The organism is Allomuricauda sp. MMSF_3307 (assembly GCF_030733585.1).
Taxonomy (GTDB): domain Bacteria; phylum Bacteroidota; class Bacteroidia; order Flavobacteriales; family Flavobacteriaceae; genus Flagellimonas.
Genome location: NZ_JASHIQ010000001.1, coordinates 230,687 through 692,059, shown reverse-complemented (window position 1 = coordinate 692,059; position 461,373 = coordinate 230,687). Strand labels below are relative to the sequence as shown.

Below are 461,373 nucleotides of genomic sequence, written 5' to 3'. Positions count from 1 at the left end.
CCAAGCTTTCACAAAGGCAAAATCCGCCTTGAAGGCAGGTTCAAGTACATACATTTTTCCATCGAACTCCCTTGTCTCTTTGCCCTCGGCCACTTCGGTACCGTAGCCTGCAGGAGTGTAAAAAGCAGGGAAACCCGCTTGGGCGGCCCTACATTTTTCGGCCAAGGTCCCCTGTGGAGTCAGTTCCACTTCCAGTTCACCGCTCAACATTTGTCGTTCAAACTCATCATTCTCGCCCACATAGGATGATATCATTTTTTTGATCTGACGCTTTTGCAACAAGAGTCCAAGGCCAAAATCATCCACTCCTGCGTTGTTGGAGATGCAGGTGATATCCTTGATGCCCAAACGGACCAATTCGTCAATGGCATTTTCCGGTATTCCACATAGGCCAAATCCCCCCAGCATGAAGGTCATTCCATCTTCTACCCCCTTCAAAGCCTCAGAAACGTTGGCAACTGTTTTATTGATCATAGAATTCGTATTTATTTGCCCTGAAATTACGATTTAAATAAAAAAGCCCCAAGCAAATTAAGATATGCTTGGGGCTTTGTTAAGAAATATGTTCTTGTTTAAAAATCTAAGTCGTCCAAATCGTCCTCTGTATCGATTAAATCTTCTTCTTCGTCCTGTTGTTTTGTGCAATCAATGTTGATGGACAGCTCTTCGGGTGCTTCAAACTCCTCCTTGGATACATTCAGTTCTTCGTTGGCGTAGTTCTTCTTCATATAGAGTGCCCAGATAGGCAATGCCATAGATGCCCCTTGTCCGTACAAAAGACGGTTAAAGTGTATAGATCTGTCTTCTCCGCCGACCCAAACACCGGTGACCAGATTCGGCACCATGCCCATAAACCAGCCATCACTCTGGTTTTGTGTGGTTCCGGTTTTACCTGCAATCGGATTGGTGAGTTCGTACGGATATCCAGTGATAATCTCTTTGTACACAGTTTGATTTTTTCCGTAGGTGTGCCGTAATCTTCCGCCCGAACCATATTCTGTAACTCCTTCCAATAGGTTCACCATGGCGTAAGCGACATCTTTGCTCAATACATCCTTCGTCTCTGGTGTGTACTCAAAAAGTACCGTTCCGTTTTTGTCCTCAATACGGGTCACCATGACAGGCTTCACGTAAACTCCTTGATTGGCATAGGTTCCGAATGCGCCGACCATTTCATAGACGCTCACATCGGGCGTACCCAATGCGATGGATGGCACTTCGGGAATTTCTTTGGTAACCCCCATACTTTTTGCAATGGACGCCACCGAGCCAGGTCCAACCCGATCAATAAGCTGGGCTGTAATGGTATTGACGGAATTGGCCAATGCACTTTTAAGGGTCATATCCTCACCGGAGTACTTTCCGTCCGAATTTTTCGGGCACCATGCAGCCATATTACCATGTTTCCCAGGCTCAATGCAATATTGGTTATCGGGCAAAGTATAGCAGGGTGAGTAGCGTAATTGGTCTATGGCCGCAGCGTAGACAAAAGGCTTAAATAATGAACCCGCTTGTCTGGAACCTTGAATTACATTGTCGTACTGAAAGTGCTTGTAATCGATTCCTCCTACCCATGCCTTTACGTGACCTGTTTGTGGTTCCATGGACATCATGGCGGTACGTAGAAAAGTTTTATAGTATCGGATGGAATCCATTGGGGTCATGATGGTGTCCTTTTCAAAAGAATCGCTGTTCCAATCAAAAACGGTCATTTCCGTTTTTTCACGGAAGGTGGCTTCGATATCTTTTTCGGACAGTCCTTCGCGTTTAAGGTGGCGCCATCTCGCAGAACGTCTCATGGCGCTGCGCATGATCGTATCAATGGCTCCTCTACTCACATCCAAGAAGGGTGCGGTGGGATTTCGGTCGGGGGTGTTTTGGTGGAAAAACTCGGCCTGAAGGTTTTTCATGTGCTCCTGAACTGCTTCTTCCGCATTGCGTTGCATTCTGGAATCTATGGTAGTGTAGACCTTTAACCCATCGAGGTAAATATTGTATTTCTCACCATCCGGTTTGGGGTTTTCTTCCACCCATTGGTTTAGGAAACGTTGCATGTACATCCTAAAATAGGTGGCAAGACCTTCCCTGTGGGATTCAGGGTTAAAATTGATTTTCATCTCCAAACTTTGAAGGGAATCCTTTTCTTTTTCGGAGATATAACCGTATTTGGCCATTTGCCCCAATACCGTATTCCTGCGGTTCAATACAAGTTCTTCTCTACGGATGGGATTGTAAAGGGACGAGTTTTTGAGCATACCCACCAAAACCGCAGATTCTTCGGTTCTTAGGTCTGCGGGTTCCTTTCCAAAATAAATTCTAGCGGCGGAACGGATACCATCTGCATTGTAATTGAAATCATAAATGTTCAAGTACATCGCTATGATTTCTTCTTTGGTATAATTGCGTTCCAAGCGGGTGGCTATGACCCATTCCTTGATTTTTTGAGTAACGGCCTCAAATAAGTTTCGTGATCTGACCCCAACGAAAAGCTGTCTGGCCAGCTGCTGGGAAATGGTACTGGCGCCTCCTTTGGTTCCCAAATACACCAAAGCTCTTGCAAATCCTCTGGCATCGATTCCGGAATGGTCATAATAACGGGCATCTTCGGTAGCTACTAGAGCATCTACAATATTTTGGGGCAGGGTCTCATAATCTACCCATGTACGGTTGTCGTCCAAATAGAGTTTTCCCAAGGTTTCGCCATCGGAAGAAATAAACTCGGTGGCGAGATTGGTCTCTGGGTTTTCCAACCGCTCAAAGGTTGGCATTTCGCCAAAAACGCCCCATGAGGCCAATAAAAAGATAAGGACCACGGCCAATACTCCCGATCCGAACAAAATCCAAAACCATTTAATAAAGGGAAGAAAGTTTTGCTGCTGTTTTTTTTGACGCTTTTTTGCCATTATAATTTGGGTGCTTTTTCTATTTCCAAACCAACATCTGTTACGCCTTCCAAAATGTGAAGGCCTTCCACATCGCCGTTTTTGCGCATGGCGTGGGAAATGCTCACCTTATATACGCCAGAATCCGGAAAATCGATCTTTTCCTTGTACCAAAGTTTGTTTTCCTTGATACTTCCCATTCCTTTTCCCAACCATTCGCCACTCGGCTCGGCCATGCGGTACTCCAATGTATCCTTAACGGTGTTTCCGCTGGGATATTCCAGTTCGGTAATCAAAAATAGGTTGCTAAAGGCAAAAGTATCATCATTTCTAATATTGATGAACACATTATAGGTTTGGGTGGAGTCCAGTTCAGAGAATTGAAAATCGACTCCTTGATTCATCTGCCATTTACCGTCGGTGATGGGTTGATAATCCGAATAGACCAAAAGTTCGTTGCAGGAGGATAGGGCAAGAACCAACACCAGTAGTAACAGCAATTTATTTTGCATTTGGAGATGCTTTAGATTTTGGTTTTCTGCGCTTCTTTTTTCTACGCTTTTTTCTGTTTGGCCGATCAAATCGGGTAAGGCTGTCTTGCCCGACCACATTTTCGAATGTGGTTTTATCCTCGGAAACATTGTCCGCGGCATATTCTTCGAGACTGGCCACTTTTTGGTTCTTTTTGTTGAGTTCCAAAATTTCCAGTACCTGATCTTTGGAAAGCGTATGCCAAGTAGCAGGTTCATCTTTGTAAGAGAACCAAAGTGTTTCTTTAAAAATATCGGCTTTTTGGCAAAATGCGATGCCCTTCTGTGTTTTTAACTTACAATCGGACGGCGGGAAGTTTTTGAGCGCTTCCAGATACATGTCGAGCTCGTAATTGAGGCAGCACTTTAATTTACCGCATTGGCCCGCTAATTTCTGTGGGTTGAGGGCCAATTGTTGGTATCGGGCAGATGCCGTGCTCACCGACCTAAAATCGGTCAACCAAGTGGAACAGCAAAGCTCCCGACCGCAGGACCCGATGCCTCCCAAACGTTGGGCTTCTTGCCTATATCCAATCTGGCGCATTTCAATCCGGATACCGAAGGCTTTCGCCATATCCTTGATCAATTGTCGAAAATCCACACGGTCCTCAGCAGTATAGTAAAAGGTGGCCTTGGAACCATCTCCTTGGAATTCCACATCGCTCAGTTTCATTTCAAGTTTTAGGGAAATGGCAATCTCCCGCGAACGCTTTTTGATTTCCTCTTCGCGGTCCCTACATTTTTGCCAAATATCAATGTCCCGTTGACTGGCCTTTCTGTAAACTTTTGGAAGGTTCTTATCGTCCGGAGAAACTTTTTTTCGTTTCATCTGGATTCGAACCAGCTCTCCAGTAAGGGTTACTACCCCTACGTCGTGGCCGGATTTGGCCTGGGTGGCCACCACATCACCAATGGACAAGGTGAGATTCTCCGTATTCCTGAAAAATTCCTTTCTGCTGTTTTTAAAACGTACCTCAACGCAATCAAAAGGTTTTTGACCGTTGGGCAACGACATATTGGAAAGCCAGTCAAAGACTGTGAGCTTGTTACAACCATCAGTGCCGCAAGTACCATTGTTCTTGCACCCACGCGGTTGTCCATCCTTGCCGGTTGAACAACTGCTACACGCCATATTTAATATCTTGATTGGGGAGCCAAAAAAAGCAAACTGTCTGTTCTAGCGCGGACCGGAAGTCTATCTTACATAGGGAAATCCAAACCATACATCCACCGCGCCGATGAAAGAACCTGCTTTGCTACACTGTTTGAGCAGCCCCAATAGGGTTCATAAAAAATTACTTGATGTAAATATAGTACAATTTGTGGCAGTAGTGAAATGCTACTTCTTGTATTTCAACACGGGAGAGCGTCCTTTTTTGAATATTTTGTTGCTGGCTCCCTTGCCCTTACGCAAACGTTTTTGTTCCTCGTAGGGCAATGCATGCACTTCCATACAATCCACCGAACAACAATTGTTCATTTCCTTGGCACAATCATCACATTGGATAAACAACAAATGGCATGCTTCGTTGGCGCAATTGACATGGGTATCACAAGGCTTTCCGCATTGATGGCAATGTGCGATCACATCTTCGGAGATGCGCTCACCGCGCCTATGGTCAAAAACAAAGTTTTTACCCAAGAATTTGTTTTCCAGTTGCTTTTCGCGCACTTGTCGGGTATATTCGATAATCCCGCCTTCCAATTGAAAAACGTTTTTGAAGCCTTTGTGCTTGTAGTAGGCACTGGCCTTCTCGCAACGGATGCCTCCGGTGCAGTACATCACGAGGTTCTTGTCCTCTTTGTGGGCGGCCAAATCCTTTTCGATGATGTCCAACGAATCGCGGAAGGTATCCACATCCGGGGTAATGGCATTTTTAAAGTGCCCTATCTCGCTTTCGTAGTGGTTGCGCATATCCACCAGAACAGTATTTTCATCTTCGATAAGCTGGTTAAATTGTTCGGCGCCTACGTGTATGCCCTTATTGGTGACATCAAAGGTATCATCGTTCAATCCATCGGCCACGATTTTATCGCGTACCTTAACCTTTAATTTCAAAAAGGACTTGTTGTCCTGCTCAATGGCGATGTTCAACCTTACATTTTCCAAAAAGGTGATGCTGTCCAAATGCTCCTTGAAGCTATTGAAATTATCTGCTGGCACCGAAAGTTGTGCATTGATTCCTTCGTGGGCCACATAAATGCGCCCGAGAACTTCCATTTGGTCCCAAGCCAAAAAAAGATGGTTTCGTAAAATCTGTGGATTGCCTATGTGTGCATATTTGTAGAAAGAGATGGTAAGCCGATCTTTCCCGGCTTCCTCAATAAGCGCTTCCCTTTCCTTTGCACTTAATGTATTGTACAGTTGCATGCTATACCGGATTAAGTTTTAAGAATGGTTCTTTTAAATGTGCGGCAAAGATAGAAAATTAAGGGAGAGCAAACTAAAAGGGCCGCGAAGGCCCCTTTAATCCATTACTACTTTCTCATAGCAGCGTTCTCTTTCTCATAGCAATTGCGAGCCAAAAGGCTCTATGGAGATGAGTTAGTACCCTAAAGATGTAATGTTATTAAAAAGGTTGCGTGCCCTTTTTTTCATGTGGAAAGAAATGGTATTTTAGCCTTCCTAATATTTTTTACCATGAGCAACGAGAAAGAAGCAAAATTAAAAGCCCTTAAACTAACCCTGGACAAGTTGGACAAAACCTACGGCAAAGGTGCTGTCATGAAAATGGGGGACAGTGTTGTGGAAGATGTTGAAGTGATTCCTTCCGGCTCATTGGGACTGGATATTGCCCTAGGTGTGGGCGGTTACCCCAAAGGAAGAGTGGTGGAAATCTACGGTCCTGAATCCTCGGGTAAAACTACGCTGACTTTACACGCCATTGCCGAAGCACAAAAAGCAGGAGGTATTGCCGCTTTTATTGATGCTGAACACGCTTTCGACCGTTTTTATGCCAAAAAATTAGGGGTGGATATCGACAACTTGATCATATCCCAACCCGATCACGGGGAGCAAGCTTTGGAAATTGCCGACAACCTGATCCGTTCCGGGGCAATCGACATTGTTATTGTGGATTCCGTAGCTGCCTTGACCCCAAAAAGTGAAATCGAAGGGGAAATGGGGGATTCCAAAATGGGATTGCATGCGAGGCTCATGTCTCAAGCTTTGAGAAAGCTTACCTCCACTATCAGCAAAACAAAATGTACCGTAATTTTCATCAACCAGTTGCGGGAAAAAATCGGGGTCATGTTCGGTAATCCTGAAACGACCACGGGTGGTAACGCCCTAAAGTTTTATGCTTCGGTGCGATTGGATATTAGAAGGTCTACCCAGATTAAGGATACGCACGGTGAGGTCCAAGGAAACAAGACTAGGGTTAAGGTGGTGAAAAACAAAGTGGCACCTCCCTTCAAAACGGCTGAATTCGACATCATGTACGGAGAAGGAATTTCCAAGATCGGGGAAATACTCGATTTGGGGGTAGCTTACGAAATTGTGAAGAAAAGCGGTTCTTGGTTCAGTTATGGCGATACAAAACTTGGACAAGGACGGGATGCCGTAAAATCGCTCCTGCTGGACAATCCAGAGCTTGCAGAAGAATTGGAGGCCAAGATCAAAGAAGCCATTGCCGCAGTAAACCAGTAATCTTTTTGTCGATTTTTCCGGTAGATTGACATTGGCCTTTTCAAATCCTACGCAACCCTTGTGTATACCATACATCTTAGGGGAAAAGGATTAATTATGAAAAAAGTGCTGATGCCCTTCTTATTGATTGTGGCATGCTCATGGTTCATCTCCTGTGAGGTGGACGATGATTCCCCCAATTTTTACTTTACCTCGCTGACCACGGTCGAGGCCCAAATGCCCGAATCGTTCGAGTTTGGTGAAACCTACGATATTGAAGTAACCTACCTAAGGCCAAATGGCTGTACCTTTTTTGAAGGCTTTAATGTGTCACAAACCGCAGAAACCGGTCGCGACGTGGTCGTGGTAGGCTCTGTGCTCACCGATGAGGACACTGTATGCACGCAAGCTGTAGAAGAAGTTGTAGCCACCTTAAAATTTAATGTAATTTACACCAAAGACTATGTCTTCCGATTTTATGCGGGCGATGATGAAGACGGTAACCCGACCTTTTTGGAGTACACTGTCCCGATTGCAGAAACGGAGAATACAAATCAATAACAACAAAAATCCAACATTGACCAACATTTGGATCTTGAAGAACTGATATATCATTGTCAAAAGGGAAACCGACAGGCACAAGCTGAACTATACCGGAGATATTCCGGTATTCTTTTCGGGATGTGCCTCAAGTATTCTCGGAACAAAACGGAGGCAGAAGACAATCTGCACGATAGTTTTATGACCATTTTTGACAAGATCGATCAATACGGTTTCAAAGGATCTTTTGAAGGCTGGATCAAACGGATTACGGTAAACACCGTCCTTCAAAAATATAGAAAGGACCAGCACCTAAATGTAGTTTCCGAGAATACCGAAGATGAGGAAGATGTGGACACCGATGGTACCGACATCAGTCTCTCCACTTTACTGGGATACATTCAGGAACTGCCGCACAAATATCGGCTCACCTTTAACCTTTATGTGCTGGACGGTTATAGCCACAAGGAAATAAGTGAGATGTTGGGGACATCCACCGGAACTTCCAAATCAAATTTGGCACGGGCAAAGGCGATTTTGAGGGAAAAAATAGAAAAAACCAAAATAAACATTGCTTAAACGAAATGACAATGGGGAAAAAGAATTTAGAGCAATTGTTCAAGGAACGCTTTAGCGATTTCCAAGAGGCGCCCGACCCAAAGGTCTGGGCCTCCATCGAAGCTTCCTTGGACCAGAAAAAAAGAAAGAAACGCGCCTTTCCCATTTGGTGGAGCCTTGGCGGCGTTGCTGCTGCATTAGTTTTGTTGCTACTGTTAGCAAACCCTTTTGCGGAAGACACCATAGAACCACAGGTGATTACTGAAAAGGAAAACGTTGCATCGCCCAAAACCATGGACAAGTCGGAATCCGATATTACCAAAGATGGGACAAACACGAAAGCAACTCCTGAAAATCAAAAGGGCTTGGTGAACAACACTGATGATGGAACCACTATCAACAAAGAAAAGACGCTGCCCAACAGCAATTTGAATAAAAACCAGGCCTCCTTGGCCCAGAACGCCGAGCAGAACACGCTTGAAAACCGTTCAAAGGCCAACAATAAAACCAATCGGTATGCCTTGGACGAAAATGATGGGCAGACCACCACGGGAACTGCTATGGACGGTAATGAAGGTATTGTGTCTTCTGAAAGTCCTAAAAATCAGTCCAACAATGAAACAGCTTCAACTGCAGCCGAAATGGCAGCGATTGAGGAGGAACAGCAGGAGACTGAAAAGCAGTCCATTTATGATGCGATAGCTGAGCAGAACGAAATTGAGGAGGAGGCCGTCGCCCAAAACAAGTCAGGCAAATGGTCCGTTGGGCCCTCGGTGGCACCCGTATACTTTGACGCCTCTGGCGATGGCTCGCCAATAGACCCCAGTTTTGCATCCAACTCCAAATCCGGAAACGTTAATTTGAGCTATGGTGTTAACGTGGCCTACGAGGTGGGAAAAAAGCTAAAAATACGGTCAGGGGTGCATCGGGTCAACTTTGGATACAACACCAATGATGTTGTGTTTTCCTCTACCTTGAGATCCGCCTCCAACGACAGAATCGAAAACATCAACTACGATCCAAACGCCCTATCCATCGTTGTAGAGAGTAAAAACAATGCAAAAGATGCGCTCGCTGTCAATTCCAAGGAGATTGCCTTGAACGAAGCAGCCGCCTTTGATGGTTCCATGGTACAACAATTGGGCTATATTGAAGTTCCCTTGGAGTTGAATTACGCAGTTGTGGATAAAAGATTTGGAGTTGATCTTATCGGTGGGGTAAGCTCCCTGTTTTTGGTGGACAATGCCGTATTGCTGGAATCCAATGAACTCATCACCGAAGTGGGCGAAGCCAATAACATCAATTCGACGAATTTTAGTGCCAATTTTGGTATGGGGCTCAATTACAAGTTTTCGCCCAAAATACAGATCAATGTAGAACCTGTGTTCAAATACCAATTGAACACCTTTTCCAATGTTTCCGGCAACTTTCGTCCATATTCCATTGGTGTGTACAGCGGATTTAGCTTCAGGTTCTAGCACCTAAGAAGTTGGTTAGGAAGATTGCTCCTTTAAGCAATCATTCGAGCGCTCTATCCTTAGAGCGCTTTTTTTTATAAAACATTCGCATATTTTTCTTACTTTTTCCACATCAACACTAACCAAAGGATTGATACTGTGACCGCTGAGAATTTTGAGGACATCCTTGTGTACTTTTCCAAATCGTTGATGGGAAAGGAAAACGAAGAGGATATTCTTTGGGATGTCGCCAAGAATTGTATCGCCAAACTGGGCTTTGTGGACTGCGTGGTCTACTTGGTCAATCACAACAATGTCCTTATTCAAAAGGCAGCCTACGGTCCCAAGAACCCAAAAGACCGTACCCTGCACAACCCGGTGGAAATCCCCGTTGGGCACGGAATCACTGGGGCGGTCGCCAAAACACGTCAAGCGGAATTGATTGTGGACACTTCCCAAGATCCTCGCTATATCGAGGATGATGACAACCGGCTTTCTGAAATTTGTGTTCCCATTACCTATGAGGACCAACTCTACGGCGTTATCGATTGCGAGCACCCCGAAAAAGGATTTTTTACGGAGCGCCACCTCAAGATGTTATCCGCTATTGCCTCCATTTGTGCCATAAAAATTAAGAGTGTGCGCGCCAATCTGGAGCTTTTGGAAAAGCAGGACAAGCTTTTTCAGATACGTGAGGAAATGATGGAGCTAAAGTTGAAAGCCCTGAATTCCCAGTTGAACCCCCATTTTATTTTCAACTCGCTCAATGCCATCCAATATTTTATAACGGCACAAAAAACCAAGCTGGCCTTGGATTACTTTTCCACCTTTAGCCGTTTGGTCCGATATTACCTTAAACAATTGGGAGAGGACACCACGCCATTGTATCACGAAATCGATATGCTGCACTGGTACCTAAAGCTTCAAAAGTTGAGGTATGATGACTCCTTTGCTTACACCATTTCCATAGAAAAGGACAATCATAATATCGAGGAGGCCATTATTCCATCTTTCATCGTCTTGATGCTCTTTGAGAACATTGTGGAACAATCATCCATCAACCAAGAAATTGACCAACATTTCCATATCGATATTAAATCAACCTCAACATCCGTGATCCTGAAGGTGGAGTATCATTGTAAAAATTTAGATCCCCATGTTACAAAGAACCTGGATTACCGGGAAGATATCCTAAAGTGGAAAGACCAAGTGCGACTTCTGAATACGGTCAAAGGCTACAGCATCGCCCACCAAACATCCAGTGTGAGGGCCAAGGGAATGTACAAGAAAAGCATCTTGTTGCAACTCCCGAATTTGGTTTAGGTCAAATCCTTTAAAATTACGGTTCTTACCTCTTCGCGCAACGTGGAAGTGTCTTCCGCACTCAAAATGCCCGTTTCGAAGAATGGATGCACCTTTGCCCTTATCCTTCCAGGTCCACCGCTTAAAAAGGTAAAGGAGAACCGCTTTTTATTGTCCAAAAAGATGATGGGTACCACTGGGATTTTATGGGCAATCGCCATTTTAAAAGCGCCATCCTTAAACTGGTCCAGAACAACTTCTTCTTCCGGGACACCGCCTTCAGGAAAAATACAGATACTCAAGCCTTGGTTCAGCCGTTTTTGGGCCCTTCGATACACGCCCGTTCTACTCTTTACACTGTCCCTATCCACCAAAATACATACCCTTTTATAGAAAAATCCGAAAATGGGAATACTTACCAGTTCTTTTTTGCCCACGAACACAAAGGGATTACGGCTAACGATGAGCATCAGCATAATATCGAGCATACTGGTGTGGTTGGCCACCAACATATAACTTTTGCCCTTTTCCATACGCTGTTGCCGTTCAATTTTGGGAAAACAGCCCATCCCGTACAAAATAGGCACGGCCCAAAAGTTACGTGCCAGCCAAAAAAATTGATGATAGGTCTTTTCGGAAATCGTAAAGAGCAGCAATAATGGAAAAAACAACAGTATAGGTACGGTAACCAAGATATAGAACCATACCCGGTACAAAACATGCCCCACATTTCTCACCACACCTAACATGGGGCCAAATGTAAAGTATTTCGGAATTTTCATTCGGCACATAGCCTATCTTTTAGACAAACTACTACTTTTTTAATACGCAGGGGATGCTTACTTTTACGCGCAAAAAAGGAAGCATGGCGCGAATTCTGACCGGGATACAAAGTACAGGAACACCACATTTGGGGAATATTTTAGGGGCCATTATGCCTGCTATTGACATGGCCCAAGACCCCAAGAACGATTCCTTTCTCTTTATTGCCGATATGCATTCCCTAACCCAGATCAAGGACGGGGAACTGTTGCGCAACAACACCTACGCAATTGCAGCCGCTTGGCTCGCTTTTGGCCTGGACATTGAGAAAACCGTTTTTTATAGGCAGAGCGACATTCCACAGACCGCAGAACTGGCCTGGTACCTGAGCTGTTTTTTTCCGTACCAACGGTTGACGCTGGCCCATTCCTTTAAGGACAAAGCCGACCGGCTGGAAGATGTAAATGCAGGCCTATTTACCTATCCCATGTTGATGGCGGCGGATATCTTATTGTATGATGCCGACATTGTTCCCGTAGGGAAAGATCAGTTGCAACATTTGGAAATGACCCGCGATGTGGCTGCCCGTTTCCACAACCAAATGGGCGAAACCTTTGTGATGCCCGAAGCCAAGGTGCACGAACAGACCATGTACGTTCCCGGGACCGACGGCGAAAAAATGAGCAAAAGCCGCGGTAATCTCATCAATCTGTTCCAACCCGACAAAAAATTGCGCAAACAGATCATGGGCATCGTTACCGATAGTACGCCCATGGAAGACCCCAAGGACCCCAGCACGGACAATGTTTTTGCCCTCTACAAGCTTTTGGCAGCTCCCGAGCAAATCGAAGAAATGAGTGCCAACTATTTGGCCGGAAACTACGGTTATGGGCATGCCAAGCAAGCCTTGTACGAACTGATCTTGGAAAAATTTGAAGAACCTCGCGAAAAGTTCGAATATTACATGACCCACACCAACGAAGTGGACGAAGCCCTGGCCTTTGGCGCCGAAAAAGCGCGTAAAGTGGCCGATGGGGTACTGGCAAGAGTACGTGAAAAGTTGGGGTACTAACAGTTCATCCGAAATTGGAGCGACGGACTGGGAACCAGCAACCCTATAAATACTCGTAAAAACCTTGATTTTTCTTCCTAGACCGATTAAACCTCGATTTACCGTGATATAGTTTCGATGAACAACAACCAAAATCAGGGCGACTGTTCTGTTTGTGCGTTTATAGATGAACTGGCCTCGAAATAGTCCAAAACTGCGCTGTTTCTTGTCATTTCGACATGAGGAACGAAGTGACGATGGAGAAATCCAATAAAAAACTCAAGGTCAAACTCAAAGGTCAAGTGCAAGTTTCAAGTTCAAAGTTTAAGGTTTAAGGTCAAAAAATTCATTTCAAATGACAAAGAACCCTATTCGTGAAATTAGTGTCAACGCCCAATTGACTTCTAACTTCTTATTGTCGCTTCGACTCATTTCGACTACGCTCAATGACCGTCGCTCAGCGACCACTGCCGAATGACTTCCGACTCACAAAAGATTTCTCACTTCGTTTCGAAATGACACCCTAACTCGCAACACGAAACACGCAACTCTAAGCTCACAACTCCCGACTTCCGACTTCGGACTTCCAACTGCCCATCAAACCAAGTCTATTTTCTATGGTCTTTTCTCGCTAGAGTCTTGTTTCTTGGTTCTTGGCTCCTCACTGAACTAGGTTCTCGATACATGTTTTGCCTCGTTCTTTTGCAAAAACCGCCAAAAAACACTCGAACTGACCCCCTATCTCACAAAATCAACAACTGCCCACTGCTGACTGACTTCTGACAGATTTCTCACATTCGTTCGAAATGACACCCTAACTCGCAACACGAAACTCAAAACTCCCGACTTCGGTCTTCGGACTTCGGACTCACACAAAGATTTCTAACATTCGTTCGAAATGACAAAGAACCCTATTCGTGCCAATTCGTGAAATTAGTGTCAAATGTATACTGCCAACTTACCACCCAGCACTGCCCACTACTTCCCTATTTCAGTCCTCCTTACTGTCGCTTCGACTACGCTCAGCGACCACTGCCCACTGCTGACTGCTGACTGACTTCCGACTTCGGACTTCCAACTGCCCATCAAACCAAGTCTATTTTCTTTCGTCTTTTCTCGCCAGAGTCTTGTTTCTTGGTTCTTGGCTCCTCACTGAACTAGGTTCTCGATACATTTTTTGTCTCTTTTTTTCAAAACCCGCCAAAAAACAATCGAACTGACAAACAAATATTTGCTTCGGACTTTCGACTTCCGGCCACTTCTACCTCAACTGTCAACTAAACCTAAACCGCCTCAAACAGTTTACCGGGCAATGGTCGGATCACGCCTTTCATTTCCATTTGTACCAAAGTGGACGAAACCTTAAAAATGGGCAATTTGCACTCCAAAGCCACGGTGTCCAGCAGCTGTTTTCCGTTCAACTGTAGGTAGGAATAGATTGACTGTTCTGTTTCGTCCAACTCGACGAACAGCTGCTTCTGCACTGTTTTTTCCGGCTTTTCTTCCTCGATTTGCCACCCCAAAAGGTAAATCAGCTCTGCAGCAGAGGTCAATAAATGGGCCTTTTGGTATTTGATGAGGTCGTTGCAGCCCTTGCTCCATTTGTCGGTGGCCCGGCCCGGAACGGCAAACACCTCGCGATGGTAGCCATGGGCCAAATCAGCGGTCACCAAACTACCTCCCTTTTCGGCAGACTCTATGACAATGGTAGCTTCGCTGATTCCTGCAATGATTCGGTTTCGCTTCAGGAAATTCTCCCGGTTGGGTTGACTAGTGCTCCAGAATTCGCTCAAAAAACCACCATTGGCCTCGATTTTGGATTGATATTTGGCGTGTGCTTTGGGATAAATTTGATTCAGGCCATGCGCCATACAGGCAATCGTCTGTAATCCGTGGCCCATCGCCGCCTTTTGCACTTTTATGTCCACACCATAGGCCAATCCACTCACGATAATGGGGTTCAACGGGGCCAATTCGGCTATAAACTGTTGGGCAAAGGAACTCCCGTAACTGGTCACGTTTCGTGTCCCCACCACGCTGATGATTTTTTGCTGCTTCAAATCGATATTGCCCCTTTGAAATAAAAGAATGGGGCCATCCAAGCAATGCTTAAGGCGTTCAGGATAGGTGTCATCCATAAAATAGGACACCTCAACGTTCTCCTTGGACAAAAAGTCGAACTCCTGTTGGGCTTCTTCCAAATATTGGGTATCATGAAGTCCTTTTAAGGTCACTTTTCCAATGCCGTCAATTTTGAGGAGGTGGTGCGGCTTGTCCTCAAAAATGGCCGATGGACTTCCGCAGTGCGCAATTAATTTTTTTGCGGTCACATCCCCGATATTGGGAATGTTTTGCAGCCGCAAAGCCGCAATAATTTCAGGTTCAGTCATTTGATTTGGGCGTCAAAGTTGTCCACAAAATACAGCTTTTCAAATGTTAATAAAAAGTTATCCGGCTTATTTTGTACTCCCCCATTTTTTACAATATTTGTGGCTATGCGGATAGATGCACACATAGAAAAATTGTTGTTTGACTATAATTGTGTCGTGGTACCCGGTTTTGGGGCTTTTTTGGCACATGGTACATCCGCAGCAATCGATAGGACCACCAACACTTTGGTACCGCCCAGCAAAATCATCTCCTTTAATGCCCAACTTTCCAAAAACGACGGTCTTTTGGTATCCCATATTGCCAAAGAAAAGCAATTAGGATATGAAGAACTGTTGAAAGAAGTGGAAAACGTGGCCCAAGATTGGAAAGAAAGATTGGCCCAAGGCGAGCGCATTGAGCTTTTTGGCATTGGGACCTTGTGGCATAATTCCGAGCAACGTATCCAATTTCAACCGGAAGAAAAAGTCAATTTTTTGACGGCTTCCTTCGGACTTTCTGCTTTTACCGCCACTCCCATTCAGCGTGAGGTGATCAAAGAGGAAGTTGAGGAGTTGGAAGAACGGATTCCATTCATCATCACTCCGGAAAAACGGGAGCAGAGCTCGTTCCGACCTTGGCTCAAGTACGCCGCCGTGATTCTGTTCGCCGTTTCTTTGGGAGCTACATCATACAAAACCTATGGTGACCTTCAGGAAAAGGAGGTGGCCGCCCAGCAAGATGCCCAGCAAGAGGTTTCCCGTCTTATCCAAGAGGCTACTTTTTTTGAAAGTGCACCCTTGGAACTGCCTGCCATCAATATCAAGGTTACCAAAAAGCAATTGGGTAAACATCACGTAATCGCCGGTGCCTTTCGGGAAGAGGCAAATGCGGAAAAACGTGTTGACCAACTTAAGGCAAAAGGGTACAATGCCTTTTATTTGGGCAGCAATGCCTATGGGCTTCATCAAGTGGCTTACGACAGCTTTGAGGACCCGAAGGAGGCCCTTGTTTTTTTGAGAAAGGTAAAAGCCGAGGATTCACGAGATGCTTGGTTGCTTTCTGAGAAATAATCCCACTTTCCTTTAAAAAGCATTTCTTACTTCAATATCTTTGCGCAAAATGTAAAGAGGTATGCGCGCTAAAAAACCCAGTGAATCTCGCACGGTAATGACCGATTTGGTATTGCCCAGTGAAACCAACCCGTTGAACAACCTGTTTGGAGGCGAGCTCTTGGCCCGAATGGATAGAGCGGCCAGTATTTCGGCACGGAGGCACAGCCGCCGTATTACGGTGACCGCTTCGGTCAACCATGTGGCATTTAACAGTGCAGTTCCCTTAGGGAGTGTGGTTACCGTGGAAGCTTCGGTTTCGAGGGCATTCAACACTTCCATGGAGATTTTCTTGGACGTGTGGATCGAGGACCGCTTTACTGGAGAGCGCACGAAGGCCAATGAGGCCATTTATACCTTTGTTGCCGTGGATGATACGGGAAAACCAACCGAAGTACCGCCTTTGGAGCCTGAAACGGAGCTGGAAAAGGAGCGCTACGCTGCTGCCCTTCGAAGAAAACAGTTGAGCTTGGTCCTGGCCGGTAAAATGAAGCCTGCCGATGCCACCGAGCTTAAGGCGCTTTTTACTTCTTAACGTAAGACTATCCTTTCGACACTGGTCTGGATCTATATTTCCCCGTTGTCATCTGAAGTCTTTCGACTTCGCTCAATATAAACTAAAGTCGAGAGGTATTTGTATTTTTGCTTAGAACAAGGTCTCGACTGCGCTCGACCTGACAATTCAAAGACAACTCATGATTATTGCACGTCTTTAAAAATCAAAATTATTGGGGTCGGGTCCAAAACGTTTGCCCTTTTCCAAACTATCCAATAATTGCACGTCTTCATCTGACAATTCAAAATCAAAAAGGTCGGCATTGGCCTTGATGCGTTCTGGTTTGGATGATTTTGGAATGGTAATCACCCCTTTTTGCAAATCCCATCGCAGTACTACCTGTGCAATGGTCTTGTTGTATTTCGACGCCAAATCCTTCATCACATCCAAATCAAAAATATGCCCTTGCATTAAAGGAGACCATGCCTCGTACTGGATATTTTTGGACATACAGAAATCAATCAAATCCTGCTGCACCAAATAGGGGTGGAACTCCATTTGGTTGACCATGGGCACAATTTCCACCGAAGGCAACAAATCCTCTAAATGATGTTGTAAAAAGTTGCTGACCCCAATGGCGCGAACCCTTTCTTCCTTGTACAGTTGTTCCAAGGCTTTCCAGGTCTCCTTGGAGAGTTCGCCTTTGGGCCAATGAATCAAATACAAATCCAAGTAATCTGTTCCCAAGCGCTCCAAACTGGCCTCAAACGCCTTGAGCGTGCTATCATAGCCTTGATCGGTATTCCACACCTTGCTGGTCAAAAAAACATCTTCGCGCTTTACGTTACTTTCACGGATTCCGGTACCTACGCCTTCTTCATTGCGATAAATGGCAGCGGTATCGATATGACGATAGCCATGGTTCAAAGCTGCCTTTACCGCATTTATGACTTCGCTTCCATCATCGGATTGATAAACCCCCAATCCAAAATAGGGCATCTGGACCCTATTGTGTAGTTCAAAAGAGCCTTGTAAATCAGTTATTTTCTTCATAGTGTTAAAGTTGATAGATCCAATCCTCGGGGTTCAAGCGGTCGGAATCCTTGTACAGGTAAAATTTCAACTTAGTGGTGCCGTCCAACCGATTGGTATTTATTTCGCCCAGCACTTCTTTGGCGGCGACTTTATCCCCTTTTTTTACATATAGATTAGAAAGGTTATAATAGGTGCTGATGTAATTTCCATGTTTGATCTGGACGCCTTTGTTCCCTCCGGGAACGGATAGAATGGCTATGACCTCGCCCTCAAAAATGGCTCTAGCCTTGCTCCCTTTGTCCGTGGTGATGGTTACGCCATTGTTCCGGTGCTTGATGCCGGGGTACAACTTGTCCGCATAAACTCCGTAACCCTGGCTTTTAATTCCCTTTTCCACCGGCCAAATCAATCTACCCTTGTTGGAAGAGAAATTGTCTGCCAACAACTTGGCTTCGGGAGTAAGGGCAAACGTGGCACTGCTTGTGGATTTGCCAGAGCTTTTGTTGGAGTTGGCAATCGCACTTTTGATCATCCGTTCAATTTCATTATCGATTCTACGGGCCTCTTTCTGCTTTTCCGCAATGGCGGCGGTATATTTTGCCTCGTTGTGCTTAATGCTTGTTAAAAGGTTTCGTTGCGCTTCAATTTCTTTGTTGAGTTCCTCCTTGGCCTTTTGATTTTCTGCGACCAATTGGTCTTTTTCCTTTCGCTGGCGGACCAAGTCTTGGTTCAAGGCTTTGAGTTCCTCAGTTTTTTGCACAATGCCTTCGCCTTGTTTTTTACGGTGTTTGGCATATTGTTGCATGTACTGAAGCCTTTTGAAGGCTTGAAAAAAGTTTTCTGCGGACAACAGGAACATCAATCGATTGTTCTGCGACTTGTTCTGATAGGTTTTTTGAATCAGTTCGGCATAATCTTCCTTTAGGACTTCCAAATCCTCCCGAAGCTTGCTGATACTTCTAATATTGACATTGATTTGCCTACTTAGCAAATTCGATTGTTGATTGGTTACCCGAATCAGCTCTTGTCGCACATTGATTTTGTTGTCCAAGGCCTCCATTTGGTCCAACACCGTACCCTTTTCTTTGCGCTCAGCGAATAGCAGACGGTTGATTTCCTTGATTTCCTCTTGCAAGCGTTCCCGTTTGGCCTCCAGCACCTTCTGTTCCCCGGTTTGAGCAAATGAAGTTACCGAAGTAAGAACTGTAAGTATCAAACAATAAATAAGATATGAAATATTACCTTTCATATTACTTTAATGTAATTTTATCATACCCTTTGGGCACTTTGTACGGAAAACTCATGGGTTTGTTAAGCTCCAAGTTACGAAAACTCAAGTCAATCGTAGTCAGTTCACCGTTTTCTTCGGCCACGATTTGTATATCCTCCGGAAGCACATTTCCAGAAATATCTTGATAGGTATATTTTGCCAATAAATGTCTTGCGTTAATCGGTTGTGATATTTCCTGACTGGCTATTTTAAAGTTTTTGGGTTCCAATTGAAACAGAATCTTAAAAAGTTCTTGGGCTTTTTTAGGTTTTAATTGGTAGTTCCCATTGTATACTTCCGAATTGAGCTTTTCTTTTCTGAGGTCGAGCACTGCGTTTCCCAAAAGCAGGTTCTGTACTTTTTCAAAATCCAGTTCTGTACCCAACAACTCGCTCAAATAGCTAAAGTCTCCATCGAAATACTCATTTTGGAGCTTGTTGTAAAAGGATACTTTTTTGGGCGTAATGTGCGCCTTTACAACACCGAGCGGCGCACTCATCCAAATCACTTTGTCCTTTTCCATGCGCAAGCTTACGTTCACACCTTGCGAATCGTCCCCGTTGGTGTAGTCGATCTTAACTCGTCCCCTCAGGGTTCGGAATTTGGGTTGGTTGGAGTAATGGGCATTCACGATATTTTTTGCCGAAAGTCGCGAATTGGCCTCCCCGCCAGTAATCGATTTGGTGCTTTTACACGATGCCAAAGCTGCCAGCATAATTATGGCAATTCCAGCTTTATATATGTTTTTATGTAGGTTCATTAGAGTCCTGAATTGATCTTGTTTGAATATTCATTGGCTTTTTGTGCATTCCCAATCTTGGAATACCCTTCGGATAATTGCTTGTACATCTTATTTTGAAGTGCAGTGTCATCCAATAGGTAGTCCAGTCCGCTTAGCAACACTTCCACGCCCTTGTTTGCATTACCTGTATTATTCAACGCCGTTCCATAAGCGTAATAGAAATATGGCTGCAAAGGATAGGTGTCCAACGCCTCCTTGGATTCCGTTAATAAGGCTGTATAATCAGACGCTGCAATGTATTGGTCCAATATTCTTTTTAGTTGGGCTAATGGGTCATTTACAGGCTCTTTTTGCTGCACTATGGGTGTAACTTCTTCTATATTTTCTCTTTTTTGGAGGGAATCCTTAATCTTTCGGCTTAGCTCCGATTTCAAGGAGGAACTTGGTAAACCTTCCAACACCTTGGTGGCTTCCTTGTACTGCTTCATTTTGAAGAAGAAGAGCGCCATGTTCTGCCTAAGCTTGGTATTACCATAAGGAATTCGTTCTTTGATAGTCTCCACGGGGCTTCCTTGTTTGTCCAAAATGGTGAGCAAATTGTCCAAATACCAATAGTCCTCTGGTTCCGATAGTAGAGCCTCAATCGCATAATCTTGCGCCTGCACGTACTTTTTATCGAGCATATAGGCTTTGCCCAGTTCGTAATCCACTACGCTGTTGTTGGGCTCCAGTTGCTTGCATTTCAAGAAGAGGTCGACCGCCCTATCGTAGTTTTGGATGCCTTTCTGTTTGAGGGCTTCAAAGAAATTTTCTTGAAACTCATCGGTATATTCTTCTAAGTAGACCTCGGCGCTTTCCTGTTCTTCTTGGGCATAGGTATGATTAGGCATCAGTACTGATGCTCCCACAATCAACCAAACCAGCAGTTTCCTTTTCATAGTAACGTCCTAAGTCCCCATCCCACCAAAAATGTGTTCTAAAGTTATTCCAAAACAGAATAATCTCCAATGCTAATGGTCTCAAAATTACCATTATAAATTACATGGTTCCCGATCATGGCATTATCCAAATTGGCATTGATAATCCTGCTATGGTTCTGGATGAGGCTGTTTTTTATGGTCGAATTCTCCACAACGGTATTCGCGCCAACCGAAACATATGGCCCTATCGTGGTATTTTTGAGCACTACGTTCTCTCCAATAAAACAGGGTTCCACTATATTGGCATTTTCTTGTGTCACGGAATCAGCAATCATGTTTTCGCCCTCCTTTTCCAAGAAGGCCAACATGCGCTGATTGGTTTCCACGGTCACGCTTTTGTTGCCGCAATCCATCCATTCATCCACCTTACCGGGAACAAATTTCATGCCCTTTTCCATCATCCGTTTGATACCGTCATTAATTTGGTATTCCCCACCATGGGTGATATCATGATCCAAAACATGCTGCAGCTCATTTTTGAGCACTCCAACATCCTTGAAATAATAAATACCGATTACAGCGAGGTCAGATACATATTCTTGCGGTTTTTCAACCAATTCCACGATTTGATGGTCATCGTTCAACTGGACCACTCCGTACGCTTCGGGGCGCTCCACTTGCTTCACCCAAATCACGCTATCGGCCGATTTATCCAAATCAAAATCGGCTCGTATTAAGGTATCGGCGTATGCGATTACCGCTGGACCGCTCAGGGATTCCTTGGCGCTCATGATAGCGTGCCCAGTTCCAAGCGGTTGATCTTGTCGATAAATGGACCCTTTGGCGCCCAATTCGTCCGCCAACGCCATTAAGCTTTCCACCACATCATCCCCAAAAAAGGCAGGGTCACCCAAAATAAAGGCGACTTCCTCGATTGGCTCGCCCAATACTTTAGCAATATCAGTGACCAAACGGTGCACTATGGGTTTTCCTGCAACGGGAATCAACGGTTTTGGAACGGTAAGTGTGTGTGGTCTTAGGCGGGATCCCCTCCCTGCCATGGGTACGATTATTTTCATGCTAATGCCCGCGAAAGCGGGTATCTTTTATAGGTTATACTTATTCAGTTGGTCTCGACTGCGCCTGTCTGCCGACAAAGGCAGGCTCGACCTGACATTATTCATCATTTAGTGCCAGTACTTCCAAAACCGCCTTCGCCCCTGTCCGTTTCAGAAAGGGCTTCAACTTCTACCCATTCGGCACGTTCGTGCTTTGCGATGACCATCTGGGCAATACGTTCACCATTTTCCACGGTAAAATCTTCATTGGAAAGATTTACCAATATTACCCCAACGTTTCCACGATAATCGGCGTCAATCGTTCCAGGGGCGTTTAACACGGTGATTCCTTTTTTGGCAGCCAACCCGCTACGTGGCCGTACTTGGGCCTCATAGCCCACAGGAAGCTCCATGTAAAGTCCAGTAGGGACAATAGCCCTTTCCAGAGGTTTTAAGGTGATGGGGGATTCCAAATCCGCCCTTAAATCCATCCCTGCGGAGGCAAGGGTTTCGTAATGTGGCAGCTTATGGCCTGATTTGTTGATGATCTTAATCTTCACGTCTTAAAAATATGCTTCTTAACTTATCTCCTTCCAACTTGTACACTAAGCCCAAAAATAACAAAAACAGTAGGCTGCCGGCTATTAAATTTCTATTAAAAACATAGAACGAAAGTATAGAAAATACCAGCGATACGGATAAGTAAAACACAATCTTTCGCATGTTGTAGGGTACAGGATAGTATTTTTTTCCAAAGTGATAGGAGAGGAGCATCATACTACCATAGGCGGCCAAAGTGGCCAAGGCCGAAGCCATGTATCCTATTTTTGGGATTAAGCTTATATTAATGACCAAAGTGATGATGGCCCCAACGGAAGAAATATAAGCGCCAAATTTGGTTCTGTCCGTTACTTTATACCAAACAGAGAGGTTGTGGTAAATTCCCAGACAGAAGCTTGCCAATAGGATAATAGGAACCACATCCAAAGCTTCCCAATACACAGGGTTGTGCAATAGCAGTCTGCCCAGTACATCGATAAAAGCGATAACTCCCAATAAGATAATGCTCCCAAGAATTACAAAGTAATTGGTAATCTGTGCATACGTTTTCTGGGGTTTTTCGCTCTTGGCATGACTAAAGAAAAAGGGTTCCACGCCCATTCTGAAAGCGGTCCCGAACAGGGTCATAAACAAGGCCAGTTTGTAGCAGGCACCGTATTTGCCCACTTCACTTTCGGCAATGTCGGATGGAAGGAGTTCGGTAAGCAAAATTTTATCCAATACCTCGTTGATGGTAAAAGCGATTCCAGCTACAAGAATGGGTCCTGCATACTTCATCATTTGTTTCCAAACGCCAAAATCGAACGTGTAGGATGCCTTTAGGTAGGTGGGCAACAAAATCAATAAGGTTACTCCGCTGGCGAGTACATTAGATATCAAAACGTAATGGATTTCCCAATTGGGTTTGTACAGGGATACGAAAAAGCCAGTGTCCGCCTCCTGTGCCATTTTTGGGAGTACCAACAGAAAAAATACGTTAAAAGCTAAGTTTATGGCCACATTAATGGTCTTTAGGACCGCATAGCGCATTGGTTTCTCATTCGCTCTTAGCAGCGCAAACGGAATAATGACCACGGCATCAAGAACCAAAATATAGGTGGTGAACTTAAGGTAATCTGCGTTGATATTGGTTACGCTGGATAACCATTCCCTAAGCGACAGGGCAAGAATCAGAAACAGAAAGGAAGAACTCAGTAAGGATATCAGTGAAGTAGATATCACTTTGGCCTTATCCCCGCTTTTATGGTAAAACCGAAAAAAGGCCGTTTCCATACCATAGGCCAAAAACACATTAAAAATAGCTATCCAGGCATATATGTTCGTGTACTGTCCGTAACCTGAAGCATTCTCAAATACGGCGGTATACAGCGGTAACAAAAAGAAAGAGATGACCCTTGGCATTACGGTGGCCAGGCCATAAATGAACGTTTGTTTAAAAAGCCGCTTAAGTGGATTCAATAGGAGTTGCTTCTTTAAAGACCTAAGTTAGGTGGCTACAAGTTACGCAAAAGCCCGAATTAGCTAAACCATATTGCCCTAAGAAAAACAAAAAGACCACCGAATGGGTGGCCTTTTAATATTATATAAATACGGAATCTTAATTGTTCAAAGCCTCGGCTCCACCAACAATCTCGAGGATTTCGTTGGTAATCGCTGCTTGACGGGCTTTGTTGTAAGTCAATTTTAACTCGTTTCTCAATTCGGCAGCATTATCCGTCGCTTTGTGCATTGCGGTCATACGCGCTCCGTGCTCACTGGCAAAGGAATCCCGAATGGCCTTGAACAACTGTGTCTTCAAGGATTTTGGAATCAGCTCCTTTACAATTTCCACTTTGGAAGGTTCAAAAATGTAGTCAGCAGCAATAGCTTTGTCCCCTTCAGTTCCTACTATGGGCAAAAACTGCTCGGTCATCACAATCTGGGTAGCGGCATTTTTGAACTTGTTGTATACCAATTCGATTTTATCGTAATCGCCCTTGGTAAACAAACGCATCAACAATTCAGCGATTTCTGCAACATTGTCAAAGGTCAAATCATCGTATACCTTGCTTTGGTCGCCCAAAATGGTATGCCTTTTTCTAAGGATGTCGTGTCCCTTTTTACCGATGGTATAGAAATCCACTTGCTTGCCCGGATACATATTGGAGACCAAATGGTTGCTCTGCTTGATGATGTTGGAGTTGAAACCACCACAAAGTCCCCTGTTGGACGTAATGGCAACCACCAAAACCTTGTTTACGGGCCTTTTGTCGGCGTACTCGCTTCCACCATCTCCTTCCAAACTGGCGCTAAGCCCTTGCAGGAGCTCGGTCAATTTATCGGAATAGGGACGCATTGCCGTAATAGCATCCTGAGCTTTCTTCAACTTTGCGGCAGATACCATTTTCATGGCACTGGTAATCTGCATCGTTGATGAGATGGATGATATTCTGTTACGTATTTCCTTTAGATTCGCCATATTCTACTTTGTCATTCCGCACTTGATGCGAAATCTTTTTGGTTATGGATTCCTACAGTGCCCTGAGCGTAGTCGAAGGGCACCTTGGAAATGACAATTGTTATGCTTTGTACTTGCTTGAAAGATCTTTACAAACAGCAGTCAAGGTCTCGGTAACCTCATCGGTCAATTTACCCGCTTTAAGGGTGTCCAAAACATCTCTATGCTTGGCGTTCAAGAACTCCAAGTAATCTTTTTCGAATTCTTTTACTTTGTCTACAGGCACATTTCTCAACAAGTTCTTGGAACCTGCAAAGATGATGGCCACCTGATCTTCAACAGTAAATGGATCGTTCTGACCTTGCTTCAAGATTTCTACGTTTCTACGTCCTTTCTCGATAACGTTCAAGGTAGCGGCATCCAAATCGGAACCGAACTTGGCAAAAGCTTCCAGTTCACGGAACTGGGCTTGGTCCAATTTCAAGGTACCGGCTACTTTTTTCATGGATTTGATCTGAGCGGAACCACCCACACGCGATACGGAGATACCTACGTTGATCGCAGGACGCACCCCTTGGTTGAACAAGTCTTGCTCCAAGAATATCTGACCATCGGTAATGGAAATTACGTTGGTTGGGATATAAGCAGAAACGTCACCTGCCTGTGTTTCAATAATAGGAAGTGCAGTCAACGATCCTCCTCCTTTTACCATCGGCTTCAAGGACTCTGGAAGGTCGTTCATGTTCTTTGCAATCTCGTCATCGGCAATCACTTTGGCCGCACGCTCCAACAATCTGGAGTGCAAGAAGAAAACGTCACCAGGATATGCTTCACGTCCTGGAGGTCTTCTCAACAACAAGGACACCTCACGGTAGGCTACAGCTTGCTTGGACAAGTCATCATAGATAATCAAGGCCGGACGCCCTGTATCCCTAAAGTACTCACCAATCGCGGCACCAGCGAAAGGTGCATATACCTGCATCGGTGCAGGATCGGAAGCGTTGGCGGCAACAATGGTTGTATAGGCCAATGCACCTCTTTCTTCCAATGTCTTGGCGATAGCGGCCACCGTTGATGCTTTCTGACCTACGGCAACGTAGATACAATAAACTGGTTCACCGGCATCGTAAAATTCTTTCTGGTTCAGGATGGTATCAATACAAACGGTTGTTTTACCGGTCTGCTTGTCACCAATCACCAACTCCCTTTGTCCACGTCCTACGGGAATCATGGCGTCGATAGCCTTGATACCAGTTTGCAATGGCTCATTTACAGGTTGTCTAAAAATTACACCAGGAGCTTTACGTTCCAAAGGCATCTCATAGGTTTCGCCCGAAATAGGACCTTTACCGTCGATAGGCTTGCCCAAGGTGTCGATAACCCGACCAACAATTCCTTCACCAACGTTGATGGAAGCGATGCGCTCGGTCCTTTTCACGGTTGCACCTTCTACAACCTCTTTGGATGGGCCCAACAATACAACACCTACGTTGTCTTCTTCCAGGTTAAGAACGATTCCTTGCATACCGCCGTCGAACTCCACCAACTCCCCGTACTGGGCATTGGAAAGTCCATACACACGGGCAATACCATCACCCACTTGCAATACGGTACCTACTTCATCCAAGGAAGCGGATGCTTCGAAACCTGATAACTGTTTTTTCAAAATTGCTGATACCTCAGCGGCTTTTACTCCTGCCATTTTTATAGACTATTTGTAAATTCTCTTTTTAATCCGTTCAATTTGTTTGCGATGCTTGCATCGTATTGGGTATCTCCTACCCGTAGTACAAATCCTCCGATGATGCTCTCATCGATTTTATTCTCAAGGGTAACCTTGTTACCGGTTGCCTTGGTGACCGTTTCCAATATTTTCTTCTCCAAATCGGAAGTCAATGGAACGGCGGTTGTCACGTAGGCTACCTCTTCTCCCTTCAATTTTTCGTGAAGGATGATGTATTTGAAGGCCACTTCCTGCAACATCGCAATTCTTTTATTGCTGATCAAGGTTTGAAGAAGACCTTTGGTGATTTCGTTGGCATTCTTGAAGATTTCCAACAAACTGCTTTTTTTTACCTCCGATTTGATGATAGGGCTCTCCAACATACGTTGAAGCTCCACGTTTTCGGAAATGGTAGCAGCTATCCCCCGCATGTCTTTTTCCACGGCATCGGCCGCTTTCTTTTCGACTGCGAAATCCAAGGTTGCTTTTGCGTAGCGTATGGCTGCCCTATTTTGGTTCATGGTCCGTTTAGTTCAGTTTAATATCTCCCAACATGTCCTCGACCAACTTCTGTTGTTTGCCTTTGTCGGACAGTTCTTCCTTGATTACCTTTTCCGCAATTTCCACGGAAAGGTTGGCTACTTGTGCCTTGATGTCTGCCACAGCAGCTTTCTTTTCACTTTCAATCGTAGCTTGGGCCTGCTTGATCATCTTGTCGCCTTCAGCCTGAGCCTGTTCTTTGGCTTCGGAGATAATGTTAGCTTTAATGTCGCGGGCTTCTTTTAACAGCGCATCCCGTTCTGCCCTGGCCTCTTGCAACAATCGTTCGCTATCGGCAGTTACGTTCTGCATTTCTTTTTTTGCGGCCTCAGCAGCTTCAAGGGCACCTTTAATCCCTTCTTCGCGCTTTTCTACCGCTCCAAGAATGGGTTTCCAGGCATATTTTCTCAACAACAACAATAGGCCCACGAAAAGCAACAACTGCCAGAAAAACAAGCCAAAGGAAAATTCCTCTATTAACTTTTCCATTTATCTTAAAATATTAATGCTTTTAAACTATATCACTTTAAAATCAATGAAGGGCCATAGCCAACCGCTATGGCCTTCATCAATACTGTTACGGTTATTAAGCTGCAAAAAGAGCGGCGAAACCGATACCTTCAATAAGGGCTGCTGCAATCAACATTGCTGTTTGGATCTTACCAGAAGCTTCAGGTTGACGAGCAATGGCTTCCATTGCCTGACCACCGATTCTACCGATACCCAATCCTGCTCCGATTACGATCAAACCAGCACCTACGATGTTTGGAATTGTCATGATATATGAATTTAAATATTAAACGTTCTACTCTTAATTAATGATGATCTTCTTCTACCGCCATACCAAAATACAGGGCGGACAACATGGTGAAAATATATGCCTGCAATGCGGCCACCAACAATTCCAATAAAGAAAGTGCAAATGCCAACAAGAAGGACAATGGGCTTCCAATCCAGTTTTTAAATATGAACATCAACCCGATAATACTCATCAATACCACGTGACCTGCGGTAATGTTGGCATACAAACGAATCATCAATGAAAATGGCTTGATGAACGTTCCCAACAATTCGATGGGCGCCAATATAATTTTCATAGGGACAGGTACGCCCGGCATCCAAAAGATGTGCTTCCAGTAGTTCTTGTTCCCAGTAAATGTTGTAATAAGATAGGTGATCATGGCCAAGGCAAAAGTCACTGCAATGTTGTTGGTGACATTCACTCCTAGCGGTGTCAACCCCAAAAGGTTGATGACCCATACAAAGAAGAATACCGTAAGCAGATAGCTCATGTACCTTTTGTATTTATGCTCACCAATGTTTGGTATGGCAATTTCGTCACGCACAAAAAGTACCAATGGCTCCAAAAATCTTCCCAAACCTCGTGGCATGGTGCTTTTTTGGTACCTCTTGGCCATGGAACGGAACACCAAGAACATTAAAAGGGCTACGGCCATAATAAAGACCACATTCTTTGTTATGGAAAAGTCCAAGGGCTTTTCGTTGGTGGGATGTGCATCATCTACCACCAAATTCTCCCCAAAAGCATCTTCGGTATGGGTTTCTTCGCCATGATGTCCATCAAAATTGATGGTTCCTTCGGCATCCGTCTTGTATATTTTATTGTGATAAAGTGCGTAGTAATTACCGTCTACCTCTGCAACGGACTCTCCATGCTCCAACTCGGAAGAAAGAAACACCTTCAATCCATTATCCCATAGAATCACAGGAAGTGGAAACCCAACATATTTGTGCTCGCCTTCTTCAGTGGTGTAGGAATATAGGTTGAAATCATGCGAATCCAAAAGGTGGTGGTCGATGTATTCCTTAATCTGTGTCTTTAAATCGTGGGCACCGGTTTCAACTTCTTCTCCCTCTTGGTTTTGGGCCGATACAAATCCCGCAATCAAAAAAATTACGGCAACTAGTTTTTTACTGAAAAAAGAATATCGCATATGATCCAACTATGGGTCCTCAAAAATTGGTGCAAAAATACATTCCTCCTTCAAAAGAAAAAAGCTTTTTCCAGTATTATTTTTTTATTGAATTTTTCAGGTCTGTTTTGGGGCTTTGTCACACAGTATTAAGCAGTTTCACCAAAAAGAAGGTTTCCAATATCAGTGCAAATCCATATGGGACAAAAAAGACAAGGAACTCCAATTGCTCCAAGATACCATCTTGATGGGATACAGGATATAGAAAAATGAAGAAAAGCGCAAACTTTACAAGGCTTCCTCCTAGAAAAAAGAATCCCAACAAGTCGCGATATTTATTGCGAAAAATATAAATCGCATAAAAAACAATGAGCGCCATAACCGCATTGAGCACATAGCTTTTTGTGAGCTGCAGGGACGAAAGCTCGTATCCCCGGTCTTCCAAAACCCATGATTGAAGAAAGAACAGTGCCCATAGGCCCAAAAGGAGGATGGAGGTAAAAAGAATTGGATAAGCCCTTTGCTTCAATCGTTGATTTTTTTGATTTGTTGGAGGACCAAATATATAGAAATCGCCACGGCCAAAATGGTACAAATGGGCAAGAATACTTTTTCAGTCCCAAAATGGCCATCCAACCATTTGCCTCCCCAAACGCCCAAATAAATAACAACGCCCATTTGAATGGCAGAACCAGACAAACGGGCGGCTGTATTGAGTGTTTTGTTGTAGTCTTTCTTAGGAGGCTTTTGCTGGCTCATTTTTGCTGGTTGACTGCATTTTGGGCGAAGCCGAAGCTCCTTTGCCCATGGTGCACGCCGCATTAAAGGTGGCACCGGGTTCTACCGCCAATTTGGCTACCGTTACCGTACCCTCGATCGTGGCGGAGGATTTCAACGACAACAGGTCCTTTACCATAAGTTCTCCGTTGAACCTTCCTTCGATATCTGCGTTCACGCACTCTACCTTACCGTTGATGTAGCCATCCTTTCCAATGACCACTTTACCGGAGGTGGTCACATTGCCTTCCAACTTACCGTCTATCCTGAAGTCGGCCTCGGAGGTGATGTCACCCTTAATTTTAGTGTTCTTCTCGATTCTGTTGGGCTGTCCGCCAAATTCATTCATAGGCCGGGGTTTTTTGTTGTCAGAAAACATTGTGTTCTAGGGTTTTGGGGTTAAAATTGTGCTTTGTATGATTCTAAGTTCTTGTGGACCTGTATGATTTTATAATTATCCGATAAAACTACAAAATTCTCATCTTTAATCAGATAGTCCCTATTGTTTTTTATGAGCTCCGCGAAGCCCAAGGCAAAGTCTTGCGAAGGGAAACCGTGTACCACTACAAATTCATCTTCCAAATTATAGATGTCCTTGGAAACAATGTTTTTATAGTTCAGCTCCTTGATGGCTTTTTCCAATCGGTTTTTGAGCTTGGTGGCATTTTCATCGTTTCTGATCTTGAACGGGAAAACTACTTTCCAGTTGCCCGCGCCAGTGGAACCGGTTTCTGGGGAAAACTCCTTGTTCTCCAGTTTAGGCAGCTGCTCCTCCACCATTTGCTCGGCCTTTTTGCCTTCGGGGTTGTTGGGGTAGGTCAGTGCCACATAGTTCAAGGCTTCCTTAAACGGCTCAAAACCTTGCAAACGTCCAATGGCGTTCGCTTTCAGCATTTCAAACTTGGGTACAATGGGATCGCCGGTAAATTTATTGATGTATTCCTCCGACTGGGTGATCACGTTCAAAAATTCCTGTTCTTGGTACTTTTTGAACAGGGCTGCATATCGGGCATCGGGGCTATCCGTATCCCCGTCCAGTACCGCCTGTGGGTTCAACAAAATTTCCGCGTAGCGCGTATCGGGATGATTGGCAATGATGTTCTGCTTCATGTTCACTGCCAGCGGACTACCCGTTTCCTCATAAATCTTGTACAAATTGTATTTGGAGGGCAAAATCAACCGCTCTTCGGGATTTGACGACAGCACCCGCTCCAATTTGGCGGCGGCCAACATGTTGTCCTTGAACTTTTCCTTATAAATCAAACCCAATTGATAGTTGGCAAAGTTGCGCTCGCCTTTTAAACTATCTATTACAGCAACATCCGTAGGAACTTGCTCCAAGTAAAAGTCAACAGAATATTTTTGGTCTTCGGTAAGTACCTCATCATTACCGGCAACCACCTCCCCGGTAGCCTCCGAAATGGATATTTTGGTTTTATTGCTCCATCGCCAGTCGTCTTCTAAAGTCCGGGTACCCCATCGTGTCCTAAAATCGTTTCTGCCATTGCCCAAACTGGTAATATTGTAAAAGTAGAACTTGCCTTGGTTCTCCTTGCCACCTTTGCTGTTGGCAAAAGTAGCGAAGCCGGCGGTGGTGCGCTCCCTCTCTTTTTCGGCAGCCGCTTCTTCCTTCCGCTTCATTTCGGCTATGTAGTCCTCAAAATAGGCCGTACGGTCCGCGATTGGCATTTGATATAAGGTAATCACACTATCGGCATGCTGCACAATGTCCTCATATTTGATCACATCCTCAAGGTTGTCCAACTTCTTTTTGATGTTTCGGTGCTTGCGGGTGTTCTCGTTCAAGTTGGTCAAAGTGCTGTCGTAGTAGGAGCCCGCCATTCGGTATTCATCCTTGTCAAAATAATAATCGGCCAGACTTTGATAGTTGAGGGCATTCAACTTGCGTTCGCCTTGGGTTGCCTGAATGGATTTGTTGTAGTATGCCAATCCAAGACTATCCTCTTCGTAAGCCATATGAAATTCGGCCACTTGGCGATAAATCTTGTCCAAAAAGGGGCGATTCTCCCGATTCTCTTCGAGTTCGGTGAGGTATTCCAACATTTCCTCCCTGTTGCCTTCGGTAAGTTCTATGTTCTGTATTTTTTTGAGATGCGCATTGATTATGTACACCCTGGGGGATTTGCGGTTGAGTTCAATGACTTTATTGTAGGCGTAGTTGGCACTGTCCTTATGCCCCAACTGGTCGTATAACTGACCTATGATGAACAAATACCTTCCTTTTTCCGGATTCTTTTTGGTGTAGGCCTGGGATATTTTCAATTTTTGAATAGCGGTGTCGGGAGCATTCAGGTTGATATAGCATTGGGCCATAACTGCGTTGGCGTCGGCATACTCCTGATCCTTGAGTTTTTCGTACTTAAAAAGTCGCTTTAGATTTTTGATGGCCACCTCGGGATTATCCAAACGCATATTGGTTTTCTCTCGCCAGATCGTCGCTTCGTTCAGCTTGTCGCTTTTGCTATATTTTCTCAGGATATAGTTGAAGGATTCCAAAGCAGGAATATAACGCTGGTCAAAGTAGCGGGATTTTCCCAAAAGCAAAAAGGCCTCATCAATTTGCGGGTTTCGCTCTTCGTCCTTAATGTCCATACTGTGCTTTTGGATAGCCTTGGTAGCCTTTTCCTCCGCAATAAGAAAGTTGGGGTTGTTGTCCTCGGAGTCCAGTTTTACCTCATCGGTCACTTTTAGGCGCTCTACGGGCAGTATTTCCCAATAATCATCCCGATAGGTCGAATTGATTTCATCCAGCCCTTTTTGAAAGGCCAAATTTCCGTTGTACAAAGTGTTGTACTCGGTGTTGAGGGCGTGCCAATTTCGGTTGATGAACTTGTCCTTTTGAGTGGAACAGGCATTAAATGCAAGTCCTCCCAAAACCAATAGGCCCAAAAATGTGTGATGAAGCTTCAAAATTATCGATAATCTTGTGTAACCTTAAACTCAAAAATGAGCGGATTATTATAAGGCTTATCGATAAAATGCAAGAATTTGGCGGAACCTATTTAAAACCTCAACCTGCAAAGAAAGCTTCCAATTCCTTCATGGTTTCCGCAGAGGTGTGAAGATCTTTCACAATCTCACCTTTATGGAGCACCACAATACGCTGGCAAACTTCGGTAACGTGGATCAAATCATGACTGGAAACCAGTACGGTAACGCCCTCTTTTGCTGCCAAATCTTTTATGATTCCCTTTAAACGAATTTGGGTTGTCGGGTCCAAGTTGGCAAAGGGTTCGTCCAAAATCACCACCTCGGGGTTACCTATAAAGCTGGCCACAATGCCCACCTTTTTTTGGTTTCCTTTGGAAAGGTCCCTAAGGTATTTTTTCTGGTTGAGGATTTCTCCGTGGAAAAAGTCATCAAAATTGGCCAATAAGGCATCCACATCCGCTTTGTTCCTTCCGCGCAGTTCGCCGATAAAGTAAAAGTACTCTTCGGGAGTAAGGTACCCGATCAAAAAGGTCTCATCAACAAAGGCAGAGGTAAAGGGCTTCCATGCTTCGCTCTCGTCCACCCGTATGTCTTTATTGATGATATGACCGGTAGATGGCTGTATCAAATCCAACAAAATACTGAACAGGGTTGTTTTCCCCGCCCCGTTGTTGCCAACAAGGCCAAAGCTCTGTCCTTTGGGAATTTCTAAATGGTCAATGTTCAAAACGGTTTTGTCTCCGTAGGTCTTGGTCAAATTATGAACTGTGATCATGTATTTTTCTGTTAATGGTTTTTTATTTCTGTTTGTATGCTTGTAGTGTCTTGTACTTTTCCTTTTTGTAAATGCCCTCGATCATGGTAAATACCTTGTTTTTGAAAGCAAATCCGAGTATGCCGAACACGGCTACAAAGATGTACCCTGCCGTAGGGTTGATCAAAAAGTGGCCAATGGCATAAATAGCTATGGGCAGCACCAATTTGGGCAAGGTGAGCAACAGCGTCTTGGCATTAAAGGCCTGCTTGTCGCCAAAGGCTTTCTTGTTCGAGGTAAGCTCAATGGGCGTTTTTACATAAGCCCCTCCCCAAAGCACCAGGTAACTGTTTATCCCAATGTTATAGATGCCTCCCACCAGTACTGCGGCGTAGGCTTCCCATCCAAAGTAGAGGTAAAACGTGGCAAGAAAAGTAGAGATAATAGTCGCAATAATCACCAAATACCATTTGGAGGAAAGGTATTCCCGATACTTGATGTTTTGGCTCATCATCAGCGGATAGTAGCTACTGTCCCAACTGGGCACGTACTGCCCAAAACTGAACAGGAACCCTCCCGTTACAAAAATACCTGCGAAGATTTTCCAGAAAGGCCCGTCGTAGACTTCGATGGCATTGGTAAAAAAGAGCAGTCCGTAAAAAATAAAGAAGAATCCTGCTATTACCGCCGAGCGTGAGCGTTTGTTCCGCTTGATCAGTTTGATGTCATTCTTGAGGAAGGTGCCCAAATTCCCGAAGCGGTCCAACCATTCCAGGTTTTCGGTCTTGGCTTCGGTATGTTTTTTGGCCAGTCCGCCATCCAAATACATGTGCTTTTTGAAATAGGCAAAGGCACCATAGTACAAGACTGCCAAAACCATCCAAGGGATAATCGTCGTCCAGGGCAGATCGTAGAAAAAGTCGAAAATGGGTTGGGTGTAAAAGGTAATATCGAACCATTGATAGTATTGCGATGCACCAGCCAGGATGAAGAGGGCCGCGAACACATAAAAAACAGCATTTTGGTTGTTCACCATCACATTGATAAAGTTGTTGCAATAGAGCAACGCCATCATCGCCAAGTGCCACCCAATAACCTGAATGGCAGGGTATCCTTGGGCGATCAAAACAATACTGAACGGTACAAAGAAAAAGGCGTGGGCCACATTGAAGAAAGAAATGGCCGTTTTTCCGAGGGAAAAATGGACCACTTTACTTTTGCTGATGGGCAAGTACAACAAGGGTTTGATGTTCGTAACCGGCATTTTTTGCAGCATGTACCGGAATACGAGGTCGAATGCCAAATAATAGATCATAAAACGGTTGATGACCCTTAATGGATCGCCGATTCCCATTTTCTCGATGATAAAAAAGGCCCCAACACCCATTCCCAAGAACAGGGCGATGAAGTACAATGCCCCCAAAGCCATCAAGATCTTGAACCATATTTCGGTCTTGAAGGTTGCCAATCTAAAAAATGACTTCCACTGGAGCCCAATAAAATGTTTGATCATGGTCGGTGTATTTTTTTTGTTGGTATCTAATTTATCGGATTTGTTACACAGTGGAAATGCTTTTTGTAAAAATAGCTGTTCAAAAGGAGTGTAATGCTTAATTTTGCAGCAAAAATTTATACATGAGCCAATTTCATGCCTTACAAATAACTGCGGTAGACCAATTGACCCCCAATGCCGTAGCCCTCACTTTTGACATTCCGGAGCACCTTAAAGAAGCGTTTACTTTTAAAGCCGGACAATATATTACCCTAAAACACGAAGTCAACGGAAAGGAACTTCGTAGGGCCTACTCCATTTCTTCCGCGCCCTCATCGGGAAAATTAACGGTCGGCATCAAAAAAATGGAAGGCGGAACGTTTTCTGTTTATGCCAACGAACAACTGAAGGCTGGGGACACCTTGGAAGTCATGGTGCCAGAGGGACGTTTTGTGTTCGACTCCCAAGACCCACAAACCATAGCTGCCTTTGCTGCCGGTAGCGGAATCACTCCTATTATGAGCATTACGCAAACCGTTTTGGAGAGCCATCCAGATAATCGCTTTGTTTTGGTGTTCGGAAACCAGACGCCTGAGGAGACCATGTACTTCAAAACCATCCAATCCCTAAAGGAGCGTTATGGTGACCGTCTTTTTGTGCAATATGTGTTCAGTAGGTCGAGCGAGGAAGGCGCCCTATTTGGACGTATTGAAAAATCAACGGTAAACTTTGTTTTAAAGAACAAATTCAAAGAAACTGCATTCGATGCCTTTTACTTGTGTGGACCCGAGGAGATGATCAATCAGGTGTCTAACACCTTAAATGAGAATGGCATTTCCGAGAACAAAATCCATTTTGAACTGTTCACCAGTTCGGATACGGAAGATGAGTTGGCCGAAGAACTGGAAGGCAAAACACAGGTAGAAGTACTTGTGGACGACGAGACCTTTACCTTTGTTATGGACAAAAAGGAACTGGTACTCGATGCGGTGCTAAAACAAGATATCGATGCGCCTTATTCATGTCAAGGTGGTGTTTGTAGCAGCTGCATTGCTCGCCTTACCGAAGGAAAAGTGGAGATGGTAAAAAACCAGATCTTAACGGACAGCGAGATTGAAGAAGGGTTTGTGCTTACCTGTCAATCGCACCCCATAAGTGCCAAGATCAAAATCGATTACGACGACGTATAAAACTGGATTATTACACTAAGAAGTTTGGGGCATCATTTTTTCCAATGCCCTGCTGCCTTGGTCATACCCAATTTTAAAGGCGTTCTCAATACCCTTTTTATCGAGCACCCCAATGGCATCTAATTCTTTGGGTTCTATAAACAGGTCGCATTGCCTTAATTTTTCGTGGTTGGAGGCGTGAATCATCAAACTGGTGACCCTGGCCGTAAGCTGAAATGAATTTCTGAGGTCCTTTTTCTGCAAGGGAGCGGTTATGGAAACATTACTTCCAATGATAAAATCCGTAAGGTTGTCCACATATTCCTTTGGGAAATTGTTCATGATGCCACCATCCGCATAGAGCACATCATCAATGGTAACCGGACTGAATACAGGCGGTAATGCTGCCGACGCCAATAATGGTTTGATGAGCTCTCCGTCGTAGAATACCTTTTCGTTGCCTTTTAACAGGTCCGTGGCCACCACAAAAAGTGGGCGTTTCAAACTTTTAAAGCTATCATCGGGAAAAAAATCCTTGAAAATACTGAAATATCGTTCGGTATCGATAAAGCCTGGTTTGTTGATGGCAAAAAAACTGTACTGAAATAGCGGCGTCTCCTTAAAGAACTTGAGCATATCCTCCACGGAGTTGTCATTGGCATACAGCGCCCCAACCAAGGCCCCAATACTGGTTCCGGCCACTACGTTGGCTTCAATTTGGTGTTCCCGCAGGGCCTTGATAAGCCCAATATGTGCCATTCCACGAACGCCACCGCCAGAAAGTACCAAGCCTATGGATTTATCCTTGAGCATCTGTTTATTACATCAATTGGTTGTAGGTGTAAAGGTACTATTTTGATGGAATGCCAAGGTTGCCATATCGTTGTATTTCGATTAAAAACAACATCCACATCAAAAAAAACCAAACCACCCCTGCCAAAACTCCGTAAGTGTGTGTATAAACTAAAAATTACATCACATGAAATCTTTTAAAACAATTACCTTATTATTTTCTTGTATTGGCTTGATGGCCGTAACCCATGTATCCGCACAGACCAAAATGGTTGGTGGTGCGCCCATGTACCCGAGCAAGGACATTGTTTCCAATGCCGTGAACTCCAAAGACCATACTACTTTGGTCGCTGCCGTTAAAGCGGCCGGATTGGTGGAGACCCTTCAAGGCGATGGGCCTTTTACCGTATTTGCCCCTACCAACAGCGCTTTTGATAAACTGCCCGAAGGAACCGTGGCCACCCTGTTGAAGCCAGAAAACAAATCCAAATTGCAAGCAGTCCTTACCTATCACGTAGTAGCTGGTAAATACAGTGCAAAGGATTTAATGAAATGGATCAAAAAAGGAAAAGGCATGGCCGAACTTACTACGGTAAACGGAACCAAGCTCACTGCCATGATGGAAAACGACATGATCATGATCAAGGACGGTTCTGGAAACGTTTCCACCGTCACCATTGCAGATGTCAACCAATCGAATGGTGTGATTCATGTTGTGGACACTGTTGTGCTTCCGTAACTAAAGATCTTTGTTAATTTTTGAGTTAGGAAAAGAGCGGCATTTGCCGCTCTTTTTGCTTCTGATCACTTATAATCAACTACAAAACAATTGTTTATGGACTCAGAGACAATTTTATGCCGATAAGTGTAATCATTCGCAAATCCTTTCGACCTAATTCAATAGTGATATTTGTTGTATGTTTAATCAAAAACATCAAATCCAGAAAAACATGGCGAACTCCTATTATGACCCAGCGGACCTGAGAAAATTTGGAAACATTACAGAGTGGAGCGAGGAACTTGGCAAGAAGTTTTTTGATTACTACGGAAAGGTTTTTGAAGAAGGCGCCTTGAGTGCCCGCGAAAAATCACTTATTGCCCTAGCAGTAGCGCATGTGGTGAAATGTCCGTATTGCATTGATGCATACACCAAAGACGGGCTGCAGCGAGGCATTACCAAAGAAGAAATGATGGAAGCCGTTCATGCGGGGGCTGCCATTGAGAGCGGAGCGACACTCGTTCATGGAGTACAAATGATGAACAAGTACGAAAAGCTTTCGATGTAGTTTCGGCTTACTTCGCTTATCATGGAAAGTCCCCTAGTATTGAACATCAATGTATCGGAAGGAAAATGAACTTTTCCTAAAATGATTAGATAACCTATAGCATGACGCAAAGCATACTCACAGATATAAAAAAAGCAGCCAAAAAGTCCCTTAAAGCCAGGGAAGATGAGCTCGCGAACACCCAAAAGCAATTGGAAGTGCTGAATGGGGAGTTGTTTTCGAGTGGTGAACTGCCCTATTTTAAGGATAAGATTGCCGAATCGGGCCAATTTCCCCTAAAACCCAAAACGTTGGAAGTACTCCAGATCAATGTGGGGTATATGTGCAATCAGGTTTGTGCCCACTGCCATGTGGATGCCGGGCCCGACCGAAAGGAAATCATGACCCGGGAAACCATGGAACAGTGCCTTGAGGTGATTCGAAATACTGGGGCACACACCTTGGATTTGACCGGAGGAGCCCCCGAAATGAACCCCGATTTTAGGTGGTTCGTGGAGGAAGCGTCCAAAGCGGGCATCCAAGACTTTATCGTTCGGTCCAATCTCACCATTATTCTGGCGAACAAAAAATACCATGATTTGCCGGAGTTCTTCAAAAAACACAACGTACATGTGGTTTCTTCCATGCCGCACTATACCCGAGGAAAAACGGACAAGCAACGGGGGGATGGGGTTTTCGACAAATCCATAAAAGCACTCCAAATGCTCAACGAAGTGGGCTATGGCAAACCTGATTGCGATTTGCGTTTGGACCTGGTGTACAATCCTTCCGGGGCATTTTTGCCGTCCGACCAAGCGGCGATGGAACGGGATTTTAAAAAGGCTTTAAAAGAAGATTTTGATATCGACTTCCACAACCTGTTCGCCATTACCAACTTGCCCATTTCGCGCTTTTTGGACTACCTTATCGCATCGGACAATTACGAAGATTACATGTACTCATTAGTGGAAGCCTACAATCCTGCCGCCGTGGAAAATGTGATGTGTACCAACACCATTTCCGTTAGTTGGGACGGCTGGTTGTATGATTGTGATTTCAATCAGATGCTGGACCTTAAAGTGGCGAGCAAGGTCAAACATATCAAAGATTACAACGATGACCTGTTGAACAATCGTGAGATTGTGATTTCACAGCATTGCTATGGATGTACGGCCGGAGCTGGGAGCAGTTGTCAGGGTACGGTTGCGTAGCTGCTTTGGGCGTTACCCTCAAAATCGATGTTGATAGTCCCAATCAAGGCCATCATCATCCAATGATGCTTTGGTGATTCCAGTATATCGCTCTTTCCAAGGAGAAGGATCAATTAATTGCATGGATTCGCTCAGCTGTGTTGCTATGTCCATCAAATCGACTACCAAAGGCTGGTCTAAATTTCCACTGGATTTCAGTTCAAAAGTTTGCCCACCATTATTAAAGTATAAAGAGTAGTGCAAAAACTCCTTATCAGCCTTTACATTCAGCAGGGGAGCATCTCGCTCGGTAGATATACGGAAAGGAATGTAGCCAGGGCGTGTAATAATCAAATGTTGAAGTTTGATAAAAGTTTCGTTTAACCCTTTAAATTTTTCAGTTTTGATGGTTCCTAAAGCCACATCGATACTTGGAAAGTTTAAATCTTCAGATTTTCTAAGGTGTTCCATGTCCTTTTGTCTGTCCCAGATCACCGTTCGTATCATTGGAGATAAAAAATCAGCTTCCTTGTTCCAGGTATCATCGCTCCAAATCGAATAGGATTTCAATGTACCAGATTTTGGCTGGTGCAGTATCAATTGGAAATCTTTTTTGAGCCAGTCGCCACTCGCTTTGTGGATGATGGACAATGGTCCTTCCAAGAGCATATTCCCAATTTTAGTTATTCGTTGACGGTTGTTAGGATTCATAAACTAAGTTTTTGACTTTGCGTTTTGGTTTATAGTGATGAAACTATTTATAATAGTATAGACCTATTGTTTTTTTGAAGTCTTTGAATCCATTGTAAAGTATGGCCTCGCACCAATATTTAAAACTGAGCCTTTTGGAGTAGGTAAGGCGTTCTCGCAGTTCGCTCTTCTTTGCGCCCCTAATGCCGAAATCCATTAAAGTATTGTCAAAATCGGGAGTACCAAAGCCATGATATTCGTTCACTTTGTTGTCATGATGGATTACCGACATCCACAACCTTTCCCCTTTGATACGTTTAAGTCGCTTTTCCTTTTTCCAGTCACTGTGCGTCCGGTCCCAAACCGATTTGGCATTCATATTCACCTCGATCAGCGTAATGAACGGATTGTACAAATGTCTTCGGTACCCTAGTCGTACTTCGGGCTGCACTTGCAAGGTAAACCCGTCAATAATATCCAAAGCCAAGTATGTTTGATGGGCAAACTGTTGCTGCACCACTTGAACATAATCTTTGTGCAAGCAATCATCGTTGTCCAATCTGCTGGTCATAATGTATGGTGCTTTACACAACGCCAACCTTTCTTGAACTTCGGGCAAAAAAGCATCCATCCCATCCACAAATACCGCTGTGAAGCGGTGGAATCTCCGTTCGAATTCGCTTATGCGCTCCCTAAAACGCATTGGTGTTTCGGTATCAAAAAACACCCACCATTGAAAATTGGTGTTGGTTTGGTTCCTGACCGATAGAAAACAAAAGTTCTCAAATAAATCAAAACGATCCTCTAGCCAAGACTCCGTTAAAATGGGTGTGTTGTTTTTGGTGCGATTGGTCCATTGATGGTTCCTTAAATTGAACCGCGTGATGATGATGTGTTGAAATTCTTCCATATGAAAACCCTCCTTTTGTTTCTGAATTTTGGAGAAGTTGGTACAAATAGGAAGAATAATTTGGTACGATCTGACGGATGCCCTTTCTGATCTGACGGATGGCCCTTCCGATCTGACGGATTTTTTTAGGGGGTTGGATTTTGGGGGTTGGGAATGGGATTTTGGAGTCGGAAGTCCTAAGTTTAGAGTTAGGGGTTTCGGGTTTCTTATTAAGATGTCAGTTCGAGTGTTTTTTGATGAGTTTTTGAAAAAAGGAGTCAAAAAATGTATCGAGAACCTAGTTCAGTGAGGAGCCAAGAACCAAGAATCAAGACTCAGGAGAGAAAAGACAATAGAAAATAGACTTGATTTGGTGGGCGGTTGGAAGTCGGAAGTCGGAAGACAGGATTTAGGGTGTCATTTCGAGCTGTCACCCTGAGCGCAGTCGAAGGGGCAGTCGAGAAATCTACGAGCAGTCTGAAGTCAGCGGACAGTTGACACTAATTTCACGAATGAGCACGAATAGGGTTCTTTGTCATTTCGAGCTGTCACCCCGAGCGATGGTCATTGAGCGGAGTCGAAATGAGTCGAAGGGGTAGTCGAGAAATCTTTGTGGGAGTCAGAAGTCGGAAGTCCGAATTCAGGATTTAAGATGTCATTTCGAACGAATGTGAGAAATCTATCGGGAGTCAGTCGGCAGTTGGCAGTTGACACTAATTTCACGAATTGGCACGAATAGGGTTCTTTGTCAGTTCGAGTGTTTTTTGGCGGTTTTTGAAAAAAAACGAGGCAAAAATGTATCGAGAACTTAGTTCAGTGAGGAGCCAGGAACCAAGAGCCAAGACTCAGAAGCGAAAAGACCATAGAAAATAGACTTGGTTTGATGGGCAGTTGGAAGTCCGAAGACCGAAGTCGGAAGACAGGATTTAGGGTGTCATTTCGAAACAAAGTGAGAAATCTTTTGTGAGTCGGAAGTCAGGCAGCAGTTGGCAGTGGGCAGTCGACACGAATTTCACGAATTGGCGCCAATGGGGTTCTTTGTCATTTCGAACTGTCACCCCGAGCGCAGTCGAGGGGGAAGTTGAGAAATCTATCGGGAGTCGGAAGTCAGTCAGCAGTGGGCAGTGGGCAGTGGTGGATTTGCAGTCGAGCCATCCAAAAGACCAATCGCTACGAATTCCGAAAAAATTACCTTTAACCCATAACCCATAACCCAAAACCTTGAACTTGAGCTTTGAAAACAGATTTCTCATCGTCACTTCGTGCCTCATGTCGAAATGACCTTTTATCGTCACGCTGAACTTGTTTCAGCGTCTCACTCAGATGGGATTCCGTGTCAGGCACGGAATGACGGCCCGGCAACCGTTCGTAATGAGAGTTTGGGTCGCTGAGCGGCGGTCATTGAGCGGTGGCCATTGAGCGAAGTCGAAATGAGTCGAAATGAGCCGAAGCGACCTACTCACCACAAAAAAAGATTCCGCATCATGCTTCGACTGCGCTCAGCAATCTTGCGGAATAATACTGAAACAAGTTCAGCACAAAGAAAACCACCGGAAACCCGAAGGCCGCCGGTGGCTCTACTTGCCCTGTATGGGAGTAGGACAAAATGGTGTTTAGGTGGGTGTTATGGGCAATTTACTCCGTTTTCATCGAGAATTGTCCAACTGTTATTGCCTATTAAGGCAACATTTCTAAAGTAGACGGCATCGTCATTATTGCTGCAAAAAGATAGACCATTTGCCCCAAGCGTAATATTATTAGGGATAAAAATATTTCCTTGACTTCCCCAGCCTATCAAAGTTTCACTATAATTCTCTGGGCTCATCCCACAATTATCGAGCATATAGCCCATATCTTGAGCGCTACCAATATCCCATGAGCCCAAACTTTGGTCAAAGTTGGTAGCCCCGTCGAACATATAGCTCATATCTGTTACGTTGCTTGTGTTCCACCCACCACCGGTTTGGACCAAAGGTTGGTTGAAGGCGGCAGATAATCCTTCATCCACGGAGAACATGGAGCCCATATCTGTTACACTGCTGGTATCCCAATTACTTATGTTTTGATTAAAGGCAAGTGCGTTACGGAACATAGCACTCATATCTGTTACGTTACTCGTATCCCAATTGCTGATATCTTGATTGAAAGCACTTGTCCTACTAAATACAGCATACATTTTGGTTACCTTGCTTGTATTCCAATTCAAGGGCTGATTAAAAACAGTGGCTTCACTAAACATTAAACTTATATCGGTAACGTTACTGATATCCCAGTTTACAGGCTGATTAAAAGAATAAGCCCTTCCAAAGGTATAAACCATGGTGGTCACATTACTGGTGTCCCAATTGTCCACATTGCCATTGAAATTAGTGGCACCGTAAAACGTGTGGCTCATACTGGTAACTTCGGACAAATCTGGCTTGTCCGTTGCACTGAATGCTTCCAAGTTCTCGCAATAATAAAATGCATCTGCCATACTTTGCCATTTTTGTGTACCCCATTGAGTCACATCAACCAAAGCATCTTGGCTATTACCATCTGCCGATTTCATACTCAGTGCAGGAAAAGTACCTTTTATGGCTACAAGGTAGGTTCCTCCGCTTCCATAGAAATGTGAGGGACTGGCATTGGTTGTGCGGTTTTCAGGTTCACTGTTATCGCCCCAATCAATTATGTAGTTATATTCATAGTTGGGGTTGGCTCCTATTGTCAATTCTTGGCCAGAGGCCACATCAAACTTCATAATAAAGGAGGCCGGGTCTTCAAATAGGCTTTCGATTACATTGGTCACGGTAACGGTCACGGTAAACTCCACGGGCACGTTGGTGCCGTCGCTCACGCTTACGGTCAGGGTGTGCTCGGTGGCAGTCTCATAGTCGAGCTTCTTGCCATCGGCCAAAGTGATCTCGCCATTTTCGGCCACTTGGAAGAGCTCGCTCTCGTCGGTCACCAGGGCAAAGGTCAATTCGTCCCCTTCAGGGTCGCTGGCCTCTAAGGTTCCCTCCACGTTCTGGTCCTCGGCCACTTCAAAGTTTTGGTCCTCAGCTGTCGGGGCTTCGTTGGTCGGGTCTACCCCACCTGTAGTGGTCACGGTAAAGTCCTTGGTGCTTGTTGCGGTCTTTCCGTCCACGGTCACGGTCACCTTGGCCGTTGTGGCGCCTGTGGGCACGGTGGCCTTAAGTTGGGTGGCGGTGGCAGTGGTAACGGTAGCTGTAGCGGTTCCAATTTTCACGGTGTTGCTCGCCACGGTAGTGCTAAAGTTGGTACCGGTAATGGTAATCTCAGTGCCCACTGGCCCAGAATCGGGCGTAAAGTTGGCAATGGTGGGCGCTCCAGCAGGTGTTGGAGTGCTAGGTCCGTCGTCCTTGCTACAGGACCACAATACGGTAATGGCCAGGAGCGACCATAACAATTTTCTTAATGTCATACTAATTAGATTTTAGATAAATAAGGAGCAAGATGCGGTATTTTGGGTTTACAAAAGGGTACGATCTGACGGATGCCCCTTCCGATCTGACGGATGGTGCTTCTGATCTGACGGATTTTTTTTAGGGGGTTGGATTTTGGGGGTTGGGAATGGGATTTTGGAGTCGGGAGTGGTAAATTACGAGTTATGGGTTTCGGGTTGCGAGTTGTGAGTTAGGATGTCATTTCGAGTGTTTTTTGGCGGTTTTTGAAAAAATGAGGCAAAAAATGTATCGAGAACTTAGTTTAGTGGGGAGCCAAGAACCAAGAATCAAGACTCAGGAGAGGAAAGACCATAGAAAATAGATTTGGTTATTGGCTGCGGGCAGTAAACCTTAAATGCTGGATAAGATGTCATTTCGAAACGAAGTGAGAAATCTATCGGGAGTCGGAAGTTTCGTGTTGCGTGTTTCGTGTTGAGAGTCGGCAATTGACACTAATTACACGAATTAACACCAATAGGATAGAAATGACCTTTTGAAGTTAAACCTTAAACTTTGAACTTGAAACTTGAACTTGACCATTGAGTTTTTCACTGGATTTCTCGATCAATGCTTTGCATCTCATTTCTAATCAACCTTTGTCAACAGTTGAAACAGCTTGTTCAGCACATCGGTGGGTTCAATGGTTTGCATGGCTTTTTCATAGCCTTGGGGCACCTTGTTTCCGTATACAGAAGTTGGAATCAAGGGATAGGTTTCCCGGTCGGCCGTCAAAGCATTGTCCATCGGCTGCCCAAAGGGATAAAACCCTGCATACGGGTGGGTCACGCCCCAAAGCGTCACCACAGGAATACCATAATTCGCAGCCATATGCGCATTACCACTGTCCATGGACAACATCAAATCCAAATTGGAAATGAGCTGAAGCTCTTCGGACAATAGGAGTTTGCCTGCCATACAAAGTGCATTAACGTAGGAGTTGGCCATATCTTCCAATGCTGTGACTTCCTTCTCGCCTCCTCCAAAGAGCAATATTTTATACTTATTGGTATTATTTAATTCTTGAATTACCGTTTCCATTGATTCTAAAGGATACATCTTCCCTTCATGTGCCGCAAATGGGGCAATTCCCACCCATTTCTTGGTATCCTGCTGTACCAAATCCAGTACCTTGGGGGAAAGCGGAAGCCTTTCAAGTGGTGGTGAGGAGCTTAAATCTACTGGATAACCTAGTTTTGAAAACACCTCGGCATAGCGTTCATGAGTGGTTTTAAGTTGTTCAAAAACCTTGTTTTTAGCCCTTGTAAGTGCTTTTTTCTCCTTCCTGCCTTTGTCAATTTGAACAAAAGGGATGCGTTCCAGGGCAAAATACTTTTTGAGTATTCTACTGCGCAGCACATTGTGCAAATCTGCAACGGCATCAATTTCCAAAGGTTTCAGTTCCTTGTACAATCGCCATAGGCCCGTTAATCCTTTGTGTCTGTTTTTCACATCAGCGGCATATACTTGCACGTTATCCAGACCATCAAAAATAGGAGCAAATGCTCTTTTGGTAAGCAAGGTGAGCTTAAGATGGGGATATTGTTGCAAGAGGGCTTTGATTACCGGTATCGTCATGGCCACATCACCCATGGCCGACAAGCGGATGATCAATATATGGGTGTATTTACCCTTTTTGTCCACGGAGTACTGGGTTTAGCTCTTCGTCGTTGTACATTTTCATCTGTTTGTAGACTTTCATGTACTTATTTCCAGCCTCGATATCGGCCAACAATTGATCTATGGCCGTAGAAAGATCTTTTCGTTGTTCCAGAAGTACCGCTAGCTTTTCACTGCACTTTTGGGTGTGCTCTGCCGAGGCATCAGTACGGTTCACCTCCTCTTGCATGTGATAGATCTTCAATGCCAAAATGGACAATCGGTCTATGGCCCAAGCGGGACTTTCTGTGTTGATGGTGGCATTGTCCTTTACTTGTACTGATTGGTATTTATTTAAAAAATAGCTATCAATATACTCTACCAAGTCCGTCCTATCCTGATTGCTCGCATCAATTTTCCGCTTCAGCTCCAGAGCGGCTTTTGGTTCAATCTCAGGATCTCGGATAATGTCTTCATAATGCCATTGTACAGTATCTATCCAGTTTTTCCGGTAAAGCAAATGTTCTATTTGATCTTTTGGGTACGGATTGGTGAATGTCTGGCTCACATCGTCCTTAATGTGATAAGTCTCTATACTTTCTTGAAAGATATTGAAGGCAAAATCGCTGAACATAATCTAAAATTTGTTCAAAGATATTGCTTTATGGTGTATTTAGTTCAGGTGGAAGACAAAAAGAGCGCAAGCCAAGACAATGCTGCCCATAAGTGCCATCTCTTGAAACTTCTCTTTTTTGATACCTTCAAAATAGTTGGTGAAGAACACGGCAGCGGGAAAAAAGGTGATCAGAACAGGGGATGCATCGGCCGGTGTAAACAGCATGATCCCAGTGGACAATATAAAAATGAGAAATACAATCCGAAGTAGGAGCAGCTTTCCCCCACTTACGTTTCGAAGCCTTACGAAAACCAACATGGAAACCAAGATGGTCAAAATCAAATAAATCAATGTTTTTACATTGAGTACCTGAAAAAAGGATTTGGTCGTAAACAGCCCTAAGGAAAATTGGTAGTGCTCCGCAAAAAACTCCAAAGACCCCTGGACTTTGAGCACCGTGAACGTCAACATAAATATAGTGGCAATCCCCAAAAAAGGCACCAACCAGTTTTTAACCGTTTTACGATCATAGACTCCGATCACAAAAAAAACGAGCAGCATAAAGGCAAGCGCCCAATCGTAGAACAAACTGGCCAATGAAATCAACAATGAGGCATCGAATATTTTGTGCTTTACGTTCCTAGTTGATTTTACGGACAATATTCTCCAAAAAGCCAGAAGTAGAAAAAAGTTGGCAAAAATGACTTGGTCAAGAACGAGCTCGTCGGAAAAACTTATAATCAGCAATAGGAAAAACAACATGGCATACGAGTTGGACTCCGTTGCTTTCTCGGTACGTACGATTTGATTGACGATAAAAACAGCCAGTAAAAGTCCGGTAAACAATACCAGTTCGCGTCCGATGATTTGGCTTATCTTTTGTTCGCCAAGCCCGAAAAATAGGTGGGTAAAATAGAAAAGGAACAGGACGATGGCGAGAACAATGTAGTTTATGGGTTTAGTTTTTCCGAAAAAGCTTGAAATCATCCTATCTTTTGCTACTTTTGTAAAGTAAATATAGCCAAGATGAGCAAGTTTTTTTACGGTATAGAGGACTTATTTGTAAACTATCTTTTTGCACCACTGGATTCGTTGCGTTTTATGCACAGCTGGTGGGGCTCCAATACCATTAACTGGATCTTTATGATCATTGGCTTTGTGGCCATGGTCTATTGGATGGGCCAGTTGAAAATTTTCAACGAAAGCGGTGAGGAAGATAAGAGCATCAGCTCACACTCTTATCTATAAATCGAAGCCTAGATCTTTTCGGTAATACATGCCATCAAAATGGAGTTTTTCCATGTTTTGATAGGATGTTCTTAGTGCTTCCCTAAAACCTTTTCCAAAGGAAGTAATAGCTATGACTCGGCCGCCATTGGCGACTGCTTTACCGTTGGACACTTTACTTGGCTTTTTCGCGTTCGAACAAAGTTTTTCGTTTTTACTTAAACTATATAGTCCAAGCTAAAAAATCGTCACAGGATTAAATAGATTTTTAATCAAGGGCTATACCAAAATATACAAACTCCAGATTATTCTCCCCGTTGTTGATCAGCTTATGTTCCGATTTTGCAGGTATTCTAAGAAAAGTTCCTGGTTTCAATGCTATCTCCTGATCATCAATGAAATAAACCCCTGTTCCGTTGATAAAATAAAAGAGTTCGTCCATTGTTGGGTGAGCATGCAGCTCACAAACTTCACCGGGCAAGAATTTACCATGAGCAAATTGGGTGAGTTTGGAATTGGTTTCACTATTGTTTAGAAAAACCCTTTTTAGCCCAGAAAGGTGAGCTGTTGGCTCACCTTTGATATCTTCTAGGTATTCAAATATTTTTATTTTACTAGACAAGGCTTCTTTTTTTTACCTGTTCTGAAATCCATTTGTACGTAATCTCCGTGCTTTCTCGGAGGCTCATTGACGGTACCCAACCAAGCTTTTCCCTAATCAGCGCGTTATCCGAATTCCTTCCTGCGACGCCAGTTGGTCCATCAATATTTTTTATGGTGATGTTCTTGCCTGATATATCTATAATCATCTTGGCGTAGTCGTTAATGGAAATCATTTCTTCTGAACCGATATTAACGGGACCAATGAAGTCAGATTCCATAAGTCTTCTTACCCCTTCCACGCACTCATCCACCAATAAGAAAGAACGTGTCTGCTTGCCATCTCCCCAGACTTCGATATGTCCGTTGTCCTTAGTCTCAGCTACTTTTCTACAAAGTGCTGCGGGCGCTTTTTCCCTTCCTCCGTCCCAAGTGCCCTGAGGACCAAAAATGTTATGAAAACGAGCAATTCTTACTTCAATCCCGTGGTTTCTGTGGTAAGTAAGGTACAGTCGTTCACTAAATAGCTTCTCCCAGCCATACTCGCTATCTGGGGCAGCTGGATATGCAGAATCCTCTGAGCATTTAGGGTTATCCGGGTCCATTTGGTTGTATTCTGGGTACATGCACGCCGATGAAGAATAAAAGATTTTCTTTATTTCTTTATTCTTAACCTCTTCCAAAACATTAAGGTTGCACAAAGCGGAATTATGCATTATGTCCGAATCATTATCCCCTGTAAAAACAAATCCTGCACCACCCATATCCGCCGCAAGCTGGTATACTTCGTCTAGGTCTTCTGTTACGACTTTTTTGACAACATTGATATCCCTGAGGTCCCCAATGATGAATTCGTCTGCATTGTTGTTACCATATTCATTATCTTTGAGGTCAACACCACGCACCCAATATCCTTCTTGTTTTAAACGGTTTACCAGGTGTCCTCCAATAAAGCCTCCTGACCCGCATACTAAAGCTTTTTTCATTTCTTTTTTTTAAAATTTCCTTTAATTATCTCGACAAAGTTATAATAAATAAAAAGAGGCACAATCTCAAAGTACCTTTTCCATAATCTTTTAGGCTCCATCATTAACCGAAAGAACCATTCCATACCTATTTTTTGTATCCATCCTGGGGCTTGTTTCACGTTACCAATGTGAAAGTCGAAGGCGGCACCGACACAGCATATATAATTAACTTTTGTAAATTTGGCAAGGTTGTGAGCAAAAACTTCTTGCTTGGGGGTGCTGAGGCCTATCCATACAATATTGGCTCCTGAAATATTAATTTTTTCGGCGATAGCAGAATAATCATAATCGGATACCTCAAGGAAAGGTGGGCAGTATGTCCCTGAAATGGTTGCCCCAAATTGAGTTTCGCAAACTTCTTTTAATTGGTCGGACACTCCTTCCCTTCCTCCACACAAAAAATGCGTGATTCCAGATCCGGCCGAAGTCAACATGGTCTCTTTAAAAAAATCAGGGCCATAACAGCGCTGCATTTCACTTGCTCCTTTAAGTCTTCCTATCCAAGCCGAGGGCATCCCATCAGGAAGATTTAGAAAAAAGGATTCAAGAATTTTTTTAAATCCGTTATTTCTTTTGGAATGTACCAAGCCGTGTGCTCCAGTGGCGCTTACACATCTTGATTCTGAAGTGTCCTTATCTGTGGACAAAAGCATCTCCACGGCATTTTCAATGTTACCTGCGAATATTCTTACTCCTAAAATTTCTACTTCTTTATGCACTGCAACCTTTTTTATTAAAAATCTATTTGCTTCCATCAGCCAATCACACTCTTACCAAAGGTATATTTTGGATTGACCTGTGTGACCCTTTGTATTTTCATGTTGAATTCAAAACTCTCATCAATGTATAATGGAGATCTGAAAACAATTTTATTGTCATTTTTGAATTGAAACAATGGATGGCCTGCGTAAATCGTACCGAATTCCACGTTGATTTCATCTATCCATACCTTTTTAAAATATCTCATAGAACCGTAAGGAAAAGCCACAGTTGTAAATTTTTGACCGAAATGTTTCTGGAAAAAAAACTGGTTCAATGCCAAATCGGTCTTTACGTGAGATAGGCGCAGCTCGCTGTAAGGTAAATGGGAAAGTCCGTGGTTCCCAAAGTCAAATCCGTCATCGATAAGTTGAGATATTTGCTCAAGGCTTATTGGTTTCCCATTTGGGAGGCCCAATGAGTTGTAGTATGCATCCATGATGCCTTCGCCCATTAAGTTAGGTGCAAAATTGATGAAAAAAGTACAATAAGCATCTTCTTGCTTTAACATTTGGGCCATTTTATGCCATGTTTCGTAATTATCATCAAAACTTAAATAAATTACCTTTTCACCAGGCTTTTGCTCATAATTGTACCCTCTGATTAGATAGCCTTTTTTCTGGGCAAATCTTATAAATTCTTTAAGATAATTGTTATCATCCTTAAAATAATGGTGAAACAAGTGTATCCTTGGTGGATAAAGTCCCCCTTTAAGCACATTATCCAGAAAAGTTCTATTCAAATTAAAAATCAAGTGCTTCATAATGTGGTTTAAAGAATAAGGTGTTTACTTGTTCTAGTTTCTTTATTTTATCGGAGTAATCTAAAGTAGCCTTTCTTCTTTCAAGTATTTCTTCGCTTTTTTGTGCTATATAGCTTGCTATGCCATCCGCGTCGGGCAATACCGTTAAATGGTCAAAAACGGGTATCAGCTCTTTAACCGCCCCCACAGATATGCTGATGGTGGGTATGCCGTTTACACAAGACTCGAGAATTACGGTGGGTACCCCTTCAACTTTACTGGTTAGGACAAAGAGGTCTATTTGTGAGAATAATTCGGCTGGGGACATGTCGGAAACAAAGTGAATTTCATTCAAATGTAATTCAATGGCTTTGTCTATGACATTGTTTTGGTAATAATTTTCTTGACCCTTGGAGTCTCGTCCCTGTATTACCCAATTAAAATCAATGTTGTTGCTTTTTAAATATTGTGCAATATCGATACATCTTTCATGGGCTTTCTGCCAATTTCTGTTTCCTAGGGTTCCAATTGTAAGGGGGCCTTTTCTTAAGTCTTGTTTAGCAATGATTTCCTTTCGTACCGGAGGAAAAAATACTTTATTGAATTCGTTTATTTCAAGACCATATGCATTGGCAACCGTTTCACCTGTAAAAAGCATCCTATCGGAAAGAACTCTATGTACATTACCCACTATTTTTCTGAAAGGTTTAGGTGTAAACAGCCCGGGAATCTCCGAAATGCTTTTAAGACCCTTTACCTTGGCAAACACAAGTCCCGTAAAATATAGGGAACCGTAGTTTATTACCGCCGTATCTTTATTTATATGGGTTTTTAGCTTCAGTGACAGCCTTATCGTATCGAAGATCAAAAGGAGCGGAGCTATCACAACCGTTGGGATATTCCTTTTGGTCGGCCTCCACAAGTTCAAGGGGCAATAAAAAATATCTTTGTTATTATGTATGTTTTCAAATATGGAAATACCTTTTGGTGCGACAATGATATGTAGCCTATTATCCTTTTTTGAAGCCAATTGAACAACTTGGTTGTGTGGGCCACCAAAAGTCCTGGTATATAATATATGGATGCAGTTCATCTATTCTTGAATAAAGAATGCCTAAAAAAGATTTGTTTACATGTTTTCATACTAGGTTTTCAATTCTTCCTGTGGCATTATTGAAGGTTAAAATGGTCTCATTTTACATTTTCCTGGGAAAAAATGGCATTCATCTCACGCAAGGTAAGACACTTGTTTTTCAATGGTGATATTTTTGGAAGGTACTTTTCATCATTGGCCAGCATTTCCGTTAGTTTGTGTGTAAAGGTTTCCGGTTTTTGCAAATCCACTACAGCATGCATGTCAAGATCTATCATTTGCACAATATCAATCAGTTTCTGATGATACGGTATTATTAACAGTCTACACCCTAACAAATAGGATATTACTGCAGAATGATACCGTGTGGCAATAAAATAATTACATTCGGACAAGGGAGTTATAAACTTTTCCGTGTTGTCAGTGTATTCAATTAATTCAACCCTGCTCGGGTCAATTTCAAGTAAATGTTCTTGTAATTTTTTGCTTAATGGGATATCCGATTCTCTAGACCCTCCCCTGAACACGAATATCCGAACGGATATTTGGGTTCTTTTGTAAGCAGATCCAATTTGGGGGATTATATGATTACCCCACATCATATCATTGTTGGCGTTGGATGAAAAACCAAAAGAAGTAAGGGAAATCCCTAAAATTCCATCTGCTTTTGTGTTCTCGCGGCCTACTTCTTTATGAAGTGATGCAAGATCAAATGTGAGGCTCAAACCTAAAGTCTGGGACCGCGGTTTCAAACGTTGCAGATTCTGTAACGAAACCTTGTCTCTCACGGTTATACGATGGGCAAGTAACAGGGATAGTTTTGCAAAATTGTTGATTTTGGTGGACTTTAAGGGAGCATACCCCACACCTAAATAATATACTTTTTTAAAAGTTAATCTGTATAAAAAAGAAATGAGGAGGATTTTCGTTAAATAGAGATAGTGCTTTCTCAATCGTTTTTCATGGTAGTCGTCGTGGAAATGTGTTCCTCCGCCCAAAATTAGCATCTTGGTTTGTAAAAGAACTTTTAAAACACTTAAAAACCCTGGTGAAACATAAGTTGCCCTACTATTTTGACAGTCACTTTTTTTATTTACAATGAATATCTTCCCTACATTTTCAACCTGATTAAGATATTCGAGTAGTGCTTCAAGCATAAATTCATCGCCAAAATTATCTCCTCCATAGTGCCCAATGATGAATGTGTTTTTTTTTCTCATTACAACTTCCAGCTTTTTTTTGCTCTTTTTATTGCCTTATTCTCGTTGGACCCATTTTTGTCCAGCCAATCGTAAAGTCTTTCGAAATGTCCTTTGTAAATCTCTAAAATTTCTTCGGTCAATTTTGGATTTAACTCAGGGCTCTTTGTTTTAGATGATATTTTAATCAACTCACTGATACCATTCAACAACTTGGTGGTCAATTTATTCACAGGCATTTTTCTCTCCAAATAAACAAGTGTTGAAGAATAACTATTGCCCTTGGGCTTTCTTTTTAAAGAGGACGGAACATAATTTGGTGCAACATCTAAAAATGAATAAATCTCATTGAGGGTATCTTTTGGCTTTTTCTGAATATCATCGAACAAAATCAGTCTGATGTTGTCCTTTTCAAAATTCTCATGAAGCTTTATTATCGCGTCGGTGTACAAACTTCGTCGAATCAATTCTGAATACACCGTATCAGCACCCGATTTGTAATCATCAATGGCTTTTCTAATGCCCTCTTCAAGGGAGCCCTCCTCAATGATGTTCTTCCTCATTAACCAAAAAAATGCCGAAATCGTGCGCTCCATAGGATTTCGGAGTACTGCAATTATTTTTATATCCGGGTATTTTTCGTGGGCAAGTTCTACAGAATCGATATCCCAAATATAGTCTACAGAGGCACTACCTAGTTTTTGATGTGGATAAGCCTCTACAAAAAGACTTTCAAACCAATCAATTCCTTTTTGATTGAACACGTCTCCCCCAAAATAATAGGTTTCGTTTTTACCTCCTCCCACATATAATTCGGGGTGTTCATTTAGGCAGTGGTACATCCACGTTGTGGCACATTTTTGGGCTCCAATTAATAGAAAATCTAGTTTCATATGTTTAATTGTTCACGTGTTCTTTTAAATTCAATTGTAAGGTTGTCATGGTCCTATATTTTTTGGTGTTCGATATTTGAATTTGCTTTATTCCTAATCATGGACCGGCAAAAATGAAAGGTTAAGAAGAAAAAAACCAACGAAATTGTTTCTTTTACGATTGATGGGCCAATTAAGCTTTTAACAGATATAATCATAATAAAAGAGATAAAAAGCATTGAATCGTATCTTCTCTTCAATGAGATGCTGAACATTTTAAACAGAACCATAATAAACAGAAGCAAGGCAATTATCCCAGAATTGAACAAAACCTCGAGATAGGTATTGTCCAGATTACTTTTGTAGGCAAAGTGAGGGTCAACTGTCGGCAAATAAAATCTTGAACCAAAGTAAAACCCATGGCCTATGAGCAAAGACTTCAAATCAATATTCTCTATTGCAAATGCCCAATATTTTACGCGACCAGTTAACTCCAACAGCTTAGAAGAATCTCCATCTCGCAAAATATAAACCTCAATAAAATCAGTTTGTAGTACGGCATAAAGAATAGCTAAAAAACCTGCAAAAAAGATAATGGCAAACCGTTTTATATTGGTAAGCAGGTACAAAAACACTATTAAAGCAACAATTAAATAGGCAAATCGAGATTTGGTACCAAAGATTAGTAGAATACCAACAACAATATTGATAGTATCTACAAAAGTTTGCTTTTTCTTGTAGTACAGAAATATAGAGAATGCCAAGGAAAACAGCATAAGCTCGGCCATTTCATTTGGCGGTATATACATTAGTACGTTTCCAGCTATTCTGTTTTGATCGATAAAAGACCCTACTTGTGAGGCTGGGAACAAAAGGCAGGTAATACTAAAAACCAAGACGATGTTCCTATAGGGCGCCATAAAACTCTCAATATTTCCAGAGTGGTTAAAAACAGTTCTGGCAGCGTAAATAAGAACAAGTAGTTGAAAGAACTTTGATATGCTGATTATTGGGTTAATTGAAATAATTGCGCTCAAAAACATAACCACATAAAGGACGTTCATGAGCCAGTTATCTCGGTTAAATTTAAAGGCAAAACCCCTGACCTTACCAGTTATAAGAAAAATAGATAGTAAACAGCCCAAAGAAAATATGTTTCCGATCTTTACTATCCCCGACCTTGCTTGATCCACATCATGAACATGTATGCTGTCCTGAAAAAGGCCTTTTCCGTATACTGCCAATAACAGCAATATCACCAGAATATAATTAGTTGCCCTGATGTTCATTTTTTCTAAGATATGAAAATAAAAAATGAATGGCCCAAATGATGGGAACGGTCATTAAGTAATACAGTTCCTCGGCATTAATAAACTGGACAAGACTCAAAGCCAAAACAACACTTAATTGAAGTACGACCATTAGAAAAAGTTTCCTTGTTTTCTTGTTTATTATCAATATTGGTCCCAATGGCCCCGCTGAAAGAAAGAGTACACCGCCTACAAGGTATATTAGTCCAAACTCAGAAACAAAATCATATTGTTGTCCGTACAAAAGTGCAAACAAACTTTTAGCAAAAAGAAAATACATTAAACAATAGAACATAGAAATAGCAAAAGAAATGTTCCTTAACTTTTTAAACTCACTAAACCCATGCTTTTTTATTGAAGGTAGTGCAACAAAATTAATTGCTCCTTTGGTTAGGCTGAACACTAAAAACACCAGGCCATGGACACCTATACTCGCCACCACTTCCTTTTCAAAAAACAACGCTGCGTTTAGTTTGTCAAACTGAAAAAGATAAACCGTTCCAACTCCCTGAAATGCATATGCAATGTTAGACTGCCATATTTGTTTTAACAAAACAGGAACACTTTCTTTTTGTACCCCAATTAAGATTTTTCCATCAAAAGTTGTCCAAGCGAATAACATAGGTATCGCTGAACTGAACAAAATAGCAATTGGAATCCCTTCGGCGTAATACATGCTACAAAACAATGAGAAAACCAAAAGCAGTACGGATTTTAAAACATCCTCTATTAAAATCGGTTTTTTAAATGACATGTCGTAAGTCATTGAACTGCAAAGTACGCGTGTTATGGATGTAAACATGGCCGCATAAACCAATGCTATAATATTGGTCAGTGGAATATTCAATGGAATAAACGAAATGGCAATACCCAGAACCAACAATACATGGCCAAAAATAAGTATGAAACGAATCTCTTGCGATACATCTTTTGGATTGCTTTTTGCAAAAACTCCATTGTCCAAACCAAAAGACGCCAATACGCTAAGCACTCTGACAATTCCCCAATAAACAAGAAAACTCCCAAAAAACTCCTTGGAGGTAAACAAGCTGATTGCAAAAACCACCAAGGCACCACCTACTTTGGATGATAGTCGAAGTAGTATGGAAGAGACATTTTTAAAGTTCATTTTTAAGCGTTGAGGATATAATTTGCAACTGATAGGTGTTTATGTAATGAAACCAAGTTCCAACTAAGGAAAAAACCATAGGTTGTTGGCTTTTTGTTTATAGCACCCAAATAGAAAAATCCGTTCTTTCAATTTGGGGTACATTCTTCCCCACATTCCTTAGTTTAAAAATGCGACCTGCAAAGATAACCATATTGGACTTACATCCATTGATGCCTTACTTTTTTCTTGATTTAAAGGACACATAACTCCAATACATCTGATAATTTAATAACTAATCTATATAACTGTTGAGCCAATCAAGAATTGATAATCACTTTTACATTAAAAAGTACAGTGGTTTTTGGGTTGTTTTCAACTAATTTTTAGGATGTTGGTCACACTATGTGATTAGGTTGGCCAGTAGGGGTTGCCTTACAAATCAAACCCTAAGTCTCGTCGATAGTACATACCATCAAAATGGAGTTTTTCCATGTTTTGATAGGATGTTTTTAGCGCTTCCCTAAAATCTTTTCCAAAGGAAGTAATAGCTATGACACGGCCGCCATTGGTCACAACCTTTCCCTCTGATATTTTGGTTCCTGCGTGAAAGACCAGGGAATCTTTAATATTTTCCGTTCCCGTGATTTCCTTTCCTTTTTCATAAGATTCGGGATACCCGCCAGAAACCGCCATTACGGTGGTTGCAGCTCTTTCATCAATGAGGAGGTCCACCTTGTCTAACGTTCCATTGGACATCGCTAGCAATACTTCGACCAAATCACTCTGGAGCCTTGGGATAACCACCTCGGTTTCCGGATCGCCCATGCGCACGTTGTACTCGATTACCTTGGGTTCGTCTCCCACTTTGATCAGACCGATAAAGATAAAGCCCACATAAGGCAAATCATCCGTTTTTAGGCCTTCTACGGTCGGTTTCACTATTTGACGCTCTATTTTGTCCATAAAGACAGTATCGGCAAAAGGAACCGGGGAAATGGCCCCCATTCCGCCCGTGTTAAGCCCCGTATCGCCCTCACCTATTCTTTTATAGTCTTTGGCAGTTGGTAGGATTTTATAGTTGGTTCCGTCGGTCAGTACAAAACAGCTCAATTCTATCCCGTCCAAAAACTCCTCGATCACAACGGTGGCACTGGCGTCTCCGAATTTGGAGTCGAGCAACATGGATTTGAGCTCGTCTTTGGCTTCTTGTACATCTTTCAAAATCAAAACACCCTTGCCTGCCGCCAAACCATCTGCCTTGAGAACGAAGGGAGGCTTTAGTGTTTCCAAAAAGGCTTGGCCTTCCTGTAGGGTCTCGCTTGTAAAACTTTGATAGGCTGCCGTTGGAATGTTGTGGCGCATCATGAACTCCTTGGCGAACTCTTTGCTGCCTTCCAATTCGGCGGCTGCTTTTTGCGGTCCGATTACTGGAACGGATTTCAACTCGGCATCATTTAGAAAAAAATCATGCACCCCATTCACCAAAGGATCTTCCGGTCCCACTACCACCAATTCGATGTTTTCCTGCAACACCAATGCTTTGATGGCCTTAAAATCGTTGACACCCACCTCCACATTTGTAGCAATCTGGGCAGTACCTGCATTGCCTGGCGCCACAAAAAGTTTGGATGTTTTGGGACTTTGGGAAATTTTAAGGGATATGGCGTGCTCGCGACCACCGGACCCCAGGACAAGAATGTTCATGGTTCGTCGTTTTGGCAAAAATAATGTAATTCAAATTTAATTGAAGTCTTATTTATGGGCGATTTAGGCTTACTTCTGAATACAGTTCCCACAAATAGCTGCGAAGTCACTACGGTGAGGTAGTATCCCATATATCATACACAAAACATAAAAGGCCCGATAAACATCGGGCCTTTTATGTTTTTGATAATGAAATTACTTTTTGTTGTGATGGGTAAAGTCCCTATGCTCCGTTTTTTCCAGATCTTCTTTAGATAGTCCTTTAAAGAATTCAAAGGTCTTTCGCATACCCTCTTCCCGACCAACTTTAGGTTCCCATCCCAAAATCTCTTTGGCTTTGGTAATGTCGGGCTGACGCTGCATGGGGTCGTCCTTTGGCAAAGGTTTGCACACAATTTTTTGGTCGGTTCCCGTTAGTTTGATGATTTCCTCGGCAAAATCCTTAATGGTAATCTCATTGGGGTTCCCAATGTTCACGGGCAGGGTATAATCGCTCATGAGCAAACGGTAAATTCCCTCTATTTCATCATCCACGTAACAGAAAGAACGAGTCTGTGAACCGTCCCCAAAAACAGTCAGGTCTTCACCACGAAGGGCCTGTCCCATAAAGGCTGGGATTACACGGCCATCGTTCAGTCTCATTCTGGGTCCATAGGTGTTGAATATACGGACGATACGTGTATCCAATCCGTGAAAACGGTGGTAAGCCATGGTAATTGACTCTTGGAAGCGTTTGGCTTCATCGTACACTCCCCTTGGACCAATGGTGTTCACATTACCATAGTATTCCTCCGTTTGCGGATGAACCAATGGGTCACCATAGATTTCTGATGTGGAAGCAATCATAAAGCGCGCCTGTTTTTCCTTTGCAAGGCCCAAAAGGTTGTGCGTTCCCAATGCGCCAACTTTTAGGGTCTGAATAGGTATCTTGAGGTAGTCGATTGGACTAGCTGGCGATGCAAAGTGAAGTATGTAATCCAATTTTCCCGGTACATGCACAAAGTTGGTCACATCGTGGTTATAGAAAGTAAACCGCTCCAACGGAAACAGATGTTCTATATTTTTGAGGTCTCCGGTAATGAGGTTGTCCATGGCTATAACATCATAGCCCTCCGCAATAAATCGGTCACAAAGATGTGAGCCTAGAAAACCTGCCGCACCGGTAATAAGGATTCTTTTCATTTATTTTTTGTCTATCTTTTGGAAACTTCAGCTTTTACAAACATAGCGTATAAGAAAACAGCATAAAAACTTTTCTTACTTAAGTACACCATTTTAAGGTTAATATGCTTTTTCCTCTCCCTTGACTACATTTATCGCTGTTTGTAGTATTATTTTAATATCGAGCAACAGCGACCAGTTTTCAACATAAAAAAAATCATACCGCGTTCTATTGACGATATCCTCGTTCTTTACAATCTCCCCTCTATAGCCTTTGGCTTGGGCCAAACCTGTTATTCCAGGTTTTACATAATGCCGTAGCATGTATTTTTGTATGGTAGTATTGTATTCTTGATTTTGTCTCCATAGGTGAGGCCGTGGCCCCACCACCGACATTTGCCCAAATAATACATTTATGAATTGGGGTAACTCGTCTATGCTTGTCCTTCTCAGGAAAGCTCCTATTTTCGTAACTCTTGGGTCGTTTCTTGTAGCCGATTTTTCAGTTTCATCATTTATGGCCATTGTTCTAAACTTATAACAGCCAAATCCTTCCTCTTTAAAACCGGGTCTATTTTGTTTAAAATAAATAGGGCCTTTCGAATCAAGCTTGATCAACAATCCAATAATGGGCATGAGCCAAGACAAAAGGAATACAATAATTACGGAAGAGAAAACCAAGTCAAAAACTCGCTTTGCAAACCTATTAAATGGATCATCTAAAGGGATATCCCGAAGAGAAAGTATGGGTAGATACTCGTAATAATCCAGCTTTAAGTCCTTGGTGAAGATTTCCTTGTTATCTGGAATAAATTTTAGTTTTATCAAATTATTGTCAGCATAATTTATCAGCTGTACAATTTCTCTGTTCTGCAGTTCTTTTACAGAGCTATATATCTCGTCGATATTTTGTTCTTGAACGTATTTGAAAAAGTCCTCAAATTCAAAAGCATCATCTTTGGGAGAAAATTGTTTAACTACCCGGTAACCATATTCGCCGTGCTTCTCGAACATGTTTATTAGTTGATTTGTTTTATTGTTGTTCCCTAACACCACAACATATCTAAGGTTCCCTTTTATTTTGGCCCGATACGTCATTAAAAAATAATAATTGAGAAGCTTGAATACAGTAACCAGAACAAAAACCGACAAGAAGAAGAGGCCTAAATTCAACCTACTGATGTTAGGTTGCTTAAATAGCCCAATAAAAGCATACAGAATCAAAAAGAAAAAGAAAAACTGAGTTGCCAGTTTTCTCATAATAACAGGCACCTTTGTAAACCTGTACATTTCGTAAAATCCACTTTTGATGGAGAGGATCACCCATGCCAAAGTCACATATGAGTGAAAAAGCAAACGTTCATAAAGATACATAGGCCATAAATACGCAAACACGTTGATTATGATCAAATCTACAATATAGGCAAAAGGCGTAATCAGATTTGAGTATGGTCTTCTTTTGAATGGCATTTTAATGATTTGTGTTAGGGTTTCAATTACCTCAATTGTGAAAACCTAATAGATTATATATAAAATTCTGTGCCAGGTTGCGAACTAGGTGCGACCCAGTAAATTTATTTGTAAAATTCTGCAAAATAACGGCTTTTGCCTTCTGTTTTAAAAATCAAGTGTGAGAATTTTTGTTTGCAAATGTAGCCAATGTGTAATTAAAACCGCTATAAACCTCAATAGTTTTGACTTACCATGGATGCTAGGAAAAATTGCTCTTTGCAAAGAATGATAGGCAGTTATAGAAAGAAAAGAATACCACGGTCAAGTTTCTCTCGAAATAGGATTCGGTTAGGCCCGCAAATATGAAAACTCCAATAAAGATGAGATAATACATGTTTTTAGAACAAATAGCTTTTTTGGTCATGTAGAAAAAAGACAAAAGAAATAAAGCTAACCCTATAAGTCCCGTTCCCAATAAAACCTGTAAAAAAATGTTATGTGCATTAAAATTGTCACCCTCTACCAAAAGCCGATTGTGCATGTAGATGCTGTAACAAAGTTCAAGTTGGTCTTTCTGATCCCCGATACCAACCCCAATAATCGGGTCGCCTTCAACAACCTTTATTGCACAGTCCCAAATAGATTTTCTCATCCCCCCCCAATACCTGTCCGTGTTCATTTCTTGGTCATAATTGACCACTTCTTTCATTTTTTCCTCAAAAAACGGGTTGGCGTAATAGTTTGCGCCTATTATACCAATAAGTAATAAAAACATCTTGATAAAGAAGGATGGCTTTTTTCTTAAAATTGATTTCGAGAGGAATATTAAGCCCACAGCAAAAGCTGTAAGGAAGATAAGATTCCTGCTATTGAGCAACAATAGAGTGACCGCTAAAATGAGAACAACAATTATTTCCAGCGTATTTGAGCCGAACAACCTGATACGCGTCTTAAATTGCTTGATATAGGTGTAAGTAATCAAACTGAAAGATAGTAACAGGGAAAAACCCAAAAAGTAGTTGTCTATAACCGAGGTAGACAAGCTGTTCTGCATCAAAGCAGTCAATCCCTGATTATCTGCCAAAATACTATATAGCTGTTTACTAATGGACAGAACACAAACAGTAGTCAAAGAGAGCAAAAAACCTTTAAAAATTTTTAAATATGCTTTTTGCCCGAGTTCCTGCCTGAAGCATAAAAAGAACAATGGGAAAAACAGCATGTACGATTGAGAATAGACTTTATCGAGTCCATATTCAATATTCTCGGTGTAAATCAAACTTATACTCGAATACAAATAGTAGGCGCACACTGCAACCAAAAAAACAAGCTCTTTTTTGCTAAAGCTCACCCCTCCTTTGAAAACCTTGTAAAGCCAATAAGCTGCGATTAGAATAAAAACGGAGTTAAACAGTCCTCGGCCCAATGGAAGGGCAACGGCAAATAGGGTTATTAAATTCTCCCAATTTATGAGGTTTTTAGCTTTGGAGGCAAACATTCTGGGCACACGTTATTTGGCTTTCTTTTTGAAAATATCCTCTTGTACAAGTAATAACTATATACAAAATTGTTAATACAAAATTAAGGAACTTAAGCTATTTCGATTGATGGTGGAACGAAGTTATTCTCTTCTTTGAAATTCTTGTAAATCTACATTTTTAAGGGTAAGCACAAATTTTCTTTCTTTCGTTATTTTATCCTCGACCCCAAAATTCACTTTTTCAAACAAACTATCCTTTTTCAATCTTAATGATTTGCTAAAAACCAATGAATCCCCATAAATTTTTGGGTCGTTCAAAACAATGTTAACTGATTTATTGCTATCAGAAAGGCTTTTAAACGCATGTACGAATGCCCTATGATCATAATGAAACTTTGAAACATCCCCGGTAAGGCATAGGTTAAGAACATATTCGCTGGTACTCGAATCTTTTTGGACAAAAAATGCTTTTATTTGGAAGTTCTCTTCTTCAAAAACAAACGGGTGTTCAATTAAACTTATCCCAAAATTACCTCGCTTGTCAATTTTATAAACTTTTTTTTCTCCCCTACATCCAGAAATTGTAAGAACTATGCCTATAATAAAGGAACAAATCAAATGACCAATTCCAAAATACTTGATTTTATTAAGGGATGACATATGCCCAAGTTACACCACCATTCCCGCTGCAACGGTCTCATTGGTGGCATCATCAATCAAAATGATACTCCCTGTGGTCCTGTTCTCACGATAAGGATCTACCATTAATGGTTTGGTGGTCCTTATTTTTACCTTACAAATGTCGTTCATAGACATCTCTGTATCATCGGAGCTGCGATTTAAGGTATTAATATCAATTTTATACAATACCTCTTTAACCATAGCCTTTTGCTCGTTGGAAGTGTGCTTGATGGTATATTTTGCTCTTGGTTTGGCCGGGGAGTTGTTCAACCAACACAACATCACTTCCAAGTCTTGTTGAGCCTCTGGTTTGTTGTTGGAACGTACGATCATATCACCTCGACTAATGTCAATGTCGTCCTCAAGGGTGATGGATACGGACATCGGAGCAAAAGCTTCTTCCACCTCGCCCGAAAAAGTGTCAATAGACTTTATTTTTGATGTGAATCCTGAGGGCATTACAGTAACCTCATCCCCCTTTCTCAACACCCCACTTGCCATACGGCCCGCATAACCACGATAGTCCCTAAATTCTTCGCTTTGTGGCCTTAAAACGGTTTGCACAGGAAATCTTGCATCCACTTTGTTGATATCACTGCTTATATGCATAGTTTCCAATGTGTGCAACAGTGGCGCTCCTTGGTACCATTCCATCTTTTTAGATCGGTTTACCACATTATCGCCCAACAATGCGCTGATGGGAATAAAACGAACGTCCTTTACCAATAGTTTGGACGAAAATTCCTCGAATTGGGAAATTACTTTGTTATAGGCCTCTTCTGAAAAGTCGACCAAATCCATTTTGTTGATGCATACGATTACGTGAGGGATTTGAAGAAGCGATGCAATAAATGCATGTCTTTTGGTCTGCTCAATCACCCCGTGCCTGGCATCTACCAGTATTATGGCCGCATTGGCGGTTGAAGCACCTGTAACCATGTTTCGGGTGTATTGAATATGTCCAGGGGTATCGGCGATAATAAACTTTCTTTTTGGTGTGGTGAAGTAACGATACGCTACATCGATAGTGATACCTTGTTCTCTTTCATCGCGAAGGCCATCGGTAAAAAGTGCAAGGTCGACACCATCGTGCCCCTTCTTTTTGCTTGTAGTTTCAATGGCTTCCAATTGGTCTTCAAAAATAGATTTTGAATCGTATAATAGGCGGCCGATTAGTGTACTTTTTCCATCATCCACACTTCCTGCCGTGGTAAATCGTAAAAGTTGATTGTTGTCCAACATATCTTTGTCTAAAAATATCCTTGTTTTTTTCTGTCTTCCATTGCTGTTTCCGAACGCTTGTCATCACTTCGGTTGCCTCGTTCCGTTTGTCTCATTGCCGATACCTCTTGAGCTATTTTCTCCACAGTATCCGCATCTGATTCAATTCCCCCTGTAATGGTAATATCCCCAAGTGTCCTAAAACGGATTCTCTTGGTGACCACTTCCTCACCTTCATCCAACTTTAAGAATTCAGAGTTGGGAATCCATGAGTTACTTCTCCAAACTACTTCTCTTTCGTGAGCAAAGTAAAGGGATGGAATCTGTATGTTCTCTCGTTTGATATAGTTCCAAACATCCATCTCGGTCCAATTACTTATTGGGAATACACGAAAGTGCTCTCCTTCAAACTGTTTTCCATTGAACAAGTTCCATAGCTCTGGGCGTTGGTTTTTGGGGTCCCATTGCCCAAAATCATCCCTGTGCGAAAAGAAACGTTCCTTGGCTCTCGCTTTTTCCTCATCTCTTCTGCCGCCGCCAATTGCACAGTCCACCTTATTGGATTCAATAGCATCCAGCAATGTTGTTATTTGGAGGGCATTTCTAGTAGCATTCTTTCCTTTTTCCTCGGCAACCCTGCCTTGGTCAATGGATTCCTGTACAGATCCCACTATGAGCCGTACTCCTAAACTTTCGATAAGGTCATCCCTGAATTTGATGGTTTCCGGGAAATTATGCCCCGTATCCACATGCATCAAAGCAAATGGAATTTTGCTGGGATAGAATGCTTTTCTGGCCAAGTGGGTCACCACAATGGAGTCCTTTCCTCCAGAAAACAAGATTACCGGGTTTTGGAACTGGGCCCAAACCTCCCTTAGCACAAAAATGGCTTCGGACTCTAACTCATCTAAATAGTTTAAATAATATTTACTCATTACAATTGTAATTTGGGTCGGATCAATTCGTATATTCTATTAATTGACTCTTCAACAGACTCTTTTTCCGTTAAAATGATATCTGGGCGCAAAGGTACTTCATACGGACTGGAAATGCCCGTCATATCTTTAATTTCTCCTTTTCTTGCCTTTTTATAGAGACCCTTTACGTCTCTTTTTTCACATTCTTCCAAACTAGTGTTCACAAAGACTTCCACGTAATTATGTTCCCCAACAGTTTCTTTAATAAAGTTGCGGTCTTTTTCAAACGGAGCTACAAAAGCGGCAAGGACCACTATTCCCGCATCTACAAATAGATTGGCCACTTCTCCAATCCTTCTATTGTTCTCTGAGCGATCTTCAGCTGAAAAACTTAAATCCTTGTTAATTCCTTTCCTGACATTATCGCCGTCGAGCGTGTAGGTTCTTATGTTCTCCTTGACCAGCTTTTGTTCGAGGCCATTGGCTATTGTGGATTTTCCTGAACCCGAAAGACCTGTAAAAAATATTAGGAAAGAATTATGGCCGTTGGCCCTTCTTCTTTCATTCACCCCAATTTTATAGTCGTGCTTTATGACGTTCTCCTCCATTTTTTAGCTCGTTTTCTTTTATCCAGACCAAAGTTGATCCTATACCAGGACCTTTCGTGAAAATAATATAGTATCATCTTGGTGACAACCTCTGCAAAACCAATTTTAAGTCCCGTGAAAGGGTCACCGGAAATTATCCAGGACAAAATTATGGTATCCAAAGTACCCAGAACCCTCCAGGTTATCGTTTTTATCAAGTGCCTTCTGCGACTGTCCCCAATACCTACCTTTAGCCATAATCTCTCATGTAAATAATATAGTCCCATTTTGGTGACCACTTCCGCCAAACCAATCTTAAGTCCAGTAAATGGGTTTCCGGTAATAATCCACGAGAGAAGAATAGTATCCAAGGTGCCTACCACCCTCCATGTGATGGTCTTGGCCAAGTGTCTTTTATAGGATACTTTTTGCATCATTTACTTAACTATGAAAAATGGGTTCAGTAGGTTTTCTTTATTGTAAACCAAATCCTCACCTGTCCCCCAATTTGTAACCTTCAACCCCATGGCGGCACAAATCGCATGACCCGCCGCTGTGTCCCACTCCATGGTAGGTGCAACTCTGGGGTAAACATCCGCCTCACCCTCGGCAACGATACAAAACTTTAAAGAGCTTCCTTTGGAAACAATCTCCACTTCTTTTCCTTCTTTTTTGAGCTCTTCAATAAAATGTTCAGTCTGCTCGTTCATATGGGAGCGGCTACCCACCACTTTCGTTGAAGCATCCTTTTTCTCCTTTAATTTTATTAAATTTTCTCTGCCAAGCAGATGATCTGGCAACGCATTCGTACCTCCTTCCAAAGTAACTTTATAAGAACCTCCCTTTTCAACATTGGCGTAATAGAGCTCTTGGGTGACAGGCACATAGATAACCCCAAGAATCGGAGTGCCATGTTTAATAAGTGCTATGTTAACCGTAAACTCCCCATTTCGTTTTATAAATTCCTTCGTTCCATCCAATGGGTCCACCATCCAACATATATCCCAATCTTTTCTTTCGCTGTATTCAAGATTTTTATTCTCTTCGCTAATAATCGGAATATTTGTTTGTGTCAAGTACGACATAATCACTCTATTTGATTCCAAATCTGCTCTTGTCAGTGGTGAATCGTCCTTTTTAAACTCGGTGCCAAAATCTGCCGAGTCGTATATATTCATAATTGCTCGCCCGGCATCAATGGATGCTTTAATGGCGAGTAGAAGTTGCTGTTCTAAATTATTGGGATTCAATTCTAAAATGTCTTTTGAGGTTAATAATCCAAATATATCGGCAAGTTCTTGTCTTTTTCAGAGAGCAGCAGATTATTCGGGCAAATCCACCAATCTATATTCAGTTCCGGGCTGTTAAAGTGAATACCTCCTTCGGCCCCTGGATTATAATAATTATTACACTTATACAAAACCGAAGCCGTATCACTCAACGTCAAAAAACCATGTGCAAATCCTGTTGGTATGAACAGTTGTTTTTTGTAGTTGCTGTCCAGTTCCATTGAAAAATGCTGGGCAAAGGTAGAAGAATCTTTACGCAAATCCACCACTACATCCTGAATTCTTCCTGAGAGTACTGTAACCAACTTGGCTTGGGCGTGCCCCCCTTTTTGAAAATGAAGCCCTCTTAAAACCCCTTTTTTTGAAAAAGATCGGTTATCCTGTACAAAATGTACCTCTTGACCAATTGCCTTGCAAAACTCTTGATGATTGTAGCTTTCAAAAAAATAGCCGCGCTCATCTTCAAAAACCTGTGGTTCTATCACAAAACATCCTTTTAGCTTTGTTTCTGTTGCCTTAATCATATTTTCCTGTTCAAAACTCCCAACAACCTTTCTCCATATCCACTTTTCATCAGAGGTTCCCCCAACTTTTTAAATTGGGTCTTGTCAATATATCCCATCTCAAAAGCTGCCACTTCAATGGAACCCACAACGAGCCCTTGGCGCTCCTCGATTACTTCAATAAATTGAGAGGCCTGCATGAGGGCTTGGAAGGTTCCTGTATCCAACCAAGCGGTGCCCCTATCCAAAATACTGACGCGGAGTTTGCCCTTTTCCAAATACGCTCGGTTTACATCGGTTATTTCCAACTCGCCCCTGGCACTAGGTTGTATACTTTTGGCAATAGAAACCACATCATTATCGTAAAAATAGATTCCGGGCACCACATAGTTGGATTTGGGCTGTTTAGGTTTTTCCTCGATACTAATCGCTTTGCCCGCTTCATCAAAAGTAACCACTCCGTACCGTTCTGGGTCGTTAACGCGGTACGCATAGATAACCCCTCCTTCGGGGTCATTATTTTTTTGTAGTAAATCAGATAATCCTGATCCATAAAAAATGTTATCTCCCAGAATAAGGGCCACCTTATCTTTTCCTATAAAGTTTTCTCCGATGATAAAGGCCTCTGCCAAACCTTTAGGGGCCTGTTGAACCTCATAAGAAAATGAGCACCCATACTGAGTGCCATCACCCAATAAATCTTTGAATAAAGGCAGGTCTTTGGGCGTGGAAATAATCAGTATATCCCTAATACCAGCATACATTAAAGTGGACAGTGGGTAATATATCATTGGCTTGTCGTAAATGGGCATTAACTGCTTGCTTACCGATAAAGTAAGCGGGTGCAATCTGCTTCCCGTACCCCCTGCCAATATGATTCCTTTCATGAATGGTCTCCTTGATATTGTTTTTGGTAATATTCCCGATAATCTCCTGATGTCACATGGTCCAGCCATTGTTGGTTATCAAAATACCAATCTATCGTCTCTTTTAACCCTTCCTCAAAGGTAACGGAGGGCTCCCAACCTAAGTTTCTATTGATTTTAGAGGCGTCTATGGCGTACCTTACATCGTGACCTGGTCGGTCCTTTACAAAGGTTATCAATTTAACCGATGTTCCTTCCTTCCTGTCCAATTTTTTGTCCATCAATATGCACAACAATTTGGTCAAATCTATATTTTTCCATTCGTTAAAGCCCCCAACATTATAGGTCTCCCCTTTTGCTCCTTCATGGAAAATTAGGTCGATGGCCCTTGCATGATCTTTAACAAATAGCCAATCTCGCGTGTAGTTCCCATCCCCATACACGGGCAACGCCTTATTTTGTATGATATTGTGGATGAACAAGGGAATCAATTTTTCTGGAAACTGATTGGGTCCGTAATTGTTGGAGCAATTGGAAACCACATAAGGCAGTCCGTAAGTTTCTCCGTAGGCCCTAACAAAATGATCAGAACTTGCTTTGGAGGCAGAATAGGGCGAATTGGGGTCATAGGCGGTTTCTTCCGTAAAAAAGCCATGTTCTCCCAAACTCCCGAAAACCTCATCAGTGCTAATATGATAAAACAGGAAATTCTTGTTGTTACGTGCCAACGACAGGGAAGTATTCAATAAATTGACGGTTCCCAAAACGTTTGTGCGTACAAAGGCCATGGGGTCGGAAATGGACCGATCCACATGGGATTCGGCAGCCAAGTGAATCACCCCGTCAAACTCATATTTGGAAAAAAGTTCATTAATGAAAGTGGAATCTGTGATGTCTCCCTTGATAAATTTGTAGTTGGGGGCATCCTCCACATCTTTTAGGTTTTCTAAATTTCCGGCATAGGTGAGTGCATCCAGATTATAAACCTTGTAGTAGTCATAGCGTGTAACGAATCTTCTCACCACATGGGAACCAATAAATCCGGCTCCTCCTGTGATTAAAATTTTTCTGGGAATCTGCTTTTCCATACCAGTAGTCCCTTATGTTTTTGTTAATGGTTAGGTTAACGGAGAACACTGTTTTTGGGTCTCTTTGCTAAAGTACGATAATTAGTGTCCAAAACAAGTTTGGCGGTTTCAATCAAACCATTTTGTTTAAGTATCTGCTCCGCAAATGCATACCAAGTCATCGGGTCACCATCTGCGAAGTGATAGGTTCCAAAGGGCTTATTGCCCAATACCATTTCGTTCAAAATAAAATGGGCCAATGCCTCCGAGTTCGTGGGGCGTCCTTTTTGGGCATTGGTAACCCGAAGCTCTTCTCCCGCGAGTGCTTTTTTAAGGATGGTTTTATAAAAGTTGTGTCCATGTCTTTTGCTATACAACCAAGACGTGCGGACAATGTAATGTTCGGAGTGCCATTCCTGAATCAATTTTTCTCCCGCCAGTTTGGATTTCCCATACTCATTTATAGGATTGGGGTTGTCTTCCACCGTGTAAGCATTCTTCTTTTCCCCGTCAAAAACATAGTCGGTTGATACATGGATCAAAACCACGCCATGCTGCTTACAAATCTGAGCCAAATCTTTCACAGCTTCCGCGTTGACCTTAAAAGCTTCTTCAGCGTTACTTTCCGCGGCCTCCACGTTGGTAAAGGCAGCACAGTTGATGCAAAAGTCATACTTCCCTCTCCCAAACACTTCGGCGATTTGCTCTCTTTGCGTTATATCTAGGACATCCGCAGGTTTAAAATCAAAAGAGAGTTGTGGAAAATCCAAGGTTAGGTCTTGAAAAGTGAGTCCGAGTTGCCCATTGGAACCTGTTACTAAAACGCTAACCATTGTTTAACTTTTGTAGTAAAAGCCTAACGCCGCCCTACTTTTGATTATACGTTTTAAGGTATCTGTTTAGTTCAAGCAAAGCTAAAACCCCAAGGACCAGAATGAGAAGAAAAATAGGGAGTTTAAACTTGTAACTGTTCCAGATTCCCTTTTGCTCCACACCCCTTGTTGGAAAATCACTTATCACATTAATGATTGTGGATTTATTGGCTCTTTCTTGATTCAGTCGCACTAATTTCTCCTTTAACACGTCCTTTTCCTGTACTAAGGCTAGTTCACGCCCTCTCGACTCTCCTGATTCTGCCAAATTAATGCTTGTGCCCTGCATGGGCTTGTCCGCTTCCTTGACCAAAACGGTGCGGTAAAGACTTTGTAGGGAGTCTATCTCAACCAATTGTCTCTTATAAATCTCCTCCTGAAGATTCAGGTTTTCATCATTGATTCTCTTCTGTAATTTAAAATACTGGTTTACAGCAATCGAATTGATAATGGCCGGTTGTGCTTTTTTAGCCACTCTATTGTCCGTGCTAATCAAGGATATCTGGTGGAACCTAGCATCCATGGAATTGAAATTCTCCAAATAATTAGCGTAGTCAATAGCTTTTACCGTAGTCGTGTCCAGCTCTCTAATAAACTCATCAAAAAGTTTTATCTTCTGGTTCTCATCCGAATAGGAATCCGCAAAAATCTCTTTAATGCTGGCAGCCTCGTGTTCAGTGATGTTCAAAGCGGTAGCTAATGCCACCGAATCTTGGGCCTCTGCCAAATCATTATAAAAAGCAATATTGTTGTACAATTGCTGGACACTGTTGAAGTTGGGTTCCACTACCATTCGGGATATATACTTTTCCGGGATAATACTGTCCAAAATAAAGCCTCCAACACCACCTATAATTAGTGCTGCTCCAATAAAAATAATGTTCTTTTGCACAAAAAGCAGGAATAACATAATCAAGTGGAAAATGCCCTTGAATATGCTTGCGATGAAATTGAAGAACTTTTGAAAGCCCCTTCCTATCATTTGGAACAATTGTCCCAAATCTATTTCATCCGAATTGTTCTGTTGTACCGGTTGGTCTGCCATACCTTATGAATTGAATATTTGTTGTAAAATTTTGTCCGTAATCAAATACGTGGGTTTCACCCCTGTTGTTCCCAAACCTCCTGAAGCCAATGTGCTCCCGGTCTCCAATGGATTGTCCGAGGCGTAGTACGCATATCTCACCTTCACCTCCTTTTTAATGCTCTTTCGAATCTGGGAGGCCGATTGTATTGCCTTTTGGTAATGCACGCCTTCCATCTCCAAGCCGATAACGTTCCATGTAGACTCGTGAAAAAACTGGAGAATATCCCTGTTTTGAAGGGATGTCCCCAAAACGGTCACCATGGTTCCTTCCGTTACCTTTAATCCATGTCCTTCAAAATCGGAACCTTTCAGTTCGTTCTCGAAAGGATAATTGTCGGCGGTTCCCTCAAAAATATGCGCTGAAGGAATCATAATATCTCCTTTACCTCCTTCCAAAATACCTGCCTTTCCCATAATAGAAACCGAATCCACATTTAAAAATGTTTTTTGTTGACCTTCTTCCATCGGCTTCAAAAGTTCGTCTATGGTCTCATAAGCTTGCTCACCAAAGGCATAGTCCATTACAAAGATAACGGGTTTTTCATCCTTCGCGATATCATTTGGGAGTGTGTAACAACAGCTGCCGTTTCCGAACTTGGCCGTGTCAAAAATCTGTACATCGATATTCGCTCCGGATTCATCCTCCAACATAATCATACCATTGCTCATCGCATGGTTTTTAACCTTTTTATTGAGGGACTTGTTTTTATCCGAGCTTAGTGCCTTATAAATTTCCAAGGAGTCGTTATCGGGGAATTCATCTGCCAATGCTTTTTTGGCGAACAAGGAATTCATTACACTGTGCATATTTGCGCTGATGATATGAAGTGGCCTGTGCAACAGATCATGGTTTTTCAGCGTAGCCTTGATTCTATCTGCCCATTTTTCACCATGGATATGGTGCCCCAATCGCTCCCGCAACAAGGGGCTGAAGGTAATGGTCCTTTTATTGCCGGTAGTTTCTTCCTCGATGGCCAATTTGCCCAACCAATGGATAACGTTCAAAAAGCGGTCGGGGTCTTCCGGGGTCTTAAGCTTGTTTTGGATTTCCACCACCTCATCAAAGGTCCTGCTCAAGATGTTGGCGCAGTGAATCAATGCCACCTCACGTTGTTCGGAGGTCTTTTCTTCCGATAGCACAAATTCCGTAAGCTTATCCCAGTCCCTTATGGTCGAGGTCCCATCGTCTACCAATACCCTTCTGCATATTTTTCCGGATTCGATGAACAAGAAGGTCAAGTGGGTCAAAATATCATAAATATCACTTCTCCCACGGGTAATCTCCACGTTCATCTGCTCGTCATCAATACGATAACAATTCCTTCTCCTTTTGGGAGGAACAATTGGTTTTAGATGTGATTTGGCAAAACCTTCGTCGGAGGTAAGGTTGATAAAGCGACATTCCTCGATGCCTTCGGGAAGTCGTTCCAACACGTAAATCAAACCGTTCAACTCGGCCTTATCTTCGGCAATGGTGCCATAAATTTCCGGCCTAAGCAATAATAAAGCGGTCCGCAAAGCATTACCGGAAACACCGGAGGGTTTGTAGAATCCCCTGTTCAGCAAATGGCGCATGGTGATGTACAACCGTTCGATTGCGTTGGTGGACTCCTGCGCCCTAGTGGTCTGTTTTACTTCTGTTGCCATCATAACTTCTGGCAAAAATAAGTGAATTCCTATGAAAGATAAGCCCTTATAACTCAACTAATTTTAAATGGCTGAAGTCCATCGGCCACTTTTCGGTCGTTCGCAAGGCGCTGTACCTTATTCTGACCTCCAAGCTTTCCAATGGATTTCATATAATCTTGAAAGCCGTTGGTGCTGATGCTTCTTATTTTCAAGGGTTGAAGAATATGGCCATCAATCAAATCAAAATAATAACTGTTCTGCTGTTTCATGCTTTCTTCGATAATGGAAGCAAACTTTTCTTGGTCAGATGGCTCCCGCTCAAATTCGATAAACCATTCGTGATAGGGCAGCTCTCCTTCCTCGGGGTCGGTTTGTGGGGCAACGGTAAATTCATTCACAAGGGCATCGGTCTGCTCCACGGCCAATCGTAAGGCTTCTTCCACTTCCTTGGCGATTACGTGCTCCCCGAAGGCGGAGATAAAGTGTTTGATACGTCCAGAAACCACAATTTTATAGGGGTCTTTTGAAATAAACCGAACGGTATCACCAAGGTTGTAGGCCCATAGCCCTGCATTGGTAGAAATCACCATGGCATAATCCACATCCAATTTCACATCCGCAATGGTCAGTCTCTTGGGCTGTTCATCAAAAAATTCGTCGGCTCTTACAAACTCATAAAAAATACCAGCATCGAGCAACAAGAGCATCCCTTTTTCCTTTTGTGAATTTTGATAGGCAAAAAATCCTTCGCTTGCGGGAAAGAGTTCGATACTGTCTACTTTTCTTCCAATCAAGTTTTCAAACTTGGCCCGGTAAGGCTCGTAATTCACCCCGCCATAAATAAAAAGTTGGAATTCCTTAAAAAGCTCCCCTACTTTTTTTCCCGTCTTGGAGTTCAGCTTTTCAAAATACATCTGTACCCAAGAGGGAATGCCTGCGATTACGGTCATATTCTCGTTTTGAGTCTCCTCAACAATTTTTTCCACTTTGGTCTCCCAATCTTCGATACAATTGGTTTCCCAGCTGGGCAATCGGTTTTTTTGAAGGTAGTTGGGTACATAATGGGCCGAGATGCCCGAAAGGCGCCCCAATTTGATGCCGTTCTTTTCCCCCAACTCCGGACTTCCCTGTAAAAAAATCATCCTCCCATCCACAAAATCGGCATTCCCTGTTTCATGGATATAATTCAAGATCGCATTCCTTGAGGCTTCCACTTGATTCTTAATGGACGGTTTGGTGATGGGAATGTATTTGGCTCCGGAGGTGGTGCCAGATGTTTTGGCAAAATAAATGGGTTTGCCCGGCCAAAGCACATCTGTCTTGCCATCTATGATCTGTTGAACATACCCTTTCAGGTCTTCGTAATCCCTAATCGGGACGCGTTCCACAAAGTCCTGATGTGAATTGATGGTCTCAAAGTGATGGTCCTTGCCAAAAAGGGTTTGTTTTCCCTTTGCTACCAATTCGTTAAAGACTTTCTGCTGGGTGTGCACCGGGCGGTTTACCCACTTGTTCGTCTTTTTCGCTATCCGGTTGGCAAATATTTTGGCTGCAAATGCTTTTAGGGACATCAGTTAAAATCAATATAGTTCTGTGGGTCTACCGGTTTCCCTTTTCTCCAGAGTTCAAAGTGAAGATGTGGGCCTGTGGTGAGTTCCCCCGTATTTCCGATGGATGCGATCACTTCCCCAGCTCTTACCAAATCTCCTTGGGACTTGCTCAAAGAGCCATTGTGTTTGTAAACCGAGGTGATTCCTTCTTGGTGCTCAATAATAATGACATATCCTGTTTCGGTGGTCCACTCTGCAAACAATACAGTACCATCGGCAATTGCCTTGACAGGGGTGTCCCTGGGCGCCACCAAATCTACCGCATAATGCTTTGTCTTTTGATCAAACCCTTGGGACAGGGTGCCGTTGACCGGCGAAAAGAAAAGAGTACCCAAGTTCTCGATGTCACGCTCAAAAAGATTGTATTTGTCTTCCAGCTCCACCTCTTCCCGTAAGAGCAGATCTTCCCGTATTGGGGTGAGATCTACCGATGCAGGATCTAACTTATATTGTTCAAAAAGGGAGTCTCGGTTAGTCTGATTGTTTTCGATATCCCCTCGTAATACTTTCCGAACATTGTCCAAATACCTGTTGGTATAATTGAGCACGGTGACCAAAGAGTCCGTTTTATAGGTAAGTTCCGTGGCCTGTCGCTTCAATTTGGTGGATGAGTAACCTGGAATGTATTCCCGTAATGGCGTAAAGGCAATGATCAATGTGGTGACTCCAATCAGTACAATAATGAAAAGGGTGCCGGTCACAAAAACGTTCAACCGGTTCAGCTTAAAGGATATCTTTTCCTCAAAGGTGCTTTCATTCAAGATCACCAAGCGGTACTTGTGCAGCAGCTTACGCCTGATCTCTTTTCTTTTCTTTTTGTCCTTTGCCATAATCAACAAAGATAGTCTTACAATTTAATATGGATGTTAAGCTTTTTAAAAAGCTAGGTTGCTTAAGTTCCTAAAAATCATTCCCAAATGCTAATTTTAGTTAATCGATCACACTCTTCCGCATCTTTTTAGTACTTTTACATTTCTAAATTAAAGCTTTTGTAGATATGATTGCTCAAACAATATTTCTTGGTATGTTAGGCCCTTGGCAGATTGTATTGATCGTTGCCGTGGTGGTTTTGCTTTTTGGAGGCAGAAAGATTCCAGAGTTGATGAGAGGCTTGGGAAGTGGAATTAAAGAATTCAAGGACGCTACCAAGGAAGACGATAAGTTGGAAGGCGAAAGCAAAGAATCCAAGTCCTAAAACAGTTTAGTATTTAAGCCTTGAACCCTATTGTTTTTTAATGGTTCATCGACCAACAACAACATTTTTTAGGCATTCAACGACGCAAATTCAACCTTTCACAACAAAAACTTAATACCCCACTTACCATATCCTATTTTAGCGGTTCAACTAAACTGTTAAGCCCTCACAATGCTTAACCTCCAAATGGACCTAACCGTTCATTTGTGCAGATGGAGTGGTAATGAAAAAACTGACCTTGCTATTTTTCTTTCTCGGTTGTTTGGGAATATATGCCCAAGACCTTGCTGTGTCTTCAAATGATGCAGCTATTCCTTTGTATACAAACAGCATTAGTGAATCTAACGCCAATAATGCAGATGTTGTAAAACACGTTGATGGCTTAAGCGACAAAAAGCTGGCCAAATACCTTCGCAAGGGTGGTGTTGCGGATAAACTTATCGAAAAGGCCAACGAGTACTACGACAAAATGTGGTATGCCGAGTCGGCGCGCATTTATGATATGGTACTTGAAAAAACGGACGCAAAACACACCTCATCCCTACTATCAAAAGCCGGTGACTCCCATTATTTTACCGGGAACCTTGAGAAGGCCTACAAATGGTACAATGAACTTTATCAATTGTTTTCCGATGATGTGTCCGACGAAACTGTTTTCAAATACACCCAAACCTTAAAGGGAACTGGCAAATACCGAAGAGCGGCGGCAATCACCAAGATTTTACGCCAAAAGAGGGAAGAGCCCTTAAAGGAACTCCAAAAACAAAACGACTCCAATTGGGAGGATGCCTACACGGTCAAAATCAAGAATTTGGGAATCAACTCTCCCTATTCGGATTTTTCTCCCATGTTCCACGGCAACGGTATTGTTTACTCCTCTGCCAAAGATTCATCCATTTTTATCACACGACGGTACAAATGGACCAACCAACCTTTTTTGGATATTTACGAGGCCAAGCGAAAAAATGATGAAGGAGACCTGACACAACCCAAGAAGTTCTCCAAAAGCATCAACAGTAAATACCATGAGGCTTCAATGGCCTTTTCTCCCGATAACGAAACCATTTATTTCACACGAAACAACTACGGAAAAAGATTGAAGCGAGGGAAAAATGGTATCAATCACTTAAAGATTTATCGCTCCCGATTGGTGAACGGGGAGTGGTCCAAGGCCGAAGAGCTACCGTTTAACAGCGAAGACTATTCCACCGGTCACCCCACCGTCAGTCCGGATGGCACTAAAATGTATTTCGTTTCCGATAGACCTGGCGGTTTTGGCGAAACGGATATTTATGTGGTGGACATCTATCCCGATGGCGGCTTTTCAGAGCCCAAAAACTTGGGTAGGACCATCAATACTGCGGCAAAGGAAATGTTCCCGTACATCACCGAAAACACCCTTTATTTTTCCTCCAATAGGCCCATGGGCTTTGGAGGGCTGGACATATATAAGTCCGAGGGAGTGGACGATATGTTTAGCATTGGGGTCAATATGGGCAAACCCATTAACAGTAGTAGGGATGATTTCTCCTATATTATTGATGCTGCGGGCGAGAAAGGATATTTTGCTTCCAACAGAAAAGGAGGGAAGGGCGACGACGACATTTATTCCTTTGTTCTTGAAGCCAACCTCAATGCCATCACGGGCTTTGTTGCAGAAGCGGAGACCGAGGAGGCTCTTGAGCGGGCACATATTGCATTAATTAGTGCTACTGGCGCCCTGCTTTTTGAAACCATGGCCGATACCACGGGCGGTTATAGTTTTAAAAACTTAAGTTCCAATACAGATTATACCGTGGTGGCCCAAAAAGAGGGCTATATCAACGATAGTTTACAAGTGCGCACCAAGGAAAACGAAGGTGTTTCCGTTTCGCAATACTTGCGCCAATTGAAACGAACAGAGCCCAGTACCGTTGTGGAGATGTTTGAGCCAAGCGATGTTTATTTTGAATTTGACAGTTCGGAAATTACTACGCGTTCAGCGGAAGAGCTGGATAAACTGGTTGCAGTGCTCAAAGAAAACGAAGGTCTCTCCCTAAAGATAGCTTCCCATACCGACGCAAGAGGCCCTGCGGCCTACAACAGGCTTTTGTCTGACCGAAGGGCAAAATCTACCAAACAATACATCGTATCCCAAGGCGTGGACCCGTCCAGAATTATAAGTGCCGTTGGATATGGTGAAGAAAGGTTGCTCAACCCCTGTTCCGATGGTGTTCCCTGCTCTCCCACACAACACCGTTTAAATAGGAGGTCGGAATTTATATTGATTTCCGAATAATCGCTCCTGAGATTCCTTTTACGTCTATTTCCCAGTTGACTTTCACACCCTAGGTGTCGTTTATCGGTCATCCATGCCTTCCGTCGATCGGTAGCAATATGTAGTTTGTCGATCAAACCCATTCCTTTAAGGATTAGCGACTTAAGAGTATGGTTTTCGTCGTTCAAAAACGACTTTTTGCCCTTTAGTTTTTTCATCCACCCTTTAAAAACAAAACTTTGTCTCAGCTTAAATCTTAAAAAACATACTTATGAAAAAATTACTACTCGTTAAGGAAATATATATTGAAGGCTTCCGAAACTTGGGCCACTTTTTGGTGGAGAAATATTTCAAGATATTCGCCTGGTTTAGTTTCGTGATGTTCTTTGTGGTACTTTATGCCTTCGTATATCGAATTGCCACTGGCTTTGCATTTGACTAAATCATATCCATCATACAAAAAAGCCCCGAACCAATGGTTCGGGGCTTTTTGTTTTTTCCTATTTCTGGTTATCTAATCGGACGTGTCTTTTGATGGTAAAAACTCAATGGTCTTTAAAATGGCCTCCAGTTCGAACATGTAGTCCCTTTTGGCTTCGGATGGTGCAAAGGTAAACCCTTCGATGACCATTTTTCTGTCATTTTCCTTGTCATTGATGATATAGGTCAAAAACGGTCCCGCCATCGGATAACCGCTTATTTCCCAAACCCCTTTCACCTCGGCCGCTTTTTTGCCGCCAATCTCCGCAGGAAACACATAAGGCGAAAAGGCCTTTTCGGTAATCATAAAAGTGTTTTCATAAGGGCCTGGAATATATTTTTCTCCAATGGAATCCCTCATCCGAACGATATCGTCCACAAACGTGGAATCGTTGCTGAAGTAATCCCAAGGCATTTCATAAGCAATTACATTCATGGTTCCCTTAGGAATCTGAATGTCCATCCACACAAAATTATCTTCTCTTTTGCCCACCTTATACAACGATGGCACGTTTAGTTTTATGCCAAACTCCTCTTCCAAAGCTTCATCTTTGCTCAAGGAACGCTCAAACCTTCGCTGGGCCTCGGCAATTTCGTTGGATTTGAACTCCTTTATCGCCCTGTCGGCCAGGGAATCCAAATTCCTAATCATGACCTCTTCGGTAGGGCCGGTGACCACCGCTACCTTTTGGGGCTTTGCATAGGCGTCGTCCTTAATATGGGCCAAAGAGGTGGAATCCCGCTCCACATAGAGAATGGATCTCGCATGTGTGGTAGTTCCCTTAAAAACCTTTGGAGGCACTTGGGTGAGCGTAAACAATGGCTCTATTTGGGGCAACCCGATAATCTGTGCCGCAAATTCGTCCCGTATCTTTTCCCCGACCGGCCCTCTCCAGAGCTCGGTGTCCATGATGACCATCAGCGAGTTGATTCCCCCGGTAGAGGGTGGTAAAAATTTTTCTTTGGAGCCTGAGTTCTTACAGGCTGATAACGCCACCAATGAGATGGCAAGCAGTAGTGTTCCTAATTTTTTCATCTTGTGTTAAATTTACGAAGAACAATCACACAATTTAAGTTTTGTGCCCGGTTTTAGGTTATTACCGCTAATACCGTTCCATTCTCGTAAATTTTCTATGGTAACTCCTGGATATTTTTTGGAAATTGTCCAAAGTGAATCTCCAGACTGCACCGTATGGACCTTTGCCCCGTTGGCAACGGTGTTTGAAGACTTGGACGCACTGCTCTTGGAGCTTGTTTCGGCCACATAAGGTTTTCTCGGGAAGATGGTCAAGCGTTGCCCTACTCTCAAATTGTTGCTTCTAAGACCGTTCCACCGTTTGATCTGGCTGACTCCAACCCCGTAGCGTTCTGCAATTTTGCCCAAATAATCACCACTTTTTACGCGATATCTGATCTGGTCCTGTGCCGTAATCATGCTCGGTAACGGCTTCTCCAAAGAGTCCAGTTCCTTTTTAACGAAGGCATAAATTTCCTCCTCGTTGGCCACAAACTTTCCAATTTTGGAGGTGGGGAGTCGCAAGGCGTAATTCTTCCCTTCCACTTTTGGTATGATGTTGAGCTTGTAGGCCGGATTCAACATTTCCAATTCCTCTGTGCTGATATCGACCAATTTGGAGATTTGGTCAAAAGTGATCAAATTTTTGACATGGATGGTATCCGTTTCAAAATAGGGACGCTCTGCCCTTTTATATTGGAGTCCGTGCTCTTCGGCATACTCAAAAATGTACATGGTCGCCAAAAACGCTGGAAGATATCCTGCTGTTTCACGTGGAAGAAATGGTCTAATGTTCCAATAATTCTCGTAACCGCCCGAACGTCGGATGGCTTTGTTCACGTTCCCGGGTCCGGAATTATAGGCTGCCAAAGCCAAATCCCAATCGCCGAAAATATCATACAATCGGCTTAGGTATTTGCTGGCCGCTTTGGTGGCCATAATCGGGTCGTGCCTCTCATCCACATAACTGCTTACATCCAGACCGTACATTTTTCCGGTGCTGTACATAAACTGCCACAATCCCTTTGCTCCCACTCTGGACATGGCTTTTGGATTAAGGGCAGATTCAACAATTGCCAAATATTTAATCTCCAATGGGATGTTTTGATTGTCCAGTTCCTGCTCGAACAAGGGAAAGTAAAATTGGCTGGCCGTCATCATCCGTTGCATCAAATCCCTTCTGCGGGTCAAAAACGATTTGATAACGCTTTCCAAAGAAGAATTATACGTGATATTGAACGGTGTTTTCTCGTTCATTCTGGCCAATCTGGCCTTAAGGGTATCGGTTGGTAGGTCCACCACAAAAATGGAATCTTGCCCCGGCCCGTTTTGAACCTCCAAAAGCATATCGCTGAACAGCTCGGCATTGCTATGGAGTTCATTCAGCCAAAGGCTGTCGTATCGCCAAGCCTCTTCCAGATCCCGTAGCTTAAACTTACCATCTTCGTGGGTTTCCAAGGCCATGAGCTGCCCATCAATCTTAATGTTGGATACAGCAATAACCCCTTCTTCCTCTTCTTGGAGCATTATGGAATCCTTCTCCTCCTCTTGCGTACCATCCTGTTGCGCACTCAAATAAGGCGCTACGGACAACATGGCCGCAAATACAGCTGTTTTCAATCTTTGGTTCATTTGGAAACGGTTTGATTTTTTGGGGCTAACTAAATTGGCTTTTTTTTCTGACATACTAAAGCGCACAACCAAAATTTGCCGTCTTTTAACGTTTTCCCCTAATAACTCACAACGTGGAACTTAGCTCAATATTGCAGCGATGCCCGGAAGGGTTTTTCCTTCCAAACTCTCCAACATGGCTCCTCCTCCTGTAGATACATAGCTTACTTTATCCTCGAAACCAAACTGCTTCACGGCAGCAACGGAATCCCCTCCGCCAACAAGGGAAAATGCTCCGCCCTGTGTGGCTTCATCAATATAGTTGCCCAAGGCAATGGTTCCTTTGGCAAAGTTTTCCATTTCAAAAACGCCTACGGGTCCATTCCATAATATGGTCTTGGAGGCCAGAATCACTTGTTTAAAGATTTCCAAGGTTTTTGGTCCTGCATCCAGTCCTTGCCAGCCATCGGGAATTTTATCCACGTCAACAAACTGGGTCTCGGCATTGTTGTCAAAATCGTTGGCGGCGAGCACGTCAACCGGCAAGTACACGCTAACGTTTTTTGCTTCGGCCTGTTTCAGGATATCCAATGCCAGTTCCATTTTATCGTCCTCGCAGATGGAATCACCCACTTTTCCCCCTTTGGCTTTTACAAAGGTGTAGGTCATCCCCCCTCCGATGATCAAGTTATCAACCTTATCCAATATATTCTCGATGATGGTGATCTTGGAAGACACCTTTGCCCCGCCCAAAATAGCAGTCACAGGTTTCTCGCCCGTTTCCATGACCTTGTCAATGGCCTTGATTTCCTTGGCCAATAAGTATCCAAAGCATTTGTTTTCTTGGAAAAACTGGGCAACGATGGTCGTAGAGGCGTGCGCCCTGTGCGCTGTTCCAAAGGCATCGTTCACATAAATGTCCCCGTGTTTGGACAGCGCTTCTGCAAAGGACTCATCGCCTGCTTCCTCTTCAGAATGAAAACGAAGATTTTCCAACAATAGCACCTCTCCGTTCTTTAAACCGGCCACGGCATCATCTGCTTTTGCACCAACGGAATCTTCGGCAAATTTCACCTGCACCCCGATAATGTCCGATACTGTATCGACGATATGGGAAAGGGACATATCTGGATTGGCCTTGCCCTTTGGCCTGCCTAAATGGCTCATCAGTACGGCAGAACCGCCATCTTCCAAAACCTTTAGGATGGTTGGCTTGGCTGCTTCGATTCGGCTGGTGTCGGTTACCTTGAAGTCACCATCCAACGGTACATTAAAATCAACCCTGATCAGTGCTTTTTTGCCTTCGAAATTAAAATCGTCTATCGTTTTCATCTTTGTGTTCTTTTTTGAGAATTTCAAATGTAAAGATTTCCTGCTTTTTCCGCAGTCGCAGCGACCCGATATTTAAAAGTTAAGGTGATTTTAACCTTTTTGTTGCCATATGTTACATCCAGAAGTGCCCCAATGGAGCACATGGGAAACTTCAGCGGTTAAAAAATGTATCTTTGAGACATGCTTTTTAAACACATTTTAGGGCTCGAACACATCAAAAGTCATTTGGTGACCACGGCGGAAACCGGAAGGGTGGCCCATGCCCAGTTATTTGTGGGCCCGGAAGGCTCTGGGGTGTTGCCCATGGCCATTGCCTATGCGCAGTACCTTCTCTGTGGAAACACTGGAGGGGAAAACGAAGGCGAAAACACGGTGTGCAATACCAAATGCAACTCACTGACGCATCCTGACCTTCATTTTGCTTTTCCCGTTTCCAATTCGGACAAAGTTAAGTCGCATGCGGTAAGTGACCATTATTTGGAAGAGTGGCGGATGTTTGTTTCGGAGCAACCGTATGGCAATTTGTTCGATTGGTACCGCCTTATCGGTATTGAAAAAAAGCAGGGCCAGATTGGGGTGGACGAAGCACAGGATATGGTCAAAAAATTATCCTTGAAGTCCTACGAAGGCGGTTATAAGGTGCTCATTGTTTGGATGGCCGAAAAGATGAACGTTTCGGCCGCCAACAAGCTCTTGAAATTGATCGAAGAACCTCCCAATAAAACGGTGTTGCTGCTGTTGGCCGAAGATGAGGAACAGATCATCAACACCATCCGTTCCCGTTGTCAGATATTGAACTTTCCTCCTTTGGCGGAACAGGTGATTACCGACGAACTTTTGGCCAGGGGCGTTGCGCAAACGGAGGCGCTTACCATTGCCTTGGAAGCCAATGGCAATTTTAACAAGGCGTTGGACCTGCTCAACAAGGATTCGGAGGACCTGGTCTTTGAACGATGGTTTGTACAATGGGTGCGGAGCGCCTTTAAAGCCAAAGGAAATAAAGGTGCCATTCAGGAGCTGATTTTATGGAGCGATGAGGTCTCCAAGACCGGGCGTGAAGTGCAGAAAAAGTTTCTGAACTATTGCCTCACCATGATGCGGCAGGCACTGCTTCTCAACTACAAGGCCAAGGAATTGGTCTACACCAAAGTGCATATGGAAGGTTTTGATTTGAACAAGTTTGCTCCCTTTGTACATGAAAACAATATTTTGGATATTGTGAAAGAGTTGGAGGAAGCCATTTTCCACGTGGAACGCAATGGTAATTCCAAATTGATTTTCACAGACTTGTCCATTAAACTGACACGGCTATTGCACGCCAAGGCCGCTTAAACCAAACAGCGTATGAACCATATAGTTTCAAACATCACGGAAATTCTATTGCTGATTTTTTTGACCATTGTTTTTTTGCAGAGCGGGATTGATAAGCTGCTCCATTGGAAAGGTAACCTAAGCTGGCTTACAGGGCATTTTTCCAAATCCCTTTTTAAGGGCTCGGTTCCTCTGCTACTCGCCATAATCTTGGTGATGGAGATGTTATCCGGGATTCTTTGCGGGGTCGGGATTTTTCAATTTGCCATTGATGGCGAAAGTGCCTTGGGCTTTTACGGTGCCATATCCTCCGCAGTTACGTTGTTGATGTTGTTGTTGGGGCAGCGAGTTGCTATGGATTATGAGGGAGCCAAAACCATAGTGGTTTACCTTATCCCCACCGTTTTCTTGGTGTATTTGATGCAATGACAAAAGCTTTTCAATCATGATTGCTGCACCTAAACAAAGAACACAGCTTCCCGAAAAAACACAAAGATATTACGGCCAATTCCAGCATCTCATCTTGGAGATACGGAAAAGGAAATTGCCAAGTGATTTGCTAACGGTCATCAATAATCGCATTGAGACATTGAACCAAGTCTCGGATACCGACAAGGCATTAAAGTCTGAAATCCAAAAGACTCAGTCGAAGATTGTTGGTCTTTTAGCGGAAAAACTGAAAATAGTGCCCATTAATTATTACCGAAAAACATGGTTTGTTTTGGGCATGACCGTTTTTGGGCTCCCAATGGGAACGGCGCTCGGTCTTAGCTTGGGCAATATGGGATTATTAGGTCTCGGACTGCCGGTGGGCATGTTCATCGGGCTGGCAATGGGTGCCCGAATGGACAAAAAAGCGGAAGAGGAAGGTAGACAATTGAATATCGAAATTAAATCATAGCTACTTCCAGAAATTGATTTTCAATAACATGAAATAAGGCCTGTCTTATCCTGACAACTCCTTAAACAAAAAAGAGGCCCTCTAAAAAGCAATTTGTACATCATTTCGAGCGCCTGCCTGCGGCAGACAGGCAGTCCAGAACTTAAGACACGTTGGACGTCAATGGGTTTCGACTGCGCTCAACCTGACAACGTTCCAATAATAAAGCTTTTTAGAGGGCCTCTTTTATTTGAATGGATACAGTACTAGTTTTCGTACTTATCGTTCAATATCTTCAATATATCGTTCGTCACATCATTGGCATCGTCACCATAGATTACAGAACCTCCTTCACCTCCACCAAGGATGTAGGTATATCCGTTTGCTTTTCCATAAGCGCGGATTTCTTTTTTCACCTTTTTCACCAAACTATCCATTTGAGTCTGGCTATTCTGCTGTAATTGTTGCTCTTCTTGTTGAAGACGCTGACCAATTTGTTGGCCACGTTGTTGTAATTGGGCATATTCTTCCTGTGCACTTTGCTGTGACATGCTCTGAGCTTTGCTCTGGAACTGCTGCAGTTCCATTTGAAAGGCTTGGGAAATACTGTCCCTTTTTCTGCCCATGGCATCGGCTTTGGTCTTAAACCTCGCTTCTACATCTATTTTCTCTTGATAGTCGTCCATGATCTTTACACTGTCCACATAGCCGATTTTGTTTTGCTGACATGCCATGGCCGTCACGGCAATCGCTAGCACTACTAATTTTTTCATTATTTACTTTTTATCGATGCGCAAAAATAGGAAAGCTTTCGGAAAGGCGATCATTAACTTTATGTGATGTTAATTGACCTCAAAAAATATAAATAAACAAAATCTATCCTTAAAAGTTAAAATAATTGATTCTGATTATTTTTAAGACGGCATAAAATCCGCTTTTCTCGCGGCATCTTTTTGTGCCAATACGATTGCCTTTAAAAGGTGTAGTTCGCAGCGCAGAGGGCCTTAAAACAACTTATTTCCCCTTTTTGAGAATATAAATCAAGGACGAGGGCTCCTTGGTAAAAACAGCTTTAAGGTTGGACCATAATCCGATGAAAAAAGCTGTGATGAAGTAGCATCTGTTTCCTTTGTATTTTTCGGAAAGCAGAGAGACATAAAATGCATCGAACCACATCGGTTTGGTCTGGACTACTTGCAGACCATGGGGGGCAAAAAGTTTAGAAATCGCTGTTTTTGAAAAGTGCCAAAGGTGTCTGGGAACATCATACGCAGCCCAGAAGGATTTATAGTGCTGGGCATCCCAAGATTTAAAATTGGGAACGGCAATCACCAAAACTCCATCATCTTCTAAAAGTTCAACCAAGTTGGAAACCTGCTCCTGTAAATTCGGCAAGTGCTCCAAAACGTGCCATAAGGTAATGGCCTGAAACTTCTGGACAGCAAGTTTATCCAAAGTAGGCCATAGTTCCATGCCCTTTTCCTTTGCCAAGCCTCTTGCTTTTTCGTTGGGCTCAACTCCAGTGACCTTGAAGCCAGCATTTTGAGCGGTTATGAGAAAATCTCCTGTTCCAGCACCTACATCCAACAAAGTTATAGGTTTATCTGTCTGATTTTCAACTACTTGAATCTTGTTTTTAAGGTTGACAGCTTTAATCCAGTGATATAACCGTTCTGTGAACGATGTTTTGGCATCTGTATGAGAAATATAATCCTCACTATCGTAGTACTTTGATAGTTTTTCTGGTTGGGGCTGGGTTATGAGCATATCCAAACTTTCATCCCGGTGCAATTCAAACTGCTCTCCAGAAACAGCATAATCCTTAGTTCTTAAAAACAAGTTCATTGTAGTTATCGGTAGCCAAATATTCTTTTTTCAGGTTCCGAAGATAGGACAAAACCTTTTGCTGCGAAACCGACTCTTCAGACAAACAGTCCTTTTCTGTATCAGTAAAGACTTCTATTGCAATATACCAATTACCTGTTCTAGAGGTATGGATATCATCAAAAACGGGTTCCATGTCGGCAGCCTTGTTCAGGGCAACATCCAAAGCCAAAGGAATAAGGTTGATAGTCTTTGTTGGAATCTCTACTTCGTAAAAGGAAAAATAATAGGTTGTATCCTCAATCAAAAAAGGAACCTGAACGTCTACGTAGTAATCATTCAATTGAAATTTTGTGTTTACGTAGTGGTAAAACTCGTCAGCCTCCTTTGGGTCTTCAAAAACGAAAACATTCTTTTTGGGAAGGCCCTTTTTGAAGCGTTTCCCTTTTGCAATTTTATAATCTTTAATGTTTGGAGCAATGCGCAAAGGGATACAAGACTGGCACAACAACGCACACATAAGGATTAAGAGTATTCGTTTCATCTGGCTTAGTGTTTGATATAGCGAATCAAAAATCGAGCCGTTCTAGATGAATCAGAACCCAAAATTTTATGTTCCACGTGGAACAGTTCAGGCATCTACCTGCCCAAATACACCAACAACACACTAATATCTGCAGGAGAAACACCGCTTATCCTCGAGGCTTGTGAGATGGTAACGGGCTGAATGGACTGCAGCTTCTCCCTTGCTTCATAGGATAGCGATTTCAACTTAGAGTAATCAAAATTGTCCGGGATACGGACATTCTCCAACCGCTGTAACTTATCGGCATTTGTTTTTTCCTTCTCGATATACCCTGAATATTTCACTTGTATTTCGGCTTGCTCCAATACCTCTGCATCCAATTGGTGCTCCTTCACAAATTCTGAAACCGACTCCAATTCTAGCATATGTTTCATAGTAACCTTTGGTCTAGAAAACACTTTGAACAACTTATCAGATTGCTTTACTTGTGCCGAATTTAAGGACTCCAAAATGGGGTTTATTTCCTCCGTGGTGAAGCTTGTCTTTTTAAAGAAGTCAATAAAATTGTCCGACTTGCTCATCTTCTCCTCCATCCTTCGCAAACGTTCCTCTTTGGCCAAACCAATTTCATAACCTCTTGGGGTAAGTCTCAAATCGGCATTATCCTGTCGAAGTAAGGTCCGATACTCTGCCCTTGATGTAAACATACGATATGGCTCTTCCGTGCCCTTGGTAATCAAATCATCAACCAACACACCGATATAAGCTTCATCTCGTTTAAGGATGAACGGCTCCTTTTCGTTGATTTTCAAATGGGCGTTTATTCCGGCCATCAAACCTTGGGAAGCTGCTTCCTCATATCCAGTGGTCCCATTAATCTGTCCTGCAAAATATAGGTTCTGGACCAATTTTGTTTCCAGCGTATGCTTTAACTGTGTAGGAGGAAAATAATCGTATTCAATAGCGTATCCGGGCCTAAAAAACTTAACCTGCTCAAATCCCTTCACCGACTTCAAAGCTCGATATTGAACATCTTCAGGAAGGGATGTGGAGAATCCGTTGACGTAAACTTCCACCGTATTCCAACCCTCTGGTTCGACAAATATTTGATGGGAATCCTTATCTGCAAAACGGTTAATCTTGTCCTCAATGGACGGACAATATCGCGGCCCTATACTCTTAATTCTGCCATTGAACATAGGTGATCTTTCGAAACCGTCCCTGAGCAAATCGTGAACCAATTTACTGGTATGCGTCATATGGCAATCGCGCTGCGTTTGCAAAATGGGGGTATCCAAATAAGAAAATTTCTCAGGTTGGTCATCGCCTGGTTGGGGAATCATCTTGGAATAATCCAAAGACCTTCCATCCACCCTTGGTGGTGTTCCAGTTTTCATTCGCCCACTATCAAAACCCAGCTCAACTAACTGTTCTGTAATCCCTGTGGCGGCTTTTTCACCGGCCCTTCCACCGCCCAGCTGCTTTTCTCCAATATGGATCAGGCCATTCAAGAATGTCCCGTTAGTAAGCACGACGGCTTTGGCTCTAATTTCCAAGCCAAGGCTTGTTCTAACTCCTACGACCTTATCCCCCTCTATCAACAATCCATTCACCATCTCCTGATAAAAATCGGCATTTGGGGTATTCTCCAAAGCCATGCGCCACTCCTCGGCAAAACGCATTCTATCGTTCTGCGCTCGCGGGCTCCACATCGCAGGACCTTTAGATTTATTCAGCATTTTAAATTGGATTGCAGACTTGTCGGTAATAATGCCGCTATAACCGCCAAGAGCATCTATCTCCCGGACAATTTGCCCCTTAGCAATCCCTCCCATAGCAGGGTTGCACGACATCTGCCCAATGGTTTGCAGGTTCATGGTGACCAATAAGGTACGAGAGCCCATGTTTGCGGCAGCTGCTGTTGCCTCTGCTCCTGCATGACCTCCACCTACAACAATAACATCATATTCCTTTTCAAACATATCTATGGTTCCACGTGGAACATTTTAATCTTTTCTTCTTCTTTGTTTCGCATGACTTCCTTTTCGGCGTCGTTCTTGTCGCCGTATCCAGCAAGGTGTAAAATCCCGTGGCTCATCACGCGTTTAAGTTCCGTTTCGAAATCAACCCCGAATACCTCAGCATTTTCTTTGACCCGCTCTGTAGAAATAAAGATGTCAGCGGCTATCCGGTTGCCATCCGTATAATCGAAGGTGATAATATCGGTAAGCGTATCGTGATTTAAATATTGCACGTTGAGTCCCAATAAGTATTCATCCGTGCAGAAAATATAATCCACATGGCCCAAAATATAACCCTCGGAATCCACTACCCTATTTACCCAATCGGAGTAATCGGATATATTGTTTATCAAAAAATCACTTTTGAAATGGAACTCTATCATTGTCGAAATACACCTTTACTTTACGCTCGTAATTTTTGCGCAAAGGTAAGGCTTGTCTATTTAATATTTCAACATCGTTCTGATACCTTTCCAGCAACTCCGGCTTCGTGGTAATCGGATTGGAGTATTGTTTTAGATTACTCTTACTCTCCCTTTCCTTTTTTTGACCTTGTTCCATTGACGCGTTTTCCAATTTCATCAACTGGTGCTGAATATTGTCTGCCTTATTACGCGTCCTATTTGTAATCCCATTTTCCAGAAGGTCATTTTCAAAGTCTTCCATCTGTTGCATCAATTTCTTGGCCAAATTCCGGTCAGATTCGTTAATCATGTTCTCCAGCTGACTTTCCAAATTCTGTCTCAAAAACTGTTGCTCTTTGTAGATTTCATATACTTCATTTAAGTCCATTTCTCCTAAACCATTCCCGTTTGATTGAGATGTCCCTTTTTGTTTTCCCGCCTTTCCATTTTGTCCTTTTTGGCCATTCTCACCTTCACCTGTATTTCCCTCTTCGCCCTGCTTGTTGCCTCCTTCATTCTTTCCGTCTTGCTCCCCCTCACCTTCCGATTGCTGACCCTGCTTTCCTGGTCCATTCATCTTCTCTTGTATCCCTTGTTGACCTTTGATGATATCCGGTAACTGAAAATCCTGCCCTTCTCCGCTGCCTTGGCCAGGACTCATGTTCTGCTGCATATTATCCAAAACATTTGCCAAGAAATCTGCCAAAGCGTTTGTAGCATTGATCACATATTGTTGATATGAGGCACCTTGATAAATTTGATTATCGGCAATACTTTCCAAGGACTTATCTATGTTATAATACACCTCGGTGATTTGCTCATTCACAAACTCAGACAATTCGGCCCTACGGAGTGAAAGTGCAAATAAACTATCATCTACATGCTCAAACAATCTACGAAGATCCTGCTGGCCCTTGACGGTTTTTGAGAACTGGGAAATATCTACATCCGCACTTTGGATATTATCAAAAAGGTTTTCCTGCTTAAAAGAAAATGTGACCAAATTGTCCAGTATTTGCCGGAGCATTTCAGCATCTTCGGCATCGGACTGACCTCCTCCTGAAGCACCTGACTTTAATGATTCGCTCATTTCACGCATCTTCTGCGCTGCAGACTTTTGCTTTTTGGTGGCATTATTGCCAGCATCCTCCTTTTCCTTGGCTTGTGAAGACTCTTCCATTCCCTGATGCTTATTTATTTCCTCAAGGGCATCTTGCTGGTCTTGCTTTATGGCTCCGGTCATCGTTTCATCCGTATCAAGTTCGATGGGTTTCTTTAACTCTTGGTTATCTTTCTCCAAATCCCGTATCTCTTTTTCCAAACTTTCAAATTCCTCATTAAGCTTCTTTTGCTCTTTGTCACTAAAATCCTCTCCCAACTTTAACTCTGATAAGGTCTCTTGCTTCCGCGCCAATTCTTCCAGCTCCTTCGCTATTTGTGATGCCTTTTCAGTAACGTAGTAACGCTTCGTCAACTCTAAAATCTGCTCTAGGTTGCGTCTATTTTTACCTTGATTCTTACCCAACTCCTCAAGGCGTTGTTGTAGCTCCTCCTTATCAATTTTCTCCGCAATCTTTTCCAACTCTTCCAACAGTTTGGCATTTTTGCGAGCCTCTGCTTCTTGTCGCTCCAACCGCTCTTGTATCATCCGCTTCATTTCGGAATCTTCCTCATTCTTGTTAATGCTCTTATTTAAATCCTGGCTAAACTTTTCCATTAACTGCTCTTGCATTTGCTGTTGTTGCAGGAAATTTTTAATCTGACTTTTCTCCTCAAAATTCAAGGCCTTCTCTTCCTTCTGCAGCTGATTGATTTCGGAAAGCTTCTCTTCCTGTTCTTGCATGTTCTTCAAGGATTCCCCTAGTTTGTTCAATGTCGTATTCTGAAACTCCAACTCCTTGTTATTCAGTTGATTATCATCATAAAGAACAGCGTCATATACCTCGCTTTGGGTTACCTTTCCGCCCCTAATACCATCATTATCAACCACTTCAAAGTAAATCTTATAGCTTTTACCCGCTTCAATCGCTAAACCGGACGGGAACGTATAATAAAACTGAGTGACATTGCCTTTTGGCGAATCCAAAACAAGACGTTGCACACTTTGTTTATCGTCAGATGGATAAACCACGGCCCTAATCTCCCTTAAACCATAATCGTCGGCTGCTTGTCCGGCAAAATAAGCCTCATTCGGATTGAGTGAGTCCGTTATTTGGTTCACCTGCACAGTCGCCTTTTGATCACTAATCACACCCAGGCGATACGCAAGCCTTTCAAAGTCACGTACCTTTTTATTGGATGTGGTTAACTCATACTCTACTTCATCAAATAGTCGCATTTGATAACTAAACACAGAACCCTCCCGTTGAAAGGATTGTAAGGTGTCCTTGGTAATCATATCAATCTCCTCAACATTGCTCCCGGAAATTTTCCATGTAATCCGCGTACCCTCCGGTACCTCGGCATTACCTGTCCCAGATAGTACCTCAGAACTTCTTTTCAAATAAGAAGGATAATCCAATTGCAAGGAAAAATCAACCAAAGTAGGTGTTTCAAATGTGCTTACTTGATACCTTCTGGAATCCCATCCATTGGCCGTTAAATAAAAACTAAAGTTGCCAACAGGTGGTTGAAACGTATACACATAAACCCCATTGCGCTCTTGCATCACTAAACGTTCGTTGCCTACAACCATCTGAACATCGTTCGGGCGAACCTCTCCAATAGTTCTCACTTCAATGGTCAAAGCTTCGTTGTCGAATACCTCCAAATCGCTGTTAACCACCTCGAACACAAAAGGAGCAGGACGTTCATAAGCCACATCGTAATTTAGAACCCTTTTATGGGAATTGAAGAACGAGACCACATCCCCGGTCACCCAAATAACAGCTAAAATACCCACTGGAATCAGAATGTACCTCGCATATTTCAGACTCTCCCGAACATTCACAGCATCCACAAAGGACACGTTTTTTAAATCCGTTGCCCTCTGCTCTATACTAGCCATAAGCAAATCAGACTTTCTTGGATTTTCCGAAAGCTCCAACAAATTAAGTAGTCTATCATCTACGTTGGGGAAATGTTTCCCAATCATTCGGGAGGCAAACTTGTGGTCAATCCCCTTCCAAACCTTGAAAAGAAAAAGCAACGGAATAAGGATATACCTGTACAGCAGAAACAATTCTACAACCACAAACAGGATAAACATCGTCAATCGCCACGACTCGTTCATCCAAAGTACATATTCAAAATAGGTAATGACTATCCAGAAAATAGTACCTAAAGTCAAAAACAGGAAAGCTCCCTTTACCAATTGCTTTACATAAAAGCGGTTGATAAAGCGTTCCAGCTTCTCCAAAATGGTGTCGTACGTGCTCAAAATCAATTGTAATTATTACCAAATTACCCGATCCTTACTAATTGAAAAGAAAAAATTTGTTAAACCTTAGTTTAAACCCATGCACGCACCCCTTTTCTGTTCAACCGCATCCATGTATCTTTGCAGCCTAATCAAGGTCGATTATGAGTCAAAAAGTACGAGTCCGATTTGCGCCCAGCCCTACCGGTCCATTGCACATTGGCGGATTGCGCACGGCGCTTTTCAACTATTTGTTTGCCAAAAAACATGATGGTGACTTCGTTTTGCGAATAGAGGATACCGATCAAAACCGATTTGTGGAAGGAGCCGAAGCTTATATCATTGAGGCCCTTAACTGGAGCGGGATTCCTTTTGACGAAGGACCGGGAAAAGAAGGAGACTTTGGACCATACCGTCAGAGTGAGCGTAAACAATTGTACCAAGCTTATGCACAAGAATTGGTAGAAAAAGGAAAGGCTTACTATGCCTTTGATACGGCAGAGGCCCTCGACCAGCACCGAAAAGACCATGAGACCAAGGGTAAGACATTTATCTACAATTGGCACAACCGATTAAAACTGACCAATTCCCTCTCTCTTTCCAATGAAGAGGTGCGGGCCAAAATAAACGCCGGAGAAGACTATGTCATCCGCTTTAAGTCCCCTGAAAATGAAAATCTTGTTCTAAAAGACATCATCCGTGGAGAAATTCACATCGATACCAATGTGTTGGATGATAAGGTATTGTTCAAAAGCGATGGTATGCCCACCTATCACTTGGCCAACATTGTGGATGACCATCTGATGCAAATTACCCATGTGATTCGTGGTGAAGAGTGGCTGCCTTCCTTGGCCTTGCATCAACTTCTATATGACGCATTTGGTTGGGATGCACCACAATTTGCACACCTTCCATTGATCATGAAGCCCGTTGGGAAAGGAAAATTGAGCAAAAGAGATGGTGAAAAAGGGGGGTTCCCCATATTTCCGCTCACGTGGAACCAATCCGAAGGCTACCGCGAAGCCGGCTTTTTTCCGGAGGCGGTTGTTAATTTCTTGGCGTTATTGGGTTGGAACCCCGGCACAGAACAAGAAATTTTTACTTTGGATGAGCTAGTAGACAGCTTTACCCTGGAGCGTGTCAATAAATCCGGAGCCCGTTTTGACCCCGAAAAAAACAATTGGTATAATCAACAATGGCTCCAGAAAAAAAGTGATGCCGAGTTGGCAGAACTATACACAAAGGAACTTGCCCAAAAAGGTATTACTGCAGAAATGGATTATGTTGTGGAGGTGGTATCATCCATTAAGGAGAGAGCTTCCTTCGTCACCGATTTCTGGGAACTTTCCGATTATTTCTTTCAAGCTCCTGGCTCCTACAACGAAAAAGCGGTAAAAAAACAATGGAAGGAAGATACCCCTGAAATCATGCAACAGCTAGCTTCCCTATTGGAAAAATTGGATGATTTTTCATCAACAAATATCGAACAACAGGTGAAAGCATGGATTTCCGAACAGGAACTTTCCTTCGGAAAAGTGATGCCTCCCTTGCGTTTGGTAATCGTTGGTGACATGAAAGGACCGCATTTGTTCGATATCATGGCGCTTATTGGCAAAGCACAAAGCATCTCCCGCATACAGACCGCCATCGCCCAGTTATAGGATTATTGGAAATGTAACATTATTTGAAAATTGACTACTAATAATGTAGTCAAGTTTCGTAATTTCCATTTCTAACATAAATCCTAAACACTATGGGCAACTATTATCTAATACCGATTGCGTTTATAGCGCTGATTATCCTTTTTAAGTTCTTTTTTATTGTGAAGCAACAAACTGCTGTGGCTGTAGAGCGCTTTGGAAAATTCCATAGCATCAGAAACTCCGGGCTTCAAATGAAAATCCCGATTGTGGACCGTATTGCAGGCCGATTGAGCCTGAAAATTCAACAATTGGATGTTATCGTAGAGACCAAAACCAAAGACGATGTGTTCGTAAAGCTAAAAGTTTCTGTGCAGTACGTTGTCATAAAAGACAAGGTCTATGATGCCTTTTACAAACTCGAATATCCACACGATCAAATCACTTCGTACGTATTTGATGTGGTCCGTGCCGAGGTTCCTAAAATGAAACTGGACGATGTCTTCGTTAAAAAAGATGACATCGCCATCGCAGTAAAGGCAGAGCTGCAAGATGCGATGCTGGACTATGGCTTTGACATCATCAAGACTCTAGTGACGGATATCGACCCGGACGCGCAGGTAAAAGCCGCCATGAACCGCATCAACGCCTCAGAACGTGAAAAGATCGCGGCCCAATTTGAAGGTGACGCGCAGCGCATCCTGATTGTGGAAAAAGCAAAGGCCGAGGCGGAAAGCAAGCGTTTGCAAGGTCAAGGTATTGCAGACCAGCGAAGGGAAATTGCCCGCGGTCTCGAAGAATCCGTAGAAGTGTTAAACAAGGTGGGCATCAATTCCCAAGAAGCCTCTGCTCTCATTGTGGTTACCCAGCATTACGACACCTTGCAAGCTATTGGTGAAGAAACCGATACTAACTTGATTTTGTTGCCAAACTCTCCGCAGGCCGGAAGCGACATGCTAAACAATATGGTGGCCTCCTTTACGGCCAGTAACCAAATTGGAGAAGCTATGAAGCGCAAGAAAAACGAAAAAGGTACGGACAACAATTAGTAAACCTATTCCCAATACAAAAAGGCTCCGAAGACGGAGCCTTTTTCTTTTAATCAATGCCTTGCGACCTTAATCCAATTTCTTCAATATCTTTTTGGCGACCAAAGAGATAGCAACTTTTTGAAGCAAAGGGGCCAATCCTCCCAAAATATTGGTTGGATAGAGTTCGTTCTTCGTGTTCTGAACGGCAAGCTTCACTTTCTCCTCCTCAATTTGTCGCTGTAATTTGAGAATTTTCAAATCCCGATCGATTTCTTCGAATGATGTATATGTTCCTTGTATCATATCTCGTCAAAATAAAATTTAGAAAAACTCTTCAATAATGGCTTTTCAAACCTTTTGCGAACAGACCATAATATTAGACCAATCAGTACATAAATACCGCCGACCAATAAAAATCCTTGGGCCGTGTTGTTTAACAACATCGCAAACCAGAAGGCCAAACTTATGGAAAGGAACAAAAGAGCCATGGAAACCACACCGCCAATAACCAAGACTTTGGTGGCCATGGTGATTCCCTTCATCATGGACTTAAAGCTTTGGAGGCGGTAAAAGTCCAAACTATTCTTCACATAGGACTTTACCCCATCCTCCACATCGCCAATCTGTTCTTTAATTTCTTCAAATGCCATGGATTACTTCTGCAATTGGGCGTTCTTACTTCTCAAATCTTCGAGCTTCTTTTCCAAGGCAACCAAAATATCATCTGCCTTATAGCTCATAGTAGATAATGTATCCTCCAGCTTTTCTTCGAATTCTACTTTTTTGGCATCCGCCGTTCTGGTGAATTCTTCTTTGGCATTATTTAGACTTTGGGTGATATCATCTTTGGCCTTTACGGCACTCTTTTTGATTTTCTTTCTGGTTTTCTTTCCTTTATCCGGAGCATACAAAATTCCAATTCCAGCTCCAACAACTGCTCCAGTTAATAATGCGGTTAATACGTTTCCTGTGTTATTTGACATAATTTTTTTGATATTTGATTAAACTTCAGTGATACCGAATTGTAACCTATTAAAATGATTACCGAATCGGATTTACTCAAAAGTAATGGTGCATGAGAGTACGGATCAATTCAAACGGTGGAAACGTTAACGCTTTAGCTAAATTTTGATGAAATATTGCAAATAAGACGCTACAATCCATCTTTTGCCCACTTTCCAGGCCTTTGGCCGGCCTTTAAAAATTAGTCAAAAGAAACCCGCCAAAAAAGGCCGTTTTCAATAAGGTAATTCAATGGCGGGGCAAAGTTTAATAAGAAAATATTATGTTACTCCTTTTGCTCCAATTTGGCCCAGGTGTCGCGTAAGGTCGTAGTTCTATTGAACACCAATTGATCGGACGTAGTATCTTTGTCCACATTAAAATAACCTAAGCGCTGGAACTGCATTTGATCGCCAATCTTGGCATCCTTTAAACTAGGTTCCAAATAACCTGTTACCTTTTGCAACGAATCCGGATTTATGAAATCCAAAAAATCTTTGTCTTTATGACTATCAGGTGTGGCATCCGTGAACAATCTATCGTACAATCGTACTTCGGCAGTAATGGCATGCGCAATGGAAACCCAATGTAAAGTTCCTTTCACCTTTCGTAAACTTTCCTCGGTACCTGAACCACTTTTGCTTTTGGGGTCATACGTACACTGTACTTCGGTAATGTTTCCTTCTGAATCTTTGGTGCAGCTTTCAGCCTTTATAATGTATCCATTCTTTAAACGGACCTCTCCTCCAAGTTTCAGTCTAAAGAATTTACGATTGGCCTCTTCCCTGAAATCTTCTTGTTCAATGTACAACTCCCTAGAAAAAGGAACCTTGCGGCTGCCCGCGGAATCATCCTCTGGATTGTTCTCGGCCTCCAACCACTCTTCCTTACCTTCCTCATAATTGGTGATCACCAATTTTAATGGATTGAGAACTGCCATTACCCGTGGTGCAATTTTGTTCAAATGCTCTCTTACATGAAAATCGAGCAAGGATACATCTACCACATTGTCGCGCTTGGCAATCCCGATAGTGTCGGCAAAGTTTCGGATGGATTCCGGAGTGAACCCCCTTCTTCGCAATCCTGAAATGGTCGGCATGCGGGGATCATCCCACCCAGTCACAATTCCATTTTGAACTAACTGCAGCAGCTTTCGCTTGCTCACCACGGTATGGCTAAGGTTTCTTCGAGCGAATTCACGCTGTTTTGGGCGTAATTTTTCCGAAGATACCACTTGGTCCAAAAACCAATCATATAGTTCGCGATGGGGTAAAAACTCCAGTGTACACAATGAATGCGACACTTGTTCGATATAATCGCTTTCGCCATGTGTCCAATCGTACATCGGATAAATACACCAATCGGTATTTGTGCGGTGGTGCGCTTTATGCAGGATGCGGTACATTACCGGATCACGCATGAGCATATTTGAAGATGCCATATTGATTTTTGCCCTGAGTACATGTTCTCCATCCTTAAACTCACCGTTTTTCATACCCTCAAAAAGGCGTAAGTTTTCCTCTACGGAACGATTACGGTAGGGACTTTCTTTCCCTGGTTCTGTTGGAGTCCCTTTTTGACTCGCTATTTCTTCGGAAGATTGGCTGTCCACATAGGCTTTTCCATTTTTGATGAGCTCAACCGCCCAATCGTACAATTGTTGGAAATAATCCGATGCATAGCATTCCGAAGCCCACTCAAAGCCGAGCCAGCGTACATCTTCCTTGATGGCCTCCACATACTCCTTTTCCTCTTTGGCCGGATTGGTATCGTCGAAACGAAGGTTCACCGGGGCATTATACCGCAGTCCAAGCCCAAAATTGAGACAAATGGAGCTAGCGTGACCAATGTGCAAATAGCCGTTTGGCTCCGGTGGAAAACGAAACCTAAGGTCATTTTTGGAATAATCCTTCTTTAGGTCTTCCTCAATAATGTGTTCTATAAAGTTGAGCGATCTAGCTTCTTCTGACATACCAGTAATTTGATGCGCAAATGTAGTAAAATCCCATGTTGATAGCTATTTTTCCTGCTTCCGTGTATACAAAGTAGGCCATTTCACAACAGTTTTCCATACACCTACAACAATATCTTTCCGTTCGTCGAAAATAGCGACATATTTGTTATTGGAATACTATATGAAAGAGAGGCGCCCGAACACCGTCTCTCCGAAGGAATTACGATTATTACAATTAAGGGGCACAAACTAACAGGGCTATATGGCCCATAACCTCTTAAATACTAACGGTGATGAGAAAAAGTAATTCAACCTATAGCGTTCTTGTTCTGGCCTTGGCTTTTGTGCTACTTGGTACCCTTACTTCGCAAGCCCAGATTCTACACAAGCCCGTGCCGGCCGACAACCCCAACCTTGCTGGAAATTCCGCTTGGACCGCTGTCTGTGCTTCCGCAGGCTTTAACGAATATTTCGTGAACTTTACTTGGGATCCGCCCTTGGTGAACAGCAACAACGAATTTGTTCTGGAGCTATCGGATGCCAACGGCTTTTTCTCCGATCCAACAGAACTGGCCCGCGTCAGTGACAAAAACACAACTTTTGACTTTGAGTTTCAATTCGCACTTCCTTCGGAAATGCGTGGTAGCAGCTATAAAATGAGGGTTCGAAGCACGAGTCCGGCCAAGACCAGTCCCGCTTCTGATGCCTTTTCCATGTATTTTATCGATTACAATGCGCCCTTGCTGATCAGTGAAAACGGAAGCGGATCCATTCCTTCTGGGGGGTTGATTCAAATTTGTGGTGGTGGAGCGGTCACACTAAAGCCGCACAACATTCCAAATGCCTCTACCTATATCTATAACTGGTACCGCAGTGGTACATTACTGCCCACAAAATCAGAAAGCATTACCGTTTCTGAACCGGGCATGTACTACGTGGAACTCGATTACGGGGATTGTTCCGGGTCCGCAAACACCCTATCCAACACCATTGAAATATCAACTGGCACCAGTGCAGGCTTGGCCATCAACGGCCCAAGCAGCATTGCCATTTGCCCAGGAGAATCCCAGGTATTGGAGGCCAGTATTTCCGGAATGGGACTAAAATATACTTGGTACAAAGATGGGGTCGTCGTAAACGGGCCTACTGTTGATGCCAGCACATTTAACGTAAACTCCAGCATAACAGGCTTTGAGGGTTCCTATGAGGTTGAAATTTCTGGAACAGGAGTCTGTACCGAAAGATCGGCCCCTGTCACTATCTCCAGAACCGGTTCGTTCGACATTACATTGAACAACAACGAAAATATAGTCTTGCTTCCTGCACAGACGAAAAACTTATCCGTCTCAACCTCGGCTACAAGTGCAAGTTATCAATGGTATAGAAATGGTGCTGCCATTGCAGACGCCACCAGTAATAGCCTTGTAATAAGCGAAGTGGGCGATTATTACGTAACAGTCACGGAAAATGGGGGTCCTTGTACGCCCGAGCCCATTGCCTCTGCAACCACCACGGTAGTATCTCCAGACTCTTTTGAGTTTGTGGTCGATTATGTGGGCAATTACACTTCTTGTGAAAGTGTTGACGCTACGCTGACCTTGACCGCTATCAATGCAGTAAGCGATAGTGGTGCCAAAACGGATGTGACCGCAGACCTACAAAGTTCATTTGATTATCAGTGGAAACTGAATGGAGCCAACATTTCAGGGGAAACATCAAAGACCATTACCCTATCCAATCAGGAAGACAACGGCGAATATACCCTATTGGGTTCCGTTGATGCCTTTGAGGCCCTGTCCAACAGCTTGGCCGTGACATTGGCTTCCAATGAAACCTTACAGATTACAGCCAACGGTAATGTGCTTTGTGAAGGAGGAGAGGCCATCGTTCTGGAAACTTCCAAAGATTTGACCGATGTAACATTCCAATGGAAAAAGGACGGAGCTGTTGTTGATTCCTCATCCGACACTTTCACGGTGAACGAAACAGGTGTTTATCAACTTGTTATCACTTCCAACGCGTGTCCATTAGTATCCAACGAAATCACCATTAGCGCCTTTGATGATTCGCTTTTGGTACTTGATAAGCCCAAAGACCTCATCATTATTGAGGGAGAAACCCAAACCCTTACCGCTAGCGGTGCAGATTCCTATGAATGGTACGATGCAGGGAACAACCTTATTTCCTCAGGAAGTTTTTACGACTTTACCGAGGAAGGGGAATACCTACTCGTGGCCTATTTCGGAACCTGTACAGTGAGCAAAGTCATTACTGTTACCTACAGGGATATGTTCAATATACCAAATGTTATTACCACCAATGGCGACGGTATTAACGATTTATGGGTATTGCCCAACACCTATTCCAGAGATCCGAACGTACTTGTGACCATCTTCAACGAAAGAGGGGAGCAAGTGTTTAGCCAAGCTGGCTACGAAAACAATTGGCCGCAGTCCACCACAACTTTCAACAAACAAAACATGATTTTCTATTACAAGATTACCCGTGGTGGCAAAAGCCTGAAACAAGGAACCATCACTGTTATTAAATAAGCAGCAATGCAGACCAAAAAACCTCTACTCTTACTTGCCTTCTTGCTACTTGCCCTTTCCGGAATCCGCGGACAGGAGGAAGAAGCCTATGTACCCTATAACGTGCCATCACAGAACCTTTTGAAGTTCAATAGGTTCTTGCTCAACCCTACCTTTTCCACGGTAAGGGAAGACAAATCGTACATTAACCTATTTCACAGAAACCAGTCGGTATCTTTTGATGATAATAACCAAGTGTACTTCTTGAGCTATAGTGGTAGGGTGAGCGATAGAAGTGGTGTTGGTCTTAGTTTGTTCACTAACCGCGAAGGTCTCTTCAATAACTTCGGTGTTCACGCCAACTACGCCTATGGCGTTCGCTTGAGCCCAAAAAGCACCTTCACCTTTGGTGCCAACGTAAGTTATTACCAAAGTGCCTTTAATCAAGATAGGGTAAATTCTGTTGAGGTTGACCCGCTATTGAATACCTTGGAAAGCAGTTCTTTAGTGAGCTTTCAGCCTGGGTTCAACTTCTCCATTGGTAAGTTTGATATTGGAGGTTTTGCAGAAAACTTGTTCGACTACAACCTAAAAACCAGTGAGTCTGTCACTGATTTCAATGAAAAGACCTATTCTGGTCACTTGCAATATACCCATCAGTTTGAAAATGGAACTGGGATCATGGAAAAGGCCCGTTTGATGCCCTTGGCAAGGGTCCGTAAAGTTGGCGAAGAAAACCTTACCCTAGGTGGAAACCTCATCCTAGACCTACCCAAATTGGGGTGGGTACAGGCTGGTTACGATGACTTTTATGGTGCTTCCGCCGGACTTGGTTTTAACCTAACAAAAAATATTTCCTTGGGATATACCGTGGAAAAAGGCTTGTCCAACCAATTTGAAAACTTTGGGGTAACCCATGAGATCTCCTTAGCATACTCCTTTACGCCTAACCTCACCGAGGATAGGGTTATGTTGGAAAAAGAAGGCGAAGAACTGGTTTCCAATGAGGAAGATGTACCACAAGATAGCTTGAGCATTACCGATAAAGATTTGGAAATCGCCCGCCTGCAGGACAAATTGGCTGAAAACGATGCCATTTTGGACGAATTGCTAATGCGGCAGGATTCCATTGAAACTACTAGAAAAAAAGACCTTGAACGACGCTTCGAAACCGTAATGAAAATGGTTCAGCGGGAAACACGTGGTCAGAATCCAGCGTTGGAACAAAGGGCTAAAGAGGTCTACTTTGCCGATATGGACAGTGCGGACATTGTTACCCGCAAAACACAGCCTTTGGCCAACCATGGGCTATCCAACAGCACGGCTACCAAAAAGGTGATCAAAATCAACGAAACCAAAGCAAATACCGGAGTGGCCTATGCTTCCAATACCTCCTCAAAAAAGGACAACACCTACAGGTCGGTAAAAAGTAACAAGGCAACAAGGTTCAAATCCCATGCTGTTCCCAATGTGGAAAGCGGTCACTATTTGATTGCCAATGTGTTCAGGGATACCAACAACCTCAACGCATTTATTGAAAAACTTCGTGCCCAAGGTATTGAAGCCGACTACTTCCAAAACCCGAAGAATGGTCTCAACTACGTATACATCGGGGACTTTAACAACAAGACTGAAGCTCTGGAAGCCTATCGTACCAAGATGAACGGCACCTACCAAGGCGACGCTTGGGTGATGAACGTGAACAATGGCGGTTCGCCCATTGCGGGCTACGACGGAACTTTGGCCGCAAAGTCCAAGTACAACAACAATGTGCTTTCCAAAAACGTAGCAAACAATACCCTGGCAAAAGGCAACAAGCATGTAGTGCTACAAACACAATCCGGCGACGGATTGCCAGAGGGCTATTACATTATTGCCAATGTTTTTGACAATTCGGCCAGTGCCAAAGCCTTTGTTAAAGAATTAAATTCCAAAGGTTTGCACGCGAGCTACTTCGTTAGCCCCGCAGACAAAAATAGGTACGTGTACTTAAAAAAGCATGAAACTTGGAACAATGCTTTGACCTCTTATTACACCAAACTAAACGCTTCGTATGATGACGATATGTGGATCATGCGCATAAAACCAAACACTAATAGCTAACCATGACCAAAGTCTTATTCAAATCTATTGTTTGCCTACTGGGCATAGGGCTTCTTAGCTCTGCACTTCATGCTCAGGTGGAGGTGCCTTTTACCCCAAGGCTGGACAATTCCTATATAAACATCAAGGGAGATTATACCTTTTTGGCCAACTCTATTCTTAACCGAGTGGATGGAAGCAATACGGCCAACGACCCCTATAATGGCAATAACAACAACAACAATTTCCACAGAGATTATATCGATATTGATGGAGATCCGTCCACCTTTAGTTCTAGTAGCTCTACCCTAACCTTGCCCGATTGTTCCAGAATCTACTGGGCCGGACTCTACTGGTCGGCCAATTACCAACAAGAGGTAATGAACAACACTCAAATCTCTGGACTTCCGAACAATGATTCCAGACGTTTGGACTTTAGGCAAATTAAATTTAAGGTCCCCGGCGGAAGTTATATCGATATTGTCGCCGATAACAACCCTGACCCCGTAGGAGAGGAAGATGCCGTAATCCATGATGATGTCAACTTCAAGGACTCCCCTTATACCTGTTTTGCCAACGTTACGAATCAGCTTCAAGCTTTGGCAAATCCAGCAGGAGAGTATACCGTTGCTAACGTTAGGGCCACACGAGGAGTAAGCGTCGGTGGTGCCGGTGGTTGGACATTGGTTGTCATCTACGAGAACCCAACGCTTTCTGGAAAATATATCTCTGTTTTTGATGGATACGCTGGTGTTTCCGGTACTTCAAGTGCAGATATCAATGTGTCTGGATTCAATACCATTCCATCCGGACCGGTAAGGGCCCGTTTGGGGGCAAGTGTCGTAGAGGGAGATAGAAGCATCACAGGAGATGCGTTCCGAATCCAAACTCCAATGAACCCTGGTTTTACCAACCTATCCAATGGTTCCAACCCTGCGAATAACTTCTTTAATTCAAACATTACCATTGATGGTGCAGATGTTACCAACAGGAACATATATGCGACAAACACCCTTGGCTACGATGCGGATATTTTTGAAATCAACAACCCCTCCAACAGTATTATAGACAATGGCGAAACCGATGCCACCTTGCGTCTTTACACACAAGGGGATGGCTATGGCGCATTTTTGGTGACCTTTGGTATCGAAGTAATTGAACCCAACATTGTACTTGAAAAAACGGTAGAGGACATTGGAGGAAACGATATTACCGGAGCCGGGGTAAATCTTGGTCAAACCTTGGATTATGTGCTTTCTTTCCAAAATACAGGGAACGACGATGCCACCAATTATACCATTAGGGACATATTACCGATTAATGTTACTTTGGACGAATCTTCCATCACAATGCCAGCAGGTGTTACCTATACCTACGACGCTGCCACTAGGGAAGTGATGTTCAGTATTCCTGACAACCTTATTGAGATTGGCGACCCTATTTCACAAATAAGAATGCGGGTACAGGTGGCCCAGAACTGTTTCGACTTTATTGATGCCTGTACCGATGTCATCCAAAACTTGGCATATTCCACCTATCAGGGAATTATAAATCCGAACCAAATCACGGACGACCCCAGCGTTTATGACTTTGATGATTGTGGTTTTGGTACGCCCGGAGCCACCAACTTTCTATTGGACGATCTAAGTGCCTGTAATTTTACCAGAACCGTACAATTATGTGGTGAAGACGTACTTCTTGATGCCGGGGACAACTTTGACAACTACATTTGGTACCGCGATGAAAATGGGAACAATACTATTGATGTTGGTACCGACACTGTAATCACTGATGGGGATGCGGACAACGACCCGAGTACCCTTTTAGTAAGTGAAACCGGAACATATCTTGTGGACAAACAAGTGGCCGATCCGTGTAAGGATTTCCAAGAAATCATTGTTGTGGAACTATTTGGATCTGTACAGTCCAACCCCATAACTGCTTTGATCAACGACACCTCAAACACCATTGATGGTGATATTGAAATATGCCCCAACGATGGTAGCGAGCTTCCCGAGATTTTCCTTTGTGGATTGAATGACACGGAGCTTATCCAAATCAATATTCCCGATGCCACGAGCATTGTTTGGGAGCAATTGGACGAAACCAGCTGTGGTGCTTCTGTAGATGGTTGTGCCAACACCAATACGGGATGTACCTGGAACACCGTGGACACCGGAAACGACTTTTTGGCCGAAAACACAGGCCAATATCGACTGGTCATCAACTATCAAAATGGCTGTTTTAGTCGATTCTATTTCAATATTTATAAAAACCCGTTAGACCCTCAGTATACTTCCAGCGACATTATTTGTGACACCCCCGGTAACATTACCGTGACCAATATGCCGTTGACTTATGAGTTCCAACTTGTAGATCAGTCCACAGGAACAATTGTTGAGCCTTACCAATCGAGCCCAAGTTTTGACATTGACACCAATGGTGCTTATATGGTGGAAATGAGACAGGCCGGTGTAACCGATGGTTGTGTGTTTGTTTTGGACAATATTGGTATACTGGACAGGGATTTCCAAGTGGATGTGGTTCCTCAGGACACAGACTGTAACGGTCTGGGCGAGATAGCCATCTCTGTGCTCAATGTAGAAGCGCAGTATTACTATGAAATATCCCAAGGAGGAACCGTAGTCGATACCCATGGCCCAACCAACGATAACAATTACACCTTCGAAAACCTTAACGATGGTATCTATGACGTAACCGTTACCACGGATGACGGGTGCGACTATACGGAACAAGTAACCATACAAGATCTTACAGACCTAGAACTTACCGCCAGGATTTCCCAGCATATTACGTGTAGGGAAGGTAATATTTTGATGGAGTCCACGGGAGGAAGAACGCCGCACACCTACGCTATTTGGTCCTTTGTGGATGAAAACGGGGTTACCCAAATTTCTTATCCAACTGTAAACGACGTTCCGGCTTCTGCCTATCAAACCAGTCAAATATTTGACATTTACGATCCCGGACAATATACTTTCGTGGTGGTGGACAGAAACAACTGCTACGATATTTCGAATACAGTTACTATCGAATTTCGACCTGCCGCTGATTTTGATCCAACCACGGTGACCGATGTGGTTTGCTATGGTGATGCTACTGGTGGGATTACTTTTAATTTGGTCAGTTCCAACGGATATCAACTTACCTACTATTTGTTTGATGCAACTGGTTTTGACGAGGACAATTACGATTTAAATAATGCCTTGGCCACAAACACTTCTGGGAATTTCCCAGGATTGACCGATGGGGATTATGTGGTGGTCATTAACCAGCGTAAAGGTAGTGCCTCATGTGATTATTTTGAGTATTCTACTATCTCAGCTCCATCCTTTGCTTTGGATGCCGATGCTGTGTTGACCCAAGATTATACCTGTTTACAAGAGGGTATCATTGAGGTTCAAAATGTAACAGGAGGGACCGCTCCTTATGAATATAGTATTGATGGCGTTACTTTTGGAAGTGCTTCAACGTTCAACAACCTTACGGATGGAACCTACACAGTAACCGTTCGTGATGCCGTTGGATGTGTCTTCACAGCCACTCCCATCACAATCGATCCGCTAGACCCACCAACGGATATCGATTTTGCGGCTACCAATCCACTTTGTCCAACCTTTACTTCCGATGTAACCCTAACCGTGACCGGAGGCGAGCCAAATTTGGTATATGAAATCATCTCTCCTGCAGGAAGTGCCGTTAACAATGGGAACAACAACACCTTCACTGGTTTGGCGCCCGGAACTTACCTTTTCCGTGTTACCGACAACGCAGGATGTACCTATGATGAAAGCTACACCATAGCCCCAGTAACGGAAATCTCCGTTACTGGTCAGCTGATTAGCAACATTACCTGTTTGGGGGATACCGATGGTGAAATCCAATACACGGTTAACAACTTTAACACAGACTACGATTATACCGTTACAGGGCCCGCCAGCTTCTCTGGAACAGGGGAGACCAGCGGAACCGTTTCATTAAATGGATTGGCTGAAGGAACCTATACCATTACCGTAACCGATAACTTTACCAACTGTACCGACACGGCAAGCGTTACCGTAGCTGCTCCCACAGCAGCTATTACAGCGCCAGTTACCATTACTCAGCCCACCTGTTTGGCCAATGGCTCCGTTTCCATTGCCGCTGCTGGAGGATGGGGAAGCTATACGTATGAAATCACTTCAGGTCCAGCAGGCTATACCCTTCCTGCACCACAGACCAATGGTTTGTTTGCTGGTTTGAACATTGGCGGCACCTACACCTTTACCGTTACCGACGCCAACGGATGCGTATATACCGATGACTTTGTCATTAACGAAGCGGTAGCGCCCGCATTGGACATTGTTCCAAATGATATTTGCTATGATGATGCTACAGGTCTTACCCTAACGGCCAATGTAATCTCTGGAGGGGATGGAAATTATGAATACAGCCTTAACGGAGGTCCATTTGTAACCAGCAATGTGTTTACTGGCTTGGGCCCTGGAACCCATACCATAGATGTGAGGGACGGAAATGACTGTACCGACTCGGAAACCATTACCATAGACCCCGAGCTGAGCGTAGTGGCTTCCGCTCCAAACATTACTGCATGTGCTACAGATACAGATATAACCATCACCGCTGCCGGTGGTGACGGCAACTACGTGTATGCCGTGGTGGCCAATGGGGCCACTCCAACAACTGGAGATTTTTCAACTACAAATCCTGTTACCGTTACTAGTGCTGGAGACTACGATGTATATGTACGCGACAATGGTGGAGCTTCAGGCTATTGCGAGGCAAATTATGATATCACCATTGCCCAAGATCCCCCATTGACCATTAATGTGACCAATACAGATATTCTTTGTAGTGGGGAAGCACAAGCTCAAATTACTATTGCGGCGTCTGGTGGAGAGGGACCGTATACGTACAGTATCAACAATGGGTCTACCTATCAAACCTCGAACACCTTTGTAAACCTTCCCGCGGGAAGCTACAATATCCGTGTAAGGGATGCCAACAACTGTGAAGTAACCGAAATCTATACGATAAACGAGCCTCTAACGCTATCTGCATCCGCCGCAGTTACAGCTTTGGCCGAATGTTACCCCGGTATGGGTGCAGAGGTAAGGATTACCAACGCAATTGGGGGCACAGCTCCCTACGAATATAGCTTTGATGGCGGTTCCAATTATGGCGCAAGTGCTATCGGCTACCTATTGCCAGGAACCCATACCCTTTACATTAGGGATGCCAATTTGTGTACCTATCCAATGACGGTTACCATTGACCTGGAACCAACACCCCCTACGGCAACACCGGCCATAGATTATGAGTGTGATGGAGAAGGAACGATTACCGTAACAACAAGCAGTACGAATTTTGATTATACCTATGAAATCAACGGAACCCCAAATACACCGAACACTTCCAACGTGTTCAGCAATGTGCCCGTTGGAAACCACACCATAACGGTTAACTATACCAGCAATATAGCTCCTTCCCCAAGTATTCTACTTACCGAAAACTTTGGAACCGGACCCAACACCAGTATTCCCGAAGTGGACCCGGCATACTGCTACGAGCCTCAAAACGGAACCGTAAATTCTTGTGGATGGGCGATTAATAACAGAATCCAAGACGGGGAATACTCTGTGACGCAAAACATCGTGAACCCTTACGGTTCGTGGTTGAGTCCAAATGACCACTCAGGTTTGCCCAATGGGCGCTTCTTGGCCATGAACGTTGGTGGTGCAGTAGGGCCCAATGGTATTATCTATGCCAAAAGAGGCATTGAGGTGGTTCCCAATAGGGATATTACCATTTCTCTTTGGGCATTTAACCTATTGAGAAATGGAACTGGTGGAGCCGACCCAGATATTGACATTCAGTTGGTAGATGGCGGCGGAACCGTAATTGCCAGTACAACCACAGGAAACGTTCCCAAAAACAATGGGGCCAACGATTGGCAGAATTACTCCGTGACCCTTAACCCGGGAGGAAACACCAATTTGGATATCGTAATTCGTACCAATTCGGCAGTAACCGGAGGAAATGATATTGCAATAGATGACATTGAAGCCTTCCAAACCCCAGAAGTGTGTACGGAATCGTTGACCATTAATGTGAATGTGGAGGACGGACGTGCCTTTGACGGTGCGATTACGGCATTTACCGACCTGACTTGTAACGGAGCTGCCGATGGCACCATCACTTTTGAGGCTGAAAACTTTGATCCAGCCATCGGATTTACCTATCAAGTGGATGGAGGTGCTGTTTCAGCGGCGCAATTTGCCAGTCCGATAACCGTAAACGGTTTATCCGCAGGGGCACATACCATCGAAATTGTTGACTTGAGAGACCCTGCTTGTTCAGTGGTGCTTAATCAAACCTTATCACAACCAGATGTGGTTGACGTTACTGCTTCGGTTACCACCCAACTCACTTGTACCAATGGCGGTGCAACCATAACGGCAACGGCGATCGGTGGAACACCAGTGTATCAATATCAATTGGAAGATAACTTAGGCGCCATACTTACTCCTTACCAATCATCCAATGTATTTACCGGCTTAACCGATGGTGACTATGTAATTAGAGTAAGAGACACCAATGCTTGTGAGGATACAACACCTATTACGGTAGATCCTTTTGAAATTCTTGCTTTTGATGCAACCCCAACAGCATGTTATAGCGGAAATAACGACGGTAGTATTCAGGTGGATGTTACCGCTGGAAATGGCAATTATCAGTTTAGCTTGAACGGCGGAGCGTGGATCACACCTTCCCCTTCAACAGCCACTTCCTATACGTTCAATAATCTGGTGGCCGGAACCTATACCGTAGATGTACGCGACCAATACGGTTGCTCGTTGCAGGACACAGTTACCATCAATCCAGCGTTGACGGCGTCTGCTTTCCTTAATAATGATTTGACTTGTTTGGCTGATGCTACTGTCACCGTCAATGCAAATGGAGGTTCAGGTTCATATACGTATGAATGGTCCAATGATGGAGGAACCAACTACAATTCTACTGGATTTACTGGCAATGTATTCAACACCAATGTGGATGGCTCCTATATGTTCAGAGTAACTGATACTTCCACCCCAGCTTGTAGTGCTGTAACCAATAGTATTGTAATTACTCCAGCAGTGCCGCCTGTTATCAGCAGTGTTACTCCTACCGACATTTTGTGTAACGGAGAGAGCACAGGTAGTTTGGATATTACCATAGAAACTTCTGTTGGAGTGCCGCCATACACCATTAATGTAGTGGAGACCATCAGTGGCACTGTTTATGGAACCCAAACAACAGGATTGCCAGCTGGTTCGTACGAAGTTACGATCACTGACGACAAAGGTTGTGTTTCAGCACCATTTCCCGCTGTAATCTCTGAACCTAGTCCGATCACATACACCACATCTGATGTTCCGATTACTTGTGATTCAAGTTCGGGAGTCACCAATCCAGGTTCCATTACTGTTTCCGGTGTTTCTGGCGGAACAGCAGAATATACATACATCCTTACGGCCAATAATGGTATTGCGCCACAAACCTATACCACCACTTCTGGCGCAAGGGACCATACCTTCACCGTACTGGAATTTGGAATCTATCAAATTGACGTAGTGGATGCCAATGGATGCGCATCTTTCACCACAGAGATTATTGCATCGCCGCCTAATGATTTGGATATTGATGTGAGCACCGCAACCGCAGATTGTGTCTCCGGAGGTACCGCTATAGTTACTGTAGGTTCCGCTGTAGGAAGTGGTAATTACGAGTTTGCCATTTTGGAAAACTATACTGCTCCTTATTCAAGCACCTATCAAGCACCTGACACGGTTGGTGGAGATACCGCTACCTTTACCGGGCTTACTCCTGGTATAACCTACACCTTCGTGGTATACGACCTTACTACCAACTGCTATTATTTTGAAGAAGCGGCAGCACCCATTAATACGCCATCTGCGATGACGGCTACCTTGGATGCTGTGAACAACGTCAGCTGTACAGGATCTGCAGATGGAAATATCTCATTTACCTTCACTGGCTTTGATAGTGGGGCAACCGCTGTAGATTACGAAATATTCAATAGACAATCCAATGTCTCAACAGGGCATAGTGGAACAGCCACAGTAAACACACCTACCACGGTGACCGTTAACAATTTTGCGACCCTGCCTCCTGGAGAATACTACTTATTACTCACCGAAGTAGGTGGGGCAATCAATGGATGTTCCGTGAACGGAGGTGAATTTACGATTCGTGAATCCGTCAATCCATTGGATTTGGATGTGGCTAGCCCACAAAACGACAATTGTAACCCCAATGCTGGAGTAATTACGGCAACAGGTAGGTTCGGTACCGCGCCTTATACCTATCAATACTTGTTGGATACTGATCCCGCACCTACTGCGGCAAGTGCAGGGTGGACAAACAATACTTCTGCCAACGTGGAAGCAGGTGACTACATTGTCTACGTCATGGATGCTTACGGATGTATTTTCCAAAGACCTATTACCGTTCATGAGGACCCAAGACCGGAAATCACACTATCTATTGTGGATGAATGTGTAGAAGAAGGTATGTTCGAAGTCTTGATTACCTTGGATAATCCCGGGGTGGCCATGTCCCCGTTCCAAATCAGTGTGAATGGCTCGGCATACCAAAACTTTAGCTTTAATGGAAGCAATCAATACACCGTTTCTGGATTAAGCTCTGGTAGCGGTCAGACCATTGCTGTAAGAGATTTGAACGGTTGTGCCGATACAGATACCTTCAATATTTCTCCACCACTCGAATTCACGGTAACGCAAACCGTTGCTTTGGACTGTGAACCGGGAGCTGCGGCCAATGCGGAATTACTAATAGAAGTTATATCAGGCTCAGGTAACTATGAATACATGATTGATGGTCCGGGTTCCAATGATGTGGCCAGAGGTGTGCTAACCTTGGATGCTTCCAATCAGTTTACGTGGACTGGTGCTGCCGCAGCTGGAAGTTATGATGTTATTGTATTCGATATGGGAACAGCACCACCAAACTGTCCGCAGACCATTACAATAAATGTGCCTGATGCCCCAATTCCTGATTTTACAGAGACCCATGTTGATGTGTCCTGTTTTGGAGGAAATGATGGAAGCATTACCTTGACAGCCGTTGATAACGGTATACTACCATTGAACTATACCCTTATACCAATGCCTGCCGGCGCTGTCCTGAATGGAAATACCTTTGAAAACCTACCTGCAGGAACCTATGATGTGCGAGCAGTGGGAACGAATAGCTGTCCTTTTGAGATTAATGGTATAGTAATCAACGAACCTGCTCCTATCTCTGTTCCTGCTCCTACAGTAGTTGAATTTGCATGTACTGCAGGAAACAATAGGAACAACGCTACTATCACTGTGGATACATCATCCATAACCGGTGGAAGTGGAAACTATGTGCGCTATGAATTTATCAACAACGCAGGTTCCGTAGTAGTGCAATCCGGAAGCAACCCTGTGTATACCTCAACCGACATCAACGGAGGAAACTATACCATCAATGTATACGATTCCAATGGTTGTTTGGGGACCACAACAGCTGTAATCGCTCCATTCGATCGTTTGGACTCAGCAACAGTAACCGTAGATGCAGTGGCCACTTGTGTCACCGGAGAGGATATCACCATTACAGCAATTGGTTCCATCACAGATTCCAATACACATCCTGCAAACTACGAGTTTAGGGAATTGCCTTCTGGTGCTTTCCAGGCTTCGGGAAGTTTCACTGGATTGAGTGTTGGCACTCACAATTTTGAAGTTAGAAATACGGTAACAGGATGTATCATTACCGTATCCCACGAAGTGGCCGATCCAGAAGTGTTGGATTTAAACATCGTAAACACCACGGATATCACCTGTTTTGGTGATACCAATGGTACCGTTGAATTGAATTTGGTAGACAGCTCCTCTGTTACCTATGCCAGTGCAACTAGCTATACACTTTATTACGATACCAATAACACGCCTACAGATACTTCTGATGATACTGTGACAACAGGTTCCGATGCCGATGGCAACTTTACCATAACAGGATTGGCAGCTGGTACGTATTACATTGAAGTAACCGACACCAATCCTCCAGGATCAGCATGTTTGTATAGTGAATCGTTCACGATTGCAGGCCCCGCTGCCGCCATTACCGGAGCTACTGTGGTAACCGATATCACCTGTTTAGGTAATGATGGTGCCATTCAAATTACCAACGTTGCCGGTGGATGGGGTGGATACTCCTACTTTGTAGGAATTACTTCACCAGCTGGCCCGGGAGATTATGTGGCCAGCCCAAATTTCACTGGATTGAGTGCAGGTACCTACGAAGCTTGGGTCATCGATTCCAGTGGCTGCGAGCAATTGGTGGACACCGCTGTGCTGACAGATCCAACTCCAATTACAGCAACTTTACAGGTCAATGTGGAAAACTGTACCAACCTGCAAGGAGAAATCCAAGTGGTTGGAACCGCTGGTGGCCAAGGAAGCAACTACACCTATCAATTGATCAGAAACGGCGCTACTGTAGGTTCTCCGCAAACAAGTACTGTTTTCTCAGGTCTTGGTGCTGGTTCTTACGAAGTACTTGTAGCCGATCAGTGGTCTTGTACCACAACAGTTGGGCCCGTAGTACTTACAGATGCCATGACAGCAACCACCACTGTGGATAAACCCATCGACTGTTCCTTGAACCCAGGAGGTGAAATCACAGTAAATGTATCGGGAGGTTCTTCCAACTTAACCTTTGATGTGGTTTATCCTGATTTAACAACAACTGATTCCAATACAACAGGAGTATTTACAGGACTTACACAACCGGGTGTTTACACCTTCACGGTAACCGACAACAATACAGCAACACCTTGTACGTACGTCGTTACACAAGAGCTTGATGATAAAGTTGACCCTGTCATTGACAATGTTTTGGTAGATGATGTCAACTGTTTTGGAGGTTCCGATGGAAGTTTGACCGTAGTACTAGATCCAGCAACTGTTGTAGATCCTGTGTACACTTACGAGCTTTACGAAATGTCCGATTTGGTAAATCCATACCGATTTGCACAATCAAGTCCAGTTTTTGATAACCTTCCAGCCGGTGATTACCGAGTAAGGGTAATATCATCTAGGGAATGTGATGACACTTTCGACGCTACTGTAGATGAACCAACTGTTCTAAACGCAAACGCAACGGCAACACCATTTGTTTGTTCACCAAGCAACTCGGTTAATGAATCGACCATCACCGTTGTGGCAGCAGGTGGAACCGCTCCGTACGTATATAGTTTCAATGGAAACAGCTTTACGTCTAATGATACGTTTGACATTGTGGATAATGGAACTGCCCAAACCATCAACTATGTGGTGCGAGATGCCAATGGTTGTGAATATCCTGATAGTATTATCGTTCAGCCATTGAATACATTTACCTTGGGTATCAATCAAGATGTGGCTATCACTTGTGCAAATCCAGAAACGGTAACATTGACCGTTACGGAAAGTATTGGTGGAGACACCTATACATTTGAACTGTTGCCTGTTGGAAATCCTTTTGGATCAATGACAGCTTCAACAACTACAACAGCTACCTTTGATTTGACCCAACCCGGTAGTTATACCTTTAGGGCCACCAACGACACTACTGGATGCTATGTAGAAACTACGCATACAATTGCACCTTACGATACCATTGATGTAGTGGCTACGGCAACATCACCTGCTATCTGTTTTGGTGATGCAGGAACTATTGAAATCAACGTTTCAGGCTACGTTGGAGCTTACGACTATGAAGTATTCCAAGCAAATGGAACAACAACAGGGGTTACCGGAAGTGGCAATACAAGTACCAATCCGTTCCAAATTCCAGATCCGACCGCTGCTTTGGTGGGTGGAAACTATTATGTGGAAATCGTGGGAACCAATGCACCTTTCTGTCCGGCAGTATCAGGCACAATAACCATTGTTTCCCCAAGTTCTGCACTAGATTACACCCCACAAGAAGTGGCCAATGTAACCTGTACCAATGATCAAGGTGAAATTTTAATAGCCCCAACAGGAGGTTACGCACCTTATGATATTGTTTTGACCAATACTACCACATCCCAAGTATATACCATGAACAATGTAGCCAGCTATGTGTTCACAGGTTTATCCGCAGGAGATTATACGGTAAGCGTTACCGATAATGGAGGTTGTACAGAGGATAGGACGATTACATTAATAGAACCAACTCCTATTACTGCGGACATTGATGCTGCTCCAATAGATTTATTGTGCTACGGTGCAGAAAGTGCATCCGTATGGGCAGATAATGTTGCCGGTGGAAGCGGTTCTTACGTATATCAGTTAAACTATTACGATGCAACAGGCGCCAATATCGTTTTCACCACGGGTGAACAGAGTAGCAATACCTTTAACGGATTGGGTGCAGGTATCTACAGTATCACTGTATCCGATGGATGGAATTGCGGTATAGAAACTCCTCAAGTTACCATTACGGAACCTACCGAGGTAATGGCCAGCCTTATTGAAGTGAGTGCCATGACTTGTAACAATAATGCAGAGATCATGTTGAGTGCCGTAGGAGGAACTGCTCCTTATTTCTACAGTACTGATGGTATCAACTTTACAGCAATGAGCGGTGGTGATACCCATACGTTCAATGTAGGGCCAGGAGCTTATCAATATTACGTAAGGGATGCCAATGGTTGTGATGCTTTGATTTCCAACCAAGTTACTGTTGATGCGGTTCCACCACTTACGTTGAACATTGACGATTCTGCTGCGATGATCAATTGTATGGGAGAGGCATCTGCGACCATCACGGCCCAAGCTACAGGTGGACTCGGTAACTACAGCTACGAATTGTTCGGAGATGCAGCTTTGACCAACTTGATCAATGGTCCACAACCCAGCGGAACCTTTGGTGGTTTGATGGCAGGTGATTACTATGTAAGGGTTACCAGTGACGATTGTGTTGAGGTTTCTCCGGTGATTACCATTGTAGACCCCGAACCATTGGTAGTGGAGAGAGAAGAATTTACAAATATTACTTGCTCAGGTGAGAACGACGGTACCATTACTGTTGAAGTGTCGGGGGGAACAGGTGAAATCCTATACGCTATTTCACCTAATCTAGATCAGTTTGATACGATGAACACCTTTACTGATCTAGAACCCGGCATCTATGATGTTATCGCACAGGATGTGAACGGATGTTTCATCACGTTCCAGTTTGAAATTACACAACCTGATCCTGTGGTGGCCGAAGCTATCAACATTATGGATGAGGTTTGTTTTGAAAGTGGTGATGGCTCCTTCGAACTACAGGTTTCTGGAGGTACAGCACCCTACGAAACAAGTTTAAATTCCACTGCGGATTCCAACTTTGTACAAGATCAGTTCTTGTTCCAAAACATGCCAGCCGGAACACATGTAGTGTTTGTAAGGGATGCCCAAGGTTGTGAAACAAACGTAATTGTGGAAATAAACCCAGGAGTAAACCTTGCCGCTACAGTTACGCCAATGTATGAATGTACCGGTAATATCCCAGATAATTATTTGGACATTGTAATGGAAGATGAATCCATTGCCAACGATTTGATGTACGCCTTGGATTCCACCGATCCTGCAGATATGCAGTTGGAGGCCGACTTTACCAACATGGCACCTGGAGACCATTACATTACCATTGCACATGCGAATGGATGTATGACAACCTACGACTTTACCATCGATTCCTTTGAACCTTTGACATTGACGTTGGAAAACAACACCATCAACCAGATTACGGCCGTGGCCGAAGGTGGTGTGGAAGATTATACCTTCTATTTCAATGGAGTGGACAATGGAACTGACAACACCTATTTTATCAATAGGACAGATACCTACACGGTAACCGTTGTCGATGAAAATGGTTGTGAGGCCACGGCAGAAATCTTTATGGAGTTCATAGATGTTGAATTCCCGAATTTCTTCACCCCAGATGGTGACGGTCGCAACGATTTATGGCTGCCAGACAACATTGAGGGCTTCCCCGACGTACTAATCAAGATTTACGATCGTTATGGTAGAGTAGTGGAAGTAATGGCCCGAAATGTTAAGGGCTGGGATGGAAATTATGATGGCAAACCATTGCCAACTGGTGACTACTGGTACGTTGTTCAATTACAAGGTGAACAGGATAACAGAGAATTTGTAGGGCATTTTACCCTATACCGATAATAACGCTTAACCTACTTTAACCCCATGTTCAAAAAAGTATACGCAACCATCTTATTTGTTCTGTTGGCATGCTTTGCCAAAGCACAAGAGTTGACTGTACCCCAACTATCCCAGTATATTGCGGACAATCCCTTTTTGATGTCCCCAACCTATGCGGGAATAGGTGACCATATCAAGGTAAGGCTCAATGGCCTTACCCAATGGGTGGGTATCGAAGATGCACCGGATACCCAAACCTTGGCCGCAGATGCACGGATTGGAAACAGGTCGGGAGTAGGCATGTTATTGTACAATGATAGTAATGGTTTCACCCGGCAACGGGGAGCCAGAGTGTCTTTTGCCCACCATTTGACCTTGGATAGGTATGACGATATCTTCCTTTCATTTGGAATCTCTTATAACTTCAACCAATTTCGAATCGACGTTGAGCAGTTTGAGGAGCGTAATGGACAGCTTCCCGCTGATGATAAAGCCACTACCAACCATAATTTTGATTTGGGTGTACTCTATCGTTACGATAAATTCTTTTTTAGTCTAAATGCAGGCAACGTTTTAAATAAAGACCTGACCAATTTTAATACGGATGTCATTACCATTGAGCCCAATAAACTTAGAAACTATTATGTTTACTCGGGTTATAGCTTTTCCAAAAGCAAGAACAGCAAACTGGAAATAGAGCCTTCCGTGTTCTTTCAATGGTTTGAAAGTGATGGGCGTTCCGTAACCGATTTGAACACCAAATTCCGGTTCCGTGATTTTGAGGACTATTATTATTTAGGGGTAACCTATCGTTTTTTGAACGATCAGTTAGGTAAGCCACTTTACATTGCACCCATTGCAGGATTTAAAAAGAGTAACTTCTATTTTGGCTATTCCTATCAGGTCATCACCAACGAAATTTTGGGCTACAGCACGGGAACGCATGTATTGACCGTTGGTATGGATCTGTTCCAAGGAATAAGTAACTGTAGATGTATGTACTAAATTCTACTCATTTCCCGTACTTTTGCCCTTTCTTAATTAAAGGCTTTGGGAAAAATTAGGTTAAAAAACGTTCGAATACATTCCAATCACGGATGCTTGAAGGAAGAAATGCTCATTGGGAGCGATTATAGGGTAGATTTGGAAATTTCTGCCGATCTATCCCAACCAGCCAATTCCGACCAGCTCAGTGAAACCGTGGATTATGTACACTTGAACAACATCATAAAAGAAGAGATGACGGTGCGTTCCAACCTTTTGGAACATGTGGCCAAACGCATCATTGATCGCATATTTAAAGAAATCAAGGAAGTAACAGAGGTCGAGGTCGAGGTAGCCAAGATCAATCCACCCATTGGTGGCGATGTGGAAAGTGTATCCGTAAAACTAAGTTCCAGCCGATAAGTTTATTTAAAGGAATACTGGACAAAAATTCGCAAAATATTTTTAGCTTTGCGATCCAATTGGCATCGTGGCCGAGTGGCTAGGCAGAGCTCTGCAAAAGCTTGTACAGCGGTTCGAATCCGCTCGATGCCTCAAAACCCAGTACAATGTGCTGGGTTTTTTGTTTATAGATTCTCTATTTTTTCGATTTCTTCCTGTATATCAAACCTGTCTTTGGGCAAAAATCCTTTGGTAATCAATACGATTCCGCAAATGATGAGCACTATGCCCAATCCCTTTTTTATCAGTACGATACGTTCTTGGGTCAAATAACGTTTCAACTGTTTGGCCAACAATATTTTAAGTACATCAATTCCGAAATAGACCATTAATACCGTTCCAAAAAAGACCACCATTCTGTTGGGGTTGTTTTCCAAACTGGGCCCCACCACTATAATCAGTCCTAACCAAAAGGCCAATACCCCTATATTGATAAAGTTCAACAGAAAACCTTTTACGAAGAGTCCCAAATAAGTTCCTTTGGTGGCTTTGACATTCGTCTTTTTTTTTGCCTTCTTCACAAACAGAAAAATTCCGTAGACCAACAAAATCATCCCACCGAACACAAACAGCCCGGGCTCGTTGCTCAAATTCTCCAACAATTGAAAACTACTGAAATAGGCTATCAATAAAAAAACAATGTCCGCCAAGATTACCCCTAGATCCAAACTTACCCCTGCCCTAAAGCCCTTTGTGGCACTGGTTTCCAATAAAACAAAGAAAACAGGACCGATCATAAAGCTCAACAGAAGCCCTAAAGGGATTGCAGCTTGGATGTCGTCAATCATTTTTTAATCTACTCTTTTTATTTTTCCGCCAAACAGGGTTCGCTCATCCATGGTCTTTGGATCTCCATACACCAGCACTTCGCCACCAGCTTTTACATTAGCCTTTACATAATCGGTTGCATGGATTTCAGCATGTCCCCCTGCGTTCACACTTATCGTGGTAAATTTGGTTTTAAAGGTTCGACCGTTGTATGTACCTCCCGTATTGATGATCACATCTTGGTTGTTGGAAAATCCTGCAGCGAATATTTTACCTCCAGATATGGACTTGATCAATAATTGGTCCACCTCACAGTTGATTTCCAATTCGCCACCTTCTTGTGCCTTCAGTTCCAAAACATCTTGCACATAGGTGTGATCGGACGATATCCTGGCATCTTCATTCACATCGATCACGACCAGTTCTTCCGAATGGTACAGATCAACATAGGTTCTATATCCACTGAATATTTTAACGATTTCCATTCGAATTTTCAACACACCTTCATTGTTGACTATGGCCACATTACTGGTGTTGGCTCCGGTAATCACCGCTTTGTTTTCGTTGGACTTGATTAAATTAATGGAAATTCCATCAAATCCCTTGACTTCGGTAAACTTTTGTAGGTTTTGGGTAATGGTAGCATCCTGGGCTTCACTGTATTGAAGTGAAAGGAACAACATAACAATCGTACATATTCTCATGTTATAAAAATTTGGTTCTCAATAGGATAACAAACTTTGTTCCAAAATAGTATTATTTCTTTTTACCAATCAAGGAAAAGTCCAAATGTCTTTTGATCAAATCGGTACTCTTCACCATCACGTACACTTCATCTCCCAATTGGTACATTCGTTTGGTCCGTTCCCCGATAATGGCATATTGGCGTTCGTCAAAAACATAATAATCATCTTTGATATCCCTAATCCGTACCATGCCCTCACATTTGTTCTCCACAATTTCCACATAGATGCCCCACTCGGTGACCCCGGAAATCACCCCTAAGAACTCTTGGTCCTTATGGTCTTCCATAAACTTGATCTGCATGTACTTGATGGAATCCCTTTCCGCATTCGCGGCCAATAGCTCCATATCGGAAGAATGCTTGCATTTTTCCTCGTAAAACGTAGCTTTTGGTGTCTTTTCCTTATCTAGATAATGCTGTAGCAATCGGTGCACCATCACATCCGGATATCGTCGAATGGGAGACGTAAAATGGGTGTAGTACTCAAACCCAAGACCATAATGGCCAATATTTTCAGTGGTATAAATAGCCTTGCTCATACTTCGTATGGCCAAGGTATCCACCAAATTCTGTTCTTTTTTGCCCTTAACGTCCTCCAACAACTTATTTAGGGACTGATTGATGGTCTTTCGGTCCTTTAGGTTGATACTATGTCCAAACCTGGAAATAACACCATTCAGGGCCATTAATTTATCATCATCGGGCTTGTCATGTACTCGGTACACAAAGGTTTTCTTCTGCTTCCCGATAAACTCTGCCACTTTTTTGTTGGCCAAGAGCATAAACTCCTCGATCAATTTGTTGGCATCTTTAGACTCCTTGAAAAACACACCTACGGGTTCATTGTCTTCCGAAAGGTTGAACTTCACCTCAATCTTATCAAAAGAAATGGCACCAGCATCCATACGTGCCTTTCGCATGATCTTTGCCAACCGATCAAAAGTGAGAACGGCTTCAACTATGTCATCCGAAACAGAATATGCCTTTCCTCGAATGGAAATTTCTTTAGGAATTTGATGCTGTTTCGTCTCAATAATGTGCTGCGCTTCCTCATAAGCAAAGCGCTCGTTGGAATTGATGGCCGTTCTACCAAACCATTGTTTGACCAACTGAGCCTTATCGTTCATCTCAAAAACGGCCGAAAAGGTGTATTTTTCCTCGTTGGGACGCAACGAACAGGCTTGGTTGGACAGCACTTCCGGGAGCATGGGAACCACACGGTCCACCAAATATACCGATGTAGCCCTATCGTAAGCCTCTTCTTCCAAAATGGTATCGGGCTGCACATAATGGGAAACATCCGCGATATGGATGCCTATTTCATAATTGCCGTTTTCCAATTTTTGAAAAGAAAGTGCATCATCAAAATCCTTGGCATCCTTGGGATCAATGGTAAAGGTCAATACATCGCGCATATCCCTTCGCTTCGCGATCTCGGATTCTTTTATACTGGTATCCAATGTTTTGGCGTACTGTTCCACCTCATAAGGAAATTCATGGGGAAGTCCATATTCCGCTAAAATGGAATGGATTTCGGTATTATGTTCGCCAGGTCTCCCCAACACCTCCACAATTTCACCATACGGGGAATCGGCATCATCCGGCCAATCGCCCAAATTGACCAAAACCTTGTCTCCATCGTTGGCCTTTTTCAGCTTTTCCGGCGGTATAAAAATATCAGTATACATTCTGGAATCGGTGGGGCGAACAAAAGCAAAACGTTTTTGCTTGTCCACAATACCCACGTAAGAGGTTTTCTTTCTTTCCAGTACCCTGGAGATTTCACCCTCCATTTTCTTGCTCTTGCGCTGCGGTTTTATGAATACTTCTACCGTATCGCCATGGAAAGCTCTGTTCAAATTATTGTTGGAGACAAAAATATCGTCCTCCAGCTCATCGACCACAATATAGGCATTGCCACTACTGGTAAGATCTACCCTTCCGGTAAAGTAGGTATGGAGCGATGGTTTCTTTTGATACTTGCCTCTTTCGGGTTCCACAATACGGTCACTGGCCTTTAACTGTCCCAACCGTTTGATCAATAGGTTTCTATCCTGCGTATCTGTAATCCCTAATTTAGAAGCTATCTGCTTGTAATTGAAGGTCTTGGAAGGTTCTTTTTCCAATACGGTGAAAATGCCCTTGGTTATCTCGTTCTTTCGCTGACTGCTTGCCCTCTTCTTTTTCTTTGACATTAACGTCCTTATTTTTTTGAAAAATACGAATTATAATTCTTGAGCAACAAAGAAAGGAAGAGTAATCCAAAACAAAGTGAACTTTATCAACAATAATCAATACTATCTCTTTTCTCCTTTTTTTAAATTTATAAAAATGATGATGATGATAGATCGTTGAAATGTGGAATAAAATTTTTGTCAAAAAGTTGCTTTGAACCGATTAAAAATTTTGTTCACAATTTGTCAGAACAGAATAAATTTAAAAATCAATGGATTAGATTTTTTGTACACCGATTTTAATAACCGTTATCAACATCAATTTATTGAAAAGTTAATGTATTTTTAATGTTAATTACCTTCCAAAAAGCGTTGATTTAGGTTGATTAATTTTTAATGGAATATTACCCCAACATTAAATCTTATTTCCTAATGGTTTATTTTTTCGTCATTACAAAATTTCATTACCATTAGTTTTCTGTAATTAATTAACAAAACCTTGTTTTTGGTAAGCAGTTGTTTTCTAGTGAAATGCAGAAATCTGGATGATTTTATAAACAGCCCAACAGGAAAAGAAATCGTACCTTTGTGACATACCCATTTTAAATGAACACCATGAAAATAGCCATTGGAAATGACCATGCTGGTACCGATTATAAACTAGCGATTATAGGTCTTCTCAAATCTAAAGGAATTGAAGTTGTTAACTACGGCACTGACGGTACCGATAGTGTGGATTATCCTGATTTTGTACACCCCGTTGCACAAGATGTGGAAGAAGGCAATGTCGATTTTGGCATTGTTATTTGTGGTAGTGGTAATGGTGCTACCATGACTATTAATAAGCACCAAGGCGTTCGAGGAGCACTCTGTTGGAATAAGGAAATTACGGAGTTGGCCAGGGAACATAACGACGCCAATATTTTAAGCTTGCCAGCACGGTTTATTGCTTTACCGCAAGCCCTTGATATGGTACAGACCTTTTTGAACACTGAGTTCCAAGGAGGCAGACATGAGCGTAGAATCGAAAAAATACCTTGTAGATAAACCCTATGGGTCACCATCACCACCATGGACATTCACACTCCCACGCACATCCCGATTTAAAGGGAAGGAATCTGCTTATTTCCATCTTTTTGAACATAGGTATCACCCTGGCTCAAATTGTGGGTGGATTGCTGTCGGGAAGTTTGGCACTGCTGTCCGATGCACTGCATAATTTTAGCGATGTACTTAGCTTGGTCATTAGTTATGGTGCCCGTAGATTGGGACAGCGTCAAGCATCCAGCCTTAAAACTTTCGGGTACAAGCGAGCAGAAATTTTGGCGGCTTTCATTAATGCGGCGACTTTGGTGGTCGTTGCCATTATTTTAATGAAAGAGGCTGTGGAACGATTGATGCAACCACAAGAAATTGAATCCAACTTGGTTATTTGGTTGGCACTGATAGCCATAGTTGGAAACGGATTCAGTGTATTGCTCCTTAAAAAGGATTCGAACCACAATATGAACATGAAATCCGCCTATTTACATTTGCTTACCGATATGATGGCCTCCGTGGCTGTGTTGATAGGTGGTATTCTGATGAAATATTTCCAGGTGTATTGGGTAGATGCCATTCTCACCATGATTATTGGAGTCTATTTGATTTATATGGGTTATGATTTGTTGAAGGAATCCACCAAAGTATTGATGTTATTTACACCGAAATCAGTAGTTATCCAAGATATCGTGGAATCCATTTGTACCATTGAACCTGTGAAAAATGTCCACCATGTTCATATTTGGCAGCTCAATGAGGAAGAAGTGCACATGGAAGCCCATATTGATTTTAAGGAAGACATACGACTGTCGGAATTTGATGCCATTCTCGAAAAAATAGAAGAACATGTGTATCACAAGCACGGTATCAACCATGTAAACATACAGCCAGAGTTTGATAAATGTGATTCCAAAAGCGTAATAGTCCAAGATTGATGCAAGTATCCATAAAAACATTTGATGAACTGACCATTCATGAGCTCTATCAAATTCTACGCCTCCGCAGTGAGGTCTTTGTAGTGGAGCAGGACTGCGTGTACCAAGATGTGGACAATAAGGACCAAAAAGCACTCCATGTCATAGGTTTGAAAGAAGATGAAGTGGTTGCTTACACCCGGGTTTTTAAACCGGGCGATTATTTTGATAATGTAAGTATAGGCAGGGTGGTGGTACGTCAAGACCAACGAAAATATGGCTTGGGCAAACAGATTATGTTGGCAACCATTGCAGCTATTGATCAACGGTTTCCCAACAAGCCCATCGAAATTTCCGCACAATCCTATTTATTAAAGTTTTATACAGATCTTGGTTTTTCTGCCTTTGGCGAAGAATATTTGGAAGATGGCATTCCGCATCAAAGAATGTTGAAGGAGTGAATCACACTAACCTCTTCGCCACTCCAATTCTATTCAAAAAATCCAGTCTTAGAATAAGATTCACGGGCTTTTCCACTTTGTTTGTACTGGAAAAATATAGATAGCCCTCTTTCTTGGGATCAAGACGCTCCAGCACCAACTTTCCATTCACCTCTTTTTGATTAAGGGCCAATTCCTCTAAGAGAGATTGATTTAGACCCAGTTCATGTAGGCGCAAAAGCAGTTTTTCCCGGTTTACAAAAGTGATGTTACAACTGGTGAACACATCCGCTTCATCCGAATAAATACTGGTGACCAATGCATAAAAATGGGTCTTTTTGGAAACATCGAACAGCCATCCCTGCTTTTGCACCCCGTTTTTCGTGTAAAAGAGCTCAAAGGCAAAAGTGGGCAAACTTTCGTTGATATAGTCCAATTGGGCTTTTTCGTCCACAAAGAAGAAATCCCCCGACTGTTTGTCCTTTAAAATCAAATCGATTCCCTGTAACTGTTTTTTGAGTTCCGAAACACGCTCAAAATCATATTTTTTGAGGTGTTTTTGGTAATAGGTGTCCAGTAAGGAGCTTAATCGTAGTTCTTTGGATAGGTCAGCTTTGAAGTTGCTTTTCAAGGTGGTTAATTTTCCGGAACAGGGAAGCACCAATCTTTTCCACAATGCCCACCACCAAAGCGTTGCCCATAAAAAAGGCGCGTTTGGCATCCGAAATGCCCTCCAATTGGGTATGATGGTCCGGAAACATGTTCAACCGTTCCAATTCAACAGGTAAGAGTCTTCGAAGTCCCTTGGAGGTTTGGACCACGTGCTTAAACCGCGAAGGGGATTTACCGCCCTCACCGGTTATAATAGTTCTGGAAGGTTGATCAAGAGCATCAGGGAAGACCATGCTTCCCTCGCTATAATGGTATTCAAAACCAGCTTTGGTCTTGCGTATTTCTTTTTTGGAGCCTTTTAAATAATCCCATTTGGGCAAATCGGCCTCATCAATATAATATTCGGAAGGAATGGCACCCTGCTCCAAAACATCCGATAACATCGTTCTATTTCCATCGTAGGAGGCGGAGGTGGTTAAGGTAGTTACCTTGCCATCTACACAGATTCCGGTATTTAGGAAAGGAGATAGTCCTTTTTCACTGTTGAAATTGGAGGATAGTTCCACTAAATCTTCTTCCAAATCAAATACAGTCGGTTTTTGAGGGGTTGGAGCAACGGGAAAGGCCTCGGAGAAAATACCATCGTGAAGCATCCAATCTTCTGGATGCGAATTTTTCATTTTTTGATGGATTTTGGACCCCTTAAAATATGCCAGAAAAAAAACGCGCCTTCGGCGCTGAGGCATTCCATACTCGGCCGCATTGATTACGCGCCATTCCACGGCATAGCCCAAATCCGACAAACTGCGCAACATCACTGCAAAATCCCGCCCACGTTGTGTGGAAGGCGATTTTAAAAGCCGATCCACATTTTCCAAAAACAGATAATTCGGTTTGTTTTTCTTTTCGGAAAGTATACGGTGAATGGACCACCAAAGAACCCCCTTTTTACCAATAAGCCCCTTGGAGTTCTTCAAGGAGGTGGCCACCGAGTAATCCTGACAAGGAAAGCCTCCGACCAACATATCATGGTCTGGGATTTCTTCGGTTTTCACGGTCTCGATATTCGCATTGCAATGGTTCTCCTTGCCAAACCGAGCTTCGTAGACCAAGGAAGCGTGCTGCATTTTGGTGGAAGGTTCCCATTGGTTGCTCCAGACCACTTTGAAACGGTTGGTGCGTTCCAGACCAAGGCGAAAACCACCTACCCCCGCAAAAAGTTCACACACTTTAAGTTGTTGCATACCCAAAAATAGAATTTATTCCCTCTTTTTTAGCCATTAATGGATGAATCAAAGACGGTTTGGTAAAAAGATAGCAGGAATACGATGGAAAAAATAAAGACCACGATCATAAATATGATATTCAAGAATCGCGAAAAATCCTGATTTTCCAAATTTTCGGTGATTCTGGAAGCATCGGGATTTCCGGGGAGGTACATTACCTCTACATGATCCATTTCTTCAGCAGACTGGGCATTTTCCGCTATTTTTTTATCAGTTCCTTTGATTTTCTCCCCATTTTGGGACCTAAATAAATAGGAAAAATCAAAAACTGGTTCTGCCTTGACCAAGGTTCCCGTATTTTTCCGGGCTGATACTGTTGCCGTCGCCCCAACACCATAAAACAAGAGATTCCAGTTGTATTCCAAGGATTTTTTATCCACCAATACCCCAATCTTTTGCAATAACAGATAGAGTAAGATGCTCACGACAATGAGCGTCAGTCCAATTTGCCAAGTATACGACGTTTTAAAGAGTTGCTCGTAGGTATTCGGTGCAGCGAAAATCCGTTCCATAGCCTCGCCCATCAAGATATAGCCCCCAATCACATAAACAATGATTTTTAGGCTGCAGATGATGACAAATACAAATGAAAACCGACAGGGTTTTTGGGAAAGGAAGATGGGGTTTTTGGGTTTTCGGGCAATATTGAGGCCAATTTCGATGGTTTTATCGGTTTCAAACCGTCGCAAATGGGGTTTGGTGTCCCATACCCGAATTTTTCGGTGTATATGATGACCGGAAAAATTCTCGAACAGCAACAACAGCTCCAGTAATGGTTTTTTTCCGCCTTTAATGGTAGTTACGGTTATGATGGAGGCTTCTTTGGTAACGGAGCCGCTTCTCCGATTACGCACAATGCAGAACGCCCTTGAGAAACAATTGCTCATCAAATTGTACAACCAATAAAAAAGAACAAGGCCGATCAGGGACAAGGTGAGCACAGTGTAGGTCATATGCAAAATTTTCAGTTAAGATATGACGCGCAACGAAAAGTTTTGCCCACCAATTGACGGTTGATGGTTTTGAATTGACGGATGGTGGTTTTGAATTGACGGATGAAGAATTCAGGCTATCAAAAACCTCACAAAAACTACCTCAAAATGCTGGCATATTTTTGGGAGTCGGCCAAGAGCTCTTTGGCCGTCAAGATGGCATCGTCGTGGTCCAAATAATACTTGTATAGGCCTTCGCGATAAAAATATCGGGTGATGATCTCGTCCTCCAGCTTTTTGGTGATTTCCATTTGATAGCTGTCCAAGGCCGAAATTTTACCACGGTTAACCGCTAAGAGTAGATCTTTGTACTTTTCCTGTACTTCGGAGCCCAATAACATATCGTCCGTATTGATGGATTCTTCCAAAATCTTTTCTGTTTCGGTCTGAAAGGTGAAGTTTTCCGATTTCACAAAGCTTTTGAATTCGGAATAATCGCTATCGGAGAAACGGAAATTGTCCACGGAATTGAAATCGTGGGCATAGAAATAATCCGTAGCAAAATCAAAAACAAGCTGATTATCTTCAAGAGCATCAATCAGGGAATTGGTTTTAAGGGATTCGATGGTCACATCGGGCATTATGCCTCCGCCATCCCAGACCTTTCGGCCATTTCTGGTAGTAAACTCATTGAACTCGGTATTTCGAACCGCATTGCCCTCTTTATCTCGATTCCAATAATCCAAGGATTGTATGCACCTTCCTGATGGCGTGTAATATCTGGAGATGGTCACTTTCAATTGTGTTCCGTAGGTCAATTTTAACGGACGTTGCACCAGTCCTTTTCCAAAACTCTGTGCACCGACGATTACAGCGCGGTCCAAATCCTGTAATCCACCGGAAACAATTTCACTGGCCGAGGCACTTTTGCCATCCACCAATACCACCAACGGAATTTCCTCATCTTCTGGCTGGTTTTTGGTTCGGTATTCCTGATTAAATTTTTTGACTTTGGATTTTGTGGTCACGATCAATTCGCCTTTGGGCACAAAAAGATTGGTCACATTAATAGCTTCTGAAAGCAAGCCACCAGGATTTCCCCTAAGGTCCAAAATCAAACGTTCTGCACCTTTGCCCTTGAGGTCTTGCATGGCGGATTGGGTTTGTTTGGACGCCTTCCGATTAAAACGGGAAAGCACAATGTACCCTGTTTTTTCGTCGATCATGTCATAAAACGGCACGGCATCGACTTCCACACCTTCACGGGTGATCGTGGCCGTTTGGGTTTTTCCCTGTCTTAGAAATGTAACATCGACCGTGGAGTTGTTAGCGCCCTTGAGCAGTTCCCCGGCGTTGTCGTCAAAATCGGCAACGTTGGTCTCCCCAATTTTAATGATTTCATCCCCAGCTTTTAGCCCGGCCTTGTCCGCCGCATAGCCTTGATAGGTTTCAACGACAACCAATTTTCTGTCACTGGTCCGCACCAAGGCCCCAATACCGGAGTATTCACCAGCATTATTGATACGGTAGGATTCCACATCCTGTTCGTTCAAAAATTGGGTATAGGGATCTAGTTCTTCCAACATGTTCTTTATGGCAGAATCCATCAGCGCAGCTGGATTGGTCTCATCCACATAGTTCATGTTCAGCTCCTTAAAGAGCGTTGTAAAAATTTCTATTTGCTTGGCAATCTCAAAAAAGTCACTCTTAAAACTGCTGGCCCCCACCAAAACGACTACGGCCAACACGGGAATCATCAACTGCTTCTTAATCAATCTTTTCATGGAATTCTTTGTTTACAAATGCCTTTAACAGCGTTTTCATAGCAATTTCGACCTGCCTAAAATCGGGGTCTTTCTTGCCAAGGTATAAAAATATGAACGCATAATTTCCCTCAATGTTGTTAAAAATGAGGGGCTTGTTGAGCCTGTACGCCTCACGTAACAGGCGTTTGATACGGTTGCGTTCCACGGCTTTTTTGAATTTTTTCTTTGGCGCCACCACGGCCACCTTCACCGGGACAGCATCAGGAAAAGAGGTGTTGAGGTATATTAGTTTGATGGGAAACTCCTTTAGTGTTTTTCCTTCGGAAAAAAGCTTTTCAAAAACGGTTTTATGGGTGAGCTTCTCCTTTTTTGGAAAGGAATTGTCCCCTTGAGGGGACTTTAGGGGTGTTTTTTCTGCATTCAAATTAGGGTCTTTGTATTGCATTTGAGCTATCGTTTCTTTTATGCTCATCAAAACACTGAACATATTGCTTTTAACTTCCTGATCCTGCAACCTGAGCAAATGTACGCCGACTTTTTCTAGTTGATGTTCTCTTTGTTGATCCTTGTCATATTTGAAATCATGCGATACCCCGTCAATTTCTATGGCAAGCTGTAATTCGTGGCAATAAAAATCAACAATATACTCAAGTAAAGGAACCTGTCGATGAAATTGAACCCCCATTGAACGTTGCTTTAGTTTTTCCCAAAGAAGGACCTCGGAGAGTGTACTGTTTTTACGAAGTTGCCTTGCAAATTCTTTTAACTTGGGATTATATGGAATAACCTTGTTTTTCATACGATCTAACCCAAATATATCAAGAATAATTGTTCAAGTAACACCCCTAAGGTCCCCTCAAGGGGACAGTTGTTCATGATAGATAAAAAAAGGGCGGCACAATGGCCGCCCTTCAAGATTCTTCCATGCGTGTGGACTATTCCTCTGCCTGGTAAACGTTGTTTTCTCCATTAACATCGGCCATCAACTGGGATGGGTCTATCATAATGGCCTGCACGTTCTCCAGCGGCATGTCCAAGGTAAACTCATAAGTGGGATACGCCCAAGGCCAATCCTCCAAAACAGTGCGCTTTAAATTAGGATATGGGTTGTCTTTTTCCCCGAACATCATGCGCAAGGGAACGTAATAGGTTTGTTGGGTGCCGTCCTTGCCCACTACCAAAATATCCAACGGCATGGGCATTTCGCCAATGCGCTCCATGGTCACTTTGGTGCTTTCTCCATCAGCTTCTACACTTTTGATTCCATAATCGATGGTATTGGTGGTCTGCGTCCAATCTTTAAGGTACCAGTTAAGCTCCATTCCGGATACTTTTTCTGCGGTCCTTTTGATGTCGTTGGGCACAGGGTGCTTGAACTTGAAATCCTCAAAATATTTTTGAATGGTTTCCATAAGTTTGTCCTGCCCAATAACATAGCCCAATTGCGAAAGGAAAATGGATCCTTTGCTGTAGGCCGAAACACCGTAGGCGAAGTTGGTGGTATACCTGTCCGCATGGGTCGCTTGTGGCATTTCGAGACCAGAGTTTACCAAAGCGTAGTACCCTCTGTAGGAGCCTTCAAACGGATTTTCCTTGTTCTGCTCCATAATCTGGTTCATACACAAACTGCTGATAAAAGAGGTGAAACCCTCATCCATCCATTCGTGCTCAGATTCATTGGTGGCCAGTACATGCTGGAACCAAGAGTGCGCCATTTCGTGCACCATTACCCCAACCAAGCTGCCAAATTCGCGTTCACCGGTGATCAAAGTGCTCATGGCATATTCCATACCGCCATCGCCTCCTTGAACCACAGAATATTGTTCGTAGGGGTACTTCCCGACATTATCGCTAAAAAATTTCATGGCCGCAGCTGTTTTGGGCTGAAGTTTTTTCCAGTTTTCGTTGAATTCTGGATTGTCCTTGTAAAAGAAATGTAGAGTTGGGCCATCTTCCATTTCGTACGTATCGTGAATGTACTCTGGGTCGGCCGCCCACATAAAGTCGTGGACGTTGGGCGCTTTAAAGTGCCAGGTCAATGTTTTTCCTTTGGTCTTCACCTTGGTGCCGGGCGCTTCGTACCCGTGACCGATTTCTTGTGGATTCTGAAGGTATCCGGAACCTCCAACCGTGTAGTCCTTGTCCAAAGTAATTTTGACATCAAAATCGCCCCAAACCCCATGGAACTCGCGGGCTATGTACGGGTTGGGATGCCACCCCTCAAAATCATATTCGGAAAGCTTGGGATACCATTGGCTCATGGATAGCGCTACGTTTTCCCTGCTGTTTCTTCCAGAACGTCTGATTTGCAACGGAACCTGACCTTCAAAAGTCATATCAAAAGTAGTTTTTCCTCCGGGAGGAATGGGTTGTGCCAAATTCACTACCAAAATCGTCCCTTCTTCCGTAAAAGTAACAGGCTGGCCATCTTGGGTGAGGGATGTAGCGTGCAAGTAGCCCATTTCACTTTCGGAAAGCGAAGCAATTCTACTTTTGCCACCTTCCATCATCCTTTTATCGGGATCTTTGATGTTTTGCAGCCTAATGTCCATTTCACTACCAGGCTGAAAGGCATTGTAGTACAAATGATAGAAAACACGGTCCAATTGATCAGGGGAGTTATTGGTGTAGACCAATTTTTGGGTCCCGGTGTATTGATAGGTTTCCACATCCATGTTCACATCCATGGTGTAATCTACATGTTGTTGCCAGTAGCCCGTATTTTGGGCACTCAAAAAAAGACTGCTCCCTAATAGGGCTGAAAAAAGAAATAATTGTAAACGTTTCATAAATTATTTTGAATTACTGTCCAAGGTCATTTTGCCGTTTGAGACGTTGTTTGCTAAAATTAAGGCATTGTAGGCATTCACCATTTTGCCCGATTTGGAAATTTTATCAAAAGTGGTGGCTTTGGTTTCGTCACCGGCCACAATTACGGAGGTTTTGGTCCTTAGACCGGATTCCATGATAATGTTTTTTACTTGTGATGCCGACAGGTCGGGATAGTACGAGCGAATCAACGCCGCTACACCGGCCACGGCAGGTGCTGCCATGGAAGTTCCCCCTTGAAATTCGTATGCACTGTTGGGCATGGTAGAGTAAATCTCTGCGCCCGGGGCAAAAACGTCCACCCGTTGACTGCCATAATTGGAAAAAGAGGCGACCATTTCGGAACCATAGTTACTGGAAAGGGCTCCAACGGTAATCAAGTTATCCACAAACTCCGTTTCGGTGTCCATGTCATCATTGGGATAATTTCTGTTTTCCGGAAGCTCCAGGTCCTCTCCATCGTTACCAGCTGCATGAACAATCAATACGTCCTTGGAAGCTGCATATTTGATGGCCTCATAGACCCATTCTGCTTTTGGGGAGAAGGATTTTCCAAAACTACAGTTAATGATGGAAGCACCATTGTCCACCGCGTATCGGATACCCAAAGCGATATCCTTATCGTATTCGTCCCCGTTTGGCACCGCACGAATACTCATGAGTTCCACATTTTTGGCGACGCCATTTACACCGATTCCGTTGTTTCGCTGTGCGGCAATAATACCCGCTACGTGCGTACCATGGCTTTCGCTCTCTACTTGGTTGTCCGGGTTTCCGTTGCCATAGGGCACATCGGTAATGTCGTAAGGGTCATCGCCCACAGGAGCCCTACCGTTAAAGTCCTTGTTCAGATTATAGTTGACTTGCTCGGTAAAATAGGTAATTCCTTCTTCAAGTTCTTCCAACACTTCGGAAATACTATCCCCATAGGTGAACATCTGTGTCAACACGGCAACACTTTGCTCCATTTGGGCGGTCTTGGGTTCAATGGAAAGTAAATCTTCCTTGGTATAGGTTTCTTTACCAAGTTCGTCTTGAACGAGTTGGTCGGCCCCTTTGACCACTTGAAAAATTTGTTCGTACTGCTGCTTGTTTTGAAGGGCTTCAGGGTATTTCTTATCCAAAAGAAGCCTCGCTTCGGCTCTTTGTGAGGCATCACCAATGTTCAAGCGGAGCATACGCACATATTCCAATTGCTCATTATAGGAATCCCCAAGAAAATTATAGCCGTGAATATCGTCCACATAACCATTGCCGTCGTCGTCCTTCCCGTTGTTGGGAATTTCATCGGAATTGGTCCAAAGCACACCCTTTAGATCTTCGTGGTCCAAATCCATGCCGGAGTCCAAAACGGCGACCACTACGGTTTTTCCTTTTTTGTTTTTGATGATTTCATTGTAGGCCCTGTCCACGCTCATTCCGGGAATGGTGTCTTGGATAAGGTCTAGGTGTCCCCAATGCTTTTTTTCTGCTTCGGTAAGTTCTGAAACCTTTAAAGGAACGGCATCGATGTTCTCCACAGGTGTGGAAACCAATGAGGTTGATCCACAACCCATCAAAACAAGGGCCGCAGAAAGCGAAAGGAACGATAGTTTGTTATATGTGCAATTCATAAATTGTTTTGGAATAAAAAAGAGTTATGGTGTATTGAATAATTCTTGATACGTAAAGACCTGATCGAGGCGCGCCCCCTTTTCTGTTTGCTGTAAGGAGCAGATTTGATTGTGGGCATCGTGCTCAAAAAGCAACAACCAATCATTTTCAACAGCTTGATTCAAAAAGCGGCTTTTTTCCTCCAGTGTCAATAATGGCCGGGTATCGTAGCCCATGACGTAGGGTAGGGGAATGTGACCGACGGTTGGAATCAAATCGGCGACAAACACAAGGGTTTTACCTTGGTATTGGAGGTGGGGCAACATTTGCTTATCGGTATGCCCATCCACAAAGTGGATGCCAAAACCGAGTTCGGATTTTTCTAGGAATGAACCATTATTTCGGTCCACAAAATGGAGCTGGCCGCTCTCTTGCATGGGCAAAAGGTTTTCCTTTAAAAAAGAAGCTTTTTCGCGGGCGTTGGGTTTGGTAGCCCATTCCCAGTGGTCCTTGTTGGTCCAAAACTTGGCGTTTTTAAAAGCAGGTTCGTAGCCCGTTCGGTCTTTGTTCCATTGGATACTGCCCCCACAGTGATCAAAGTGCAGGTGGGTCAAAAAAACATCGGTGACATCATCACGGTGGAAGCCCACTTTTTCCAAAGATCTGTCCAATGTATGATTTCCCCAGAGATAGTAATAGCTAAAAAACTTCTCTGACTGTTTGTTCCCAAGACCGTTGTCGATCAAAATAAGTCGATCCCCATCCTCAATCAAAAGGCAGCGGGCGGCCAAATCGATCATGTTGTTTTGGTCGGCAGGATTGGTCCTGTTCCAAATGGATTTGGGCACCACACCGAACATGGCTCCGCCATCCAACTTAAAATTACCGGTCTCAATGGGATAAATTGTCATTCTGAAAGTAAAATGGGCTGCAAAATAAGAAAAGCACGCCCCAAATGCCGAAAAAATAAAGATATATTGGCCGTAATTTAACAAAAAAGCGACCAGTTAAGGCCAAAAATGAATGTCGTTCCCAAAACGATCGAGCGATTGGTGAAGGGAAACAGTAGAGCGTTGGGTAAAGTGGCCATATCTAAAAGAAAAACAGTAAATTTCCACAAAACTTAGACCATGCTCGAACTTGCAGGAATCATAATTCTTGGAATTATTGCACAATGGGTGGCCTGGCGATTTAAATTGCCCGCAATTTTACCCTTGATATTGATTGGTTTGTTGGTAGGGCCTATTGCCACCCTATATACCGAAGACGGATCAAAATTGATAGAACCTATCTGGAACGGCGAAAAGGGCCTGTTCCCTGGGGAAGGGCTCTATTCCTTTGTTTCATTGGCCATTAGCGTCATCCTTTTTGAAGGTGGCCTAACGCTCAAGAGAGCTGAAATATCCAATGTGGGGCCCGTGATCACCAAGCTGATAACCGTAGGCACCATTGTAACCTTTTTTGGCGCCGGTGTCGCGGCCCATTATATTTTTGGCCTCTCATGGCAGATTTCCTTTTTGTTCTCTGGACTGATCATTGTAACCGGCCCGACGGTAATTACCCCGATTTTAAGGAACATTCCCTTAAAAAAGGATGTTTCTGCCGTTTTAAAGTGGGAAGGTATCCTAATCGACCCTATCGGAGCGTTGGTTGCTGTATTGGTTTTTGAGTTTATCAGTGTGGGAGAGGGGCAGGCCTTTACCCAGACCGCTTTGGTGGAGTTTGGAAAGATCATCCTTTTTGGGACCACCTTCGGATTCACCTTTGCGCATGCGTTGGCCTTTGCCATCAAAAGGGATTTTATTCCGCATTATTTGCTGAACGTGGTTTCCCTTTCAACAGTGCTATTGGTGTATGTGGAATCGGACCTATTTGCCCACGAATCGGGACTATTGGCCGTTGTGGTCATGGGCATGGTGATGGGGAATATGAACCTGCCGAACCTAAAGGAACTACTCTATTTTAAGGAATCATTGAGCGTACTTTTGATTTCCATTCTCTTTATCCTGCTGGCGGCCAATATCAACATCAGTGATATGGAGTTGATCTACAATTGGAACACAGTCATCCTTTTTGCGGTCATTGTTTTTCTCATTAGGCCCATAGGGGTGTTCCTGAGTTCGCAAGGGTCCAATTTAAAGTTCAACGAAAAACTATTTATCGGTTGGGTTGGGCCTCGAGGAATCGTTGCGGCCGGTATTGCTTCCCTTTTTGGTTCAAAACTGATGCAACGGGGGGAACCCGGAGCCGAATATATTACCCCTTTGGTATTCATGATCGTGTTGGGAACGGTACTTTTGAATGCCACCACCGCCCGTGTATTCGCAAAATTAGTGGGAGTGTTTCTAAAGAAGTCCGAAGGTATTTTGATTATCGGTGCTTCCAGACTCTCTAGATTGATAGGGAACTACCTTAGAAAGAACAATAGGCACGTGGTGTTGATAGACAACAACCAAAACAATGTGGACAAGGCCAAAAAACTGGGCTTGGAAGCTATAACGGCCAATATTTTTTCCGATACGCTAACGGATAACATCGAGCTCAACGATATGGGTTATTTGATGGCATTGACCGGCAATTCGGACATCAACAAATTTGCCATCAAAAAATTCCAAAGGCAATTTGGTGAAAATGGAGCTTTCCGCTTGGTGAATACTGAGGAGGTAAACGATCCTGATAACAATCCGAAGGAGGGGCTATTTTCACACACGGACGATTTTATCCAGTTAATGGACACGGTTCGCAAGCATCCTACCATCCACGAAATTGAACTGGAGGACAAAGAACATTACGACAAGCTTATCGACATTACCTACGAAGACCGCGATATTGTACCCTTATTTACCAAATCCCCTGATGGCAGTATTGAGATCATCCCTGCAAACAGCAAGGACTTTACACCCAAAGGGGAAGGCTACAAGCTGGTGTACCTTGGCAAAATATTGGAAAATGACGAAGAAGAGTCAGAAGAGCCTACAGAGGAGGATTAATCGTTCAATTTAAGAACGGCCATAAAGGCTTGCTGTGGTATTTCCACATTACCTACTTGGCGCATCCTCTTTTTACCCTTTTTCTGCTTCTCCAACAGCTTGCGTTTACGCGATATATCTCCACCGTAACACTTGGCGGTCACGTCCTTTCTCAAGGCTTTGATGGTTTCCCTTGAAATGATCTTGGAACCGATGGCGGCCTGGATCGGAATATCGAACTGTTGCCTTGGGATGAGTTCCTTTAGTTTTTCGCACATCTTTTTACCAATGTGATAGGCATTGTCAAAGTGAACCAATGCAGAAAGCGCGTCGACGGGTTGCGCATTCAGCAGGATGTCCACCCGCACCAATTTGGATGTGCGCATGCCAATAGGCGAATAATCAAAAGAGGCATATCCTTTGGAAACCGTCTTTAAACGGTCATAAAAATCAAAAACGATTTCAGCCAAGGGCATATCAAAGATCAACTCGACCCGCTCGGTGGTCAAATAGGTCTGGTTAACGATTTGTCCACGTTTTTCAATACAGAGCGACATCACATTGCCCACAAAGTCGGCCTTGGTGATAATGGTCGCCTTGATATAGGGCTCCTCTACCCGGTCAATGGTAGATGGGTCCGGTAGATCGGAGGGATTGTTAACGATAATGGGTTTTTCATCACCTTTGGTGGTGTAGGCGTGGTAGCTTACGTTAGGCACCGTAGTGATCACGGTCATATCGAACTCGCGTTCCAAACGCTCTTGGATGATTTCCATATGCAACATACCCAAGAATCCACAACGAAAACCGAAGCCCAGAGCAGCACTACTTTCTGGGGTAAAGACCAGCGAAGCATCATTCAATTGCAATTTTTCCATGGAAGACCGCAAATCCTCAAAATCTTCAGTGTCTACGGGATAGATTCCAGCAAAAACCATGGGCTTTACATCCTCAAAACCACTGATGGGGTTTTTGGTAGGGTTGGCCGAATCGGTGATGGTATCACCCACTTTTACCTCGCGTGCATCTTTTATACCGGTGATCAAATAGCCCACATCCCCTGTCGAAATCTTGTTTTTGGGATGCTGGGTCAGTTTTAGGGTACCAATTTCGTCTGCTTCGTAGGATCTTCCCGTAGCGACGAATTTAATTTTTTGGCCTTTGGTGATTTCTCCGTTTACTACCCTAAAATAGGTTTCCACTCCTCTAAAAGGATTATACACGGAATCAAAAACAAGTGCTTGCAACGGTTCGTCGCGGTTTCCTTTTGGTGGGGGAATACGGTCGATGATCGCCGTTAATATTTCTTCAATACCCAAACCTGTTTTGGCACTGGCTGGAATCACCTCTTCCGGCTTGCAGCCCAATAGGTCCACAATATCATCGGTCACTTCTTCGGGATTGGCACTGGGAAGGTCCACTTTATTGAGCACGGGGATAATCTCCAAGTCGTTTTCCAACGCCAAATAAAGGTTGGAAATGGTCTGCGCCTGAATACTCTGGGCGGCATCTACCACCAAAAGCGCTCCTTCGCAGGCCGCAATGGAACGTGACACTTCGTATGAGAAATCGACGTGTCCGGGAGTGTCGATCAGGTTGAGGACATACTTTTCACCGTTGTGCTCGTAATCCATTTGAATGGCGTGGCTCTTAATGGTTATTCCACGTTCGCGCTCCAGGTCCATGCTGTCGAGCAATTGGTCCTGTTTCTCGCGTTCGGTCACCGAGCCGGTAAAATCCAACAAACGGTCGGCCAAGGTACTTTTACCGTGGTCAATATGTGCAATGATGCAAAAATTCCTGATCTTCTCCATAACAATAATAAGATACCCTAAAAAAGGGATTTTATCAACTGCAAATATAATTGTTTTACATACCCATAAAGGGTTTTTTATCAATAAGAAAATAAGGGGCTATTTAGCTCAAAAATAATTTCTTAGATTTGAGGTTCAACCCAAACCTCTAATGAAGAACCTCACCACCGTACTTATATGGGTGCTCCTATCCTTAGGTGGCGCTTATGGCCAAACCTTTAAGATTACCGGAAAGGTGGTGGACGAGCAGAACCAGGTAATACCTTACGCCAATATTTTGTTGTTAAAGGCTACGGATTCCACCTTTGTTCAAGGAAGTTCGGCCAATGAGCAAGGCTTTTTTGAGCTTTTGCAAGTCGAGCCCAACCTGTATCTGCTGCAAGCGAGTTATGTGGGCAGGGGCTCCGAACCCAGAGCATTGGATATTAAAAAGGACGTATCCCTCGGCGCTTTGATCATTCCCATGGAGAGCAATGAATTGGATGAGGTCGTGGTCACGGCTCAGCGCCCCAAACTCCAACGATTGCCTGACAGACTGGTCTTTACGGTGGAAAACACAGTGGTTTCGCAGGGAACCTCATGGGACATCCTTAAAAATACGCCCGGCGTTATCGTCAATCAGGATAATTTGATGATACGCGGCCAAAATGCCACGGTCTACCTCAACGATAGAAAGGTACAGCTTTCAGGGCAGGAGGTTCAGGATCTGCTGCAAGGGCTTTCGGGAACCAACATCAAGTCGGTGGAAGTGATAGCCAATCCACCCGCCCGCTATGATGCCGAGGGTGGACCGATTTTGAACATTGTCACCAGCAAAAACATTGTTCCCGGCTATAAGGGCAGTGTAAATGGAACCTTCACCCAGGCGGTATTCCCAAAGTACAGTATCGGGACGAGTCATTATTACAAAACGGATAAACTCAATCTGTTTGCCAATTACACCATCAACCCCCAAAAAGAGGTCAATAAAACCAAAAAGGGCATCAATTTTATCGATGATACCAATTCGATTTTCTCCGTTTGGGACACAGATTACAATCAAACGGACCGCTCGCAGTCGCAAAATGCCAGTTTTATCCTCGATTATGATTTTGATGACCGCAATAGTCTCAATCTGACCTCCAACCTGTTGTTCAATCTGGACCAAGAGCAACAGACCCTGCTCAGGAACGAAATCAGCAATGCGCAGGCTGAGTTGGATTCGACCTTCACCACCCAGAACAATGCCAACATGGACAATACCAACTTGGCCTTTGACCTTACTTACGTGCACAAACTCAAAAAACCCGGTGCGCAAATTCGGGCCAACGGTCATTACACCTATTTTAACGGGGAGACGTTCCAACGATTGGCCTCCGATTATTTTGATGCGGACGGCACCTTTTTAAGAGATTTTGGTTTTGATTCGGAAACCGACCAAAACATTCAAATTTTTACAGGACAAATCGACTACGCTACGCCCATCGGAAATGCCTCTTTTGAATCGGGATTGAAATATTCATCGATATATTCCGAAAACAAGCTCGATTTTTTCAATTTCAACGGTTCGAGCAATACGGTGGATGCCTCCCTATCGGACGAGTACACCTATGACGAGAAAGTCTACGCCGCATATTTGAGCTTTGTGAAGAATTGGGAAAAATGGTCCATGAAATTGGGTGTGCGCGGTGAGTTGACACAGGCAGAAGGCATTTCGGAGACCTTAGATCAGGTAAATACGCAGGACTTTTTTGAGCCCTTCCCTTCTCTGTACCTGCTTTACTCGCCATCGGACAAGCATAGCTTTTCCTTTGATTATGGAAGAAATATTAACCGACCCAAGTACAACGACCTGAATCCTTTCCGATTTTTTTACAACGAAAACGACTTTGAGGAAGGAAATCCGGGGTTGAGGCCAAGTTTTAGCAATAACTTCAACTTCAACTACACGCTCAACAGTGAGTACTTCTTTGATGTCTACTATCGCGATAACGGCCGGAACATAGCCTATTTGGTATTTCAGGATAATGAGAACCAAACCTTGGTAGAGTTGAAACAGAACGTACTGGAAAGCAAATCCTACGGATTGGATTTTACCTTGAGCAAGTCCATTTTGAATCCGTGGTTCCTGTACGCCTATACTTCGTTGTTTCATGAAGAGGAAACATTTTTGGCCGAGGAAAGCGGCAATGTACCCTTCACCAACGAGGTGAATGGGGTCTACGCTTATTTGGGCAATTACTTGACCCTTTCCAAAGATGGAACCTTTACCGGGGAAGTCGCCGCCACCTATGTATCGCAATTTCTCTTTGGCTCTTACGTGTCCGATGAGCAGTTTAATTTGACGCTTGGCCTTCGCAAGACCTTGTTTGACAATAAGATAGTGCTTTCACTTGCCGCAGAGGATATCTTGGAGCAGTATGTGCCCACCTATCGTTCGCAATACCTGAATCAGGACAATTTTTATCGTAGACGCCCCGAAACACAGTTCATCCGTTTTGGATTCACCTATAATTTTGGGAACTTTAGGTTGGAGGATAACCAAAGAGGTATCGACAAAAACGAACGCGACCGACTGCAATCGCAGAACTAAGTTTGGATTTGCCGCCTATTTTGTACTTTTGCAGTCCAAAAAACAAAGGATTTGCCAAAAATTGGAAACATAGAACTACCTGATTTTCCGCTTCTTCTAGCTCCTATGGAGGATGTGAGCGACCCTCCCTTCCGAAAATTGTGCAAGGAGCAGGGTGCCGATGTGGTGTATACGGAGTTTATCTCTTCGGAAGGATTGATCAGGGACGCCGCCAAAAGTGTCATTAAACTCGACATTTACGAAAAAGAGCGGCCCGTAGGCATCCAAATTTTTGGCGCCGAATTGGATTCCATGCTCCAAGCCGTCGATATTGTGGAAAAATCAAACCCCGACATTATCGACATCAATTTTGGCTGTCCCGTAAAAAAGGTGGTCTGTAAAAATGCAGGGGCCGGTATTTTGCGCGACATTCCTTTGATGGTCAAACTCACCGAAGAAATTGTAAAGCGAACCAAATTGCCCGTTACTGTAAAAACACGATTGGGATGGGACAATAATTCCATTAAAATTGTTGAGGTAGCAGAGCGCTTACAGGACGTTGGGATACAGGCCATTTCCATTCACGGACGTACCCGGGTACAGATGTACAAGGGCGAAGCCGACTGGAAACCCATTGCCGAGGTGAAGAATAACCAACGTATGCACATTCCGGTATTTGGCAACGGGGATGTGGATACGCCAGAAGCCGCAGTGAAAATGCGCGACGTATTTGGACTGGACGGAGCCATGATCGGCAGGGCAAGCATCGGTTATCCATGGTTCTTTAATGAGGTGAAACACTACTTTAAAACAGGGGAGCATTTAGCACCCCCCTCCATGCCGGAACGGGTGGATGCTGCCCGTAGGCACTTACAGATGGCCATTGACTGGAAAGGGGAAAAACTGGGCGTTTTTGAAACCCGTAGGCACTACACCAATTATTTTAAGGGCATACCTCACTTTAAGGAATACCGCATGAAAATGGTGACCAGTGACGATGCCGCCGATGTTTTTGCCGCTTTTGATGAGGTAGAGGAGAAGTTCGGCGATTTCCAGTTTGCTTAAGCGGAAATCAATTTTTCGTTGATTCGGCTGCTCGCGATTTTTGAGGAGATAAAGCCCAATACCACAATCGTTCCGATAACAATCAATACATTAATGACATTGAACTCTACGGGATAAGCCAGGGTAGGTGTAATCTTCAACCAACCGAATGCCAATTGTGATCCAATCAGAAGTGTACCGATCAACACACCGATCAATCCACCAAAGGAAGTGACCAAGATGCCTTGGATAAAATAAATACGCCTCAGTTCTTTAATGGTGGTTCCCAAGCTGTACAGTGTTTTGGAATTTTGTTGTTTGTCCAAAATCATCATTATAATGGCACCGACCACATTGAAAAGGGCAATGATCAATACCAAAGTAAAAATCAAATAGGTGGCCAAATTTTCGGTGTTCAGCATCCGATATAGTGAGGTATTTTGCTCCCTACGCGTTAAAACGGACACCTTATCGCCCAAGACTTCCATTATGGCGTTACGGACATCATCCGCAGAGGCCTTTTTCATCAATTTAAAATTGATGCCGGAAACCTCGGTAGAGTCCTTTTGCAGCAGCTCTTGCACAATGGGGAGTTGGGCAAACACATACTTTTTATCCAAGCTTTCTTCCACGGCATACACCCCGCTTACCACTAGGGCCAAATCATCATACGGTTTGGCATTGAGGCCTTGTTGGGAAAAGGACCCTTCGCCCGGTTTGGGCACCAGGACCTCCATTGCCGTGCGGTTGTTCATCGGAACGCCCAGCAAATTATAGATACCGATACCGATGACGCCATTATAGACATCCGAACCCCAATTCCCAAAAATCAGGGTACTGTCGACCCCAGTAACGGCTCGGTAATGCTCATCCACTCCTTTAATGTAGGCGATGGTACTTTTCTCTTTATAGGTAAGGTAGGCCCGCTCTTCCAATTCTTTGGAATAATTGGCCAGTCCCTCGATGTTGGCAAGGGCCGATTCTTCATCCGCGGAAACGGAAAAATGCTTCCCGATGGTGGGCGAAGCCTTTAAATCGGGATCAAAGGTGTTGGAAAAGGAAAGGCTGAAGGTCCGTAGCCCTGCAAAAGCGGAAAGGACGATAAAAAGTGCAGCGGAACCGATCACAATCACCAAAAAAGTGATAAAATTGATGATGTTCACCGCATTCTGGCTGCTTTTGGAACGCAAGTAGCGCTTTGCGATATACAGGGGAAAGTTCAAAATTAGGATTTCTTGCGTTTGTCGAGCAGATCCCTATTCTCGATAGGGTTTTCCTCTCGCTTCAGCGATTTCTCGATTCCTTCGATGTACTCCAACGAATCGTCCAGATAAAAGTTGAGCTCCGGCACACGACGTAGTTGGTGCTTGGTGCGCTGGGCCAGTTCGTATCGGATGGCTACTTGGTTTTCTTTGATGCCTTCCAACAATTCCTTGGCGCCTTTGTTCGGAAAAATGCTGACATATACCTTGGCCAAGGACAGGTCTACGGTCACGGAAACCTTGGACACCGAGATCAAAGTTCCCTTAAGACCACCGTCAGTCGCGGCACGTTGTAGGATATCGGCCAAATCCTTTTGAATGATTCCCGCTATTTTTTTCTGTCTTTGTGTTTCCTCCATACTGCAAAAATAAGCGAATTAATGACTAACGTCACAGGATTAACCATTTACAGTGCGTAATTTTGAAAAAAGCTGCGTATTTTAAAGCTATGGATACTTCTATGGACAAAATTGAACACATCGGCATTGCCGTAAAGGATTTAGAGGCTTCCAACGCCCTGTTTGCCAAACTTTTTGGGGTGCCTCATTATAAAGTAGAGGAAGTGGCCTCGGAAGGGGTAAAGACCTCCTTCTTTAAATCGGGACCCAATAAAATTGAACTGTTGGAGGCCACAAAACCGGATAGCCCCATTGCCAAGTTTGTAGAGAAAAAAGGGGAAGGCATTCACCATATCGCATTTGCAGTGGAGGACATTGTTTCGGAACTGGAGCGATTGAAAGGTGAGGGCTTTGTGGTGTTGAACGAAACCCCCAAAAAAGGGGCGGACAACAAGTTGGTGGCTTTTTTGCACCCAAAGGGCACAAATGGCGTTTTGGTGGAGCTATGCCAAGAAATAAAAGAGGGCTAGCGGGAAAACCTTGCGCTGTAGAAAAATAAACACTAATATTGCATCCGCAAAATGCGGTCCTATAGCTCAGTTGGTTAGAGCACCTGACTCATAATCAGGTGGTCCCTGGTTCGAGCCCAGGTGGGACCACAAAAAGCCCCCTCGGTTAGGGGGCTTTTTTTATGTTGAGACTGAGCTTTTGCCACTCCGACTTGAAAGAAATTTCTGAAGGCATCTGTTCGGAATACTTAAATAATGTGCTATCTTTAGGGATAGTGATTCGCGCTAGAAACATTATCGTATTCCCCTTTCTTTTGATTCTGTCCGTTGTCGCCCTTGGACAAGATGCGGCAAAAGCAGATTCGGAAGCCCCTCCATTGCTTGAAAATATCCATCTACATTTGAACAAAACGGCTTTTTTCAAAGGAGAACATCTTTGGTTTAAAGCGTACGTGAAAGACCAACGCCAACATTTGCCCTCTTCAACTACAACGAACTTACATGTTGGCATTTTTTCTAAGGAAGGAAAGGCTTTACAAAAGAAAATGCTCCTTGTAAACAATGGTATTTCCTATGGTGATTTTTCCATTGATTCCACCTTTGTTGAAGATTCCTATACGTTGATGGCATGGACCAACTATATGAAAAACTTTGAGTCGGCCACTCCGTTTCTTCAACAGATCAAGATTGTTGGGAAGACCAAGCAAATGAGCCAGGGCAAGGGTGATTTGACAATTCTAGTTCACCCTGAAGGACAACAGATCATTGCAGATGCATACAACAGTGTTGGTTTTACGGTTGTTGATGGGCATAGGCGTCCTATACAAACTAACGACATTTATCTGTTGACCGAAAGCGGCAAACAAATTCAGTCGGATATTCAAACAAACGAGTTGGGCCAAGGCAGGTTTGGCTTTTTTGCCGACCCCAACGAATCCTATTTTTTAAAAATTAAAGGAATAAAAGGGCTTTGGACAACACATCAATTGGAAATTGAACCACATCAGGGAATTGGAATAAGCGTGGACAATACGGCAAAAGATGTGGTGGTGATACGTCCCAAAAGGTCTAAACCAAGCTTATATGTAAAAGATGGGACAAGATTTTCGATGGCAATTTTTAATCATACGGACGGCACCTACATGCATCGTTATGAAATCGACCCCAACAACACGCCCATTTCCATTGGCCGCAATCAAATCCCAAGCGGAATCAATACGGCGGTCATTTTGGACGAAGATATGAGCCCCGTATCACAACGAATGTTTTTCAACAAACAAAGTTTGGATAAAAAGCCACATTCGGTAAATATCAGTTATTGCTTGACCCAAAACCAAGACTCTCTTCAGATAGACCTGATGCTGCCAGAAGGAAATGAACAAGCCAATCTAAGCATATCGGTACTTCCGGTGGAATCAAGAGCATATTACCCTAACAATTCGATAAGTTCATCCTTTTGGGTACAACCTTACCTTAAGCAGCAGTTTGTTGATGGCAGGTATTTTTTTGAAGGCGCAGACCGTTCCAGGGACTATCAAATGGATACGAGGTTGCTCATGGAAGGCAGCCAAAAATTCGGCGAACTTATGGGCAAAGACCTTAACGAAAACATCACCTACGAATTTGAAGAAAGCATAGCCTTCAGCGGTAAAATTTTGGATGCCGACCTCAAAAGTGAAAAACAGGTTTCGATAATGTCCCAAACGTTCGGCACGGTCAATTTCTTTGATCTTTCATCAAACAAGAACTTTGGGGGGAGACTTCCCTTATTCGAGAACGACTCGGTCTTGGTCAGTGTTTTGGACGAAAAGGGAAAACTCAGAAAGCCAAAAGCAGAACTAAATTTCGATCATCATCGTTTGGATACTTTTAATTATTCCAAATGGTTGGCCAAAGAAAACCAAATTGAACAAGAACCCGCGCTTTTAAAAATAGGGGAAGACCTAGACCTGACCGATAGAACGATATCGCTTGATGAGGTAGTAGTTTCGGAAAAGATAAAGGAGAATACCAAATTCCAGATAACCACCGAAATAGAAGCTAGAATCATTGATAAAAAAGCCTTAAGCCAGCACAACTCTTTTATAAGTTATATTCAAAAATTGGGCTTTCAGATTCGGCCGAATGTTCAAGAGGGAGGTATTAGCGTTTACGTTTTTAACGCTCCGGGCATCGCGCGGGTGCCCGTTTCGATTGGGGGAGTTCCCGCCAATCCGGGAGAACTTGTTTCAATGCCACTTTCATCCATAGCATCAATCGTTTATAATAAGTACGTTATGCCTCATCAAGGGCCTTTTATTGCGTTGTCTTTACGATACGACTATGATGAATTGTATGGCAGGGAGGCGCGTTTCACAAGTTTTGCGATTCCTAAAGGGTTCAATCGTCCTCAAGCTTATTTTACCCCCAATTACCCGGATTATAGTTCATTTTTGTACAAAAGATATGGCGCTATTTGGTGGGAAAGTCAAGTTAAGGTCAGCTCGGAGGTACCACATTCAATCACGGTTCCCCTCAACGAACAACAGGAGGTCAAAGTAATTATCGAGGGGATGTCGACCCAAGGGCTGTTGTACCACACCGAACAGACCTGCAGTCCGTTTGTGAACGTTGAATCTTCCAACGAGTAGGATTAAATACCTTCAGAGACTTTAGACCATGCAACCCCCAAATCCTAAGAATTCACTAATTTGCTACAAAGGACCAACGCATGTTCACCACCGAGCAAAAACTCAAGGAACGCATCAAGGAACTGACTTGTCTGTACGAGGTGACCTCGCTTATCGTCAATTGCGATTATGATGACATGGAAACGGCGCTACTGGGCATTGTGCAGTGTTTGGAACGGGCCTGGCAGTTCGACACCGATACCTATGTGCAGCTATCCACCCCCGAATACCACATTAAAACGAGGGAAAAAGGAGATGCCTACGTGTTTTTGGAGTCGGCCATAACGGTGTTCAATAAACCCAAGGGCGTTATCAAGGTCGGGTATCCCTCCCCCCAATATAAGCTCAAGGATTTTTTGGAGGAGGAGCAGCAGCTGTTGGACAATGTTTGCCTAAAGGTGGGCAACTTGTTGGAGCGGAAGGAAATCAAGGAAAAAGAAGAGCAGATCCGCCGACAGGTAGAACAATCGGACAGACTTAGGATCTTGGGTGAGATTACGGCCGGAATCGCGCATGAGCTGAACACACCCCTGGCCAATATTTTGGGCTTTACCGAGTTGTTGCAGGAACGTATCGGCGATGATGCACAGGCGCTCAAAGATTTGGACAAGATCATGACCAATGCCATATTTTCGCGCGAAGTGGTGAAAAAATTGATGTTTTTCGCCTGCGAAATGCCCGAAACCCGCGAAGTCATCAATGTGGTGGAGGTGGTCGAGGAGGCGATTACCATGTTGCGTACCACGCTTCGCCAAAGCCAAGTGGCCTGTACCTTTGAGCATTCCAAGGATACTGTTGAACTGCGTATCGATAAAATTCAGCTCACCCAAGTGGTGTTTAATCTGGTTATGAATGCTATTTACTTTTCACCGCCACAGAGTACCATTTCCGTTCTCTTATCAACCAAAAACGATAAGGTGGTGCTGACCCTTTCGGACGAGGGTCCAGGCATCCCAAAGGAGTCCATACCCCATATTTTTGACCCGTTTTTTACCACCAAGCCCGTTGGGGAAGGTTCGGGATTGGGGCTAAGCGTGGTGCACGGCATTGTGCAAAGCCACCAAGGCAGCATCGAGGTGGCCCAAAATACGCCAACAGGCACTATCTTTACCTTGCAATTCCCTAAAAAATAACCACTTTGCTAAAAAAGGAAAACATCTTGCTGGTCGATGACGATATCGACATCCTCGAATTGTTGCAGCGTCATTTAAAATCGTTGGACTATCATACCTACAAGGCCGTTTCGGTAAAGGAGGCTCTCTATATCCTAAAGGATACCGAAATTGATTTGTTGGTAACCGATATCAATATGCCAGAAATTGATGGGCTGGAATTGGTCAAATATGTGACCGAGCATTATCCCGACATGCCCAAATTGGTGGTAACGGGCTTTCCATCCGCAGAAGATGCATCCAAAGTCATAAAACATGGGGCAACAGATTATTTGACCAAGCCCTTTACCAAGGTGGAGTTGGAAACCGCCGTAAAAAGGGCGTTTGCCAATAAACAAAGCCGTAAACTGGATACCTCACGGCCCCAACCTGCCAATTTCAAGGGCTACGGCGACATGATCGGTGCCTCACCAAGCTTCCAAAAAGTGACCCAAATCATTGATCGGGTCAAGGACAACAGGGCCACGGTATTGGTTAGTGGCGAGAGCGGAACCGGAAAGGAACTAGTGGCAAGGGCCATTCACTATTCGGGCAAATTTGCGCGAGCGCCCTTTATTGCCGTGAACTGTGGCGCCATTCCAGAAAACCTGCTCGAAGCCGAGCTTTTTGGCTACACCAAAGGCGCCTTTACGGGAGCCAACGAAAACAGGGACGGCTTTTTCCAAGCGGCACAGAACGGAACCATTTTTTTGGATGAAATTGGAAACGCCCCTTTGGGCGCGCAAAACCGATTGCTGCGGGTACTACAGGAAAAAGAGGTGACCAAAGTGGGTTCACAAAAGGCAGAGAAATTGGAAGTCCGGGTAATCGCCGCCACTAATAGCGACTTGGAGGAACTCATCCGCAAGAAAACCTTTCGGGAAGATCTTTTTTATCGATTATCGGTTGTGACCGTTGAGGTGCCGCCGCTGAGGGAGCGACCTTCGGATATTCCGCTGCTGGTGGAGCAATTTCTCCAAAAGTACGGGCTAGAGTACAAAGACCGATTTGTTCGGATTTCGAATGAAGCCTTAGAGGTCTTGAAACGCTATTCGTGGCCGGGCAATATTCGGGAACTGGAAAATGTGGTGCAGCGGGCCGTGATTATGTGCGATGGCGAAATCACATTGCAGCATCTGCCCGATGTGCTCAAGTACAAAATCGATTTCCCTAAAAAGGGATTCAAAACACTCCAACAAAAAGAAAAGGAATACATTGAGGAAGTACTGCTCTTCACCCAAGGCAATAAGACCAAGGCAGCTGAAATTTTGGGTATCAACCGGAAAACTCTACGGGAAAAGCTCAAATAGCACCGATACAAATATACCCGACCGGTACAATTTTATCCAGCACCACTGGCACGGTTTTTTATTCAAGACCATACAAAATACTTGAAAATCAGATAGTTGTTAGTTTGTTTTCAAACCAAGGACCTTACATGGCACAGCATTTGCCTTACTTCTACAAAATGATGGGACCTTGTGCCGACGTCCCTTCCGTTAATTGCTGAAAATGAAATACGGAAGCCTTATCATGGAGAAAAAAGATTACGTAACGCTAAAACGAATACTGAACTTTCACAAGTATTACGATGATTATGCGCATCAAGATGCCCTGGAGCAGTTGGCGGAGCGTATTGAAAAGGCTTTGGTGGAAGATGCAGTGGATATTCCGGATGATGTGGTGCGACTGAACTCGAAAGTTACCGTGGAGTTTATCGATGGTGCTCGGCAAACCTTTCAATTGCTTCCTTCGACAAAAGGCAACACCAAGGAAGGCACTGTTTCCGTAGTGAGTGCTTTAGGGGCCAATCTGGTAGGGCTGGCCGTGGACGATCAAGTGAAAATGGGGAATCCATCCGATATAAAATCCTTTAGGATTGTGAAGGTGACACCATCACACCAGTTGACCTCTGGCATAGATTTATGAAATGATAGTATAAAAATGAATGGGAACCCCACAGGATGAACACTCAGTTTAAGGGTCTTAGGCGCACAAAGGTTAATGTGGCCCCAAGACATCGAACAAGAAGAATTAAGTTTTTTATAGTTGATTTGATGATGAATTCCGCCCAGTCAAAAGCATTGAGGTTTGCTCCTTAATGAATGAATGGTTAGCTTACAACTGGGCGGATGCATCAAACTGAGCATATGGCCATAAAAACCTAACATCATGTCAAATATTACCACCATTAGACAACGTATCCATGCCGGCTTTGTACTTGCAGTAGCATTTTTGCTGGTTTTGGCCTCCAATCGTTTGAACAACCGGAATTTTTCTGCCGTAGAACATGGGGTGGATTCTGTTTTTGAAGACCGATTGGTGGTGCAGGAATACATTTACCGTTTGAGCAATCTGTTCCACAAAAAGGAGCTCTTTTTGGCAAATGGCAAGTTGGGGAACCAAGAAATCCCCGAAACACCTACCATCGAAAGTATTTTGGTCGATTTTGGGAATACAGAGTTAACGCGGGAAGAATCCCGGTATTTGGAAAGTTTAAAAAAGAACTATACGACCCTGCAAGGTTTGGAAGCCAATCATGCTGAATATGACGAGCCCAAAAAGGAAATGATTGCCGTGTTGCACCGCATCGGCGAAAACTTGGATGCACTCTCCGAAGTACAGCTCGATGAGGGCAAACTGCTCACCGAACAATCCAAAAGGTCACTGGGCATGAACCAGCTGCTTTCAACAATCGAAATTGTATTTTTGATCATTATCGGAATCCTATTTCTGATTATTGTTTTTAAGAAGGATAGGCCAGAAATGGAGGTTGTGGGAGATGACTCTCAGGATTTCAGATAATATCCAAAATGGAATGGGAGATTCCATTAAAAACAAAATCATCACCCTTTTTTTTGCCCCATAAAGCTTGCGCAATCGGTGCATTGGCCGAAATGCAATACACCTTTTCCTCCCCAGAAGTAAAAAGCCCTGCCGAGATGGCAACAAAATAGTTGGCCATACTGGTCCTTATCAAAGACCCCAAACGAATGTAGTCTGTTTGTTTGTCGATATCAATTTTGCGGAGTACCGCGCGTATGGCATCCACTTCCTGTAGTTGTTGGCCCAATTTTTCCTGTTCCAATTGCACCATGGCCCGGCCCGTTTCGTGCTTGTCCTCAGCCGTGTTCTTGGTTTCGGAATCCAAGGATTCATGGAGCTCATCGCTCTGTCTTTTAAGGCGGGCGGCCCTATCGTCCACCTGTTTCCAACAAAATTGCAAAAGGTCTTTTTTCATCACGTTGCTATTAAGCAAAGGTAAGTCGGAAAACGGTTTCTTTAGCAGGAGTTGAACGTACTTGAATGTTTCCGCCGTGGAGCTGCATAACCCTTTTGGATAGACTTAATCCAATGCCCGTTCCCTCACTTTTGGTGGTGAAGAAGGGCACAAAAATTTCGTCCATTACCTCGGGCGGGATGCCAGGGCCATTATCTATCACATCAATAAATTTAGAGCCGTTTTCATCGGTTCCGGCCACTATCAGCACCTTACCGTTTTCGGTGTTTTCCACAGATTGCAATGCGTTTTTCGCCAAATTGATCAATACTTGGGAAATCTGTTTTTCATCAATATAAAATTCAAGGTTTTCTGGATTGCAGAGCGTTTTAAATGCACTGTTGCCATCGGTGAGCCGAGCGGACATAAGCACATCTATCTTATCCAGAAGTGCTTTCCCTTTTACAAGGATTTTGTTGGGGTCCGGTACATGCAGCAGACTTCTATAGGATTGCACAAAATCCATCAAATCGCCACCTTGTTCCTTGATCACCTCCAAGCCTTTGAGCGTATTTTTTATCTGGCTCTCTTCCAATTCCTCCAAGGGCGTGATCTTGCTTCCCTTGCGATAATATTTGATGATGGAGTCGGATATTGAGGTAATCGGGGTAATAGTGTTCATAATTTCATGCGTGAGCACCCGGATAAGACGCACCCAAGACTCGGTTTCCTTTTCGTCCAGTTCCTTGTGAATATCCTGTGCCACCACCAATAGCAGCTCCTGCCCGTCCAGTTTTAAGGGCGACGACTTCAAGGCCAATTGGGTCTGTTCCCTTTCGTTGGACAGTTGAAACAGCTTTCGCTGAAAGGGTTTAAAATCCCTGAAGATCTCGTAGAGTTTTTCATCTACCTGTTTTAGCTGTTTGATGTGGTTGAGGGGCGTGTAGTCCAATAACTGCTCCAAGGTGGGGTTGGCAAAGAGGATGTGTCCTTTTGCGTTAAAGGTCATAATCCCGATACTGGCCTGCTTCAAAATTTCCTGATAGTATTGTTCCCGTATCTGCAACTGCAAATGGACCTCATGGATTAAGCCGTTCACCCGGTTCAGGCTACGGTTGAGTTCCTTAAAGGACTCTATGGTAACGCTCTCAGGAAAGCGTAAGGTAAAATCTTCGTTCTTGATGGCATCAAAAAAGTAGGCAATCTTTCTATTGGTCCTATTGATAAAGGTGATTAGGGAAAACACCTGTATTACCAAGGCAAGCGCACAAACCCCCATGGAAAAGTACCAAAGGTAAGCCAATGAAAAGGCCATGGCTATGGCGGTAAGTGTGAGAAACACGACGCGGACAATGAGCTGGATGTAAAAATTTCTGCTCGCCATCAGTCGTTCTTTTTCTTCAACTTGTTGTAGAGTGTTTGCCTCGAAATGCCCAATTGTTCGGCCGCGGCACTGTAATTGCCCTCGTTTTGTTCCAATGCCCTAAGAATCATCTGTTGCTCCATTTCATTTAGGGTCATGGGCTCACTGTCCATGGATTGCAGGGGCTTGGCATGCAATAAAAAATCGGAGGGTTTTAGCACACTGCCGTCAGAGAGGATTACGGCACGTTCCATGGTATGCTGCAATTCCCGTATGTTTCCGGGCCAAGGGTACTCCATCAGCTTTTCTTGGGCCAATTGGTTCATCCGCAAACCGCTTTTATCGTATTTATGGGCAAACTTTTTCAGGAAAAAATCAGCAAGCACCAAAATATCATCATCACGTTCTCGCAAAGGCGGCACTTCTATGTGGATGGTGTTGATGCGGTACAGCAAATCCTCCCGGAACAGTCCATCGGCAACCATTTGCTCCAGATTGCAATTGGTGGCACAAATCAAACGAATATCCACATTGATAGGTTTGTTGGACCCCACCCGAACCACCGATTTATTTTGGATGGACGACAAGAGTTTGGCCTGCATTTGTAATGAAAGGTTCCCAATTTCATCCAAAAAAAGACTGCCCTGGTGGGCGGCCTCAAATTTGCCCGCCCTATCTTCCTTGGCATCGGTGAAAGAGCCTTTGGTATGCCCAAAAAGTTCACTCTCGAACAGATTTTCGGCAATGGACCCCATATCTACCCCAATAAAAACCTCGTCCTTCCGGGTAGATAAACGGTGCAGTTCCCGGGCAATCAATTCCTTTCCCGTACCGTTTTCCCCTGTAATCAAAACATTTACATCTGTCTTGGCTACCTTGGCCACTAAGTTGAGCACGGTGGTCAATGCTTTGGATTTACCAATGATGTAATTCCGCCCCTCGTTGATGACCTGCTTTAAATTGTTCTCCTTTTTCTTCAGGTTGTGGATTTCCTGTTTGGATTTTCTCAGTTCGTAGGCAGATTTTACCGTGGTCATCAAACGCTCGTTGTTCCAAGGCTTGAGCACAAAATCGGAAGCGCCTTGTTTGAGCGCCCTCACAGCAAGGTCCACCGCTCCGTAGGCAGTCATCATAATCACGGAAGTATGGGGAGACCTCTTTTTGATTTCATTGAGCCAATACAACCCTTCGTTTCCCGTATTCACCCCGGCGGAAAAGTTCATGTCCAACAACACAATGTCGATAACCTCGAGATTTGGGAAAGAGGAAATCTGGTTCGGGTTAAAAATGGTCTGTACACTTTTGTATTCAAACTGAAGGAGAATCTCCAAAGCACTCAATACGCTTTTGTTATCATCGACCACTAAAATATGGGCATCGACCATGGGTGTTTTGTTCTTGGTGATGGTTAAAACTACAAATTGCAGGGATACGCTCCGCACCACTGTAAAATATTTGGACATTTTTTGTACAAAATTTTTACACCCGCAAGAACTATTTTATAAGGAATTGCATATAAACACCTGATTATCAGGCAAAAAATATTTTGGCATAAGAATGGAAAGTAGTTTGGCACAGGAAATCACTATGAATTTAAAAACATACATAACAACATTACTTTTATTTGCATCTGCGGTGGTGTCGGCTCAGCAAGTTTGGACATTGGATGAGTGTGTGGCCTACGCCATAAAAAACAACCTCCAAATCAATGATTTTGAGCTGAACACTGACTCCAACAAGGAGTCTTATCGCCAATCTATCCGCAATCTGTTGCCCATAATCAACGGGTTTGCCGATTACAGCATAAATTTTGGTCGATCGATCAACCCAGAGAACAACAGTTTTGTGAATACTGAATTCTTCTCCAACAATTATTCCCTACAATCGTCCTTCGACCTTTTTCAGGGGTTCCAAAAAATAAACAATATCAAGGCTTCTAAGTTTTTGTACAAGGCGACCCAGGAAGAAAGCCTTCAGCAGAAGTATTTATTGGCTTTTAGGGTCATGTCTGCCTATTACGACATCCAATTTATCCAAGGGCTTATCGACATCGCGAAGGAGCAGGTACAAATATCCCAGACCAATTACGATTTGGTCAAAAAACAGGTGGAACTCGGCGTGATGGCAGGGGCCGATTTATATGAGGCAGAATCCTTGTTGTATGCGGACAGCTTAGCGTTGACCCAAAATGAGAACAGGTTGAAAGCAGCAAAGCTTACCTTGTTGCAAGCCATGAACATTGAGGGCCAAAACGATATCACATTGCAGCCTGAACTTATCGCGGCAGGTTCTTTTGAAAAGACTGAAGCCATGGTTTCGGACTCCATTTTTGTTGCCGCCAAAGATTTTATGCCGTCGATAAAAGCACAAGAATTTCGCGTAAAAGCCGCAACAAAACAATTATCGGCAACGCGAGGCGGTCTTTACCCTTCCATTAGCTTGCAGGGCGGTATCGGCACCGGATACTTTGAAACCATCAGGGACTCCTTGGGCACTACCATTCCTTTTAGGGACCAAATACGTGACAATACCTTCAAATTTATTGGGGCATCACTGAACGTTCCGATATTTAGTGGATGGGCCAGCCGTTCCCGGGTGAAGCAACAGAAAATAGCTTTGGAAAGAGCAAAGAACAATGCCAAAATTACCGAGCAGGAGCTATATCAAATTATTCAACAATTGGTGCAAGAGCACGAAGCTTTGATGGCGGAGACGGTACAAACGCAAAAGGGAATGCAGTCTCAGGCCCTTGCCTTTGCCATTGCTCAAAAACGCTACGAAAAAGGAATGATCAACGCTATCGAACTTAGGCAGTCCAAAAACTTGTTCGCAACCGCACAAAATCAAAATTTACAGGCCCAGCTTCGATTGCGGGTCAATAATAGCACACTGGATTTTTATAGAGGTCTGCCCATTTTTAATATCAACTAACAACGACCATGGATATACAATTAGAAAAGAAAAAAGGACTACAACCCAAGCATTATGGATATATCGCACTAGGGATATTATTGTTGTTTGTGGGCTATAAATTGATTTTTGCCAGCTCGGTGTCCACTTTCAGAACGGAAAAGGAACGTTTGTCGATTTCCACAGTGACCGATGGAAAGTTTGATGACTATATCACCATTAATGGCAATGTGGCCCCGATCGCAACTATTTATATGGATGCCTACGAGGGCGGAAGGGTCTCCGAAAAATTGATAGAGGAGGGCTCGATGGTCAAAAAAGGGGACATTATCCTGAAGTTGGAGAACATGGCCCTTTATGAGCAAATTTTGGCAAGTGAGAGCAATTTGGCACTCAAGCAAAACGATTTACGCTCCACTAAACTTACTTTCGATTCCCGCCAAGTGGAGGGAAGACGGTCTTTGGCCACTGCGGAATATGATTTGCAACGGTTGAAGCGGAACTACGAACAGAACGAGGAGCTGTACCAAGACGAATTGATTTCCAAAGAGGCGTATTTACTGTCCAAGGAAAACTATGAACTGGCCAAAAAGCAATATGAAATCGTGAAACTGCAGACCGAGCAGGACGATGAGCTGCGGGAAACCTCACTCAAAGGCTTGGATGCCGACTTGGATAGGATGCAAAAAACCTTGTCCATGGTGTACGAGCGTTTGGATCACTTGAACGTTCGGGCCCCTGCAGACGGACAGTTGGGCTTTTTGGACGCAGAAATTGGTCAAAATATTTTACAGGGCCAACGTATTGGACAGATCAACGTACTGACCGATTTTAAGATCGAGGCCGATATCGACGAACATTATATCGATAGGGTAAAAAGAGACCTGTCTGCAGTCTTGGAACGCAACGGCAACGAATACAAACTGCGATTGCGCAAAGTATACCCCGAGGTAAGAAACGGAAGGTTCCGTGTGGACTTGGTATTTGTGGACGACAGGCCCGAAACCATCCGTGCAGGTCAGAGTTACAATATTCGACTGCAGCTAGGCGAATCCAACGATGCTTTATTGTTGCCCAAGGGCGGTTTCTTCCAGAGTACCGGGGGCCAATGGGTATTTGTGGTCAACCCCAACGGGGACGAGGCCATCAAACGAAATGTACGTTTGGGCAAGCAAAACTCAAGATATTATGAGGTCTTGGAGGGCCTTCAACCCGGGGAACAGGTGATTACTAGCAACTACGACAGTTTTGGTGATGCGGAACGGATCGTACTCCAATGACCCGTACAATTGTAACAATCCTTAAAACAGAATAGTCTTTATAAAACAACCATCAAAAAATGATACAGATTACAAACCTTAAAAAAAGCTTCCGCACCGAGGAGGTAGAGACCTTGGCCCTCAACGGGGTGAACCTCAAAGTGGAAGAAGGCGAATTCGTGGCCATTATGGGACCGTCCGGTTGCGGAAAATCAACCTTGTTGAACATTATCGGTATGCTGGACAACCCCACTGAAGGGAGCTATAACTTTGCGGGCCACGAAGTGGGCGGACTCAAAGAAAGCCAACGCACCCAACTCCGAAAAGGAAATTTGGGCTTTGTGTTCCAGAGTTTTAACCTAATCGATGAGCTCACAGTATTCGAAAATGTGGAACTGCCCTTAATCTACCTTAAAATGAACAAGGCAGAGCGTAGGGAAAAAGTACAAAAGGTTCTCGAGCGCATGAAAATCGCCCATAGGGAAAAGCACTTTCCACAACAGCTGTCTGGAGGTCAACAACAGAGAGTGGCCATTGCCAGAGCCGTTGTGACGAACCCAAAATTGATCTTGGCGGATGAGCCTACGGGTAACCTGGATTCCAAAAACGGAATCGAAGTGATGAACCTGTTGACGGAACTTAACCAAGAGGGAACTACCATCGTAATGGTGACCCACTCCGATCATGATTCACATTACGCCCACAGGGTCATCAACCTGTTCGACGGGCAAATTGTAACGGAAAGTCAGAACAAACCATTGAAAGGCATGGTATAGGAGTTTATTCACCAGCCCTGAGCGAGTGCTGCCGAGCGCGTAGTCGAAGCAAAGGGTCAATCAAAAAACAATCAAATCAATCACATGTTCAAAAACCACCTAAATATTGCCTGGAGGACCATTAAAAAGGACAAGCTCTTCACGTTTATCAAGATTGGAGGCTTTGCCGTAGGTATTGCCGCCTGCCTTTTGATCGCTCTTTTTATCCGAAACGAAATCAGTTATGATGAGCACTATACAAAAAAGGACCAGATCTACCGGGTGGTTTTTCAAGGAGAGGTCCAAGGCGAAGTGATGAAGAGCACGCATTTTCAATTGCCCTTTGCCGATGCGCTCCAATCCAATTTTCCAGAAATCACCAAGGCGGGGAAAGTCAATACCATTGAGATTTTTGGTGCTGGCAAAAGAGGAATGCGGGTAAGTGGACAAAACGAGAACACTTTTGAAGAGAACTTTATTCTGGCCGACCAAGAGGCTTTTGATATCTTGGAAATCCAGCTGGATGAGGGCAACCCCCAAACGGCACTTTCACGACCCAGCAGTATTGTGATGTCTCGCTCCAAGGCGGATAAATACTTTCCAAACGGAGATGCCCTGCAGCAGACCATTTTTTTGGACAATGATACCTCCAAGCCTTACACGGTTACGGGAATTATGGAAGATGTGCCGGAGAACTCGCACTTAGATTTTGACTTTTTGTTGCCCATTGAGGACACCAATCAGAATTGGACCAACCAGAATTACTTTACCTACGTACTGGTAAACCCGAATACGGACATCCCGGCGTTGGAGCAGAAAATGTCCTTGATTGTCGAAAAATATATCATTCCTGCCCAAATAAAAAGAGGGCGTTCGGCCGACTTTATCGATGTGCTGAGAACAGCAGAATACAAGCTTCAACCGGTTACCGATATTTATTTGAAATCCGACCTGAAAATGCAGGATGGCCTAAAGCACGGCGACATTAAGTTTGTTTGGCTGTTTGCGGCCATTGCCATTTTTGTGCTGTTGTTGGCCATCATCAATTTCATCAACCTTTCCACCGCCAAATCAGCGAATCGGGCCAAGGAGGTGGGGTTGCGAAAAACCATCGGAGCCTTTCGCAACAATTTGGTGGGGCAGTTTCTCACGGAATCGATGATTTTCAGTATTATTTCGTTCATTTTGGGCGTTGGATTAGCTTGGGTACTTCTCCCTACCTTCAACCAAATAGCCGCCAAAAACATGGAATTGGCTTTGTCCGCATGGTGGTTTCTTCCCATCCTGCTTGTAGCCGCTCTTTTGGTGGGGGTTTTGGCAGGACTCTACCCCGCTTTCTATTTGTCGGCCTTTAGGCCCGTAAATGTATTAAAGGGAACCCTGAGCGTGGGCAGGAAAAGCGGAAGGTTGCGCAGCGGATTGGTCATATTTCAATTTACCACTTCGGTCATTTTGATTATCGGCACCTTGATCATTTATCGCCAGATGGATTTTATCGTCAGCAAAGAACTTGGCTATGATAAGGAGCGTGTGGTCGTGTTGGAAGGAACCAACATCTTAGGGAACAAAATGGAAGCTTTTAAGGAGCAATTGGAGGGGCTATCGCAAGTAAAGAGCGTAACAGCCACCAATTATTTGCCCATTGATGGCGGAAGCAGAAACGGCAATACTTTTATGGTGGACGGTCAGGATGATGGTGGAAGGGGTGTGCCTGCACAAAAATGGCGGGTCGATTATGATTATATCGAAACCCTGGGAATTCAGCTGGAAAAAGGGAGGAACTTCTCCAAAGAATATGCCTATGATTCCATCAACTCTATCGTAATCAATAGCAAAATGGCCTCCGAACTGGGATTGAAAGACCCCATCGGCAAGAAATTGGACAATAACAGCCAAGTATTTACCATTATCGGGGTAATCGAGGACTTTCACTTTAAGTCCTTAAAAGAGGATATTTCGTCATTGTCGTTGGTCATTGGGAAAGATGTAGGGGCCGTTTCCATAAAATTGGAAAAGGGAAATCCTGCAGAAGCACTGGCCTCTGTGGAGCAGGTGTGGAACCGTACGATTCCCAACCAAGCGATGAATTATACCTTTTTGGAGGAAGAGTTCGCCCAAATGCATGCCGATGTGCAACGTATGGGAAGCATCTTTAACAGTTTTGCCCTTTTTGCCATTCTTGTGGCCTGTTTAGGGCTTTTTGCGCTCTCGGCATTTATGGTGGAACAGCGTAGAAAGGAGATCAGTATCCGCCGGGTCTTGGGAGCACCGTTCAAGAACATATACCAATTGCTCACCCTCGACTTTTTAAAGCTCATCCTTATTTCCATCGGAATTGCGATTCCTATTGGTTGGTATTTGATGAACCGGTGGTTGGAAGGATTTGCATACCACATCAACATAGGCTGGGAAATATTTTCCCTGGCGGCACTTATAGCGCTCGGCGTAGCGATTGTAACCATTAGCTATCAATCCATTGGGGCGGCGCTCTTGAAGCCCACCAAAGGTTTGCGGACGGAATAAATCAATCAAAAAAAACGAAAACCATGTTCAAGAATTATCTAAAAATAGCTTGGAGGAACCTTTCAAAGAATAAGGGTTACACCATCATCAACGTGGGCGGATTGGCCATTGGGATGGCCGTTACCCTGATTATTGGTTTGTGGATCAACGACGAGCTGAGCCATAACGATTACTTTACCCATAAGAACCAGATAGCGCAAGTGTTCCAATCGCAGACATTCAATGGTGAAACGGGAACAGGGCCCGCTATTCCACGTCCTTTGGAGAAAGCCTTGCGAGAAAGCTATATGGACAATTTCCAGCATTTGGTCATGTCCTCTTGGAACACTTCGCAATACCTAAAGTATAAAGAAACCAGCATTTCCAGAACAGGGAACTTTATGCAGCGTGAGGCTCCAGACATGTTGGACCTTAACATATTAAAAGGCGAAAAGGACGGTGTTCGCGAAATCAACTCCATCATGCTATGTGAGTCTACCGCTAAGGCTCTTTTCGGGGATGAAGACCCCATCGGGAAAACTGTAAAAGTGAACAGCCAATACGATATGATGGTGACCGCGGTGTACGAGGATATCCCTTTCAACAATTCTTTCAATGATACTGAATTTATCATGCCTTGGGACAAATATGTTTCCGTGAACGAATGGATTAAGAATGCTGAAGATCAGTGGGGCAACAATTCGTTCCAAATGTTTGTCCAAATCGCGGACAATACCAGTTTTGAGTCCGTTACCGCTAAAATTTTGAAGGTAAAGCAGGAACTGAACGAAAATTCCAAGGAATTTAATGCAGAGTTGTTTCTCTTTCCCATGAAGGATTGGCATTTAAGGGGGCGCTTTGAAAATGGAAAGCAAGTCGGTGGAAGAATCAAATATGTGTGGCTATTTGGAATCATTGGAGCGTTTGTCCTCTTATTGGCCTGTATCAACTTTATGAATCTGAGCACAGCCCGTTCCGAAAAAAGGGCGAAAGAAGTCGGTATTAGAAAATCCATCGGTTCGCAGCGAAGCCAATTGATCAATCAGTTTTTGGGAGAATCGTTTGTTGTGGTCCTGTTGGCATTTTTGATTGCGGTGGTTATTGTGGTACTATCCCTCAATGGATTCAATGAGTTGGCTAGAAAGGATATCGATTTCCCGTGGTCTTCCGTTGGTTTTTGGGCCGCATCTTTAGGGTTCGTACTGTTTACGGCGCTACTGGCAGGTAGCTATCCGGCGCTCTACTTGTCTTCATTTAGACCGGTTGAAGTATTAAAGGGAACTTTTAAAGCAGGAAAACACTCGGGACTGCCCCGTAAAATATTGGTGGTACTACAATTTACCGTTTCCGTAGCCTTTATTATCGGCACGGTAATCGTAATGCAGCAAATCAATTACGCAAAAAACAGACCCATTGGCTATGATAAGGAAGGATTGGTGCAGATACCTACGATGAGCCAAGATTTTCAGGGAAAATTTGAATTGATGCGGGACGAATTCATCGCATCGGGAGCCGTGGTGGAAATGTCCACCTCTAGTGCCCCAACCACAAATATTTGGTCCAACCGCAGTGGATTCGTCTGGGAAGGCAAGCCGGAAGGTTTCCAAGAAGATTTGGCTTGGACCGAGGTGTCACCCGAATACGCCAAAAGTCTGAACTTGAAAATCGTGCAGGGCAGGGATTTCTCGAGGGAATTTCCATCGGACTCCAATGCCGTATTGCTCAACGAAACCGCGGTAAAATACATGGGACTGGAGAACCCCATCGGTAAATTTATCAAGGATGATGATGAGGAAGACCCTTCCCCACCTTTGAAGATTATTGGCGTAGTGCAAGATATGATTGCACAGTCGCCCTACGAGCCAGTAAAACAAGGCATGTACGTTTTTGATAAACACGAAAATGGTTCCTACTACAACATGAGATTGAACCCATCACAAAGTGCCAGCCAGAATTTGGCGGTAATAGAAAGGGTTTTCAAGGAACATTTTCCCGATATCCCATTTCAATACGACTTTGTGGACCAAGAGTACGGGGAAAAGTTCGCGGCAGAAGAACGGATAGGAAGATTATCGGGGATTTTTACCGCCTTGGCCATTCTGATCAGTTGTTTGGGACTGTTTGGTCTGACCTCCTTCGTTGCGGAGCAGCGCACCAAGGAAATCGGAGTTCGAAAAGTGCTCGGAGCTTCGGTGTTCAATGTGTGGAATATGCTGTCCAAAGACTTCTTAAAATTGGTGATCATCTCCTGCTTTATTGCAGTTCCCATCGCCTATTATGTGATGAACGGCTGGCTGCAGGAATATCCCTATCGGGTAATTCTCAAGTGGTGGATTTTTGCCTTGGCCATGCTGGGAGCCTTAGCCGTAACCATCCTTACAGTGAGCTTTCAGGCCATTAGGGCAGCAAAATCAAACCCTGCCCGTAGCCTAAGAACGGAGTAGTCAACATCAAAAAACGAAGATCATGTTCAAGAACAACATCAAAATAGCATGGAGAAGCCTTAAAAAGCAGCCATTCTTCACATTTCTCAACATATTTGGATTAGCGATTGGAATGGCTGGTGGGCTTTTGCTCGGACTGTACATTTATGACGATTTGAGCCACGACAAAATGTTCGTGGATGCCGACCGCATCTATCGGATTAATTCCGATATGAAATTTGGCGGAGCGGAAGAAGAAACGGCCGAAGTATCGGCACCCATGGCCGAAGCATTGGTAAATGATATTCCAGAGGTTGAAATGGCCACACGTTTCAGGAACATAGGGAGTATTTCCATTCGTTTGCAAGATGCTACGGACAATGTACGCGAGCATCAGATAGCATATGCCGACTCCACTTTTTTCAAGATGTTCGGGATACAATTGTTGCATGGGGATGAACGCACGGCGTTGGTGGAGCCGAACACCATGATCATGACGCGAACCGCTGCCGAAAAACATTTCCCTGTTGACCAAGCTATTGGAAAAACCTTGATGATCAACGATCAAGAGGTGTATACCGTAACGGGGGTGATGGAAGATTTGCCCAAAAACTCCATTTTCAGGGACAAACCTATTTTCTTGGCAATGTCAGGGTATGAAGATGCCCAACTTGCCGAGTGGGGAAACCATAATTACTACACCTTTGTAAAGCTTGTTCCGGGTGCTTCGGGTTCGGATATTCAAGATGAAATGCAGGCCATGGTCGGGAAATATTTGATTCCTTATGCACAGCGGTTTTTCCCGGGAATTACAGAACAGCAATTTCTGGATTCCGGTAATTATGTGAACTACTCCTCCATTGCATTAACGGATATTCATTTGCATTCCGGACGAAGCCCTGAGTTCAGCACGGTGAGCGACATCAAAAATGTATACATTCTTGGGGCTATCGCCATTATCTTGTTGGTCTTGGCCAGTGTAAACTTTATGAACCTGTCCACGGCACATTCCCTAAAACGATCAAAGGAAGTTGGTATTCGAAAAACCTTAGGCTCGCAACGAAGCGGTTTGATAGGGCAGTTTTTAACGGAATCCGGGCTCATTGCCGTTGGTTCCTTACTGTTTGCCATCGTTATTGCATCTGTCGCCATGCCCTTTTATAACGATTTAGCAGGGAAAGAGCTATCCATACCCTATTCCAATCCATTTTTCTGGTTGATTTTACTCGTCGCAGCCTTGGTTTTGGGGTTGTTTTCGGGCAGTTATCCCGCGTTTTTCATGTCCCGTTTTGTGGCAGCCAAAGTGCTCAAGGGCCAAGGGGACAATTCCATTGGAGGAGGCAGGGTGAGAAACGCTTTGGTAATTTTTCAATTTAGTATTTCCGTGTTTCTCATCATGGGTACGTTGACCGTATTTCAACAGTTGCGCTTTATTCAGGGCAAGGACCTCGGATATGGAAAAAATCAAGTGCTGGTGATAGGAGGAGTTAACAGCTTGGAAGGTAAAAAGCAGGCCTTCAAAGATGCTGTACTTCGAATAAGCCAAGTAAACCATGCTACCTTGAGCAGTAACTTGCCAACACCCTCCGCAAGAAGCAGTGGGACCTATTTGTTGGCGGAAGACCGTAGTCAAGAGAAATCCATCAATATGCAACAATGGGAGGTGGATGAAGATTACCTATCCACAATGAACCTTTCTTTGATTTCAGGGAGAACTTTTGACCTGGATAGGTTTGCCACCGACTCTTCGGCGGTCATCTTGAATGAAAAGGCAGTAGCTGTTTTGGGAAAGACCCCAGAAAGCGTCATAGGCACCCAATTCGTCGGTGGTCTGGAAGGTGGAGGAAATTTGTCCACAGTGATAGGGGTGGTGAAAAACTTTCATTACGAAACCCTTAGGGATGAGGTGGGCTCATTGGCGCTCTTCCACGGCGGGGAATTTGCCAGTAATTTGGCCATAAAGCTAAATGGCGGAGACGTGGCTCAAACCATTGCCGAAATAGAGAATATTTGGAGACAGATGGCCCCGACACAGCCATTTGACCATTATTTTATGGATGACTCCTTCAACGCAAGCTACGAGGCTGAACAGCGGTTAGGAGAGATTTTTATGATTTTCACATTGTTGTCCATCATCATAGCGTGTTTGGGCTTGTTGGGCCTTGCCACCTTCAACGCGCAAAAGCGGGTAAAGGAAATCGGCGTTCGAAAGGTGCTGGGAGCTGGCGTAGGCCAAATTGTTTATCGCTTGTCCGTTGATTTTCTAAAGTTAGTGGGATTGGCCGTGGTCATTGCACTGCCCTTGGGTTGGTACGCCATGGATAGATGGCTTCAGGATTTCTCGTACCGTATCGATATTCCGTGGTGGATTTTTGCGCTATCCGCACTTATGGCGGTAGGCGTTGCGTTACTAACGGTGAGCTATCAAAGCATAAAAGCTGCCGTTGTAAATCCAGTAAAAAGTTTAAGAAACGAATAAAGCGTCATGTTTTTCAACAACTTAAAAATAGCTTGGAGAAGCCTCGTAAAAAACAAATTGTTTTCTGTAATCAATGTGTTGGGGCTATCGATTGGTATTTGTGCGGCGATGGTCATAGGTGCTATCGTGTATTACGATTTTACGTTTGATACCTTCCATAAGGACAAGGACCGGATTTATCGGGTAACCACAGAGTTTAAGTCCTCAGGGCACACTTTTACCAATAGAGGGGTGGCATTGCCCTTGATGCAGACCTTTCAAGAAGGCATGCCAGGGGTAGAACTGGCGGCGCCTTTCAGTAGTATCAGTTTCTCCAAAGTGGAAAACAAGGCCCAAGACCTTAGGTTTAAAAATGAAGGGAACTCCATTTTGGCGAATGATGCCTACTTTCAGTTGTTCAATTATAATTGGTTGGCAGGAGACAAGGAGTCTGCCCTTTCGGAAGCGGCACAAGTAGTGCTTTCCCAGAAAAAAGCAGAAAGCTATTTTCCGCACACCAAAATAGGGGACATGATAGGCAAAACGCTCGTATATAACGACTCTGTTGCTGTGAAAGTTACCGGTATAGTGGCCGATTTCAAACAAAATAGCGACCTAAGGTTTACCGAATTTATGTCTATGGACTCAGCTTCGATGTTTGGTTTGGACGAGCTAAAGACAAGCGATACTTGGAACAATACCAGCTCAGGTGATCAACTATTCTTCAAAATCAAAGACAAAGCTAGTCTAGCAGGAATACAATCTCGGTTAGAGGAATTGGCCAAGGAACACAAGAATAAAGAGCCTTGGGCCGAGAATGAAACCCGTTTGTTTGTGTTGCAGCCACTTAGCGACGTTCATTTTGGAGGGAAATACGGAGAATATCCGTTCAATAACTCAAGGCACGTAGCGAGCATCAAGGTGTTGAAGAGTCTGGGATTTGTTGCTTTGTTCCTATTACTGTTGGGCTGTGCTAATTTCATCAACCTAAACTCCGCTCAAGCGCTCACACGAGCCAAAGAAATTGGGATTAGAAAAACCTTGGGCAGTTCCAAAAAGCAGGTCATACGTCAATTTTTGATGGAGACCCTTATTTTGACATCATTGGCGGCCCTGTTATCCATAGTCTTGGCTCCTGTGTTGCTGCGCCAGTTTGCCGATTTTTATCCGGACGATATTTCACTCTCTGTGCTATACTCCCCTGTAGGAATCGTTGGGATTTTTTCCCTTATTGTGTTGGTGAGCCTTTTGTCTGGATTTTACCCAGCGTTTGTGCTTTCTGGTTTCCGGCCCGTTTCTGTGCTTAAGGGACAATTATCCAAAGGGGACAAAGGAGTACGCTTGCGCAAAACATTGACTGTTTTCCAATTTGTGGTCGCTCAGGTCTTTATTATAGCCACACTTTTGGTGGGCAAACAACTGCATTATGTCCTAAACAAGGACATGGGCATAAAAACGGATGCCATAGCCTATGTTTCTGTTCCGTGGAACGACAAATCTGAGGTAAAGAAAGAGCGACTTTTTAATGAAATAAAAAACCTTGGGCAACTATCCAATGTCAGTTTTGGTGGCGAACCTCCAGCTTCCAATAGTTATTCGACTACAATACTTACCTATTTTAGAAATGGTACGGAAATTCACGAGCAAACCCAACTATTGTGGGGAGACGTAACCTATTTGGACACCTACAAGATTCCGATTTTATCTGGAAGAGAGCGATTGAACGACAGCATTAAAGAATATGTAGTGAACGAAGCGTTTGCTAGGGCTATCGGGTTTGAAAAACCACAGGAAGTGGTAGGTGAGTTTGTGAAATTGGACACCATGAACATTCAAATTGTCGGTCTCATGCGAGATTTTAACCAGCACTCTTTGAAAAGCGGCATTGACCCAATGGCAATTACAGGGGACTGGTCGGGTCGATATTCTAACTTTCAAAACATTCATTTTGATTTGGGAAACAATTCGGAGCAATGGACGGAATCCATTGATCAAATCAAGAAGGCATGGGAAGGGGTTTATCCAGATGAAGAAATAAACCTTCGATTTATGAGTGAGATCGTTCAAAACTTCTACAGGACCGAGAAAAGTACAGTTCAGCTTTTGAAGTGGGCCACAGGGCTTGCCATATTGATTAGTTGTATGGGGCTTTTGGGCTTAGTGGTCTATACCACTGAACGCAGGGTCAAGGAAATTGGGGTTCGAAAAGTTTTAGGCGCCAATCTGGCACAACTCAACCTATTGCTTTGCAAGGAATTTTTGGTTTTGGTGGCGATTGCGTTCATCATCTCTGTTCCGATTGCTTGGTATATGGTCCAAGAGTGGATACAGGGCTTTGCTTATAAAACATCGCTCAGTTGGTGGGTATTTGTAGCGGGTGGTTTAGGTATGGTACTGGTTTCTTTGGCCGTAATCGGGGCAAGGACTTATCGCACGGCAAATATTAATCCGGTTGAAAGTCTCAGAAACGAATAAAAATCACAACTATGCTTCTACAACTCAACAATATATTCAAATGGGTCAACTCTGGGGGCCAGCGTATTTTTTTGCTTAAAGACATCAATTTACAAGTGGAACAAGGAGAGTTTATCTCTGTAATGGGCCCTTCAGGTTCAGGAAAATCTACCTTGCTCAATGTCATCGGGATGTTGGACACCTTTGATGAAGGGGAGTACAACTTTTTGGACGAATCGGTTCATTCCCTCAAAGAAAAACACCGTTCCAATCTATACAAGCAATACATCGGCTTTGTGTTCCAATCCTATCATCTGTTGGACGATCTTACCGTACAGGAAAATTTGGAAATGCCTCTGATCTATAAAAAAGTCAAAGGTTCGGAACGGAAGGCCATGGTAGCCGATATGCTGGACCGTTTTAACATTGTGGGCAAAAAGGACCTTTTTCCAGCCCAGCTGAGCGGAGGACAACAACAATTGGTGGGGGTGGCCCGAGCTTTGATCGCCAACCCAAAGTTGATTCTGGCCGATGAACCTACGGGCAACTTGAACTCCAAACAGGGCGAGGAAATCATGGAACTGTTCAAGCAATTGAACGAGGAAGGGGTAACCATTATTCAAGTCACGCACTCGGAAAAGAACGCGGAGTACGGTTCCAGAATCATCAATTTGCTGGACGGGAGAATGGTTTAATCTGCCAGCTCTGCCAACCCTTGGCCAACTAGGCTGCCGAGCGCAACTCCCATTCCGCCCAAGCGTACGCCGCAGGCAATGGAATTGGAGATTTGCTTGACGATGGGCGACTTTTGCGCACCCACGCCCATAATACCGCTCCAACGCCGCTCAATTTGAAAGGATTGATTTGGCAAGATCATTTCACGGAGGAGGGACTCCAATTTTTGTTGGATGATTTTGGTTTGTCCAAACATCATGGTCTCCTCAGTCTTAAAATCAAGATTGCGCCCACCGCCAAACAGAATACGATCATTTATATTTCTGAAATAATAATAACCCTCATCAAAATGGAAGGTTCCCTTTATGGGTAAGTTTTTGATGGGCTCAGTTATCAATACTTGGGCGCGTGCCGGTTGCACTGTTTCCGATTTTAAAAGTTTCGATGCAAACCCATTGGTGGCGACAAACACCTTTTTGGATACAAACTCAAAATCCATTGTTCGAATCAAGGCGCTCTGGTTGAGTTGCTCGATATTCTGAACCGTAATCCCATTTAAAATGGGAATCTCCATGGCGGTACATTTATGGATGAGGGAACGCATCATTTCACCCGTATCCAATTGGCCTTCCAGTTGATGCGTGAGGTATTTCTGCTGAATGTTTCCAAAATGAAAACTATTCTCGGTGGCCTTAAATGGCTTTTGCCCAAAAACGGGTTCCAATAGGTTGTTGAGGTAAGGGAGAGACTGTAAACACTTTTCGTAAAAGTCTGGTTTGTCCAACGGGAAAAGCTCGTGTCCGCCCAGCAATTGGAAATCGATGGCCTTATCCCCCAGTAAATTCCGTAGCCTTTGGATACCGTTCCAACGCTTTTGGACCAGTTGCACCACTTCTTCTTCCGTATGATGGTCTAGATCGGACAAGATTTCGGAAACACTTCCAAAACAGGCAAAACCTGCATTTTTGGTGCTTGCCCCTTGCGGCAGACTGCCTTTTTCCAGGATTAGGATATTGGATTTGGGATATTTTTCCTTTAGGCTGATGGCACAATTGAGTCCAACGATGCCGCTTCCAACGATGGTGAAATCCACATCGGAAAACCAACTTTTATGTTCCCAATAACTCAATTCCATAACTAAAAAACCCCGATAAATCGGGGTTCAAATTAATGTTCTTCTTTATACTTTGGGTCCATTTTAAAGTCCTCCATGAATTTGGTGGTATAATTTCCAGCCAAATAATCAGGATGGTCCATCAATTGACGATGGAACGGAATGGTGGTCTTGATTCCCTCGATTACAAACTCGTCCAAAGCTCTTCTCATTTTATTGATGGCCTCTTCCCTAGTTTGGGCAGTGGTAATTAGCTTGGCGATCATCGAATCGTAGTTCGGCGGAATCATATAACCGCTGTACACATGGGTATCCAAACGCACGCCATGTCCACCTGGAGTATGCAAGGTGGTAATCTTCCCTGGAGATGGCCTAAAGTCGTTGTAAGGGTCCTCCGCGTTGATACGGCACTCTATGGAGTGTAACTTTGGATAGTAGTTTTTTCCTGAAATAGGTACTCCACCGGCTACCAAAATCTGTTCCCGAATCAAATCGTAGTCCACCACCTGCTCGGTAATTGGGTGTTCCACTTGGATACGGGTGTTCATCTCCATAAAGTAGAAGTTACGGTGTTTATCCACCAAAAACTCAATGGTTCCGGCACCTTCGTACTTAATATATTCGGCTGCTTTTACCGCGGCCTTGCCCATATCCTCACGAAGCTTATCCGTCATAAAAGGAGAAGGTGTCTCCTCGGTCAACTTTTGGTGCCTACGTTGCACGGAGCAATCCCTTTCCGACAAGTGGCATGCTTTTCCGTATTGATCTCCCACAACTTGGATTTCAATATGTCGGGGCTCTTCAATCAGTTTTTCCATGTACATTCCGCCGTTTCCAAAAGCAGCTGTTGCTTCGGTAACGGCACTGTTGAAGTTTTTCTCCATTTGATCTTCCGACCAAATAGCACGCATCCCTTTACCTCCACCACCGGCTGTGGCTTTGATCATTACGGGATACCCCATCTTTTTTGCCTCTTTTTTGGCGTGGGCAACATCTTTCAATAGACCTTCCGAACCGGGAACGGTAGGTACACCAGCTTTCCGCATGGTTTCCTTGGCCGTGGCCTTATCTCCCATTTTATCAATTTGTTCGCCGGAGGCACCAATAAATTTGATATCATGCTCGGCACAGATCTTGGAGAATTTGGAGTTTTCGGACAGGAACCCATAGCCAGGGTGAATGGCATCGGCATTGGTGATTTCGGCAGCAGCGATGATGTTTGGAATCTTCAAATACGATTCACTACTGGGCGCAGGGCCTATACATACTGCTTCGTCGGCAAATCGGACATGAAGACTTTCCTCGTCGGCCTTGGAGTAAACGGCTACCGTTTTTATGCCCATTTCCTTGCAGGTCCTGATGATCCGCAAGGCAATTTCGCCCCTATTTGCTATCAATATTTTTTTAAACATAGAACACAATCTTTAGTTAGGAATTCTAAATCTTAAATGATTTTGGAAACCAACGGCCCCAAAAACGATCATTTAAAATTCGCTACGATGGGTCCACCAAGAATAATGGTTGGTCAAACTCCACTGGTGAGGAATCATCAACCAAAATCTTTACAATCTTTCCGGAAACTTCGGATTCGATATCGTTGAAGAGTTTCATCGCCTCTATCACACAAAGTACATCACCTTTACTGATGGAAGTTCCTACCTCAACAAACGGCGGCTTGTCCGGGGAAGGTTTTCTGTAGAATGTTCCAATAATGGGCGACTTGATGGTGATGTATTTGGAATCATCATCTGCTTTTTTGGAATCGGCCGGTGCCGGAGCAGTGGCTTCTTGTGCTGCTGGAGCCTGTGGTGCCGGAGCGGCAGCTGTTGTAGCCTGGGGCACTGGGATTTGTTGAACAATGGTGGTTTCGGGTGAGCCAGAGCTTGTGCTTCCCGTTCGAATGGTGATTTTAATGTCCTCCATTTCCAACTTCACCTCGCTGGCGCCCGACTTGGCGACAAACTTGATTAAACTTTGAATTTCCTTAATGTCCATGGAATATAATTTAGTTAGTTGTGTGATTAAGAATTATAGGCCCATTTTAAATAAATGGAACCCCATGTAAAACCACCACCAAAGGCGGCGAAAATAATATTGTCTCCTTTTTTCAATTGTTTTTCGTAATCGTGCAACAACAAGGGGAGTGTTGCCGATGTGGTATTACCATAACGGTCAATGTTGATCATTACCTTATCCGCCTCCACACCCATGCGGTTTGCGGTGGCATCGATAATGCGTTTATTGGCCTGATGGGGCGCCAACCAATGCACATCGTCCTTGGTCAAGTTGTTCCGCTCCATGATCAATGCCGAAACATCGGCCATGTTTGAAACGGCAAATTTAAAGACGGATTTCCCATCTTGGTAAACGAAGTGTTGTTTGTTTTTGACGGTTTCCTCTGATGCGGGCAATATGGAGCCTCCGGCATCAATTTTTAAGAACTGCCGCCCGATACCATCGGAACGGAGGTACTCATCCTGAAGCCCAAGTCCTTCTTCATTAGGTTCGAACAGCACAGCTCCGGCACCATCACCAAAAATGATACAGGTGGTCCTATCGGTATAATCAATGATGGAGGACATTTTGTCGGCCCCAATGACCAATACCTTTTTATATCTGCCGGATTCGATGTAGCTGGCCGCGGTAGACATCCCATACAAAAAACTGGAACAGGCCGCCTGAAGATCGTACGCAAAGGCGTTTACAGCTCCAATTTCCGAAGCGACATAGGCAGCTGTTGCTGCAACGGGCATATCGGGGGTGGCGGTGGCCACCAAAACAAAATCTATTTCTGAGGCTTCAATTCCCCTCTTTTGAAGAAGATCTTCTGCGGCTTTGATCGCCATAAAAGATGTTCCTGCATTTTCTTCTTTTAAGAGTCTGCGTTCCTTGATCCCGGTTCGGGTGGTGATCCACTCGTCGTTGGTATCGACCATGGTTTCCAACACTTTATTGGAAAGTACAAAATCGGGAACGTATCCTCCTACAGCTGTTATTGCTGCCGTTGTTTTCTTCATTTTAGCCTCTCTTTATTGTCAAAAGGATTGAAATTTGACCCAAAAGCGGTGAAAATTAGTCATTTTATATGACTTTATCGGTAAAATTAACCGTTTTTGGGTGTTAAGAAGGGTCCATAAAAAAACTCCCGTTAAAAATTCAACGGGAGTTGCTTTATTACAAGGGATTTGCGCTTAAGCCGCAGTTTCCTCTTCTGTTTTGTCAATCAAAACCTGACCTCTGTAGTACAATTTGCCTTCATGCCAGTGAGCTCTGTGGAACAAGTGCATTTCACCTGTTGTGGAGTCCTTGGCAATTGTTGGCGCAACTGCTTTGTAGTGGGTTCTTCTTTTGTCCCTTCTGGTTTTTGATGTTTTTCTTTTAGGATGTGCCATTATAAACCTATTTATCCGTTAGTAACTTTTTTAAATCGTCCCACCTTGGGTCTGTTTTTTCCGATGGTTCTTTTTGCTCTTTTGGCTGCAACTCTTCCAGTTTGTCCAAGATGTCCGATTGCAAGGTTCCGTCCTCAACTCCGGGATGCACTCTTTTCTGCGGAACGGCCAGCACCAACATTTCATAAATGTATTGGGCTATATTGAACTGGTGCTCTCCATGCGGAATGATCAAAATTTCATCGTCTTCGTCGTTGTACTCTTCGCCAAACTTGACGACAAGTTTCAAATCGGAATCGATGGGCTGGTCATAGGACTCACCTGTTAGATCGCAATCTACATTTATGGTGCCGGTTGCTTTCATTTCGAGTTCCATCATGGTGCTCATCTTTTCCAGAACAGCACTTATGTTGACGGAGGCCCCGTTAAATTCTTGGTAGTCAAAAGATTCAAAGAACGCATCATCAATCTCGCACACAAATTTATGTTTTCCCAACTTCAGACCTGAAAAAGGGATAAAAAACTCTTTCAGCTTCATCATTTCTACACTTAAGGATTGTGTACCAGCCTTTAAAGGCGGGTGCAAAGATACTACTAATTTACAAAACTGCAATTCTAGCTACAACAAATATCCAAAATGCAGTCAACTTTTTAGCCCCCACGCTTAATTTTCTGCTTTTGCAGGGGGTTTCTGGTCAATTCCAAGTATTCTGTTCTATTTCTGAACACTTGTATGGCGGTAAACACCGCTTCCTTAAAAGAACTCTCGTCAGCCTTGCCTTTTCCAGCGATTTCGTAGGCCGTGCCATGATCTGGGGAGGTCCTCACCTTGTCCAGTCCGGCGGTATAATTGACTCCTTTTCCAAAGGAAAGTGTTTTGAACGGAATGAGGCCCTGATCATGATAGGCAGCTAAAATGGCATCGAAACTCTCGTGGTTTTTGGACCCAAAGAAGCTGTCGGCGGAGTATGGGCCGTAAACCAAAACCCCTTTGTTGAACAATTCTTTTATGGTGGGCTTTAAAATCTTGTCATCTTCTTCGCCAATGGTTCCGTTGTCGCCGCTATGCGGATTGATGCCCAAAAGGGCAATTTTGGGGCGACGAATGCCAAAATCCATTTTTAGCGATTTTTCCATGGTCATCACCTTATCACGAATCAATTTTGGGGTAATGGCCTCGGCCACATCCTTTACCGCAATATGATCGGTAAGCAATCCCACACGAAGGGAGTTGGTGACCATAAACATGAGGCTTTCTCCCTTCAATTCTTTGGCGAGAAAGTCGGTATGGCCCGGAAAATTGAAGTCCTCCGACTGAATATTGTTCTTGTTGATGGGCGCAGTGACCAAGACATCTATCTTGTCTTCTTTGAGTGCGTCAACAGCGGCCCGTAACGATTTAATGGCATACTCACCGCCTTCCTTGGTAGCCTCTCCGTAGGTTATGGCAGGCACCTCTTTCCAGACATTCACAATATTGATCTTGCCCTCAATGGCCTGTTCGGCATCACGAACGCCATTGAACTTGATGTCGATTCCCAAATCCTTGATCTGTTGGGAGACAGTTTTGTTGGATGCAAAGATGACCGGAGTGCAAAAGTCCAACATTCTTGCATCTTCAAATGTTTTGAGCGCTACCTCGCACCCAATGCCGTTAATATCCCCAACGGAGATCCCTAACCTTATTTTTTGACTTTCCTTCATAAAATGAATGCCGTTATGGCTACTTTTGCATTACAAAACTAGTCAATTAATAAGACACATGTTCACAGGGATCATAGAGACTTTGGGGAAAGTAGAAAAGTTGGAAAAGGAGGGGGGAAATCTTCACTTGACCGTTAGCTCGGGAATCACCTCCGAATTGAAAATTGACCAGAGTGTTTCGCACAACGGGGTATGCCTTACCGTGGTGTCCATTAACGGGGATAATTACACCGTCACTGCGATTGAAGAGACCTTGAACAAGACCAATCTTGGAGACCTTAAAGTTGGCGATACGGTCAACCTTGAACGCGCCATGGTATTGGGAGCACGTTTGGACGGGCACATTGTACAGGGACATGTGGACCAAACGGCGGTTTGCCAATCGGTTGCGGAGCAGGATGGGAGTTGGGTCTATACATTTATCTATGATTCCAAGCTCAACAACGTTACCATCGAAAAAGGGTCCATTACCGTTGATGGGGTAAGCCTCACGGTGGTCGACTCCCAAAAGGACAAGTTTAGCGTGGCCATTATTCCGTACACTTATGAGCACACCCGATTCCATACCTACAAAGTAGGTACAAGAGTGAACTTGGAGTTTGATGTGGTCGGGAAATATGTTGCCCGATTGTTGGAACTTAGAGGCTAAAATCCATCAAAATACATTGCGCATGCCGCGCCAAATTCTGATGAGCACGAATGTCGCGACCAACACCATCACCGTTAGTCCTAGGGCCAATGGATAGTTTCCATAGATCCAATTTCCTGTGGCAAAAAGACATCCATACACCAGAATACAGCCCACAATCATAGCCAAAACACCCGATGGCACACTCCACTTGGCATTTTCATCTTCCAAGGTAACTCCGTCGGCCTTGGCCGCTTCATGAACCTTGTTCCATCCAGGACCTCCCGGCTTCGTGATTTTATAGAATCGGTAAAGTACTTTATTATCCTCCGGTTTGGTCAAAAATGTGGTGGCCAACCAGAGTATGGTGGTAATCAGCACTACTAAAGGAAATTTACTCCATGCTGGAAAGGGAGCACCTTCTGCCAAAAACAAGGGGTCTTCCAATTGCCAAAAAATAATGGAGATGATTCCTGAGGAGAACATCGCCACGATTTCGCTCCATGCGTTGATACGCCACCAGAACCATCGCAACAAAAAGATAAGTCCCGTTCCGGCTCCGAACATAATGATGATATCGAACAGCTGAGTGGCATTGTTCAGTTCCAAAGCAAATAGGCTACTCAGCACCATCAAAACAACCGTAGAGATTCGTCCTACGTTCACCAATTCCTTTTCCGAAGCATCTTTGTTGACCTGTTGCTTGTAAAAGTCGTTCACAATATAGGAGGAGCCCCAGTTGAGGTGGGTTGATATGGTGGACATGTAGGCCGCACCCAATGAAGCCATGACCAGACCCAACAAGCCCGTGGGCAACATGGTGAGCATAGCGGAATAGGCCAAATCATTTTTGAGGATATTCTCTGGCACATTCGGAAACGCCTGTTGGATGCTCTCCAAATCAGGGAAGACCACAATGGAGGCCAAAGCCACCAAAATCCAAGGCCAAGGTCGTAGTGCGTAGTGCAATATGTTAAAGAAAAAAGTGGCTCCAATAGCATGGTTCTCGTTTTTGGCGGCTAGCATCCGCTGTGCAATATAACCTCCACCGCCCGGCTCTCCGCCAGGGTACCAAGCACTCCACCATTGTACTGCCAAGGGGATGATCAATAGCCCTATCAAGGCTTCCGTATCGGAAAAGTCGGGTAAAATGGACATTTTTTCCTGTACTTGGGCATTGGCCAAAATGTTGTCCAATCCGCCCACTTCGGGCATGTTCACCAAATAGACCGCGGCTCCAATGGCCCCGCCCATGGCAACGAAAAACAATAGAAAATCGGTATAAACTACACCCCTAAAACCACCAACGGCACTAAAAATCACGGTTATGGTTCCCCCAAGGAGTACGGTTTCAATAGGTTCCAACCCAAGCATTACCTGCCCTATTTTGATAGCGGCCAAGGTTACCGCCGACATCGCCATCACATTAAAAACCACCCCCAAATACAACGACCTGAACCCCCTGAGGAAATGGGCCGGTTTTCCTCCGTATCGCAAATCGTAAAACTCCATATCCGTGGCCACATTGGATTTTCTCCAAAGTTTCGCATAAACGAATACGGTTAACAAACCCGTGAGCAAAAAAGCCCACCAGCCCCAGTTTCCGGAAACCCCATCGGTACGGACAAAATCCGTTACCAAGTTGGGTGTGTCCGTGGAGAAAGTGGTGGCTACCATGGAAAAGCCTAACAGCCACCAGGGCATGCTTCGGCCGGATAAAAAGTATTCTGCGGTGTTTTTTCCTGATTTTTTGGAAACATAGATTCCTATAAAAAGCACGATGGCGAAGAATCCAAAGATGATGATGTAATCTAAAAGTTCTAGTTTCATTTGTTTAGTTTGGCTGGACCTAAAGATAGGTTTTTTGGGTTACTTTTGTGAACCTGTAAAAAGTCTTCATGTTTCTTTCCGCTTTCTCAGATATTTCCGTAGCTGCATGGACCATGGCCGCCACCGCTGTTTTTTTGATGGGGGTTTCCAAGGCAGGACTCAAGGGAATGTCCATTTTTAATGTGACCTTGATGGCTTTGGCGTTTGGTTCCAAGGCTTCTACGGGGCTTTTTATTCCTTTGTTGATTGTAGGAGATACGTTTGCCGTGATCTATTACAACCGACACACTCAATGGAAATATATTCTGCGGTTTTTGCCTTGGATGATTTTAGGTATCCTTATCGGGGTCTTAATCGGAAAAGACCTTCCCGAGCGCGAATTTAAATGGGCCATGGTGGTGGTGATTTTCATTAGCTTGGGCATGCTGGTGTTTTGGGACCGCCGAAAATCAAAAAAGGTGCCCACCCATTGGCTGTTTTCGGGTTCCATGGGGATTTTATCGGGAGTATGCACCATGATCGGAAACTTGGCAGGAGCGTTCACCAATATTTTCTTTTTGGCAATGCGTTTGCCCAAAAACGAGTTTGTGGGCACTGCCGCTTGGCTGTTTTTTATCACTAACCTTTTTAAGATGCCCTTTCACGTTTTTGTTTGGAAAACGATTACTGTAGAAAGTCTGCTGATCAACTTGCGATTGCTCCCGGCCATTTTTGTGGGGCTGTTATTGGGCGTTTTTCTGGTGAAGAGAATCAACGAGAAGAATTACAAACGCTTTATTTTGATTGTCACCGCCATTGGTGCTGTGGCGATTTTGTTTAGATAGATAACTGTTAATATCGATCAAACATCAATTTGTTCATATTTGTAATAAAATGAGTTTAAGGATAAAAACACTTTTCTCTATCTTTATAAATAGAAAAGGGAGGAAAACTTTCCTCCCTCTTTAAGTAGCTCCGACAGGATTCCAACCTGTAACCTATGCCTTCGTACAGCATTGCTCTATGCAATTGAGCTACGGAGCTTTTAAGGACTGTGCGCGCAGTCCTTATTTATTTGATAAAGTAAAATTATAGTATTCAGTCGGTTGAATGACCAAAAGCGGTATGGGCGTTTTCCACAGATACTTAACAATTTGATTGTTGACAATTCTGGAATCCAGTTAATAACTCCAAAGGAATTGGTAAAATTCACTAAAGTTTAGCGAAAATCATTAGATAAATCTACTTTTTGACAAATGATATGAATAATTGAATGATTGATAACTTTTTGAAATGATTTAAATATCCCATAAGAAAAGCCGCATCAATTTGATGCGGCTTTCCATTATACATTAAGATGTTCTGCTACTCTGAAGCCCCTTCATAAATTGCATTAAAGATCAATTTAAAGGTACCGCGTGGTTGCGCCCTAAATTGCGGACGGAACGCAAACAGAATCGCAGCGCCTTTTCCGTATTTGGCTTTTACCATGGCAGGCTTTTTGGCAATATACCTGTCTTCGCCCATGGCCCAACCGCTCATCAAGAGGTCTTTGGCCGCATAGGTGGCAATTACCTCTACATCGGGTTCGGGAGCATCGGCAATTTCTTCGGTACCGCCTTCACCTGTTTTTCGCTGTTTGTCGATGGAGAAAGCCCTACTTCGGTTAAAAGAAACGGCAACCGTATCCTTCATGCCAAAAGCAAGCGGATGTGTGGTGTCCACGCCAGCCTTGATCAAGGAACCGGGAATAAAAAAATCGTTGCTGTCGGCATTGGCCACTGCATTGCGCAAGGGAAGGCCAAACTGTTCAATCACAAAGTCGCTGGCCTCATCGAAGGCAATCAAAGTGCCTCCTTCTTCCACATAATCGCTCAACGCTACGGAACCTTTTAATCCGATACCTCCGGTAAATTTTTCCGGCATGCTCAAATTACTGTGTCCATGCAAAATGGAACTTGGCCGTTGTGAAGGGATGATAATGGCATCATATTGAGACAAGTCTCTGGTTTTGATATCAGCATCGTGCAAGGTATCCATATCAAACTCGTATTCATCCATGATATAACGGGTCCATCCTTCGTCCATATTGGCCACCCAAGATTTGTAGAGCCCTACTTTGGGCAAATGGATTTTTTTTAGTTGCACTTCGGGTTTGGCGGCAAGTCCGGTAAACTCAAGTCCGTATTCTTGGGCCAAGGATTCCATGAGTGCTTTGTCTCCAGAAACGATGTAAGAACCGGCTGGCATGGTTGTTTTTCCCGCTTTGAATTCCGTCATGCTTTTATAAGCTGTTCCGCCTGCCTTTAACACTTTGTTGGTGGCGATCACGGCGGCATTGGTGTTGGCACTCAATGCATAGCCAAAGGAGCCGTTTCTATTTACATCACCTTCGTAATGGGATACAAGCCCTGTAACTTTCTCGGTTTGTACGTCGAATGATTCGGCAACCCTATCCACATCGATTCCCATTTGCATGGGCAATGTCCATCCGGCCAGATCGTAGGGGGTGTCCGGTGGCCCGCCCGGATATTGAAAACGGGTAGGGTAGTCCTGTTTTTCCATGAGGTCCAACAAATAGGGCCTAAAGGCCTGTGCGGTGTAGATAACGTAAGATCCTTCTTCATAATCTTTGCCGTTTACGGTAAAGTTCTTGGTAGCCCTTTCCACCTCAATACCGCCTTGGAGCAGCACGTTTACCAAGTTCACCGCTTCAAAGGAATCCCATTGCTCTTTGCCAATAACGTAGGCGAACAAATCTCCGTTTTTTCCTTTTTCTACGGCCGATTTGCCCATTTTATAGATATTGTACAGGTAATTACTCTTCCGGTCTGCGGCAAGGTCCAACGTGGCCCAAGTCGCAGTCAACATATAGTCCACAGCGTCCCGAAAATGGGATTCACCACCTTTCCATGGGTCAGGGTACATAATGTCGGTACCATCAGTCGGAGTGCCTCCTGCAACGGTTTTCGGAAGTTTTTCCGGATCATAGAATCTTGGGGTCGGTGTGGTATGTCCAGTTTCGGTCAAGATACCGATCATGTTGTGATAGTAAGGTACAGTACGTCCACCGCCGTTCCAGAACATGGTGTAAAAGTTGTCAGCGATGGCACCGGGCATGTTTTCCAAGGAAAAACGCTTGGTCATGGCAGAGCCCACTTCGCTAACGCCAGCGGTAATGGCCGGATGAATTCTGGGATTCACCGGGTCGGCGTAGGGGGGCAACGAAATCTTGGTCCAAGATGGGGACGACTGGTGGTGATTGTACACAATTTGGGGATACCATTCGTTGTACAATATCTTCGTCACGTTATAGGTCTCGGGCATAATGTTCATAAACCAGTCTCGGTTGTTATCATGACCCATGTAGTAGTGATACAAAATTGGGGGACGGGAGGTTTCGTAGGGTGTGCCCAGATTTTTTCGGTACCAGTCTACCACGATATCCAAACCGTCGGGATTCATTACGGGCATCAATAGCGTAATCACATTTTCCCTGATTTTTTTCATTTCTTCGGTTTCGGAGGTGGCCAGCGTGTATGCCAGTTCCGAGGTCATCTGCCCATGGGCCAATTCGGTGGAGTGCATCCCCCCGTCGACCCAAACAATGGCCTTACCTTCTTGGGAAAGGCGAACGGCTTCGTCGTCGTTGACCTGTACACGGGCCAATTTGGTACTGATGTCTTTCCATTTATCCAATTGAGCCAAGTTTTCTTCTGTCGAAATGAACAAGAGGTACATTTTACGGCCCAATACCGTTTCTCCAATTTCGATTTTTTTCACTCGGTTGGACGCTGCATCCAGTTTTGACAAGTAGTCTTCAATTTGGGAGTAATCGGCCAGTTTGTAATCGGCGCCTACCCTGAATCCGTAAACATCTTCGGGGGAGGGAACATTCTGTGCCACGGAAAACGCGGCGCAAGACAAACACATCGCTGCGGAGAGCAGCCATGTTTTGAGGTTTGCTGTTTTAGAAATCATTTTTTTGAATTAGTTATAATTTGACTGAAAATTAAGCAATTGAGCCGAGTATATTAAATCCCTTGCTTTTGAATTGTGTTTAAATAACATTTTTAATTCGGTATCCGATTGGTAGAGAGGTGGTTGAGCAAAAGCTATCGGTCCAAGTCGGGATTCTTGCGGGATGCTTTTTTCTCGGCGGTTCGCTTTTTGGTCTTTAGCCGTTTTTCTTGGGAAGATTTTGTGGGGCGCGTAGGTTTCCGTTTTTTGGGAACCACCAGAGCATTTTTCAGGACGTCAAAAAATCGCTTTACAACCAAATCCTTGTTCCTGTGCTGGCTGCGGGCTTCGTCGCATTGCAGCATCAAAGCCCCATCATTGGTTAAACGGGATTGTAGTTTAAGGAGCAAGCGTTCTTTTTCCCTGTCAGATAGCCCTTCCGACTCGGGAATGTTGAACGTGAGCTCTACCTTGGACGAAACCTTGTTCACATGTTGGCCTCCGGCCCCGCTGCTTCGCATGGCCTTAAATTGAAGTTCCCTATGTATCTGTTTTTTGTCCAACGTGAAGGCGTTTATTGATGGTATTCAAAGATACATTAAGAAAAAGGGTTGACCCGGTGCTTTGTTCTTTGTCAGAATTGAAGAAAAGAAGGGTGCCATCTTCAGCTTTACTTTCGTTGAGGTAATGACTCCCTTTAAAAAAGGAATGGATAACCTCCACTCGTAAGCCCGAGGAATCGGAAAATTTGAATTCATGTGGGTACACGAGTACATCCCTATCAATTTCGGAATAGGACTTTAGGAGCTTCATGGGTACCTTGTTCACTTGTCCAAATAAAGAGGCGGTGTAATAGTTGGGCGGGTTTAGATAGAGGTCTCGCGTGTTCTCGTTGGCAATGATTCGTCCCTGTTCCATAATTAAGGTACGTTCGGCAAAGGGCAGCACATCGTTGGGGTCATGGCTTGCAGTGAGCACGGTAATGCCCTGTTTTTTGAGATATAAAAAGAGATTCCTTCGGAGGGAGAGCCGCTTAAAATTATCGATATGCCCGAACGGTTCGTCCAAAAGGAGGATTTCCGGTTCTTGTGCCAATACCCGCGCCAAGGCAACCCGCTGCTGTTGGCCACCACTCAAAAACTTGACCTTTGTTTTTGCAAAGGGTTTCATTTCGATGAGGCCGAGGAGTTCATCAATACGTTCTTGATGGGTTTCGCGTTCAAAAACCGAAAGAAACTGACCGATGTTTTCTTCTACGGAAATGAAGGGCATCAAATCAAAATCCTGTGCCAAGTATTTCATGTAAGGTTCCCCGGGAACCAAATTGAAATTGGGGCCAAGCGCTTCTGTATCGCCCCAAAAAACAGAACCTTCTTCCAGATGAAGGAGACCGTAGATAATTTTGAGCAGGGTGCTTTTTCCTGAGCCACTTTCGCCCATCAGGGCCACATGCTCCCCCGGGGCCACTTCAAAAGCGATATCCTGTAAAATGGGTTGGTCTTGATACCCGAAAGAATGTACTTGGACTTTTAGCATAAAAATAAATGGATCACCTGTCAAAAAAAATGTCAGGTTGAGCGCAGTCGAAACCTAAATTTGTTTGCACGTGTTTTGTTCTCGACTGCGCTGGAACTGACAATATGTTGATGAATCAATCCTTAAACTCTTTGAGCACGGCTTGGTTGGGAAGCTCGTCGTACCCCATATTGAAAAAGGTAAACCCAAAAATATCGGCATATTGCTCGATGGTTTTGCTCACAGGGGTTCCCGCTCCGTGACCGGCATTGGTCTCTATTCGGATAAGGGTAGGCTGGTCCCCGGCCTGTTTTTCCTGTAGTTCTGCAGCGAACTTGAAGCTGTGTGCTGGAACCACACGGTCATCGTGATCTCCAGTGGTGACCAAAGTAGCTGGGTACGCGGTACCTTCCTTCACATTGTGTACAGGGGAATACCCTTTGATGTAGTTGAACATTTCCTCGCTGTCCTCAGAAGTTCCGTAATCGTAGGCCCATCCTGCACCTGCGGTAAAGGTGTGGTAGCGGAGCATGTCCATAACACCTACGGCAGGCAAGGCCACCTGCATCAAATCGGGTCGCTGGGTCATGGTGGCGCCGACTAGCAAACCTCCGTTGGACCCACCACGGATGGCAAGATACTCTTTGGAAGTGTAGTTGTTCTCGATCAAGTATTCTGCCGCAGCGATAAAGTCATCAAATACATTCTGTTTTTGAAGCTTGGTGCCGGCAATGTGCCATTTTTTTCCGTATTCACCGCCGCCTCTAAGGTTGGGAACGGCGTAGATACCGCCCTGCTCCATCCAAACGGCATTGACAATGCTAAAGGAGGGTGTCAAACTAATATTGAAACCGCCATAACCGTAAAGAATGGTCGGGTTTTGGCCGTTCAGTTCGGTTCCTTTTTTGTAGGTGATGATCATGGGCACTTTGGTGCCATCCTTGGAGCTGTAGAATACTTGTTTGGACTCATAATCATCTGGATTAAAGTCAATTTGAGGTTTCCAGTATTGCTCATATTCCCCGGTTTCTACTTTGTATTTGTACAAAGAACCCGGTGTGTTGTAATTGGTGAAAGAGAAGTAAAATTCCTTGTCCTCTTTCTTGCCGCCAAAGCCTCCTGCGCTTCCTACACCTGGGAGTTCCACCTCGCGGACCAAGTTGCCCTCGTAATCATATTGAAGTACTTTGGAAATGGCATCCACCATATATTCGGTAAAGAAATAGCCGCCCCCTGTACCTGCGGTAAGCACATTTTCGGTTTCAGGAATCAGGTCTTTCCAATGATCAGGAGTAGGATTGGCCGCATCCACGACCACTACTTTTTTATTGGGCGCTTCACGGTTGGTGACCATGTAAAGGGTAGAACCTTCGTTGTCGATAACATAGGTATCGGAATCGGTGTCGTCCAGAATGGTGACCAATTCAGGATTCTCTTGGGAGAGGTCCATCATAAACAATTTGTTGCCCGATGTGGACACCGAAGCGGAAATGAACAAATACTTCTGGTCTTCGGAAACGGAACCGCCTACGTAACGGTGCTTTTGTTCTGGTGTGCCACCAAAAATGATTTTATCCTCGGACTGGGGCGTTCCCAATTTGTGATAATATAGTTTGTGCTGATCTGTTTTTGCGGAAAGTTCGCTTCCTTCGGGCTTATCGTAGCTGGAATAAAAGAAACCGTCGTTTCCTTTCCACGAAATACCACTGAATTTGATGTCCACCAAAGTGTCCTCCACAATTTCCTTGGATTCGGCATCGATGACAATGCCCTTGCGCCAATCGCTTCCCCCTTCGGAGATGAGATAGGCCGCTTTGGAGCCGTCCTTGGTAAAACTAAGTCCCATGAGCGATGTGGTGCCGTCCTCGGAAAAGGTGTTGGGGTCCAAAAAGACTTCTTCTTCGACGCCATCCTTTTTACGGTAAACCACATATTGGTTTTGTAAGCCGTTGTTTTTGTAGTAATAGGTGTAGTCGCCTTCTTTGAACGGAGACCCTACTTTTTCGTAGTTCCAGAGTTTTTCCAACCGATTTTTAAGGTCTTCGCGGAAAGGGATTTTTTCCAAATACCCGAAGGTGACGGAATTTTGCTCTTTTACCCAAGCTTCGGTCTCCTCGCTGCGGTCGTCTTCCAACCAGCGGTAGGGGTCGGGAACCTCGGTTCCAAAATAATTATCAACGGTGTCAACTTTTTTGGTGGTAGGATAGTTCACAGTGATGGGTTCTCTTTTTTTAGGTTGTTCCTGGCAGGCTGCAAACAAAACCAAAGCAGCCAACAGACTTATGTTTTTCATGTTTTCAAGGATTGATTCCGATAAAAATACAATGAATATTGTGTTTGCGGAAGAGTGATGCATCGCCTTAACGTTTTTTAACCTTCAAGTAGGTAAAAAATAAGTTTGTGAGGATGTCAAAAAATAGCATCCGTCAGATCAGAAGGGCCATCCGTCAGATCGGAAGGGGCATTCGTCAATTGGCATGCTCTGCATTTGTTTGTTTGATTTATTATTGTGTTAACCAAAAAAATCTTACTTAATATGAAAAAACTTATTCTAGCTTTAGTTGTAATTTGTAATATGAATTTCGCAAGTGCTGAAAATGAAGCGTATTTTACCGTGTGCAGTAACTATGCCCATAAAATAGCTACATTCAATCAACTAGCAAATGGAACAGACTATTACGCTGTTTATTTCGCTGCTTATGGAGATTGTATAGAAAAGTATTACTAAAATCTTGCCTAAATGCAAAGCATAAAATTGATACGTACTCTTTTATTGGGTGCATTGTTTTTTCCTCCAATGTTATGGGCCCAAGCGAATATGGGAATTGCCAAATATAAATTGGTCGTGAATAAAAACACTAATGACGAAACAAAGGAAATTTATAATGCCTATAAAAGAAGTATTGATGAAACTGTAAAACAGGCGCAAAATTTACAATTTGAACTTATTTTTAATCAAAACACATCCATTTTTTCCTTGGTTAAAAATTTACCTCTGGATAAAAATGCCTCTGCAGTGAAAATGGCCATTATAATTTTTGATGGTGATAAATTGTATTATACCAATTTGAAAGAAGAATATTTGATGGAAAAAAAGTCCTTCTTGGGTAAGGATTTTCAGGTTAAGACCTATTTCAAAGACATGAATTGGGAATTGGTAGAGGAAAAAAAGCAAATATCTGGATATGACTGCTACAAGGCCATAGGGAAGCGGTATGCAATGTCCAAAGACTATGAAACTTTGGAGACGGAAGTAGTTGCATGGTATTGCCCCGAAATACCTGTTAGGACAGGGCCTTTTGAGGCCGTTGGACTCCCTGGGTTGGTATTTCAGTTGGATTTAAAGGGAAGAACCGTGGTATTGGAAGATTTAGATCTCGGAAAGGAAGTTCAGGTAGAAAATCCGATAAAAGGGGAATCCATTACACAAATGGAGTTTGACAGTATTTACAAGAAAAGAGTTAAAGAAAATATACCTCGTTAGTCTTAAAGGACGATTTTTAACCCTTTCCCCTATTGCTGAAAGTCTAGGAGATAGCCTCAGAAGTATTGGAAACCAAACGATGCTCCACCAAATACTCCGCAATCTGCACCGCATTGGTTGCCGCCCCTTTGCGTAAGTTGTCCGCTACAATCCACATATTTAAAGTGTTGGGTTGGGTTTCGTCCCGTCGGATACGGCCCACAAAGACCTCGTCCCTTCCGTTGGCAAAAGCGGGCATGGGATAGGTGTTGGTTGCTGGGTTGTCCTGTACCACAATACCCGGTGTTTCGCTGAGTAACTGGCGGACTTCGGCCAAGTCGAAGTCGTTGTGGAACTCTACGTTTACAGATTCGGAATGTCCACCAGCAGTTGGGATGCGCACTGCCGTAGCGGTAACCGAAAAAGTGCGGTCATCCAATATTTTTTGTGGCTCACGGGCCAATTTCATCTCTTCCTTGGTGTAGCCGTTTTCCAAGAACACATCGCAATGCGGCAGGGCGTTCCGGTTGATGGGGTGTGGATAGGCCATTTCCCCTTCGATACCTGCGGCTTCGTTTTCCATTTGTTGCACGGCTTTGACTCCTGTTCCCGAAACGGATTGATAGGTGGAGACCACCACGCGCTTCATTTGATATTTTTTGTGCAATGGGTCTAAGGCCAATACCATCTGAATAGTGGAACAGTTGGGATTGGCGATGATCTTGTCATCAGCGGTGAGAGTATTGGCATTGATTTCGGGTACCACCAATTTTTTGGTGGGGTCCATACGCCAAGCAGAGGAGTTGTCGATTACCGTAGTACCAACTTCGGCAAATTTGGGCGCCCATTCGAGCGAAGTGTCGCCCCCTGCCGAGAAAATGGCAATATCTGGACGGGCAGCTACAGCATCTGCCAACCCGATGATGCTGTATTCTTTATTTTTATAGGTAAGTTTTTTGCCCACGGAGCGCTCCGAGGCAACCAACAACAATTCTGAAATAGGGAAGTTGCGTTCTTCCAATACTTTCAACATGACTTCGCCTACCATTCCGGTGGCACCAACAACTGCTACTTTCATTTGAAAAAATTTCTTGCCGCAAAGGTACTTCAGTCAATGGGTTAAACAAGTATTTTTCGCATCAATCATTAAAAAATAACAAATTGTTATAAATAAAACAACCATCAACATGTTAGCGAAACACATTGATGGTTTTAAAGGTTGCTGTGATGTAGCGGCGGTGCCTAAAGTGCACCAACGATTTTTATGCTTTCAGATGCAAAATATCCAATGATTAAGGCAACTTATTGTCAGGTCGAGCGCAGTCGAGGCCTGATGATTGGTTTTTTGGCCCAAGTACTTCTCGACTTCGCTCGAAGTGACATTGCATCATCATTGAATATGAATCTTGAATTACTTTTTGAGTAAATCCCGGATTTCTGCCAGCAACTCCTCTTGGGTTGGACCCTTTGGTGCTTCCGGAGCAGGCTCCTCTTTTTTCTTCATCTTATTAACGCCTTTCACAATAAGGAACATCACAAAGGCCACGATGATAAAGTCGATGACATTGGTAAGGAATGCACCGTATAGCACGGCAATTTCCCCAACAATTTCTCCTGCATCATTAGCAGTCCCCTCGGTGATAACGTATTTTAAATCGTTGAAATCTGCGTTGAACAATAATCCGATCAGTGGAGATACAATACCTCCAGTGAAGGAAGACACCACTTCCTTGAAAGCGGCACCCATGACGAAACCTACGGCGATATCCACCAGGTTTCCTTTCATGGCAAATTCTTTAAATTCTTTTAAAAATCCCATTTTTATAGTTGAGTATTGGTTATTGCCCAACAAAGTAAACAAAAAAGTGGTCTGCAGGGACGATGGTGCCGAAAAAAAGTCAATTTTTCACCACTCTTTTTACACGCTGGGATATCGCGGTTAGGATTTCGTAGGAGATGGTATTGGCTCCTGCTGCAAACGTTTCTGCAGATTTTTCCGGACCGAACACGATGACCTCGTCCCCTTCTTTGCAATCAATTCCGGTAACGTCTACCATAATCATGTCCATGCATACATTTCCCAAAATCGGTGCTCTTTTCCCTTTGATGCTCACCGAACCTTTTCCTTTACTGTACTGTCGACCAATACCATCGGCATGGCCCAAGGGCAAAGTGGCACTCCTTGTTTTTTGGTCGGCTTTAAAAGCGCGGTTGTAGCCTACGGAATGGTTGGGCTCTATTTCATGGATTTGCGAAATAACCGTTTTCAGCGTGGCTACGGGCATGAGGGCTGCATCCACTTCGGCCTGATTACCGTAGCCGTACAATCCGATGCCGCTGCGGACCATCTCGAACTGGGCCTCCGGATAATTGATGATTCCGGAAGTGTTCAACATATGCCGCATGGGCGTGTAGCCCAATTTTTCGGCCAATGCCTTGCTCGATGTGGTAAAGGAATGAATCTGTGCTAAACTGAACTCCCTTTCGTTACCATCCTCAGAGGCCGCTAAATGCGAAAAGGTGGAAACGATTTTAACGGATGTACTTTTTGTGATGGCTTCCTCAATAAAATCAACATCGGTTTGGCCAAAACCCAGACGGTTAAGCCCTGTGTTGAACTTAATGTGAACGGGATACTGCTTTTGTTTCTGTGCCTCTGCAGCTTTCAGAAATTGTTTTAGGATGTTTTTCGAATAAAGACTCGGTTCCAAGCAATAGGCAATCAAATCATCAAAATTTGATGCTAAGGGATGTAGGACCAATATCGGTAGTTTTATGCCGGCCTGTCGCAACAAAACCCCTTCACTTGCGTAGGCTACGGCGAGGTAATCGGTGCCCAATTGTTCCAATTTTTGCCCAATGGTCACCACATCGCTCCCATAGGCAAAGGCCTTTACTACTCCTAAAAATTTGGTGCTGGGCTCAATTTTGGAACGAAGGTAGTTGTAATTGTGCTCCAAGGCTGATAGGTCCAAGACCAAGGTAGTTTCCCCGACCTTACTCATTGGATTTTTCTTTTTTGGAATTTACTTCTTCGGACTTCACATCCATATCCTTGATTTTTTCCCGGAGCATGGCCTTGTAGAAAGCCCCACGGCTCAAAGGCTCATATTCTTCGGTTTCTCCTAAGAGCACCAAGTTATCGTTAAGGGATTTCCTAAAACTGTAATTGGCCAGATTGCCTGTACGGGTACAAACGGCATGCACCTTGGTCACATATTCTGCGGTTGCCATCAACGCGGGCATGGGTCCAAAAGGATTGCCTTTAAAATCCATATCCAGCCCGGCAACCACCACCCGGATGCCACGGTTGGCCAAATCGTTGCACACGGTTACGATTTCATCGTCAAAAAATTGTGCTTCGTCAATACCGATTACGTCACAGTCATCCGCCAACAGGCGAATATTTGCCGCAGCGGGAACGGGAGTGGACCGGATTTCGTTCGCATCGTGGGAGACCACCATTTCTTCATGATAGCGGGTATCCACAATGGGTTTAAAAATCTCCACCTTTTGTTTGGCAAATTGGGCCCGCCTTAGTCTGCGGATAAGCTCTTCGGTCTTTCCGGAAAACATGGAGCCGCAAATCACCTCAATCCATCCAAACTGTTCCTTAGGGTTGACTGTGTTTTCGAGAAACATACCGTATTTTTGAAAGAAATTGTTTGTTTTCCCGTTATATGGGAACCAGCACAAAGCTACTAAAAAATTGCACCCCTGTTTTCAATAAGATTTTAACCTTTTGTTGATAGGGTATTCGCAAAATCGTTATATTTTTATACGAAAGAGGAAAAGCTATGATACGGAAATTGAGGGAAGAGCTGATCAAATTGTCCACCGAGATTATTACGGCGCGGGAGGATACCGATCTTGCGGCACTATATGAAAAGTCCAGAAAGATATATGAGAAACTGGCCGTTCTCAAATTTATTGATGAGAAGTTGAACGATGTGGAGGTGGATGTCTCCCAAAACGTGATTGCCTCACGGTTCGAGAAAATGGCCAATGCTGTGTTGAGCGGTAACAAATCCGTTCCGGAAAGTAATCCGCACCAAGAGGATATCATTACGACTCCTTCGATGGACACGATCAGGGATATTGTGTCCGAAATGCCGTCCGATGAAGATCTGGAAAAGGTTTTTACTGAATTTGTGGCAAAGCCCAACTTAATGAAAAATGACATGGAAGAGGTAACTCCCAAACAGGCAGGCAACACTTCCACCGCACAGTCCATTCAGCCCAAATCGTTGAACGAAAGGCTTGCCAAAGATTTTCAGGTTGGCCTGAACGACAAACTGGCCTTTGTAAAGCACTTGTTCAACAACAATATGGAAGATTATACGCGGGTGCTTTCCCAACTCAACACCATCGATACCCAAGAACGCTCCATTGCCTTCATCAACAATATGGTGAAGCCGGAGTACAATAATTGGGAAGGGAAAGAAGAATACGAGGTCCGTTTCCTGTCACTCATTGAGAAAAGGTTCGCATAAATTCCATTTTACCATTTTAATTTAGAGGTAAGACCGTAACTTTGGTCCATGGGAAAGCTATATCTGGTGCCAACACCGATTGGAAATTTGGAGGACATGACACTTCGTGCCATCAAGGTGCTCAAAGAAGTAGATGTGGTTTTGGCGGAAGATACTAGGACCAGTGGTAAGCTGCTCAAGCATTTTGAGATTGACACTCCTTTGCAGAGCCATCACATGCACAACGAGCATAAACAGGTGGATGGTTTGGTGAAAAAAATGAAAGAGGGTGCCATTTTCGCCCTGATTTCTGATGCCGGTACCCCTGCCATTTCAGACCCTGGCTTTTTATTGACCCGCGCTTGTGTTGAAAACGATATTGAGGTAGAGTGTTTGCCCGGTGCCACAGCCTTTGTTCCAGCGTTGGTAAATAGCGGATTGCCCAACGACCGATTTGTGTTTGAAGGCTTTTTGCCCATAAAGAAGGGACGCCAGACCCGACTATTGGAACTTGCCGAAGAAACCCGCACCATGGTTTTCTACGAATCCCCCCACAAACTGTTAAAGACCTTGACCCAATTTGCCGAATACTTTGGGGAAGACAGACCCGTTTCCGTATCTCGGGAGTTGACGAAGTTATATGAGGAAACCGTTCGAGGAACTGTGGCCGAGCTAGTGGCCTATTTTACCACCAAGGCACCTAAAGGGGAATTTGTGATTGTGGTCGGTGGAAAAAAGTAGGTGTTAGGGGCAATCGATTTTTTCGACCCAATAAACAGGATGGACGAGCTACTGGCCAACATACGGAACTGTTCCCATTGCAAAAAACATTTGCCATTAGGGCCCAGACCCATTGTTGCCACCCATCCAGCATCCAAAATAGCCATTATTGGACAGGCGCCCGGAACCAAAGTGCACCAAACTGGAATTCCTTGGGATGACCCTAGCGGGAAACAACTCAGAAATTGGCTTGGCGTAACAGATGAACAGTTTTATGATGAACGCTTATTTGCTTTGATTCCTATGGGGTTCTGCTATCCCGGTAAAGGAAAATCGGGCGATTTGCCGCCACGTCCTGAATGCGCGCCTTTATGGCATGGGTCGTTGATAAATCAAATGCCGCAGTTAAAACTGACTATTTTGATTGGCCAATATACCCAAGCCTATTATTTGGAAAAAGCCCGTGAAAGGAATCTGACCGAAACAGTAAAAAACTATAAAAGCTATTTACCCAACTATTTTGTGCTGCCCCACCCATCGCCCAGAAACCGGTTTTGGTTGAGCAAAAATCCATGGTTTGACCGAGAGGTGGTTCCAGAGTTAAGAGCAAGGACGTTAAGCGTTCTGGAGATATAAAGCTTCCTTAGTATTTGGAACCATCATGCTTGCCCTTTTCCCAACCTACTTCGCCCAAATATTTTTCCGCACTTTCTACGGCCCCATCTTCAATGTTGGTTCCCATGGAATCGTTCCAGCGGTTGAGGTACCCAAAAAGGGATATGACCCCCATCATTTCCACAATTTCGCCATCGTTCCAATGCTGGTGCAGTCGTTTTTTAATATCAGCATTCACCGTATTGGGGACTTGGGAAGCCGCAAGCGCAAAATCCAAAGCAGCCCTCTCTGCTTCCGAAAACGCGCTATGGGTTCGGTATTCCCAAATGTTTTCCAGCTGATCCTGTTCGGCGCCATAGCGTTCTGCGGCCCTAATGGCATGTGCTTGGCAATACCGGCAACCCGTGGCGTTGCTGCTTACCCAAGCGATCATTCGTTTTAAGGCGGAGGTCACACGGCCTTCATTGGCCATTACCGCTTTGTTCAAATTGATAAAAGCCTTGGAAATGGAAGGCCTGTGCTGCATGGTCAGCACCGAATTGGGGCAAAAACCAAGGGTTTCGTTAAAGAACTCGGCCAGTTGTCTGGTTTCGGGATCGTGGTCGGGGGAAAGGGGGTCTACTAAGGCCATCGTTGAGATTATAAATTGTATTTTTGAAGTCTACAAGAAACAAAAATTAATCATCATGACAAATCACATCACCACCAAATGGTTAGGCGAAATGGCCTTTGAGAGCAACAATCCTTCTGGGCATACAGTGCGTATGGATGCTGGCGCAGAAAGTGGCGGTTCGGGTGCCGGTTTGCGCCCCAAAGCATTGATGTTGTCCTCTTTGGCAGGCTGCTCTGGTCTGGATGTTGCTTCGCTTATCAAAAAAATGAAGCTGGAGGTAGATGATTTTAAAATAGAGACCATTGCGAACCTCACCGATGAACATCCGAAATACTACGACTCCGTAACCATAGAATACCACTTTACTGGAGCCAACTTAAATGAGGAAAAACTCAAAAAAGCGGTAGACCTTTCGGTAGAAAAATATTGTGGAGTAATGGAGATGTTCAGAAAATTTGCTGAGTTGGATATTAAGATTCTCTATCACCATAAGTAGACTTTTGATAAAGCGTTAAGTTCAAATACAATACTCAAATTCAAATTCAGGTAAATCATTTATATTTATAGGGTCAACCTCAGAATCAAATAAAGAATTATGACTCAGAAAAAATTTGATTTAGAGGAAAGGTTTGTGGATTTCGCAGCGTGCATTGCTACTTTTTGCCATGATTTACCCAACGATTTTACCGGTCAATATTACGGAAACCAATTGCTTCGGTCCGCTGGAAGCGCTGCGTTGAACTTTGGGGAAGCTCAAGGTACGACCACCGATAAAGACTTTGTGTACAGAGCTACTATCACATTTAGGGAATTGAAGGAGTCACGCGTAAACCTAAAAATTTTGAATAAAATAGATTATGGAAACAAATCCATAAACTTAGGTTTGTTGGACGAAGTCGAGCAATTGATTAAAATCACCGCTACAGTAATCAAAAAGAAGAGATAACCGAAATTTGGGTTTGAGTTTAGATTTTGAACTTGAATTTGTATAGCTATGCGCTGGACCATTAAACCAAAACCCGAACAAGAAGCCATTGACCAACTTTCCGAAGCTTTGGGTGTGGAGAATTTGGTGGCCCAACTGTTGATTCAGCGGGGAATTACCAATTTCGAGGAGGCAAAAGCATTTTTCCGACCAGAGTTGACCCATTTGCATGACCCTTTTTTGATGAAGGACATGGATAAGGCCGTCCAGCGAATTGAGCAAGCCATTGCAAAGGGTGAAAATATGTTGGTGTATGGCGATTACGATGTGGACGGCACGACTTCCGTAGCATTAATGAGCTCCTTTTTGATGGAAACCTATCCCAATGTAGCAACCTATATTCCTGATCGCTACTTGGAAGGATATGGTATTTCCTTTCAGGGAATTGATTTTGCAGCAGATAATGATGTTAGCCTAATGATTGCCCTGGATTGCGGCATTAAGGCCATCGACCAAATAAAATACGCCAAGGAAAAAGGAATTGACGTCATCGTTTGCGATCACCACCGACCAGGGCAGCAGCTGCCCGAAGCCGTTGCGGTTTTAGACCCGAAGCAGGAGGATTGTGAATACCCATACAAGGAACTTTGCGGTTGTGGGGTAGGCTTTAAATTGATTCAGGCCCTTGCTTCCAAACAGGGCAAAACTATCAACGATTTAATGCCATATCTTGATTTAGTGGCCACTGCCATTGCGGCCGATATTGTTCCCATCACAGGCGAAAATCGTGTATTGGCCCATTATGGGTTACAGGTCATCAACAAATATCCAAGAACAGGAATCAAAGCGTTGATCGACCAAACCAAAAAACGGGAACTTACCATTACGGATGTGGTGTTCATCATTGCACCCCGCATCAACGCCGCAGGACGGATGAAACACGGTCAACATGCCGTTACCTTGCTTAGCGAGACCAATTTTGCACAAGCGCAACAATACGCTGTCGAAATCGAATTGTTTAATACCGAACGAAGAAGTTTGGACCAAGAAATTACCCAAGAAGCCTTGGTACAGATTCAGGAAAACCAAGAAGAAGATAAGTTTACCTCGGTGGTCTACAACGAAAATTGGCACAAGGGAGTCATAGGTATTGTGGCCTCACGATTAACGGAAACCTATTACAGACCTACTTTGGTTTTCACTAAAAGTGGGGACAAATTGGCTGCTTCGGCCCGTTCGGTCAAAGGATTTGATATTTACAACGCGCTTGAAGGCTGTTCCGATTGCTTGGAGCAGTTCGGCGGACATATGTATGCTGCAGGACTTACGCTATTGGAAGAACAGTACGAGGCCTTCAAAAATCAGTTTGAAAAAGTGGTTTCGGAAACCATCGACCCTAAACTGTTGCAGCCCGAGATTGCTGTGGATGCCAAAATCGCTATGCATCAGATTACACCCAAATTGATGCGCATCTTGAAACAATTTGCCCCTTTTGGCCCAGGGAACATGACCCCGATTTTTATGGCCGAAGGTTTAAAGGACACCGGGTATGCACGAGGCGTAGGAGAAGACGAAAAGCACTTAAAGTGTAGCGTATATCAGCCCGGTTCCAATCCTATTGGTGCCATTGGGTTTAATTTGGGCGATAAATTGAATGTGGTAAAGCGAATAAAACCGTTTGATGCCGTATTTTCGTTGGATGAAAACGAATGGAACGGAACGGTGAGCCTTCAACTAAAACTAAGAGATATTCGCTAGCTACTTATGGACCCCTACGCAGCGCTCCGCTATAAGGAATTCAACATATTTTTGATTGTACGCTTTGCCATGGTATTTGCATGGTCCATGCAGTTTATTGTGATTGAGTGGCAAGTGTATTCGTTGACCAAGGACCCGCTTTCATTGGGGATTATTGGATTGATGGAGGTCATTCCCGCAGTGAGCATGGCACTTTTCGCGGGCCATATCGTGGACCAGAAAGAGAAACGGAATTTGCTGGTGACCTGTATTGCAGGATTTTCCGTAATCAGTCTGGGGCTGTTTTTGTTGAGTTGGCCCGGACTTGAAGCATCTTGGGAATCCAAAACCATTCTCTATTCCATTTATGCCTTGGTTTTTTTGGGCGGATTTGTGCGCTCGTTTTTAGGACCGACCATTTTTTCGTTGATTGCGTTGATCGTTCCCAAAAAAATATATCCGAACGCAGCTACGTGGAGCAGCTCCACATGGCAATTGGCATCCGTTTTAGGCCCTGCCTTGGCCGGATTCTCCATAAGTTGGATAGGAGTGCACTGGAGCATGTGCGTTATTTTTGGCTTTTCGCTAGTGGCTTTGATGTTCTTGTTCCAAATCCCCAAAAAACCCATTATGAACCCAAAATTGGGAGAGCCAGTTTTCCAAAGTCTACGCGATGGACTCAAGTTTGTTTTTGGGAACAAGGCCATTTTTGGAGCGCTTACTTTGGATATGATCGCCGTGCTTTTTGGAGGGGCCGTAGCACTTTTGCCCGTTTATGCACAGGATATTTTGCATGTGGGTTCTGAAGGATTCGGAATTTTGAGGGCGGCTCCAGCGGTGGGAGCTTCCATCACCATGTTGGGCTCCACCCGATTTCCGTTGCATAAAAATGCTGGGAAAAAATTGCTGTGGGCCGTGTTCGCCTTCGGCGTCTGTATTATTGTCTTCGGATTGTCGGAGTTATTTTGGTTATCGGTGATTGCCTTGTTCCTTAGTGGTGCGGTAGATGGTGTTTCGATGATCATACGCCAAACCATTTTGCAATTAAAGACTCCGGACAATATGCGGGGCAGGGTGGCTTCGGTAAATTCCATGTTCGTCGGGTCTTCCAATGAGCTGGGTGCCTTTGAAAGTGGATTGGCGGCCAAATTGATGGGCACCGTCACAGCGGTGGTTTTTGGAGGATGTATGACGCTTTTGACCGCTGGAACCACGGCCTTGGTATCACCTACCTTTAGGCGATTGGACCTTCAAAAGGACATTGATGAGCACGAGAAGGAGGACTAACCTTCCAATTTCTCCAAAGTCAACTTTTCGCCATCAAAAACAGCATAGGTAAAATAGGAAATCCAATCCCCGAGGTTGGTATATTTCGATTTTTCGTTGAGTTGGATTTCCATGGGCAGATGGCGATGTCCAAAAATAAAATGGTCGTAGTGTTGCTGTTCCAACTTTCGTTTCGCGTATAAAATCAACCATTCCTTATCCTCACCTAAGAATTTGGCATCCGCTTCACCGGATATTATTTTGTTGTTTACGGATAGATGCTGACCCAGGCGAACACCCAAATCGGGATGCAACCATTTAAAAAACCATTTGGCCACGGGATTGGTAAACACTTTCTTCATTCGTTTGAAGCCTTTGTCGTGAGGCCCTAATCCATCCCCATGTCCGATAAAAAAGGAAGTGTCGTTGATGAGGAATTGCTTCGGTTTATGGTAAACGGGAATATTGAGTTCTTCTTCGAAGTAGCCGTTCATCCAAAGGTCGTGGTTGCCCACAAAATAGGTGATAGGAATGCCCATGTCCGATAGCTCTGCCAGTTTTCCCAAGGTGCGGGTAAAGCCTTTGGGAACCACGGTTTTGTATTCAAACCAAAAGTCGAACAGGTCGCCCATCAAAAAAATGGCACCTGCATCGTCCTTAATGGAGTCGAGCCAAGCCACGAATTTTTTTTCACGGGGCAAACTATCCGTTCGGGTTGGGGCTCCGAGGTGGTTGTCGCTCGCGAAATAGACTTTTTTGCCTTTAGGCAGGGCAATGTTCTTCATTTATTTTTTGTAACGTCGGTTGCTTCGTATTCTGTTCACCACATAGACCACGATTACGAAAAGGGCCAATATGGGGAAAACTAAATCATTCATAACTTTTTTTATTTTTTAAACTTTTCCAATGCTTTTTTAGTATTCGGAGACAGTGCCAATCTTCCTGAAGCTTCGGCCCGTTCCAGTAATAGGTCGTCCCAGTGCTCCGTTCCTTCCCAAAGTACTTTTTTCATTTCGGAAAGAGCTTCGGGATTATAGGTTGCCAATTTCTGCAAATGAATGTCCACCTCCTTGTCCATATCTACGATGGAATCATATACCTTGGCGTAAAGTCCTTGTTCTTTGGCCCAATAGGCATTTTTCCATTCAGTGGGATACAACGTGAGCTCTGCCAAAGCAGCTTTTCCCATTTTTCGTTCCACGGCTGGGGCGATAACAAAGGGACCGATTCCAATGGAAATTTCCGATAGTTTGATGGCAGCCTCCACAGTAGCATGCACATAATCGCAGGCCGATGCCAATCCGACGCCACCACCAACGGTCTTGCCTTGAACCCGGCCAATAATGGGTTTGGGACATTTACGCATGGCATTGATAACATGGGCGAAGCCGCTAAAAAACTGCTTGCCTTCCTGCAAGTTGGAAACAGCCACCAATTCGTCAAAAGAGGCACCGGCGCAAAAGGCCCGTTCGCCTTCAGATTTTAAAAGGATGACCGAAACTTCTTTGTTTTCGGTAAGTTTTTCAAATTCCCGGGTAAGTCGAGCCAAAAGCTCGGACACAAAGGAGTTGCTGGCAGGGTGGCCAAATTCCACGGTTGCGATTCCGTTTTCTATTTTGGTGTATAGACTTCCGTTGGTTCTATCTGTTGTCATTTTCGTCGATTATCAAATGGCAAAGCACTAAATTAAGGGTTTTGCACCAAGGGCCGGAACTTTCGCCTAAATTTCCAGACCAGTGAGAATCCACGAATCATCATCCAGACCACAAAGGCAATCCAGATGGCATAAAAACCAAGACCCAGATACATGCCCAAATAAAGACAAGGGATAAACCCTAAGAATGTTGCTGCCAAGAGCACATTCCGCAGGTATTTCATTTCGCCCATACCTTTAAAAATCCCATCAAAAATGAAAGCCAAAGTGTTCATGGGCAACCCTAAAATCACGATATAAAAAATACTGTAAAAAGTATTGAGGACGATTTCCTCATTGGAAAAAAGGTGCCCGATGGGACGGTAAAAAATGAATCCAAAGCACATGAGAACAAGACTTACGATCATCCCATATTTAAAGATGGTCTTGGCCAACTTCCATAGCCCGTCGTAATCGGCAGCGCCCAAAAGCTTTCCGCCCATACTGTTTCCGGCAGCGGCATAGCCATCAATAAAAAAGGCGGCAAACAACCAAAGGTTGACAGCGATGGTATGTGCTCCGATAAATCGGTCCCCCAAGGTGGTAGCTTCGCGCACGGCAAGCATCAGGGCCGCATTCAATGCTAAGGTGCGTACAAAGAGATTGAGGCTCATAAAAATTAACCGTTTGATTTCCTTGTTCAGCGGAAAGGTCAATTTCATGCTGATATCTGTCTTTTTTACCAATAAAATGAGTGCGAGTATGGCCATAATGGCCTGCGCGATCAAGCTTGCCCATGCAGCTCCTTCCAAATACAGAGCTGGAACAAACCCTTCGATACCGTAGACAAGGACAAAGTCCAAAACAATGTTGAGCCCAGCCCCCAACATGGCGATGACCATAGGGTAGAAAGTGTTCTGCAATCCACGGAAAATACCAAAGATGGCAAAGGTGAACAGGGTAAGCGGGAATCCCCAAACCCGAATGGAATAGTAGGATACACAATACTCCAATATTTTTCCCGACGCATTAAAGAGCGCAAAAATCTCTTCGATCACAAAAATGGTGGTCAGCAGCACTACGATGCTCAAACAGATGTTGAGAAAAATGGCCTGTGCGGGCATATTTTTTACCTCGTCCAACCTACCTGCACCCAAATATTGGGAAATGATGGCCGAAATGGAACTACGGGTTTGGCCCAAAACCCAAATCAGCATGGACAAAAAGGAGCCTACGATGCCTGCTGCGGCAAGCGATTCCAACCCGTCTACGGGAATGTTGCCCACTATGGCCGTGTCCGTAATGGAGAGGATTGGTTCCGCAATCCCAGAAATGGTTGCAGGGATTGCCAATTGGTTGATGCTCTTGAAGTTTACCTGCGTGCTCAAATCGGGCGCAAGTTACAGCACTAATTCATAACAATGAAAAGGATGCACGCTTTGTTTGGGAAAGAATATGTCCCCGAGTTTTTGATATCCTCTTTGTTCATAAAAACGCTGGTTTCTTTTGTTCTGGGAAAAAGTGTCCAATCGGACCGAGACAAACCTGTGTTCACTGGCATGGTTTTCTGCAAAATCCATCATTTGTTGGGCAAGTCCTTTCCCCTGAAGGTTTGGGTGCACGGAAAGCCGATGGATGTAAACACTGTTTCCGTTGGGGGTAAGCCATTGAATGGGTTTGTATTCTTCATCCATTACCGTGGAAATAACGATAGTGCCTTGAACAGTGTTTTTTTCTTCAATCACAAAAAGTTCACCGCGGTCAATATCTTTTTGAAAAGCCTCTTTGGAGGGATAGTGCTCGTTCCATTGAAAAATACCGTTCTCTTGCATATTTTTGGCACAAGCTTGGGTTATGGTCAAGATATCGGGGATTTCAGATATCTTTGCGCGTCTTATCATTGATTCGTTTCAATTAAATTGTAAATTTAAGGTTTAATCGTAATCACCAAACCATGAACAATATTCTTGTACCCATTGGAACTTCTCCAGATTCACATCAAACCCTGCAATATGCGGTCGACTTTGCATCCGAATTCGGAGCCAAAGTCTATGTGATGGATGTGTTCACCGTGACTACGGCGGTGGGCAGCTTGGCCAATGTGGAAGAAAAAGTGGCAAAAAGCAGTAAGGAACATTTAAAGGAGGTCATCGACCAAGTTGATACCAAGGGAATCGACATTAAAATGGCCACGTACAATGGCGATATTATTGACGGTTTGAAGAGCATTCACAAGGAACTGGGCATCGATTTGATTATTATCGCCCCAAAAAGCAACGATATCCAAGAGGAGCTTTATTTGGGCAATACCTCAGGTCGAATCATTAAACAGACCGAGATTCCGACATTGATCGTTCCTAAAGGAACCACTTTTAAGCCTGCAAAAAAGATATTGACCGCGTTTGGATCGGGAATATTGAAACGCAGCAGTATTTTGAATCCATTGATCATCATTAAAAACAAGTTCAGGTCGGAAGTCAGTCTACTGTTGGTGAAAAGACCAGGATACACCGAGGACGATTTAAAAGTGAATACCGCTTTGATGGATTTAAGCTCCCAGTTGACCATTACCGAAAATGGAACTACGTACTTGGGCGTAACGGAATACTTCCAAAAAGAGCAGCCCGATATATTATGTGTTTTTAGAAGAAAGCGAGGGTTCTTTAAAAAGCTTTGGGAAAAGAACACGATTCCCAAGTCGGAGTTCTTTGTGAAGATACCTGTATTGGTCCTAAGCGTTAAAAAAGATTAAGGAAGTAGCGCAAATTTTGATACTTTCAGAAAAAAGTAGTTATTTTGCGCTCTCTTTGGGGGATTAGCTCAGTTGGCTAGAGCGCTTGCCTGGCAGGCAAGAGGCCACCGGTTCGAATCCGGTATTCTCCACCAAAAGTTGTAAAAGCACCTCATTTGTGAGGTGCTTTTTTTATGGAATATTTTGTCTACATCATTTATAGTAAATCGTTGGACCGATATTATGTGGGGCACAGTCAGGATTTGGATGACAGGATGAACCGCCATAATAGCGGCAGGTCAAAATACACTAAAACTGCAAAGGACTGGGAGGTAAAGTATACAGAAAGGTATTTCACCCGGAGCGAAGCAATGACTCGGGAAAAGGATATTAAAAGGAAGAAAAGCAGGAAATATATTGAGTTTCTGGTCGGGAAAGGTGTTGGCTAGAGCGTTCCGAAGGCGTTCGGAAAGGCACCGGTTCTCCCGATAGCCATCGGGACGGTATTCTCCACAAAAACGTAAAAGCACGCCATTTACAGGGTGTTTTTTATTTATGATTTTTTTGAACTGTACCGAAAGTGTTAAAAGGCACTTGGAAAAGGAGTTTTATCTGCGGGTAGGTTCAAGTTGGCCAAAACCTTGTTCAATTCGTCCAACGAAGACTCATCTATGAGGCGTAGGTCGATATGCATATCCTTCTTGTCGGATTTTAAGATATAATCACCTGCGAATTTTTTTATCCAGGTAATATCTTTTAATGCTATTTTTCTGTTCGTCCCATAAAAAACATTCCTTTGGAGAGTGTTATCGTCGATAATTAAGTATTGAAAGGTTGAATCATACCAGTATTGCCCCAGATATAAAAAGCCGATAATGGGATACACATAAATCATCCAATGGTTTTCTTTTTCGGTAAATAAAATGATTACTGCAAAAACAAGCCAAATGACACCTATAATCAAATTGGCGTAAAGTCTTTTTTTCTTGAACTGTATTTTCAACGCTTTCATTTAGCAGATAAAAGAGTTAAGAATCCTAAATATATTGATTTTAACCTTAATGAAGTGTTGTTTGGCAGCAATGGGAATGGTCTGCATATTAAAATCGCCAAAGAACCTTCTGCCCGAAAGTTTATCCTCCTTTGCCATCGAATATCTTCCCAAATTTCTCTGGAAGCTCATCCATAACATATATGACTCTTTTAGTGGACGGATGCTCAAATTCCAGGGAAAAGGCGTGTAAGTATAAACCTTTGCCTTTTAGAATCAACTTGTCTAAGCCATAATCCTTATCGCCAAGAATCGGATGACCTATACTGAACAGGTGTTTGCGCAACTGATGCCTTCTGCCCGTTTTGGGATGCAATTTCACTAAATTCAGAAAGCCGAAACGGTCGGAGGGGACAGATTTCATAACTTCGTAATCAGATTGTGCTGGTTTACCGTCAATTTCTGTTTCAATCCTGCCATTTGGTTTCATGGTGCCAATGGTAATTGCATAATAGGTTTTGACAATCTTTTTTTCTTCAAACAATTTATTCAAAGCACGAATGCTACTGGCGGTTTTGCCCACCAAAACAATTCCCGTAGTAGCATAATCCAATCGGTGGACGGGTTGAGGTATGGTGGCATCCGAAAGTGAACTCGGTTCAAGGTTTCTAGGCAAGGCGTTGGCAAGGGTCTTGAACTTGTTTCCGCTCACTTCAATTCCAGCGGGTTTGTGGATGATGGCCAAATAGTCATCTTCGAACAATACGTTCAAGGGCAATGCAAAGGATCTCTTGGTAGTGGTTTCTAGGGGAATGTCCAAGGAAATTTGCTCGCCACCAAAGATGAGTGTAGCTGTGCTGGCGATCCTGCCATCTACTTTGATGTATCCTTTCTTTAACGCTTTTTTCAGTGCCGATTTTGTGGGGTATGCTTCAAAAATGCCCACACCATATTCCTGCAGCCGTTGGTGCTTTGGGATTTCTGGTACGGTATGGGTTTCGATTTTTAAGATGAAATAAAAGTATCAATTTTCAGTAAAGTCAGACCACATTCAAACATTAACCATCCTTTAGGATGGATTTTTTGTATTTGGCCCCTGCTTTTTTGAACTTTACTTGAAAACAAAATCAACATGAAACTAGAAGGAAAAGTAGCATATATTACAGGAGGTACCAAAGGTATCGGATACGGAATTGCCGAAAGTTTATTGGAGCAAGGCATGAAAGTGGCCATTAGTGGCCGTAGTCAAGAAAGTGCCGATGCTGCCGTAAAAGGGTTAGACCACCCCGACCATGTTTTGGGATTGGTATCCGATGTTTCCCAATTGGAAGATGAACAAAAGGCAGTCGCCGCCATATTGGATAAATGGGGACAATTGGATGTAGTGATGGCCAATGCAGGGGTTGGACATTTTGCACCCGTCGATGAGTTGGGTGATGACAAATGGCACCAAATGATCGATACCAACTTGAATGGAGTGTATCATACCTTAAAAGCTTCAGTTGATGCGCTGAAAAAATCTGAAGGGTATTATATGACCTTGGCCAGTTTGGCAGGCACTAACTTTTTTGCACAGGGAGCAGGCTATAACGCCACTAAGTTTGGAGTGGTCGGATTTACCCAAGCTGCTATGCTCGATTTACGGCCATACAACATCAAGGTCACCACCATTATGCCCGGTTCGGTAGCATCACATTTCAACAACAATGAACCATCCGACAAGGATGCATGGAAAATTCAACCGGAGGACATTGGAAAGTTGGTCATTGATTTATTGACGATGCATCCACGTACCTTGCCCAGTAAAATCGAGGTGCGTCCCACACGTCCGGATCTAAAATAATCAGTCGATTTTCTCTGTTAGGGGAATTGTGGCATCACAAATCTCCCCAATTAATCGAAATAGGTAAGTTTCAAATTGGGCAAGGGTATCCGAGTGTATTCGGGTATCCTTGACCTCTGAAAAAGGTAATAGCCCTTGGCTCAGTTTTTTAAAGGAGATGATTCCTGCTTCGACATCCGTTTTGCCGTGCTTTTTGGCATACAGGTAGGCATAGCATAACAATTGAAAGGCTTTGCTCTTGTCGTAATCTGTAATCAAGTCTTCCCAATCCGTGATTTTCACGTTTTTGGACTCTACTTTGCCCGTTTTGTAGTCGATGATACGGATGGTACCGTCAAATTCATCCACACGGTCCAAAGTTCCTTTTAGCTTGATGGGAAAGTCTAGTTCTGGAACGTTTATCAATGCTTCATAACGTTCTTCTAAAGCCAGTATTTTGATGTGATGACGCTTTAGTTGGTGCATTTCGTTGTCAAAGAAGTTGTACAGATATTTCAGGATAACATTGTACACCAACAGAAACCTTCCTATGGAAACATCGACCCCAGATAGATTTTTGCCAAAATGATGTTGCACCACCTGGGGCACTTCTTTTTTTAAGTTTTTGATATGTTCCTCGGTCAACCTGTTACCAATGAGAGGAGTGTAGAGCTGCTCCAAACTATCGTGGATAATGGTGCCAAATGTGTTGGCCGCTATATTTTCCTCCACTTCATCCAAATCATTGATTTTAAGGATATTTCTTGTGTAAAAATCGATAGGATTCTTAATATAATTGGTCAGCGAGGTGGGCGAAAACCCTTTTTGGGCAAACGCTTTTAAATCCTCCATGAACTTTTTATCCTTTTGGATTTGGATAGGCTGTTTGGCCTCAATGGTAATTTTTGGTGTGGCAATGGAGTGCTTTACATTGGCTTTTAATCGTTCATCGGTGAGCAATTGGGTTATCAGTCTGCTTTTCTCGCCACCTTCCAGGACATCAGGTTCGGTATTATAGGTAATGTAAATGTTCTTCGCGCGCTGAATCAGGCGGTAAAAGTGATAGACGTAGATGGCATCTTTTTCCTTGTAAGTGGGAAGGCCGTAATCCCGTTTCACATCAAAAGGAATAAAGGAATTGTTCGATTTTCCCGAGGGCAGTATGCCTTCGTTCACTGAGGTGATGATAACCGTTTCAAAATCCAAGTTTCGACTTTCCAACATCCCCATAATCTGAAAACCGGTCAGCGGCTGACCGATAAAATCCAATGACTCCATATTGGCCAATTGTTTGAACAAGTTTTTGATGGATTTCAGTTCACCCATAAAATCCACTTTGTCCAAATACTGCCCTAATTGATTAAAAAGCGCATAAAATCGATACAAATATTCCAGTTCGAGCGCATTTTTTTCTTTTTGGTAGATGGTCTTAAGGCGCTCAATGAGTGTTAAACTGTGTTGTATCCATTCCATGGGGCTTGGGACCGTATCGGGAAAGATAACCGACAACAACGTTTGGGCTTTTGGATATTTCGTTATGGCCGCCTTATTGAGATGTATAAGGTTGTGTTCTTTGATGTCCTTGGACATTTTTTGGGCAAAATTCCCCTGATCTTCAGTGGAGAGCGTTAAGGCATACGGATTGGAAATGAATTCCAGTACGCGCTTGTAGAACCATCCATTCTCCGAAGCGTTAAGTTGAAGCTCCAGATAACTGATAAAAAAGGAGTAGAGTACCGTTTTGTTCAAGGGCATTCCCATGGTGATGTTCACTTCTGGAATATTCTCTGGTACCGCATGCAACATCGGGTTGAGCAAAGTCTCATCGGCAAGGACCAAGGCAGTCTTTTTGATGTCTATCTCGCTGTTTGTATCGAGCTCCCCCAATAATTGACCCACATACTTTGTCTGTGAGATGTTTTTGGATACTCCTGTAATAACGATATTCTTTTTGGAGAGAAAGTTGTTCTGTGGGGTTATTTTGTGCCCATGTTTGTAATAGGGCCAATTAAACTGATAGTTCCGAATAAAAAGGCCTGCATCATGGATAGGGTCGTTCAAAAAATAGGAATCGATATCCCAGTAGATGTGGGAATTTCCTGTTTCCAGATAGTGCTGGATAATGTTTGACTCTGCATTGTTCAATGCATTAAAGCCCACAAATATGATGGGGTTTGATTCATTTCCCTTGGGACTTTCTTGTTGAAGTACTTTTACCGCTTCTCGTTGAATCAATCCTTGGTAGCCGAGTTTTTGTGCTATCAAGCTGGCGTAAAAGTGTTCGTAAATACTTTCTAGGTTCTTCCACAGCTGCAGGTAATTTTCCACAAGTTCGGATTTGTCCTTGCTGGTGGACCAGTGGTTGATTTCCTTGATGGCGGAAAGGTAATTTAAGATGTCTTTCGCCGGAATAAGGTAGCCGTCGATTTCATTAAAATCCTGCAATAGGGTTTGTCCCCAATTCATAAAGGAGGCAAAGTCATCCGGGTCTTCTTTTTGCGAAGCTTTGTATATTTCATAGAGCGCCAACAACAAATCAATGTTGGAAGCTTGCTTGATATCCGTAAGATTTCCGATGAATTCTTGAATGGATAGTATTTCTGGACTGAATATGTTTTTTACAAGGCGTTCGGTGATATACTTTTTCAAGAATGTTCCTGAACGTTTACTAGGAAGCACAAAGGTACATTGGGTAATGTCCAGTTGCTTATTTGCCAGGTCGTCCAGCACATATTCGAGAAAAGTCTGCTGCATGGATTAAAAATAAAAAAGGCCCCGCATTTGCGGAGCCTTTTTTAAGAAAACTTTGTTTCTTTTTTACTTCACCAAGTTGATTTCAACTCGTCTGTTCTGTGCTCTACCAGCTCTTGTGTTGTTGGTAGCGATTGGCTTCTCTTCACCGTAACCGATGGCAGTCAATCTACCAGCATCGATTCCTTTGTCGATCAAGAAGTTTCTAACAGAGTTAGCTCTTTCCTCAGAAAGTTTTTGGTTCAATTGGTCGCTACCTACGCTGTCAGTGTGACCTTCTACAGTAAACTTAGCGGTAGGATACTCGTTCAAGATTTGGATGATGTCAACCATTACAGAAGTAGATTCTGCTTTGATAGAAGACTTACCAGTATCGAACAAGATAGTTCTAGCGTAGTCGTTCAATTGCTTCTGAACTTCCTCAGTTACTTCTGGGCATCCGTTGTTAGCAACAGTACCGGCAACCTCTGGACACTGATCATCTTTGTCAAGTACACCGTCACCGTCAGAATCTGGCCAAGGGCATCCGTTGTTAGCGGCAGGTCCAGCTTCGTTAGGACACTCATCATCTTTATCGGCAACACCGTCACCGTCAGCATCAGGACAACCAGCTAGTGCAGGAAGACCAGCAGTGTTTGGACATGCATCATCTTTATCGGCAACACCGTCACCGTCAGAATCAGGACATCCGTTCATTTCTTTGGAACCAGCTTCATTAGGACAAGCATCTTTAGCATCTTCGATACCGTCACCGTCAGAATCAGGACATCCGTTGAAAGCCGCTAGACCAGCTACTTCTGGACAAGCATCGTCTTTGTCGTAGATACCATCACCATCAGTGTCAGTACCACCAAATTTGATACTAAGACCAGCCATGTGCTGGAAGTGCTTTACCAAGTAATCCTCGAAAGCGTGCTTATATTGTGTTTGAAGTGTGAAACCAAGGTTGTCAGAAAACCAGAAGTTAACACCAATACCACCGTTAACGGTACCAGCACCGATTTCATCAACCCAAGTATAACCACCACCGATCTCTACGAAAGGATCAACTACGGTGTTTTTAAGGATGTTATACTTAATGGTACCATCTATAGCGTAGTGAGAAAGATCATCGGCATCGAAGTCTCCCAATTTTTCGATTCTGTTCAAAGAACCTCTAGCTCCTACAGAGAAACCATCACCGATGTACTTGGAAACGCCAATGTATGATACAGATGGCAAAATGTTCCAGTGATCGGTTACGTTGAAGTACTCATCGAACAATGTAGTACTGGAGAACGGGTTGTTCTCATCATTTGTAGGATAGACGTCTATTGCATTCACCCCTATGCTTACCTGCCAGGGATTATTTTCGTCTTGCGCTTGTATGCTGTTGATCCCTACAAATACAAGAGCAACAACCAATAATTTGCTAAGATGTTTCATGCTCAAAATTTTAAGTTTAAGTGTTTATCAGCAGCAAATGTAAGTTGTTAAGACTTATTAACAAAATCTAAATTTCTTTTTTTTTGACTCATTTGCCAGAAGATTTATTGCATTTCGTCGATTTTAGATGACATTTAACGACTTTCCTACTTTAATAAAGGCATTAATTGCTTGGTCCAAATGCTCCTTTTCGTGGGCCGCAGAGAGCTGCACACGTATTCTTGCCTTGTCCTTGGGAACCACGGGATAGAAGAAACCTATCACATAAATGCCCTCTTTTAGCAGCATATCTGCCATATCTTGGGATAGCTTGGCATCATAAAGCATTACGGGGACTATGGCGGAATCACCGTCGATAATATCAAAGCCAGCTTCTTTCATGCCTTTTTTAAAGTATTCTGTGTTATGTTGTAGCTTATCTCGCAAGGAAGTGTCCTTATCCAACATGTCGAATACCTTAATAGAAGCTCCTACAATGGCGGGGGCCAAGGAATTGGAGAACAAATAAGGTCTGGAGCGCTGGCGGAGCATTTCTATGATTTCCTTTTTGCCAGTAGTGTAACCTCCCATTGCACCGCCCAGGGCCTTGCCCAAAGTACCGGTAATAATGTCGATGCGGTCCATTACACCCTTTTCTTCCAAGGTACCACGGCCTGTTTCGCCAATAAATCCGGCAGCATGGCACTCATCTATCATGACCAAGGCATCGTATTTATCTGCTAAATCACATATTTTGTCCAATGGAGCCAATAAACCATCCATGGAGAACACTCCATCTGTCACAATAATCTTGAATCGGGCCCCATCCGCATTGCTTTGTTGGAGTTGTTTCTCCAAATCGGCCATATCGTTGTTCGCATAGCGGTAACGTTTTGCCTTGCACAAACGCACCCCATCGATAATGGAAGCGTGGTTCAGCGAATCGGAGATAATAGCGTCTTCCGCGGTGAGCAAGGGCTCAAAAACCCCACCATTGGCATCGAAGGCCGCTGCATATAATATGGTATCTTCTGTTCCATAGAAATGGGCGATTTTTTGCTCCAGTTCTTTATGGATGTCCTGCGTTCCACAGATAAAGCGAACTGACGACATACCGAAGCCGTGCGTGTCCATGGAATCCTTGGCGGCCTGGATCACTTCGGGATGGGAGGATAGTCCTAAGTAGTTGTTCGCACAAAAATTAATGACCTCTTCTCCCGTGGAGATTTTTATCACAGCACCTTGGGGCGAGGTAATGATACGTTCTTTCTTGAATAGGCCAGCTTCTTCGATTTCCTTCAACTCTTTGGCCAAATGCTCTTTAATTTTTCCGTACATATCTTTTAAATAGGTTTATACAAAAATAGGGTCTATTTGTTGGTCAATATAAACAATAATGGATTGTTTTACCTCAAAATCCATTTCGCTCAAAACAGCTGCGTAGTTGGCAATCTGTTCTTTGTGACTTGGGGAGGCTTTCCCCGTTTTGTAGTCGATGATGATGGCCCGTTTTCCATCCAGAACAATTCGGTCGGGACGCAGCGATTTTCCATCTGTAGTCAGGATCTCTTGCTCGTTTAGAATGGTACGATGTTCCGAGAAAAGGTCAGCCAATTTCGGATGGTTCACAACGTCCAATACTTTTTGTTTGATGTCCGCAGAAGCCTCGTTTGGAAAATGTCCTTCGATTTCCAAACGTTCCAAAATGGGGTCTACATCTTTTGCTGTTTTGATTTGGCTCAAGGCAAAATGGATAACATTCCCCATTTCGATGGCTTCCAAGCGTTCGTCGTCCCACAGGCGACCCGATGTGGTGGAAATGGTGAAACCACTATCAGTTTCGGTTCGAGAGATATAGGGAATATAGTTCTCTGCAGGTTCAGCAGCTTTCCTACCGCTTTCCGAAGGAAAAACACCAATGGTATACACGCCGCGTTCAGTTTCCTTTACATGTTGTTGCTGAACGTACCACTGGAAAAGGTCTTGGTAGGATGAAGCAGTTTCGATGTTTGCGATCTCCTTTTTGCTCTTTTCCGTAATAATGAACAGGCCTTTTTCGGGACGGGTGAGGGCCACATACAGCACGTTCATAGCATCTAATAAAGACTTTTGTTCCACTTCCACATATTTGGCCTGTGTTATCGGGTTATATTCCAGCATATCGCTCTTGGTGTTCAAAAGGAACTCATCCAGCCCTATTTCGTCTTCTTGGGATGTGGCGGCAACCCACGACTTTTTGTCCCTTTTGATCAATGTTGAATCGGCAAACGGAAATATCACAAACGGAAACTCAAGCCCCTTGGCCTTATGGATGGTCATGATCTTTACCGCATCCACTCCGTCCGGTGCGGCAATGGAAAGCGATTCTTTTTTGGTTTCCCAATAATTTAAAAAGGCATAAACGCTTGGGCCATCCCTCTTTTCAAGGTCGAGTACCTCGTCCATCAAAAAGGAAATATGCGCTATGGAACCTTGGTTGAGTTTAAATTGAACTATGGCGGTTTCCAAAATGGTGAGCACGGGCTTACCTTTTAATTGGTTCAAATCAAAACCATGCTCGTTGGCCATAAAGGGTACGATATCATCCAAATGTTGGGAAATGAACCCGTGTTCACCCTCTCCATCTGCACTAATATACCTTAATATATGATAAGCCGCCTCACGGTCTGCGGGATTTTCGAAAATCCGGAGGATGGAAATCAAAAAAATCACCTTTTCATTCTTGGAGAGCAATAACGCATCCGAAGAAATGATGGGAATTTGGTGCTGGGCCAAGAAATCGGCCAACAACATTCCTTTTTTGTTATCACGGACCAGAACGCAGATATCCGCATAAGAATGGTTTTCAGAAATGATAAACTGAATCGACTTTAAAGTTTCTTCGCAATATGCTTGGTCCTTATCCTCCAAATCGGCATCCAAAAAGGATAGCTGAATGTAACCACCGGGCTTGTTGTTTGTTTTTTGATGCGAACCGTTCAAAAAAAGATTGCGATAATCCTCTTGGGCCAAGACGGGTGCCGAAACGGTGAAAAAACTATTGTTGAAGTTTACAATTTCGTCTTGGCTTCGCCAGTTGGTATCCAAGGAGTGAACGCTCGGTTCCACTACAAAAGGATGCGAATTTCCGTTAATCAAATGGAGAAATTGCTCGGCCCTGCCACCCCGCCAGCGATAAATGGCTTGCTTTACATCGCCCACCAAAAACAAAGATCCGCGTTCGTGCTTTTCATCCTCACTCTCCAAGGCATTGCCAATAAGGGGCAATAGGTTCTCCCATTGCATTTTGGAGGTATCCTGAAACTCATCGATAAAGTAATGACGGTATTTTTCGCCCATTCGCTCGTAAATAAAAGGAACCGGTTGGTTTTTGATTTCTTTGGACAGAATGGCGTTCAGGGACGAGATGGGCACAATGTCCCTGTCCAATTCAATATGTTTGATTTCCTTGGCGATTTCGTTCAAGACGGTCATTGGAACGATGTTGCCGTAGATGTTTTGAAGGTAACTGTACCGATAAATAGTTTCTTTAAGGTTCAGGTAATTTTGAAGGATAAAAGCAGCTAAACTCGTCACATCCCTTTTGTCTGTGGCCTTCAATAATTTCCCCTCAATCAGATTGGGTTCCAATGTTTTTGCGGCATACAATTTTTTTGGGTCGAGTTCTCCATCCACCATTTTTTTGAAATGGTTAGGCAGTGTTTGCCGCGGAAAATCAGCAAACTCAAAACCTTGTCGCTCAATCTCCAAAAGCGTATCCTGCGCAAGCTGTTTCACTTTTTCCTGAATAGCCTTGCTTTTTGAGACAATCAGCTTTTGAATTTGGGTAAAATCTGAAATGGATTTTTCACGGAGTGGTTCAATATGCTCGGCGTGGTTTTCCTGGAACAGTAGCTTCCCGATTTCCATCAAATCGTAAGTAATGTCCCAGCTTTTATCATCATCAATTTTTTCGAGGGAAAAGGCAATCAGTACTTCGGTGAGCTCTTCATCGTTTCCTGCACGTTCCAACAAGCGCCCTACGGCCTCTTCCAACAATAAATCCTGATTGAGCTCTACCTCAAAATTTTGGGACAGATGGAGATCGCGGGCAAAGGTCTTTATAATTTTGTGGTTGAACTTATCTATGGTAGAAATTTCAAAAAAGGAATAGTTATGAAGAATCCGTTTTAGGATGAGTTGGGAACGTTGTCGCAATTGTTCCTCCGTTAAGGAAAGTTCTTCACACAGGGTAACGAACAGACTTTTCTGTTTTTCGGGCACAGTTTCTTGTCCAAAAGCGAACAAGTTGTCCAGGATACGGGTCTTCATTTCCTCCACCGCCTTATTGGTAAAGGTAATGGCCAGTATTTGACGAAACTTTAACAGGGAATCGTTGGAGAGCAGCAAGGTGAGGTAGGCCTTGGCCAGGGCGTAGGTTTTGCCCGAACCGGCTGATGCGCTGTATATTTTGAAATTAGACCCCTCCAAAAACGTTTTTCCTGCAAAATAAGGATTCCTTACCTCATGTTAACATGGTTTTAGCGGAATATAAATGTTAAAATCCGTATTTTTACGGGAATAGATTAATAACCTAAAAAAACAAGATAATTATGGCTTTTGAATTACCTAAATTACCGTATGCATACGATGCGTTGGAACCTCATATAGACGCTAGAACCATGGAAATCCACCATACCAAGCACCACAATGGATATACCACCAAACTGAACGGTGCCATTGAAGGAACTGACTTGGAAGGTAAGGGAATCGTGGATATTCTTTCCAATTTGGACATGTCTAACGGAGCCGTGAGGAACAATGGAGGCGGATTTTTTAACCACAGCCTGTTCTGGGAAGTAATGTCCCCAAACGGAGGCGGAAAACCATCCGGTGAATTGGCTTCCGCGATTGATGAGGCTTTTGGATCCTTCGATGCCTTCAAAGAAAAGTTCTCCAATGCTGCAGCTGCGCAGTTTGGCTCTGGATGGGCTTGGTTGTGCGTGCACAAAGGCGGTAAATTGGAAGTGTGTTCCACTCCAAACCAAGATAACCCCATTATGCCCGGAGTAGCTTGTGAGGGATACCCAATTTTGGGCTTGGATGTTTGGGAGCATGCGTACTATTTGCACTACCAAAACCTAAGACCGGATTACATTGCAGCATTCTTTAATGTGATCAATTGGGACAAGGTTTCCGAAAATTATGCAGCTAGTAAATAGTAACTAGTTCATTCATAAATAAAAAGCCGTGCACCAAGTGCACGGCTTTTTTTGTTTGGAATTTTTTCAAAATAGAAAAGGGCGAGGAAGTCCTCACCCTTTTCGTCCCAAATCTTACCATAAACTTAACCTACTTATGCTATGGCGAGACTAAAATACTGGTATTGTGAGAAATAACAAAGGGTTTTAAAAAATATTTTACTTTTTTGAAGAAAAAGAAAACGTGCAGTTCATCGATAAAATGGATAAAACCTTGGTAGTCAAATATAAAGAAGGCGGAGCATGCTCCGCCTTCTTTCCCCAAATCTTACCATGAACTTAACCTACTTATGCTATGGTCCTCCAAAAGTAAGGCGGAGGATTATTTCTTGCGTAAGCTTTTAGACGAAACTCCTGTAAATGGGTTGAAGTGTATGTTGAACCCCAATAATTGATAAATATCAAGAAAAGTGGCTTAAATGCTAGGGCTTTGTGAAGTATGCAAAATAAAAAAGGTGGAATAGCTTCCACCTTTTTTGCCCCAAATCTTACCATGAACTTAACCTACTTATGCTATGGCAGTTACTAAAGTAGGATTGCTCGTTGCTGGTCGTATAAAAAGACGCTGTTCTACGGGATTCATCGATAAAGTGTACATTTTCAGGCTTTTTTAAGCCATTTTGCGTTAGTAGGCACGCTCGTTCTTGCCCTCAAAAAAGTTGATAAAAGCCTTATTGACCACCCTATTTCCTCCCGGAGTTGGGTAGTTTCCGGTAAAGTACCAGTCACCCAAGTTTTTAGGACAGGCGCTGTGCAGCCCTTCAATGGTTTGATAGATAATCTCAACCTCTGCATTGATGCCTTCGGGGCACAGGATTTCTCCAATCTTTTTGGAAATCTGTTTGGCCGAGAAAGGTGCATAGAACTCCTTGACATGATTGATGGCCTCTTTGTTCGGTGCCTTGGTCTGGGCCACACACTTATGATAGATTTCTTCGATCAAATGGGTGGTGCCGTGATCCTCGTGAAGTGCCTTTGCCGCCTTAAAGGCTACAAAATCTTCCAGTTTGGCCATATCGATACCGTAACAATCCGGATAGCGGATTTGTGGAGCCGAGGACACTACTATGATTTTCTTTGGTGATAATCGGTCCAAAATTTTGAGGATACTACGCTTCAGTGTGGTACCTCTAACAATACTGTCGTCGATAATCACAAGATTGTCCGTGCTTTTTACGGAACCATAGGAAATGTCGTAAACATGGGTTACCAAATCATCACGACTACTGTCTTGTGTAATAAAAGTTCGAAGTTTGGCATCCTTAATGGCCACTTTTTCAATACGCGGGCGGATGGCGAGGATTCGGTGAAGCTCTTCCCTATCGATATTGCCTTCCATGGCCAGAATCTGCTCTTCCTTTTTCTTGTTGAGGTAATTCTGTGCTTCTTTCACCATTCCAAAGAACGACGTTTCCGCGGTGTTGGGTATGTAGGAGAAAACAGTATTCTCCAAATCGTTGTCGATGGACTTCAGGATTTCTGGAAAAACCAATTTCCCCAGTTTTTTTCGTTCCTGATAGATTTCCTTATCGCTACCACGCGAGAAATAGATACGTTCGAAAGAACATGCTTTACGCTCCGTAGGTTCCAAAATCTGTTTCAAGGCCATGGAACCACTTTTTTTGATGATTACGGCATGACCGGGGTTCAACTCGTGCACATCTTCAAAATTCACATTGAAAACGGTTTGGATCACAGGCCGTTCCGATGCTACGACCACAACTTCATCATCTTGATAGTAATAGGCCGGACGGATACCCGCAGGGTCCCGCATCACAAAGGCATCCCCATGCCCAATAAGTCCGCTCATGGCATAACCGCCATCCCAGTTTTTGGAAGCTTTCCTTAAGATTTTGGCTACGTTCAATCGTTCGGCGATAAGTGCTGAGGCCTCTCTTTTGGTATAACCTTCTTTTTTGATCTGTTTGTAAAGCTTGGCAACGGCATCATCCAAAAAATGGCCAATTTTTTCCATCACCGTTACAGTATCGGCCTTTTCCTTGGGGTGCTGTCCCAATTCCACCAGATTTCCGAAGAGCTCATCAACATTGGTCATGTTAAAGTTTCCGGCAACAATAAGGTTACGGTGCATCCAGTTGTTCTGCCTCAAAAAAGGGTGTACACTTTCTATACTGTTTTTTCCAAAAGTTCCGTAGCGAACATGTCCCATCAAAAGTTCTCCGATGTATGGGATGTTCTTTTTCTGCCAGGCCACGTCATCTTCTCGATCGGGATTTTGCTTTAAAGCAGTATTGATGCGATTGTTGATCTGGGCGAAGATATCTTGAATGGGCTGTTGCTCGGCCGATCGTACACGGCTCATGTACCGTTCCCCGGGTTCCATATCCATTTTAATACTCGCAAAACCGGCACCGTCCTGTCCGCGGTTGTGCTGCTTCTCCATCATTAGATACATCTTGTTTACGCCGTAAAAAGCTGTACCGTACTTTTCTTTGTAGTACTCCAAGGGTTTAAGCAAACGGATCAATGATATTCCGCATTCGTGCTTAATGGGATCACTCATAATAAACCTAATAAAAAATGCCCCGAAATTCTCAGGGCAAACATTTATGTTAATTCAATATTGAACTGTGTCAACTCCTTAAACTGAGCCAGGCGACCATCCACCTCGCTCTTTTTTAGATCCACCATCCGTTCGGTACCAAAGCGTTCCACACAGAACGATGCCAAATTGGAGCCGTGGATGATGGCATTTTTCATACTCTCAAAAGAGATATTCCCTGCTTCGGTCAAATAGCCTGCAAAGCCACCGGCAAAGGTATCACCTGCTCCAGTGGGATCGAAAACCTCTTCCAAAGGAAGCGCCGGGGCAAAGAAAATTTGCTCCTTATGAAACAAAAGTGCTCCGTGCTCCCCTTTTTTGATCACTACGTATTTGGGGCCCATCTCTTGAATTTTGGCCGCAGCCTTCACTAAGGAATACTCGTTGGTCAATTGTCTTGCCTCTTCGTCATTAATGGTAATCACATCTATCTTGGAAATCACCTTCATCAAATCGTCCCAAGTATTGTCCATCCAAAAGTTCATGGTGTCCAAAACTATAAGTTTTGGTCGTTTTTCCATCTGATTAATTACACTCAACTGAATATTGGGATGTAGGTTACCCAACATCACAATATCGGCATCGGTATAATGGTCGGGAACAATAGGGTTAAAATCGGCCAAGGTATTGAGCTCGGTGGCCAAAGTGTCCCGTGAGTTGAGGTCGTTATGATATTTTCCTTCCCAGAAAAATGTTTTGCCCCCTTTCACAACTTCCACGCCGCTAAGGTCAATGTCCTTGTTCTTTAAAATATCCATGTAGGATTGTGGAAAGTCATCACCCACAACGGATACGATGGCGGAGTCAATATCAAACTGTGAAGCGGCCAAACCTATAAAGGTTCCTGCGCCTCCCAGTATTCTGCCAGTTTTCCCGAACGGTGTTTCAATGGCATCGAAAGCCATGGTTCCCACAATCAGTAATTTACCCATTCCCTAAATTTTGGTGCAAATATACGGTTTACCCTTTCCAATTTGTATAAAGGGCGTTCCAATTATGAAAAAATGGAAATATCAGCACGAAGACAGGTTACTTTCTGCCAAAGTCGGCAGGGATTTCTCCCCAAGCCTTGGTTTCCCACTTCACAATTGGGGTATTGAACCTATTTTTTTTGAGCCAAAGTTCCGCCCGTTCGATCAGTTCAAAAAGCTGGGCATTTTTAACGGTTTTCTCCAGTTTGGTGCCACACTTTTTCTTGCGCACCCAACCAATGGCGATTCGGGAATCGGAGTAAAGAATGCGGTCACTCTTTTTTTGTTGTAGAAAGGCAAGTCCGTGCACCAATGCCAAAAACTCCCCTACATTGCTGGTTCCCTGTTCAAACGGACCTTGATGAAAAAGAACCCGTTTGGTCTTGGTGTCCACACCGCGGTATTCCATCTTTCCGGGGTTTCCGCTCGAAGCGGCATCTACGGCAATGGAATTGTAATTGGGTTCGCCGATTTTTAAAAGTTCCTCGGGACTTAGTTCGCTTTTGCCCTTGGATTTGCCTTTGTATTCCAAATAATTGCCGTTAAAGGCCTTTTTGGCCTCCTCAAAAGTGGCGAACGATTTGTATTGCGCACCTTTTACGCCGTCAATTTGGGCCTTGCAATCTGCCCATGACTCAAAAATGCCCGGGTGCTTTCCCTTCCAAACCACATAAAATTTCTTTTTCTTGGCCATTAGGACAATACTTTTTCTATCACTTTTGGGAAATGCTCATATTCCAATTGATGGACTTTCTGGGCAATGGTTTCTGGAGTGTCTGAAGGGTCAACTTTGGTTTTCGCCTGAAAGATGATGGCACCTTCATCGTAATTTTCATTAACGTAATGAATGGTAATGCCCGTTTCGGTTTCTTGATTTTCCTTTACAGCTTGATGCACTCTATCTCCATACATGCCCTTTCCGCCATATTTGGGCAACAAAGCAGGGTGGATGTTGATGATTTTGTTGGGAAATGCTTCGATAAGATGGGTTGGAACCTTCCAAAGAAAGCCGGCCAAAACAACCAGATCTGCCTCCAAACCTTTCAAAAGGCGAAGAACAGCATCGGATTCCCTAAAAGCGGGTTTGTTAAAATAAAATCCAGGTACTCCCATACGGTCACAACGTTCGAGCACCTTGGCGGCACTCTTATTGGTGAGCACTGCCACCACCTCTGCTTGGGGTTTTTCGCTAAAAAAGGAAATAATGTTTTCGGCATTGGAACCGCTGCCCGATGCAAAGATTACAATTCGTTTCATTCGTTAGGAATTGACGGGATTTTAAATTAAATTACGATGGCTAAAGTAAGGTACAGTATTTTAAGAACTTTAATTTACGTCACATTTTATCGTCAAATAGTGTATTTAATCCAAAGTTTTATATTTTTGCCAACGATTTAAATTTTTAAAACCACAATAATTATGTCAGACATTGCATCAAGAGTAAAGGCTATCATCGTTGATAAACTAGGTGTGGATGAAAACGAAGTTGTAGCGGAAGCCAGCTTTACCAACGACTTAGGAGCGGATTCCTTGGACACTGTTGAACTTATCATGGAGTTTGAGAAAGAATTTGATATTCAGATACCAGATGACCAAGCAGAAAACATCGCCACTGTGGGTCAGGCCATTAGCTATATAGAAGAAGCTAAGTAATTATATGATATATTGCTAAAGATTAAAAATTATCCATGTGGTTGTTATCGCATGGATAATTTTTTTTATAATTAACGTCTAAAGGGTAAAAAAATAGTTCAATGCAGTTAAAGCGAGTTGTAGTTACCGGTATGGGAGCGTTAACCCCCATAGGTAACAATTTGGAAGCTTATTGGGAAGGACTACGGACCGGTAAGAGCGGTTCTGCCCCCATTACATATTTCGATACCGAAAAATTCAAGACCAAGTTCGCATGCGAGCTCAAAGGGTACGACCCAATGGATTTCTTCGATAGGAAAGAGGCAAGAAAACTAGATAGATTTGCCCAATACGCCCTAGTATCTTCGGATGAGGCCATTGCGGACTCTGGAATTGACCTGGACGTTGTGGACAAGTTTAGGGTAGGAGTTGTTTGGGGCGCTGGAATAGGCGGATTGGAAACCTTCCAAAACGAGGTAATCGGTTACGCCGAAGGTGACGGTACACCGCGCTTCAATCCTTTCTTTATCCCAAAAATGATTGCAGACATCGCACCGGGAAACATTTCCATCAAACACGGATTTATGGGTCCTAACTATACCACTGTTTCTGCTTGTGCCTCATCAGCAAATGCTATGATCGATGCACTCAACTATATCCGATTGGGACATTGCGATGTTATCGTTACCGGAGGTAGCGAGGCAGCGGTAACCATAGCAGGTATGGGCGGATTCAATGCCATGCATGCCCTTTCCACCAGAAACGATAGCCCTGAAACGGCTTCAAGACCTTTCGATGCCACAAGGGATGGCTTTGTATTGGGCGAAGGTGGCGGAGCGCTTATACTCGAGGAGTACGAACATGCCAAGGCACGCGGAGCCAAGATTTATGCCGAAGTGCTCGGTGGAGGTCTTTCGAGCGATGCTTATCACATGACCGCCCCTCACCCAGAAGGTATTGGTGTGGTCAAAGTAATGGAAAACTGTTTGCAGAACGCTGGATTGAACCCAGAGGATGTAGATGCCATCAACACACATGGTACTTCAACACCATTGGGAGATGTGGCCGAACTTAAGGCCATATCCAAAGTGTTTGGGGACCATGCACCAAAAATCAACATTAACTCTACCAAGTCCATGACCGGACACTTGCTGGGAGCGGCCGGGGCCATTGAGGCGATTGCCTCCATTTTGGCCATGGAGCACAATACGGTGCCCCCGACCATTAACCACAGCACGGTAGACGATCAAATAGATCCATCCCTCAACTTGACCTTGAACAAGGCCCAAGAACGGGAGGTAAAGGTGGCCATGAGCAACACTTTTGGCTTTGGAGGACACAACGCCTGTCTTTTATTCAAAAAATTAGGGTAGTTTTGTAACATGAAACTCACCTCCAAAATATTCAATTCCCATCCCAACTCGGATGGGGATTTTTTTTTGGGTATGAAAAGAATCCTTGGCTTTAAACCCAAGAATCTGACCATTTACAAAACGGCATTTCTGCATCGTTCCATGAACAAAAAGGACGATGATGGAAACCCTATCAACTACGAAAGGTTGGAATTTCTTGGAGATTCCATGTTGGGCACCATCATTTCCAAATATCTGTACAATGAAGTGCCCGAAGGGGATGAGGGATATCTGACCAAAATGCGGTCCAAGGTAGTCAGCCGAAAGCACCTGAACGAACTGGGCAAAGATTTGGGACTTTTAAAATATGTGGAAAGCCGTATCCCTAAAGAACATTTTGGGGAAAATATCCACGGGAATGTGTTCGAGGCGTTGATTGGCGCCATTTATTTGGACAGGGGCTATACTTATTGCGAAAAGTTCATCGACGAACGCGTGATAGAGCCCTATGTGGACATCGACCAGTTGGAAGGCAAGGTCATCAGTTACAAGAGTTTGGTGATAGAATGGTGCCAAAAAGAGAAAAAGTCCTTTAATTACCATGTGTACGAGGATACAGGGAATGATGAACTGAAACATTTTGCCGTAAAACTTACCATTGGCGACCGGATGTTGGCCAAAGCAAGGGCCACTTCCAAGAAAAAGGCAGAGGAAAAGGCATCCAAACGCGCATACTTTGCCTTACAGAGCAAGATAGAAAAACAGTGACTTTAAATAATGGTAAACTCAAACGTTTTCGCTTATTTTATAAGTGTATTGTTTTGTATTGACTAGGCAATCATTCGTAATAAGCCTATATTTACAGTTCGTGTTATGGGCATGTTAACTACGCACAAGATATCGGCAGACCTTTATGATGATAGTTTTCACCTCATTGCCATCCACAGTGATTTGGAAGATTATGCCATGGCCTATGCTATAAATTCCCATTGTGGACTTTATCTAAAACGGATGAAGAAAGACCTTTGTTTTGATGAAAATATGGCCTTTTCCGTTTTTGACTGGGAAGATGAGATAAACGATATGTACTGGACACTGATTGCCAACAAGTGCGAAACCGAAGAAGAGATGGCTTCCATAGGCTTATTTGAGAGCAATGTATCCAAAAGGATAGGCCATTTGGTGAAGGAAAAAAAGGAAGTGGATTATTTTTTGAAAGTGGATGCAGCAGATGAAACCATATATGCTGAAAAGCTCAGGGCCATCAAACAAATAGGAAAGGTAATCACCGCATACCCATTGGACACACAAAACTTAAAATCAAAAAGAAATTTAATCTTTTAACAATGCCAACTAGAAAGAAGACTAAAATTGTAGCAACCCTCGGTCCGGCCACCAGTAAAAAGGAAACCCTTAGGGAAATGATCCTTGCCGGAGTGGATGTTTTTAGGATAAACTTTTCCCACGCTTCCTATGAGGATGTTGCTGAGCGAATTAAAATGATCAGGGAACTTAATGAGGAGTTGGAAATCAACACCGCCATACTTGCAGACCTGCAAGGGCCCAAACTCAGGGTCGGTGTCATGGGAGGCGAAGCCATCGTTGCCCCTGGTGATGAAGTTACCTTTGTGACCGGCGAACCTTTTGAAGGAACAGCCGAGAGAGTGTACATGAACTACAAGAATTTTCCCAAGGACGTGAAAGCAGGAGAGCGTATTCTCTTGGATGATGGGAAATTGATATTTGAGGTAAAATCAACCAACGGGGAGACCGAAGTGGTCGCCAAAGTGATTCAAGGGGGACCTTTGAAATCAAAGAAAGGGGTGAACTTGCCCAACACCAATATTTCGTTGCCGGCCCTTACCAAAAAAGACATCAAGGATGCCATTTTTGCTATCCAGCAGGATGTGGATTGGATTGCGTTGTCCTTTGTGCGTCACGCGCAAGACTTGCACGACCTCCACAACCTGATCAAGGAGCATACAGAGCACAAAATCCCGGTAATCTCCAAAATTGAAAAGCCAGAGGCTCTGGAAAATATCGATGAAATTGTAAAGGCCTCCGACGGACTTATGGTGGCCCGTGGCGATTTGGGTGTGGAAATCCCCGCCCAAGAAGTTCCTCTAGTGCAGAAACAATTGGTTTTGAGCGCCAAAAAAGGAAGGATACCGGTAATTATCGCCACACAGATGATGGAAACCATGATCACCAGCCTTACACCGACACGTGCGGAGGTGAACGATGTCGCCAACTCGGTTATGGATGGGGCGGACGCCGTAATGCTTTCAGGAGAAACCTCGGTAGGTAACTATCCTGTGCAGGTAATTGAAAAAATGGCGAGCATCGTGACCAGTGTAGAGGCATCTAGCTTGATCAAAGTACCGCAGAACCCACCGCACATCCGAACCAAGCGATACATTACAAAATCGGTATGCTACCATGCAGCGTTGATGGCCAATGAAATTTCGGCAAAGGCTATTTCCACATTGACCAACAGTGGGTACACTGCATTTCAGATTTCGGCCTGGAGACCTTCGGCCCATATTTTGGTGTTTACCTCGAACAAGAGGATACTTACCCAGCTCAATTTGCTTTGGGGCGTAAAGGCTTTTTACTACGATAAGTTTGTCTCTACTGACCAAACCATTGAGGATGTAAACCAGATAGCCTGCAAAAAAGGTTTCTTGGAGGTGGGCGATATGCTCGTAAGTTTGGCAGCCATGCCCATTAAGGAAAAGGGGATGGTAAATACACTTCGTGTAACCGAAATCGAGAGCTGCAATTTTTAGCCTTCTCGGATGAAAATTTTAAAAAAGGCGTGCACTGAAGTGTACGCCTTTTTTTGTTTGGAATCTTTGGATGTTCTGTAAGCAAAAACCACTAAATGTGACTAAAAGTCAATAACGCGACCTAATAAGCTATGCGACACGAATACAGAGATACCAAACTAGGAGCTATTTTAGGATTTACCGATAACATCAAAAAAGACCAAGAACGTTTTTCCGACAGCTCCAAAACCATCAAGTTTTTGTGGAACAGAAATAATGCACCCATTACAATTCAAATAGATGGGATGCAATTGGAGTTGATGCCTTACCAAATCATTACGGTCACCTATCTACAGCATGTTTCCTATGCTGAAACAGAGTTGCCACTTTCCGCTATACTCTTTAACCGGGAGTTCTACTGTATCTCCGATCATGATAGCGAGGTTTCCTGCAATGGTATTTTGTTTTTTGGAACCCAGGATATTCCCATCATTTCCATTCCCAAGGACCAATTGGGCAAGTTCAACCTTTTGCATGATATGTTCGTAGAGGAGTTTTCAACTCCAGACAATATCCAGGGTGATATGCTACAAATGCTGCTCAAAAGATTGATTATCATGAGTACTCGGTTGGCAAAGGAACAGTTGATGGTAAAAACGTTGGGGAATGACCAAATCGATACCATCAGAAGGTTTAATTTTTTGGTGGATATGCACTATAAAACAAAGCGGAAAGTGAGCGATTATGCCGATTTGCTCCATAAATCGCCCAAAACACTTTCCAATCTATTTTCTATTTACAATCAAAAATCACCCCAACAGGTCATTTTGCAACGGATAGCATTGGAAGCCAAACGGCTCATTAATTTCACTGATAAACAAAACCAAGAAATTGCTTTTGAACTGGGTTTTAACGACCCAGCCCATTTTAGCCGATTCTTCAAAAAAATGACCCAAATGACTCCCTCGGAATATCGCGAAAACCTCCTTTTGGTGGCCTAAGGGAAAATTGGTCAAGCCATCGGGAAATCCTTCCTAACACCTACCCTTCTTTTCGGAGCATCTTTGCCCTGTAATTAAAAAACAGCAAAAAGATGACAACTATGGAAAAATCCATTTTCAATCTCATTGAAATTTTTAGAACCTCACAGAAACCTGTGGCACAAACGGTAACAGCTTCGGACCACTGTGAGCAGAAGCACCATCACGACTTTTATTGTAACGCAGAAAAACCTTTTGTAAAAACGTATTAATTCAACAATAAATCATTTCAAAATTACAATTATGAGCACAATCAACGTACCAAAAAGAGAAGAAGTAAGTGCAGCCAATCAGGCGATTTTTGACAATCTGGAAAAGGCGGTAGGCTTTGTACCAAACCTATTTGCCACCTACGCCCATTCAGAAAATGCCTTGGGTAATTATTTGACCCTGTCCAACGGCAAAACCTCCTTGAAAGCCAAGGAGAAAGAAGTGGTCAACTTGGCGGTAAGCCAGGTAAACAATTGTATTTATTGTTTGTCCGCACATACTGCCATTGGAAAAATGAACGGATTCACAGATGACCAAATACTCGAACTGAGAGCGGGGAAAGCTTCATTTGACGAAAAGTTGGATGCACTCGCAAATTTGGCCAAAAACATCACTGAAAATAGAGGCGCAACGGACGAAGAAACATTGGACCGTTTCTTTGCCGCTGGATGGACCAAGGAGAACTTGATCGACACCATTGTATTGGTGGGTGATAAAACCATCTCCAACTATTTGCATAGTACTACTCAGGTTCCCGTTGATTTTCCAGTGGCACAGCCCTTGGAAACTGTGGAAGCCTAATCGGTACAACCCATTTCATTCACTAAAATGCCATATCGAGCGAGTCGAGATATGGCATTTTTTGTTTTAAAAACGTTTTTTAGGATAGCTCAACCTCTTTAAATAGGGAAGGGGCAATGCTCCTTGCCATAAAAATGGGCCAGTCGTTTTTAAACAGATGACTTTCCGTAACGGCACTTTCGTACAATAGGTAGAGTCCGCCCGATATTTTTTCTGTCTCCGCTTTGGAAAGGTTGGAAATGTTGTCCCCGACCACTTCGCCCAAGTATAGCAGCAATTCCTTTTTTTGAAGTTGGATCACCTCCAATATTTTCGTCTGGTCTGGTGCCAATTCTCCCAGTGTTTTAAGGGCCCAGCACCCTTGAAAATCTTCTTGTAGGTACATATCCCGCAACAAGTCGAATATGGCCAATAACTGTGGCCTTCCCTTGCTTCTTTGACCAACATAATCCTTTAGGCTCTCCAAAAAGGTATGGTGGCGCTGCTTCAGGTAAGCAACACAAATATCCTCTTTTGATTTAAAATGACTGTAGAGCGTCGCTTTGGCGATATCGCACTTTGAAATGATCTCATTGACCCCTGTTGAATTATACCCTTGGGAATAGAAAAGCGCTCCCGCAGAGGATATGATGTGCTCGTGCAATTTGTTTCGTTGCATAAATAAGAATATAGTTAATGGTGGTCAATGGCATCACAAATTAATGAAGAATTATTGGGTAGAACAATGAAACCACCAATGAAATCATTGAAGTTGCACCTAATTTCTACTGCCTAACTGTTTAGTATGGTGTCGATTGTAAACATTTTCCTATCTTGTGTATGGTATTTTATCAATCAAATAACTTAAAAACACTAGAAATGAAAAGATTACTTTTGACCGCTTTCTTCGGCCTGTTCTTTACTGTCAGCCATTATGGACAGGAATTTCAGTTCAAGGCTGATGACATCGACATCGACTACAAAAAGTACACCTTAAAAAATGGATTGACCCTTTTGGTATACGAAGACCACAAGGCGCCTATTGCCGCTGTGAACGTTTGGTACCATGTGGGTTCCAAAAACGAAAAGCCGGGTAAAAGCGGATTTGCACACCTCTTTGAACATTTAATGTTCAACGGAAGCGAAAACTACAACACCGACTATTTCCAAGCCTTGGAAAGTATTGGAGGAACTGACCTGAACGGTACCACCAATACCGACCGAACCAATTATTTCCAAAATGTGCCCGTATCTGCTCTTGACCAAGTACTTTTCTTGGAGTCGGATAGAATGGGGCACTTATTGGGCGCTATCGACCAAGCCAAACTGGACGAGCAACGAGGCGTAGTGCAAAATGAAAAAAGACAAGGGGAAAATCAGCCCTACGGTATGCAATGGGACTATTTGACCAAGGCCATGTATCCAAAGGGACATCCCTATTCTTGGACGGTAATCGGGGAAATGGAAGATTTGAATGCCGCCTCTTTGGAAGATGTGCAGGAATGGTTCAAATCGTACTACGGCGCGGCCAATGCAGTAGTGGCTGTGGCTGGTGACGTGGATGCCGAAGAGATCCATCAAAAAGTGATCAAGTATTTTGGGGATATCCCGTCGGGCCCTACCGTGGAAAGGCAAGAAGTGAACATTCCCAACAAAGAATACGATTCCCGTCAAGTTTACGAGGATCGCGTGCCCGAAACCCGGGTGCTGTTTGCGTGGAACACCCCTCCCTACGGTTCTAGGGAAGACCTTCATTTTGATTTGATTTCCGCTATTTTGACCAGTGGCAAGAATTCAAGACTGTATCAAAAATTCATCTACCAAGACCAATCGGCAAGCGCAGCCGTTTCCTTCCAGTCTTCCAGTGAGATTGCGAGTAATTTCATCACTTGGCTTAATGTGAAGCAAGGAGAAGACCCAGAAAAACTGGAAAAGGAACTAGAAGCCGAAATCAACAAGTTCATCAAAGAAGGACCCACTGAGGACGAACTCAAAAGGGTAAAGGCCAGTTATTTTGCCAATTTTATCAAAGGACTGGAGCGTATTGGCGGCTTTGGGGGAGTATCGGATATTTTAGCTTCCAACCAAACCTACCATGGCGACCCTTCCTACTACAAAACCACCTTAAAGTATGTGGAGGATGCCACCGCGGAGGATTTGAAGAAGACAGCGGCCAAATGGCTTACCAAAGGAAAACATATCTTGGTCTGCAAGCCTTTCCCGGAATATGACATTGTGGAATCTCCGGTAGACCGAAGTACATTGCCCGCACTCACGGAGCAGAAAAGCTCCAAGTTCCCCGATTTGCAGCGGACGCAGTTATCCAATGGATTAAATGTGGTGTTGGCACAGCGAAAAGGGGTTCCCACAATCGTAATCAACCTGGTGGCCGATGCAGGATATAAAACCGACCATCTATCCGCTCCGGGAACGGCAAAATTGGCTATGAACTTGATGGACGAAGGAACCAAGGATATGGATGCCCTCGAGATCAATGAACAGCTTCAATTATTGGGGGCTTCGTTAAGCACTTTCTCCAGCCAAGATGAATCCAATGTATATATGAGCACCTTAAAACCCAGTTTTGATGCCAGTTTGGATCTCTTTTTGGATGTGGTGCTCAACCCGGTTTTTCCGGAAAAGGAATTTGAGCGTTTGCAAAAGGAACAGCTCAACGACATCAAACAGGAAAAATCCCAACCCATTTCCATGGCACTTCGGGTAATGAACAAATACCTGTATGGTGACGACCATCCGTACAGCAGCCCTTACACAGGAACCGGATACGAGGAAACCGTTTCTAAATTGACACGCCAGGATGTGGTGAACTTTTACAATACATGGTTCAAGCCGAACAACGCCACTTTAATTGTTACAGGTGATGTGGAAATGGCAGAACTAAAGTCCAAATTGGAAAAAACCTTGGGCAAGTGGAAAAAGGGAGACGTTCCGAAGATTGTCTTCAATGAGCCCAAGACCAATTCCAAAAACACCCTTTATCTCATGAACAGGCCCGAATCCCAACAATCGGTGATACTAGCGGGACACCTCACAGAAAAGTATGGTGATGTTTCAGAAATAGCTTTGGAGCAAATGGTCAATATTCTTGGAGGTGATTTCACTTCTCGAATCAATATGAATTTGAGAGAGGACAAACATTGGTCCTACGGAGCAGGGGGCTTTGTGATAGGTTCCAAAGAAGAGCGTCCGTTTATTGTGTACGCTCCGGTGCAGACCGACAAAACAGCAGAGTCCGTAACCGAAATCAGAAAAGAGATTGCTGAATTTACCTCTACCAGACCTGCGACAAAAGAGGAACTGGACAAAGTAAAGACCAATCAAGTATTGAAGCTCCCTGGCCAATGGGAAACCAATAGTTCCGTTAACAGTTCGGTGAGAAACTTGGTGCGCTACAATTTACCGGATGATTACTACCAAAAATATGACCAGAATGTAAGAAGCCTTTCGGTGGAAGACATCCGAAAAGTGAGTAACCAAGTGGTACAGCCGGACAAAGTAAACTGGTTTATGGTGGGCGACAGAGCTGAAATCATCGAAAAGTTGGATGAACTTGGTTTTGATAACATCATTGAGATTGATGCGGACGGTAACCCCAAAAAACCTGCGGTAAAGCCTGTGGAATCGGATATTAAAAATTAATGGAATACGGAGGCTTTCTAATAGTACTTTTATCTGATTCGTCATTCCGAACTAGTTTCGGAATCTCACCAGATAATGCTTAATGTGTCATGAGAACCTGAAACAAGTTCAGGTTGACGTTAAAAACGACTTCTTAGAAAGCCTCCTATTTTAAAAATCAAATTTCAGCTGCACCAGCACGGACTCCTTTTTAGGCTCGTCCTTTTCTTTTTCCGTGTTGAGGTTGGCCAAGGAAATGCCCAACAACCGAACGGAGTTCTCCAAAGAGGATTGGTACAGCAACTCCTTTGCGGTTTCCAAAATTAAATCCTTGCTAGCGATAAAATAGGGCAAGGTCTTGCTCCGGGTCTGGAGCGTAAAATCGCTGTACTTGATTTTTAGGGTCACCGTTTTGCCCGCAATTTTCGATTTCTGTAGCCTGCGTTCCAACTCGCGGGCAATATTTTCCAATTTTTCCAGCATAAATATCTCACTGCTCAGATTCTCTGAAAAGGTACGTTCCGCCCCTACCGACTTTGGAGTCCTGTGCGGTTTTACTTCGCTGTTGTGGATGCCACGCACCACATGATAATAGTGCCCGCCGCTCTTTCCAAAATGTTTGTCCAAGAACTCCAGTGACTTTTCTTTGAGGTCTTTCCCCGTGAAAATGCCAAGGCGATACATTTTTTCGGCGGTGACTTTCCCTACCCCATAAAACTTTCGAATGTCAAGATGCTCCAAAAAATCAATGACTTCTTCAGGATTGACCGTTTTTTGTCCATTGGGTTTGTTGTAATCGCTGGCCACCTTTGCGATAAACTTGTTTATAGAGATTCCCGCCGAGGCCGTCAGCCCCGTTTTGTCAAAGATTTTCTGGCGAATTTCCTTGGCAATCAAGGTAGCGGAGGGATTCCCTTTTTTGTTTTCCGTTACATCCAAATAGGCCTCATCCAACGAAAGTGGTTCCACCAAGTCGGTGTATTCATAAAAAATTTCCCGGATTTGAAGGGATACCTCCTTGTAGCGGTCAAATCGGGGTTTTACAAAAATAAGATGTGGACAGTTCCGCAAGGCAATGGAGCCGGCCATGGCACTCCTAACCCCGTATTTTCTGGCTTCGTAGCTTGCTGCTGAGACCACCCCGCGTTTGGACCCGCCTCCAACGGCAAGGGGCTTTCCCTTAAGCTCGGGGTTGTCGTGCTGTTCCACCGACGCGTAAAAGGCATCCATATCCACATGAATGATTTTTCGTAAGGGAAAATCGAAATCCATACCCAAATTTAGGGTATATTTAGTTTGATGGAACATTTGGAAATAGAACGCAAGTTTTTGGTCACAAGCGATGGATTCAAGCAACAATCGACATCGCAAACACGTATTGTGCAGGGATTTTTGAACACAGACCCAGAACGAACCGTCAGGGTTCGCATTAAGGGAGACAAGGGATTTTTGACCGTAAAGGGACCCAGTAACGATTCTGGAACCACACGTTTTGAATGGGAAACGGAAATTACGGCAGCGGAGGCGACAAACCTTATTGATTTATGTGAATCGGGTATTTTGGAAAAGGTCCGCTTTGAAGTCCCATGGGGTGATCACCTGTTTGAAGTGGATGAGTTTTTGGGTGAAAACAAAGGTTTGGTGCTTGCCGAAGTGGAACTCAAGCATGAAGATGAACGTTTTGAAAAACCGAATTGGCTGGGAGAGGAAGTCACAGGCCAGGTACCATATTATAATTCACAATTGAGCATAAAACCCTTTAAGGAATGGCAACGATAGCATCCAAATTAGTCAAAACAATCAATGTTTTAATAGCGGTTAGTGCTGTTTTAGCCATTACGACCGAGGCTTTGGGCCATACCTCGGCTTATATGCTCTTAAAACCATTGACCACGATTTTGGTGACATCTTTGGTTGTGCATGCGGCCCAAACACGGCAATCCAAATTCAAAACCTTGATGGTCCTTGCTTTTCTGTTTTGTTTGTTAGGAGATATTCTATTGTTGTTTCCCGCATACTTCGTGTATGGACTGGCAGCCTTTTTGGTGGCACATCTGTTGTTTGCCACATCTTTTGTGCAGCTAAAGGGTTTTCAGACTCATTGGATCTCCTTTTTGGCACTTTATGGCATCGGCATCTCTCTTTTTCTGTGGTTAAAACCGAGTCTCGGCGATTTTATGGTACCTGTTGGAGTTTACGTTTTGGTCATCTGTTTTATGGCGTGGCAAGGGATTGGACTTTTCCTTAAGGAAAAGAGCAAGCCGTTTGTATGGATTGCGGTGGCCGTGCTCCTATTTATGTTCTCTGATACCATGATTGCCATTGCCAAGTTTAAAGCGGATTTCGCTTATTCTAGTGTTGTGATATTAAGCACCTATTGGCTCAGTATTGGTTTGATAGCCAATGCGGCCAGGAGAATTATCGTATCTCCCCAGAGCTGAGATCAATCCAACTGCTTATCCAAAGACAAAATAGTATGGAGCAGAACGTTGGCACCATTAGCCATATCTTCTGCTGACGTAAATTCTTTGGGCGAGTGACTGATGCCTCCCTTGCTAGGAACAAAAATCATCCCTACTGGTGCAAAACGGGAAATATCCTGTGCATCATGGCCGGCACCACTGGGCATATATTGGTAGCTTAACCCCAATGCCTTGGCAGAGCTTTCAATTTCTTTTTGAATCTTAGTATCGGTCAGGGCAGGTTCTGCAGTGGTATCCAACGGCAAAAACTCAACGGATACGTTGGAGGCTTCCGCAATCTCCTCAGTTTTCTCTTTAATGGCGTTGTACACTTTCTGGATGACCTCTGAGGAGAGGTCACGTATTTCCAAGCTGGCCACTACCTTACCAGGAATTACGTTCGGAGCGCCAGGTTCTGCCTTTATTCGCCCTACGGTACCTACTTGGGTGCCTTCAAAACTATTGGTAATCTCATTTACGGCAACAATATATTTGGCTGCGGCCAACAAGGCATCTTGTCGCGCATTCATGGGAGTGGTGCCGGCATGGTTGGCAAAACCGGTGAATACGACATCCCACCAATTCAGTCCTACGATTCCTTCTACCACGCCTATGTCCAATTGCTCCTTTTCCAGCTTGCCTCCTTGTTCAATATGAAGCTCCAAAAAAGCGGCTAAGCTACCTTTTTCACGTTTTGCGCTTTCAATTTTTGTGGTATCTCCCCTTATTCTCATGATACCTTCGCCCATGGAATATCCTGTAGCATTGACAATGGGAAAGGCTGATTTACCCAGATTCCCGGCCATGGCCCTACTGCCCATCACACCACCTTCTTCGTTCGGAAAAATGATGACTTCCAAAGGATGTTCGGTTGTTATGTTGTTTTCATTTAGTGTCTCGATAATTTCCAAAGCCGCCATGGAACCCAAACAGCCATCATAGTTGCCCCCATTGGGAACCCTATCAATATGGGAACCAAAGGCAATGGGTTTTTTAGTGGCGTCGGTACCTTTTCGTGTCCCGATAATATTTCCCGCAGCATCCACCTGAACCACCATCTCCAAACCCTTTAGGGTTTGTATCACCCAGTTGCGTGCTTCAATATCGGCATCGCTAAAGGCAACACGTTCTGTTTCGCCATTTTCTTGCAATCCGAATTCGGCCAGCTTGAAAATCCTGTCCTCAAGTCGGTCTTGGTCAACCTTTATCGTGGATTGTTGCGCAGTGGTGATACCAATGCATAAAATGGCCAATAATGGGAAGAATACTGACTTCATAATGGTTTGGTTTTCCTGAAAGGTAACAATTTAGCGGACTATGTCTGCTATTTAAGCGGCTTTTTCCGCCGTTGCAGCTTGTATTTCACGATCCATGAGCTTTTGGGCAGACCACTTTTTTTTGTGCACTCCGCTGAGCCAAGGAATGGAGAACCCAACGGCTAATAGGACACCTGAAACCATAAAAATCATCAATGGTTTTGCAAAAAGGGTTCCGCTGTTCAATGTAGCCAAGATCAAGATGGTGGACAAGGGGAATGATAAGGCCAGTATGGCCACCCCAAAATCACTGTTAAAGGTTCTTTTGTGGGGTTTTTGGTCCATTTCCAAACTATCTACGGCCGCGATATGGGCATAAGGCCAGAAACTGCAGGCGCTTAGTCCAAACGCCATGGTCAAGAGGATTTCCTTTGGTGCTTCAATGCCTGCAAGAGTGACAAAGGTCCCAGATATAAGAAGGACCAAACCTGCTCGGGTACACAGCAGTGAAAAAATCTGAATGAACTGCTTTCTTTTGATTTTTACCGCAAGTCCGATAAAAAGCAGCACAAGCGGTGTCATAATTAAGCTCAGTTTCTCCAAGGTCTCGCTCAAAAAGAACGGTAGGGAGTCCATGCTTACCCCAAAAGCCAACAAAACCAAGGCTGCTCCAATAAATACGTTCACCGGCTCCGAGACCATGGCCTTTATTAAGGGCTTTAGTTTGGTTCCCCCGTTTCTTTTTTCACTGGATTGAAGCCCATAATGCCAATTCATGGCCACCAAATACAAAAAGAAGAGCACGAACACTTTATTGCCAAGGTCGGACATAGCGGCTTTGGCCAAGTATTCATCACCCAAGAATTCCAAAATAAAAGGAAACGATGAAAGTCCCGGCGCTAGTGATGGCACCAACAATTTTGCGGTCCTATAATCCGACGTGCCTTTTCCAATGCCCATAAGGGGCAGAATAAACGGCATGGCAAAGAACAAGATCAAGTTGAGCCCAAGGGCCAATAAGGGCAATAGCAGCAAATGCAGTTCTACCTTGACCCCCAACAACGCAATGAAGATGGTCGCTGGCAGGGCCAAGTTCAGAATGATTTTTTTTATGCCCGTAATCTCCTCTTTGGACTTGAACTTCACCTTAAGTACAATCCCAATGAAGATAAAGAACAGAAAAACGATGGTTTTTTGAATCCCTACGTCCACTATGCCAACACTTTATCGAGTGCAGCGGTAAAGGTTTTCATTTCGTCCATGGTTCCCATACTTACACGGCACCAGTTTTGATCCATAAACTGGAAAGCACGAACGCCCACCTTTAACTCGGTCATTTGCTCCAAAAACGCCCTACCTTCCATTTCAATCGGAAAAATGATAAAGCTTGTGGATGACGGAACATAGGAAGTAATGCCCATCTTTTCCAAACTTTGGTACACATACTCCCTGCACTCGGCATTTAGATTTCTTGATTTTTCTAGGAAGGCTGCATCGTCCATGGCCGCCATGGCAGCGTATACGGAGGGCAAGGAAATTCCCATGCCTCCCCTTGTTATTTTTTGAAGTCTGTTCAAAGTCTCTTCCAAAGCAACGATGTATCCGACACGCAAGCCGGCCATTCCATGAATTTTGGAAAAAGTTCTTGCTATGATAACATCCTTGCCCTCGTTCACCAAGGAGACCATACTCTTTTTGGCCCCTTCATCCAAGAACCAGAGATAGGCTTCATCCACAAAAACAGGAACCCTTTCGGATACGCGTGAACAGAAATCCACTAATTCCTTATGGTCCGTCATAGAACCGGTTGGGTTGTTGGGGTTACAGATATAGACCAGTTTGGTATCATCGTCAATCGCTTCCTCCATCGCCTTAAGGTCGTGCGACCAATCTTCCTTGAGTGGGACTGGCTTCCAGCTTGCACCAACAGATTCCGCTACTTGGATGAGTGACATATAAGCTGGATCGGCAGAAACAACGTTGCCACCGTTCATAAAGAAAACCATGGCCGTTTTCTCCAACAAATCTGAAGAACCGGGTCCCATCATAATATTTTTGCTTTCTACACCTTCAAAATCAGCGATTTTGTCCACTAGTTGGAACAGTTCCCTCCATGCATATCTATTTCCTCCCGAAGCGGAACTTTTGAAAGCTTCCAAAGCCATAGGTGATGGACCATATGGATTTTCGTTGGCATTTAGTTTGGCTTCCAGTTCTGGAAACAAAGCATCTGGCTTAGGCAGATATTCCTTAAAAAACGGACTGTAAACCGCATTTCCCTCTCTGTCAAGGGTTAAGGGGGCCTTTGGTCTCTCGGCCAATCCTATGTAAGGTAATGCCATTGCGCCTCCAGCGGTAAGCATGCTTTTTCTGATCCAATCGCGTCTGTTGATGTTGGTTGATGTAGTTCCCATTGGTTTTTAGTTTTAAGAAGAACTTAAAATTACGCGATCATTCCGCTTAAAACAACGCTAAAAACATAAAAATCAGGCCCTTAAAGAAGAATTTATTAAAATATTCGCAGGTTATTTATAAAATTGATAGTATCTGTATCTCAAAAATGGGCTTTTTTGATGATGTTGTGGGCGTACGCCAGCCAGATAAACGAATAATTAGGACGGGATAAAAGTTGTTGGATGATGTGTTCGCCTATTTGGATGTCTTTTGGCATTCTGTCATCAGCAAACCATTAATCTTCCGAAAGAATACCTTCCTTGTCTATAATGGGAATTGTACGAAGTTGATTCTCTTTAATGGAATGCTTAGGGAACAGGCATCTTTTTTCAAAGAGCTTGTTTTCAGCAAAAAAGGTCACAAAGAATTCATTGTTGAGCGCCAATACCTCTTCCTGTAGCAATTCAATTTTTTTAAAGGATTTTGGTCCCAAAACGCCTATGCCATGGCGCATGGTGGATGTTTTTTTGTCGCCGTCAAACCCTTTGGAGACTACAATGGTCATCTCAATGGTATCCGAACGGTTATTGATGAGGTAGGCATTCCAGTCTTTGGACAAAAATTCTTCGTTCCACTCACGAATCACAGCAACATGTACATCCTTGGCTACGGGAATTTCAATATCCTTTTTCATGGAACAGGTTAAAAGGCGCTTTTGAACTGCTCCAAAAAGCGCACATCATTTTCACTGAGCAAACGGATATCGGAAATTTGGTGCAGCAAGAGTGCAATACGGTCAATTCCCATTCCAAAGGCAAACCCAGAATATATTTCGGGGTCTATGCCACAATTTTTAAGCACGTTGGGGTCTACCATTCCACAGCCCATGATTTCGAGCCATCCGGTGCCTTTGGTCATCCGGTAATCGGTCTCGGTCTCCAATCCCCAGTACACGTCCACTTCAGCGCTGGGTTCGGTAAACGGGAAGTAAGAGGGACGCAGGCGTATTTTTGATTTCCCGAACATTTCGGAGGTAAAATATTGCAAGGTCTGCTTTAAATCGGCAAAGGATACGTTTTTGTCCACGTAAAGCCCTTCTACCTGATGAAAAAAGCAATGCGATCGCGCTGAGATGGCCTCGTTTCGGTACACTCTTCCCGGGGAAATGGTACGAATGGGCGGCTTATTGGCCTCCATGTACCGCACCTGAACGGATGAAGTATGGGTGCGCAATAAAATATCTGGATCGGTTTGAATGAAAAAGGTGTCCTGCATATCTCTCGCTGGGTGGTATTCGGGAAGATTCAATGCAGTAAAATTGTGCCAATCGTCCTCCACCTCTGGTCCCTCGGACACATTGAAGCCAATCCGTGAAAAGATATCGATAATCTGGTTTTTTACAATTGAAATGGGGTGACGGGCACCAATCTCAACAGGTTCGCCGGGACGTGTGAGGTCGCCATATTTTCCACTGGCCTCGGTCTGATTTTCTAGAGCTTCTTTTAAGGCGTTGACCTTTTCAGCAGCAACGGTTTTCAATTGATTGACAACCATGCCGAACTCTTTTTTCTGCTCGTTGGGCACATTTTTAAATTCAGCGAAAAAACTGTTCAAAAGTCCTTTTTTACCCAAATACTTGATTCGGAAGGCTTCGATTTCGTCTATGGAGCTGGAAGTAAATTTTTCAACTTCGGCGATATGTTCCTTAATGGTATCAATCATGATGGCTTGCGCTATTGGCGGACAAATTTAGCAAATTGTCCTTGAATAAATAGGCAATTAGGAAATGTACTGCAATTCCACCGAACAAATGCCACAACCAATGGGTGCCCATGGGAAATAATGTTTGATGGAGATCGATGCTTCTAAAAAAAATCGCAACTCCAAAAATGATAAAAGCGGTCAACACCAATCCTATATGTTTCCCTTTGGTTTTTGCCAAATACCATGTCATGGGAATAAGGATTGTAGCAGCAGTGATTAGGTATCCAAGGGAAATCCTCCAACCCTGAGGCATGGGAAGAATCCGTAGTAAAATGGAGGCGCTCAGCAATAGTGCGAAAAACACCAAGCGCTGCCACCACTGATGAACGAGTTTACATATAAAATAAATCACCAAAGAAGCGCAAAGCAGCATAATGGGCATCCAATCCAACCGAAGCCAAAACTCGTGGCTACGGGTAGCGTGATACACCGTGCCCCCTATGTAGCTAACTCCGATAACGGGAAGTACCCAAGCCAAGAATCGATGCTGTCCAGGATTTCGGTACACCCGCAAGCTCCAGTAGATGATCAATAGCAAAAAGATAGTATTGCTAAATGTATTGAACGGCTCCACGGGAAACCCGCCTTGGGTGGTTTCCAAATAAATGGGTCCGGAATCATTTGGAAATTTCATATTGGGTATAAAGGTATGATGGTTTCAGGCCAAAATACATATTGCCGAGCAGATACCAACGCCTCTCAGGCTAAATTTTAAACCAAAAACAGGCTGTCTAAAAAGCGGTTTGCCTGTCAGTTCGAGCGCAGTCGAGAACTTAAGACACATTGGTAATCAATGGGTTTCGACTGCGCTCAACTTGACAAAGTTCAAATAGTACCGCTTTTTAGACAGCCTCTTTTCTTTTAAAAAATGTTGCCGGGAATTACAGAAATGTTACGCTTCCATCCGAAATATCGTACATGGCGCCTACAATGGCAATATCACCATCTTCCTCCATTTCTTTTAGGATAACACTTTGGTTTCTAATGTTTTCCAATGCCATTTCAACATTTTTAACGGACACGGCATCCACAAACTCCAAATTTTGGGAGTTCCTCAAAGATTCGTCCTTAGGTTCCTTTACCGCGTACACCGCAGGCTCAATCTTATTGATCAAACTGGTCAAGTTACCGAGACGGGCATGGTCGCAGGCACCTTTTACGGCACCGCAACTGGTGTGTCCCAGTACCACAATGGCCTTGGTTCCGGCAAGTTTGCAAGCAAACTCCATGCTGCCCAGAATATCTTGGTTAACAAAATTCCCTGCTATTCGTATGCTAAAAATATCTCCTAGACCTTGATCAAAAACCAGCTCTGCAGAAACTCTGGAATCGATACAACTTAGAATGGTCGCAAATGGAAATTGACCATCCTTGGTATCGTTTACTTGCTCCAATAGGTTTCGATGTGCTTTTAAATTTTGTTGAAAACGCTCGTTTCCCTCCTTTAAAAACTGAATGGCCTTTGCAGGAGTCATTGTGGCTTGCGTTTCTTTGGTATGTGCCTTCATATGTTTAGGTTATGCTGTTTTTTTGGGTCTTAGATTAAAAAATTCGATATAACTATCAGGATTTTCAACCTCTCCTTTTTCGGAAATAATTTTGATGTCGATGTTTCTGTTCTTGGCCTTGCTCGAAAAATCCTGGAGAATCTCTACGATATCGTTATCCAGATACCTTGTTTTTCTTACGTCCAAAGTGAGATAGGTATTTTCGGCAATACTGTCCAATTCTTTTAGGATAGCTCCTTTGTTGAAAAAGGTAACCTCTTCGGCTAGGGTCATTTTTATTTGATGTCTGCCGCCATCGCTTTCCTCAATGTGCAAAAAGTGGGAGTTTTGGTAACTTTTGATCAAAACCACCACGATGCCAACACCAAGGCCAAGGCTTATTCCTACCAAAAGATCGGTAAAAACGATACCTACCACGGTCACCACAAAGGGGACAAACTGTTTCCAGCCGGCTCGGTACATCGTTTTAAACAGACTTGGTTTGGCAAGCTTGTAGCCTACCACAAATAAAATGGCCGCCAATACGGACAGCGGAATCATATTGAGCAGTGTCGGAATCAAAATAACCGAACCCAACAGAAAGAATCCATGGATTATAGCCGATAACTTGGTTTTACCACCAGATTGAATATTGGCTGAACTCCTCACAATAACCTGTGTTATTGGAAGCCCCCCGATCAAACCCGAAAGTGTATTCCCAACCCCCTGGGCGATCAGCTCACGATTGGTAGGGGTGGTCCGTTTTTCAGGATCTAGTTTATCGGTTGCTTCTACACAAAGTAGGGTTTCCAAACTGGCCACCAGCGCTATGGTGAAGGCGGTGACCCACACTTCTGTATTGCCAATGGCAGAGAAGTTGGGGAAACTAAAGAAACCCAAAAAGGATTGAAAGCTATCGGGAACGGGGACCGTTACCAAGTGTTCCGCTGAAATTCCCCAAGTGGCATCCCCCTTTGTAACACTAAAGTAGATGATACCAATGACCACGGCCACCAAAGGACCCTGAATCAACTCAAATATTTTTGATTTTTTGGTCAATACCTGACTCCACAAGATCAAAATGGCCAATCCAATAGCGGCGATGAGCGTGGCACCAGGACTAATGTAGTTGATGCTGTTAATGATTTCGCTAAAGGTGTTCTCACCATCCACTTGAAAAAAGGCCCAATCCCCTTCGGGATCGGAATCATAGCCAAAAAAGTGTGGGATTTGCTTGAGAATGATAATGATACCGATTCCAGTAAGCATCCCTTTGATTACGGATGATGGGAAATAGTAGGCAATCACCCCAGCTTTTAAAAAGCCGAAGATCAATTGGATGATACCGCCCAAAACTACGGCCACCAAAAAGTTTTGATAGCCTCCTAAGGTTCCGATGGCGGTCAAAACGATGGCTGCCAAACCAGCAGCCGGTCCGCTGACCCCAATTTGTGAACCGCTGAGCGCCCCCACAACGATTCCACCGATAATACCCGCAATGAGCCCGGAAAATAGGGGAGCCCCACTGGCCAAAGCAATACCCAAACACAAGGGTAGTGCCACGAAAAATACTACGATACTCGCAGGTAAGTCATTTTTTAAATGCTTGAACATGTTATAATGTACGTTTGTTCTTCTATACTGGTTAGGTTATGGATAGAAGATGTTTAAAAATTGAATTAAAAAAGTACGAAGAATTATGTCAATTTTCTGGGAGGGGGATCTAATATTTCCACTATATAGTCAGAAATAGGAAGTAAATAGCCTATATCATCTTGGTTCTGTTGCTGGAAAACAGGGTTGTTCGCCAGTTCCAAATAGTATTTGATGTAGGCGTCGATTTCGTCAAATTTCTTGTTCGTTTCCCCGTTGTTGCTATTGTTTTCCTCTTCCGCAGCACCAATCACCATGGTCTTTCCCAATTCTTTGTCCAGAAATGGGATGAGCGGTGATACCGTTAATGCGGATATCAGCACTAGGGAAATAATGGCATGGAGTACATTTTTTAGCACAAACGAATTTTTGCCAAAAATACAGAATATTAAACAAGGCAGGGGTGTTTTGGCCTAAAAGTCCTTGATTTTCCTGACATTCTCGGCCTCCAACCAACCAGTTTGGCCATCAGCAATGCGAATTCTTTTCCAATCATCGAGTTCCTCCAGTACGTTAACCTTGGTGCCTTCATGGAGGGTGAAAACGGGAGCACTATTATTGTTGGGCTCTGCATTCACGTTGACTTCCTTGCTGAACACAATGGCTGGATCATTGTTTTTAAAGGATTGAAAGTTGAGATAGGCCATCAATATACTCAGCACCCCCAATACTAGTGCAAATATACCGGAAATAAATGCGGCTCTTTTCTGATTTGCCGTTCCAAGAAAGTAGTAGGCCATGTATGCCATGACGAACAAAAACACCAACGCCACTGCTAAATAGGCCCATTGATCGTAAGTAAACATGCCTATAACCGCTGAATATAGCTTGGAAAGCTCCGTTTTTGGCATTTCCTCAATGGCGTCCAGCCTCATATTCTCCGCAAACCTCAGATTGTTTTTGATCTCTTCATTGTTCGGGGAAAGCAATAGGGCTTTTTCGTAATAATAGATGCTGGGCCCTATGGCATTTTGTTTGTAATAACTGTTGCCCAAATTAAAGTAGAGGGAGGCGGAATGCTGCCCATTTTCCAAAATCTGTTTGTAGTTTTCTATGGCTTTGGAATATTCCCCATTATTGTACAGTTCGGTTGCCTCATCAAAAAGGGTCTCGTTTTGGGCAAACCCAAAATTCAGGGAGAAGAGGCAAAGTAAAAAGACCATCTTTTTCATGCTCATAACTGTTTGTCCAAATTAGAGATTACCTCACTTGCTTTTTCATAATCCTGCTGCATCTGCACGTTGGAAAAAGGACTGTACCGCGCCATTTCACAGCTGGTAAGCAAACTTATGAAGCCGTCAATATCCGCTTTTTCCACTTTTTTGTCGGATAGAATACCCGTGATTTTATCTTTACTGAATTCTGAGGTTTCAATATGCAATTTAGCTTTCAGGTAGTTGTGGAGACCCTTTTCCAAGGCCACGTAGAAAGCTTCTTTATTGCCCAATTCCTTTTTGGCAGTAGATAGATATTTTCTGGCTAGCTTGTTGGCTCGCTTTATTTTGTTTCCTTCCACATCACTGGCAATGGCCTCCCTCTTTTTGAACGCAAATATGGCGATGGGAATCAACAATAATGGGGCAAACAATAGGATAAAGAACAACTTTGACCCGAAAAACCGATTCACTTGAATTGGCGATAAGTTCGGGTTGATATGGATAAAATGAAATTGCTCGCCTGTGGGCACCACCAATTGTTTGTTAGCGGCTGGACTTGCTGCAGTAGCGCTTCCGCTCGTAGGACCCTCGATCACTTCAATATTGATTTCTTCTGAGTTGATGGTTTTGTAACTGCCCGTTTCTGGGTTAAAATAGCTGAAAGAGATGCTTGGGATGGGATATTTTCCCCTGAATGAAGGCACGATGGTGTAATTGTTGGAGACTTTGCCCTCCATGCCGCTGCTGTAGGTGCGGATATCCTCATCATATTCGGGGTCGTATACCTCCAAGGAACTGGGAAGTTCTGGCTCTGGAAGCTGGAACAACTTTAAATTTCCCTTTCCGGACACTTCCACAATCGCCTGTAGCGATTCCGAAGCGTTCAATTGCGTTTTACTGGTAGTCACGGAAAAATCAAAATCACCTACGGCGCCGCTAAAATTAGCTGGTTTTCCTGCTTCAGGAAGCGGTTTTACGTTGATGGTTCGCCTGCCTGCGGAAACTGTTTTACTGGTAGAGGTATAGATTCTACCACCAAAAAAGTCCCTGCGATTGGTGGGGACGTCCACGAATATCTCCAATGAAAGGGGTTCAATATCCAATTTGCCCGATTTTTGAGGGTAGAGCACCACACGTTTCAGTACAACATATCTGTAAGGTTTACCTTGATAGGTTCCATTTTGTGCGGTATGCTTGGTTACGGGAATATCCTGACTCCAGAAATTGTTATAGGTAGGATTGTCCAATGGCCGATAGTTGGTCACACTGATGTTTGGACTCACATACAACTTGTAGACTACGGTAACGGCCTCGTTGAGGTAGGGATTTCCTTTGGAAACCTCTGCTACCAGATGAAGGTTTTCGTCTGCCACATCGTCCACGGTCTTTTGGTCGTTGGGCTTGTCCACTGCGGCGGTCACCTCTACCTGTTGTGGAGTGGTCTTGTAGGTTTGCCCATCAATTTCAATGGTTGCTTGATTGATGGTAAAACTTCCCCTTGCCGTAGGTACCAAAATGTAGCTATAGGTTTTGGAAAAACTGCGCTTTCCGTTTACCCAAGAGGAGCTGATGGATTGGGAAGGTCCCATCACCACCCTAAAGTTTTCGAATTGTGGCGGTTTAAAGTTGTCGCCATCCTTGTTCATGGTAAAATCAACCCGAAGACGCTCGTTCAGTCCCAATTTGTCCTTGCTCAAGTTCATGACGAACTCGATACTTTCGGTTTCGTCTTGGGCATGGGAGTGTAGCCCCGAAAGGAGCAATATTCCCAAAACAAGCCATATTTTGCCCCTTAACGCTTTCATTACCAGTCTTTCTCGTTTTTGACCTTTTTTCCACGAACTTTGCGGGCCTCCATCTTTTCCTGTACTTTTTTCTCTTCGTTCTGCATGGCTTCTAACAGATTTTGAATCTGCTGTTCGGAAAGTTGGTTGGGTCTAGGTTGTTGTTTTTTATCGTCGGGCTGATCTCCTTCATTGGGCTTTTTCTCCTGCTCTTTCTTTTTGTCGCCATCGCCTTCTTGATTTTCCTCGGGCTTGTCCTCACCGTTTTCACCTTGGTCCCCCTTGTCCTTGTTTTCGTCCTCTTTTTGGTCGCCCTCGTCTTTTTTCTCGTTGTCGCCGCCTTCGTTGTTCTGGTCTTGGTTTTTATCCTTGTCCTCGTTCTCTTGGTCTTTTTTGTCCTGATCTTCGTTGTTCTGATCGTTCTTTTGCTCGTCCTGTTGTTTTTCCAGCATTTTTTTGGCCAAGGCCAAATTGTAGCGGGTTTCGTCGTCGTTTGGATTGCTTCGGAGCGCTTGTTTGTAGGCTTCCACGGCTTTTTCGTACTCCTTGTTTTTCATGAATACGTTGCCCATGTTGTGGAATGCCTTGTGTTTATCCACTTTTTCCTCAGCGGCTTCACTTGCTTGTTTGTATCGGCCAAAAGCTTCACCAAAACTTTCCCGATTGTAGTAGGCATTCCCGAGGTTGAACCGTGCAGCTGCATTTTTATCACTTTTGGAAATGGCCCTTCTGTAATCCGCCTCAGCGGTCACAAAATCGTTGGAAGAAAGTTGCTCATTGGCTTCGTATGTCAGGTTTTTGGAAACCTGCAAGGCTTTTTTGGCCTCTTTGTTCGCTTTTTCTACCATGTCGTCCTGTGCTTGGATGGTTCCAAAACACAGCAATAGTCCAAACATCAACTTTATCTTATTCATCATCATGTTCATTAAAAAGATTCAGTTTTTTCAACCATTGTGTTTTCCTGTCCAAAACAAAAATGTCCAAAAATAACAATAAAAAGCCTGCTGCGAGGAACCACTGAAATTGGTCCTTGTATTCGGCGAATTGTTTGGCCTCAAATTCGGTTTTGTCCATTCTGTTCAGTTCTTCTTTGATGTATTCCACCGCGTTTTCGGTATTGGAACCATCAATATAATCCCCATTTCCCCTGCTGGCAATTTGGTTCAAAACTGTTTCGTTCAGTTTGGTGATGACCACCTCACCTTGATTGTCTTTTTTCAAACTTTCCACAACCCCATTTCGTTTGATTGGAATTGGAGCACCCTTTGCTTTTCCCACACCGATGGTGTATACGCGTATCCCGTTTTGCACTGCTTTTTCCACGGAATTGATTGTAGAGCTTTCTGAATGGTCTTCACCGTCGGACACAATAAAAAGGACCCTGTTGGTCTGCTGGGAATCGTCGTAATAGGTACTTGCCAAATCAATAGCGGCGTTGATGGCCGTTCCTTGTGAGGAAAGCATATCGGTATTCATACTTTGCAGGAACATTTTGGCGGCACCGTAATCTGTGGTAATGGGCAATTGGGGGTATGCCTGCCCTGCGTAGGCAATGATTCCTATTCGGTCGCTTGCCAGTTGGTTGATGATTTCGGAGACAATACGCTTTGCCTTTTCCAAACGGTTGGGAGCGATATCCTCGGCCAACATACTTTTGGATACATCGATGGCGAAAACAATGTCCACACCTTCCCGTTTTACCGTTTCCAGTTTTGTTCCGATTTTGGGATTCACCAAGCCCAAGACCAAAAAGGCAAGTCCTCCCAAAAAGAAGACCAGCTTAACGGTGGACTTGAAGTTGGATTTGTTAGGCGCCAGTCGTTTGAGGAGCGATGTGTCGGCAAACTTTTTCTGCGTTTTCCGTTTCCAGATCTGAAGAAAAAAGAACGCTAGGGCCATCACCGGGATGACGGCCAATAGGTAGAAATATATTTTTTCATCAAACTGAATCATTTCCTAAATAAAACTTTTAAATATGGAGTTTCGCAAGCCCCATTCCAACAACAATAAAATCCCGGCCAAGAAAATGAGCGGCCTAAACTTTTCCTCGTATTTGTAATATTTGAATTCTTCTATCTCTGTTTTTTCCAACTTGTTGATTTCATCATAAATATCCTCCAAAGATTCGTTGTCGGTGGCACGAAAGTATTTTCCTCCGGTCACCTCCGCTATTTCCTTGAGCAGCTCCTCATCAATCTCCACTTGGCGCATTCCATATCGGTAGGAGCCATCGGGATTATAAGCAATGGGAGATAGCGCATTCCCGTTCGTACCAAGCCCGATGGTGTATGTTTTGATTCCAAAGCCTACGGCCAGATCGGCTGCGGTTCTTGGTTCAATAAAGCCAGAATTATTGACACCATCCGTTAAAAGAATGATAACTTTACTGATGGCTTTGCTTTCCTTTAGGCGGTTTACCGATGTGGCCAATCCCATACCAATGGCGGTACCGTCTTCCAAAACACCATAGGTGATTTCATCCAACGCATTGAGCACAATGGCCTTGTCGCTGGTAATCGGGGTTTTGGTATAACTTTCTGCAGCGTAGGCGACCAATCCAATACGGTCGTTGGGGCGTCCTTCAATAAATTTGGCGGCTACCTCCTTAAGGGCTGATAGCCGATTGGGCTTTAAGTCGCGGGCCAGCATACTAGACGATACATCGATGGACATGACAATATCGATACCTTTTGTGGTTTTGGTACGGGTTGAGATGTCTTCCGTTTGGGGTCGGGCCAAGGCAGTGATGATGGCGGCTAGGGCCAATAATCGAAGCGCGAACAATACAGGCTTTAGCTTAGAGGCCCAACTTTTCACCGTAAATCCTTTGATGCTGGAAATACGAAGGGAAGCCATCTCATTTTTTCGTTTGAAAAAATACCATAGCAAAGCCAATGGCAGCAAAAGAAGCAGCCAGAAAAATTCGGGATTTGCAAATTCTATATTCTCAAACATTTACGCCTGTAATTTTACGTCTAAACTGGTTAAAATTCGGTCCACGATCTGTTCCGCATAGGCATCATCCTCTTCCCAAGTTATCACCACTTGCTGTATAAAACCTTTGCCACCAAACGATAAGATATTGTATTTGGCCCTTTTGGAATCGCCATCGGGCGTTTCCAAGGTGCCGGTTCCGAAGGTTTTTACGCCTTTCACGCCAGATTGTGTGACGAACTCCTCTTGCTTGGTGATGATATTTTTGAGACCGAGTTGCTCAAAATTGGTCAAAGTAGCCCCTATAACGGCTTCAAAATTGGGATCTTCTTCTTGATTTTTAAAGGTGATGGAACTGGCGCTTACCGAAAAGATACCCGCATAATTGCCATAAGAAAAGGCCTGCAATTCCTTGATCAATTCTTTGGTTTCCTTGGGCATGTCTGGTTCTTGGCGCAGCAGCACCTCCGGTGTTTCCAATTCTATGGGTGGGAACCCGTACGAACTGGATACCCATTCACCTTCCAACAGGTCTTTGGTAGGATAGCCAAATACGGCGTCCCGCACTTGCTTGGCACCAAAATAGGCCACGGAAAACACACTTCCCAAAATGAGAATACCGGCAAGAATAGCGGCAGCCCAATAGATACGCTTGCGCTGTTTTTTCTTAGCAAGTTCTTCCAGGTATTCCTCGTCCAATAGCAGGTCTTCCTCTGTCGGTTCAGGTAGTGCTTCGTGGGTTTTGGTTACGATTTCCTCCACCAATTTTCTGTCTTGCTCCGCGATGGATGATGCTGGTTTGGATTTGGCGAATTTCACCAAATCGGCAGTTTGCAATATTTTTTGGAATTGAAAAATGGTATCGTCATCCAATTTAAGTTCCCCAGCATCCCGTAACATTTCCAATTTGGTAATCAGTTCGGAGGTTGTGCTTTCCATGGCCGTCACATGTACCTCTTCTTCCAAATAGGAACGCATAATATCGGTCAACTCTGAATAGTATTGTTTGAACTCGTCTTGGATAAGATATTTGGAGTTTTCCAGTTTTTTGAGTTCCAATATAGCTCGGTCATAAGGTGGGAGCAGGGCCACTTTTTCTTCTTCTGTCAAGGGTTTTTTACGCAAAAAGAACCAATACACCAATCCGCCGACCACGATCAAGCCCAAAAGAATCCAAAGAGCGGTGAGCCACATTTCGGCATTGCTCTTTTCCACTTCCATCAAAGGCTTGATGTCGTACATTTTTTGTTTGGTCGTATCCACAACCACATCAGCAACCTTTACTTGAAACGAATCCGTAAAAAAGGGTTGTTCATTGATGGCGATACGCTGAGGAGGAATGGTATAGGCACCACTATCAAACTGTGTAAGGGCGTATATTTTTTGCAGGATAACCTTGCTGTCTTGCTTTAGGGTATCGGCCATAATGGCTTCGACGGTTTCCAGTGGGGAAAACGTTTGTCCTTCTGGAAAAAAGACCACATCGGTGGAATCGGCTTCAACCGTAATGCTATATTGGATTTGTTCCCCAATTTTGATGGCCAAGGTGTCCACTTCGGCCGTTACCTTGGGTTCGGTCTGGGAGAAACCGAGCAACGGCAGCAGACAAAACAACAACAAAGTGCCCAGTAGTTTTTGGACCCTGTTCAAGTGTATTGTTGTATGGCAACTTTCCTTTATCATTTATGCTCTCCGTTTAAAATAGCCCAATAATTTTTTTACATAACTTTCGTCCGCCCGACAATTGATTACACCAGATCCGGATTTGTTAAAGGAATTGATAAAGTATTCCACTTTTTCCTTGTAATGTTGCCCGTAGGCCGAACGCACCTGTTTGGATTGGGTGTTTACCAATTGTATTTCACCTGTTTCGGCATCTTGCATTTGCACCATACCCAAATTGGGGATGGATTCTTCCCGTTCATCATAGACCCGAATTCCGGTCACGTCATGTTTGTTGCCCACAATTCTAAGGGTGTTGTCGTAATCATCGGCTATAAAATCCGAAAGCACAAAAACGATGGCCTTTTTCTTCATCACATTGGTCAGGAACTTTAAAGCCTCTGCAATATTGGTCTCACTGCTTTTTGGATGAAACTCCAACAACTCCCTTATGATTCGCAGTACGTGGCTTTTTCCTTTTTTGGGCGGGATAAAGAGCTCCACCTCGTCGGAAAACAGAATAAGGCCCACCTTGTCGTTGTTCTGCAGTGCAGAAAAGGCAAGTGTTGCGGAAATTTCGGTGATGATATCTTTTTTAAACTGATTGGAGGTGCCAAAAAATTCGGACCCACTCACATCCACCATCAACATCATGGTGAGTTCGCGCTCCTCTTCAAACACCTTTACAAAGGGTTCGTTGTAGCGGGCGGTCACGTTCCAGTCAATACTTCTTACATCGTCCCCAAATTGATACTGGCGTACCTCGCTGAATGTCATACCCCGACCTTTGAACGTAGAATGGTACTCCCCACCAAAGATATGGTCGGACAGACGTCGGGTCTTGATTTCAATTTTGCGTACTTTTTTTAGTAGTTCCTTTGTATCCATTTGGTTCAAGAAAAATAGGTTTTCGGGTTGGTTAAAGTATTGCTACTTATTCCGATAAACATTGAACCGCTAAGGCACTTCTACCTCGTTTACAATCTTGTTGATGATTTCTTCGGAAGTAATATTTTCTGCCTCGGCCTCGTAGGTGATTCCAATACGGTGGCGCAGTACATCGTGTACAACGGCCCTCACATCTTCTGGCACCACATACCCCCTTCTTTTGATAAAGGCGTAGCACTTGGAAGCATTGGCCAAGTTGATACTTCCCCTTGGAGAGGCACCAAAGCTGATCAATGGCTTTAAGTTGGCCAAGTTGTATTTTTCCGGATATCGTGTAGCGAAGATGAGGTCGAGTATGTATTTTTCGATTTTTTCATCCATGTATACTTCACGGACTGTAGCCTGAGCCCTCAGAATTTGTTCTAGGGAAACTACAGGATTAACGGTTTCGGTGGCGCCCCTCAAATTTTGTCTGATGATCAGTTGCTCTTCGTTGAGTTTTGGATAATCGATAACGGTTTTTAACATAAATCGGTCTACCTGCGCTTCGGGAAGCGGGTAAGTACCTTCTTGCTCCACAGGATTTTGGGTGGCCATTACCAGAAAGGGTTTGTCCAAAATAAAGGTTTCATCACCGATGGTCACCTGCTTTTCCTGCATGGCTTCCAAAAGTGCGGATTGCACTTTGGCGGGAGCTCTGTTGATCTCATCGGCCAAAACAAAGTTGGCGAAAATGGGGCCTTTTTTAATGGAGAAGTCGTTTTCCTTGATATTGTAGATCAGCGTACCGATCACATCGGCGGGCAATAGATCGGGGGTGAACTGTATGCGGCTAAAACTGCCTTTTACCGCTTTTGCCAAGGTGTTGATGGCCAGTGTCTTTGCCAGTCCGGGAACACCTTCGAGCAAGATGTGCCCCTTGCCCAATAGACCGATCAATAAGCGCTCCACCATGTGGTTCTGACCTACAATGGCCTTGTTCATTTCAACCCTTAAAAGGTCAATAAAAGCGCTCTCTTGGGCTATTTTCTCATTCACAGCACTAATATCAATAGTAGTGTTTTCTTCCATTGTAAACTTTTATTGTTTGGTGTTAAGGTCGGGGTTTTTACTAAGGTGTGCAAAATGAAAATTTATTTAAAACCTGCCTGTTAATTAATGGTTAAAAAAAACGCTAAACCCCTAGTTTTATGAAGGATTTAAGGCTTTAATTTTATACTTTCAGCGCTTATGGAACAGACAACGAAATTTTCCCGTGTGATATCGGGAGCAATGACCTGGGGGAGTTGGGGTAAAAAACTTTCCAAAAAAGAAATGATGGAATTGATGCACCATAGCATCGAGTGCGGACTCACTACTTTTGACCATGCTGATATTTATGGCAGTTATTCTACTGAAGCGGATTTTGGGGCGGCCTTTGGTGATAGCGGGATAAAAAGGGATAGTATTCAACTGATCACAAAGTGTGGAATACAGCTTACCCGCGGAAGGGATAATCGCATCAACCATTATCAGTATGATAAAGATTATATAATCTGGTCAGCGGAGGAGTCCTTGAAAAAGTTGAAAACTGATTACTTGGATTTTTTCTTGATACACAGGCCAAGCCCGTTGATGAATCCCAATGAAATAACTGAAGCTGCGCGCCATTTATTGGTCAGTGGAAAAATAAAGCAATTTGGGGTGTCCAATTTTACCACCTCACAGATGGCCATGTTAGAAAAGGCCGTACCTGTGGAAGGCAATCAAGTAGAATTTTCCCTCACCCACCACGACCCTATGTACGATGGGGTTTTTGATGATTGCATCGCCAACAAAAGAATGGCAATGGCTTGGAGTCCTTTGGGCAGTTTTTTTAGGGAAGATGATGAACAGGGGGCCCGAATCAAAGCGGCGATGGAACCTTTGATGGAGAAATATGATGCCGATGAAAGCCAGTTGCTTTTGGCATGGATTTTAAAGCATCCGGCCAAAGTGCACCCTGTGATCGGCACAACGAATAAAAAACGAATGGAATTGGCCGCAAAGGCCGTAAAAATAGATTTGGAACTTCAAGATTGGTTTGCCCTTTTGGTGGCGGCCCAAGGGCACGATGTTCCATAGAAAATAAATGCAATGGCAACAACAGCGTTAATTACAGGAGCAACAAGTGGAATTGGAAAGGCAACTGCCGAACTTTTTGCAAAGCAAGGTTTCAATCTGATTCTTTGTGGCCGCAGGGAAGATCGTTTGAACCAACTCAAGAACGAATTGGGTAGAGATACATCCATTTTCACGCTCAATTTTGATGTGAGAAATCGTGAGGATGTATTCTCCGCCATCGACAGTTTGCCCAAGGAATTTTCAGAAATCGATATTTTGGTCAACAACGCGGGAAACGCACATGGTTTGGACCCTATTGATAAGGGCAGCCCAGATGATTGGGATGCCATGCTGGACATCAATGTGAAGGGATTGCTGTATATGTCCAAGGCTATTATTCCTAAAATGGTGGAGCGCAAATCAGGGCACATCATCAATATTGGTTCCACTGCGGGAAAGGAAGTGTATCCGAATGGAAACGTGTATTGCGCCAGCAAACATGCCGTGGACGCCATCAACCAAGGAATGCGTATCGATTTAAATGCCTATGGCATTCGGGTCGGGGCCGTAAATCCAGGATTGGTAGAAACAGAATTCAGTGATGTCCGGTTCAAAGGAGATTCCGAAAGGGCTTCGAAAGTATATCAAGGCTTTCAGCCCTTGAAACCAGAGGATATTGCCGATATTATCTTGTTTGTAGTCACCCGGCCTTATCATGTGAATATCGCCGACCTTGTGGTGATGCCTACCGCCCAAGCCAGCAGCACGATTGTGAAGAAAACATAAGTTGCGGGATCGGTGTTTCGAGTTTAACGTCTGAAACTAACAGAATGAACAATTTTGAAAACTTGGAAATATGGAAATTGGCGAGGGAGATTTGCAACGATGTCTGGTATTTCATGCAAAACACTTCCTTAAGGGAGGACTATAGCCTAAAAAATCAAATGAATGCGTCTTCGGGTTCGATAATGGACAATATCGCCGAAGGATTTGAAAGAAATGGGAATAAGGAGTTTTTACAGTTTTTGAGTGTTGCAAAGGCATCCTGCGGTGAGCTTAGGTCACAGTTGCACAGATGTTTGGATAGGAAACATATTGAGAAGGAAGAATTTGACCGTGTTTTTTCAAAGACCATCATGGAAGGCAAAAAAATAGGGGCATTTATGGCATATCTCAAGAAATCCGAAAGAAAAGGGTCTAAGTATGATCAGTAAATCTTTCTTGGAAGAATCTCTCGTAACGCAAAACTCGCATCCCGCAGCCTACAATCTGTAACCCGAATCCGTATGTCATGATCAACAAACGCCTACTCGTAAAAAACTTATTAGCCCATAACGACGAGAATAGTTTTTACGACAAAAAGCGTTTTATATCCATAGGGGAAAAGGAAGGCAAGGCCAAATTTTTAAAGCACGTTTGCGCCTTAGCCAACAGCAACCCCAAAAACAATTCGTTTATCGTAATCGGAGTCGAGGATGAGGACAACAAGATCGTGGGCGTAGATTTTTTTGATGATAGCAAAATCCAGAATCTCGTGAACGCCTATCTGGATAACCCTCCCTTGATTTCTTATGAGAATATCCCATTTCCTCATTTGCCCGAAGGGAAGGTGGTAGGTTTGGTCACCATCAGGTCCAACGGGAAACTATGTGCGCTGCGCAAAAATATCTGGAAGTATTATGGGGGTGCCGTGTTCTTTCGTGAAGGCAGTATTAGCTTGCCCAAAGCTTTTGACATTGAGCTGAAGGACATCAATTCCGAAAAGGTGGCTACCATTGAACAACATGCACGGAACAATATCGAGTACACCTTGGATGCGGTGCTCAACTTTTTCAATACCCGTCACCCCGATTTAACCAGCGATTACAAGGTTTTCAAGGAGCAATTCGTGGTCTGCTGGGCAGGTAACAAGAAAAAGGTGAAGGGTAAGGTGTACTATTCCAGGGTAGATATTGAATTGATCAACGAGCAGGTGAAGCTCTTCTACTCCGCTCTGGATGAAATCACCATCGATTATGATGACGATTCCTTCAAAACCTTGGAATACGTGCAATTGGGATTGGGTTCACAACAAAAATATTATCCGTTGGAAGAAATGACGATTACCTTTTCGGACAATGGAAAGTATACCATCAACAGCAAATTGGTTTTTGAGCCGCCACAGTTCGATAAGAAAACCTTGTATCACGTTTACAATACAAACAATGCGTTGCTCAAAAAACTGGAAAACCATATTCCGTTGACCGATTCGGAGCATACCGACATCACCCATCTACCTGCTACGTATCTTATTTGTTATTTGAACGGGTTTGAAGAAGCGAAGGACAAAATGGAAAGTTCCCGCGCCTTACTGAAGGCCTATGACACTCATGTGTATCAATCCCTGAAGGAATCTCAACGGATTCTAAGAAAGGTGAGGTACGCTTAGGATTTCATCAGCCAAATCATCTGATAGGGCATCACTTCCAAGAGCGCGCTGTTCAAACGTACCTTTTCACCGGACACCAAATCCATGGGATCCCCTTGACTGAAATAGCCCAATTTTTTGATCCAACTGCTATCGATGACCTGAGGGTTTTCATCAAAATTGCAAAGTACGAGCAGTCCCTTATAGCCTTGCGTTCTTTCAAAGGAAAAAATATGGTCGTTACCCGTATGACACAGTTCCAAATTGTTGTTATCCGCAAAAACCCCATGCTCCTTTCGTATTTGGATAAGGTGCTGCAGCGCACGGAAAATCTTGGATTGCGGCGAGTCCAGTTTGTCCAGTTGTGAGATGACCTCCCAGTCCTGCATGGGGCGGTTCACCCAGCGACTATCGCCTTTTTTGGCGTCGTCGGTTTGAAAGGAGTAATCGTTCAAGGTGCCAATTTCGTCACCGGCATAGATCAAGGGGATTCCTCCAAAAGCCAAGGTAATCCCGTGCAGCATGATGATCTTGTCAACGGCCTCTTTAATGAGCTCTTCATCTTTGGTTTGGATGCCCTTCTCCAGTCCTAGGAGGGAAGCCGCACTCCCTGTGATACGGCCGTCGCCAGTTTTGGGATTGTACATGAACAACATCCCCATGGCGGGCGACCAATCCAATCTGCGGCAATAATAATCCAACAAGAATTTTCGGTGCATATTGGGATTCCATCCCAGTTCTTCAATGAGGTGGTTTTCGTACCCCAATCCAATATCATCGTGGCAGCGGATGTAGTTGATCCAAGTACCATCTTTGGGTTTTGACGGAACGTGCATCAAACTTTTGTAGAGCAACGAGGTTTTTTTGGTGGCAATGGAATTCCATAAGAGTGCCATCAACGAAGCATTATAGGCAATTTCACATTCGTTGCCCTGTTTTTCATCTTCCCCGAAGTATTTGATAATGTTCGTAGGAGCTACAATCGCTTCAGCTAATAGAATAGAACCTGGAGCCACCACTTGAAGGCACATTCGGAACAAGGAAATCAAATTATGTGCCTCGGGAAGGTTTTGGGAGATGGTTCCGATTTTTTTCCAGAGAAAGGCGAGTGCATCAAAACGGACCACATCCACGCCCATATCGGTCAGTTTCACCAAATTGGTCAACATTTCTAAGAACACCTCCGGATTGGTGTAGTTAAGGTCCCATTGATAACTGTTGAACACCGTCATCACCCATTTTTCCATTTCGGGGATATAGGTAAAATTGCCCGGCGAGGTTTCGGGAAATACCTCTGGCAAGGTTTTTTCAAATTCGGCAGGGATGGTAAAATCCTCGTAAGTGTAATAGTAGCCTTGGTACTTTTTGTCTCCCTTTTTCGCTTTTTTGGCCCAGGAAAACTCATTGGAGGTATGGTTGACCACAAAATCCAGCATCAAATACATACCGTTTTTTCGAAATGCAGTGGTCAGTTCCAGGAGGTCTTCCTTGGAACCGTATTTTGGGTCCACTTCCAGATAATTGTTCACCGCATAGCCACCATCGCTTTCGCGCTTTGGGCGGGTAGTGATGGGCATCAGGTGCACAAAATTGACTCCCAAGGATTTGAAATAGGGTATTTTTTGCTGTAATCCCTTCAAGTCCTTATTGAAATGCTCCACATACAACTGCATGCCCATGAGCTTTTCGGATTGGTACCAGTTTCCCGATTTTAATCGGGCGATATCCTGTGATTTCAAGACCTCGGGCCTTTCCAAAAATAATTTGGGGAGCAGTTTCAGCAACTTTTGAAAATGGGGTGCGTAGCGTTCTTCCGGATATAAGGAAAAAAACTGCTTTTGAATCAAGGTGAGGTTGGTGGCCAAGCGTTGATCAAAAAGCTCTTGGCTGCTCTTCCCTTTGTGAGGGAGCAATCGGTGTAATTGGGCCTGGTTCATTTATGCTTCAAGCTGGTCTTTGGTGGGTAGGGCTACAATGGCCCCGTAGTTTGTGGTGGTGATGGCCCCAGCTTTATTGGCTTTGGCCACCATATTTTCCAACAGTTCAAAATCTTCGAAAACGGGCTCAAAATTGCCCAAATCAGAAATTTGATACAATAGGCACCCAATAAAGGCATCACCGGCACCAGTGGTATCTACGGGGGTGACCTTAATACTTGGGATTACTTTTTTGGTTCCATTGGTGCTTAGGAGTGTGCCATCTTTTCCCATGGTGACTGTAATGATTTTGGCCCCTACCTTATGAAGGGCATCACAAGCGTCATGGACATCATCTTTTCCGGAAAGTAGTTGAGCTTCTTCCAAACTGAACTTGCACAGATGTGATTTTTCCACAAAGGGCATGCATTTTTTAATAAAGGTTTCCGTGTCATCCTTCCATAAATCTGTTCTGTAATTGGGGTCAAAACAGATGAACATTTCCTTGGTGAGCCCATCAAACAAGTATTTGGTATAGGTTTTTTCCAAAGGTCCCCCCAAAAGAGCGGTTGCTGCTCCCAAGTGGAGAATGTTACCCGGGAGGTTTTTTCTAAGGTCTGGATTGTAGCTGAGTTCTTGGTCTGCACCCCGACTGAACACAAAATCGCGCTCGCCGTCTTCCGAAAGGGAAACAAAGGCAAGTGTGGTAAAGGTTTCGGAAAGCTGGGCCAATGAAATGTCGACGCCTTCGTTTTTTAAGGTATCCAAAAGGAATTTCCCAAAAGGGTCGTTTCCAACACTACCTATAAAAATGCCGTTTCCGCCAAGTTTGGCGATGGCACAGGCTACGTTGGCAGGTGCTCCGCCCGCTTTTTTGGTAAATTGGGTGGCTTTGGAGAGATCGCTCCCTTGCTTTTCGGCAACAAAATCGATCAACAGTTCGCCAATACAGTATACTTTCTTCATAGTACTTCGGAATATTCTAAGGTACATAGAAAATAATACCACGTCCAAAAATCAGTTAGGTTTATTTGAATTATGGGTTAAATCCGTGATAAAGCCGGTATGATTTTTTAGCAGCCAATCATTTGTGTGTAATATTGTCAAAAACTTTTCTATGCGGACATTGGTAGTGGGCGACATTCATTCAGGAGTAAGGGCTTTGGAACAATTGATGGACAAAGCGAGGGTGTCGACCGAGGACCATATCATTTTTCTGGGCGATTATGTGGATGGATGGAGCACCGCCGTGGAAACCATTGATTTTTTGATCCAACTCAAAGATCAGTATAATTGTACTTTTATTCGCGGTAACCATGATGAACTCTGTAAGGCCTGGCTTATTGAGCAGAAGGAAAATCCACAATGGTTGGCCCATGGTGGCGAAGCCACGCGGCAATCGTATTTGAATGCAGATAAGGATACGTGGAGAGTGCACCTTGATTTTTATGAGGAGCTTCAAAACTACCATCTTGCAGCCGACAATCGACTGTACCTGCATGCGGGCTACACAAATCTCAAGGGGATAGACTACGAATATTTTGAGCAGTCCTTTTATTGGGACCGCACTCTTTGGGAGCTTGCCACGGCCCTCGACCCTGAATTGGAAACCACAGACCCTAAATTTCCTAAAAGGCTTACGCATTACACCGAAGTTTTTATTGGGCATACCCCTTTGTCCAAAACTGGTTTTGTGGAACCGACCAAAAGGGCCAATGTTTGGAATGTGGACACGGGTGCTGCGTTCAAGGGTGGCCTAACCATGTTGGACGTGGAGACCAAGGAATTTTGGCAAAGCGATCCCGTGCACACATTCTATCCCGGAGAAAGAGGAAGGAATTAAAAAGATTTCGATATTTTATAAAGACCTTTGTAAAAAACCCCGTACTATGTCGATAAAGAATGTAAGATTGGAAGTAATGCAGGCGATTGAACCCAAAGTAGAAGGGTATATCGATGAATTTCTTATCCCAACCGAAAAAATATGGCAACCCGCCGATTTCTTGCCCGATTCGCGAAGTGATCACTTTTATGATGACATCGAAAAAATTCGTGGAGAAGCAAAAGAGCTTGGATACGATTTCTGGGTGACCTTGGTTGCAGACACCATTACTGAAGAGGCCCTACCTACCTACGAATCTTGGTTGATGGATGTGGAAGGTATTGACCAGCATAACGGCAAGGATAATGGTTGGAGCAAGTGGGTGCGCGCTTGGACTGCCGAGGAAAACCGTCACGGCGATGTATTGAACAAATACCTATATCTGTCGGGACGCGTGAACATGCGCGAAATTGAAATCACAACGCAACATTTGATATCCGATGGGTTCGATATTGGAACCGATAGGGATCCCTACAAAAACTTTGTGTACACCACCTTCCAGGAATTGGCAACCAACATTTCGCACAAAAGAGTGGGCAAAATGGCCAAAAAGAAAGGAAATGGTCTTTTGGCAAAAATGTGCACGATTATAGCCGGTGATGAAATGAGGCACCATTTGGCATACCGTGAATTTGTAAAGACCATTATGGGCCAAGACCCAGATGGAATGGTACTTGCCTTTGCTGATATGATGAAGAAGAAAATTGTGATGCCCGCTCATTTTCTAAGGGAATCCGGTGGAAGTATTGGAGAGGCCTTTGAACAATTTTCCAATTGTGCCCAACGATTGGGAGTGTATACTGCCCAGGATTATATCGATATTTTGAAAAAACTGAACGATTACTGGGATATCGGGAATTTAAGGGGACTTTCCGACCAAGCGGAAAAGGCAAGGGTGTACCTGATGAAGTTGCCTGAGCGATTACAACGAATTTCGGAGCGCATGCAATTCTCGCAAGAACAGTACACATTTAAATGGGTGGAAGCGAACGGGATGATGTAGAAAGACCAGTTGGTCTAGGGGCTGGATCAATATTTTCCAGCGCGATGTTTTTCCTGCCATTCAAATAGTTGTTCCCAATGACCTTCGTAGGCCATCTTGGCCTGCATGGGCCATGAAGCAGGGTCGTGAATGCGGTAGCGTTTACCACCCGAATCCAATACTTCCTGGCACTTGTCGGCAGAGATTTCGGCCAAATCCTTCCAAGTGGTAATATTGAAATTATGGAACAGTCCCTCGATTTTGGGCCCAATCCCTTCGATAAGCTTTAAATCGTTTTCCTTTATGGTTTTTCCAAACGCAGCTTTGGCCTCAAGGGGATTAAACGTGAAGTCGCTCTTTGCGGTTTGTGCAATGTCCTTAAGTTGGATTTCCTTGGTTTGAATCGTGTGCGAATCCAGCCTTTTCCGGCAGATGTCCAAATCCGACTTTAGCTTGGCATTCTCAATTTCAAGCGCGTTCAACGCTAATGATTTCTCCATTTTTCGGGGAGTATCGGATTTGCCAAAGAAGTATCCTAGGATACCTGCAATGATTCCCGTAAATACCAAGATGACCCAATACCAAATAGTTGAACTTTCCCAATCCATAGGCAAACAAATAAGTGACAAAAAACCGCTCTTTAAAATAGCACAAAAATCTTAAATCCGCTACGGAATTGCCTCAAATTCAACAAGACAACAAAAAATAAACGAAGTTGTAGGAAAAATCCAAGGCAAGAAACAAAATAAATGGTACCAACCATACACTTTTTGCGACCACTGATACGATACCTCTTAAATTCCTAAGGAAAATTATAGAAATTTGAGTGGACAATAAGTTTAAGAACCCTGTTTCTCCCGACAATGATCCGGCATTGAAATAGGGTTTTAAAGTTAAGTTTGAGTTAGTTAAGTTGGTTTTAAAGACTGCCCATTTCGTGTTACTTACAAAATGGGCGGCTTTTTATGTTTATAGGTCAAACTTGATTCCCTGCGCCAATGGTAGTTCGGTAGTGTAATTGATGGTGTTTGTCTGCCTTCTCATGTAGATTTTCCAAGCATCGGAACCGCTTTCACGGCCTCCTCCGGTTTCTTTTTCCCCACCAAAGGCTCCACCGATTTCAGCACCTGAGGTACCAATATTTACATTGGCAATGCCACAATCAGACCCTTCTACGGAAAGGAAACGTTCGGCTTCCCTTAAATTGTTCGTCATAATGGCAGAAGAAAGTCCTTGTCTTACCCCATTTTGCATATCCAGTGCATTTTGAAGGTCACCACTGTACTTCATGATGTACAATACGGGCCCGAAGGTTTCATGCTGTACAATCTCGAAGTGGTTTTCTGCTTCCGCAATCGCTGGTTTCACGTAACAGCCACTTTCATAGCCTTCGCCTTCAAGCACACCGCCTTCGACCAAAATAGTTCCGCCTTCGGCTTTTACCTTTTCCAAAGCGTTCAAATAATTGTTTACCGCGTCTTTATCGATGAGCGGTCCCACGTGGTTGTTCTCATCGAGGGGATTTCCAATGCGTATTTGCTTGTAGGCGTCCACAATGGCATTTTTCACCTTATCGTAAACGTCTTCGTGTACAATCAACCTACGGGTAGAAGTACAGCGCTGTCCACAGGTACCCACGGCTCCAAATACGGCACCGATAACGGTATTTTTGATGTTCGCATCAGGTGTAACAATGATGGCATTGTTACCACCAAGTTCCAATAATGTTTTGCCAAGACGTCCGGCTACTGTCTGCGCAACTATCTTTCCCATGCGTGTTGAACCGGTAGCGGAAATCAACGGGACCCTTTCGTCCTTGGTCATAAATTCTCCCACCTGATAATCTCCCGTAATCAAACAGGAAATACCTTCGGGCACCCCATTTTTGGTAAAGATGCGAGCGGCAATGTTCTGGCAGGCCACAGAGGTCATCGGTGTTTTTTCCGAACCTTTCCAAATACAGGCGTCCCCACATACCCAAGCCAAAGCAGTGTTCCAAGACCAAACGGCAACCGGAAAATTAAAGGCCGAAATGATACCTACCACGCCTAGGGGGTGGTATTGCTCGTACATCCGGTGTCCTGGACGCTCACTGTGCATGGTTAGGCCGTGCAATTGACGTGAAAGTCCCACGGCAAAATCGCAGATGTCAATCATTTCCTGTACCTCGCCAAGCCCTTCTTGGTAACTTTTGCCCATTTCATAGGAAACGAGTTTTCCCAACGGTTCTTTTAAGCGACGTAGCTCATCATTAAATTGTCGAACAACCTCGCCACGTTGAGGCGCAGGCATGGTTCGCCATTTTTTAAATCCTTCTTGGGCGGTGGTGATCACCTTTTCGTAATCTTCCTGAGTGGTGGCCTTTACCTTTCCGATAAGTGCTCCGTCAACAGGAGAATAGGATTCAATCACCTCCCCATTGGAAAACCATTTTTTTCCGGTAGAAGTACCATTATTTATTTCATTTAGCCCCAGTTCTTTCAGGGCTTCTTTGATTCCAAAAGCGGTTGCAATTTTTGACATTTATAACTTTTTACGAGTGAATTGTTATATTTTCACAATATTACGAATAATCTTGAAGAGAATAAACGGTTTACTGGAATAGGTGCACCAATAAAAGTGCTATTCCTACCAAAGCAGGGAGTGCCTGTACCGTAAATATTTTTTTTGAAGCGGTAGCCGCACCGTAGATTCCTGCTATGGCAACACATCCCAAAAAGAAGAGGGCTACATACACTTGCCAAGCTCCATCTTTTATCAACAAAGACCAGATAAGTCCTGCAGCCAAAAAACCATTGTACAGCCCTTGGTTCGCCGCGAGTGTTTTTGTGGGCTCAAAAAGTTCTTCGGGAAAGCTGCGGAACACCTTTTTTGCCTTTGTGGTCCAAGCAAACATTTCCAGCCATAAAAAGTATAGGTGGAGCAAAGCCACAATCCCAATGATGATTTTTGCTATAAGGAGAATCATTCTTCTTTGGCTACAAATCGTTCATCAACGGGCATTACGGTACCACATTTGTTGCAGGTGCGCAGTTCTTCCGAACCGTAAAAGTGCTTAAAATGACCTAAGAAATCCTTTTCAATGTCATGTAGTTTAAAATAAACCTCATGCAGTTTGTTGTTGCAGTTATCGCAAAACCAAAGCAGTCCATCTTCGGCATCGAGGTCCATGCGCTTGCGCTCCACGACCAAACCAATGGAGCCTTCCTTGCGAACGGGTGAATGTGGCACTTTGGCCGGATGGAGGTACATATCCCCGGGTCCCAGTTCCATGGTTCTTTTTTGTCCATCTTCTTGGATATGCACTTCGATCTGTCCTTCCAATTGATAAAAAAGTTCCTCCGTCTCGTTATAATGATAATCCTTTCGAGCATTGGGACCGGCGACCACCATCACAATGTAATCACCCGATTCTTTGTACAAATTTTTATTGCCCACCGGAGGTTTTAGGGTCTCACGGTTTTCCTCTACCCATTTGTTGAGATTAAAAGGTGCCTTTATTGCCATGTTCAAAGATTTTATGAAAGGTAAAAAAATCTCTCGTGGCAACATAGCAATTCAAAAAAAAGACCCACCATAGGCGGGTCTTGCTGTGAGTTATACGGGGTTACATTAGTCTATCTTTATAAAAATCTGGGTATAGTAAGGTCTTCCGTCCTTGTCCAACTGCACGCTAAGGGCAGTATGGGTAAAGTCCCCATCAAGAGCTTGCTTATGGGAGGCACTGGCCACCCATGCATCCATAGTTTTTTCTGCGGATGCGTAGAAACGGGCCACATTTTCTGAAATTTTTTGTGCATTGGTTTCCGCTGCGATGCTGGCGGCACGTTCTTCAAAATTATCGTGGCTCAAGCTGTTTTTGGAGATCATATAATTGTTGTGATCCTCAGCATATTTGTAAGCTGGTTCGCTTGTGATCAAGGCCTCCAAACCGATTGAATTTCGGTATTCGTTGACCAAATCCAGCAGTTCCTCTTCTGTTTTTACGGGATCTACAGAAACTTTATCGTTTCCAATACTGGCTTCGGTATACAATTGTTCCAATTCTTCTGTCGATGATTTGCTACAGCTTGCAAGTAGCAATACCAATCCTACGATCAGCAAAGTGCTCGTACATTTTTTCATTTCTCGGGGTCGTTTTCGGGAGTGTTCTAAATTCCCTAATGTTCTCGTTTGCTAAACTAAAGGAGACCCTGTCCGTTTCCATAAAATTTCCACATCAGGGTAGATTATCACGTTGAAATACAGGATACTGAAATAATGATGGTGCCGTGGTATGGGAAGATTATCAATTCATCGGGAAAAGCGTACCGTTCATATAATCTCCTCCCTAGCTTCGACTTCTTCTTTGGGGAGGGTTTCCTCGTCATCAAATACATAAGCGAACACCAAGGCTCCAATTTCCTTGATGGGTTCGTAGAAAACAGATTCTTGTTTGCTTTCTTCATTGATGAGTCCGAGAGGAGAAGAGAGTTTTTCAAAGAAAATCAGAAAGGCACCCAAGATAACGGCCACCTTTAAAGCTCCAAAAATACCCCCGGCGATTTTATTGAGCAATCCGAGCATGGCAAAATCGGCAATCTTGGTCAGGAATTTGCCTGCCAAGTTCACCACAATGATAATAGCAAAAAAGGTAATTAAGAACGCAGCGATTTTAAGGTATTGGTCGCTCCAATCAAATCGTTCAGCAAGATAATCGCCCGTGATGTACGAAAAATGGATGGCGCCATAAATTCCGGCAATGAGCGCCACCAAGGAGGCCAGCTCTACAAACAAGCCATTTTTCAGCCCTTTGTACAGGCCCCAAATCAAAAGAATTCCTATGATGATATCCAAAAAGCTCATGCGCGGGTTTTAACAAATATAGAATATTGATTTGTACCTTTGGTACTCATTGCAAAACACATGGCAAGAGACGAACAATTAAGGGAACGATGGGAGCTGTTGGTGCAAAAACTGTCGGCCCAATTTTCCGATGGTGATCCATTGGAACTGGATGGCATCATTTATTTGGTAGGCGTTCAGGAATTGGGAAATTTTCATCGTAAATTTAAAAAGGACGAAAAAGTCAATCTGATGCATATCGCCATCTGCAGGCTGTTGGAGCCTTATGGGTATTACGATTTTGACTTTTTTGATGACGATGGATGGCCACATTATAAAATCAAGGAACAACTCCCACCGCTGAAGGCCGGGGAGCAAACGGTTTTGATGAAGGAAGCCTTGGTAAATTATTTTTTGGAAAAGGAGTACATCAATTAAATGAATCCCCAAAAACCATATTACGCGGTGATTTTCACCAGCCTAAGAACTCCGGATGACGAAGGATATGCGCAAATGGCGGAAGAAATGGAAACCTTGGCACGAAAACAACCGGGTTTCTTGGATGTGGAAAGTGCTAGGGATGGTGTCGGAATCACCGTCAGTTATTGGGAGAGTTTGGAAGCGATTGCCAATTGGAAGGCCCAATTGGACCACAAACAAGCGCAAAAACAAGGCAGACAGCAATGGTATTCTTGGTATAAAGTCCGGGTGTGCCGTGTGGAACGGGAATACGAATTCAATACAATAGAATCATGAGCGAGAACATTGTTTTTTCAAACGTAAATCGAAAGGAACAGTTGCAAAAGGCGGCCCAAATGTCATACGACCTCGTGGTCGTGGGTGGGGGAATAACCGGTGCTGGAATTGCCCTGGACGCTTCTTCTCGCGGCATGAAGGTGTTGTTGTTGGAGAAAGGGGATTTCGCTTCGGGTACCAGTAGCAAATCCACCAAATTGATACACGGCGGGCTTCGCTATCTAAAACAATTCGATTTTTGGTTGGTAAAGGAAGTGGGTTCGGAACGTGCCATTGTGCACAAATTGGCCCCCCATTTGGTGCTGCCCGAAAAAATGTTGCTCCCGCTTATCGAAGGTGGGTCTTATGGAAAATGGTTGACCTCCATCGGTTTGAAGGTGTACGATATTTTGGCCCAGGTTTCTGGGGACGACAAACGGCAAATGCTGGAGAAGAAGGAAGCGCTAAAACTAGAGCCGCTGCTCCCCAAAAAAATCTTGAACGGTGCGGGCTATTATGCCGAATACCGCACTGATGATGCCCGGCTCACCATGGAAAATTTGAAAACCAGTCTTCAGTTTGGGGCACAGATGTTCAATTACGCCAAGGTCACCGATTTTATTTATAAAGATGAGCAAGTAGCTGGCGTAAAGTTCACGGATGAGGTTTTCGGGGATGAGTACAATGTATTCTCCAAATATGTCATCAACGCTGCTGGCCCCTGGGTGGATGAACTGCGCAGTGTAAACCAATCCAAAAAGGGAAAACAATTGCACCTGACAAAGGGGGTCCATTTGGTATTTCCAAAGGAAAAACTACCGGTAAAACAATCCGTTTATTTTGATATTCCCGACGGTAGGATGATGTTTGCCATCCCACGCGGTAAGGTCACCTACATTGGCACTACGGATACCAACTACAATGCCGACAAGAACCATGTAACCACCGAACTGGCCGATGCCATTTATTTGATTTCTGCCGTAAACAATATGTTTCCGGACATTGAATTGGAGTTGGACGACATTATTTCGTCATGGGCTGGGCTTCGTCCCTTGATTCACGAAGAAGGGAAATCCGCTTCAGAACTATCACGAAAAGATGAAATCTTTACTTCCGATAGTGGATTGGTCAGCATAGCGGGAGGTAAACTTACGGGGTACCGCAAAATGGCCGAACGTGTGGTGAACCGTATCGTCAAAAAAATGGAGGAAGATTACGAAACCGAATTGAAGGCTTGCACCACGGATAAGATTCCGCTTTGCGGAAACGACTTTAAAAAGTATAAGCACATAACCAAATACATTAATCAGGTCTTGGACGATCTCAAAGAAGATGGATTTGAATACTATCACGCTTGGTACTTGGTCACCACCTACGGCAAGCAAACCGAAGCTATTTTGGAGCGATACGCCAACATCAAAGGGAAAAAACCCAAAGAACGAATGATCAGGGCAGAGGCGCAGTTTGCCATGGCGCACGAAATGGCCCTAAACCCGCTGGACTTTTTTATTCGAAGAACGGGCCGACTGTATTTTGACATTGACAGCGTTCGAAAATACAAGGAGCCGGTGTTCGAGGAGTTCCAAAAAGCCTATAACTATTCTGCGCAAGACATGGAAGCCTTTTCCAAGGAATTGGATACCCAGTTGACCGAGCATTCGGATTTTTCGTTGGAGCGGGACCAAAACTTATAATTTTATATCTTTAAAATAGTTTTGTAAACGAAAACGCCTTTACTAACCTCATAAAGGCCATTGCACTAATTGTAGATGGACTACAGAGGAAGAAAAGGTAAAGATTACCTCACCGAGAGGGCCCTTCAAAGCATATTGATTGTTGAAGACCACCAACTCAGTTGCCAAGGTTACGAGTTGATTGTGGAACAAGCAGGATGCAAGGGTGCCATTCCAAAAATTACAGTTCAGCAGGCACATTCCCTCAAAAAAGCATATCAGTTATTATTTAAGGAAGCTGTTCATTTTGATATGGTCTTCTTGGATATTTGTATGCCTGCCTATCCAGAAAAGAACCTCTATTCAGGGGAAGATTTGGGAAGGTTGATTGTTGAAAAGCAACTCAAGACTAAAATATTGGTGATGACCAGTTTGACGGATAAGCTTCGTTTGGAAGAAATTCTACACACTCTAAAACCACTCGGGTTTTTAGTTAAAGGTGAGGTGGATGAATATCATTTGATAACGGCCATTAAACACCTATTGCTAGATGAGTATTACTTTTCACCGACCATACAGCGTATTTTGCAGAACCCATCCGAGGAGGCGGCATATTTAGATAAGGAAGAGAAGAAATTTCTATATCTCTTGTCCCAAGGTATCCGAAACAGAGAAATTGGGGGACATTTGTGCTGGTCGTTGTCCAAAGTGGAAAAAAGAAAACGAGTCTTGCATAAAAAACTGGGAATTGAAAAAGGGAATACGATGGCTTTGGTGAACAGGGCCAAAGAATTGGGCATCATTTAACGGATAAATGAAAATATGCGGAAAACCACAACCCTCAATCTTACTTTATAAAATGCTTTTATTGCAATCTGACATTTTGGGCAGTTTTAAGTAAGGTAAATAGAGCGATAATCATTAACTTTTGAGGGAATGAAAAGGGTATTTCAGCATTAGTTATGGTCAAAAGGATTATTACCACATTTGTTTTTGTTTTGGCGGGAATAGTTGTTCATGCCCAAGAGAACAATGGTTTAGCCACGTATAAGGTAAAACTTGCTAATGTTCAGGATGGTTTGCAACCCTTTCTTCAAAGTCTGGAACCAGTATTTGACAATTTAACTTATAGCTTGAGGTTTACAAAAGACCAATCTATTTATCAGATGGAAAAGGGGATGGGGATTGACGATGACAGGCAACTGGAAGCAGCGAGCATTGTTGCAGGAAAAGGAGTCTATTTTTATGAAAACAATGGCAACCTCATAATTCAGAAAGAATTTGCAGGTGATTTGTTTTTGGTAGAGCCAGATAGTGCCGAATTTGGATGGAAGATTTTGGATGAAAGAAAAATGATAGGTGAGTTTGAATGTATAAAAGCTATTGGTGTAAACAAGGGATTTGACAATAAAGAATCGACTGTGATTGCATGGTTTAGTCCTCAAATAAATATTCCATATGGCCCAAAACAATATTTTGGTCTTCCCGGTTTGATACTGGAAGTCGAGGATAAAGGAATCATATATTATTGTTCTTCTATAAGTTTTAGAGAACAACATATTAAAAAACCCATACAAGGTATTAGGATAACCGAAGAAAAGTTGAATGAATATGTTCTACAAAAGGCATCAAAAGAATTTGGCTATAAAAATTAGGGCACTTTTTTATCATGAAATTTTTAAAACATAAACAGGCTGCAATTTTCTTTTTCTTCACTCTGTCAGGGACCCTCTTTGGCCAAGAATCACTCAGAGTTTTGTACGCAGTTCAACCAAATTTTGATTTGAACAAAATGCAACATGCTGAGGCGAAAACAATGGCAGGTATGGCAGCAGACATTATGACTGATTTCGAATTTCAACTGCTCATTGATAATGATCAATCCATTTTCAAACAATCTAAACAATTGGTCAGAGACGACATCAACCCCATGATGTATGAATTGGCGGCAGGATTTTGTTCTGGAAACCAGATTTGGCATACAAAAGCTAATGATTCCATTAAGCGAATAGCCTTGCTAAATACCGATCCCTCCATGGTTTTGACATTAGACGAGAAATTACAATGGGAGATAACCAATGAATCAAAGCAAATAGGAAACTTTGCAGTGCTAAAGGCCACAACAACACGAAGGTTGGGGAGTTATCTCGAAGAAATTGAAGCATGGTTTGCACCAAATCTGCCATATTCCTTTGGACCTTTGGGTTATAGTGGGCTTCCTGGCCTTATCCTTGAAATGTACCGAGATAATGTAATTTTTAAACTGAAAGAAATACAGGAAAAAAAGGTTGAGATGAAGTTCCCGGAGAGCTCAAAAGAAATGACTTTTGAAAAGTATTATGATATGCTTGACGCCAATATGGCAGCTATTAAAAAACGTGGTGGATGAAACTTAGTTAGGTATTTGTCCAGATTACTGCTTTTGCCCTTTTTTACTTAAAAGAAAATCTATTTGATTCTTCTACTAATCATCTGATCTAGGTGTTGCAAGAAATAAGGTTTAAAAAAGGTTGACAGACAAATGAAAAATATGCGGAAAACCGTAAAAAAATATGCGGTTTTCCTACCCCTTGGTCTCATTTTTAAAATATAGTTTTAGCCCAATCTTACATTTTCGGCGCTGAAATGAGGTAGGAGAAACAAATTCTTAACCTATTAAATTTTTAGAAAATGAGAAAGATAATTCTTTTATTCATTATGCTTTTTAGTTTGAATCTATCAATGGCAAAAAGTGAAGAACAGTTGAGCCTTTTAAGTTTTGAAGAATTTTCCGTTTGTGGCGATTATGCAAATGCGATAGCCACTTATGGGTATTTGAAGTGGGGTGCGGACTATTGGAACACTTGGTTTAACGCCTATGGCGATTGTATGGGATTCGAGTAAATTTATATAATGAAACATTTCTTTTTTGTCTTTTTGGTTTGCGCCAAGTTATCGGTGGCTCAATATACCCATGGTGTTGGGTACTACAGAATTATATTTGATTCTGATAAAGAGATTGAACAAAGTGCCTATAAACAACAACTTGATGAAATCGAAAAACAGGCAAAAAAACTGAAGTTTGAACTCATCTTTGACCAGACCACATCTTTTTTCGGTTTGGTCAAAGATTTAAAAACCGACAAGGAAGATTTTGCCTCAAAAATGGCTATGACCATATTTGGTGCTGACAAAGCATACTCTACAAACTGGAAAGAAGGGTATTTTGTAGAAAGTACAAGTTTTCTAGGCCAAGACTTCTTGATCAAAAAAAACATAGCCGATTTGGATTGGGAGCTTTCCAAGGAAAAAAGGATTATATCAGGGAATGTCTGCTATAAAGCTATAGGCAGCAGAGGGGTCATGGATAACAATTTTGAGATTCAAAGTTTTGATATTGTTGCATGGTATTGCCCTGAAATCCCATTCAATTATGGTCCTTTTGAGGCTGTTGGATTACCCGGACTGGTATTTGAACTGGAGATTAAAGGGTATAGTTTAGTATTAGAGAATTTGATATGGGACAAAAAACCTGAGAAACAGAAAATGTTGAAAGGAAAGGTTATTTCACAAAAAGAGTATGATAGTATTTTCAAGAAAATGGTAAAGGTAAGAATGCCTGATTAGAATCGATTGGCAATACTTTTAGGGAATAATGTTTTAGCTGAAATAGTTTGAATGCTGCTAGTGTCGAAATACTAGTTAATTGTGAAGGAATTGCATTTGATTATGCGAATTACATTTATAGCAAATCTGAAGATGGTTTTGTTGCAGGAAAGGCTTTTACCGTTGCTTATGCGCTATGTCAAATGATGTAATCAGTCAAAGGCAGTATGACCTTAATTTTAGGTCATACTGCTTAAAATATTTCATATGAAAAAATATAGCCTAATATTTATTGTTGCTTTTCTATTTGGGACCAATCAAACCTTCGCTCAGATTAAAAGCGGAAGAATTTTGTACCAAGTTAGTATGCAGGACTTTTATGACGGTGGGGTAAAAGGGAAGAAAGTATCTCCACAATTGGAGCTTATATATAAATTGACAGCCGATGCCGCCAAGAATATTCAATTGGAACTATTCTTCAACCAAGAAACAAGTGTTTTTCAGCACCAAAGAGGACTCAGCATTTCGGATTTTGAGGAAATGGATGAGTTTGTGAAATATCTTACAGCTAAGGGTACCTATTTTACCAACTTAGATAGCAGTCAGCAAATATTACAAACTCAATATCAAGATAACAAATACAATGTAGCGTCAGAAATAGAAAATCAAGACTGGACATTGACCAAAGAGCAGAGACGAATAGGTGCGTTTGTTTGTTACAAAGCCATCCTGGAAAAATCCAACACTGGGTTAAATGAAGATACTATAGCATGGTATGCCCCAGAGATTCCTTTTTCTTATGGTCCAACCGAACATGTTGGCAATTTGCCTGGACTTATTTTGGAGCTACAATTGCCGATAGCCACTTACACGGCGAGCAAAGTTGATCTAAACCCCAAAAAAGAAGTAAAAATAGATTGGCCAAATAATATTGAAACTATTACCGAGGAAGAATATAAAAAGGAGGGGGATAAGGCTTTATCCAAGTTGGGAAGCGGTTGGTAGGGTTTTAAATGGACTAAATGGGTTATTTAATTTAATTATATGGATTTTAGGTTATACTTCAATACCCTCTCTTTATTTCTAAGTTTTATAATCCATCAATCCCTATATTCTCAATCTAATGGAATATTGAGCGTCTCCTATATCAAAAAACCCGATAGATTAATTGATAGTACGCTTGTACAGGATATAAATGATGCGACTTCAAGGTTTAACAAAATGATATCTGACGAAATGAAGACCTTGGGCTATGTTTTGGAAGTTTATGGAGATTATGCTCTATTTAAAGAAATGAAATCGTTAAAACTTGGAGAGGGGTTGAATTCTATGCGAAAATTTGCTTCCTCCTACGGAGGCACCGGAGGAGTTTTCTATACAAACCTCAACGACTCTCTTTATTTAAATTTACGGGAATTTTCAGGAACTCAGTTTAAGGTTAAAATGAAGCAAAAAAAGTGGAAAATTGATGCGAAAGAACATAAGTACATAGGTGACTATAAATGCATAAAAGCCACTACGGTGGACACCATAGCAAATCCCAAGGGTGTTTTTACCTCCGACGTGATTGCATGGTTTTCTCCAGAATTGCCGGGGTATTATGGTCCAGCAGGCTATTTTGGACTTCCTGGACTTATCTTGGAGCTTCAAAATGGTAAAATTAGCTTGGAAGCCAAGGAAATTGTTTTCGATGCAACTATAGATTCGCAGTATGAAATTGAAAAGCAAAAAGGAATGGTTGTGACCGAAAGGCAATATGATAGTATAGTGGAAAAAAAGGCAAAAGAGTTTTTTAAAATTTCGGAGTTTTAAATAATGTTGATTTTATTTATTCCATAACAATTACCTTTTTTAGTTGAAAATACTATTACTGTCTATCGGTACCTTTTTTTTAAGTTTCACCAACTTAGTTGGGCAAAATGTTAACCTAAGCGGGGTTGTTTCGGATAGTACCAATACACCATTGGCCAACGCCAATATCTTGGCATTCCCTAAAAATGCCGATGAGCGTACCCAATTTGCCATTACCAACGATAAGGGCGAGTATGTTCTGCGCTTGGAAAAGGAGGTGGCCTACTCCATTGAAGTGAGCTATCTGGGTTACCAAAAACTTGTTTTTGAACATACCGCCACCCAAGATGAGACCAAAAACTTGATAATGCTCCCCAGAAACAATGAGCTCGATGAGGTGGTGCTGGAATATAAAATCCCGATTGAAGTAAAGGAGGACACTATAACCTATCAAACCGATGCTTTTGTTACCGGCGAGGAACGCAAACTGCGCGAGGTACTTAAAAAACTACCTGGCATTGAGGTGGACCGCGAAGGCAATGTTACTGCACAGGGCAAAAAAGTGACCAAGGTACTGGTGGAGGACAAGTCTTTTTTTACGGGCAACAGCAAGTTGGCCGTAAACAATATTCCTGCCGATGCCGTAGATCAGGTTCAAGTATTGGACAACTACAACAAGATTGGGTTTCTCAAAGGACTGCAGGATTCCGATGAATTGGCGCTAAATATCAAACTTAAGGAGGACAAAAAAAAGTTCGCTTTTGGCGATATGGAAGCTGGAGGTGGCGTAAAGGACCGCTATTTAGTACATCCCAATCTGTTCTATTACAGCCCAAAGACCAATATCAACTTTATTGGCGACTTGAACAATATAGGTATCAAAAGCTTCACCTTTTCCGATTATTTGGAGTTCAATGGAGGGTTTGGAAAACTCATTGGCGATATTGGGGGCTACTTCGCGTTGAGTAGGGACGACTTCTCCCAATTCTTGAACAATACGGATTTTCGGGCGAACACCAATCGTTTTGGGGCCTTCAACCTTAGGCAATCGGTCTCTTCCAAAACAGACATCAACAGCTATGTGCTGGCCAATGGCAGCAGCACGCAGACAGCAACGAACACCCTAAATATATATAACAATTCCGATGGTATTCTCAACGAGAACCGAACGGAAGAGAACGATTACGACAACTTCTTTTTGATAGGAAAGGCGACCGTAGAGCATGAACCCAACCGCGATGAAAACGTGACCCTTAACTCGTTTGTGAAGCTTACGGAAAATACGGGGCAAGGTAGCATCTTAACCCAAAGCGAGAACCAAAATGCATTCTTCAATACGTTGCAAGATGTGTCTGCCTTGGAGCTCAAACAAAATGTGGAATACAGCAAACGATTTTCACGGGCACAGACATTAAGTTTGGAGGCTTCCGCAGCATTTCAACAAAACAGGCCCAACAACACCTGGGAAACGGACCAGCTATTTCTGCCGGGCCTACTTCCATTGGAAGAGGACAATTCCTATCAGGTAGTTCAACAGAAAGAGACCCAGACCACTTCTTTTGATTTGGTCATCAAGGATTATTGGGTGCTCAATAACTTTAACCACATCTACACCACTTTTGGCACCAATTTTAGGTTCGATGATTTTACGAGTGCTGAGAGGCAACAGCTTTCTGATGGAACCATAAATAATTTTTCGGACAATGGCTTTGGGAACCAAATTGAGTACAGGTTCAATGATGCGTTCTTAGGACTGGAATATAAATTCTTGACAGGTATTTTCACCGTTAAATCGGGACTGTTTTACCACAATTACATCTGGGACAACGACCAAGAGGAGCTTTCCACCACCAACAGCACACAGGTATTGTTGCCAGCTTTTAACGCGGAAGCCGAATTTAACAGTAGTGAAAAACTGCGATTTCAATACAAACAACAACTGCAGTTTCCCAGTATGGAACAGTTGGGAGCCAACTTTATGTTAGGGGGGTTCAATGCGGTACGGTTGGGCTTGCCCAATCTGCAAAACGGTAGAACCCATACGTATTCCCTGAATTATTACAAGTTTAGCCTGTTCCGAGGCTTAAACTTGAATGCAGGATTGACCTATAACCAACGAACGCAGAGCATTAAAAATGCAACAGTATTGGAAGGCATTAACCAGTTTGTGACCTATACCATGTTCAACCAGCCTGAAAACTCCTTGAATGCCAATTTTAGATTCGGAAAACGAAGCAACAACGTAAAGCTTAGTCTTGAAAGCAGGGGCAGTTATAATGAGTTTTTTCAATTGGTAAACGACAATGTTTCCAAAAACCTCTCCCGATCCATTTCCGCTACGGGGAAGATGGAGACGCTATTCGAAAATTGGCCCAATGTGGAGTTGGGCTATACAATAAGTCCCTCGGTCTACACCACTTCGTCGAATAAAAACACTTTTACCAACTCAACTTTTTTTGCAAATCTGGACTACGTGTTTTTCAACGATTTTCATCTTAAAACAGATTTTGAACGGATTGAGTTTGTAAATCAAGGGCAAAATTTGCGTAACGTGTTTGATGTGGCCAATGCCTCGCTGTTTTATCAAAAAGAAGACAGTCCATGGGGTTTTGAAATATTGACCAACAACCTTTTCAATGTCAGGTTTAAAAGGGAAAACTCCTTTTCTGATTTTTTGATCAGAGACCAATCCACGGCAATTTTGCCCCGAATTGTGATGTTTAAGATTTCGTATAAGCTTTAAATCAATCCAATTTCTCCGTCAACTTTTCAAACACCTTTTTGGGGTTCTTGTTTTTGTAGAGCACTTGGTACACAGCGTTGATAATCGGAGTTTTGGACTTCTTCTGTAGTTTTTCCATCAAGTTATGGGCGCTTTGGGTAGCATAATAGCCTTCGGCCACCATATTCATCTCCATCATGGCGCTTTTTACGGTGTAGCCCTTCCCGATCATATTTCCGAACATACGGTTTCTACTAAAAGTGGAATATCCCGTTACCAATAGGTCGCCCAAATAAGCCGAGGCGTTGATGTTTCGCTTCATTTTGTACACTCGGTCAATAAAACGTTTCATCTCGCGGATGGCGTTGCTCATCAACACACTTTGGAAATTGTCCCCATAACCCAGCCCGTGGGCTATGCCCGCGGCAATGGCATAAATGTTTTTCAGCATGGCCGCATACTCCGTACCGATGATGTCGTCCGATATTTTGGTGCGGATATAGTCGCTCTTCAGGTGTTTGGCCACCATTTTTGCCTTATCGGCATCGGCACAGGCAATGGTCAAGTACGATAAGCGCTCCAAGGCCACTTCTTCGGCATGGCAGGGTCCTGTAATGACCCCGATATTTTCAAAAGGGATGCCGTATTTTTCATTAAAATGCTCCCCAACAATGCGGCCGCTTTCCGGAACAATACCCTTAATGGCCGAAAAAATAATCTTATCCTTCAATGGAACGGTCAAAGCTTGAAGTTCCCTTTCCAAAAAAGCGGAGGGAATCGCAAAAATCAGCACATCGGACGCTTCGGCAATCGTATTGATGTCATGGCTCATTACCAGCTGGTCCACATCAAACTCCACAGAGCTCAGATAGTTGGGATTGTGCCATTCTTTTTGAATATGTCGAATCGCAGAATCGCTCCGCATATACCAATGTACGTGGTCTAAATTTTCTGTCAGCATCTTTACAATGGCCGTACCCCAGCTTCCACCTCCAAAAACCCCAAAATTAAGTTTGTCTCCCATGCATCCAAATTAGGATGTAAAGCTAAAAAATAAATCAATCAGAGTGTTTTTGATTGATTATCAAACAGTTAACAAATTTGGCACGCTGCTTGGTTTAGGTATAAGGAACCTTAAAACCTCGATTATGAAACATAGAAAACTACTTTTCGGATTTTTACTGATAGGCGTATTGGCCAGTTCTTGCTACACCGAGGTTATTGTGGAAGATGACCTGATGGTGGAGCCACCTATCACTACCGCCCTGGTTTTGGAATCGTACGACCTTTGGTATATCGATATTAATGCAACCCGTGGTGGCGGGGAAGTGCCCTTTTTGCAACGGGCGTTTACCATTTCGTTCGATAGGGGCATCGTTTACGCCAACAACAATCTTTCCGGTTTGGGAAAAACAGGAAACGGATTGGGTATTGATATTGGTGCATACGGCACTTTTAGCGGTCAGGTGGAAATCGACCACGATGTGGACGGCCTTTGGTTGTTGGAAGTGTTCCCGTTGGACAAAAATACTTTGGAACTCTACGATCCCCGCTCCGATACTTCCTATATTTTGGAAGGGTATCAAAGGAACAACTTTGATTACGATAGGGTGTTCTATGACAATATCCACTATTTGCTACAGGAATATCAAGTATGGGAGAAAACTTTTACCAGTGAAGTTGGAGCCTTGAACGAGTTCGATGAGGAAAACTATTTGCAGTTTTTTGCTGACGGGGATGGGTATTTTAGGTCCTCGGTGGATATGGCCGGTATTCCTTTGAACAGTATTCAATGGGATTACCAAGGGGATTATGAAGTGTACGACGTGGCCAATGATGCCACCCTAAAAACTTTAACACTCGATTATGACTATTTGGGCAATGATTATTTTGAGTTGTACGTTATCAATGATAGTACCATAGAGTTGTACCATGTATCCAGCGGAACGGTGTATGAATTTACAGGAAGAGGATACATCCAATATTTGAAATCAAGTGGCGGAACAGGTAAAAAACGTTCAAAAACCAACAATCCTGTAATGAACGTTACCCGTCAACGGAATATGTAAGGAAGAACATTTACGTTCGACCATACAAACAGTTTTTTTGGTTGGTTATTTAGTTAAGAATCGCCTTGGGCATTTGTGCTCGGGGCGGTTCTTTTTTTAGCGGTTTCTTTTCTTATAGTCCGAAGGGTTTTCACCACTTATCCTTTTAAAGGTCCGGTTGAAATAGGACAAGCTTTCAAACCCGCACTCGTAGCAGGTTTCTCCTATATTCTTGCCCGTCAACAACATTCGTTTGGCCTGCGTAATCCGATATTGGTTCAAAAAGTTGGTAAAAGTACTCCCCGTATTCTTTTTAAAATATCTGCAAAAGGCCTCTTTCCCAAGGTTTATGGACGCTGCAATATCCTCCAAGGCTATTTTTCGGGAATAATGCTCATCGATATAGGAATATACCTTTTGCAAACGTTCTTGTTGCTTGTTGGCTTTGTTGTTGATAATCGGGTTGTCGTGCAAAAGGATGTACTCCTCACTCTGGGCCAATAGTTTGAGCAACCGCAGAATTTTCAATAATTGATCAAACCGGTTCATGCCCTGCAATTGTTTCATGAGGGATCCCACCGTTTGTTTTGTTTCACCATAAAAGGCAATGCCATGCTGAGACCTGTCCAATAGCCCGTACACATCTTCCAGTTCTTGGATTTCGGTAAACACCTTCTCCTTGAACGAAGCGCTAATGTGCAGGACCTCCTTGTGGTACTCCGTTTTGATGCCGTGGTCAAAGTTTAAATGGGGGATGTTGGAACCAATCAGTACAAGGTCGCTCCCCTTGAAATTGGAAATATGGCGACCTACATGACGCTTTCCGTTGGCCCCTTCAATATAGACCAATTCAAATTCGGGATGAAAGTGCCAGAAAAAAAGATCGTTCAACTTCGGATTGTGCAATAGATGGAAGGAGCTCTTGTCATTGGGCTGTATGTTTTCCAACTGAATTTTCATCTTATTGCTTTAATATGACCAAAAATAAGAAGTAAAAATCAAAATAGTTCAAATATTGGTCAATGTTAGGGTAGAAACCCCAGTGCGCTTCCACTAGTTTTGATTCATCCTTAAGTAGTAAAGCAAAGAACAATGATGCAGCAACATACAGAGATGGCGAACAAGGCCCACGAGGCCATACCCGGAAATCCCTCCACCGCCACGAGCAGTAAAACAAAATTAAATGATAGGTCCAACGGCAAACCACTACGGGTACTTTCCGAAGAGGATTGGGCATTTTGGATAGAAAATGGATACATCGTAATCAAAAATGCCGTTCCAAAAGAACAGGCCAAGGCAACTGCCGATTTTTTATGGGAGTTTGACGAAAAGGACCCGAACGATCCTGAAACCTGGTATGCTCCGCCAAGAGCAGAGATGAAAATGAAAGAGCTTACCGGAACAGGAATGGTGGAAGTGTACAATCACCAACATTTATGGAACAACAGACAAACACCCAAAGTGTACGATGCCTTTGTGGACATTTGGGGGACAGAAAAATTATGGGTCACCATCGATCGCGCCAACCTCAATATGCCCCAACGTCCAGGAGAGAACAAAAAAGGGTTCATCCATTGGGACTACGACCCCGAGACCAAACCCCAAAATGTGCAAGGTGTATTGGCCCTCGCCGATCAAACCGATGAAAACATGGGCGGATTTCAATGCATTCCATGGTTGTACCGAAACTATGAAACATGGAAGCAGACCCAGCCCGAAGAACGTGACCATTTTCAGCCCGATGTAACCGGGTTGGAAGATAAAATTGTGAAAGTGAAACTAGAGGCAGGAGACCTTTTGATTTTCAACAGCACACAGCCCCACGGCATTCGGCCAAACAAATCCGGCGACAAAGTGCGGATAGCACAATACATTTCCATGATGCCTGCGGAGGAAGACAACGAAGAAATGCGGCAATGGCGCATCAATTCGTGGAAAAATAGAATTGCTCCCGAAGGCTATGCCTTTCCGGGAGATCCGCGGAAATGGGAACAGACCAAATACGATACCGCCAAATTAAGTCCACTGGGAGAAAAGTTATTGGGCCTCACTAACTGGTAGATTATCAAATCCTTAAAAATTTTCGGGTCATTAGGGTCTTGCCGTTAATAGTGTTACTTTTGCGCGCTTCAAGATTGAAGCCATGAAAAAATATCTCAACCTTTTTGATTTTTCCCAAAAAGTAAACTACCGCACAGAAATTTTATCGGGCCTTACCGTGGCACTTGCCTTAGTGCCCGAAGCCATCGCATTTGCCTTTATTGCAGGTTTGTCGCCCCTCACTGGTTTGTATGCCGCCTTTGTTATGGGATTGGTCACCTCGATTTTGGGCGGTAGACCGGGAATGATTTCAGGGGCTACGGGAGCTGTGGCGGTTGTTATTGTTACCTTGGCTCAGCAATATGGGGTGGAATACGTATTTGCCACTGTAATCCTAGCAGGTATTTTACAGTTGCTGGCCGGAGTGCTTCGGTTGGGAAAATTGATGCGGTTGGTGCCCCATCCCGTGATTTTCGGATTTGTGAACGGTTTGGCAGTAATTATTTTTATGTCGCAGTTAAGTCAATTTCAAACTGTGGACGGGGAATGGTTGAGCGGAAGCACCTTATATATTTTCTTGGGATTGGTGTTGTTGACCATGGTAGTGATTTGGGGACTTCCTAAATTGACCAAAGTGGTTCCAGCCTCCTTGGCAGCCATCCTTTTGGTGTTTGGAATCGTGTTTTTCTTGGGATTGGATACACGGACCATTGGTGATATTGCATCCATTCAGGGAACCTTCCCACCTTTTCATATACCTGATCTTCCCCTTACTTGGGAGACCTTACAGATTATATTCCCCTTCGCCGCAATTATGGCAGGTGTTGGTTTGATAGAAAGTTTGCTAACGCTCAACATCGTGGACGAGATTACCGAAACCCGTGGTAGGGGCAATAAAGAAGCTGTGGCGCAGGGAACTGCAAACATTCTTTCTGGATTTTTCTCTGGAATGGGTGGTTGTGCCATGATCGGACAAAGTTTGATCAATACGTCCAATGGTGCAAGGGCACGACTGTCGGGGATTGTAGCAGCCTTGATGCTTTTGGTGTTTATTATGTTCGGTTCCAGTTTGATTGAAAGAGTACCCATGGCAGCACTGACCGGTCTGATGATCATGGTAGCTTTGGGGACCTTTGAATGGGCGAGTTTAAAAACCTTCCGCAGAATGCCAAAATCGGATGTGTTGGTAATGGTGCTTGTAACCTTGGTGACGGTGTTCCTTCACAATTTGGCTTTGGCCGTTTTGGTTGGGGTGATTATTTCCGCACTCGTGTTTGCTTGGGATAATGCCAAGCGTATCCGGGCTAGAAAAAGCATTGATGATGAAGGGGTTAAACATTACGAAATCTATGGTCCGTTGTTCTTTGGCAGTACCACTTTGTTTGCCGAAAAATTTGATGTATTGAATGACCCTGACGAAGTGGTCATCGACTTTGCCGAAAGTAGGTTGGTGGATATGTCCGCCATTGAAGCCGTGAACAAAATCACGGAGCGCTATCGCAAAGTGGGCAAAAAGGTACATTTGAAGCATTTGAGCCGCGACTGTAGGCGTTTGTTGGCCAATGCCGACGACATTATCGAAGTCAATGTTTTGGAAGACCCTACCTACAAGGTTGTTGTTGATTAAGAAAAGAGAGAATAAGCTCCAAACCCCAATAAAATGGTCAGGAAAATAGCAATCAAATAGTGCTGTATTGATTGTATTTTGTCCTTTTTTGCTTGCTCGATGATTTTATCTCTAATTTTTTTCTGTTGTAAAGGTGTTAGTTCCTTGAATTTGAGCTGGGTTTCATTCAAGTTGGACTCATATGCCTCGCGTATATCTTTATAGCCTCGTCTCTTTTTCAACAAAGAGCGGTTATATTTCACGACGAGCATTGGTTGACTTGCTGAACCCATTTTACTAAGCCTTTTATTATTGGTATTGATTAAAGGGCTTTTGTTACATTTTAGTTTTCCCTAAAAACACATTCACATTTGGATTTTGGGGGTTACCGCTGGCTCGTCGCATCAATACAATTTGGCCCGTATGGTGAATGCAATCCGCAAGCATGCCATTGATCATATTCCAGAATGGGAACTCGGAGGTTCGATCTCCCTGTTTGAATATGACCTTGAAATCTTCCATTTCTTTAGAAGTTTTGCCTAAAACTTTCTCGCTGGCAGTTTTTAAATTGTTCAGGGTAAGTGACCGAAGCTCCTCATACGAAAATTTTTGGGGGTTCGCCGGTCTTTCATAAGGCTTGGCATCTGGCGCCAACAAAATGTTGTTGGACATCACGTAAATGTGTTCCATGGTTTCAAAAACAGAACGGCCATCTTCCGAAGCCCGATAGGTCAAATCCTTTTCGGTGAGTCCTTCCGTGGCCCAGTAGTAGCGGAACCCCAATCCATCTATCATTCTGGAAACGATATTTCCAGAGGTATACGTTGAGGGGTAATCGGGTATTTCTTTGTAGGGCAGCTCCATTTCCTGTGCTTTGGTTTGCATTTGGAATGACAAAATAACAAAAAGAATAAGGCTGCACCCTTTCCTCATGATCAATCCCATTTTTTGAATATCAAGATGTTTTTCTCGGAACCATTGGAAAGATAGAGTCGATTATTTTCCACTTTGTATTGTGTGCTGCTGTTCAAGGCGGTCAAAAATGCTGATTCCTTGTCCATATTGGGACAGGCCATCTGCGTAGTGGCCACTTGGGTGAATCGCAGCACATCCTCTTCATAAAAAACCCCACCTGTTATTCGGTTGCAGCCCGAATACCCAGAAAATCTATTGTTGTTGATATTGATTTCCAAATTGGGCAGGTCCCTGCCGCCAAATTCTTCCTTGGAAACCGTATTGCCGTTCATTTTTTCCAATACCCAAATGTCGTGAAGCCTGTAATCGGTAATATAGGCCCCGCAGCCTTCGTACACTTTGGTTTCATCTCCGCCCGTGCTTTTGTAAGATACAGTTACGGTGTAAGGAAACACTTCGCCAGACATGGCATTGGTACACTCTTTATGGGATATGATTACATCTAGCTGTGTGGCCTCGGTTTGCATGCGAAACATCTTGATGTTTCCATCCTGTGCCTTAATAGCTTCGGATGGGGGCGTTGTGATGGTATCTTCCATAGTCTGAAGTTCCACCTTGTCTCCATATAACTTGAGTCCCCAAAAGGGTTCGGTTCCAGTAGCCTTAAAATAGCTTCCGTCAATTTTTATAGCAATGGGTTCCATGGTTCTTTTTTCTTCTTTGGATGGAAGGGTGTCCACTACCGCCTCCGTCGCTTCTGGTTCTGAGGTGGTTTCTTTCTTTTTCTCGGCACAGCCAAAAATCAGCAATGCAACACAACTTAAAATGAGTATCTGTTTCATGGGTTTACTTTTTTGAATCGCATCATCGGTACCTCACCGACCAAAAGGTTGAGTTTTCCCTCCTCTACGGAGTAACCGTCTATTTTTTTCATCATCTGTAAAAATTGGCGTTCACTGCCGCCGCAGAACATCATGGTGGTGGGTCCGGGATCGCCAAAGGCAATGGTATTTTCCGTAATTTCAAAATCAGCGGTGTAACCGTTGCAACTATCGGTACCCCTTACCTTGCCGGTTTCTTTGTTAAAGGTAATCTGTGGCTTTTTGTTGGGAAAAAGTCCATCGAAGGCGATTCTTGGGCCGGAAATGTATTCCAATTCCCAAGTGGGGCCGTAAAGGGCTTCTTCATCGGATTTGGCGCTTCCGCAGGATTCTGCCAGAAGTATGGCAAAGAAAAAGAGAAGAATTGAAGTTTTCATCTTATAGCAATTACTGGTTAATGTTGTAGTAAAATACTAAAAAAATGAATGACCTCCCCTATGTTTTAGGTTGTTAAATGGCTAAATGATAATACTTTCTATGGCTTCCTTAAGCTCCAAATCTCATAAATGGGGTCTCCCTTACTACTTAATCCCGAGTGGTGCCAATCCCCATCGATCAATTCATAATTGAACTCCAAACTTGCGCCGACCCTGGAGTCGTCCCGGGAGAAGAAACCGATATTTTCGGTATATGTACCATTAACGGTGGTATAGGTTCCCCCACCAGTCCCCATAAATTCTTTGGTTTCGGTGTTGTAGGCAATCCACTGGAAACGGGTGCCGCTTAATATTTTCATGGTCTTTCGCGGTCCGGAAGTGTCGCGTTTCACAATTTCCCCATCGCGTTTTCTGCCGGAAATCAACCATGCACCAAATAGGTCACCGGGCGTCCCATCGTCAACGCGGGTCCATGTCATGTCGTGGAGATCCAGCACATCATTTGCCATGGAATAACTATGGGATTGGGTTTGACCAACCATTTCAGGGTTTTGCGTCGAAAATTCAAAAGTTAAGTCGATTGTTCCGTCACTTAGGGCATATTCACCTCCCTTGGTGCCAACAAATTTTCCATCGGCCTTTTCAAAAATTGCTTCCGAAAAAAAGCCGTTTGTAAATGTTATCACGTGCTCCACTTCAGATCCTGCGTCGTCTGAACCCGTAGTGCTCCATGCACCCTGAAGTCCTTGTGCGTAAATCAAGGGTGCAAACCCTACACAAACAGCAAAAAGTAGTAGTCTTTTCATGTTCCAAAAGTTTGTAGTAAGATATAAAAAAAGCTGCTGTTTCTTTTACAAAACAGCAGCTATCCTACTATAATTGAGTTGGTTTGTTTAAAGTGTTCTCAAGTACTCGGCAACATCCCTTGCCTCATCCTCGGTAAGGTTTTGGTTGAGCATAATGGCGTTGTTGTACTCTTTCAACAAGGCTTTGGCAATAGGGTCTTCCTTCAGCATGCCATCGGGGTTCAAGATCATGTTCATGACCCACTCCGGGCTTCTTCTTTCATAGACACCTTTTAGCGCAGGGCCGATCATGCGTTTTTCTGCCATGTGGCATGCTACGCAAATAGCCTCAAATTTGGCTTTACCCCTTGCGGCCATTTCATCATTGATTTCATCTGGGAATTCCATATTCGTAATCGGACCTACTCCTTTATTGTCCAAATCAACAGGAACACCTTCTTTTTCAACTGTTTTGGTATCTTCTGTTTTGGTGCGGCTTACTTCAAAGCCATCTTTCTTTTCTTCCTTTTTGCCGCCGCAGCTTGCTATCATGGCCCCCAAGGCCAAGACCATTACCATTTTTTTCATTCTGATTCTATTGAAGTTTATGTGTAAACTGAGCTACTAAGATAGGCAATTAGCCACTAATAATCCTTGCGTTTTTTGTTTTGTCTTTCAGAAAATCACCGAGTGACCATTCAAATGGAGTCAAAAAAAGCCAGTGCCCTTTTTTCGGTATAGGTGATGTTGTTCTTGCCCCAAAATCCGACATGTCCGCCATAGCTGGGCATTTCTAGAAACAATTTGGTATTTCTATCGGTTTCTTTTATGGGATAACACTCAGGACCCAAAAAAGAATCATCCTTGGCATTGATGATGAGGCTCGGCACTTGGATATGAGGTAAAAATTGCAGGGAGCTCGATTTTTTGTAGTAGTCCAGGGCATCTTCAAAGCCGTGTGCCTGACTGGTGTAGATATCGTCAAAATCCTTTAGGGTCTTTATGCTTTTGATGTCATTGTCACTTATTTTACCAGGGAACATGTGCTGTTTTTGACGTAGTTTGCCCAACAGGTTGCCCTTAAATTTAATCGCGTACATTATATTTTTAATGCTGAGCAACTGTTTGCAGGAATCATGTAGGTTACAGGGTACGGAGACGGCCACCGCCCCTTTGATTTCCTTTGGAACATCGTTGCCCTCACCCAAATATTTGAGCAATAGGTTTCCGCCCAAGCTGAATCCTTTCAAGTAGATTTCCGAATAATTCTTGGTATTGAGAATGTGGTTGAGAACTTCGATCAGATCCTCTGTGGCACCTGAATGATAGGAGCGATACTTTACATTGGGCTCACCACTGCACCCCCGATAGTTCACGGCACAGGTATCGTAACCATTTTGGTTCAGTATTTTGGCACTTCCGGTAATGTAGGGGCGCTGGGCATCCCCTTCCAGCCCGTGAAGCAATATGACTAACTTTTGCGTCTGAGTTACCGAATCGCTCCAGTCCAAATCCAGAAAATCACCATCTGAGAGCGTAATCCGTTCCCTTTTTTGGACCACTCCGTTTACTGAACGGATAATGCCCGAATAAATCGTGGCGAAATGCCCATTTTTAAAAAGTAGGGGCGGTGTATAATCGGAATTCAGCTGTGGCATGGGTTACTCCTTTGGATAGGTGGTTAACAGTTTGGACTGCTCTTCCACTGCTGTTCTAAACCCGGATTTCAACTCTTCCACCAATGCCGAAACGGATAGCACATTGTCAATCGTGGTGACACCCTGCCCAGCCGACCAAATCGTTTTCCAAGCCTTGGCCTCGGTATCGAGTTCCTTACCAAAGTCAATTTTTGTATCCTTTTTCAGGTCTTCCTCTGTAATACCCGCCGCTTTTAGGCTAGCAGCCAAGAAATTCGCGTGTACGCCCGAAATGGCAGCCGTGTACACCACATCACTGGCACCTGCCTCAATAATCATTTTGCGATAGTCGTCGGTGGCCTTGCTTTCCTCCGTGTTGATGAACCTGGTGCCCATATAGGCTAGGTCGGCTCCCATCTGTAGGGCAGAGGCAACATCCCTACCGGTACTGATGCATCCGGACAAAATGATGGTTTTATGATAGAATTTTTTCACCTCTGCGATCAAACTCATGGGGTTGATGGTACCGGCATGCCCACCAGCACCTGCTGAGACCAATATAAGACCGTCCACACCAGCTTCAGCGGCTTTTTCGGCATGGCGCTTTTTGATGATGTCATGAAAGACCAATCCGCCGTAGCTATGAATGGCATCCACAACTTGGCTTACTGCACCGAGCGAGGTAATCACCAAAGGCACTTTGTGTTTGATGCAAAGTTTTACATCGGCCTCCAATCTCGGATTGGTCGGGTGAACCACCAAGTTGACTCCGAATGGCGCGGCTTTTTTGCCGGTTTCCTCCTCAAATGCCTCTAATTCTGATTTTATTTGGATGAGCCACTCCTCAAAACCTTCACTGGTTCGTTGGTTCAGGGCCGGGAAGGTTCCCACAATGCCATTTTTACAACATTCCACCACCAATTTTGGTCCCGAAATCAGGAACATGGGGGCGGCAATAACGGGTAGGGACAGGTTTTGGATAAATTCAGCTTTTTGGCTCATGGTTGTCATGTTAAACTATGTTTAAAAATAGGAACAATTCTTCTTCATAATGGAATCAGTTCTCAAAACTATGGTATTTTTACAATTATTATGCATGCATAACAAAATAACCTTTTATGTTTTTTAAGGAATTTGAGATCAGGTGGAGCGATACGGACGCCAACCGACATTTAGCGAATTCGGCCTACATCAACTTTATGAGCCACACACGAATGGCCTATTTGGGGCTATTGGGGTTCAATCAAAAAAGTATGTCCGCCCACAATATTGGTCCAGTGGTTTTTTACGAGCACGTCTATTATTTTAAGGAAGCTTTCCCAGGCATGCCCGTCAAGGTCTCTTTGGAGTTTGCCGGAATGAGCAAGGATGGGATGTTCTTTGAGTTTAGGCATAATTTTTACGACCACAACGGGAAAAACTTTGCGCGTTGCGAAATGATGGGAGCCTGGATCGATTTAAAGAACAGAAAACTTACCGGATTGCCCGAGGAGTTTTTGAATGCTTTTGAATCCATGGAAAAAACGGAGGACTTCAAGATTTTGACCAAGGAAGATACACGGAAGCACGTTCAGAAGCCAAAGGACATCGAGATTTTATAATTTCTTTAGGCCTCTTCTGGGTGCTTAATGCCTCTTCGTGGTTTTTTGCTGGCCAAATAAACACCTACTAGCACAAAAGCCATGGCCAAAATTTTGATTAAGGTGAGGTGGTCTTTGTGAGATAACAAAGCGAATAGAATGCCTACCAAAGGCTGCATATACACAAAGGCCCCTACAGAAGACGCTTTGAGTTCGGTCAAGGCAAAAATATTGAAGAGATAGGTCAAAAAAGTAGTACCGATGACCACAAAGGCCACAGATCCATAAGCCCAAAGAGGCATGGTCGACCATTGAATTTCAAGTACCTCGGGTAAGGTGATGGGCAAATTGACGATAAAAGCAATGCTAAATAACCATTTCATCAATGTGAATGGGTGATATTTTTCAATCAGTTTTTTTACCACCACCAAGTAGGCACCGTACGCTGTCGCATTAAGAATGAACAAAGAGTTTCCCAAAGGAATGTTGGGGGCATCTTGGCGTATTTCCGCCCCAAACAAAATAAGGCCCAGCGCACCTACAAAACCCATAGCAATCCCCAATCCCTTGTTGAGCGTGATCTTTTCACGTAAAAACAGAGCAGAAATCACTACAACGATGATGGGGGTGATGGTTACAAGTACAGCGCTATTAATGGGTGTGGATAGTTGGAGGCCCTTAAAAAAGGATAGCATATTGATGCTCATTCCCAAAAGGGAACAAACGAACAAACGGCCCCAATCCCGTTTCTCTATTTTTTGCTTTGGACCCAAAATTGAAATCAACCAAAAAAGGATGGCTGCCCCCCCTACACGAAGAAAGATAAACCCGAAGGGTTGGACGTGCATGGGCATGACTCCCTTGGCTACGGTGTGGTTGATTCCGTAGATAACTGTGGCGCCTATGGCGGCCAAAATGGCCAAGGTTCTTTTGCTCATCAATGCAGCGCCGCTTTGGCGGCTTCTACTGTTTTTTTGGCGTTTCCAACGAAAATAGTATCATCGACCAAGACTACAGGTCGTTTTAAAAAGGTGTAGTGCTCCAAGATCAAGTCCCTGTAATCCTTTTCGGAAAGCTCCTTTTCATGCAATCCCCGCTGGCGGAAAAGGATGGCTCGGCGGCTGAACAGGGATTCGTAGCTCCCGCTCAATGCTGCCATGTGTTCCAATTGTTCTGGGGTGATGGCTTCTGATTTGATTTCTTGCAGTTCCACACCGTCCAACGGCTCCAATTCCTTCAATATGCGTTGGCAAGTGGAACAGCTGCCCAAATGATAAATCTTTTTCATAAAAATGATATTATTGGATGGACAAAGGAAGTCAAAAATGAAACAAATCCCATTGCAAAGAGGTAAATTCAACAGGATTTAATCGCTTTGTTGATTTGGAAAAGAAGGGGTTTAATTCCGAACAGCGTAGGCAGTTTCGTATTAAAAACATAGTTTTACGAAAAGGAGCGTTGTGATTATATAGAAAAAGCTATGGAAAAGACCTTTGATATTCTCCTCAAAAACAGGATGATACTGCACGAATTTTTAAAGAAAACGCCCAAGGAAGATTTGTTCCGGATTCCTGATGGGTTTAACAATAACATTTGGTGGAACATCGCCCATGTGGTGGTTACGCCCCAATTGCTATTGTACAAATTGAGCGGATTGGATTTTACCATAGAGGAAGAACTCATCAACAACTATAAAAAGGGCACTTTTCCTAATGGAGAGGCTACCGAAAAGGAGATGGAACAGATTTCCGCCTATTTGTTCAGCACTATAAAGCACATCCAATTGGATTACGAGCACGGTAGGTTCAAGAACTTTCAGGAATATATGACCACACCTAAAATTGGGTTGAACAGGGCCGAAGATGCCCTGTCATTCAATATTTTCCATGAGGGATTGCACCTTGGTGCCATCCTGGCACTGAAAAAGGCGTTGGCCCGCAACTAGCTTTTCGTCTGGAAATTTTTAAGGCATAGACAAACCCTCGGGAAATCGATTATATTTGTTTTAAGAACCCAAATCTTAATCCAAATGAAACACTACCATGTATGCTTGGGGCTCTTTTGTATGCTGTTTATCTTGGTATGCGAGCAGGGCTATTCCCAAAGAAGTTATTTATCCATTGGAGCGGTGCCCACCTACAAGACCGATGGTTACGGTATTCAGCTCAATTCAAACCACTACCACAATGATACAGATTTTGTTCAGGTATCCCTAGTGGCCACCTTTTCCAAAGAAAGGCCCAATGCCGGGGTAGAGTTCCCGTATAACGACTATTGGTTCAATCTAGGATATTTTACAACGGTGTTGACCTCTCCCAATCGGGGTATTTCCTTTTATTTTGGAGGTGGGCCATCCGTAGGATACAAGCACATCAACAATGGGGAGACCGAATTCCCCTTTGATGCCGTTGAGGCAGAAAGCAGTTTTATTTATGGTGCCTACGCTTCGTTTGAAATGGACTTCTTTGTTTCCGATGCGTTTTCTTTAATCGTTCCCATCAACGGATATTATCATTTCAATAGCGACCTGAATGATACCACGCTTCTATTGGGTGCCGGGCTCCGTTATTATTTTAAATGATATCAGGAAAAGTGATCAGCGTTCAACCTTATGTTTTAAAAAGGGGTTGATGTCAGTGTAGGGTAAGACCAGGCTTATGGGTCCATCCGCATAGGATGCCACTTCGTATTGGTTATAGATGAGCTGCAGGCCCTCGGTGGTGTACCCGATGTTGTTGGGCAAATGAAAACTGTCCCCCTCGAACATAAATCCGGTGGCATTGATGTTTTGGTCCTGAGGTATTTCTTCCTGATTGCGGAATTGGGTCTCCGCAAATTCGATAAAGCCTTCAAAATCATCAAAAAGTTGGTTGTTTTCCAGCTCTTTTCCAGATTTTTTGTCAAAATTAAGATAGGTGGTGGAGGCATAGCCATGTGCACCACCGGTAAAGGAATACGAATTCAGTTTGAGTGTGACCAAATTTTCATCTTCGTACACCACTTCGCCCTCTATTTTGGCCTCCCATGGTACCTCGTCCGGGAATTTGGTCTTGAGCTCCTTGTAACTATCGGTAAAAGATTCTAGTGCTTTGTTGACGTTATCGATTTCCTCATCATCCGTAAAAGACAAAATACTGATAATTTCTTCTTGAACAGATCTATTGATAGCTTCCGAAACCGCGGAGCCGTCCAAAGCATTTGGAATTTGAACCACGATTTGAGGGCAATCCACACAGTTTTCTCCAAGCAATTCGGTGGGCTCAAAGGTAAGTTTGCTCTCTGTTTGGCAACTGATTAAAAGGCCAAAGGAAAAGAAGCAAGCAAGATATTTTTTCATGATTGAGGTTTTGGGTCATCAAAAATAATACTTCGGAAAGATAACGATACATTTGTATGTAGATAGTTGCAACATGGGCAAAAAAGAATTAAAGTTCAATAGCAAGGCCATTCACGGTGGGCAGCAACCAGATGCTGCGTATGGTGCTGTGATGCCGCCGATTTATCAAACGTCCACCTATGCACAACCCACACCAGGAGGTCATAAAGGATACGAATATTCAAGAGGGGCCAACCCAACACGAACTGCTCTGGAGAATGCAGTGGCGAGCCTGGAAAATGGTAAGTTTGGAATGGCTTTTGGCAGTGGAATGGCAGCCATTGACGCGGTGATGAAGCTTTTGGGGCCCGGCGATGAGGTGATTTGTACCAGCGACCTTTATGGGGGCAGTTATCGCTTGTTCAAGGGAATCTATGAGAAATTTGGCATCAAATTTCGGTTTTCGGACATGGTTGACATGGATGAATTGTCCTCGCACATCAATACCAAAACCAAGTTAATTTGGGTAGAAACGCCCACCAATCCACTGATGAATATTGTGGATATCAAGGCGGTTTCGGAAATCAGCAAGGCCAACAAGCTGCTCTTGGCGGTAGATAACACTTTTGCCACACCTTACCTGCAACGTCCTTTGGAGCTTGGAGCCGATATAGTGATGCATTCCGCCACCAAATATTTGGCAGGCCATAGCGATGTGGTGGTCGGGGCACTGGTAGTCAATGAGAAAACCTTGGCGAACCGACTCTATTTTATTCAAAAATCAAGTGGTGCCATTTGTGGGCCCATGGATAGTTTCTTGACCTTGCGGGGCATCAAAACGCTACATGTGCGCATGCAACGACATTGCGAAAACGGGGAATTGGTGGCCAATTATTTGGAGAATCATCCTAAAATCGATACCGTATACTGGCCAGGCTTTGAACATCACCCGCAGCATAAAGTGGCCAAAGCGCAAATGTCCGGTTTTGGGGGCATGATTTCCTTTGTGCCCAAAGGAGGAAAATATGAGGATGCCATACAAATTGTAGAAAAACTTAGAATATTCACCTTGGCCGAATCGTTGGGCGGTGTGGAAAGTTTGGTGGGGCATCCTGCAAGCATGTCGCACGGTAGCATTCCAAAGGAAGAGCGTGAAAAAAAGGGTGTTGTGGATGCGCTCATCAGGTTGAGCGTGGGCATTGAAGATGTAGAAGATTTGATTGCGGATCTAGAGCAAGCCTTGAAATAATATTTTTTGAAAAATTTATAAAAAATAAATATTCAAATTATTGAAATACCATAATTTTGCCTTCAAATTCATAAATCTATAAAATAGTGCTTTTCGTTTAGCGGAAAGACAACTAATCCTAGCCTTTATATGGAAGAAAAAATAGAAGATAAAGTAAAAGTGTTTATGGATGAGGTGATTTCTAGAAATGGACATGAGCCCGAATTCATCCAAGCCGTGCAAGAGGTAGCCGAAACAGTGATACCTTATATTGTTCAGCACGACATTTATCATGGTAAAAACATTCTGTTGAGAATGGTGGAGCCAGAGCGATTGATTTCGTTTCGTGTGGCTTGGGTCGATGATAACGGAGAAATCCACGTCAACCGTGGCTACCGTATTCAAATGAACTCAGCCATCGGACCGTACAAAGGAGGTCTGCGTTTTCACCCTACCGTAAATGCCAGCGTGCTTAAGTTCCTGGCTTTTGAGCAGGTGTTCAAAAATAGTTTGACCACTCTTCCCATGGGAGGTGGTAAAGGAGGTTCCGATTTTGATCCAAAAGGTAAATCCGACGATGAGATCATGCGTTTTTGCCATGCGTTTATGACCGAGCTATGCCGACACATTGGTCCTAACACGGATATTCCTGCAGGAGATATCGGTGTAGGTGCCCGTGAAATTGGTTTCCTTTTTGGAATGTACAAGAAAATACGAAATGAATTCACCGGGGTATTGACCGGTAAAGGTCTTTCTTGGGGAGGTTCGTTGATTCGTCCCGAGGCAACAGGTTACGGAACCGTATACTTTGCCGATAGCATGCTAAAAACCAAGAACGAAACCTTTGAAGGCAAGAAAGTTGTGATTTCAGGTTCGGGTAACGTGGCCCAATATGCTGCAGAAAAAGTATTGCATTTGGGAGGAACGGTCCTAACCCTTTCCGATTCTGGAGGTTACATTTACGACAAGGACGGTATCAACGAGGAGAAATTGGCTTTTGTGATGGACCTGAAGAACAACAAACGAGGTAGAATCTCCGAGTATGTTGATAAATATCCATCCGCAGAATTCCACAAAGGAGAAACGCCTTGGAAAGTAGCCTGCGATATCGCATTGCCCTGTGCCACACAAAACGAACTGAACGGAGACGATGCGAAAACTTTGATCAAAAATGGATGTATCGCGGTGGCCGAAGGAGCCAACATGCCCTCAACGCCCGAAGCCATACATGCGTTCCACGATGCGGAGATTTTGTTCGCGCCTGGTAAAGCATCCAACGCGGGTGGTGTGGCCACTTCTGGATTGGAGATGAGCCAGAACTCGTTGCGTATCAGCTGGACCAGGGAAGAGGTGGACAAGCGATTGAAAGGAATCATGTCCGACATTCATGATGCCTGTGTACAATACGGACAAGAGGAAAATGGATACTGTAATTACGTAAAAGGAGCGAACATTGCCGGCTTTGTAAAAGTGGCCGATGCCATGTTGGCCCAAGGCGTGATTTAAATATAAACCATCGCGAATGGTTTTTGGTTGGCAGTTACCGGAAGGAGTGGTTACATTTACACATCTGGTAACTGCTTTTTTATTGGCCCATGCAAATCACAACCAAAGCCATCGTACTTTCTACCCTAAAATATGGGGACACCAGTCTCATTGTTCGCGCATTCACACAATCGGACGGTGTAAAGTCGTATTTGCTCAAAGGGGTGCTAGCCTCCAAAAAAGCAAAGATTCGAGCGGCTTATTTTATGCCTTTGACACAACTGGAAATTGTAGCCAATCACAGGAACAAAGGCAGCTTGGAAAGTTTGCGCAATGTTAAGGTTTCGGTGCCCTATCGCACTATGCATACCGATGTGGTAAAAAACAGTATGGTGCTTTTTTTGGCGGAAATGCTAGGCAATAGCATTCAGGAACAGGAGCAGGACGAAGGCCTTTTCAATTATTTGGAATACGCTTTGCAATGGATGGACGTTCATCAGCTCTCACCCAATTTTCATATTCTCTTTTTGCTGAATCTTACCAAATATTTGGGATTTTATCCGGATACCTCGGACCAAAATTCGCCTTTTTTCGACCTTTTGGAAGGCAGTTTCTGCAAAGCACCTTCACTTAACCCCTTGATTCAGAATGAAAATCTGGAGCATTTCAAGAAGTTTTTGGGCACGAATTTTGATGCATTACAAAGAATACAACTAACTAAGTCAAACAGGCGGGAACTCTTGAAAACAATGATCCAATATTACCGATTGCACGTGCATGGATTCCGCGAACCAAAGTCTCTCGCCGTATTAAATGCCGTTTTTTCGTAAAAATGCCACACCTAAAATCAACCTTTACCTTATTTCTGTTTTTTGCATCCTTAACAATTTATGCCCAAGACGTCACTGTATTGGACGCCGATAATGGTGTTCCTGTGGACAATATTGCCATTTTCAATAAAGATCAGAGCACATCGACTATAACCGATGTAGATGGAAAAGCCAACCTTGCCATTTTTGATTTAGATGAAAAGATTACCTTCAAGCATATCAGCTATCAGACGTACACTACCACAAAGGCGCAAATAGAACGTCGTGGTTACCGAGTTTACCTGAACTTAAAGACGGAGGAACTTCAAGAAGTGGTCATGTCCGTTTCCAAATGGGAACAGCAGAAAAAGGATATCCCCCAAAAGGTAGAGACCATCGATGCGCGTAACATTGCTTTTGGAACGCCTCAAACTTCTGCGGACCTTTTACAAAATAGCGGAAAAATCTTTGTGCAAAAGAGCCAATTGGGTGGAGGCAGTCCTATGATCAGAGGTTTTGCCACCAACCGTATTTTGCTTTCGGTAGATGGGGTTCGCATGAACAATGCTATTTTTAGGGGAGGGAATCTTCAAAATGTGATATCCATTGACCCTTTTACCATCAAAAAAACAGAGGTGACCTTTGGTCCCGGTTCCGTGATCTATGGTAGCGATGCCATTGGTGGCGTCATGAATTTTTATACCCAACAACCTCGTTTTTCATTTACGGATAGTTTGGCTCTTTCAGGAAATATCGATTACCGCTATTCATCAGCCAATAACGAAAACACGGCGCATGTGGATTTTAATCTGGGCAAGGAAAAATGGGCTTCCTATACCAGTTTTACCTACAATAGTTTTGACGATTTAAAGATGGGCGAACATGGTCCCGACTCCTATTTGAGGCCCAATTATGTGGTGCGACAGAATGGAACGGATGTATTGGTGGCCAATGAGGACCCTAAAAAGCAGGTCAGTTCCGGCTATGATCAGGTCAATTTCCTTCAAAAGTTTACCTACAAGCCCAATAGCACATGGAACTACGATTTGGGATTGTACTATTCCGAAACCTCTGATTATGATAGATATGACAGGTTGATTCGGCCAAGTAGGGATGGAGAGGGCCTTCGCTCGGCCGAGTGGTATTATGGTCCCCAAAAATGGTTTATGGGAAATTTTCAGGTAACCCGAAAAGGAAAGAACAAGTTTTATGATGGGGTCAAACTAACCACCGCCTATCAGTTTTTTGAGGAGAGCCGAAATGATAGGGGTTTTCAAGATCCAGAACTTTACTCAACAAAGGAAAAAGTGGATGCCTTGTCCGTTAACTTGGATTTTGAAAACAAAAAAATTGGAGCCCTCAATTTATATTATGGCGCCGAATACGTATTCAATAAGGTCAACTCCGTAGGAAGCGTTAGAAACATAGAAACCAACGAAGTACAGGAAACAGCATCCAGATATCCAGATGGGTCCACTTGGCAGACCTTGGCCGGTTACGTGAATGGAGAATACCGCCTAAAGCCCAATCTTTCCCTCTTATCCGGGATACGCTATAGTCAGGTTTGGGTCGATGCCACTTTCGATACCACATTTTACCCATTTCCTTTTGACAAGGCCGATATTGTTACCGGTGCCCTAACCGGAAGTTTGGGTATGAGTTGGTTCCCGCGTGAAGATTTGCAGGTCACACTTAACGGCTCTACAGGGTTTAGAGCGCCAAATATTGATGATATCGGGAAAATCTTTGATTCCGAGCCGGGTTCCGTGGTAGTCCCCAATCCCGATTTGGAGCCAGAGTATGCCTATAATGGTGAACTGGGACTCCGAAAAAACTTTAATAATATTTTGGTACTCAAAGGCGCAGCCTATTACACCTATTTGGTGGATGCCTTGGTACGAAGGGATTTTTCCTTTGGCGGTCAAACCGAAATCGAATACAACGGCGAACCAAGCAATGTGCAGGCCATCCAAAATGCAGCCAAGGCCTATGTATATGGTTTTGAATTTGGATTGGAAGCCTTTTTCAATGAACACTTCTCGTTGGTTTCAAACCTTACTTTGACGGAAGGCGTGGAAGAGGATGACGACGGTACCGACAGCCCATCGCGACATGCCGCCCCTACCTTTGGAGACGTCCATTTAATTTGGGAAAATCAAAAATTGAAAGCCGATGTGTTTGTCAATTACAATGGAGAAATCAGCAATGATGATTTGGCCCTTTCCGAACAGAGTAAAACCTTTATTTACGCAAGCGACGCCAACGGAAACCCTTTTTCACCATCTTGGTATACCCTTAATTTTAGGTCGCAATACCAAATTACGAATGCCTTGAAAGCTTCCGTAAGTTTAGAAAACATGACCAACCAGCGATACCGGACCTATTCGTCTGGCATCGTTGCACCGGGAACCAACCTGATTTTGGGATTGGGTTACGTTTTTTAAAAAATAAAGGCTCGGAAATCCCGAGCCTTCTTTCTTGAATTTTCTAAAAACTAGATGCTGTCAATGGCCTTTTTGGCTGCTTCTTTCATTTCTTCACCGGCTTTTTCGGCGGCATCCATGGTTTCTTCACCGGCCTTTTTCAGACTATCCAAGGCCTTTTCGCCCATTTCCTTGGCGTCTTCACCAGCTTTCTTCATGGCATCAGAAGTTTCTTTGGCAGCTTTTTCCAGGTCTTCACCTGCCTCTTCCAAGCTTTTGGCGGCTTCCTCTGAGGCCTTTTCAGCCTTGTCTTTGGTATCCTTACAAGACGTCATCACCGACATTGATACGGTTAATGCCATGGCGGCAATCAATACTTTTTTCATGTTACTAATGGTTATGTGTTAATAGAAAGGGAATATAAACAAATTAATGTAAAGCGGTGATTTGGTGCATATCATATTTAGGTTAAGGGAATTATGTGAATTCTAATGCCAAAAGGCAGGGCTTAATTCCACTTAAATTTATAATTTTGCAAACTTGAATTCTAGTAGAAGAAGCAGTTTATGAAGTTTGCGGAATATAAGGGATTGGATTTGCCAAAAGTATCGAAGGATATCCTTGACTTTTGGAAGGACAAAAAGATTTTTGAGAAGAGCGTTTCCACTAGGGAAGGCAAGGAGAGCTATGTGTTCTTTGAAGGGCCTCCATCCGCAAACGGGATGCCAGGTATCCACCATGTGATGGCACGGACCATTAAGGATATCTTTCCACGCTACAAGACCATGAAAGGATTTCAGGTGAAGCGAAAGGCTGGTTGGGATACCCATGGCCTGCCTGTGGAAATCGGTGTGGAAAAAGAACTTGGCATTACCAAAGAAGATATCGGCACCAAAATATCCGTAGAGGACTATAATGCTGCTTGTAAAAAAGCGGTGATGCGCTACACGGATGTTTGGAACGAAATGACCGAAAAAGTGGGCTATTGGGTAGATATGGATGATCCCTATATCACCTACAAGTCCAAATACATGGAATCGGTATGGTGGTTGCTCAAACAGATATACGATAAAGGCCTTATCTATAAAGGCTACACCATTCAGCCCTACTCGCCCAAGGCGGGTACAGGTTTGAGTTCCCATGAGCTGAACCAGCCCGGTACCTATCAGGATGTGACGGATACCACGGTGACCGCACAGTTTAAGGCCAAAACCGATTCTTTGCCCGATTTCTTGAAAAAGGTTGAGGGAGATATTTATTTATTGGCCTGGACGACCACACCTTGGACACTTCCATCGAACACCGCATTGACCGTAGGCCCGAAGATTGAGTATGTGTTGGTACGGTCCTACAACCAATATACATTTGAGCCAATCAATGTAGTGCTGGCCAAAAATCTGGTGAACTATAACTTTTCAGGAAAGTTTACCCAAGTGGAAACAGAAGAGGAGTTGAAATCGTTCCAAGAAAGCGACAAAAAGATTCCTTATTTGGTCGGTGAAGCTTTTGTTGGGAAAGACTTGGTAGGTATCCAGTACGAACAGTTAATCGACTATGTGCAGCCCTACCAAAACCCAGAAAACGCATTCCGAGTGATTTCCGGTGATTTCGTAACCACGGAAGACGGTACGGGAATCGTTCACACTGCACCCACCTTTGGTGCAGATGATGCCTTGGTGGCAAAACAGGCCACGCCAGAGGTTCCTCCCATGTTGGTCTTGGACGAAAACGGTAACCCCGTTCCCTTGGTGGACCTTCAAGGGAAGTTTAGACCGGAACTTCGGGAATTTGGAGGCAAGTACGTTAAGAACGAATACTACGATGAGGGCGAAGCTCCCGAAAAGTCGGTCGATGTTGAGATTGCCATCAAACTAAAAACAGAAAACAAAGCCTTTAAGGTCGAGAAATACGTACACAGCTATCCCAATTGCTGGCGTACGGACAAACCGATATTGTACTACCCCTTGAACTCATGGTTTATTAAGGTAACCGATGTCAAGGACCGCATGTTCGAACTGAACCAATCCATCAACTGGAAGCCAAAATCCACAGGTGAGGGCCGTTTTGGCAACTGGTTGGCCAATGCCAACGATTGGAACCTTTCCCGCTCCAGGTATTGGGGTATTCCATTGCCGATCTGGAGAACAGAGGATGGCAAGGAGGAATTGATTGTTGGTTCCGTCGAAGAGTTGAAGTCAGAAATGGCCAAAGCAGTTGAGGCGGGAGTAATGGACAAGGATGTATTCGAGGATTTTGTGGTAGGTGATATGAGCGAGGAAAACTACGATAAGATCGACCTGCATAAGAATATTGTGGACGGTATCACGCTGGTGTCGCCATCGGGGCAGCCCATGAAGCGCGAAGCTGACCTTATCGATGTTTGGTTTGATAGTGGTTCCATGCCCTACGCACAATGGCACTATCCTTTCGAAAATAGGGAGCTTATTAATGATGGTGTAGCTTTCCCGGCCAATTTTATCGCCGAGGGAGTGGACCAGACCCGCGGATGGTTCTATACCCTACATGCCATAGCCACCATGGTTTTTGATAGCATAGCCTATAAGAATGTGGTTTCCAACGGACTTGTGTTGGACAAGGAAGGCAAAAAAATGTCCAAACGTTTGGGCAATGCGGTAGACCCTTTTGAGGTATTGCCAGAGCACGGACCGGATGCCACACGTTGGTACATGATTTCCAACGCCAACCCTTGGGACAACCTAAAATTTGATATTGAAGGCGTTGTAGAGGTCAAACGAAAGTTTTTTGGAACCCTGTACAACACCTACTCCTTTATGGCGCTTTATGCCAATATCGATGAATTTGATTATTCAGAGCCCGATGTTCCACTAACCGAAAGACCAGAGATCGATCAGTGGATCTTGTCCGAGCTCCATACCTTGATCAAAAATGTGGACGAGGCTTATGGAGATTACGAGGCTACCCGTGCCGCCAGAATGATTTCCGATTATGTTCAGGAAAACCTGAGCAATTGGTATGTGCGATTGAGCAGAAGGCGTTTCTGGAAGGGGGATTATCAAACCGATAAGATATCAGCCTATCAAACGCTTTACACCTGCTTGACTACCGTAGCAAAGCTGTCCGCTCCTATTGCTCCTTTCTTCATGGACCAATTGTATCGCGATTTGGATGCAACCACACAAAAAGAAGGTTTTGAAAGTGTGCATTTGGCCGAATTCCCAGTTTTTGATGCCAAAATGGTGAACAAGGATTTGGAGCGCAAGATGCAATTGGCGCAGAAAATCTCTTCCTTGGTGCTTTCTATCCGTCAAAAGGAAAAGATAAAAGTGCGTCAACCGCTTCAAAAAATTATGATTCCTGTGCTAGATGAAGAGCAAAGAAGGGATATCGAGGCTGTTTCCAATTTGGTAAAATCCGAAGTAAACGTGAAGGAGATAGCGATGTTGGACGATGCTTCTGGAGTGCTGGTAAAGCAAATTAAACCCAACTTTAAGGTATTGGGCCCGAAATTTGGTAAGGACATGAAAGCGATTGCAGCCCAAGTATCCGCCTTGGGCCAAGAGGATATCCAAAAAATGGAACGCGAGGGAGAATTAATGCTACAGTTGGAAAATAAAACCGTTAATTTACAGTTAACCGATGTAGAGATCAGTTCCCAAGACATTGAAGGATGGTTGGTGGCCAGCTCAGGCCCTTTGACCGTAGCCTTGGATGTGACGATTGATGAAACCCTTAAAAAAGAAGGGATTGCAAGGGAATTGGTCAACCGTATCCAAAACTTGAGAAAAGAATCAGGTTTTGAAGTAACCGATAAAATTGACATTAAAATATTGAAAGACGGCCTAGTGGAAAATGCGGTTTCCAGTAATGTGGACTACATCAAAACGGAAACCCTGACCGCCGAGCTCAACTTTGAGGAAAAACTTGAAGAAGGTGTAGCAATCGCCTTTGATGAGGTGAACACAAAATTGTTTATTCAAAAACATTAAGAAAATGGCAGAAGAAGCAAAAGTAAGATACTCCGACAAGGACCTTGCCGAGTTCAGGGTCTTGATCGAGGAAAAAATGGAGAAGGCCAAAAAGCATTTGGAGCTTTTGAAAAGTTCTTACATGAACGATGGCAACAACGGTACCGATGATACCTCGCCTACCTTTAAGGCTTTTGAGGAAGGCTCCGAAACCATGAGCAAGGAAGCGAATACCCAATTGGCCATCCGCCAGGAAAAGTTTATCCGAGACCTTAAGAATGCCTTGTTGCGTATTGAGAACAAGACCTATGGTATTTGCAGAGTTACCGGAAAGCTCATTAACAAGGAGCGTTTGAAGCTTGTGCCGCATGCTACATTGAGCATCGAGGCGAAGAACATGCAGAAATAATCCAAACGCCTTCGGGCGTTTTTCTTTATGAGGGCGTTGTTGTTTTTGATGGTTTTTTTTACGCTCGTGACAGTTCACGCGCAAAAATTGGTAAGGAAAGCCTTTATCGGTCCCCGAACGGAGACCATTCAAATTGATGCCCAATACTGTTACCGAATCGACCTGAAAACCACCGATTCAGATGAGGTCCAGGTTTATGCAAGCATGGAAGGCGAGTATGCCAAAGACTTGCTTATTTCCATTGAACAAAGTGGCACCACTGCCATGATCAGTGCTGATTTTCAGCCCCTTTTTATTAACCCCAATGACAAACTGAGCGCGCACAAAGTGGTTTCCATTGCCTTGGAAGTGACCGTGCCAGCATATAAAAGCGTTGATGTATTCGGGACCAATACCAATTTGTACGCCTCTGGAGCATACCGAGAACTTAACGTTGCCCTTTCTGATGGGCGCTGCACCTTGGAAAACATTTCCGAATCCGTTCAAGTGACCACGCAAAAAGGGGATATTGTGCTTTCGACTGCGAGCGGAAATATTGTTGCGGAGAGTATATATGGCAATCTAAGTAAGGAGTCGATTCCCTCGGGGGATAATCAATTTGTGCTGAAGACCATAGAAGGCGACATCATCCTCAAGAAAACAAAATAATATCCATATTTTTGCAATCCTTTTTAGTACAAGCATGAACCTGAAAAAGTCCCTTCTCATAATCTTTCTGATCCTTTTGGTGGACCAGATCAGTAAAATCTACATTAAGACCAGTTTTATTCTTGGCGAGGCCCATGAAGTGTTCAGTTGGTTCAAAATACTGTTTATTGAGAACGAAGGGGCAGCTTGGGGCACCAAATTGAGCGATTTACTACCTATTTCCGAAAGGGCGGGAAAATTGGTTTTGACCATATTCCGAATTTTTGCGGTTTTTGGCATCGGTTATTGGTTGCGGGATATCATTAAAAAGCAGTCACCGCGTACTTTAATTTTGGCGGTATCCTTGATTTTTGCCGGAGCCGTTGGAAATATTATAGACTCGGTATTCTACGGAATTATTTTTGACCACAGCAACGGACAAGTAGCGACTTTATTTGCAGAGGAACCCTACGGAAGCCTGTTCCATGGCAAAGTGGTGGACATGCTTTACTTTCCGTTGGTAGATACCACCTGGCCGGATTGGGTGCCTTCGTTGGGTGGAAGGAGTTTCCGCTTTTTCGAACCTGTTTTCAATATCGCGGACACGGCGATTAGCACAGGGGTGGGAATTTTAATTGTGTTCAACAAAAAGGCGTTTCCGAAGCAGGAAGAAAAAAAAGAGGATTCTGGTAATCAGAATGAGTAAATGCGTTCAGGGGTTACGCAATAATCCAATTTCACGTCATTTTCATGCACGTCCGTAATGGGCTCCTGTTCCGCTTCGAAGAGTGAAAGACCTATTTTAATGGTTTCCTTGCGGCATTTCCTTAAAAAACCATCATAAAAACCGGCACCGTATCCCACACGGTTGCCCAAAGTGTCAAAAGCCATGAGCGGCACAAAAACCACATCAATCTTGTTTTCCGGCACCTCGATACCTTCCACAGGCTCAGGAACGCCCCAAGCACTTTTCTTTAGGGTAGTAGTATCGGTGAGTAAATAATTGGCCATGGCGGTCTTGCTCGCGACCTTAGGGACCACGATATTTTTATCTTTTCCTTGTAATAATGTAATCAGGGGCAAGGTGTCTACTTCCTTCTTTTCTTCGATACTCAGAAATATATGGAAATAAAAAAAATCCCAAATTGGGATTTGAAGGATATGATTGGTCAAAACCAAACTTAAATCGGAAGATTGCTCCGTTGAAAGTTCTGTTCTGAGGCGATTGTATTTTTTTCTAAGTTCACTTTTCAACATCTAAATGATGAAGAATTTTGGGGTTCTTTTAGGGGAACGAAATTACTACTCTCCTTTTGTTGCCACGGAGAAGAAGATTTTGAAGAAAAGCATCAAAATCAAGTACATTCCCAAAACGATGATATAGTTTTCCATAGGATTGTATTTATATGGTTAAATGTAAGTAAAACAAATGGAAAGTTTACCATGAAATGCAGATTTTATCGATGAAATGCATAATTTTTAGCAACAGTTTAACAAATTCTACCCGCTACTTAACATGCAATTATAGATTTCCCATAGTTTTTTTAGGGAAAAACCCCAGTTTTGCTTTCGATGAATTTTCTTGGTAATGTGTTGGTTTCGTGGAGATTTGAGTCATCCATGAGATCGGAAGGAACAAATATGGACTCAAAAGAGGAATTGATCAAGTTTAACAATAATCACCACAATTAAAATATAACTTTGTTGTAAAGTCAAAAAAAGTTCATTTTACGGAACTCCTATGTCCAAATCGGTATCCTTACAAGTTCAATTAAGTGCCCTTCCCGATAATCCTGGCGTTTATCAATTTTATGATGCCGACGGGAAGATTCTGTATGTGGGCAAGGCCAAGAATTTGAAGAAAAGGGTGTCATCGTACTTCAACAAAAAGCAGGAGTACGGCAAAACCCGGGTGCTCGTCAAAAAAATCCGATCCATAAAACATATTGTGGTGCCCACCGAGTCCGATGCCTTGTTGTTGGAAAACAACTTGATCAAAAAACTGCTGCCGCGTTACAATGTACTCCTCAAAGACGATAAGTCCTACCCATGGATATGTATCAAAAACGAGCGGTTCCCCAGGGTGTTTTCCACGCGGAAGCTCATAAAGGATGGCTCAGAGTATTACGGTCCCTACACTAGTATGAAGACGGTCCGTACACTATTGGATTTGGTAAAAAGCCTTTACCCTCTCCGCACCTGTAATTATGACCTTTCGGAGGAAAAGATAGATGCGGGAAAATATAAGGTTTGTTTGGACTATCACTTGGGAAATTGCGCAGGACCCTGCGAAGGTCTGCAAATTGAGAAAGACTATCACGATCAAATCGAGGCCATTCGGCAGATCATAAAAGGAAACTTCAAGAGCTCCATTCAAGCGTTTAAACAGCAGATGAAGCTGTACGCCGAGGAGATGGAATTTGAAAAAGCGCAACGGGTCAAGGACAAAATCGATGTACTGGAGAACTATCAGGCCAAATCCACCGTGGTCAACCCGAAGATCAACAATGTGGATGTGTTCTCCATTATTTCGGACAAGACCCATGCCTATATCAACTTTTTACAGATTTCCCATGGCGCTATTGTTCGATCGCACACCTTGGAAATCAAAAAGAAACTGGAAGAAACGGACGAAGAGTTGCTCCAATTGGCCATCACGGAAATCCGGCAGCGGTTCAAATCGCAATCCAAAGAGGTCTACCTCCCATTTGCCGTTACCGTAGAGGAAGATCTGAAGATCACGCTCCCAAAGTTGGGCGATAAACGCCGCATTCTGGACCTATCAGAGCGTAATGCCAGATACTACAGGCAGGATAGACTAAAACAAATCAAGATCACCGATCCGGACAGGCACACCAATCGGATCATGCAGCAGATGAAGGCGGATTTACGGTTGTCCGAAGAACCTCGTCACATCGAATGCTTTGACAACTCCAATATACAGGGTAGCAACCCCGTAGCTGCCTGCGTAGTTTTTAAGGACGGCAAACCTTCGAAAAAGGATTATCGCCACTTCAATATCAAAAGCGTGGAAGGTCCGGACGATTTTGCCAGTATGGAAGAAGTGGTCTTCCGAAGGTACAAGCGATTGCTCAATGAGGAAGAACCCCTGCCGCAACTGATCGTGATTGATGGGGGCAAAGGGCAATTATCTTCTGCCTTAAAAAGCTTGGAAGTATTAGGTTTGAGGGGAAAAATAGCCATTATCGGGATTGCGAAGCGTCTGGAAGAGATTTATTTTCCGGACGACCCGGTTCCCTTGTATTTGGACAAAAGGTCGGAATCCCTCAAAATAATCCAACAGCTCCGAAACGAAGCGCACCGGTTTGGGATAAACCATCACCGGAACAAACGAAGCAAGGGTGCCATCAGCTCCGAATTGGTCAATATTGAAGGAATTGGCGAAAAAACGGCCGAGCAGTTGCTCAAGAGCTTTAAATCGGTCAAACGAATCAAGGAGGCAAGCATTGAAAAATTGACGGAAAGCGTTGGTGCATCCAAGGCAAAGAAAATCTATAAAACTTTTCACACCTAAATTATGCGGAACAAGGCCATCTATCTATCTATATGTTTTGCCTTACTCGGCTGGGCAGGTTGGGCACAGGACATTTCGGAAAGCAAACCGCCCAAGGTGGGCCTTGTTTTGAGCGGTGGAGGCGCCAAGGGACTCGCACACATCGGAGTTTTAAAGGTGATCGAGGAGGCTGGAATCAAGGTGGACTACATTGGCGGCACCAGTATGGGCGCTATTGTCGGGGCACTGTATGCTTCCGGGTATTCCGCAGCCCAATTGGATTCCATTTTTAGAAGCACCGATTTTACCGATTTGATCCAGGACAATGTACCCCGTAGCGCAAAGACCTTTTACGAGAAGGAGGATTCCGAGCGGTATGCTCTTTCGCTGCCTTTTGAGAATTTTAAGGTATCCTTTCCGCAGGCCATTTCTGGTGGGCAGAACATTTATAATCTGTTGGTCCAATTACTTTACCATGTGAAGGATGTGGAGGATTTCAAAAAACTGCCCATCCCATTTGTGTGCATTGCCACCAATGTGGAGACTGGCGAAGAGATAGTGTTGGACAACGGCTATCTTCCCGAAGCCATTGTGGCCAGTGGAACCTTTCCTTCCCTTTTTGAGCCTGCGGAAATCGAAGGGCAAATATTGATCGATGGCGGTGTGGTGAACAATTATCCCATAGGTCAGGTTCGGGAAATGGGAGCGGATTTGATCATTGGGGTGGATGTACAACATGATTTGGTAACTAGGGAATCACTTTCCTCTGCCACCGAAATCTTGCTACAGATCAATAATTACCGCACGGTGAACGATATGAAAAAGAAATCGAAGGAAACGGATGTGTACATTCGGCCGGAAATTGACGAATTTTCGGTAATCGATTTTGAAAAAGGCGGTCAAATCGTGAAGAACGGAGAAGCAGCTGCCAGAAAAAGAATGGATGAACTCCTTCAAATTGCCCAGAGCCAAAAGGGTACGCCCCCTCACAGAAAAAGGATCCAACTGGTGGATAGCTTAACGATCAACCGTATGATCATTGAAGGAAACGAACAATATACCCGTGGCTACATCAAGGGAAAACTACGCTTCAATCTTGCGGAAAAAATTTCATTCGATGACCTTCGACAAGGTATCAACAATCTTTCGGCCACCGGAAATTTTATGGCCATTCGGTATGATCTTATTTCCAACGGACTGGGTACGGACTTGATTTTGAAACTAAAGGAGGACCCCACCAAAATGTTCATCAAAATGTCGGCACACTATGATGATCTTTACAAAAGTGCCGCTTTGATCAACCTCACCAAAAAGAACTTTTTAATGAAGGACGATGTAGCCTCTTTCGATTTTATTTTGGGGGATCATATTCGGTACAACATGCAATATTATTTGGACAAGGGGTACTATTGGAGCTTTGGGGTCAATTCCACGTTAACGGATTTTGACACGGAAACCGATTTTTCGTTGATACAGGGAAATTTTGATGTGCTCAACGACCCCAGCATCCAACGGATAAATCTGGATGTTACCGACCTTACCAACCAAGTATACCTTCAAACATTTATAAAGGAAGAGTTTGCCTTTACCATTGGTGCGGAACACAAGTTTTTGAACTATAGCACAAGAACGTTGGGACAGTTGGAAGAGAATGCAGAGTTGGAAGTCGCCACATCCGGAAATCAAAGAACCAATTTTGAAAACTCCAACTATTTTAGCGCCTACTCCCAAATAAAACTGGATACCTACGATGATAAATATTTTCCGACGAAGGGACTACTATTTGATGGGGATTTTCATTTTTATGCGTTTTCTTCTGATTACAACGATAACTTCTCCGAATTTGCCGTGGCTAAGGGAAAGTTTGGGGGCGTGTTCTCCCCAATCCACAATTTGAGCGTTACTTTGGAAGCAGACACAGGGTTTAAGCTAGGAACATCCCAAGTAGCTTCCTTTGATTTTGTATTGGGAGGATATGGAAACGATTTTGTGAACAATTTTATACCATTCTTTGGGTACGATTTTCTGAGTTTGCCCGGCAATAGCTATATCAAGGGATTAGGACGGTTGGATTACCGTTTTGCACCCAAGCACCATGCCTTGTTCACGGCAAATTATGCCAACGTAGCAGATGATCTTTTCCGGACAGGTGAGTGGTTTGAAGAGCCTAGTTTTTCCGGCTATGGCATCGGTTACGGATTTGAATCTTTTTTAGGCCCCATCCAAGTGTTTTACTCGTGGTCTCCTGAAATTGATTCGAGCAATGTTTTCTTCAGTGTAGGGTATTGGTTCTAGTACAAATCACATGATCAAACCCTAGGGTTCTCTTAATAGTTTGCCAAAAAATCAGCTAAAACCAATCAATATCTTAGGGGTTTAGTTAAAGTCCGTTAAAATCACTTTTTTCTGAAAAAGCTTGCCGTATCTTTGACCCACATAAGGGGTGGTTCCCTTATAACTTTAAGTATTGGTTTTTCATAATTTAAAGTTTGGTTGGTTATTTAGGAAAAGCCCAGTCTTGAGACTGGGCTTTTTTTTGTTTATACTATTTTGGAATAAGTTTTGTTTAAGTATATGTGAACAGCGTAGCCCCCTAACGTGATTTTACTAATTTTATGACCATGAAATTGCATTTGAAAAAGACAATAATCGCCTTACTCCTGCTTGTAATGGCCCTTCCGGTGATGGGACAGAGTTCGCAGCCAGCCTTTAAACCAGGGGAGTGGTTGAAATTTAGGATACACTATGGTATTCTAAATGCAAGTTACGCGACCATGCACCTTACCACCGAACAGCTTAATGGGGTTCCGGTGTACCATGTGGTGGGCAGGGGAAAGACCACGGGCTTCGCGAGCATTTTTTTTAAGGTGGACGATACCTACGAAAGCTATTTTGGAATGGACAATGGCAAGCCGTACAAGTTCATTCGAAAAATCGATGAGGGTGGTTACACCAAGGATATCGAAATAGAATTTGATTACGAAAAGGACAAGGCGCTGCTGATTGACAATAAAAATGGTACACAGCAGGATTTTAAGATCCACGACCAAATTCAGGATTTGATTTCCGCTTCCTATTATTTACGGAGCAACTATAATCTGGAAGAATTTGAGGTTGGCCAATCCATTAATTTGGATATGCTCTTCGACGACGACGGTGTTTTTAAGTTCCAATTAAAATATTTGGGAAAAGATACCATCCGTACCAAGTTTGGCAAGGTGGAATGTCTTAAATTTAGGCCGCTGGTTCAATCCGGTCGTGTTTTTAAGGAAAAGGAGAGTCTTACGCTTTGGGTTTCCAATGATTGGAATAAATTACCCATCAGAATAAAGGCCGATTTGGCCGTTGGTTCCTTAAAGGCCGATTTGGATGGCTATAATGGACTCAAGAACCAGTTTAAAATAATAATGGATTAGTTCGGTGTTTCATGGACAAGGATGCAAAAATCGCTTCCCAAATCAATAAGTTAGAAGAGAAGTACAAAAATTCAGGTCAGGACCTGAGCTCCTATCTGGATGGTCTGTTGTACGAAAGATATCTAACCTACTGGGATTATATCCATTTGGATACCCTGCTCAGCCTTCAGGTGCCACGAACGCATTTCCCCGATGAAGAAATCTTCATCATGTACCATCAGATTACCGAATTGTACTTTAAGCTCATCCTTCACGAAGAAAAACAGATTGTCGAGGATAAATCCCAGGATGTAGCTTTTTTCATAGAAAAGGTCCGAAGAATCAATAGCTATTTCAAGGCGTTGATTTCTTCGTTCAGTATAATGATCAAGGGAATGGAGCGCGAGCAGTTCCTTCGTTATCGGATGGCATTGCTTCCGGCGAGTGGCTTTCAATCGGCTCAGTATCGCATGATCGAATTCTATGCCACACCCTTGCAGCATATGGTACATCCCTCCGAGCGGGAATCATTTTCATCGGAAAACAGCATCGAAGAGCTTTTTGAGCATGTGTATTGGAAAAAGGGTGCCACGGACCTGGAAACAGGCGAAAAGACCTTGACCTTGAAACAATTTGAGGTGCGGTACACCCCACGGTTGTTGCGAATAGCCAATCAGGTGAAGGACAGCACCGTATACGATAAATATTTACAGCTTCCGGATGCATCCCGATGCAATGAAGAGCTGATTTCGGCGTTAAAACAATTAGATCTGAATGCCAACGTAAATTGGCCATTGATGCACATGGGTTCGGCCCATCGATATTTGGCAAGGGAAGGTAAGGATGTAGAGGCGACCGGGGGCACCAATTGGAAGGACTATTTGCCGCCCAGTTTCCAGAAAATAATTTTTTTCCCAACTTTGCATTCCAAAGAAGAGTTGGATACTTGGGGAAAACAATGGGTGGACCACGTGTTTAACCCGGCAAAAAGAGAATACAAGGAATAGAAGAAAAATGCGGAAAATTATTGGGGCAATGGTGGTGCTGACGGTGTTGGCATCATGTAAACAAACTAAGGAACCGGTTGAAGAAGTGGCAAAAGTGGAAGTGATCGAAAAGCTTCCAGAACTCCATTATGGTTTCAATCTGGATGAGTTCAATGTAGTGCGCGATACAGTGCGTAACGGCGATAGCTTTGGTGAACTCATGCTCAAAAATAAAGTGGACTACCCCAAAATAGCGGCCATCTCCGAAAATTATAGGGACACTTTCGACGTTCGAAAAATCATGGTGGGCAAACCCTATCTCATTCTAAAATCCAAGGATACTTCCGAAGTGGCCAAGGTTTTTATCTATCAAAATGATCGAATAAACTACACTGTGGTGGACCTTCGCGATAGCGCTGTTGCTTACAAGAACAAACGAAAGGTTACCCTAAGGGAGCGCGAAGTAGGAGGCGTTATCAACAGCAGTCTATCCGAAGCTATGGATAATTTGGGGGTAGATTATAGCGTAACCATTGGGCTATCCGAAATTTATGCCTGGACAATCGACTTCTTCCGACTGGAAAAAGGGGATAAGTTTAAGGTGGTTTTTGATGAACGTTACATTAACGATACCATTTATGCCGGTCGTGGGCCCATTAAAGCAGCACTTTTTGAACACAAGGGGAGGACTGTTTATGCATTTCCCTACGTGGCCGACAGCGTGAACAACATTTTGGATTATTTTGATCAGGATGCCAACAATTTAAGGAGCACCTTTTTAAGGGCGCCCATCAAATTTGGATACAGATTGTCCTCACGCTACAACCTTAAACGTAGAATTGCCTACTATGGTTACAAAGTAAGGCCGCACAAAGGAACAGATTATGCTGCTCCTGTGGGCACGCCCATTGTGGCAACCGCTGATGGAACCGTTACAGAGTCAACCCGAAGAGGAGGTAATGGCAAGTACGTCAAGATAAAACACAACAGCATTTACAGTACCCAATACCTTCACATGAAGGCGCAGAACGTCAAACGCGGAGAATTTGTTCGGCAAGGCGATGTAATCGGATGGGTAGGGATGACCGGAAATACGGGAGGCCCACATGTGTGTTACCGTTTTTGGAAAAATGGAAGACAAGTCGACCCCTTAAAAGAAAAGTTGCCCGAAGCCGACCCCATTGCAGATTCATTGCGCACCGATTATATGGCGCATATAGCCCCTTTAAAAGAGCAATTGGATTGTATTGAATTTGTAGACCCCACACCAACAGAACCCGAAGAAACCCTAATATCATACACCCAGTAATGGCATTACCCACAATTGACCCCACTACCACCCAAGCCTGGAAAAAGCTACAACAACATTATCAAGAAACAAAAAACGTACACTTAAGGGAACTGTTTTCAAAAGAAGAAGGTCGGGGACAAAAGTTTTCGATCCAATGGAACGATTTCTTGGTGGACTATTCAAAGAATAGAATTACAGAAGAAACTTTGGAATTGCTACTGCAACTTTCCAACGAAGTAGGGTTGCAGGATGCCATAGGGAGCTATTTTGGTGGGGAACTCATCAACCAGACCGAAGGCAGGGCAGTACTGCATACAGCACTGCGGGCCAAAAAGGGTGATACGGTAATGGTGGATGGCGTCAACATCGTAGATGAGGTTTTTGAGGTGAAGGAAAAAATAAAATCCTTTTCCAACGCTGTCATTTCTGGAGAACGCAAAGGACACACGGGAAAGGTATTCACCGATATCGTGAACATTGGTATAGGTGGGTCCGATTTGGGCCCCGTTATGGTTACCGAGGCCTTGAAGTTTTATCAAAATGACTTAAAGACCCATTTTGTAAGCAATGTGGATGGCGATTTGGTTCACGAAGTGTTGAAAGAGCTCAATCCTGAAACCACATTATTTGTCATAGTATCCAAATCGTTTACCACCCAGGAAACGCTGAGCAATGCACTGACCATTAAAAAATGGTTCCTGAAAAATGCATCCGAAAAGGATGTTGCCGATCATTTTGTGGCCGTCTCTACCAACCTTGAGAAAATCAAGGAATTTGGTATAGCCGACGACAATGTGTTTCCGATGTGGGATTGGGTCGGAGGCAGATTCTCCCTGTGGAGCGCGGTTGGACTTTCAATTGCCTTATCTGTGGGTTACGAAAACTTTGAAGCTCTTTTGGATGGAGCCCACGAAATGGATGTACATTTTAAAGAAGCCCCTTTCCAAGATAACATACCTGTGCTACTGGGACTGATCAGTGTTTGGTACAATAACTTTTATGGCGCAGAAACCGAGGCCATTATTCCATACACCCAATACCTGCACCGTTTTTCGGCATACTTGCAGCAAGGAATCATGGAGAGTAATGGAAAGAGTATGGACAGAAATGGAAATCGGGTGGGCCACGAAACAGGAACCATCATCTGGGGCGAGCCAGGGACCAATTCACAGCACGCTTTTTTCCAACTGATCCACCAAGGGACCAAATTGATTCCAACAGACTTTATTGGATACAAGAAATCATTGCACGGAGATGTTGACCACCACAATAAGTTGATGGCCAACTACTTTGCCCAAACAGAGGCATTGATGAACGGTAAAACCGCCGATGAGGTCAGGGGAGAGCTCGAATCCTCGGGATTATCGGGCGAGGAACTGGAAAAATTGCTGCCCTTCAAAATTTTTGAAGGAAACAAGCCCACCAACTCTATTCTAATCGAAAAATTGACCCCGAAAAGTCTAGGTGCTTTGATTGCCCTTTACGAGCATAAAATATTCGTTCAAGGGGTAATCTGGAATATTTTTAGCTACGACCAATGGGGCGTGGAATTAGGCAAGGAATTGGCCAAAACCATTTTATTGGACATTGAGAATTCAGAAATTGGCAAACACGACAGCTCCACAATGCACCTTTTGCAATTTTTTAAGGGGTAGGTTGCCATCTTTTCAAATCCTTCGAAAAAACCTAAACAATTGTCTGTCAAAGAACTCTAAGTGTTAATTTAGTGTTAAGTATATTTGCATGATTTTAACTTTGGCTTAATCGCAGTGTGTCAAAAATGGATCACATTTGCAGCGCTAATTAAACACTTAAACACTGAATTAAATGAAAAGAATCTACTTGGCTATTGCGGCCATTCTTTTTACCGCAACAGCATTTGCACAAGGGGTTACCACGTCTTCTTTGGGAGGTCAGGTAACGGACAACGTTGGAGAGCCTTTGCCGGGTGCGTCAATCGTTGCAGAACACGTGCCATCCGGGACAGTCTATGGTGCTGCTACCGATTTTGATGGTTTCTACCGTATTTCAGGTATGAGAACCGGTGGACCTTATACCATAACTATTTCCTATGTCGGTTTTAATGAAATCGTAAAGGAAAATGTCTTCTTAAACCTTGGTTCTACCGAAAGAATCAGTGTCGAAATGGCAGAAGCAGCTACGGCATTGGACGAAGTGGTACTCACTGGAGTATCAAGTGGAGTTTTTGGAGCCAACAAAACAGGTACGGAAACAAATATTTCTCAGCGACAAGTGGCTACCACTCCTGCAGCTTCCCGTTCATTGGCGGATTTTGTGCGTTTAACACCACAAGCACAGCTGTCTGAAGGTGATGATGGTTTTTCCATTTCACTTGCTGGTCAGAACAACCGTTACAATGCCATTTATATTGATGGTGCCGTAAACAATGACGTATTTGGTTTGGCAGGTTCCGGTACCAACGGAGGACAGACAGGAGTAAACCCACTTTCCGTTGATGCGATTGAAACATTCCAGATCAACATCGCTCCTTTTGATGTAAGACAGTCTGGTTTCTCCGGAGGTTCCATCAACGCTGTAACCCGTTCAGGTTCCAACGAATTTGAAGGATCTGCATACTACTTCACCAGAAATGAATCTTTGGCAGGAAAGACGCCAGGTGCATTGGTAAATGAAGGAGATGATAGAGAAAAACTAGCGGAATTCTCTGCTAACACCTATGGTGTTCGTTTGGGTGGTCCACTTATTGAGGACAAACTCTTTTTCTTTGTGAACTACGAAAGAGGTGAAACTGAAACTCCTCAACCTTTTACATTCAGTAACTACACAGGTCGTGCTTCTGAGGCAGATCTAGCAGGGTTGAGTTCATTCCTTCAAAATACCTACGGATACAATCCTGGTATTTTTGATAACAACACCCGTACATTGGAAAGTAACACATTGGTGGCCAAATTGGACTGGAACATCAATGAAAACCACAACCTTTCTTTGCGTCACAGCTATGTTGGTGCGGAAAACTTGGAAGCAAGAAACTCCGGTAACAGAAACATTGGTTTCATAAACGGTTCAGAGTTTTTTGAATCTACAACCAACTCTACTGCATTGGAGTTGAACTCTCGTTTCAGCAATAAATTCAGTAATAACTTGGTAGTAGGCTTTACTGCCGTACGTGATGACAGGGATCCTTTTGGACAGCCTTTCCCAACAGTTGACATCCAAGATGGAGACGGATTCATCTCCTTTGGTTCTGAGCCATTTTCTACTGCCAACTTGTTGAATACTGACTATTTGACTATTACCAACAACTTCAATATTTACGCAGGAAGGCACACCATTACACTAGGGGCCAACGCGGAATTTGCAACGGTAAAGAACTTGTTCTTTGCCTTTAACTACGGGGATTATACCTTCGAAGATCAGTTCGACGATGAGGGCAATCTACTTTCTTCTGGATTGAACCAGTTCTTGACAGGTCAGAATGCTGATGTATATCAGCATGGGTATTCTTTGGTAGGTAACGGTATCAACGGTGATGAGTCTGCAGGTTCTGCTGATTTTGAAACCGAGCAATATGGAGTTTATGTACAGGATGAAGTAGATGTTACCGATAACTTTAGAGTGAGCTTTGGTGCTCGTATCGATATTCCTGTATGGAGAGACGGTCCTGTAAATGAAGACTTCAATACTCGTACAGTAGGATTATTGGAAGCTGCTGGAAAAGACCTTCAAGGTGCTCGCGTTGGTCAACAAATTAGCAATGCTGTATTCTCTCCTCGTCTAGGTTTCAACTGGGACGTGAATGGAGATAGAACCACTCAAATTCGTGGGGGTCTTGGGGTATTTACTTCTAGATTGCCATTGGTATGGCCAGGTGGTAGCTACAACAATAACGGTGTTACCGGTGGATTCATGTTCGAGTTTGGACAACCATTTGAAGCCGACGTTAACAACCAATTTGAAGACCCAGCTCCAGGTTCAGGTGGTGTTGGTGGAAACATTGACTTGATTTCAGCTGATTTCCAGCTACCTCAGGTTATGAAATATAACTTTGCCATCGACCAAAAGCTTCCTTGGTGGGGCTTGATTGCCTCTGCTGACTTCTTGTACACAGATGTAATCACAGATATCTATTATGAGAACTTGAACATCGGTGGGCCAGAAGGATTTTACCAAGGCGCTGACAACCGTCCGTTTTACAATCGTAGCAATCGAATTGACGGTACATACCAAGGTATTTATTTAGCATCAAATACAGGTGGAGGAAATGCTACAACAGCTACCTTTACCTTGACTAAGCCTTTCGATAACGGTTTTGCAGGTTCGGTATCCTACTCTTTCAGTGAGTCCAACAAAATCTTTGATGGTACTTCTTCACAAAACAGTTCTCAATGGAGAAATATCCAATCAGTAAACGGTAAAAACTCCAACTTGCCTGTTACACGTTCAGATTTTGCTGGTGGTAGCCGAATTTTGGCCAATGTTTCTTACCAATTGGATTGGAACGAGAACGTAAGCACAACTGTTGCTTTGCTGTATACTGGATCTCAAAATGCTCCATACAGCTTTACGTATAATGAAGGACGTGATTTGTTGAACGATGACTCTAGGGACAATGCCTTGATTTACATCCCAAGAGATGCTTCTGAAATTCAATTCTCTGGTGACGAAGCGCAGCAAGCGGCTCAGTGGGAGCAATTGGATAATTTCATAAGCAGCATTGATTACTTGGACGAAAACAGAGGAGGTTATGCTGAGCGTAACGCTGAAAGAGGTCCGTGGAGCCATATTCTTGACTTGAAGGTTCTCCAGGATTTCAAGATTAAGTTTGGAAATACCAAGCACACCTTCCAGCTTTCTGCCGATATTTTCAACTTCACCAACCTTTTGAACAAAGATTGGGGTCGATTGAAGTTCGTGAGAAGCGCTGTTAGCCCGTTGACAACTGTTTCTACAGGAGACACTCCTGTATTCAGTATCAACCAAGGTGTAATGGATGAAAATGGAAACCCTGACTTCATCGAATTCGATGATCGAGGTATTCAGTCATCCAGATGGCAAGCACAATTGGGTATTCGATATATCTTTAACTAAGGATATACTAAATATAGAATTAAAGCCCTTCGCCATGGCGAAGGGCTTTTTTATCTCTAAAATTCCGTATTTTTAAACCACTTAAATTCTACCTAATGGAAATCATCAAGAACCTACACTCTTATTTGGCCTATGTGGTGCTGGCCGTTTTAGTATTGGCCGTCGTGAATGCGATAGCGGGCTGGTTGGGCAAAAAGGATTTTACCCTGCAAAAGGACTTTCGTATCAGTTTGTTCGCCTTAATTCTAAGCCATATTCAATTATTGATCGGGCTTATTCTATATTTTGTTTCCGGCAATGGACTTAAGGCCATCCAAACCCTTGGAATGAGCGGATTGAACGCTCCAGCGCGCTTATTGGCCGTGGAACATCCATTTACGAATATCATTGCCTTGGTATTGATCACCATCGGTTGGTCCAGACATAAAAAGTTGATGGAAAGCCAGCGAAAGTTCAAGACCATTTCTATTTTTTACGGTTTAGGCTTGCTGCTTATTTTGAGCCGTATCCCGTGGGCACAGTGGTTCGCTTAATTTCATTCCCGCGGAGGCGGTAATCTTACTCCGCTTCCTTCAACAAAAACAAGTACACAGGAAAATGGTCGCTATAACCAGCCGTATAGCTACCACCTGAGTAGGTGCGTAGCGGATAGCCCTTAAAACGTCCTTGGTCTGTTCGCATAAAGGCAGGCGCAAAAATACCGGCTTTCCAAAAAGAAAGATTAGTACGATCTTCTGTCACCAAATTCGAGGTGAAAAACAGTTGATCGAACAAATTCCATTTGTCTTGATAGGCAAGGGAACCAATGCCCTTTTTATAAAGCATCTCCATGGGGTTGTACAGGTCCATACTGTCCAACTGCTTTATCTTTCCTTTGGTTTTCAAGATGGTTTTCAAACTGTTGTCAGTGGGGTCGTCGTTTAAGTCGCCCATGGCGATGACTTTTGCATCTGGGTCCAACGTTTGTATGGAATCGATAATCCGCTTGTTCAGCAATGCCGCCCGTACACGAAAAGGTTCGCTCCTGGCTGCCCCACCTCTTCGGGAGGGCCAATGGTTCACCACAAAATGGAACTTTTCGCCATCCATGGTGCCACCTACCACCAACTGGTCTCTCGTATATTTGCGTTCCCCTAGATCATCAAACAATAAAAGCCTATGGCTTTTGAAGGATGAAGGAATAAAGGAAGCCTTTTTGTAAAGTAAGGCCACATCAATGCCCCGCTCATCGGGGGAATCAAAATGGATAATGCCATAATCCTTGTCCCGTAAATTCGGATGCTGGACCAAATCTTCAAGCACATCCAGGTTTTCCACTTCACAAAGCCCCACAATGTCCGGGGAAGTTTTGGAGGTGTCAGCCCCAATTTGGGAAATTACATGGGAGAGATTGTCCAACTTTTGCCGATATCGCTCCTGGGTCCAGTGATAACGGCCCTCAGGCGTTCGGTCGTCATCAAAGGTAAGGGAGTCGTTTACCGTGTCGAACAAGTTTTCACAGTTGTAAAAAGCAACGGTCCTAATGATGTATGTCTTGGACTTTTGTCCGTAAAGTGAGGTCGATATTAATACAAGTAGGCATATTAATAATCGCATTCTATTTTGATTTTGTAGCTAAAATAAGTAAGATTGTACGCTTTCTTGCAATTTGTACAGCAATTACAACCCCTTTTTTATTCATTAACCTACAATAAGCTATGAGACTAGCCGTACTCTGGGCTGTAGTCTGTTGTTGCCAAGTGCTGTACGGGCAACAACGTACTCGGGTTACAGGCCAATTAATGGACAAGGCGTTGGATGTTCCCATTTCCAATGCAAACATCATTTTGGAAAGCAGTTCCCAACAATTTACAGTAAATGCCAAGGGTGAGTTTGAACTAATCTTATCGGAAACAGGAGAACAGATGCTCCAAATTTCCGCTTTGGATTTCATCACCAAGCGATATTCCATTTATTTGGATGGAAACCCCATTGATTTGGGCATTATTTATTTGGAAAGAGACATTGCTCGTGAACAAACGGATAACCTGATTACGCTTACCGAAGGAGACCTTTCGGATGACTTTGAATCCGTTTCCAGTACCATGGGATTGTTGCAGTCCACCCGGGATATTTTTTTAAATCGTGCCGCTTTTGATTTTGGACAGGCCTTTTTTAAGGTCCGGGGATACGATTCCCGAAATGGAATGGTGCTCATCAATGGAATTCCAATGAACAAATTCTTTGATGGCAGGCCGCAGTGGAACAATTGGGGCGGACTTAACGATGTGGTCCGCAATCAGGAATTTACCAACGGCCTTTCCATTAACCCTTACTTGTTTGGCGGAATTTTGGGAAATACCAACATCAATACCCGGCCATCTGGTCTTCGACCAGGCTTGCGTTTGTCTTCTTCGCTTTCCAACCGAACCTACAATGGCAGGCTTATGGCCACGTATAATTCGGGGGAAAGGCCAAGCGGACTTTCGTATTCGGTTTCGGCCTCGCGCAGATGGGCCAATGAAGGTTATGTAGAGGGCACCCTGTACGATGCGTATTCCTTTTTTGGAGCTTTGGAATATCAGTTCAATCCCAAGAACAGCATTGCATTTACCTCAATTTTGGCGCGAAATCGAAGGGGGCGTTCCTCTGCCATGACCGAAGAAGTCTTTGATTTGATGGGTGCCCGGTATAATCCCTACTGGGGCAATCAAGACGGGAATATCAGAAACTCTAGGGAGCGGGAGATATTTGAACCGATTTATCTGCTCAATTACACCTTGGATACCAAAAAGTTGGACTGGAACCTTGGAGTTGCCTATCAAACAGGCACGAATTCTCGCAGTAGGCTGGGCTATTACAACGCACCAAATCCCGACCCGACCTACTACCGTTATTTGCCGAGCTACTACATCAACAGTTCCATAGGAGCGGATTTCGTGAATGCCAACTTGGCCAAAGAGGCATTTTTGGAAGACCCGCAGCTCAATTGGGAGCAACTCTACACCGCTAACACCAATAATGACGACAAAGCGGCCTACCTGCTCTATGATGATGTAACAGAAGATAAGACTTTAACGGTATCTACAAGTTTCAACGCTCACCTTGGTGATTTGATACAGCTGGGTTTGGGAGGAAATTATAGGAGTACGTCCTCCGAAAACTTTGCTGAAATCCAAGATTTGTTGGGTGCGTCATTCCATGAAGATTTGGATACCTTTTCCGATACCTTGAACGATACCCAAGGCGATTTACAGAAAACGGAGGGAGAAAAGTTCAATTATCACTATAATTTGGACGCTTCCCAACTGAAAGCCTATGCACAGCTCCAACTGACTTCCAAAACATGGGATGGGTTTGTTTCTGCCGCCTATTCCAATCAGCAGGTACAGCGCAACGGTTTCTTTACCAACGAGCGTTATCTGGAAAATTCCTTTGGGCCTGGCAATCAAATTTCTTTTTCCAATCTATCGTACAAAGCTGGTTTGACCTATTTCCTGAACGGCCGACATTGGTTTACCGCAACTGCAGCGCAGATGGAACGGCCACCCATTGTTCAGAATATATTCATCAACCCGAGGGAGAACAATGAAACAGTGCCTGATCTGCAGCAGGAAGCGATAAGCAGCGTGGATTTGGGCTATTTTGTCCGGTTGCCCAATCTAACGGGGCGAGTAAGTGCTTTTTATACGCGGTTTCAGCACACCACCGACATCAATTTCTTTTTCGTGGATTCGGGATTAGGTTCCGATTTTGTGCAGGAGGTCATCACTGGATTGGATAGGTTGCACAAGGGCATTGAGTTCGGCTTTGAATATGAGGCTTCCTCCAGTGTAAAGTTGACCGCGGCCGGAAATTTTGGCGAGTACACCTATGCCAGTGACCCATCCATTCAAATTAATTTTGATACGGCCGGCCCTGAAGAGGACCTCATTGCGCCCGAAGGTACCATTGATTTGGGTGTTGCCGACCTTAAGGACCTCAGACTGGCACAAGGTCCACAAACCGCCATCGCTCTCGGGGTATCCTATCGTTCGCCCAAGTATTGGTGGGTCAGCGCAACGACCAATTACCTCACCAATAATTATATTAACCTTTCCGCCATCACCAGAACTCCCAGTTTTTTGATTGACCCCGAAACGGGCGAAACCTTTCCCGATGCCACCGAGGAAAATGTGCGCCATCTCTTGCGGCAGGAACGTTTGGATGATATCTACCTGCTCAATCTAGTGGGTGGCAAATCGTGGCTGGTGGGCGGAAAATACATCAGCCTTTTTGCCAGTGTGAACAATCTGTTTAATACGGTTTTCCGCACTGGCGGCTATGAGCAGAGCCGTAACGGGAACTTTGGGCAGATGCGGCAGGACAATCAGAGCGGTTCGCCCTCCTTCGCACCAAAATATTGGTACAGTTACGGACGCACCTATTTTTTGAATTTGGCTATCAGCTTTTAATCCATTATCCCATGAAAAATTTAGTTTTAAAGAGCATCGGAATTGTATTGGCCATCATTGCATGGAGTTGTGTGGAGGGCCGTGAATTTGGAACATTGGAAGCCAACTGCACTACGGATATTACGGCAAACATCACTTTCGCCGCTTTGGATTCGCTGGTTCAAGACGATGTGGTACAGATTCAGGAAGATTGGGTGCTGGAGGGCTATGTGATTTCTTCCGACAAAGCAGGCAATTTTTTTAATGTACTTTATCTACAGGACCGTCCCACGAATCCTTCGGGGGGACTGAGGTTGGAGACGGATTTGCAGGAGTCGCATTTACTGTATCCAGTCGGGAGCAAAGTTTATATCAAACTAAAGGAACTCTATCTGGACCGAAGGGGAACTACGCTTGAGTTGGGAGGGGTTTTCTCCTCTTTTGGGAACCTCTCGGTAGGTCGATTGCCCAGGGGAAAGGTGTTTGAGCACGTATTTAGCTCCTGTGAAGGGGTGGGTACGGTTCACCCATTTAAGACAACCATTTCGGAAATTGACAGTATTCCTTCGGAAATATTGGTGCAGTTGGATTCATTGGAGTTTGCAGAAGATATTTTGGGTGAAACCTACGCCATTCCCGAGGAAGAAACCGAACGCATCTTGATGGATTGTGCGGAAAATCAAATTACTTTGTTGAACAGTGGCTACTCCGATTTTCAGGCAGAGCCATTACCGCAAACCAATGGAACCCTAACGGCCATACTCACCAAAGATGGGAAGTCCCCTCAGTTGATCATCCGTAGTTTGGAAGATGTGTCCTTTACCAATGACCGCTGTCCGGAAATCATCACAGAGTTTACTTCCAATCGTATTTTTATTTCGGAATTGGCCGACCCGGACAACAATTCCGGCGCGCGCTTTGTGGAACTGTACAATGCGAGTGAAGAACCGCTGGATTTAAACCTGTGGACGCTCCGACGCTATACCAACGACAATACGGAGGTGAGTTCTACCATCGATTTAACGGGCTTCATAATCAATGGCGAAAGCACCTTGGTGATATCCCCCAACGCCTCCGAATTTGAACTGGTATATGGCTTTCCTCCCGATTTAGGGGTGTCCACCAACAGCCCTGCCGATTCGAACGGGGATGACAATTTGGAGCTTGTGGACCCTTTTGGGACCGTCATTGATGCGTTTGGGGTCATTGGAGAGGATGGTTCCGGAACCAATCACGAATTTGAGGATGGCCGTGCGGTACGGAACATCGAAATTACCACCGCAAACCCCGTGTATACATTTTCGGAATGGACTATCTTTAACGATACCGGAGAGGCGGGAACCGTACAACAGCCCCAGAACGCCCCCGAGGATTTCACCCCCAGTGTACGGGAGTGAACATACTGCGCAGCATACCCCAATAACATTTTAATTCTTTTATTATGAAAAATGCCAAAATGTATTGGGCTATGGTAAAAATAGCTCTTGCGGTAATTACGATTTCCGCATGTGAAAAGGAAGAATCCTTAACACTTAAACCGCAACCTGAAGCACAGGTAGAATCGGATACTTTACAAAGAGTGAAGTTGGGAAAAAAGCTCGAGAATCCATATTCAGTGAAGAATATGAAACTAGCTTGGGAAAGCTTAAGCTCCAAAAAGAAAGTTACAAAAGAAGGGGAAATTGAGGCTACCCATTTCTATGTGAAATTTAAACCAAAGGATGAGGAGGAACTTGCCAAACTTAAATTGGATTCTACTTTGGTGCTGTATGACATCCCATTGGATTTTGAAGTAGTTGAATCGGGTGATTTTTACCATGACCCCGAAATTCCGATGGAACAACCGACGTTTCAATATGCCTCAATCCCTTTAGGAAATCCTTTTCCAGAGGATATTGAACATGAGATATTGGAAGATCTTTTTATTCCAGACGAAGATTCGGATACAGAAAATGATTCAAAAACCAAATTTGCCTCTAAACAAGTTATTGAAATGCTTGTTGATGAATCATTGTACTTAACGGGCAACTTGGATGCCCAAGAATATCAAAGTTCTTCAACAGCAAAGAGTAGGTGGCGTCCCGCAGGTAGAATTAGGGTTTTTGACCATATATTGGATAATTACGTAGGAGTATCCGGTGTAAAAGTTAGGGCAAGAAGGTGGTTTACCACACACCGAGGTTTTACAGATAGCAGCGGAAGATATACATGCGATGGTCGGTTTAGACGTGACGCAAATTATAGTATAAAATGGGACAGGTATGAATTTAGTATCAGGTCGGGCACCTTTGGGCAAGCCATATTGAACGGACCCAAAAGACGTGGGGATTGGAATGTTGATCTCGGGAGTTCTTCAAGCAATGTTGTGAACAACAGCCAACAGTACTATGCTTTGATACATCAAGGTGCTATGGACTATTATTACGGTGGAAGGTTTGGATTGACATCGCCCCCGAGAAACAGTTTTTTTAAGAGACAGTTGAAAATTGCCGCCCAACTAAAAAATGACAGGTCTTCCTATGTTAAGGCTAGAAGGATTTGGTTTGGAAATGATATATCTTTAATGGAGTGGCGTTCACAATCTGACGAAGTTTATGGAACCATTGTCCACGAACTCGCCCATGCCGCCCATAGGGAAGTGGATAGAAATGCATACAACGCGGTGGTCTGGGATGCTTGGTCAGGTCCATGTACATCACTAAATGGTTGCTCAAACCCTGGGCCAATAGGAAGGGACCGTCGTAGATTATTGGAAAGCTGGGCTTCGGCGGTGGAAGTCACCTTTGTATTGCATCGCTATAGGAATCTTTTTAATAGGCCAAACTATATATATGAGGATGAAAACCTACAACTTCAAAGAATAGAAGATCACCCCTATTACACTTCTGCTGGTTTTGATATGACAGATACCGTCAATCAAAGATTGCTTTATGGGTCAAGTTACCCCATTGATAGAGTCCAAGGTTACACCATCAAGCAATTAGAGAGTGCCTTGGTTGGTGCCAAATCGTGGAATCAGTGGCGGGACAATATCAAGAATAGGTATAGCAACCCAACAGAAATATATCTGGATGAACTTTTTAACAATTGGAAGGATTAAATTATTAAGATGATGAAAAGTATGTATTTATTATTGGCCCTTTTACTAATGGCGTGCGGCGAAAATTTAGGAGAGCGGGACGTTTACCATTATTCCATGGAAAACAAAAGTGGCAGGCCTTTGGTGATCAAGAGCTACCGCTCGGATTTTCCCGATGTAACTCCGGAAATCACCACTTTAGCTATTGATGCAAAACTGGAAAAGGTATTTACGGACGGGTTGCCCCCCAGCGAATACAATTTCAAAGTTTTTCTTGCAGGGAGTCGGCTTTACGATTCTTTGGTAATCATTTATGCCAATGAAAGAAGGACAATCTTCAAATCAGAATGTAATCAAAACCCGCGAAATCCAATCGATGTATGTTTGTATGGGGATTTCACCGAGGATTTTGTATTCACTGTAGAGGATTACAACAATGCGTTGCCCTGTGAAGGTTCATGTAATTAATTTAACTTAAAATATAAGAAATTTTGGGCAGCCCTATTACTTGACCCTTAAAAAGCCTTATACCCAAACTTTTGTCCACCAACCGAGGCGTCGGCCATTAGGCCGGCCTTGGGCAGGGCAAAAACGGCTACACCATCCTTGTATTTGGCATTAAAGGCAATACCGGATTTTAGGGCAACAGCAGAGGTTTCGGCCGCAAATTGGAATTTTTCGGTTTTGAAGCGTTGTAAATCCACATCCGTCTCAAAAAAGATGACCTCGATAATGGCCTGACCACCCGCTTGTAGTCCAATGTTCAACTTTTTCAAATCGGCCATGCCCACTGCTTCTCCATTTTCGTAGACTACGCCGTTACCGGATGCCCCGCCAATAATAAAACCACCTTTCCCTACATTCGGGAAAATTACGTAGCCAGCGGAATCTTCAAAAAAGCGTTCCAAGCCCGGACTGGTCTCCAGTAGGGTCGTTTTGGCCTTTTGGGCATCCTGCATAATCTTTTGGTCCTTTCTACTTTGGGCCGAGGCAACGGTTGTTGTTAACAATAGGGTTGCCAGGGCACATATTCTTATCAATTTCATAGTGTCATTATTAAGGTTCAATCAAAAGTAACCAAACAACTTGCTCCAATTTGGAAAGGGTTTGCCAAATAGTGTTAAGGAAAATATAGAAAATCAAGGAACTCGATCAAAGGAGGTGAAACCAATAGAGAAAAACTATGTTTTAATAATATATTAATATCAAACGTCTATGGTCTAGGCAAGCAATTTAGTATCTTTAAGGAACTGAAAATTAATATAAAACAACGATACAATCATGAGTACAGAATTGGCAAACGGGGCAGATGCAAGCATGTGCCCACACCTCAATGCGATGAACCAAGCTGCAGGGGAGGGAACTTCCATCGATTATTGGTGGCCAGAGCAATTAAATTTGGGCATTTTGCGCCAACATTCGAACCTGACCAACCCTTTGGGCGAGGATTTTGACTATGTGGAAGCCTTTAAGTCACTCGACTTGGATGCCCTAAAAAAAGACCTTACCGATTTGATGACAGACAGCCAAGATTGGTGGCCTGCAGATTACGGACATTACGGACCATTTTTTATCCGTATGACATGGCACGCTGCCGGTACGTACCGGGTACAGGATGGCCGTGGTGGAGCTGTTGGAGGACAACAACGTTTTGCCCCATTGAACAGCTGGCCGGATAACGCCAACTTGGACAAAGCACGTCGACTATTATGGCCCATCAAACAAAAATATGGGAACAAAATTTCTTGGGCCGACCTTTTGGTGTTGACCGGAAACGTGGCCTTGGAGTCCATGGGCTTCAAAACCTTTGGTTTTGCCGGAGGACGCAGGGACGACTGGGAAGCTGACAAAGCCACAAACTGGGGACCCGAAAAAGTATGGGTCGGAGATGAGCGTCACGATGATGACGGTATGTTGAAAGGTAACCTTGCTGCCGACCATATGGGATTAATCTATGTTAACCCAGCAGGACCTAACGGAGACCCAGATCCTCTTAAAGCAGCGAAGTACATCAGGAACTCCTTTGGCCGTATGGCTATGAACGATGAGGAGACCGTAGCCTTGATTGCTGGAGGACATACCTTTGGTAAAGCACACGGAGCGGGACCACATGAACACAAAGGCGTAGAGCCAGAAGGTGCTGCCATGGCCAATCAAGGATTTGGTTGGATGAGCGATTTCAAATCAGGAAAAGGACCCGATACCATTACCGATGGTGAGGAAGGCGCCTGGACCAACAACCCCATCAAATGGGATATGGGCTATTTTGAAAACCTATTTGGTTACGAATGGGAAAAAACAACAAGTCCGGCAGGAGATGTACAATGGCAACCCGTGAATGGTGGAGGAGCAGGAACCGTAGTAGATGCTTACGACCCAAACCTTAAGCACGCTCCAATGATGTTCACTACGGATTTGGCCTTGCGCGTAGATCCGGAATACGAAAAAATTTCACGTAGATTTTACGAAAACCCAGATGAGTTTGCAGATGCCTTCGCACGTGCTTGGTACAAGTTGACCCACAGGGATATGGGACCCAAAGCCGTATTGTATGGACCAGAAGTGCCAGAAGAAGAACTGTTGTGGCAAGACCCCATTCCAGCGGCGGATTACGAAACTATCAACGATGACGATGTTGCCAATTTGAAAGGTAAAATCGTAAGCGCCGGATTGAGTGTGTCAGAACTGGTTTCAACAGCATGGGCTTCAGCCTCTACTTTTAGGGGTTCTGATAAGCGTGGTGGAGCCAATGGCGGACGTATCCGTTTGGCCCCTCAAATTGATTGGGAAGTCAACAATCCAAAACAGTTGAAGAAAGTATTGAACACCTACGAAGTGATTCAGCAAGGGTTCAATGATGAGCAATCTGGAAACAAAAAAGTATCCATGGCCGATTTGGTGGTCTTGGGAGGTGTAGTAGGTATCGAAAAAGCAGCAAAAGATGCTGGTTATGATGTCTCCGTACCCTTCACACCGGGCCGTACCGATGCTTCCGCGGACCAGACCGATGTTGAATCCTTTGAATGGTTGAGACCTCAGGCCGATGGATTCCGCAACTACTTTGCGCCAAATTTTGAGACCACCCCAGAGACCATGTTGGTGGATAAGGCTGAGCTATTGACCTTGACCGCTCCTGAAATGACCGTTCTTTTGGGTGGTTTGAGAACCATAAACATCAATTTTGATGGTTCCGACCATGGCGTGTTTACGGATAAGCCCGGTACCTTGAGTAATGATTTCTTTGTGAATCTTTTGGATATGGCGACCCAGTGGGAAGCAACATCTGAAGCCGAAGAGGTTTTTGAAGGTAAGGACCGTAAGACCGGAGAGGTAAAATGGACCGGAACCCGTGTAGACCTTATTTTTGGTTCCAACTCCGAGCTACGTGCCTTGGCAGAATTGTATGCGGGCAGCGATTACAAAGAGCGATTTGTAAAAGATTTTGTTGCCGCATGGACCAAAGTAATGAACTTAGATCGTTTTGATGTGGCCTAGGTTCATCGGAGCGAGTGAATAGAAAAAGAAAATTGAATTAAATGCTGCCATGACCCCACAAGGTTATGGCAGTTTTTTTATAACTTTCACAGAGCTATGAACAACAAGCAGGAACTTTTCAATCAGATACGGTCGGGCAATCTAGAGACCGTACAAAAGCTACTGAACAACGACCCAGCTTTGCTGGAAGTCAAAGATGAAAGGGGCTCCACGCCATTATTGTTGGCCGCATATTATGGCCATACCGATTTGGTGGATTTTTTACTTAAAAAAGGAGCCAAAGTCGATGCCTTGGATGGTTCGGGCAATACCGCACTTATGGGAGTTTGCTTTAAGGGCTATACGGATATTGCCCAAAAACTGATTGATGCTGGTGCCAATGTGAGCCAAAAAAACGCTATGGGCGCTACCTGTCTCATTTACGCAGTCACTTTTAACCGAAAGGATATTGCCGAAATGCTTTTAAAGCATGGGGCCGATGCAACGGTGAAGGATGCACGCGGCAACACCGCCATGGACTTGGTGAAGGAACAAGGAAACACGGAACTGGAGGAACTCTTAAAACAATACTAGATGTCCAAAACCTTGAACATTGCTTTGATTCAAACCACATTGCATTGGGAAGACCCGGTAAACAATAGGAAGATGTTCGATGAGAAGTTAGCAACTATTCCTTCGAATGTCGATGTCATTGTGCTGCCTGAAATGTTTACCAGTGGCTTTACCATGAACCCCGGAAATATAGAGCCATCGGAAGGGGAGATTACGGTGGATTGGATGAAGGCTTTGGCAAAGGAAAAGGACTCGGCCATGGTCGGGAGCATTGTTTTTCAAGAGGAAAATCAATTTTACAATCGACTTTTTTTTGTCTATCCTGATGGTTCCTTCAAGCATTATGATAAAAAACACACCTTTACCTTGGCAGGAGAGGATCAAGTGTACGAGGCAGGAAACGAAAAACTTATTTTGGACTTTAAAGGATTTAAAATCTGCCCGATGATTTGTTACGATTTGCGATTTCCAGTGTGGTCCAGAAATTCGGAGGATTACGATGTGCTGATGTACGTTGCCAACTGGCCCAAGAAAAGAATCGCCGCTTGGGATACACTCTTAAAGGCAAGGGCCATTGAAAACATGGCCTATTGCGTCGGGGTCAATCGCGTAGGTTTGGATGGGGCTGATTTCGAATGCACTGGGCATTCCGCAGTATACGATGTCCTTGGAGAGCAATTATGTTATTCCGAAAAGGAAGAGGTACTTTACGCCACTTTGGACAAGGCCCATATCGAAGATACCAGAAAACAATTACGATTTTTAGAGGACAGGGACCGCTTTAGTTTGATAGAATAAAGGTTTCTTCCTTTTCCCAGTTTGCCCTGATTTCTATGGTGCCCGGATAATAGCTGATTTTTTCGGGCTGCTGTTTTTTCAAGTAATTTCCCGTATCCCATTTTCCGTTTCCGTTCGAATCAAAAATAACGCGGGCGATATAATTCCCGGGGTTTAGATGATTAAATTCAAAGGTTTGTACTTCCGAGGCGACTATTTCGCGTTGCACCACACCCTTTTCATTGGTCAACTGCACAACGATGGGATAGGTTACGTCGCCACCCAAAATCATCCTAAGGTTACCGTAATCGGCAAAACTTCCAGTTGATAGGTTGTAGTCCAAGGTATCGTTTTGCATCCCAAAAAAATCTGTGATGGCACCGGGCATTATCGAGAAGGAATACTTTTGATTGGGCTCTACCTCAAAATCAAAATCTACTTTGTTTTTAAGGGTATCCAAGACAAAAGTATAAGGCATGGGAATGGAATCGCTCACATTGAGAGAAACTTGGCTCGTATCCAACGCAACAATGGGAGTATTGGCCAATATGCTGAAGGTGTCCTCAAAATTGAACTTCCCCGTTACAGAGGTGGATAGTTTTAAGGAATCCATGGGAAGGTCACGCATTTTTACCGTAAAAGTATCGATGGCCTCGACTTTGTCGTTTCTAACAGTGAAAATAATCGAGTCCAATTCTGTCGGGCTAAGCCAATAATTCAAGGTGTCTTTGTCCCTCTCTTTTAAAAGGGTAGTGCTCACAGAGTCCGGCAAGGTAGTCAAGGATTCGATGACCATGTCCCTGTAATCTCCTTGGTATCCAAATATGATTTTGTTCTTGGCCACCATACTGGGTACCGATGCCTTGTAATTAAGCTGTTCCCTAAACAGGTTCAATACATATATGGAATCTGTTGGTACGGTAATGGTGTCGGCAACAAAACCGATTTTATCCTGGGATTGATCGAACATATTGTTTTTGTTCACATCCTTGAGCCCAAAAAGAGCATATTTACCGCCTTTCAGGTTTTTTAGTTCAAAAAAGGGCAAACTATCTCCAGTGTTGGTGATGTACAAAGGTGGCTGTTTAAACACCGTGGAATCTGTGTAGGTACTATCCATTTCGTAGAGCATCACACTGATAAATTCATCCGCTTTAAGGTTGACCGCATCGGAAACAGCCCCGGTCAGGGTCAAGGAATCCAAATAATCTCCTGTCGAAAACACATAGGTCAAAAAACTGTTTGGGTTTTTTTCGTTGTTGTCTACGATGCTTTGTCCAAAATTAATGGTGTAGGTAGCGTTTTCCCTCAGCGTATCCTTTATCTCCACTTCGATATACTTGCTGGGAGCACCCATGGGTGTTATGGTAGCTGGGTTTTTAAATGGGGGCGAAACGACCAACTGGTTTTGGACATCTTCCAGTTTGATAAGCTCATCGAAATAGAGGCGTATTTTCTTTGCCTTGAAATTAGTGGTAAAGTTTTCTGGTTCGGCCCTTACCAACTTGGGGGGCGTAGTATCCTTGGGACCGCCGCTGGGAGAACCTCTCTTGGCGCATTGCCAAAGGGCCATCACCATAAATGCAAAAAAAAGAAGTCCCAACGATTTTTTCAAATAAACCATGCCGAAAACATTGTGGAACAAAGAAACAACTAATTTAAAAAATGCGATACCGCATTGGCAAAATTTAACCCTTTGGCACCACCGCCATACTCAAAACAGAAACTTCCAATCCTTTTACCTGCAGCAAGGCCTGAGCGCAGGACTCGATGGTGGCACCCGTCGTGATCACATCGTCGACCAATAGAACTCTTGTATAGGAGATATTTTTGGAAAAGTCGAGGGTAAAGGCATCCTTGGAAGTTTCCCATCTCGTTTGCCGGCCTTTTTTGGTCTGGGTTTTGGTGTTCTTGGTCTTGATCAGCCAATTGTCACAATAATCCGCTCCGATATGCTGCGCTACATGGCGAGCGAACAATGCCACTTGGTTGTACCCCCGTTTTTTCAATTTCTTGGGGTGTAAGGGAACCGGGACTACAACATCAATATCCTTCAGTTGGCCAGATTCTTTCAAAAGGGTGCCGCACCAATCCCCAAAAAAACCACCGATCTGTTCTTGATTTTTGTACTTAAGCCAATGCAGTACATTTTTTACTAGGCCATTTTTGGAGAAATAAACGAAAGATGCCGCCTTTTTTATGGGGATTCTACCATAAAATATGCGGTCCACAGCGTTTTCTTCCAGATAGTTATGATCGGTGAGTGGCACATCATGTCGACAAACGGCACACAAAACGTGTTCTCCCCTAAATAATTGGGCATTACATCCAAAACATGCCCTTGGCAATAGGATGTTGTTAATCTCGTTTATTATCTTAGCCAACCTTTTTGGTGTCAAATCTTATACATTTTTAGCGTAGTCTGTCAACCCCATGAACTCCCAAGATAACACTTTTAACTACAAAATTATCTTTGCCGCTATGGTTGCGGTAATTGTGGGGATTCTTATTGCATTTTATTACAGCTACGCCCAGTCCAAAAACCAAATGATTTACCTAGAGGAAGAAAAATCACTTTTGGTCAAGGATTTGACATTGATGCGTGCCGAAGTGGACCGTTTGTCCGGGTTGAACGAGGTCAACGAAATCGAACTACAGACCTCCCGTTTTAGGGTACAGCAATTGCTGGATTCCGTAGGTAGGCTCAATTTTAGCATCACCAAACTAAAGGAGACCCGAAAGGAACTGAGAAAGTTGGAGTTGAGATTTGACAGCCTTAAGCTAAAAAACAACTTTCTTCGGTACAACAATAGCCTCTTGGCAAACAAGTACAACGAGACCATTAAGCAACTGGAAGAGCTCAGGGGAAGGGCCAGCAGCATGCAACAGACCGAATCGTTATTGCGGGAGACCAATAAGGAGTTGACCAGAGAATTACGTATTAAAAGTTACCTGAAATTACAGGATGCCGAGGGAAGCGGTTTTAGATTGCGGGCCGGCCGTCCCATCAAGACTAATAAAGCATCGGTAATAGAGAAGTTACGGGGATGTGTCACCATCTTAAGTGATCCCAATTCCAAAGGAGACATCAAAGTACTCTACCTGCAGTTTTTGGACCCGAACATGGCTATCATCGAGGACAATGCCAGCACCATTTCAGTGAGTGGCAACACCTACAGTAAAAAGGTGGAAATTGTGTACACTGGGAAAGAAATCAGTATCTGTGACGCCATTACCGTGCCCGAAGGTTCTCTGGCGGAAGGAATTTACACCCTAAATGTATTCGAGGACGAAAGATTGTTGGCTTCCACCGAATTTCAGCTGAAATAGCATACTACTTTTTGGGTAAAATTCTATTTTTGCCCAATGGCAAATCAGGAAGACATTTTTAAGAAGGTTATCTCCCACGCAAAGGAGTACGGATACGTATTTCAATCCAGTGAGATCTATGATGGACTCAGCGCTGTTTACGACTACGGTCAGAACGGTGCAGAGCTAAAGAAAAACATTCGCGAATATTGGTGGAAGGCCATGGTGCAGCTCAATGAGAACATCGTGGGCATCGATGCCGCCATATTTATGCATCCCACCACTTGGAAGGCCTCTGGCCACGTGGATGCCTTCAACGATCCATTGATCGATAACAAGGATTCCAAAAAAAGATACCGTGCCGATGTCCTTATCGAGGATTACGTAGCTAAAATTGAAGCCAAAATCGACAAAGAGGTGACCAAGGCCGCCAAACGATTCGGTGACAGTTTCGATAAGGAGCAATTCATGTCTACCAATCAGCGGGTGATAGATTATCAGGAAAAGGCTGATGGTATCCTTAAGCGAATGGGACAATCCCTTGCCAAAGAGGATTTGGCCGATGTAAAGGCCCTGATAGAGGAGTTGGAGATTGCCTGTCCACTATCAGGATCAAAAAACTGGACCGATGTCAAGCAGTTTAACTTGATGTTCGGTACCAAATTGGGCGCTTCTGCAGATAATGCCATGGACCTTTATCTACGTCCGGAGACTGCACAAGGGATATTTGTCAACTTTTTGAACGTACAGAAAACGGGAAGGATGAAAATTCCGTTCGGGATAGCCCAAACAGGAAAAGCCTTCCGTAACGAAATCGTGGCCCGTCAGTTTATCTTCCGTATGCGGGAGTTTGAGCAGATGGAGATGCAATTCTTCATCAAACCAGGTACACAAATGGAATGGTACGAAGCGTGGAAGGAAAAACGGATGAAGTGGCACCTTTCTTTGGGTATGGGAGAGGAGAACTATCGTTTCCACGACCATGAAAAATTAGCCCACTATGCCGATGCTGCCGCTGACATTGAATTCAAGTTCCCTTTTGGATTTAAGGAATTGGAAGGGATCCATTCCCGTACGGATTTCGATTTGGGCAAGCATGAAGAGTACTCGGGCAAAAAACTCCAGTATTTTGACCATGAGGAAAATAAGAGCTATACCCCATATGTATTGGAAACTTCTATCGGATTAGACCGTATGTTCTTGGCGGTATTCTCCCATGCTCTGCAAGAGGAAGAGTTGGAAAACGGGACTACGCGCACCGTACTTAAGATTCCAGCAGTGCTCGCACCGAACAAAGTGGCTGTCCTACCATTGCTTAAGCGTGATGGTTTGCCTGAAGTCGCACAAAAGTTGGTGGATGAGCTTAAATGGGATTTTAATGTAGAGTATGATGAAAAGGATGCCGTGGGGCGTCGCTACCGTCGTCAAGATGCTGCAGGAACACCTTTTTGTGTTACAGTGGACCATCAAACCTTGGAAGACGATACGGTGACCATCCGCCACAGGGATACCATGGAACAAAAACGCGTAAAACTTTCAGAGGTGAAAGATATCATTTCCAAGGAAGTGGATATGCGTTATTGGCTACAGAAAATCTAAGAATTAAAATAGACCTGTAATTTCGCCATCATCATTGATGTCGATTTTCTCGGATGCTGGATGCGCTGGCAATCCGGGCATGCGCATAATGTCGCCTGTAATCGGAATCAAAAATCCCGCGCCTACAGCTATTTCTATTTCGCGTACCGTGATGATAAAATCCTTGGGTCTACCCAAAAGCTTCGGATTGTCGGATAGTGATTTCTGCGTCTTGGCAATACAAACGGGTAATTGCTCCAGCCCCAAATCCGCAATTTTACGAAGGTCAGCCTTGGCCTTGGCCGTGTAATCCACATATTCTGCTCCGTAGATTTCGGTGGCAATGGTAGATATTTTGTCCTGCACGGAAGACTTCCAATCGTAAAGCGGTTGGAATGCAGAAGCGCCGGAATCCACAATATCGATGACGTTCTTTGCCAATTCTTCGGCACCTACGCCACCTTTGGCCCAAACATTGGCAACCGCTACGCGTACACCTTTGGATGCTGCCAGTTCTTTAATAACGGCGATTTCTTCATCGGTGTCGGTAGTAAATTTATTGATGGCAATTACGGGCACCACCTTAAACTTTCCGATGTTCTCCAAGTGTTTTTCCAAATTGGGCAATCCTTTTTTCAAGGCAGCCACATTGGGTTCGGTCAACGATTTTAAATCGGCACCACCGTGATATTTTAAGGCTCTAATCGTCGTTGTGAGTACAACCGCCTTTGGCGTCAAGCCAGCACTTTGACACTTGATATCGAAGAATTTTTCGGCTCCGAGGTCAAATCCAAACCCTGCTTCGGTCACGGTGTATTCTGAATGGGACATCCCCATTAGCGTAGCTATCACCGAGTTGGTTCCCTGGGCAATGTTGGCAAAGGGACCTCCATGGATAATGGCAGGATTCCCTTCAATGGTCTGTACCAAATTCGGTTTAATGGCATCCTTCAATAGTGCTGCCATGGCCCCTTCGGCCTTTAAATCCTTGGCGTAGATGGGTTTTTTATCATAAGTGTAACCAACGAATATATTGCCCAATCGTGTTTTGAGGTCGCTCAGACTTTCGGCCAAACATAAGATGGCCATAATCTCGGATGCTGCGGTAATATCAAAACCCGTTTCCCGGGGAACGCCAGAAGAAGTTCCACCCAAGCCAACAATCACATGGCGTAAGGAACGATCGTTCATGTCCATCACCCGTTTCCATCCAATGGTACGTGGGTCGAGCATCAAGGAGTTGGTCTTGCTTTGAATATTATTGTCGATAATGGCCGATAAGAGGTTGTGCGCCTTTTCGATGGCCGCAAAATCTCCTGTAAAATGCAGGTTGATGTCCTCCATGGGCAGGACCTGGGAATGACCACCACCTGTAGCTCCGCCCTTAATCCCAAAAACGGGTCCCAGCGATGGCTCACGCAAAACAACCGTGGATTTTTTTCCTAGGCGGTTCAACCCTTCGGATAATCCTATGGACATGGTGGTTTTCCCCTCTCCCGCAGGTGTGGGCGAAATGGCCGATACCAAAACCAAATTGCTTTGTTGTGCTTTTTCACGGTTGATGGCCTTTAACGGAAGCTTTGCTTTGTATTTTCCGAACATTTCAATCTGTTCGGGGTCGATTCCGAATTTTTGGGCAATGGAAGAGATGTGTTTTAATGAAACACCTTTGGCAATCTGTAAATCGGTCATAGTCTTGATGTTTGTCAATTGGGATGGGATTTCCCAAAAATTCAATAGACAAGATACTATAATTGAGGGAGTAAAACTATGATATTTGTACGTGTTCAGTTTATTCCACCCGTCGTCCTTGGGTGGTAAAGGAGAGTCCTTGCTGGCCGGAGGTGGAAATCATGACCCCTTCAAAATAAGGTTCGTTGGAGGTGGGTTTTATGGACCAATGAAAAAGAAAGTTGGCACCTGTTCCCCCCAAGCGGTCCTTTTCATCGATTACGATTTCCACGGTTTCCATGGGCCTGATAAAGATGGGTTCCTCAAAATAGCTACGGATGGGACTGCCCTCGGTATCAAAATATTCGGCCTTATTGATGTAGATGGTATCCTTTAGGTTGGTATTTCGCATACTGATGGTGCTCGTCAAATTATGCGTGCGATGTTCCGTTTCGCTGTAAATCTCTGAATACACCGATAGATAGGAAATGCCTTTCATTAGTGAATCTTGCACAGAAATCGACGCCGTTCTATTGTTCCAGTTCACGGGGTCGATGGAACTTACCTCTTGCTTTGTGTCTTCAACACAGGAAAAAATCAAAATGGGGAAAATAAGGAAGACAAGTCTTTTCATGTTAGGTTTCAATAGCTCATCTAAGATACGGATTAGTGGGAAACCTTGGGGGTGCTTTTGTCGAATGATTGAAATTACGCCTCCTGTTTCCGAAACAATAGATAGGAATACAGCACGGGTACCAATACCATTATTGCGGTTATGCATATAAAAACAATAAAGTTGGTTTTGCCATCCAGAATGAGACAGGATAGGATGATGAGCAGCCCGCCCAAGAACCAAATTTTACCGGCAAGTTTATGGGTCGCCTTCCAGACACTTTCAGATTCCAAGGTCCATGGAGTTCGGATACCGATAAAATAGTTCGCTTTTAGGGTTTTAAAGTAATTTCCTAAAATAAGGAAGAGAACTCCACAGCCTAACAAAATATAATCTGGGTCTGTCAAAGTTTGATTTTTGGCAGTATAGATGATGAACAGCGCCAAGATGGACATGAATGTGGTGATGATAAATTTTAAGGTATCATACTTACCGCCCATTTTTTGAATCTGTTTTTTTGGGTCGATATAGGGAACTGCCAAAAAAATCAGATAGATGAGCAACGAGGTCATAATTGGAATCAAGATGAGTTCGGACTTATTGCCATACCGGTCTATTTCGCCCTCAATATTGTAGTGCATAGGTACTTGGGCTGGTAGTTGGTTCCAAACATAGGCCAAGTAAACAAAGGGTAGCAGCACGATTCCGATAAGCGGTAGTTCCTTTTTAAGATTCATAATTTATTTCTTTAAGGTTAGTATCCAGTTAATCAAATCTTCCAAAATGGTGGTGTTGAGGGAGTATTCCACAAACTGCCCCCTTTTTTCGCTACTCACCAAGTCAGCTTGCTTCAGTATGTCCAAATGATGCGAAATACTCGGTTTTGAAATATCAAATCTTTCTGCAATCTCCCCGGCATTCATATCCTTTTCTTTAAGGAGTTCCACAATTTGTCTTCGAGTTTCATCATTGAGGGCTTTGAACAGTTTGTTCATTCACTTAGTTATTTAGATAAATATCTAAATAAAATTTCAATTTTCAAAGTTGGATTTAAAGGAAATGTGTTGATCTATAACTTATGCCTTATCGGTAGCCAAAAGCTTTCTTCCGAGTCTGGATGCTCTCCTTTATAAGCTTCACCCATGAGTGCAAAAAATGGTCGGCCATCCATCTCGTATGCTGAATTTGGCAGCCATTCCCCATACATATATTGGAAGGTATCCATGGCCTCGCTTGGCTTTCCTTTGTAATGAAATACCGCATACAGTCCCTCGGGTATGGTCAAGGCTTCCATGTCCTTTGGGATTTCTTCTATTTTGGAAACTGAAATAGCCGCCCATTTTTCAAATGTCTTTGTCGGGTCAAAAGCATCAAAAAAGGAAGAGTTGGGGTAGATTTCAACGGAATAGAGATTATCGTCCTTTTGGTGTTGTACTTCTTTTTTACGAGACATAAAACTGCGCCAGAGCTCAACGGTTTTGTCGTTGGCAAAGGATGTTTTGATGTTCTGGCCTATTAAATGGATCTTGGGTAAAGTTGTTATGTTTGGCGTCATGATTTTTCTGCGTTCTCTTGGAACCTAAACCTAACAATTTGTTCAATGAGGTCAAAAGGAATAGTCTGGTTCAAAGGAAACTGTACGGAACCCTTTCCTTGTTTGTATTTTGAAAGCTCTTTTTGAAATGCCTCGTGTCCCGATGGGGTTGCGTAAAAACCGATGTGGTTTTTATATCCAGCAAAGTAAACCAAAGGTTTACCATTAGTTTTGTATCCAGGCATACCATAAACTATTTGCTCCACTGCATCCGGCGCTGCCTTTTTGATGATGGTCCGTATACGCTGTAATTGCTTTTGGACCTCCATCGGAAACTGACTTATATACTGATCGATTTCGTTCACATTCAAATTTTTTCCACTTTAAAATACATAGTTCAATCGGAACCCTACAAAATAATTCCGGCCATTGCCCGGATAATAATATCGGGGTTGTGAACCACCAAATCCAACGGCATTGATCAGTACCGATTGGGCATAGTTCGTGTCAAATATATTGTTGATGCCAACATTCAATCCCAAATTCACATGGGTTGAAATCGGAGTGGCAAAGCTCATTTTGGCATGGAACACATTAAAAGAATCGCTGCTGAGGGTATTGGCATCCGTTAACGGAATGTCATCCACAAATTGATGGATGAGGTTCAGTTGCAATCCACTGGAATGCCTAAAATCGATACCAGAGCTTAAGCGGTTTTTAGGGACTCCCGTAAGCGGATTGCCCGAAAAATCATTGTCTCCATCCACAAAATCCACGAAACTATGGTCGTTAAGCGTGTAGCTCAGGTAGGGTGAAAAGGTGATGGACGGGGAAAGTTTTTCCCGGTACTGTACATCCACCTCGAAGCCTTGATGGCGTGTTTCACCAGCATTTCGGCCAATAAACTCATCTTCACCCACCCGTTGGGCCACCAGCAGATTTTTAACGTTCATTCGATAGAGGGCCACGTTGGCCGAGAGTTTGTTTCCCCATAGTTGCCAGGTACTGCCCAGTTCATAATTGGTTCCTGTTTCTTGTGCAATATCTGGGTTGATGACGCCATCAGGTGTCAAAGTTTCCTCTAAACTAGGGTTCGAAAAACCCCTACTCAGGTTGGCGTAGAGTTCCCCGTTTTTCAGTTGATAGCGGATTCCTAGATTGGGAAGTATAATGGCATCGAAATCGCGTTCGGCGGATGCATTGGCATCCCCTTGATTGAACAGGTCCCTAAAATCGTAATGTGTCTTGTTCACATTGAGGCCAAATTGCGCGGTAAGTTGTGTGGTGATGGGATAGGTTACCGTTCCAAAAAGGTTGAGCTGTCGCCTAAACTCGGTGTTGTCGCTCAATTGTTCACCTTGTAAGCTGCCATTGCCATTGTTTTCTTCGTACAAATTTTCGAAAGTACCCCAGTGGTATTCATCTTTGTACAATTCACCTCCGAAGGAGAAATCAGCCTTTCCCCATTTACAAGTAAAACGACTCCGAAGACCAAAACCATTGGTAAATTCATCCAAAATATTGAACGGTCTTGGTTCGTAATGGTCCAAGTAGGTGTAAAAAATACTGGTGGTATTCTCAAAGGTTTCGGAGAACTGGTAGGTATGGGACAAACCTGTCAAAATATAATCATTTGCCTCAAAACCTTGTGATTCCAGCCAATTGTTGGGAGCTCTTGTGGGGTCTTCTACAAAGTCCGTTTGATTGATTGAACTCGGAATTTGGGCCGTATAATCGATATAATTGACCAAAAGGGCCATGCTGCTTTTTTGTCCGGTTCGAAACTGGGTGTTCAGCAATAGACCATCACGCTCAAACCTACTGTTCTGTCTAAACCCATCCGTTTCCAAATGATTGTAGCTCAAGGAAATGTTCAATCCACTTTCGGAATGGGAAAAGGTCAAGTTGTCCTTGAGCATATTGTAGGATCCCATGGTAAAGGAATTGATAAGCTGTGTCTTGTCCTCGACGGAAGCTTTGGTGTCCAATAAAATGGCTCCGCCCAAATTGGAACCATAAGCCGTGGCTTTTGGTCCCTTGATGATCTCAACGGCGCCCAAATCCTCCACGTCGTAGGCTTCAATGGTTGAGACTCCGGTTCCATTGGTTACTGGAATACCGTTAAAATACATCCGTAGTTTGTTTGTGCCATAGGGAGTTCTGGCCCCGATGCCCCGTATGGTGATACGATTGGTATTGATGGCACCAGACAAAATGTATACTCCCGAAATCTGGTTTATGGCCGAGGGAATGTCGGTAGGATTGAACCGCTCAAAGGTCTGGGCCGAAATTTTCGACGAGGAAGTGATGCCCGTTGCCTTTTTGGGAATGGCATCTTGGGTCAAGATCACTTCTTCCAGGGCAGTAATGGAATCCTTGGGTTGATTCTGTTGTGAAAAGCTTTGGAGTACAAATAAAAGAGCAAATAAGGGAAGTCCTTTTGTTTTCAATTTCATTAAACTGATTTATCGAGTTCTTCCAACAAGGTATCCGTATCCTTGATGGTGGCAAATTCATCTTTTAAGCTGGCCAACTCGGTATGGAAGATTACATCAGCGCCATATCGGTTCCCGTCAAACCCCACTTTGTCGAAAGCTGCCGTGGCGTCAGAGACCAAGGTCACATGAAAGCCCAAGTTGGAGGCCATTCGCACCGAAGTGGAAATACAGTGCTCCATAGTGAGCCCTGCCACTACGATATCGGTGATGTTCAAAGCTTTTAAACGAAGCTCAAGGTCTGTTCCGATAAAAGCGCTATTCACTGTTTTTTCCAATACGGGCTCACTCACCAAAGGTTCTACGGCTGGATGAAAATTGTTGCTCATCTTGCTGGGGTGCAAGGGCGAACTTAGATTGGTGGAGTTATGCTTTACGTGGAAAACGGGCAATTGTTTGGATCTAAAAAAGTGTAGTAGCCTGCCACAATTTTCTTCGGCGTTTGGATGGTTTCGTTCCGTGCCATAAAAGGAGGTTTCCTGAAGACCGAGTTGGATATCTATCAAAACAAGTGAGGTCATGCTGGCCATTTTGCCATAAAATTAAGGGAAAAGATCAAGAGTTGGACTGCGATTCTATTATTCGATGCTCTGATCATTAAAATCAATTTTAAGGAGCCAGCCACAATGGCTATTTTTGAGGAAATTTGATTTTATGAAAATCGCATCATACAATGTCAACGGAATCCGTGCCGCAATGAACAAAGGATTTGTGGATTGGTTACAAACGGTTTCCCCCGATATCATCTGTCTTCAAGAGACCAAGGCCATGGAGGACCAGGTGGACACCCAACTTTTTGAGGAGGCTGGGTATCCCCATCACTACTGGTTCAGTGCCCAGAAAAAAGGGTATAGTGGTGTGGCTTTACTTTGTAAAGAGAAGCCGGACCATGTGGAATTTGGTACGGGTGTCGACTATATGGACCATGAAGGGCGAAATATCAGAGCCGACTACGGAGACCTGTCCATAATGAGCATGTATTTGCCTTCTGGGACCAATATGGACCGCTTGGATTTTAAATTGACCTACATGGCGGATTTTCAAAAATATTCCGAGGAGCTTCGAAAGGAACGTCCCAATCTTATTGTATGCGGGGATTACAATATTTGTCACGAAGCCATCGATATCCATGATCCCGTCCGAAACAAGAATGTGTCTGGATTTTTGCCCGTAGAACGCGAGTGGATCGGCAATTTTATGAAAAGTGGCTTTATTGATAGTTTCCGACATTTCAACAAGGAACCCGACAATTATACCTGGTGGAGTTACCGCGCCAATGCCAGGGCCAATAATAAAGGATGGCGTTTGGATTACGGCATGGTGGCCGAGCCTTTACAAGATCGATTAAAGCGTTCCGTTATCCTTTCCGAAGCCAAGCACAGCGATCATTGTCCCATTTTGTTGGAAGTGGAAAAATAACGTTCCCGTAAAGGCCGATATTTCTGATTCCTTACCTTTAACCGTCCTAAATAGTAAACGATGAAATATACCAGAATTCCACATACCGATATCCGCATCAGTAAAATTTGCTTAGGTACTATGACGTGGGGCCGCCAGAATAATGAAGATGATGCCCATGAGCAAATGGACTATGCCCTGGATCAAGGGGTGAACTTTTTCGATACCGCGGAATTATACCCAATCCCTTCAAAAAAGGAACTCTATGCTGTTACCGAAGAATTGATTGGAAACTGGTTCAAAAAAACGGGCAATCGGGATAAAGTGGTGCTGGCATCCAAAATTGCAGGGCCAGGGCACGCAGCACGGCATATCCGTGACTCGGGCTTCAGCAAGGAATCCATCATCAGTGCGGTGGAGGGCAGTTTAAAGCGCCTTCAAACGGATTATATCGACCTATACCAATTGCACTGGCCAGAGCGGAAGACCAATTATTTTGGACAACGCGGGTATAATGCCCATGCCGTTGATGTTTGGGATGACAATATCCATCAAGTATTGGAAACGTTGCGTGACTTAATTGCGGAAGGCAAAATCCGCCACGTTGGGATTTCCAATGAGACGCCATGGGGTACCATGCGGTATTTGGAAGAAAGCAAGGTACACCAATCCTTGCCGAGGATGAAGACCATCCAGAACCCTTATAGTTTGCTGAACCGTTTGTTCGAGGTGGGTCTTTCCGAAATTTCCATGCGCGAACAAATCGGACTTTTGGCGTATTCTCCCTTAGGTTTTGGAGTGCTAAGCGGTAAATACCTTACAGATGTTCCTCCAAGAAAGGCCAGGGTAACGTTGTTTCCAAATTATAACCGATATAGCGGGGAGACTGCCACCCAAGCTACCGAAGCTTATGCGGAATTGGCCAAAGCACACGACCTTAGCCTCGCCCAAATGGCATTGGCTTTTGTAAATACCCGGCCATTTTTAACGAGTAACATCATTGGTGCAACCAGTATGGAACAACTCAAGGAAAACATTGCCAGTATTGATGTAGACCTTTCCGATGAGGTGTTGGATGGCATTGAGGAAATCCACAACACCATTCCAAATCCCGCACCTTAAACTTATTCGAGGGCGTATGCCCGATATTCATCACCCGAGGCAGTTCCCATTTTTCCGCCCCCGCAAGAAATGACAAGGTATTGCTTGCCATCCACTTGATAGGTGATTGGAGTGGCATAACCGCCTGCAGGAAGTTTGTCTTCCCAGAGCTGCTCACCTGTTTTCATATGGAACGCACGGATTTTTTCATCCTTGGTGGCGGCAATAAAAAGCACCCCACCTTTGGTGATGGCAGGCCCGCCGTAATTTTCGAGTCCAGAAACGGGTAAGTTTGGGTCCTGTAAACTTTCCTCGTGGCCCAGAGGCACGGTCCATAGATACTCACCTGTGTTGAGGTCAATGGCATTCAAGGTTCCCCATGGCGGTTTCACAACGGGATAGCCCCTATCATCCTTAAATCGTGCGAAACTAGCGACCGAATAGGGCACATCTACATTTATTTTTTCCACCCGGTGGTCTTTTGCTTGTTCCATACCCATAAGAAACTCCGTAATGGCATCAGTTTCATCCGTGGAAAGGTTGGGCATGCCCGGCATGGCACCACGCCCTTTTTGGATGATGGTCTTTATGGAATCGGCTTCCAAACGCAACTTTATATTCTGGAGTGCTGGAATACCGGCCAAACCTTGCAGTTCCCCACCATGGCATCGGGCGCAATGGATTTGTGCCAGACTTTGTCCAACGCTGGAGCCTTCGGCACCGCCACCAACCTCTTTCATTTTAATGATCCAAGCCATTTCATTGGCATTCACGTACATCACCCCATCACGAGGGTCGAGGGCAGCCCCGCCCCATTCGGCTCCCCCATCGGCACCGGGGAATAGGATTACACCCGTGGTGTCCATGGGAATAAATTGTCCTTTGGATGTGATAGACCTGAACTTTTCAAGCACGGTGGGTGTATTTTCAGTTTTGTTCCCTGAAACCAAATCATCCACAAATGCGGTGCGGTCGGGCGCATACAAATCCTCTTCTGTCAATATCTGACGTGCAAATGGGGCTGGTTTTAGGGGTAAGGGTTGGGTTTCAAATGCCTTTTCACCGAGCAATGTGGAACCGGGATAGGCTTTTTCCTCGATGGGAAACAAAGGTTCTCCCGTGATGCGGTTGAATACAAACACATGCCCGCTTTTGGTAACCTGTGCTACGGCAGGAATGGTTTGTCCGTCCCGTTCAATATCAACTAGATTGGGTGGCGCAGGCAAATCGCGGTCCCAAATATCGTGGTGCACCATTTGAAAATGCCAAATCCGTTCGCCTGTGTTGGCATTGAGGGCCAGTAGGGAATTGGCAAAAAGGTTGGCACCTTCCCGGTCGCCCCCATACCAATCAAAAGCCGCTGAGCCCGTGGGAATATAAACAATGCCCTGTTCGGTGTCCAAGGCCATACCGGGCCAACTATTGGCACCTCCTACCTTTTTATATGCTTCCGCTGGCCAGGTGTCATAACCAAATTCCCCGGGTTGTGGAATGGTATGGAAGGTCCATAAAATTTCACCTGTGAGCACATCATAGGCACGGATATGTCCTGGTGAGGAGCCTGGACCTTCGCCCACTCGAGTACCTTGAATCAATATATTTTGAAAAACTGCGCCGGGCGTGTTCGATACCACGGATAATTTGCTGGGTTCCCTGCCCAGACCCTCCCTTAAATCAATACTGCCGTTGTTGCCAAATGAAGAAATGGGTTCGCCAGTGATTATGTCTACAGCATAAAGTTTGGGTCCCGATGAGAAAAAGATACGGCTGGGATGCTCTCCATCGGATTTCCAATAATTTAGGCCCCGATTAAGCCCCAAACCTGATTCATCTTTGGCTTTTGGCGAGAATTTCCAGATTTCCTTGCCAGTAGTTGCGTCCAAAGCAAACAGCTCTATGGCGGCGTTTACGCCATAAAGGATCTCATCAACCATTAATGGACTGGTTTGAATCTGAGTTGTTCTGCCCTCTTGAAGTCCGCCACTTTTATAGCTCCATGCCAATTTTAGTTGGGAAACATTTGCTGTGTCAATTTGATCCAGATTGGAGTAGTGTGTTCGTTCGGGGTCGCCCAAATAGTGCTCCCAGGTTGTAAAATAGGGCTTGTCCGCTTTGTTTTTGTCAAAGTTTGAGCAAGCTGTCAATAGCGTCAATAAGGCTAGGGGGAAATATCTTTTCATGTGCAGTTTGAAAGTTTATGAATTGAGTATTTATAATCAATCATGATACCGTGTCTCTTTGAGTCTTTCGGTTACGCTCAAGATGAACATAAGTCGAGAAGTGATTAAACCAAACGTTTTAAAATGAGGTCTCGACTGCGCTCGACCTGACAATTTTTCGTTTAAAGGAATCAGCCCTTAAATATAGAAATAAACCACGAAAAGGAGGGTTACCCGAAGAGATGGGAAACAACATCCTCAATCTTGTATACTTTTTGAATCTGTATACCGGATTGTTTTAAACCGATTTTATTGTTTTTGGAGACAAATATTTTGGAAAAGCCCAATTTTTCAGCTTCGAGTATGCGTTGGTCCACCCGTTGTACTGGCCTGATTTCTCCTGCAAGTCCGACTTCTGCCGCAAAGCAAACACCTTTTTCAATGGCAATGTCGGAGTTGCTGGATAGGATAGCGGCCATTACGGCCAAATCGATAGCAGGGTCATCTACGGAGATACCCCCGGTAATGTTCAAAAAAACATCTTTTGCGGCCAATTTAAAACCTGCCCTTTTTTCCAAAACGGCCAAGAGCATGTTCAAACGTTTGGCGTTGAAACCTGTGGCGGAACGTTGCGGTGTGCCGTAGACGGCTGTGCTGACCAGAGCCTGAATCTCTATCAACAAAGGGCGCATACCTTCCACAGTGGCTGCGATGGCAGTACCGCTGAGGTCTTCGTCATTTTTGGAAATCAACACTTCCGATGGATTGTTCACTTCACGTAGGCCGCTTCCCTGCATCTCGTAAATGCCGAGTTCAGCTGTGGAACCGAAGCGGTTTTTAAGGGATCGAAGGATTCGGTACACATAATTGCGGTCTCCTTCAAATTGGAGAACGGTATCCACCATATGTTCCAAAATCTTGGGTCCTGCAATGGTGCCATCCTTGGTGATGTGTCCAACCAAAATAACAGGGGTATGACTTTCCTTGGCAAACTTGATGAGTTCCGCGGTGCATTCCCTGATTTGGGAAATGCTCCCCGCAGCGGATTCGATATAATCGGTATGTAAGGTCTGGATGGAATCAATGATCACCAAATCGGGCTCTATGGTAGTGATCTGTTGAAATATATTCTGCGTTTTCGTTTCAGTGAGGATATAGCAATTCTCGCTGTTGGGCTGAATCCGGTCGGCTCGCATTTTTATCTGTCGCTGACTTTCCTCGCCCGACACATAAAGGATTTTGTAGGGCAGTTTTAGCGCAATCTGAAGCAACAGCGTACTTTTTCCGATACCTGGTTCCCCGCCCAACAAGGTCAATGAGCCTGGTACCAATCCACCGCCCAACACACGGTTGAACTCTTGGTCCAAGGTATCCAAGCGCAGTTCCTTCTCTTGGGTGATTTCGGAAACGCGAAGCGGTTTATTGGCCTGTTTGGCAACGGTGTCGGTTCGCCAACTTTTTTTGTCCTCTTTTTGGATGACTTCTTCCACAATGGTGTTCCATTCCTTGCAGGAGGAACATTGTCCGATCCATTTAGGGAATTGGGCGCCGCAATTTTGACAAAAGAATGTTGTTTTGGTCTTGGCCATTCAGAATTCAATGAGGGGCCTAAAGATATGGATTTTGATTGTTGGATTGATGGATTCTTGTAATGTCAGATTTCTGAAAAATTAATAATTGGGACCGTAGAGTTTTTTTTGAGCTTTTTTCAGTTCATGCCTTGATATGGCAAGGCAGATAAAACCTATAGTGAAGTAATAGGCAACATATTTTGTTGTAATCCATAGAATCAGATCGATTATTCCTCCCAACGTTGCCCAAATTAATAGTGTTAAGTATTTGAAGTTTCCTCCGCTAAATGAAAAGCCAAAGTTTTTGTTCATAAACTCACCAATACCGCTAACATAAATTTTATAAAGGGCTTTAGAGTTATACATTTCATTATTATTGCCGGTAATTTTGTGTTCAGTTATAACTGTGTCAAGATATTCAAGCAACAGCTTTTTATTTCTTTCAATATTTATTTGAACTAGTCTACTCTTACTTTTATATGCCTTAGCATTTCTATTGAAGATATGATAGACAAAATTATTAATTGACCTGAGGTGAAAATGTTGTTTTTGCTCAAATGATAGATTCAATTCTAAGTAAGTGAGCTTTTCCTTTATTTTATTTTCGATTTCTTCCAAAATAGACTATTCTGACAATATAAAAACGAAGATAATCAATACCCAAAGTCTTCCTTGAGCGCATCGATTTTTTGAAGGGCCAAATCCTTGGTCAAAAAGTCGATTTCTTCCATTTGGAAGGCTTTTTCAAAGGTCTTGAATGCTTTTTTGGGCTCTCCGATAAACTCGTAGTGTTCTGCTTCAAAATAAAAGCCCATCATGGTTTCGGGGAATTCCTTTTTGCAAAGCTCTGCCAGCGGTTTTAAGGATTCATAATCCTCCTTTTTAAGGCAGGCCGCATAAATGGCCATAATATCATTGAGTTCCACCGGTTTTTCAAAACCAAAGAGGTCCTTAATAGTGCCATATCGTGTTTCCAGATAGTTGAAAACAGGCTCTTCAGAGGTCAGAATATCGGATTTGTATTCCGCTGGTGTAATGGGTCGGTATATCCGGAAAACATTATCGAAAGCTTTGCTTATGCCATAGGCGGCAATGGAGGTGTGATCGGCATTTTCATATTCATCAAAAAAGTAATGCAGGGATTCTTTGGTGATGGATTTGATGCTGGCATTCATTTGAAGTACGCGCTGGCGATCATCTGTCGGGGCTTTTTCCACGATCAGATTGTAAAAAATGGTCTGGTCGAGCTCTGAGAGACGTGCAGGCACCCTACTTTCCATTTCAGTGGCCAAAACAGGCGAAATGCTAATGTACGAATTGAACAATGATCTATCCTTGAACAAATAGTAGTTGCCAAAATTAGCGGTGATATCGTACCCAACAAACATTTTGAATGGAGCCACATTGTAACTGGTCTCTAGGTATGGAATGATTTCAGTGCCCAAAAACTCAAAGAACAGCTTTCCTTTTTCGGATGGTAGGCCCGAAACCTCTTCGAAGGCGCAATCTTCCCAGCGAATGTCATTCTCCAATTGATCCACGCCTACCACAATAGCTTGGGGCATACGATCAAAGCTGCTTTGGAATTTTACGTTGGCCACGACAAGGTCGAACAAATGTTCGGCGTCGAGTACCACGATGAGTGGATACGATTTTTCTTCGTCGTAATCTTCTGGAAAGTAGTAGGAAACATCGCGTCGTTCCTGTAGTTTAAAGGATTCGAATATTTCCTTTTTTACTTGTGCGCCTAGGTTCAAGCAGGTGAAGCCTATCAGTAGCAATAGACATTTTTTCATTGGTTAAGTTTTGGGCGGTCGGGGCTTACCGATTTCTATTCAATAACGGTAATACGATGAAGGATATTGTACCGAAAAGGACGACCATCATGGTTTGTGCAATCCACATGATCCAACCGAAAGCATCACCAGAAACAGAGCTGATGCCATAGATGCCCAATGCGGCACTTACGGCTATGGGGTAAAGGCCAATTCCACCGTTGGTGGTCGACATGGCGAAGGCCCCTGCGACAAAGGCCACCAATAGTTCGCCCATGGAGAGTGGAACGGTTTCTTCAACCGTGTATTTTATCACCCAGAACATACCAAAATAGGCGGTCCAGATAAAAACCGTATGAAGGATGAACGGCCATTTGTTTTTCATTCTGAAGAGGCTGAGCACCCCATCTTGAAGTCCGCCCAAGAAGCCTTTCAACTTTAACGCCAATGGCGATTTTGATTTTCGGATGATGTACGACCCCAGAAAAAGACCGACTATCCCAACAAATAAAATTCCAATGGCCCCGATGAGGTTTACTCCTCGTTGCTCCAGAAATCCTAGAATAAAGTCCGTTTGAAGTACGAGGGTAACCAAAATGATGATCAAAAGCATCAAGAGGTCTATGACCCTTTCCGTGACAATGGTTCCGAAGCCTTTTTCAAAAGGGACCTTTTCGTAGGTGGTGAGTGCGGTGGCCCTTAATATTTCGCCCGAGCGGGGTATACCCAAGTTGGCAAAATAGGAAATCAATACGATGAAGATGGTGTTGATGGTCTTTGGCCGATATCCCATAGGTTCCAAAAGATATTTCCAACGGACCGCTCTGGAAATGTGGCTCAAAATCCCGATGATCACGGAAATACCCACCCAAAATGGGCTGGCATTGGAAATATAGTGGAGGATTTGTTCCCGTTCTTCAGGTGTGGTGGAGTTGTAGGAGTACCAAACCAAGAAGAGCCCAAAAGCGATGGGTACAAAAAGTTTAAGGAATTTTTTTAGGGATTTGCCCAAAATCTATTGGAGTAGATTGGTTTCCTCGTTGGGGAATACCAATGCAGGATTAAATGTCTTTGCCTTTTCGATATCCATCCAGGCATAGGTGATCAAGATCAAAACGTCGCCTACGGCCACTTTTCGGGCAGCGGCACCGTTCAGGGTGAGTTCGCCAGAACCTCTGGGGCCTGGTATGGCGTAAGTTTCCAATCGCTCACCATTGTTGTTGTTCACGATCTGCACTTTTTCTCCCCTAATAATATTGGCGGCATCCATCAGATTTTCGTCTATGGTGATGCTTCCGATATAGTTAAGGTCGGCTCCGGTTACTTTTACTCGGTGAATTTTGGACTTTACGACTTCTACTTGCATGGTGCAAAATTATCAATTCAATCTTAGATTATCAATTAAGCGAACACCGTCGGCATAAACGGCAATGAACGCCCTATATTTTTGGTTGTCTTGAATTTTTAATGCCGGTGTTAAGGTATGCTCGTCGGCAATTTCAAAATATTCAAGCTCAAACAGTGGGTTTCCTTGAAATTCCGAGGTTACCCAATCCTTTATATCCAGTGCACTTTCCGTGCCAAATTTTGTTTTGGCAGTTTGCAGCGTGTTATGGATAAAGCCAGCCTGTTCCCTAGTCGTTTTTGACAGTCTTTCATTACGTGAACTCATGGCCAGGCCATGGGGTTCCCTTTCAATGGGACACCCTATTATGGTATACGGCAAATGCTTGATTTCGGCCATTTTCCGAATGATCTGCAATTGCTGAAAATCCTTTTCGCCAAAGTAGGCCCTGTCCGGGGCCACGGTTCGGAGCAAAAGTTCCACAATGGTGCCAACGCCATCAAAATGCCCGGACCGGAATTCTCCTTCCATTACCTTGTCCAGACCTTCAAATTCATAGGATTCGGATGCGACTTTACCTTCATAGATTTCATCCACAGTAGGTGCGAACACGACAATCTTATCGGATACTTGTCTTAATAAATCGATATCCTTTTCAAAAGTGCGGGGATATTTTTCAAGGTCATCCTTTTTGTCGAACTGTGTGGGATTCACAAATATGCTTACCACGACCAGGTCATTTTCGGAGAGGGCTTTTTTTACCAAAGAGATATGACCGCTGTGCAACGCTCCCATGGTGGGCACAAGACCAATGGTACAGTCTTTTTTCCGCTGTTGCAGCGTAAAGGTGTTGAGGTCTTTTTTTCGGTCGAATATCTTCATATACAGGTACAAAAGGGTGCAAAAATACTATAAATACTATGAATCAGCATAATTTTTGTACTTTTGCAGCTATGTTTTTCGGATAAACAAAAGAAAGTGTTTATGAATGGTAAAAAGGTATTGTTTGTATCTTCTGAATTAGTTCCCTACCTCCCAGAGAATCCTGTTTCCTTAATGTCGTACGAAGCGCCAAGAATGGTGAACAGCAACGGTGGGCAAATACGCATATTTATGCCAAGGTATGGAAACATTAACGAAAGAAGGCATCAATTACACGAGGTCATCCGTTTATCGGGGATGAATTTGGTCATCAACGACATGGATATGCCCTTAATCATCAAGGTAGCCTCCATACCCAAAGAACGAATCCAAGTTTACTTTATAGACAACGACGAATACTTTAAAAGAAAAGCAACATTTGCGGATTCTAGCGGAAAACTGTTCCCGGATAATGATGAGAGAGCCATTTTCTTTGCCAAAGGAGTGGTGGAAACCGTGAAAAAACTGAATTGGTCACCGGATATTATCCATGTACACGGTTGGATGGCATCCATGGTGCCACTTTATTTGAGAAAGTATTATGCAGATGAGCCCCTGTTCTCCGAAAGTAGGATAGTGACATCTGTTTATGGAAAGGATTTTGAAGGTGAACTGGACAGCCAAATGATCGATAAAATCGCCTTTGATGGCATAGCCAAAGAGGATATTGCCGTCCTGTCCAAGCCTGAGTATAATAATTTGTTAAAGGTTGCCGTAGATCATTCCGATGCCGTTATTTTAGCCGCGGAGGATTTGTCCGACGACCTAAAAAGTCATATCGATAATCTTTCCGTTCCGGTACTTCCCTATGTTTCGCTTCAAGAAGCAGAGGAGGCGTACACAAATTTCTATAACACAGAGGTTTTAAAATAGATTGAATGAGATTTTCCCATATTTTCAAAGTTTCAGCACTGGTTGGAACTTTGTTTTTACTACTTGTCTCTTGTGAAGAGGAGTTGGATACCATAGGAGAAGGTGTTATTGGTGGAGAGCCCTTTAGTACTGGTAAAGTGGAGTACGATGTGTTTGCCTTCAACAAGGGGATCACCGCTGTACAGACCAATAAATTGCCGCTGTACCAATTGGGAACTTTTAACGACCCCATTTATGGCAAGCGAAATGCCAGTATCATTTCACAACTTACCCTGCCTACTCCCTCGCCTAGTTTTGGAGATATTTCCCAAGCTAGTGAGGATGGCCCGGACAACGATCAGGAAAACGAAACCGTAAGCGAAGTTTATTTGTATATTCCTTTCCAGCGATCCCCCTCTGGTGATAGGGATGGCGATGGGGTGCCCGATGTATTTGAGCCCGGCGATGCGGCCACCGATCCCAACTCGGATTTGGATGGTGATGGCGTAACCGACAACCAAGAAAGAGCCATTGGTTCCAATCCATTTGATCCAGATGAGGATGGAACAGGCGAAGGGTTTGTAGCCAATACATATCCACAAAGGTTTGATTTGGACAGTATTTATGGAAATCGGGAACAGTCCTTTAATTTAGTGGTGTCCAAATCCAACTATTTTTTGAGGGACTTAGATCCCAATTCTAACTTTCAAGAAGCTCAAGAGTACTACTCCAACCAAGATTTTTCTAGTTTTATTGGTGAAGAATTATTTAATGGTGAGGTTACCATCAGTGACGAAGAACTGCTATTTAGGGACAATGAGGACGACCCTGACACTCCGGATATCGATGAATCCCAAGAAATAACCAATAGGTTGAACCCTGGAATCCGAGTGCCGCTGAATCCAGATTTCTTTCAGCAGAATATTTTGGACAAGGAAGGTCAACCAGAGTTATTGACGCAGTCCAATTTCAGGAACTTTTTGCGAGGCATCCACTTAACGGGTACCGATATGGAAGAACTCATGTTCCTTTTGGACCTAACCCAGGCCAATATCACCATTAGTTATACCTACGATGATTTTGATCCAGAGACAGAGCAAACGGTCACATCGGAAAGAGATTACGTTATCAATCTTTTGTCCGGGACACAAGCTGGAGGAATCAACGGAAATGCGGTAAATGTTTTTGAGGACGAAATGTTGCCTCCCGACGTAGCGGGTGCCCTCGACAGCGACGAAAATGCGTCAAGGATATATGTTAAGGGCGGTGCCACCTTGGCAGAGATACGTCTCTTTGATGAATTGGAGAATGGAGGGTCTGCCATCATCAATGAAATCAAACAGAACAATTGGGTCATCAACGAGGCCAATTTGGTGTTTTATGTGGACCGTGAAACTGTGGGTCCTACCGTAGTGGAGCCACCACGAATTTATTTGTTCAATGCAGAAACCAATCGTCCGCTTTTCGATGCACTTAACGAAGATCCGGCGATCAATACAGGTCCTAATCCATTGCGATACTTTCTTAACCATGGAGGTTTGTTGGAAAAGGAAAACGATAGGGGCGTAAAATATACCGTGCGTATTACGGAGCACATTAACAACATCATTGTACGGGATTCCGCCAATGCCAGATTGGGGCTGACCGCTACGCCCAACATCAACTTAGTTGGACTTCAAGAAGCTGTGGGCAGCGATATGCAAGGGGTGGATTATCCCATCGCCGCATCCATGAGCCCATTGGGTACGGTCCTTTACGGAAGCAATCTAGCTCCAAGTGAGGAGGACATGAAGTTGAAATTGGAAATCTTTTACACAGAAGCAAATTAGAGGTTAGCTTTATCGTGGTTTTTGGACTTTTGTCGTTTTAACGAACCAGAACCAATAATTTTAACGTATACCTATTAATTTTGATGACCAACCCCCAAATGGTTAACAACAAAAAACAATCTTATGTGTGGAATAGTAGGGTACATCGGTCATAGGGAAGCCTACCCGATAATCATAAAAGGTCTGCAAAGACTGGAGTACAGAGGATACGACAGTGCAGGCATCTCTCTTTTTGATGGCAATACCATTCACTTGGCCAAAACCAAGGGCAAAGTAGAAGATTTAAAAAATAAGGCCGAATCGACCATTCCTACCGAGGGAAAATTGGGATTGGGCCACACGCGATGGGCCACGCACGGTGTTCCCAATGATGTGAACTCCCATCCGCATTATTCCAATTCAGGAGACTTGGTAATCATCCACAATGGCATCATCGAAAACTATGAGTCCATCAAACAGGCCTTAACAAAAAGAGGCTATACTTTTGAGTCGGATACTGATACCGAAGTACTGGTCAATCTCATCGAGGAAGTCAAGAAAAAGGAAGGGGTAAAACTCGGAAAGGCGGTGCAGATTGCACTGAACCAAGTGGTAGGTGCTTACGCCATCGCTGTTTTTGACAAGAACAAGCCCGATGAAATAGTAGTGGCCAAACTAGGTAGTCCACTTGCCATTGGAATTGGTGAGAACGAGTACTTTATCGCTTCCGATGCATCCCCTTTCATAGAGTTTACCAATAACGCCGTTTATCTGGAAGATGAGGAAATGGCGATTGTTCGGATAGGAAAGGAAATCAAGCTGCGCAAAATCAAGGACGATGCCATTGCGTATCCCAATATTCTAGAACTACAGCTAAATCTGGAAGAAATAGAAAAAGGGGGGTATGACCATTTCATGCTGAAGGAAATCTACGAGCAGCCCAAAGCGATTTTGGATACCTATCGAGGCCGTTTGTTGGCCGATAAGGGAATCGTTAAAATGTCGGGAATCGACCAAAATCTTGAAAAGTTTTTAAACGCCAACAGAATTATAATTGTGGCCTGTGGAACTTCATGGCATGCGGGTCTGGTGGCCGAGTATATTTTTGAGGATTTGGCGAGGATACCCGTAGAGGTGGAATACGCTTCGGAGTTCAGGTACCGAAATCCGGTAATTACGGAAAAAGATGTTTTGATTGCCATCTCCCAATCCGGTGAAACCGCCGATACCTTGGCGGCCATTAAATTGGCCAAAGAAAAAGGGGCCTTTGTGTTTGGGGTATGTAACGTGGTGGGTTCTTCCATTGCTAGGGAAACCCATGCCGGTGCCTATACACATGCGGGTCCGGAAATCGGGGTGGCATCCACCAAGGCATTTACCACACAAATTACAGTGCTTACCTTGATTGCCCTCAAATTGGCGCAAGAAAAAGGAACACTTTCGCAAAGCAAGTTTCATGAGTATCTAGCAGAACTGGAAGCGGTGCCAACCAAAGTGGAAAAAGCGCTGTTGTCCAACCCATTGGTGGAAGAAATATCCGAGACATACAAAGATTCCACGAACTGTTTGTACTTGGGAAGAGGCTATAATTTTCCAGTGGCATTGGAAGGTGCCTTAAAGTTGAAGGAAATCAGTTACATCCATGCCGAGGGATACCCGGCCGCCGAAATGAAACATGGTCCCATCGCTTTGATCGACGAACAGATGCCCGTTGTGGTGATTGCCACCCGAAAAGGACATTATGAAAAGGTGGTGAGCAACATCCAAGAAATAAAATCCCGAAAGGGACGCATCATTGCCATCGTTACCGAAGGGGACGAAACGGTAAAGCAACTTGCCGACCATGTGATAGAAGTACCGGATACCTCAGAAAGTTTATCACCATTGTTGACGACCATACCGTTGCAACTATTGTCCTACCACATCGCCGTAATGCGAGGCTGCAATGTGGACCAGCCAAGGAATTTGGCGAAGTCCGTGACAGTGGAATAATCCAATATCAACTTAAAACAAAACCAAAAGGCGCTTTAAAAGCGCCTTTTTTGTTGATTGCTTAGATTTGCGGAAGAATTTTTGCCGATAAAGTATTATGCATGCATAATTTTTTTCAAATTTGTATTATTGAAATAAAAAAAAATGTATCTTCCCGTTTGATACTTAACATGCACAAAAACTAAATTAACTCTAATCCATAGCAAATGAAAAGACTTATGTTTGTTTCCCTAATGCTACTGGGTTTGGCAACCACCTATGGCCAAACCACTGTAAGGGGAACGGTAGTTGATGAAAACAATGCCCCCATTCCTGGGGCCAACGTGGTCTTGGTTGGAAAAGCGGAAGGAACCACTACGGACTTTGATGGGAATTTTACCTTTAATACAAGTGAAGTGCCCCCATTTAAACTTCAATTTTCCAGTATTGGTTTCTCGGATTTCACAGCGAATGTCACTTCAAACAACCAAACACTCAATATCACACTTTCCGAAGCAAACACCATGCTGGATGAAATTGTGATATCCGCTTCGAGGACGCCCGAACGTATTTTTGAATCACCCGTATCCGTAGAAAGATTCGGACTCAAGGAAATCAAGAATACTACCGCCGAATCGTTTTATGGTGGACTTCAAAACTTAAAAGGGGTTGATATCAACACCAACAGTTTAACCTTTCAGTCCATAAACACCAGAGGTTTTGCCACCTTTGCAAACAACCGATTTTTGCAATTGGTCGATGGAATGGATAACACCGCTCCAGGTCTGAACTTCGTTTTGGGTAACCTGGTGGGGATGTCCGAATTGGATGTACAAAGTGTGGAAATCCTTCCGGGAGCTTCTTCCGCATTGTACGGTGCAGGTGCCTTTAACGGTATCTTGTTCATGACCAGTAAAAGTCCTTTTGACTTTCAAGGAATCAGTGCTTACGCCAAGGGCGGGGTAACTACCCAAGACGCCGCAGGAAGCAATTTTTACAAGGATTTTGGTATTCGAGCTGCCCATGCTTTTAGCGATAAATTGGCAGTAAAGGCCAACCTTTCTGTATTGACCGGTGAAGATTGGCACGCCAACAGTCGTGTGGACTTGAACAACCCAGGCGCCGATCGTTCCAATCCAGCGTATGATGGATTGAACGTATATGGTGATGAGGTATCCACAGTTCTGAATTTTGACGCTGCTGCAGGATTTCCTTCCGGAACCGTTGGGTCGGCCCTAATTTCCAGAACAGGATATGATGAAGCCGATTTGGCGAACTATAATGCGGAAAGTGTGAAGACGGATTTCGCGGTGCACTACCGTCCGTTTGCCAATGATTTGGAAATCATCTTGAATAGTAGAATTGGTCGTGGTACCACTATCTATCAAGGTGCCAACCGTTACGCAGTGGCCGGATTTACCATGCAGCAACATAAATTGGAAATCAAAAATGATAACTTCTTTATTAGGGGTTATATCGTTTCCGAAAATTCTGGAGATGCTTACGATACCCGTTTTGCGGCGATTAACGTAAATAGGGCCTGGAAGTCGGATACCCAATGGTTTACCGATTATGCCAGAGCTTACATCCCAACTTACCTAGGTGGAATTCAGGGAGCGGGCCTTAGCCCAGATGAGGCATCTGCCCAAGCACATATTGCAGGACGACAAGCTGCCGACCAAGGTAGATTGATTCCGGGAACACCAGCTTTTGAGAGTACATTCAATAGAGTGATCAATGATGGCGACTTGACTACCGGAGCTAAATTTATCGATAGGACCAAATTCCGTCACGTGAACGGAAATTACAATCTGGCACATCTCATTGATGATTGGGCCGATGTTCAAATTGGCGGATCATTTAGAGAGTATGTGTTGAATTCCAATGGTACCATTTTTACCGATATAGATGGACCAATTTCTTATAACGAGTACGGTGCTTATCTTCAGGTGCAAAAGAAATTTTTGGACGACCGTCTGAAGTTTACAGGTTCTGCCCGTTACGATAAAAACGAGTTTTTTGATGGATTTCTGTCACCGAGAGTATCGTTGGCCTATACCTTGGGAGAGGAGCGCAACCATAATATTAGGGTTTCCGTACAGCAAGGTTTCCGGAACCCTACCACACAGGATTTATTCATTGGGTTGAATGCCGGTCGTGCCATTTTGGTAGGTTCTGCGCCGGATAACTTGGATAGGGATGTTCGTACTTTCGACGTTAGTGAAAGCGGACAGGCTTTAATTGGACAGTCTACCGTGGAAATCGTGGGACGTGAAGCATATGAAAACGCTTACTCCACCAGTTCCTTGCAAGCTGGTGCACCTGAAGCGGTAAATACACCTTTGGTTCAACCAGAGGAAATTACAGCCTACGAGTTAGGATATAGAGCCCAAGTAGGTAAGTTTACCATTGATATGAGCGGTTATTACAACAGCTACAGTAATTTCTTGGCCAATACCACCACAGCGGTACCCTTTTATGGTGAAGCAGGGGATGGAGGTCTATCTCTCTTGGCTTTACAGAACGGGGATTTTCAGGTTTACCAAACTTATACCAACTCCGAAGCGGACGTTAATTCCTACGGAGCAACCGTTGGTGTAGATACCAAACTTGGCAATTTTGATTTGGGCGTCAACTACACCTTTGCCGAATTGGACATTGATGAAGGACGGTTCCCAGACTTGAGAACTAACTTCAACACGCCAAGACATAAGGTCAAAGCATCTTTCGGAAACACGGCCCTATTCAAGAATTTCGGGTTTAACGTGAATTATCGTTGGAGTGATACCTATTTCTGGGAAGCCTCTTTTGCAGATGGTACTGTCCCAGCATTCACTGTATTGGATGCACAGATCAACTATGCTGTACCTAGCATCAAGTCTATCTTTAAGCTGGGCGGGTCCAATATTTTGGGAGACGAATATTTTACGGCCGTAGGTACCGGTTTTATCGGTTCCATTTACTATTTGTCATGGACCATAAACCCTTAAACTACAGTTGAAAAGATTGAAAAACGGCGTTGGGTTTTCCAACGCCGTTTTTATTTAAAAAAAAGCTGAAATCGGTTTCTGAATAAAAATGTAAAAGCATATCTTTGCAGCCGAAAAATCAGCGGATATTTTCCGCGTATTCAATTAAAAATAAACATACTAATGTCTAAAGTAACAGGTAAGGTTGCCCAAATTATAGGCCCGGTCATTGATGTTGAGTTTGAATCAGGGGTAGAGATCCCAAGAATTTATGACTCCCTTGAAATTGCAAAAGCTGATGGCTCAAGATTGGTTTTGGAAGTACAATCACACATTGGTGAGAATACCGTAAGAACCATTTCCATGGACTCAACCGACGGATTGAGTAGGGGTGTTGAGGTCGTAGCTACCGGAAACCCAATTCAAATGCCGATTGGCGAAGAGGTGTACGGACGTCTATTCAACGTAATCGGTGATGCAATCGATGGTTTGGAGGAACTGCCTAAAACTGGAGACAACGGACTACCCATTCACAGGGAAGCTCCAAAATTTGAAGATCTTTCCACTTCAACCGAAGTACTTTTTACGGGTATCAAAGTAATCGACCTTATCGAGCCTTACGCAAAAGGTGGTAAAATTGGATTGTTCGGTGGTGCCGGGGTAGGTAAAACGGTATTGATTCAGGAGTTGATCAACAACATTGCAAAAGGTCACGGTGGTTTGTCCGTGTTCGCCGGTGTTGGGGAACGAACCCGTGAAGGAAATGACTTGCTTCGTGAGATGTTGGAGTCCGGTATTATCAAATACGGTGACGATTTCTTGCACTCCATGGAAGAAGGAGGATGGGACTTGTCCAAAGTAGATAAAGCTGCCATGAAACAATCCAAGGCGACCTTCGTGTTCGGTCAGATGAACGAGCCACCAGGAGCACGTGCCCGTGTGGCATTGTCTGGATTGACCATTGCAGAGTACTTCCGTGATGGATCAGGCGAAGGACAAGGAAAAGACGTTCTTTTCTTCGTAGATAACATTTTCCGTTTCACCCAAGCAGGTTCTGAGGTATCCGCACTTTTAGGTCGTATGCCATCTGCGGTAGGTTACCAACCCACATTGGCAACAGAGATGGGTGCCATGCAGGAAAGGATTACATCCACCAAAAGAGGTTCCATTACATCTGTACAGGCGGTTTACGTTCCTGCGGATGACTTGACGGATCCTGCGCCAGCGACCACGTTTGCTCACTTGGATGCAACAACCGTACTATCCCGTAAAATTGCCGAGTTGGGTATTTATCCCGCTGTGGATCCTTTGGATTCAACTTCTAGGATTTTGACCCCTGAGATTTTGGGTAAAGAACATTACGATTGCGCACAGCGTGTAAAAGAGTTGTTGCAACGATATAAAGAGCTTCAGGATATTATTGCCATCTTGGGTATGGAAGAACTTTCTGAAGAAGATAAATTGGCCGTAGGTAGAGCTAGACGTGTACAACGTTTCTTGTCTCAGCCTTTCCACGTAGCAGAGCAGTTTACAGGTATTCCTGGGGTATTGGTTGATATTAAGGAGACCATTAAAGGGTTTAACATGATTATGGACGGTGAACTAGATCACCTTCCAGAATCTGCCTTCAACCTTAAAGGAACCATCGAGGAAGCCATCGAAGCTGGAGAGAAAATGCTTGCCGAGGCATAGCCGAAGTGAGTGCTGAGCGAAGTCGAAGCGGCATTAATTACAATAGATTCCCGTTTGCACGGGAATGACAAAAGAAAATATGTATTTAGAAATAGTATCACCCGAAGCCACTTTATTCTCAGGAGAAGTAACTTCAGTTACCGTTCCGGGAGTAAACGGTGAGTTCCAGATGTTGGAGAATCACGCTCCAGTTGTATCCCTATTGCAAGCTGGAAACGTTAAGGTAAAAGGTAACATCACCATTGATGAAGCTTTTGCCAATAAATTTTCCAAAGGAAGCAATGGAGAGACTGTTCTGGCTATCAGCAGTGGAACCGTAGAGATGAAGGACAATAAAGTCATCGTCCTAGCCGATTAGAATAAATGAATTCATTCATAGAAAAGCCGCTCCATTGGAGCGGCTTTTTTGTTTTTGGTATCCAAGTATTGGTAAAATGACAGATAGAATGAAAATTGCTATTTATCCTTCCCCAAAGAAACTTTATAATCGTCGATATTCCCGTGGATCTTTAAGTTGAGATAGCGAATTTTCTTGGTAGGGTCCACTTCAATAATTTTGTCGTCTGTGGGAATGGAATCCTTGTCCTTTTTATTGCCGAACAACTTATATACTGCTGCCCTTTTCACGGTTTTCCATGGGATTCTTACGTAATATTCGATATTTTGCTCCATATCTTGGATACCGGAAAGCTCCATATGTCCGAGGGTAGATTCAATGGTCATGTCGGGGATGGTCATCTTACCTTTGGTGATGTCCAAACGATTCTGAAGCGTATCGAACCGGACATTTCTCAGGTTTTTATCCCCCATATAGTCGGACAGCATAAGCATGGGTTTGTAATTCACCAACCTCCCATTGAGCACTTGGACATCCATATGTATTTCCGATTCGTCCAGATCGGGAACCAAATCGGGGTAAACCCTGATTTTCCCCTTAATCTGTGATGAAACCTTCCCATGCAAATTTTCTGATACCAGATGGTCCTGTCCAAAGTTTTCAAACTTGAACAACAATTGGTCCAAATCCACATCCTTAAGTGTTAGGTTGGGACTCAGGTAAATTTGCTTTGGGTCGCTACCGTTAAAGTACCCCGACAGATTAAACTGTCCACCAGCAGCCTCCATGCTCAGGGTATCCACATACACATAATGGTCTTGTGTGGTGCGCAAACTGGCGTTGATATTCTTAAAATCGATACGATTGCGGATAAAGTGCCCTACGCGGACATCAAATTGCATATCGGTAAATGGCAATTCATAAATATTGAATGCCGTTGCATGTTTCAATACGGTGCTGGAATCGATTTCCAAGTTGTTTTTTGGTGTCGGGGCTGCGGTATTGAAACTGAAAAGCTGGTCATAATCGATATAGTTGGCATTCAGCGTTAAACTATTATCACGTTTTTTAATGCTCTGGTCCTGCCCTAAATAATAGTTGAGGCTTACGTCAAAAACCGTTCTTCCAATTTGGCCATGTAGATTTTTGATGACCAGATGCTCGTCTTCATAGTGTATCCTGCCATTGAAATCCTGAAATCGCATTGGATGCAGATGCATTTTGGTATCCAATCTATCCACATCCAAGTCAATGGAATGCAATGCCGAATCCTTGTAATGCATACTGGAATTGATGTGCATGGTCAGGTTTTCAAATTCTTCATGCCGATATTCCTCAGGGACATAATTTTCACCCTTGTATGAGAATAAATCTTCTAGTCGTAATAGGTCCGAGGCCAAGGTGATATCGAGGTCTACATCCCCGTTGAGCGTATCCTTCATCCAAAACCGGTAGTCGTGGACCAATCCGTTCAAGTGAAAATCGGAATCATCTATCTCTCCGGTAAAATCCACTATTTTCAGATCTTTGTCATCGATGAGGACGTCCGCATGAAAATCATGCAATCGATGGGGGTAGTGTTTGAGTTCCGCATACAGACTGTCCACGAAGAACTCACCTTTGGGCAAATGCTCGTTTTCCGTAAAGTTTTTAGCGGATGCGACAAGGGAAAAGCCAGCACTTAAGTTGGTAATCTGTTCATTGATGCCCTTGTTTGCTGTCGCAGAGTATCCCGTCAATTCGGCAAGGTCGAGCATTTTCGATTGAAGATCCAGATGCACTTTTACAGGTGTCTCCGTATGGTGTACGATGGATGGCAAGTCAGAAATATAACCGGTCATGGAAAGATCGGAATTGCCCATGGATATATTGAAGGTGTCCAAAGTCGCCTGTTTGCCCTTCATTATAAGATGCACATCGAGTCGGTTGAGGGGAGCTGGCATTTCCGATGAAACCATACTTAGGTTGGTGATCCTAAGTTCGCTAAAATAGGCCTGATTGAGGTCGCTGAGTGCATTTTCTGGATTATCGAGATCGATAATGTCGTGGAAGTTCATTTTTAAGGAAACATCCCCCGCCACATTTTCAATCTCGGTCATATTTAAAAACTTGGTCATGAATGCCAAATTGAAATCTATGTCCAATTGCATATCCACCTCAGGTTGCTCAAAGTTTTCGACCATAATGGAGCCCGAAAAATTTCCCGATTCCAATTTTGCGTTCATATTGGCCAAGGAAAATTTCATGGTTTTTAAACTACGATCTTCCCCGTTGGTGAAATACCCATTAAACCCCATTTGGTTGATGCGCTTTCGCTCCTTGGTGTTTTCGAGAAAGGCTTCGCTGGCACCAAATTCAGCCTCAATAAAAGGCATCTTTCCATCCTTGAGCGACCCTTGTACCACGCCGTTAAAGTAAATGTTCCCTTGGTTTTTGTACCGTTCCAAAACTGGGATAAGGTCATCCGGAGCAAAGGCGATGAACACATCAAAATTGGGTTTGGTTCCCTTGACCTTAAGGTCAATGTTCATGTTGTTTTTGGTTTCCAGCGAACCATCCAATTCAAAGTCACCATGCTCCATGGTAATACTGGACGGCTTTATCTGAAGAACGCCTGTTTCCTCATTGAAATTGATATCGGTATTGAGCTTAAAATCTTTATGATGGATATAGGTCTGGTTTCCGTTGTCGAAGATGTTTAACAGAAACTCGGTCTCCATATGTGCATTGATGAGGCCATCACCCCACTGGAATCCGCCATCGGCCTTATGGATAAAGGTTTCAATATCCATGTTTGTAGCTTCGTCCAACTTGTGGATATCGAGTTTTTCCAGTTTGATTTTTTTCAAGTGTATGTGGAAAGGTTCGGCTTCTTCGGTTTCGCTGGCACTTTGGAGCGCGTTTTGAAGATTGTTGGTGCCATCGCTATGCATCACCAGATGGAAAACTCCCTCTTTAACCCGTAGCGACTGAATGTCGTAGTTTCCTTGTACGATATCCCAAAGATTTAAGCCGACATAGAGATTATCCACCTCTGCAATCAATGGAGCGGACTCGGTTTTGTTCTCGTAAATCTGAAGATGGTACAACTTCATGGAGATGTACGGAAAGTTGCCAAACAAGGACAACTTGGAATCAGCCAAAGCAATACGACCCTCGTGCTGTGCATTGAGCGCGGATATCTGGTCTTGTATGATGTCTTTTTGCGCCTTATGGATATAGAGCAACAAAGCCCCAAAGAACATTGTGGGCAATAGGATGGAGATAATGATCAACCGCAACCAAAACTTTCGCTTTTTTAAAAATATGAATTTCATATCCGCTATACTGTTAATCTAGAACCCATTTTTAATGGGTATGTTTGATATTCAAGCGTTCCGTAAAATAAAGGTTGAGGAATTTTAATCGTTTCAAACCCAGTTTGAAACCACTAGTATAACTCATCATCAAGAGGAATTATTGCAGGCCAAGCTGGCTTTTTGAATGGTTTCTGTAGGTCAGCGTTCCAAGAGTAAGATACGCCATTCACGTTCACCAGTTTGATAAATAGTTAGAGGCTCAAATCCAACCGCTTTATGTGCTTCAAGAGACCTCCTGTTTTTGCCATCCACTTCCGTAATGATCTTGTCAAAGCCTTTCGGCAATTTTTCCTTCATGGTTTGGTACAACTTTCTAAAAACGCCTTGTCTCCGATGACTCTTGGCCACACAAATTTGACCCATCACCATGTAATTGTCCTTAGGTCCAAGAGCTTTTTCGATTTCATGGAACATAGGCCGGAGTACTTCAATGGCATCTGCAAAATTGGGGTGCATGCAAAGTGCGTAGCCTACAACAACCTGTTCATCCACCGCGATAATGTGTCCACACATAGCGTTCATGGCTCTAAGGAGATCTAGATTATGCTCCACCGTCACAAATCCTTCTTTCTCCCTTTCTTCTTGACTGATATTTTTGGGTAAGTTACGTTGCTGAAGGTCTAGAATCTGTTCCAGCTCCCTCACCGTTTCTGCTTGCTTGTAAATGATCATTTACTCCACTTTGAGCCAAGCTTTTCGGTGTTCCAGCACTTGTTTGGATGGTTTTTCATCCTTGTCCTCCATCAAACTAAAGACATAATCTGGACTAGGGGTCAAGACTATTTTGGTGGTCTTTTCTTCTCCAAAACGGGTGAATTTTACCTGCAACGGTTCGCCCATTCCAAATCGTTTCAAGTAGTCATCAAACGATTCATCCTCGGCAAAGGGTTCGTTGTTGATGCTAAGGATGACATCGCCGTTATCCAAGCCAGCCTGGTATGCCGGACTTCCTATTTTTGTATTTCTGAGTATCATATAGCCAGATTTGTCGGGGCTCATCGAAACATAGGCCCCAAAATAGGCCGAGGCTTCAGGCTGTTCCAAAACCACACCCACGGAGGCCATCAAATCCTTGTAATTGGGCATGTCACTTTTGTAAATGTATTTGCTGAAGAAATCATCGCCAAAGGCTTTTCCTGCGTATGTATTCAAAGCATCATGAAGATTTTGGATGGTATAGGGAACTTCGGTTTTGCCGTATTGCTTCCAAACCAATTTCATGTAATCATCCAGGTTCAATCCTTTTTCGCGAAGGGAAAGGTCCAGGGCCAAGCCCAAAACACTGCCGTAGGAGTAGTACGAAATGAACATATTTTCCCGGTTGACCGGGTCCACCGAAGTAGCAGCATCCACAAAAGGGGCCTGAAAACTCATCTCTATGGGATTAAAAAATTGTCGCGCCGGGGAGTTCCAAACATAATTAAAGGTTCCGGCCAATCCTTCTACATAATCTTTAGGTGAGGAAAGTCCTGCTCTGCACAGGATAAGACCGGTGTAATAGCTGGTAAATCCTTCGGCAAACCAAAGTGCACCGCTCATGTTGGCTTCCTCAAAATTGAAGGGCTCCAAGGTCTTTGGGCGGATACGCTCCACGTTCCATGCGTGAAAAAACTCGTGCGAAACCGTCCCAATGTTACGTTCCATGCCTCCGTTGGCCAAGCTACGGATGCTCGTCAAAATAGTAGAGTTTCGATGCTCCATGCCATCGCCCGAAGCATTGGGAATGTAGCAGGCCAAAAAGGTGTAGCTTCCATAATCAAAATCGGGCAGTTCGCCATACACCTCTTTCTCGGCCAGAACGACCTTTTTCACTTTTTCAAAATATTCGTCCGCCTCCGCTTCGGTACCGTTATGGTGCAATGCTAGGTTGATGGTCTTTCCATCTACTTCAAAAGAGCGAAGCATATAATTGCTGATTTCCGTAGGACTGTCCATAAAATAGTGGAGGTTGGGGGCGGAATAGGTGGTGCCAGATACCAAAGGCAACTGGGTGGCCACTTTCCAATCCAAATCCTCGCGGAGGTCGAAGGTTACTTCGATGTTGCGTTCGCTCAGTTTGGGAGCAAACATAAAGGTCGCAGGGATGTTCAAGTGCGCATGGGTTTCATCTACTTGGGAATAGGTGCCATCGCCCCGATTGGCAAACAAAATATAGCTTATGTTGACGGTGCCATCGTGCCCGCTGACCTCCCACGCATAGGGATTGGGACGGGTAATTTTTAAAGCTTTCCCTTTGCTGTCGGTGGCTTTGAAATCATACACATTCTTGGCAAATTCATGGAGCGCATAGCGACCTGGGGAGGTCCTGCTCATCCGAAACTCCACAGTGTCTTCGGTCAAGTTGGGAAAAGTGGCTTGAATGACGGCCTCGTGGTGTACGGCATTTTCAAAGGAAATGTGATAGGTATTGGTCTGGGCATTTATGAATAGCCCAACACATAGAGCGAAAAAAGTAAGGGTAAATCTCATTTTTGGCAAAGGTTTAAGAGCAACCAAGATACGGTTTAATCTGCGTAAGTGCTAGATTTGTGGGAAGGAGAAACTTTTTGGTAGCAATTTGAAAAAATCGACTATTTTAACAAGAAAATGAGCGATTGCCATGTTGTTTGTACGTTTTAGTACGAAGGAAGAAATAACAAAGGGACTGCAATAAGTCAAAAATATACGGAAGCATGAAAACAGAATTTCACACATTGGGTACGTTTGAGTTTCCTGCCGATGCCGTGGTCATTAAGGGAAAACTGGAAGCGGAAGGCATCCCGGTTTTTTTAAGGGACGAGGCCACCATTAATTCCGACCCATTGATCAGTGCGGCCCTTGGTGGGGTCAAGCTCCAAGTCTATTCCACCGATAGGGAACGGGCCAAGGAAATTTTTGACGAAGTGCGCAACTACGCCACGGACGAATTTGGCAATCCCGTGGTATGCCCCAATTGTAAGGCGACCAAATCCGAAATTTATTACTCCCGTAGCAATGTCTTCTATAAATTGTTCCCGTTTTTTGAGCCCAGGAAGTATCAATGTATGAACTGTAACTTTATTACACGCCCAGCAAGTTGAACGTATTGGGGATTGGAATTTCAACAGCGGCAGTTAAAACCGTGATTTCTACTGTTGTTGAGGGAGCTTTATAATCATTCTAATCGCTGGTAAATAAGCCCACGGTCTACGGTAGCCCTTAACTCGTAATGTTGGGCCAAGTAGGCGTCGATATAGGTGTTGTACTGGACTAATTTTTCGTAAAAAATGCGTTTGCCCTTTCTAGCTATTACGATTTTGGGCTGAATGACTTCCATAATGTATTGTAGTTCCTCGAGACCCGATTTACTGGGATTGTTCATGTAGGGAAACAATTCTTCGCGGGCAATATTACTAGGGTGGGTTGCGGCTGAGGTCGGAGGCAATTCATCCAACTGCCAGTATCCAATATGGTACTCCGTAAAGAAAATATTTTCGGTTTCCAGCTTATGGTCCAAAATATACCTTGGCACGTCTATGCCCTCTCCATTGTAAAAGGAGCCCTTTTTCAACTTGTTGGAAATAATGTTTCCATATTCCAAATAGGATTCCATCGGAATCAAAACAAGGAGTACGATAACAATCGGGCTAAACTTTTTTGGAATCGCAGGTAGTTTGCTCACGGCCATGCCCAAGGGAATCAAAATAAATGGATACAGTTGGATGAGATAATGCCCATTCACCTTGCCTGCTTGAACATACGAAAACAATATCCCAACAACTACAATGGTTAACAGTTGTATTCCTTTTGATTTCCAATCCACCCACTTAAAATAGTAAATACCACCCAACAAGAGCGCAATGGTTCCAACGTAAGGCAAGGTTTTCCATGGTGAATGAAATTTCCCCTCTGAATAGGCCAAAGGCGCTTCAAAAATGGATTTCCACCAAACCTCTGAAATCCCTTGAAGGTAATAGGGGAGCAATGTACAAAGAACCGTAAACAAAAAGCCGACTCCCATAAACACCAGATATTTCAAATTGACCCAAAGCCGTTTGGTATGAAATCCCTCCCAGAGGTAAAAAACGCCCAAACTTAAAACGGGATAGGCCATGTTGAGCTTGCTCATTACCGAAAGCCCCAACAGGAGTCCGGCCGTAAAAAACCATTTACTATCCTCTTTGGTGAACAGAATGAAGAGCGCTGCCACAAAAAAGAAAGTACAAATGTGCTCCGACATCACTCCTTGCAAACTGCCGAACAGACTTTGAAAAAAAACACAGAATACCGCCACCCAAAAGGCTATCTTTTTTGAGGTGATTTTTGATGCAATACCGTAGGTGAATAAAGCGGTAAGCGCAACCAACAACGAACCAAAAAAACGAATGGCAAAGAAGCTTTTCCCGAAAATTTTGATGATGATGGCAAAATAGAGAAATGTAATCGGTGGTTTCAGGTCCCACAACTGGGTGTATGGCAAATACCCGTTCACCCAAGATTGTCCCATCAAAATGAATGTGCTCTCGTCCCGGTCCACGTAATCCCTAAAAAAGAATGGGAAACGGATGAAAATTGAGACTATGACCAAAAGAAAGGCGATTGTTTTCCAGTCCAGGTCTTGATACCTTAAGGAACGTAATTTTTTAAGCACGGCGGTATTCAGCTTTTTAGGTCATTCATTATCCTCTTTGCAATATATATAAATTTGAATGTTTAGGGAGATTCCGAAGCAGCAGAAAAATGAGCTTTATATAGGACATCCTTTTGCAAGCCTTCTATAAAACGGGATTATCATGACTTTGTCAGGTTGAGCGCAGTCGAAACCCATTGATTGTCAAAACACTTTAAGTTCTCGACTGCGCTCGAACTCACAAGAAGGTCTTTTTTAGTCACTCCCTTTATTTTACACAGCGATCAACTGAAGGTACGCTTGTTTTAACTTTTCCATTGCGATTTTAAGCTCTTCCTCGTTTAAATGGCCATAACCAAAACGTATGGCGCAGGTATTTTTATCTTGATAGAGGATTGTTTTTGGCAGGAATAAATCCAATTTTTCAGCCTCTTCGGCTAGTTGTACCAGAGATAGGGGATTTTTAAATCGTAGCCATAGGGCAAGTCCTCCAGAGGGTATTTGCCAATCAAGTATATCGTCAAAATGTTCTTTTAAAAACGCGCATAACGCATCTCTACGTTGTTTGTAGGTTACTATATTTTTCTTCGTGAGCCGATATATTTCACCTTCGGATATCAGTTCGGATAGCATTTGTTCCTGTATGAGGTCGCCTTGGGTGTCCAATAATTGCAAGTAATTATGGGCCTCTATAATGACCTGTTCGGGTGCCACGACAAACCCAGTATGAAAACTTGGAAATAATGATTGTCCCAGTTTGCCCAAATAAATCATATTCCCATTGGCATCTGCACTGGCCATGGGCAACATGGGAGAACCCTCAAACTGAAAATCATGGTCAAAATCGTCCTCAATTATAGCAAAACCATGGATTTTCGCCAATTCCAATAATTGTAGTCTTCTTTTGGTGCTTAAGGTGACAGTGGTAGGGTAGTCCCGATTGGAGCAAACATAAATACAGCGAATTTTCCCATGTACACAATGCTTTTTGATATAGCCCACATCCATTCCCTCATCATCTACAGGTACTGTTTTTATTTTTGCCCCTGCTTGTTGAAATATCATGTTGGCCACGTAATTGCTCAGTTGTCCTACCAGTACCAAATCGCCCGGATGTATCAGTACCCGCGAAACTATATACAGACTCATTTCGGTACTCCGGGTATTCAATAAATTGTTTGGTTTGATATGAAAGCCCCGGGTGGCATTTAAGTAATTGCAAAGTTGAGTGCTAAAAACTGAAGGAACCAAGGCGCTTGTTCTATTCCATTTGTTGATCAATGGTTTTCGTTTCATTGCAGCGCTATACCATCTGGAAAATTGGTGCACAGGATGTAATCTTAAATCGGGCTTACCATCATTTATAGAATATTTGGCAGTGGTCTCCTCTTTGGTGGATGCTAGATTAAAGGATTGTTGGAATGGAAATCCCGGACTTTTGGGATACTGGTATGCCTGATTGATGTGCTGTGTATTAGCCTTGATCTTTACCTCGGAACCTTCTGGCACCACCACAAAAGTTCCTTTGTTGGGAATAATGTTTACCCATCCTTGCGAGGCCAATTCATCATAGATGGCCACAGCAGTATTGCGGTGAACGTTCAATAACTCACTTAAAATCCGGGTACCCGGCAATTTGCTGCCTTTTTCCAAATACCCTCTCTGAATGGCGTTCATGATTTGCTGTGCCACTTGCACATACACAGGCTGCACAATAGACTTATCTATGGATACAAGCTGGGTCAACAAATCCAAAACCGGACTATTCATTATTTTAAAAGTGGACTAGTTTAATCGTCCGGAAAGTTAGGACTTTTGCAGTTCTAATGGAAACGACTTAAAAACATACGTTACAAGCTCAAAATAATGAAGAAGTTAATTTTACTTTCTACGATGCTCCTAGTTGGTGCTTTTCAAGTACAAGCCCAGGAAGACGATACTGTCAAGATAGATTCGTTGAGCGAAGTTGTAGTGATTGCCAACCGAATCAACCTTCCATTCAAGGAAAATTCTAGAACCATAAACATTGTAACCTCCGCTCAAATTAAAAACAGTGCAGCGGTTAATGTAGCGGATTTATTGCAACAAGTTGCAGGTGTAGATATTAGAAGGCGCGGTACAGGGGGTAGCCAAGCTGATTTGTACATACGGGGTGGTGGTTTTGACCAAACCTTATTGCTTATAGATGGCGTTAAAATGGACGATCCGCAAACGGGTCACCACACCATGAACGCAGCTTTGCCCTTAGAGGTTATCGAACGGATAGAAATTATAAAAGGTCCAGCAGCTCGGGTTTTTGGACAAAACGCCTTTACGGGCGCCATCAATATCATAACAAAGAAGAGTTTGAACAATTCGGTTTCCTTAAATGTGGAAGCGGGTTCTTTTGGCCAATTAAATGGTAGCGTAACTGCGGGGGTGGATAAGGAAAACTCTTCGCATATCATACATGTGGGAAGGGTAACCTCCGAAGGATATAGAAATAACTCGGATTACGATAATGCCAATTACTTTTTAAAAAGCACTTTTAATAAAAATGCCCAGCCCATTATATTGACAGCTTCTTTTTTGGAGCGTAATTTTGGGGCTGAGAACTTTTACACCACCAATCCTACATTTAACGAGTACGAGGAAACCCAAAACAGTCTTTTGGCGGTATCTACTACCTTCAAGAAAAATAACCTAAAAATACAGCCAAGACTCTATTGGAAACGTAACCAAGACTTGTTTCTCTTGAGACGAAATGACCCCAGTTTTTTCAGAAACATGCATATTTCCAATAAGATTGGTGTGGAAACCAATGCTTCCTATGCCTCTGAATTGGGAATTACTGGTTTTGGGGTGGAATTTTCTAAAATCTATTTAAGAAGTAATAACCTTGGCAATCGAAATCGTTTCATGTCGAATGTGTTTTTGGAGCATCGCTTTAGTATAGCGGATAACAAGTTGGATATTACTCCGGGTGTGGCGCTAACTTACTTTTCCGATTTTAAATTCCGTGCCTTTCCTGGTTTGGATATAGGGTATAGCCTTACCAATAATTTTAAGATATATGGGAATATTGGTTATACCTATCGCATACCCACTTATACCGATTTGTTTTACAATGACCCTGTTTCCAGTGGTAACGAAAATTTGGAACCCGAAGAAGCGTTTGCACAGGAATTTGGTCTAAAGTATACTACGCCTAAAGTTAATGCCAGTATCGCTGTTTTCAATAGAGACGCGGATAATCTTATAGATTATATCAGAAACGATGTTTCTGAGGATGTATTTGTGGCAACCAATATAACAGAGGTAAATACCAAAGGTTTGGAATTGGACGCTGCCTATAATTTTTTGTTCAAGAATTTTACGCAAACCTTAAGTGTGGGCTATGCATTTTTAGATGACAATATTTTAGATCAAAATGAGGAACTATCTCGTTACTCTTTAAATACGCTAAAGCATCAATATACCACTCGCTTGAGTACCCAATTGTTTAAAAATGTGCGCCAGAATATCATCTATAAGTATGCAGAACGTACTACAGGGCAAACCTATAATGTTTGGGACGCTTCGTTGGGAATCAAAGTAAAGCAGGCAGAGTTTACCATTACCGCAAGCAATATTTTCGATGCGGATTACATAGAAGCAGGATTTGTTCCAATGCCGCCAAGTAATGTATTATTTGGTTTGCGCTATAGTTTTAAATAGCACTAATCGAAGTATCCCAGTATAAGTCAGGCCAGTCTCAAAAGGATGGGTTTTCGTAACCATTTCAAAACGTTTTCGTAATTTAGCTTTTGCTAATTCCTTGAAATTTTGAAGCTGAATCTTGAACAGATACCTCGGGAGAAGACCCTTTCCAAGGAAGCGTTTCTCCAAAAATATTTCAAGCCCCAAAAACCGGTGGTCATCGAACGGTTTATTGAGGATTGGCCAGCGTATTCCAAATGGAGTTTGGACTACATGAAAGAAATTGCGGGTCACAAGGAAGTTCCTTTGTACGATGACCGCCCTGTGAAGCACGACGAAGGCTTTAACGAACCACATGCCAAAATGAAAATGGCGGATTATGTGGATCTTCTAAAAACTGGCCCTACCAAATACCGGATATTTCTCTGGAATATTTTAAAGGAAGTCCCCGAATTGCAAAAGGATTTTTCCTATCCCGATTTTGGACTTCGCCTGATGAAAGGACTGCCCATGCTCTTTTTTGGAGGTGAGGATTCCTACACCTTCATGCACTACGACATTGACTTGGCCAATATTTTTCACTTTCATTTTGAAGGGAAGAAAGAGTGCATCCTTTTTTCTCAGGAAGAAACCAAGTTTTTGTACAAGGTGCCCCACTCCTTGATCACGAGGGAGGATATCGACTTTGCCAATCCCGATTTGGAACAATGGCCAGCGTTACAACATGCCAAGGGACATGTAACCCGTTTGGAACACGGAAATGTGTTGTACATCCCTGAAGGGTACTGGCATTATATGAAATACGTGACTCCTGGATTTTCGATGAGCCTCAGGGCCATCGCCAGAAAACCCAAAAATCTGGGCAGGGCAATCTATAACATCTTCGTGATGCGTCATTTTGATAATTTGATGCGCAAAATCAAAGGGCAGGAATGGATTGATTGGAAGAATGAAAAGGCTGTGGAGCGGACCCAAAAACTACTGCTGCAGAACTGAATCTATTTCACGAGTTCGTTCGCTTTTTCGTAGACCAAGTGACTTTCCCAACCCCGATAGAGTAGATAATTGGCCAATTTTTTCTTTTTTTTGAACGGATTGGTCTCCTTGATTTGACCCAACCTTTTTTTTGCCAATTCATCAAACGTTTTTAGGTAATCTTCGTTCTGGATTTCTGCTAGGGCACTTTTGATGTTGTATGCAGAAATGTCCCTGAACTTAAGTTCCCGAACAATCCTGTTCGTACCCCATTTTTTGATTTGGAATTTACCTCGGGCAAAAGCTTTGGCAAAGCGTTCCTCGTTCAGGTAATTTTCTTGGATAAGATGTCCCACAATTTGGTCGATGGCCTCAGGAATCATGTTCATGGACTTCAATTTGTCCATAACCTCTTTGTGACAACGTTCTTGGTAGGCGCAATAATGCTCCATTTTAGCCGTAGCTTCCTGAACCGAATAATATTTTTTGGGGGATTCGTACGTGGCCATCTTATTAGTTTTTTATGATTGCCACAGAGGATTCGGTAAACGTAAATACGGTTTTACCGTTTTTGGTTTCAGTTTGAGGGTTGCCTTCCTGCACGGTGTAGCCATTATCTGGTAAAACAACTTCAATTTTCCAATCGGGCTGTGTTTGTGTGATTTTGATTTGATGCCCATTTTCCGATGTGCTATGCCAAACCGAAATAAGGTTGTTCCCAATCTTGACATTTTCGAGAGAGGCGTTGTCCCACCCACTCGGCATTTGCGGCTCTATAATGATTGTTTTTTGGTGCGCCATGGGCTTGATACCAAAAAATTGGTTCACAATGGGAACCGCAAAGGCATAGATGTTCCATGCCTGGGTCATCATCCCATAATCTGGTGAAACCTCGTAAATACTGCCGGGAAGCGCATAGCTAAAGGAACGTGACATCCGCTTTAAATAGTCCAAGGCTTGGTCCGGTCTGCCATAATTGTTCTCAGCTACGGCTTGTACGCCGGTGGGCAAGGTCATTACGGCTCCCGTATACGAAAACACCTTGCTGCCTTGGAACGAGCCTTCGTCCTCCCCAGCGGTCTCATCACGGTCGATTCCCGTTACGAACACACCAAAGGGATTCGTAAATTTTTTGGCGTTGTCCAAAGCTGTAATCGCCTTGGTACTGTCTGCAATTCCCATCTCCATGGGTGTATTCACCACCCAATTGTGATACAGCACAAATGGCCTTGCCTTGTTGGATGGGTTTTTCAAAATTTCTTGCCTAGTTGCCTTAAGCTCCTCTACGGCCCATGGTTTGTTCAAGGTGTCCGCTCGGACCAAGGCATCCTCTATCAATCGAAGTGCCTGTGCATCTGTCCCTATAAAATCAGCATAGGACCCAAAGGTTTCCGACCAGAATTCGGTGTTGATTTTTTCCTTTAATTCATCCGCCACTTCTTGATATTCCTTGGCTAGTTCAGCTTGGTCAAGTTCCAAGGCCATAAGGGCGGCATCGGAAAAAGTACGTTGGGTATACGAGGCTACATCGATCATTTCGCTGTCCAGACCATGAATTTCCATCATGCCAAAGCCGTCCGGAAACAAGTTGTTGTCTGCATCATTGGCTTCCAAAAGCCATTTTAGTCCTTTTTGTATGGTTGGAAAGTAATTCGCCAGAAAAGTTCTATCGCCGTTCCATTTGTAAATCTCCCATATCAAGGAGGCAAACTGAGGGGTTTCGTTGATGTTGCCTTCATTGAAGACGACGCCATTGGTAGACATCTCATGTAAAATCCGACCATTGCCGTTTACCGCCATGGAAACGCTATCCAAAAGTTGGATGGTCTGTTCCACAATATCATCTTGGCCTACGGCCATGTAACCTTTTAGGGCATATTCACTGTCCACCCCAAACCACCAAGGGTAGTCTGCAATCCCGGCACCAATGCCCGTGCCTATCTCGGGAACGGTGCGCACCAGCCAATCGCAGTTGTACTTCAGCCATTCAAAGGTCTCTTGCAATTGTTTGTCGGGAATGGTCAGTTTGGACTGTTGGGCCAATTGTTCATAGCGAAGTTTTTTCTCCGCTGCCATGTCGTGATGGTTGGTCAAAATATCAAGGTAAGTACTAATGGCCTCTTCTTTCGAATGATAAGATCCAGCAATGGAAAAATTTAGGGTCGTTTGCGATTTGGCAGGAATAGTCACCGCATAGGTAAGTGAGTGGGATGCTCCATTGGGTTTAAGGGAATCGGAAAGGTTTTCAGAAGTAAGGGGGCTTTGATCAGATCCAAACACAGTGTACCAAGGGTTGATACTGTCTTTTACCACCCAATGCGATTCTTCAAAAGAGCCCGAATCTTTGGAATCGATCATGTTGGAACGTTCACCCAACCAGGTAGGCCTCAAGTTGGAGTGCCCTACCAAGTTGAACTCCCCCTCAAAGTTGTCTTCTCCATTATTTTTGAGGATATACTGAACGAATATGCCCTGTTTTCCATCGGGTACAAATTGAACTCGTTCAATAAGCAGTCCTTCATTTTCAAAAGTATAGGTATGTTTATTGGCGTAGGGATAGTTGGTAAAGGTTGATGCATTTTCAAGAGGAAGCACTCCTTGCTCAGTGATCAATTGTGCCTCAAAACCGTCCATCAGTTTTATGGGATGGTTCCAAATACCTCCCATCTCTCCCTTGATATGCCAGCCCAAAGGAGGGAAACTACCGTCTTGGTGGCCCACCATGTACACCCTGTCTCCCGCGGCAACAAAAGGGGATTCCAAATAATCTTCTTTACCTGATATGTTCGGGGAGTCTTGTAAAATATCGGTCAGTGGCTGTTGGGTTTGGGGAGCACACGCCAAAACAAATAGGCCTATCAATACGAAGAGTGTTTTTTTCATGGTAGGGATGTTGAGTATCAAAAATAGGATTTTGCCAGTAACTGGTAAAAACAAAAAAAGCGACCCGGTTTGGGGTCGCTTTTTTGTTATGGTCTTATGGTTTTACCGTCCTTGTCCTTAAAACGGTACTCTAGGTATGTATAGGCATCCCTAGGTTGGATTTTAATCCACTTCTTGTACATTTTAAACCATTTGGAACGAATGGATGGGAATCCTTTGGTTAGGTATGCCGCAATAAAAGGATGTATGTTCAATACAATTCCGTTGATTTTGCGGTCCGGTTTAAGGATTCGCTCCAAATCTGCTTGGATCTTATCGATCAAAACAATGGGAGCTTCCACTTCGGCACCCGATACGTTCGGGTTTTCCTCACTGGTTTTGATGTTCATTTCGGGACGGACCCTTTGCCTCGTAATTTGGACAAGTCCGAATTTACTGGGGGGCAAAATTTTATGTTTGGCCCTGTCGTCCTTCATTTCGTTCCTTAGGTGGTCGAACAATTTGCGTCGATGGTCACCTTTGGTCATATCTATAAAATCTACCACAATGATTCCTCCCATATCGCGCAAGCGCAATTGTCGTGCAATTTCGGTTGCTGCCAATAGGTTGACTTCGAGTGCGGTATCTTCTTGGTTTTTGGCCTTGTTGGAGCGGTTACCGCTGTTCACGTCGATAACGTGCAGTGCTTCGGTATGCTCGATAACAAGATAAGCCCCTCGGCTCATGGATGCTGTTCGGCCAAACGAGGTCTTGATTTGACGCTCTATCCCGAATTTCTCAAAAATCGGGGCCGAACCGGTGTACTGCTTTACAATGGATTCTTTCTCTGGTGCAATCTCGTGCACATAATCCTTGATTTGGTTGTAAAGCGTTTCTTCATCAACATAAATTCCGGTAAAGGAATCGTTGAATACATCCCGAAGGATGGATGATGCCCTGTTCAGTTCCACCAATACTTTGGATGGATGGGGCGCTTTGTACAATTTCTTGCACATGTTTGTCCATTTGGAAAACAAGTTCTGTAGATCCTTATCCAGTTCAGCAACCTTTTTGCCTTCTGCAACGGTACGGATAATAACTCCAAATCCTTTGGGCTTAATACTCTTTACAAGACGTATAAGCCTGTCCTTTTCTTCTTTGCTCGCTATTTTTTGGGATACCGAGACACGGTCGGAAAAAGGCACCATGACCAAGTAACGACCGGCTATGGAAAGCTCGGAACTGATTCGTGGTCCTTTGGTGGAGATGGGTTCTTTTACAATTTGTACCAATAGTGACTGATTGGCTTTCAACACATCGTTGATGCTGCCATTCTTGTCAATGTCTTTTTCAAATGGAAAATCTTTTAGGGAGTACTCGCGGAGTTTTCCCGTTCTAATTTTTTTGATGAATTTCAACATGGAAGACAGTTGCGGGCCCAGGTCGTGATAGTGCAGGAACGCATCTTTTTCATAACCTACATTGACAAATGCTGCATTTAGGCCTGTAACGGGTTTTCTGATCTTGGCTAGGAAGATATCCCCTACGGAAAAGTTGTTATTGTCTTCTTCTTTGTGTAATTCTACTAATTTTCCATCCTTTAGTAAGGCAAAATCGACTGCTTCAGGAGTAGATCTTACGATTAATTCTCTATTCACCTGAATCGATTTTTATCTGTCCCACGATTAATATTGGGACAAATGATTAAACAATATATGGAATCGGTCATTTTTCGAACCGATTGAAATTCGTTGCTTGAATCTCTATGTCAAAGAACGTAATAGGGTAAAACGAAAAAGTAGTTGAAACAACTACTTTTTCTTGTGTCGGTTAGCTCTTCTGCGCTTCTTACGCTTGTGCGTCGCTACCTTATGTCTTTTTCTTTTCTTTCCACTTGGCATATGCTCTTGCTTTAGTGTTGTTAATTATATTATTTTACTTGTACGTTGGTCTTAACGCCCTCCACAAATACTTTGGCCGGCTTGAATGCAGGTATATTGTGCGCAGGAATTTTGATGGTAGTGTTCTTAGAGATATTTCTACCTGTTTTTTCCGCTCTGGTCTTGATGATAAAACTACCAAAACCTCTTAAATAAACATTATCGCCATTTTCCAATGATGATTTTACCTCCTCCATAAAGGATTCTACAGTCGCTTGCACATCTCCTTTTTCGATACCTAGTTTCTCCGAGATCCTAGTTACAATATCCGCTTTCGTCATTTCGTCTTATTAATTTTCTATTTTTTTTTCGGCTTGCAAATATAAACATTATAATTAATCTTTCCCTTTAACCCTTTAATTTTAAGTATATAAACTGATACATTTGGGCTTTATTACTTTCAGCCATGAGTTTTGCCCCGAAAATCCTGAATTGGTACCATGAACATCAACGCGATCTTCCATGGAGACAAACCCGTGACCCTTACCGGGTTTGGCTATCGGAAATTATACTTCAGCAAACCCGAGTGGCCCAAGGGATGCCCTATTATTTGAGTTTTGTGGAAACATTTCCCACAGTCTACGATTTGGCGGAGGCACCAGAGGAACAGGTGCTGAAGTTGTGGCAGGGACTGGGATATTATTCCCGGGCGCGTAATCTCCATACCACTGCCAAAATGGTTGTTACCGAATTTGATGGTCAGTTTCCACATACCTATGAAGAACTTAAGACACTAAAAGGAGTAGGCGACTATACGGCAAGTGCCATAGCCTCTTTTTGTTTTGATGTGCCCGAACCTGTTGTGGATGGAAATGTGTACCGGGTACTTTCCAGATATTTTGGGGTGGATATACCTATTAATAGTACCGAAGGCATTACCTATTTTAAGGAGTTGGCCAGGGAGGTGATGGATGCCGAGAATATTCGAGACTACAATCAGGGCATCATGGAGTTTGGTGCCATACAATGTGCTCCCAAAAAACCTTACTGCCTGCTTTGTCCGTTGCAGGAAAGTTGTGTGGCCCTTAAGGAGAACAAGGTGGACATACTGCCCATAAAACTGAACAAGACCAAGGTGCGGAACCGGTACTTTAATTATTTGGTATGGTTGGATGGAAATGGGAATACCGTTTTGGAGCAACGCAAGGGCAAGGGTATATGGCAAAACCTGTATCAATTTCCACTCCTAGAAACCGATGGTCCTTTGGAGGATGGAGAAATTGAAGAAAAAATGAAAGTGAACCATACCCCGTTAGAAATTGAGACACTGTCCTTATATAATAATGAACCCATCATTCACAAACTTTCACATCAACATTTGCATACACAGTTTTGGATCCTAAAAACTTCCCATATATTAGAGGAAGGAATACCGTGGAAAAAAATCGATGATTTTCCCGTACCGGTTTTGATAGCTGATTTTATCAAGACATTTAAAATTTAGTACTTTTGACAAATTAAAGAGATATGAGCGGAACATTGAACAAAGTAATGCTGATTGGGCATTTGGGAGACGAAGTGAAAATGCACTATTTTGAAGGAGGAAACTGTATTGGCAGATTCCCTTTGGCCACCAACGAAACCTATACCAATAGGCAAACTGGGGAAAGGGTCACCAATACGGATTGGCATAACATTGTGGTCCGCAATAAGGCCGCCGAGATCTGTGAAAAATACCTCAGTAAAGGGGACAAAGTCTATGTGGAGGGGCGTTTAAAAAACAGGCAATGGCAAGGAGAGGACGGCAATATGCGGTACACTACCGAAGTGCATGTGCAGGATTTTACCTTTTTGACCACTAAAAAGGAGAGTATGGCCAATGCACAGTCATCCGGTTCGTCGCCTTCCAATTACCAAGAACCTGCGGGTGGCCAAAGTTCGGCCGCACCCATGGAAGATACCGAAGAGGATGATGACCTACCATTCTAAATACAAAGTTTAAAGCAATACTACATTGGATCCCGAGCCCCATAGTTTGGCATTTTACCTTTCCACTTTTAGTGGAGTCTTTACCATTAAAATAGTTGTGCTAGTGCTGTTGTTGGCCTGTTCAGCCCTTATTTCGGCAGCGGAAGTGGCCCTTTTTGGCCTATCTCAGACCGATGTGAACGAAATGCAGGAAAGCAATTCGTCCCGAAGCAAATTGATCGTGGAGCTTCTGGCAAAGCCCAAAAAGTTACTGGCCACCATTCTGATTACCAATAATGCCATCAATATTGGGATAGTGCTGCTTTTTAGCTCCATCGGCAATACCATTTTTGCAGAAATCGATGGCACCCTCCGCTTTTTGTTGGAAGTAGTAGTGGCCACCTTTTTAATATTGATGTTTGGTGAAATTTTGCCAAAAATCTATGCGAACCGCAATAGGGTGCAGTTTTCCCAGTTCATCGCCGTGCCGCTAAACGTGCTCAATTATATCTTTACTCCCTTGAGCTCACCCATGCGATCGGTGACCCTTTTTATGGAAGACAAATTGGGCAAGAAAAAATCTAACCTGAGCATCAACCATCTATCCCAAGCGCTCGAACTGGCCTCCGAAGGGGACACTACCAAAGAGGAACAGAAGATTCTTGAGGGTATTGTGACCTTTGGGAATACCGATACCAAGCAGGTAATGTGCCCACGTATCGATATTTTTGCGCTCAACGAAAAAATGAAGTTTCCAGAAGTGTTGGAAGAAATAAAAGAAAATGGCTATTCCCGAATCCCAGTTTTTTCCGAAAATATGGACAACGTGCTTGGGGTGCTGTACGTCAAAGATCTGTTGCCCTACATAGAAAGAAAGAATTTTAATTGGATGTCGTTGATACGCGAGCCCTATTTTGTGCCCGAAAACAAGAAACTGGACGACCTGCTTTTGGAATTTCAGGATAAGAAGAACCACTTGGCCGTTGTGGTGGATGAATACGGGGGAACATCGGGAATCGTAACCCTGGAAGATATCATCGAAGAAATCGTGGGAGATATCAGCGATGAGTTTGATGATGAAGATTTGGTCTTTTCCAAATTGGATGATTACAATTTTGTGTTCGATGGCAAAACGGCCCTCAAGGATTTCTACCGCGTGGCCAAAATAGAGGAGGAGAACGAATTTGAAAGTCAAAAAGGGGAATCCGAGACCATTGCCGGATTCGTGCTGGAAATTTCGGGAAGCTTCCCTAAAATCGGGGAAAAAGTACCTTTCAAGGACTATCTGTTTGTGGTGGAAAGCATGGATAAAAAACGATTAAAACGTATTAAAGTAACTTTACCACATGAAGCATAAGATGTTCCTATTTTTGGCGCTCGCCGTATTCTCGATTGGTTGTAAGGAGGAGGTACTGCCCAAACCGAAAGCCATGCTCCGATTGGAGTATCCGACGGCCGACTACCAAACCGCTGATGCTGATTGTGTGTACACCTTCGACCAGAACAGCCTGTCCAATATCAAGGAAAACAAGGATTGTTCCCTTGTACTGGACTATCCCATGATGAAAGGGTCCATTTACCTTACCTATAAGCCCGTTCAAGGAAATTTGGACACCTTACTGGTAGATGCCCAAAAATTGTCGTACGAACACGTGGTGAAGGCTGATAATATTGTGGAACAACCCTTTATCAACCAAGAAGATGGAGTGTATGGCATGTTCTACGAAGTGAGTGGCAACGCCGCTTCCCAATCACAATTTTATGTGACCGACAGTACCGATCATTTTGTGACGGGCTCGCTGTATTTTTACGCCAAACCGAACTACGACTCCATACTGCCAGCGGCCATGTACCTCCAAAACGATATCCGGAGGATTATGGAAAGCCTGCGATGGAAGGAATAATTATTGCACCGTGTCCTTGGCCAACAGGGCCTGGGCACGTTCAATACTACCGTTGATTTTTTCCTTTACCACCTTCACTTTTTCCTCTTCCTCGTCCAGTAGTTGTTGCTTTTCTTCGGAAAGTTCTTTGCCGTTCATGATTTCGTCGTGGTTGAACCGATCACCAAACTCCTTCATCCAATCCATCATGGCAGTATTGGCGTCTTGAAGGTCCTTCATAGCTTCTTCGTACTGTTGGCCAACTTCTGTGGAATCTACCTTAGGTCGGAGCTCACCGACCAATTTACCAATGGTGCTCATTTTGGGCATCACCTCGTCGTGGATGGCCATCACCTTTTCCATTTGTGTAGGGCCCTCGGGGGCCTTTTTCTCCTCTTTGCAGGAGGTGCTTACCAATAGACAGGCCAAAGCCAAATAGGAAACAAATTTTTTCATGATCTCGAATTTGAACACAAAAATAAACAGTAAAAATTAGCGTGTAATTAATGAAGCTTTTAGAAGTGTTAAGAAAAGATACTTTTTATCTTATAATGAATGACCCATCATAAAAAAGGCGCTCCAGTGGAGCGCTTTTTTTTGTAAGGGACTGTTTTTTATTTAAAATCCGAGGCATCTACTCCCTCATTTACTTTGATTTCCTTCACAAGGAACTCAAAGTTTTGGGGGCCCATGCTTTGCATCAACTTAAACGGGAACTTGATACCGGAAACTTCTTGGTAATCACCATAGCCTAGAGTGCTGGTCATTTGTTGGCCTTGCATCTCTTGGGTGTTGATTTCTTGAACTTTAAGCCCGGTCTCTACGTCATAAAAGGCCGTTTTGTTGTCACTGATCTTTAATTTGTATGCTTTTTTATCGCCCACGGGCTCTATCCCTTCCAAGGAAACATCACCTGCGGCCAAATAGTTCAGTTCGGGGAATGCGGCTGATTCTTCCTTGATCTTGGAAATCTCTTCTGGGGAAAGGTCCTTGCGTTGGCCCTGCACTACCATATAACCACTATCGCCATCCAACACCTGTTTTTGCATGGAATTTCCCTGCACTTTCACATTTTGCATGAATTGGTCCTGAGCTGTTTTCTTCATCTCCAGTTCCAGTTTCATGCCCTGCATCTCTGCTTCGGCCACCATGGAATACGATTCTACCCCTTCAAGCTTGGCTTTGCCTCCAATCGCTTGGATGTAGTTTTCGAGTACTGTTTTCGCATCCATTCCTTCAGGAACTGCAGCATTGTAATCGGGCTTTTCTGTCTTGTTTGCATATTTATCAAAATACAACACGGGAACGTCTTTGCCCTTAAAGGTCACTTTTTCCAAATTTTCCAATACATCGCTTCCTTTTCCAGTGACCACCACTCTAGCATTTGTAGTGGAGAAATGCTTTTGGGCAGCTTGGAGCACATCCTCTTTGGTAATAGCGTCCAATCGCTCCAAATAGGTCTCGTAAAAATCCTTTGGAAGGTCCTCTGTTTCGATGTTCAGGGCATATTCCGCCACGGTTTCGGGCTTTTCAAGTGCCATAACGAAGCTTCCGGCGTATTTTGCCTTGGCATTGGCCAGCTCTTCATCGGATACGGGTTCGGTAGTAATTTTGTCGATTTCCTTTAAAATTTCAACTACGGAACTGTCGGTTACCGCATTCCTTACCTGTGCATAGGCATTAAATCGCATAGGGCTGTATTTGTTCGCCCTGATGCCAGAGTAGGAACCGTATGTGTATCCTTTGTCCTCACGTAGGTTTTTGAACAATCGGGCTTGTCCGCCACCGCCCAAGATTCGGTTGGCCAACAAGGCATCCAGATAATCTTCGTCCTTCATTTTCAGATCGGTGATGTTCTGCACGGCCACTTCGGACTGTACGGCATTGGGCATATCCACAAAGTTGATCTGCGTGTACTGCACATCTTTGGGGTCGGAATAGGTGAAAGAAGGCGGAGCCGCTTTCGACCAAGGAGTGAACGCCTTGGTCACCAATTCTTTTACGTTTTCGAATTCCACATCCCCGATGACCACCAAATAGGCATTGGCGGGCACAAAATAGGAACGATAAAATTGCTCAACATCCGCTAGGGTAACATTGTTCACCGTTTCCTCTGTCATAAATTCACCAAAAGGATGATTTTTTCCGTAGGCAAGGGCCAATTGTACTCGGTCTGCCACCGCGGAAACGTCTTTTTCTTCGGATTTGATCGCTGTGATGATCTTTTCTTTTTCCTTATCAAACTCTTCGGGAAGAAAGTTCGGGTTAAGGGCAGCATCTGCCATCAGTTCCAAAATTCTTGGAAAGTATTTGGACAAGGAGCTGGCAAAGGCACTTTGATCACCGATAAAAACTGTTGCGCCCAAAAAATCCACTTCTTCGTAGAATTCATCTTTTGGGATGTTTTTGGATCCTTTTCCCATCATGCTCGCCGTGAGTGCGGAAAGACCTGCTTTGTCCCCTTCCATAATGGGAGGGTTGTCAATCGAGAGCTGTACCCGCACCCTTGGCAATTTATGGTTTTCCACCACCAGTACTTTCAGGCCGTTCTTCAATTCAAAACGGGCAGGATCTTTCAGGTTGATTTTGGGAGCTGGCCCTGGTTTGGGCTGTGTGCTTCGGTCTATTTGTGCGTACGATGCTGTCATGAAAAGCGACAGCACGGTCAAAACTAAATACTTTTTCATCTTAATTAGCGTCTTTTTGTTCTGGTAGGTATTCCAACTCCAAGCGTTGGTTCACCTTCAAATATTTTTTGGCCACTTCCATGATTTCCTCTCGGGTAATGGAGCGGTAAATGTCGATTTCCGTGTTGATGAGGTTGGTGTCGTCCTTGAGCATATAGTTTTCGGCCAAGGAATTGGCAATGCCCTCAACACTGCTGTTGGCATTTACAAATTGGTTTTCGAACTTGTTCTGGAGTTTTTGGTAATCCTTTTCAGAAATGAGCTCCATCTGAAGCTTTAGGATTTCCTCATCGATTTCCTTTTTGATGTCCTGGATGGAATTGTCGCCCACAGGAAGTCCTCCAACAATGTAAGAGCTGTAATCTTCCGCATCCACAGGTACCGATAGTATTTGTAATGCCATTTTTTTCTCGTCCACCAGTTTCTTGTAGAGTTTGGAGCTTTCCCCGTCACTCAAATAGGTAGAGATCATGTTGATCACATAGGCATCGCGTTGGCCTTGCCCAGGAGTCCGGTAAGCCAATAAGATGGCTGGGATTTGGATATTGGGGTCGTAATACTTGGCAAATTTTGTGGTGGTGATGGGCTCTTCCTTTACGTTGGGTCGCTGAATTTCGGCGCCTCTAGGGATAGGACCAAAGTAATCTTGAATCATTTCTTTGGTCTTTTCGGTATCAAAATCACCAGCTACCACCAAAACGGCATTGTTGGGCACGTAATAGGTTTTGTTGAATTTCTTAAAATCATCCAAAGTGGCGCTGGCCAAATGGTCCAACGACCCAATAACGCCCCAACGGTACGGATGTTCGGTGTAGAGATTTTTCAGGATTTGCTCAAAAAAGGCACCGTAAGGAGCATTGTCCGTTCTAAGCCTTCTTTCTTCCTGTACCACTTCTTTTTGGGTGTCGACCCCCACTTGACCTATAATGGGATGCAGCAATCGCTCCGATTCCAGCCAAAGGCCTACCTCCAAACTGTTGGAAGGGAACACCTCATAATAATAGGTGCGGTCCAAAAAGGTATTGGCGTTGTGCCTGCCCCCGTTGGAAGCTACGATTTGGTCCCATTCACCACGTTCGATGTTTTTGGTGCCCTCGAACAATAAATGTTCAAAAAAGTGGGCAAAACCTGTTTTGTTGGGATCCTCGTCCTTGGATCCCACATGGTACATTACCGATGTGGTCACTACTGGGGCGCCATTGTCCTGATGTAGGATAACGTGAAGCCCATTGTCCAGGTCATACTCTTCAAAAACGACTTCCTGTGCAGAAAGCGTGACCGCTCCAAAGAGCATGAGCCATGCAGAAAACAAATGTTTTTTCATTGTAATAGTCAGTATTTAAAAATTGATGTTGCTATGGGGTTGGTATCGATTTCTTGCTCGATGTTACGCAAAATATAAAATATTTTGTGGGTGGGCAGAAGTTTTATAAAAGTCTTTAGATTTAAAATTTAGCATAATTGGCAAACATTCAGTAAATTAATACGTGAATCCAAAAACAATACTATGAAAAACATTACCCTTCCAATCCGTTTCGGAATTGTCACCAGTGCGGTGCTCATTGCCTATTTTTTGATTCTGGCGTTAATGGGCAAGCACACGAACGTCTTTTTTAGTCTGTTCAATGGGGTGATTACGGGTTTTGGGATTTATGAGACCATTAAATACACCAAACTGCGGAAAGGTAAAAACTTTACGTATGGGAGCGGGTTTACGGCAGGTATCACAACAGGGTTTGTGGCCACCTTGCTGTTCACCATTTTCTTTGCATTTTATGCCACGGAGCTGGACAGTGCCTTTTTAGGGGAACTTTCCACCGCTTGGTCCAGTGATTATAAGAACTTCGAGGGTATCGTCTTTTTTACGGTGGCCATCATGGGGTTTGCCACAACTTTGGTTTTAACGCTTTCCTTTATGCAATTGTTCAAAACCAGCAACAACTCCAAAAAAATAATGGGTTAAATCAAATAGAATACTTGTAGATTAAGGATTTAGCAGTATATTTGCACCCGCTAATTTTGACAAAGCGAAAGAATTTTTAATCTAATTAACGCATTATGTACGCAATTGTAGAAATGGCAGGGCAGCAGTTTAAAGTTGCAAAAGACCAAAAAGTGTACGTTCATCGTTTGCAAGAGGAAGAAGGTGGCAAGGTCACTTTTGACAAGGTCCTTCTTTTGGAAGATGGTGGTAACGTAACCATTGGCGCCCCGGTCATAGAAGGTGCGGCTGTTGAAGCCAAAGTAGTAAAGCACCTTAAGGGAGATAAGGTAATCGTCTTTAAAAAGAAAAGACGTAAGGGTTACCAAAAGAAAAACGGTCACAGACAGTATTTGACCGAAATCGTTGTGGAAAGCATTGTAGCGAAAGGCGCTAAGAAAGCTGCCCCAGCCAAAGCAAAAGCTGAAGCAAAACCAGCTGCTGAACCAAAAGCAGAGAAAAAAGCGGAAGCCCCAAAGAAAGAAGCTCCCAAGGCGACTGAGGATTTGAGTTCCAAAACGGTTGCTGAGTTGAAGGAAATGGCAAAAGCCAAGGAAATCAGCGGTTACTCTTCTATGAAGAAAGCCGAGTTGATCGAAGCGTTAAGCAAATAAGACAAGAACTAAAATTTATATATCATGGCTCACAAGAAAGGTGTAGGTAGTTCAAAAAACGGTAGAGAATCAGAATCGAAACGCTTAGGCGTTAAGATTTTTGGTGGTCAGGCAGCAGTAGCTGGTAACATCATTGTAAGACAACGTGGTACCAAGCACAACCCTGGCGAAAATGTATACGCAGGAAAAGACCATACCTTGCACGCCAAGGTAGATGGTGTTGTTAAGTTTGAGAAAAAAGCAGGTGGAAAATCTTTTGTATCCATCGAGCCTTTCCAAGCCTAATCAACAACTACATAATGGATAAAAAAGCCTCGCATTTGCGGGGCTTTTTTTATTTGTGAAATTTTAATGGTTTTATAACCTAAAGGTGATGTTAGGATTAGCCTGAAAAACGAACTTCAATGTTTGCTTGTCCAAGTACGCATCATGAAAAAGATTTTCGGGTCTATACTGTTTTTTTTGACGTTGGGTTTGTTGCCAATTTCACTTTATGGCCAGCAAACTGATGCTTCTTTGGATATGGGACTGGCTGGAGAAGCCTATCATATACTTCAGAAGCGGTTGGAAACGGCCAAGCAGCACCCGGAATCACCGCTACAAATTGCCGTTGGACATCTAGAACTTGGAGCATATTATCATTCCCTTGGTCTGTATACCGAAGCCTTGGCACAATATAATTTTGCCCTTGAACAACTGGTGCATCATCCCGATGATATGTTGTATGCCGAACTTAACAACAACATTGGCAAAGTTTACCTTTCCCTAAACAATTTTGAACTTGCTGAAAAGTATTTTGAGGAGACCAAAGCGGCCTGTGAGCAACTAGGCGACAAAAAAGGTCTGGCCACATCCTTGGGACTTTTGGGGGCAAGCCACGAAAAGCAATCGGAATATGGGGAAGCCTTGGAAGATCAAAGAAGGAGCTTGGCGCTTTTCAAAGAGCTTCGGGATGATATGGGCACCGCACTGACCAACGAAAATATCGGAAGCATTTATGAAGACCTTGAACAATTTGATCTTGCCTATGATTATTTCAACAGGGCTTATGGCCATCTCAAAGGGACCGGAACCGAGACAGAAGCGAATGTATTGAACAATCTAGGCGATGTTTTTCGGAAAAGAGGGGAGTATCCGTCCGCCTTGGAAAAAACCACCTTGGCACTGGAACTTGCCATCCAAATCAACGACCTTCATCAAATGGAAAGTGCGCACAAGGACCTCTCCAAAACCTATGCGCTTATGGGTAATTTTGAACAGGCACATGCCCATCTGCTTCTGGCCGAGCAATACAACAACGATATGCTCACGTCCCAGAACAGCGATCAGTTGAACGTGCTCCAGACCATTTACGAAACCAACAAAAAGGAAGCAGAGATTGAGCTGCTCAAAGAGCAGAACAAGGTGAGCGAGGCCCATCAGAATTTACTTTGGGTAGCCCTCTTTTCAATTGCGGTCATCTTCGTTATTCTGTACTACTACATGGGCAGAAAGCGAAAGGCCAAGTTAAAGATTCAGGAATACAAACAACGCATGCTAAAGGCGGAACTGGACAAAAAGGCCATCGAAGAAAAAAACCTCCAACACGAGGTACAGCTTAAGGCAGCCTCCTTGTCTCGATACAGCCTTCACCTTTCCCAGAAAAACAAGATCTTACTGGATATGTCCAACACCTTAAGAAACATAGCTTCACGTAAGCACATGGACACCTCGAGCAAAATCAAGGAGTTGGTCAAGGAAATCGACTTCAATCTAAAACAGGAACAGGAGTGGGATGAGTTTATGAGCTTTTTTAAGGAAATCCACCCCGAATTCGTCAAGAAATTATCTTCCTTGTCCCAAAACTCCCTTTCGCCCGCCGAACTCCGCTTGGGCATGCTGTTGCGGTTGAATCTTTCCTCCAAGGAAATTGCATCCATTTTACGGGTAACCCCAGATAGTGTCCGTGTGGCCCGTCATCGACTTCGAAAAAAGCTGCCCATTGATCAAAAGGAAGAACTGGTAAACTTTATGATCGATCTTTAGCACCATTTCCTCCCTGTTTTATGGAAAAGGTTATGCCAATGTAAATTAACTGTAATTGTTGCCCTCTTGTTTCTGTGCATTTTCCCTTTTGTTTCCTTTTTGTTTCCCTTTATTTCAAACCATAACGAATTGATATACATAGTTTTGAGAAAACCAAAACGCAAATTGAAATGAAACTAATGCATATCAAAAATTACCTGTTTGTAACGCTGTTCTCAGTCTTTGGCTTTGCCACAGCACAAGCCCAAACAGGAAATATTCAGGGTACCATTTCCGATGAAAACGGAATTTACGTCTCTGGTGCCAACATCTTTATTGAAACGCTGAACAAAGGAACAATTTCCGATTTTGATGGACGGTTTACCTTGGTGGGTGTACCTGAAGGAACCTATACACTTCAGATTACCTACATAGGATATGGAAATGTAGATCAAGAAGTATCGGTTGCCTCTGGAGAAACAGCCAGTGTGGTGGTAGAATTGATGCCTACCAATTATCAATTGGACGAAGTGGAAGTCGCTGCACAAGGTTTGAGCGGCCAAGCCAAGGCGCTGAACACGCAACGAACCAATTTGAACATTACCAACGTGGTTTCCACCGACCAGATAGGAAAATTTCCCGATGCCAATATCGGTGATGCGGTAAAACGTATACCGGGTATCACCATGCAAGTGGACCAAGGGGAGGCGCGTAATGTGATTGTGAGGGGTCTTTCGCCACAACTCAATTCCGTGACCTTGAACGGCAGTCGTATTCCATCTGCTGAAGCAGATAACCGTAACATTCAAATGGATTTGATTCCATCGGATATGATCCAGACCATAGAGGTGAACAAGGCCGTAACCCCCGACATGGATGGCGATGCCTTGGGAGGTTCCGTGAATTTGGTTACCCGAACTGCCCCGCAAGGCTTTCGACTTTCGGCAACTTTGGGCTCCGGGATAAATTTCATAACGGATAAAAGAAACTTAAATGCTTCGTTCCTAGTAGGGGATCGTACCAAGGACGGAAAATTTGGATGGATGTTGGGTGCAGTGATTCAGGATAACGATTTTGGTTCCGATAATATTGAAGCGGAATGGACGGACGAATTCGCATTTACCAATGCAGAAGGAGAGGAAGAAGAATTGGAAGTAAATCCATACACCAATGTGGCCGAGCAACGGACCTATTTAGTGCAACGCGTACGTCGTAGTTTTTCTGCCAATTTTGATTATCAATTCGATGCCAATAACTCCATCTACCTTAAAACCATGTACAACTGGAGGGATGATAGGGAGAACCGTTATGTCTTGGCCCAAGAGATTTTGGATGCGGAGGATATTGGCCCTGATGATTTTACTATCACCAACGGCATCCCGACCCGTTTTCCGGCAGAGATAGCCCGAGAAACCAAAGGAGGAATAGACAATAACCGAAACCAAAACGCCCGTTTGGAAGACCAGCGTATGCAAAACTATACCCTTGGGGGAAACCACCTTTGGGGCAACGTAAAAGTAGATTGGTTGACATCGTACGCCAAGGCATCCGAAGAGCGATTGGACGAGCGCTATGCGCAGTTTGCTACCGAATACACCGTAATCAATGACAATAGCGACCCAGAGTTTCCCATCATGACCGCTGCAAACCCAGGAGACGCCAACAATCTATCGGCTTTTGAGTTTGATGAGATTACCAACGAAACACAATATACGGAGGAAGACGATCTTAATATTTTTGTCAATGTTGAAATTCCTGCGGACCTTTTTGGAAAAGGAGATGGAACCGTAAAATTTGGGGCAAGGGGACGCTTTAAGAACAAGAATAGGAACAATGATTTTTTTGAGTATGATTTGGAAGACACCTTCCCTACGCTGGATGCAGTTCCAAATCGGGATTTCACCGACCCGGATTATTTGGCCGGAGGTCAATATGCAGCAGGATTCTACGCAGACCCTGCATGGCTCGGCGGTCTCAATCTGAACGCGGACAACGGAGAATCCATCATCGAGGAATTTCTTCCCGGCAACTTCGATATTTCAGAAAACGTGTATGCAGGATACATCATGGCCAATCAAAAACTTTCGGATAAGTTGAGCGTATTGGCCGGGGTTCGTTTGGAACACACCCAATTGGAATCCGATGGTTTTAGCGTAACATTTACGGAAGATGACATCGTCTCACAAGAAGTTAGTGCCGATAACTCATACACCAACATTTTGCCCAGTGTACATTTTAAATATGATTTTAGTACCAATACCATTTTGCGCTTTGCGTGGACCAATACCTTGGCCAGACCCAACTATGAAGACTTGATTCCAAGAGCGGAAATTATCAATGCAGATGACGAGATTATATTGGGTAACGCAGCCTTGGACCCGACCACTTCCATGAACTTTGATCTGATGGCAGAGCATTATTTTGAAAGTATTGGGGTAATCTCGGGAGGTTTATTTTATAAAAATATCGACGATTTTATTTATACCTTCATTTCTGAAGCTCCGGACAACTCCTATGGCCCAGATACAGAAGGTTTTGATGTATTCCAGCCATTGAACGGGGACAATGCCACTATTTTTGGGGTGGAATTTGCCTTCCAGCGACAACTCGACTTTCTGCCGGGCTTCGCTAGAAACTTCAACATCTACTTGAACTATACATATCTTACTTCCAGTGCCGATGGCATACGAAACGAGGATGGGGATGAGCGAACCGACTTGGACTTGCCCAATACCGCACCCAATATGTTCAATGCTTCCTTGGGTTACGCCGGTAAGCGATTCAGTGCCCGTTTGTCTGCGAACTTTTCAGACTCCTACGTGGATGAAAGTGGCGGAAACGCCTTTGAAGACAGGTATTATGATCAGCAGTTCTTTTTGGATTTCAATTCCAGTTTTGCCATCAACAATAAACTCAGGATCTATGCCGATTTGAACAACATCACCAACCAACCCTTGCGCTTTTTCCAAGGCGTGAGCGAACGCACGCAGCAAGCGGAGTACTACGGACTTCGATTGACCTTTGGTTTGAAGTACGATTTGTTCAAAAAATAAAATCAGGTAGTATATTTTATATACGGTACCACAACAAGAACCTGCCTTTGGGTGGGTTCTTGGGACTGGTATTTTTATCTTAACCATAACTATGAGAAAAACATACATTCCACTATTGGCCATTTTAGCCATGGTTTCCTGTCAACAAGGAAGTAAACTGCCTGCCATAGCGCCCGATGTGATTACCGAAAAAACCCCTAACGACACCGATGACCCCGCCATTTGGGTGAACCCCGATGATGCCTCCAAAAGCATTGTCTTTGGAACCGATAAAGAGACGAACGGAGGAGTCTATGCCTTTGATTTGGATGGAAAGATTATTCAGGAAAAATCCATCAAAGACATAGAACGCCCCAACAACGTGGATTTGGCCTACGGTTTTCAGTTGAACGATTCTGTTGCGGTAGATGTAATTGCCTTTACTGAAAGGGAAAAGCAACAAATAAGATTGTTTTCTGTTCCGGATATGAAGCCATTGGATGGCGGAGGCTTTCCCGTTTTTGAAGATGAAGCCAATATCGAGCAGCGTTTGGCCATGGGTATCAGCCTCTACAAATCACCAAAGGACTCTTCCCTCTATGCCATAGTAGGTAGAAAAATAGGTCCAAGCGGTTCCTATCTCTATCAATATAAGTTAGAGGCCGATAGCATTGGGGTTACCGCTAATTTGGTCCGCAAGTTCGGAAGCTTTACGGGCGGCAAGGAAATCGAGGCCATTGCCGTGGACCATGAAATGGGCTACGTGTACTATTCCGACGAAGGCGAGTGCATCAAAAAGTATTATGCGGAGCCGAGTATGGGCAATGAGGAGTTGGCTTGCTTTGGCGGCGAGCTGTTCTTGGAGGATATTGAGGGCATTGCCATCGCCCGGTATCCAAACGGGGAGGGATATATCATCGTTTCCGACCAGCAACGCGGACAGTTCAACATTTTTTCAAGGAAAGACAATAGTTTTATAAAAGCGGTAAACCTATCCACATTGGAAACCGATGGTTGCGATGTGGTAACGGTTCCATTGAACGATACCTTTTCGAACGGGCTTTTTGTCGCTATGAACGACGAAAAGAACTTCTATTTTTACGATTTGAACAAAGCACTCGACCTGAAATAGTTCTTGTGTGCATTTTGGTTGAAAAATTCGTCAGTTCGAGTTTGTTTTTGGAGCTCAGTGGAGAAAACGAGTATCGAGAACGGGATTTTCCCTAGAAAACCGTATACTGGATATAAAATTTTCAAAATTTCACTCGAATTGACGGTTTTCAAGTTAAAAGAACAAAATGGACTACGGGTCTAAAATGTAAGTTTTCGTTTTCGGGCGGTAATCTGCCAAGTATCTACTTTTTTTCCGTTTTCGATGACGGAAACTTCGTCATGAAGATTGATGGTGGGGCAAATATGATAGGGAATGCCATAGAGGACATCACCAACTTTATATTTGTCCCATTGTTTTACTTTGATCACCCCATGTTCCTCACTTTGTGAAATAAGTTTGTAACCGTCAAGGTTTAGAAATTTGACCCTTTTATCGATTGGGTTTTCCGCAGCAACCGATTTATGTCCAAGGTCCACGGTGATAATGCCTTCTGTTGGTTTTGAAATGATTCGAGTGGCCAAAAGGGCCGCATGTTTGAAGTCTTGTTCCGTTAATTTTTCGCCATACCCCCAATCCCAAAGGACACAAGTACCGGGACTGGTGATTCTTTTTTCTTGAAGAAGATGTGACGTAAACGATGGCGTTCCCCCACAGATGAGCTGGGCTTTCGGATAATCCAGTCGGAGCGCATCAAAATAGGTTTCCACATCCTGTACTCCCTTTTCTATCTGTTGGTTGCGCAACGCAAAGTCGGGGTCCCGTAAATGCCCATCGTAGGCATGAAGTCCAATCAAAACTAGGGATTCACAGATTTTTAAATAGGCAATCAATTCATCCAATCGAGGGCCAACTTCAATCCCCGAACGGTTCATGCCGTTATTGATGTCGATATAAACTTGGACTTTTAGGCCCTTTTCCTCAGCTTTTTGATTCAGTAACTCCGCACTGTCCACATTATCCACCAGCGTAGAAAACTCGGTAGCAGGGTATTGCGGCATCATATTCAGCAGGCGGTCTACTTTGGGCCCAACCAATTGATGGGCAATCAGCACGGTGGCGGCACCGGCTTCGGCGGCAATCTCCGCTTCCGAAATGGTAGAGGCCTTAAACTTTTGAATCCCCGATTCCAACATCAGCTGCATCACCTTGGGCATTTTGTTGGTCTTGATATGGGGCATCAACCTGTCGGTCTGACCATCTACCAAAGAGACCATCTTTCCAATATTATATGCTAAGTGCTCCTTGTACAAAACTATGGAAGGGGAATCCACCGTTTCAATATTTTCAATAAGGTACCACGTATTGTCCATTACTTTGCCTTTTTGAATGCATAAAGGTAACAATCCCGTCACGATGTTTGACATCACCTCCCTTGCTTTCAGGAAAACACTTTATAGAAAGTATAAAACCTTACATCAAAATCTTTTGTACCTTAAGTTCCATTAACTATAAAATTTATATCATGAAAAAAGCAATTATTTCTTCATTACTGGCCTGTTCCATACTATTCACTAGCTGTTTGGGGTCTTTTAGGGCATTCAATAATCTTAAGGACTGGAACCAAGGGTTGACCAATAGCAAATTCTTGGACAACTTGATTTTTTGGGGATTGAACATTGTTCCCGTGTATGGACTGTTCTTTCTTGGGGATACCTTAATATTCAATGTGATAGAGTTTTGGTCCGGCTCCAACCCAATAGCTATGAAGGACGGGGAATCCGAAATTCAAATGGTGGAGCACGATGGCAATACCTTTGAGATGATCGCCACCAAAAACAGGATTCAGGTTACCGTTGTAGAAGGGCCTAAAAAAGGAAAGAAAATTGATTTGGTGTACAAGCCTGATGAGAAATCTTGGAATGCGATTCGTCCGAATGGAGAAATCATCAAACTATCCTCTTTTGAAGAAGGTTTCTACATTGTGTATATGCCAAACGGGGAGAAGGTAAAAATTGACCCAATGAGCACAAGGGAAGAAGGATTGGCTCTACTAAACGAAAGCAAGACCTGCTATTATGGCGAGACCTTATTGGCCGATTAATAAAACAGCATTGCAATAAAAAACCCATGGTGTTGGCCATGGGTTTTTTGTTTTATATCAACTTCATCTTAATATCGATAATATTCTGGCTTGAATGGACCTTCAACCTGTACACCGATATAATCAGCTTGCTCTTTGTTCAACTCGGTCAGTTCAGCGCCCAAGCGTGCAAGATGCAATTTGGCCACTTTTTCGTCCAAATGTTTGGGCAGCATATAAACTTCATTGGCATACTTGTCACTGTGCTTCCAAAGTTCAATTTGAGCCAAGGTCTGGTTGGTAAAGCTGTTGCTCATCACAAAACTTGGATGGCCCGTGGCGCATCCTAAGTTTACCAATCTTCCTTCGGCCAGCACGATGACATCCTTTCCATCGATGGTGTATTTGTCCACCTGTGGTTTGATTTCATCTTTGGTATCTCCGTAGGTGCCGTTCAACCATGCCATGTCGATTTCATTGTCAAAATGCCCAATGTTGCAAACAATGGCCTTGTCTTTCATGGCCCTAAAATGCTCTTCGCGGATGATGTCCTTGTTTCCGGTACTTGTGATGACGATGTCAGCAGTAGGAACTACACTCTCCAGTTTTTTCACTTCAAAACCATCCATGCAGGCCTGTAGCGCACAGATGGGATCAATTTCGGTAACGGTTACGATTGCACCGGCACCACGGAAAGATGCTGCGGTACCTTTGCCCACATCACCATAGCCAGCAACTACCACACGTTTTCCTGCCAACATGGTGTCGGTAGCCCTTCGGATGGCATCCACTGCACTTTCGCGACATCCATACTTATTGTCGAATTTGGATTTGGTCACGGAATCGTTCACGTTGATGGCCGGCATCGGTAACGTTCCTTTCTTCATTCTTTCGTACAAGCGGTGTACTCCTGTTGTTGTCTCTTCCGAAAGACCTTTGATACCGGCGGCCAATTCAGGATATTGGTCCAGCACCATATTGGTAAGGTCGCCACCATCGTCCAAGATCATGTTCAAAGGCTTTCTGTCCTCTCCAAAGAACAGGGTCTGTTCAATGCACCAGTCAAATTCCTCCTCGTTCATCCCTTTCCAAGCGTACACTGGAATACCTGCAGCAGCAATGGCGGCAGCAGCGTGGTCTTGGGTGGAAAAAATATTACAGGAGCTCCAAGTTACCTCGGCACCAAGGGCCACCAAGGTCTCGATAAGAACTGCCGTTTGGATGGTCATGTGCAAACAACCGGCAATTCTGGCGCCTTTTAGCGGTTGTTCGCTACCGTACTCTTCGCGCAGGGCCATTAGCCCTGGCATTTCGGCCTCGGCAAGCTCAATTTCTTTCCTTCCCCAATCCGCAAGAGAGATGTCCTTTACCTTATAAGGTACGTATGGAATTGTCTTTGTGCTCATACTTTATCTAATTTTACTTTTGTAGCTTCGCTTATATTTTGGCACAAAGATACGAATTCGCATAACTTTTGCTCATGCCCATTTATAAAACAATAACAGTTTCACCCACCACCAAGGTCTACATTTGGAAAGTGACCGAGCCAGAAGCCGAACTGGCTAAAGATGTGGAGCTTACGGCGCATTGTCAAAATCGTATGGACGGCATGAAATCCGAAGCCCACCGCAGGGCATTTTTGAGCATTCGCCACCTTTTGGCCGAGGCGGGTTATGTGGACAGCGATTTATATTATGACGATTTTGGAAAACCACATTTAAAGGATGGAAAGTACATATCCATCACCCATTCCCACCATTTTACGGGAATCATTGTAAGCGAAACCGATGAGGTAGGCATCGATATTGAGATGCAGCGGGACAAAATTCTTAAAATAGCCCACAAATTTACCCCTATCCAAGAATATAAGACCTTGGCCAATTCGGAAGCCTTGATGCGAAAACTGACCATTGTTTGGGGTGCCAAGGAATCCCTTTACAAGATTTATGCGCAACAAGGGCTCAGTTTTTTAAGGCACATCAATGTGATTGATTTCTCCTTCGAGGACACCCGAACGGTGGCGGAAATTATGTACAAGGGCAAAAAATCGAACTACGAAATCGAATTTCTGGAGTTCGAGGGCTTCACCTGTGTTTATGCACTTAAAATGATGGGAGGATAATTCCTTTTTGTAGTTTTGTCGCGAAACCTATTGGCCATGAACATATCTGTTGAACTTACCCTTTCCCCGTTGCAGGACGATTTTGAAACCCCCATCATTCAGTTTATCAAAAAACTGCGCGCTTCGGGACTTACGGTTTTGGAAAACCCGTTGAGCACTCAAGTATTTGGCGATTATGACAAGGTGATGGAATTATTGAATTCCGAGATTAAGGAAAGCTTCGAGAACTTGGACCATGTGGTGCTTACAATGAAAGTGGTAAAATCCGACCGTAGCGACTATGAACCCCATTTTTGATTTTTTCCTTGGCCCATACCAAGGTAGGGAGCTATCCCTGATCATTTTGGAGGCTACGGCCTTCTTCTTCGGTATTGCCAGTGTGGTGTATGCCAAACGGGAAGATATTTTAGTGTACCCTACGGGACTCGTGGCCACGGTGATCACGACCTACATTTTTTTGGTGGACAGTTTGTATGGCGATATGATGATGAATTTTTACTATTCCATCATGAGTATTTACGGTTGGTGGAACTGGGCCAGAAGAAAGGATGATAGAAACCCAGTGGTGCAAATTACCCGAACGAACACCAAGGAGAAATGGATCGGGTTCGGATTTTTTCTACTGACCATGTTGGTGACCTATGGGGTTTACAGGGCCTTTGGCGCCGAAATTGGCCCTACCAACTATGTGGATATCTTCACATCGGGTATTTTCTTTACCGCTATGTGGTACATGGCCAACAAAAAACTGGAAAACTGGACCCTTTGGATTTTGGGTGACTTAATAACCGTACCTTTGTATGCATACCGGGGATGGGGAATGTTCTCTTTGCAATACCTCATTTTTACCGTTTTAGCTGTACAGGGATATCTAGCATGGAAGAAAAACTTGGGCAACAGCCTTCAAACCTCATCAAAGTAGTCCTTTTTGGACCTGAATCCACTGGAAAGACCACACTCTCCAAACAACTGGCCGAACATTACCATACGGAGTGGGTGCCGGAATACGCTCGGGAATACCTTCAAGATAAATGGGATCGGGAACAAAAGACCTGCGAGCCCCAAGATTTGCTGCCCATTGCCTATGGGCAAATGCAGCTGGAAAACGAATTGGCCCAAAAGGCCAACAAAGTACTGATCTGCGATACCGACCTCTTGGAGACCAAAGTATATTCCGAGGCTTATTACGATAGCACCTGCGACCCACTTATCGAGAAATACGCCCTGCAGAACAGCTACGACCTCTATTTTTTGACCTACATCGATACACCTTGGGTGGCGGACGACCTGCGGGACAAGCCCGATGAAAGAGAACGAATGTTTCTACATTTCAAGGAGGCATTGGAGAAAAATAACAGGAAATTCATTAATTTAAGGGGGGATAAAGCATCAAGGCTTTCCACAGCAGTTAAACACATAGATAAACTTCTCCAAAAACATGATCGAATTAAGTCCTAAAGACTTGGAACAACTCGATTCCAAAGGAATTTCCAAAGAAAAAGTAGCGAACCAAATAGAAACATTCAAAGAAGGCATTCCCTTTGTAAACTTATCGCAGGCCGCGGTGGTGGGCAACGGCATATTGCGCTTCTCCGAAAAAGAGCGGCTGGACCTCATTCAATATTTTGAGGATAACAGGGGCGCTTTGGAGCTGTTGAAATTTGTGCCAGCCTCGGGAGCCGCATCCCGAATGTTCAAGGCCATGTTCAATTTTTTGGATAGCTACGACCCTTCCAAGGAAAAACTTTCCGAATACATAAAACGTACTGGCGATACCGATGCCCAAAAGTTCACCGATAATCTTTCGGACTTTCCATTTTATGAGATAATCATGTCACGAATTAAAGGAAAAGCATCCAACAAGGATGAGGAAGCCTATCTTTTTGTGAAGGAAATGTTGTTGGAAAGCGGACTCGACTACGGTTTTTACCCCAAAGGACTCTTGCCGTTCCATAAATACGATACAGGTTCCGCCACGCCATTTGAAGAACATTTAAAGGAAGCGGCGCTGTACGCAAAGACCAAGGGTGTTGCCAACCTGCACTTTACCGTTTCTGAGCAGCACGATGAAATGTTCGCCAGGGAAGAGGCCACGGTGAGCCCAAAGATTTCCAAGAAAACGGATACCCGTTTTCAAATTTCCTATTCCAATCAAAAGCCTTCCACAGACACCATTGCGGTAGATATGGACAACCGGCCCTTTAAAAACGACGATGGTTCCATTCTGTTCCGGCCAGGTGGCCATGGGGCACTTATCGAAAACCTTAACGATCAGGATGCGGATATCATCTTCATCAAAAATATTGACAACGTGGTCATCGATAAGAACTTGGAAGCAGTGGCCAATAGCAAAAAAATGTTGGCAGGGGTCCTCAAAAAAGTTCAGGATAAGGCGTTTGCCTACGCTAAGTCAATGGAAGAGGGAGATGTTTCCGTTGAAAAGGCGGACGAGATTAAGGCCTTCTTGGAGAAAGACCTCAATGTACGCATGCCAAGCAACTATGATGACCTTGGCGTGGAGGAGCAAAAGGCCGAAATCAAGAACAAACTTAATCGTCCCATCCGAATCTGTGGCATGGTAAAAAATGAAGGCGAACCCGGTGGAGGACCTTTTTGGATCAAGGATGCCGACGGCAATGTATCCCTTCAGATCATTGAATCGGCGCAAATAGATATGGACGATGATGCGCAAGTGGCCATTCTTAAAAACTCGACCCACTTTAACCCTGTCGATTTGGTCTGTGGGGTTAGGAACCACAAAGGCGAAAAATTCGACCTGTTGAAATATGTGGATCCCAAACAAGGTTTCATCACTGGAAAAACCAAGGAAGGAAAAGAATTGAAAGCACTTGAGCTACCGGGACTATGGAACGGAGCCATGGCTTTCTGGAACACCATATTTGTGGAGGTGCCCTTGGTGACCTTTAACCCCGTCAAAACCGTAAATGATCTTTTAAAGCCTTCGCATCAAGCCTAAAGGTTTTCAACAAGATAATTGATCCGCTTTTTTTTACAAAAAGCGGATTTTTTTTGACCAAAAGTGACCCACCGGTAAAAGTTGTGTCCTATAAAGTACAGTCGGGATTCTTTTCGATGACATGATTAAATACGATAATCCTTAGGGGTTGTCTCAACTAGGTTGGTTGATTTGGTAAGAAGGCCGTGCAATACGTACGGCTTTCTTTTGACAGGAGGATCAAAGAATACAAAGGCTATGTTTTTTAAAATAATACTGTTTTTAAATCTATTATCCTTGGGCTTGGCCCTCTATATTTTGATAAAACATTTAAAAGACAGAAAAAAGGACGAAAACATGAAGAAGCAGGATGATGCTATATAAACACTATCCATGTATTATCCATCTCTGCCAATCTGTACCGTGGTCTTTTTTCCTTGTGACCATTTATTGGCAAGTATGAAAGGCTGCTTCGGCAGCCTTTCTTTTTGCTACCTTTTCTTTGAAAACCAAAACCAACATCTTACATTTGCGGCATCTCAAAGGGGTGCTTTTACCAAAAGGCTGAGATTATACCCAATGAACCTGGGCGGGTAATGCCGCCAAGGGAATGCGCAAGCCGCATCTTGGAATTTCTATGTTTCTTCAAGAAACAAAAAATCAATTACTAACACAGAATAATGACCCCTTTTATTCGTAACATTTTTACGAATGAAATTTTATTCAATTATTCAGAAAAGGGCTATTTCGGGCTCTTCGCAACAACCGCGGAACAACAAACCGAACCATTTCAAAAAGTTCACTATTGCCTTGGCTTTGATTGGCCTAAGTGGCACCATGAGTGCCCAAGAGGAGCCCATTGACAGCCTCGAGGGAGAAAAAGTAGTGCTCGATGAGGTACTCGTTCAAGGTGTACGGGCCACTAAGGAGTTTCCGATTACCTTTTCCGACCTGGACAAGGTGGAAATTGCTCCCCGTAACCTTGGCCAGGACATTCCCATTCTCATGAACTTTATGCCGGCCGTGGTCACGACTTCCGATGCCGGTGCAGGGATAGGTTATACCAGTATCCGTGTTCGTGGTAGCGATGCCACGCGGGTAAACGTAACCATCAACGGTATTCCTTACAACGATGCCGAATCCCAAGGGACATTTTGGGTAAACATGCCCGATTTTGCATCATCTACCGAAAGTTTGCAGCTGCAACGCGGTGTGGGAACCTCTACCAACGGTGCGGGAGCCTTCGGCGCGAGTTTGAATATGCTCACCGATGCTTTTTCCGAAGAAGCCTATGCCCGTATTTCTTCCTCCGTAGGAAGCTTCAACACCTTACGGAGCAACGTGAAATTCAGTACGGGGCTCATGAACGACCATGTCGAGTTTTCAGGCCGATTGTCCAGAATTGCTTCGGACGGCTATGTGGACAGGGCATCCTCCGAATTGGATGGCTATTTTTTACAAGGAGTTTACAATGATGACAATACTTTGGTGAAGGCATTGCTTTTTGGAGGGCATGAAATCACCTATCAGGCATGGAACGGAATTACCGCAGATCAGTTGGTGAACGACCGTACGTATAATTCAGCAGGTGAGTATACGGATGACGATGGCAATATCCAGTATTATGAGAATGAAGTGGATAATTACAAACAAGACCATTTTCAGTTGCATTGGTACGAAACCTGGAACGCTGCTTGGAACACCCATTTGGCCGTCCATTATACACGAGGGCGTGGCTTCTTTGAGCAATACCGAGAGGACGATGATTTTGCCACTTATGGTTTGGAGCCCCTTACGGTGAACGGAGAACTGGTGGAAACCACAGATTTAATCCGTCGTCGATGGTTGGACAATGATTTTTATGGAACCATTTTTTCGGCCACTTACAACAACGAAAACTTGGAACTTATCATGGGAGGCGGTTACAATGAATATAAGGGCGACCACTTTGGGGAGATTATTTGGGCCGAGTTTGCCAGCAATAGCGAGATACGTGATAGGTATTATGATGACAACTCCACCAAAACGGATTTCAACATCTACACCAAGGCCAATTATAGATTAACGGATAAATGGTCCTTGTTTGGCGACCTGCAGTTTCGAGGTGTTACCTATCAGGCGAATGGTGAGGATACCGGACTGGTGGATGATACGTTCAATTTTTTCAATCCCAAAGCGGGTATCACTTTTGATCTCAACCGAAACAACAACTTTTACTTTTCGTATGCTAGGGCCAACCGGGAGCCTAACCGCAACGATTATGAAAATGGAAGTCCAAAGCCGGAAAAGCTGAACGATTTTGAGTTGGGGTGGAGGTATGTTTCCCCAAGTTTTCAGTTGAACACCAACGTGTACTACATGCGCTATAAAGACCAGTTGGTGCTAACGGGTGAATTGAACGATGTTGGTGCTCCGCTTCGGTCCAACGTGGGTGACAGCTATAGGTTGGGCCTGGAAATCGATGCCAACGTTCGCTTATCCAGAACCTTTCAATGGAGGCCGAATATTGCCTTGAGTGATAATCGCAATATCGATTTCTTTTTTGAACGTGACGGGGAGCTTCAAAATTTGGAAAATACCCGCATTGCCTACTCACCGCGTTTGATTGCAGGGAATATCCTTTCCTATCAGCCCAATGCGAATCTTCAAGTATCATTGTTGTCAAAATTTGTGGGAAAACAGTACATGGGCAATATCGATTCCGAGAATTCGGTCTTGGATAGCTATACCCAAACCGATTTCAATCTCCAGTACACCATCAACATGAATTCGTTTGTGAAGAGTATTGAGCTTTCTGGATTGGTCAACAATATTTTTGACGCGGATATCGTATCCAACGGATATTTCTTCACTTTTAATGATGATTTTTCCAATCCCGGAACGGTTACCACTGTTGAAGGGGCGGGTTACTATCCGCAGGCAGGCATCAATTTCCTAGTGGGTGCGACTATCAATTTTTAATGTAAGACTATAAGACAAGAGGTTCTGCAAGTTAGGTGCAGGACCTCTTTTTTAACCATAGTGTTAGATTAATTGGAAATGACCACGGTGTTGCCATTTTGGGCCGCATTGTAAAACAACAGGTCATAGTAGCGGTTGCCATCATTGGGTCGGTCCAATTGCTGTCCCGTAAAAAGGCTGTAGGTGTACCCTTCGCAGCCGCAGACCACATTCTGTCCGTCTATGGTCATGGTGGAACACTCATTGGGCGTGTGGTTGGGGCAACTGGCCTCAAAAGCATAGAAGGTATTCAAGCTGGCCTTGATTACAAAAGCTCCTCGTGTTCCCACGCCATTGTTGCCCACATATACGGGATTTCCAATGTTGTTCAAGTCGTTGTAAAGCGGTAGGTTCAGGTTGATTTCAAACCGAAACCGAACCTCTTGCAAATAAGGATTGCGGTTGGTCGTATCCGAACTGCAGGAGAGCATAAGCACAAGCAAAACAAGGGCCCAGAGATGCTTCATGGTAATTGATTTCAAAGGGTTACAGGCGCAAAGTTGATCAAAAATTGCCTATATTTGCGTTAAATCCTCGCAAAAACCATGCAGGTCATGGGAATCGTTGAGGATTTTTTGTATTTGTAGAGGAAGTGTACATTGGGGAAATTTTTCGATTTTCTTCGATGTCTTTTTGTATTAAAACTAAACGTCATGAGCAAAGTTTCATATTATACGCCCGAAGGACTGAAAAAATTGAGGGACGAGCTAAACTACCTGAAGGATGTGGAGCGCCCCAAAGCGTCACAAGCTATTGCAGAGGCAAGGGACAAGGGAGACCTATCCGAAAATGCGGAATACGATGCGGCCAAAGAAGCACAGGGATTGTTGGAGATGAAAATTTCCAAGATGGAAGAAACCTTGGCCAACGCTCGTTTAATCGATGAATCCCAATTGGATACCTCTAAAATATTGGTGCTATCTACCGTGAAGCTCAAGAACCAGAACAATGGTATGGAAATGAAGTACACCTTGGTGGCGGAGAGTGAAGCAGACCTGAAGAAAGGGAAAATTTCCGTAACCTCTCCGATAGGAAAGGGGCTGTTGGGCAAAAAGGTGGGCGATGTGGCCGAGATCAAAGTACCCAACGGAACCTTGAAGTTTGAAATTTTGGAGATCACAAGAGAGTAAGCGTAACTTAATTGGTTATATTTAATCCCGTTGCAATACGGGATTTTTTATTTTAAAACCGAATCAAAAATGGCCAGTATATTCACAAAAATCATCAATGGAGACATTCCAAGTTACAAAATAGCTGAGGACGAGTACAATTTTGCTTTTCTGGACATCAACCCCAATGCCAAGGGACATACCTTGTGCGTTCCCAAAAAAGAGGTGGATAAGATCATGGACCTGGATGAGGAATCGTACATGCGATTGATGACCTTTTCACGAAAGGTGGGGATGGCCTTGGAGAAAGCAGTGCCCTGTAAGCGGGTGGGGATGTCCGTAATAGGTTTGGAAGTGCCCCATGTGCACGTTCATTTGATTCCACTTCAAAGCATGGCCAATGCCACTTTTCAACACAAAGAGAAACTTAGCGAAGAAGAATTTGAAGCCGTGGCGGAAGCCATCCGGTCCAAACTTTAACTTTCCAAATAAAAGTAAACACCTGCCGCTGCTAAGCACAGCATCAGGATTAAAATAATGAAGAACAACATGGTGAACCGTACCGCTGGCCGGTCTGGTTTTACCAACTTGTTGTAATAATTAAAAACCCTTTCAATGTCTGGGGTCCAGTTTACGGGGTAAATAACAGAGTTACATTTTTTGCACTTGATCTCGTGGGTTACCACTCCTGTGGTTCTATGGTACAAGGCATTATACGTATGTTTTTGGTAAAATGTGATCTTGAGTTCCTGATTAAAACACTCGGGACAGTTGTTGGTGATGTCAGCTTCCTGTATTACAAGTTGTTTTTCCTCGGCCATAATTCAATTTTCTAGTGCTTTCAGGGAAATTTGCATGATGGTTCCTTCCTTGCTTGACGAAAATACTTTAATTTTTCCTTTATGGTACTCTTCCACGATTCTTTTTACCAACGAAAGCCCTAAACCCCAGCCTCTTTGCTTGGAAGTGACCCCAGGATTGAAAATGTTCTGGAAATCGCTTTTTGGGATGCCGTGTCCGGTATCGGAGACCAGAATGTTGATGTTTTGGCCCTTTTTTTCAATTTGGATGGCGATATTGCCCTTTCCCTTCATGGCATCGATGCCGTTTTTTACCAAGTTTTCTATACTCCAATTGTACAAAGGAGGGTTCATTAGCACCGCGGCTTCCTCTACATTGGAGCTGAAGGAAAAATGCACCAATTTGGAACTGCGCTGCTTGAGGTAGTCGTAGGCCTTTTTGGTTTCTGAAACAATATCGTGTTTTCGCAGTTCGGGCACGGAACCTATTTTGGAAAAGCGCTCGGTAATGGTTTCCAGTCGGCTGATGTCCTTTGCGATTTCACGGGTTACCTCTGGGTTGATGGCCTCAGATTTCAACAGTTCGTTCCAGCCCAATAAAGAAGTTAGGGGCGTTCCGATCTGGTGCGCGGTTTCCTTGGCCATTCCCGCCCATAGTTTGTTCTGTTCCGAAGCCTTGTTGGTCCGGAAGAAAAAGAAAATGACCGCACCAAATAGAAAAATGATCAATAGTAGGGCCAGTGGATAATATTTTAACTTGTTCAGCACCTCGGAGTTGCCATAATACAGGGTTTCCAAGAGTTCATCTTCCTGTATGATTTGTATAGGTTCGTTCTCGTTCCTGAATTGGGCGATTTTTTTTCGGATGTAGACACTGTCACCGATTTTGTCCTCCGGAATGTTGTGGGTTTTATAGGAGCCCTCTTCGTTCACCAAAATCATGGGAGTAGAGGTGTTGTTTCCCAAAACTTTTAGGGTAAGGTTTCCCAGCTCTTGGTCCACCGAAGATTGCACTAGCTCCAATTGGGCCGTGGCCCATATTTCCATTTTGAGCCGCTCTTCCTCCTTGAATTTTTTGAAAAAACTGTTGGTGTTCCATAAAATAAGGCTCACAATAACGAATGCCGAGATCAAGAGGATAAGGTTGGAGGTTTTCCGTTTTGAGCTAAAGTTCATGGATGGTCAAATTGTTTTTAAAGATAGGGAAATGGAAAACATGTTGATAGTTCGTTGAAATAACGGATGCCTATGGAATTCATTTTATGTACTTTTGGGTTTTCAACAAAAATTAACATTGCATGGAAGTTCAGGGAAGAATCAAAATGATAGACGAAACCAAGACCTACGGTAACAACGGTTTCCGAAAAAGAGAAGTGGTCGTTACCACCGAGGAACAATATCCACAACATATTTTGGTGGAGTTTGTGCAGGATAAATGCGATTTACTGAATAATTACAGTGTTGGACAAATGGTAAAGATCAGCATCAACCTAAGGGGCAGGGAATGGGTAAACCCACAGGGCGAAACCAAGTATTTCAACTCCATCCAAGGTTGGCGCATCGAAAACCTTCAGCCCGAACAGTCAGGTTCCGACAATATGCCACCTGTTCCTCCCATGGAGGCCTTTGAGCCTGCGGACGATTATAACGATGAAGATTACGACGATTTGCCTTTTTAATCGACACGTTTAATACTAATTATACTCAAAATCTGGACCCTACCGTCCAGATTTTCTTGTTTTTGGCCCGATTTGTATTTTTAGAAAAAAATGCACGTGGAAAACACGCCCCTATACTTTTTGAACAAAAGGTTGGAGTTTCCCCCGGTAGATCGGGCCAGTGAGGATGGCCTGCTAGCGGTAGGTGGAGACCTCTCCCCAGAACGGTTGTTGTTGGCCTATAAAAATGGAATTTTTCCTTGGTTCAATGATGATTCCTTGATTTTATGGTGGGCCCCCGACCCCCGTATGGTTCTTTTTCCTAAGAAGGTGAAAGTATCCAAAAGCATGCGAAAAGTGATTCGTGACGGCCAATTTAACTTGACACAAAATACTTGTTTTGAAAAGGTAATGGACCATTGCGCCAAGGTCCTACGAAAGGGTCAGGACGGAACCTGGATTACCCCCGAAATGAAAACGGCCTATATGAATCTGCACCAAAAAGGCCATACACGTTCTTATGAAGTCTGGGAGGACGGTGAACTGGTGGGCGGACTCTACGGGGTTGACCTTGGACACGTATTTTGCGGGGAAAGCATGTTCAGTTTGCGGCCCAATGCGTCCAAATTTGCGTTCATCCAAATGGCCCGGGAACTGGATAAGAACGGATACTTGGCCATCGATTGTCAGGTGTACACCCCCCATTTGGAGAGTTTGGGCGCAGAATTGGTCCCACGAGCCGAATTCGTAAAAATTTTACAGGGAGAATTGCGCACTCGTCAATAAAAAAAGCACATTTTGGGGTTGACTGGCCGTAAAATCCTCTATCCGATATTCTACGCCCATCTGGAACTTAAGCCCACCGTTAAGTTCCCAGCCTATCTGTCCCGATAGTCGGGTATCGTACTCAGGGACGTTTTGCTTCGCCACGCTCAATAGGCTTTCCAGGCTGCCCACAAAGTAAGGTTCCCCAGGGTCCAATTTTTCGCCCTGTAAAGGAAAATCCACTGCAAAGCGATATCGGAACCGATGTATGGTCAAGGAGTTGGTAATGCGCTGCTCTGCCCTAAACCGGTGCCCGTAGCGGATAGCGAGAGGTTTGTGGGTAATGTTGTATTGTTGGGTGAGCCGCAGTTCGTTTTCCCTATCCTCAAAGGTATTTCGGAAACGGTATTGGATGCCAAGGGCCACACTTTGGTTCCCCTGAATCTTTAGGTTGGAAAAATGCGCAAGGTCCAATTGCCTCACCCGCAAGGTCGCCACTTCATCGTCAAAAATGTAATTTCGGTTGGCCAAGGAAAAATTGTGCGAATAGGACCCGGAAACCTTGTAATTGACGGCCACTTGTGGCTGCCAATAGGCTGTAAGGTTTTCTTGGGCCCGAACGCTGGCCAAAGACGACAATAGCAGAAGCCCAAAAAACCACCTAGTAAAGTACATGGTCATAACTTGGTGGGAACGATTTGCGGATTTGTATCAATTGGCCCTCTGCATCAAACAGCGCTTCGTACTCTTGAAATTCCTTGTCCTTTTTGGCGGAAAAAATCAGTTCATAGTTCACCTCGGGCAAAATCAGGTTTTGGAAGGCATTGTGCAGGAGCTTTTTCTCGGATTGCCCATCCAGCACAGGGTATTGCTGTTGGATTTTTTTGATTCGATATTTGGCATGGTTTTCATCAAGATAGAACAGAATGGTGCCCCAAGTCTCGTTGGGAACATCCTGCTCCTTTATGATAAACTCGACATCCTCCAATTTTCCATTTTCATCAAATTCCACGCTGTAGTGAAGCCTTCCTTTTTTAAACTTGGCTTCGTAGCTTTTTTTGATGCTGTCCGTTTCTTTATAAAAACGGATGCGTTTGGCATCGTCCAAGTAATCTTGTATCAATAGGTAGGAAGCTTTGGGGAATTCTTCCTCATCTATCCTTGATTCACGTTCGTACTTGTTCTGTGCAACACCAAATTGCACTAACACAAGCATAAAAAGGAGTATGGGATTAAACTTCATGGTATCTAAAACAGTTTACTTCGTGGTCGTTGACCATACCGGTGGCCTGCATGTGGGCGTAAATTACGGTACTACCAACAAACTTGAAGCCTCTTTTCTTTAAATCTTTGCTAATGGCATCGGAAACAGCTGTGGTCGCAGGGGCATCCTTGTAATTTTTCCATTGGTTTTTGATGGGCTCACCATCCACAAAATCCCAAATGTAGGTATTGAAGCTACCAAATTCTTTTTGGATTTCCATAAAAGCTTTGGCGTTGGATATGGTAGCGTTCACTTTTAATTTATTTCTGATGATGCCGGGATCCTGTAGCAGGGAATCGACCTTTTTTTGGTCGTAGGCAGCAATTTTTCGGTAATTGAAACGGTCGAAGGCTTTTCTAAAATTTTCTCGTTTGCGCAATACGGTAATCCAGCTCAATCCGGCTTGAAAGGTCTCCAATATCAAAAATTCAAAGAGTGTATCATCATCCCGCACGGGAACGCCCCATTCCGTATCGTGATAAGCTTCGTACAAGGGGTCGCCAAGGCACCAACCACACCGATGTTTGTCCATAGTGCTAGAATTTTTATCAAAAGTAAGGGAAAAATCGAAGCGTTAATTGAAAGTTAAAGTATTACCAATCGATAGTAATACTTTTATATTTGCGAGGCAAAATTTTAAAAGTGATGTGCGATGGATGTATTGATGCAGTCCCTGAAGATCGGGGTTAACGAAAAACTTTACATTAAAGACCCCGAGTCCTCCACTTTGGGAAAGAATATTATTGAACACAGTATCCTGATGATCGATGAACTTGGCTTTGATAGTTTTACGTTCAAGAAATTGGGCGTAAAGATCAACTCCAACGAAAGCTCCATTTACCGATATTTTGAGAACAAACACAAACTTTTGCTGTATTTGGCCACTTGGTACTGGGGCTGGGTAGAGTATCGCATGGTATTTGCCACCAATGGTATAGATGATCCCGTCAAAAAGCTGGAGAAAGCCGTGGAGGTTTTGACCCAGAATGTGGAGGAGGACAGTACCATTTCGCATGTGAACGAAGTAGTGTTGAACCGGATAATCATCAACGAGTACTCAAAATCCTATTTGGTGAAGGAGGTCAATCAAGAGGATAAGGATAGTTTTTTTATCGTTTGTAAACGATTGGTCAATCGCTTGAGCGATATGATCTCTGCCGTGGACCAAAAGTACCCCTATCCCATAAGTTTGGCAAGTAACGTCATGGAAGGGTCGCTCCACCAGTATTTTTTAAAGGAGCATTTCCCCACGCTTACCAATTGCAACAGCACCATTTCACCAACCGAGTTTTTTACAGACCTCATTTTCCGTACTTTAAATAAAAAATAGATGGCAAAACAAATACTTACTTCTTGGCAGCGACTCGTCAACTTGTTAAAATTGGACAGAAAAGATGTACTTCAGGTCTTTTACTATGCTATTTTTTCAGGTTTGGTGGGTCTATCACTTCCATTGGGTATTCAGGCTATTATCAACCTGATTCAAGGCGCACAGGTAAGTACCTCATGGATTATACTTGTAATCTTGGTCACCTTGGGGGTTGCCTTTTCGGGTGTCTTACAGTTGATGCAAATACGCATCATTGAAAATATCCAGCAAAAAATATTTACGCGGAGTTCGTTTGAATTTACGTATCGATTCCCCAAAATAAAGATGTCCGAGCTTCGGAATTACTATCCCCCGGAATTGGCCAACCGCTTTTTTGATACGCTCAACATTCAAAAAGGGGTATCCAAACTTTTGATTGATTTTCCAACGGCACTTCTACAGATTGTTTTTGGACTGCTTTTATTGTCCTTGTATCACCCTTTCTTTATTGTTTATGGTGTGTTGCTTTTGGGATTGATATATGTGGTTTTTAAGTATACCATATCAAGGGGTCTGGAGACAAGCCTTGCGGAATCCAAACAAAAATATAAGGTCGCCCATTGGATCCAGGAAGTGGCCAGAAGCATTGTCAGTTTCAAGCTTTCCGGTAAAACCAGCCATGCACTCCAAAAGAACGACTATTTGGTAAGTGGCTATTTAGAGGCACGGGAAAGCCACTTCCGCATTTTGGTACTGCAGTTTATCCAGATGATCGGATTTAAAATCTTGGTCACCGCTGGCTTGCTGATCATAGGAGGGCTCTTGGTACTGAACCAAGAGATGAACATTGGGCAGTTTGTCGCCGCAGAGATCATCATTTTATTGGTGATCAGTTCGGTGGAAAAACTTATTGTTGGATTGGAATCCTTTTACGACGTGCTTACTGCATTGGAAAAGTTGGGCCAAGTGGTGGACAAAGAAGTAGAAACGGATCAGAAGGATTTGGAACTTTTTGAACAAGAAGATTTTAAAATGGACTTGGAGAATATTGTCTACAATGTTCCAAAAACCGATATCAATATACTCAGCGGACTTTCGATGAGTATTGAGAAAAAAGATCGGATATTGATCACAGGGGCCAATGGATCCGGAAAATCCACCTTATTGCACCTTATTTCTGGACTTATTGAACCCACTAGGGGAAGCATCTATGTAAACGGTGTACGCTTGAAATCCGAAAATTTGAACCACTTTAGGTCCAAAATCGGACAATCCTTAAAATTGGAGACCCCCTTTGAGGGCACTCTTAAGGAAAATATCACATTCGGTAACCCTGAAATTACGAAGGAAGACATACTTTGGGTGCTGGATGTTACGGGACTCAGCAAAGTGGTCAAGGATATGGAAGATGGTATTGATACGGTTATTTTTCCCGAAGGAAAGCAAATTTCATATACCGTGGCCAAAAAGATCGTGCTTGCAAGAAGCTTGGTAAAAAGACCTAAACTCTTGGTGCTACGTGATCCGTTAGATCAGTTTGACGAAGATGAGACTACGCGTATCATGGACTTTTTAACCGACCCGGCCCAGCCATGGAGTCTGGTCGTGGTAAGCGATGACAAAAAATGGGTAAACAAATGTGGTCGTATCCTGACCATTGAAAATGGAACAATTAAGCAATAACGCGAAACGCCATGTTGAATATTTCTAAATCAGTTTTAAATAGAAAGGTAGACCTTTCCCACTTCAGGGCAGTCCAAAGGGTATCCCACCGAAGACATTACAAGCATTTCAATCGGTTCCTTGTGGTGTTCACCGTTATTCTTGTAATCATTTTATTCCTGCCTTGGACCCAAAACGTGTCAGGCAAAGGTTTTTTGACCACCTTAACGCCAGACCAACGTCCACAGACCATTCAATCCCCAATACCGGGTCGGATTGAGAAATGGTTTGTTCGCGAAGGGGATTTTGTGGAGAAGGGCGATACGATTTTGCATATTTCTGAAATCAAGAATGAGTATTTCGACCCCAATTTGGTGGAACGGACAGGACAGCAGATCAGGGCCAAAGAAATGTCCGTAACCTCTTATCAAGAAAAGGTAAAGGCCCTTGATGCCCAAATAGCGGCTTTGACCACCGAAAGGGCCTTGAAATTGGAACAAGCGAGGAACAAATTGTTACAGGCCAATTTAAAAGTGGAGAGCGATAGCATCGATTTTGAAGCTGCCAAAACAAACATTATGATTGCCCAAAGGCAGTTTGATCGAACCACTCAATTGGAATCTGAGGGACTTAAGGCAGTGACCGATGTGGAGGAGAAACGCCTTAAGCTACAAGAGACACAGGCTAAATTGATTTCGCAGGAAAACAAACTATTGGCCAGTAAAAACGAGGTGTTGAACGCTCAAGTGGAAATTACCAGGGTAGAAGCGGAGTATGCGGACAAAATATCCAAAGCACGAAGTGAGAAGTTCACCGCCCAATCCAATCAGTTCGACTCGGAGGCCCAAGTGACCAAGCTGGAGAACGAATTTACCAACTATTCCATTCGGAATGACTTGTACTACATTCGGGCGCCGCAAAGTGGATTCATAAACAGGGCCATTCAAGGCGGTATAGGTGAAACCTTTAAGGAAGGAGACCGATTGGTAGGCATTATGCCGGCAAAATATGATATGGCGGTAGAAACCTTTGTGGAGCCGATTGATTTGCCTTTGATACACCTTGGGGAAAAAGTACGGATCCAGTTTGATGGTTGGCCCGTGATTATTTTCAGCGGATGGCCCAATGTGTCCTACGGAACCTACGGTGGGGTAGTCGTAGCGATTGAGACCTTTATTAGCGATAATGGGAAATATAGGGTTTTGTTGGCTCCAGACCCGGAGGACCATCCCTGGCCCAAAGACCTTAGAGTAGGGTCGGGTGCCAATACCATTGCCCTATTGGAGGATGTCCCCATCTGGTTTGAATTATGGAGACAGTTGAACGGCTTCCCGCCCAATTATTATCAACCCGAAAACAAAAGTGCAAATGCTGCAAAGAAATAGAAGTTTACTTTTATACTGTACCCTCTTTTTCTTTTATATAAGCTTTTCTCATGCCCAACAGGATTCATTAATGGTCCTAGGGTTTAAGGAGTATTTGGGCTATGTAAAAAAATACCACCCCGTGGCCAAGCAGGCCCAGCTGACCATCGCCATTGGTCAGGCCAATCTTATGAAGGCCAGGGGAGGTTTTGATCCCAAAGTCGAGGTGGATTACAATCGGAAAGAGTTCAAGGGAACAGAATACTGGGACAAGTTAAATGCAACCTTCAAAATACCTACTTGGTTCGGAATAGAACTTAAGGGGAACTTGGAACAGAATGAAGGCAGTTTTTTGAGTGATGAAGCAACTGTTCCCGATGATGGTCTGTACAGCGCCGGGGTATCCATGTCCGTTTTGCAGGGATTTTGGATCAATGAGCGCATGGCCACCCTCAGGAAAGCCAAATTCTTTAGGGAGCAGTCCAAGGCAGATCAGGATTTATTGGTGAACCAAGTGCTGTATGATGCCGCCCTTGCCTATTTCGATTGGTTACGGGCCTACCGTGATGCACAGGTTTTTGAGGATTTCTTGGAAAACGCAGAGGTCAGGTTTCAGGGCGTTAAGAGCAGTGCCCTTGCAGGTGATATTTCCATCATCGACACCGTTGAAGCAAAAATCGCTGTCGAAAATAGGGCGTTGAGCCTGGAGCAAGCCAATGTGAAGTTGATGAAACGATCATTGGAGCTATCGAATTTTCTATGGATAGAGGATGTCCCTGTTGAGTTACAGGAAAATATTGTGCCCAATTTGGACGTGGAAGGCGAAATTGATACCACTTTGGAGATTTTGGGCAAACCTTTGGACAGCTTTACCTTGGAGAACCATCCCAAAATACGTTCCCTCGATTTCAAAATCGATGGACTTGTGGTGGACCGCCGCCTAAAAGCCAATAAACTGCTGCCCAAACTGGATGTGGAATACAATTTTATTACCGAAACCCCTGAATTGATCAATTCCTTGGTCACTGAAAACTTCAAGGGAGGTTTCACCTTCAGCGTACCCTTATTTTTACGAAAAGAGAGGGGAGATTTAAAATTGGCCAAATTTAAACTGAGGGATGCGGAATTTGATCGCGATAATGCCCAAGTTGAAATTCAGAATAAGGTAATCGCCATTTATCGTGAGTTGGACTCCTACATTACCCAAAATACATTGATCGCCAATATCGTGAGGGATTACGGCACTTTGCTTCAGGCGGAGGAACGAAAGTTCAGTTTTGGGGAAAGTTCCCTCTTTTTGATCAACTCACGGGAAAGCAAACTCATTGATGCCTATCTGAAACAGAACGAGATGCAGAACAAGTTCTTTTACACCAAAGCGATGCTGTTCAAGAGCTTGGCCATCAACCCGGAGGCACTGTAAGGAATCCGTTTCAAAAACAACCAATGATAAAAGTCACCAAATAGGCGATAGCTCATGGTTACTTTTGTAAAAACATTTTTTATGGAAGTTTTGGAAAACGATAAGTTGGAGTTGGTACAGGATTTTATTCCCAAGGCGATGGATTACGCCAGATACCGTAAACTGGTAAGTGAGTTGGCCATATTGGGTAAGACAACCGGTCCCAACCAGTCCGAAGCCATGATCAACTATACCAAGTTGAGCGACCGTAGAATGGTTCGCTGGGAGAAAACCTTCAACATTTCGGAGGAAATTCAAGAAAAGTTGACCCACTTGGATAGGGAATTAACTTTTTTGGTGCTCACCGAAAGCTGGTGTGGAGATGCTGCGGCAAGCTTGCCCATACTTCAAAAAATTGCGGAATCAACACCCAAAATCGACCTCAAAGTTGTGCTGAGGGATGAAAGCCTGGAATTGATGGATGCTTTTTTGACCCATGGTGCCCGTTCCATTCCCAAAGTGATTGTTTTGGACAACTCCCAGCAAGAAATAGTTGGTGAGTGGGGTCCAAGACCAAGCCTTGCCACCAAAATGGTGGAAGATTATAAAGCGGAACACGGTAAACTTACCGATGAGTTCAAACAGGAATTACAGCTTTGGTACAATAAGGACAAGGGACAAAATATACTACAGGATATCCTAAAGTTACTTGCTCTGGAATAGATAGGTAATGGTTCCGATCTGTGCTGCTTTGGAATCGGGACTGAATCGAGCTTTAAGGGCGTAAGCGATGGCATTGTCTACCAAACAACCGTTGTCCGTCCCCGAACTCTTATCATTAAAACTTGCTTCGGTTACATAGCCATTGTTATCTACGGTAATGTTCACCACTACCTTGCCACCTTCAATGCAGGTGTAGATGGGCGGGGGGAGGTAATAGGCATTGCGCTCCACCAAAGAGTACGAAATGGAGGTGCGTCTATCTTTCAAGTAGTTGGTGAATTCTTTTTTTTGGGCATCCCGTTCTCCGAGCTTTTGCTTTTTTTCGTCCCGTTGCGCCTTTAATTGCTTGAGTTGTTCCTCGAATCCCGAGTTGTCGGCATATTCGCCCGTTTCGCTGTTCAGCGCCCTTTCTTCCATAAGTTCCTCCAGTGTCTTCAGAGGTTCCGGATTGCCCACACTTGGCTTTGCAGTTTCATTGAGGGCCATATGGCTTTTGATAGGGTCGTTGGCGGCTTCCATCTCCTCAAGTCGTTGTTCCTCTTCTTCCAGGAGCTTTTCAATATCCTCATCGGCCAAGCTCATTTCAATCACATATTCATCCTCCTTCATACCTCCTAAGTGAATGTTGAAAAGCAACAAAACCACTATGGACATAGCGAAGAAAGTGATCAAAAGTGATAACTGGCTCTTGTTAAGGTTCATGGTCTAACTATAACCGCTTTTTTTCTAAAATATTTTATCTCAACCGCTTTAGGTTGAGGTGTTCACCCCTAGGTTTTCCTTGAACATTTGGGGTGTTGTAGCATTATCTACGTTGAAATCCCCTATTTTGGTTCTTCGGAGCTTGGATAAGTAAGCGCCCGAACCCACTGCCTTTCCAAAATCGTGGGCCAAGGAACGGATGTAGGTTCCTTTGCTGCACACCACCCTAAAATCCACTTCGGGAAGGGCAATTCGGGTAATCTCAAACTCCAAAATCTCGATTTTCCGTGATTTTATCTCCACTTGCTTCCCTTCACGGGCCAATTCGTACAATCGTTTTCCATCCTTTTTTAAGGCGGAAAAAATAGGCGGCACTTGTTCAATTTCGCCTAAAAATGACTTTGTGGCTTCGTGAATGGTCTTATCGGAAAGATGATCTGTGGGAAAGGTTTCGTTCACTTCGGTTTCCATATCGTAGGAAGGCGTAGTCGCGCCCAAAGTGAAGGTTCCTGTGTACTCTTTCACCTGTCCTTGAAGCTCCGGAATTTTTTTGGTGAATTTACCGGTGCAGATAATCAATAGGCCCGTGGCCAACGGATCTAGGGTTCCGGCATGGCCAATTTTGATTTTTTTAAGGCTAAATTTTTTGCGAATCGCCCATTTAAGGGCATTCACCGCTTGGAACGAACTCCATTCCAGGGGTTTGTCGATCAAGAGTATCTGACCGTTTAAGAAATCTTCTTTGGTGTTCAAAAACTTGGGGTTTGTGGCAAATATACTGATCTATCCCCAAATGCTCCACGCAAGAGCGATGAGGCCCACAATCAAACAATAAATGGCAAAATAGGTCAGCTTGCTCTGGCGCACCAGTTTGATCATCCATGTACAGGCGGCCAGTCCAGCGATAAAGGCGGCAACAAATCCCGCACCCATGGCCACAGCTTGGTCGCCATGAAAGGAAATTTCCCCTCCCATCAAATCTTTGGCCACTTTGCCCAAGATCAACGGAACTACCATTAAAAAGGAAAAACGTGCCGATTTGGTCTTATCAACCCCCAAGAGAACCGCAGCTGAAATAGTGGCGCCACTTCTGGAAATTCCGGGAAGTATGGCTACGGCTTGCGCCATACCAATAGCAAATGCGCTGCGGAAGGATACGTTTTTATCGGTGGTTTTCGCCAAATCTGCCAAATACAATAAAAATGCAGTAATGATCAACATGATGCCCACAATCACAATGGCACCATCGAAAAAGACCTCGATAAAATCATTCAAAAAAAGACCGACCAAGGCGGCAGGTATCATGGAGATGATAATTTTTAAGGAAAACTGGGTTTCCTCGTTCCATTTGAACTGAAATAGGCTCTTGAAAATGTCAAAAACATCTTTCCGAAATACCACTAACGTACTCAAGGCAGTGGCAAAGTGAAGGATCACGGTGAACAACAAACTTTCTTCGGGAACGGCCTGAGCGCCCAAAATGGCTTTTCCCAATTCTAAGTGACCGCTGGAGGAAACAGGCAAAAATTCGGTCAATCCCTGAATAATCCCAAGGATAATGGCATCGATCAATTCCAAATTACTCTTTGTTTTTCTTGTTAGGATTCAACAAAATGGCATAGACCTGAATGCCAAGCCCTATCAAGATCAAGGTCGGCGCAAGGCGTATCCGTCTAAAATTGTAGATCTCGGGATTGAAAACCTCTGGGTCGTCGCTTCCGCCTCCACTCATCAAAATATAACCAAGGGCTATAAAGGCAATGCCGATGAAGAGAAAGAGGTAGTTTTTTCGTTGAAAAACAAACTCCTTTGTCGGTTTTTGACCGTTTTTGTTGTTCTTGCTCATGTCGCAAAGTTAATAATAAAGATCGTCCGTCCTTAAGTTTAAAAAACGTTGGGTGGCAAAATGCGTGCTGGCCCAAGAAATGATTACCCCCAAACCAAAAACACCAACAAACAAAAGTATGAGGACGATGTAATCCTGTAACAAGTTCAGTTCGGGGAAATTTTTGTCGATGTAGTACACCAAAACGCCCAACCCGATAAGGGCAACAACGGCGCCTGCCATGCCCAGCTTAATGTTGGTCCAAATAAAGGGCCTACGGATAAAGGTCTTGGTGGCACCCACCATTTGCATCGTTTTGATGATAAACCGTTTGGAGTAAATGGACAGGCGAATGGAGCTATTGATAAGCAACACGGCAATGAGTGTAAACACGGCACTGGCCACCAAAATCCAAAGGCTTATTTTCCGGGCATTGTTGTTCAGCAACGAAATCAAGGGTTTATCGTAGCTTACTTCATCCACGTATGCTTTTTCGGTAATCTCCGCAGCAATCTCATCAATCTGTTGTGGTGACACAAAGTCGGCCTTTAAGTTGACATCAATGGAATTTTTAAGGGGGTTGTAGCCTAAAAACTCCACAAAGTTTTCTCCGATGTCCTCACTATACTGCTCTGCGGCATCTTCTTTGGAAATATAGGCTGCCGATTTGGTGTACTCGGCAAGGGCAAGGCTTTTTTGCAATTGGTCGATTTCAACCGGTTTGGCCGTATCCTTCAAGTACACTGAAATGGTTATCTGTTCCTTAAAGTGGTCGGCCAATTTTTTGGTATTGAGCACCAAAAGACCCAAGACACCCAATAGAAATAGGACCAAGGCAATGCTCAAAGCCACGGAAAAATAGGAGGAAATCAGTTTTCGGCGCTGATATCGTTCAATATATTGGCTCATACGGTAGAATCAGTATGTAAAAATAGAAAAGTAAATTGTATTTAGGGGATTAAACCTATTTTTGCACACGAAATTGAACAAGATTAACAATGAATTACGATTTCCGCGAGATTGAGGCCAAATGGCAGAAGTATTGGGCAGAAAACGAAACCTTTAAGGCATCCAACGATTCCGACAAACCTAAATTTTATGCATTGTCGATGTTTCCCTACCCGTCCGGTGCAGGCTTGCACGTAGGGCATCCGCTGGGTTACATAGCAACGGACATCTATTCACGTTACAAACGTCACAAGGGGTTCAATGTGTTGCATCCCATGGGCTACGATTCCTTCGGGTTGCCCGCAGAGCAATATGCCATTCAAACGGGTCAACACCCGGCCATTACTACGGAAAATAACATTAACCGGTACCGTGAGCAACTGGACCAGCTTGGTTTTTCTTTTGATTGGAGCCGCGAAGTGCGAACCTCAAATCCACAATATTATAAATGGACGCAATGGATTTTTATCCAATTGTTCAATGCGTGGTACAACAAGAAATCCGATAAAGCGGAAAGCATTGATAGTTTGATTTCCATTTTTGAAAAAGAAGGAAATGTTAATGTGGAAGCCGCTTGTGATGATGACACCCCAAGTTTTGATGCAGCGACCTGGAATGCGTATTCAGAAAAAGAAAAACAGGAAATCCTGTTAAATTATCGATTGACCTATTTGGCGGATACCGAAGTAAACTGGTGTCCTGCCTTGGGAACCGTTTTGGCCAATGATGAAATCGTAAACGGTGTTTCCGAGCGTGGAGGTCACCCCGTGGTCCGCAAAAAAATGACACAATGGAGTATGCGTATTACTGCGTATGCCCAACGTTTATTGGACGGATTGGATAAAATCGACTGGCCACAGCCGCTAAAGGATTCCCAAACCAATTGGATTGGACGCTCGGTTGGGGCATCCGTTACTTTTAATGTATTGGACGCTGAGCGTAGTCGAAGCGACCAAGAGGTGATTACGAATGACGATGTCACTTCGAGCGCAGTCGAGAAGCCTTACGAGATAGAAGTCTTCACCACTCGCCCAGATACTATTTTTGGGGTAAGTTTTATGACCTTGGCCCCGGAGCACGAGTTGGTGGCTAAAATCACTACGCCAGAACAAAAAGCTGAGGTGGAGGCTTATGTTGAAGCCACGGCAAAACGGTCCGAGCGCGACCGTATGGCCGATGTAAAAACCATTTCGGGGGTGTTCACGGGAGCATATGCAGAGCATCCGTTCACCAAGGAGCCCATTCCTATTTGGATTGGCGACTACGTACTGGCCAGCTATGGAACCGGTGCGGTGATGGCCGTGCCCTGTGGCGACCAACGTGACTACGATTTTGCAAAACATTACAATATAGATATCCCCAATATTTTTGAAGGGGTAGATATTTCCGAAGAGGCCTTTGCTGACAAAGAAACCACCGTCATTGCGAATTCTGATTTTCTAAACGGACTTTCCTACAAGGATGCGATGAAGAAAATTATTGCCGAATTGGAACGAATCGGACATGGCAAAGGCAAAGTGAATTATCGTTTGCGTGATGCCGTATTTAGCCGTCAGCGGTACTGGGGCGAACCCTTCCCAGTGTATTATGTGGATGGTATGCCACAGATGATCGATGAAAAATATTTGCCTTTGGAACTGCCCAAAGTGGAAAAATACCTCCCCACCGAAACAGGTGAGCCACCATTGGGCAATGCTACAGAATGGGCATGGGACGCGAAGAACAAAAAAGTAGTTTCCAATGACTTGATTGACCATAAAACTGTTTTTCCATTGGAATTGAATACCATGCCGGGTTGGGCAGGAAGTTCCCAATACTTTAATAGGTATATGGATCCGCGGAATGATGACGCTATTTTCTCTCCCGAAGCCATCAACTATTGGCAAGATGTGGACTTGTATATCGGAGGAAGCGAACACGCAACGGGCCACTTGTTGTATTCCCGTTTTTGGCAGAAGTTTATGTTCGATATGGGCTATGTGCCCAAAGATGAATTTGCCCAAAAGTTGATCAACCAAGGGATGATTACGGGGACGAGTGCGTTTATGCTTCGGAAGATTATTGATGTAAATGCAGTTGTTAAAAGTAATTCGGATATTGAAGAAATAACTTTTCAAGCAACAATAATTACTGATGAGGATTCAGTTCTAAAGTATGAAGAAGCGAAGCTTGAAAAAATTGCTAAAGAACAGTTTGATAAATTCCTTTTAGAAGAAGGTAAAAGTATTGAAGTACTTGAAATAAATTATGATACTTCCAATATGCACCTTTCAATAAGAGTACCTGTTGAATTAGTTAATGCTTCTGATGAATTGGATGTAGAAGCATTTGTTAATAGTCCCTATGGGAAAGATTATAAATATGCATTCTTTGATAGTAATAAAACCTATCGAGAAATCGAAAAAATGTCCAAATCCAAATACAATGTCGTCAACCCCGATGCCATTTGTGAGGAGTACGGGGCAGACTCGTTGCGTTTGTACGAAATGTTCTTGGGACCCTTGGAGCAATCCAAGCCTTGGAATACGGCGGGGATTACAGGAGTACATTCCTTCTTAAAGAAACTTTGGAAGTTGTATGCGCCATATACAAATGGGTCGCTGAGCGGAGCCGAAGCGGAACCCACTGCCGAAAATCTAAAAACCTTGCACAAAACCATCAAAAAGGTGGAAGAGGATATCGAGAACTTTTCGTTCAACACCTCTGTATCCACTTTTATGATCTGTGTTAACGAATTGACGGCGCAAAAATGTACCAGTAAAGCTATTCTGGAGCCATTGGCTATTCTGGTGTCACCTTATGCGCCACATATAGCCGAAGAGCTGTGGAGTCGTTTGGGACATACGGAATCTATTGCGGAAGCGCCTTTCCCGAAGTTTGAGGAAAAGTATTTGGTGGAAAGCAGCAAGGAATATCCGATATCCTTTAATGGGAAAATGCGTTTCAAATTGGAATTACCGTTGGATATGGGCAAGGATGAGATTGAAGCTGCCGTTTTGGCCCACGAAAAAACAAAAGAGCAACTACAGGGTCGTGAGCCTAAAAAGGTAATCGTAGTGCCTGGCAAGATTGTGAATATTGTCGGTTAATCCGAAACATCGTTGCTGTCATTCCGAACTTGATTCGGAATCTCATACTATTAAATCAGTTTTATGGGAACCTGAATCAAGTTCAGGTTGACGAAAACGTCACCCTTTTATAAAATCAGTACGAATCTTATAGAAATACCCTAAAAAAGCATGCCACTCGACATGCTTTTTTATTTTCAGAACCATTTAGGTATAAAAAATAGGGGTTCACATATTAATAAACAGTAAAAAAGAATAGTTGACCCCTATTTAAATAGGGTATATATGTTAAAAAATAACTTTTTTAACCATTGACCCCTGTATTTTATCGAATTTTTGCGTTTTAATTTGATTTTTTTGTTCAACTTTGGCCCATCAACCATTAAAAGCAACAAAATGACTGTTGGAATACCTAAAGAAATCAAGAACAACGAGAGTCGGGTCGGCATGACGCCTGCCGGGGTCTTTGAATTGGTCAAGAACAACCACACCGTGTATGTGCAATCGGGTGCTGGCGAAGGAAGTGGTTTTTTTAACCAGGATTACCAACAGGCAGGGGCCACTATTTTGGATACCATTGGCCAGGTGTATGCCATGAGCGATATGATCGTAAAGGTGAAAGAACCCATTGCGGAGGAGTACCATTTGATTCAGGAAGGGCAAATTGTGTTTACCTACTTTCATTTTGCTTCCAGCGAGGCCTTGACCAAGGCTATGATCAGGAGTAAATCCATCTGTATTGCTTATGAAACCGTTGAGGACGAAGACGGTACATTACCATTGCTAACTCCAATGTCCGAAGTTGCCGGTAGAATGGCGATACAACAGGGCGCCAAATATTTGGAGAAGCCCGTAAAAGGCAAAGGTGTGCTTTTGGGCGGAGTACCTGGGGTGTCCCCTGGGCGAGTTTTGGTCCTTGGTGCTGGTACGGTTGGCATTCAGGCTGCTAAAATGGCAGCAGGGTTAGGGGCGCAGGTCACGATTTTGGATGTGAACATGAAACGTCTCAGATATGTCAACGATATTATGCCCAGCCATGTGATCACTGGTTTTTCCAACGAATTCAATATCAGAAAATATATCAAAACACACGACTTGATCATTGGTGGAGTCCTGTTGAAAGGAGCAAAAGCACCCAACTTAATTACTAGGGACATGCTCAAGGACATGCATCCGGGAACCGTAATCGTTGATGTGGCGGTAGATCAGGGCGGATGTGTGGAAACCACTAAACCAACCACCCATGAAGATCCCATCTATATAATTGATGATGTGGTCCATTACTGTGTAGCCAATATGCCAGGGGCAGTGCCTTATACTTCTACTGTTGCCTTGACGAATGTAACACTGCCCTATGTGCTAAAATTGGCGAACATGGGATGGCGAAGTGCCTGTAAATTGGACAAATCCTTGGAAAAGGGATTGAATGTGGTAGAAGGTGAGGTAGTGTACAAAGAAATTGCCGAAACCTTTCAATTGGAACCTGTGATGGCATGATCTACTAACATTTTGACAGCAAAATTACCCCGACCCTATTTGGCGGGGTTTTTGCTTTTATGTAGTATATTAGTTTGTATAAAATGAAAAAGCTATGATGACATATTATATATTGATTGGTGGAATTGCCCTAGTGAGCTGGTTGGTAAGCAGCCGATTGAAAAGTAAGTTTAAGCAATATTCCAAGGTTCATTTGAGAAATGGCATGAGCGGTGCCGAAATCGCCCAAAAAATGCTCGATGACCATGGTATTCGGGATGTAAAGGTGATATCCACTCCCGGAATGCTAACCGACCATTACAATCCAAAGGATAAGACTGTAAACCTGAGTGAAGGAGTGTACAATCAGCGCAATGCAGCTGCTGCTGCAGTAGCGGCCCACGAATGCGGCCATGCTGTTCAACATGCACAAGCTTATGAGTGGTTGACCATGCGCTCCAAATTGGTGCCCGTGGTAAGCGTTACCTCCGGTATGTCGACATGGGTGGTATTTGGGGGTATTATGCTGATGGCCGCCACAGGCGTGGCAGGAGGCATCGGTTTTTACATCGCCGTAGCCGGATTGATCATGATGGGTTTTGCGACCTTGTTCAGTTTTGTGACCCTTCCTGTTGAATACGATGCCAGTAAAAGGGCCTTGGTATGGCTCAAGCAGAAGAACATGGTAAGCCAGCAAGAATATGCAGGCGCCGAAGACGCCCTAAAATGGGCCGCAAGAACCTATGTGGTTGCCGCTTTGGGTGCATTGGCTTCCCTGTTGTACTGGGCCGTTCAGGTCTTTGGTGGCAGGGATTAACAGCTAAATGAAATAAAATAAAAAGGGGCCAAGCGGCCCCTTTTTCTATACTTAATTTTGTGGTCTACTCAATCCAATTGGCAACTTGGTTATCGATCATTTGCAGGCCTACACCTTCGGTGCCGGTCACTTCGATCATATCCAAGATATCCCTGATGGTGTTTTCTTCTTCCACCTGCTCCATTACAAACCAATCCAAGAAGCGTTCTGTGGCAAAATCACCAATCTCCCTAGCTTTTTTTACGATGTTATGGATGGATTTGGTCACTTTCACCTCGTGCTCTAAGGTAGATTCAAAAACATCGACGATGGAGGAATAATCGTGATTGATGCCCTTAACCTCTGGAGAAATGGGGTTGCCACCCGTATCCACCAAAAAGTTAAAGATTTTCATCATGTGCTCACGTTCCTCCTCAGCTTGTTTGAAGAAGAATTTGGCGCTGGTGAAAAAACCGTTCTGTTCGCACCAAGAGGCCATGGCCAAATAGGTTGCCGAGGCGTGGGCCTCCATTTTTATCTGTCCGTTGAGCAAATCCATGGACTCCACTTTAATGCTCATACTTTGTCTTGCTATATCTTTCATAAATACTATGATTTTAATCCAATTATACTCTATAAAGGTACTGAATTTTAGGGGGTTTTAAAAATGAGCCCTTTGTTTTTAGGCGGTTTAAGACTCATTAAAAATAAAGGGTTATCCTTGTCTAGGAAACGGCCATTTCTGCAACATCGGCGGAAAGACCAAGGGATACAAAACTGTTGGACACCAATTTTTTCAAATCCAACACCTCCAAAGTGTTTAGAATGAACAGGTGTTCTTTATTGCACAGCATCAATACCTCGAAACCGTGTGCGTTGAGGTCGCTATCAAAGTGGCTTTCAATGTTGATGCTCATCACCTTATGGCGAAGCGAAAGAAGCTGACATAAGGACATACGTACTATTTTTTGACCAAAGTCAAGATAAAAACAGCGTTCGTCCACAGCTTGGTAGAGGGTGTAATATGTAGATTGAACTATTACATTCATGTGGACAAATGTAATGCTTATTTAGATTTAATACAAATATCAAATCCGTATTTGACGATCGATTTGTTGATCTAAAGAGATGAAGGTCTCTGTTCTTGAAACTCCTTCAATTTGCTGTATTTTTTTGTTGAGGACCTGCATTAAATGTTCGTTGTCCTGGCACAGTACTTTAATGAGGATGGACCAGTTTCCCGTGGTATAGTGGCATTCCAAGACCTCAGGGATTTCCTTGAGCTGCTTTACAGCCCTTGGGTTGGTCATAGCTTTATCCAGATAAATACCAATATAGGCCATGGTAGAGTAGCCCAACACTTTAGGGTTGATGACAAACTTTGACCCAGCGATAAGCCCCGAGCTTTCTAATTTGCGAAGCCGCTGGTGAATGGCCGCGCCAGAAATCCCAATGTTCCTCGCAATCTCCAAGATGGGCTTTCGCGCATCTTCCATCAGGTATCTTAGGATTTTCTTGTCAATACCATCTATTTTAACCGAATTGTTATTGTTTTTCACAATATGGATGTTGATTTGAAGTCAAAGGTATAGAAAAACTTTCAGTTGACTATCCTGCAACAGAGTCAGGATTATAGCCCAAATAGGGTTTGTCATATTCCTTAAAACTGATGCCATAGTTTTTCAACTCTTTTAAAATAGGTCCGTACACCTCTTTCAAGATGGGTATTTGTACCCCTGGGGTGGTTATTTTTCCATTAAGGATGAGCAACGTGGCCATGGCTACCGGCAATCCAACCGTTTTGGACATAGCGGTGTAGGCGCGGTTCTCTCCAATCACGACCATGTTGGCATCTATCTGCTTCTTTTTACCGTTCAGTTCGTAGCCGAATTTGTGGTACATCACGATCATATCCTTTTCATCCTCTTTCAGGGTCCAGCTATCTTCCAAAATGTATTGGAGCATCTGGGCAGGTGTCGCATTTTTTAATGGGATTTTTTTGGATGGATTAAAAAGGTCCAGCTCCAACAGTTTTCCCCACATAATGTCATCTTGGTCAATTTTAAGGTAATGTCGCATTTTAAGTTCTACGGAATCGGTAGGGGAATAGGGCAAAAAGAGGTTGACGAATTCACGGTACGACATCCCTTCCGAATTTTCAATGGAGTAGCTGTCATCCGTCATCCCCAAAATCACGAACATTTGCCACGCTTTGGAAAAGCCGACGCGCCTCATCGTACCACGGAATAGGGTCAATGCATCTTCTAACCCGTAGGCCTCACGATATTTTAGCGAATCTCGGTTGGCATAGGCCTCAAAAGTGCCGTATCCTTCAATATCCATAAACTCAGTTCTCCTAAAGAGCTTTTGGTAAGGAATATACTTGTAAGTGCCCTCCTGAATAAACTTCGCCGCCCCTCCTTGGCCAGCCAAGACAACATTCCGAGGGTTCCAGGTAAATTTGTAGTGCCATAGATTAGTGTCGCTTTGCGGAGCAACCAATCCACCTGTAAAGGATTCGAACAACAACATTTTTCCACCCGCATCACGAATCCGGTCAATGACTTCCATTGCACTCATGTGGTCGATACCGGGATCAAGACCGATTTCGTTCATAAAAACTAGTCCTTTTTTCTTGACATCCTCGTCCAATGCCCGCAATTGGTCGCTGACATAGGAAGCGGTAATAAAATGCTTTTCAAACTCCAAGCAGTCTTGTGCGACATTGATGTGTAGACTGGCGGGGAGCATCGAAACCACAATGGAGGCTTCGGAAACCGCTTTCTTGCGCTCGGTCTCGTTGAAAATATCCAATTGAAAGACCGTACAGTTGGGATGCGAAGCAAATTTATCGGGAATGTTCTCCGGGTGAAGATCCCCGATATTGAGGTGAATCTGTTCTTCCGCTGATTTTTCAAGGAGATAATCCAAGAGGTAAGAGGTTGATTTGCCTGCTCCAACAACTAAAATAGTACGGGCCATGTGTTTTGTTTACTTTTGATATTCGGGACACTAAGGTATTAAAATGTTATATCTCTAAAAAAATAGCATGTTAAAGTTATGAACAGAACAATTTTGTTGACGGGAACGGTATTCGGTTTGTTGGCCATTGGTTTGGGTGCTTTTGGTGCCCATGGATTGGAAAAATTGGTGGATGCGGAAGCTATCGACACTTTTGAAACTGGGGTGAAGTATCAAATGTATCACGCCCTGTTCCTTCTTTTTTTGGGAATGTGGGATGGTATGTCCAGTAAGCCAAAAAGGTACATTTATGGACTGGTTGTGGCAGGCGTGGTGCTGTTCTCCTTCTCAATTTACATTTTGGCATTGAACAGTTTAACGGCTTTTGACTTTAAAATCATAGGTTTTTTAACACCTATTGGAGGGGTTTTGCTGATCTTGGGTTGGATTTTATCGGGATATCACATTTTAACCAAGAAAACACTCAATTAAGCAAGATTTAAAAGGACGAAAAGCTATTATTTTCTAGCTTTGTACCAACATAAAAATCTAAACTATGAAGGATTCCACTTCAATTACGAAAACGATTTCGTTACACTCCTATGGAATAACCCATGACAATGTGAATTACCAGCTTTCCCCAGACGAATTACACGACATTACCATTGAAAAGGGAATGGGCCAAGAAGCTTCTTCCGGGGCCTTGGCAGTGAATACTGGTGAGTTTACAGGTAGGTCGCCCATGGACCGCTTCATTGTTAAGGACGATATAACTTCGGATAAGGTGTGGTGGGGAAACATCAACATTCCTTTTGAGAGCGAAAAGTTCGACCAACTGTACGATAAGGTCATTGCCTACCTCAATACCAAAGAATTGTATGTTCGGGATTCCTATGCCTGTGCCGATGCGGATTATAAGTTGAATATTCGGGTAATCAACGAGTATCCTTGGTCCAATATGTTTGCCTCTAACATGTTCCTGCGTCCTACGGAGGATGAGTTAGAGGATTTTGACCCGGAATGGACCGTGGTGAATACACCCGGCTTTATGGCCAATCCTGAAGAAGACGGAACCCGTCAGCATAATTTTGCCATCCTTAACTTTACCCGGAAAATCGCTTTGATCGGAGGAACAGGGTATACCGGCGAAATCAAAAAAGGTATTTTCTCCGCCTTGAACTTTATTCTTCCCGTTTATAAGAACACGCTGCCCATGCACTGTTCGGCCAATGTGGGCGAATCTGGCGATACTGCCATTTTCTTCGGTCTGTCCGGAACAGGAAAAACTACTTTGTCCACCGATCCAGACAGAAAATTGATCGGGGACGATGAACACGGCTGGACACCCAACAATACGGTTTTCAACTTTGAGGGAGGCTGCTACGCCAAGGTCATTGACCTTTCCCAAAAGAAGGAACCTGAAATCTACGGGGCCATCAAAAAAGGAGCTATTTTGGAAAATGTGGTCATGGACGACAAGGGTGTGGTCGATTACTCCGATACCTCCATCACACAAAATACAAGGGTGAGCTACCCCATCCACCATATTGAAAACATACAGTGGCCTTCCATTGGGGAGAACGTAAAGAATATTTTCTTTTTAACGGCGGATGCCTTCGGGGTACTACCTCCAATTTCCAAATTGACACCGGCCCAAGCCGCGTATCATTTTATTTCGGGATATACGGCGAAGGTTGCCGGTACGGAAGCTGGTGTGGTGGAACCGCAACCTTCCTTCTCGGCCTGTTTTGGCGCTCCCTTTATGCCTTTGCATCCTGCCAAATATGCCGAAATGCTGAGCAAGAAGATGAAGGAGTCAGGGGTCGATGTATGGTTGGTGAACACGGGTTGGACCGGTGGACCCTACGGTGTGGGCACCCGAATGAAGCTGAAATACACCCGTGCCATGATCAGTGCAGCACTTAGTGGCGAGCTGGGCCTTTACAATTATGAGAAATACCATATCCATTCCGTATTTGGGGTGGCGCAGCCAAGGGAATGTCCAGGTGTACCTACCCAGGTGCTTAGCCCAAGGGCAACGTGGAACAATGATGAAGCCTACTACAAAACTGCCTTTAAGCTGACCAATGCTTTTAGGGAAAACTTTAAAAAGTTTGAAGCTTACGCCAGTGAAGAGATCAGGCGGGGCGGACCACAACGATATGCCTTTTAAAAAACAAAGCCCCGTTCTCACGGGGCTTTTCTTTTATTCTTTTGTGCTGTGAACTATTTGTTCACACTGGTAATGTACTTCTGTAGAGCCATGGTCATGGAAGGTGTTTCGGGCGTTGGTGCCTGAATGTCAATCCGAAGGCCTGCATTGGTGGCTGCTTTTACCGTACTGTTGCCAAAAACGGCAATTCTAGTATCGTTCTGTTCAAAATCGGGGAAGTTCTTCATTAGGGATTCGATTCCTGAGGGACTAAAGAAGACCAAAATGTCATAATACACATTTCTTAGGTCCGACAGGTCGCTGATCACCGTTTTGTAGAATATACCGCGGGTCCAATTTACGCCGACCTCGTCCAACAATTCGGGGACGATGGGCTTTAGGGAATCAGAAGAAGGTAAAAGGAACTTTTCATCTTTATACTTCTTGATCAAGGGAATCAATTCGTTGAACGTTCTCTTCCCAACATAAATCTTTCTTTTTCTGTATACCACATATTTCTGTAAGTAGTAGGCCACCGCCTCCGACTGACAAAAATATTTCATGGAATCCGGAACTTTGAAGCGCATTTCCTCGGCAATTCTAAAGAAGTGATCCACGGAGTTTCGGCTCGTTAGGATGATTGCCGTAAAGTTGTTCAAGTCGATTTTCTGCTGTCTCACATTTTTGGCTTCTACGCCTTCAACGTGTATGAAAGGTCTAAAATCTACTTTTACTTTCTCCTTTTCAATTAATCTTGAATAGGGTGAGTTTTCGACTTTGGGTTCCGGTTGGGAAACCAAAATTGTTTTTACTTTCATAAGTTTTCAACCTTTAAAATAGCTTCCAATTAACACCAAGGGCGCAATTTCGAGTGCGCAAAGGTACAAAATAAAATACACAAAAAACGGGAAGAGTGCTTTTTGATGGTTCTTCAGCAGCTTTGTGATACCGATGCCATTAATCAAGAAAACCAGTGCCAAAACCACATAAATAGTGGTTTTTGAAAGGGGAGTAATGTAAATCAATAAAATATTGGCAACAGCGATGATGATGCCGCTATAATTGAGATACGAGATTTTACTGAAGACCACACTCCCAAAGAGCCCTAGGTTATTGAACACAAATCCGGTAAACATTTGAACCAGAAATTTAACCAATTCGAACAGGGCCAAAAACCCTAAAACAATGAGGTAGGAGAGGAACGAATTTGGAACCGGGGTGAGCTCAAAAGTTTGTAAAATAAGAAATAGGAAGAGTGATATATTGATGAGCTGGAATAGTGTCAAGAGCAAATGGAACCAATGTGAAAATTGTCCCTTTTTATTATGGAGTAGGATATACTTATCGTTGAAGGGAAGAATGATGAAATTGAGGAACTTTTTGTGGAAAAGATATTTGCCAAGTGCCAAAACAACCAGACCGACAAACAGTGTTAACGTCATCCAATCCAACGAAATGATTGTTTTTTCTATGGGTTCCATTATTCAATCTTAATCGGTTTGCCATTGAGACCAGCGGGAAGGTTGTTCTCCGAAATCCCAATCCTAAAGTACGAGGGATTTTCCATGGACGACAACGGCAACTGAAACGTATAGTGCAGCGTATCCTTGGATTTGAGGATAGCTGGTCGTGGTTCGGGGCTCATAACCTTTAATGGCAATCTTTGTTTCACCTGTTTGTGCTCGTTCGAGTACGAAATGGTAAACTTTAATTGCTCCAAGGGAACATCAAAAGGATAGGGATTATATACTTTTAATGCATACCCGATGCCTGCGCTTGGTTTCTCAACTATGCATTCCAACCTTCGATAGGATTGAAAATCATCGATAAAATTTCCATAAAAGATAGTACTGTCCAAATGCATATAACTCACCTCGCCTTTTTTAAGGTATTTGGAAACGTATAAAACCTTTTTGCCCCTTACCCGCTCTTCCGAACCATCAATGGAATACTGATTTTTTCGGTACATAAAATTGTTAAGGGAAATGGCAGGAACATCGGCATAAAACTCGTACATCGAGGCGCGACGATAGGAATTCTCAAAAATAATGGGCACCCCACCGGACTTTGTTTTGAGTTCACTGGTCCATTCCTTGTTGCCGTGGGTTTCAAAAAACATAGGAAACAAGGGATAATACACCATCCATGCCCGGGCATACAGCAAGAGCACCAAACTCACCAAACCTACACCATACATCCATTTTCGGCTTTTGGCATGCATTAATAGATGATTGAAGGCAATGATGGCCAACGGAATGGAGATAACAATGGCCCATTGTGCCTGTACCCGTCGGTTGAAGCTGGAGATAAAGAAGAAAATCAAAACCCCATATATCAAATACACTAAGGCTTTGGAAAACTTATCCGTGGCCCTAAACTTGAACAAGGCGCCATAGACCCAGTAAAACAATAGGCCTATAATCACGATGATGTTTAAAAAGTAGCCCAAGGTAAACTCGTCAAACGAATAGGGTTGGTTGGGACGCTCATATAAATGAAAGGTGATGGATACAAAATCATTTTGGTAGAGCCACACAAAGTGTGGAAGATAACACGCCAGTGCAATACCCACTGCCAACCAAGCTTTTTTATTGAGGACCAGTTTGTAATTGGACAGCAGCACGAAAAAGATGACCAAAACCGCATGGTACTTGCTGTACATAAGTGCCGCCATGACCACTCCCAATAGAAGCGCTGTTGCAATGCTCTCGTTGGCCAAAAAACGTTTGTACAACCAAAGGAAAAGGGCGGTAAAAAACAAGAGGGAGGTATCGGGAAGCGTCAAGAACCCATAAGCGTTCATTAAAGTGAAGGAGAATACCAATAGAAAAAAATGGATGACATATTCCTTCTTTTTGGGGTTGTCCACCATCAACCAGAGCAATACATAAGTGCCTGCCGATAGTATGCAACTCATTAGCCTTACGCCAAGTTCACCGTCAAAAAATATGCTGCTCAATCTGATCAAAAAAGCCACCATGGAAGGATGGTCAAAGTAGCCCCACGCCAACTCTTGGGCATAATACCAATAATAGGCTTCATCATAAATGAGCTCTGTTACGGATGCTTGAATCAAGTTAAGTACCAAAAGGACTGCTAAGAGCACATAAAAAAGTCTGGGAAACTTTTGTGACATTCAAGTGAGTTTTAAGCGGCAAAGTTACAAATATTGGGTTTGTTCCGAGCAAGCATGTGAACTGGAACTTGTGCGGGCAAGATAGAAAACCGTATTTTTGAATTTCTAATATAGCGCGAATGGCAGACGGCTTGGTCATTATACCCACATTCAACGAAATTGAAAACATCGAGGCCATTGTAAGAACGGTTTTCGACCTAAAAAAGGATTTTCATGTACTTGTAGTGGATGATAACTCTCCAGATGGTACCGCAGATGCTGTTCGTAAATTACAAGAGGAGTTTTCAGACCAGCTATTTTTGGAGGTGCGCAAGGAGAAATCAGGATTGGGCACGGCCTATATCCATGGATTTAAATGGGCCTTGGAAAAAGGATATGAGTACATTTTTGAGATGGACGCCGATTTTTCGCACCGTCCTGCCGACCTTTCCAGATTGCACCGCGCCTGTTTGAACGGGGCCGATGTGGCCGTGGGTTCCCGTTATAAAAAAGGGGTAAACGTGGTCAACTGGCCCTTGGCGCGTATTTTGCTCTCCTATGGTGCTTCGTTCTATGTAAAACTGATTACTGGGATGAAGGTCCACGATCCCACTGCGGGATTCGTTTGTTACCGAAGAAAGGTTTTGGAGACCATCAATTTGGACCATGTGCGGTTTATCGGATATGCTTTCCAAATAGAGATGAAGTACAGGGCCTACCTCAAAAAATTCAAAATTGAAGAGGTTTCGATTATTTTTACCGATCGGGTAAACGGAAAGTCAAAAATGAACTCCGCCATTATACGAGAGGCCGTTTTTGGGGTCATCGCCATGAAATTCAGAAGTATATTTTTTAAAAAGAGCTTTTAGTTATGTCAAGAATCCTGCTGAAAAATGCAAAGATTGTCAATGAAAACCGCATTTTCGAATCCGATGTATTGTTGGAGGGAGATTTTATTTCTCGAATAGATTCCGATATTTCAGATGCCAATGCCCAGGTCATCGATTTGGAAGGCGACCTTTTATTGCCGGGCGTCATCGATGATCAGGTCCATTTTAGGGAGCCCGGGCTTACCCATAAGGGCACCATCGCCACGGAGAGCCGAGCGGCCATTGCGGGGGGCATAACTACGTTTATGGAACAGCCCAATACCAACCCACAGACCACGACCATAGAAAAATTGGAGGAAAAATTTGCCATGGCGGCCAAAGATGCCTCGGCCAACTATTCCTTTTTGTTTGGGGGAACCAACGATAATTTGGAGGAATTAAAGCGACTGGACCGAAATGCCTGTTCCGGGGTAAAGTTGTTTTTAGGGTCTTCTACAGGAAATATGTTGGTGGATAACGAGGAGGTGTTGGAAAAGATTTTCAGTAATACCGAGATGGTCATTTCCACACATTGCGAAGACGAAGGTACCATTAGGGCCAATATGGAAAAGTACCAGGCCATGTACGGGGATGATATTCCCATAGAACTGCATCCCATCATCCGAAGTGCCGAAGCCTGCTATCTTTCATCGTCCAAAGCTATTGCCTTGGCGAAAAAAACAGGCGCCAGATTGCACGTGTTCCATTTGTCCACAGGAATAGAGACCGACTTGTTCACGAACGAAATCCCGCTGGAAAAGAAACAGATTACAGCTGAGGTATGCATACATCACTTGTGGTTTTCCGATGAGGATTATGCCACAAAAGGGACCCATATTAAATGGAACCCCGCCGTGAAGACCAAGACGGACAGGGAGCAACTGTGGAAAGCCCTTTTGGACGACCGCATTGATGTGATTGCGACCGACCATGCGCCCCATACCTTGGAAGAAAAAGATAATCCCTATACCAGTGCCCCATCGGGTGGACCTTTGGTCCAACATGCGCTTTTGGCCATGCTGCAAAAGGAAAAGGAAGGGGTCATCAGCTTGGAAAAAATGGTAGAAAAGATGTGCCATAACCCTGCAAAACTCTTTGATATTGACCGCAGGGGATATATCCGGGAGGGGTACTTTGCCGATTTGGTCCAAGTGGGCCGAAACGTTAAAAATGAGGTAACAAAAGCCAATCTTTTCTATAAATGTGGTTGGTCACCCTTTGAAGGTGTTACTTTTGAATCGGAAGTGAAACGTACTTTTGTGAATGGGCATTTGGCGTACGACAATGGTACCTTCAGTGACAAAAAACATGCGAAAAGATTGACCTTTAACAGGTAAATAATGAAGAAGGCGGTACTTGTCTATTTAAGTTTGATGGTTTTGGTTTCCTGTGCCGAGAAAGTAGTGGAGGAACCGGAAAACCTCATACCCCAAGATCAAATGATCGAAATATTATATGATCTGTCCATATTGAATGCGGCCAAATCCGGGGCCAAAAGAAAGTTTGATGATGCGCATATCGATGTCATGGGATTTATCTATAACAAGTACAGTATCGATAGTACCCAATTTGCCGAGAGTGACCTGTACTATGCTTCTTTGCCCTCTGAATACCAAAAGATCTATCAAAATGTTGAAGCGATGCTGAAACGGAAACAAGATACATTGGAGGCCATCAGCAAGCGTTTGAATGACAGTATTCGAGAGGCCGGGCTACAACGGCGTGATTCTTTGCAGTCCGTCAAGGAAAAAAGAGTGGGCAAAAAAAAGGTCGTTACCGATTCCCTGTAAACATTTGACAGCAGAACGCGATGGACTCGTCCATATCTTCAAAGGTAAAATTTAGTTGAGATTTGATTTTTTCGTTGCTGTAGTATTCCTCCTGATACAGTCCCTTTGCCACCGCTTTCGACAAGCGTCTTCTTTTGCCAAAAATGGTGCTTCGGACCCAATCCCAGCGCCAAAATAGTTCCAACCAAAACTTAGGAATTACTTTTTGAGGGGGTTCCACTCCCAATTGGCGCGCGATTTTCTTTAATAGGGTCGCGTAGCTCATATGTTGGTCGACCAAAATAAAACGCTCCGTTTGTATTTTGGAATCCATCAAACGCGTCATGGCCTTGATAACGTCGTTTACCGTTACAAAACCAGTTCCGCCAGGGATAACATATTTTTTTCCTTTGGAGGCATAGGAAAAAAAGCTGCCGCTTCCCGATTTCCAAAAGCCGGGCCCGATTACGACTCCAGGATTCACGATAACCACGGAGAGTCCTTCCTGTGATCCCCGCCACACTTCCAGCTCAGCATCATATTTGGTGATGCCGTATACCGTAGCGTTGGCATCGTTCCATTCGGTATCCTCGGTGACCTTAGCTTGTTTCAGGCTGGGACCAATAGCCGCAATGGAGCTCACATAGCACAGTTTTTTTACACCATATTTTAGGGATAGGTTTACGATATGGGCCGTGCCTTGAACATTGGTCTGTTTCAGAAGTTTGTAATCCTTCGGATCAAAAGAAATCAGGGCGGCACAGTGGTATACCTGCTCAACACCTTCAAATAGGGAGTCCAAACCGCCCAAAGCAGTAATGTCTCCCTGGACCCAATCAATTTGATCAACGAGTTGGGACGCATTGCCCGAATAATATCCAAAAACCTTGCGAACCTTGTCGATGGACTCCTTTGTCCTGAAGTTGCTTCTCACCTTGTTCCCATTTTTCAGCAGATGGAAAAGCAAGTGGGAACCGATAAGTCCAGTGCCTCCTGTAACCAAAATCATAAGGTAAAAGTACCTATTTGTTGCGGAAATATGGAGCAAAATGCCAACTTCATTTTATATTTGCAGCTATTCCAAAAAACCGATCATGACGAAGAATTTTGTTCAAGAACTGCAATGGAGGGGAATGGTGCACGATGTGATGCCAGGAGCCGAGGAACACCTAATGGAAGAAATGAGGGCCGCATACGTGGGTATCGACCCAACTGCCGATTCGTTGCACATTGGACATTTGGTGGGCGTAATGATGCTCAAGCATTTTCAATTGGCGGGCCATAAGCCTTATGCGCTTGTGGGCGGAGCCACTGGGATGATCGGTGATCCTTCGGGGAAATCCGCGGAGCGAAATCTTTTGGACGAAAAAACGCTTCGCCATAATGAAGAGGCTCTTAAAGGACAATTGAGCCGTTTTTTGGATTTTGAAAGCGGGGAGCCCAATGCGGCAGTTCTGGTGAACAATTACGATTGGATGAAAAACTTCTCGTTCTTGGCCTTTATCCGCGATGTGGGAAAACATATTACGGTCAATTATATGATGGCCAAGGATTCCGTGAAAAAGCGGTTGTCCTCCGATGCAAAGGAAGGGATGTCCTTCACCGAGTTTACCTATCAGTTGGTGCAGGGCTACGATTTTTTGTATCTCTACCAGAACCACGATTGTACCCTTCAGATGGGAGGTAGCGACCAATGGGGCAACATCACCACGGGAACGGAATTGATCAGACGGATTGGAGGAGGAAAAGGCTTTGCCCTAACCTGTCCGTTGATTACAAAGGCCGATGGGACCAAGTTCGGAAAAACCGAAGGAGGAAATATCTGGCTGGATGCGGAGCGTACCTCGCCCTATAAATTTTATCAGTATTGGTTGAACACTTCGGATGAGGATGCCGAAAAATACATCAAAATCTTCACGTTTTTGACCAAAGATGAGATAGAAGGCCTGGTGGAACAGCATAAAGAGGCACCGCATCAAAGGGCACTTCAAAAGAAATTGGCGGAAGAGGTGACCATTATGGTACATTCGGAGGAAGATTTGGAAAATGCCATTAAGGCTAGCAACATTTTGTTCGGTAAATCCACTTCCGAGGATTTGAAAAAATTGAACGAGAAGACTTTTTTAGATGTTTTTGATGGTGTTCCTCAAGCCACTATTTCCAAAGAAGAGCTTCAACCAGGCTTGGATATGATTGGGGCCTTGGCGGCAAAGACGGGGTTTTTGGGCTCCAATGGCGAGGCCAGGCGGGAGTTGAAACAAAATTCCATATCGGTCAACAAAGAAAAAGTAAAGGAAGATTATTTGATTACTTCGGCCGATTTGATCAATGATAAATTTGTGCTCTTGCAACGGGGGAAAAAGAACTACTTTGTGTTGGTAGTGGAGTAAAAACACAAAGAGGGTGTCTAAAAGTCGGTTTTGTTTTCGTCAACCTGAACTTGTTTCAGGTTCTCATAGTGCATTGCTTAACAATATGATGTATGATGAGATTCTGAAATAAACCTGTCTGCCGACAGGCAGGTTCAGAATAACGTATTTCAATACTTTCAGACACCCTCTTATTTTTATGTTAGAAATGTAATTCCATACCTGCCGCAAATCTCACTGACTTTGGCAAAATCTGGTGGTCCTGGTGGTAGATTGCCCAATTCGGCGAACATGAGCTCCAATCCTGCTGGAAAAACACTTAAAATGGTTTTACAATCTTGATCCCCGACCACTTTCCAGGTGTGTGGTACATTTTTGGGCGCAAATGCCAAATCACCTGCTTTTAAAATAGTAGTTTCATCGCCTACAGTAACTTCAAGCTCTCCTTCCAGCACTTTAAAGATTTCATCTTCGTTGGTGTGTACATGGGGAGGAATCATGGTTCCCGGCGGATTTACTTCCTCAATTAGGGTGAAAAGGCCATTGGTGTCTTCACTGGTTAGTTTAAAAGTTTGTTGGTCTCCGATAACGTTTACTTGTTTTCCTTCTCCTTTTCTTACGATTTTAGGCTTTAGATTGGTGCTTTCACTTTCTTCTTTAGTGGAAAAATGGGCAAAGGCTGGCAGTGATGCAAGTGCCGCAGCTGAAAGTGCTCCTCTTTTTAAAAATGCATTTCTATTCATTTTACGTTTGTTTGGTTATCCTTTCAAAATAGTTAAAAACGTTCAAAGAAGTACTCATTTACTACATAATAGGGTCTATTTCATGTATAGATGGTAGAAAAACCGCCCCTAAAACTTTACAGTACCATTAAATTACACCCTCGGATATCGGAATCATCAAAGCGTCCGAGGACTTCAAAACTATTGTCGGAATATGTTTTTCCTAAGTCTTGCGTGGCGATAAAGGAACACGAGTAAACATTGGCCAAATCGATGACGTTGATACCCCCGGTTTTTCCGTAGGCTTGGATGCTGAGGGGGTCCTCCGTATCACGAGTGATGATTTTCATCCAAGGGGGTGTTTGGAAAATCCCATTGCCCTTGGAGTAAGCTTGTGATAAGAGCTCGGTCATCCCATACTCGGAATGAATCCTATCAACACCCAACCCTTGGGTTAGGATATGATGGAGTTCTTCGCGAATGGGTTCCTTACGACGTCCCTTCATCCCTCCTGTCTCCATGACAGTCGTGTTGTTGAGTTTCATAGGGAATTGCTCGGCCAGATCCAGTAGAGCAAACGACACGCCTATCAAAAGGGTTTTGGTGTTTTTTTGCTCTAGGTCAAGCAATTTTTGGTGAAGTTCAGCGAGGTTGTGAAGGTAAAATCCGCTATCCGGGTGATTTGATCTTTTGATTAAATAGTCGACCATATAAATGAGCGAGGAACCTTCCCTTTCCAAATAGGAGGGCAACAATGCCAAAATGCAGATTTCTTCAGGGGTTTCATAAAAATGTTCAAAGGCCCTTAAAAAACTGTCTTCATATAGTTTAATGTCCGGTACTAAATGTTTGCTGGTCGTGCTTTGTGTGGTGCCGCTGCTCGTGAAAATGGTTTCGACTTCCTTTTGGGTGGAAAGCACGCGATGGGTCTTAAAGAAGGATATGGGCAAAAAAGGGATGTCGAGATAATGCGAAACGGTTTCAGGTCCTTTTTTTAGGTGCTGACAAAAGTCCTGATAGACTACATTGTTTTCAAACTGGAAACGAAAAACATCCAAGGCCAAATCGTTGAATTCACTTGCCTTTTCAATATTGAAAATACGATGGGTCTCAAACTGTTTCATCCTTGGGCAAAAGTACCCAAAAATAAAAAGGCCCTTTCGGAAAAGGGCCTTAAAAATGATGAAGTATGGTTTATTTGACGACCAGTTTTCTGGTCATGGTTTTTTTGCGTTCTGTTACTTGGAGTACGTAAACACCCGGCACCAATCGTGAAATGTCGAGAGTGTTAGTCGTGATTCGGCTGGTGAGCACCACTTCTCCAAATACATCATAGATCTTAATATCCTTTACACCGTTGGTTTCGGTGGTAATGTAAACTTCGTTCCCATAAGCGGGATTAGGGTACATTTTAAAACCCTGTAGCTCTTGTACCGGTTCGTTGTTCACGGTAACTAAATCTTGACCGAAAGAAAACAATGGTAAAGCCATAAGTAGTAATACAAAGTAGATTTTCTTCATATGCGCTGATTTGGGGTCTATGTGCAATATAAAAGTAAATCAACACGGCAATTTGAGCCATTTTATGTTGTGAAAACACTAAAATGGGTGGTAAAGCGTTGATTGTTGTGGTTTGGCTAAGGGGTGTGTAAGGAAAAAGTATGGAACTATTTCACAATGAGCTTTCTAGTCGCCACTTTGTTGTATTCGAACACGCGAAGAATATAGACCCCTTTGTCCAATTCGGAAAGGTTGAGTTCCTTGCCTAAAATGGTGGTTTGGAGAACTTGCGTTCCCAACACATCAAAAACCAAGATTTTTTTGGGAGCGTTAAGGGTGGTTTCTATGTAGACCTTACCTTGGGTAACCGGGTTGGGGTAGAGCTTAAACCCGTCAATATCTGCGTTGGACCTGGCGTTTTCCTGAGAAAACCCAAGGGTGCAGACAAATAATAACATGACAAGGTAAAGGTGCTTCATACGTTAATGGTTACAAAGGCTATGCCACAAATATATAAAAATTGGAATGCGAAAGCGGAACCTTTTGACAAATAGAGGTTTACTTTTCGATGAAATGCAAAAAAGAAGCCCCCGGAATGCCGGGGGCTTACAATATCTTATTTTGAAAGGATGATTAGTTGATACCTACGGTCCAACCAGCACCCCAAGTAGCAACATCGGTACCAGTACCATTCCCAACACCAGAGATAACGTCGGTTTCGTCAAAAATAGCTCCAGTATCGTTTTTCAAGGTTACGGTAACGTTGGTGAAAGTAACGTCTACAATGTTCAAAAGATCATCCAATACACCTTGACCCGTATCAGCGTCATCCAAGTCAAACGCTTCCTCGAAATCGATAACCAATACATTTGTGAAGGTACCTTGTGTTCCGGCACGCAATCTTACAGCTTCGCCAGCGTTATTGGGTCCACCTACCACAGTTACATTGGTTACGGTTGGGTTGGAGAAATAGCCTGCTTCATTGCTGAAGTCAGTATTGAAACCGTCACATTCAAAAGCTTTGTCGTTGATGGTACCTCCGTGTTGTACATATACATCTGTAAGTACCCCGGTAAATCCTTCGGTCCAGTCGATAGAGTCATCCTCAGCATTAACTACAACCAAGTGGCTAGCTTCAACTGTTCCACCAAAGAATTCGAATCCGTCATCAGAGCCTTCGTACACTTGCACATAGTCGATTAAGGTTCCGTTTCCTACAGCGTAAAGGGAAAGTCCGTTCAACTCGGCATTGCCATCAATGGCACCACCGGCATACTCTATACGCACATATCGGATAACTCCAGAATTATCTGCTGGAGTATTTCCGCCATAAGCCAAGGCACCAACTTCAGAGGTAGCGATATCAGTAGACCCATCAGGAGTCGAGTTGATAGGCGCTCTTCCCAAGATAACCAATCCACCCCAATCACCAGGTCCTGGATCGGAGCTGTTTGAAGTGAATACTATTGGATTTGCAGCAGTTCCGTTTGCATTGATTTGCGCCCCTTGCTGAATGGCAATATAGGCGTTTACTCCAATAGGCTCCACCTCTATGGTCATGCCAGCAGGAATAGTAAGGGTAGTTCCGTTTGCCATAAGTACTGGCCCGGTTACGGTGTAAGCGATGTCTGGATCTAATGTAAGATCTTGGGTGTACAACCCATTTAGGCTTACGGCAGTTACTTCTTCTCCACCACCACCGCTTGTGTTGTTGGTGGTATTGTTCGTTACACTGTTATCGGTGATAACAATATCTGAGGTATCGTCTGCTTCACAGGCAATGAACAAAGCAGCGGCTATACCTAAAAATAAAAACTTGTTTTTCATTTGTCAGAAATTTAGATAGAATTAAAATTTATATTTAAGGGTTAGCCCAATGTTAACCCCAAGGTTATACTCTCTTATTACAATGTCGCCCAAATCGGTACCTTCTCTTACGAAGGATATGTCCGGGTCTAAAATGTTTTTAGCGGAAAGATTTGCTTCAAAGTGCTCTCCAAAGGAATTTTGCCATACAAAGTTCAGTGTGGGAACTGCCTTTTCAACTATGTTGCCCAAGCTACCGGCTCCTAATGAGAAAATGCGGTCGGAAAAATAGGAGAAGGCCACTGTGGCTTTCGGTTTATAGGTTCCAAATGTGGGACTGTAGTTCAAATCCGCATTAATAATGAATGGAGACGCTCCTTCCAATTGATCTGAGGATCGGTCGAATGAGGTTCCAAAGGTGTTTTCAGTACCGGCAGGGATATCTTTTAAGTCCTGTTCGGTGTGGGTGTAGGCCGCATTCAATCCCATGGAAACAATGGCGTTTTCGTCGCTGTCCATCACAAGATTTTTTCTGGCCTCCAATTCAACCCCGTAAATATCCGCTTGGTCACCCGTCCTAAAATAGCGTTGTGTACCTGTTGCATCGGCTGCAACGACTCGGTTCACAGGGTTCTTGATTGTTTTTGCGAAAGCCGCCAAGGAGATGATTTCCCCTCTTTCCAAGAACCATTCATATTTAAGGTCGTAGTTATAGATATCTGAATAAGTGGCGCCATCACCGTTCAAACCGCCCAAAAGATCAGGGTTACCACCCACCCTTTGGGTTACCGATTCGTAAACAAAGGGAGCAACCTCTTTGAATTCTGGAAAAGAAGCGGTTTTGCTGAATCCAGCCCTTAGGTTCGAATTTTCATTCAGGGCATATTTTACGTTCAAGCTAGGTAAAAAGATGTTTTCGTAAACTTCCCTAAAACCTGGGTCTACGGGACTGATATTGATTACATCGTACTCCACTTTTTGGCTGAAAGATTCGATACGAATACCGGGAACAAGGCTTAGTTTATCTGTTAGGCCTAGCTCTGCCGTGGTATAGAAAGCATGGATTCCCAAATTACCTTTATAAGTGTTCTCTGGTAAACCAGGTCGGTTGGTATTGCCAATTTCATTGGTGATAGGATTAAGAACAATGGTATTCCAAAGTCCTGCACCTGAGGGAATATTAATGTTTTCTACATTAAAAATGGAGTTGAGGTTGTTTACATCGGTTACAGGCGTATTGTCCCTATTTACAATATCATAGCCATAACGGATGCTGCTGAACCTACGTTCTTTCCTCCTTCCATTGTAGCCAAAATTGAACTTAACCTTATCAGAAACCTTATAGCCCAAGTTCATAAAGCTGTTTAGCTCGTTTTCATCTATACTTTGGAAAAAACGTTGGTTATCAAAAGGAATGTTGGTGTAGAATACCGGATTGGTGGTATCGTCGTTGTCCAATGCCAATTGATAGTTTTCCAAGGTGATACGTTTTCTGTCCGGCTCATCTGAAAACACTTTGTTGAAACCAACGCCCCAATCCAATGAAAGTTTATCATCGAACAAATGTTGACCGGTCAATTGGTTTACAAAAATCATATCTTGGTTAAACTGAACGTTCATTACATAAAAGCCTTGGTCCGTGTCCAATATGGCATCACGGTTTCTTCCCTGACCGTTCACGCCATAATAGCCAACCCTGTCGGCGGCGCTATTCACAAATAATGAACTGAACTTCACCTTGTTTTCGGTGTTGATGCGATATGTAACATTTGCTAAAGCTGTGGTGGTCGATTTGTATGCAAACTCTCGAACATCTGGAAAATCTACCTTAAGCACATTGGTAAAGTCCCTAGCAGGTCCTTCCCAAATCTCATAACCATTGGCAAAACTTGCCGCGCCAAAAAAGCTCAATCTGGACTTGTCATCATTGAAGTCGAAGGAATAACCACCCTCAATTGCCCCGTTAATGTTAATAGGGTCCCAGGCAGCTTCAGGGTCTACGCCATGGGAGAGAACTACTGCAAATGGATTGTTGTCATATCTGTTGTAGAAACCAAAATCGCTGGTACCTTCACTCTTTACAAAATCTTCGCCAGCGGCATTGGTGTTGATTCCACTGCCCATAGAAACTTCCAAGTAACCATCTCCAGTGTACTCTTTGGAATCTACATTAACATTTCCTGCGGCGAAATCGCCGTAAAATGTAGGGCTGTATGCTTTGCTAACAGCCACATTTTCAATGATACTGGAACCAAAAAGATCTAAGTTGATGTTCTTTTTTTCCACATCATTGGATGGGAGTGAAAGACCGTTCATGGTGGTGTTCTGGTAACGATCACCAAGGCCTCTCACATATACGTTACTGGACCCTTGTTGTTTTGAAATACCTGAAATCTGGGCCACGGCAGCTGCTGCATCATCAATACCTTTTAAGGTCAATGCTTCTGCACTTATGGCCTCTTGCATCACCAAAGCGTTCTTTTGCTGTAACAAAAGTGCTATTTCCGAATCTTTTCTTGCCGTTGTGGTCACTACCACTTCATCAAGACCTACGCTACTGGCACCAAGACCGGCATTGATTTCGGTTACCTTGCCTGCCTCAACAACAACATTAGGCACTTCCAAGGTTTCATAGCCCAAGAAACTAAATACTAAGGTATAGGTTCCTGGTTCAACATCAGCAATCTGAAAAAGACCGTCAAAGTCGGATGTTGTCCCCTTTGTAGTCCCTTGTATAAGCACGTTGGCAAAGGGTAGAGGTTCGTTGTTAAGTTCCTTGTCCGTAAGTTTTCCTACAATGCTTCCGTTCTGTTGGGCGGATAGCATTAGAGTAAATAAAGAGAAGGCAAATAATAAATATGTTTTCATACTCTACGCTGTCGGTTTAATTTGGGGCAAAGAAACGGGGAGGTTGTAAAAGCGGTGTTAGTTGTATGTTAAGTGTTTATTTCAGTTCTGTTACAATAATGTTACTAGATTAAATGAACGTTAACCGTTTATCCCGTAAGTGTATTATCTTTACATTTGGGCGATTAACACAGAAACCACATCCCATGAAAAACAAGGACATTAAGATTCTGCTAGTAGACGATGAACCTGATATTCTGGAAATTATAAGCTACAACCTCGCAGAGGAAGGTTACGAAGTATTTACTGCCAAGAATGGCGCCGATGGCGTGGCCAAGGCCAAGAAGAAGAATCCGCACCTGATAATTATGGATGTGATGATGCCCGAAATGGATGGAATCGAAGCCTGTGAACAAATTCGTAACACGCCTGGGCTGGAGGATACCATCATTGCCTTTTTGACCGCCCGTGGCGAAGATTACTCCCAAGTGGCGGGGTTTGATGCAGGAGCCGATGACTATATCACCAAGCCCATTAAGCCCAAAGTGCTGGTGAGCAAGGTAAAGGCCTTGTTGCGCAGGTTGAAGGACGATAAAAAGGAAGTAGAGGATATTGTTAAGGTGGGAGAAATCGTCATCAACCGGGAAGAATACAAGATTGTGAACAACGGAGAGGAAATGGTGCTGCCCCGCAAGGAATTTGAGTTGTTGTCGCTATTGACATCCAAACCCAACAAGGTTTTTAAGCGCGAGGTGATTCTGGATAAAGTTTGGGGCAACGAGGTGGTCGTTGGTGGCCGTACCATCGATGTCCATATCCGAAAATTACGCGAAAAAATTGGGGATGACCATTTTAAAACCGTAAAGGGCGTTGGGTATAAGTTTGTGCTCTAATGGCCATAAAACTAAAGAAATCATACAAGTTTGCCTTAAGGTCTTCACTGGCCATCACTCTTTTAATTACCGCTGTTTTTGTTGGCTTCCAATGGGACGCCGGAAGTGTTGACTGGATTCATATCCTCCTTTTTGTTGTATTGTGTTTTGGCATCTGTTTTGGCATCATACAAATACGGGTGGAGCGATTTATTTATCGACGTATCAAAAAGATTTACGACGATGTTTCCCTTTTGGAGTCCTCCTCCTTTTCATCCAAGCCGGTTACCACCGATATGCGAACCTTGGTCCAGGAGATCGAAAAGTTCGCCGAAGGCAAGAAAATTGAAATCGATACCCTAAAAATCCGCGAAGAATACCGAAAGGACTTTTTGGGGAACGTTTCCCATGAACTCAAAACCCCATTATTTACAGTTCAAGGGTATATCCTTACCCTGTTGGATGGAGCGATGAAGGACAAGAAGCTTCGTAAAAAGTATTTGCAGCGGGCCAGTAAAGGGGTCGAACGTTTGATTTATATTGTAAAAGACCTCGATTTGATCACCAAGTTGGAAGCCGGGGAATTAAAATTGGAACGGGAGGATTTCGACATTATAGAGCTCATTCAAAACACCTTTGACCTATTGGAGATGAAAGCCGCCCGAAAGGAAATTTCCCTAACCTTTGATATGGAGTACCCCAACCCCATTTACGTAAACGGTGATCGTGATAAAATACAGCAGGTGATCAGCAATTTGCTGGTCAACTCCATTAAATACGGACTGCCCAAGGGAACTACGGAAGTAAGCGTGGAAAACCTCATAAAAAACAAGGTGATAGTTCGGGTTACGGATAATGGCGGTGGAATTCCCAAACAGCACATACCGCGCCTATTTGAACGCTTTTATCGCGTAGATCAAAGCGGTAGCCGCGCCGAAGGGGGCTCGGGACTTGGACTCTCCATTGTAAAGCACATTGTGGAGGCCCATGGTGAAAAAATCTATGTGGAAAGCGAAGTGGACGTGGGTTCTGAGTTTTCATTTACACTGGAGAAAGCATCAAAAACCCCTGTGGTAGAAAAGACCGAAAACAAGTCCGAATAGTCCGTTTGGGATTCAAATTGCGTCAATCCCTTAAAGTCGGCAATTCTGGATAAATCATTTAAACAGAAGTCCTCTTGACTGCTGAACGGGACCAGACCCTGCTTTTGCATCCGTTTGGCCAAATATTCCTGTTCGTATTGCCCAGGAGTCGGGATAAAAAATGCCTTCTTTTCCAATTTGGCCAGATCCATTACCGTAGTGTAGCCCGATCGGCACAGCACCTGTTTGCTTTGGTTCAGGGCTTCTTCCAGTTCGGCCGACTTCATAAAATTGTAATGGATGATGTTTCCGTTGGGTGTCTTTATCTCCTCCCTCACCTGTTCATCTTCAATTCTTCCCTTTACAAAAAGAATGTTGCCTTCAAAACCCCGTAGTTCATTCAACAGTTTTTCTTCCAGAAAAGTGCGCTGGGGCTCAGGGCCCGATAGCAAAACCATCAAATCATACATCAGGGGAATTTCCTTTTTTTCAAAACGGCTCAAGGGCCCCAAATAGGCAATGTTCAATTTGGATTTTTTTAAATGGCCCAACTTCCCGGTCAAATTGGGTTTGTCCTGTACATCGGGAACCCAGCAAGCATCAAATTTTTTGATGATTTTTTGATGGGCCTTGGAGCTCATCCAAGTAGTATTGCCCGAAAGCACGTTGAGTTGATGCGTGATGAACACACATGGTACTTTTTTATAATAGGCTCCCAAGCGGTTATCGGAAATGATACCATCCAAACCGTGCTCCTTTACCAAACGTTTTACTTCCTTCTTTTCCTTGGCCATGGCCTTGAGGACCTTGGGGGAATCCCAAATCATCTTGATTTTGAAGTTTTTCGCCTTCTCCGCATAAGAAATCTTATAGGAAGGCAATTCAAAAGCGGGCAATTCGGGAAATTCCTTTTTTAATAAGGATAAGGCCACCCCATCCGATGCAATAAAGGGTTGATGGCCATGGGCCAGTAATTCGTGGATAATGGGGATGCACCTAGTGGCATGTCCCAGTCCCCAATTTAATGGAGCGACCAGAATACGTTTGGAACTTTCCATGATCACAAAAAAACAAAATGCGAATTGCTTTTAGATTTCCTTAGTTTTGCCAAATCATTAATTTTTTGCTCAATTCAATACCAAAAAGTGGGAAGTAAGAACAAACTCAAAAGGTTCAAGGAAAACGAAACATTCGCCAATGTGGTGCAGCCCAGTCGCGAAGAGGTCATGGCTGGATTCAAATATAAAGGCAAATGGTCTTCCTTTTTTGGCAATAACAACCCAATAGTTTTGGAGCTGGGCTGCGGCAAAGGAGAATATACGGTGGGTCTTGCGCAAATCAACCCCAACAACAACCATATTGGCATCGATATCAAAGGGGCGCGGTTCTGGCGTGGTGCCAAAACTGCTTTGGAAAAAGAGTTGAACAATGTGGCCTTTTTGCGTTCTCAGATAGAATTGGTGGACCATCTTTTTGGAGAGGGCGAAGTCAGCGAAATTTGGATAACTTTCCCCGACCCACAGATTAAGTACAAACGGACCAAACATCGTATGACGAATCCCGTATTTCTGGAACGGTACAAGAAAATATTGAAACCAGGCGGACTCATCAACCTTAAGACCGATAGCGAATACATGCATGGCTATACCTTGGGACTTTTACAGGGGTTGGGCCATGAAATCCTGTATGCCAACCACGACGTTTATAAAAACGAAGGGGCACCCCCCGAAGTTCTCGGGATTCAAACTTTCTATGAAAATCAGTATCTTGAAAAAGGAAAACCAATTACCTACATCCAATTTAGGATCAACTAACCAATGACCCACGTACTCATTCTCTTTTTTGCCACGTTTTCGGCCGCCTTTATGGCAACGGTGCCGCCGGGTCTGCTCAACATGAACGCAGCCAAGGTGAGCGTGGAGAAAGGAAAACTGAACGGAATCATTTTTAGTTTGGGCGTCTCGAGCACCATAATGGTGCAGGCCTATATCGCAGTTTACATTTCAAAATTTTTATATCGAAACCCAGAAGTGGTCGATGTGCTTTTTAAGATTGCGGTGGCCGTTTTTGCATTTTTTGCCATTTACTTTTTCGTAGTGGCCAAACGGAACAAGGCCAAGGCACAGGCCATCAAGGAAGTGAATCTGAGCAAAAAGAACAGCTTCTTCAAGGGGGTGTTGTTGGCAGCCCTTAATTTATTGACCATTCCCTATTACAGTGGCTTGAATGCCATGTGGAACGAGGCTGGATGGATCAAGTTCGAGGCCAAGGACATCACCACCTTTGTAGTCGCCGCTGGCACAGGTACTTTCTCGGTGCTTTACCTCTATACCTTTTATTTTGACAAATTGGAGACCAAGAACAGTCGCTTTTCGAGGAACTCCAACTACATTTTGAGTGCATTGATGTTGCTCTTGCTCATCATTACCCTGATTCGAATTATGTACCGTTGATCCTATGGCAGAGACAAACTTCTTTGATAAAGTCTACGAAGTGGCCAAACAGATTCCTTATGGCAGGGTAACGTCTTATGGGGCGATCGCCAAATATTTGGGAGCTGCCCGCAGCGCCCGAATGGTAGGTTGGGCGATGAACAATTCGTTGGCAAAGGATGTTCCCGCCCATCGTGTCGTGAATCGAGTGGGGGTGCTCACGGGAAAGCACCATTTTGATGGCACCAACGTAATGCAGCAGCTCCTCGAGAACGAAGGAATCCCGATAGAGGACAATCAAATTGTCGATTTTCAAAAATACTTCTGGGACCCTGCCCAAGAACTTTGATCAATACCCTGGAGGATGCAACTCGTCAAAAGAGGTGTTGTCCTGAAACGCTTTGGCCAACAATAGAATACTTGCTTCGTCATACAAATTGCCCACAAAGGTCATGCTTGTTGGATGGTTTTCATCGTCCAAACCCGTAGGTACCGCAATAACGGGATGTCCCGTTAAATTGGTGGCCAAGAGTTGGTCGTTTCCAAAAGTAGGTGAGATCAACACATCATAACTCTTCATCAAATCCTGCATTTTTTGGATGAGCACCTGTCGCTGGCGGTTCGCCTGAATGTATTCCACAGCGGGAATAAATCGGCTTTGTCTTAGTGAATTTGCGCGGGAACGCTGGTCTTGCTCTACCATGGAATCTACTTCCCCCGAACGGACCAGTTCATCAAAAAAGGCACCAGCTTCCGCTCTTAAAATAATGTCGAAACCCCGATAGGGCACCGCCTCGGGCATTTCCACGGGCGTTGGGTCAATGCCCATTTCCTTAAGCGATTTCAGGGCATTTCTTAGATTGTTGCCGGATTCAGTCGTGTCCTTTTCGATGTCTTTCTGCAGATAGGCGACCCGTAAATTTTTGATGTCTTTGCTCCAATCCACCCCAAACGGAAGGTCCACTGTGGTCAAATCGTTTTTATCCTTTCCCTGAATGGCCTCAAACACAATGGCACAGTCCTCTGCATTTCGGCCCAGAGGCCCAACCTTGTCCATGGACCAGCTTAGGCTCATCACCCCATGGCGACTCACCCTGCCGTAGGTAGGCCGCAGTCCAGTAACCCCGTTCCGTGTGCTGGGCGAGGTAATGGATCCTAAGGTTTCGGTTCCTAATGCGAACGGAACAAGTCCTGCTGAGGTGGCCGAACCCGACCCAGCAGAGGAACCACTGGCTCCTTGGGTGGTGTCCCAAGGATTTTTGGTTTTTCCATCGAACCAAACATCACCGCGGGCCAAAGCCCCCGAAACCAGTTTGGCCACCAGAACGGCCCCTGCATCTTCCAGTTTTTGTATCACCGTTGCTGTTTCATCGATTATTTGGTCCTTGTAAGGAGCCGCGCCCCAAGTGGTGGGATATCCGGGAACCGCCATTAAATCTTTGGTCCCGTAGGGAATACCGTGCAAGATGCCACGATAGTTCCCGTTTTGGATTTCTTCGTCGGCCCGCTTGGCTTGTTCCAGGGCCAAACTATCTGTAATGGTGATGGAACATTGGAGTACGGGCTGGTATTTTTTCAATCGCGCCAAAAAGAATTTTGTGAGTTCCGTTGAGGTTATTTTTTGATGTTTGATGAGTGAGGCTAGCTGAGGTATGGTGTAAAATGCCAATAGATCATAAGGTTCCGGTACCTCCACATGGTCAGGAATGTTCCATTGGGTCCCCTGTTGCTGTTCTGGCATTTGGAAACCAAAGGGAGTAGGGTCAAAACGGACAGCGGGAAACACTCCATTGTCCAACGGATATTTACGAAGGGAATCAAAACCACTTCTATTTCGTTGCAAATAGGGGTAAAGCGTATCGATTTGTTTGTTGGCGAAATGTAAGCCAATGAGTTTTTCCGATTTCTTGACGTCACGCTTGCTAAAGGAATTTTTGTTGGTGGAACAGGAAATCCAGGTCAGGGAAATCAGAAGAAGGAGAATAAGGGGAAATTTGGTTTTGGTTGGCATATGGGTCGATAATTTGAAATAGCGGCTTCTAAACTACATTTTTTCAAAAAAAAGAACATCATTTGGGACTTGTTTTGTGTCCGAAACCTTTTTTAAAAAGAAACTTTGGGTCCATTCTCAGTTTTTTTGAAAATCGGAGGGACAACTTCTTAATCTAAGACCAACATCGTATCTTTGTAGTTTAGAACCAGTTCAAACAATTGGTTTAAAAAATTGCAAATCATGAAGTTGAAAAAAGCAGATATACTCAAGGCATTGGAAAAAATTTCCGCACCGGGCGAAGGCCAAAATTTGGTGGAAAGCGGTTCGGTGACCAATGTTCAGGTGTTTGGCGACGAGGTCGAAGTGGATGTCACTATAAAAAACCCAAGTCTACAGGCAAAAAAGAAGACCGAGGTGGAGATTTTAAAAATTATCCACAGCGAGGTCTATGAAAAAGCCAAAATAAAGGTCAACCTAAAGGTGGACGCCCCTGCCAAGCCCAAGGTAAACCAAATCAAAGGGAAACCCATTCCCGGTATACAGAACATTATTGCCGTTGCATCCGGCAAAGGGGGCGTAGGTAAATCTACGGTTACGGCCAACTTGGCGGTGACCTTGGCCAAAATGGGCTTTAAAGTAGGTTTGTTGGATACGGATATCTACGGACCGTCCATGCCCATTATGTTCGATGTGGCCGCAGAGAAACCTTTGTCCATCAATGTGGATGGAAAGGCCAAAATGAAGCCTATCGAGAACTATGGGGTGAAGCTGCTTTCCATTGGATTTTTTACCCAACCCAACCAAGCGGTGATTTGGAGGGGGCCCATGGCGGCAAAGGCATTGAACCAGATGATTTTTGATGCCCATTGGGGCGAGTTGGATTTTCTTTTGTTGGATTTACCTCCAGGAACAGGGGATATCCATTTGAGCATAATGCAGTCCTTGCCCGTAACAGGGGCAGTGGTGGTAAGTACACCTCAGGAAATCGCTTTGGCGGATGCCCGAAAAGGGGTCGCCATGTTCCAGCAAGAAGCCATCAATGTGCCTGTGTTGGGAATCGTCGAGAATATGGCGTATTTTACACCTGCGGAATTGCCCGATAACAAATATCATATCTTTGGTAAAAATGGGGCCAAGAACCTTTCTGAGGACTTAAATGTCCCATTTTTGGGGGAAATCCCGTTGGTACAGAGTATTCGTGAGGCTGCCGATGTGGGCAGACCGGCTGCCATGCAAATAGCCACCCCTACGGAAGAAGCCTTTGAGGAACTGACCAAAAATGTGGTACAGGAATTGGTGCGAAGGAATACAGACCTTCCCCCTACGGAAGCGATAAAAATTACAACAATGGCCGGTTGTTCCGCTGTTAAAAAGAAGTGAGCATGACAACAATGACATCAGAAGAAACAAGAAGCAATGTAGAGAAGGCGTTGGAAGAAATCCGACCTTTCTTGCAGAGCGATGGTGGAGACATTACATTGATTTCCATCGAAGACAATACCGTGAAGGTTCGATTGGAGGGTAACTGCATTGGCTGCAGTGTCAACCAGATGACCTTGAAGAGTGGCGTGGAAATGACCATTAAAAAATATGCTCCTCAAATCGAAGAAGTCATCAATATTTCCTAACTGATTAAAATCATAAATCTTTTTTGAGGCAAGCAGTAAGTTGCGTGCCGAAACCTCTTGTATATGATCAAAACAGATATTCTGATAATTGGAGCGGGACCTACGGGTCTCTTTGCTGTTTTTGAAGCTGGCCTGTTGCAGCTAAAGTGTCATTTGATTGATGCCTTGCCGCAAGCCGGTGGACAATGCTCGGAAATATATCCCAAAAAGCCCATTTACGATATCCCTGGATTCCCCGAAGTATTGGCAGGCGACTTGGTAGACAATTTGATGGAACAGATCAAGCCCTTTCAGCCTGGTTTTACCTTGGGTGAGCGTGCAGAGACCATCGAAAAATTGGATGATGGCACTTTTGTCGTCACTACCAACAAAGGTACCAAGCACCATGCGCCAGTAGTGGCCATCGCAGGTGGTTTGGGCAGTTTTGAGCCCAGAAAGCCACTGTTGGAAAATCTGGAAAAATATGAAGATAACGGTGTAGCCTATATGATCAGGGAGCCGGAAATCTATCGGGGTAAAAAAGTGTTGATTGCAGGAGGGGGAGATTCCGCCTTGGATTGGTCCATCTTTTTGGCCGATGTTGCCGAAGAAGTCACCTTGGTACACCGCAGGAACGAGTTCCGGGGAGCATTGGATTCCGTAGAGAAGGTACAGCACCTCAAAAATGAAGGCAAAATCAATCTGATTACCCCAGCAGAAGTAGTTGCCCTAAAAGGGGAGGATAGCTTGGAAAAAGTAACCGTACAAAACACCAATACTTCCGAAGAAACCGATATAGCCGTTGATTATTTTATCCCCCTTTTCGGATTGTCCCCAAAATTGGGCCCGATAGCCAATTGGGGATTGGAGATTGAAAAAAATGCCATCAAGGTGGATAACACCTATGATTATCAAACCAATATTCCTGGAATTTACGCCATCGGTGATGTGAATACCTATCCGGGCAAGTTGAAATTGATCCTGTGCGGGTTCCACGAAGCGACCTTGATGTGCCAAAGTGCCTACCAAAAAATCCATCCAGATAAAAAATACGTGATGAAGTATACCACCGTTGGCGGCGTAACCGGTTTCGATGGAAGCAAGAAGGAGGCCCCGAAAGCTGTGGTGAAAGCAATCGACTAAGTATAAGTGCAATTTTAAATAGATAGCGGAACTGTATTCAAAGGTTCTCGACGAGGTATGAGCGATATCAAATTAAAAATAATTGACCGGGAAGGTGTTGCACACGAAGTGGATGCCCCTACCGATATGAACATGAACCTCATGGAAGTGGTTCGTTCGTACGAATTGGCTCCAGAAGGAACCATCGGTATTTGTGGTGGTATGGCCATGTGCGCCTCATGCCAGTGTTATATTCAGTCGGACCATCAGCTCCCTGAAAAGTCCGATGACGAAGAAGCCATGTTGGCCGAAGCCTTTTTTGTAAAGGACAACAGTCGTCTGGGTTGTCAAATCCACATTACCGAGGATTTGGACGGTCTGGAGGTAGAACTGGCTCCCGAAGAGGTTTAGAAATTTTTGATAGTTTTTTGGTTTTTCCACGACTATTTCAACAAAAGATTTTGTTAAATTTTACGTTTGATTAAATACTATTGTATATTTTTAATTTTAAGTAAGTAGATTATGCATTATTTTGAGAAATTTCCAGAGAAGTTAAGTTTAGCATACAGTTTGCTAGCAGGAACTTTATTTTCTCAATTTAAGAGAGAAGACCCGATTATTAGCTATGAAGCTCAAGGTGTTCTGCAGAATCCCGCTGACAAACTTCTAATTGACGATACAGTTCAGGAGTTAAAGAAAGATTCTTCCATAAAAAAGAAGAAAATAAAACTTTCTAATGATAAAGAGATTGTCATAACTATATACTAATAAAGTTATTAAAGGTGTGATTAATGGAATTTAATATTGCCCTTCACACTGTTTTTTATGTTTCCATATTTATAATTCCGGGTTTCCTTTTAAGAAGGTTCTATTTTACTGGAGAGTTTAACAAGGAATTCTCTCAAGGTAATTTAATGGAAAGATTCATTTGGACCATTTTCGGAAGTATAATGGTTTTGTTGACGAGTTCATTTTTCTTTTTTCTCCTCCGCACTATTTCCGGCAAAAAATTATTATCAGCAATATCATATTCTGCTGTAAAGGAAATCTTCGATTTGTTATCTAATAATGAAATTCCTGAGGCAAGTAAATTTTTTCTAGTTTATAAAGACTTTTTAATACTAATACTGGGGATTTACATCGCGGCAATAATTTTAGGAATTGTACTAAGAAAAGCTGCTTTGACAAGCTTTTTCAAATCACTATTCCCAGTATTGAAGTACAAGAATTATTGGTATTATTTCTTGCGAGGAAAGGTAAAATTAGCTCCCAAAGAATCGGGTATGGTATACTGGTATACGGATGCTGATATATTAGTAGACCAAAATGGGAAAGCTAAGATGTATAGCGGTAAAATTTCTGATTATTTCATTAATTCTGAAACAAACGAGCTGGAAAGTATCTTTTTAGAGGACACTAACAGGTATAAGTTTAATGATGATGGAGATTATGAATTAGTTCCGATACCTGGTCATACATTTTATATTCCATTTAATCGGATGTTGAATATGAATTTGACCTATGTAAATCGCGAAAAAAATCAATCTTGGATAAGGAATGCAGTATGGTGGTTTATAGAAATATCATATTATGGTTTGATTTTTATATTGGTGTCAATTTTCTTTCTTGAAGATCTTCCTTTGATAAAATTGAATTCAATTCTTGACAAAATCGGATTTTATATTAATACGTGGGTTCTTCTTGCAATTTTAAAGGCTATATTTCAAAACTTGGTTTCCCCTATTGAACTAAGTAAAAGTAATGCAACCTTGACTACAAATATAATAGGGGTAGTGGTGTCATTAATTCAATACTTATGGGTTTTTGATTTTTATGGATTTTTTCCTGTTCTCGGTTTTACCGTAATTGTTTTTTTCATTTTAGTAGTTAAGTTTGTTAAGGTTGAGAAAGTTGAAGGGAATCTAGATGAATCGAACGAGTAATCAAATCCTCGCTTGGTACGTAAAGAGATTGTAATATCTTCCTTCGGAAGCAATCAATGTTTCGTGGGTACCCTGTTCCAAGATATGGCCGTTTTCAATCACCAAAATTTGGTCCGCTTTGCGGATGGTGCTCAGTCGGTGCGCAATCACAAAGGTGGTTCTACCCTTGGTAAGTTCGCCCAAACTTTTTTGGATCAAGGCTTCGGATTCCGTATCTAAACTTGAGGTAGCCTCGTCCAAGACCAATATTTTTGGGTCGGCCAATATGGCCCGCGCAATGGCAATCCGTTGGCGCTGACCTCCAGATAGCTTTACCCCACGTTCCCCAATCAGGGTGTCCAATCCTTTATCAAATCTGTCGGTAAATTCATCCACGTAAGCCGCTTTTACCGCTTCCATCAATTTTTCCTCACTGGCATTGGGCCTGGGAAACAAAATGTTCTCCCGAATAGTGCCCTCAAACAAAAAATCATCCTGTAATACCACCCCTAAATGTTGGCGAAAACTGTTTAGGTTTACTTTGGACAAATCGTGCCCATCAATGGTGATGATACCCGAATCAGGATTAAGGAAACTGGCCGCCAAGCCTGCAATGGTGGATTTACCTGAGCCGGAACTACCGACCAAGGCAATCACTTGGCCTGGGGCAACGTCAAAACTGATGCCGTGCAACACTTCTTTATCCGCTTCATAAGAAAAGCGTACATCGGAGAAAGACATTCGTCCTTCAACATGATCTAATAGTATGGTGCGGTTTTCCTTATCGGACTCCTCTTCCAGGTTCATCAGTTCTTCGGTACGGTCCAAGCCTGCCAAGGCTTCCGTAAGTTGACTTCCCACACTGCTCATTTGTACGATGGGGGCGATCATCAAACCTAACAGCACCGTAAATTCCACAAATTCACCTACGGTGAGCGTATCCTGTATGATTTTATAGCCGCCAAAACCCATGACACTGGTGGTTGCCACACCCAATAAAAAGGTAGACGAACTCGTCATAAAGGCGGTGGTGGTTAAGCTCTTTTTTACGTTTTCATACAGGCGTTCCACCCCGACTTCAAATACTTCTTCTTCCTGCTTTTCCGCGTTGAACCCTTTAATGACACGGATTCCACCCAAGGTTTCTGTCAATCTACCTTTGACTTCGGCATTGATTTTCCCACGATTCCTGAAAATGGGCCGAATGATTTTAAAAGCCTTTAATGCGATAATGGCGAAAATGGTCAATGGGATAAAGGTGAACAAGGTCATGAATACACTGATGTCCATAAGCAGGATAAGGGAAACCACGGCCGTAATGATGCCTCCCACCAGTTGTACCAAACCCGTGCCGATGAGGTTCCGTACACCTTCCACATCGGACATGATTCGAGAAACGAGCGCTCCTGATTTTGCATTGTCAAAGAATCGGACAGGCAGGGCCAACACCTTTTTCTGTACCTGTGCTCGAAGCTCGGAAATCAGATACTGTGCCTGCACGCTCAAAATTTTGGTCAACAAAAATGAAGTGACCGCCTGGACAAAAATGGCGAACATCACCCCGGCCACCAGATACTTCAGCATGTCCACATCCTTGTTCACGATAACATCATCAATGAGGTGTTTGGATGCAATTGGAGCCACAAAACTGGCTGCCTTGCTAATGGCGATGAGCAAAAGACCAAGAAGCACCAATTTGCGTTTGGGCCAAATAATGGTTTTAAATGCGGTGAGGATACTTACTTTTTTGTTGGACATAGCAGCTTTTAGAAAGAGGGTGCAAGTTACGGCAAATTGGGAGGGATGCCGAATCTTGATTTTTTTAATCGTGTAAAAGCCTACAAATGTTATATTTAGGCATCTAAATTAGACCACTAACGATGCCCAAATCACTACATCTGATCCTATTGTTTTTAATGAGCTCCTTGTCTTATGCGCAAGGAACGTACCCTACTTTAACCGAAATCGTAACAGATAAAGCCCAGATTTTTACCCCGTCCGAATTGGAAGAGCTTCGCACAAAACTCTATCAATTTGAATCGGAAACCAGCAACCAATTGGTGATTTTGACCATAGATGCATTGGGCAACGAAACCATTGAGGGGTATGCGTTTGAAGTGTTCAACCAAAACAAATTGGGACAGGAGGGCAAGGACAATGGTATTTTGATCCTTTTCTCCAAACTGGACCGGGAAGTTCGGATTGAGGTGGGTTACGGATTGGAATCCTACATCACGGATGCGGTTGCCTCCCGAATCATCCGCAATACCATGATACCGAAATTCAAAGAGGAAGATTATTATGGTGGACTGGATCTGGCCACCGATCAAATCATTGATTTTTTAAAACACCCGGAAGCGTTGGAGGAATTTAAGGCAGAAATCGCCGAGGAGGAGGAAATGCCATGGTGGTTATTGGGATTGATAAGCCTGTTCTTGTTGATGTTCGTCGCCGCTGGCGCATTTGTTTTTTATAAGGGTTATTCCACTTTAATTGAAATTTTGCGGGGCATATTCACCGGAAAGTTGGCCGTGGTTCGAGGCATTTTTATGGCCATTTTCATGTCGTTTCCCATGGTTTTTGGACTTGTTTTTATGGGGATGCCTATATTTTTTATGGCAATGATCTTGGGATTTGAAGAGGTGCTTCTCGAAAATGGGGTAAGTATTGGGATTTTGGTACTTTCCGGACTATTGGCTTTTGGGGTTTTGACCATTATATTGGTGATTCTAAAAATCAAGAGAAAAGGAGACGAAGGGTTTAAACTTTCCCTGTTGAAATCGGATAAAGCCTATATGAAAAAAACCTTTTCATCATCTGGAACCCATTCTTTCGGTTCCAGTTCTGGGGGAAGAAGCTCATCCCGCAGTTTTTCTGGAGGTGGCGGCAGTTCTGGAGGTGGTGGGGCCAGTGGAAGTTGGTAATTGTGGTTTAATTTCTGTATTTTCCAACAACTAAATTTAACATCATCAATTATTATGGCTAATTCATTTTTGATTTTCATTTTAGGGTTTATAGTTGGAATGGTGGTTCTTTTTGCAATCTTTAAAAAGAAAAAATAAAAGTGGTCTTATCAAATTGAACCATTAATACCTTTTCAAACTAACTTATGAGAAACTTACTATTCGCCGCCACCCTGATATTTATGTCCTGTTCCCCATCCTCTCAAACCGAAGTGGAACAATGGGAGGCCCAAGCTGAGAGCATCACCATTATCCGGGATGACTTTGGCGTTCCCCACATTTATGGAAAAACAGATGCCGATGCGGTTTTTGGCTTGTTGTATGCCCAATGCGAAGATGATTTTAACCGGGTGGAACAAAACTATATTTGGGCCACAGGACGATTGGCCGAAGTGGAAGGCGAGGATGCCCTCTACAGCGACCTTCGGGCAAAAATGTTTATGACCGAAGAAGAGGCCAAGGCAAATTATGAAAATAGTCCCGAGTGGCTCAAGGAGCTGTGCGATGCCTTTGCCGACGGAATCAATTACTACCTACACACCCATCCTGAGGTGAAACCAAAACTGCTGACCCGTTTTGAGCCATGGATGCCGATGTATTTTAGCGAAGGCTCTATAGGAGGGGATATTGAACGTATTTCCACACGAAAAATCAAAAGTTTTTATGAAAGTGGGATGGAACTACCCGAGATGGAGGCCCTGCAACTCAAAAAGGAAGCTGAAATGGAAGAACCTCAAGGGTCTAACGGAATCGCCATTTCCGGTGATTTGACCGAATCCGGTAATGCCATGCTCTTGATCAATCCCCATACCTCCTTTTATTTTAGGGGCGAAGTTCATGTGGTGAGCGAAGAGGGATTGAACGCCTACGGAGCTGTAACATGGGGGCAGTTTTTTGTGTATCAGGGCTTCAATGAAAAGACCGGTTGGATGCATACCTCTACCTATACCGATGTAATGGACGAGTTTAAGGAGACCATTGTAAAGAACGATGGCAAGCTATTCTATCAATATGGGGAAGAATTACGACCTGTGGATTCCACAAGCGTCACCCTAAAATATAAGGAAGGGGAGGGCATGAAAGAAAGAACGTTCCCCATGTACCGAACCCATCACGGACCGATTACACATCAAGTGGATGACCAATGGACTGCCTCCGCAATGATGTGGGAACCGGTCAAGGCGTTGGAACAGTCCTATATCCGAACCAAGCAGGACGGTTATGAAGGTTTTCGCAACATGATGGATATACGGACCAATTCTTCCAATAATACGGTTTATGCGGATGCCGAAGGCAATATTGCCTATTTCCATGGGAATTTTGTGCCCAAGCGCGATACCTTTTTTGATTACACTGAGCCTGTGGATGGCAGCAATCCCAAAACAGATTGGCAAGGATTGCATACGGTGGATGAAAATATCTTGGTATTGAATCCCGAAAATGGTTGGATTCAAAATTGTAATTCTACCCCTTATACTTCTGCATTGGAGTACAGTCCCAAGCGGGAGGACTATCCCAATTACATGTCCCGGGACCAAGAAAATTTTAGGGGTATCCATGCCATTCAACTTTTAACAGGAAGAAGCGGATACACTTTGGACAGTTTGATTGAGCTCGCCCACGACCCCTATTTGCCAGCCTTTGAAGCATTGATTCCGGGTTTGGTCAGGGCGTATGACAATAATCCGGACCCAGCATTACAGGAAGCTATCGACATACTTCGGAATTGGGAATATACCACATCCAAAGAATCTATTGCGATGACATTGGCGCACTATTATGGAACCCTTTGTTATGCGAAGGCGGAAAGGCCTGAAGGGATGTATTCCATGGAATTGGTGGAATATTGGGGAGATACATGGGACGACGATAAAAAGCTTGCCTTCCTCAAAGAGACCTTGGGTATTTTGGAGTCCGATTTTGGAACTTGGAAAATGCCCTGGGGCGAGGTCAATCGTTATCAACGTTTAAATGGTGATATCCGTCAACCTTTTGATGATGCCAAACCCAGCATTCCCATTGGTTTTGCCAGTGGTACTTGGGGGGCATTGGCTGCCTATGGTGCCCGATATGATAACAATACTAAAAAAATCTACGGTACTCGAGGCAATAGCTTCGTAGCGGCGGTGGAGTTTGGCGATAAAGTTAAGGCGAAGACCATTTTGGCCGGTGGACAGAGCGGCGACCCGGATTCGCCACATTTTAACGATCAGGCACAGCGCTATGCGGATATGGAATTCAAAGATGCCGCTTATTACAAAGAAGATGTGCTCAAACGTGCAAAAGAGACCTATTCGCCCGGTAAAAGGTAAGATAAGGGTTTAGTTGTTCTTTTCGATGCCAGTGTCCTCTTCCTTAACGATGATGAGACTGGCCTTTGAACCTGTGGAGAGGTTCCAGCGGTTGTTATGGATAACCACGCCCTTGTCGTCGGTGACTACCACCTGTGCGGTATTCGGTCCGGAAGAACCTTGGTTCAAGGCTTCGAACTCTACACGGTTAAAACCCTCCACTAAATCCAGATTGAGCCCTTTGAAAGAACCATCGAGTAGCAGATTGTACTCTACAACTTCACCATTGACATATATTTTTATTCGGTCACCATCCACATATTCGTGGTCGCGGGCCACAATGCCCACAAACTTGGCTTTGGTGGTGAAATCTCCCAAATATTGGTCTCCAAAATATTCGTTGGAGCCTTTTTCCTTTTTTTCTTTGATCTTTGGGTCGATGACCATGTCGTGACCTGCCTGAACCAGTTGCCTGTCTGGCAACATTTGAACTCCGGGCTTCTCATTCTTGGAGGTAAGGCTCTCGTCCAGTACGGAAGGCATTCTTAGCAAGGTGCCTTGGTTGCTGGTTTTGACATCGAGCTTATTATTATCGCCAATTTTTAAGGGCCGGGTTGTGGGAATGTCACCTTGCGCATGCATGGGCATGGCAAACAAAAGAACCCCTAACAAAGCAAATACACTCTTTTTCATGGCAACTAAGGCAATAGTCTAATTATAAAATTAGCAAATACCTTGCCACCAATTGTATAAATTGACGTTAAATCGTTAAGCTGTAGTCTTTTTTGGCGTGCTTTCTCTTTTTAAGTCCAAAAAGTGGGTGTAGAACGGGTATCCGAAGGATAATCAAGTCGTAAATGAGCCAACTCAGTCCAAAGGTACCTGCAACAAGGATCAACGCCTTGGGGGCAAGTCCCCAATCCAAATCCATTACAAGATAGCCGATGCAGACCGTGATGGTTTGGTGCAATATGTAGAATGGGTATACGGCCCTGTTGGCATAGGCAAGTCCAGTGCTCGGCTTGTTGAGGTACTGGGCGGCGTAGGCAAATAGCACCAAGATCCACGACCAGATATTCACCACTTTCAGAAGGGCCTCGGTAAAGTGAATCACATAACCGTCTTCAAAAAATAACCAGATGATGGCCTGACCCGCAAAACCTACGATACCTAAAAGAAGGGCTTTTTTCTTCATCCTGCCCAAGGTATTCCAAAAGATATCTCCCGTAGCGACCAGAACAAAGCCGTAAAAAAACAGAATGATGCTGAATATAAAATTAAACCAGTCATCCACCAAAGCATGGGTAATGGGAAAAAATGGTTCTACCAAGGATTCCACCAAATAAAGCGGAATCACGAATAGGTAAATGCCCCATGATTTTTGGATGATGTTTTTAACCCATTCCACGAATTTTGTGCTGTGGTTCCTCAAATAGACGAAAAGCGGGGCCAAGACCCACGAGAAAACCAGCAAATACGGCAAAAACCACAGGTGATGCCAACTTAAATTTCCTTCGGGATACACCCCATCAAAAGCAATTGTTGAAAAGAATGCCCAATAGGAACCCGTAAACTGTCCCTCCGCCAAGCGTTCCACGTACACTTGAGGGGGCACAATAAGCAACATACCTACCACCAAAGGAATCCCCAAGCGCAGAAATCGTTCCCACATAAATTTTCCCATCCCGCGTTTGCCCAGGGCATAAAACGTACCCATTCCGGATATCACGAAAAGTATGGGCAATCGCCATTGGTTTAAAAACAGCATGGGCCAGCGCAGCCAATCGTAAATAATGTTGTTTTTTACATGCCATCCCCAGGGGACAAAGAACATCCCCACGTGGTAAAAAATAAGTAATCCGAATACAATCACCCGAAGCCAATCCAAATCGTAACGTCTAATGCTGGAATCCATTGCTAAAATTTTTTCCAAAGATGTGTAGCATAGGGGAAACCACATATTTTTTGGAGCTCGTAAATGTCCTGAATTGCAATTCTGGAGGAATTAAGTTCTATTTTCCTTCATGTAAGCGGAAGGGGATTGGCCTGTATGTTTCTTGAAAGCACTGTAAAAGGCTGATTTGGACCTGAACCCGACCGATTCACCAATGGCCTCAACCGTGAGCTGCTGAAATTCTGGATGGAATAACCTCGCTTGTGCAAGTGCAATACGTTTTTGGTTGATGTAATCGTTGAAGTTGTTGCCCGTTTCGGAGTTGATCAATCTGGAGATGGTATTGCTATTGGTATCCAGCTGCTCGGATATTTTTTTTAAGCTGATATCCTGATGGGTGTAATATTGGGAATCTTCGATAAATGCTTCAAGGGTACTAAATTGAACGGAAGTGCCCGACAAGGTCTCATACTTATCGGCAATCCAAGATTTTTCAAAAAAGCGCGATTCGGAAAGTATGAAATAAGAGGTGATAAATATAGTGGCAGTTTGTATGATTCCGATGATATGATCACCACCGTCATCATCAAAATTGAGATAAATAATAAATATAGTGAGTAGGATCACTAAGAAAAAAATAACCGTGTTTCTTGAAAACATGTACTTGTCCACTTTAATGTTTTTGGCCTTGGTCCATCCCCTTTTTCGGGACTTTAGCACTAACATAAGAGACAAAATCAGATAAAATGCAAAGCTGATTAGGACCAACCATCGAAATTGGTCTTTAATATGGTGGTATGAGTAGTTCATAGTGCCCGGGACTTCCAAAAAGCCTAAATCACTATGGTAAGCTCCGAGATAGGCATTGATTTTTACTTCGATGGGACTGGTGTAGAAGTTCACTTGTGAAATGATGTAGAGCAATGGGAGTATAAAATGGGGCCAATGCTGTTTTAGGCCAATGGGCTTCCGTTCCAATAGGGCAAACAAGAAAAAGTATAAGGTTGGAGCAATCAAGAGCACCAGAAACTCGGTTGAATCGTTCAAGTGCATCGTGTATTTCATCAAACCGGTGTAGCAAAGGTAGATGTCCAAAAATACGAGGCACTGCACCAAAAGGGACCAACCAAAGAAAATGATGGCCGAATCGCGTTTTGCCCTTAAAAAGATGACCAAGGCCAAGAAAACCCCCTGTACTATGCCCAAGAGCATGATGTGCGATGCAAGGTCGTACCGGATGGGGATTTGATCTAATATGGCCGTTACATCATTCATTTATGGGGTATAAGTTGTATCTTGAAAGCAAGTAAAAATGAAAATTACCATTCTTTTTTAAATCAACCTGACACCAAAATGAAAAAACGACAATTCTTACGCTATATGGGCAGTGCCGCCATGGCCGCCCCTCTTTTTCCGATTACTTTGGATGGCGCCATGGCCGAGAAAGGGCCGTATCCCGATAAGGACAGTGAAGCATTTTGGGAACGCATCAGGGAAGATTACAGTTTAAAACCGGATTACATTAATTTGGAAAGTGGGTACTACAACATTATTCCAACTCCCATCCTTAACAAGTTCACCGAACACGTACAACACGTAAATTATGAAGGTTCGTACTATATGCGTACCGTGCAATGGGAAAACAAGGACAAGGCAGCGGCACGGGTGGCGGAACTTGTCAATTGTTCGGAAAAGGAATTGGTAATCACTAGGAACACCACGGAGTCCTTGGATATGATCATTGGAGGTTTTCCTTGGGAAAAGGGTGACGAAGCTGTTTTTGCCGTTCAAGATTATGGCGCCATGCAAATACATTTTCATCAAATGGAAGACCGCTATGGTATTGTTTGCAAAAAGGTATCCGTGCCCAATCACCCAGAATCGGATGAGGAAATTGTGTCGCTCTACGAATCGCAAATAACTCCAAAGACCAAATTATTGATGATTTGCCATATGATCAATGTGACCGGACAGATATTGCCCGTCCGAAAGATTTGCGATATGGCCCATGCCCATGGTGTCGAGGTGATGGTGGACGGTGCCCATTGTGTTGGACACATAAAGGTGGATTTGGCCGAATTGGACTGCGATTACTATGGATCCAGTTTGCACAAATGGCTTTGTTCCCCATTGGGAGCAGGCATGCTCTATGTTGCGGAGAAGAATATTCCTAAAATATGGCCCTTGTTTGCGGAACACGAAGAGGATGATACCAAAATCCGTAGGCTCAACCATACAGGAACCCATCCCGTGCATACAGATTTGACCATTAATGATGCTGTGGACTACTTGGACATGATTGGATTGGAGCGCAAGGAGAAGCGAATGCGCTACCTGCAACGCTATTGGAGCGACCAACTCCGGGATGTGGAGAATGTGGTCATCAATACACCCTTGGAACCGCACCGCAGTTGCGGTATTGCCAATGTGGGACTTACCAATATGAAACCTTCGGAAATGGCAAAGACGCTATTGGATGAGTTCAACATCTGGACCGTTGCCATAGATTTTGAAAATGTCCATGGCTGCAGGATTACGCCCAACGTGTTTACCACCACCAATGAACTTGACCAATTCGTGAGTGCCATCAAAACGATGGCAAAGCGAACTTAATGATCCATATAATCCCGAAGCTTTTCAGGTCCTTCCAACAATACCCGAACAATTTGAAGGGTGCCGTCTGGTTTCGTATCAATGTGCCATTTAATGAGTGATAGTTCCCCGTTTTCCAACTCAATACCGGTGATGCTTCGTGGGTGCACACAGCTACCATCGTTAAAAAAGGGAATTTGTCCAGGCTCTGGAAATCTCGGTCTGTGGGTATGTCCCGCCATGGTAATCAACAATCCATTTTTAAGGATCCAACGTTTGATGCGCTTTTCGATTCGGATGAGCTCCTTGTAATTTTTGGCAGGACTCGTAGGGTCGGCGATGCCCACTACCTGAAGCGGTTTCCACAACACCCGCACCAAAAATCGACCGATGCGCCAGCAAACATAGTTCCACCAGTCTGCCTGATGCCCGTGAACGCAAAATATCTCCTGTCCCGTTTCAGCATGCTTCAAAACAATAGCTTCGTGATAGGTGATGCCCTCGAAAAGTTCCTTATCCGACCCATCAATAGGCTCAAAATAGTGGGAAAGATGCTCATCAACATAGGCGGGGTCGCGGTACACCATATCGTGGTTGCCCCAAAGCATATGCAAACGGTTTTCCAAATGGAATCTTCGCAACAATTGGTATACATTCTTGTGGGCCTCAAAAATGGAATCAAAACTGATATTTTCCCAAAGCTCGTCCCCATCACCAAGTTCGATGTAGCTGAACCCCTCCCGATAATAATGGTTTAGCGCATGAAAGTAAATGTTCCGATTATTGGCAAAATCGTCGGCGAAGCTGTTGTCCCCACGATGACAATCACTAAAAAAAATGAATTTGGAGCCTTCATCAAAGGGAATGACCTTGGCATTTTTGTAGGCATTGTCTAATCGGCTCGAAGAGGACATGAAAAAGGTACTAAAATCCTTAAAAAAGGACGTTTTGTCCATAAAGATATTCATAAAACCATATGCGCCTTTACTTTTTGTAAATTTGTAGTAGAAACCTCGACTAAACGGTGTATGAAGCACGACTACCATTCTGAAAGCCCACTTGTTCAATTGGTGAGTTTCAACAAATTGTTGGAACATTACGATGAGCAGCTCAAGAGTTCAAACAAACACTTGGCCGAAAGGGCAAAATATGTCTTGGATGCACAGGCTCCCTACCCAGAACTTCGTGAAGGGTTCACCGATCTGTCTTTGTTGGAGACCCATAAGGATGTAATCAGCATTATTTTGGAGGATTCTTTTGCCCCTATTTTGACCAAGAACGAGATAAAAACCGCCTCAACGCCATTCGAAAACTTGGTTTTTAACTCTTCTGAACGGTTTCGTCAAATTTTGAAGGATGCCGGAGAGGCATACGAACCGGAAATCACCAACATTCCACGGGAATTTGATTACATCATGAAGTGTACGGTGATTTTGCAGTTTTATTACGGTTACAATTTGGATTTTAAACGTCCATTTTTTTTCGATATACCCGATTCCAACGGTGTGATGCGCCGTTACCGTATTTTGTATAATGCGGATTTTATGGAAATCATCCCAACGGACAAAGCAAAGCCCGTTAGCCAAGATGATGTGGATGAATTGTTGGAGAACTTTTACAACTTAGATCTCTGGAAGGAAAAAATTCCACCGAACAG

409 protein-coding genes, 4 tRNA genes, 1 pseudogene and 1 riboswitch (2 of these 415 only partly in view) are annotated in these 461,373 nt (G+C 43.7%); of the genes and pseudogenes, 184 read left to right on the top strand and 230 right to left on the bottom strand.

The window, feature by feature from the left end; genetic code table 11:
• From RBB12_RS03010 to RBB12_RS02990, 5 genes are all read right to left on the bottom strand, one after another.
• On the bottom strand, window positions 1-474 hold the 5' portion of the coding sequence (locus RBB12_RS03010) for a CoA transferase subunit A (protein ID WP_179383311.1). Its footprint begins 228 nt before the window's first position; 474 of the gene's 702 nt are visible here — the first part of the coding sequence; its start codon is at window positions 472-474; the stop codon falls past the left edge of the window.
• A 98-nt stretch (window positions 475-572) separates the two neighbouring features.
• A complete protein-coding gene (locus RBB12_RS03005) occupies window positions 573-2,903 on the bottom strand; it encodes a penicillin-binding protein 1A (RefSeq protein WP_179383310.1) in 2,331 nt (776 codons plus the stop codon).
• Window positions 2,903-3,394, bottom strand: coding sequence for a gliding motility lipoprotein GldH (locus RBB12_RS03000; protein WP_306012741.1), 492 nt, complete (start codon window positions 3,392-3,394; stop codon window positions 2,903-2,905). The genes RBB12_RS03005 and RBB12_RS03000 overlap by 1 nt, the downstream gene beginning before the upstream one ends.
• The gene (locus RBB12_RS02995; RefSeq protein ID WP_306012740.1) at window positions 3,384-4,544 is read right to left on the bottom strand and encodes a stage 0 sporulation family protein; all 1,161 of its coding nucleotides are present in this window, start codon (window positions 4,542-4,544) and stop codon (window positions 3,384-3,386) included. The genes RBB12_RS03000 and RBB12_RS02995 overlap by 11 nt, the downstream gene beginning before the upstream one ends.
• Window positions 4,545-4,751: 207 nt before the next feature.
• Complete coding sequence (locus RBB12_RS02990; protein WP_179383307.1) at window positions 4,752-5,783, bottom strand: rhodanese-related sulfurtransferase; 1,032 nt, start codon at window positions 5,781-5,783, stop codon at window positions 4,752-4,754.
• 270 nt (window positions 5,784-6,053) lie between these two features.
• Here RBB12_RS02990 and recA point away from each other — a divergent pair, with 270 nt between their 5' ends.
• From recA to RBB12_RS02965, 5 genes are all read left to right on the top strand, one after another.
• On the top strand, window positions 6,054-7,061 hold the full coding sequence (gene recA, locus RBB12_RS02985; protein WP_127140449.1) for a recombinase RecA: 1,008 nt from the start codon (window positions 6,054-6,056) through the stop codon (window positions 7,059-7,061).
• Window positions 7,062-7,157: 96 nt separating this feature from the next.
• On the top strand, window positions 7,158-7,601 hold the full coding sequence (locus RBB12_RS02980; RefSeq protein ID WP_179383306.1) for a hypothetical protein: 444 nt from the start codon (window positions 7,158-7,160) through the stop codon (window positions 7,599-7,601).
• 27 nt (window positions 7,602-7,628) lie between these two features.
• The gene (locus tag RBB12_RS02975) at window positions 7,629-8,159 is read left to right on the top strand and encodes an RNA polymerase sigma factor (protein ID WP_179383305.1); all 531 of its coding nucleotides are present in this window, start codon (window positions 7,629-7,631) and stop codon (window positions 8,157-8,159) included.
• 11 nt (window positions 8,160-8,170) lie between these two features.
• Window positions 8,171-9,616, top strand: coding sequence for an outer membrane beta-barrel protein (locus RBB12_RS02970; protein ID WP_306012739.1), 1,446 nt, complete (start codon window positions 8,171-8,173; stop codon window positions 9,614-9,616).
• A 138-nt stretch (window positions 9,617-9,754) separates the two neighbouring features.
• Window positions 9,755-10,918, top strand: coding sequence for a histidine kinase (locus RBB12_RS02965; RefSeq protein ID WP_306012738.1), 1,164 nt, complete (start codon window positions 9,755-9,757; stop codon window positions 10,916-10,918).
• On the opposite strand, the gene RBB12_RS02960 is transcribed toward RBB12_RS02965, so the two are convergent.
• A complete protein-coding gene (locus RBB12_RS02960; RefSeq protein ID WP_306012933.1) occupies window positions 10,915-11,646 on the bottom strand; it encodes a 1-acyl-sn-glycerol-3-phosphate acyltransferase in 732 nt (243 codons plus the stop codon). The genes RBB12_RS02965 and RBB12_RS02960 overlap by 4 nt on opposite strands.
• Before the next feature lie 116 nt (window positions 11,647-11,762).
• Here RBB12_RS02960 and trpS point away from each other — a divergent pair, with 116 nt between their 5' ends.
• Window positions 11,763-12,731: a tryptophan--tRNA ligase gene (gene trpS, locus RBB12_RS02955; RefSeq protein WP_179383303.1), complete on the top strand. Its 969-nt coding sequence runs from the start codon at window positions 11,763-11,765 to the stop codon at window positions 12,729-12,731.
• Window positions 12,732-13,993: 1,262 nt separating this feature from the next.
• Here trpS and dprA read toward each other — a convergent pair.
• The gene (gene dprA / locus RBB12_RS02950) at window positions 13,994-15,100 is read right to left on the bottom strand and encodes a DNA-processing protein DprA (protein WP_306012737.1); all 1,107 of its coding nucleotides are present in this window, start codon (window positions 15,098-15,100) and stop codon (window positions 13,994-13,996) included.
• 105 nt (window positions 15,101-15,205) lie between these two features.
• Here dprA and RBB12_RS02945 point away from each other — a divergent pair, with 105 nt between their 5' ends.
• Complete coding sequence (locus RBB12_RS02945; protein ID WP_306012736.1) at window positions 15,206-16,150, top strand: SPOR domain-containing protein; 945 nt, start codon at window positions 15,206-15,208, stop codon at window positions 16,148-16,150.
• 61 nt (window positions 16,151-16,211) lie between these two features.
• Entirely contained in the window at window positions 16,212-16,724 is a 513-nt protein-coding gene (locus RBB12_RS02940) for an acyl-CoA thioesterase (RefSeq protein ID WP_306012735.1), read from the top strand.
• A gap of 177 nt (window positions 16,725-16,901) precedes the next feature.
• Here RBB12_RS02940 and RBB12_RS02935 read toward each other — a convergent pair whose 3' ends face one another.
• From RBB12_RS02935 to RBB12_RS02845, 19 genes are all read right to left on the bottom strand, one after another.
• Complete coding sequence (locus RBB12_RS02935) at window positions 16,902-17,738, bottom strand: aldo/keto reductase (protein WP_306012734.1); 837 nt, start codon at window positions 17,736-17,738, stop codon at window positions 16,902-16,904.
• Between the two features lie 4 nt (window positions 17,739-17,742).
• Window positions 17,743-18,969, bottom strand: coding sequence for a murein hydrolase activator EnvC (locus RBB12_RS02930; protein WP_306012733.1), 1,227 nt, complete (start codon window positions 18,967-18,969; stop codon window positions 17,743-17,745).
• 1 nt (window position 18,970) lies between these two features.
• Window positions 18,971-19,750, bottom strand: coding sequence for a DUF4292 domain-containing protein (locus tag RBB12_RS02925; RefSeq protein WP_306012732.1), 780 nt, complete (start codon window positions 19,748-19,750; stop codon window positions 18,971-18,973).
• Window positions 19,750-20,670, bottom strand: coding sequence for a lipopolysaccharide assembly protein LapB (locus tag RBB12_RS02920; protein ID WP_306012731.1), 921 nt, complete (start codon window positions 20,668-20,670; stop codon window positions 19,750-19,752). Before RBB12_RS02920 ends, RBB12_RS02925 begins: the two co-directional genes overlap by 1 nt.
• Window positions 20,671-20,714: 44 nt before the next feature.
• On the bottom strand, window positions 20,715-21,731 hold the full coding sequence (locus tag RBB12_RS02915) for a sugar phosphate nucleotidyltransferase (protein ID WP_306012730.1): 1,017 nt from the start codon (window positions 21,729-21,731) through the stop codon (window positions 20,715-20,717).
• Between the two features lie 104 nt (window positions 21,732-21,835).
• Window positions 21,836-22,270 (bottom strand): dUTP diphosphatase, encoded by a 435-nt coding sequence (gene dut / locus RBB12_RS02910; protein ID WP_293281392.1) that lies wholly within the window; start codon window positions 22,268-22,270, stop codon window positions 21,836-21,838.
• Complete coding sequence (locus tag RBB12_RS02905) at window positions 22,260-23,729, bottom strand: lipopolysaccharide biosynthesis protein (protein ID WP_306012729.1); 1,470 nt, start codon at window positions 23,727-23,729, stop codon at window positions 22,260-22,262. Before RBB12_RS02905 ends, dut begins: the two co-directional genes overlap by 11 nt.
• 139 nt (window positions 23,730-23,868) lie before the next feature.
• Window positions 23,869-24,729 carry an ATP synthase F1 subunit gamma gene (atpG, locus tag RBB12_RS02900; RefSeq protein ID WP_293281386.1) on the bottom strand — a complete coding sequence of 287 codons (861 nt, stop codon included), beginning with the start codon at window positions 24,727-24,729 and terminating at the stop codon, window positions 23,869-23,871.
• A 100-nt stretch (window positions 24,730-24,829) separates the two neighbouring features.
• Entirely contained in the window at window positions 24,830-26,410 is a 1,581-nt protein-coding gene (gene atpA / locus RBB12_RS02895; protein ID WP_179383287.1) for a F0F1 ATP synthase subunit alpha, read from the bottom strand.
• A gap of 2 nt (window positions 26,411-26,412) precedes the next feature.
• Window positions 26,413-26,952, bottom strand: coding sequence for an ATP synthase F1 subunit delta (gene atpH / locus RBB12_RS02890; RefSeq protein WP_306012728.1), 540 nt, complete (start codon window positions 26,950-26,952; stop codon window positions 26,413-26,415).
• Between the two features lie 7 nt (window positions 26,953-26,959).
• Window positions 26,960-27,460 carry a F0F1 ATP synthase subunit B gene (locus RBB12_RS02885; RefSeq protein ID WP_306012727.1) on the bottom strand — a complete coding sequence of 167 codons (501 nt, stop codon included), beginning with the start codon at window positions 27,458-27,460 and terminating at the stop codon, window positions 26,960-26,962.
• A gap of 97 nt (window positions 27,461-27,557) precedes the next feature.
• The gene (gene atpE / locus RBB12_RS02880; RefSeq protein ID WP_053970734.1) at window positions 27,558-27,749 is read right to left on the bottom strand and encodes an ATP synthase F0 subunit C; all 192 of its coding nucleotides are present in this window, start codon (window positions 27,747-27,749) and stop codon (window positions 27,558-27,560) included.
• Window positions 27,750-27,786: 37 nt separating this feature from the next.
• The gene (atpB, locus tag RBB12_RS02875; RefSeq protein ID WP_306012726.1) at window positions 27,787-28,926 is read right to left on the bottom strand and encodes a F0F1 ATP synthase subunit A; all 1,140 of its coding nucleotides are present in this window, start codon (window positions 28,924-28,926) and stop codon (window positions 27,787-27,789) included.
• A 118-nt stretch (window positions 28,927-29,044) separates the two neighbouring features.
• Window positions 29,045-29,434: a hypothetical protein gene (locus RBB12_RS02870; RefSeq protein WP_306012725.1), complete on the bottom strand. Its 390-nt coding sequence runs from the start codon at window positions 29,432-29,434 to the stop codon at window positions 29,045-29,047.
• Window positions 29,431-29,664 (bottom strand): AtpZ/AtpI family protein, encoded by a 234-nt coding sequence (locus tag RBB12_RS02865; RefSeq protein WP_179383282.1) that lies wholly within the window; start codon window positions 29,662-29,664, stop codon window positions 29,431-29,433. Before RBB12_RS02865 ends, RBB12_RS02870 begins: the two co-directional genes overlap by 4 nt.
• A complete protein-coding gene (locus tag RBB12_RS02860) occupies window positions 29,642-30,061 on the bottom strand; it encodes a polymer-forming cytoskeletal protein (protein WP_306012724.1) in 420 nt (139 codons plus the stop codon). Before RBB12_RS02860 ends, RBB12_RS02865 begins: the two co-directional genes overlap by 23 nt.
• A 20-nt stretch (window positions 30,062-30,081) precedes the next feature.
• Window positions 30,082-32,613 (bottom strand): hypothetical protein, encoded by a 2,532-nt coding sequence (locus RBB12_RS02855; protein WP_306012723.1) that lies wholly within the window; start codon window positions 32,611-32,613, stop codon window positions 30,082-30,084.
• Window positions 32,614-32,713: 100 nt separating this feature from the next.
• The gene (locus tag RBB12_RS02850; protein WP_293281365.1) at window positions 32,714-33,409 is read right to left on the bottom strand and encodes an ABC transporter ATP-binding protein; all 696 of its coding nucleotides are present in this window, start codon (window positions 33,407-33,409) and stop codon (window positions 32,714-32,716) included.
• 22 nt (window positions 33,410-33,431) lie between these two features.
• Complete coding sequence (locus RBB12_RS02845) at window positions 33,432-34,901, bottom strand: DUF5687 family protein (RefSeq protein WP_306012722.1); 1,470 nt, start codon at window positions 34,899-34,901, stop codon at window positions 33,432-33,434.
• 122 nt (window positions 34,902-35,023) lie between these two features.
• Between RBB12_RS02845 and RBB12_RS02840 the strand changes: the two genes are divergently transcribed.
• On the top strand, window positions 35,024-36,070 hold the full coding sequence (locus RBB12_RS02840; protein WP_306012721.1) for a ferredoxin--NADP reductase: 1,047 nt from the start codon (window positions 35,024-35,026) through the stop codon (window positions 36,068-36,070).
• A gap of 15 nt (window positions 36,071-36,085) precedes the next feature.
• On the opposite strand, the gene RBB12_RS02835 is transcribed toward RBB12_RS02840, so the two are convergent.
• Complete coding sequence (locus RBB12_RS02835) at window positions 36,086-36,862, bottom strand: patatin-like phospholipase family protein (RefSeq protein ID WP_306012720.1); 777 nt, start codon at window positions 36,860-36,862, stop codon at window positions 36,086-36,088.
• A gap of 166 nt (window positions 36,863-37,028) precedes the next feature.
• Here RBB12_RS02835 and RBB12_RS02830 point away from each other — a divergent pair, with 166 nt between their 5' ends.
• The 3 genes from RBB12_RS02830 (at window position 37,029) to arsS (ending at window position 39,317) form a co-directional block, all read left to right on the top strand.
• Window positions 37,029-37,580 carry a fasciclin domain-containing protein gene (locus RBB12_RS02830; protein WP_306012719.1) on the top strand — a complete coding sequence of 184 codons (552 nt, stop codon included), beginning with the start codon at window positions 37,029-37,031 and terminating at the stop codon, window positions 37,578-37,580.
• Window positions 37,581-37,791: 211 nt separating this feature from the next.
• Window positions 37,792-38,127, top strand: a complete 336-nt coding sequence (locus RBB12_RS02825; RefSeq protein WP_179383275.1) for an arsenosugar biosynthesis-associated peroxidase-like protein — start codon at window positions 37,792-37,794, stop codon at window positions 38,125-38,127.
• A 101-nt stretch (window positions 38,128-38,228) separates the two neighbouring features.
• Window positions 38,229-39,317 (top strand): arsenosugar biosynthesis radical SAM (seleno)protein ArsS, encoded by a 1,089-nt coding sequence (gene arsS, locus RBB12_RS02820; RefSeq protein WP_306012718.1) that lies wholly within the window; start codon window positions 38,229-38,231, stop codon window positions 39,315-39,317.
• 18 nt (window positions 39,318-39,335) lie between these two features.
• On the opposite strand, the gene RBB12_RS02815 is transcribed toward arsS, so the two are convergent.
• The 6 genes from RBB12_RS02815 to RBB12_RS02790 form a co-directional block, all read right to left on the bottom strand.
• On the bottom strand, window positions 39,336-40,007 hold the full coding sequence (locus RBB12_RS02815; protein WP_306012717.1) for a hypothetical protein: 672 nt from the start codon (window positions 40,005-40,007) through the stop codon (window positions 39,336-39,338).
• Between the two features lie 43 nt (window positions 40,008-40,050).
• Window positions 40,051-40,896 (bottom strand): glycosyltransferase, encoded by an 846-nt coding sequence (locus tag RBB12_RS02810; RefSeq protein ID WP_306012716.1) that lies wholly within the window; start codon window positions 40,894-40,896, stop codon window positions 40,051-40,053.
• A 1,603-nt stretch (window positions 40,897-42,499) separates the two neighbouring features.
• The gene (locus tag RBB12_RS02805; RefSeq protein WP_306012715.1) at window positions 42,500-44,302 is read right to left on the bottom strand and encodes a BspA family leucine-rich repeat surface protein; all 1,803 of its coding nucleotides are present in this window, start codon (window positions 44,300-44,302) and stop codon (window positions 42,500-42,502) included.
• 607 nt (window positions 44,303-44,909) lie between these two features.
• Window positions 44,910-45,965, bottom strand: coding sequence for a glycosyltransferase family 9 protein (locus RBB12_RS02800; RefSeq protein WP_306012714.1), 1,056 nt, complete (start codon window positions 45,963-45,965; stop codon window positions 44,910-44,912).
• Window positions 45,949-46,554: a DUF4254 domain-containing protein gene (locus RBB12_RS02795; protein ID WP_306012713.1), complete on the bottom strand. Its 606-nt coding sequence runs from the start codon at window positions 46,552-46,554 to the stop codon at window positions 45,949-45,951. The genes RBB12_RS02800 and RBB12_RS02795 overlap by 17 nt, the downstream gene beginning before the upstream one ends.
• Window positions 46,555-46,593: 39 nt before the next feature.
• Complete coding sequence (locus RBB12_RS02790) at window positions 46,594-47,523, bottom strand: DUF6427 family protein (protein WP_306012712.1); 930 nt, start codon at window positions 47,521-47,523, stop codon at window positions 46,594-46,596.
• 39 nt (window positions 47,524-47,562) lie between these two features.
• Between RBB12_RS02790 and RBB12_RS02785 the strand changes: the two genes are divergently transcribed.
• Window positions 47,563-47,784, top strand: a complete 222-nt coding sequence (locus tag RBB12_RS02785) for a DUF6341 family protein (RefSeq protein WP_179383268.1) — start codon at window positions 47,563-47,565, stop codon at window positions 47,782-47,784.
• On the opposite strand, the pseudogene RBB12_RS02780 reads toward RBB12_RS02785, so the two are convergent.
• The 28 genes and pseudogenes from RBB12_RS02780 to RBB12_RS02645 form a co-directional block, all read right to left on the bottom strand.
• Window positions 47,779-47,931: pseudogene (locus RBB12_RS02780) on the bottom strand (phosphoribosylglycinamide synthetase C domain-containing protein); the annotation flags it as partial. The gene RBB12_RS02785 and the pseudogene RBB12_RS02780 sit on opposite strands and share 6 nt — an antisense overlap.
• A 100-nt stretch (window positions 47,932-48,031) precedes the next feature.
• On the bottom strand, window positions 48,032-48,385 hold the full coding sequence (locus RBB12_RS02775) for a cupin domain-containing protein (protein WP_306012711.1): 354 nt from the start codon (window positions 48,383-48,385) through the stop codon (window positions 48,032-48,034).
• A complete protein-coding gene (locus RBB12_RS02770) occupies window positions 48,378-49,349 on the bottom strand; it encodes an NAD-dependent epimerase/dehydratase family protein (RefSeq protein ID WP_306012710.1) in 972 nt (323 codons plus the stop codon). Before RBB12_RS02770 ends, RBB12_RS02775 begins: the two co-directional genes overlap by 8 nt.
• Window positions 49,346-50,146 carry a WecB/TagA/CpsF family glycosyltransferase gene (locus RBB12_RS02765; protein WP_306012709.1) on the bottom strand — a complete coding sequence of 267 codons (801 nt, stop codon included), beginning with the start codon at window positions 50,144-50,146 and terminating at the stop codon, window positions 49,346-49,348. Before RBB12_RS02765 ends, RBB12_RS02770 begins: the two co-directional genes overlap by 4 nt.
• Window positions 50,146-50,913, bottom strand: a complete 768-nt coding sequence (locus RBB12_RS02760) for a polysaccharide deacetylase family protein (protein WP_306012708.1) — start codon at window positions 50,911-50,913, stop codon at window positions 50,146-50,148. The genes RBB12_RS02765 and RBB12_RS02760 overlap by 1 nt, the downstream gene beginning before the upstream one ends.
• Window positions 50,894-51,985 (bottom strand): glycosyltransferase, encoded by a 1,092-nt coding sequence (locus tag RBB12_RS02755; protein WP_306012707.1) that lies wholly within the window; start codon window positions 51,983-51,985, stop codon window positions 50,894-50,896. Before RBB12_RS02755 ends, RBB12_RS02760 begins: the two co-directional genes overlap by 20 nt.
• Window positions 51,986-52,083: 98 nt before the next feature.
• The gene (locus tag RBB12_RS02750) at window positions 52,084-53,205 is read right to left on the bottom strand and encodes a polysaccharide pyruvyl transferase family protein (protein WP_306012706.1); all 1,122 of its coding nucleotides are present in this window, start codon (window positions 53,203-53,205) and stop codon (window positions 52,084-52,086) included.
• Window positions 53,205-54,077 (bottom strand): sulfotransferase family protein, encoded by an 873-nt coding sequence (locus RBB12_RS02745; protein ID WP_306012705.1) that lies wholly within the window; start codon window positions 54,075-54,077, stop codon window positions 53,205-53,207. Before RBB12_RS02745 ends, RBB12_RS02750 begins: the two co-directional genes overlap by 1 nt.
• A gap of 53 nt (window positions 54,078-54,130) precedes the next feature.
• Complete coding sequence (locus tag RBB12_RS02740; protein ID WP_306012704.1) at window positions 54,131-55,345, bottom strand: O-antigen ligase family protein; 1,215 nt, start codon at window positions 55,343-55,345, stop codon at window positions 54,131-54,133.
• Complete coding sequence (locus RBB12_RS02735) at window positions 55,326-56,495, bottom strand: hypothetical protein (RefSeq protein ID WP_306012703.1); 1,170 nt, start codon at window positions 56,493-56,495, stop codon at window positions 55,326-55,328. Before RBB12_RS02735 ends, RBB12_RS02740 begins: the two co-directional genes overlap by 20 nt.
• A gap of 414 nt (window positions 56,496-56,909) precedes the next feature.
• Window positions 56,910-58,181 (bottom strand): phosphoribosylamine--glycine ligase, encoded by a 1,272-nt coding sequence (purD, locus tag RBB12_RS02730; protein ID WP_306012702.1) that lies wholly within the window; start codon window positions 58,179-58,181, stop codon window positions 56,910-56,912.
• A gap of 195 nt (window positions 58,182-58,376) precedes the next feature.
• Window positions 58,377-59,363 (bottom strand): UDP-glucuronic acid decarboxylase family protein, encoded by a 987-nt coding sequence (locus RBB12_RS02725; RefSeq protein WP_306012701.1) that lies wholly within the window; start codon window positions 59,361-59,363, stop codon window positions 58,377-58,379.
• A gap of 99 nt (window positions 59,364-59,462) precedes the next feature.
• Window positions 59,463-60,716 (bottom strand): undecaprenyl-phosphate glucose phosphotransferase, encoded by a 1,254-nt coding sequence (locus RBB12_RS02720; RefSeq protein ID WP_313882842.1) that lies wholly within the window; start codon window positions 60,714-60,716, stop codon window positions 59,463-59,465.
• Between the two features lie 337 nt (window positions 60,717-61,053).
• Entirely contained in the window at window positions 61,054-62,016 is a 963-nt protein-coding gene (locus RBB12_RS02715) for an O-antigen ligase family protein (protein WP_306012699.1), read from the bottom strand.
• 399 nt (window positions 62,017-62,415) lie between these two features.
• On the bottom strand, window positions 62,416-62,934 hold the full coding sequence (locus RBB12_RS02710) for a hypothetical protein (RefSeq protein ID WP_306012698.1): 519 nt from the start codon (window positions 62,932-62,934) through the stop codon (window positions 62,416-62,418).
• A gap of 9 nt (window positions 62,935-62,943) precedes the next feature.
• The gene (cysN, locus tag RBB12_RS02705) at window positions 62,944-64,197 is read right to left on the bottom strand and encodes a sulfate adenylyltransferase subunit CysN (RefSeq protein ID WP_306012697.1); all 1,254 of its coding nucleotides are present in this window, start codon (window positions 64,195-64,197) and stop codon (window positions 62,944-62,946) included.
• 8 nt (window positions 64,198-64,205) lie between these two features.
• Complete coding sequence (gene cysD / locus RBB12_RS02700; RefSeq protein ID WP_306012696.1) at window positions 64,206-65,111, bottom strand: sulfate adenylyltransferase subunit CysD; 906 nt, start codon at window positions 65,109-65,111, stop codon at window positions 64,206-64,208.
• Entirely contained in the window at window positions 65,111-65,701 is a 591-nt protein-coding gene (cysC, locus tag RBB12_RS02695; protein ID WP_306012695.1) for an adenylyl-sulfate kinase, read from the bottom strand. Before cysC ends, cysD begins: the two co-directional genes overlap by 1 nt.
• Window positions 65,683-66,114 (bottom strand): DUF2061 domain-containing protein, encoded by a 432-nt coding sequence (locus tag RBB12_RS02690; RefSeq protein WP_306012932.1) that lies wholly within the window; start codon window positions 66,112-66,114, stop codon window positions 65,683-65,685. Before RBB12_RS02690 ends, cysC begins: the two co-directional genes overlap by 19 nt.
• A gap of 3 nt (window positions 66,115-66,117) precedes the next feature.
• A complete protein-coding gene (cysQ, locus tag RBB12_RS02685) occupies window positions 66,118-66,930 on the bottom strand; it encodes a 3'(2'),5'-bisphosphate nucleotidase CysQ (RefSeq protein ID WP_306012694.1) in 813 nt (270 codons plus the stop codon).
• Window positions 66,931-66,950: 20 nt separating this feature from the next.
• Window positions 66,951-67,493: a dTDP-4-dehydrorhamnose 3,5-epimerase gene (gene rfbC / locus RBB12_RS02680; protein ID WP_306029650.1), complete on the bottom strand. Its 543-nt coding sequence runs from the start codon at window positions 67,491-67,493 to the stop codon at window positions 66,951-66,953.
• Window positions 67,490-68,359 (bottom strand): glucose-1-phosphate thymidylyltransferase RfbA, encoded by an 870-nt coding sequence (rfbA, locus tag RBB12_RS02675; protein ID WP_306012693.1) that lies wholly within the window; start codon window positions 68,357-68,359, stop codon window positions 67,490-67,492. The genes rfbC and rfbA overlap by 4 nt, the downstream gene beginning before the upstream one ends.
• A complete protein-coding gene (gene rfbB, locus RBB12_RS02670) occupies window positions 68,356-69,426 on the bottom strand; it encodes a dTDP-glucose 4,6-dehydratase (RefSeq protein ID WP_306012692.1) in 1,071 nt (356 codons plus the stop codon). The genes rfbA and rfbB overlap by 4 nt, the downstream gene beginning before the upstream one ends.
• 35 nt (window positions 69,427-69,461) lie before the next feature.
• Window positions 69,462-70,238: a dTDP-4-dehydrorhamnose reductase gene (gene rfbD, locus RBB12_RS02665; RefSeq protein ID WP_306012691.1), complete on the bottom strand. Its 777-nt coding sequence runs from the start codon at window positions 70,236-70,238 to the stop codon at window positions 69,462-69,464.
• 34 nt (window positions 70,239-70,272) lie between these two features.
• Entirely contained in the window at window positions 70,273-71,322 is a 1,050-nt protein-coding gene (locus tag RBB12_RS02660) for a hypothetical protein (protein WP_306012690.1), read from the bottom strand.
• Window positions 71,323-71,325: 3 nt separating this feature from the next.
• Complete coding sequence (locus RBB12_RS02655) at window positions 71,326-73,014, bottom strand: DUF6909 family protein (protein WP_306012689.1); 1,689 nt, start codon at window positions 73,012-73,014, stop codon at window positions 71,326-71,328.
• 50 nt (window positions 73,015-73,064) lie between these two features.
• Window positions 73,065-74,564: a GH3 auxin-responsive promoter family protein gene (locus RBB12_RS02650; RefSeq protein WP_306012688.1), complete on the bottom strand. Its 1,500-nt coding sequence runs from the start codon at window positions 74,562-74,564 to the stop codon at window positions 73,065-73,067.
• Window positions 74,564-75,433, bottom strand: a complete 870-nt coding sequence (locus RBB12_RS02645; RefSeq protein ID WP_179383247.1) for a M23 family metallopeptidase — start codon at window positions 75,431-75,433, stop codon at window positions 74,564-74,566. Before RBB12_RS02645 ends, RBB12_RS02650 begins: the two co-directional genes overlap by 1 nt.
• A 167-nt stretch (window positions 75,434-75,600) precedes the next feature.
• Here RBB12_RS02645 and tatA point away from each other — a divergent pair, with 167 nt between their 5' ends.
• The 3 genes from tatA (at window position 75,601) to RBB12_RS02630 (ending at window position 78,497) form a co-directional block, all read left to right on the top strand.
• The gene (gene tatA / locus RBB12_RS02640; RefSeq protein WP_179383246.1) at window positions 75,601-75,798 is read left to right on the top strand and encodes a twin-arginine translocase TatA/TatE family subunit; all 198 of its coding nucleotides are present in this window, start codon (window positions 75,601-75,603) and stop codon (window positions 75,796-75,798) included.
• 223 nt (window positions 75,799-76,021) lie between these two features.
• Window positions 76,022-78,076: an OmpA family protein gene (locus RBB12_RS02635; RefSeq protein ID WP_306012687.1), complete on the top strand. Its 2,055-nt coding sequence runs from the start codon at window positions 76,022-76,024 to the stop codon at window positions 78,074-78,076.
• Window positions 78,077-78,326: 250 nt separating this feature from the next.
• Complete coding sequence (locus RBB12_RS02630) at window positions 78,327-78,497, top strand: DUF6747 family protein (RefSeq protein ID WP_164732874.1); 171 nt, start codon at window positions 78,327-78,329, stop codon at window positions 78,495-78,497.
• Between the two features lie 72 nt (window positions 78,498-78,569).
• Here RBB12_RS02630 and RBB12_RS02625 read toward each other — a convergent pair whose 3' ends face one another.
• The 3 genes from RBB12_RS02625 to RBB12_RS02615 all read right to left on the bottom strand — a co-directional run bounded on the left by RBB12_RS02625 (window position 78,570) and on the right by RBB12_RS02615 (window position 82,493).
• Window positions 78,570-79,571 (bottom strand): DUF4837 family protein, encoded by a 1,002-nt coding sequence (locus RBB12_RS02625; protein ID WP_306012686.1) that lies wholly within the window; start codon window positions 79,569-79,571, stop codon window positions 78,570-78,572.
• A gap of 12 nt (window positions 79,572-79,583) precedes the next feature.
• Complete coding sequence (locus RBB12_RS02620; protein ID WP_306012685.1) at window positions 79,584-81,182, bottom strand: lytic transglycosylase domain-containing protein; 1,599 nt, start codon at window positions 81,180-81,182, stop codon at window positions 79,584-79,586.
• 120 nt (window positions 81,183-81,302) lie between these two features.
• A complete protein-coding gene (locus RBB12_RS02615; protein ID WP_306012684.1) occupies window positions 81,303-82,493 on the bottom strand; it encodes a phosphoglycerate kinase in 1,191 nt (396 codons plus the stop codon).
• Window positions 82,494-82,673: 180 nt separating this feature from the next.
• On the opposite strand from RBB12_RS02615, the gene RBB12_RS02610 reads away from it, so the two are divergent.
• From RBB12_RS02610 to RBB12_RS02600, 3 genes are read left to right on the top strand one after another with little or no spacing between them, the layout of a single operon-like run.
• Window positions 82,674-83,825, top strand: a complete 1,152-nt coding sequence (locus RBB12_RS02610) for an ATP-binding protein (RefSeq protein ID WP_293281245.1) — start codon at window positions 82,674-82,676, stop codon at window positions 83,823-83,825.
• 12 nt (window positions 83,826-83,837) lie between these two features.
• On the top strand, window positions 83,838-84,233 hold the full coding sequence (locus tag RBB12_RS02605) for a DoxX family protein (protein ID WP_306012683.1): 396 nt from the start codon (window positions 83,838-83,840) through the stop codon (window positions 84,231-84,233).
• A 16-nt stretch (window positions 84,234-84,249) separates the two neighbouring features.
• Window positions 84,250-84,705: a hypothetical protein gene (locus RBB12_RS02600; protein ID WP_306012682.1), complete on the top strand. Its 456-nt coding sequence runs from the start codon at window positions 84,250-84,252 to the stop codon at window positions 84,703-84,705.
• Between the two features lie 245 nt (window positions 84,706-84,950).
• Here the strand turns inward: RBB12_RS02600 and RBB12_RS02595 are convergent, their stop codons facing one another.
• From RBB12_RS02595 to RBB12_RS02570, 6 genes are all read right to left on the bottom strand, one after another.
• On the bottom strand, window positions 84,951-85,457 hold the full coding sequence (locus tag RBB12_RS02595) for an OmpH family outer membrane protein (RefSeq protein WP_306012681.1): 507 nt from the start codon (window positions 85,455-85,457) through the stop codon (window positions 84,951-84,953).
• Window positions 85,458-85,698: 241 nt separating this feature from the next.
• On the bottom strand, window positions 85,699-86,529 hold the full coding sequence (locus RBB12_RS02590; protein WP_306012680.1) for a class I SAM-dependent methyltransferase: 831 nt from the start codon (window positions 86,527-86,529) through the stop codon (window positions 85,699-85,701).
• Complete coding sequence (locus tag RBB12_RS02585) at window positions 86,507-87,052, bottom strand: hypothetical protein (RefSeq protein ID WP_306012679.1); 546 nt, start codon at window positions 87,050-87,052, stop codon at window positions 86,507-86,509. The genes RBB12_RS02590 and RBB12_RS02585 overlap by 23 nt, the downstream gene beginning before the upstream one ends.
• Before the next feature lie 95 nt (window positions 87,053-87,147).
• Window positions 87,148-89,016, bottom strand: coding sequence for a tRNA uridine-5-carboxymethylaminomethyl(34) synthesis enzyme MnmG (gene mnmG, locus RBB12_RS02580; protein WP_306012678.1), 1,869 nt, complete (start codon window positions 89,014-89,016; stop codon window positions 87,148-87,150).
• A gap of 2 nt (window positions 89,017-89,018) precedes the next feature.
• A complete protein-coding gene (gene ybeY, locus RBB12_RS02575; protein ID WP_306012677.1) occupies window positions 89,019-89,438 on the bottom strand; it encodes an rRNA maturation RNase YbeY in 420 nt (139 codons plus the stop codon).
• Window positions 89,413-92,838 (bottom strand): DUF4175 family protein, encoded by a 3,426-nt coding sequence (locus tag RBB12_RS02570; protein ID WP_306012676.1) that lies wholly within the window; start codon window positions 92,836-92,838, stop codon window positions 89,413-89,415. Before RBB12_RS02570 ends, ybeY begins: the two co-directional genes overlap by 26 nt.
• A 143-nt stretch (window positions 92,839-92,981) precedes the next feature.
• On the opposite strand from RBB12_RS02570, the gene gltX reads away from it, so the two are divergent.
• Window positions 92,982-94,478 (top strand): glutamate--tRNA ligase, encoded by a 1,497-nt coding sequence (gltX, locus tag RBB12_RS02565; RefSeq protein ID WP_306012675.1) that lies wholly within the window; start codon window positions 92,982-92,984, stop codon window positions 94,476-94,478.
• A gap of 92 nt (window positions 94,479-94,570) precedes the next feature.
• Window positions 94,571-95,506: an SPFH domain-containing protein gene (locus RBB12_RS02560; RefSeq protein ID WP_306012674.1), complete on the top strand. Its 936-nt coding sequence runs from the start codon at window positions 94,571-94,573 to the stop codon at window positions 95,504-95,506.
• Window positions 95,507-95,575: 69 nt separating this feature from the next.
• On the opposite strand, the gene RBB12_RS02555 is transcribed toward RBB12_RS02560, so the two are convergent.
• The 4 genes from RBB12_RS02555 to RBB12_RS02540 all read right to left on the bottom strand — a co-directional run bounded on the left by RBB12_RS02555 (window position 95,576) and on the right by RBB12_RS02540 (window position 98,462).
• Entirely contained in the window at window positions 95,576-95,791 is a 216-nt protein-coding gene (locus RBB12_RS02555; RefSeq protein ID WP_293281217.1) for a DUF6327 family protein, read from the bottom strand.
• Window positions 95,788-96,138, bottom strand: a complete 351-nt coding sequence (locus RBB12_RS02550; RefSeq protein ID WP_179383230.1) for a phage holin family protein — start codon at window positions 96,136-96,138, stop codon at window positions 95,788-95,790. Before RBB12_RS02550 ends, RBB12_RS02555 begins: the two co-directional genes overlap by 4 nt.
• A 3-nt stretch (window positions 96,139-96,141) precedes the next feature.
• Window positions 96,142-96,471 carry a YtxH domain-containing protein gene (locus RBB12_RS02545; protein ID WP_306012673.1) on the bottom strand — a complete coding sequence of 110 codons (330 nt, stop codon included), beginning with the start codon at window positions 96,469-96,471 and terminating at the stop codon, window positions 96,142-96,144.
• A gap of 305 nt (window positions 96,472-96,776) precedes the next feature.
• On the bottom strand, window positions 96,777-98,462 hold the full coding sequence (locus tag RBB12_RS02540) for a glutamine--tRNA ligase/YqeY domain fusion protein (protein ID WP_306012672.1): 1,686 nt from the start codon (window positions 98,460-98,462) through the stop codon (window positions 96,777-96,779).
• A 275-nt stretch (window positions 98,463-98,737) separates the two neighbouring features.
• On the opposite strand from RBB12_RS02540, the gene RBB12_RS02535 reads away from it, so the two are divergent.
• From RBB12_RS02535 to RBB12_RS02510, 6 genes are all read left to right on the top strand, one after another.
• Window positions 98,738-100,996: a gliding motility-associated C-terminal domain-containing protein gene (locus RBB12_RS02535; protein ID WP_306012671.1), complete on the top strand. Its 2,259-nt coding sequence runs from the start codon at window positions 98,738-98,740 to the stop codon at window positions 100,994-100,996.
• Window positions 100,997-101,002: 6 nt separating this feature from the next.
• Complete coding sequence (locus tag RBB12_RS02530) at window positions 101,003-103,078, top strand: PorP/SprF family type IX secretion system membrane protein (protein WP_306012670.1); 2,076 nt, start codon at window positions 101,003-101,005, stop codon at window positions 103,076-103,078.
• A gap of 2 nt (window positions 103,079-103,080) precedes the next feature.
• Window positions 103,081-117,327 (top strand): T9SS type B sorting domain-containing protein, encoded by a 14,247-nt coding sequence (locus tag RBB12_RS02525; protein ID WP_306026650.1) that lies wholly within the window; start codon window positions 103,081-103,083, stop codon window positions 117,325-117,327.
• Window positions 117,328-117,351: 24 nt separating this feature from the next.
• On the top strand, window positions 117,352-118,311 hold the full coding sequence (locus tag RBB12_RS02520; RefSeq protein WP_179383224.1) for a type IX secretion system membrane protein PorP/SprF: 960 nt from the start codon (window positions 117,352-117,354) through the stop codon (window positions 118,309-118,311).
• A 45-nt stretch (window positions 118,312-118,356) separates the two neighbouring features.
• The gene (gene folB / locus RBB12_RS02515) at window positions 118,357-118,713 is read left to right on the top strand and encodes a dihydroneopterin aldolase (protein WP_179383223.1); all 357 of its coding nucleotides are present in this window, start codon (window positions 118,357-118,359) and stop codon (window positions 118,711-118,713) included.
• Window positions 118,714-118,774: 61 nt separating this feature from the next.
• A tRNA-Cys gene (locus tag RBB12_RS02510) sits at window positions 118,775-118,845 on the top strand.
• 32 nt (window positions 118,846-118,877) lie between these two features.
• Here RBB12_RS02510 and RBB12_RS02505 read toward each other — a convergent pair.
• From RBB12_RS02505 to rnr, 3 genes are read right to left on the bottom strand one after another with little or no spacing between them, the layout of a single operon-like run.
• The gene (locus RBB12_RS02505; RefSeq protein ID WP_306012667.1) at window positions 118,878-119,540 is read right to left on the bottom strand and encodes a LysE family translocator; all 663 of its coding nucleotides are present in this window, start codon (window positions 119,538-119,540) and stop codon (window positions 118,878-118,880) included.
• Window positions 119,541-119,543: 3 nt separating this feature from the next.
• On the bottom strand, window positions 119,544-120,224 hold the full coding sequence (locus RBB12_RS02500; RefSeq protein ID WP_179383221.1) for a head GIN domain-containing protein: 681 nt from the start codon (window positions 120,222-120,224) through the stop codon (window positions 119,544-119,546).
• A 52-nt stretch (window positions 120,225-120,276) separates the two neighbouring features.
• A complete protein-coding gene (gene rnr, locus RBB12_RS02495) occupies window positions 120,277-122,460 on the bottom strand; it encodes a ribonuclease R (protein WP_306012666.1) in 2,184 nt (727 codons plus the stop codon).
• Window positions 122,461-123,054: 594 nt separating this feature from the next.
• On the opposite strand from rnr, the gene rpiB reads away from it, so the two are divergent.
• From rpiB to RBB12_RS02480, 3 genes are read left to right on the top strand one after another with little or no spacing between them, the layout of a single operon-like run.
• Window positions 123,055-123,486 carry a ribose 5-phosphate isomerase B gene (gene rpiB, locus RBB12_RS02490; protein WP_179383219.1) on the top strand — a complete coding sequence of 144 codons (432 nt, stop codon included), beginning with the start codon at window positions 123,055-123,057 and terminating at the stop codon, window positions 123,484-123,486.
• Window positions 123,487-123,491: 5 nt separating this feature from the next.
• The gene (locus tag RBB12_RS02485; protein ID WP_179383218.1) at window positions 123,492-124,415 is read left to right on the top strand and encodes a cation diffusion facilitator family transporter; all 924 of its coding nucleotides are present in this window, start codon (window positions 123,492-123,494) and stop codon (window positions 124,413-124,415) included.
• Window positions 124,415-124,855: a GNAT family N-acetyltransferase gene (locus RBB12_RS02480; RefSeq protein WP_306012665.1), complete on the top strand. Its 441-nt coding sequence runs from the start codon at window positions 124,415-124,417 to the stop codon at window positions 124,853-124,855. Before RBB12_RS02485 ends, RBB12_RS02480 begins: the two co-directional genes overlap by 1 nt.
• Window position 124,856: 1 nt before the next feature.
• Here RBB12_RS02480 and RBB12_RS02475 read toward each other — a convergent pair whose 3' ends face one another.
• The 8 genes from RBB12_RS02475 to RBB12_RS02435 form a co-directional block, all read right to left on the bottom strand.
• Complete coding sequence (locus RBB12_RS02475; protein WP_306012664.1) at window positions 124,857-125,465, bottom strand: hypothetical protein; 609 nt, start codon at window positions 125,463-125,465, stop codon at window positions 124,857-124,859.
• Window positions 125,443-126,690 carry a DNA (cytosine-5-)-methyltransferase gene (gene dcm / locus RBB12_RS02470; protein WP_306012663.1) on the bottom strand — a complete coding sequence of 416 codons (1,248 nt, stop codon included), beginning with the start codon at window positions 126,688-126,690 and terminating at the stop codon, window positions 125,443-125,445. Before dcm ends, RBB12_RS02475 begins: the two co-directional genes overlap by 23 nt.
• Before the next feature lie 29 nt (window positions 126,691-126,719).
• The gene (locus tag RBB12_RS02465; protein ID WP_306012662.1) at window positions 126,720-127,685 is read right to left on the bottom strand and encodes a hypothetical protein; all 966 of its coding nucleotides are present in this window, start codon (window positions 127,683-127,685) and stop codon (window positions 126,720-126,722) included.
• Window positions 127,686-127,822: 137 nt separating this feature from the next.
• Window positions 127,823-129,448 (bottom strand): S41 family peptidase, encoded by a 1,626-nt coding sequence (locus RBB12_RS02460; RefSeq protein WP_306012661.1) that lies wholly within the window; start codon window positions 129,446-129,448, stop codon window positions 127,823-127,825.
• Window positions 129,432-130,229, bottom strand: a complete 798-nt coding sequence (gene rnpA / locus RBB12_RS16110) for a ribonuclease P protein component (protein ID WP_313882840.1) — start codon at window positions 130,227-130,229, stop codon at window positions 129,432-129,434. The genes RBB12_RS02460 and rnpA overlap by 17 nt, the downstream gene beginning before the upstream one ends.
• A 136-nt stretch (window positions 130,230-130,365) precedes the next feature.
• Window positions 130,366-132,219 carry a M1 family metallopeptidase gene (locus RBB12_RS02445; RefSeq protein ID WP_306012660.1) on the bottom strand — a complete coding sequence of 618 codons (1,854 nt, stop codon included), beginning with the start codon at window positions 132,217-132,219 and terminating at the stop codon, window positions 130,366-130,368.
• 3 nt (window positions 132,220-132,222) lie between these two features.
• Window positions 132,223-133,872, bottom strand: a complete 1,650-nt coding sequence (locus RBB12_RS02440; protein ID WP_306012659.1) for a S8 family peptidase — start codon at window positions 133,870-133,872, stop codon at window positions 132,223-132,225.
• A 24-nt stretch (window positions 133,873-133,896) separates the two neighbouring features.
• Window positions 133,897-134,763 (bottom strand): MBL fold metallo-hydrolase, encoded by an 867-nt coding sequence (locus tag RBB12_RS02435; protein ID WP_306012658.1) that lies wholly within the window; start codon window positions 134,761-134,763, stop codon window positions 133,897-133,899.
• A gap of 219 nt (window positions 134,764-134,982) precedes the next feature.
• On the opposite strand from RBB12_RS02435, the gene RBB12_RS02430 reads away from it, so the two are divergent.
• Complete coding sequence (locus RBB12_RS02430) at window positions 134,983-136,842, top strand: sodium:proton antiporter (RefSeq protein WP_306012657.1); 1,860 nt, start codon at window positions 134,983-134,985, stop codon at window positions 136,840-136,842.
• Here RBB12_RS02430 and lepA read toward each other — a convergent pair.
• Window positions 136,839-138,635: a translation elongation factor 4 gene (lepA, locus tag RBB12_RS02425; protein WP_179383207.1), complete on the bottom strand. Its 1,797-nt coding sequence runs from the start codon at window positions 138,633-138,635 to the stop codon at window positions 136,839-136,841. The genes RBB12_RS02430 and lepA overlap by 4 nt on opposite strands.
• A gap of 151 nt (window positions 138,636-138,786) precedes the next feature.
• Between lepA and RBB12_RS02420 the strand changes: the two genes are divergently transcribed.
• The gene (locus RBB12_RS02420; RefSeq protein WP_306012656.1) at window positions 138,787-141,207 is read left to right on the top strand and encodes an outer membrane beta-barrel protein; all 2,421 of its coding nucleotides are present in this window, start codon (window positions 138,787-138,789) and stop codon (window positions 141,205-141,207) included.
• A gap of 51 nt (window positions 141,208-141,258) precedes the next feature.
• The gene (gene dusB / locus RBB12_RS02415) at window positions 141,259-142,251 is read left to right on the top strand and encodes a tRNA dihydrouridine synthase DusB (protein ID WP_306012655.1); all 993 of its coding nucleotides are present in this window, start codon (window positions 141,259-141,261) and stop codon (window positions 142,249-142,251) included.
• Here the strand turns inward: dusB and RBB12_RS02410 are convergent.
• Together RBB12_RS02410 and rbfA are read right to left on the bottom strand one after the other, a co-directional pair.
• Window positions 142,248-143,453, bottom strand: a complete 1,206-nt coding sequence (locus RBB12_RS02410) for an ABC transporter permease (RefSeq protein ID WP_306012654.1) — start codon at window positions 143,451-143,453, stop codon at window positions 142,248-142,250. The two genes, dusB and RBB12_RS02410, sit on opposite strands and share 4 nt — an antisense overlap.
• Before the next feature lie 2 nt (window positions 143,454-143,455).
• A complete protein-coding gene (gene rbfA / locus RBB12_RS02405; protein WP_119607165.1) occupies window positions 143,456-143,851 on the bottom strand; it encodes a 30S ribosome-binding factor RbfA in 396 nt (131 codons plus the stop codon).
• Between the two features lie 101 nt (window positions 143,852-143,952).
• Between rbfA and mce the strand changes: the two genes are divergently transcribed.
• The 7 genes from mce to RBB12_RS02370 all read left to right on the top strand — a co-directional run bounded on the left by mce (window position 143,953) and on the right by RBB12_RS02370 (window position 150,964).
• Window positions 143,953-144,360, top strand: a complete 408-nt coding sequence (mce, locus tag RBB12_RS02400; protein ID WP_179383203.1) for a methylmalonyl-CoA epimerase — start codon at window positions 143,953-143,955, stop codon at window positions 144,358-144,360.
• A gap of 55 nt (window positions 144,361-144,415) precedes the next feature.
• A tRNA-Ile gene (locus RBB12_RS02395) sits at window positions 144,416-144,489 on the top strand.
• Window positions 144,490-144,551: 62 nt separating this feature from the next.
• Entirely contained in the window at window positions 144,552-146,969 is a 2,418-nt protein-coding gene (locus RBB12_RS02390) for a hypothetical protein (protein WP_306012653.1), read from the top strand.
• Window positions 146,970-147,049: 80 nt separating this feature from the next.
• Window positions 147,050-148,141 (top strand): sensor histidine kinase, encoded by a 1,092-nt coding sequence (locus RBB12_RS02385; RefSeq protein ID WP_306012652.1) that lies wholly within the window; start codon window positions 147,050-147,052, stop codon window positions 148,139-148,141.
• Window positions 148,142-148,146: 5 nt separating this feature from the next.
• Window positions 148,147-149,469 carry a sigma-54-dependent transcriptional regulator gene (locus RBB12_RS02380; RefSeq protein ID WP_306012651.1) on the top strand — a complete coding sequence of 441 codons (1,323 nt, stop codon included), beginning with the start codon at window positions 148,147-148,149 and terminating at the stop codon, window positions 149,467-149,469.
• Window positions 149,470-149,671: 202 nt separating this feature from the next.
• Window positions 149,672-150,088: a GreA/GreB family elongation factor gene (locus tag RBB12_RS02375; RefSeq protein ID WP_306012650.1), complete on the top strand. Its 417-nt coding sequence runs from the start codon at window positions 149,672-149,674 to the stop codon at window positions 150,086-150,088.
• Window positions 150,089-150,331: 243 nt separating this feature from the next.
• Window positions 150,332-150,964: a hypothetical protein gene (locus tag RBB12_RS02370; protein ID WP_306012649.1), complete on the top strand. Its 633-nt coding sequence runs from the start codon at window positions 150,332-150,334 to the stop codon at window positions 150,962-150,964.
• Here the strand turns inward: RBB12_RS02370 and RBB12_RS02365 are convergent.
• Genes RBB12_RS02365 through RBB12_RS02355 form a run of 3 tightly spaced genes read right to left on the bottom strand, consistent with a single transcriptional unit; the run spans window position 150,957 to window position 154,127 of the window.
• Window positions 150,957-151,400 (bottom strand): 3-oxoacyl-ACP synthase, encoded by a 444-nt coding sequence (locus RBB12_RS02365; RefSeq protein WP_306012648.1) that lies wholly within the window; start codon window positions 151,398-151,400, stop codon window positions 150,957-150,959. The two genes, RBB12_RS02370 and RBB12_RS02365, sit on opposite strands and share 8 nt — an antisense overlap.
• Before the next feature lie 10 nt (window positions 151,401-151,410).
• Entirely contained in the window at window positions 151,411-152,763 is a 1,353-nt protein-coding gene (locus tag RBB12_RS02360; RefSeq protein ID WP_306012647.1) for a sensor histidine kinase, read from the bottom strand.
• Window positions 152,763-154,127 (bottom strand): sigma-54 dependent transcriptional regulator, encoded by a 1,365-nt coding sequence (locus RBB12_RS02355; RefSeq protein WP_306012929.1) that lies wholly within the window; start codon window positions 154,125-154,127, stop codon window positions 152,763-152,765. The genes RBB12_RS02360 and RBB12_RS02355 overlap by 1 nt, the downstream gene beginning before the upstream one ends.
• A gap of 172 nt (window positions 154,128-154,299) precedes the next feature.
• Between RBB12_RS02355 and RBB12_RS02350 the strand changes: the two genes are divergently transcribed.
• The 8 genes from RBB12_RS02350 to RBB12_RS02315 all read left to right on the top strand — a co-directional run bounded on the left by RBB12_RS02350 (window position 154,300) and on the right by RBB12_RS02315 (window position 168,198).
• The gene (locus RBB12_RS02350; RefSeq protein WP_306012646.1) at window positions 154,300-155,673 is read left to right on the top strand and encodes a TolC family protein; all 1,374 of its coding nucleotides are present in this window, start codon (window positions 154,300-154,302) and stop codon (window positions 155,671-155,673) included.
• Between the two features lie 8 nt (window positions 155,674-155,681).
• Window positions 155,682-156,932 carry an efflux RND transporter periplasmic adaptor subunit gene (locus RBB12_RS02345; protein ID WP_306012645.1) on the top strand — a complete coding sequence of 417 codons (1,251 nt, stop codon included), beginning with the start codon at window positions 155,682-155,684 and terminating at the stop codon, window positions 156,930-156,932.
• Between the two features lie 59 nt (window positions 156,933-156,991).
• Window positions 156,992-157,687, top strand: coding sequence for an ABC transporter ATP-binding protein (locus RBB12_RS02340; protein ID WP_306012644.1), 696 nt, complete (start codon window positions 156,992-156,994; stop codon window positions 157,685-157,687).
• A gap of 84 nt (window positions 157,688-157,771) precedes the next feature.
• A complete protein-coding gene (locus tag RBB12_RS02335; protein ID WP_306012643.1) occupies window positions 157,772-160,189 on the top strand; it encodes an ABC transporter permease in 2,418 nt (805 codons plus the stop codon).
• A gap of 23 nt (window positions 160,190-160,212) precedes the next feature.
• Window positions 160,213-162,612 (top strand): ABC transporter permease, encoded by a 2,400-nt coding sequence (locus RBB12_RS02330; protein WP_306012642.1) that lies wholly within the window; start codon window positions 160,213-160,215, stop codon window positions 162,610-162,612.
• A gap of 22 nt (window positions 162,613-162,634) precedes the next feature.
• Window positions 162,635-165,070 carry an ABC transporter permease gene (locus RBB12_RS02325; RefSeq protein ID WP_306012641.1) on the top strand — a complete coding sequence of 812 codons (2,436 nt, stop codon included), beginning with the start codon at window positions 162,635-162,637 and terminating at the stop codon, window positions 165,068-165,070.
• 6 nt (window positions 165,071-165,076) lie between these two features.
• Window positions 165,077-167,524, top strand: coding sequence for an FtsX-like permease family protein (locus tag RBB12_RS02320; protein WP_306012640.1), 2,448 nt, complete (start codon window positions 165,077-165,079; stop codon window positions 167,522-167,524).
• 11 nt (window positions 167,525-167,535) lie between these two features.
• Complete coding sequence (locus RBB12_RS02315; RefSeq protein ID WP_306012639.1) at window positions 167,536-168,198, top strand: ABC transporter ATP-binding protein; 663 nt, start codon at window positions 167,536-167,538, stop codon at window positions 168,196-168,198.
• Here RBB12_RS02315 and RBB12_RS02310 read toward each other — a convergent pair.
• The 7 genes from RBB12_RS02310 to pdxA all read right to left on the bottom strand — a co-directional run bounded on the left by RBB12_RS02310 (window position 168,195) and on the right by pdxA (window position 174,388).
• Window positions 168,195-169,313, bottom strand: a complete 1,119-nt coding sequence (locus tag RBB12_RS02310; protein ID WP_306012638.1) for an NAD(P)/FAD-dependent oxidoreductase — start codon at window positions 169,311-169,313, stop codon at window positions 168,195-168,197. The two genes, RBB12_RS02315 and RBB12_RS02310, sit on opposite strands and share 4 nt — an antisense overlap.
• A gap of 32 nt (window positions 169,314-169,345) precedes the next feature.
• Window positions 169,346-170,704, bottom strand: a complete 1,359-nt coding sequence (accC, locus tag RBB12_RS02305) for an acetyl-CoA carboxylase biotin carboxylase subunit (RefSeq protein WP_179383175.1) — start codon at window positions 170,702-170,704, stop codon at window positions 169,346-169,348.
• Window positions 170,705-170,786: 82 nt separating this feature from the next.
• Window positions 170,787-171,287 carry an acetyl-CoA carboxylase biotin carboxyl carrier protein gene (gene accB, locus RBB12_RS02300; protein WP_306012637.1) on the bottom strand — a complete coding sequence of 167 codons (501 nt, stop codon included), beginning with the start codon at window positions 171,285-171,287 and terminating at the stop codon, window positions 170,787-170,789.
• A gap of 26 nt (window positions 171,288-171,313) precedes the next feature.
• Entirely contained in the window at window positions 171,314-172,309 is a 996-nt protein-coding gene (locus tag RBB12_RS02295) for a beta-ketoacyl-ACP synthase III (RefSeq protein ID WP_306012636.1), read from the bottom strand.
• Between the two features lie 174 nt (window positions 172,310-172,483).
• Window positions 172,484-172,684, bottom strand: coding sequence for a 50S ribosomal protein L32 (gene rpmF / locus RBB12_RS02290; RefSeq protein ID WP_014032589.1), 201 nt, complete (start codon window positions 172,682-172,684; stop codon window positions 172,484-172,486).
• A gap of 7 nt (window positions 172,685-172,691) precedes the next feature.
• Window positions 172,692-173,225, bottom strand: coding sequence for a YceD family protein (locus RBB12_RS02285; protein WP_306012635.1), 534 nt, complete (start codon window positions 173,223-173,225; stop codon window positions 172,692-172,694).
• Window positions 173,226-173,335: 110 nt separating this feature from the next.
• The gene (gene pdxA, locus RBB12_RS02280) at window positions 173,336-174,388 is read right to left on the bottom strand and encodes a 4-hydroxythreonine-4-phosphate dehydrogenase PdxA (protein ID WP_306012634.1); all 1,053 of its coding nucleotides are present in this window, start codon (window positions 174,386-174,388) and stop codon (window positions 173,336-173,338) included.
• Window positions 174,389-174,446: 58 nt separating this feature from the next.
• On the opposite strand from pdxA, the gene RBB12_RS02275 reads away from it, so the two are divergent.
• Window positions 174,447-175,037 (top strand): riboflavin synthase, encoded by a 591-nt coding sequence (locus RBB12_RS02275; RefSeq protein WP_306012633.1) that lies wholly within the window; start codon window positions 174,447-174,449, stop codon window positions 175,035-175,037.
• Between the two features lie 6 nt (window positions 175,038-175,043).
• On the opposite strand, the gene RBB12_RS02270 is transcribed toward RBB12_RS02275, so the two are convergent.
• Window positions 175,044-176,846, bottom strand: coding sequence for a sodium:solute symporter family protein (locus RBB12_RS02270; RefSeq protein ID WP_306012632.1), 1,803 nt, complete (start codon window positions 176,844-176,846; stop codon window positions 175,044-175,046).
• A gap of 68 nt (window positions 176,847-176,914) precedes the next feature.
• Between RBB12_RS02270 and RBB12_RS02265 the strand changes: the two genes are divergently transcribed.
• Window positions 176,915-177,670 carry a sulfite exporter TauE/SafE family protein gene (locus tag RBB12_RS02265; protein ID WP_293281082.1) on the top strand — a complete coding sequence of 252 codons (756 nt, stop codon included), beginning with the start codon at window positions 176,915-176,917 and terminating at the stop codon, window positions 177,668-177,670.
• A gap of 125 nt (window positions 177,671-177,795) precedes the next feature.
• Here the strand turns inward: RBB12_RS02265 and RBB12_RS02260 are convergent.
• The 5 genes from RBB12_RS02260 to RBB12_RS02240 form a co-directional block, all read right to left on the bottom strand.
• Window positions 177,796-177,869 (bottom strand) — tRNA-Arg (locus RBB12_RS02260).
• Window positions 177,870-178,190: 321 nt separating this feature from the next.
• The gene (locus tag RBB12_RS02255; protein WP_306012631.1) at window positions 178,191-180,806 is read right to left on the bottom strand and encodes a M14 metallopeptidase family protein; all 2,616 of its coding nucleotides are present in this window, start codon (window positions 180,804-180,806) and stop codon (window positions 178,191-178,193) included.
• A 134-nt stretch (window positions 180,807-180,940) separates the two neighbouring features.
• Window positions 180,941-181,348: an alternative ribosome rescue aminoacyl-tRNA hydrolase ArfB gene (gene arfB / locus RBB12_RS02250; RefSeq protein WP_306012630.1), complete on the bottom strand. Its 408-nt coding sequence runs from the start codon at window positions 181,346-181,348 to the stop codon at window positions 180,941-180,943.
• Window positions 181,326-182,321, bottom strand: a complete 996-nt coding sequence (locus tag RBB12_RS02245) for an ABC transporter ATP-binding protein (protein WP_306012629.1) — start codon at window positions 182,319-182,321, stop codon at window positions 181,326-181,328. Before RBB12_RS02245 ends, arfB begins: the two co-directional genes overlap by 23 nt.
• A gap of 115 nt (window positions 182,322-182,436) precedes the next feature.
• Window positions 182,437-184,593, bottom strand: a complete 2,157-nt coding sequence (locus RBB12_RS02240) for a prolyl oligopeptidase family protein (protein ID WP_306012628.1) — start codon at window positions 184,591-184,593, stop codon at window positions 182,437-182,439.
• Between the two features lie 243 nt (window positions 184,594-184,836).
• Here RBB12_RS02240 and RBB12_RS02235 point away from each other — a divergent pair, with 243 nt between their 5' ends.
• Window positions 184,837-185,028 (top strand): hypothetical protein, encoded by a 192-nt coding sequence (locus tag RBB12_RS02235; protein WP_306012627.1) that lies wholly within the window; start codon window positions 184,837-184,839, stop codon window positions 185,026-185,028.
• A 12-nt stretch (window positions 185,029-185,040) separates the two neighbouring features.
• Window positions 185,041-185,784, top strand: a complete 744-nt coding sequence (locus RBB12_RS02230; RefSeq protein WP_306012626.1) for a GLPGLI family protein — start codon at window positions 185,041-185,043, stop codon at window positions 185,782-185,784.
• 43 nt (window positions 185,785-185,827) lie between these two features.
• Here RBB12_RS02230 and RBB12_RS02225 read toward each other — a convergent pair whose 3' ends face one another.
• From RBB12_RS02225 to RBB12_RS02210, 4 genes are all read right to left on the bottom strand, one after another.
• On the bottom strand, window positions 185,828-186,841 hold the full coding sequence (locus RBB12_RS02225; RefSeq protein WP_306012625.1) for an aspartate-semialdehyde dehydrogenase: 1,014 nt from the start codon (window positions 186,839-186,841) through the stop codon (window positions 185,828-185,830).
• Between the two features lie 333 nt (window positions 186,842-187,174).
• Window positions 187,175-187,582, bottom strand: a complete 408-nt coding sequence (mscL, locus tag RBB12_RS02220; RefSeq protein WP_306012624.1) for a large-conductance mechanosensitive channel protein MscL — start codon at window positions 187,580-187,582, stop codon at window positions 187,175-187,177.
• A 79-nt stretch (window positions 187,583-187,661) separates the two neighbouring features.
• On the bottom strand, window positions 187,662-188,768 hold the full coding sequence (gene alr, locus RBB12_RS02215) for an alanine racemase (protein ID WP_306012623.1): 1,107 nt from the start codon (window positions 188,766-188,768) through the stop codon (window positions 187,662-187,664).
• Window positions 188,761-189,405, bottom strand: coding sequence for a thymidine kinase (locus RBB12_RS02210; protein ID WP_179383160.1), 645 nt, complete (start codon window positions 189,403-189,405; stop codon window positions 188,761-188,763). Before RBB12_RS02210 ends, alr begins: the two co-directional genes overlap by 8 nt.
• A gap of 155 nt (window positions 189,406-189,560) precedes the next feature.
• Here RBB12_RS02210 and RBB12_RS02205 point away from each other — a divergent pair, with 155 nt between their 5' ends.
• From RBB12_RS02205 to RBB12_RS02195, 3 genes are read left to right on the top strand one after another with little or no spacing between them, the layout of a single operon-like run.
• Window positions 189,561-190,256, top strand: a complete 696-nt coding sequence (locus RBB12_RS02205; protein ID WP_306012622.1) for a hypothetical protein — start codon at window positions 189,561-189,563, stop codon at window positions 190,254-190,256.
• A gap of 48 nt (window positions 190,257-190,304) precedes the next feature.
• Window positions 190,305-190,976, top strand: a complete 672-nt coding sequence (rsmI, locus tag RBB12_RS02200) for a 16S rRNA (cytidine(1402)-2'-O)-methyltransferase (protein WP_306012621.1) — start codon at window positions 190,305-190,307, stop codon at window positions 190,974-190,976.
• Window positions 190,977-191,015: 39 nt separating this feature from the next.
• Window positions 191,016-191,591 (top strand): uracil-DNA glycosylase family protein, encoded by a 576-nt coding sequence (locus RBB12_RS02195; RefSeq protein WP_306012620.1) that lies wholly within the window; start codon window positions 191,016-191,018, stop codon window positions 191,589-191,591.
• Between the two features lie 7 nt (window positions 191,592-191,598).
• On the opposite strand, the gene RBB12_RS02190 is transcribed toward RBB12_RS02195, so the two are convergent.
• Entirely contained in the window at window positions 191,599-192,201 is a 603-nt protein-coding gene (locus RBB12_RS02190) for a carboxymuconolactone decarboxylase family protein (protein ID WP_306012619.1), read from the bottom strand.
• A 55-nt stretch (window positions 192,202-192,256) separates the two neighbouring features.
• Between RBB12_RS02190 and RBB12_RS02185 the strand changes: the two genes are divergently transcribed.
• From RBB12_RS02185 to RBB12_RS02170, 4 genes are all read left to right on the top strand, one after another.
• Window positions 192,257-192,679 carry an OsmC family protein gene (locus tag RBB12_RS02185; RefSeq protein WP_293281036.1) on the top strand — a complete coding sequence of 141 codons (423 nt, stop codon included), beginning with the start codon at window positions 192,257-192,259 and terminating at the stop codon, window positions 192,677-192,679.
• Window positions 192,680-192,778: 99 nt separating this feature from the next.
• Window positions 192,779-193,129: a four helix bundle protein gene (locus tag RBB12_RS02180; protein ID WP_293281033.1), complete on the top strand. Its 351-nt coding sequence runs from the start codon at window positions 192,779-192,781 to the stop codon at window positions 193,127-193,129.
• Window positions 193,130-193,177: 48 nt separating this feature from the next.
• Entirely contained in the window at window positions 193,178-194,866 is a 1,689-nt protein-coding gene (gene recJ / locus RBB12_RS02175; protein WP_306012618.1) for a single-stranded-DNA-specific exonuclease RecJ, read from the top strand.
• A 6-nt stretch (window positions 194,867-194,872) separates the two neighbouring features.
• On the top strand, window positions 194,873-196,132 hold the full coding sequence (locus RBB12_RS02170; RefSeq protein ID WP_306012617.1) for an MFS transporter: 1,260 nt from the start codon (window positions 194,873-194,875) through the stop codon (window positions 196,130-196,132).
• On the opposite strand, the gene RBB12_RS02165 is transcribed toward RBB12_RS02170, so the two are convergent.
• The 4 genes from RBB12_RS02165 to RBB12_RS02150 form a co-directional block, all read right to left on the bottom strand.
• A complete protein-coding gene (locus tag RBB12_RS02165) occupies window positions 196,129-196,896 on the bottom strand; it encodes a UDP-2,3-diacylglucosamine diphosphatase (RefSeq protein ID WP_306012616.1) in 768 nt (255 codons plus the stop codon). The genes RBB12_RS02170 and RBB12_RS02165 overlap by 4 nt on opposite strands.
• Before the next feature lie 101 nt (window positions 196,897-196,997).
• Window positions 196,998-197,765, bottom strand: coding sequence for an enoyl-CoA hydratase/isomerase family protein (locus RBB12_RS02160; RefSeq protein ID WP_306012615.1), 768 nt, complete (start codon window positions 197,763-197,765; stop codon window positions 196,998-197,000).
• Window positions 197,766-197,797: 32 nt separating this feature from the next.
• A complete protein-coding gene (locus RBB12_RS02155; protein WP_306012614.1) occupies window positions 197,798-199,132 on the bottom strand; it encodes an MATE family efflux transporter in 1,335 nt (444 codons plus the stop codon).
• A 12-nt stretch (window positions 199,133-199,144) separates the two neighbouring features.
• A complete protein-coding gene (locus RBB12_RS02150; RefSeq protein WP_306012613.1) occupies window positions 199,145-199,645 on the bottom strand; it encodes a GNAT family N-acetyltransferase in 501 nt (166 codons plus the stop codon).
• 53 nt (window positions 199,646-199,698) lie between these two features.
• On the opposite strand from RBB12_RS02150, the gene RBB12_RS02145 reads away from it, so the two are divergent.
• The 3 genes from RBB12_RS02145 (at window position 199,699) to RBB12_RS02135 (ending at window position 200,924) form a co-directional block, all read left to right on the top strand.
• Entirely contained in the window at window positions 199,699-200,496 is a 798-nt protein-coding gene (locus RBB12_RS02145) for a universal stress protein (protein WP_293281011.1), read from the top strand.
• Window positions 200,497-200,553: 57 nt separating this feature from the next.
• A tRNA-Ala gene (locus tag RBB12_RS02140) sits at window positions 200,554-200,630 on the top strand.
• 39 nt (window positions 200,631-200,669) lie between these two features.
• On the top strand, window positions 200,670-200,924 hold the full coding sequence (locus RBB12_RS02135) for a GIY-YIG nuclease family protein (protein WP_306012612.1): 255 nt from the start codon (window positions 200,670-200,672) through the stop codon (window positions 200,922-200,924).
• A gap of 134 nt (window positions 200,925-201,058) precedes the next feature.
• On the opposite strand, the gene RBB12_RS02130 is transcribed toward RBB12_RS02135, so the two are convergent.
• The gene (locus RBB12_RS02130; RefSeq protein WP_306012611.1) at window positions 201,059-201,487 is read right to left on the bottom strand and encodes a hypothetical protein; all 429 of its coding nucleotides are present in this window, start codon (window positions 201,485-201,487) and stop codon (window positions 201,059-201,061) included.
• Between the two features lie 121 nt (window positions 201,488-201,608).
• Window positions 201,609-202,412, bottom strand: a complete 804-nt coding sequence (locus RBB12_RS02125; RefSeq protein WP_306012610.1) for an RluA family pseudouridine synthase — start codon at window positions 202,410-202,412, stop codon at window positions 201,609-201,611.
• A 186-nt stretch (window positions 202,413-202,598) separates the two neighbouring features.
• On the opposite strand from RBB12_RS02125, the gene RBB12_RS02120 reads away from it, so the two are divergent.
• Window positions 202,599-203,309, top strand: coding sequence for an SDR family oxidoreductase (locus RBB12_RS02120; RefSeq protein ID WP_306012609.1), 711 nt, complete (start codon window positions 202,599-202,601; stop codon window positions 203,307-203,309).
• On the opposite strand, the gene RBB12_RS02115 is transcribed toward RBB12_RS02120, so the two are convergent.
• From RBB12_RS02115 to RBB12_RS02100, 4 genes are all read right to left on the bottom strand, one after another.
• Window positions 203,310-206,042: a PD-(D/E)XK nuclease family protein gene (locus RBB12_RS02115; RefSeq protein WP_306012608.1), complete on the bottom strand. Its 2,733-nt coding sequence runs from the start codon at window positions 206,040-206,042 to the stop codon at window positions 203,310-203,312.
• A 63-nt stretch (window positions 206,043-206,105) separates the two neighbouring features.
• Window positions 206,106-207,464, bottom strand: a complete 1,359-nt coding sequence (locus RBB12_RS02110; RefSeq protein WP_179383141.1) for an OmpA family protein — start codon at window positions 207,462-207,464, stop codon at window positions 206,106-206,108.
• Window positions 207,465-207,587: 123 nt separating this feature from the next.
• Complete coding sequence (kbl, locus tag RBB12_RS02105; protein ID WP_306012607.1) at window positions 207,588-208,781, bottom strand: glycine C-acetyltransferase; 1,194 nt, start codon at window positions 208,779-208,781, stop codon at window positions 207,588-207,590.
• Between the two features lie 15 nt (window positions 208,782-208,796).
• The gene (locus RBB12_RS02100) at window positions 208,797-211,913 is read right to left on the bottom strand and encodes an exodeoxyribonuclease V subunit beta (RefSeq protein WP_306012606.1); all 3,117 of its coding nucleotides are present in this window, start codon (window positions 211,911-211,913) and stop codon (window positions 208,797-208,799) included.
• 122 nt (window positions 211,914-212,035) lie between these two features.
• On the opposite strand from RBB12_RS02100, the gene RBB12_RS02095 reads away from it, so the two are divergent.
• Window positions 212,036-212,644, top strand: a complete 609-nt coding sequence (locus RBB12_RS02095) for a superoxide dismutase (protein WP_306012605.1) — start codon at window positions 212,036-212,038, stop codon at window positions 212,642-212,644.
• Window positions 212,645-213,308: 664 nt separating this feature from the next.
• Here the strand turns inward: RBB12_RS02095 and RBB12_RS02090 are convergent.
• From RBB12_RS02090 to purN, 4 genes are all read right to left on the bottom strand, one after another.
• The gene (locus RBB12_RS02090; protein ID WP_306012604.1) at window positions 213,309-215,207 is read right to left on the bottom strand and encodes an amidophosphoribosyltransferase; all 1,899 of its coding nucleotides are present in this window, start codon (window positions 215,205-215,207) and stop codon (window positions 213,309-213,311) included.
• 44 nt (window positions 215,208-215,251) lie between these two features.
• Complete coding sequence (locus RBB12_RS02085; RefSeq protein WP_306012603.1) at window positions 215,252-216,178, bottom strand: PfkB family carbohydrate kinase; 927 nt, start codon at window positions 216,176-216,178, stop codon at window positions 215,252-215,254.
• A gap of 97 nt (window positions 216,179-216,275) precedes the next feature.
• The gene (locus RBB12_RS02080; RefSeq protein WP_179383136.1) at window positions 216,276-216,911 is read right to left on the bottom strand and encodes a viroplasmin family protein; all 636 of its coding nucleotides are present in this window, start codon (window positions 216,909-216,911) and stop codon (window positions 216,276-216,278) included.
• Window positions 216,911-217,474, bottom strand: coding sequence for a phosphoribosylglycinamide formyltransferase (purN, locus tag RBB12_RS02075; RefSeq protein WP_306012602.1), 564 nt, complete (start codon window positions 217,472-217,474; stop codon window positions 216,911-216,913). The genes RBB12_RS02080 and purN overlap by 1 nt, the downstream gene beginning before the upstream one ends.
• Window positions 217,475-217,636: 162 nt before the next feature.
• Between purN and RBB12_RS02070 the strand changes: the two genes are divergently transcribed.
• From RBB12_RS02070 to RBB12_RS02035, 8 genes are all read left to right on the top strand, one after another.
• Window positions 217,637-217,870: an acyl carrier protein gene (locus tag RBB12_RS02070; protein WP_009778413.1), complete on the top strand. Its 234-nt coding sequence runs from the start codon at window positions 217,637-217,639 to the stop codon at window positions 217,868-217,870.
• Window positions 217,871-217,971: 101 nt separating this feature from the next.
• Window positions 217,972-219,222, top strand: a complete 1,251-nt coding sequence (gene fabF, locus RBB12_RS02065; RefSeq protein ID WP_293280966.1) for a beta-ketoacyl-ACP synthase II — start codon at window positions 217,972-217,974, stop codon at window positions 219,220-219,222.
• A gap of 9 nt (window positions 219,223-219,231) precedes the next feature.
• The gene (gene rnc / locus RBB12_RS02060) at window positions 219,232-219,969 is read left to right on the top strand and encodes a ribonuclease III (protein WP_179383133.1); all 738 of its coding nucleotides are present in this window, start codon (window positions 219,232-219,234) and stop codon (window positions 219,967-219,969) included.
• Window positions 219,970-220,074: 105 nt separating this feature from the next.
• Window positions 220,075-220,545: an IPExxxVDY family protein gene (locus RBB12_RS02055; RefSeq protein WP_306012601.1), complete on the top strand. Its 471-nt coding sequence runs from the start codon at window positions 220,075-220,077 to the stop codon at window positions 220,543-220,545.
• Between the two features lie 2 nt (window positions 220,546-220,547).
• Entirely contained in the window at window positions 220,548-221,990 is a 1,443-nt protein-coding gene (pyk, locus tag RBB12_RS02050) for a pyruvate kinase (protein WP_179383131.1), read from the top strand.
• 131 nt (window positions 221,991-222,121) lie between these two features.
• Window positions 222,122-222,970 (top strand): helix-turn-helix domain-containing protein, encoded by an 849-nt coding sequence (locus tag RBB12_RS02045; RefSeq protein ID WP_306012600.1) that lies wholly within the window; start codon window positions 222,122-222,124, stop codon window positions 222,968-222,970.
• Window positions 222,971-223,071: 101 nt separating this feature from the next.
• Window positions 223,072-223,221, top strand: a complete 150-nt coding sequence (locus RBB12_RS02040) for a hypothetical protein (protein WP_306012599.1) — start codon at window positions 223,072-223,074, stop codon at window positions 223,219-223,221.
• A gap of 31 nt (window positions 223,222-223,252) precedes the next feature.
• Window positions 223,253-223,801, top strand: a complete 549-nt coding sequence (locus tag RBB12_RS02035) for a carboxymuconolactone decarboxylase family protein (RefSeq protein WP_179383128.1) — start codon at window positions 223,253-223,255, stop codon at window positions 223,799-223,801.
• Between the two features lie 79 nt (window positions 223,802-223,880).
• On the opposite strand, the gene RBB12_RS02030 is transcribed toward RBB12_RS02035, so the two are convergent.
• A complete protein-coding gene (locus RBB12_RS02030; protein ID WP_306012598.1) occupies window positions 223,881-224,459 on the bottom strand; it encodes a TetR/AcrR family transcriptional regulator in 579 nt (192 codons plus the stop codon).
• Window positions 224,460-224,659: 200 nt separating this feature from the next.
• On the opposite strand from RBB12_RS02030, the gene RBB12_RS02025 reads away from it, so the two are divergent.
• On the top strand, window positions 224,660-227,440 hold the full coding sequence (locus RBB12_RS02025) for a M16 family metallopeptidase (protein WP_306012597.1): 2,781 nt from the start codon (window positions 224,660-224,662) through the stop codon (window positions 227,438-227,440).
• A 150-nt stretch (window positions 227,441-227,590) separates the two neighbouring features.
• Here the strand turns inward: RBB12_RS02025 and dinB are convergent, their stop codons facing one another.
• A complete protein-coding gene (dinB, locus tag RBB12_RS02020; RefSeq protein WP_306012596.1) occupies window positions 227,591-228,691 on the bottom strand; it encodes a DNA polymerase IV in 1,101 nt (366 codons plus the stop codon).
• 27 nt (window positions 228,692-228,718) lie between these two features.
• Here dinB and RBB12_RS02015 point away from each other — a divergent pair, with 27 nt between their 5' ends.
• Together RBB12_RS02015 and RBB12_RS02010 are read left to right on the top strand one after the other, a co-directional pair.
• Complete coding sequence (locus RBB12_RS02015; RefSeq protein ID WP_306012595.1) at window positions 228,719-229,198, top strand: CYTH domain-containing protein; 480 nt, start codon at window positions 228,719-228,721, stop codon at window positions 229,196-229,198.
• The gene (locus tag RBB12_RS02010; RefSeq protein ID WP_306012594.1) at window positions 229,186-229,860 is read left to right on the top strand and encodes a lysoplasmalogenase; all 675 of its coding nucleotides are present in this window, start codon (window positions 229,186-229,188) and stop codon (window positions 229,858-229,860) included. Before RBB12_RS02015 ends, RBB12_RS02010 begins: the two co-directional genes overlap by 13 nt.
• Window positions 229,861-229,862: 2 nt before the next feature.
• On the opposite strand, the gene RBB12_RS02005 is transcribed toward RBB12_RS02010, so the two are convergent.
• The 17 genes from RBB12_RS02005 to RBB12_RS01925 all read right to left on the bottom strand — a co-directional run bounded on the left by RBB12_RS02005 (window position 229,863) and on the right by RBB12_RS01925 (window position 247,931).
• Window positions 229,863-231,158: a Zn-dependent hydrolase gene (locus RBB12_RS02005; RefSeq protein WP_306012593.1), complete on the bottom strand. Its 1,296-nt coding sequence runs from the start codon at window positions 231,156-231,158 to the stop codon at window positions 229,863-229,865.
• A 51-nt stretch (window positions 231,159-231,209) separates the two neighbouring features.
• Window positions 231,210-232,349, bottom strand: coding sequence for a permease (locus RBB12_RS02000; RefSeq protein ID WP_306012592.1), 1,140 nt, complete (start codon window positions 232,347-232,349; stop codon window positions 231,210-231,212).
• Entirely contained in the window at window positions 232,349-233,551 is a 1,203-nt protein-coding gene (locus tag RBB12_RS01995) for a histidinol-phosphate transaminase (RefSeq protein ID WP_179383120.1), read from the bottom strand. The genes RBB12_RS02000 and RBB12_RS01995 overlap by 1 nt, the downstream gene beginning before the upstream one ends.
• A 275-nt stretch (window positions 233,552-233,826) precedes the next feature.
• On the bottom strand, window positions 233,827-234,225 hold the full coding sequence (locus RBB12_RS01990; RefSeq protein ID WP_306012591.1) for a hypothetical protein: 399 nt from the start codon (window positions 234,223-234,225) through the stop codon (window positions 233,827-233,829).
• A gap of 8 nt (window positions 234,226-234,233) precedes the next feature.
• Window positions 234,234-235,253, bottom strand: a complete 1,020-nt coding sequence (gene pheS, locus RBB12_RS01985; protein ID WP_306012590.1) for a phenylalanine--tRNA ligase subunit alpha — start codon at window positions 235,251-235,253, stop codon at window positions 234,234-234,236.
• A complete protein-coding gene (locus RBB12_RS01980; RefSeq protein WP_306012589.1) occupies window positions 235,246-235,929 on the bottom strand; it encodes a hypothetical protein in 684 nt (227 codons plus the stop codon). The genes pheS and RBB12_RS01980 overlap by 8 nt, the downstream gene beginning before the upstream one ends.
• Before the next feature lie 247 nt (window positions 235,930-236,176).
• On the bottom strand, window positions 236,177-236,803 hold the full coding sequence (locus RBB12_RS01975; RefSeq protein ID WP_293280920.1) for a carbonic anhydrase family protein: 627 nt from the start codon (window positions 236,801-236,803) through the stop codon (window positions 236,177-236,179).
• 9 nt (window positions 236,804-236,812) lie between these two features.
• Window positions 236,813-238,396: a SulP family inorganic anion transporter gene (locus tag RBB12_RS01970; protein ID WP_306012588.1), complete on the bottom strand. Its 1,584-nt coding sequence runs from the start codon at window positions 238,394-238,396 to the stop codon at window positions 236,813-236,815.
• 83 nt (window positions 238,397-238,479) lie between these two features.
• Window positions 238,480-238,794, bottom strand: coding sequence for a hypothetical protein (locus RBB12_RS01965; protein WP_306012587.1), 315 nt, complete (start codon window positions 238,792-238,794; stop codon window positions 238,480-238,482).
• A 54-nt stretch (window positions 238,795-238,848) separates the two neighbouring features.
• Window positions 238,849-239,607: an SH3 domain-containing protein gene (locus tag RBB12_RS01960; protein ID WP_306012586.1), complete on the bottom strand. Its 759-nt coding sequence runs from the start codon at window positions 239,605-239,607 to the stop codon at window positions 238,849-238,851.
• Window positions 239,608-239,609: 2 nt separating this feature from the next.
• Window positions 239,610-241,397 (bottom strand): BatD family protein, encoded by a 1,788-nt coding sequence (locus RBB12_RS01955; RefSeq protein WP_306012585.1) that lies wholly within the window; start codon window positions 241,395-241,397, stop codon window positions 239,610-239,612.
• Window positions 241,397-242,290 (bottom strand): tetratricopeptide repeat protein, encoded by an 894-nt coding sequence (locus RBB12_RS01950; protein WP_306012584.1) that lies wholly within the window; start codon window positions 242,288-242,290, stop codon window positions 241,397-241,399. Before RBB12_RS01950 ends, RBB12_RS01955 begins: the two co-directional genes overlap by 1 nt.
• The gene (locus RBB12_RS01945; RefSeq protein WP_306012583.1) at window positions 242,283-243,329 is read right to left on the bottom strand and encodes a VWA domain-containing protein; all 1,047 of its coding nucleotides are present in this window, start codon (window positions 243,327-243,329) and stop codon (window positions 242,283-242,285) included. The genes RBB12_RS01950 and RBB12_RS01945 overlap by 8 nt, the downstream gene beginning before the upstream one ends.
• 3 nt (window positions 243,330-243,332) lie before the next feature.
• Complete coding sequence (locus RBB12_RS01940; RefSeq protein WP_306012582.1) at window positions 243,333-244,331, bottom strand: vWA domain-containing protein; 999 nt, start codon at window positions 244,329-244,331, stop codon at window positions 243,333-243,335.
• The gene (locus RBB12_RS01935; RefSeq protein WP_306012581.1) at window positions 244,332-245,993 is read right to left on the bottom strand and encodes a hypothetical protein; all 1,662 of its coding nucleotides are present in this window, start codon (window positions 245,991-245,993) and stop codon (window positions 244,332-244,334) included.
• Entirely contained in the window at window positions 245,994-246,860 is an 867-nt protein-coding gene (locus RBB12_RS01930) for a DUF58 domain-containing protein (RefSeq protein ID WP_179383108.1), read from the bottom strand. It lies immediately after the preceding gene.
• Between the two features lie 69 nt (window positions 246,861-246,929).
• Complete coding sequence (locus RBB12_RS01925) at window positions 246,930-247,931, bottom strand: MoxR family ATPase (RefSeq protein ID WP_306012580.1); 1,002 nt, start codon at window positions 247,929-247,931, stop codon at window positions 246,930-246,932.
• 159 nt (window positions 247,932-248,090) lie between these two features.
• On the opposite strand from RBB12_RS01925, the gene RBB12_RS01920 reads away from it, so the two are divergent.
• The 4 genes from RBB12_RS01920 to RBB12_RS01905 all read left to right on the top strand — a co-directional run bounded on the left by RBB12_RS01920 (window position 248,091) and on the right by RBB12_RS01905 (window position 251,370).
• Entirely contained in the window at window positions 248,091-248,963 is an 873-nt protein-coding gene (locus RBB12_RS01920; protein ID WP_306012579.1) for an aldo/keto reductase family oxidoreductase, read from the top strand.
• Window positions 248,964-248,975: 12 nt separating this feature from the next.
• Window positions 248,976-249,728: an SDR family NAD(P)-dependent oxidoreductase gene (locus tag RBB12_RS01915; protein WP_306012578.1), complete on the top strand. Its 753-nt coding sequence runs from the start codon at window positions 248,976-248,978 to the stop codon at window positions 249,726-249,728.
• 44 nt (window positions 249,729-249,772) lie between these two features.
• A complete protein-coding gene (locus tag RBB12_RS01910) occupies window positions 249,773-250,156 on the top strand; it encodes a four helix bundle protein (RefSeq protein WP_293280888.1) in 384 nt (127 codons plus the stop codon).
• A gap of 77 nt (window positions 250,157-250,233) precedes the next feature.
• A complete protein-coding gene (locus tag RBB12_RS01905; protein ID WP_306012577.1) occupies window positions 250,234-251,370 on the top strand; it encodes an ATP-binding protein in 1,137 nt (378 codons plus the stop codon).
• On the opposite strand, the gene RBB12_RS01900 is transcribed toward RBB12_RS01905, so the two are convergent.
• The gene (locus RBB12_RS01900; protein WP_306012576.1) at window positions 251,367-253,286 is read right to left on the bottom strand and encodes an amylosucrase; all 1,920 of its coding nucleotides are present in this window, start codon (window positions 253,284-253,286) and stop codon (window positions 251,367-251,369) included. The genes RBB12_RS01905 and RBB12_RS01900 overlap by 4 nt on opposite strands.
• On the bottom strand, window positions 253,287-254,231 hold the full coding sequence (locus tag RBB12_RS01895) for a carbohydrate kinase (RefSeq protein ID WP_306012575.1): 945 nt from the start codon (window positions 254,229-254,231) through the stop codon (window positions 253,287-253,289).
• Window positions 254,232-254,382: 151 nt separating this feature from the next.
• On the opposite strand from RBB12_RS01895, the gene RBB12_RS01890 reads away from it, so the two are divergent.
• Complete coding sequence (locus RBB12_RS01890; protein ID WP_306012574.1) at window positions 254,383-255,108, top strand: metallophosphoesterase family protein; 726 nt, start codon at window positions 254,383-254,385, stop codon at window positions 255,106-255,108.
• Between the two features lie 46 nt (window positions 255,109-255,154).
• Window positions 255,155-256,150, top strand: coding sequence for an acyl-ACP desaturase (locus tag RBB12_RS01885; protein WP_306012573.1), 996 nt, complete (start codon window positions 255,155-255,157; stop codon window positions 256,148-256,150).
• A gap of 26 nt (window positions 256,151-256,176) precedes the next feature.
• Here RBB12_RS01885 and RBB12_RS01880 read toward each other — a convergent pair whose 3' ends face one another.
• The 6 genes from RBB12_RS01880 to RBB12_RS01855 all read right to left on the bottom strand — a co-directional run bounded on the left by RBB12_RS01880 (window position 256,177) and on the right by RBB12_RS01855 (window position 260,974).
• Complete coding sequence (locus tag RBB12_RS01880; RefSeq protein WP_306012572.1) at window positions 256,177-256,737, bottom strand: hypothetical protein; 561 nt, start codon at window positions 256,735-256,737, stop codon at window positions 256,177-256,179.
• A gap of 361 nt (window positions 256,738-257,098) precedes the next feature.
• Window positions 257,099-258,652: an aldehyde dehydrogenase family protein gene (locus RBB12_RS01875; protein ID WP_306012571.1), complete on the bottom strand. Its 1,554-nt coding sequence runs from the start codon at window positions 258,650-258,652 to the stop codon at window positions 257,099-257,101.
• Window positions 258,653-258,722: 70 nt separating this feature from the next.
• The gene (locus RBB12_RS01870) at window positions 258,723-259,097 is read right to left on the bottom strand and encodes a DUF1304 domain-containing protein (RefSeq protein ID WP_306012570.1); all 375 of its coding nucleotides are present in this window, start codon (window positions 259,095-259,097) and stop codon (window positions 258,723-258,725) included.
• The gene (locus RBB12_RS01865) at window positions 259,094-259,636 is read right to left on the bottom strand and encodes a 3-hydroxyanthranilate 3,4-dioxygenase (RefSeq protein ID WP_293280874.1); all 543 of its coding nucleotides are present in this window, start codon (window positions 259,634-259,636) and stop codon (window positions 259,094-259,096) included. The genes RBB12_RS01870 and RBB12_RS01865 overlap by 4 nt, the downstream gene beginning before the upstream one ends.
• Before the next feature lie 105 nt (window positions 259,637-259,741).
• Window positions 259,742-260,254: a CAP domain-containing protein gene (locus RBB12_RS01860; protein ID WP_306012569.1), complete on the bottom strand. Its 513-nt coding sequence runs from the start codon at window positions 260,252-260,254 to the stop codon at window positions 259,742-259,744.
• A 189-nt stretch (window positions 260,255-260,443) separates the two neighbouring features.
• A complete protein-coding gene (locus tag RBB12_RS01855) occupies window positions 260,444-260,974 on the bottom strand; it encodes a CvpA family protein (protein WP_306012568.1) in 531 nt (176 codons plus the stop codon).
• Window positions 260,975-261,034: 60 nt separating this feature from the next.
• Between RBB12_RS01855 and RBB12_RS01850 the strand changes: the two genes are divergently transcribed.
• The 11 genes from RBB12_RS01850 to RBB12_RS01800 all read left to right on the top strand — a co-directional run bounded on the left by RBB12_RS01850 (window position 261,035) and on the right by RBB12_RS01800 (window position 271,480).
• On the top strand, window positions 261,035-261,391 hold the full coding sequence (locus RBB12_RS01850) for a hypothetical protein (RefSeq protein ID WP_306012567.1): 357 nt from the start codon (window positions 261,035-261,037) through the stop codon (window positions 261,389-261,391).
• Window positions 261,392-261,709, top strand: a complete 318-nt coding sequence (locus tag RBB12_RS01845; protein WP_306012566.1) for an antibiotic biosynthesis monooxygenase — start codon at window positions 261,392-261,394, stop codon at window positions 261,707-261,709.
• A complete protein-coding gene (locus RBB12_RS01840) occupies window positions 261,706-263,382 on the top strand; it encodes a glycerol-3-phosphate dehydrogenase/oxidase (protein ID WP_306012565.1) in 1,677 nt (558 codons plus the stop codon). Before RBB12_RS01845 ends, RBB12_RS01840 begins: the two co-directional genes overlap by 4 nt.
• A 75-nt stretch (window positions 263,383-263,457) precedes the next feature.
• Entirely contained in the window at window positions 263,458-264,168 is a 711-nt protein-coding gene (locus RBB12_RS01835) for a DNA-binding response regulator (RefSeq protein WP_306012564.1), read from the top strand.
• A gap of 155 nt (window positions 264,169-264,323) precedes the next feature.
• Window positions 264,324-265,016: a GLPGLI family protein gene (locus RBB12_RS01830; protein ID WP_306012563.1), complete on the top strand. Its 693-nt coding sequence runs from the start codon at window positions 264,324-264,326 to the stop codon at window positions 265,014-265,016.
• A 14-nt stretch (window positions 265,017-265,030) separates the two neighbouring features.
• Entirely contained in the window at window positions 265,031-265,750 is a 720-nt protein-coding gene (locus RBB12_RS01825) for a GLPGLI family protein (RefSeq protein WP_306012562.1), read from the top strand.
• A 281-nt stretch (window positions 265,751-266,031) separates the two neighbouring features.
• On the top strand, window positions 266,032-266,244 hold the full coding sequence (locus RBB12_RS01820) for a hypothetical protein (protein ID WP_306012561.1): 213 nt from the start codon (window positions 266,032-266,034) through the stop codon (window positions 266,242-266,244).
• A 9-nt stretch (window positions 266,245-266,253) separates the two neighbouring features.
• Window positions 266,254-266,967: a GLPGLI family protein gene (locus tag RBB12_RS01815; protein ID WP_306012560.1), complete on the top strand. Its 714-nt coding sequence runs from the start codon at window positions 266,254-266,256 to the stop codon at window positions 266,965-266,967.
• A gap of 246 nt (window positions 266,968-267,213) precedes the next feature.
• Entirely contained in the window at window positions 267,214-267,951 is a 738-nt protein-coding gene (locus RBB12_RS01810; RefSeq protein ID WP_306012559.1) for a GLPGLI family protein, read from the top strand.
• Between the two features lie 39 nt (window positions 267,952-267,990).
• Complete coding sequence (locus RBB12_RS01805; RefSeq protein ID WP_306012558.1) at window positions 267,991-268,758, top strand: GLPGLI family protein; 768 nt, start codon at window positions 267,991-267,993, stop codon at window positions 268,756-268,758.
• Window positions 268,759-268,801: 43 nt separating this feature from the next.
• Window positions 268,802-271,480, top strand: coding sequence for a carboxypeptidase-like regulatory domain-containing protein (locus tag RBB12_RS01800; RefSeq protein WP_306012557.1), 2,679 nt, complete (start codon window positions 268,802-268,804; stop codon window positions 271,478-271,480).
• 1 nt (window position 271,481) lies between these two features.
• Here the strand turns inward: RBB12_RS01800 and RBB12_RS01795 are convergent, their stop codons facing one another.
• The gene (locus RBB12_RS01795; RefSeq protein ID WP_293280838.1) at window positions 271,482-272,483 is read right to left on the bottom strand and encodes an NAD(P)H-dependent glycerol-3-phosphate dehydrogenase; all 1,002 of its coding nucleotides are present in this window, start codon (window positions 272,481-272,483) and stop codon (window positions 271,482-271,484) included.
• Window positions 272,484-272,607: 124 nt separating this feature from the next.
• On the opposite strand from RBB12_RS01795, the gene RBB12_RS01790 reads away from it, so the two are divergent.
• Complete coding sequence (locus RBB12_RS01790; protein WP_306012556.1) at window positions 272,608-273,528, top strand: nicotinic acid mononucleotide adenyltransferase; 921 nt, start codon at window positions 272,608-272,610, stop codon at window positions 273,526-273,528.
• A 96-nt stretch (window positions 273,529-273,624) separates the two neighbouring features.
• On the opposite strand, the gene RBB12_RS01785 is transcribed toward RBB12_RS01790, so the two are convergent.
• Window positions 273,625-274,467: an AraC family transcriptional regulator gene (locus tag RBB12_RS01785; RefSeq protein ID WP_306012555.1), complete on the bottom strand. Its 843-nt coding sequence runs from the start codon at window positions 274,465-274,467 to the stop codon at window positions 273,625-273,627.
• A gap of 132 nt (window positions 274,468-274,599) precedes the next feature.
• Here RBB12_RS01785 and RBB12_RS01780 point away from each other — a divergent pair, with 132 nt between their 5' ends.
• Together RBB12_RS01780 and RBB12_RS01775 are read left to right on the top strand one after the other, a co-directional pair.
• Window positions 274,600-275,568, top strand: a complete 969-nt coding sequence (locus tag RBB12_RS01780) for a phytanoyl-CoA dioxygenase family protein (protein ID WP_306012554.1) — start codon at window positions 274,600-274,602, stop codon at window positions 275,566-275,568.
• A gap of 82 nt (window positions 275,569-275,650) precedes the next feature.
• Window positions 275,651-277,174 (top strand): SulP family inorganic anion transporter, encoded by a 1,524-nt coding sequence (locus RBB12_RS01775; RefSeq protein WP_306012553.1) that lies wholly within the window; start codon window positions 275,651-275,653, stop codon window positions 277,172-277,174.
• On the opposite strand, the gene RBB12_RS01770 is transcribed toward RBB12_RS01775, so the two are convergent.
• The 8 genes from RBB12_RS01770 to RBB12_RS01735 all read right to left on the bottom strand — a co-directional run bounded on the left by RBB12_RS01770 (window position 277,171) and on the right by RBB12_RS01735 (window position 282,750).
• Entirely contained in the window at window positions 277,171-277,446 is a 276-nt protein-coding gene (locus RBB12_RS01770) for a hypothetical protein (RefSeq protein WP_306012552.1), read from the bottom strand. The two genes, RBB12_RS01775 and RBB12_RS01770, sit on opposite strands and share 4 nt — an antisense overlap.
• Window positions 277,447-277,489: 43 nt before the next feature.
• Window positions 277,490-278,086 carry a DinB family protein gene (locus RBB12_RS01765; RefSeq protein ID WP_306012551.1) on the bottom strand — a complete coding sequence of 199 codons (597 nt, stop codon included), beginning with the start codon at window positions 278,084-278,086 and terminating at the stop codon, window positions 277,490-277,492.
• 2 nt (window positions 278,087-278,088) lie between these two features.
• A complete protein-coding gene (locus tag RBB12_RS01760; RefSeq protein WP_306012550.1) occupies window positions 278,089-278,910 on the bottom strand; it encodes an META domain-containing protein in 822 nt (273 codons plus the stop codon).
• The gene (locus RBB12_RS01755) at window positions 278,907-279,326 is read right to left on the bottom strand and encodes an META domain-containing protein (RefSeq protein ID WP_306012549.1); all 420 of its coding nucleotides are present in this window, start codon (window positions 279,324-279,326) and stop codon (window positions 278,907-278,909) included. Before RBB12_RS01755 ends, RBB12_RS01760 begins: the two co-directional genes overlap by 4 nt.
• A 98-nt stretch (window positions 279,327-279,424) precedes the next feature.
• Window positions 279,425-280,132 carry a membrane or secreted protein gene (locus tag RBB12_RS01750; protein ID WP_179383083.1) on the bottom strand — a complete coding sequence of 236 codons (708 nt, stop codon included), beginning with the start codon at window positions 280,130-280,132 and terminating at the stop codon, window positions 279,425-279,427.
• A gap of 87 nt (window positions 280,133-280,219) precedes the next feature.
• Window positions 280,220-280,699 (bottom strand): c-type cytochrome, encoded by a 480-nt coding sequence (locus RBB12_RS01745; protein WP_179383082.1) that lies wholly within the window; start codon window positions 280,697-280,699, stop codon window positions 280,220-280,222.
• A gap of 110 nt (window positions 280,700-280,809) precedes the next feature.
• A complete protein-coding gene (locus tag RBB12_RS01740) occupies window positions 280,810-281,769 on the bottom strand; it encodes a YheT family hydrolase (RefSeq protein WP_306012548.1) in 960 nt (319 codons plus the stop codon).
• Between the two features lie 3 nt (window positions 281,770-281,772).
• Window positions 281,773-282,750 carry a nitronate monooxygenase family protein gene (locus tag RBB12_RS01735; protein ID WP_306012547.1) on the bottom strand — a complete coding sequence of 326 codons (978 nt, stop codon included), beginning with the start codon at window positions 282,748-282,750 and terminating at the stop codon, window positions 281,773-281,775.
• A 116-nt stretch (window positions 282,751-282,866) separates the two neighbouring features.
• On the opposite strand from RBB12_RS01735, the gene RBB12_RS01730 reads away from it, so the two are divergent.
• Window positions 282,867-283,349, top strand: coding sequence for an acyl-CoA thioesterase (locus tag RBB12_RS01730; protein WP_179383079.1), 483 nt, complete (start codon window positions 282,867-282,869; stop codon window positions 283,347-283,349).
• 5 nt (window positions 283,350-283,354) lie between these two features.
• Here RBB12_RS01730 and RBB12_RS01725 read toward each other — a convergent pair whose 3' ends face one another.
• Both RBB12_RS01725 and RBB12_RS01720 read right to left on the bottom strand, forming a co-directional pair.
• The gene (locus tag RBB12_RS01725; RefSeq protein ID WP_306012546.1) at window positions 283,355-284,266 is read right to left on the bottom strand and encodes a DMT family transporter; all 912 of its coding nucleotides are present in this window, start codon (window positions 284,264-284,266) and stop codon (window positions 283,355-283,357) included.
• Window positions 284,266-284,616, bottom strand: a complete 351-nt coding sequence (locus RBB12_RS01720; protein ID WP_306012545.1) for an arsenate reductase family protein — start codon at window positions 284,614-284,616, stop codon at window positions 284,266-284,268. The genes RBB12_RS01725 and RBB12_RS01720 overlap by 1 nt, the downstream gene beginning before the upstream one ends.
• Window positions 284,617-284,808: 192 nt before the next feature.
• Here RBB12_RS01720 and RBB12_RS01715 point away from each other — a divergent pair, with 192 nt between their 5' ends.
• Both RBB12_RS01715 and RBB12_RS01710 read left to right on the top strand, forming a co-directional pair.
• Window positions 284,809-285,273, top strand: coding sequence for a DinB family protein (locus RBB12_RS01715; RefSeq protein ID WP_306012544.1), 465 nt, complete (start codon window positions 284,809-284,811; stop codon window positions 285,271-285,273).
• 84 nt (window positions 285,274-285,357) lie between these two features.
• The gene (locus RBB12_RS01710) at window positions 285,358-285,909 is read left to right on the top strand and encodes a conjugal transfer protein TraO (RefSeq protein WP_179383075.1); all 552 of its coding nucleotides are present in this window, start codon (window positions 285,358-285,360) and stop codon (window positions 285,907-285,909) included.
• Window positions 285,910-285,924: 15 nt separating this feature from the next.
• Here the strand turns inward: RBB12_RS01710 and RBB12_RS01705 are convergent, their stop codons facing one another.
• Window positions 285,925-286,665 (bottom strand): DUF3298 and DUF4163 domain-containing protein, encoded by a 741-nt coding sequence (locus tag RBB12_RS01705; protein ID WP_306012543.1) that lies wholly within the window; start codon window positions 286,663-286,665, stop codon window positions 285,925-285,927.
• A 73-nt stretch (window positions 286,666-286,738) separates the two neighbouring features.
• Between RBB12_RS01705 and RBB12_RS01700 the strand changes: the two genes are divergently transcribed.
• The 4 genes from RBB12_RS01700 to RBB12_RS01685 all read left to right on the top strand — a co-directional run bounded on the left by RBB12_RS01700 (window position 286,739) and on the right by RBB12_RS01685 (window position 292,610).
• Window positions 286,739-287,893 (top strand): cystathionine gamma-synthase, encoded by a 1,155-nt coding sequence (locus tag RBB12_RS01700; RefSeq protein WP_306012542.1) that lies wholly within the window; start codon window positions 286,739-286,741, stop codon window positions 287,891-287,893.
• A gap of 129 nt (window positions 287,894-288,022) precedes the next feature.
• Window positions 288,023-289,378 carry an NADP-specific glutamate dehydrogenase gene (gene gdhA, locus RBB12_RS01695; RefSeq protein WP_293280804.1) on the top strand — a complete coding sequence of 452 codons (1,356 nt, stop codon included), beginning with the start codon at window positions 288,023-288,025 and terminating at the stop codon, window positions 289,376-289,378.
• A gap of 89 nt (window positions 289,379-289,467) precedes the next feature.
• Window positions 289,468-290,187: a DNA repair protein RecO gene (gene recO, locus RBB12_RS01690; RefSeq protein WP_306012541.1), complete on the top strand. Its 720-nt coding sequence runs from the start codon at window positions 289,468-289,470 to the stop codon at window positions 290,185-290,187.
• A 2-nt stretch (window positions 290,188-290,189) separates the two neighbouring features.
• Window positions 290,190-292,610 carry a TonB-dependent receptor gene (locus tag RBB12_RS01685; RefSeq protein ID WP_306012540.1) on the top strand — a complete coding sequence of 807 codons (2,421 nt, stop codon included), beginning with the start codon at window positions 290,190-290,192 and terminating at the stop codon, window positions 292,608-292,610.
• A 50-nt stretch (window positions 292,611-292,660) separates the two neighbouring features.
• Here RBB12_RS01685 and RBB12_RS01680 read toward each other — a convergent pair whose 3' ends face one another.
• The gene (locus RBB12_RS01680) at window positions 292,661-292,975 is read right to left on the bottom strand and encodes a hypothetical protein (RefSeq protein ID WP_179383070.1); all 315 of its coding nucleotides are present in this window, start codon (window positions 292,973-292,975) and stop codon (window positions 292,661-292,663) included.
• Between the two features lie 180 nt (window positions 292,976-293,155).
• Here RBB12_RS01680 and ileS point away from each other — a divergent pair, with 180 nt between their 5' ends.
• From ileS to RBB12_RS01660, 4 genes are all read left to right on the top strand, one after another.
• Window positions 293,156-296,557, top strand: a complete 3,402-nt coding sequence (ileS, locus tag RBB12_RS01675; protein WP_306012539.1) for an isoleucine--tRNA ligase — start codon at window positions 293,156-293,158, stop codon at window positions 296,555-296,557.
• A gap of 4 nt (window positions 296,558-296,561) precedes the next feature.
• On the top strand, window positions 296,562-296,945 hold the full coding sequence (locus RBB12_RS01670) for a TraR/DksA family transcriptional regulator (protein WP_179383068.1): 384 nt from the start codon (window positions 296,562-296,564) through the stop codon (window positions 296,943-296,945).
• 87 nt (window positions 296,946-297,032) lie between these two features.
• Window positions 297,033-297,593, top strand: coding sequence for a hypothetical protein (locus RBB12_RS01665; protein WP_306030716.1), 561 nt, complete (start codon window positions 297,033-297,035; stop codon window positions 297,591-297,593).
• A gap of 34 nt (window positions 297,594-297,627) precedes the next feature.
• Window positions 297,628-298,278: a lipoprotein signal peptidase gene (locus RBB12_RS01660; protein WP_306012537.1), complete on the top strand. Its 651-nt coding sequence runs from the start codon at window positions 297,628-297,630 to the stop codon at window positions 298,276-298,278.
• On the opposite strand, the gene RBB12_RS01655 is transcribed toward RBB12_RS01660, so the two are convergent.
• Window positions 298,266-298,829 (bottom strand): 5-formyltetrahydrofolate cyclo-ligase, encoded by a 564-nt coding sequence (locus tag RBB12_RS01655; RefSeq protein ID WP_306012536.1) that lies wholly within the window; start codon window positions 298,827-298,829, stop codon window positions 298,266-298,268. The two genes, RBB12_RS01660 and RBB12_RS01655, sit on opposite strands and share 13 nt — an antisense overlap.
• Before the next feature lie 484 nt (window positions 298,830-299,313).
• Between RBB12_RS01655 and uvrC the strand changes: the two genes are divergently transcribed.
• The 8 genes from uvrC (at window position 299,314) to RBB12_RS01615 (ending at window position 312,361) form a co-directional block, all read left to right on the top strand.
• The gene (gene uvrC / locus RBB12_RS01650) at window positions 299,314-301,107 is read left to right on the top strand and encodes an excinuclease ABC subunit UvrC (protein WP_306012535.1); all 1,794 of its coding nucleotides are present in this window, start codon (window positions 299,314-299,316) and stop codon (window positions 301,105-301,107) included.
• 3 nt (window positions 301,108-301,110) lie between these two features.
• A complete protein-coding gene (locus tag RBB12_RS01645; protein ID WP_306012534.1) occupies window positions 301,111-303,381 on the top strand; it encodes a patatin-like phospholipase family protein in 2,271 nt (756 codons plus the stop codon).
• 374 nt (window positions 303,382-303,755) lie between these two features.
• Window positions 303,756-304,502, top strand: a complete 747-nt coding sequence (locus RBB12_RS01640; RefSeq protein WP_409553422.1) for a DUF3108 domain-containing protein — start codon at window positions 303,756-303,758, stop codon at window positions 304,500-304,502.
• A gap of 11 nt (window positions 304,503-304,513) precedes the next feature.
• Window positions 304,514-305,488, top strand: coding sequence for a tryptophan 2,3-dioxygenase family protein (locus RBB12_RS01635; RefSeq protein WP_306012533.1), 975 nt, complete (start codon window positions 304,514-304,516; stop codon window positions 305,486-305,488).
• Between the two features lie 7 nt (window positions 305,489-305,495).
• On the top strand, window positions 305,496-306,776 hold the full coding sequence (locus RBB12_RS01630) for a peptidoglycan DD-metalloendopeptidase family protein (RefSeq protein ID WP_306012532.1): 1,281 nt from the start codon (window positions 305,496-305,498) through the stop codon (window positions 306,774-306,776).
• The gene (pgi, locus tag RBB12_RS01625; RefSeq protein ID WP_306012531.1) at window positions 306,776-308,413 is read left to right on the top strand and encodes a glucose-6-phosphate isomerase; all 1,638 of its coding nucleotides are present in this window, start codon (window positions 306,776-306,778) and stop codon (window positions 308,411-308,413) included. Before RBB12_RS01630 ends, pgi begins: the two co-directional genes overlap by 1 nt.
• A 172-nt stretch (window positions 308,414-308,585) precedes the next feature.
• Complete coding sequence (locus tag RBB12_RS01620; RefSeq protein WP_306012530.1) at window positions 308,586-311,828, top strand: TonB-dependent receptor; 3,243 nt, start codon at window positions 308,586-308,588, stop codon at window positions 311,826-311,828.
• Between the two features lie 95 nt (window positions 311,829-311,923).
• On the top strand, window positions 311,924-312,361 hold the full coding sequence (locus tag RBB12_RS01615) for a hypothetical protein (protein ID WP_127140179.1): 438 nt from the start codon (window positions 311,924-311,926) through the stop codon (window positions 312,359-312,361).
• Between the two features lie 25 nt (window positions 312,362-312,386).
• Here RBB12_RS01615 and RBB12_RS01610 read toward each other — a convergent pair whose 3' ends face one another.
• On the bottom strand, window positions 312,387-313,424 hold the full coding sequence (locus tag RBB12_RS01610; protein ID WP_306012529.1) for an endonuclease/exonuclease/phosphatase family protein: 1,038 nt from the start codon (window positions 313,422-313,424) through the stop codon (window positions 312,387-312,389).
• Between the two features lie 101 nt (window positions 313,425-313,525).
• Between RBB12_RS01610 and RBB12_RS01605 the strand changes: the two genes are divergently transcribed.
• The 4 genes from RBB12_RS01605 to RBB12_RS01590 are packed head-to-tail and all read left to right on the top strand — an operon-like array spanning window position 313,526 to window position 319,787.
• Complete coding sequence (locus RBB12_RS01605; protein WP_306012528.1) at window positions 313,526-316,261, top strand: TonB-dependent receptor; 2,736 nt, start codon at window positions 313,526-313,528, stop codon at window positions 316,259-316,261.
• Window positions 316,262-316,272: 11 nt separating this feature from the next.
• Window positions 316,273-317,637 (top strand): DUF5689 domain-containing protein, encoded by a 1,365-nt coding sequence (locus RBB12_RS01600; RefSeq protein ID WP_306012527.1) that lies wholly within the window; start codon window positions 316,273-316,275, stop codon window positions 317,635-317,637.
• Window positions 317,638-317,681: 44 nt separating this feature from the next.
• A complete protein-coding gene (locus tag RBB12_RS01595) occupies window positions 317,682-319,340 on the top strand; it encodes a hypothetical protein (RefSeq protein WP_306012526.1) in 1,659 nt (552 codons plus the stop codon).
• 9 nt (window positions 319,341-319,349) lie between these two features.
• Window positions 319,350-319,787: a hypothetical protein gene (locus RBB12_RS01590; RefSeq protein ID WP_306012525.1), complete on the top strand. Its 438-nt coding sequence runs from the start codon at window positions 319,350-319,352 to the stop codon at window positions 319,785-319,787.
• 47 nt (window positions 319,788-319,834) lie between these two features.
• Here RBB12_RS01590 and RBB12_RS01585 read toward each other — a convergent pair whose 3' ends face one another.
• The gene (locus RBB12_RS01585) at window positions 319,835-320,365 is read right to left on the bottom strand and encodes a lipid-binding SYLF domain-containing protein (protein ID WP_306012524.1); all 531 of its coding nucleotides are present in this window, start codon (window positions 320,363-320,365) and stop codon (window positions 319,835-319,837) included.
• A gap of 235 nt (window positions 320,366-320,600) precedes the next feature.
• On the opposite strand from RBB12_RS01585, the gene katG reads away from it, so the two are divergent.
• From katG to RBB12_RS01570, 3 genes are all read left to right on the top strand, one after another.
• A complete protein-coding gene (katG, locus tag RBB12_RS01580; protein WP_306012523.1) occupies window positions 320,601-322,814 on the top strand; it encodes a catalase/peroxidase HPI in 2,214 nt (737 codons plus the stop codon).
• A 96-nt stretch (window positions 322,815-322,910) separates the two neighbouring features.
• Window positions 322,911-323,387 carry an ankyrin repeat domain-containing protein gene (locus RBB12_RS01575; RefSeq protein ID WP_306012522.1) on the top strand — a complete coding sequence of 159 codons (477 nt, stop codon included), beginning with the start codon at window positions 322,911-322,913 and terminating at the stop codon, window positions 323,385-323,387.
• Complete coding sequence (locus RBB12_RS01570; protein ID WP_306012521.1) at window positions 323,388-324,164, top strand: amidohydrolase; 777 nt, start codon at window positions 323,388-323,390, stop codon at window positions 324,162-324,164.
• On the opposite strand, the gene RBB12_RS01565 is transcribed toward RBB12_RS01570, so the two are convergent.
• Together RBB12_RS01565 and RBB12_RS01560 are read right to left on the bottom strand one after the other, a co-directional pair.
• Window positions 324,148-325,767: an Ig-like domain-containing protein gene (locus RBB12_RS01565; RefSeq protein ID WP_306012520.1), complete on the bottom strand. Its 1,620-nt coding sequence runs from the start codon at window positions 325,765-325,767 to the stop codon at window positions 324,148-324,150. The genes RBB12_RS01570 and RBB12_RS01565 overlap by 17 nt on opposite strands.
• A 64-nt stretch (window positions 325,768-325,831) precedes the next feature.
• Window positions 325,832-326,527 (bottom strand): ComF family protein, encoded by a 696-nt coding sequence (locus RBB12_RS01560; protein ID WP_306012519.1) that lies wholly within the window; start codon window positions 326,525-326,527, stop codon window positions 325,832-325,834.
• Window positions 326,528-326,576: 49 nt separating this feature from the next.
• Between RBB12_RS01560 and RBB12_RS01555 the strand changes: the two genes are divergently transcribed.
• Window positions 326,577-327,473 (top strand): hypothetical protein, encoded by an 897-nt coding sequence (locus tag RBB12_RS01555; RefSeq protein WP_293280760.1) that lies wholly within the window; start codon window positions 326,577-326,579, stop codon window positions 327,471-327,473.
• A gap of 36 nt (window positions 327,474-327,509) precedes the next feature.
• On the top strand, window positions 327,510-329,051 hold the full coding sequence (locus tag RBB12_RS01550; protein WP_306012518.1) for a glycine--tRNA ligase: 1,542 nt from the start codon (window positions 327,510-327,512) through the stop codon (window positions 329,049-329,051).
• A gap of 3 nt (window positions 329,052-329,054) precedes the next feature.
• On the opposite strand, the gene RBB12_RS01545 is transcribed toward RBB12_RS01550, so the two are convergent.
• The 8 genes from RBB12_RS01545 to RBB12_RS01510 all read right to left on the bottom strand — a co-directional run bounded on the left by RBB12_RS01545 (window position 329,055) and on the right by RBB12_RS01510 (window position 335,864).
• Window positions 329,055-330,722, bottom strand: a complete 1,668-nt coding sequence (locus RBB12_RS01545) for a formate--tetrahydrofolate ligase (protein WP_306012517.1) — start codon at window positions 330,720-330,722, stop codon at window positions 329,055-329,057.
• Window positions 330,723-330,822: 100 nt separating this feature from the next.
• A complete protein-coding gene (locus RBB12_RS01540; protein ID WP_306012516.1) occupies window positions 330,823-331,335 on the bottom strand; it encodes a DUF3124 domain-containing protein in 513 nt (170 codons plus the stop codon).
• Window positions 331,336-331,409: 74 nt separating this feature from the next.
• Entirely contained in the window at window positions 331,410-332,051 is a 642-nt protein-coding gene (locus RBB12_RS01535) for an SdpI family protein (RefSeq protein ID WP_306012515.1), read from the bottom strand.
• A 3-nt stretch (window positions 332,052-332,054) separates the two neighbouring features.
• Window positions 332,055-332,309 carry an autorepressor SdpR family transcription factor gene (locus RBB12_RS01530; RefSeq protein ID WP_179383042.1) on the bottom strand — a complete coding sequence of 85 codons (255 nt, stop codon included), beginning with the start codon at window positions 332,307-332,309 and terminating at the stop codon, window positions 332,055-332,057.
• 74 nt (window positions 332,310-332,383) lie between these two features.
• The gene (locus tag RBB12_RS01525) at window positions 332,384-332,869 is read right to left on the bottom strand and encodes a GyrI-like domain-containing protein (protein WP_306012514.1); all 486 of its coding nucleotides are present in this window, start codon (window positions 332,867-332,869) and stop codon (window positions 332,384-332,386) included.
• Window positions 332,866-333,213: an iron chaperone gene (locus tag RBB12_RS01520; RefSeq protein WP_306012513.1), complete on the bottom strand. Its 348-nt coding sequence runs from the start codon at window positions 333,211-333,213 to the stop codon at window positions 332,866-332,868. Before RBB12_RS01520 ends, RBB12_RS01525 begins: the two co-directional genes overlap by 4 nt.
• A gap of 18 nt (window positions 333,214-333,231) precedes the next feature.
• The gene (locus tag RBB12_RS01515; protein WP_306012512.1) at window positions 333,232-335,304 is read right to left on the bottom strand and encodes a TonB-dependent receptor family protein; all 2,073 of its coding nucleotides are present in this window, start codon (window positions 335,302-335,304) and stop codon (window positions 333,232-333,234) included.
• Window positions 335,304-335,864: a cysteine hydrolase family protein gene (locus tag RBB12_RS01510; RefSeq protein ID WP_306012511.1), complete on the bottom strand. Its 561-nt coding sequence runs from the start codon at window positions 335,862-335,864 to the stop codon at window positions 335,304-335,306. Before RBB12_RS01510 ends, RBB12_RS01515 begins: the two co-directional genes overlap by 1 nt.
• Before the next feature lie 133 nt (window positions 335,865-335,997).
• Between RBB12_RS01510 and RBB12_RS01505 the strand changes: the two genes are divergently transcribed.
• Window positions 335,998-336,762 (top strand): exodeoxyribonuclease III, encoded by a 765-nt coding sequence (locus RBB12_RS01505; protein ID WP_306012510.1) that lies wholly within the window; start codon window positions 335,998-336,000, stop codon window positions 336,760-336,762.
• Window positions 336,763-336,822: 60 nt separating this feature from the next.
• Window positions 336,823-337,863: an NADP(H)-dependent aldo-keto reductase gene (locus RBB12_RS01500; protein ID WP_179383037.1), complete on the top strand. Its 1,041-nt coding sequence runs from the start codon at window positions 336,823-336,825 to the stop codon at window positions 337,861-337,863.
• Between the two features lie 2 nt (window positions 337,864-337,865).
• On the opposite strand, the gene RBB12_RS01495 is transcribed toward RBB12_RS01500, so the two are convergent.
• The 7 genes from RBB12_RS01495 to panC form a co-directional block, all read right to left on the bottom strand.
• Window positions 337,866-340,022: a PQQ-binding-like beta-propeller repeat protein gene (locus RBB12_RS01495; protein WP_306012509.1), complete on the bottom strand. Its 2,157-nt coding sequence runs from the start codon at window positions 340,020-340,022 to the stop codon at window positions 337,866-337,868.
• Window positions 340,023-340,231: 209 nt separating this feature from the next.
• On the bottom strand, window positions 340,232-341,590 hold the full coding sequence (radA, locus tag RBB12_RS01490; RefSeq protein WP_306012508.1) for a DNA repair protein RadA: 1,359 nt from the start codon (window positions 341,588-341,590) through the stop codon (window positions 340,232-340,234).
• An 81-nt stretch (window positions 341,591-341,671) separates the two neighbouring features.
• A complete protein-coding gene (locus tag RBB12_RS01485) occupies window positions 341,672-342,190 on the bottom strand; it encodes a hypothetical protein (protein WP_306012507.1) in 519 nt (172 codons plus the stop codon).
• 35 nt (window positions 342,191-342,225) lie between these two features.
• Window positions 342,226-343,368 (bottom strand): alpha/beta hydrolase, encoded by a 1,143-nt coding sequence (locus RBB12_RS01480; RefSeq protein WP_306012506.1) that lies wholly within the window; start codon window positions 343,366-343,368, stop codon window positions 342,226-342,228.
• 25 nt (window positions 343,369-343,393) lie between these two features.
• Window positions 343,394-344,359 (bottom strand): lysylphosphatidylglycerol synthase transmembrane domain-containing protein, encoded by a 966-nt coding sequence (locus tag RBB12_RS01475; protein ID WP_306012505.1) that lies wholly within the window; start codon window positions 344,357-344,359, stop codon window positions 343,394-343,396.
• 3 nt (window positions 344,360-344,362) lie between these two features.
• The gene (gene panD, locus RBB12_RS01470) at window positions 344,363-344,713 is read right to left on the bottom strand and encodes an aspartate 1-decarboxylase (RefSeq protein ID WP_179383032.1); all 351 of its coding nucleotides are present in this window, start codon (window positions 344,711-344,713) and stop codon (window positions 344,363-344,365) included.
• Between the two features lie 12 nt (window positions 344,714-344,725).
• Complete coding sequence (gene panC / locus RBB12_RS01465) at window positions 344,726-345,574, bottom strand: pantoate--beta-alanine ligase (protein ID WP_306012504.1); 849 nt, start codon at window positions 345,572-345,574, stop codon at window positions 344,726-344,728.
• A 102-nt stretch (window positions 345,575-345,676) separates the two neighbouring features.
• Between panC and RBB12_RS01460 the strand changes: the two genes are divergently transcribed.
• The 6 genes from RBB12_RS01460 to RBB12_RS01435 all read left to right on the top strand — a co-directional run bounded on the left by RBB12_RS01460 (window position 345,677) and on the right by RBB12_RS01435 (window position 355,263).
• Entirely contained in the window at window positions 345,677-346,486 is an 810-nt protein-coding gene (locus RBB12_RS01460; RefSeq protein ID WP_306012503.1) for a glycogen/starch synthase, read from the top strand.
• A gap of 5 nt (window positions 346,487-346,491) precedes the next feature.
• Window positions 346,492-348,294 carry a DUF4270 domain-containing protein gene (locus tag RBB12_RS01455; RefSeq protein ID WP_306012502.1) on the top strand — a complete coding sequence of 601 codons (1,803 nt, stop codon included), beginning with the start codon at window positions 346,492-346,494 and terminating at the stop codon, window positions 348,292-348,294.
• 123 nt (window positions 348,295-348,417) lie between these two features.
• On the top strand, window positions 348,418-350,265 hold the full coding sequence (gene glmS / locus RBB12_RS01450) for a glutamine--fructose-6-phosphate transaminase (isomerizing) (RefSeq protein ID WP_179383028.1): 1,848 nt from the start codon (window positions 348,418-348,420) through the stop codon (window positions 350,263-350,265).
• A 206-nt stretch (window positions 350,266-350,471) separates the two neighbouring features.
• Window positions 350,472-353,234: a TonB-dependent receptor domain-containing protein gene (locus RBB12_RS01445; protein ID WP_306012501.1), complete on the top strand. Its 2,763-nt coding sequence runs from the start codon at window positions 350,472-350,474 to the stop codon at window positions 353,232-353,234.
• Between the two features lie 162 nt (window positions 353,235-353,396).
• Window positions 353,397-354,905 carry a F0F1 ATP synthase subunit beta gene (gene atpD / locus RBB12_RS01440; RefSeq protein ID WP_179383026.1) on the top strand — a complete coding sequence of 503 codons (1,509 nt, stop codon included), beginning with the start codon at window positions 353,397-353,399 and terminating at the stop codon, window positions 354,903-354,905.
• A gap of 79 nt (window positions 354,906-354,984) precedes the next feature.
• Window positions 354,985-355,263 carry a F0F1 ATP synthase subunit epsilon gene (locus tag RBB12_RS01435; RefSeq protein WP_306012500.1) on the top strand — a complete coding sequence of 93 codons (279 nt, stop codon included), beginning with the start codon at window positions 354,985-354,987 and terminating at the stop codon, window positions 355,261-355,263.
• Window positions 355,264-355,361: 98 nt separating this feature from the next.
• Here RBB12_RS01435 and RBB12_RS01430 read toward each other — a convergent pair whose 3' ends face one another.
• The 3 genes from RBB12_RS01430 to RBB12_RS01420 all read right to left on the bottom strand — a co-directional run bounded on the left by RBB12_RS01430 (window position 355,362) and on the right by RBB12_RS01420 (window position 361,070).
• Entirely contained in the window at window positions 355,362-358,559 is a 3,198-nt protein-coding gene (locus tag RBB12_RS01430; protein ID WP_306012499.1) for an AsmA family protein, read from the bottom strand.
• Window positions 358,560-358,739: 180 nt separating this feature from the next.
• The gene (locus RBB12_RS01425) at window positions 358,740-359,273 is read right to left on the bottom strand and encodes a GNAT family N-acetyltransferase (RefSeq protein WP_306012498.1); all 534 of its coding nucleotides are present in this window, start codon (window positions 359,271-359,273) and stop codon (window positions 358,740-358,742) included.
• Window positions 359,274-361,070 (bottom strand): M61 family metallopeptidase, encoded by a 1,797-nt coding sequence (locus tag RBB12_RS01420; RefSeq protein ID WP_306012497.1) that lies wholly within the window; start codon window positions 361,068-361,070, stop codon window positions 359,274-359,276.
• Between the two features lie 203 nt (window positions 361,071-361,273).
• On the opposite strand from RBB12_RS01420, the gene RBB12_RS01415 reads away from it, so the two are divergent.
• Entirely contained in the window at window positions 361,274-361,660 is a 387-nt protein-coding gene (locus tag RBB12_RS01415) for a DUF2007 domain-containing protein (RefSeq protein WP_179383022.1), read from the top strand.
• A 74-nt stretch (window positions 361,661-361,734) separates the two neighbouring features.
• Here the strand turns inward: RBB12_RS01415 and RBB12_RS01410 are convergent, their stop codons facing one another.
• Window positions 361,735-363,210: an ArnT family glycosyltransferase gene (locus RBB12_RS01410; RefSeq protein WP_306012496.1), complete on the bottom strand. Its 1,476-nt coding sequence runs from the start codon at window positions 363,208-363,210 to the stop codon at window positions 361,735-361,737.
• Window positions 363,211-363,462: 252 nt separating this feature from the next.
• A complete protein-coding gene (locus RBB12_RS01405; RefSeq protein ID WP_306012495.1) occupies window positions 363,463-364,959 on the bottom strand; it encodes a PLP-dependent aminotransferase family protein in 1,497 nt (498 codons plus the stop codon).
• 96 nt (window positions 364,960-365,055) lie between these two features.
• Between RBB12_RS01405 and RBB12_RS01400 the strand changes: the two genes are divergently transcribed.
• The gene (locus RBB12_RS01400) at window positions 365,056-366,885 is read left to right on the top strand and encodes a TonB-dependent receptor plug domain-containing protein (protein WP_306012494.1); all 1,830 of its coding nucleotides are present in this window, start codon (window positions 365,056-365,058) and stop codon (window positions 366,883-366,885) included.
• 108 nt (window positions 366,886-366,993) lie between these two features.
• Window positions 366,994-367,863, top strand: coding sequence for a cupin-like domain-containing protein (locus RBB12_RS01395; RefSeq protein WP_306012493.1), 870 nt, complete (start codon window positions 366,994-366,996; stop codon window positions 367,861-367,863).
• A gap of 2 nt (window positions 367,864-367,865) precedes the next feature.
• On the opposite strand, the gene RBB12_RS01390 is transcribed toward RBB12_RS01395, so the two are convergent.
• The 4 genes from RBB12_RS01390 to RBB12_RS01375 form a co-directional block, all read right to left on the bottom strand.
• Complete coding sequence (locus tag RBB12_RS01390) at window positions 367,866-368,351, bottom strand: regulatory protein RecX (protein WP_306012492.1); 486 nt, start codon at window positions 368,349-368,351, stop codon at window positions 367,866-367,868.
• A gap of 4 nt (window positions 368,352-368,355) precedes the next feature.
• Window positions 368,356-370,725 (bottom strand): glycogen debranching protein, encoded by a 2,370-nt coding sequence (locus RBB12_RS01385; RefSeq protein ID WP_306012491.1) that lies wholly within the window; start codon window positions 370,723-370,725, stop codon window positions 368,356-368,358.
• Between the two features lie 86 nt (window positions 370,726-370,811).
• Window positions 370,812-372,362, bottom strand: a complete 1,551-nt coding sequence (locus tag RBB12_RS01380) for an Rne/Rng family ribonuclease (RefSeq protein WP_179383016.1) — start codon at window positions 372,360-372,362, stop codon at window positions 370,812-370,814.
• A gap of 272 nt (window positions 372,363-372,634) precedes the next feature.
• Window positions 372,635-372,925, bottom strand: coding sequence for an HU family DNA-binding protein (locus tag RBB12_RS01375; RefSeq protein ID WP_014032385.1), 291 nt, complete (start codon window positions 372,923-372,925; stop codon window positions 372,635-372,637).
• Between the two features lie 125 nt (window positions 372,926-373,050).
• Here RBB12_RS01375 and mutY point away from each other — a divergent pair, with 125 nt between their 5' ends.
• The 4 genes from mutY to gldD are packed head-to-tail and all read left to right on the top strand — an operon-like array spanning window position 373,051 to window position 376,456.
• The gene (gene mutY, locus RBB12_RS01370; protein WP_306012490.1) at window positions 373,051-374,088 is read left to right on the top strand and encodes an A/G-specific adenine glycosylase; all 1,038 of its coding nucleotides are present in this window, start codon (window positions 373,051-373,053) and stop codon (window positions 374,086-374,088) included.
• A gap of 23 nt (window positions 374,089-374,111) precedes the next feature.
• Window positions 374,112-374,573, top strand: a complete 462-nt coding sequence (locus tag RBB12_RS01365; protein WP_293280699.1) for a single-stranded DNA-binding protein — start codon at window positions 374,112-374,114, stop codon at window positions 374,571-374,573.
• Between the two features lie 25 nt (window positions 374,574-374,598).
• Complete coding sequence (locus RBB12_RS01360) at window positions 374,599-375,909, top strand: gliding motility-associated protein GldE (RefSeq protein WP_306012489.1); 1,311 nt, start codon at window positions 374,599-374,601, stop codon at window positions 375,907-375,909.
• Window positions 375,899-376,456: a gliding motility lipoprotein GldD gene (gene gldD, locus RBB12_RS01355; protein WP_306012488.1), complete on the top strand. Its 558-nt coding sequence runs from the start codon at window positions 375,899-375,901 to the stop codon at window positions 376,454-376,456. Before RBB12_RS01360 ends, gldD begins: the two co-directional genes overlap by 11 nt.
• On the opposite strand, the gene RBB12_RS01350 is transcribed toward gldD, so the two are convergent.
• From RBB12_RS01350 to RBB12_RS01340, 3 genes are all read right to left on the bottom strand, one after another.
• Window positions 376,457-376,891: a hypothetical protein gene (locus tag RBB12_RS01350; RefSeq protein WP_306012487.1), complete on the bottom strand. Its 435-nt coding sequence runs from the start codon at window positions 376,889-376,891 to the stop codon at window positions 376,457-376,459.
• Window positions 376,892-377,049: 158 nt separating this feature from the next.
• Window positions 377,050-379,122 (bottom strand): pitrilysin family protein, encoded by a 2,073-nt coding sequence (locus RBB12_RS01345; RefSeq protein ID WP_179383009.1) that lies wholly within the window; start codon window positions 379,120-379,122, stop codon window positions 377,050-377,052.
• Between the two features lies 1 nt (window position 379,123).
• A complete protein-coding gene (locus RBB12_RS01340) occupies window positions 379,124-380,446 on the bottom strand; it encodes a M16 family metallopeptidase (protein WP_306012486.1) in 1,323 nt (440 codons plus the stop codon).
• A 183-nt stretch (window positions 380,447-380,629) separates the two neighbouring features.
• Here RBB12_RS01340 and RBB12_RS01335 point away from each other — a divergent pair, with 183 nt between their 5' ends.
• The 6 genes from RBB12_RS01335 to RBB12_RS01310 all read left to right on the top strand — a co-directional run bounded on the left by RBB12_RS01335 (window position 380,630) and on the right by RBB12_RS01310 (window position 387,885).
• A complete protein-coding gene (locus RBB12_RS01335) occupies window positions 380,630-381,085 on the top strand; it encodes a DUF4199 domain-containing protein (RefSeq protein ID WP_179383007.1) in 456 nt (151 codons plus the stop codon).
• 95 nt (window positions 381,086-381,180) lie between these two features.
• Window positions 381,181-381,717, top strand: a complete 537-nt coding sequence (rplU, locus tag RBB12_RS01330) for a 50S ribosomal protein L21 (protein WP_306012485.1) — start codon at window positions 381,181-381,183, stop codon at window positions 381,715-381,717.
• A 24-nt stretch (window positions 381,718-381,741) separates the two neighbouring features.
• Window positions 381,742-382,002, top strand: a complete 261-nt coding sequence (gene rpmA, locus RBB12_RS01325; RefSeq protein WP_127142388.1) for a 50S ribosomal protein L27 — start codon at window positions 381,742-381,744, stop codon at window positions 382,000-382,002.
• A gap of 144 nt (window positions 382,003-382,146) precedes the next feature.
• Window positions 382,147-383,742, top strand: a complete 1,596-nt coding sequence (locus RBB12_RS01320) for a tetratricopeptide repeat protein (protein WP_306012484.1) — start codon at window positions 382,147-382,149, stop codon at window positions 383,740-383,742.
• A 170-nt stretch (window positions 383,743-383,912) separates the two neighbouring features.
• The gene (locus tag RBB12_RS01315; protein ID WP_409557897.1) at window positions 383,913-386,774 is read left to right on the top strand and encodes a TonB-dependent receptor; all 2,862 of its coding nucleotides are present in this window, start codon (window positions 383,913-383,915) and stop codon (window positions 386,772-386,774) included.
• Window positions 386,775-386,865: 91 nt separating this feature from the next.
• The gene (locus RBB12_RS01310) at window positions 386,866-387,885 is read left to right on the top strand and encodes a phytase (protein ID WP_306012483.1); all 1,020 of its coding nucleotides are present in this window, start codon (window positions 386,866-386,868) and stop codon (window positions 387,883-387,885) included.
• 179 nt (window positions 387,886-388,064) lie between these two features.
• On the opposite strand, the gene RBB12_RS01305 is transcribed toward RBB12_RS01310, so the two are convergent.
• A complete protein-coding gene (locus tag RBB12_RS01305; protein WP_306012482.1) occupies window positions 388,065-389,177 on the bottom strand; it encodes a D-TA family PLP-dependent enzyme in 1,113 nt (370 codons plus the stop codon).
• Between the two features lie 152 nt (window positions 389,178-389,329).
• Here RBB12_RS01305 and RBB12_RS01300 point away from each other — a divergent pair, with 152 nt between their 5' ends.
• On the top strand, window positions 389,330-389,908 hold the full coding sequence (locus tag RBB12_RS01300) for a DUF3332 domain-containing protein (RefSeq protein ID WP_293286683.1): 579 nt from the start codon (window positions 389,330-389,332) through the stop codon (window positions 389,906-389,908).
• A gap of 68 nt (window positions 389,909-389,976) precedes the next feature.
• Here RBB12_RS01300 and ahcY read toward each other — a convergent pair whose 3' ends face one another.
• Window positions 389,977-391,293 carry an adenosylhomocysteinase gene (ahcY, locus tag RBB12_RS01295; RefSeq protein WP_306012481.1) on the bottom strand — a complete coding sequence of 439 codons (1,317 nt, stop codon included), beginning with the start codon at window positions 391,291-391,293 and terminating at the stop codon, window positions 389,977-389,979.
• A 74-nt stretch (window positions 391,294-391,367) separates the two neighbouring features.
• On the opposite strand from ahcY, the gene RBB12_RS01290 reads away from it, so the two are divergent.
• The 6 genes from RBB12_RS01290 (at window position 391,368) to RBB12_RS01265 (ending at window position 397,926) form a co-directional block, all read left to right on the top strand.
• Window positions 391,368-392,009, top strand: coding sequence for a 4'-phosphopantetheinyl transferase family protein (locus RBB12_RS01290; protein WP_306012480.1), 642 nt, complete (start codon window positions 391,368-391,370; stop codon window positions 392,007-392,009).
• Between the two features lie 36 nt (window positions 392,010-392,045).
• Window positions 392,046-392,306 (top strand): YkoF family thiamine/hydroxymethylpyrimidine-binding protein, encoded by a 261-nt coding sequence (locus RBB12_RS01285; protein ID WP_179382999.1) that lies wholly within the window; start codon window positions 392,046-392,048, stop codon window positions 392,304-392,306.
• The gene (gene pnuC / locus RBB12_RS01280; RefSeq protein ID WP_179382998.1) at window positions 392,290-392,931 is read left to right on the top strand and encodes a nicotinamide riboside transporter PnuC; all 642 of its coding nucleotides are present in this window, start codon (window positions 392,290-392,292) and stop codon (window positions 392,929-392,931) included. The genes RBB12_RS01285 and pnuC overlap by 17 nt, the downstream gene beginning before the upstream one ends.
• Entirely contained in the window at window positions 392,886-393,467 is a 582-nt protein-coding gene (locus tag RBB12_RS01275; protein WP_293280668.1) for an ATP-binding protein, read from the top strand. Before pnuC ends, RBB12_RS01275 begins: the two co-directional genes overlap by 46 nt.
• A complete protein-coding gene (locus RBB12_RS01270) occupies window positions 393,448-394,986 on the top strand; it encodes a DUF4301 family protein (RefSeq protein WP_306012479.1) in 1,539 nt (512 codons plus the stop codon). The genes RBB12_RS01275 and RBB12_RS01270 overlap by 20 nt, the downstream gene beginning before the upstream one ends.
• A 512-nt stretch (window positions 394,987-395,498) precedes the next feature.
• Window positions 395,499-395,592: riboswitch (TPP riboswitch) on the top strand.
• A gap of 84 nt (window positions 395,593-395,676) precedes the next feature.
• Window positions 395,677-397,926 carry a TonB-dependent receptor gene (locus tag RBB12_RS01265; RefSeq protein WP_306012478.1) on the top strand — a complete coding sequence of 750 codons (2,250 nt, stop codon included), beginning with the start codon at window positions 395,677-395,679 and terminating at the stop codon, window positions 397,924-397,926.
• 68 nt (window positions 397,927-397,994) lie between these two features.
• On the opposite strand, the gene RBB12_RS01260 is transcribed toward RBB12_RS01265, so the two are convergent.
• Window positions 397,995-398,432 carry a hypothetical protein gene (locus RBB12_RS01260; RefSeq protein WP_293280665.1) on the bottom strand — a complete coding sequence of 146 codons (438 nt, stop codon included), beginning with the start codon at window positions 398,430-398,432 and terminating at the stop codon, window positions 397,995-397,997.
• Window positions 398,433-398,618: 186 nt separating this feature from the next.
• Here RBB12_RS01260 and greA point away from each other — a divergent pair, with 186 nt between their 5' ends.
• A complete protein-coding gene (gene greA, locus RBB12_RS01255) occupies window positions 398,619-399,095 on the top strand; it encodes a transcription elongation factor GreA (protein ID WP_179382993.1) in 477 nt (158 codons plus the stop codon).
• 69 nt (window positions 399,096-399,164) lie between these two features.
• Complete coding sequence (locus RBB12_RS01250) at window positions 399,165-399,554, top strand: HIT family protein (RefSeq protein ID WP_306012477.1); 390 nt, start codon at window positions 399,165-399,167, stop codon at window positions 399,552-399,554.
• Here RBB12_RS01250 and RBB12_RS01245 read toward each other — a convergent pair.
• Together RBB12_RS01245 and RBB12_RS01240 are read right to left on the bottom strand one after the other, a co-directional pair.
• Complete coding sequence (locus RBB12_RS01245; protein WP_293280660.1) at window positions 399,551-399,895, bottom strand: hypothetical protein; 345 nt, start codon at window positions 399,893-399,895, stop codon at window positions 399,551-399,553. The two genes, RBB12_RS01250 and RBB12_RS01245, sit on opposite strands and share 4 nt — an antisense overlap.
• 3 nt (window positions 399,896-399,898) lie before the next feature.
• Window positions 399,899-401,050 (bottom strand): sensor histidine kinase, encoded by a 1,152-nt coding sequence (locus RBB12_RS01240; protein WP_293280658.1) that lies wholly within the window; start codon window positions 401,048-401,050, stop codon window positions 399,899-399,901.
• 122 nt (window positions 401,051-401,172) lie between these two features.
• Between RBB12_RS01240 and RBB12_RS01235 the strand changes: the two genes are divergently transcribed.
• A complete protein-coding gene (locus tag RBB12_RS01235; protein ID WP_306012476.1) occupies window positions 401,173-401,553 on the top strand; it encodes a DUF3127 domain-containing protein in 381 nt (126 codons plus the stop codon).
• A 90-nt stretch (window positions 401,554-401,643) separates the two neighbouring features.
• Window positions 401,644-402,318, top strand: a complete 675-nt coding sequence (gene aat / locus RBB12_RS01230) for a leucyl/phenylalanyl-tRNA--protein transferase (RefSeq protein ID WP_306012475.1) — start codon at window positions 401,644-401,646, stop codon at window positions 402,316-402,318.
• Here aat and RBB12_RS01225 read toward each other — a convergent pair.
• From RBB12_RS01225 to RBB12_RS01215, 3 genes are read right to left on the bottom strand one after another with little or no spacing between them, the layout of a single operon-like run.
• The gene (locus RBB12_RS01225) at window positions 402,289-402,972 is read right to left on the bottom strand and encodes a DUF2490 domain-containing protein (RefSeq protein ID WP_306012474.1); all 684 of its coding nucleotides are present in this window, start codon (window positions 402,970-402,972) and stop codon (window positions 402,289-402,291) included. The genes aat and RBB12_RS01225 overlap by 30 nt on opposite strands.
• Window positions 402,959-403,513, bottom strand: coding sequence for a hypothetical protein (locus RBB12_RS01220; RefSeq protein WP_306012473.1), 555 nt, complete (start codon window positions 403,511-403,513; stop codon window positions 402,959-402,961). Before RBB12_RS01220 ends, RBB12_RS01225 begins: the two co-directional genes overlap by 14 nt.
• A gap of 16 nt (window positions 403,514-403,529) precedes the next feature.
• Window positions 403,530-404,093, bottom strand: coding sequence for a DNA-3-methyladenine glycosylase I (locus RBB12_RS01215; protein WP_179382985.1), 564 nt, complete (start codon window positions 404,091-404,093; stop codon window positions 403,530-403,532).
• 120 nt (window positions 404,094-404,213) lie between these two features.
• Here RBB12_RS01215 and RBB12_RS01210 point away from each other — a divergent pair, with 120 nt between their 5' ends.
• The 5 genes from RBB12_RS01210 to RBB12_RS01190 all read left to right on the top strand — a co-directional run bounded on the left by RBB12_RS01210 (window position 404,214) and on the right by RBB12_RS01190 (window position 410,021).
• The gene (locus tag RBB12_RS01210) at window positions 404,214-404,891 is read left to right on the top strand and encodes a TetR/AcrR family transcriptional regulator (RefSeq protein WP_306012472.1); all 678 of its coding nucleotides are present in this window, start codon (window positions 404,214-404,216) and stop codon (window positions 404,889-404,891) included.
• Entirely contained in the window at window positions 404,892-406,553 is a 1,662-nt protein-coding gene (locus RBB12_RS01205; RefSeq protein ID WP_179382983.1) for a peptidase domain-containing ABC transporter, read from the top strand.
• 11 nt (window positions 406,554-406,564) lie between these two features.
• Window positions 406,565-407,917: an HlyD family secretion protein gene (locus RBB12_RS01200; RefSeq protein ID WP_306012471.1), complete on the top strand. Its 1,353-nt coding sequence runs from the start codon at window positions 406,565-406,567 to the stop codon at window positions 407,915-407,917.
• Window positions 407,901-409,319 carry a TolC family protein gene (locus tag RBB12_RS01195; RefSeq protein ID WP_179382981.1) on the top strand — a complete coding sequence of 473 codons (1,419 nt, stop codon included), beginning with the start codon at window positions 407,901-407,903 and terminating at the stop codon, window positions 409,317-409,319. Before RBB12_RS01200 ends, RBB12_RS01195 begins: the two co-directional genes overlap by 17 nt.
• A gap of 81 nt (window positions 409,320-409,400) precedes the next feature.
• Window positions 409,401-410,021 carry a thioredoxin family protein gene (locus RBB12_RS01190; RefSeq protein ID WP_306012470.1) on the top strand — a complete coding sequence of 207 codons (621 nt, stop codon included), beginning with the start codon at window positions 409,401-409,403 and terminating at the stop codon, window positions 410,019-410,021.
• On the opposite strand, the gene RBB12_RS01185 is transcribed toward RBB12_RS01190, so the two are convergent.
• The 5 genes from RBB12_RS01185 to RBB12_RS01165 are packed head-to-tail and all read right to left on the bottom strand — an operon-like array spanning window position 410,004 to window position 413,457.
• Window positions 410,004-410,723 carry an energy transducer TonB gene (locus RBB12_RS01185; RefSeq protein WP_306012469.1) on the bottom strand — a complete coding sequence of 240 codons (720 nt, stop codon included), beginning with the start codon at window positions 410,721-410,723 and terminating at the stop codon, window positions 410,004-410,006. The two genes, RBB12_RS01190 and RBB12_RS01185, sit on opposite strands and share 18 nt — an antisense overlap.
• Window positions 410,724-410,771: 48 nt before the next feature.
• Complete coding sequence (truB, locus tag RBB12_RS01180) at window positions 410,772-411,476, bottom strand: tRNA pseudouridine(55) synthase TruB (protein ID WP_306012468.1); 705 nt, start codon at window positions 411,474-411,476, stop codon at window positions 410,772-410,774.
• A gap of 30 nt (window positions 411,477-411,506) precedes the next feature.
• Window positions 411,507-412,301, bottom strand: a complete 795-nt coding sequence (locus RBB12_RS01175) for an undecaprenyl-diphosphate phosphatase (RefSeq protein ID WP_306012467.1) — start codon at window positions 412,299-412,301, stop codon at window positions 411,507-411,509.
• Window position 412,302: 1 nt separating this feature from the next.
• Window positions 412,303-412,569: a DUF3098 domain-containing protein gene (locus RBB12_RS01170; protein ID WP_293280631.1), complete on the bottom strand. Its 267-nt coding sequence runs from the start codon at window positions 412,567-412,569 to the stop codon at window positions 412,303-412,305.
• A gap of 9 nt (window positions 412,570-412,578) precedes the next feature.
• Entirely contained in the window at window positions 412,579-413,457 is an 879-nt protein-coding gene (locus RBB12_RS01165) for a cell division protein FtsX (protein WP_179382975.1), read from the bottom strand.
• Window positions 413,458-413,546: 89 nt separating this feature from the next.
• Between RBB12_RS01165 and RBB12_RS01160 the strand changes: the two genes are divergently transcribed.
• The 3 genes from RBB12_RS01160 (at window position 413,547) to RBB12_RS01150 (ending at window position 418,857) form a co-directional block, all read left to right on the top strand.
• Window positions 413,547-416,585, top strand: a complete 3,039-nt coding sequence (locus tag RBB12_RS01160) for a leucine--tRNA ligase (RefSeq protein ID WP_306012466.1) — start codon at window positions 413,547-413,549, stop codon at window positions 416,583-416,585.
• 375 nt (window positions 416,586-416,960) lie between these two features.
• The gene (gene ald / locus RBB12_RS01155; RefSeq protein ID WP_179382973.1) at window positions 416,961-418,061 is read left to right on the top strand and encodes an alanine dehydrogenase; all 1,101 of its coding nucleotides are present in this window, start codon (window positions 416,961-416,963) and stop codon (window positions 418,059-418,061) included.
• A gap of 94 nt (window positions 418,062-418,155) precedes the next feature.
• Window positions 418,156-418,857: a zinc metallopeptidase gene (locus RBB12_RS01150; RefSeq protein ID WP_179382972.1), complete on the top strand. Its 702-nt coding sequence runs from the start codon at window positions 418,156-418,158 to the stop codon at window positions 418,855-418,857.
• Between the two features lie 64 nt (window positions 418,858-418,921).
• Here the strand turns inward: RBB12_RS01150 and RBB12_RS01145 are convergent, their stop codons facing one another.
• The 4 genes from RBB12_RS01145 to RBB12_RS01130 all read right to left on the bottom strand — a co-directional run bounded on the left by RBB12_RS01145 (window position 418,922) and on the right by RBB12_RS01130 (window position 421,818).
• Complete coding sequence (locus tag RBB12_RS01145; RefSeq protein WP_306012465.1) at window positions 418,922-419,440, bottom strand: ferritin; 519 nt, start codon at window positions 419,438-419,440, stop codon at window positions 418,922-418,924.
• Window positions 419,441-419,561: 121 nt separating this feature from the next.
• On the bottom strand, window positions 419,562-419,792 hold the full coding sequence (locus RBB12_RS01140) for a hypothetical protein (protein WP_293280618.1): 231 nt from the start codon (window positions 419,790-419,792) through the stop codon (window positions 419,562-419,564).
• Window positions 419,793-419,924: 132 nt separating this feature from the next.
• Window positions 419,925-420,395: an Lrp/AsnC ligand binding domain-containing protein gene (locus RBB12_RS01135; protein ID WP_179382970.1), complete on the bottom strand. Its 471-nt coding sequence runs from the start codon at window positions 420,393-420,395 to the stop codon at window positions 419,925-419,927.
• Between the two features lie 49 nt (window positions 420,396-420,444).
• Window positions 420,445-421,818, bottom strand: a complete 1,374-nt coding sequence (locus RBB12_RS01130; RefSeq protein ID WP_306012464.1) for a saccharopine dehydrogenase family protein — start codon at window positions 421,816-421,818, stop codon at window positions 420,445-420,447.
• A 78-nt stretch (window positions 421,819-421,896) separates the two neighbouring features.
• Here RBB12_RS01130 and RBB12_RS01125 point away from each other — a divergent pair, with 78 nt between their 5' ends.
• On the top strand, window positions 421,897-422,289 hold the full coding sequence (locus tag RBB12_RS01125; protein ID WP_306012463.1) for a DUF423 domain-containing protein: 393 nt from the start codon (window positions 421,897-421,899) through the stop codon (window positions 422,287-422,289).
• Window positions 422,290-422,353: 64 nt separating this feature from the next.
• Window positions 422,354-423,970 (top strand): phosphoenolpyruvate carboxykinase (ATP), encoded by a 1,617-nt coding sequence (gene pckA, locus RBB12_RS01120; protein ID WP_306012462.1) that lies wholly within the window; start codon window positions 422,354-422,356, stop codon window positions 423,968-423,970.
• A 53-nt stretch (window positions 423,971-424,023) separates the two neighbouring features.
• On the opposite strand, the gene RBB12_RS01115 is transcribed toward pckA, so the two are convergent.
• The 3 genes from RBB12_RS01115 to RBB12_RS01105 are packed head-to-tail and all read right to left on the bottom strand — an operon-like array spanning window position 424,024 to window position 427,085.
• On the bottom strand, window positions 424,024-424,767 hold the full coding sequence (locus RBB12_RS01115; RefSeq protein ID WP_179382966.1) for a uroporphyrinogen-III synthase: 744 nt from the start codon (window positions 424,765-424,767) through the stop codon (window positions 424,024-424,026).
• Between the two features lie 6 nt (window positions 424,768-424,773).
• Window positions 424,774-425,430, bottom strand: a complete 657-nt coding sequence (locus RBB12_RS01110; protein ID WP_306012461.1) for a DUF4271 domain-containing protein — start codon at window positions 425,428-425,430, stop codon at window positions 424,774-424,776.
• Window positions 425,430-427,085, bottom strand: a complete 1,656-nt coding sequence (locus RBB12_RS01105) for a glycosyltransferase family 39 protein (protein ID WP_306012460.1) — start codon at window positions 427,083-427,085, stop codon at window positions 425,430-425,432. Before RBB12_RS01105 ends, RBB12_RS01110 begins: the two co-directional genes overlap by 1 nt.
• A gap of 119 nt (window positions 427,086-427,204) precedes the next feature.
• Here RBB12_RS01105 and RBB12_RS01100 point away from each other — a divergent pair, with 119 nt between their 5' ends.
• The 3 genes from RBB12_RS01100 to RBB12_RS01090 are packed head-to-tail and all read left to right on the top strand — an operon-like array spanning window position 427,205 to window position 429,723.
• Window positions 427,205-427,933 carry a polyprenol monophosphomannose synthase gene (locus RBB12_RS01100; protein WP_179382963.1) on the top strand — a complete coding sequence of 243 codons (729 nt, stop codon included), beginning with the start codon at window positions 427,205-427,207 and terminating at the stop codon, window positions 427,931-427,933.
• 2 nt (window positions 427,934-427,935) lie between these two features.
• On the top strand, window positions 427,936-429,270 hold the full coding sequence (locus RBB12_RS01095) for a dihydroorotase (RefSeq protein WP_306012459.1): 1,335 nt from the start codon (window positions 427,936-427,938) through the stop codon (window positions 429,268-429,270).
• A gap of 3 nt (window positions 429,271-429,273) precedes the next feature.
• Window positions 429,274-429,723, top strand: coding sequence for a DUF4296 domain-containing protein (locus RBB12_RS01090; RefSeq protein ID WP_306012458.1), 450 nt, complete (start codon window positions 429,274-429,276; stop codon window positions 429,721-429,723).
• Here RBB12_RS01090 and RBB12_RS01085 read toward each other — a convergent pair.
• Entirely contained in the window at window positions 429,707-430,711 is a 1,005-nt protein-coding gene (locus RBB12_RS01085; protein WP_306012457.1) for an NAD-dependent epimerase/dehydratase family protein, read from the bottom strand. The two genes, RBB12_RS01090 and RBB12_RS01085, sit on opposite strands and share 17 nt — an antisense overlap.
• An 85-nt stretch (window positions 430,712-430,796) precedes the next feature.
• Between RBB12_RS01085 and tyrS the strand changes: the two genes are divergently transcribed.
• On the top strand, window positions 430,797-432,092 hold the full coding sequence (gene tyrS / locus RBB12_RS01080; RefSeq protein ID WP_306012456.1) for a tyrosine--tRNA ligase: 1,296 nt from the start codon (window positions 430,797-430,799) through the stop codon (window positions 432,090-432,092).
• 176 nt (window positions 432,093-432,268) lie between these two features.
• Here the strand turns inward: tyrS and RBB12_RS01075 are convergent, their stop codons facing one another.
• The 6 genes from RBB12_RS01075 to RBB12_RS01050 all read right to left on the bottom strand — a co-directional run bounded on the left by RBB12_RS01075 (window position 432,269) and on the right by RBB12_RS01050 (window position 438,967).
• A complete protein-coding gene (locus tag RBB12_RS01075; protein ID WP_306012455.1) occupies window positions 432,269-432,814 on the bottom strand; it encodes a quercetin 2,3-dioxygenase in 546 nt (181 codons plus the stop codon).
• A 116-nt stretch (window positions 432,815-432,930) separates the two neighbouring features.
• Complete coding sequence (locus tag RBB12_RS01070) at window positions 432,931-433,917, bottom strand: acyl transferase (RefSeq protein ID WP_306012454.1); 987 nt, start codon at window positions 433,915-433,917, stop codon at window positions 432,931-432,933.
• Between the two features lie 70 nt (window positions 433,918-433,987).
• The gene (locus RBB12_RS01065) at window positions 433,988-434,314 is read right to left on the bottom strand and encodes a T9SS type A sorting domain-containing protein (protein WP_179382956.1); all 327 of its coding nucleotides are present in this window, start codon (window positions 434,312-434,314) and stop codon (window positions 433,988-433,990) included.
• 146 nt (window positions 434,315-434,460) lie between these two features.
• Window positions 434,461-434,772: a T9SS type A sorting domain-containing protein gene (locus RBB12_RS01060; RefSeq protein ID WP_179382955.1), complete on the bottom strand. Its 312-nt coding sequence runs from the start codon at window positions 434,770-434,772 to the stop codon at window positions 434,461-434,463.
• Window positions 434,773-434,926: 154 nt separating this feature from the next.
• The gene (locus RBB12_RS01055; RefSeq protein WP_293280591.1) at window positions 434,927-436,120 is read right to left on the bottom strand and encodes a multidrug transporter; all 1,194 of its coding nucleotides are present in this window, start codon (window positions 436,118-436,120) and stop codon (window positions 434,927-434,929) included.
• Window positions 436,121-436,141: 21 nt separating this feature from the next.
• On the bottom strand, window positions 436,142-438,967 hold the full coding sequence (locus tag RBB12_RS01050) for a TonB-dependent receptor (RefSeq protein WP_306012453.1): 2,826 nt from the start codon (window positions 438,965-438,967) through the stop codon (window positions 436,142-436,144).
• Window positions 438,968-439,152: 185 nt separating this feature from the next.
• On the opposite strand from RBB12_RS01050, the gene RBB12_RS01045 reads away from it, so the two are divergent.
• Complete coding sequence (locus tag RBB12_RS01045; RefSeq protein ID WP_179382952.1) at window positions 439,153-439,839, top strand: response regulator transcription factor; 687 nt, start codon at window positions 439,153-439,155, stop codon at window positions 439,837-439,839.
• The gene (locus RBB12_RS01040; protein WP_179382951.1) at window positions 439,839-440,921 is read left to right on the top strand and encodes a cell wall metabolism sensor histidine kinase WalK; all 1,083 of its coding nucleotides are present in this window, start codon (window positions 439,839-439,841) and stop codon (window positions 440,919-440,921) included. Before RBB12_RS01045 ends, RBB12_RS01040 begins: the two co-directional genes overlap by 1 nt.
• Here RBB12_RS01040 and RBB12_RS01035 read toward each other — a convergent pair.
• Entirely contained in the window at window positions 440,819-441,958 is a 1,140-nt protein-coding gene (locus RBB12_RS01035) for a glycosyltransferase (protein ID WP_306012452.1), read from the bottom strand. The two genes, RBB12_RS01040 and RBB12_RS01035, sit on opposite strands and share 103 nt — an antisense overlap.
• Window positions 441,959-442,045: 87 nt before the next feature.
• On the opposite strand from RBB12_RS01035, the gene trmB reads away from it, so the two are divergent.
• The 3 genes from trmB to RBB12_RS01020 are packed head-to-tail and all read left to right on the top strand — an operon-like array spanning window position 442,046 to window position 443,681.
• Window positions 442,046-442,714 carry a tRNA (guanosine(46)-N7)-methyltransferase TrmB gene (gene trmB, locus RBB12_RS01030; protein WP_306012451.1) on the top strand — a complete coding sequence of 223 codons (669 nt, stop codon included), beginning with the start codon at window positions 442,046-442,048 and terminating at the stop codon, window positions 442,712-442,714.
• Window positions 442,715-442,717: 3 nt separating this feature from the next.
• Window positions 442,718-443,353: a LysE family transporter gene (locus RBB12_RS01025; RefSeq protein WP_179382948.1), complete on the top strand. Its 636-nt coding sequence runs from the start codon at window positions 442,718-442,720 to the stop codon at window positions 443,351-443,353.
• 4 nt (window positions 443,354-443,357) lie between these two features.
• Entirely contained in the window at window positions 443,358-443,681 is a 324-nt protein-coding gene (locus RBB12_RS01020; RefSeq protein WP_306012450.1) for an MGMT family protein, read from the top strand.
• Here RBB12_RS01020 and RBB12_RS01015 read toward each other — a convergent pair whose 3' ends face one another.
• Complete coding sequence (locus RBB12_RS01015) at window positions 443,682-445,343, bottom strand: amidase (protein WP_306012449.1); 1,662 nt, start codon at window positions 445,341-445,343, stop codon at window positions 443,682-443,684. It lies immediately after the preceding gene.
• A gap of 222 nt (window positions 445,344-445,565) precedes the next feature.
• Here RBB12_RS01015 and RBB12_RS01010 point away from each other — a divergent pair, with 222 nt between their 5' ends.
• From RBB12_RS01010 to RBB12_RS00985, 6 genes are all read left to right on the top strand, one after another.
• A complete protein-coding gene (locus tag RBB12_RS01010) occupies window positions 445,566-446,705 on the top strand; it encodes an Mrp/NBP35 family ATP-binding protein (protein WP_306012448.1) in 1,140 nt (379 codons plus the stop codon).
• An 11-nt stretch (window positions 446,706-446,716) separates the two neighbouring features.
• Window positions 446,717-446,953: a NifU family protein gene (locus RBB12_RS01005; protein ID WP_108246045.1), complete on the top strand. Its 237-nt coding sequence runs from the start codon at window positions 446,717-446,719 to the stop codon at window positions 446,951-446,953.
• Between the two features lie 63 nt (window positions 446,954-447,016).
• Window positions 447,017-448,075, top strand: coding sequence for an NAD(P)/FAD-dependent oxidoreductase (locus RBB12_RS01000; RefSeq protein WP_306012447.1), 1,059 nt, complete (start codon window positions 447,017-447,019; stop codon window positions 448,073-448,075).
• Window positions 448,076-448,132: 57 nt separating this feature from the next.
• Window positions 448,133-448,465, top strand: coding sequence for a 2Fe-2S iron-sulfur cluster-binding protein (locus tag RBB12_RS00995; RefSeq protein ID WP_306012446.1), 333 nt, complete (start codon window positions 448,133-448,135; stop codon window positions 448,463-448,465).
• Window positions 448,466-448,576: 111 nt separating this feature from the next.
• A complete protein-coding gene (locus RBB12_RS00990; RefSeq protein WP_306012445.1) occupies window positions 448,577-448,822 on the top strand; it encodes a hypothetical protein in 246 nt (81 codons plus the stop codon).
• A gap of 23 nt (window positions 448,823-448,845) precedes the next feature.
• Window positions 448,846-449,997, top strand: coding sequence for a hypothetical protein (locus RBB12_RS00985; RefSeq protein WP_306012444.1), 1,152 nt, complete (start codon window positions 448,846-448,848; stop codon window positions 449,995-449,997).
• On the opposite strand, the gene RBB12_RS00980 is transcribed toward RBB12_RS00985, so the two are convergent.
• Entirely contained in the window at window positions 449,998-451,734 is a 1,737-nt protein-coding gene (locus tag RBB12_RS00980) for an ABC transporter ATP-binding protein (protein WP_306012443.1), read from the bottom strand.
• Between the two features lie 122 nt (window positions 451,735-451,856).
• Between RBB12_RS00980 and RBB12_RS00975 the strand changes: the two genes are divergently transcribed.
• Together RBB12_RS00975 and RBB12_RS00970 are read left to right on the top strand one after the other, a co-directional pair.
• Window positions 451,857-452,900: a YgcG family protein gene (locus tag RBB12_RS00975; RefSeq protein WP_306012442.1), complete on the top strand. Its 1,044-nt coding sequence runs from the start codon at window positions 451,857-451,859 to the stop codon at window positions 452,898-452,900.
• Window positions 452,901-453,085: 185 nt separating this feature from the next.
• Window positions 453,086-455,251: an acylase gene (locus RBB12_RS00970; RefSeq protein ID WP_306012441.1), complete on the top strand. Its 2,166-nt coding sequence runs from the start codon at window positions 453,086-453,088 to the stop codon at window positions 455,249-455,251.
• A gap of 9 nt (window positions 455,252-455,260) precedes the next feature.
• On the opposite strand, the gene RBB12_RS00965 is transcribed toward RBB12_RS00970, so the two are convergent.
• The 3 genes from RBB12_RS00965 to RBB12_RS00955 form a co-directional block, all read right to left on the bottom strand.
• The gene (locus RBB12_RS00965; RefSeq protein ID WP_179382939.1) at window positions 455,261-455,923 is read right to left on the bottom strand and encodes a hypothetical protein; all 663 of its coding nucleotides are present in this window, start codon (window positions 455,921-455,923) and stop codon (window positions 455,261-455,263) included.
• A gap of 67 nt (window positions 455,924-455,990) precedes the next feature.
• Window positions 455,991-457,145 carry an acyltransferase family protein gene (locus RBB12_RS00960; protein ID WP_306012440.1) on the bottom strand — a complete coding sequence of 385 codons (1,155 nt, stop codon included), beginning with the start codon at window positions 457,143-457,145 and terminating at the stop codon, window positions 455,991-455,993.
• Window positions 457,146-457,235: 90 nt separating this feature from the next.
• Window positions 457,236-458,399 (bottom strand): AraC family transcriptional regulator, encoded by a 1,164-nt coding sequence (locus RBB12_RS00955; protein WP_306012439.1) that lies wholly within the window; start codon window positions 458,397-458,399, stop codon window positions 457,236-457,238.
• 78 nt (window positions 458,400-458,477) lie between these two features.
• Between RBB12_RS00955 and RBB12_RS00950 the strand changes: the two genes are divergently transcribed.
• Window positions 458,478-459,737, top strand: a complete 1,260-nt coding sequence (locus RBB12_RS00950; RefSeq protein WP_306012438.1) for an aminotransferase class V-fold PLP-dependent enzyme — start codon at window positions 458,478-458,480, stop codon at window positions 459,735-459,737.
• Here RBB12_RS00950 and RBB12_RS00945 read toward each other — a convergent pair.
• The gene (locus RBB12_RS00945) at window positions 459,734-460,630 is read right to left on the bottom strand and encodes a metallophosphoesterase (RefSeq protein ID WP_179383723.1); all 897 of its coding nucleotides are present in this window, start codon (window positions 460,628-460,630) and stop codon (window positions 459,734-459,736) included. The two genes, RBB12_RS00950 and RBB12_RS00945, sit on opposite strands and share 4 nt — an antisense overlap.
• A 114-nt stretch (window positions 460,631-460,744) precedes the next feature.
• On the opposite strand from RBB12_RS00945, the gene RBB12_RS00940 reads away from it, so the two are divergent.
• Window positions 460,745-461,373, top strand: the 5' end (the start) of a protein-coding gene (locus tag RBB12_RS00940) for a GAF domain-containing protein (RefSeq protein WP_306012437.1). 1,747 nt of this gene lie beyond the right edge of the window; the window shows 629 of its 2,376 coding nt (coding positions 1-629); the start codon lies at window positions 460,745-460,747; the stop codon falls past the right edge of the window.

Excerpts from the sequence above, each read along its gene's own strand:
- RBB12_RS02595 (WP_306012681.1), bottom strand. The coding sequence starts at position 85,457 with ATGAAAAAATTAGTAGTGCTAGCGATTGCCGTGACGGCCATGGCATGT.
- kbl (WP_306012607.1), bottom strand. The coding sequence starts at position 208,781 with ATGTACGGAAAAATTAAAGAGCATTTGGCCAAAGAGTTGAAGGAAATC.
- RBB12_RS02850 (WP_293281365.1), bottom strand. The coding sequence starts at position 33,409 with ATGATCACAGTTCATAATTTGACCAAGACCTACGGAGACAAAACCGTT.
- RBB12_RS02525 (WP_306026650.1), top strand. The coding sequence starts at position 103,081 with ATGACCAAAGTCTTATTCAAATCTATTGTTTGCCTACTGGGCATAGGG.
- RBB12_RS02350 (WP_306012646.1), top strand. The coding sequence starts at position 154,300 with ATGGAAAGTAGTTTGGCACAGGAAATCACTATGAATTTAAAAACATAC.
- RBB12_RS02480 (WP_306012665.1), top strand. The coding sequence starts at position 124,415 with ATGCAAGTATCCATAAAAACATTTGATGAACTGACCATTCATGAGCTC.
- rpmF (WP_014032589.1), bottom strand. The coding sequence starts at position 172,684 with ATGGCACATCCTAAAAGAAAAACATCAAAAACCAGAAGGGACAAAAGA.
- RBB12_RS02505 (WP_306012667.1), bottom strand. The coding sequence starts at position 119,540 with ATGATTGACGACATCCAAGCTGCAATCCCTTTAGGGCTTCTGTTGAGC.
- RBB12_RS01785 (WP_306012555.1), bottom strand. The coding sequence starts at position 274,467 with ATGAAAATTCAGTTGGAAAACATACAGCCCAATGACAAGAGCTCCTTC.
- RBB12_RS02130 (WP_306012611.1), bottom strand. The coding sequence starts at position 201,487 with ATGAAAGCGTTGAAAATACAGTTCAAGAAAAAAAGACTTTACGCCAAT.
- RBB12_RS02035 (WP_179383128.1), top strand. The coding sequence starts at position 223,253 with ATGAGCACAATCAACGTACCAAAAAGAGAAGAAGTAAGTGCAGCCAAT.
- RBB12_RS01420 (WP_306012497.1), bottom strand. The coding sequence starts at position 361,070 with ATGAGATTTACCCTTACTTTTTTCGCTCTATGTGTTGGGCTATTCATA.
- RBB12_RS01245 (WP_293280660.1), bottom strand. The coding sequence starts at position 399,895 with ATGGCCGAGGAAAAACAACTTGTAATACAGGAAGCTGACATCACCAAC.
- RBB12_RS01575 (WP_306012522.1), top strand. The coding sequence starts at position 322,911 with ATGAACAACAAGCAGGAACTTTTCAATCAGATACGGTCGGGCAATCTA.
- RBB12_RS01995 (WP_179383120.1), bottom strand. The coding sequence starts at position 233,551 with ATGGGAACTACATCAACCAACATCAACAGACGCGATTGGATCAGAAAA.
- RBB12_RS02160 (WP_306012615.1), bottom strand. The coding sequence starts at position 197,765 with ATGACAACAGATAGAACCAACGGAAGTCTATACACCAAAATAGAAAAC.
- RBB12_RS01875 (WP_306012571.1), bottom strand. The coding sequence starts at position 258,652 with ATGTCAAAAATTGCAACCGCTTTTGGAATCAAAGAAGCCCTGAAAGAA.
- RBB12_RS01545 (WP_306012517.1), bottom strand. The coding sequence starts at position 330,722 with ATGACCGATTTACAGATTGCCAAAGGTGTTTCATTAAAACACATCTCT.
- mnmG (WP_306012678.1), bottom strand. The coding sequence starts at position 89,016 with ATGTTTGAAAAGGAATATGATGTTATTGTTGTAGGTGGAGGTCATGCA.
- RBB12_RS01925 (WP_306012580.1), bottom strand. The coding sequence starts at position 247,931 with ATGGAAGAAAACACTACTATTGATATTAGTGCTGTGAATGAGAAAATA.
- RBB12_RS02180 (WP_293281033.1), top strand. The coding sequence starts at position 192,779 with ATGACTCAGAAAAAATTTGATTTAGAGGAAAGGTTTGTGGATTTCGCA.
- pheS (WP_306012590.1), bottom strand. The coding sequence starts at position 235,253 with ATGATTGATACCATTAAGGAACATATCGCCGAAGTTGAAAAATTTACT.
- RBB12_RS02135 (WP_306012612.1), top strand. The coding sequence starts at position 200,670 with ATGGAATATTTTGTCTACATCATTTATAGTAAATCGTTGGACCGATAT.
- lepA (WP_179383207.1), bottom strand. The coding sequence starts at position 138,635 with ATGGAGAAGATCAGGAATTTTTGCATCATTGCACATATTGACCACGGT.
- greA (WP_179382993.1), top strand. The coding sequence starts at position 398,619 with ATGAGCAAAGTTTCATATTATACGCCCGAAGGACTGAAAAAATTGAGG.
- RBB12_RS01740 (WP_306012548.1), bottom strand. The coding sequence starts at position 281,769 with ATGCCACAGCTGAATTCCGATTATACACCGCCCCTACTTTTTAAAAAT.
- RBB12_RS01795 (WP_293280838.1), bottom strand. The coding sequence starts at position 272,483 with ATGGGAGACAAACTTAATTTTGGGGTTTTTGGAGGTGGAAGCTGGGGT.
- RBB12_RS01780 (WP_306012554.1), top strand. The coding sequence starts at position 274,600 with ATGATGCAGCAACATACAGAGATGGCGAACAAGGCCCACGAGGCCATA.
- recA (WP_127140449.1), top strand. The coding sequence starts at position 6,054 with ATGAGCAACGAGAAAGAAGCAAAATTAAAAGCCCTTAAACTAACCCTG.
- RBB12_RS02720 (WP_313882842.1), bottom strand. The coding sequence starts at position 60,716 with ATGTATCTTTATGAACGTTTGCTTTTTCACTCATATGTGACTTTGGCA.
- RBB12_RS01300 (WP_293286683.1), top strand. The coding sequence starts at position 389,330 with ATGAAAAAAGCAATTATTTCTTCATTACTGGCCTGTTCCATACTATTC.
- RBB12_RS02445 (WP_306012660.1), bottom strand. The coding sequence starts at position 132,219 with ATGAAACGTTTACAATTATTTCTTTTTTCAGCCCTATTAGGGAGCAGT.
- RBB12_RS02790 (WP_306012712.1), bottom strand. The coding sequence starts at position 47,523 with ATGATTTCAAGCTTTTTCGGAAAAACTAAACCCATAAACTACATTGTT.
- RBB12_RS02225 (WP_306012625.1), bottom strand. The coding sequence starts at position 186,841 with ATGAAAGTAGCAGTTGTTGGTGCCACCGGAATGGTAGGCGAAGTCATG.
- RBB12_RS01640 (WP_409553422.1), top strand. The coding sequence starts at position 303,756 with ATGGCCCTTCCGGTGATGGGACAGAGTTCGCAGCCAGCCTTTAAACCA.
- RBB12_RS01390 (WP_306012492.1), bottom strand. The coding sequence starts at position 368,351 with ATGGCCACGTACGAATCCCCCAAAAAATATTATTCGGTTCAGGAAGCT.
- purD (WP_306012702.1), bottom strand. The coding sequence starts at position 58,181 with ATGAACATTCTTGTCCTGGGGTCCGGTGGTCGCGAGCACGCCATATCC.
- RBB12_RS01220 (WP_306012473.1), bottom strand. The coding sequence starts at position 403,513 with ATGCTTGTGTTAGTGCAATTTGGTGTTGCACAGAACAAGTACGAACGT.
- RBB12_RS01735 (WP_306012547.1), bottom strand. The coding sequence starts at position 282,750 with ATGAGCCAAAAAGCTGAATTTATCCAAAACCTGTCCCTACCCGTTATT.
- panD (WP_179383032.1), bottom strand. The coding sequence starts at position 344,713 with ATGCAAGTAGAAGTCGTAAAGTCCAAAATTCACCGAGTAAAAGTAACC.
- RBB12_RS02660 (WP_306012690.1), bottom strand. The coding sequence starts at position 71,322 with ATGGCAGACCAACCGGTACAACAGAACAATTCGGATGAAATAGATTTG.
- rplU (WP_306012485.1), top strand. The coding sequence starts at position 381,181 with ATGTACGCAATTGTAGAAATGGCAGGGCAGCAGTTTAAAGTTGCAAAA.
- RBB12_RS02735 (WP_306012703.1), bottom strand. The coding sequence starts at position 56,495 with ATGAACTTTAAAAATGTCTCTTCCATACTACTTCGACTATCATCCAAA.
- RBB12_RS01975 (WP_293280920.1), bottom strand. The coding sequence starts at position 236,803 with ATGAAGGCACATACCAAAGAAACGCAAGCCACAATGACTCCTGCAAAG.
- RBB12_RS02430 (WP_306012657.1), top strand. The coding sequence starts at position 134,983 with ATGCTCGAACTTGCAGGAATCATAATTCTTGGAATTATTGCACAATGG.
- RBB12_RS02210 (WP_179383160.1), bottom strand. The coding sequence starts at position 189,405 with ATGTTTCTCGAAAACACAGTCAACCCTAAGGAACAGTTTGGATGGATT.
- RBB12_RS01905 (WP_306012577.1), top strand. The coding sequence starts at position 250,234 with ATGATCAACAAACGCCTACTCGTAAAAAACTTATTAGCCCATAACGAC.
- RBB12_RS01605 (WP_306012528.1), top strand. The coding sequence starts at position 313,526 with ATGAGACTAGCCGTACTCTGGGCTGTAGTCTGTTGTTGCCAAGTGCTG.
- RBB12_RS01145 (WP_306012465.1), bottom strand. The coding sequence starts at position 419,440 with ATGAAAGATATAGCAAGACAAAGTATGAGCATTAAAGTGGAGTCCATG.
- RBB12_RS02610 (WP_293281245.1), top strand. The coding sequence starts at position 82,674 with ATGCTTTTTAAACACATTTTAGGGCTCGAACACATCAAAAGTCATTTG.
- RBB12_RS02285 (WP_306012635.1), bottom strand. The coding sequence starts at position 173,225 with ATGATGAAGCTGAAAGAGTTTTTTATCCCTTTTTCAGGTCTGAAGTTG.
- RBB12_RS01855 (WP_306012568.1), bottom strand. The coding sequence starts at position 260,974 with ATGAGCTTTTTGGATATCATCATAGGAATTCTTTTGATTTGGGGCCTG.
- RBB12_RS01100 (WP_179382963.1), top strand. The coding sequence starts at position 427,205 with ATGGCAGACGGCTTGGTCATTATACCCACATTCAACGAAATTGAAAAC.
- RBB12_RS01060 (WP_179382955.1), bottom strand. The coding sequence starts at position 434,772 with ATGAAGCACCTTTACCTTGTCATGTTATTATTTGTCTGCACCCTTGGG.
- RBB12_RS02375 (WP_306012650.1), top strand. The coding sequence starts at position 149,672 with ATGAAATACGGAAGCCTTATCATGGAGAAAAAAGATTACGTAACGCTA.
- rpmA (WP_127142388.1), top strand. The coding sequence starts at position 381,742 with ATGGCTCACAAGAAAGGTGTAGGTAGTTCAAAAAACGGTAGAGAATCA.
- RBB12_RS00975 (WP_306012442.1), top strand. The coding sequence starts at position 451,857 with ATGCCCAAATCACTACATCTGATCCTATTGTTTTTAATGAGCTCCTTG.
- rbfA (WP_119607165.1), bottom strand. The coding sequence starts at position 143,851 with ATGGAGGAAACACAAAGACAGAAAAAAATAGCGGGAATCATTCAAAAG.
- RBB12_RS01125 (WP_306012463.1), top strand. The coding sequence starts at position 421,897 with ATGAACAGAACAATTTTGTTGACGGGAACGGTATTCGGTTTGTTGGCC.
- RBB12_RS02420 (WP_306012656.1), top strand. The coding sequence starts at position 138,787 with ATGAAGAACCTCACCACCGTACTTATATGGGTGCTCCTATCCTTAGGT.
- RBB12_RS02500 (WP_179383221.1), bottom strand. The coding sequence starts at position 120,224 with ATGAGAATATGTACGATTGTTATGTTGTTCCTTTCACTTCAATACAGT.
- RBB12_RS02725 (WP_306012701.1), bottom strand. The coding sequence starts at position 59,363 with ATGAAAAGAATCCTTATTACCGGTGCGGCAGGTTTTCTAGGCTCACAT.
- RBB12_RS02365 (WP_306012648.1), bottom strand. The coding sequence starts at position 151,400 with ATGAAAAAAGACCTTTTGCAATTTTGTTGGAAACAGGTGGACGATAGG.
- recJ (WP_306012618.1), top strand. The coding sequence starts at position 193,178 with ATGCGCTGGACCATTAAACCAAAACCCGAACAAGAAGCCATTGACCAA.
- RBB12_RS01880 (WP_306012572.1), bottom strand. The coding sequence starts at position 256,737 with ATGGATTGGGAAAGTTCAACTATTTGGTATTGGGTCATCTTGGTATTT.
- RBB12_RS02265 (WP_293281082.1), top strand. The coding sequence starts at position 176,915 with ATGTTTCTTTCCGCTTTCTCAGATATTTCCGTAGCTGCATGGACCATG.
- RBB12_RS01250 (WP_306012477.1), top strand. The coding sequence starts at position 399,165 with ATGGCCAGTATATTCACAAAAATCATCAATGGAGACATTCCAAGTTAC.
- RBB12_RS01860 (WP_306012569.1), bottom strand. The coding sequence starts at position 260,254 with ATGAAAAAATGTACGAGCACTTTGCTGATCGTAGGATTGGTATTGCTA.
- RBB12_RS01275 (WP_293280668.1), top strand. The coding sequence starts at position 392,886 with ATGGAAGAAAAACTTGGGCAACAGCCTTCAAACCTCATCAAAGTAGTC.
- RBB12_RS02015 (WP_306012595.1), top strand. The coding sequence starts at position 228,719 with ATGGAACATTTGGAAATAGAACGCAAGTTTTTGGTCACAAGCGATGGA.
- RBB12_RS02170 (WP_306012617.1), top strand. The coding sequence starts at position 194,873 with ATGGACCCCTACGCAGCGCTCCGCTATAAGGAATTCAACATATTTTTG.
- RBB12_RS01790 (WP_306012556.1), top strand. The coding sequence starts at position 272,608 with ATGAAACATAGAAAACTACTTTTCGGATTTTTACTGATAGGCGTATTG.
- RBB12_RS02190 (WP_306012619.1), bottom strand. The coding sequence starts at position 192,201 with ATGGCCTTAGTAGACCCCCTTTCCCCCGACCACGATCCCGAAACCAGA.
- RBB12_RS02165 (WP_306012616.1), bottom strand. The coding sequence starts at position 196,896 with ATGAAGAACATTGCCCTGCCTAAAGGCAAAAAAGTCTATTTCGCGAGC.
- RBB12_RS01070 (WP_306012454.1), bottom strand. The coding sequence starts at position 433,917 with ATGAAACAGTTTGAGACCCATCGTATTTTCAATATTGAAAAGGCAAGT.
- RBB12_RS02080 (WP_179383136.1), bottom strand. The coding sequence starts at position 216,911 with ATGGCCAAGAAAAAGAAATTTTATGTGGTTTGGAAGGGAAAGCACCCG.
- RBB12_RS01970 (WP_306012588.1), bottom strand. The coding sequence starts at position 238,396 with ATGTTCAAGCATTTAAAAAATGACTTACCTGCGAGTATCGTAGTATTT.
- RBB12_RS01000 (WP_306012447.1), top strand. The coding sequence starts at position 447,017 with ATGATCAAAACAGATATTCTGATAATTGGAGCGGGACCTACGGGTCTC.
- arsS (WP_306012718.1), top strand. The coding sequence starts at position 38,229 with ATGACGCAAAGCATACTCACAGATATAAAAAAAGCAGCCAAAAAGTCC.
- radA (WP_306012508.1), bottom strand. The coding sequence starts at position 341,590 with ATGGCCAAGACCAAAACAACATTCTTTTGTCAAAATTGCGGCGCCCAA.
- RBB12_RS01210 (WP_306012472.1), top strand. The coding sequence starts at position 404,214 with ATGGATGTATTGATGCAGTCCCTGAAGATCGGGGTTAACGAAAAACTT.
- RBB12_RS01285 (WP_179382999.1), top strand. The coding sequence starts at position 392,046 with ATGAACATATCTGTTGAACTTACCCTTTCCCCGTTGCAGGACGATTTT.
- RBB12_RS01805 (WP_306012558.1), top strand. The coding sequence starts at position 267,991 with ATGGATTTTAGGTTATACTTCAATACCCTCTCTTTATTTCTAAGTTTT.
- RBB12_RS03000 (WP_306012741.1), bottom strand. The coding sequence starts at position 3,394 with ATGCAAAATAAATTGCTGTTACTACTGGTGTTGGTTCTTGCCCTATCC.
- RBB12_RS01075 (WP_306012455.1), bottom strand. The coding sequence starts at position 432,814 with ATGAATAGAAATGCATTTTTAAAAAGAGGAGCACTTTCAGCTGCGGCA.
- RBB12_RS01610 (WP_306012529.1), bottom strand. The coding sequence starts at position 313,424 with ATGCGATTATTAATATGCCTACTTGTATTAATATCGACCTCACTTTAC.
- RBB12_RS01415 (WP_179383022.1), top strand. The coding sequence starts at position 361,274 with ATGAAAACAGAATTTCACACATTGGGTACGTTTGAGTTTCCTGCCGAT.
- RBB12_RS01660 (WP_306012537.1), top strand. The coding sequence starts at position 297,628 with ATGAACCTGAAAAAGTCCCTTCTCATAATCTTTCTGATCCTTTTGGTG.
- accB (WP_306012637.1), bottom strand. The coding sequence starts at position 171,287 with ATGGACATTAAGGAAATTCAAAGTTTAATCAAGTTTGTCGCCAAGTCG.
- uvrC (WP_306012535.1), top strand. The coding sequence starts at position 299,314 with ATGTCCAAATCGGTATCCTTACAAGTTCAATTAAGTGCCCTTCCCGAT.
- pdxA (WP_306012634.1), bottom strand. The coding sequence starts at position 174,388 with ATGAAGGAAAGTCAAAAAATAAGGTTAGGGATCTCCGTTGGGGATATT.
- RBB12_RS02530 (WP_306012670.1), top strand. The coding sequence starts at position 101,003 with ATGCAGACCAAAAAACCTCTACTCTTACTTGCCTTCTTGCTACTTGCC.
- RBB12_RS02795 (WP_306012713.1), bottom strand. The coding sequence starts at position 46,554 with ATGTTCAGCGATTTTGCCTTCAATATCTTTCAAGAAAGTATAGAGACT.
- RBB12_RS02110 (WP_179383141.1), bottom strand. The coding sequence starts at position 207,464 with ATGAAACATCTTAGCAAATTATTGGTTGTTGCTCTTGTATTTGTAGGG.
- RBB12_RS01400 (WP_306012494.1), top strand. The coding sequence starts at position 365,056 with ATGAAGAAGTTAATTTTACTTTCTACGATGCTCCTAGTTGGTGCTTTT.
- RBB12_RS02555 (WP_293281217.1), bottom strand. The coding sequence starts at position 95,791 with ATGATACAAGGAACATATACATCATTCGAAGAAATCGATCGGGATTTG.
- RBB12_RS02935 (WP_306012734.1), bottom strand. The coding sequence starts at position 17,738 with ATGAAGAAAATAACTGATTTACAAGGCTCTTTTGAACTACACAATAGG.
- RBB12_RS01990 (WP_306012591.1), bottom strand. The coding sequence starts at position 234,225 with ATGAAAAAGGATATTGAAATTCCCGTAGCCAAGGATGTACATGTTGCT.
- RBB12_RS02915 (WP_306012730.1), bottom strand. The coding sequence starts at position 21,731 with ATGAAAATAATCGTACCCATGGCAGGGAGGGGATCCCGCCTAAGACCA.
- RBB12_RS01535 (WP_306012515.1), bottom strand. The coding sequence starts at position 332,051 with ATGAATCTTAAAAAGGAACTACCGCTTATCGGAATCGTGCTGCTACCC.
- RBB12_RS02465 (WP_306012662.1), bottom strand. The coding sequence starts at position 127,685 with ATGACCTACACTGTGCTCACCTTGTCCCTGATCGGCCTTGTTCTTTTT.
- RBB12_RS02860 (WP_306012724.1), bottom strand. The coding sequence starts at position 30,061 with ATGTTTTCTGACAACAAAAAACCCCGGCCTATGAATGAATTTGGCGGA.
- RBB12_RS01960 (WP_306012586.1), bottom strand. The coding sequence starts at position 239,607 with ATGAAAAAGATGGTCTTTTTACTTTGCCTCTTCTCCCTGAATTTTGGG.
- RBB12_RS02355 (WP_306012929.1), bottom strand. The coding sequence starts at position 154,127 with ATGGTCGATGCCCATATTTTAGTGGTCGATGATAACAAAAGCGTATTG.
- ybeY (WP_306012677.1), bottom strand. The coding sequence starts at position 89,438 with ATGATAGAGTTCCATTTCAAAAGTGATTTTTTGATAAACAATATATCC.
- RBB12_RS01715 (WP_306012544.1), top strand. The coding sequence starts at position 284,809 with ATGGAAAAGACCTTTGATATTCTCCTCAAAAACAGGATGATACTGCAC.
- gldD (WP_306012488.1), top strand. The coding sequence starts at position 375,899 with ATGAAGCATAAGATGTTCCTATTTTTGGCGCTCGCCGTATTCTCGATT.
- RBB12_RS01515 (WP_306012512.1), bottom strand. The coding sequence starts at position 335,304 with ATGAAATTGAAAACAAAAGGACTTCCCTTATTTGCTCTTTTATTTGTA.
- RBB12_RS01910 (WP_293280888.1), top strand. The coding sequence starts at position 249,773 with ATGAACAATTTTGAAAACTTGGAAATATGGAAATTGGCGAGGGAGATT.
- dcm (WP_306012663.1), bottom strand. The coding sequence starts at position 126,690 with ATGCAACAACTTAAAGTGTGTGAACTTTTTGCGGGGGTAGGTGGTTTT.
- RBB12_RS01980 (WP_306012589.1), bottom strand. The coding sequence starts at position 235,929 with ATGAAATTTCCAAATGATTCCGGACCCATTTATTTGGAAACCACCCAA.
- rnpA (WP_313882840.1), bottom strand. The coding sequence starts at position 130,229 with ATGAAAAACAAGGTTATTCCATATAATCCCAAGTTAAAAGAATTTGCA.
- RBB12_RS01140 (WP_293280618.1), bottom strand. The coding sequence starts at position 419,792 with ATGTCCTTATGTCAGCTTCTTTCGCTTCGCCATAAGGTGATGAGCATC.
- RBB12_RS02360 (WP_306012647.1), bottom strand. The coding sequence starts at position 152,763 with ATGGCGAGCAGAAATTTTTACATCCAGCTCATTGTCCGCGTCGTGTTT.
- RBB12_RS02310 (WP_306012638.1), bottom strand. The coding sequence starts at position 169,313 with ATGGAATTGAGTTATTGGGAACATAAAAGTTGGTTTTCCGATGTGGAT.
- RBB12_RS01770 (WP_306012552.1), bottom strand. The coding sequence starts at position 277,446 with ATGGGTTCAGCAAGTCAACCAATGCTCGTCGTGAAATATAACCGCTCT.
- atpD (WP_179383026.1), top strand. The coding sequence starts at position 353,397 with ATGTCTAAAGTAACAGGTAAGGTTGCCCAAATTATAGGCCCGGTCATT.
- RBB12_RS02115 (WP_306012608.1), bottom strand. The coding sequence starts at position 206,042 with ATGCAGCAGACTTTTCTCGAATATGTGCTGGACGACCTGGCAAATAAG.
- RBB12_RS01505 (WP_306012510.1), top strand. The coding sequence starts at position 335,998 with ATGAAAATCGCATCATACAATGTCAACGGAATCCGTGCCGCAATGAAC.
- RBB12_RS02550 (WP_179383230.1), bottom strand. The coding sequence starts at position 96,138 with ATGGCATTTGAAGAAATTAAAGAACAGATTGGCGATGTGGAGGATGGG.
- RBB12_RS02545 (WP_306012673.1), bottom strand. The coding sequence starts at position 96,471 with ATGTCAAATAACACAGGAAACGTATTAACCGCATTATTAACTGGAGCA.
- RBB12_RS01375 (WP_014032385.1), bottom strand. The coding sequence starts at position 372,925 with ATGACGAAAGCGGATATTGTAACTAGGATCTCGGAGAAACTAGGTATC.
- ileS (WP_306012539.1), top strand. The coding sequence starts at position 293,156 with ATGAAGTTTGCGGAATATAAGGGATTGGATTTGCCAAAAGTATCGAAG.
- RBB12_RS01150 (WP_179382972.1), top strand. The coding sequence starts at position 418,156 with ATGATGACATATTATATATTGATTGGTGGAATTGCCCTAGTGAGCTGG.
- RBB12_RS02340 (WP_306012644.1), top strand. The coding sequence starts at position 156,992 with ATGATACAGATTACAAACCTTAAAAAAAGCTTCCGCACCGAGGAGGTA.
- RBB12_RS02055 (WP_306012601.1), top strand. The coding sequence starts at position 220,075 with ATGGGCATGTTAACTACGCACAAGATATCGGCAGACCTTTATGATGAT.
- RBB12_RS02330 (WP_306012642.1), top strand. The coding sequence starts at position 160,213 with ATGTTCAAGAATTATCTAAAAATAGCTTGGAGGAACCTTTCAAAGAAT.
- RBB12_RS02270 (WP_306012632.1), bottom strand. The coding sequence starts at position 176,846 with ATGAAACTAGAACTTTTAGATTACATCATCATCTTTGGATTCTTCGCC.
- gdhA (WP_293280804.1), top strand. The coding sequence starts at position 288,023 with ATGGAAGAAAAAATAGAAGATAAAGTAAAAGTGTTTATGGATGAGGTG.
- pyk (WP_179383131.1), top strand. The coding sequence starts at position 220,548 with ATGCCAACTAGAAAGAAGACTAAAATTGTAGCAACCCTCGGTCCGGCC.
- RBB12_RS02195 (WP_306012620.1), top strand. The coding sequence starts at position 191,016 with ATGGACGAGCTACTGGCCAACATACGGAACTGTTCCCATTGCAAAAAA.
- RBB12_RS01045 (WP_179382952.1), top strand. The coding sequence starts at position 439,153 with ATGAAAAACAAGGACATTAAGATTCTGCTAGTAGACGATGAACCTGAT.
- rsmI (WP_306012621.1), top strand. The coding sequence starts at position 190,305 with ATGGGAAAGCTATATCTGGTGCCAACACCGATTGGAAATTTGGAGGAC.
- RBB12_RS01225 (WP_306012474.1), bottom strand. The coding sequence starts at position 402,972 with ATGTACTTTACTAGGTGGTTTTTTGGGCTTCTGCTATTGTCGTCTTTG.
- RBB12_RS02990 (WP_179383307.1), bottom strand. The coding sequence starts at position 5,783 with ATGCAACTGTACAATACATTAAGTGCAAAGGAAAGGGAAGCGCTTATT.
- RBB12_RS02370 (WP_306012649.1), top strand. The coding sequence starts at position 150,332 with ATGTCAAATATTACCACCATTAGACAACGTATCCATGCCGGCTTTGTA.
- RBB12_RS01810 (WP_306012559.1), top strand. The coding sequence starts at position 267,214 with ATGAAAAAATATAGCCTAATATTTATTGTTGCTTTTCTATTTGGGACC.
- RBB12_RS01525 (WP_306012514.1), bottom strand. The coding sequence starts at position 332,869 with ATGACGCCAAACATAACAACTTTACCCAAGATCCATTTAATAGGCCAG.
- RBB12_RS01710 (WP_179383075.1), top strand. The coding sequence starts at position 285,358 with ATGAAACACTACCATGTATGCTTGGGGCTCTTTTGTATGCTGTTTATC.
- RBB12_RS02655 (WP_306012689.1), bottom strand. The coding sequence starts at position 73,014 with ATGATGGCAACAGAAGTAAAACAGACCACTAGGGCGCAGGAGTCCACC.
- RBB12_RS01010 (WP_306012448.1), top strand. The coding sequence starts at position 445,566 with ATGAAGTTGAAAAAAGCAGATATACTCAAGGCATTGGAAAAAATTTCC.
- RBB12_RS01290 (WP_306012480.1), top strand. The coding sequence starts at position 391,368 with ATGCCCATTTATAAAACAATAACAGTTTCACCCACCACCAAGGTCTAC.
- glmS (WP_179383028.1), top strand. The coding sequence starts at position 348,418 with ATGTGTGGAATAGTAGGGTACATCGGTCATAGGGAAGCCTACCCGATA.
- RBB12_RS01215 (WP_179382985.1), bottom strand. The coding sequence starts at position 404,093 with ATGGACAAACATCGGTGTGGTTGGTGCCTTGGCGACCCCTTGTACGAA.
- RBB12_RS01955 (WP_306012585.1), bottom strand. The coding sequence starts at position 241,397 with ATGAAAGCGTTAAGGGGCAAAATATGGCTTGTTTTGGGAATATTGCTC.
- RBB12_RS02980 (WP_179383306.1), top strand. The coding sequence starts at position 7,158 with ATGAAAAAAGTGCTGATGCCCTTCTTATTGATTGTGGCATGCTCATGG.
- RBB12_RS02815 (WP_306012717.1), bottom strand. The coding sequence starts at position 40,007 with ATGAATCCTAACAACCGTCAACGAATAACTAAAATTGGGAATATGCTC.
- RBB12_RS02625 (WP_306012686.1), bottom strand. The coding sequence starts at position 79,571 with ATGAAAAAATTAGGAACACTACTGCTTGCCATCTCATTGGTGGCGTTA.
- pnuC (WP_179382998.1), top strand. The coding sequence starts at position 392,290 with ATGAACCCCATTTTTGATTTTTTCCTTGGCCCATACCAAGGTAGGGAG.
- RBB12_RS01630 (WP_306012532.1), top strand. The coding sequence starts at position 305,496 with ATGCGGAAAATTATTGGGGCAATGGTGGTGCTGACGGTGTTGGCATCA.
- RBB12_RS00995 (WP_306012446.1), top strand. The coding sequence starts at position 448,133 with ATGAGCGATATCAAATTAAAAATAATTGACCGGGAAGGTGTTGCACAC.
- RBB12_RS01845 (WP_306012566.1), top strand. The coding sequence starts at position 261,392 with ATGAATCCCCAAAAACCATATTACGCGGTGATTTTCACCAGCCTAAGA.
- RBB12_RS01510 (WP_306012511.1), bottom strand. The coding sequence starts at position 335,864 with ATGACCTCACTTGTTTTGATAGATATCCAACTCGGTCTTCAGGAAACC.
- RBB12_RS01765 (WP_306012551.1), bottom strand. The coding sequence starts at position 278,086 with ATGAGGAAAGGGTGCAGCCTTATTCTTTTTGTTATTTTGTCATTCCAA.
- RBB12_RS01305 (WP_306012482.1), bottom strand. The coding sequence starts at position 389,177 with ATGGACAATACGTGGTACCTTATTGAAAATATTGAAACGGTGGATTCC.
- RBB12_RS02345 (WP_306012645.1), top strand. The coding sequence starts at position 155,682 with ATGGATATACAATTAGAAAAGAAAAAAGGACTACAACCCAAGCATTAT.
- RBB12_RS02885 (WP_306012727.1), bottom strand. The coding sequence starts at position 27,460 with ATGGAAAAGTTAATAGAGGAATTTTCCTTTGGCTTGTTTTTCTGGCAG.
- RBB12_RS02460 (WP_306012661.1), bottom strand. The coding sequence starts at position 129,448 with ATGAAAAGATTGATTAAGAAGCAGTTGATGATTCCCGTGTTGGCCGTA.
- RBB12_RS02995 (WP_306012740.1), bottom strand. The coding sequence starts at position 4,544 with ATGGCGTGTAGCAGTTGTTCAACCGGCAAGGATGGACAACCGCGTGGG.
- RBB12_RS02770 (WP_306012710.1), bottom strand. The coding sequence starts at position 49,349 with ATGAAAAAAGCTTTAGTATGCGGGTCAGGAGGCTTTATTGGAGGACAC.
- RBB12_RS01445 (WP_306012501.1), top strand. The coding sequence starts at position 350,472 with ATGAAAAGACTTATGTTTGTTTCCCTAATGCTACTGGGTTTGGCAACC.
- RBB12_RS02650 (WP_306012688.1), bottom strand. The coding sequence starts at position 74,564 with ATGTCCCTAAAAGCATTTGCAGCCAAAATATTTGCCAACCGGATAGCG.
- RBB12_RS01495 (WP_306012509.1), bottom strand. The coding sequence starts at position 340,022 with ATGAAAAGATATTTCCCCCTAGCCTTATTGACGCTATTGACAGCTTGC.
- RBB12_RS02630 (WP_164732874.1), top strand. The coding sequence starts at position 78,327 with ATGAAAAAATTACTACTCGTTAAGGAAATATATATTGAAGGCTTCCGA.
- RBB12_RS01915 (WP_306012578.1), top strand. The coding sequence starts at position 248,976 with ATGGCAACAACAGCGTTAATTACAGGAGCAACAAGTGGAATTGGAAAG.
- RBB12_RS01755 (WP_306012549.1), bottom strand. The coding sequence starts at position 279,326 with ATGAAAACTTCAATTCTTCTCTTTTTCTTTGCCATACTTCTGGCAGAA.
- RBB12_RS01685 (WP_306012540.1), top strand. The coding sequence starts at position 290,190 with ATGCCACACCTAAAATCAACCTTTACCTTATTTCTGTTTTTTGCATCC.
- RBB12_RS01745 (WP_179383082.1), bottom strand. The coding sequence starts at position 280,699 with ATGAAAAAAATGGTAATGGTCTTGGCCTTGGGGGCCATGATAGCAAGC.
- recO (WP_306012541.1), top strand. The coding sequence starts at position 289,468 with ATGCAAATCACAACCAAAGCCATCGTACTTTCTACCCTAAAATATGGG.
- ahcY (WP_306012481.1), bottom strand. The coding sequence starts at position 391,293 with ATGAGCACAAAGACAATTCCATACGTACCTTATAAGGTAAAGGACATC.
- RBB12_RS02120 (WP_306012609.1), top strand. The coding sequence starts at position 202,599 with ATGAAACTAGAAGGAAAAGTAGCATATATTACAGGAGGTACCAAAGGT.
- RBB12_RS01260 (WP_293280665.1), bottom strand. The coding sequence starts at position 398,432 with ATGAAGCATCTCTGGGCCCTTGTTTTGCTTGTGCTTATGCTCTCCTGC.
- RBB12_RS01265 (WP_306012478.1), top strand. The coding sequence starts at position 395,677 with ATGAAATTTTATTCAATTATTCAGAAAAGGGCTATTTCGGGCTCTTCG.
- RBB12_RS02005 (WP_306012593.1), bottom strand. The coding sequence starts at position 231,158 with ATGAAGTCAGTATTCTTCCCATTATTGGCCATTTTATGCATTGGTATC.
- RBB12_RS01680 (WP_179383070.1), bottom strand. The coding sequence starts at position 292,975 with ATGAAAAAAGTATTGATTGCCGCCATGGCATTAACCGTATCAATGTCG.
- pgi (WP_306012531.1), top strand. The coding sequence starts at position 306,776 with ATGGCATTACCCACAATTGACCCCACTACCACCCAAGCCTGGAAAAAG.
- RBB12_RS02335 (WP_306012643.1), top strand. The coding sequence starts at position 157,772 with ATGTTCAAAAACCACCTAAATATTGCCTGGAGGACCATTAAAAAGGAC.
- RBB12_RS01320 (WP_306012484.1), top strand. The coding sequence starts at position 382,147 with ATGAAAAAGATTTTCGGGTCTATACTGTTTTTTTTGACGTTGGGTTTG.
- RBB12_RS01055 (WP_293280591.1), bottom strand. The coding sequence starts at position 436,120 with ATGAAAAACAAGTTTTTATTTTTAGGTATAGCCGCTGCTTTGTTCATT.
- RBB12_RS00955 (WP_306012439.1), bottom strand. The coding sequence starts at position 458,399 with ATGAATGATGTAACGGCCATATTAGATCAAATCCCCATCCGGTACGAC.
- RBB12_RS01655 (WP_306012536.1), bottom strand. The coding sequence starts at position 298,829 with ATGTTGAAAAGTGAACTTAGAAAAAAATACAATCGCCTCAGAACAGAA.
- RBB12_RS01670 (WP_179383068.1), top strand. The coding sequence starts at position 296,562 with ATGGCAGAAGAAGCAAAAGTAAGATACTCCGACAAGGACCTTGCCGAG.
- RBB12_RS01645 (WP_306012534.1), top strand. The coding sequence starts at position 301,111 with ATGCGGAACAAGGCCATCTATCTATCTATATGTTTTGCCTTACTCGGC.
- RBB12_RS02025 (WP_306012597.1), top strand. The coding sequence starts at position 224,660 with ATGAAAAGATTACTTTTGACCGCTTTCTTCGGCCTGTTCTTTACTGTC.
- RBB12_RS01935 (WP_306012581.1), bottom strand. The coding sequence starts at position 245,993 with ATGATAAAGGAAAGTTGCCATACAACAATACACTTGAACAGGGTCCAA.
- RBB12_RS01385 (WP_306012491.1), bottom strand. The coding sequence starts at position 370,725 with ATGAAAAAAACACTCTTCGTATTGATAGGCCTATTTGTTTTGGCGTGT.
- RBB12_RS01585 (WP_306012524.1), bottom strand. The coding sequence starts at position 320,365 with ATGAAATTGATAAGAATATGTGCCCTGGCAACCCTATTGTTAACAACA.
- RBB12_RS02095 (WP_306012605.1), top strand. The coding sequence starts at position 212,036 with ATGGCTTTTGAATTACCTAAATTACCGTATGCATACGATGCGTTGGAA.
- RBB12_RS02970 (WP_306012739.1), top strand. The coding sequence starts at position 8,171 with ATGGGGAAAAAGAATTTAGAGCAATTGTTCAAGGAACGCTTTAGCGAT.
- mce (WP_179383203.1), top strand. The coding sequence starts at position 143,953 with ATGGACAAAATTGAACACATCGGCATTGCCGTAAAGGATTTAGAGGCT.
- rfbA (WP_306012693.1), bottom strand. The coding sequence starts at position 68,359 with ATGAAAGGAATCATATTGGCAGGGGGTACGGGAAGCAGATTGCACCCG.
- RBB12_RS01090 (WP_306012458.1), top strand. The coding sequence starts at position 429,274 with ATGAAGAAGGCGGTACTTGTCTATTTAAGTTTGATGGTTTTGGTTTCC.
- RBB12_RS01865 (WP_293280874.1), bottom strand. The coding sequence starts at position 259,636 with ATGGCAATAAAGGCACCTTTTAATCTCAACAAATGGGTAGAGGAAAAC.
- RBB12_RS02645 (WP_179383247.1), bottom strand. The coding sequence starts at position 75,433 with ATGGCAAAGGACAAAAAGAAAAGAAAAGAGATCAGGCGTAAGCTGCTG.
- RBB12_RS01170 (WP_293280631.1), bottom strand. The coding sequence starts at position 412,569 with ATGAGCAAGAACAACAAAAACGGTCAAAAACCGACAAAGGAGTTTGTT.
- RBB12_RS01550 (WP_306012518.1), top strand. The coding sequence starts at position 327,510 with ATGGCAAATCAGGAAGACATTTTTAAGAAGGTTATCTCCCACGCAAAG.
- RBB12_RS01600 (WP_306012527.1), top strand. The coding sequence starts at position 316,273 with ATGAAAAATTTAGTTTTAAAGAGCATCGGAATTGTATTGGCCATCATT.
- RBB12_RS01115 (WP_179382966.1), bottom strand. The coding sequence starts at position 424,767 with ATGAAAGTAAAAACAATTTTGGTTTCCCAACCGGAACCCAAAGTCGAA.
- RBB12_RS02710 (WP_306012698.1), bottom strand. The coding sequence starts at position 62,934 with ATGTCATCCCTTAATAAAATCAAGTATTTTGGAATTGGTCATTTGATT.
- RBB12_RS01035 (WP_306012452.1), bottom strand. The coding sequence starts at position 441,958 with ATGGAAAGTTCCAAACGTATTCTGGTCGCTCCATTAAATTGGGGACTG.
- atpE (WP_053970734.1), bottom strand. The coding sequence starts at position 27,749 with ATGACAATTCCAAACATCGTAGGTGCTGGTTTGATCGTAATCGGAGCA.
- rpiB (WP_179383219.1), top strand. The coding sequence starts at position 123,055 with ATGAAAATAGCCATTGGAAATGACCATGCTGGTACCGATTATAAACTA.
- RBB12_RS02040 (WP_306012599.1), top strand. The coding sequence starts at position 223,072 with ATGGAAAAATCCATTTTCAATCTCATTGAAATTTTTAGAACCTCACAG.
- gltX (WP_306012675.1), top strand. The coding sequence starts at position 92,982 with ATGAGTCAAAAAGTACGAGTCCGATTTGCGCCCAGCCCTACCGGTCCA.
- RBB12_RS01620 (WP_306012530.1), top strand. The coding sequence starts at position 308,586 with ATGAAAAGAATCTACTTGGCTATTGCGGCCATTCTTTTTACCGCAACA.
- RBB12_RS01930 (WP_179383108.1), bottom strand. The coding sequence starts at position 246,860 with ATGGATACAAAGGAACTACTAAAAAAAGTACGCAAAATTGAAATCAAG.
- atpA (WP_179383287.1), bottom strand. The coding sequence starts at position 26,410 with ATGGCAGGAGTAAAAGCCGCTGAGGTATCAGCAATTTTGAAAAAACAG.
- alr (WP_306012623.1), bottom strand. The coding sequence starts at position 188,768 with ATGAGTAAGGTCGGGGAAACTACCTTGGTCTTGGACCTATCAGCCTTG.
- RBB12_RS01365 (WP_293280699.1), top strand. The coding sequence starts at position 374,112 with ATGAGCGGAACATTGAACAAAGTAATGCTGATTGGGCATTTGGGAGAC.
- RBB12_RS02540 (WP_306012672.1), bottom strand. The coding sequence starts at position 98,462 with ATGTCAGAAGAAGCTAGATCGCTCAACTTTATAGAACACATTATTGAG.
- RBB12_RS02295 (WP_306012636.1), bottom strand. The coding sequence starts at position 172,309 with ATGAAGAAAACAACGGCAGCAATAACAGCTGTAGGAGGATACGTTCCC.
- RBB12_RS01920 (WP_306012579.1), top strand. The coding sequence starts at position 248,091 with ATGGAACAGACAACGAAATTTTCCCGTGTGATATCGGGAGCAATGACC.
- rfbD (WP_306012691.1), bottom strand. The coding sequence starts at position 70,238 with ATGGTTAGCGTTTTAGTAACAGGTTCCAATGGGCAACTCGGACTCACT.
- RBB12_RS02030 (WP_306012598.1), bottom strand. The coding sequence starts at position 224,459 with ATGCAACGAAACAAATTGCACGAGCACATCATATCCTCTGCGGGAGCG.
- dprA (WP_306012737.1), bottom strand. The coding sequence starts at position 15,100 with ATGACTGAACCTGAAATTATTGCGGCTTTGCGGCTGCAAAACATTCCC.
- RBB12_RS02745 (WP_306012705.1), bottom strand. The coding sequence starts at position 54,077 with ATGAAACTAGATTTTCTATTAATTGGAGCCCAAAAATGTGCCACAACG.
- RBB12_RS01530 (WP_179383042.1), bottom strand. The coding sequence starts at position 332,309 with ATGAACAAACTGTTCAAAGCCCTCAATGATGAAACTCGAAGACAAATT.
- tatA (WP_179383246.1), top strand. The coding sequence starts at position 75,601 with ATGATTGCTCAAACAATATTTCTTGGTATGTTAGGCCCTTGGCAGATT.
- RBB12_RS01435 (WP_306012500.1), top strand. The coding sequence starts at position 354,985 with ATGTATTTAGAAATAGTATCACCCGAAGCCACTTTATTCTCAGGAGAA.
- RBB12_RS01020 (WP_306012450.1), top strand. The coding sequence starts at position 443,358 with ATGGCAGAGACAAACTTCTTTGATAAAGTCTACGAAGTGGCCAAACAG.
- RBB12_RS01565 (WP_306012520.1), bottom strand. The coding sequence starts at position 325,767 with ATGGTTTATTTGAAAAAATCGTTGGGACTTCTTTTTTTTGCATTTATG.
- RBB12_RS01570 (WP_306012521.1), top strand. The coding sequence starts at position 323,388 with ATGTCCAAAACCTTGAACATTGCTTTGATTCAAACCACATTGCATTGG.
- RBB12_RS02765 (WP_306012709.1), bottom strand. The coding sequence starts at position 50,146 with ATGGAAGCAAATAGATTTTTAATAAAAAAGGTTGCAGTGCATAAAGAA.
- RBB12_RS01840 (WP_306012565.1), top strand. The coding sequence starts at position 261,706 with ATGAGCGAGAACATTGTTTTTTCAAACGTAAATCGAAAGGAACAGTTG.
- RBB12_RS01760 (WP_306012550.1), bottom strand. The coding sequence starts at position 278,910 with ATGAAACAGATACTCATTTTAAGTTGTGTTGCATTGCTGATTTTTGGC.
- rnr (WP_306012666.1), bottom strand. The coding sequence starts at position 122,460 with ATGTCAAAGAAAAAGAAGAGGGCAAGCAGTCAGCGAAAGAACGAGATA.
- RBB12_RS01870 (WP_306012570.1), bottom strand. The coding sequence starts at position 259,097 with ATGATTCTCCTTATAGCAAAAATCATCATTGGGATTGTGGCTTTGCTC.
- RBB12_RS02090 (WP_306012604.1), bottom strand. The coding sequence starts at position 215,207 with ATGAGTGATCCCATTAAGCACGAATGCGGAATATCATTGATCCGTTTG.
- RBB12_RS02635 (WP_306012687.1), top strand. The coding sequence starts at position 76,022 with ATGAAAAAACTGACCTTGCTATTTTTCTTTCTCGGTTGTTTGGGAATA.
- RBB12_RS02750 (WP_306012706.1), bottom strand. The coding sequence starts at position 53,205 with ATGAGAAAAAAAAACACATTCATCATTGGGCACTATGGAGGAGATAAT.
- RBB12_RS02440 (WP_306012659.1), bottom strand. The coding sequence starts at position 133,872 with ATGAATTGCACATATAACAAACTATCGTTCCTTTCGCTTTCTGCGGCC.
- RBB12_RS01065 (WP_179382956.1), bottom strand. The coding sequence starts at position 434,314 with ATGAAGAAAATCTACTTTGTATTACTACTTATGGCTTTACCATTGTTT.
- RBB12_RS01005 (WP_108246045.1), top strand. The coding sequence starts at position 446,717 with ATGACATCAGAAGAAACAAGAAGCAATGTAGAGAAGGCGTTGGAAGAA.
- dinB (WP_306012596.1), bottom strand. The coding sequence starts at position 228,691 with ATGGATTTCGATTTTCCCTTACGAAAAATCATTCATGTGGATATGGAT.
- RBB12_RS02605 (WP_306012683.1), top strand. The coding sequence starts at position 83,838 with ATGAACCATATAGTTTCAAACATCACGGAAATTCTATTGCTGATTTTT.
- RBB12_RS01200 (WP_306012471.1), top strand. The coding sequence starts at position 406,565 with ATGTTGAATATTTCTAAATCAGTTTTAAATAGAAAGGTAGACCTTTCC.
- RBB12_RS02085 (WP_306012603.1), bottom strand. The coding sequence starts at position 216,178 with ATGGGTAAATTACTGATTGTGGGAACCATGGCTTTCGATGCCATTGAA.
- RBB12_RS01350 (WP_306012487.1), bottom strand. The coding sequence starts at position 376,891 with ATGAAAAAATTTGTTTCCTATTTGGCTTTGGCCTGTCTATTGGTAAGC.
- RBB12_RS01345 (WP_179383009.1), bottom strand. The coding sequence starts at position 379,122 with ATGAAAAAGTATTTAGTTTTGACCGTGCTGTCGCTTTTCATGACAGCA.
- rnc (WP_179383133.1), top strand. The coding sequence starts at position 219,232 with ATGAAACTCACCTCCAAAATATTCAATTCCCATCCCAACTCGGATGGG.
- RBB12_RS01825 (WP_306012562.1), top strand. The coding sequence starts at position 265,031 with ATGAAATTTTTAAAACATAAACAGGCTGCAATTTTCTTTTTCTTCACT.
- RBB12_RS01105 (WP_306012460.1), bottom strand. The coding sequence starts at position 427,085 with ATGTCACAAAAGTTTCCCAGACTTTTTTATGTGCTCTTAGCAGTCCTT.
- atpG (WP_293281386.1), bottom strand. The coding sequence starts at position 24,729 with ATGGCGAATCTAAAGGAAATACGTAACAGAATATCATCCATCTCATCA.
- RBB12_RS01015 (WP_306012449.1), bottom strand. The coding sequence starts at position 445,343 with ATGCCAACCAAAACCAAATTTCCCCTTATTCTCCTTCTTCTGATTTCC.
- RBB12_RS02960 (WP_306012933.1), bottom strand. The coding sequence starts at position 11,646 with ATGTTAGGTGTGGTGAGAAATGTGGGGCATGTTTTGTACCGGGTATGG.
- RBB12_RS02240 (WP_306012628.1), bottom strand. The coding sequence starts at position 184,593 with ATGAAAAACATAAGTCTGTTGGCTGCTTTGGTTTTGTTTGCAGCCTGC.
- mutY (WP_306012490.1), top strand. The coding sequence starts at position 373,051 with ATGAGTTTTGCCCCGAAAATCCTGAATTGGTACCATGAACATCAACGC.
- RBB12_RS02840 (WP_306012721.1), top strand. The coding sequence starts at position 35,024 with ATGAGCCAATTTCATGCCTTACAAATAACTGCGGTAGACCAATTGACC.
- RBB12_RS01830 (WP_306012563.1), top strand. The coding sequence starts at position 264,324 with ATGGTCAAAAGGATTATTACCACATTTGTTTTTGTTTTGGCGGGAATA.
- RBB12_RS00945 (WP_179383723.1), bottom strand. The coding sequence starts at position 460,630 with ATGTCCTCTTCGAGCCGATTAGACAATGCCTACAAAAATGCCAAGGTC.
- rfbC (WP_306029650.1), bottom strand. The coding sequence starts at position 67,493 with ATGATTAAGGCAACAGAAACAAAGCTAAAAGGATGTTTTGTGATAGAA.
- RBB12_RS01460 (WP_306012503.1), top strand. The coding sequence starts at position 345,677 with ATGAATGGTAAAAAGGTATTGTTTGTATCTTCTGAATTAGTTCCCTAC.
- RBB12_RS01720 (WP_306012545.1), bottom strand. The coding sequence starts at position 284,616 with ATGAAAAAGATTTATCATTTGGGCAGCTGTTCCACTTGCCAACGCATA.
- trpS (WP_179383303.1), top strand. The coding sequence starts at position 11,763 with ATGGCGCGAATTCTGACCGGGATACAAAGTACAGGAACACCACATTTG.
- RBB12_RS01775 (WP_306012553.1), top strand. The coding sequence starts at position 275,651 with ATGAAAAAATATCTCAACCTTTTTGATTTTTCCCAAAAAGTAAACTAC.
- RBB12_RS01895 (WP_306012575.1), bottom strand. The coding sequence starts at position 254,231 with ATGAAGAAAGTATACTGTATTGGCGAACTGTTGATCGATTTTGTTGCC.
- panC (WP_306012504.1), bottom strand. The coding sequence starts at position 345,574 with ATGAAGATATTCGACCGAAAAAAAGACCTCAACACCTTTACGCTGCAA.
- RBB12_RS01815 (WP_306012560.1), top strand. The coding sequence starts at position 266,254 with ATGAAACATTTCTTTTTTGTCTTTTTGGTTTGCGCCAAGTTATCGGTG.
- RBB12_RS01195 (WP_179382981.1), top strand. The coding sequence starts at position 407,901 with ATGCTGCAAAGAAATAGAAGTTTACTTTTATACTGTACCCTCTTTTTC.
- RBB12_RS02320 (WP_306012640.1), top strand. The coding sequence starts at position 165,077 with ATGTTTTTCAACAACTTAAAAATAGCTTGGAGAAGCCTCGTAAAAAAC.
- RBB12_RS00990 (WP_306012445.1), top strand. The coding sequence starts at position 448,577 with ATGCATTATTTTGAGAAATTTCCAGAGAAGTTAAGTTTAGCATACAGT.
- cysN (WP_306012697.1), bottom strand. The coding sequence starts at position 64,197 with ATGTTGGACAACAATCAACTTTTACGATTTACCACGGCAGGAAGTGTG.
- RBB12_RS02485 (WP_179383218.1), top strand. The coding sequence starts at position 123,492 with ATGGGTCACCATCACCACCATGGACATTCACACTCCCACGCACATCCC.
- mscL (WP_306012624.1), bottom strand. The coding sequence starts at position 187,582 with ATGGGATTTTTAAAAGAATTTAAAGAATTTGCCATGAAAGGAAACCTG.
- RBB12_RS02945 (WP_306012736.1), top strand. The coding sequence starts at position 15,206 with ATGCGGATAGATGCACACATAGAAAAATTGTTGTTTGACTATAATTGT.
- RBB12_RS01835 (WP_306012564.1), top strand. The coding sequence starts at position 263,458 with ATGGACTACAGAGGAAGAAAAGGTAAAGATTACCTCACCGAGAGGGCC.
- RBB12_RS02585 (WP_306012679.1), bottom strand. The coding sequence starts at position 87,052 with ATGAAACGAATACTCTTAATCCTTATGTGTGCGTTGTTGTGCCAGTCT.
- RBB12_RS02560 (WP_306012674.1), top strand. The coding sequence starts at position 94,571 with ATGGGCAACTATTATCTAATACCGATTGCGTTTATAGCGCTGATTATC.
- aat (WP_306012475.1), top strand. The coding sequence starts at position 401,644 with ATGCACGTGGAAAACACGCCCCTATACTTTTTGAACAAAAGGTTGGAG.
- RBB12_RS02755 (WP_306012707.1), bottom strand. The coding sequence starts at position 51,985 with ATGAACTGCATCCATATATTATATACCAGGACTTTTGGTGGCCCACAC.
- RBB12_RS01190 (WP_306012470.1), top strand. The coding sequence starts at position 409,401 with ATGGAAGTTTTGGAAAACGATAAGTTGGAGTTGGTACAGGATTTTATT.
- RBB12_RS01130 (WP_306012464.1), bottom strand. The coding sequence starts at position 421,818 with ATGGCCCGTACTATTTTAGTTGTTGGAGCAGGCAAATCAACCTCTTAC.
- RBB12_RS01095 (WP_306012459.1), top strand. The coding sequence starts at position 427,936 with ATGTCAAGAATCCTGCTGAAAAATGCAAAGATTGTCAATGAAAACCGC.
- RBB12_RS01310 (WP_306012483.1), top strand. The coding sequence starts at position 386,866 with ATGAGAAAAACATACATTCCACTATTGGCCATTTTAGCCATGGTTTCC.
- RBB12_RS01730 (WP_179383079.1), top strand. The coding sequence starts at position 282,867 with ATGTTTTTTAAGGAATTTGAGATCAGGTGGAGCGATACGGACGCCAAC.
- RBB12_RS02205 (WP_306012622.1), top strand. The coding sequence starts at position 189,561 with ATGATACGGAAATTGAGGGAAGAGCTGATCAAATTGTCCACCGAGATT.
- RBB12_RS02785 (WP_179383268.1), top strand. The coding sequence starts at position 47,563 with ATGAGCAAGTTTTTTTACGGTATAGAGGACTTATTTGTAAACTATCTT.
- RBB12_RS01455 (WP_306012502.1), top strand. The coding sequence starts at position 346,492 with ATGAGATTTTCCCATATTTTCAAAGTTTCAGCACTGGTTGGAACTTTG.
- RBB12_RS00965 (WP_179382939.1), bottom strand. The coding sequence starts at position 455,923 with ATGAAAAAGAGTGTATTTGCTTTGTTAGGGGTTCTTTTGTTTGCCATG.
- RBB12_RS02940 (WP_306012735.1), top strand. The coding sequence starts at position 16,212 with ATGCGCGCTAAAAAACCCAGTGAATCTCGCACGGTAATGACCGATTTG.
- katG (WP_306012523.1), top strand. The coding sequence starts at position 320,601 with ATGAGTACAGAATTGGCAAACGGGGCAGATGCAAGCATGTGCCCACAC.
- RBB12_RS02760 (WP_306012708.1), bottom strand. The coding sequence starts at position 50,913 with ATGAAGCACTTGATTTTTAATTTGAATAGAACTTTTCTGGATAATGTG.
- RBB12_RS02740 (WP_306012704.1), bottom strand. The coding sequence starts at position 55,345 with ATGAACATCAGGGCAACTAATTATATTCTGGTGATATTGCTGTTATTG.
- RBB12_RS01820 (WP_306012561.1), top strand. The coding sequence starts at position 266,032 with ATGAGAAAGATAATTCTTTTATTCATTATGCTTTTTAGTTTGAATCTA.
- RBB12_RS02150 (WP_306012613.1), bottom strand. The coding sequence starts at position 199,645 with ATGATAAGACGCGCAAAGATATCTGAAATCCCCGATATCTTGACCATA.
- RBB12_RS02835 (WP_306012720.1), bottom strand. The coding sequence starts at position 36,862 with ATGCTCAAGGATAAATCCATAGGCTTGGTACTTTCTGGCGGTGGCGTT.
- RBB12_RS01700 (WP_306012542.1), top strand. The coding sequence starts at position 286,739 with ATGGGCAAAAAAGAATTAAAGTTCAATAGCAAGGCCATTCACGGTGGG.
- RBB12_RS01165 (WP_179382975.1), bottom strand. The coding sequence starts at position 413,457 with ATGAGCCAATATATTGAACGATATCAGCGCCGAAAACTGATTTCCTCC.
- RBB12_RS02070 (WP_009778413.1), top strand. The coding sequence starts at position 217,637 with ATGTCAGACATTGCATCAAGAGTAAAGGCTATCATCGTTGATAAACTA.
- purN (WP_306012602.1), bottom strand. The coding sequence starts at position 217,474 with ATGAAACGAATTGTAATCTTTGCATCGGGCAGCGGTTCCAATGCCGAA.
- RBB12_RS01085 (WP_306012457.1), bottom strand. The coding sequence starts at position 430,711 with ATGATTTTGGTTACAGGAGGCACTGGACTTATCGGTTCCCACTTGCTT.
- RBB12_RS00960 (WP_306012440.1), bottom strand. The coding sequence starts at position 457,145 with ATGGATTCCAGCATTAGACGTTACGATTTGGATTGGCTTCGGGTGATT.
- RBB12_RS02925 (WP_306012732.1), bottom strand. The coding sequence starts at position 19,750 with ATGAACCTACATAAAAACATATATAAAGCTGGAATTGCCATAATTATG.
- RBB12_RS01635 (WP_306012533.1), top strand. The coding sequence starts at position 304,514 with ATGGACAAGGATGCAAAAATCGCTTCCCAAATCAATAAGTTAGAAGAG.
- RBB12_RS02615 (WP_306012684.1), bottom strand. The coding sequence starts at position 82,493 with ATGAAAACGATAGACGATTTTAATTTCGAAGGCAAAAAAGCACTGATC.
- RBB12_RS01725 (WP_306012546.1), bottom strand. The coding sequence starts at position 284,266 with ATGAGCAAAAGAACCTTGGCCATTTTGGCCGCCATAGGCGCCACAGTT.
- RBB12_RS02185 (WP_293281036.1), top strand. The coding sequence starts at position 192,257 with ATGACAAATCACATCACCACCAAATGGTTAGGCGAAATGGCCTTTGAG.
- atpB (WP_306012726.1), bottom strand. The coding sequence starts at position 28,926 with ATGCGATATTCTTTTTTCAGTAAAAAACTAGTTGCCGTAATTTTTTTG.
- RBB12_RS02845 (WP_306012722.1), bottom strand. The coding sequence starts at position 34,901 with ATGATCAAACATTTTATTGGGCTCCAGTGGAAGTCATTTTTTAGATTG.
- RBB12_RS01040 (WP_179382951.1), top strand. The coding sequence starts at position 439,839 with ATGGCCATAAAACTAAAGAAATCATACAAGTTTGCCTTAAGGTCTTCA.
- RBB12_RS02600 (WP_306012682.1), top strand. The coding sequence starts at position 84,250 with ATGATTGCTGCACCTAAACAAAGAACACAGCTTCCCGAAAAAACACAA.
- RBB12_RS01540 (WP_306012516.1), bottom strand. The coding sequence starts at position 331,335 with ATGAAAAGACTTGTCTTCCTTATTTTCCCCATTTTGATTTTTTCCTGT.
- RBB12_RS01340 (WP_306012486.1), bottom strand. The coding sequence starts at position 380,446 with ATGAAAAAACATTTGTTTTCTGCATGGCTCATGCTCTTTGGAGCGGTC.
- RBB12_RS02145 (WP_293281011.1), top strand. The coding sequence starts at position 199,699 with ATGAACAATATTCTTGTACCCATTGGAACTTCTCCAGATTCACATCAA.
- RBB12_RS01110 (WP_306012461.1), bottom strand. The coding sequence starts at position 425,430 with ATGGAACCCATAGAAAAAACAATCATTTCGTTGGATTGGATGACGTTA.
- tyrS (WP_306012456.1), top strand. The coding sequence starts at position 430,797 with ATGACGAAGAATTTTGTTCAAGAACTGCAATGGAGGGGAATGGTGCAC.
- RBB12_RS02535 (WP_306012671.1), top strand. The coding sequence starts at position 98,738 with ATGAGAAAAAGTAATTCAACCTATAGCGTTCTTGTTCTGGCCTTGGCT.
- RBB12_RS01945 (WP_306012583.1), bottom strand. The coding sequence starts at position 243,329 with ATGATTCAGTTTGATGAAAAAATATATTTCTACCTATTGGCCGTCATC.
- RBB12_RS02010 (WP_306012594.1), top strand. The coding sequence starts at position 229,186 with ATGGCAACGATAGCATCCAAATTAGTCAAAACAATCAATGTTTTAATA.
- RBB12_RS02825 (WP_179383275.1), top strand. The coding sequence starts at position 37,792 with ATGGCGAACTCCTATTATGACCCAGCGGACCTGAGAAAATTTGGAAAC.
- RBB12_RS00950 (WP_306012438.1), top strand. The coding sequence starts at position 458,478 with ATGAAAAAACGACAATTCTTACGCTATATGGGCAGTGCCGCCATGGCC.
- fabF (WP_293280966.1), top strand. The coding sequence starts at position 217,972 with ATGCAGTTAAAGCGAGTTGTAGTTACCGGTATGGGAGCGTTAACCCCC.
- RBB12_RS01270 (WP_306012479.1), top strand. The coding sequence starts at position 393,448 with ATGATCGAATTAAGTCCTAAAGACTTGGAACAACTCGATTCCAAAGGA.
- RBB12_RS02435 (WP_306012658.1), bottom strand. The coding sequence starts at position 134,763 with ATGACAATTTATCCCATTGAGACCGGTAATTTTAAGTTGGATGGCGGA.
- RBB12_RS01750 (WP_179383083.1), bottom strand. The coding sequence starts at position 280,132 with ATGAAAAGACTACTACTTTTTGCTGTTTGTGTAGGGTTTGCACCCTTG.
- RBB12_RS02325 (WP_306012641.1), top strand. The coding sequence starts at position 162,635 with ATGTTCAAGAACAACATCAAAATAGCATGGAGAAGCCTTAAAAAGCAG.
- RBB12_RS01430 (WP_306012499.1), bottom strand. The coding sequence starts at position 358,559 with ATGAAATTCATATTTTTAAAAAAGCGAAAGTTTTGGTTGCGGTTGATC.
- RBB12_RS01595 (WP_306012526.1), top strand. The coding sequence starts at position 317,682 with ATGAAAAATGCCAAAATGTATTGGGCTATGGTAAAAATAGCTCTTGCG.
- RBB12_RS01315 (WP_409557897.1), top strand. The coding sequence starts at position 383,913 with ATGAAACTAATGCATATCAAAAATTACCTGTTTGTAACGCTGTTCTCA.
- RBB12_RS00980 (WP_306012443.1), bottom strand. The coding sequence starts at position 451,734 with ATGTCCAACAAAAAAGTAAGTATCCTCACCGCATTTAAAACCATTATT.
- RBB12_RS02620 (WP_306012685.1), bottom strand. The coding sequence starts at position 81,182 with ATGAACCAAAGATTGAAAACAGCTGTATTTGCGGCCATGTTGTCCGTA.
- RBB12_RS01205 (WP_179382983.1), top strand. The coding sequence starts at position 404,892 with ATGGCAAAACAAATACTTACTTCTTGGCAGCGACTCGTCAACTTGTTA.
- RBB12_RS01940 (WP_306012582.1), bottom strand. The coding sequence starts at position 244,331 with ATGTTTGAGAATATAGAATTTGCAAATCCCGAATTTTTCTGGCTGCTT.
- ald (WP_179382973.1), top strand. The coding sequence starts at position 416,961 with ATGACTGTTGGAATACCTAAAGAAATCAAGAACAACGAGAGTCGGGTC.
- RBB12_RS02920 (WP_306012731.1), bottom strand. The coding sequence starts at position 20,670 with ATGAAAAGGAAACTGCTGGTTTGGTTGATTGTGGGAGCATCAGTACTG.
- RBB12_RS02590 (WP_306012680.1), bottom strand. The coding sequence starts at position 86,529 with ATGAACTTGTTTTTAAGAACTAAGGATTATGCTGTTTCTGGAGAGCAG.
- RBB12_RS02715 (WP_306012699.1), bottom strand. The coding sequence starts at position 62,016 with ATGCTGTTTTTCCCATTGTTCTTTTTATGCTTCAGGCAGGAACTCGGG.
- cysC (WP_306012695.1), bottom strand. The coding sequence starts at position 65,701 with ATGGAGGAGAACGTCATAAAGCACGACTATAAAATTGGGGTGAATGAA.
- RBB12_RS02690 (WP_306012932.1), bottom strand. The coding sequence starts at position 66,114 with ATGCAAAAAGTATCCTATAAAAGACACTTGGCCAAGACCATCACATGG.
- RBB12_RS02805 (WP_306012715.1), bottom strand. The coding sequence starts at position 44,302 with ATGACATTAAGAAAATTGTTATGGTCGCTCCTGGCCATTACCGTATTG.
- RBB12_RS01240 (WP_293280658.1), bottom strand. The coding sequence starts at position 401,050 with ATGAACTTTAGCTCAAAACGGAAAACCTCCAACCTTATCCTCTTGATC.
- RBB12_RS01235 (WP_306012476.1), top strand. The coding sequence starts at position 401,173 with ATGGAAGTTCAGGGAAGAATCAAAATGATAGACGAAACCAAGACCTAC.
- accC (WP_179383175.1), bottom strand. The coding sequence starts at position 170,704 with ATGTTTAAAAAAATATTGATAGCAAATAGGGGCGAAATTGCCTTGCGG.
- RBB12_RS01705 (WP_306012543.1), bottom strand. The coding sequence starts at position 286,665 with ATGAAAAAATATCTTGCTTGCTTCTTTTCCTTTGGCCTTTTAATCAGT.
- RBB12_RS02385 (WP_306012652.1), top strand. The coding sequence starts at position 147,050 with ATGTTCACCACCGAGCAAAAACTCAAGGAACGCATCAAGGAACTGACT.
- RBB12_RS02930 (WP_306012733.1), bottom strand. The coding sequence starts at position 18,969 with ATGAAAGGTAATATTTCATATCTTATTTATTGTTTGATACTTACAGTT.
- RBB12_RS02830 (WP_306012719.1), top strand. The coding sequence starts at position 37,029 with ATGAAATCTTTTAAAACAATTACCTTATTATTTTCTTGTATTGGCTTG.
- RBB12_RS03005 (WP_179383310.1), bottom strand. The coding sequence starts at position 2,903 with ATGGCAAAAAAGCGTCAAAAAAAACAGCAGCAAAACTTTCTTCCCTTT.
- RBB12_RS02275 (WP_306012633.1), top strand. The coding sequence starts at position 174,447 with ATGTTCACAGGGATCATAGAGACTTTGGGGAAAGTAGAAAAGTTGGAA.
- RBB12_RS02230 (WP_306012626.1), top strand. The coding sequence starts at position 185,041 with ATGCAAAGCATAAAATTGATACGTACTCTTTTATTGGGTGCATTGTTT.
- RBB12_RS01185 (WP_306012469.1), bottom strand. The coding sequence starts at position 410,723 with ATGAACCTTAACAAGAGCCAGTTATCACTTTTGATCACTTTCTTCGCT.
- RBB12_RS01500 (WP_179383037.1), top strand. The coding sequence starts at position 336,823 with ATGAAATATACCAGAATTCCACATACCGATATCCGCATCAGTAAAATT.
- RBB12_RS01050 (WP_306012453.1), bottom strand. The coding sequence starts at position 438,967 with ATGAAAACATATTTATTATTTGCCTTCTCTTTATTTACTCTAATGCTA.
- RBB12_RS01480 (WP_306012506.1), bottom strand. The coding sequence starts at position 343,368 with ATGAAAAAATGTCTATTGCTACTGATAGGCTTCACCTGCTTGAACCTA.
- RBB12_RS00985 (WP_306012444.1), top strand. The coding sequence starts at position 448,846 with ATGGAATTTAATATTGCCCTTCACACTGTTTTTTATGTTTCCATATTT.
- RBB12_RS02245 (WP_306012629.1), bottom strand. The coding sequence starts at position 182,321 with ATGCTAAAAGTCCAAGTACATTCTTTCGGGTATCAAGACCAACCCATT.
- RBB12_RS01850 (WP_306012567.1), top strand. The coding sequence starts at position 261,035 with ATGGCAAGAGACGAACAATTAAGGGAACGATGGGAGCTGTTGGTGCAA.
- RBB12_RS01890 (WP_306012574.1), top strand. The coding sequence starts at position 254,383 with ATGCGGACATTGGTAGTGGGCGACATTCATTCAGGAGTAAGGGCTTTG.
- RBB12_RS01885 (WP_306012573.1), top strand. The coding sequence starts at position 255,155 with ATGTCGATAAAGAATGTAAGATTGGAAGTAATGCAGGCGATTGAACCC.
- RBB12_RS01555 (WP_293280760.1), top strand. The coding sequence starts at position 326,577 with ATGAACTCCCAAGATAACACTTTTAACTACAAAATTATCTTTGCCGCT.
- atpH (WP_306012728.1), bottom strand. The coding sequence starts at position 26,952 with ATGAACCAAAATAGGGCAGCCATACGCTACGCAAAAGCAACCTTGGAT.
- RBB12_RS02255 (WP_306012631.1), bottom strand. The coding sequence starts at position 180,806 with ATGATTTCTAAAACAGCAAACCTCAAAACATGGCTGCTCTCCGCAGCG.
- rfbB (WP_306012692.1), bottom strand. The coding sequence starts at position 69,426 with ATGGAAAAGCAGATTCCCAGAAAAATTTTAATCACAGGAGGAGCCGGA.
- pckA (WP_306012462.1), top strand. The coding sequence starts at position 422,354 with ATGAAGGATTCCACTTCAATTACGAAAACGATTTCGTTACACTCCTAT.
- RBB12_RS01160 (WP_306012466.1), top strand. The coding sequence starts at position 413,547 with ATGAATTACGATTTCCGCGAGATTGAGGCCAAATGGCAGAAGTATTGG.
- RBB12_RS00970 (WP_306012441.1), top strand. The coding sequence starts at position 453,086 with ATGAGAAACTTACTATTCGCCGCCACCCTGATATTTATGTCCTGTTCC.
- RBB12_RS02865 (WP_179383282.1), bottom strand. The coding sequence starts at position 29,664 with ATGAGCCAGCAAAAGCCTCCTAAGAAAGACTACAACAAAACACTCAAT.
- RBB12_RS01615 (WP_127140179.1), top strand. The coding sequence starts at position 311,924 with ATGGAAATCATCAAGAACCTACACTCTTATTTGGCCTATGTGGTGCTG.
- RBB12_RS01335 (WP_179383007.1), top strand. The coding sequence starts at position 380,630 with ATGAAAAACATTACCCTTCCAATCCGTTTCGGAATTGTCACCAGTGCG.
- RBB12_RS01900 (WP_306012576.1), bottom strand. The coding sequence starts at position 253,286 with ATGAACCAGGCCCAATTACACCGATTGCTCCCTCACAAAGGGAAGAGC.
- RBB12_RS01405 (WP_306012495.1), bottom strand. The coding sequence starts at position 364,959 with ATGAATAGTCCGGTTTTGGATTTGTTGACCCAGCTTGTATCCATAGAT.
- RBB12_RS02045 (WP_306012600.1), top strand. The coding sequence starts at position 222,122 with ATGCGACACGAATACAGAGATACCAAACTAGGAGCTATTTTAGGATTT.
- RBB12_RS01025 (WP_179382948.1), top strand. The coding sequence starts at position 442,718 with ATGACCCACGTACTCATTCTCTTTTTTGCCACGTTTTCGGCCGCCTTT.
- RBB12_RS02520 (WP_179383224.1), top strand. The coding sequence starts at position 117,352 with ATGTTCAAAAAAGTATACGCAACCATCTTATTTGTTCTGTTGGCATGC.
- RBB12_RS01590 (WP_306012525.1), top strand. The coding sequence starts at position 319,350 with ATGATGAAAAGTATGTATTTATTATTGGCCCTTTTACTAATGGCGTGC.
- RBB12_RS01950 (WP_306012584.1), bottom strand. The coding sequence starts at position 242,290 with ATGAATAAGATAAAGTTGATGTTTGGACTATTGCTGTGTTTTGGAACC.
- RBB12_RS02315 (WP_306012639.1), top strand. The coding sequence starts at position 167,536 with ATGCTTCTACAACTCAACAATATATTCAAATGGGTCAACTCTGGGGGC.
- cysD (WP_306012696.1), bottom strand. The coding sequence starts at position 65,111 with ATGAGTAAATATTATTTAAACTATTTAGATGAGTTAGAGTCCGAAGCC.
- RBB12_RS02810 (WP_306012716.1), bottom strand. The coding sequence starts at position 40,896 with ATGGAAGAATTTCAACACATCATCATCACGCGGTTCAATTTAAGGAAC.
- RBB12_RS02235 (WP_306012627.1), top strand. The coding sequence starts at position 184,837 with ATGAAAAAACTTATTCTAGCTTTAGTTGTAATTTGTAATATGAATTTC.
- RBB12_RS01425 (WP_306012498.1), bottom strand. The coding sequence starts at position 359,273 with ATGATCATTTACAAGCAAGCAGAAACGGTGAGGGAGCTGGAACAGATT.